A 461,373-nucleotide genomic window follows, 5' to 3' on the forward strand; every position below is an offset into this window, starting at 1 on the left:
TAGCTCCCAGATCCGTAAAGGAAATGACACCCGCTACTGCCGTCAATGTCGTATTCCCCGTCAACGTCCAGCTTCCAGTGTCCTTCTTCGACACAGTAACAACCGTACTGTTGTCGACAATGTTTACATTCCCAAACTGATCCAGCAAAGTAATTACTGGCTGCTGCGCGAAGCTGCCGCCATTGGCCTGCGGAGCACTTACGCCTGTGGTCAGCTTCATTGTCGCTGTGCTACCTGCGACAGGTGCAATGTTCAGCGCTGTTGCTGCTGGCGTGGCTACGCCTGCTTGGCTGAACACAACCGATTGCGCGCCAGCTTTGTTCAGCTTCAGATCCACCTGAGCTACACCCGCAACGAAATCAACGTTGATCTTGCTTGGTGAAGCCGCCAAAGCGGTGATTCCTAAGCTTCCGTACGTACCGTCCGGCGCAACACCATAACCCGTTACCGTCACTTCTTTCGTTCCCGTGAACGTTGTATCTGTATTACCCAGCGAATTTTTCACAGTCAGCGTAATGCCATTATCTACACCTACGACAGGCGTCAAGGTCGCTGCTGAGGCGGTGATGCTTTGTGCTCCCTGTGGCTGTGGAAGATTCAACGCTACACTAGTGACCTGTGGAAGTCCTGTCGCATCAAATGCCAGTTGCGCTCCGGTGATTCCAGCTGCATTCGTAGCTCCCAGATCCGTAAAGGAAATGAAGCCCGCTAATGCCGTCAACGTCGTATTCCCCGTCAACGTCCAGCTTCCTGTGTCCTTCTTCGACACAGTAACAACCGTACTGTTGTCGCCAATATTCACATTCCCAAACTGATCCAGCAAAGTAATTACTGGCTGCTGCGCGAAGCTACCGCCATTGGCTTGCGGCGCACTTACGCCTGTGGTCAGCTTCATTGTCGCCGTGCTACCTGCGACAGGTGTAACGTTCAGCGCTGTTGCTGCTGGCGTGGCTACGCCTGCTTGGCTGAACACAACCGCTTGCGCGCCAGCTTTGTTCAGCTTCAGGTTCACCTGTGCTACACCCTCAACGAAATCAACGTTGATCTTGCTCGGTGAAGCTGCCAAAGCGGTGATTCCTAAGCTTCCGTACGTTCCGTTCGGCGCAACATCATAACCCGTTACCGTCACTTCTTTTGTTCCGGTAAACAGAGTGTCCGTGTCGCCCAGCGAGTTCTTCACGGTCAGCGTAATGCCATTATCTACACCTACGACAGGCGTTAACGTCGCCGCTGAGGCAGTGATGCTTTGCGCTCCCTGTGGCTCTGGAAGATTCAACGCTACACTAGTGATCTGTGGAAGTCCTGTCGCATCAAATGCCAGTTGGGCTCCGGTGATTCCAGTGGCATTCGTAGCTCCCAGATCCGTAAAGGAAATGACACCTGCTACTGCCGTCAACGTCGTATTCCCCGTCAACGTCCAGCTTCCTGTGTCCTTCTTCGACACAGTAACAACCGTACTGTTGTCGCCAAGGTTTACATTCCCAAACTGATCCAGCAGCGTTATCACTGGCTGCTGCGCGAAGCTACCACCATTGGTCTGCGGGGCACTTACGCCCGTGGTCAGCTTCATTGTCGCCGTGCTACCTGCGACAGGTGTAATGTTCAGCGCTGTTGCCGCTGGCGAAGTTACGCCTGCTTGGCTAAACACAACAGCCTGTGCTCCCGCTTTATTCAGCTTAAGGTTCACCTGTGCTACACCCGCAACGAAATTAACGTTGATCTTGTTCGGTGAAGCTGCCAAAGCAGTGCTTCCTAAGCTTCCGTACGTTCCGTCCGGCGCAACACCATAACCCGTTACCGTCACTTCTTTTGTTCCGGTGAACGTTGTATCCGTATTGCCCAGCGAATTTTTCACGGTCAGCGTAATCCCATTATCTACACCTACGACAGGTGTCAACGTCGCCGCTGAGGCGGTGATGCTATATGCAAGAGTAGGTCCTAGGTTCAGGGTCATTTTAGTGAAATAATCCCCCACGACCTTAAAATTAGTACCATCGTAAATAATGCCATTAAGATTAGAGGTAAGCTCTGATGTTTCCTGAGTCCACGTGGATCCGTCTGCCGAAGAGAATAACTCCCCCTTCAATCCAACAGCCAGAAAACTTCCATTACCAAAGCTGATATTATTTAGTGCGCTAGCTGATATTGTAACCTTCGTAAAAGTTACCAAATCTTCTGTGGTTAGAATTACTGCCTGCTGGCTAAGTGTATCTTCTCCAACCAGAATATAAGCTCTACCATCATAGGCAATTCCCTTTAAAGAAGTATTGGGGAACCCAATCTCTAAGGGCACATTCCACTGTATTCCATCTGATGATTTTGCGATAACAACGCTCTCTTGCTCATAAGTAGTACTATTGTATTTCATCCCAAGAGCTACAAATTGATTATTCAAGTAAACTACTGTATTAAATGCAAAATCCCCATTTTTAAACTTCTCTGTCCATGAGGTTCCGTTAACTGAAGAATAAATTCCGCCATAATCGGAAACAGCAACGTACTGATTTGTGCCAAAAGCAACGCCAGTCAGATTGTCCTGCACTCCGGTATCTGTCATAGTCCAAGTATCACCGTTGGTCGAGGTCACCACTTTGGCGTTAAGATTGTAGTTTTCTTTATCTGTAACCGCAATAAACTTCCCTGCTCCATAAGTGACCGCATTCATTCCTGGCAGCTTGGAGGGTGTGACATCGTTCCATACTGCGGAGCTATTAGATTTGTAAATAGAGCCATATTCCCCGGATGAGACGGCAACATAATTGCCATTACCATCCTTAGCAATACTTTTCAGATTACCGCTGACATTACTCCACGCCGATAGGTCAGAAGAAACCAGTAAGCCGCTGCCCCCTGAGGCAACATATTTGCCATTTCCGTAAACCATATTGTTCACCATCATTGTTGTATGGGAATCCGAAGATGTCCACTGGGTGCTGTCCAGCGGAGCCGCAGAAGATTTATAAATTACACCCTGCCCAAACAACAAATAGCTCCCATTTAAAGAACCTCCCCCATAAAATTGCTTGTTATCCCATGAGGCATCAACGGTCCAATTAGCACCGTCTGTAGAGGTGAATACTTTTTTAGCATACGGAGTCACGATATAACTAAAGAAACGATTATTTAAATAGATTACATTCGTAACATAAGGCCAACTAGAGTTATAGTGGTTGATCACAAGATCGGTTAAGGTGACCGTTGTCCAATTGATCAGATTCGTTGAGGTATAATAGACAGCATTGTTAGCAGAGACCACATATTTGTTGTTGCCATAAGCAATATCCGTTAAGCTTTGCATTCCGAATATTGCATTGGTAGAAGTGATTCCTGTGTCTGTCCAGTTAATGCCATCCGAGGATTGTAGTAGAGTTACATCATAAGAAGGTGGATTGGTGCCAGGTTTATATACTGACTGCCATACAAAGAACTTTTCATTGACCGCTTTCAACCTTTCCGGTGTGATAGCTAACGTTTTTTTTGTCCAATTTTCACCATCGAGTGAATTGTAAACTGCCTTTTCGCTACCATCAATAGCTAAGAACAGCCCATTAGCGAACACAATAGAAGTTAGTTTGGGGTTCCCCGCCTTTTTTGAGATAGACCAATCTACGCCATTTGATGATGTAGATATCCCTCCTTGGCCCACCGCTACAAAAACATTGTTACCAAAAGCAACACTGCTCAAATTTCCAGCTGATGTGGAGCTTTGATCTATGATATTGCTATTGCTGGGTGCTGCATAAATTACTGCAGGCATAAACAGAGAACTGACGATAGAGAATACTAAACTTATTGCTAATAAAAGATTGCCACTCCGCTTAATCACAATTTTCCCCCTTTGGCATTACACCAAAATATAATTACTTCCACCATATGGAGATTAGATGTCTTGTCTAAGATTTGTAGCCATTTGGTTTGATTTTTATATCGGTATAATCCGAGAGAATTATTACGAATTTAACATTAAATTTTGATTAAAAACAACAATAATTTACACGCTTCACCTATCCATTTCCACAACCTTACAAATGAGAAAAAAACCTATCAAATATCAGGACTTAATCCTGAATTTAATAGGCTTTCAAGCTTTTTCTCGTAGAACTTTTTAAGCTGCTTAATCTTTTTTATTAAATAGAAATCGCTGCTTCTAAAGCTACTTCCATCATGCCGTTGAAAGAATTTTGTCTTTCTTCTGCCGTGGTTACAGCATGAGTAACTAACGAATCGGAAATGGTAAGAATACATGCAGCTTGTTTACCTAACACTTTCGCATTATGGAACAACGCATAACTCTCCATTTCTACACAAACACAGCCATGTTCATTGTAAAATTCATTAACTCCAGGCACATTGTCTTCATGATAGAATACATCGCTGGAATGAATTCTCGCCGTCAGAACTGGCTTGTTAATACGTGTAGCCGCTGCTTCAATGACTTCGTTCAATTCTTTACTTGGCAGCTGGATATCTCCTTCTACACCGCTTTGCACATAGGCATATGTAGATTCACTCCACGCGCTATCCGCCAACACCACGTCAAATAAATTCAATTTATCAGTATATGCTCCAGCACTACCGATACGAATGATGTTTTCCACACCATAGTTTTTGTATAGTTCATAAGAATAAATACCGATACTTGGCATTCCCATTCCCGAACCCATTACCGAAACCTCTTTGCCTTTATAAGTTCCTGTATATCCAAACATATTACGTACCGTATTAAATTGGGTTGGGTTCTCCAAATAGGTTTCTGCAATATACTTCGCTCTCAAAGGATCTCCTGGCATTAATACTGTTTTGGCGATTTCACCATTTTGTGCTGCATTGTGCGGCGTTGACATAATTTATTCCTCCTATGTTGATTACTCATTACTATCTTACTATACCATTCATGATTTTAAATATACGTTTAAAATTTTCTTTTATTGCGACAAAAATACTGCTACTGAATCTCTTTTTATAATTTATTAGCAAACTCATTAAGTTTTTGGGACATTATCTTTATTTCCTCAATAAATGTAGAAGTATGCTGAACAGATGCCGCCTGTTCTTGCCCGATAGCTGCTATCTTCTCTATCGAATTAGCCATTTGATTCGTAATTCCCTTAATCTGTAACATGGTTTTATTTATGTTTTGCGTCGAGGCGACGGTTTCCCTTGAAAATTTCCGGATTTCCTTGGCTACGACTTCAAAACTTCTACCTTTCTCACCTGCATGCGCTGCTTCTATTGCAGCATTCAGCCCAAGTAAATTCGTTTGATCAGCAACCCTGTTTATAATGGATAGGACTTCTGTTGTATTCTCCACATCTTTTCCAGCCTGCTGAGATTGAATGAGTAGTTCCTGAGAGTGATCCGAAAGTGAACTTACGCCATAGGAAATATTATTAATTTGCTCATTGGCTTGGGATAATGATTCCGAGATTTGTTCTACAATGGCTTTTAATTCACTTTGTCTTCGAATCTGAACTGCAATCCCGCCAATGACTTGTCCCGTTTGATCGTGAAGAGGTGTTGCTGTACCTGTAAACTCAAATCCATAAAAGTGGGCTGGAACATCGGACTTCAAGGTACGATTCTCTTGTATCGCTAAGTAAAGTGGTTCTTCTTTGTGTAAAGGTTGTCCTTCGTTAATGTTTAAATTTATAGTGTCGCCAGGAAAATAAGCAACGAACCGTTCCAAATCACATATCGCTATTGATAAATCAGAGGGGATAGATAATTTTATAATTGGTATAAGTGAGATAAATTTGTCTAAAGATTCAATGTTGTTAATCACAGAAATATAGTCTCCATTCCAGCAAAACGTTATTTATAGCGCACCAAGTCTAACCAGATTATGCCTTGCAGACATGCATTTAATCTAAATCCTTAATTTTGCTTAATTCATATTTTAGATATGTATTCGCGAAAATCTTCATAAAATCCTCCAAAAAAGTTTACAAACACCCATTTCTCTCTCACAAAAGACGAATAACATAAAAAAAGCCCCCACTTTGTGAAAAGTGAGGGCTTTCGTTCTCTTGCTGTTACTAATAATATCGATTAGTTACGGATCAGATAATCAAATGCTCCTAGCGCTGCAGTTGCACCGGATCCCATCGAGATAATGATTTGTTTATAAGCACTATTAGTGCAGTCACCAGCAGCGAATACTCCTGGTAAGCTAGTAGCACCATGGCTATCTACAACAATCTCACCTACGCGAGTACGTTCAACTGTGTCACCTAGCCATTCTGTATTTGGAACCAGACCAATCTGTACAAATACACCCTGCAATTCAACATGGTGAGTCTCTTCTGTCGCACGATCAACATAAGAAATACCATTTACCTTATCAGTTCCGGTAATCTCTTTAGTTTGCACGTTTTTAAGAACAGTAACGTTAGGAAGGCTATAGAGACGATCTTGCAGTACAGCATCAGCTTTGAGCTCTGGAGCAAATTCCAGAACCGTTACATGCTTCACTATACCTGCAAGGTCAATAGCTGCCTCAATACCTGAGTTACCGCCGCCAACAACTGCAACATCTTTGCCTGCAAACAAAGGACCATCACAGTGTGGGCAGTAGGCTACACCTTTGTTCTTGAATTCAGCTTCACCAGGCACGCCCATATTCCGCCAACGAGCACCTGTAGACAGAATGACCGTCTTACTCTTTAGAACAGCACCGTTCTCGAGTTCAACTTCAATTAAGTCATTTTTGTCTAGACGTCTGACACGCTGCAATTTCATCACATCAATGCCATACTCTTTTACTTGCTCTTCAAGTTTAGCTACGAGTTGAGGACCTTCAGTGTACTTCACACTAATAAAGTTCTCGATACCAAGCGTGTCGTTAACCTGTCCGCCAAAGCGTTCAGCAACAATACCTGTACGAATACCTTTACGTGCCGCATAAATGGCTGCACTTGCACCAGCTGGGCCGCTGCCGACAACAAGCACATCATATGGAGCTTTATTGTCAAACTCAGATGCGTCCACACTGCTGCCCATTTTAGCTAAAATTTCTTCAACCGTCATACGACCACTTTCGAAAAATTCACCATTAAGGTAGACGCTTGGAACAGACATAATTTCTTTGCTTTCTACCTCTTCTTTGAATACTCCACCGTCAATCATCGTATGGGTAATGCCCGGATTAAAGATACTCATAAGATTCAGTGCTTGTACAACATCAGGGCAATTATGACAGCTCAGGCTAACATAAGTTTCAAACTTATATTCACCACTAATGCCTTTGATCTGATCAATTACACTTTGCTCAACCTTAGGAGCTCTTCCGCTAACCTGCAACAGAGCCAATACTAATGAAGTAAATTCGTGTCCAAGCGGAGTTCCGGCAAAGGTTACGCCCGTATCTTCACCCACACGATTTACACTAAAGCTTGGGGTTCTAGACAGTTCGGTTCTTTCCACCGTAATCCTAGGTGACATTTTGGCAATTTCATCAACTAGTTCGGTCATCTCTTGTGATGCCTCGTCAGCGCCTGCACTGAGTTTCAGTACTACATCGCCTTCCAAGAGTTCAAGGTATTGCGCTAGTTGAGCTTTTATTTCTTGATCTAGTTTCATTTAGCTTTCGCTCCTTAAATCTTACCTACAAGATCGAGACTTGGTTTAAGAGTTTCTGCACCTTCCGACCATTTCGCTGGGCAAACTTCACCTGGATGATTGCGTACATATTGCGCTGCTTTAATTTTGTTAACAAGAGCGCTAGCATCGCGACCGATACCACCAGCATTAATCTCAACAGTTTGAATAACACCGTCTGGATCAATGATGAATGTACCACGATCTGCAAGACCGTCAGCTTCGATCAATACATCAAAGTTGCGGGAAACCACATGGGAAGGATCGCCGATCATAATGTACTTCACCTTGCCAATTGCTGCGGAGCTTTCATGCCATGCTTTATGTGTAAAGTGTGTGTCAGTAGAAACGGAATATACTTCAACACCTAGTTGTTTGAGGGTTTCATATTGGTTCTGCAAATCTTCTAGTTCAGTTGGGCATACGAATGTGAAGTCAGCTGGGTAAAAGCAAACTACACTCCATTTACCTTTGAAGTTTTCTTCTGTAACATCGATAAATTTCCCATCTTGAAATGCGCTTGCTTTGAATGGTAGTACTTCTGTTCCGATTAATGACATATTGTTTAATCTCCTTTGGGTTTAATTTATGAATAGAGTGGATACTATTTATAATTATTATAATTAACCAAATTAAGGCCTGTCAAGTTATTTATAATAATTCTAATATGATAATCGTTGTCAGTCGCTAAATGTTCATACAAATTCCTTTCTTTCGGATTTAAATACAACACTTTATCATCTGACTGATGCTCATTCGTGCTTATTGACTATTATGGTTTAGTTTACATGTTTTATGTAGTTCAATTTCTACAATTCGATGTCTTCTACTATTAGATTGATAATATTCAAGGATTCTTCCGCTACTGTTGGATTAGAATATCGATTTCCATTATAGGTGATCAGTGCTTTCCATAAAGCCCACCCTCTTGCTCTATTCCACGTTTGTGCATCCATGTTTAATACCTTTTTAAAGATTCTTCTACTAGCCTCATCAAAAAAAGTCCACGCCATTGCAGCATCACAAGCAGGATCACCCACCCCTAATATGCCAAAATCAATGACTGCACAAAGCTGTCCGTCTTTGACTAATATATTTCCAGGTGCGACATCACCATGAACCCAAACTGGTTCTGACTCCCATTCAGAGTCTAATGCCAGTTCCCAGATCTTTTTCAATAGACCTTCATTAAAAATATCTTTATTATGCTCAATCGCATTTCTAGATTCCTCATCATATACAGCTAAGGACCCACCTCTATAAAAATTATGCTCTCCGGCTAAAGGTCCCCCACTAGCATCAATAGACTGTAATTCAATTAAAAAGCTTCCCAAGTCTCTCGCAAATTGATTGAGATCATTAATGTTCTCATGGGATAAAGTCTCTCCCTCTAGCCAATTATTAATAGACCAAGGCCAGGGATATTCTTTGGTAGGTGTCCCTTTCGCTAATGGTGTTGAAATAGGTAACGTAAGTCCTTTCTTTAAAAAAGGTAACCATTTTTGTTCTTTCTCCACTTGAGGAACATAAGCGGCTGCACTTGGTAATCGCACACTCATCTGTTCACCTAAATGAAAAGTCCGATTATCATGCCCACTGAATTTTACAGGCCTGATCTCTAAATCGGACCATTCAGGAAATTGTTCATTTATTAATCTTGCTACTAAATCGACGTCTATAGTATGCATAAATATCTCCAATCATGATTTACAAGCATTATTTGGTTGTCTTAAATATTTTCTTGTGACATATGGTATGTGTAAGCTTTATATATTAGTTATAAAGTACAAAGAGAATATACTTTTTTATAGCTCGATATATATCAGAAGGAGATCTTTGTATATGGAATATGATAGCCTTATCAATGAAATTAAACACTCCTATCAAATAAATATAGAGAATATCAACCTTCATCGTGAGATGATCGGTAGGGTGTATTTTTTGCAGAACCAAGAGAAAAAGTATATGTTCAAAATATTTCGTAGCTTTAAAACGGATGATGCTCTGCAGACGGTTCGCATCCTCGATTATTTAAAAGCTAACTCATATCCAGCAGTTTCTGTGATTAGAACTGTACAGAATGATAGCCACATTATACTCAGTAGTCAGGCTGGCAGCTGCGTTGGAATACTATACGATTATGTCGAGGGAGCAACACCCGATGGTAAAATCGAGGCGAAGAGCATCGGGACACAGATCGGGAAACTCCATAACTTAATGGAGCAATACCCCGAGAAGCTTATCCGTAGAACAAAATTCGATTACATCGATGGTTATATCTCCAATATGCAAGATCTCCAATTTGACCCAGGAAAAATCCTTGAACTAAATCATTACGGCAATGAATTATGGGAACGTATCACAAAGCTTCCCAAAAGCTTTTGTCACGGTGACCTTCACACAGGAAATATGCTCAGAAATGAGTGCGGTGAATATATTCTTTTGGACTTCGATGATGCTTCGGGTGATTATCCGAGTATGGATGTTGCATACATGTGTGATGCTACCGATTTTAATCACTCAAATGAATCGATGTATGATCAAACCATGCGTTTGTACGAACGTTTCTATTCGGGTTATAGTACAACACGTACAATAAGTAGTAATGAGTTTAAGGCTCTTTTCGATTTTATTGCGATCAGACATTTTCAAATCATCTCAAGAATAGTGCAGTGTCAAGGATTGCAAAGTATATCCAAAGAATTCTGCGATGAACAATATAGTTGGCTTATGAAATGGCAAGAACTTTGCATTAAACACGGGTAAAAGTACTGACGTTTCAATCTGTACTATATAAAAACAACCTCAGTACGGGTTCATCCCGAACTGAGGCTATTTTTGATAACTAATATACAAGGTTCTACTTCAGATAGGTTCCTGACTCTCCGATTCCACCACTACCGTTCAATACATACACCCGTGCATTTCCTTTACCGGAGCAGTTGATTGTGATCACACCGTTGGTAACGGTTTTGGTATCACCAGTGACCGCATCCACATATGTTCCGTTAGGAATTCCGGTGAATGTTGCATTTCCTGAGATCGTAACCAAAGCAAAGCTATCGATTCCTTTGCTACTATCTGTGTATCTTCTTTTAAATGCCAAATCACCTGATACATTTTCTGTAGAATATTGGCCTTTTTGCAAAGCAGGAACAGCTCTTCTAATTAAATTAAGTTGTCTGATATGTTTCGCCAGAGGATAATTTAATGAGTCTGCAAGTGTGCCAGTAGCATTGATATATTTACCGTAATCTTGAACAGTAACACTACCCTCAATATGATCGCCAAAGTAAGCACGGCCTGTTGTACTTAACGGCGCATTTGGACCTACATCGATGACTGATCCTTTTTTGAACTCAATTTCAGAACCATAATAGATCGCAGGTATTCCTCGGAAGGTGAACATCAGCGCGAGATTCTCAGCCCAAGTGTCCTGTGTGCCTGCAAATCTTTGATTTTCTGGTGCCTGGTCAGGTGCATAGTCATGAGAGTCAATATAAGTTACATTCCAGGTAGCATCATTATAGAATTGATCACCGCTTCTCATACTAAATGCTTCCTGAGCAGTCTTGAAGGCCCAGTGCATTGGAAAATCAATAACATCCATACCCGATTTCATCGAATAGTCAGGCGCATGATAAGTATTTCCTGTTAAAAATGCATTGTTCGAGGTAGGTTGTCCTGCTGTAGTAGAGTTATCTGCCCACTCTTGTTCCACCGATAGCTTGTTGGAAGCGTAGTCATTTTGACCGTCACCTGGATAGGGTTTTGAGCTTTTCCAAGTATAAAATGGTGTTGATATCGCCGGAATTCCACTGTTCCACACATCTCTGTACCGAGTAGCCACTTCCCCAAAGACAAAGAAGTCTGAGCCCCCTCTTGTTTTCCATGCCGGCACAAAATATTTGTTAAAAATATACCGGCTTACATGCTTTACAGTATCGACCCGGAAAGCATCCACACCCATATCAATATATTGATTATAGCTGTCGATTAGATACTGATTCACTAGAGGATTCTCTGTGTTTAAGTCCACACAGTCTCCCGCAATCTGTCCTGTCTGGACGGTGTAAGACTCCCAAGAAAGACTTTTTTCCGTATGGTAAATGTTATTGTTAGTCTCCGCAGTCTTCATTAAGGCAAGTCTTGCCTGATATTGCTGATCCGGGGTCATGGAATCATAGTTAGCTGGCAGCTTATCCGTAATTTTGAGCATGTTACTCACGGTGTCCGCCGCCGTTGGATCTTTTTTGAACATCGGGAACAGATTTTCTTCTCCAAAATTACCGGTATGATTGACGACAATATCTTGAATAACCTTTATCCCTCTAGCGTGTGCTGCATTGATCAAATCCTGATAGGATGCCCCTGCGGATTCATATCTTGGATCTACTTTTGCAAAATTTATTGCATGGTACCCATGATAATCATATCCGCTGGCATTCTGCACCACAGGTGTAATCCAGATGGCACTGAATCCTAAGGCTTTAATGTAATCGAGCTTTTGAATCAGTCCTTTGAAATCCCCTCGCCAAGCTGGATCAGAGTCCGGATTTCCTGCCTTGGCATCCTCCCATGCATGTTCGTTGTTACTCGGATCACCGTCATAAAACCGGGAAGTGATTACAAAATAAATCGTATCTTCACGAAAATCGCCCTTATTACCAATGTTATAAACAAAACTCTGTTTAGTTTCATTTCCGGCACCATCGATCACAAGGAATTTTAAGGTTGTCGTCTTGTTAATCAAGATAGACGGTCCGGTAAGAGATGTCAGTGCATTGCCTGAAATATAGACTTTTGAACTCGTTGTTGGTTCCGTACCATTATCTGTGTAATATGCTGTGGTCGTTGCCGCCTTGTTGTCTTTTATATTAAAAGATACGGAAACCGCTGAGCTCGAATTCCCAACAGGCAGATTCGCAGTGATAATCGGAGCTTGCAAATCGGCATTCAGATCAATCACATAAGCAAAAGAGCCGACATTACCCGCTTGCCCTATAGAGTTAACGCCGAATGCTTTGATAGTCAAAGAAGAAGGTACTTGGATTGGAGTCGTATACAACGTTGAGGTTGTCGTAGGTGTTGATCCGTCGGTCGTATAATAAATTTTATCGCCGCTATTTGTACTGGATAGGGTCACCGTTTGGGCAGAATCATAGGTTTTGGGCACAGGAGAGACGGATATCACCGGAACCTTAGGAACGTCTGGATTGGCGTCATACCATACGTTATCTGAGTTATACCAGCCCTCTTTTACGCTGCGAGATAAGTCAGCCGTCTGTTTGCCATTGCCGTCATTAAAGATCAGGCTTGCCCCTGTAGCATTTGGAACAGTATAGCTATACCAATCGTTCCCGTCCGATTTCATCAGTATTCCCGGCCATGCTCCACTAGTCGGAACGGTTGCCGGATTCAGATTCCAGTAATGGATGCGGATCGCTGCATTCCAGCTTGCTGGTTTCTTAAAGTGAACGGTTAGCCCCGCTGAAGTAGGTGTAGGTGTTGGCGTCACTGTTGGCGTTGGTGTGGGTGTTATGGTAGGTGTTGGCGTCACTGTTGGTGTAGGAGTTACCGTAGGTGTTGGCGTCACTGTTGGGGTAGGAGTTACCGTAGGTGTTGGTGTCACTGTTGGGGTAGGAGTTATCGTTGGTGTTGGTGTAGCTCCGGCCGAAAGGGTCACATAGTCGATATTAATATTCCCGCTATCATCCGAGTCATATTTATAAGCAAGCGTGTTATTTCCTGCCTGTAAAGAGAGTGTTTCTGTTTGGTCTGCCCATGTATCCCAGTTGGTCAGGTTGGCTAATGTTGTCTGTGTAACCTTTATTCCATTGACATAAATGGACACTTTTTTAGCACTGCCGGATGCATTAGCATAGTGAAGCGTGGCATTATAGGACCCTGCTGCGGAAGCCTGGACGTTAAAAGTGGTGGCTGCTCCTGTAGTTGTATATCCATCAACAAAACCAGTGCCCGAATATCCGGTGTGATTCGTATTTACTTTTGCATCACCAGATAGGGATGCACTCTCTGCTTCGTATTTTCCGGCGACCGGAATAACAACCGTCCAGTTCTTCCCGCCGTTATTGTCCCAACTATCCGTTGGAGCCGTGATGTGATAACAATAAATTAGGGTGGCACCTTCCTGAACGTTGAGGTTGGCGATGAACGTGGTTCCATTTTTGGTCATCACCGTGTCCGTAGTATTAGCCCAGTTATTCGTAGTCCAATGTAAGGTCACAGCTGCCGCTGTAGGATTGGTATAGGTGACTGTATGATCCGTATTGCTGGCCGATGCTCCACCCGATAAACCAAATAAACTAAAAATGAGTGAAAAAATAATTAACCACGAAATATAACGCCTGGATTGTTTGGATACCAAGTAAATAACCTCCTCATAATTTTAAGTGCAGCTTACGATTTTAAGCCCATCGTGATGTGCAAACGTTTGCAAAAATGAGAAAAAAAGAAATACTTAATAGTTTTAATCTCCTCCTTCAATGATTAATAAGGAAAAAACTCATTGTATGCGTTTACAAATGGTTCAATATCTGATGAATTTTCCTTGTTAAGATTATAGGCGCCAAACTTTTGCTGGTCAATGCATCTTTTAGGCTATAATTCAATCGTTTTCACTATAAGTTCCCTAAGATAGCAGGTAAATTGTTCAGGTTCTTAGCCAGCCAATTCATTTCTTTTGCAAAACGTTTTGGAGGTACACTATGTTTGTCCATCGCGGCATTAATCCACCACGGGCTTTCCATATACCACAACAACTGCAATGATTTTGTTAAATACCCCTGCTCCACCGTTCGTTCCTCACGATATCCGTCAATAAATGCTGAAGCTAGTGCTCCATCTAAATCTTCATCTAAAGCACATGACATCACTGCTCGCGCTACATCAAGCTGCGGATAATCATATTTGAACCGATCAAAATCTAGAATTGCAGACAATTGGCTATCTTGAAATAAAAGATTATCAACCCATAAATCACGATGTGCCCATCCAGCTACAAGTCCTTCGAATATTTCCGGATCTATTTCTTCAGTCGCTCTCAGTTGTATCTCTAGGTCAGTGATGAGTGAAGTTTTGCCCATTTCCTTTGATTGTTGTAGGAGTACATTCCAATGTTCTAAACGTTCCTCAGGGCTTTGGGGAATAAATTGTGGGGTTCTTTTCAAACTAAGGGTCCCATCATTTAATAAACGATGCATTTTACCTGTGGCACGACCCAAATCAAACATTTGAAGGATGTTAATTTTGCCCGGCTCTATGACACGCCCTTCACAATATTCCATAACCATAAACGTCTCTCCCATATCTGATTCCAATAAAACTTTATGGTTATAAGCCAACAATCCGGGACATGGGAGCCCCTGTAGATACAATCTTTTCTGTTGAGAAAAAGCAAAGTTCAGCTCTTCTGGGTTATACAATTTATATCTTTTTTTGTTGTATTGTTTAAGTAGAAATGGTCCTGAATCCGTTATGATTTTCCATTTAAGATTTAACCAGCCACGTTTTATTGGGGTAGCATGAAGGACTTTCAATCCAAAAAAATGATAGAAACTATTACTTAAATCCTCTAAAATGGCTTCCTCTGAACGAATCGCTTCCATTTCATCAACTCCTATCTATTCAAAGTATAAAAGAAGAAGCCGCCAATGACGACTTCTTTTAGATATTTCTTTTTAGCAGAAAAAGTTATCTATAAATGAGGCTCCCGCCTTGGAGAAACTCTTGCGCCTTCTCTTGCATTCCTGATTCAATTCTCGTCGTATTCCGGATATTATGAGAGATCTTCATACTGCAAAATTTCGGCCCGCACATGGAACAGAAATGAGCTGTTTTAGCGCCTTCCGCAGGCAATGTCTCATCATGATATTCGAGCGCTCGCTCAGGATCTAACGATAAATGAAATTGATCACGCCAACGAAATTCAAAACGGGCTTTCGAAAGAGCATTATCCCGGTCTTGTGCTCCTTTATGCCCTTTCGCCAAATCTGCGGCATGAGCCGCTATTTTATAAGTAATGACCCCTATACGTACATCTTCCTTATTAGGCAGGCCAAGATGTTCCTTCGGAGTTACGTAACATAACATAGCTGTACCGAACCAACCAATCATCGCTGCACCTATAGCAGAGGTAATATGATCATAACCAGGCGCAATATCTGTAGTCAGTGGACCTAATGTATAAAAAGGGGCTTCGTTACAAGTTTCAAGTTGCTTATCCATATTCTCTTTAATCAAGTGCATCGGCACATGTCCTGGACCCTCTACCATCACCTGTACATCATGACTCCAAGCTATAGCTGTTAATTCACCTAACGTCTCTAACTCGGCAAATTGTGCTTCATCATTCGCATCAGCAATCGAACCCGGACGTAATCCATCGCCTAGGGAAAAAGAAACATCGTACAGCTTCATGATTTCACATATCTCTTCAAAATGTGTATATAAAAAGTTCTCTTGATGATGCGCAAGACACCATGCCGCCATGATGGAGCCACCTCTTGAAACAATGCCTGTCATACGTTGTACCGTCAACGGGATATAACGAAGCAGAACCCCCGCATGAATGGTAAAATAATCAACCCCTTGCTCCGCTTGCTCAATGAGCGTATCACGGTACACTTCCCATGTTAAATCTTCCGCTTTCCCATTCACTTTTTCCAACGCTTGATAGATAGGCACCGTTCCAATAGGAACAGGAGAATTACGGATGATCCACTCGCGTGTCGTATGGATGTTTTTACCTGTGGAGAGATCCATTATATTATCTGCACCCCAGCGGGTGGCCCATCTCATCTTCTCTACCTCTTCTTCTATGGATGAGGATACTGCGGAATTTCCTATATTGGCATTGATCTTCACTAAAAAATTGCGTCCAATAATCATTGGTTCACTCTCTGGATGATTGATATTCGCTGGAATGATGGCGCGGCCGCGGGCTACTTCATCTCTTACAAATTCCGGTGTCACATTCTCACGAATCGCAACGTATTCCATTTCCGAAGTAATAATCCCTTTGCGTGCATAATGCATTTGAGAGACATTACGCCCCTTTTTCGCTCGCAAAGGTTTTCTATGGAGCGCTGGAAACACTTCCGCCACAGCTTTTCCCGTTGCATTCCCGTTATCTTCAGGCTTCACGGTTCTTCCTTCGTACGCTTCCGCATCCCCTCGTTCCTCAATCCAGCTTAGACGATTGGGCTCTAACCCCTGACGAATATCAGTATGAATATTAGCATCCGTATAAGCCCCGCTTGTGTCATAGACATGAATTGGAGCATTCTCCTCTTCGCCGTCTATGCCCGCAGTTGGACTAAGTGAGATCTCCCGCATAGGCACCTGAATATCAGGCCGTGAACCCTTTACATACACTTTTTGACTTGCTGGAAAAGCTGATAGATTGATTGGATCGTTGTTCAATTCGCTTGTCATCTCAATTCCTCCTATAAGGTGATTTGATCAAGCGGAGACGGTCTACTCCCCACACATAGAAAAGGCCACATCTGTATAAGATGCGGCCTTAGAGTAGACAAATAGAAATAGAGCTCCATTTCCTCCGCTGGCATTATCCAGATCAGGTTTGACGGTCGATAGTTATAACTATCCTCTCAGCCTGGTTCCACCAAGCTCCCGTGACTATATAATTGCTACTTCAAAGTATAACCGAAAAGAGAGAATTATCCAAATCTACTCAAATGTGAGATCAATGTATACGTTAGTTTAACACCAATACCCCAAATCCTTCCAGAAGCACCTCGCCCGACAATGTTGTGCCGCTCAGTAAATCTGTTTTGGTCTCATGAAGATGGATCGTGACAGGAGTCTCACTATAATTAAGCAAAAAAGCATAACTGGAAGAAGCTCCGGTACGGACTTGCAGCTCTACCTCTTCTGGGAGCTCCAGCCAATCTGCTGGCGATTGTAGATCAATTAAATTTATGATCTCAGCCGCTGCCTGTTCATTAAATACGGCTCCGTAATACCAAACCTCACCCTTGCCGCGACGATTTCTAGTTACCGCCGGTTTTCCCGCATAATAATCAGAGGCGTAAACCGCCATCACTTCAACCGAAGCTTCCTCTATTTTGAGAATATCATTAAAGTCATCTGCTCCTGTAACGACTTCGGTCACGCCCGACCAGCTAATTGTTGTTGGCTGACGACTGCCCTTAACCATTGTGAATTCTTCAACTGTGATCCCGCATAGATCCTTAGCAGCACCTGGGAAAGGACGCATATAACATTGTCCGCGCTCATCCTTATAGCCGGTTCTACAGCCGAAGATCAGTTTGCCGCCTTGCTGAACATATTCATCCAGCAGTGCTGCTGTCTCATCTGTCATAATCGCTGGGTGAGGATAGATAAGCACGTCGTACCTTGCAAGCTCCTCCAGCGTTGTTTTTTTGCGTAAATAGAGTACGTCATTCGGGATATGCTTCCGCTGAAGCGCCTTGTACCACTCCTTATTGCTCTTCCACATAAACGGGCCATGCCAAACATCGTATTCTCCATCCCACTCATTGTCATAATCACGAACAATAGCAATGTTAGCCTGATTACGAGTACCGACAAACGCATGACCTGCTGCTGCCAGCTCCTGACCGATCTGCCCCGCTTCCCGCACTCTCCGGTTAGGCTGATTATGATAGTCATTGATTCCATGCCAATAAATTTCATTGCCCATCGTAGCTGTCCGCCAGCGGAAATATAACACCATATCTGCTCCATGAGCGATCGACTGATAAGTCCATAACCGCATCTGCCCGGGCTTTGGAGAAGGCATATCCATCCGGTTCACCCAGCCACCCGGGCCCGACTGCTGCTCCATAATGCAGAAATTCGGGGATATCGAACGAACAACAGATAACGACAGTCCCCAGCCTCTATCATTCAGCGGATTCCGCTCATTCGGGTCATAAAAAATAGTAGAGAACTGAGGATAGGAATCATAGCTGAAGAAATCCAACAGTTCATCCGTCATTTCATGGCTATCGAGATGCCCGAACAGACCGTTCGTGGTTACCCACTGCTTAGGGGCAAGTTTACGGATGATATCCGCTTGGTTTTTGGCAAAAGAAATTGTATTGTCCGAAATAAACCGTTTTTCATCCAATGCCTGATGAGGATTGGGTTGCTTCGGTACTGGAGTCGGACGTGGAAGATAGACCTGAGACCAGTCACTATAGCTTTGATTCCAAAAAACAGTTCCCCAAGCCTCGTTCAAATGCTCAAGTGTAACATATTTCTGCTGTAGCCATTCCCGGAAAGCCTTATGGTCACTCTCCGAATAAAATTCACTGATCTCACAGTTGAGCTCATTATCAATTTGCCAGCCAACTACACCCGGATGATTGCCGTAATGTTCAGCCATTTGTTCTGCAATACGTGCACACAGTTCCCGGTATTTAGGACTGCTGTAATTATAATGACGGCGCATGCCATGCTGAAGTGTAACACCTTCGTAGGTAACATTTAAAACTTCGGGATACTTATCAGTCAACCAAGCTGGAGGCGTCGCCGTCGGAGTACCAAGTACAACCTGAAGACCATATTTATGTGCTAGATCAATCGCCCGATCAAAGAGCCCGAACTGAAACTGCCCTTCTGCCGGTTCAAAAATAGACCAAGCAAACTCCCCCATCCGAATGATCGTAAAGCCGAGTTCACGCATCCGGCGATAATCGTCCTCCCACATGTTTTCTGGCCAGTGCTCCGGATAATAACAGACGCCAAGCTCGAATTTTTCAGTTGCGACAGGTTTCTTCATCATTACCTCCAAAGTATTAAAAATATGCTTTCAATATTTTATAATTCTATTGTAGTATCAATGATAAGAGGTCTTATATAACAAAATATTGCTATCATATAACAATCTTGCGTTCATTGCCTTAATCCAACTTGCGCTCTGTTGCGCTACAGAAACGGGTGCTGCCAAACATGAAGAAACAATGGTATTTGCCGACACCGGCTTTTTCGAAATATGTCTGTTATCCTGAATTTTTGGGACATTACACTCACTTTCCACAACATACAGAGAGAAGAAGCGAAGGTTTTCTGGGGAGTTATAACCTGCATTTGATCTTTGATGGGGAGGGTTATGTATTCCATGAGGGCGAACGTATTCCGATGAGTAGAGGACGAGGTTTTCTGTACCCTAAAGGGGCTTATCAGCAATACGGATCTGACCCAGGCGAGCCTTGGGATGTCCGCTGGGTTCATTTTAACACTGAAATTGTCCTTCCCTTATTAGAAGAAGTGGACCAGTCTCGTGCATACCTGTTCACTTTTGATTTGGATGCTAAGCTGGACGAGCTATTCGAGGAAATGTACCTACTAAGCGCTTCCTACGTGACCCGTAGCGAGCCAAGATTATCTGCTTTGCTGTATGAGCTTCTAGTAAAATTGCTGCAGAACTCCGAGCCGCTTCACGGCTCAGTACCGCACGAGGTTAGGCAGTCCATCCGCAGTGCTGCAGATATCATCCATGTCGAATGTGCCAGCCCTTGGTCTCTGGAATCGATGGCAAGATTGACCGGGTACAGCAGCTATCATTTTCTAAGGCTGTTCCGGGTGGTTATGGGTAAAACACCTAACCGTTATTTAACCGATTGTCGGCTGGCTAAAGCCAAGCTTTTACTGGTGTCCACAGGACTCTCCATTGCTCAGGTTGCGACTCAGTCCGGTTTTGCCCAGTCCAGCTATTTCATTAAAGTGTTCAGAAGGTTTGAAGGCATGTCTCCTGTGAAGTACCGGCAGGCTTTTGGGGCGTAGACGATCTTCCTTCAGTCCGTTGAGATTCAATCTTAGTCTCTTGGATTTATCACCCTTAAAGATCATCCTTAAGAGAAATTCCACTCGCAATATCTAAACTTATTGTTTCGGAATGAAGCTCCCCTTCATTATCATTCCATGTAATAGATAAAGTGGTATTTTCATAATTTTGTCTATTTTTATTTAATTCGTCATACGAATACGGACCTGTTATAGACGCGATATCAGTGTTACTTAATATTGAAACGGGTCCATCCGTTGACCTAGCTTCATTTACAAGAACTGTTTCATCCTTATTATTATTGTTTTTTTCATTGACTTCATACTTATAATAGCTACTGTTCACTAAAGCGCTTGGGTCTCCCTTGAACACTAACTTCCCATGTCCCCGTAAAATTTTGCTAGATGAAATTATTATTTTGTAATCTAAAACATCCCATGTATCCCCTGTACCCTTAAGCGTATATACTTGAACACCAGTGTTTAAATTTGTTTCGACCTCTTTATTGAAATATAAATAACTCCATATCGCATTCGAAATAATAACCACAGCTACAAGCACTAGGATTAGTTTTTTCATATCTGCTCCTTTATAAATACTCCCCAACCGTTATTTATATCTTAAATTCCACTCCTTTGACCATTTCGGGAAAGCTTCTCCGGTCAATTCTTCGAGTGTTTTTCCATCAATGGTGTAAACCCAACCCATATGTAATTCATCGAAATCAGGAAAACTATAGCCTCCTATCACTTCATCGTCTGCTTCTAGCAGAAAAATCAGGGTTTGTTTTTTTGTATTATCCTTCTCATTATCTAAGGGGTGATTTTTAACGATGAACTTACTTGTAGTTATTTCCTTGCCTATATAATCGACTGGATCAACACTTTGAACACTCCAGTATTGCATGTATGGCATTTCCGTCAGCAGTTTTTTATCTAATAAATATTCAGAAACAATTCCTTCATTACTAATGATCAGATAGCCCATATCGGTAATAAATTGTTCAGCTTTGCTATATTCTTTTTTTGAATTATCGCTAATTTGCTCCTTACTACATCCAAATAAAAAGATTAAGAATAACGGAACTATGATTGCCCTTAATTTGTTCATAGGTTCCTCTCCTTGGAGTGTTTATTATCTCCTTAATAGTCTCATAGATTAATCTTATTGTATGAATTTAGTATCATCAAACTCTTTAGCGTCTTATAGGCTCTCCATTCCAACCTCGCTGTTTCACCGGGAGGCTCCCATGTTATCTGCCATCCTCCATCATCCTCCTGTTGGTGTTCTAATACTTTTAAGTGATCAAGAATGGTTTCATCAGAAAATATGCTGCTACAGTAAGAAGTGGGTGATGGCGAAAATTCTAGAGGAGAGAGTCCATAACTGTGGGATGCGGCATCCATACAAAAGAAGTTGGCAGTAATAAGCTCCTTAGATAATTTTTGAAATAATCCTTTGATATAATCCGATTGAGGTAGGCTTTCCAATAAATAAAATGCAGTCAAAATTGTATGCGCATCGTCATATGCTTGTGCGTGAATATCTTCCAAACAAATTTCTGTCGCTTTATCAAGCCAGGAATGTTCTATCCCTTGCCACTTAAGAAGCCCGACAAGACCAGTAAGTCTGCTAAATGATGGCTCTGTAGAAAGTGGGTTATTCCAATGTTTTGCTCTTGGATAGTTTGCTGATGAAGAAAATATTGTTGGAATCCCTTTTTTTAAATCAGCATGCTTTGAAATATAATCACATGCTTTTTGAGAAAGTTCTTCGTCTTTTATGTTACAGTCATATAAAAAACGTAGTGCAAATTCCATGAAAAGTGGCTGACTACCGGGTGCCCGTAAATCCGGCTCTATTGCATTTCCAAACCCACCATCTTCGTTTTGGTAGGCTGTTAGTGAAGTCATAACATTGCTCATTGATCCACCGTGGAAAATATATTCAAAAACCCTTCTTTCTAATAATCTGCCATGTGTCCAAATGAAATGGGCTGCTTTCTCAAAATCCATCTGTTCCCCTCCTCAAAATTTAGGCTAAGTATTTAAGTATTCAATGACACTTTTAATATAGGATTCAATCGGTTCCTTTGTATTAACAATATGTATTCTGACATTAGATGGCTTTTTAGCATTTTCAATAGTTTTTAGCAATGTCTCTTCAGAAGGCACTCTTTCAATCTGGCTAATCATTCTTTTTCTATTTCGCAGTCTATTATTGAGCTCATCATAGTCATTTAATAGACATTCTACATATTTATATTCCACATTATATTTCCGGGTCAGATTCAATCCTCTCTCTATCATTTCAGAGTATAAACAAGGGCTATCGAGTATAACATTATGACCTTGAGATAAGTGGAAATCTATCAAAGCCCATTCAATGTCATACGAAATTTTTCCAACTTCCTTGAACCCAATGTTTACTCCAAGTGATTCCATAAGAGAAGACTTTACAATGTCGTGATCAAGAATAACAGCAGAAGTATGCTGCGCTATTACTCTGGCTAATGAAGACTTCCCTGATCCGGGGTATCCAGACATCTGAAGAAAAAACAACGAGGGCCACTTCCTTCAGCATTAATGAATCTGCTAAGTATTTGATATATGTTGTCGGGATTCATTTTCTAAAATATTAGCTATTTGCTCTCTTAACATACGAACGTATGTTTGTTATAATGAACAAACTGGTTATGATTACATATAATAAACTAGAAAGGGGTTTAGTATCTTATGCTAATTTATGAGAACTTACGTCAACAGTTCCCGTTTACTTTCCTTGAACCACTAATTCCTGCGCATGTTCACGAGCATATCATAAGAATTATGAATGCAAGCTCAACATCTGAATTTTCTTGTAAGATTGAAGATACGACTCCAAATATCTACATTTATTTAATTGAGAGTAGTCTAAGAGAATCCTATAAAATAGGACACTTTTTTTTCTGTGATAGAATCGGAATTGATTACACCTATCAAAGTATGCCTTTAGAACAGATAGTGACTTTTGGCCAGTTTATTTCCCAACTATCGAATTTGTAGACGATGAGTTTTTTTCTTTCTTAATACGTTCATACTCTTCTTCTATTGATCTTGATAGTAGTTCTGTTGCTGTCATTCCCATCTGTTTAGCCGCTTCTGCCAACTGTTGTTTAATGTAAGCTGGTACATCATAATGAAATTTCACCTTATTACCATAGGCCATTTTTGTATCTCTCCTATCCAATAATTTCTTGATATTTTTTTTCAATAATACGGATCAATAGTTGAGTAGCAGACATTTCTTGCAAGGAAGCAGCCTCGATTAGTTTTTCCTTGATTTCGGGTTGAAACTCATAAGGTAGCTTTAATTTAGGCTCGGCCATACGGCCCTCTAGCGTTTTTTCCGCATCTAAGGCAAGCTCCAGCAGTGTTTGTAATGAAGAAGCGCTAGAAACCTCTCTCCCATACTTAGGCAACACTCGAATTAGATATTGCTTCAAAGCCCGCTGATCATCTTCAAGAATGTTAATATGCAATCCTTCATTTCCCACGGTTAATTGACAATCAACGTTATAACCAAATAGATTTATGGTATATTTCATGGTTAACCTCCTTATTTATTTTGATCATTATATAGCGATTTGTTACGTCCTACCATATTCTTCACTTTTTCATTCGTTATATCCTTTAAAATTTAATTAATACTCATCAAATCATTACAATGATTTTTGGAATTTTGATAATAAGTGAGATAAGCCTTCCTAATCAGGAATATTTATAGAGATAGGATTTAATAATATTTATAGTAACACAAAAAAATATTATAAAAAGATATAACGTATCGTGACAATACACTTTATTTTTATGTTCTTAAACCTTAGTAAAGAGAAGTTTCCTCATGAATGAAAAGTCTGTTTTTTCATAATTGGATATTTTTATTAATTATATATTGCGTTACGTTACGCTATATGATATATTAATCCTTGAAAAGAATGTTTGTTCCTAGAAGAAGGGGATTCTTCTTGTGAACTTACATCCCCCATTCTTTCAATAAACTTTTTGGAGGAGTTAAAATGAACGAAAACAATCAATTTATCAAAGAATCATCGCTGGAAGAATTACTAAATATAGAACGGGCAGAAGCAAGAAATCAGCAAGTAATGGCAGGTGTTGGAAGTCCGGAAGTTCGTGCTACGGAAACCAATTATATTTCTAAGACCCAGCTTGTAGATATGATTAACTCTCACGTTGGGAGTAGTTATACCGGTCTCGGTCTCGCTGTTACTTCAGTAGGAATCGGGCTAGCTACTAACGCTATAAAAGCTAAGCTTCCACCCTTTATTGCAGGTGCTCTTGTTGCCGCAGCAACACTAATTACAGTTGGTCAACTTATTCAACAGGTTGATAGCTATACACCCGCTAATCAGTTGAAAGAAATTCTTAATACCCTCTTAAATGACTATAAAAATTTCACTAGAATTAAAGTTACAGTTACTACTTGGCAAAAACTTATTGTAAATCCAACCATGTCCTACTGGACGTATTACACAACTACAGAATATACAGCAGTAGCGTAAGTACATTGATATATAAAAATGAGAGGCGACCCAAATTGGGGATCGCCTCTCATTTTTATTTGCAGATTACTATTATTTAGTCAGTCTATTTTTTGATGTTCTTGCTTCAATTAACATTTTAATTTCCGCATAAGCAAACGCTCCTTGAGCAATTAATAGAAATATCTTATACCAAATAGGTACTTCAATAAAAAAGGCGATGATAAAACTTACAATACCAATTAACACTACTAGTCCACCTATAACGATTACACGTCTCTGATTCTTTTTAATTTGAATATTAGAAGAAGAAATGAGAATTACTTGGATAAGTAAAAGTAAAACGAATAACGATATATAAGTAATAAATCCAAAAATATATGACACACTAATCCACACTAGAATTAGGCCAATAATACTTAGCCACTTTGAAGAATCTCTAAAGAATTTCATATTACACCTCCTATTAATCAAGAGTCCGCGATTGTCGAAAGATTCCTAGACCTCTAAATTATAGTTTAGTACCCATAATAATTCAAACAAACACATTTAGAATACTTCCTAATCTTAAATTCCTTATAAATACATGAATCACTTTATCAACGATAGAAAACACCAGCAATAATTTAATATGAGATTACGATTGAGCGTGATGAAGTTATCAGCTGAATCAACCTGGGAATACACGCCAGTTAACGAGTGGCGACAAAAGTAGAAATGTAGAGTTCATTTAAGCCACTGTTCATGACATTCTAACAACAGCTGCAGGATGTACAAACGAGAATTTTAGCGAATTTTTTGAAGTACGTACTTTTTGTTGTATATAATACTTCTTATCTCAATACCTAATACAGTTATATCCCAATTATTCCACTTCAGCTTATACAATGTAACTAAATAATGGCTTGTTGACTTACAACTTGTTAGTGGTCTTTCAATCAAACCTAACTAAATCCTTATAAGCATTTATCGATTTCCATATATGCTCCTCATCCTTAATTCCTTCATGAACAAATAACTTTATTGGAAAAAAGATTCCTTCCATAATCGATAATCTAACATCCTCCACAAATTGTGTGTACGTGTATGCGCTCTTGATTTTATTGTTAATTGAATGAAAATACAGATCAAAAATACGTGTAGTCTCCTCACTGCCATGAAACAAATCGTGGATAAATAACATAACGAGATCCTCCGTACAAAGCCCAACCTTCACTGCTTCAGGATCAATGATGCACGGCCTTGAACTGCTGAACATCGGATATAATAAATTGCCAACATTTAGATCACCATGGATGCATGTTGTATTTTGATATCTGAATATAATTTATCAGATTCAATAGGTACTTCCCAGTCAGCTAAATTGTTATGTGTCGGGGTCAGATCTTCCATCAACAATATCCCTTCTTGTCCAACTGTATCATATTTATTAAAAAAGACTCTCGGAATGGAAGCAGCCATTTGTCTCACTTCCATTTTTCAGCATTCAGCAGGTTGAACTAACGTGTATAAATTCGCTTCCAACATTCCATCCACCTTCCAAAATATTGAATATTTCGTGCTGAGAATTCAAATAAAAAAGACAAATCACATATTAAAAGTGACTTGTCCTCCGGTGCTTCCACATATAAATTTGCTTAAAAAGAATTTAACGCTAAATAATACGTTTTATTTCCGCCAAAAAGTTGAACAGTCTGCCTTATCCAAAATATTAAACTCGATCATTTTTTCAAGTAATGAGAAATCAACGGGACTTTCCCACCGGATGCGTAACAACTGCTTGGTGTGATCATAACCTGCCTGCAATATTTCATCAGAAAAACGATTAATTCCTGCAATTTCAGGGGCAACCGCCAAATGATGTTTGGATACACTAAAACCAATAATAAAAGTCTCGTGATCGGTAAACATAGGCTGATTCCACGCAACTTTTGGCTTTAAATCAGTAAATTTTCCAGCTACCCAAGCTAAAACCTCTTCCATTCTTTCCCGATGTTGCGGGTTATCAATCTGCGCTAAATATTCTGCAAATACTTCCATGTCATTCTCTCCTAACAAAATATTTTCGAATATTCTAATTGATGTTACGTCATTCCAATTACATTCTCTTAGCATAATAATTAAACAGGAAGATTCCTAAGGAGATTTGAAAAACAAAAACACCACATAACACAGTGACTACAATTTGATCTACTCCCATTAAACTAAATACAACAGTTAGAGCCATTAGGATGTAAAAGTTAACAATATTAGTTTTCCAACCCGCTTTTTCTCTTATTCTTATTTTCCGTTCATCATTAGCCTCAATTTTACTCATTCTAACTTTCTCATCATTCTTTATTTTGTTCTGGGGCTTATTAAGCCATAACGAATACACCATATTTCCTACTCCAAGCACTGCAAGGACTGAACCCACACCAATGAGCAAACCGGAAATTCCTTTTAGCTTCTCGTCAGTTAAAATAAATCCACCCATATAAACCATAATAGCACCTGCAATTGTTAAGAGCACCCATTTACTTGCCGTTTTCATTACCCAGCTCCTCCTCGTAAATGAAAATATCTTCAATACTCATTTCAAAAAACCGCGCAATCTTAAATGCAAGAATGATGGATGGGTTATACCGGCCATTTTCAAGTGAACCAATCGTTTGCCTGGATACTTCCAATTTATCCGCTAGTTCTTCTTGTTTAATGCCCTTTTCTTTTCTAATCTCTTCAAGCCTGTTTTTCAATATCTTACCTCCTGAAGCAATTATGGAAAGTTAACTTTCCGTAAGAATAATATATTGGATTATACATGTAAAGCTAACTTTCCATCAGCTGAAGTTGATTGCAATTTAACCCGTGATCTTTATAGGTGTAATGATTTAGGGCACGCCTTGTTGATACTACATCTGTAGAATCGGGCATGAAAAAACGCCACCCGTTAACTCCCTAATAGGAGTACGGGTGACGTTGAGTGTTTCACGGGCGACAACTTATAAAAAAACACTTCAGTTAGCTTAGTCTGCCTCAAGAATATACCCTCCTAAAGTTTGCCTTTTGGATAAAAAAGTGTCATTGTCAGCAGAAAATAAAATATTAAGACTGTCTCTGTTTCATTGAACAAAAGTCTCCTGTTAGCTTAAACGACATTACGCACCGAGTTTAGCCTTGCAGGGGTGTCTGTTGGCGTAGATATGATTTAATAAGCTGTCGGCAGCTTCTTCGACTATAGATTCAAATTTTTCTCTTACTGACTATGGTTTATTAAATGAGCAATTTCTTTAACTCTCTCCATTGTAATTCCTTCTCTTTGTTCAACTGCAAGTGGATGATTCGTTTGTTCTAATTCTATTAACGGAACAGCACCAACCTCTTGTGTATGCACCATTGTCTTTAACGATAATGTAGTTATTGGATATATTGAAAGTTCAGTCGATAACCAACCAAAATAAGGTTCTTCCGTCTCCCTTCCTTCTACGTGCAATAATTCATTAGACTTCAGAAAGTTTTCTTCACTAAGAGAAACCCACACACTCCATATAAATTTCTCTTTGCTATCGATTATTGGTATTTCAATATGGCCTCTAATAAAGAAATGCTGTTCATCAATTACACAAAAATCTCTAATTAATTCTGTTCTTTTCTCTTCTGGTACAGTGTAAAAATAATATGGTGCTTCACTTCCGTAACATAAAGGAAGTTCACTTAATTCGTTGTTACAGTGAGGGCATTTCATGTTTTCTGCTCCTTATAGTTTCTCGCCGATTTCTTATAACGTCTTATTCGGGAACTTTGTGATAATTCCATCTTTTGAGTATTCGCGAAATTACTGAGTTATCCTGCCCCTTTACTTCAATAAAAACGGCAGCTGATCCTCGGATCGGCTGCCTTCTTGTTGCGATTAAACTATCGTGATCCGTTATTTTAATCATATCAACTCTGAGATAAACATTGGTGTAGCTCCATCCTCTGTGTTAAAGCCAAACTTATTATAAAAATCCACTGCATGCGGATAAGAAATTAATACCTTTGTTTTACACCCTTTATATCTATCAAGCATTATATTCATCATTTCCTTACCTATACCTATACTCTGATAACTCGGATTAATAAGCATATAATGAAAATATACCGTTAAAACACCATCTGACAAAGCATTTATTAAACCGACAAGCTTTCCTCCTTCCCAAGCGGTAACAATTGAATGAGACCCTCCGATTGCTTGTAAAAGCTCGTTTGGATACTTGCCAGACTCCCATTCTACCGAAAGAAATAACTCTTGGAGTGCATCCTTAGTGATATCCTCTTTGCTTGAAGCGTAATAAATACTCACCGCTATACCTTCCTTTCATAAAACTAACTACGGCACACATCTGTTTTAAACTCCCATATTTCGATGGTTTTGCAATCCTTACGAAGCCGTAAAATAATACCGACAAAGCAATTTCGAATTTATCAAAGTGAATAATCACTTTATTTACCTCAATGTACTATTAAAAATATGTATAGAAAATGGATTAACTGCAGTGGAATTTGTATTTATTCACATTACAGAATTCATGAAAATACTTTTTTCACTTAAGCATACTATTCCTAAGACTTATAGCGTTAATCTGCCAGTTAGCTAAATAGATAACATTGAACTATAGTTAAATATTTAGCTAATCGGCGAAGTATAACGTTCTTGTCCTCAGCCTGGGGCAAGAAACGTGCTTCCTTAATCAAAAAAAGCCGCTAAATTAGCGACTTTTAATCAAACAATTTTCTTTTCCTAAACCCTTTCCTTTGTATTTAATCTAACATGTGCGTTTCTTAATGAACAGTTGTATCTGATAATCCCACTGCAATATTCCAGTCACAATAATGTTATGAAGAACAAAATCTGGACACACATCGTATTCCGTCTTTGCCCTTTCAAGTAAATTTTGTAATACAGCATTCCTATTCTCTTCGGTACAGTTTGCACACAGATAGTCCCCTTCTGGTAGCACAGTCAAACCCTCTGAAGATGGATATTTCAAGCAAACAGCAAATAACCGTGTTATTCCTTCAGTCGTGAACATTCCCGCCATATCTTCAAATAGAAATTGTGAATGCAGAGAAGTCTCAATTTGTTGATAGAAATGTCTGTGATAGTCCCATAAATTCTTTAGTGTGGGGCTTTCCATTTTATTCGAAAGCATAATTACCCTTTCCTCTATGTTTCTGACAATGTAATTTTCACTTTGACTATAACCGTTGTGGAACTTATTTTCATAATGTAGATAGGCACGTTTAATTTTCGATTTTGCATACTGCAGACGAGCAATTTTATCGTCTGCTCTTTTTTCTGCCTGTTTTAGAAATTCAATTACTTTAGAGAGATCATTCTGCTGCAATATATCTTTAATATCCATTAAAGTAAGATCCATTGCTTTGAGCAGTTCAATGGTTTGCAGCTTTACGAGCTCCTGCTCGGAATAGTATCGATATCCCGACAATTCATCTTTATGGCATGGCTTGACTAATCCAATACGATCATAGTGCCGCAAGGTCTCACTGGTCGTCTCTACGATTTCTGCTGCTTGCTTAATTGTAAAATAGTTGTTCATATCTACCCTCTTGACCTTTTTGTAACACAAAAGTTTATGATGATTAAAACATATGCGACTGATAAACGCAACGAAATACAAAAATGGATTTATTACTTTTTCAAGATGATTATGTTCAACTCTAATACTTTGTTGCATATCGCAATTTTTTTGCAGAGCAGCTTAGGATTGGTATTCGTAGGACTGGCTATATTAAAAAAAAATGATTTAACAAAGGAGCATTTTATAATGAAAAGTACTGCAAAAAAATTACTAACTACTATAGGCATATTGGTGACACTATTGATAGCATTGGCAGGATGCTCCTCCCACTCCACTTCCTTGGAGGAAAAAAATTACATCATCCCTGCCCAAAAGATTGATACCTTAACAATTGATGTAAAGGACAAAAAAATAACTATTCTCCAATCTAAAGATGAACAAATTCATATTGTTTACTATGAAAGTGAGAAAGATTTTTACAAGATTGATCTATCTGACGATAAAGAACTGTCAATGGTAAGTGACAGTAATAAGGAATGGAACGACTATATCGGAGGAAAAGGTTCGCAAGTAACCAGAACTATTCAGGTATGGATACCTGATGCAACTTTAAAAAATTTGACATTAAAAACATCAAATGAAAGTATTGTATTACCAACAATCGCGTTTTTAGGGACAGTGGAAGTAAACATAAATAACGGAAATATCCAACTGGACAAATTGAATGCAGGGACGGCTATAACCCTTGAAACAAAAAACGGAAATATTAGCGGTTCTATTCTAGGGTCATATGATGATTTCGCGATCTTAAGCAAGGTAAAGAAAGGAGATAGCAATTTGCCTGCCAATAAAGAGAATGGCTCAAAAAAATTATCTGCTTATACAAATAACGGCGATATTACCTTACAATTTTCTGAGTAGCCAGTAGTTAAATATTAGCTCGTATGAAGTCAGATACAATATTGAAAGGGATAACCCCTGTTTCACTTTTGAAACTTCTGGTCCTACCTCTTCGACTATTCCACCGGCCTATAACCGATAAAATATCCGTCTTGTAATGGAAAATCACCTTGATAAAGTTGTTGATCCGACCCGTAAATCGATTATCTTATGATGTACCCGAAGGCCAAAATATATAAGCTTGATAGTGAATTCCATCAAAATAAGGTATAATCCGCATTACAGCGGCTTATACCTTCATGATTTTGTTTGACTGTTTTGAACCATCCTTTGGAACTCAATGTATCCGATGCATATAAAAAGTACTACTATCGATATAATTAATCTAATACCGTATATTGGATATTCAAACTATCCTGCCAGTTAGCTTAATGAAGCCTCGTCAGTCTAATCGGGTTTTCATCTGTTTCATTTAAGGTTTCATTTAAGATCAACGAATTGGGATACGATTTAAGAAATGTTGATTCATCTACTTTTAAAAAAAACTCGCCTTCAAAAATTAGTTGATTCGTATTAGGCCCGATTTGATCTAAATTTCTTGCTATCTCCGATTCCTTAAAGATACTTTGTTTATCTGCTCGCAAGAACATGCCATGAGGTGTATATAGTTGACTATAATACCCTTTTGCGATTTTTGATTCTACGGATTCTACGTTTTTTACTGATTCTACGGATTCTACGGATTTTACGTTATTTGTTGAAAAATTAGTGTTAACAGGATTTTCAACTGTCTTATTTACGGTTTCCATTTCTGGATAGGTGTCTGCTTTTGAATTTGATATTAATGCCACTCCTGAAATAATAGTCACTGCAAAGGCTATTAAATATATTTTTTTAAACATATTATCCCGCCCTTTCTATACCAATAATTATTTCCTACTTTAAAACATTATATTCACTTAAATGTTGAACGAATGGATAAGGTCCGTAAAGGAAAAGATCAAACTATAAAATGTATTATTTTCCTTATTTTATCATACTACCTTTTAAAGTGCATGTGAACATCAGTTTACTATAATATTAATTTCCTTACGCAATAATCTCCAATTCTCCTCTATGTAATATTATGTTCTAATAAGTCTTTTAATGTGTAGTCTACATGGACACAGATCAATCCACTTACAAAGAGTAGCCGAAGTATGGTGAAATTATTGAAGAACAGGTGCTTCGGTATCCTGTCCTTTGTTAAACTATTCTCCCTCTATGAGGAATCACTTTTCTCTTGAATGCTCGTAATATCTTAGGTTTCTGATTTTATTCGTTCAGTGCAGACGACTTCATGGTGGAATCAAGTTGAAATCGAAGAAAATGTTGGGATGAGGAAAAGCGCAAAAGAACATTTCCTTAACCACACCTTGAAGAAAGTGGTTATCTAGGAAAAGTATGGTTGCACTTATGGATCTCCACATTCCTCATGGAGGTCAACCCTCCCAAGTCTCACAGCCTAGCTCCCACATTCCTTCATTCAACCTGTCCATGAGGTGGAGGTCAGATATGCTGCCTGACAGGATCTTCGTCCGTATGATAGTTTCGTTCCGACTCATCCGTGCTTCAGTTGTCTGTATCTCACTGTTTTGGTTCGAACGCTAATGAACTACTGTTTCGTTATGCTGCCGTACTTAAAACATTGAATTGAGGGATATCCTCCCGTTAGTTTAATAAAAAGAACGCTCCCGCGCCTTCGCTTGGGCTGCGTCCTCCTCATTATATTCCATTTCCAATTACCTATTAAAGAACGTACGCGGGTAGCACACCATCAACATATTCACAAAATTAAATATCCTCGTCGAATAACCAGTTTAAATCAACATTAATTTCTTTCCTTAATTCTTTTAGAGTTTCGGCAGAGGGTTTAGTCTTTCCCTGCTCAATTTCACTAAGTCGGCCTTGTGAGATCATCTTCCCCCATATAAAAAAAAAGATAAAGCCGCCCTGTATTTTCAGGACGGCTCTAGATGTCAGTGTTGCTGTTCCACGCTCATTTTTGTCTTAAGCTTTTCAAAACACAACTTTATTGCAATTTTGTTACTCAAAACAATACTTTAATGTTCAGAACAACACATTAATGTAATTAGTCAACAACTTGTTCAGTGACATTATAGTTAGTGTCTGAAAAACCCAATAAAATCAAGGGGGTCCGGGTTTTTAACCCTTGTCTAAATTAACAATATAGTTGGTGTCTAGGAAAAGAGCATCAAACACATGGTGACATTAAAGTTTGTGTCTAAATTTTACATTAAAGTTGGTTTCTAAAACTTATTTGCAGCTTACGAGGCCTATTTATTCGAGCTTACGAAAAGTACTACAAAACGATTTTTCCGTAAGTACAAAATTGGACAATTAATTCATTAACTAGTCATTTGCATATAAAGTAATCCTATGTGAGTACCAAAATGCATTCTTTTCAAAATTCTCCGAATAACATTCCTCCCAGAACCTAAACAGACTATTGTGTGCATTCTTCAAAGATCAACTGCTGCCGCTGATTAATTTTCAATTGCCTCTTTATATTTTCACTTTCTATAAATTCCATCATCAACTCCTCTTCTTTTAATGCAAAATAATCACAATAACCCATTCTTAGTCTTGAATGAGTTATCTTTCCGATATTGTATAGATGAGTCTCTCTTCTAATTGCAACAGAACGTATTACGTGTATTGGTTTCCATTCCTGTCCTTTAGATGCATTGTAGAGTTCACATACTTCATTAACAATTTCATTCTCTTCATATTGCACATAATCCCACAAATTATTGTACCTATTATTTTGTTTAAGTACTTTAATAAAGTTTGCTTCAGGTGAATTATCATTTAATGAAGAATTTATCGGTTCAATTTGTATGCTTTTATCAGCTTTGTTAAAAACAAACCTTGTGTTGTTGTGTATGCTATTAAAGTATGGATGTAAAATTGGAATAGCCCAATTATTGTTTTTAATTTGATGTCCATTACATATGGAACAAGCACAGACAATATTCCCCCAAAAAACGCTTAAAAAGGGGAATTCAGACAATGGAAGAAAGTGATCCATGTTGCTTGAAGTTGACTCATTCATATCAACTAAATCACAATAAGGACATACTTTGTAATTTTTACTTAATAATTTCCTGAGCTCACTTCTTTTTACAAACTTTGCATTAGGATTATAGACATTCCATAATGATTTACCGTCTAAAAGATTTTCATACACATATTCAAAAAAAGGTTTTATCTCACTAATTGTTTTTTCGGACAAGTCAATGGATATAGAAACTTCTCCTGATAGAATTTTACTATAATTATGCGAAAATAAGGAGTAATACTCATGAACCACTTTAATTTCGTTGCAATTGCTTATTGAGAGCACATGAGTTTGTAATTTACCCTTAAATCTATTATTATTTATCATTTTTTTAAATTATTAGTCATTGTAGACTTGTTAATATCTGTATATGTACTAACACCTTGATTGTCTTTAGCCCACGTAAGAACGTCAATTATAAAAGAATGAGTAAATTCATATGTTAGAAACTCCTTCGAAAGCTTTACTTGACTCATCCTAATCTCCCAGAATATTTCTATATTTTTTATAAATCTCAAACTTCTTAGCTGTTGTACTTAAATCATCAAACATAATTCGCGCATCTTCTATTCGGTCAGTATGATTACTCGCAAGCAATTTTTCGAGTTCTGATATTTGTTTTGAGGAGAAAACTCCTGAAGTTGTTTTCAAACTAAAGACATCCCGCAGGATATTATTAGATGAGCCACCTAATGTTCGATCCTTAGGTTCATATTGAAGAATTTGATTTTCATTCTTTTTCAATCCAACAATACATTCCATAGGAACATCCGAAACAATTAATGGAGAGTGTGTTGCTAATATAAAATGAGTTTTATATTCACTAAAGAGTTCCGCTAAGTATTCAACAAACTTTTGAATCCAGACTGGATGTAAATGCGTTTCAGGCTCATCAATAAATACAACTGAGTTTTCATCAATATTCGTAATCAATGGTAAAAATCTATATAACATCGTTAATTCTCCTGAACTTAGATCTGTTAACCGTACATATTTTCCATCATTGCTTTCTAACCAAATATTTTTAATTCCTATATGCATCACTTGATATATAATTTTTCGAAGGAGTTCTTCAAGATGTAATTTTAACATCTCAGGCGTGACTATATAATTTAAACCAGCTTTTAATGAGTCTAGTTTCATGTCTTTGTTTAAAGTTCTAGCATCAATTTTCATTGTCTTTAAGCTATCTATTAATAGATCGAGTTCTGGTACTGAATCATCTTTAGCCAAACCATACATCCTGTTGTATTCTGATCTAACAACTTTATTCTCTTGCGCAATTTCAATGAATGCAACTTTTTTAAATCCGATTCTATCTAATAATCTCTTGTAGGAACCTTTATTTTTAACCAGCGCTTCAGGCAAATAGATCGCTTGTAAAAATGCATAAATAAGCGGCTCAAGTGTTGAAGTTCTTGCAATTGCCGGTCCTGAATATATATAACTAGTTTCTGGAGGGGCATCAAAATCTATGTTACCAGGCCTTGCTGAAGGATATCGACTTGCAAATTGATCAAAAACAGCATAAGAAGAAACAATTAATTTTTCTGGATGCTCTAAGGGATAATTCATATTACTATTATACTCGACCATCTCTCCCATTAATTCGTACTCTATGGAAAATTTAGAATTTTCTACGGTCTGCTTGTATTGATATCTATCCCTTGGACAAAATATCTGAGTCATAAATTGAAGTATCGAACTTTTTCCGGTACCATTTTCACCTACAATAATAGATAGGTTCATATCATCAAAATATTTAATTTCCGGTTTATTAAAGGTCAATTTTAAGTTATTAATATTCTTATATGATTTTATTGATAATTCTTTTATAAACATAAGTACCTCATTTTATATATTTAATTTTATGGTAAATCTAATATAGACGATTTCCCCGCTCCTCCTCACCTCTAATGCAATTAAGATTAGGTATTCAGTGACATTAAAGAGTTTGTGTCTGATATTCACATTAAAGTTGGTATCTAAACGTATCTACCTCTTATTAGACCTATTCACTTACACTATAAAAGGCTTACAACATGATTTCTCCATAAGTACGAAAACGTGCATTTAATTCATTCATTAAGTAGTCGTGTGCCTCTTGAGTAATCCTAATGTGAGAGCGCCTAAAATGCATACTTTGCAAAGTCCGTTGACTGACATTTCTACGTTTTCTCAATGAGGGGAATGTTGCCTTGCCCAGATTATTATAAACATCAATTAATCGAATACCATACTTGATTGGTGCATTAATTACCTTACCACTTGTAAACTCATCTACATAGTACGGAAACCGATATCTCCAGGGGAAATCTTTAAGGTCACTATCGTCTACTACGTTCTCTTTCTTAAATCCATTTGTCTTAGCATATCCAACAATCATAGGGGTCGGCTTATTCTGTTCATCATAACTCACAATAGTTAAGAAAAGCGTATCCTCACTTTGAATGCTGCCTGGTTTCCGCGGAAAATACGTGAGATCCAGAGTACGTCTACGTTCACCTTTCATTTGCTTATAATTATAATCATTAGGAATACGATCTTCACCAGTACCTTCAAACTTTAACCAGTAACCAGTCACCTCATCAAAATCATTTGAATTCTCAAAGATCGATTCAAACAATTCAGGATGTACCATTTTATTTAAAACTGCACCTTTTTTAGAAATATTAGAGTAGGTGACCTTTCTATTCCGTTGATTAGCGGCTAGATGAGGGACATGCTTCTTTTCTTCATCAATCCATTCTTGGGTGACAACCCCATTACCATCCAATTGAATCTGATCTAACAAATCGTAGAAGTATTCATTTGCTTTTTCTGATATTTCAGACTCGTCATCCATTATGACACAGACCTCGTGGTTAGATATAAAGCCGCCTTGTGTAAAATTGGCTGAACCTATAATAACGGAGTGCGCATCAAAAGAGTAAAGCTTGGAATGTAAATCGATTAAAGCATAAATCTTCGCCTTTGCATGGAGCAAACGTTCTAATCCGTAAATGCTGCTAACACGCTCTACAAATTCTTCCCTATAAAATCTGGTAATAATGTTGCAATTAATGGTTGGATTCAATACTAGCCAATCTGCCAATAGAGTAGCGGTTTGCGTTCCAATGAATGGAGAAATAATATTTAATTCATTCTCAGTTTCATCTAATAGTCCTTTGAAACGATCCAATAAATCATTAGAAACTAAACTTACCGCCATTAGTACCTCCTCTTAAAATGAAACCTTGTTATAATGATGCATCATTAAGTTCTAATAACTTGTCTCTTGAAATTGGGTCTGCAGCAGGTATAATCAATACATTCTCTATTTCTGCGTTTTCACTAACTTGCTGCTTTATAAGCGGACCTTTTTCGCTATACCCTTCATACTCAATTACCGCAATATCTTGATTTCTAAATTTTTTCAACATCATTTGATAAAAACTATAATCATGAGTTGAGATAATGAACTGCTTATCATATTTCTCCATAAATAAACGAATTAAATCAATCAGTGATAAAACATTAACCTCATCCATGCTTTGGATTGGATCATCCATACCCATAAGTTGTAGACTGGACCACTGTTGGTGTAAGCCCATAGCCATAAAAAAAGATAGTGCTATCGAGTTAATTTGTGCTGAACTAAATATGTAGGTTGCATTTGCCTGTGTTTGATTTTCAAGTCCAGTTAAGACTAAAATCAGTAATCTGTAAGATTTATGCCTGTATTCTTTATTAAAATCAATATGGTTATAAACTGGATGAGAATTAATCCGGGAGAAGATTCTCTGAATGGTATCTAATAATTCGGAAATCATTTTTTCATTTAATTGATCAACGGCTGGTTTAACATTGTTAATTAGATCTTTGATAGCTTCTTGGTCTTCATTGGCTGTTTTTTTAAGTTGGTCTAAATGCTCTAAGTGACTCTGTTGCACCCGCATTTCTTCTTGACGTGTCTTTAATAGCAATTCTTCTTTAGCATTTTCTATTGCAGTTATCGACTTAATAATTACCGATTCTAGATGAACCACCATCTCTTTTTCACTTTGTACATTTTTCAAAGCATCTTGAATAAAAACCTTTATTTCCTCAACGCTCCACTGCTTAGCTTCTGAAGGCGCACCAGCAAGTAACAGTTTACTTATAAAGGATTCAACAAAAGTTTGATTTTCCAGAATAATATCTTCTGCTATCTTAATTTTTCGAGGGAGATCTGCTTTTTCCTCTGCTGTTAATACCATTAAATTTGCTGCGAACTGCTGCTCTAGTTGCAGTAATTCCCCCATTTTATTTTCTATAGTTTCATTTAATCCAAGTCTCAGTAAACCCTCATTGTATTCATGAATAAATTTATTTCTCAACTCTATTTGAGCACTCAAATTCTGTATTTCTTTTTCCATTTTTAACATATGGTCTTTCTTATTCTGACATTCTTCTTCGGCGCTTTTTAGGATTGTCTTGATATCTAAATAGGATTTTTCAATCTCCAAACTCAATTCATTTAATTTAGTTTTCTCTTTCTCAAATTTATCCTTCATTTCTTTAATTTGCTGTTCCAATAAAGGCAGTTCATTATGAATTTGGGCTTGTTCAAATTGAATTCGTAGTTGTAATTGTGGCTTATTAACTCCTTCTGTTCCACAAGCAGGGCAACTATTTATCTCCTCTTCTACGGATAGATAATCTGATAAGCTGCTAAGAAAATTTTTATATTTCTTATCTATACCATGTAACGCTAAAACGGATTCTTCTAAAAGTTTCATTGAGCTACTCGTACTAGCATGGATACCAGATACATCTACAATAGAAGATTGATTTACACTAATAATATTCAAAAGCTCCGATATTTTAGATTCCCAAATAAAATTCTCATGTGTAATTTGGACGTCTTTGATTAAATCATATTTATTGTTCCTTAAATTCTCTAGGCTCTCTGTAACTACTTTAATGAAGTTGTCAGAGATGTGCACCGAACCTTTAATTGCCTCAATTGCCTGTTTAGTACTGTCAATTTCAATATTTTTATCTTTAATGAAAACAAGAGACTCCTCATATTGGTTGTTGCGATTGGTCAGGCTAGAAACCAAATTAAGCATATTGTAATCATTACGGTGATTTTTTAATTTCCCCAATCTGCCTACTTCCATGTTTAATTCATCCAAAACGGTTAGCCACTTTGATTTAATATCTTCTAAATCCTGAATACGCCGTTCTTTATTTTCTAAATCATACCTTCTCTGTTTAAGCGTTTCGGTTTCTTTCTCAATTAATGGTATTAGAGCGTTCCAATCCTCTCTTTCAAAAAGGTTTTCAGGAACTGAGAAATTGTCCTTATACTCGCTAAGGGCAACGCTTAAAAGCTTCTGGTTTGGATCAAAAACTTTTTTACTCAGCTCATCAATGAACACTTTTAATTCTGCCTTCTTCCGAGCACCTTCAGTAATTTGACCCTCTATTTGATGAACTCGATTGTTTATTTCTTTGATTAGTTCATTATATAATTCTTTATATTTCAAAAAGTGCTCGGTTCCAAACAACAACGAAAGAGAATCGTACCTATCACCGTCTTTCATTCCTCGAAGAAATTCATTTAACTTCTCTTGCCCCAAAATATGAGTAAGATGTAGTCCACGGGAAACTTCGACTTTCTCAGTCCAAGCTTGTTTTACCAATAGTGTTTTTAACAGAGACTCCGCATCGGCATCCATAAACTTTAATCTATCGTTAATAGGAACTGGCAAGTGAAGCTCTAATTCATGTTTTCCATAATCCGTCATATCCTGAGGTCTTGCGGTACATGTTCTCTTCACTTTGAAAATCAACCCATTAGAGGCAATAAGATCAATTTCTACGTACGTCTCTTTTAACGGATTCGCATGCATGTTCCTAATGAATCGGGTTCTTTTTCTTTCGTCAGTAGCTTGATCAAATCTGTGAATTTCTCCTGATAGTCCCCATTCAATAGCATCAAAAACTGAGGTTTTTCCATGCCCATTGGGTCCATACAGTAATATTACCTTCGCATCATTAAAATGGAATATAGTTTCATCAGAAAATCCTCGGAATCCACATATTTTTAATGATCTTATCTTCACTTTAAATCATCCTTTTTATCCTTTTTGATTGAACTAAAAAAATCAGTTAATTGATCCGTTGTTAACTTAGGATTAAAAAAGTCGCCCGGCAACTTACTCAATGTTGATTGTTTCAGACACTTACGGAATTCTTCAAAAAACTCATTATCATTAAAAATAAGTAGTTCCTTATCACTGGTTAAATCGAGAACAAAGGGAATTCTGTTTATGTATGGAGCATCACTTTTTGTAATAACAATTTTCCTGAAATAGTGCCGGTCATTCTCTATCAATTTACGATATGATGTGTCAATTTGATTTTGCGTGATGATAACTATCAGATAAACATCCCATTTAAGCATATGGAGTTCTTTACTTAAACGACTCTGTAATTTAACTGCTAATTCATCAGCAGCTTTTTCCCAATTTCCTCTCAACTCAGCTTCGGTTTCATACTGAACAAGACCGTAAATCTGCTCAGGCGAAACACGCACTTCATTAAGATAATTAAACTTAAGCTGATCTAGTTTTATATATTCATTTTCTTCAAAAATTCTCATAATTTCTTCAATCAAAATTGTTCATCTCCCTAACATGAAACTCTAATTCTTCTAAGTTAGTTACGTGATTATACAAAGTTCTAATACAGTCACCGCACAGCACCTTTGTTCCGTCTAAACTTTTGTAGTTGTTTTCTTCTAATCCCTGAAAATATCCTTGCTCGTTAACTTTAGTAAAATCAATCAAGATATCCTCAAAAGAAAACTCATTTTGGCATCTCCTGCATAAATTAGTTTTCTTGTTTTTACTACAATTGTCCAATATTAAAGGAAACGGGAATAGGGCTTCGCCACGACGAAGTTCTTTTTTTCCTGTTGCTGTTGCTGCCTTTTCTCGAAAAAGGTCTAATACAAGTTCAGGCATTTTCGCATGCCTTTTTGTTGAGAAGATAAGATATGCAAATAACTCTTCATTTTCGTCTAGACTCAAATTTGCATTTATATCATTATGGATAAAACCTAACTCTTTATATCCACATCTCAAGATGGTTATTAACTCCAGTAATTGCTCTATACCTGAAACAGTACTCAATTCATTAAAGGGATGTCTATAGCGTTGAAAGAATGTCCGAAGTTTCTCTGCATCTGTATTCATAATACTTTCTATAGATTGAACTAAACTCTCCATTAAAATAGGATGTGTTTCTGGTGGAAAGTCCTCAATTAATCCCATAACGATTTCTTTTTCCGAATCATATTGACTCTCAATGATGGTTACGCCCTCTATACTAAGGGCACTTGAACTCTCCATTTTGCTGTAAATTATATCTTGAATGGTAAAGGATATATTCATTGACCTTAGTATTGGCAGGCAGCGTTTAATCGAAGTAGCACCGATAATTCCTCCGCCAGGTGGTTTATCCTTCATAATTCCAACTATGGCACGGTTTACTACTATAGGTGATCCAGATGCTCCACGAGTATTAAATTTTGGATCCGTTATAGTAGGAAACTCACAAGCTAAATCCAAATCACCCTCACTATCCTTTGTGCAACTCACATCAAAAAATTGCTGTATGGTTCCTTTAAAACGTTGTCCCCTGTCTTTCTGAGTATCCGGGAATCCAAAGGCGTGCCACTGATCATTCAGCTCAATATCTTGTATACTTAATGGTAGTGTAGGAGAATATTCTACCTCTTCAGGTAATAATAAAACTGAAAAATCCACCCCTACATAAGGTTCATTTGGAAAAATAACGCTTACCTGAATTTCAATATTATTATCAAACATAATAAACACAGGTTCTAACTCGTCTGGGTCTAAGTTTTCATCAATAACATGTCTAGCTGTAATCAACGTAGTTTTATTTACTAGAAATCCCGTTCCATTCCTACTCCCACAGCGTACTTTAGCAATTGATTTAAAATCATTTTGATTCACTGATGCTCCCCCTAGTTATAGGTGTACTATTACACTCTCTTCAGTACTTGGGTAAAATACTTCATAATTAAATTCCTTCTTCAAATCTTCCTTATTCATTGAGATTGCCGAAGGAGTTGGATAAGAAAAAAATAAATTTCTTGTAAAAGTAGATTTTCTATCAACTATTCTAGATAAGGTCTCCATATCGGGATGCCCGTGACCTGAACCGTTAGTAGATATTAAGTAATTTTTTGAATCAATCATATTGAGGAGATCCATATTCGTATTAAATTGACTCCCATGATGAGAAACTTTAATTAAATCAAAATAAAGTGGTACCTCTGTAGTAGAAAAAAGAGCCTCAAGTTGTCGAATCGTTATTGAGGGTGGACAATCTCCTAAAAATAGCATTTTTTTATCTCTATGTTCTAAGATAAAAGTAATTGAACTAGCATTAATCTCATCCCTGTCTTCAGCAAAGGGCGACATTGACAATTTCTTTATAGAACCTGTCGCGGAGACATTCGTTCTACCTACACCCACGCCTTTAGGTTCCAGATATTCAGAAACATATTCTACGGCATCATCAAAACATGGGTCTGATGTCAGTGACATCCTTGGAAAAGTTCGACGTAGTTCTTTTCTCCACACTTTTTCCAAGTTATTTAGTTCAATATTAGTAGGGGAAAGTACAGTAAGTTTAACGGATCCGTTACCGATAAAAACCGGGATTTCATTGTATGAAACGGCATTATCATTATAAGACCCATTCCAGTTATACCCGTTCAAATATAGATATCCGGCAAGTCTAGATCCTTGTTTTCCATTTATCGGAGTCCTACAATCATCATAGTCTCTTTCAACGTAACCAACTTTTTTTTCAATCATTTCTTTCTCCGTCTTATTCAGTTGATGCTCATGCTGGCTAATAGATAAGTGCCGATAACTATTGTGCCAAATTTCCTTTACTTCAATTATATTGGGAGATTCACAAGACCCATTATCTTTTAAAAAGGATATTGCACCGGCAATATGATCCTGATCGATATGTGTAACAACCATTAAATCAAGGGATTCCCCCGTTGTATTCTTATCTAAAAGAACAGGTTTTACATAATTCTTATACGTATGTAGATAAGCCAAATCTATAAGAATGTTTACATTTGACTCCCCAAAGCAACTAACCAGAAATGTATCACCATTTTTAGCCGGAAACATTTCAATTCTCGAAGTATATATTGGACTCACCCTTAATTTGTTTAATAGGATTCTATCAGCACTCTTCCTAACAAAATCAGTAATCCTATGCTATTCCAATTTATATATAAAACAAAATTAAAATATTTTGCATTCCCAGTTTGCTTTAAACATATTCGCTATGTATTCCAGTATCCTTCCTCCCTAATTTTCTGGAAAAATATCAAAAATCCTCATATTTTGTATATTAACCAACGTTATTATAATTCTACATAGGAACTAGAATGCCTGCCAAAAGACCTAAAATTTAGCATATATCTGCAGAAATAAAGTCCTAGACTGTCGCTATTTTATTGAGCTGTTTTATTGCGCTGTCTTTATTCAGCTTGGTCTTATGGTAAATTTATATTAAATTACCCTTTAAACCAAATTACATTAGACATAGGGATTGGGATTGGTTAGTGAAGTTTGATCTTCTTCACCTCTTAAGATTCACCGATACCTTGATCGGTCTGATTATTTTCTAACTTCTTGCTAAAACACGGTAATACATCCAAATAAAAAACACCCTAAAAATTAGAGCGTTTATGAATTTGATCTTTTCGCCACTGTTTTACTAATTGATCAAATTCGTTCTTCATTTCAATTTCTTTATATTCGAGCTTGGATTTTATTCTTTTTTCCCCAAATGAATAGTCCACACGATTAAATGTAATTGTTTCAATGTTTGCCTTTGGAATAAGCATCTTGCTTCGATCACTTCTTTTAAATGAGTCGGCAATTAATATGCTATTGTCCAAATTATGATTAATAATATACTTTCCCTCTAACATCAGGCCACTTTTCAAGGTGATATTAATTGAAACTTTTTCAAAGTAAATTGCTCGGTAAAAAGTCCTCATGAGTAGTAACAATAAAGAATATCCTACACTGATAACAAATAAAATTACATGATATATTGGTTTATTGACTTTATATAGATGAAATATGACCTCTCTGGATTCATGCAACCCGAAAGAAAAATTCTTGTTTATTTCTGCCATTACTATCTGAATAAGAAGCATCGCATACCCTGAAATTAAGACAGCATAAAGCATGCTTATGGTAAACAAGATATATGCGAGTCTTTGTCTACCGCCTTCTCTATCTCTATGAATTAGAGACCTAATAAAAAACTTTGCGCGTTGCCAACAGACTGTTACTGTTAATCCAATAATTAATACCAAAGCAATCCAAGGTGAAACTTTGTTTATAAACAGGAAGATTATTACTTTTGTTATTCTTGAGGATGTCCCCTCTATAGTGACACTGAAACCCAATAGAAAATAAGAAAGCGCCGCTGTAGTAAACAAAAACCATAATACTACATTTCTAAATCCCCGATTAAAGCTGGGTAAGTACTGCTTTTCTTCTTCAGAAAATACTTTTAGCGAAGAAGCAACGGCACTAAGAATGGCGAGTCCAATAATCCCAACAATAGCTTTTATTAAACCATCTGCTATTGACTGATAAATATTAATTTCAATTCCTCCAATATGATAGTCTATATAGTTATCGTCGAAACAATAAATCGCTCAATTTTCATCTCCTTTGTTAGTATAAAATCTCACTATTTACTATTTCAGAGAATAGATTATGGTGCAATATAAATTTTCACAAAGGAGTAAAGTGTAAATGGCCAATAATATTAAAGAGCAACTCTTTTCAGAAACAAAATTTCAGACCACTGTTTGGCTCATTCATGATAACTTATTAAATACATCTGCAATTTAATCTATGCATCCACACTACTACTTTTGTATTTTCGGTTCTTTATGTCACTTTTTAGTTTAGTAACAAATCCCTAGAACCCATTCACTTCTGGTGATTTAATACAGTTTGCGGATCACACCCTAATATCTCCGCCTTTTTCCTCAAAGATAGCTGCTTACCAGAGAGCTCAACAAGTCTGTTTTTCCACACAACACCAAATTCTTTAACCCTCCCAATCTGGTATCGGTCACTCTCCCTATCATCCGGTCCAGTCCGTGAGTAAACAAAACCGCAACTACAGGTAAATGTACCAACCGGTTTGCCTGTTTTTGAACCCCTGGTGATCTTTACTGACCCAATCATTGGTTGTTTGTAGTGGTTTGCTGCTTTATTAAGACATGGCCAGGGGCCATGTCCGAAAGGTTCAAATGTTGTCATTGTCCCTCTAGATAAGCTATCCATCATCCTCTCAATGGTATCTCCCATGAAACCAAGTAATAAAATATGACGAAGTGGGTGGCACGATACTCTTGGCTTCCGTAGCAACTTATGTAGCCAACTATCACTTTCACTTATCCCTCCATTAATATTTGCCAACAATTTATTACCATAGTAAGAACTAAAACCAGGGATTAATTTATCCCATCTAATTCTGTTACTTGTTTTACACACATAGCCTTCACTACGTAATCGAGATATATAGTATTGGTTTATACTTTGAAGACCCATTGAGGGAAATTCTTTTTCTAATAATAATAGGGATTGAATAGCAATATTTTGAGAGAATTCACCGGGCAATATTTCAGTAGAAATTAACTCGCCGATATCAACGAGTGCCTTCTCCAACGTAATATATTGAAACCGATTCTTCTGCATTTGATGAGAAATATATGATTTCCAAAGCGGTTCTCCATGCATGGGACAAAGATAGACCCCTTCTAGTTGGTGGCCACGATGCCAGTATGCCTCGCCGTATTTGGACCTATCTTCCCTGACACATCCAGTACAATACATCAACTTTTGTTTAGGCTTAACTGAGAACGCAGCACGACCAAGTATCATATTTGCAGGCGAACAAGTGCTGAATTTCATAGTCTCCTCTAATCTTTCAGCTCTCTTAGGAGGGATAAAAGGGGTAAAGTAAGGGATCAGCGTATGTTTTTGAATTAATTCATCTGAGGAATATATTTGACCTGGAATCTGACGGGTAAGACGATCTAATTGAGAAGGGAACCATACGGAGGAACACGTTGAGGTGTTATCAAAAAGCTCTTTCATGGTTTGTCTGATGCTTTCATTTCCGGAATTTCGATGGTATCGAGCAAACGCACTATAGAGTAACTCATCTGGATAAATAGTAGGGAAAAATATCAAAGGAATCACCTCCTTTAATATTCTTCCCTACTATAAATGATCATAGTCTGTTCATGTATCGATTAAAGCACCTTTCTTTTGCAAGAACATACGTATATGATTGTCCACTTCTTTATCCCCGTGCAAATGGTAAGAGACCGATGCCTTACGTTTGAATTCATTTACTGTCATTGTAGCAGTTCCACCATTCGTAATTTTTGAATAATGCCTTGGAATACTCCGAATCAAAAAACCCTTCGTATTCTCTACTTCCTTATCTATCTCCTTCATAGATAATGGCAGTTGATGAAGATAATGACGAACTTGATTACCATCAGACGGATCTAAAAGATTTATTATTGTTCCTCTTCTAATGGGAAACTTGTATTCAGGGTCTATCCTAGATACCGCTGTTTGAATCTTGAGCAGTAACTGCTTATCCAAAGCTTCGAAATCAAGTTTCACCTTATCTCTCGGTATCCTATCAGGCAAGACTTGTTCTAACCATTCTTTATCATTACTCATTAACCAACAATATAGCGATTGGTCTATGTTTCTTATTTCTGAGCGACTATGGAAAAGATTGTCGGCTAGTATTTCTTCCATTTTCATGCGCCGATTTAAACTAGAAGTTGTTACATCAACACCAACTGCGATCTGTTCATAAGCTATGACAACTTCACTAGGTATTGTTGAGCCATCCACCTCAGTGCTGCTCTTGGTCCAAGTAGATATGATACCAGAGTGAGATCCCCGAATTATATTCTGCCGTCCACAACTCGGGCAGTAATATCGAATTAAAAACACACCGGTTCGTCCGTTAATAACACTTCGTGTACATTTACTTATTTTGGGGATATCTTTGTACGAACACATAGGATAATAACATGACCAAGGACCATTACTGAAAGGAATAGGCAATGCATACGGTTTTCGTTCAGATAATAGTTTTTTTAGTGAACCACTCAAAAATGCGGCAAGCAAAAAGTAAAACCTGATGAATTGAGTCATAGAGTCTGTTTTCAATAAAGAATTTTTAAAATACATACTTTCTAATGATTTTGAATTGAAAATAATAATGTTCTTCTGTTCAGCTAACCATTTCTCAAAATCATATAATAACTGTTTCTTTTGAATACTACCTCGTAAAGTTACATAGTCTTTGGCAAACAACTGTTCATAAAACTTTATTTTGATTTCTTGAGCCGAAAGGTCCTTATAATGATCACGAACATAAAGCAAATCATCCATCAACGCGGTCTGAAGTTTGTTTCCTGATTCATTATCATCGACCATCTCCACTAACAAGGCATGTCCATTTTTACAAGATGGTTCTCGTAACAGTTGGCCTGACTCATTTGATCCGTACTGACAATTACATACATGACATATAGAAACTAAACGAATACTGTGGGAAGGACAGCACTCTAAGAATGATACTTGATGCTTTCGGTGTAGATAAACCTCACCAAATTGTTCATAGTCATTGTATACACATTGAGGACAATATCTGACTTCTGTTGAGATAACCGATTCATAGGTTGTATTAGGTTGGCCTTCAACATTTCTTTGATTGGCGGAGCCACTCTTAATTACATTAAGCATTGAGATATGACGTTCTTTTGTGAAGAATGCCTGGTATAAACCATACCAAGAATGATCGTATATGAATTGAACTAGTGTAAAAGTGTGACCGAGAGGCAATCTATCGAGTAGTATTTGTAACCGTCTGGGGAAGAAGGTGTGTTTGTAGGAACGGACACCGAACAAATCATATTTACTTTGCATTATTTCACTATTACCAGAACGAATATGGTAACGAAATATAAGGCTTCTGAAGTCTTCGTCTGGTAAAGGTATGGGGAAGTAAATTAAACGCTTCACATATTCCACCTCATTTATGAGATAAAGTTAAGTAGTTCATCTACTTCCCGAATATAACCTTTCTGCTCAAGCGCCTCTTCCGAAGTTAGTCCCTTTTTATGCCCCTCAGCAACAATGTAACGGATGTCGTCTGTAGATTTTATAGGAGTATTAAGGTGTGTTTTTGATTTTTTGGGAAGTCGATTAGTCACATTTTCATTTTTTGTTTGGGGTTCATTTTTTTCTAACAGCAACTTAGCAATTTGCGCATACAATAGCGAAGTATCTCCCATACCTTCACTAGCATCGTAAACCTGGTTCACAATGACTTCTACCATTGATGATGATCGACCGAATTGCATTGCAAAATCAATTAATTGCTTTAAAATTTCGTCCTTCTTCTTTTTCTGCAGAACCCGTGCATGATCTTCAGCAACACTACCGTGAATACTTATTCGATGAGACACATCCTTAATATAGCCATTTAGTGGCGCCCAATCAGGCTTTACCTCGTCTAATTCTTTATAAGCCGAGTAATCTCCTGAGCGGATTTTTAAAAAAATAGGCTGTACTAGACCTAAACTAGTTTCTGCTACTTCACGAATTTGGCTCACCGTAATTTTTTCTGGACCACCATGTACTATCGTCTTTGATTGGACATGCATAAACAATTTTACTGCAAAATCGGGAATACCCATGGAATAATGGTACATCGCCTCTTTTAAGTTAGACGAAAGTTCTGTATAAGATCGAGTATACTGTTGATCCCATAGGTTTTCTATAAAGTGCCCCCATTCCCAGCTATCTTCTAACATATGACCTGATATATTCTCGGCGAACCCATTCGGAATGCCTCTGCGAGTATTTGCCAACGAATCCTTGAATAGATACAAAGCTTTATAGGAACCTATTAGTATTGTTGGAATACCAAGCGTGTTGACAAGTTGGGTAATAAAATCAATCATATTCTCCTCCCCACCTGAATACGCCTTCTGGATTTTTTGGATTTCGTCGATAATCAATACTCCTAGATTGACCTGTGCTGCTACTTGAATCATCCGCATGACTTGTTTGTCAATGGTGCCTGGCTTTTCACCCCACTTATCATAAAAAGCTGTACCCAGGGCCCTATCAACCTCTGCATAAAAGCTTTTTACAAATGTACCCACGGACTTATTATACGGACATTCGACTTTTAACCAAACCAGTTGAGTTGTTGGAAGAGCCCTTCCATGATATTGACTATGATGAATAACCTTTGGAAAGAGCTGATTTAGCATCCGCTCATACATTTGTGATTTACCAAACCCATTAATAGCGATCTCCACTAAACTCTGTGATGTATGAATATTACCAGCTAAGTTCCTTCCGTCATCACCCACCCCTGCCTTAAAAATATTATCTATTCCGATCGCAAACTGCCGATTATACATCGCTTGAAGCGGATCACGTGATTGGTATCCCAACTTTATCATCGAGTATAAGTTCCTATACTTATCATAATGGGAGGGAAATGGGACCCAGAAATCGGGCCTAATCTGCTGTACAAGTTCAAGCCTATCCTCTATAGGCAACTGATTAAACTCTGGACTTCTAGGAGGTTCCGAAGTAAGTGCATCAATAAAAGACTCCGTTTGCACTCTTTCAGGTAGCGCTTCAATAAAGGGATTCCCACGATTTCTAGGATTCATTTGCTCTTTATATAATGCTGTTACATGTAAACCATTAAAGCCTGAAAACCCACCTTCATTTAGTTGGCTCATCTTTTCTCCTCCTTTCTTTACTTTTTCTCGAAAACAGCATTTGGATGTCAATATTGCCTTCAGCAAGTGTGACTCTTTCCTCTTCTGCTTCCTTGTCAGGAAACGGTATAACCTCCGCGATTGTTGATGAAAGTCCATCAACAATTCTTGAACCTTCTACGTGGGTTATTGCCGATATTGATCCCCAAGCTTTACTATCAGCTGCACGTGTTTCACGCATATTTTTCTTTCTGGAATAAAAGCTAGTATCTTGAGTTGCTCCTTTTGTAGCCTTTGTTGCCAATTTATCAAGCTCACATGTATATGCATGAAGTTCTGCCTTGTGTTGCTTTTCAATCTTCTCTTGCTCTTTAATCTGGTTGTCACGATATTCAAATAATTTGTCAACCTCATCAAAGTGGAGGGCTTCAAATTCCCTTGATCTACCGGTAAGTAAACATGTTACGAGTTTTTTGCCACGCTTGATTAAAATACTACTGCAGTTTCTCGGATCATAGCTGATTTCCACTTCACGTATCCCATCTATCCCTAGACCGTTTCCTTCAAACCATCCTTCATCAAGTCCCAACTGAGAGGTGTAGAATAAATTTTTATATTCAATACCAAATCGGGTTACCTTACCAATTCCACGGGGCAAGAGATTATGACGAAGTTCATCTCTTGTTTTTTCATGAAGCAATCTTCTTCCCTTATCCCAATTCCAAACTTTTAAAGGGGTCAACTCTACCTGCTCGGCATACATATCTTTGGTAGGAACATAATCTCTGCTTAATGCACTTTTATTGTAGGTTAAGAAATATACGATCAAGAATCGGTTAAATTCTTCTATTGTCCATACAGATTCTCGCGCGGGATCATAATCTCCTCTGACCATTTGTTTTGCTTCCGTAGATCCAGTTAACAATTGTCTGATCGTTTCATTCGTAATGTGGAAATGAGATTCTACGTAAGGTTTCAAATCTCCCCGGTAAGAAGGTGCATTTAAAACATCTACATTCAGGTTCACAAACCTTTCTGACATTTGTGCCTTAAGCTCACCTCTGTCCCCAACTAGACTCTGAGGCAGGGCCTGACAAGGCCACTCTTCTTCTTTAATCCGAATACCATAGCGAGCACAAAATTCAACCTTATTATTTGCTGCATGTTCTACAGCTACCATAGCTTCGAACCATGATTCAGATGCCAAACTGACATGATACCCCACGATAAGCCTACTAAAAACATCTATTACCACATATAGGGTTGGCTTTCCTAATATAGTCTTACGGTCGAAGGAAACCAGTATGATATCAGACCGTGTTGCATCAACTTCATAAACTGCCCCTACACAGTACGCTCTTTCTGATGCATTGCCAACTAACGGACGAACATTCATTGTTGCTCTTCGCTTTCCTCGTTTATTCTCTTCACGACCAAATGCAGATGTTTTGTTTGTGTACCAGTAACGAAACTGACGTAAGCTAGGCGACCGGTCGGGGTCAATAATTGGTACTCGCACACCATATTTTCTGTAATACCCACGTTTATAGAAAGTCTCGCACATTCTTTCATGTGTAGTTGAAATATTCATTCCTTGTCGTATATGAAATAAACGTATTGAAGATTTGAAAATCTCAATATCAGCCTCTGTCACAATATATCTATTCTTCGAATAAGGACCTGGCTTATGCTTGTATACTCGCCCCTTTCCAGGCCCTCCACAGAACAGATAATTATCCAATAAGCCATTTATAGACTTTCCATGGAACCAATATTTTAATAAGTAATCCTTTATTACTTTAACCGGTTTGCCTGTCACCAGGTATGTTTCCCTTAGAAGCTGCCCTCTACTTTTGGATAAATAAATATCAGGTTCTCTTTGCGCGATTTCTTTTATAAGTTCCCAACGACGATTTCGATTTTCTCGATACTTTTCCAAGTAATCTTCATCAGGCGATAAAAGTTCTAGATCCTCATCGAACTCGATAACCCGGCTTTTACCCTCTGCCATCTCTTCCAATAGAACAGCATATTTGATAATAATAGGAATTCTTTTCTTTTTAAAATTCTCAATGCTCATCACAACTAGATTTTCTAATTTTTCATCAATCCACAAAACTCGCAAGAGGTCTTCAGTTTCATAGTCTTCGGTTAATCTTTCAATTACAGAGTTAACAACAATGCCCACGAAACCCTCACTCCCTTCAATTATGCAAAGCGACTCGAATGTTGCGTCCCAGTCAGATCTGATATGATCAGTGGCCTTCCCTCTTTAATAAGATTTTTCTCAATTTCGGTCCCCCATCTCTTATTGGCAAGATTGTGTTGAAGAATAAACATCGAGGTGCCTGTTTGCAAACCGAATAGTTTATCAGCACGAAGACATAAATTGGCTATCGAGGTTTCTCCAGCGTCGTTGCTAAACAATTGAAAGAGCGGCTCCGAAACCAAAAATAACAATTCTTCATTGATGCCCTGTCTAGTCTGTAAGTATTTTGCGCCTGCCATCCATTCAACGTTTTTGACAAGAATATCAGGGATTTTTTCCTCAGTCACTATACACCAGTCAATCCCCTCTTCTGCGAAATACACACGCTCGATTTCAAATAATTCAAGTGTTCTTTTATCTAATTTATTTGTAGGCTTGACTGTTCGAATGACTTCCAGTTCACATTTTGGAGAAGATAATGTAAGTCTAAAATCGGTGGTCATAATTCCTGGAGTACCATCAAGATTCGCGTGTTCAATGCCTAACTTTTTTGCGATCTCAATCGTTTTTTCGATTGGCAATAATGGCCACTGCTCTCTAATATCCGCGACCCCGTCAAGCCACTCACAGTAATACAAATATTTGCGTTCATGTTCCGAGAGTGTATGATGTGTCCTTCCAGTCTTCCAGCCCTTATGACGGGTAATCCAACCTTCTGAAGCGATCTTATTATCATGGGCTTGTATAAATGGTTGGTAGTCTGCTCCACTTCCGAACCCTCTGCCCTTTTTAATATAATTCTTCTGAAGTTGTTCCATTCGAGAGCCCCGCTTTGACATTCTCACACCTCCAAGAACAAAGTAATATATTAATTAATATATTAGATACCTATATACAACTGATGGCTTCGCCATATAAGGCGAAGCCATCAGAATAATTTTAAATTGTTACGTAAATAATACAATTTCCATCCAATTTATACAAGATTGTATTTAGATAAACTCCATATTAATCTATCTTATATTTTCTTTATTGTCTTGTTTCCGAGTTCTTATACAAAGTAAGGGCTGCAAATGATAAAAACTTGAAGGGCAACGAGATAATCGTGCCGTCATGAACGATATTACACTCGGCTACTGTCTTAGCTATCCCTTTAGCACAAAAGCCCTAAGGCGTGAATACGGTGTTATGCAGAGCCCTTTTCTCCACTGGAAAATTTACTAGATTCCTTAATTTCTTCCTTCGTAACGATTGCTTCAGCTTTATAATCCATGGCTCTTCTCATGTGTTTTTTATATGTTGTAAATGATGAATAAATAAAATAAAAGTAGAATACTGGGATACCAATCCCTAAATACATCAATAAGTCACCTAATAAAAATTCTGTAGAAAAAAGATTGATCTTATTATTAATGCTTGGACTATTATTTGTATAAACTCCTAAAATAAATATTATTATTGGAATTGGAGAAAACGTCTTCAACATATCCAATTTTGTTTTATTTATTTCAGCATAAGTTCCTGACCAAATCGCATACTTCTCTAATTTAGCATAAGACATTTTTCCCCTTTTAGTTTCATAAATCATGTCTAAGTGCTTAGAGAAGTCCTTAAGCTCTTTATAATCCTTATAACATATACCAAAAACAATAACGACATAAACTAACCAAAAATAAATTGAAATCATAAATTTAGATACATCAGGAAAAAAAGTCTTTCCTAAATATGAAACGATAACCATTAATATTATTTTAGAGAGAAAGGAAGTAATAGCTCGTTTTACATAGTAATTCAACATTTCATCTCCTTTACAAGGATTTCACATTTCCAACTTAAATTCGCTCTCAAATTAATCTCCTATGTGTTATCAATGTTTTTATTAATTGCATAATCTGATAGCTCAAGCAATTGTACTAAAATGTCTTGAAGATACAGAATTGCTGATTCAAGCAATTCTTTGAATTCATGTATCTCGGTCCCTACTTCATCACACAAATCAGAAAACATATCCTTTGCGTCATCTAGTGCTTTTTCAACGTAATAATCAAGTTCTTCATCGAAAGCAACTGCACTGTAATCTTCTAAGCAATCTCTGGTTCTACTTTCAATATCAAAATTAATATATTGGTAGAAACTAGTATCTACGTCGATTATATCAATCATTCTTTTAATATTAATATTTGAAAATAACTCTTGAAATTCATCACGTTCTTCATTCGAAATTTTATCATCTATTTCAATTTCTTCTAATAGAGCCGAGATCTCTTCTAGCTCATATATATCATGCAACAATTCAAGTTGATCTGAATACGAAAATGGCGTTTCGTCATAAATAAATACAAATACATTATCCCGCTGATGAAACAAAGCAGAAATAAAATATTCATAATGATTATTTAATCTAGACAATATACTAGTAACAAATAGACGTAAACGAAAATAATTGTCTTCGAAATATGGAATCGAATTAGCTTTAAGATCTTCCAATACTTCCACAAACAATTTTTGGATAAATATTTTATCTTTAATAATTACACCTGTTTCATAATTCTTACTACTTTCGTTCGAAAAATTTGCTGATCCAATATAAACAATGTTCTCAGTTCCGATTATTTTTGAATGATTATTAAAATTGAAGTATGGAATAATATTATCAAAGTCATTTGGATTCAACTTGTTAATATACGCGTTAATATTTGTTTTTGCAGTTTTTCTTAAATAATCTCCAGCTTTCGATGTATAGTACCACTCAAATCTTGATGGGATATTCGTAATTAATTCAATTTGTGTATCTTCCTTTAAATTTTTTAATTTTTCAAAAAGCTTATCATCTGTTTTACTCTTGGAGATATTGTAAGTTACGATTTTAATACTTTGTGCATTTTGAAAATCATCTAAAACCTCTTGGTAACCCAAATCATCTATAGAATAAATAAATTGTCCTCCTTTAAATTCTAACACTGTTTTCATTTTCTCATCCTTTCTATCAGCACTATAGCTTAATATCTTATTCACGAATTTTGCAATAAAATGCATATGTATTTTATTCGCGAGGGTTATTGAATTAACCTGCCCGTTCGTTAGGAGCAGCTTACAAAAACAGATGGTGGATCGCTTTCGATATTTTTACATTCATTCCCTTAACGTAGTTAATCCTGTATAAGTGAGTTCAAAACCAGTATAAAATTAAAAAAGTCCCGATGAGTTAAGGCATCATCGGGACTTTTTTGTCAATATTCAACGGTTCTATTCAAATCTTAGGACCAACTATTTTGTAAAGGCACTAACTTTATTGTCTGAGCACTCACATTAATGTCTAGATACCAACTTTAATGTCATCAGACAAACTGTACTTTTACATCACCAATTCTACTCCACAGTAACACTCTTCGCCAAGTTACGTGGTTTATCCACATCATGACCCAGCGCAAGAGAAGCATAATAGGACAATAATTGCAGAGGCACTACGGACAAAGCTGCTGTCAGCATTGGAAGTGTTTTAGGAATCACGAACACTTGATCAACTGATCTAAGCAGGTCAGTTAAATGCTCTTGGTGCGTGATTGCCAGCACATCTGCGCCGCGAGCTTTCACTTCTTTGATGTTGCTGACGGTCTTCTCAAGTACAGCTTCCTGAGTTGCCAGGGCAATAACTGGAACGCCTTCTTCGATCAGAGCCAATGTACCGTGTTTCAATTCACCTGCAGCATAAGCTTCGGAGTGAATATAAGAAATTTCTTTCAGCTTCAAGGATCCTTCTTGAGCAACAGCGTAGTCAACGCCACGGCCGATGAAGAACAAGTTTTTGTGCTCAGAAATTTGTTCAGCATAACCTTTGATCGCTTCTTTTTGAGCTAGGATCTCTTCGACTTGCTCTGGTAGAGATTGCATAGCTGCAAGAATCTTAGTAACTTGTGCTTCGGCTTGTGTACCACGAACTTCAGCCAAGTAAAGAGCAAACAATCCAAATGCGATCAATTGTGAAGTGTAAGCTTTGGTCGAAGCTACTGCAATTTCCGGACCCGCCAAGGTTACCAACACATCGTTTGCTTCCCGAGCAATAGAGCTGCCCACTACGTTAGTGATCGCCAATACGTGTGCCCCGTTAGCTTGCGCTTCACGCAGAGCTGCCAAAGTATCTGCAGTCTCACCGGATTGGCTGACTACGATAACCAAAGTTTCTGGAGTCACGATTGGTGAACGGTAACGATATTCCGAAGCGATATCATTTTCAACTGGAATACGAACCAAAGATTCGATCATAGTACGTCCTACCACACCTGCGTTGTATGCCGTTCCGCAAGCAACGACTTGAATGTTACGAATGTTCTTGATTTGTTCTTCAGTCATGTTCAGTTCAGGCAATACAACCTTGTTACCTTCGGCATTGATACGACCACGCATGGTGTCGCGGTAAGCCTTAGGTTGCTCGTGTATTTCTTTCAGCATGAAATGCTCGTAGCCGCCTTTTTCTGCGGTAACTGCATCCCAATCGACAGTAATCATTTCCCGAGAAATAAAGTTGCCTTCAATCGTCATCAATTCGACAGCATCTCTTGTCAGCACAGCCATTTCGCCGTCGTTCAAAATATATACGTTACGGGTATATTCAAGCAGTGCAGGAATATCTGACCCGATAAAATTTTCTCCTTCGCCAAGACCGATAATGAGCGGGCTAGCTTGACGCACAGCCACCAGTTTATCTGGCTCATATTCAGTCAGGACACCTAATGCAAACGCACCGCGCATGAACGTAATCGCTTTTTGTACAGCCTTCACGATATCTCCGTCATATTCGCGAGCAATCAGATGTGAAATAACTTCTGTATCGGTTTCAGAGACAAAGTGGCATCCGCCAGCGATCAGCTCTTCTTTCAGATCCAGATAGTTTTCGACAATACCGTTATGAACTACCGAGAACTTCATGCTGTTATCCGTATGTGGATGTGAATTCTCATCGGATGGTTTACCGTGAGTCGCCCAGCGTGTGTGTCCGATACCCGCGCTACCTGCCAGCGGGCTGTCTTCGAGCTTCGACTGCAGATTCGCCAAACGGCCTTGAGCTTTCACTACTTGCAGTCCTTCTTGGGTAAATACAGCAATACCAGCGGAATCATATCCACGATATTCCAATTTCTTCAAACCCTCAACCAAGATCCCCTGCGAATTCTGATTACCAATATATCCTACAATACCACACATTATAATTTCCCCCGTCCGAGTTATCGTAATGTGGCGGCATAAGGAAAGAAACGTGCCGTGCGGCATGTTTTTGAGAAAAAGCAAATATTCTGTTGTATTTTAGGATCAACAAAATAAACTGTCACTTACATTCTAATGTTCATGAAATGCACAGCCTTCTCCTCTGCCGTGGCAGAAATAACGTGTTTCCTTCTGATGCGCGCACACATGAATAATATAATTTGTTGCACCCATGAAAACGTTGTGTGAAAGGTCGCCCTTTCATTTTCCGTATCCATTTACGGCTCTGGTGCATCACCGGGAGGTCCCCGCCGAACATTTCGAACACCTCCACCTCGTCAGCTTACGTCTGCCGTGATCCGTTCAAGCCATAGCCTACATAACAAGTAAGCAGCTTTCCCTTCTCCCCCGCGCTAGACCAAGCTCTGGCGCTTGCTATTGCTAACCTCACAATCCCCGCTTTCCTTCTAGAATGACACTTAATCTATTATATGCACCTTGTAGTACTTTGGCAATGGCGCATCAACCTAAATTTTACAAAAGCAGTTCAAACGATCCAATCCTAAAATAAAATAACACTGGTGCAACGAGTTCGAATCGCTCCCGCACACTGCACCAGCCTTATAGTTAGGGTAATGGATTATACCAATTCGCGTTGAACTACTTCCACAATTTGATTCACATAAAGATCTAGATCTGACTTATCTGGTCCCTCTGCCATAACGCGGATTAGAGATTCCGTACCTGACGGACGTACAAGCACACGGCCATTGTCACCTAGCTTACCTTCCACTTCAGCGATAGCCGCTTCTATAGCCGGGTTATTAGGGTAGTTAGTCTTATCCTGTACACGAACATTAACCAGCACTTGCGGGTATTTAGTCATCATACTCTTAACTTCGCTAAGCTGTTTGCCTGTAGCCTTAAGCGTATCTACCAGCTGAATAGCTGTAAGAATACCATCACCAGTTGTATTGTAATCCAGGAAAATAACATGTCCAGACTGTTCTCCGCCTAGATTAAAGCCCCCACGACGCATTTCTTCCATAACATAACGATCCCCTACAGCTGTCTTAGCAGTATTCAGGGATAATTTCTCGGTAGCTTTATAGAATCCGATGTTACTCATAACGGTTGATACAATCGTGCTATCCTTCAGCTTACCTGCACGGTTCATGGCATCACCACAAATACAAAGGATAAAGTCGCCATCAACTTCATCACCGTTATTATCAATAGCGATCAGGCGGTCAGCATCTCCGTCAAAAGCAAGTCCCAAATCGGCTCCATGACGCAAGACTTCTTCACGCAAAGTCTCTGGATGTGTCGAACCAAATCCATCATTAATATTCAATCCATCTGGCTCAGCCCCGATAGAAATAACCTCAGCGCCAAGCTCTCTGAACAGTCTTGGAGCAAGCTCATACGCTGCGCCATGCGCACAGTCCAGTACAACCTTGATTCCCTTAAAGTCCTGAGAAATGGTAGTTTTCAAATACTCCAGATAAAGATACTTAGCATCATTATCTACGGTAACCATACCTAAACCCGAACCGATAGGACGTGGCAATTCATCTACCTCAGCATCCATAAGCTCTTCAATGCGCAGTTCAGTTTCATCTGTAAGCTTGAAGCCATCCCCACCAAAGAACTTAATGCCGTTATCCTCTACAGGATTGTGAGAAGCTGAAATCATGACGCCTGCGTCTGCTTTTAACAATCTCGTAATATAAGCAACAGCAGGGGTACTCACTACGCCTATACGGATTACATCGGCTCCAATAGACAATAAGCCCGCTATCAGCGCGGATTCCAATAAAGGACCGGAAATACGTGTATCCATTCCGATAACAACCTTCGGTTTATCCAAGTTACCCGCTAGTACATATCCTCCACAACGGCCAATACTATAAGCCATTTCTGCAGTCAATTCACGGTTTGCTACTCCCCGCACACCGTCAGTTCCAAAATACTTCCCCATTATTTTTCTCCTTTGAATACGCTACGTTAGCTTAATGTACTATCATATGAATTGCATACTATTTTGGTGTACCTCTGGGCTCAAAAGATTACGTCCCGCCTGTACTTACAGGATTCTCGGAATTCGTACTTGTGTTAGCTGTGCCGTTATTCTCCGGATTGTTATCCGTCGGGACAGGCGTTGGTGTTGCTCCACCAGCCTCTCCACTATGCGTGGGCTTCTCCGTAGGTTCCACATCGCCTATAACAGGTTCAGAACTCGGCTCAGGAGTAGTCACACCCCCCGTATCTGGATGAGGCGTAGGGACTGGTGCTGCAGGCGATAGCAGCTGCACGGTCACAGTAAGTGGCACACCTGCATTGGCTAATGCGATGAACTTGGGTAATGATACCCGCAAAGAAACCTCGTGAGTTCCAGCTGAAAGTCCGCTAACATCAGCCACAACCCCTATATTTTTCTTATCAAGTTGATCAAGTAAAGCAGGTGCACCCTTTAAGGTAAGCGCAATTTCCTTGCTTGAAGGATTAACAATACTTCCTTCCAAATCATCCCCCACGCCTTGGAGCTTGATGGGTACCGCCTCAATCGTCCGCTCAGCAATTTCTGAGATGGTTAATGAAACATTCACAGCTTCTGGCATAACTTTCTCCGTTCCAGCCGGTGCCTTCAGATCAACCTTCACTTGTTTCGTTCCAGCAGAATCTATTGCACTAAGGTCGACTGTAGCTTCATAAGCAGATAAAGCTTTTAAAGCCTCTGCCTGTCCATACACTACGACCGTTTCCTGCTCAGGGGTCACTTTGGATAATACGAGTGAATCTGGAAGTTGCCCAGTAAAGCCAATCTCCAGCGGCACACTCTTAAAAGGTAAGGTAATCGGCAATTCCACAGATACAGTAGAAGGCTCAATTACAGCATTTTTAATTTCATTTCCATTATTATCATAAGCGTGTAGCTTCAGCTTTTTTTCTACAAAGGTTTCGTTCTCACCGTTAAGCTCAATAGTCCCTTGTATCTTGGCTACCTGGCTTAGTTCATTATCCGCAAGTGTCACTTTTACAGTATCTGTAGGCTGCAGGACAGGCGTGCCTATTTGATAGCCCGCTGCAGGTTTTCCATTTGTAACCAATGTTATGGGAAATGACTTCGTGTTTCGCGGTTCTACATGTACAGTAACCTCTTTAGGATTCATTCTTACCAGAGATACACCTTTGGGTAGTTTATAGTAAAGTGGCAATGTGGTGTCTCCAGGTTCAACCTTACTCAGATCAAGCATCACTTTATAGTCATCCGAGAACTGAAAGGAGATATCGGAATTTTTACCCGCTACCTCCAGACTGACACTATCGACAGCCAAGGGTTCAAGGACATATTTGTCCTCGTCAAGACCGGTCACTTCAATCTTCACATTCTCAATAGTTTTTGTTTTAATATCCACTGTTGTCTGTCCAGAAGGCGCAGTATCGACATGAACCATCGTAAACAAAATGATCCCAAACACAAGGGCCAGAATCTTATTGAAATTGTTATTGTTCATCCACTTATCCATGATTCTTGTCCCCCTTCCGTTTCCAGAAAGTTGAACCCTTCTCCTTCAGCGATGAACTTACACTAAGCTCTTGATGGAGCTTCGATATCATAGATTCTTCCTTAATGTCTCTCACGATCTGGCCATTGATCGCAAGGGAAATCTGCCCTGTCTCCTCCGAGACAATGACAGACACCGAGTCCGCAACCTCACTTATTCCTATAGCAGCCCGATGCCGGGTTCCCAGTTCTTTGCTGATAAAAGGATTCTCGGACAAAGGCAAGTAACAAGCAGCCGCAGCAATCTGATTTCCCTGCATAATAAGGGCTCCGTCATGCAGAGGTGTATTGGGAATGAAAATGTTAATGAGCAATTCTGAGCTGACCAGGGAACGCATGGGTATACCTGACTCTGTATATTCGTTTAGTCCCGTCTCCCGCTCAAAAACGATTAACGCCCCTATTTTTCTGCGAGATAAATAATTCACGGCTTTAATCACTTCGCCGATTAACTTACTGATCTCCTCATCACTTTCTCCAGCCCGTCCGAAAAATCTGCCCCGTCCAAGCTGCTCCAGTCCCCTTCGTAGTTCCGGCTGAAAAATGATAAAGACAGCTAGGACCCCGAATGTAAACATTTGATTCATTAGCCATTTAAGTGTATACAAGTCCAAGATTGTGCTTACCGCCCAAATCAAGACCAAGACCAGTATCCCTTTTAAAAGCTGAATTGCCCGCGTCCCGCGTACCATATTAAGCACTTTATAAATAATGTAACTGACGATTAGGATATCAATTATATCTTTAATGGAATCTTTCCATGTTAGCTCAGTAAAATAACTCATTGCCTAAAACCCCCGTCATTTCAAATTAGCTGGGTTTATGTAAAATGTCTGTTAGCTCTGTAACATATCTAGGTTATAACGTTCGGGCTTCAGTTGCAAGTTTAGTCCCTCAATCCTTTCCGAAACCACCCAATTTAAGGAAACAAAAAAGCGCCATCTTTCCGGAAAAAGAGGCGCTAATTAATATTCCTGCTCAAGATAACCACTGCCCGCATTAACGGTAGGCAACTTCAGAGAACATGTTCGTCACTTTATACCAGAACCAGCTTACTGCCTGGTCTATGCTTTTGACTTGCCCAGAAATATGAGCTGTTGAAGCCTGATATAGAGATCCGTCAATGACTGTCACGTTGCCGTTCACTTCTCCATATACCTGTGCTTTACCGTTCTCTATGGTAAGGTCTCCGGTAATTATTTTGCCGGAAGGTACAATTACAGTATCCCCTTTGATGACTACTTGATCCAAATCAACACCTCTAACTACAAGTTGTCTGTCTGGACTCCAAAAAGTTACGGTGCTCATCAGCATAACGACAAGGAATAGAGATGCCGCTGTAAGTGCAGGGTGCCTCTTGATCCAGGTAATAAAGGCTTTTTCTTTCTTAGTCTTTGGCAATGAACTCATTATCCGGCTCACAAGATCATCTGAAGCTACAGGATTCTGATGCATTAGGGAGAACATCAACATATCTGTCTGTTCCAATTCTTTAAACTTTGCACGGCAATCTGGACAGGATAGAAGATGCTCCTTCAATTCCCTCTGCTGCTGTTCGGGCAAGTCGTCATCCAAGTAGTCATGCATCATAGAGACGGCCAGTTTGCATTCCATAGGAGCCAATCCTTTCATGAGTGCTATTTAATTATCCTAAGACAAAGGGTCAGGACACATAAGACTTGCTTAACTTACATACGTCGCTCTCGAAAAGATGTTTCATAAATAAAATCTATTTTTACATTTTTGGGCCTAATTTTTTACGCAAAAATTCACGGCCTCGGTGTACACGCGTCTTAATCGTGGTCACGGGCATATCCAGGACATCACTAATCTCCTGAAGGGACAGATCCTGCAGGTATCTCAGAATCATCACCGACCTGTATTTCACAGGCAGACTGTCAATCGCTTCATAGATTAGCCCCTGCGTCTCAGAGAGCAATAGTTCGGTCTCAGGTGTCACATTGTCGCTCGGAATCAACGAATAGCCATCAAGGCCCTCCTGATCGTTCATTTCAGCATCCAGCGAATAGGTTGGTTTTCGTTTACGCAATCTATCAATACAGAGGTTCGTTCCAATCCGGTAAATCCATGTGGAGAACTTCTGTTTATCATCATAACGATCCAAATTCCTATACACACGCAAAAAGGTCTCCTGAACAATATCCTCCGCCTCATGGCGATTGTTCAACATCCTGTAAGCTAAATGATATATTTTGTCTTTATATAGTTCCACAAGCTCGGCAAATGCCCTTTGGTCGCCCTTCAAGGCGAGCTTTGTCAATCTGCCTTCCAAATTCTCCACCTGTTAACTCCCCCAGACTTGCCGCCCTTGGTATTTCTTCGCAAATATCCACGGTACAAGCAATTAAATCGTAATTCAAGTTTGTGTAAAAATCAAGGATTGTATTGTAACCTTCTATGTAAACTGAGTTAAAAACTGGACAACTTGGTATAGGCGATTAAGTGCAGCTCCGAGAAATATTTGAACTTCCGGTCGCTGTTATCCTCACATTTCCTGATTATAAACCGCATATAGCGGTCGAAATCTGAGGATAAAGGCGAACGCTGGCGCTCCTACAGTTCCAAATATTCTCTACGCTGCTCCATCACCGAAGTAATAAGTGCCACGTTAATTACCTCCGATTACATCTCGGTTACTTGGGTAGGGTAAAAAAAGAAATATCGGGTTTGACTCTCCAATATTTAGGAACAAGTAAAGTTCACAGCAGCAATATACAGTTTATGATCACAACAACTTGTATTAGGCAAAAAAAGCCCGCCCCAAATAGGGCGGACTTTTTGTTGTTAAGACTATATCAGCCGGTATTCCGAAGACCGGCGGCAATGCCGTTGATGGTAAGCAATACTTCGCGAAGCAGCTCGCTATCATCTCCATCAATTTCACGGAGCGCTCTAAGCTCAGATAGCAATTGAACCTGCAGGTAGCTAAGCGGATCAACGTATGGATTGCGGAGTCTGATCGACTCTTGAATCACAGGAACGTTATCCAGAATATCCTGCTGGCCTGTAATCTTCAGGATTAGCTCAGAGGTCAGATTAAATTCATCTTCAATCTGGCCAAAGATCCGTTGACGTGCTTCCTCGTTCTTGCCCATGCTGGCGTATTCCTTAGCAATGATCAAGTCCGCTTTTGAAATAGCCATTTGCAGCGTATCTATCAGTGTAGTAAAGAATGAGAAGTTCTCATACATATGTTGCATTATCTTCAGATTCTCTTCCTTACCCTCATAGAAACTCTGCAGTCCGGTTCCAGCAGCGTACCAGGCTGGGAGCAAATAACGGCTTTGTGTCCATGCAAATACCCAAGGAATTGCACGCAAATCTTCAAAACGGTCGCTGTTCTTCCGTTTGGAAGGACGGGAACCGATATTAAGCTCTCCTACCTCAGGCAGAGGTGTTGATTCTTTGAAATAAGTCAGGAAATCCGGATCACGGAAGATCAAATCCTGATATTTGTTCAGCGAGACCTCAGAAATACGGGCAACAATCTCTTCCCATTTCTCTTCATAAAGATCCGCTTGTGGCACTCTCGCACTAATTGCTGCTGTTACAAGCGCAGATGTCGCTTGCTCCAGACTGCGGTAAGCAATCCCTTGCATGGAGTAACGGGAGGAGATTACTTCTCCCTGCTCGGTAATCTTAATCCCGCCGCCAATTGTCGAAGCAGGCTGAGCAAGAATACTGCGGTTAAGTGGCATACCCCCGCGGCCGAGCGCTCCACCACGACCATGGAAGAACTTCAGCTTGATTCCGAACTTATCCGCTGTCGCTGTAATTTCTTTTAGGGCAACACGCAGTTCCCAGTTAGCAGTAACCACGCCGCCATCTTTATTACTATCTGAATATCCAAGCATGATTTCCTGCAAATCATTCATTGCTCTTACCGCATCACGGTAGATCGGCATATTGAGCAGTGTGTTCATAATTTGCGGTGCTTCATGCAAGTCATCAATCGTTTCAAAAAGTGGTACAGCTTGCAGGGTACATACAACTGTACCGTCGTTATCCTTGCGGAATAGTCCTACCTCTTTGGCGAAGACCATAACCTCCAGAATGTCACTCGCAGCTTCAGCCATACTGATCAGATAACTGGTGATACATTGTTTGCCGTACTCTTCCTGCGATGCGAAGATCGTCCGGTAAACAGCCAGACACTCCTCTGTACTTTCAGTATACGTCTGGTAAGAAGAGGTCAACGGACGTGGATCATTCAGCAATTTCTCCAGCAGATCAATCTTCTCAATCTCCGTCAATTTAGAGTAATCCGGCGAAATGTTCATCTTCGCCAAAATTTCTGTCATGGCATTCTCATGTTCTTGACTGTGTTGACGCACGTCAAGAGTTGCCGTATGGAATCCGAACAGCTCCACTTGGCGGATTAGCTTTTTAATATAAGTATCGGCCACATAGTCGGCGTAGTGATGCCGTAGACTGCGGTCAATGACATTCAAATCATCTATGAACTCCTCAGGTGTAGCATAACGCTCAGGAGTATCTTTTTTTTCATCATCCAAAACATTTTGTGTCTTAGAGATCATGTAGCTAAGTTTAATACGGTAAGGTTCATTGTCATTGCGCCATTCTTCCATCTTGCCTAGGTTAATGATCTGACGATCAGCTTCGATGGATTCTACGAGCTCAGGCGTCACTTTAACAATACTTGTGCTAAAGCTTAGATATTTCATGAGTTCACGCATAATACGCTGATATTCACGAATGGCCAGCTTACGCTGCATGCGTAAAGTCTGCGCAGTGACTGTTGAGGTTACCGATGGGTTACCATCACGGTCTCCGCCAATCCATGATCCAAAACGCAAGTAGGTTGGCACATGCCAATTCTGTCCTGGATAATATTTGCTCAGACAGCGTTCAAGCTCTTGATACACGTCGGGCAATACATGGAAAATCGTCTCATGGAAATAATACATTCCATTACGCACTTCATCGAGTACTGTAGGCTTGCGGTCACGCAGTTCATCCGTTTGCCAAAGCGTAATCACTTCATTCAATAACTTCTCGCGAAGCTGTTCACGTTCACGGAAAGTTAAGGTAGGGTTATCAAGACCCATAACATCATCGGATATCCGTTTATGAATATCGAGAATCGCACGGCGCATAGCTTCCGTTGGATGTGCCGTCATTACAAGTTCCAGAGACAATCCTTCAATAATCTCGTTGACTTCCTCATGAGAGAAATCACGTTCACGAAGCTCTTGAATAGCGCTTTCTATAGAACCGGGTTGTACTGTCTCCCCAGCTGAACGTTCATAGTCACGTTTACGGCGAATCCGGTGGTTCTGTTCGGCAATATTCACCAATTGAAAATAAATGGCGAACGCTCTTATTACCTGATGACGGTTCTCCGGATCCAAAGAATTGATTAACTCCTTAAATTCACTATGCAGTTCAGGTAAAAATAGTGAGCGTAGCGATTTACTGGTCTCGCGGATCTTCTCCACGATCTCTAGCAGTTCGTTACCGCCTTGGTGAACCAAGACCTCTCCTAAAATGTTCCCCAAGAACCGTACGTCCCGTCGCAGCAGATTGTTAGAGTTGCTTTTGCTGACGGTAGTCGTAAGTTCGGTCATGCTGCTCCCCCCATTCTCTTCCGGATCAATGTGTTAAGTTTGTCTGTCTAAATATCGTCTATTAAAGCTTCCTCATATCATACAATAAAACCGTTTGAAAATCTGCAACTTTTTTGTGCTGTAAAGCGACACAGTACCTAAGATTATACACCAATTTCTGAATTTATACAGTCCTTATATTTTATGTTTTCTTTCATATATATAATGGCTCTATCGTATATTCTCTATGTATGCTTATATTCGGATTGTGCGGAGCTGATCAATGAACAGCCCAATTAAAGGAGAATAATGACGATCACGGTTATACGAATAATAAATATGTCTTTCAAAATTATAATCCGGAATGGCTCGCATTAGCAATCTTCCTCTGGCTACCTCGTCCTCCACAGCAAGTCGTGAAATAAATGAAACATGTTGTCCACTCATGAGCGATTGCTTAATTGCCTCCAGTGAATCGAGTAAAATATGCGGTTTTGATTCTTTTCCCTCTCGTTCAAACCATTTATCCGTCAACTGGCGTGTGCTTGATTCCTTGTCATGTAAAATAAAGCTCGCTGAAGCAATCATCGCCGAGTTTAAATTAGAAAATCCGGCAAAATCATGTGTAGGTGCAAAAACAAGGACAAGCTCATCCTCACATAAGGCTTGAGTATGCAGATCAGGCAGATAAAAAGATTCCGTAGACAAAATACCAAGATCAATCTCATGGCTGGCAAGCATTTCTTTGATCACCGGTGAAGGCTTAACCGATAAAGAAATGGTAATCCCCGGATGCTGTTCGCCAAACTGCCCCAATATTTGTGGAAGAATATAAGTAGCTGGAACATAACTGGCGCCAATTTTCAGTGTCCCCCGACCTGCCTGACTGAACTCTTTTACCACCCGCTCCGCTTCCGCAGCAAGCGCATTGATTTTGATCGCATAATGAAGAAACGCTTTGCCACTCTCCGTAAGAATCATTTTATCCATTCTGGATTCAAATAACTTCTCCCCCAATTGCTGCTCTAAATTCTTCAAATGATACGTAACGGTGGGCTGCTTTAGTCCGAGTTTATCTGCTACCGTGGTAATTTTCTTATGTTTATTCAGCAGTTCTACAATTTCCAGCTTCATTAGATTAAGGTTCATTCTCTTCCACTCCCTCGCCTTTTCCTAAACGGTAACATAGAAGAATTCTATGAATGTTAAAATAAATCGGCAAAAAAGTTAATATCACAGTTACATTCAGCAAATATAGCGGGAATTCTTTACCTTTACACTAAGAACAAGCTTAAGAACAGGCAGGTAGATAGAATGAAGGAAATTACAATCCACAGATTGGAAAAGAAATTCGGAGATGTGCATGCCTTGAAAGCTGCAGATCTGAAGATTCCCGCTGGAAGCTTTACGACATTACTCGGTCCTTCAGGTTGTGGAAAGACGACACTACTCCGTCTGATTGCTGGGCTGGAAACACCGGATGCAGGAGAAATTCTGATCGATGATGAGTTTATTTTTTCAGGCAGCAAAAGAATTAGCCACCCCATTCATCGCCGTAACTTTGGCATGGTTTTTCAAGATTTCGCCCTCTGGCCGCATCTGACTGTGTTCGAGAATGTAGCCTTCGGCCTTCGAGCTTCCAAACAAAAAAAGAATTTACGGGTTCGGGTGCAGGAGGCGCTTCGATCGGTCAAGCTGGAGGGGCTGGAGCTGCGTTTTCCACATCAGTTGTCTGGTGGACAACAGCAGCGGGTTGCTTTTGCCAGAGCCGTAGTCATGCGCCCTCAGCTTGTATTATTCGATGAGCCCTTAAGTGCGCTGGATGCGGTCTTGCGAGATGAAATGAGGCTGGAGTTAATCTCCTTGGTAAAAAACATGGGCATTACAGCCCTGTATGTGACGCATGATCAAACCGAAGCGATGTCTATGTCAGATGAAGTAGTTGTAATGCAAGGTGGTACTATTTTACAAAGTGGATCTCCTGAGGACATTTATCGTAAACCGAGTCATCCTTTTGTAGCCCACTTTATTGGTAAATCCAACTGGATCGTTCCGGATAAACAGATGCTGCGTCCAGAACATTTACGCTGGTCTCAGGAGAATGCTTCCTCTCTTCCTTTTGCAGGGACTATTCAGCATGTGAGTTATATGGGGGATCGCTATGAGATCATTCTGGACATGGAGCACAATGGGACTTGGACCGCTTATCATGAGCGGCGCCTACCTGTAGGGGAAAAGATTCAGCTGTACGCTTCAGAGCACCAAATCCATCATCTGAATTAAGCGTCCACTGCATGGAATGGCTCTATATGATGCTGTTCCATGCAGCAAGATGCACACAACAATATTAGGGAGGCAATAACATTGAATCAAATGAAAAAGACAAAAGGGTTAAGTTCACTTCTTCTAACAACTGCACTTGGTATTACTTTAGTGGGCTGCGGCTCCTCGAACACCCCTGCGGCTAACGCAAGCAACAACCAAACCGATACTGCGGCGGCGACGCAAACTGAAGCCCCACAACCAACAGAAAAGACACTAAGCGGCAATCTTGTCGTTTACAGTGCAGGCCCTGAAGGTTTAGCCAATAAAATCAAAGACGGGTTTGAAGCCAAAACCGGCGTTAAGGTTGAAATGTTCCAAGGCACTACAGGAAAAATACTTGCCCGCATGGAAGCAGAAAAATCCAACCCGGTCGTTGATGTTGTTGTCCTCGCCTCTCTTCCGTCCATGCAAGGAATGAAAAACGACGGATTATTACTTCCATATAAAGAAACGATTAATGCAGACAAGCTGGTTAGCGATTGGTCAGATATAGATGAAGGAAACTATTTCAGTTACAGTGCATCCGCACTCGGTATTGTCTACAATACAAAAAAAGTAAGCTCACCGCCGACCTCCTGGGATGACCTCAGCAAAGCGGAATGGAAGGGTGCAGTCAATATCCCTGATCCTTCACTTTCCGGCTCGGCTCTTGATTTCATGACTGGGTATTTAAGTGCTAAGGGGGACAGTGGCTGGGATCTTTTCAAACAATATAAAAGCAATGAAGTAGCTATGGCAGGCGCCAATCAAGAGGCACTTGATCCGGTGATTACCGGTGCTAAATCCGTCGTTGCTGCTGGCGTAGATTACATGGCTTATAAAGCAAAAGCTGACGGAGAACCTGTGGATATCGTCTATCCTGCTGAAGGAACTGTAATCAGCCCTCGTCCGGCTGCGATCATTAAGACAAGCCCAAATGTAGATAACGCTAAGGCTTTTATCGACTACCTGCTCTCCGATGAAGCGCAAGCCCTTGTTGCCAAAGCCTATTTGCTGCCAGGCAGAACTGACGTGAAGGCAGAAAATCGTGCCAATCTTGAAGAAATCAAAACATTTGATGTGAATTGGGAATGGATGAATGAGCACGGCGATGAAGTTTCCTCGACCTTCACACAAATTTTTAAATAAGCGTAATGAATACTAACTCTTTGCGCTCATTTAAATGGGTGAGCGGTGGACTGGCTTTATTTATACTAACCGTGCTCGTGCTGCTGCCACTCCTGCTCATTTTCTGGACCAGTATTTATCCAGAGGGGCATCTCGACATAGCCGCACCACTACGAACCATTATGGGGAGCAATGACCTAGTAGAGGTGCTGCTGAATTCTATCGGGCTTGGGGTAAGCGTTATTCTGCTAACTACTTTGTTTGCGCTACCTTTAGCCTGGATTATGGCAAAAACCGACTTAGGGCGCCACAACTGGCTGGATGTCGTGCTGTTAATTCCATTTATGACGCCGCCTTACATTGGTTCTATGGGCTGGATGTTGTTTATGCAGACGGGTGGATATATGGAGCAGTTTCTGCCCTCCTCCTCCGTGTTAACACCATATTTCTTTAGCTATGGGGGTATGGTGCTGATCATGAGCCTTCACCTGTTTCCCTTCCTGTACCTGCTGCTGCGCAATGCGCTTTTGCAGATCGGGGGCAATCTGGAGGAAGCAGCCTCTGTTCACGGCGCCCCCTTCTTTTACAGATTTAAAAGAGTGATTATTCCTTTACTGCTCTCTAGCTATGGGCTTGGAGCACTGCTCATCTTCGTCAAAACCATTGCTGAATTCGGTACCCCTGCGACCTTTGGCCGCAGGATCGGCTTTTACGTGCTGACCTCTGAGATCCATAAATATATCTCCAGTTGGCCGATTGATTTTGGTAAGGCTACTTCACTAGCCTCCTTGCTGCTCGGAGTTTGTCTTGTCATGTGGTACATCCAAACTATAATTAGCAGCCGCTACTCTTACCGTCTGATCGGTGGAAAAGGAACTCGTACTAAACGTTATAAGAGTACAGGCATCGTAGGGTTTCTTAGCTGGGGTTATGTTCTTCTATTGCTTCTGGCATCCATCGGCATTCCTTATTTCTCTATCATAACAGCCTCATTATTGAAACTTCGGGGAGAAGGTGTATCCTGGAGCAATCTAACCTTAAAACATTATGCAGAGCTGTTATCCCCAGGTTCGCAAGGACTAGAGGCCTTATTAAATAGCTTTACATTAGCTATCGTTGCTTCCAGTATCGCTGTTATTCTCGGGACTTGGTTTGCCTTGACGGTAGGAAAAGGGGCTACATTCAAGCAGAAAATTACAGATTTATTCAGCTTGCTTCCAAATACAGTCCCTGGAATTGTAATTGTAGTAGGGCTAATTCTGCTGTGGAATGCCCGCTGGATGCCTATCCCGCTCTATAATACCTACTGGATGGTTGTACTGACTTATGTCGTACTTTTCCTTCCTTATACTGTTCAGTATGTAAAAGCAAGCTATGGGCAGATCGATTCCTCTCTGATGCAAGCGGGACAAGTATTCGGAGGAAGTAAGCTGTATGTGTTCCGCCGTATCCTGCTTCCTCTCATCCTTCCGGGGATGGTGGCTGGCTGGATGATGACCTTCACCATTTCCAATCGGGAACTGGTAGCCTCATTACTCATTCTTCCGCCTTCAATGCAGACCTCGGCAACCTATATTTTCGCCCAGTTTGAACAAGGTGCGGTAGCGATGGGGATGGCCATGGCTGTAATTTCAGTAGGTATCACCACCATACTACTATTAGTCTTAGAATATTTAAGCCCAGATAGAAAGCGGAGACAACAATGAGCACACTAACGATTTGGGGAGGGGCCGGAGAGCATGGCCGTTCCTCCTATCTTTTGCAGGGCAAGGATTCACGAAATGGCATCCTGCTCGATTGTGGCGTAAAAAAAGAAGGCCCCGGTGAATACCCCCTACTTGATAAGGATATTATTCCACATTTGCAGGCAGTATTTCTGTCTCATGCTCATGAGGATCATTCCATAGCGCTGCCCTTACTTTATAAACACGGATACAGAGGTAAGGTTTGGACAACTAGATCTACCTCATTACAGCTTCCTGATTATTTCGAGGCCTGGGATAAATATGTGGCGGCTCAGTCCGCCCCGCTCCCCTATGAGGAAACGGATAAAGAAGCTATTCAATTCATGTATTTAGAGGAGCATGTCTCCCCTCAAACTTGGCTGACGCTTGCGCCTAACCTTCGAGTTCAATGGGGACGTAGCGGGCATTTAGCAGGTTCGGTTTGGCTGGGCTTAGAATGGGAGGACAAAACTGTATTTTTCTCGGGGGATTATTCGGAGGAATCGCAGCTGCTCACGGCAGACACCCCAGCAATTATGGAAGCCGAAGCTAAAAATGTAGCTGATCTGTCCATTATCGATGCCGCATATGGGGCAGATCCTGATGAGCAGCTTGTAAAATTACAGCAATTAGAGATAGAGATCCACAACACCTTGCAAAAAGGGGGTTCCGTCCTCCTTCCTGTGCCTATCCATGGCAGAAGCCAGGAATTGGTCGTATGGGCAAATGAATGTTTTCCAGATCATCAATTGATCGTTGAAGAAGCACTCGTCGCTCCTTTACGAGCATTAAGCGACAAGGTGGAATGGCTGAAAGAGGACGCTATTCAGCGCGTAAATGCGCTTTTTAACAGAAAAAACTTGTGTGTTGTATCTAATTCGGACGAACGCGCGAAGGCAATGCTGAATCTTAAGGGAGCTATCGTATTCACCAATGACGGGATGATGCAGTCGGCAAAAGCACAAGAATACTTTCAGCAACTCTCTGTTTCTCCAGACAACCATGTGATTTTTACGGGACATTTAGCGGCCGGAAGCTTTGGACATCGTCTTGTTAAGCAAGCTATGATCGGAGAATCTAGCAGCGTACGCTGTACAGTCTCACTTATCCGCTATAAAGTCCATCAAGGTTTGCCGGACATTCGCAAAATGCTCCAAACGATTCCCAGCCACCGGACAGTGCTCGTCCATGCTCCCAAACCACATATCGACCAAGTAGCTTCTATATTAAAAGGAGAAGGTTTCACAGGACTATATTCTTTACAACCCGGCAGCACGCTTTCGTTCTGAAACTTATTTATGTAATATCATGAGAAAAACAATGGGGCTCTTCCTTAGGTCTTTTTCAGACTTTTTGGAACAGCCCTTTTTATAATTCGTACCTATTATCCACTTACCCTTTCGTCGTGCCCGGGCGATCCTTAAAAGCTAGCTCAAACAACCCCGTCGCAGATAAACCTGCAAGGCCCCCAGCCCAAAGGCGAAGCACTAAATCTAGTTCGGTAAAAGGATACGCTACTACGCCGATGAACAAACCTATCAATAGTCCGATAATCGGTACTGCATTACGCGGGATGTTGATACTATTTTTGACCAACTGAACCAGTGCCAGTACGAATACTGCTAATATAGAGGCGAATGCCACAACATTATCTAAAATTGTTCCAGTTTCCATCCTTTTCCCTCCTTAGCGGGTACTTATAATCTCAACCGTTCGAGTCGCAGAATCATAACCTACCTGAGCACCCAGCGCTTCTGCAATAACACGTACAGGGACGTAGGTGATGCCTTTTTCAAGCACTCCATCTGCAACCTTAACCCCGTTAACCTTTACGACAGCAATAACATCACTCTTCAATTCTTCCTCCTCCTTCCGATTGATGACCTTATACGCTGACTCCACCGCAGATGTTGAGGGCTTTGTCCCTGCTCGTAACTGTGTGAGTGTTAACCCAAACGCCATTTGAAAATGGGGGTAATCCTTGAAGCTTGTCCAGTCGCCACCCCACTCGAAGCCCAGCCCTTTTGCCTCCTTCACAACCTCCTGCCAATCTGCGATCTGGTTGTTATTGCCGTCCCGGCACATATCCCATGACACACTCGATCCATTCGGCAGCAAAAGAGCAAAATCTACGGCCAATCCAAAATTGTGATAGCTATACCCGCCTCGCGCATTGGTTACAATCGCTCCGGGCTTGGTGCGGCCTTGTGCATAAAGAGCATCCTGCTCGGCAATTGTGCGAAGTCCCTGCGTAATGAGAATGGGGATGTTGAGTTTGTAACAACGTTCGATTAGAGCAGTAGCAGCGGAACGAACTACGGGGTGTAGGTTGGTTAGGCGTTTACTTGATTTTTCTTTGATTTGGGACAAAGTGAGCATCTATACCCCTCCTTTAAATAAAAAGGCAATAATAGCAAAGATAGTTCCCGCCAGAACGTATTTAAGTAAATCGATAAACACTTTTCGTTCGCTCTTGCTGTCCGTCTGGGATTGTTGCAATAGCTGGAACACACGTGAGTCCAATGTATCCCAACGTCTCATAATCTCGTTAAATTGTATTTTCATTTCTATCGTTGATTGTTTAATTTGCTTCACATCTTCCTCATGGCGTGATTGTTTTTCTTTTAATAATAGAAGCTCATTACTAAAACTTAGATGTTCTGTTCCAAATCTAAAGATCTCGTCTTGGATGACTACTAGTCTACTTTCAACATCTTCTAAACGGTGCTCAATGGGCGCTGCTTCAGCATCGCCTCCTCCTGAGTTCACTCCCACAATGGTCATATAACAGCCCCCTTCTAAAGTGATAAATAAAACAGCCCTCGTAGCAGATACGAGGGCAAAATAAAAACGCCTACTATATGGCGCTATCTGTAATCTCTTCAGCTTGTTCAACCGTTATCTTTTTAGAGGTAACAAAAACCTGTACCTGCTCCGCAGTATACAATCCTGCTTCAAAGTATCGCTTAACCAGTGCGTACCAGTTCATTTACAGTACACCTCCTTCCACAAGGCTTAGAAGTAGATTCGCTTGTTCTTGCTCAGCTTGATCCAATCGAGATTGAGTCGTTGCTAGTTCGAATCCTATGCCAGCACTCTCTAATTCAAGATTTTTTAACCTTTCGGTTAAAGGCTCTTGATACACAGGCTCTTGTGGGTGCTCAGGCTCGGTGTTAGGGTCAGGATAACTGAACTCTAATTTCTTAGTATTAACGTTTACGCGGTATCCGTTGCATTCTGCAAAATCTTGCTTATATTCTTCATACTCTAGTTGAAGAATTCCAACCGTTTCAGGTACGCGTTCACTCAGCGCACGATATGCAGCAAAATCCTGATCTATAGTTGTCTCAATAACATCACCCGATCTCTCTCCGGTATCTTGAACAACATAACCTGTTGTTAGTTCATAAAATATTTTTCGTCCAATTTGCATTGTATTACCTTCCTCCCTCTTAATTCCACGCCGCCCATACATATTCCTGATAAGGCATTGTGTTTGGATTATACTGTTTATCTACCGAAAATGAACCTTCATAAAACGATATAATCAACGGAACGTCTTGCCCCATAATATACATCGCTTGTATTCCCATTCCAATAACAGGGTCTAAATAATAGATAAACATCGAACTCCAACCAAGACCACTATCAGGGTTATGTTTCATTGCGATCCCTGTTGGTCTGAACCCTAAACCACTCACATTAACAACACCCCCCGTAACTAGTGAGCCAGAAGCAAATTGTTTCGGTTGCAACGTGCCTTGCACCCCATACACCCATGTTCCGTTTCGAATATTAGATGCAATTATATTACTATCTGCCCTAGCCTGTGCAGCATTCACTACTATTTCGGGTACTCCTGTGCCCCCATTATTTAAATACGCGCCTCTTGGAATGCGAACCCATAAATTAATTCCGTCCCATGTCGTACTTACTGATGAAGCGCTGGCCGGTTGCTGCACAATCGCACCGTCAACGCCAAATATCGTCTTGCCTTGTAGAATGTTAGAAGGTACAAAATTAGGGTCACTTGCAATAATAGCACCAAAACCACCTGAATTTAATCCGCTTTTATAGTATCCGGTTTCAGGCTCTAGTACTAGACTACCAGACCAATCACCTTTCGCACTTTTTGCGGCTTTATAGCCACTCGCAGGGGCTGAAGAAAAGTCGGGAATAGCTCCATCTACGCCAAATATCGACTTGCCTCGTAACCAGTTAGCTGTGTTATAGTTAGCGTCTTTAATATTTATCACAGTAGTTCCGTCGTTATATGCCTTAACCGGAGTAACGTCCAGATTTCCGTTGTAGCCCACTACTTTAGCAGGTGCCGCCCCTGCTGCCGCTGTGGGTATCGTCCCCGTCACTAGTCCGTTATCTTGTCCTACTGTGTAAGGCGCTAGCACCTGGGCTGCTGTTGCTGTTCCATATTCACCCCCTTCACCCTGTAAGATAAAAGCCGTGCCATCATATACAACCGTGTAAACTCCGTTCAGGGCAAGTGTTGCCGCATTTCCATTGGGTTTCTTGATTGCTTTGGCCCCTAATGTATTAGGATTGAGTGTAGGATTAGCTCCGCTATCAATGTGTGTTTTGAAACTAAATTTCAGTCCTGCTATCAGCGCCGTAGGTGCTGGGCTAAGTGTAAGAGTATATGCGGTAGCTGCACCAGCCGTAGTACCAAATCCAGTGTTGTTATTCAGTAGTGTCTTGTCCACAGCAGACATCAAGCCATTTGTAGAAGTTGTAGCTACGGCTGTACCAGCTTTTGCATTCCACGCCGTCTTTTCAGCATCCGTAACAAACCGATTACTCGCGTCTTGAGCAATAATAGCTGGTGGGTGGGTAACTGGGTGAGTATAATTATTCGCTCCCGTCGCAATCCCCGCCAGCTTTGTTTTCTCAGCTGCGGTGTAGTCATTCGTAGATAGCTGTTTGCCTGTTACTTTATCGACCTTGCCATTCACTGCATTGTCCAAAATGTCCATATTCCCGTTCAAATCGGCAATATCAACGATATCTGTTCCCTCTGGCTTCTTTAAGCCCAAATTTCCTGTGGTTTGCATATGTCACTCTCCTATCTATAAGTTCTTAATTCGTTCCATGTTTTACTGTGAGCACTCTCCCAAGTCAAGGCTTTAACAGAGTCCCACCAGGTATAGCTGAACACAAATTCATAAGCTAAATGCGCAGGTTTAATCTCTTCGATGATTTGAATCAACCCTGCCATATTTGGAGGAATCCCCAGTGTACTCACAAAATGAATCTCAAAACGGTACTCCTCAGGCACTTCCTTTACTTCAACCACTCCACCTGAAAAAGCTGACGCCGTCCGCTGAATCATCTCCGGTGTGGTCGTCCCATTTCCACGCAGCTTTGCCTTAATCATCTCTCGGCGTGTGGCATATGACTTGGATGAATCGATATTAAGTCCAAGCTCAGCTTCCCATCGTCCAAGGCTCACCGTTGCCGTTTCAACAAAAGCCTGATCCAGTACGTCTATAGTGCCCAGCTTCAGTCCACCAATTTCTAGCCCGATGGTCTCCTGAAGCTTCTCCATTTCGCGGACATCCTTATAATAGTCCGGCAAATACTGCATTAGATCAGGCGCCTCGACTTCACCCGGATGGCTCGAATCTTTATCTGCGGAATATTGCAATTCGCTGTATAAAGAGCTGCCGTAACTCATCCTCTACACCCCCTTCAGTTGATTCCAGGTTAGGGGGCCTTTGGGCAAATAATCATGTGTATGCGCCGCCGGAGGAAATACCACTGGTTTACCTGCTACCCCCGCCCAAGCTACACTATCCGCTTGTTGTGCAAAATCCACCTTGCCATTGTTATTCGTATCGTAAATGCTTTTCAGCATATCCCCGGTACTCTGCGCGGCTACCAGCAAGACATTACCAGCGGCAGAACCAATGTACAGCTTGCCACTGTCTGTACAATACCCAAGCTCACCAATAGCCAGCGCTCCAATGGCGCTTTCCAAGCCGCGGCGTATTTGAATCAATGTTTTTAGAGCCATTGTCCCGCCCCCTAAAATGTTCCGCCATCAATACTGGCCACGGTAAGTTTATTGCCATTTGCAGCATCATAAACGATACTGCTTCCATCCACACTTACAGCTATACCAGCTGCATCCACGGTGATTCCTTTTCCAGCGGTAACCGCAATCGCGTCTGCAGTGACCGTGATCCCATTACCCGCACCAATGTTCAACGTCACAGTATCGGCCTGACCCCCACCAATCAGCCCGCTCCCGGCTGTAATGGTCTGTAGTGCACCACCGGTACGTACCCATGCGCTGCCGTTCCAGCTGTAAATCTTCTGCTCATCATCGACGTAAGCGGTCCAACCGACGGCAGGAACATAAAATACCCAAGCCGCAGATTGGTATTCAACAATTTGATTCGTTTTGCCCGCCCATACCCCGGTTGCCCCTGCTGGAATAATATAACGATCACCCTCAACCGGACTGGCAGGTGGAGCCAGCAGGTTCTGGTCTTTTACCGATGCTTGCGGTTCGATGTTATGCTTAGCCAGCTCAATTTCATTTTTAATCTTTTGCGCAGACCACAAGTCTGTAATCGTAGTCCCTGCATCATTGATTGTCCGGTGCTTGGCCACATCATCAATGTGAGTCTTGATCTCAGCGGCAGTCTTTACGTTTGTGCCATCCGATACTTTATTGATATGTCCCGCACTAATATCCGCTTTAAGCACCTTCGCATAGGTTGCTCCATCAGCGATATCATCAATTGTACCTGTCAGATCGGTAAGCTTCTGCGCATTCACCCGCCGCCAAGCTGCCCCATCATCAAAATATAAATATCCGCTATTCGAACCCGTAGTCACGTAATACAAACGACCAACGGCTCCTGCAACCGGACGCGAAGCTTCTGGCCCTGACAGCGCCCTGCCGACCATGGAATTGGACGTGCCGTCACCAATATAAACTTCCTTAGTATCACTGCAAAAACCAAGCTCGCCTGCCTTCAACACGCCATAACTCATTAGCTCAGCCTTTGTACCCCGCTTTATTTGTATGGTCTGTGCCATTTTACACCTCTCTTCTAAATGATCCTCCGTCAATCTGGCCCTTGTTCTTATAACGCTCTATTTCAGTCTGGACAGCAGTAAGACTCACCTGCAAACCGTTAATATCCTCTGCTTCAACCGTATCGCCGGGAGTTTCGTAAGTCACATATACCTCAGGCACATCGGCAAAAATCTTAATCAACCGCCGCCAGGGCGCCTCATCCGGAAAAGACACAGTGAAATTGCGTAGCTCGATCCCGGAATACTGTGACCCTGTGTACACCGCAATGGTCTGATTATTAATATTGTCATGCGCTAGAAGACCACTGTAAACGCCATTTACAAGCGGTAATCTCTCTTCGATAACATAGCTGCTACCGTTTACTTTTTTATTAAGTTTTTCTTGAAAAATATCAATTTGCTCTGGATAACCCATGCTACACCTCCAGTAGAACGTTGCCGAACAACGGTACTTCTTCTTCGTTCAACATCACATTGCCCGCTCCACTGTTCAACTTCAGCTCTGTGTAATCCGCAACTCCTTCAGTAGCAAGCAATAATGCCCCGATGACAGACTGACTGATATAGGTTGCTGAAAAAGCCTTCTCCTTGCGATATTTCTCAAGCATCACCTGAAAGCCTTGGTTTACAGCTTGCAGTGCATAGCCAGAAGCAAGGGTTACCTTGGCGCTTATACTGATGTTTTTGCCCGCAGCCGGTGCCACGGTCACAACAGCCCCTACCGGTGCTTGTCCCTCACCCGCTCCTGAGACCGGATCAATGTATTGCTGCACCTGAGCCGCCAACAGCTCGGATGCTGGTTTTTTTTCGGCGTCCACAATAATCACCTTCACAGTTTTAGGACCTTTCCATAATGGAAAAACACGTGCGCCTCCCACACCCGGAACTTGTAGTGCCCACTCCATATAGTGATATTTATTTCCGCTAGTAGCTGGGCGTCTGGCTGAATCCAAATAACGCTGGCGTAGTGCATCATCCGTTTCAATGTCCTCCCCAGGGATCAGAAGAGAAGCTATTTCTCCGCGCGCTAGGTCTGAGATATAATCCACTGGCAGTAAAGAGCCAAAATATCGATTTCCTTCTTCTCCAGCGGTTTCACTTTCCAAGCGATACACTCCAGGAGATAACTTCTCCACAGCCGTATAATTCAGCATTTCGAGTGAGAAGCGGCTGCCGAGTGGAACATCTAACAATCCTCCATCCGCCTTATAAAAAATCCCTTTCAGCTGCGCCTTGCTAGCTTCACGTCTTACAATGCCTAACCAGGAGATACTTCGCTCTAAGTACTCTCCGGTAGCCGTATCTGCAAAATACAGATTATTATTCACATCCAGCTCAATATACATCTGTGCCAACTCAGCGGCTGCTGGAGCCAACGCGTCATAAATGATGCTGCCCTCGCGTTTATCCAATCCTGATGGAATCCGGTCCAGCATCCGCTCCAAAAGAGCCTCATACGTCTGATCCTCATACATCCTCATTCCACTCCTTTCTCAGCTGAAAATTTCCGTAACGTGTGACGACCTTGCAGTCAAAAGTTAGATTATCTCCGGTAAACGAAACAACAATATTCTCTAAGCTAAGTATTCGTTCATCCTGAAGTAGTGCCTCACTTACGATACGTCTGATTTCAGCTCTAACCAGCAGCCGATCCTTGCCAAGCACCAACCGCCACTCTGTTCCGTAATCAGAACTGTAAATCAGATGTTCAAACCGATCGGTTCGCAATATTTTAGCCGCCGCCTGTTGAACAGCTTCTAGTCCATCCGTTTGGCCTGTAATCCTTTTTCTCTCCCAATCCATCCGGTACGTAAGACTAGGACTTTCCCCACGCTCAAGGTTGACCTCCCCCTCAAGCAGGGCCGTTATCGGTCCAGCTTTTCCAATCGCAGGGATCATATCGGGCTCACCAGCCGATCCAGAACAATGTAGCTTTGTCCGCCCTGCATTCGAACCATTAATACGCGGTCCCCACTCGCTAGTCCTCGCCGAAGTATTACTTCTTTGCCCTCGATGTCGATCTTGCTTTCCATTACCGATTCAGGCAGCACTAACGCATTCCCCGATAAAATAAACCGCTGATCCACCTGGATCTGCAAAGGAGCTGCCTCCGTTACCGTTCCATAAGAAAAAGCCACGGGATTTGTACTTCCCACGGCTCCTAGACTTGCTTTTTTAATAATATCTAACATTATTTCTACACCACCTTAATATCGAGGGACATGGTATGCTCCCCTCCAGAAATCTTATGGCTGCATTGGTCCACCAGAAACAATTGAGTCTCGAATTCATCCAATAGGACATAAATGAAATTGCCTGCTCTTACGCGCATATCACCAATCGCCTGTACGGAGAGACTGAGCTTTTCACGGTTGTGCATTTTCAGTAAATTGTTTGCCTTCTCCTGAATTTGGGCAGCATTCGCTTTGTCATCAGCCTTCTGATACAAGTGCAGGATACCCCAGCGTTTCACATTGTCCTTGTCACTAACCGGATAGAAATCGCGTTTGCCCGATGCCTCGTTATCCTTGTACAGAAAAATCGTGTTGTACGTATCGTCATCAATACTTTTTTTGAGCGAATAATCGTACAGATAATGACCCGCTCCGAGCACCAGGTTAAGCAGCATAGAATCCGGTTTACGCAGCGTCAGCTTCCCAAAATCATCGTAAAAAGCCATCAACCGCCCCTTATACTGAAGCTCACTGCCGATGGCTCCCATAATGATGTCTAACAGCTTTTTGTCATCTTCAATTAAAGAAGGAATCCGGTACTCTGTCTCCTCCAGCACACCTGTCTTTAATCCGTAGTCCGTTGTTATTTTCTTGATAACATCACTAGCCGTAACATCCTGCAAAACATAACTACCATTGCCCAGCAAATAACGAATCTGATCATAGGCTGTCAGCTTAATCTCCTGATCCGAGCCCGTATCAATGCTGAACACAAATCCGTAAAATACATCCACATTATCTTTACTGAACTGAATAATATCACCATTGCTGATCCCGAACTTGGGGAGCTGATAGATTCCGCTGTCCACAAGCGTTAACTCTAGCGTTGACGGTTTACCTGACCGTGCGGTTTTCCAAGAAATATCTGAGACGATGCCAGAAATATCCCATAGATTCCCTTCTTTATTCTTCACTAGCAGTTCCATAACACCCTCCTACGGCAGCTTGATGACTTTACCGATGGGCAGCTTTTTCAGCTCACTATCCGGAATGCCATTAAGCTTCTGAATGACTTTGTACTTCGAGCCATCTCCTAGGTTTTTTTGAGCGATGCTCCATAGACTGTCTCCAGCTTTTAAGGTATAGGTAGTAGGCTTTGCTTTTTCATTGGCCCGCTTCTGCTCCGCCTTCACTTCACCTTTGACAACCTTCACAGCTACCGCCTGATAGAATACGTATTTTTTGAGAGATAACGAATATTCAATATCCCCTGACGTACCCGCACTAAGCTTCCAAGTGAAACCTTCAATGCTCATAGCCATATTCACAGCAAAATCAATTTCTAAAGATCTATCCTCACTAATTGAAGATTCCTCTAGCCATTTCTGCGGTTTGTTTAACTTCTTCTCATCCTTTTTCGTATCATCGGGATACCTCACACCGGAGAACACAAACCGAATAGGCCGACGACTCTTCATCCATTTCTTAATAAGTTCCACATATTCAAAAGGCCTTTTCAATCCATCCTCTTGCACCAATACGAACGGATACCTTTGTGCCGGGAAAATACTTTCAATTGTGATCTCCGTAAGCTTCGGATAAGCAATCGTATTGATCTCACCCAGATCGATAATGGTATAGCTTTTTCCATCTCCACTCTCCTTGATTTCCAAGGTCTCTGGATTGACTGGCAGCCGGATTGCATCCTCCTGATTATTAAAGCCCAAAAAAATCCCGTACTCTTCCACGTTACGTATACACCCCCTGCGCCGTAGAGACAAACTCCTCGTTCAGCTTTTGCCCGATCTTGTTGATAATCGTATCAATGTCTCCGGCATTGTTAATATTCCCGGTCGTCACCTGCACCGTCGGCGTAAGCTCCACAAAATTCTGGATCGCCTGAATCTCGGCCAGCTCGCGCAGCATTTTCAGATCATCACTGGAGATGTCTACGGTGTCGTTGATGGAGCCGAGCTCGTTCACACGGTTGACGGTGTTCAGATTACCCGGTACTCCTGCATTTTGAAAAGAACCTACAGCGGAAGGCGTATTTAACGCAGGATTCGTCGTCACAGGAACTACTGGAACCTCAGGAATGGTAGGCGATTTCGGAGGTTTCGTTGAATCATCTTGATGAGTAGTATTCCATTGATTGATTGTAGTCTCGTTATTCGTGTTTCCCCCAACGTTTAGGCTTTCTTTAAATTTATTAACATCAAAATCTTGCGTGAAATTCGCAGCTGTATCAAAAGTATTTTCAATGCTCATCTCCACGTTCTGTTTAAATTGACTGCTGTCAACCTGTTCAAGATGAAGATTAATCTCTGATTCTATACCAATAAATTTACCAACAGCGCCAATTACTTTATTAATACCACCTAATAAAAAATTGGCAGCATCAATGATGCCATTAATAAACCCGGTCCAAAGATCAATCACATAACCTACAAAATCTGCAACGATCTGTCCCAGAGCCCTAAACATATTGGCAAGAAAATCTCTTACTGGCTGAAGAGCTGCGACAATTCCTAGGAAAGCCACAATAAGTGCAATAACAAGTCCAATTACAAGCGCAATAGGATTAGCATTTAACACAGCGTTGTAAATCCCTTGCGCAGCAGTAGCGATCCCAGTCGCAATTGCTGACATATTAGTTGCGATTGCAGCTGCACCCATGGCAATTTTATAAGCTATAATCCCAGCAACAATTCCCAAAAGAATTGGTACTACATAAGGCAACGTGCTGCTAAGAACACTCCAAAGGAACAAAGCTCCCTGTACTACTTGTGAAAAACCTTGTGCTATAATAGCCAATCCAATGGCCATCCCATCGATAATAGGCTGAAAGGTACCCTCTGAGAACGCATCGTTAAGAATGCTTAACAACGGGGAAAATGCTGCAAGAGCCCCTTGCCCCATACCAGCTAAGGAATTGTTATAGTTTCCAAGAAGCGTCTGCCACTGATTTACGGGTGAATCCATCATGGTTTGCAGCGAAGTACTCGTCATACCTGCCGTTGTCATGATATCTCCCAAAGTACTTAAAAAAGCGCCCATGTTCCCCGTACTGGCTACTAGGTCGAGTCCACCAAGCTCCTCTTCATCTACCTGAAGCATCGATGCTAAGTCACTAGAGTCTCCATCAAATGCAGAATTAATCGCTGATGAAGTATCGCCAATATCCTTACCTTCTGGAGACATCATACTAAGCCTTGTGGAATAATCCATTAGCTTATCTAGCTGGTCCGTATTTTGTGTTTTAGGATAAAACGACAAGACACTTTCCATAGACTTGCTAACGTCCTGTCCGGTTTCTAGCGCTCTCTTCTTGAATTTATCAAACATAGCTACACCAACATCAGCATTTCCGGTTTTTGCTTTAAAAAGATCTTCCCACTTTTGCTGCTCAGCAGCTGGCACAAGCACCTTCTCCATGACACCTTTAACTTTTTCCACCATACCCTTAGCCTTTTCAAAGGCTCCAGTAAGCTTCTCCCAGGTTCCTGCTTGCTTTTCAGCTCCTCCAGCCCCTCTATCAGCCGCATCATTCAGTCTCTCCTGAGCCTGAACCGCACCTCCAATAGATGCTTGAATTCTGGTATAAGCTGCACTGTAATTATTAGTGATGTTGTACACGGGTTTATTGACTATTTTCATACTGATACGGTTTAAGGTTGCTGAGAAGGAATTTGAAATATTTGCCGAAACCTGTGTTGTAATCTGATTGGTTATATCATTGATCCATTGATTAGAGACTTGCTGTATTCCAGCTATATTATTTTGTACACCTGCCATTCTCTCACCCCCTAACTATCTCTTCCTCGCCTTACTCCGTGCCTGATCCCGCTTCTCCTTCTCTACTCGAACAGCAATCATCGCATATATTGCGGCGCGTTCGCGCGAAGACAGCTTCATCAGCTCATGGGGTAAAATGTGCAGCTCATGGAGGGCGTAATAAGCAAAATTGGCTTCACTATCGCCCTCGTTGGTTAGTTTTTTACTTCATCCACCAGCTCGTTCATGTCCGTGCCAAAACCATTTAAGGCCTGCACCCGCTCACCCAACGCCGCGAATTCACCCGGTAGCAGCATTTTACGCAGCAGTGTCTCAGCGCCAAGTACGCCATAAGAACGCTGCAATTCAGCATTTTTCAGATCCGGATGCACTACACTTGAGGTCATCAGCTTCGCCATATAATCGTTAGGCTCAATTTCGGAGGTATACACTCCGTTTTTACCTTTGACTTTGCGGGTTGCGGCCTTGCGGCATTCCTGATTCTCATCCTCAGTCATACTGCGCAGCTTCCAGGCTACCGCATTTCCTTCCTTATCCTTAAAACGCTGGGATACTACAAACTCCTCGGTCGTGTCACATGCTACATTTTGGGCAAAAAATAAACTTAATTCGCTCATTGTCTTCCTCCTAGAATTATTTATTTAGATACTTCTCCTGCTACTAGCTGCCAATAGACAGAGAAGAGACCCGCCGCTCATTCTACGTTCGGGTCTTGCTTGCTCCAATCTATCTAGTTGTTGTCTTAATTAAAGCCCGGAGCCTACCGGAGCACCAAAAGCTTGCACAATCTGCACATCTTCAAAGGTAAAGCTAACTTCTTCTTCCAGAGCATCTGACTCTGTATCGAGTGAGGCCATGATGACGCTATCAAGGTTCACCCCTTTTAGAATAATCCGCTGTGCCCCCACGCTGGACGATGGATCTTCGTTCGTAACCTCAATATCGAAGTACTGATCAACACCCGTATTCATATAATCGAGCATCATCTGGCGGAAACGACTAGTCATATAAAAAATCGTCATCGAACCGCTGCCCGACCATCCAGTCGCTTTATGCTGAACACCCCGGCGGCCCAGTGTTTTCACCTCTGCCTTTGTTTTTTCTACTGTAGCTTCAAGAGTTTTCACATAGAACATCTCTTCGGTTTGCGTACCAATCACAGCATAAGCACGGCCCTCCTGGCCGGAAATTGTATCACTAGCTTTTAAAAATGCCATCTTAAACCACCTTCACTTTCATATATACTTTTTCTACCGAATCTACCGGTTTCACAGCCACATCCAGCACGATACTATCACTATCTGCACCAGCCACAACTACAACATCTGTCTGCGCGTTAAAGCCCTCAATCGCACCCATATCCTGCAAATCATTCATATAAGTCGCACACTGTGACCAGAAAAGAGCACGGCCATCTTCATTATTTGCGACCTTACCGATATAGTAGTTCTCAAAAATACGCTTCATATCATTTGCAATTCCATCCAGCACGCGCAGTACACGATTTTTGGAGAATGCTTTGCCTTTGTCCGGTGAAAACGCGGTAAATGTATTGATATCCTGTTCCACCACAGCCCGTCCGCCACTGTAAGTAAAGATAAGCTCTCCTTTTAGCAACGCAGCTGTAGTCTCAGAATGGCTAAGTCTTACATCAGCATCCACCGAATCATCATAACCCTGATAAGTCAGCGATTCATTAACAGCAGCTGCTGCTGTAGCACCAGCTACCCAAGCAACGGCATTGACGTTATCAATCGTAGTTCCGTCGCTCAGTACTACCCCATTATTCACGCTAATCACACCTTCATGACCTGCAGCCGCATAATCGGATAGTACAGCCTGTACCTTTTTCCCTTCTGTATCCCGAAGCCGTCTCACAAAAGAACTGTAGAGTGCCTTCAGAGCACTATCCTGCGATACTAGACCCACTGTTTGGAATTCCTGCACCTCAAGAGCAGACAGGAAGTCACTATGTGCTCCATTCGTCACGGTTCCGTTAGCCCCCCCTGTAAGCGGCATGCCTGCAATTAGCTTCAAGCCTTCTGCACCATTTTTTTGGAATTGAACATAATCGTTCGCGACCAACTCTTCAGCCGTTCCGACCGTTTGCTTGTTCAGTTCGGTTCCATTAAGCAACGTCTTTACATCAAAAAGAGCAGCATTCTCTATATTTTTCTCAATTACAATCGAAAGATCATTTCCGCGTACACCGCCATATTTAGCTGTTACCTGAAGGCCGTTATTCGTGACTGCCGCTTTAACACCTTCATTCAATCGATAGAGCAGCAAGGTTCCCGCCCGTTTCAGCGCTTCACGCACTGGCAGTAGAGTTGGATGTTCCAAATCCACTCCTAGCAGCTTATTCACATCATCCAGCGGGGTAATCCTCATGATTACTCCCGGCTCTCCCCAAGATAGGGCAAGCGCCAATGCCGTAATCCCGCGTTCTCCCATTTTGCCGATGGCACCTTGATTTGATGCTACATTTACGTACACCCCGGGGCGCACCTTATTTTGCGTTGTCCATGTTCCGCCTGCCATTAGTTCATTACCTCCTTATTTTTGAACAATCCCATAGATTGCTTTGCTTCTTCTAGCGTATAGTTCTTGCCATCCTGCAAAATAACGTTCAATATATCCTTTTCCCTCGGCGTAAAAAGTGGGGAATTCACAATCTGTTCCTTACTGAACCCATTCCCGTTACTTCCTTTAGTACTCATTTCAATCGTTCTCCTCCAATCATTTGTCCCATCTTAATGCTGTCAGGCTTGTCGTTTTGCAAATACAACATATAGTCAACTGTAAACAGCGGCCCATGCCCTTCAGTTCCAGCTTCCCAAGCTTGCCTAACTACACGAAAAGCTCCACCATCCTGCTCCATTCCTGCCATCGCCTCACTCAGCTTATCTGCCATTCTCTCAGCTTCCAGCAAATTGCCTTGCTCATAACGGATGCCAAAACGGTAGACCGCTAAATACCTGCCCTCCCGCTGCCGATCCAGTGTTGCTGAGATCAATCCGGGATGAAAATAAGCGGTTTGAGGTTTTTCTCCTTCTACATATACAGGCACATCAGGAAAATACCGTTCAAGTGTACTTGTAATGTGTTCTCGCAATTGTTGTACCGACATCACTCCATTCCTTTCTGATCTGCGACCGTCCGTCGATCCTTGATGGTGTTAACCTTCAACTGCATGAACATTAAGCAGACACCCCCTCAACTAGATTTAAGAAAAAAGGATACTATCCGAGGTTGGATAATATCCCTTCTTCATTAGGCAAATGCGAGAAGAATCTTTCACCGCTAGGTTGTTCTCATCACCCTTAGGGCGGAACTATTAGCAGAGCATTCATGCTCTTGCGGTGTTCTTTTGCTTCATTTGCCATGTTATAATCATACCCCCATATTATCCTTGCGGAGAGGGTAAACGGACGAGGTTTTGGCTAGCTTTGGGATGGTATTGAGCGGTTTTTTGGAGGTAGACAATTGAAGACAAGCTAAAGAGCCTTGGTCCCTCCTTTTATGGACGGCAAGTTTTTGTGCGAGGATTATAAGGATAAAGTACATTCTGAAACTTATAGTTTCTTATAATTCAAAAAAAGACTGCATCATCCGCTCGGACGATACAGTCTTCTTTACTAATCACACTATTCTATTTCTATTAAGTAATACTCATTTTCTCTTTCTTTACCTTAGACGCTGTTGTTACTAAAGTTTGCAGAGACAGTAAGCCGAGATCCGTTAACGCTAATGCCATCTTGTAAAAAGCCTTCGAGCGTATCTTCACGTAAGTGTCCTTACTTACCGGTGGATCAAACACATGATTGTAAATCGTATAATCGTACATCTCGTCTCTTCTCATATACCTTTCCCGTACCAGCTGCTGTTCTCTCGTATCGAGTCTCTCTACCACGGAGTCTATTGCGGAACAATAAGCTCTCCTTGCGGCGGGGATGTCCACATTATAAGAAGCTATCGCAGCATTCTGATCAGTTACAGTGTTAGTAGGACCATGAAATCTTTCTGTGTATGAATAAGTTGTGCTTGCTTCCTTAGCTTCAAATGTAACGGTCTTAAAAATACGGTATTTCTCCAACATGCTCTCTATAGCGACCTGGGTTCGGCGACGGTCCAACTCTGGTAAAGTTGATATGTTCATCATTTATGCACTCCTTTTGGGTTTAACTGAATGAGATTTAATTTGCGGAATTTTCCAGCCCAATGTGATAAAATAAATCTTGTTCGTATTCTGTTCGTATTTTTCTATAATATACCACTTCTTTACCAATCTCGTAAAACCCCGTTTTAGGCTGTTTTTATCGAAAAAGAGCGTATATCCCTCCATTATCTTGCCTTTTGGCAATAATATACGCTTTGTTGTTTACCTATTGGCAAAAATGGCTTATATTATTATCATAAGGTTAAAGCCAATAAGGAGTGAGTTGAGATGAAACAGGAATTCGGGGATTATATGAAGCATCTTCGGGAAACAAAAGGACTCACCATTAATCAATTAGCAGCAGCAGCCGGAATTAGCGGTTCGCAAATTTCCCGGATTGAGAATGGATTAAGAGGGGTTCCTAAACCAACCACGTTACGCAAAATTGCTGAGGCCACTGGCGTCCCCTACGGGGAGCTAATGGATCAGGCAGGGTATTTGCAGGACCAGACTCTTTCAAGCGATGAGGCTGTCCCAGATTGGGCTACAAGCAAAGATAAAAGAGACTTTCGAAAAATGCTAGAGGATGATGGAGAGCTGATGTTTGACGGAATTCCATTAGACAAAGAAGATAAACAGAGGATTAAAGATGTACTAACCGGATTGTTCTGGGAAGCCAAACAGATGAATAAGAGAAAAAAATCCAAAGACACTAAATAACTATACTAACATGCTGCAGGTGAAGAACATGGATGAACTGATCAATAGTCTGATTAAAAAATATAAAACCAACTGCCCGTTCGAGCTTGCCGCAGCACTAGGCATTCAAATCCGCTTCATGAACCTGGGGACTGGCACAAAGGGATTATATTATCGAAAACTAAGAAGAAGGTTTATCGTCATTCATAATGAGTTGCCTGTAGAATGGCAGCGCTTCGTTTGTGCGCATGAATTAGGACATGATCGGCTTCACAAGGGGATCAATCGCTTTTTTCTGGAGGAAAGCTCCTATTTCTCTCCTGGGAAGCTTGAACGTCAAGCTAATGTCTTTGCTGTAAAATTACTTTCTTCGGGCCGAAGCCCCGAACAAGAGGAATCATGGAGAAACTATTATCTACGGATTGGAATTCCACCGGAAGTCCGATTTTTTTTGGAGGAATAATAGAACATATGTTCTTTAGCTGTATTTATATGTATATTCAATACATAACAAAAAGCCCTTACCGAAGTAAGAGCTTTTGAGCAGCGATTAAGCTGAGTATCGGGATGACACGATTTGAACATGCGACCCCCTGGTCCCAAACCAGGTGCTCTACCAAGCTGAGCTACATCCCGTTACTATAAAATTATGGAGCGGGTGATGGGAATCGAACCCACGCTATCAGCTTGGAAGGCTGAAGTTCTACCATTGAACTACACCCGCAAAGGTGAAAATCGGGATGACACGATTTGAACATGCGACCCCCTGGTCCCAAACCAGGTGCTCTACCAAGCTGAGCTACATCCCGTTATAAATACTATAATTGCTTAATAATAAAATGGCGCGCCCTGAGAGATTCGAACTCCCGGCCTTTTGATTCGTAGTCAAACGCTCTATCCAGCTGAGCTAAGGGCGCAAAATTATGGAGCGGACGACGGGAATCGAACCCGCGACCCTCGCCTTGGCAAGGCGATGCTCTACCGCTGAGCCACGTCCGCAATAAGTGGTGCGCGTGAAGGGACTTGAACCCCCACGTCGTGAAACGCCAGATCCTAAGTCTGGTGCGTCTGCCATTCCGCCACACGCGCATGATAATAATAAAAGTGAGCCATGAAGGACTCGAACCTTCGACACCCTGATTAAAAGTCAGGTGCTCTACCAACTGAGCTAATGGCTCGCACTTGGCTGGGGATATAGGATTCGAACCTATGAGTGACGGAGTCAAAGTCCGTTGCCTTACCGCTTGGCTAATCCCCATTGATGGTACCTCTATGTTGCCCATAATCTCTTAGGAAGATTATGGTGGAGGCTGAGGGGATCGAACCCCCGACCCTCTGCTTGTAAGGCAGATGCTCTCCCAGCTGAGCTAAGCCTCCATATCTATGGGACCCTCTAAGGGTAAGTACAAGTAAAAGTTGGTGACCCGTATGGGATTCGAACCCATGTTACCTCCGTGAAAGGGAGGTGTCTTAACCCCTTGACCAACGGGCCTTGCAAATCTGTGGAGCTCTCAACCGGATTCGAACCGGTGACCTCTTCCTTACCATGGAAGCACTCTACCTGCTGAGCTATGAGAGCATGGCTCCCCGAACAGGACTCGAACCTGTGACAACTCGATTAACAGTCGAGTGCTCTACCAACTGAGCTATCAGGGAATATCCGCTTGGCAACGTCCTACTCTCCCAGGACCCTTCGGTCCAAGTACCATCGGCGCTGGAGGGCTTAACGGTCGTGTTCGGGATGGGTACGTGTGGAACCCCTCCGCTATCGCCACCAAACGGGCATTTACAGCGTAAATGCTCAGGCTTGATGCCTGAAAACTGAATCCGAAACGAATCTGCATTCTACATATAGGATAAGCCCTCGACCGATTAGTATTGGTCAGCTCCATGCATTGCTGCACTTCCACCTCCAACCTATCTACCTCGTCGTCTTCAAGGGGTCTTACTAATTGGGAAATCTCATCTTGAGGGGGGCTTCACGCTTAGATGCTTTCAGCGCTTATCCCGTCCGTACGTAGCTACCCAGCCATGCTCCTGGCGGAACAACTGGTGCACCAGCGGTACGTCCATCCCGGTCCTCTCGTACTAAGGACAGCTCCTCTCAAATTTCCTGCGCCCACGACAGATAGGGACCGAACTGTCTCACGACGTTCTGAACCCAGCTCGCGTACCGCTTTAATGGGCGAACAGCCCAACCCTTGGGACCTACTTCAGCCCCAGGATGCGATGAGCCGACATCGAGGTGCCAAACCTCCCCGTCGATGTGGACTCTTGGGGGAGATAAGCCTGTTATCCCCAGGGTAGCTTTTATCCGTTGAGCGATGGCCCTTCCATGCGGTACCACCGGATCACTAAGTCCGACTTTCGTCCCTGCTCGACTTGTAGGTCTCGCAGTCAAGCTCCCTTATGCCTTTGCACTCTGCGAATGATTTCCAACCATTCTGAGGGAACCTTGGAACGCCTCCGTTACTCTTTAGGAGGCGACCGCCCCAGTCAAACTGCCCGCCTGACACGGTCCCCGTACCCGATTAGGGCACTAGGTTAGAACCTAGATACGATCAGGGTGGTATCCCAACGGCGCCTCCACCGAAGCTTGCGCTCCGATTTCTACGGCTCCCACCTATCCTGTACAGATCGTACCCAAATTCAATATCAAGCTGCAGTAAAGCTCCATGGGGTCTTTCCGTCTTGTCGCGGGTAACCTGCATCTTCACAGGTATTAAAATTTCACCGGATCTCTCGTTGAGACAGCGCCCAAGTCGTTACGCCATTCGTGCGGGTCAGAATTTACCTGACAAGGAATTTCGCTACCTTAGGACCGTTATAGTTACGGCCGCCGTTTACTGGGGCTTCGGTTCATAGCTTCGGGTTACCCCTAACCACTCCCCTTAACCTTCCAGCACCGGGCAGGCGTCAGCCCGTATACTTCGCCTTGCGGCTTCGCACAGACCTGTGTTTTTGCTAAACAGTCGCTTGGGCCTTTTCACTGCGGCCCCCTCGTGCTATTCACACTACCGGGGCACCCCTTCTCCCGAAGTTACGGGGTCATTTTGCCGAGTTCCTTAACGAGAGTTCTTCCGCGCGCCTTAGAATTCTCTTCTCGCCTACCTGTGTCGGTTTGCGGTACGGGCACCTTCTCCTGGCTAGAGGCTTTTCTTGGCAGTGTGAGATCATGACCTTCGCTACTACAATTTTCGCTCCCCATCACAGCCCAGCCTTATCGATGTGCGGATTTGCCTACACATCAGCCTCACTGCTTAGACGGACATCCATCAGTCCGCGTCACTACCCTCCTGCGTCACCCCATCGCTCATAGCGGATTACGGTGGTACAGTAATTTCAAACTGTTGTCCTTCGACTACGCCTTTCGGCCTCGCCTTAGGTCCCGACTTACCCTGAGCGGACGAGCCTTCCTCAGGAAACCTTGGGCTTTCGGCGGATCAGATTCTCACTGATCTTTTCGTTACTCATACCGGCATTCTCACTTGTGTAGTGTCCAGCGCTCTTTTCAGTACACCTTCAACCCCTACACAACGCTCCCCTACCCCAGATGCAAAGCATCTAGCCATAGCTTCGGTGGTGTGTTTAGCCCCGTTACATTTTCGGCGCAGAGTCACTCGACCAGTGAGCTATTACGCACTCTTTCAATGGTGGCTGCTTCTAAGCCAACATCCTGGTTGTCTGTGCAACTCCACATCCTTTCCCACTTAACACACACTTGGGGACCTTAGCTGATGGTCTGGGCTGTTTCCCTTTTGACAATGGATCTTAGCACTCACTGTCTGACTCCCGGCAATAAGTATATGGCATTCGGAGTTTGACTGAGCTTGGTAATCCTTGCGGACCCCGCACCCAATCAGTGCTCTACCTCCACTACTCTTATACCGAGGCTAGCCCTAAAGCTATTTCGGGGAGAACCAGCTATCTCCGAGTTCGATTGGAATTTCTCCGCTACCCCCACCTCATCCCCGCACTTTTCAACGTACGTGGGTTCGGGCCTCCAGTGCGTGTTACCGCACCTTCACCCTGGACAGGGGTAGATCACACGGTTTCGGGTCTACGTCCACATACTAATTCGCCCTATTCAGACTCGCTTTCGCTGCGGCTCCACCTTCTCGGCTTAACCTTGCATGTTAAACGTAACTCGCCGGTTCATTCTACAAAAGGCACGCCATCACCCATTAATAGGGCTCTGACTTTTTGTAAGCACACGGTTTCAGGTTCTATTTCACTCCCCTTCCGGGGTGCTTTTCACCTTTCCCTCACGGTACTGTTTCACTATCGGTCGCCAGGTAGTATTTAGCCTTAGCAGATGGTCCTGCTGGATTCATACGGGGTTTCACGTGCCCCGCACTACTCGGGATCCGTCTCGGAGAGAATACAGTTTAGGTTACAGGGCTTTTACCTCTATCGCGGGCCTTTCCAGACCTCTTCACCTACCATATTCCTTTGTAACTCCATGTGAGACGTCCCACAACCCCTAAGAGCAAGCTCTTAGGTTTAGGCTGTTCCGCGTTCGCTCGCCGCTACTGACGGAATCACTATTGTTTTCTCTTCCTCAGGGTACTTAGATGTTTCAGTTCCCCTGGTCTGCCTCTACACACCCTATGTATTCAGGTATGAGTAACTGCGAATTACCACAGCTGGGTTTCCCCATTCGGACACCCCCGGATCAAAGCTTGCTTACAGCTCCCCGAGGCAGTTTCGTTGTTCGCCACGTCCTTCGTCGGCTCCTGGCGCCTAGGCATCCTCCGTGTGCTCTTATTAGCTTAACCTTGATTTTTCCGCAGGAAAATATCATACGATGACATTCTCTTTGGAATCATCTCACTAATAACATTTACTTGTTTGCACAAGTTGCTAAAAGATGTTCTAAAACGCAAATTCGTTTCGGTATCCAGTTTTCAAGGATCAAGTTGAAAAAGTTATTCATTTAAAAATTTATGGTGGAGCCAAGCGGGATCGAACCGCTGACCTCCTGCTTGCAAGGCAGGCGCTCTCCCAGCTGAGCTATGGCCCCATAAAATTACTCTATAATGTTATATGGTGGGCCTTGGTGGACTCGAACCACCGACCTCACCCTTATCAGAGGTGCGCTCTAACCAACTGAGCTAAAAGCCCATATAACATATATAACATTGTGAATCAACCAATGAATTGGTTGTCCGCTTGGCAACGTCCTACTCTCCCAGGACCCTTCGGTCCAAGTACCATCGGCGCTGGAGGGCTTAACGGTCGTGTTCGGGATGGGTACGTGTGGAACCCCTCCGCTATCGCCACCAAACGCATACGAAAGAGACTTGCTCTTTCAAAACTGAACACGAGTGAGTGTTCGAACCCGAGGGTTCTATTGTGGAAGCTGAGCTTCCGATTTGAATGTTCTCATTGCAGAGAACGATTCTCCATAGAAAGGAGGTGATCCAGCCGCACCTTCCGATACGGCTACCTTGTTACGACTTCACCCCAATCATCTACCCCACCTTCGGCGGCTGGCTCCCTTGCGGGTTACCCCACCGACTTCGGGTGTTGTAAACTCTCGTGGTGTGACGGGCGGTGTGTACAAGACCCGGGAACGTATTCACCGCGGCATGCTGATCCGCGATTACTAGCAATTCCGACTTCATGCAGGCGAGTTGCAGCCTGCAATCCGAACTGAGACCGGCTTTGATGGGATTGGCTCCACCTCGCGGCTTCGCTTCCCGTTGTACCGGCCATTGTAGTACGTGTGTAGCCCAGGTCATAAGGGGCATGATGATTTGACGTCATCCCCACCTTCCTCCGGTTTGTCACCGGCAGTCACTCTAGAGTGCCCAGCATTACCTGCTGGCAACTAAAGTTAAGGGTTGCGCTCGTTGCGGGACTTAACCCAACATCTCACGACACGAGCTGACGACAACCATGCACCACCTGTCTCCTCTGTCCCGAAGGCCGCTGCTATCTCTAGCAGATTCAGAGGGATGTCAAGACCTGGTAAGGTTCTTCGCGTTGCTTCGAATTAAACCACATACTCCACTGCTTGTGCGGGTCCCCGTCAATTCCTTTGAGTTTCAGTCTTGCGACCGTACTCCCCAGGCGGAGTGCTTACTGTGTTAACTTCGGCACCAAGGGTATCGAAACCCCTAACACCTAGCACTCATCGTTTACGGCGTGGACTACCAGGGTATCTAATCCTGTTTGCTCCCCACGCTTTCGCGCCTCAGCGTCAGTTACAGCCCAGAAAGTCGCCTTCGCCACTGGTGTTCCTCCACATATCTACGCATTTCACCGCTACACGTGGAATTCCACTTTCCTCTTCTGTACTCAAGCCACCCAGTTTCCAGTGCGACCTCAGGTTGAGCCCAAGGTTTAAACACCAGACTTAAATAGCCGCCTGCGCGCGCTTTACGCCCAATAATTCCGGACAACGCTTGCCCCCTACGTATTACCGCGGCTGCTGGCACGTAGTTAGCCGGGGCTTTCTTCTCAGGTACCGTCACTCCGGTAGCAGTTACTCTACCGGACGTTCTTCCCTGGCAACAGAGCTTTACGATCCGAAAACCTTCATCACTCACGCGGCGTTGCTCCGTCAGGCTTTCGCCCATTGCGGAAGATTCCCTACTGCTGCCTCCCGTAGGAGTCTGGGCCGTGTCTCAGTCCCAGTGTGGCCGTTCACCCTCTCAGGTCGGCTACGCATCGTCGCCTTGGTGGGCCGTTACCCCACCAACTAGCTAATGCGCCGCAGGCCCATCCCTCAGTGACAGATTGCTCCGTCTTTCATTCTTCTCTCAGGAGAAAAAAGAAATTATCCGGTATTAGCTACCGTTTCCGGTAGTTATCCCAGTCTGAAGGGCAGGTTGCCTACGTGTTACTCACCCGTCCGCCGCTAAGTTACTTTGAAAGCAAGCTTTCAAAGTAACTCCGCTCGACTTGCATGTATTAGGCACGCCGCCAGCGTTCGTCCTGAGCCAGGATCAAACTCTCCAATTAGTATTGAAAAGAGCGATATGCTCATTTTGAAACATCTGACGAGAAAATTAATTCTCTAATTTGGATTTCACTTACGTGATTTCCCACTCACTCGTTGTTCAGTTTTCAAAGATCAATGTCTCTCATTTCGTCGTCGTTGTTTATCAGCGGCGACCTTTATAATATATCACAGTGTTGAGCTGTTTGGCAAGTCTTTTTTTTGAAAAATCTTTTTTTCAATTTTTCTTGCCTTCCGCTTCCCTTTTACACAAGCAAAAGGAGCGCGAGATATAATTTATCATGAGCACTCCTTTTTAGTCAAGCTATTTTATTAAATAATCTGAAAACTTTATAAAACTGTAGCAATTCTCGTATATCTTCAGTGTTTATACTGAGAAGAACGCCCACCCCATGCATACTTGGAAAGCTCTTTCTGAGGAGCGAAGCGAGCATACATCCGGAATACAGTCTTATATCTATTAGCGATGGCGTGCCTGATATTTTGGTCCAAGCGCTGATCACTCAAATCTAACAGCATCTCATCTAGTTCTTTTCTCAAAACATAATCCAGTTCCTTGCATTCCTTTTCGTTAAACAACATTCCCAACATATGCTTGGCCTCCTTCATGAAGTTGCAATTAACACCTTCTCTAAACCCCCAAAACCTTTTTTGCATAATCAGTAAGTACATCTCATGGAGAAAGCTGCCTTAAGATCCTCTTACACTAGATTAACCGGAGTCCTCTTTTTATAACCATAATTATTAAAAATTCCCTTTATGGTTTCGTCTAGATTATATACTCCTTACCTTTAGGCAATCCTTGGATGAACGCCCTTAATGTTATGCTCTATTCCCGGAAGTTTTATGATAAAAGTGAAAAAGTAATTGTACTTTCAATAATGGCTGCAACAAATAACAGGATTACAGTCCATATGGAAGCCGTAAGTGTTTGACGCATGAAAGCAGACCAGTCTGCGCTTCTCTCCTCTTTTCTATCTGTAGATCGAAATAGACTTGAAATCACTTTTCCGCCAAAGTGCAGCCCAAAGGCACACGCGATAATGATTGCCGGAATCTCTATAATCCCGTGTGGCAGCAATCCTTTTACGATTAAATCGAACAAATCCTGTCCTTGCAGTGCGGATAAATGTATCAAGTAGCCAATTACCGCTCCGTTTATAAATAAGAATATAGCTGGCAATATGCCGAACAACGCTCCCAGGAAAATAATAACCACGCCCTTGATGGCGTTATTCAGAAATATAAATACAAAGAAGTTCCATTGCGGATTAGCGGTGTCTCTTAAGTTCCCACTGATCTCACTAAGCCCTTCCAATTGCTGAACCAATAGCTTTTCCAGACTACTTGTCGCTACCCAGCCAACAACCGCTCCTATTACGAAGAGCAGACAGGATAGCAGCACAGCCTTGCGGATCGATTTAATATCTTTAACAAACGTGAAGAACGACAACATAAATACCTCCTGAAATTGTGATCTCTGTTTCTTAGGTCATAACCTTGCGGTACGAGCATACATTTAGAACAAACAAGCATTTCGCATGGGAGAGGAGCGCTGTCATTAATGAATTCTTTTTATGTATTCAGCGGCAAAAAGATCAAAAGGTTCATCTATATCTTCGCCGCTGTGCTTCTTGCTGCTGGAGTTGTCTATGTCGAGAGGGGTAATATCACCGTTTTTTCTGAGGCTGGACCTTCTGCCATTTACAGTGTGCCAACAGAGAAGAAGCTGATTGCCCTAACCTTCGATATTAGCTGGGGGGAAAAGAGACCCGAACCAATTTTGAAGGTACTTGAAGACAAGAAAGTGGACAAAGCCACCTTCTTCCTATCGTCACCATGGAGTAAGACTCACCCGGATATTGTAACAAGCATTAAAAACGCAGGATTCGAAATTGGCAGCCATGGCCATAAACACGTCAATTACAGCACTCTAAGTAACGAAGAGATTCGCACTCAGATCACAACGGCTCACACTGTGCTTACAGAATTAACCGGTAAAGAACCAAATTTAATTCGTATGCCTAATGGTGATTTTGACAAAAGAGTTCTGCAAGTGGCCAATGATCTTGGTTACAAAGTCATCCAGTGGGACACAGACTCTCTAGACTGGAAGAACATAGGTGTAGACAATATCGTGAAGCGTGTAACGACTAAAGCACATCCTGGTGATATCGTTCTACTACATGCCAGTGATTCCTGCAAACAAACTCACGAAGCTCTTCCGCAAATTATCGATGAGCTCCGCAGACAAGGTTATGAATTCGTTACCGTCTCTGAGCTGATCAGCCAAAGCAACGCAGAGGGTAAAGAGGTTCGTGACTCGGCCTCACTAAATAGTGCCTTAGAGGATGCTGCCGGGCTGTAACGCTCCTCCCAATCTTAGGTACCGCAATAGATGTTGGTTTTATCCAAATATTAATGACGCGGGGAAATGAGCTCCGATATGTCGGGTGTGGGGGTATTCAGCTTCGGATAGCTCAGATCCAGACTCTCCAGTGTCTTTACAACGATGGATAAGGCCAAATAGTTGCGGTACCATTGATGATTGGCTGGTATCCAGTACCAGGGTGCTTTATCAATACTAGACTCCTTAAAAACATCTACATATGCCTCTTGGTAATCATCCCAAAACTCCCGCTCCTGTAGATCACTTGCGTCAAATTTCCAGTGTTTTTTGGGATCTTCAAGCCGTTCTTTGATTTTCTTAAGCTGCTTCTCTTTTGAAATATGCAGAAAAAGCTTGATAATTGTCGTTCCCTCTTCCACCAGCATCTCCTCAAACTGCCGTATGTAACGAAAACGGCGCTTCAAATCATCCTTTTTCAATCCCCCATGTACCCGCGGTACCAATACATCTTCATAGTGTGAGCGGTTAAATGCAGAGATGTAGCCTTTAGGGGGTGTCTTTTGATGCACTCTCCATAAGAAATCGTGAGCTTCTTCCTCCAGAGAAGGTTTCTTGAAGCTGGTCACTATAAAGCCTTGTGGATTAATCCCTGAAAAAATATGTTTAACCGTTCCATCCTTACCGCTGGAATCCATCCCTTGCAGAATTACGAGCAGTGAATGCTTTTTCTGTGCAAAAAGAATATCTTGAAGCTCTGCCAACCGTTCCTTTAACTGCTCTGTTTTGGCTTCTGCTTCTTTTTTTGATTTAAAGTTACCTGTATCGTCCGGGTCCAGCTTGTTAAGCTGGATTTCATTTGTGTCTTTTATCATATAACGCTTGATGTCCATATATTCCCCTCCTAAAAGTTTTGTGAGCGTTGCTACGCTTGTATTACTTCGTACAAAACTGCTTCGGAAGCATACGCTTAGTTTTGTAAAGCATGTGCATCATTGAAAAACTTGGTACAAAACTCACTTTGGAAGCATCTGCTTAGTTTTGTGAGCGTTGCTACACACAAAGAATCCGCTCTATTGTTCTTTAAGATTAACCTCCTCCAGCGGATTTTAATCGTTAGGATACATTCTAGAGCAAAAAACCCCGTCTTCTGAAGGCCAGAGCACGGGGTTCATGATTTGCTGAATTCGCCCCAGCCTTTATCCGGCTGCCGGCTTGAGAATACGGTGAAGCATCAAAATTTGGAATGCATTACAGGCGATGAGCGGAACAACAATAAACACTGTCGCACTATCAACACCTATACGGAGCACGCCGATAATTTCCACAATTGAAATAGCTGTCATAAAAAAGAGGGTTGGAATCCAAGCTGAGATGTTTGTACTTTTCACTTTGAAATAAGACACAATAATGGCAGCTAACAAAATAAAGATTCCTAATATTAGATCAGACAAGACACTTCTTTCCCCGCCAACGACGGTACGCAAAAAAATCAGTTCAAGCAATGCGAGCACAGAAAGCACCAGTTGTATGTATTTCCAAATTTTTGGCGGGAAAACACCATTGCCCATGTAATTCAAAATTAGATAAGCAAAAAAACCAAGTTGCGCATAAACACTGACAAGCATACCATAGCCGAATAGTATCAGCGGGTATAAAAAGAAATCAGCGACACTTTTGAAATCAATTCGACCGTTCACGAATTGCAGTGCCAGACCTGCGATTACTGCTCCGCCCGCTCCTATTAGAAGGGTTGTCCAAAATAAATAAAACCATTTTTTTATACTCAGCCACTTCACCTCCCCTATGTCAGATTTATTTTACCAAGGATACCGACAAAACACCATTACATCAGCAACATAAATGTGTGTTAATGCGGCATAATACAACTGGAGAATCCTAATAAAGGAGGGCAGCGCCAATGAAATGGAGATTTATCGGATCTGTGGGTTTGGCTTTAAGCTTTGTTATGGCCTTAACGGCTTGCGGAAGTGAGCAGAGCAGTTCTTCTTCTGGTCAGGGCAGTTATAAAGAAATGAAGACCATGGTTATTGATATATTAAAAAGTGAAGATGGAAAAAAAGCAGTTGAGGAATCATTATCAAATTCCAGTTCTGGAGGCACCAGCGGAATGAGTATGAAAATGATGCCACTTCAAACAACAGAGGATATAAAAACCGCTGTTAAAGATACCCTCACTGCACCGGAATATCAAAAGGAAATCGAGAAAATTATGACTGATCCCAAGTTCGCAGGCGATTTTGCTAAAGCCATTCAATCACAAAGCAAAGAATTGCACCTGCAACTAATTAAAGATCCCACCTATCAAAAATCCGTCGAGGAAATCATGAAGTCTCCAGAAATGATGACCATGTTTCTTAATCTCACCAAAACACCTGACTACCGAAAGCAATCCATGAAGACCATCCAGGAATCTATGCAGACTCCATTATTCCGGATGGAGGTATTGAATTTACTTAAAAAGGTCGTTCAGGACGAGCTCGAACCGAAGGAACAGAAAAAGGGCGGCGAAAGCGGCGATAAACAGGAAGGCAGCGGCAGCGGTGGTGAAAGTGGCAGCGGTAGCGGCGATGATTCAAGCACATAACCAAAAAGAGGCCTTATCCCACCTAACAAAGTGGGACGGCCTCTTTTTATGCACAATAATTAGTGCTCATATTTCGCAATCAGCTTATCGGCGATATCAGCAAACAACAACGCAGTAGCTGTGTCTTCCTTGTATACGGAAGGTGAGAAATCCGGTTCAGAAATATGGTTGTCCGGTGCGCCCAATGGAACTTGTGCAAGCAGCTCGGTATGGAGTGTCTCCGCAAGCCGAGCGCCTCCGCCTCTGCCAAAAATATAATCTTTTTTACCACAGTCTTTACACTCATAATAAGCCATGTTCTCAATGACCCCAATAATCTCATGTTCTGTCTGCAGAGCCATAGAGCCCGCTCTAGCCGCCACAAACGCTGCGGTAGCATGAGGGGTAGTAACAATAATCTCTTTGCTGTGAGGGAGCATCTGATGTACGTCAAGCGCCACATCACCTGTACCTGGAGGAAGATCAAGCAGCATATAATCAAGTTCTCCCCAGCCCACATCACTGAAGAATTGGCGCAGCATTTTGCCAAGCATAGGTCCCCGCCAAATTACCGGACTATTCTCACGGATAAAGAAGCCCATAGACATGACCTTCACTCCGAAACGTTCCACAGGAATAATGATTCCCTCTTCTACAACGGGTCCCTCTTCGATTCCCATCATATCAGGGATGCTAAACCCATAAATGTCCGCATCAATCAATCCAACCTTTTTACCTTTTCTAGCCAAAGCTACTGCCAAATTCACAGTAACTGTAGACTTTCCAACACCGCCTTTACCACTGGCAATGGCGATAAAGTTAACACCAGAGTTCTCATTGATTAATTCATGATCGTCAAGACCTGCTGCATGTCCCTTAAGTTTCCCCGGTTCATCAGCCCATGGCTCTTCCCCAGCACTCTCTCCGCGTAGTAGAGCACGTTCATAATCGGTTGCATCACGCAGCCGGATATGCACATTAGTGACTCCACCCGCTTCAAGTAACTCACGAACCCGTTGTTCTAGGTCCATGCGACTTTGCTCTTCAGGATCCAGACACACGATTGATAAAGATATACGATCTTCTTTAATCATAATGTCACGGATCAGCTGTAGTTCCACAAGGCTTTTTCCGGTTTCCGGGTCTGTTATTGACTGCAGTATTTCCTGGATATGTTCCCTAGTCAGCATGGAAAGCACCTCTGTTTCCTTTCCGGAGGAGAATTCTTCCGGAGTTTTTGTCTATTATAGCATTACCCATCTCCTGATGAGTAGTCCCGGCTACTCGGAAGCATAACGAAGAATGCCACGATATATGCTAGTCGCTACCTTGCGTTGATAAACATCATCTCCGAGTAGAACTGATTCCTGAGGGTGCGACAAAAAACCGACCTCTACAAGGATCGCAGGTATTTTTAATGCTTTTAGTAGATAAACAGTATTTACAGTCTTAGCTACACGATCAGTATTCTCCAGTGTAGTCTTCAGCTCACTCTGTACAAACTCTGCGATTGCTTTATTATCCTTGTGATTGGGATAGTAAAAGGTCTGCGCCCCGCTCCATCGGTTCGAAGGCACACTGTTCATGTGAACGCTTATAAAAAGATCTGCGCCCTTCTCTTCAATACTTCTCACTCTTTGCTTAAGATCTTCAGTCTTGCGCTTAGAATAGCCCTTAGTGTCCTCCTGAGCCAAATCATAATCCCCTTCACGGGTCATTACAACAATAGCCCCTGCCTGTTGCAGGTAATCACGTAAATAAAGAGAGACTGCAAGATTAATGTCTTTCTCAATTAGCCCTTCCCGGCTAACTGCCCCTCCATCTGCTCCCCCATGTCCAGCGTCGATAGCGATCACTTTACCAGACAAAGGCAGACTCCAATAATTTAACGTTTTGGCAGTAGGCATGTCATACGCTATAATGCCGATCATTATAGCCAGCAGTGTCGCGCCCAGCATACATTTTTTGATACTGCTCCATGAGATCCAGACCGAGACTTTACTGTGTTTTCGGCCAGACATAACAAAGACCCCCTCGTCCCGATAGATAATACTCATCTATATGGGACAAGAAGGCCAAATAGTACTAGCTAACGATGATTAAGCTGTTACTTCTTGAGTCATGCCTTCAATTAGAATCTGCGCAACCTCAGGTCGCGTAAATTCAGGAGGCGGACATTGACCCTCCCGAAGCAAAGCCCGTACTTTTGTACCCGACAAAGTCATATGATCATCGCCAGGATGTGGGCAGGTTTTACTGGAAGCCATATTTCCGCATTTTTTACAGAAGAAGCTGTGTTCAAAAAATAATGGAGTAATATCAAGTTCCTCAGCGGTGAAATTCGCGAAAATTTCTTGCGCTTCATAAGTTCCGTAGTAATCACCTACGCCCGCATGGTCACGTCCGACAATAAAATGGGTGCAGCCGTAATTTTTGCGAACCATAGCATGAAAAATCGCTTCTCTCGGACCAGCATAACGCATGGCCGCCGGGAAAACACCTAGAAAGGTACGATCCTCAGGATAATAATTCTCCAAAAGCGCCAGGTAGCTCTTCATTCGTACATTTGCCGGAACATCATCAGACTTCGTCTCACCCACTAGCGGGTTTAAGAACAGAGCGTCTACAACCTCCATAGCGCACTTCTGAATATATTCATGTGCACGATGAACAGGGTTACGCGTCTGGAAGCCTACAACTGTTCTCCAGCCTTTGTCTGCAAATATCTTACGTGTAGCTGAAGGGTCAAAATAAAATTCTCCGAACTTTTCTGGCTGTGGTCTATTCAGCACTGTAATTGGTCCTCCTACATAGGTAGCCGGGCGGGCCAACAGCTTACTTACTCCTGGATGTTCAGGGTCTGTTGTTTTGAATACATTTTGCGCTTCAAGGTTTTGATCAACCGTATAAATACTCTCAATATCCAAAAAACCGTAGATCTCGCCATCCTCTTCACCGATTAGAGATACCTTGTCTCCAATAGCTAAACCAGAGGCCACATCCTCTTCTACAGCAAGTGTTATTGGAATGCTCCACACTGTGCCATCTGCTAAACGCATGTTTTTGACTACGGAGTGATAATCTTGTTCATTCAAAAATCCAGTTAGTGGAGAAAATGCACCTACCGCTATTAGATCCAAATCAGATAAAGTCCAAGTGTTCACGGCAAGCGTCTTATATTCACGTGCAAGCTGCAGCAATTCTTCTCTTTCTGTACCCTCTACTACACGGTTAACTAATGTTCCGCCATGCGGACGTATTGAAGTCATTATCGTCTCTCCTTCTGTGTTCTCACGGGGATAGGTCTTACTTGTGTAATCCGCACTCAGTCTTCTCTGATCCAGCCCAACGTCCAGCACGCGGATCTTCACCAGGCATAACCTGACGTGTACATTGCTCACAGCCGATACTTGGATAGTTACGGTCATGTAGAGGGTTATAAATTACATCATTTTCACGAATATAGTTCCATACATCCTCGGTTGTCCAATCTGCAATTGGATTAAACTTAACCAAACCAAATTTATAATCATACTCAACCTTTTTGGCATTAGCACGGGTAGGGGCTTGGTCACGACGAATGCCTGTAATCCAAGCTTCATATTGAGATAGGATACGAGTCAGCGGCTCTACTTTACGAATCCCACAGCATTGGTTAGGATCTACTGTCCATAACGCATCACCGTGTTGAAGTGCTTGCTCCTGCGGAGTGATTTGTGGAGACACTCGTACGAACTCCAGCCCGTATTTATCTGCCATCAAATCTCGGGTCTCATAGGTTTCCTTAAAATGATAATCTGTATCGAGATAAAAGACGTCTGTAGACGGACTAACTTTGTGAAGCATATCAACTAGCACTACATCTTCGGCACCAAAGCTGCAGGCAAAAGTAATGTTAGGAAATGTTTCTACAGCCCAGCGGATAATTTCCTCGGGTGAAGCAGTTTCTAATTCTTCGGCCTTAACTTTGATTAAATCCTCTTTCTCGAGCAGGTTCATTAAGGTATTCCTCCATCCAAAATATTAATCGTATGAATAAATGAGGTAAAAGAAGTAATAAAACCAACTAATTCTATATGAAATAGTATATAACTTTTACTGAGGAAGTCAATGCGTTTCATCCGTTAGAATTAGTAAATAGATGCAAAAAAAGCCCATTTCTTGTGGAAAGGGGCTAAACAAGAAAAACCCTTAACCATAAAGGTTAAAGGTTTCTTATGTGCTTTTTTATCTCCCGTATTTTTCTAAGGCTTCTTTAAATATAGTATTTAACGCTTCAGGATACTCACCATAGATTTCTAAATCTTGAGAAGACTCTTCCTCAGACTGTTCCAATATCTTATTCACTTTGGGTTCACTCAAAGGAATTTTACCGTAGTAAACTCCTTTAACAAAATAAACATTAGGATCGGTTAAACTTTTATCTAAGAATAATAAATACTCTTCATTTTCATTCATTAACTGATAACCTTCAATTCCATAGATCAATGTTCCATCTTCTGTTGTTTCGATAGCTCCATTTTCTTGCACTGTAACTTCAGAGCCCTCTACAATATCTTGATTATCAGATTTGAAAATCTGATTAATCTTTATTGCAGATTGCGTATGATAATCAATCGTTTCACCAAATTCATTTTTATCGATAAATGTATTTATGACTTTAGCTTTTGTGCCTTTCAGTATCAATTCAGCCGTGTTGTCTAGCTCATTAAAATCACGATAACCAATAACTTTTGCTTCAGAACTGATAAATGCAGGAGAATTATCTCCCTTTACAGCTTTGTTATTGTTAATGAATCCTGCAGCACCGACAACCAATACGAAAGCCAACACACCTATTGAAAGAAACTTATTTTGTTTTTTCATATATTGACCCCCTTAATCAAATTGGTAAATATGCGCTATACCATCTTTATCATCTTGTACTGGGTAAGTTCCATATAACCAAGCTGGTCCAGAAAGCATAATGGACGGAACTGTATCTTCATGAGTTAAGCCTAGTACATGTCCCATTTCATGAGCAGTGGTTTCTTTTTGTCTATTTCCATCTACTGTCTTGAATCTTACCGTGTTAATTCTAACGATTGATGTAGAGGTTAGTGTACCTGAAGTAGAGGTTTGCGCATAAAATTGTCCAAGATCATTTGTTTCTGACGAAGCGTACCACTTTACGTCAGCAGCAGAGGCTGAAGTTGTTGAAGTAACGTTAATAGACAGTCTACCAGCAGTAAGACCATTCCACGCTGTACTTCCATGTATGGCAGCGGCATTGTAGCCAATTGAAGATATAGAAGCATCAAGCCAATATTTAACTTGGTTAGGTCTATCCACTCTATTTCCGCGAAGTACATAAGCATCTACCTGAGAGATAAAAATTGAAGCAACAACCATTAGAACGATTGAAGACAAAATAAATTTCCTCTTACTCAAAGAACTCTCAATTTCCATAAATTCAACTCCTCCTTTATAACCTTAAACGCCTATAATTGGAAAAAGTTTCTATGATTAAATAAAAAAATATTAATAAAAAAACCTATTCCCGAAAGAAATAGGTTAGTTTGAAACACAGCTCTAAATATGATTCTGTTCTGATATAAAAAATAAAACCCTCGGCCATAAGGCCAAGGGTTGAATTCTGTAAATATTAACGTTTCGAGAACTGAGGCGCACGACGTGCAGCCTTCAAGCCGTATTTCTTACGTTCCTTCATACGTGGGTCACGAGTCAGGAAACCGGCTTTCTTCAATGCACCGCGATATTCAGGGTCAACTTTAAGCAATGCACGGGAGATACCGTGACGAATTGCTCCAGCTTGACCGGAAATGCCGCCACCATGTGCAAGAACGATTACATCGTAGTTGCCAAGTGTTTCAGTCAGGTTCAAAGGTTGTTTTACGATCATTTTCAGTGTTTCCACACCGAAATATTCGTCCATCTCACGTTTGTTAATGACAATGCGTCCTTCACCCGGTACAAGGCGAACACGTGCTACCGAATGTTTACGACGACCTGTCCCATAGTATTGTACTTGTGCCATGAAACTGTCCTCCTCTATTCTTATCCGCGAAGTTCGTAAACTTCAGGTTTTTGTGCTGCATGTGGATGCTCGGCGCCTGCATATACTTTCAATCTCAGCTTCATGTGGTCCCCTTGACGAGTCTTAGGAATCATACCATGAACCGCGAATTCAATTACGCGTTCTGGTTTAGTATTCAGCAGAGTTTCAGCATTAGTAACTTTCAAACCACCTGGGTGCATCGAGTGACGGTAGTATTTTTTGTTTTGCAATTTCTTACCGGTCAAGTGAATTTTCTCAGCGTTGATAACGATAACGAAATCTCCTGTATCAACGTGTGGAGTGAATTGCGGTTTGTGTTTGCCACGGATCAAAGCAGCGGCTTCGCTGGCCAAACGACCGAGTGTTTTGCCTTCGGCATCAATAATGTGCCAATTGCGTTCAACTTCGTTCGGCTTCGCCATATAGGTGGTACGCATGAATGTTTCCTCCTTGTTCTCGTACGAAAATCTTCTGTTTCGTATATCTTGTTTCTCATTGAATTACGATTATGTGAGTTAAGCAAAGCATTTTTTTGGCATTTTCTCGATCGGGGCTGTGGGATAGCCATCAAGAAAACACAACTTTTATATTACAGTATAAACATAACAAGTGCAAGTGATTTTTAAACATTTAACCTATTAATCAGTAAGAAATTTATAGAAAAAACTATTCACTTTCAATCTCGTCATATTCAACACTCCACAAAGCTAACCCCATGGCCACAGCTGTTGGACCGGCATGAGATCGATCACATGCTGCCAATATTTCAGCAACCTTATCAGCAGGTATTTTACCTTCCCCCACATGGATCAAAGTCCCCATAATAATGCGAACCATGTGCTGAAGAAATCCACTACCCGTTATATAAGTATGGATAACTCCTTGATCTGATGAAGAGGGTCGGCACATACTGCGGTCTACTTCCATATGAGCTTCAAAGATCGTTCGTACATGAGAAGTCTTCGTAGACCGTCGTGATGCAAACGAAGTGAAGTCATGTGTCCCTATAATTTGCGTTAAGCCTTGCTGCATCGCAGGAATATCCAACTTCACTGGATGGTGAAGCTGCCAGCGCCGCTGAAACGGATCTGGAAACCTGTTGCCATTGATCGCGTATCGGTAAGTTTTACGCTTAGCCCCTCTACGAGAGTGAAACGTTAGCGGAACTTCCCTAGCCTCTGTAACCACGATGTCTTGTGGCAGCCGGGCATTAAGCGCTAGACACCAACGTTCAGTTGGGATTCGAGAGGAGGTTGTAAAGTTAAAAGGCTGGCCATAGGCATGTACTCCGGCATCTGTGCGGCCTGAAGCAGTAATCTTAAGCTTCTCACCTGTCAGATGGAGTATGGCTTGCTCCAGCCGATCCTGAATCGTATTGCCCTGAGGCTGGGTCTGAAAGCCATCATAATTCGTTCCGTCATAATTGACCTTCATCAATAGATTACGCATTCCGTTCTCCTTTTTAAACCGGTCAGCAGAACGTCGATCGAAGCACTGTCTGATCTTCTATTTGAAGAAATGGCTTCGCCGTCCCTAGTAGGACGGCATCCATTTTTCATATATAGAACTACAAGTCCTATAGGATCCTTAATTTCAAAAAAAAGAGCCCCTGCGGGAGCTCCTTCAATTGAACCAAGGTGATTCCCACGGTTATTAGTACAGCAGAGTCTTGCGCCTCTGCAGCACAATAACGCTGATATTTCCCCCATCTTTACTCCAAAGAGGGCTGGATGAAAGGGAAGCATCGGAAATCAATACTTGTGATACTACGCGCGGTCTACCAATTCAAGATAAACCATAGGCGCAGCGTCGCCACGACGAGGTCCTAGTTTAAGGATACGAGTGTATCCACCTGGACGCTCAGTGTAACGAGGAGCAATGTCAGAGAACAATTTTTGAATTGCATCTTGTTCACCATCAACAGTCTCGCGGCGAACAAATGCAGCTACTTGACGACGAGCATGAAGATCACCTTTTTTAGCTTTAGTGATCAGCTTTTCAGCGATAGAACGAACTTCTTTCGCTTTAGCTTCCGTTGTTTGGATGCGCTCGTATAAAAACAGATCCGTTACCATGTCGCGAAATAACGCTTTACGCGCACTGGAATCACGGCCCAATTTTTGGTATGCCATTGTGTTTTCCCTCCTTTACTAAAGCAATCTGCAGCTATTCTTCTGTGCGGAGACCCAAACCAAGTTCCTCAAGCTTTTCCTGAACTTCTTCCAAAGATTTGCGACCAAGGTTACGCACCTTCATCATATCTTCTTCAGTCTTCGTGGTAAGCTCTTGTACGGTATTAATACCAGCACGTTTGAGGCAGTTGTAGGAACGAACAGAAAGATCAAGCTCTTCGATTGTCATCTCAAGTACTTTTTCTTTTTTGTCTTCTTCTTTTTCAACCATAATTTCGGCGTCTTTCGCTTCGTCCGTAAGACCTACGAACAGAACGAGGTGCTCGTTCAAAATTTTGGCTCCGAGGCTTACAGCCTCTTCCGGTCTGATACTTCCATCCGTCCAAATTTCAAGCGTCAATTTGTCATAGTTAGTCACTTGACCAACACGTGTATTGTCTATGCCGTAGTTAACGCGTGAAATTGGAGTGTAGATGGAGTCAACTGGAATAACACCAATTGGCTGATCGTCACGTTTGTTCCGGTCCGCTTGGACATAGCCGCGACCACGGCCTGCAAAAATACGCATATGAAGTCTCGCACCAGGTCCCAGCGTTGCAATGTGAAGATCCGGATTGAGGATCTCAACATCGCTGTCCGCACGGATATCACCTGCGGTAACGATGCCTTCCCCTTCAGCATCAATCTCGAACACTTTTTCCTCGTCTGAATGAATCTTCAGAGACAAGGCTTTAAGGTTCAGAATGATTTCCGTCACATCTTCCATTACGCCTGGAACGGTCGAGAACTCATGCAGAACGCCGTCAATTTGGACCGAAGTCACTGCGGCTCCTGGAAGCGAAGAAAGCAATATCCGGCGAAGCGAGTTCCCCAGAGTCGTGCCATACCCACGTTCCAGCGGTTCAACTACGAATTTCCCATAGGTACCTTCATCATTAGCTTCTACGGTCTCAATCTTCGGCTTTTCGATTTCTATCACGAGTTTACCCCTCCTTCAACGTCGCTCCTATATGAAACTGTCACCCCATCAGGTGCATCATGTAGTATGCCTAAACACCTATTATTAGCAGATGCGTCAGAATTATACCACATTCACAATACTGATTTCACTATACGCGACGACGCTTAGGCGGACGGCATCCATTGTGAGGAACCGGAGTTACGTCTTTAATAAGGTTAACTTCAAGCCCTGCAGCTTGAAGGGAACGGATGGCTGCTTCGCGGCCCGCGCCCGGTCCTTTAACCATAACCTCAACCGACTTCATGCCGTGCTCCATAGCTGCTTTAGCTGCTGATTCAGCTGCCATTTGCGCTGCGAATGGAGTGGACTTACGGGAACCTTTAAATCCTTGGCCGCCGGAGCTTGCCCAGGAAATTGCATTTCCGTGAGGATCCGTGATGGTAACGATGGTGTTGTTGAACGTGGAACGAATATGTGCCACGCCGGATTCGATATTTTTACGGTCGCGACGTTTGGTACGTACGACTTTTTTCGGTTTAGCCATTGTCTCTTATCCCCCCTTATTATTTCTTTTTGTTTGCTACCGTACGACGCGGGCCTTTCCGGGTACGGGCATTCGTTTTAGTACGTTGACCGCGAACAGGCAATCCACGACGGTGGCGAACACCGCGGTAACAGCCGATCTCAGTAAGACGTTTAATATTTAAGGAAATTTCACGACGCAGGTCACCTTCAACCTTAACCGTTTTGTCGATCGTTTCACGCAGTTTGCTGACTTCATCTTCCGTCAAATCACGGACACGTGTATTAGCGCTAATGCCTGTTTCATTAAGAATTTTCTGAGAAGTCGTTTTACCGATTCCGAAAATATAAGTCAAGGCGATCTCAACGCGTTTGTCACGTGGCAAATCCACTCCAGCTATACGAGCCATTTTACGCTACACCCCCTTCTTAACCTTGTTTTTGTTTGTGTTTCGGATTTTCGCAAATCACCATAACAGTCCCTTTGCGGCGGATTACTTTACATTTCTCGCAAATGGGCTTTACAGAAGGTCTTACCTTCATGTTAATTACCTCCTCAAAGTTTTGCGAAGCAAAACTTTTTTCGTAGTTCCCATCTATTTACGGTAAGTTATACGACCTTTTGATAAATCATAAGGCGATAACTGCACGACCACTTTGTCTCCGGTCAAAATACGGATAAAGTGCATCCGCAATTTACCGGATACATGGGCAAGTATTTGATGACCGTTCTCAAGCTCAACCTTAAACGTTGCGTTTGGCAACGGTTCAAGGACAGTACCTTCTACTTCAATGACATCTTCCTTAGCCACAGTTAGTCTCCTTTCTCATCAGCACTTATTCCGGTGGGTCCAGCATACTTCATAACTGCGAATCGCAGCTTTCCGTTTGTTACCCGCCCAGTTTCCTTCAAACTGTCCACAACCTCACTGCTGATGAAGGGTATGAGCTCAAGATGAAGAATATTCTTCTTCTTTGGCCCATCAAACTTACGTTTGTCTCCATCTGCAATGTATACAAATCTGCTATCAACAACTGCGATAACAACGGCTGCCTCTCCGGCATCTTTGCCTTTGAGAATTCTCACTAATTGACCAACCTGCGGGCTGCTCACAGTATTCAAGTGGAGATCACCTACGCATTCAGTTTTGTGAAAATTTCCATGCCGTCCGGAGTAACTGCTACTGTATGCTCGAAGTGAGCACATAGTGAGCCATCAACCGTAACGACAGTCCAGTTATCTTCCAGTGTTCTGACATGTCTCTTTCCTGCGTTTACCATCGGCTCAATCGCGAGCACCATACCCGGTTTCAGACGTGGTCCGCGGTCCGCTATGCCATAATTCGGAATTTGCGGTTCTTCATGCAGTTTTGCCCCAATACCATGACCAACATACTCACGTACGACTGAGAAACCAGCCTCTTCGATGTATTGCTGAATAGCATGGGAGATTGTAAACAAGCGCACATCCGGCTTAACTAACGCCAGTCCCGCGTACAAGGAGCCTTCCGTAACGTCCAGCAAACGCTGAGCCTCTTCGGAAATGCTGCCCACACCGTAGGTCCAGGCGGAATCACCGTGATAACCGCGGTACTCTGCACCGATATCCAGCGTAACAATATCGCCTTCGTTCAGTTTACGTTTACCTGGAAATCCATGCACCAATTGTTCGTTGACTGAAGCGCAAATGCTGGCAGGAAAACCGTTGTAGCCTTTGAAAGACGGCACAGCATCTTGACTGCGAATGTATTGATCGGCGATTCTGTCGAGCTCGCCCGTAGTAATGCCAGGCTCGATGGCCTGAGCAATAAGACGGTGACTCTCGGCAACAATTCGACCAGCTTCCCTCATAAAGGCAAGTTCCTGTTCGGATTTACAAATGATCATTACATTAACCCCGCATTAAAGACACGATTTCAGAAGTAACGACATTAATTTCGTTTTCCCCGTTTACCTGACGCAAAAGACCTTTATTATCATAAAACGCAAGCAGCGGCGCTGTTTTATTATCATACTCATCCAGGCGCTTGCCTACACTTTCTTCGTTGTCATCCGGACGTTGATATAATTCACCGCCATCAATGTCGCAAATGCCATCTTGCTTCGGCGGGTTGAAGATTAAATGGTAGGATGCTCCGCAAACGCTGCAGATACGACGTCCAGTAAGACGCGCCATTAGCAATCCACGGTCAACATTCAAGTTGATGACATGATCCAAAGAAGTGTTCAAACGGCTAAGAATATCATCCAGCGCTTCCGCTTGCGAAAGAGTTCTTGGAAAACCATCCAATAGAAATCCTTTTTCGCAATCGGACTGCTGCAACCGTTCTTCGACTATCCCAATGGTCACATCATCTGGTACAAGCAAACCTTGATCTATAAATGATTTGGCCTTCAATCCTACCGGAGTTTCCTGTTTGATTGCCAAACGGAAAGCATCTCCTGTCGAAATATGAGGAATACCAAATTCTTTAACGATTTCTGCCGCTTGTGTTCCCTTGCCTGCCCCAGGAGGGCCCATGAATAAAATGTTCACGATTTCTCTCTCCCCCCAAAAGTTCGCCACCAAGCAAGAAACAGCATAATAGGTGCCGGGAAGAATAAAAACTTAAGCTTCACCGGAACCTATCACCTATTTATTGATGAAGCCTTTGTAATGGCGTTTGATCAATTGGCTCTCGATCTGCTTCATAGTATCCAATGCCACACCGATTACGATTAGCAGTGCAGTACCGCCAATTCGAACTTCTTTAGGCAATCCAGATATAGCACCGAAGAACATCGGCAAAACAGAGATCAGAGCTAGGAATAGCGCGCCAGACATAGTCAGACGAGACATTACTCTAGTCAGATATTTCTCTGTAGCTTTACCAGGACGGATACCTGGAATGTACCCACCATTCTTCTTCATGTTATCAGCCATCTGCTGAGGATTCATCTGCACGAACGTATAGAAGAACGTGAACCCAATGATCATCACTACATACAGAAGCATACCAAGTGGAGCATCGGTTGCTAAATACTTAGCAATCCATTGAGCCCAGGCATGTGTTGACCAGAAACTGGAGAGAACAACTGGGAACTGAAGCAATGATACGGCGAAGATTACCGGAATTACACCTGCCGCATTAATTTTCAATGGGATATGTGTATTCTGTCCACCGTACATTTTATTGCCGACTACGCGTTTAGCGTATTGAACAGGAATCTTCCGAATACCTTGCTGTACGAAGATAACTGCTGTAATAATCGCTACAATCACAATCAGCACGATAACGACTTTAAGAATATTCAGGAACACCTGATCCGGCTGAATAAAACTTGAGTTAGCCGTACTTGTGATATATCCCGGAATGGCGGCGACGATTCCCGCAAAAATCAGGATCGAAATCCCGTTCCCGATTCCCTTTTCGGTAATCTGTTCACCAAGCCACATCAAGAAAGAAGTACCCGCCGTCAAGATAATGGCAACCAGCAAGTAATCAGCAAATGTCGCATTCGGCATCATTTGAGTATTGTATATCCGGTTAAACCCTATCGACGTAGCAAAACCTTGGATCAGGGCTAATATCACTGTACCGTAACGAGTGATTTGCGCCAATTGTTTTTTCCCGTGCTCCCCTTGTTTAGCCCATTCAGCAAACTTGGGAACAACATCCATCGACAGCAATTGCACGATGATGGATGCTGTAATGTACGGGTAAATACTGATCGCAAATATCGAGAAGTTTTTGAGCGCTCCGCCCGAAAAGGTGTTCAAGAGTCCCATCAAAGCGTCACCGCTCTGATTTGCTGTTTGCAGTACATCTTTGTTCACACCAGGAACCGGAACAAACGAACCGATACGGTAGATAATCAGAATGAACAAGGTAAACAGGATCTTTTTGCGCAAATCTTCAACATGCCAGATATTCTTAAGCGTCTTGAACATTAGATCACCTCGGTTTTACCGCCGGCAGCCTCGATTTTCTCTACCGCAGATTGAGAGAACTTATTTGCTTGTACAGTCAATTTTACGGTCAACTCACCGTTGCCGAGAATCTTGATGCCGCTTTTGGAATTCTTGACAACACCAGTTTCAAGCAACAACTGCGGAGTCACTTCAGTTCCTTCTGCAAAGCTATTCAGATCTTCCAGGTTCACAATCGCATACTCTTTACGGGTAGGATTGACGAAACCACGTTTAGGCAGACGACGATAGAGCGGATTTTGTCCACCCTCGAAGCCCGGACGAACACCACCGCCAGAACGTGAGTTTTGACCTTTGTGACCGCGACCGGAAGTTTTACCATTTCCGCTACTAGGACCACGACCAACGCGATTGCGTTCTTTGCGGGAACCAGGAGCTGGAGCAAGTTCATGTAACTTCATCGTTTGCACCTCCTTATGTTTGTTAATTTATGCGAGGCGATTAGCCTTCAATTTCAGTTACAGATAGCAAGTGACTCACTTTATTGATCATTCCGCGAATTGCAGGACTGTCATTGTGAACCACTGTCGTGTTGAGTTTACGCAGGCCGAGCGTCTTAACAGTAACACGTTGTGTTTCTGGACGTCCGATTACACTACGTACGAGGGTAATTTGCAATTTTGCCATTGACGTTCCCCTCCTTAACCGCGCAATTCTTCGACAGATTTGCCGCGAAGTTTCGCGACCTCTTCAATGCGTTTCAGACGGGAAAGTCCCTCCAAAGTTGCATTGACCATGTTCATGGAATTCGAAGAACCCAGTGATTTTGTCAAAATGTCGCCAACGCCTGCCAATTCCAATACGGCACGAACTGGACCGCCAGCGATAACGCCAGTACCCTCTGATGCTGGTTTCAGCAACACGCGTCCTGCGCCGAAGTGTCCAGTAACGAGATGGGGAATCGAAGTTCCTACGATTGGGATGTGAATCAGGTTTTTCTTGGCGTCTTCAATGCCTTTACGGATGGCATCCGGAACTTCGCCGGCTTTACCGATACCAGCACCGACGTAGCCGTTGCCGTCGCCCACAACAACAAGTGCACTAAAGCTGAAACGGCGTCCGCCTTTTACAACTTTTGCAACACGGTTAATGTGTACAACTCTTTCTGTCAGTTCTAAACTGTTCGGATCTACACGCAAGTCGTTAACCTCCTTTTAAGAATTATTCTAGAATTCAAGACCAGCTTCACGAGCTGCATCAGCCAATGCTTGAATCCGTCCATGGTACAAGTAACCTCCGCGGTCGAATACGACCACTGCATATCCTTTTTCTTTGGCACGCTCAGCGACCAATTGGCCAACTTTCGCTGCAGCTTCAACGCTGCCGCCATTACCGATGTTAGCGCTCAGATCTTTATCAAGTGTAGAAGCGGATACGATAGTAACCCCTTTAACATCATCGATCAGTTGAGCGTAGATGTGTTTCGAAGAACGGAATACGTTCAAACGTGGACGCTCAGTAGTTCCCTGGATCTTCTTACGAACACGCAGGTGTCTTTTGAGACGAGCCTTGTTTTTATCTTCTTTTGTAATCATGACTTCCCTTTCACTCCCTTCAGTTTGCCGTAAACAGCTTCACTTTAAGATGCACGGGGTATCTTACAATTAAGTTTAAACTGGTTATTTCTTCTTACCAGCTTTACCTTCTTTGCGGATGATACGCTCGCCTTCATATTTGATACCTTTACCTTTATACGGTTCTGGTTCACGAACGGAACGGATTTTAGCAGCGTATGCGCCAACGCGTTCTTTATCGATACCTTTAACGATGATCTTCGTGTTCGCAGGAACTTCGAACTCGATACCAGCTTCCGGTGTAATTTCAACCGGGTGGGAATAACCAACGTTCAGAACGATTTTATCTCCGGATTTGCTTGCACGATATCCGACCCCAACCAGTTCCAGAGATTTCGAGAAACCTTCAGTCACACCTGCTACCATGTTGTTGACAACGGAGCGGGTTGTGCCGTGAAGTGAACGATGCAATTTGTTATCCGACGGGCGAACAACGGTAATTTCGTTATTTTCAACTGTAACCTTCATGTCTTTATGAAGCTCACGAGTCAAAGAACCTTTTGGACCTTTTACTGTAATAACGGCGTTGTCCAAAGTGACATCTACACCGCTAGGTACTGCGATTGGTTTGCGACCAATACGAGACATGTGTTGCACCTCCTTATCTTGTGACGTTTATTACCAAATGTAGCAGACAACTTCTCCGCCAGATTTTGATTGACGAGCTTCTTTGTCGGTCATAACTCCCTTAGATGTGGAGATAATCGCGATTCCTAGACCACCGAGTACACGAGGCACTTCATTGCTCTTCGTGTATACGCGAAGGCCTGGTTTACTGATTCTTTTCAAACCAGAAATAACACGCTCTTGGTTAGGGCCGTATTTCAAGAAGATACGGATAATCCCTTGTTTGCTATCTTCAACGAATTCCGCATCGCGGATGAAACCTTCACGCTTCAAAATGTCAGCGATTTGTTTCTTCATAGTAGAAGCAGGCATTTCTACCGTCTCGTGACGCACAATGTTAGCGTTACGAATACGAGTAAGCATATCTGCAATAGGATCAGACATAGTCATGTGTGTAAACCTCCTTCCCGTTTATAAACTTCTTACCAACTTGCTTTTTTCACGCCAGGGATCTGGCCTTTATAAGCTAATTCACGGAAACAAATTCTGCAAATTTTGAACTTTTGCAGTACCGAATGTGGACGACCACAACGTTCGCAACGTGTATATGCACGTACTTTAAACTTAGGCGTACGTTGTTGTTTAACTTTCATCGAAGTTTTTGCCACTTAGCCTGACACCTCCTAAACATTTTCGGAGAAAATGGATTAACCGACTTTATTTTGCGAAAGGCATTCCCAGCTGACCCAGCAGCTCGCGGGATTCCTCGTCCGTCTTAGCAGTCGTTACAATAACGATGTCCATACCGCGGACTTTATCCACTTTGTCATATTCGATCTCGGGGAAGATCAATTGTTCTTTAAGACCAAGTGTGTAGTTACCACGGCCGTCAAAGGCTTTAGTGGAAACACCACGGAAGTCACGTACACGTGGAAGTGTTACGTTGAACAATTTGTCCAAGAAGTAATACATACGCTCTCCGCGCAGTGTTACTTTAACCCCAATCGGCATATTTTCGCGTAGTTTGAAACCAGCGATGGATTTTTTAGCTTTAGTGATTACTGGTTTTTGACCAGCGATCAACTGCATGTCATTAACTGCAGCATCAAGTACTTTGGAGTTTTGAACAGCGTCACCCACACCCATGTTGATGACAACCTTCTCGATCTTAGGCACTTGCATAACAGTTGTATAGTTAAACTTCTGCATCAAAGCAGGTGTAATTTCGTTAAGAAAACGTTCTTTCATTCTTGCTGCCATGAAGATTTAACCTCCTTTCTTAAGGGCTAGATTAGTCGATAATCTCTCCGGATCTTTTAGCAATCCGAACTTTTTTACCATTGTCCAAAACTTTGTAACCGATACGGGTTACTTTGCCGGTCTTCGGATCGATGTGCATTACGTTGGACACATGAATCGAAGCTTCCTGCTCAATAATTCCACCCTGTGGATTCAGCTGGTTCGGCTTTTGGTGTTTTTTCACCATATTGACGCCTTCTACCAGAACGCGGTTTTCACGAGGATAAGCAGCGATGACACGGCCTTTTTTGCCTTTGTCTTTACCACTGATCACAAGCACCACGTCATCTTTCTTCACGTGCAGTTTATTGTTATGGGATTCCAGAACTTTTTTCACTCTAGGCATTTATTACACCTCCTATAACTAACCTTCAACTTATTGGTGCCGTGTTTATTAGATAACTTCCGGTGCCAAGGAAACGATCTTCATGTAGTCTTTATCGCGAAGTTCGCGAGCAACTGGTCCAAAGATACGTGTTCCACGAGGGCTTCTGTCGTCTTTAACAACAACAGCTGCATTTTCGTCGAATGCGATGTAAGATCCATCTTTACGACGAACGGAACGTTTCGTACGAACAACTACCGCTCTAACAACATCACCTTTTTTGACAACGCCGCCTGGTGTTGCTTGTTTAACGGAACAAACGATCAAATCACCGATTGCTGCTGTACGGCGTCCAGTACCACCCAGTACGCGGATACACATCAGTTCCTTCGCACCAGAGTTGTCAGCCACATGCAAACGTGTAAATGGTTGAATCATTATTAATTTCCTCCTTCCGGAAAAACTCTCTTGATTATCTTAGATGATAACCGCTGCTTCTACCACTTCAACTAGTCTCCAACGTTTGTCCTTAGACAACGGACGAGTTTCCATGAGTTTTACGGTATCGCCAATCTTTGCAACATTTCCCTCATCATGTGCTTTGAATTTCTTCGTAGACTTGATGCGTTTGTGGTACAAATTGTGTTTCTTATAGGTTTCAACAGCAACTACGATGGTTTTATCCATTTTATCACTGACCACTTTACCGATTAGCACTTTACGTGCATTACGTTCTTCACTCATTAGTTAGCCTCCTTCCTGAATACGGATCTGCGATCCGTCTCACTTAACTAATCCCAAGCACTCTTTGATGGATTACGGTTTTAGCACGAGCTATTTCCTTACGCACGTCACGAATCCGAGTTGGGTTGTCCAATTGGCCAGTTGCCAATTGAAAACGGAGATTAAAAAGTTCCTCTTTGAATCCAGCGATCTTTTGTTCAATCTCAGCAGTGGTTAAGTTGCGAAGTTCATTAGCTTTCATTTGCTTCACCACCCAATTCTTCACGTTTCACAAACTTAGTCTTTACAGGCAGCTTGTGAGCGGCAAGACGCATCGCTTCACGAGCGATTTCTTCCGACACGCCTCCGAGTTCGAACATAATCTTGCCCGGTTTAACTACGGCTACCCATTTCTCAACGTTACCTTTACCACTACCCATACGAACCTCGAGAGGCTTTTGAGTAATAGGTTTATCTGGGAAAATCTTGATCCAAACTTGACCGCCACGTTTGATATAACGTGTCATCGCGATACGAGCAGCTTCGATCTGACGGTTAGTGATCCAAGACGGTTCAAGTGCAACCAGGCCGAATTCGCCGAAGTTCAATTCAGTACCGCCTTTTGCCATACCCTTCATGTGTCCGCGTTGTTGCTTGCGGTGTTTTACGCGTTTTGGTACCAACATGATTAGTTGCCTCCTTCCTGAGCAGCTTGTTTCTTAGCTGGGGGAAGAACTTCTCCACGGTAGATCCATACTTTTACGCCGATAAGACCGTAAGTTGTATGTGCTTCAGCCGTTCCGTAATCGATATCGGCACGAAGCGTATGAAGTGGAACTGTTCCTTCGCTATAACCTTCTGAACGAGCAATCTCAGCTCCGCCAAGACGTCCGCCCACTTGAGTTTTAATCCCTTTTGCGCCAGAACGCATAGTTCTTTGAATCGCTTGTTTGAGGGCACGACGGAACGATACACGACGTTCCAATTGTTGAGCAATGCTCTCAGCTACAAGAATTGCATCCAATTCAGGGTGCTTGATTTCATTGATGTTGATGTGTACTTTTTTGCCACCAGCGATTGCTGTAACTGCGCTGCGAAGTACTTCTACTTCTGCTCCGCCTTTACCAATAACCATACCTGGTTTAGCTGTATGAATTGTAACGTTCACGCGGCTAGCCGCTCTTTCGATCTCGATATGGGAAACAGCGGAATCCTTCAATTTGCCTTTAAGGTATTCCCGGATTTTGACGTCTTCCATCAGAAGAGTACCGAAATCTTTTCCTGCATACCATTTAGATTCCCAATCGCGAATAATACCGATTCGGAGTCCGATTGGATTTACCTTTTGACCCACGTGTTATCCCTCCTTATTTCTCAGATACCACCAGTGTAATGTGGCTCGTGCGTTTATTGATCCGACTTGCGCGGCCCATGGCGCGCGGACGGAAACGTTTCATAGTAGGTCCTTGGTTAACGAAAACCTCGCTAACGAACAAACTGTTCACGTCCAAAGAATAGTTATGCTCAGCATTCGCAATTGCCGAATTAAGCAACTTTTCAACGACCGGAGAAGCGGATTTCGGAGTGTGGCGAAGAATAGCAATTGCTTCCCCCACTTGCTTACCGCGAATCAAGTCAACAACCAGTTTCGCTTTACGAGCGGAAATTCGCACCGATCTTGCATGTGCTTTTGCTTCCATTGTTTAACCTCCTTTCAAACAGAGACCTTATTATTATCTTCTTGTTTTCTTATCGTCACCCGCGTGGCCTTTGTAAGTACGTGTTGGCGCGAACTCGCCCAACTTGTGACCTACCATATCTTCTGTTACGTATACAGGCACGTGTTTACGGCCGTCATATACACCAAACGTATGTCCGATAAACTGAGGGAAAATGGTTGAGCGACGGGACCAAGTTTTAACAACAACCTTTTTCTCAGCCTCGTTCAGTTCCTCAACTTTTTTAAGCAGGTAGCCATCGATAAACGGCCCCTTCTTTAAACTGCGACCCATGTGTGAATCCTCCCTTCATCCGGTTCTTCAAACCGCGAATCGACGCTTCGCGCTTTATTAACTTGCCAGAAGCGTCTTATTTAGTGCGGCGGCGAACGATATATTTATCAGATGCCTTGTTTTTCTTACGCGTTTTGTAACCAAGGGTTGGTTTGCCCCATGGAGACATTGGCGATTTACGTCCGATTGGAGCGCGACCTTCACCACCACCGTGTGGGTGATCGTTAGGGTTCATTACTACCCCGCGAACTTCAGGACGACGGCCGAGCCAGCGACTACGTCCAGCTTTACCGATTTTGATCAATTCGTGATCTTCGTTACCTACGGAACCGATAGTTGCACGGCATACGCTAAGGATCTTACGAACCTCACCGGATGACAAACGAACGGAACAGTATTTTTCTTCTTTACCAAGCAATTGAGCTTCTGTACCAGCTGCACGAACCAATTGTCCGCCTTTACCTGGTTTCAACTCAATGTTGTGGATAACTGTACCTACTGGAATATTCTCCAGTGGAAGACTGTTACCAATTTTGATGTCGGCCGCAGGACCAGACTCTACTTTATCCCCAACTCTTAGACCTTTAGGAGCGATGATATAACGTTTCTCTCCATCAGCATAGTGGATCAAAGCAATATTAGATGTGCGGTTCGGGTCATACTCGATTGTAGCAACGCTACCTGGTATGCCGTCTTTAGTCCGCTTGAAGTCGATAATACGGTATTTACGTTTATGTCCGCCGCCATGGTGACGAACCGTAATTTTACCTTGGTTGTTGCGTCCCGCATGTTTGAACAGCGGAGAAAGCAACGATTTCTCTGGCTGGTTTGTTGTAATTTCTTCAAACGTAGACACGGACATAGCGCGTCTTGCCGGAGAGGTCGGTTTGTACTTTTTGATTGGCACTGTAGTTCCCTCCTTACTTCAACAGAGTATTATTCTACCGCTTCAAAAAATTCAAGCGGTTTGCTGTCCGGGCTAAGCTTAACGATGGCTTTTTTCCACTCTGGAGTGTAACCAGAATATTTACCATAACGTTTCAGTTTGCCAGGTACGCGCATTGTGTTCACATTAGTTACTTTTACTTTGAAAATAGCCTCGACAGCTTTTTTGATTTCGGTTTTGTTAGCACGGATATCCACTTCAAAAGCGTATTTCATTTCGCTCATGTAGTCGGAAGTACGTTCCGTAATCACCGGACGTTTGATAATATCACGAGGATCTTTCATTACGCGAACACCTCCTCTACCTTCAGAACTGCTTCTTTAGTGATGATCAGTTTGTCGTACGTCAGTACGTCAAGAACATTAATGCCGTCAGCCGCTACGAATTTCACCCCAGGGATGTTACGAGCGGAAAGTGCTACGTTATCATCATAGCTAGTAGCTACGATCAACGCTTTACGATCTACTTTCAGGTTGTTCAAGATTGCTGCGAATTCTTTCGTCTTCGGAGCATTCATTGTCAAGCTATCTAATACGATAATGTCATTCTCGAGTACTTTCGAGGACAAAGCGGATTTGATCGCCAAACGACGAACCTTCTTAGGCAGTTTCCAGGAATAGCTACGTGGTGTTGGTCCGAAGACAACGCCGCCGCCTTTCCATTGTGGAGAACGAATGGAGCCTTGACGAGCGCGACCTGTACCTTTTTGTTTCCAAGGTTTACGTCCACCGCCACGAACTTCAGAACGTCCTTTTACTTTGTGTGTACCACGACGTAGGGAAGCTCTTTGCATAAGCGCAGCTTCATGTAGAACGTGCTCATTCGGTTCAATACCGAATACTGTATCGCTCAGTTCCACTTCACCAACTTCGTTGCCACTAATATTAAAAAGTGTTACTTTTGGCATTTCATGTTCCTCCTTTCTTCAATAATTATTTCTTAACGGTTTGTTTAACTTTCACGAAGCTGTTTTTAGGACCTGGGATAGCGCCTTTAACCAGCAATACGTTACGTTCAACATCAACCTTGATAATTTCAAGCTTTTGAACCGTAATAGTCGTGTGACCCATATGTCCTGGAAGGCGTTTGCCCTTAGGAACACGGTTAGCTTGGATAGAACCCATGGAACCCGGTCTTCTGTGGTAACGCGATCCGTGTGCCATTGGTCCGCGGCTTTGTCCCCAACGTTTGATGTTACCTTGGAAACCTTTACCTTTAGATGTACCAGTTACGTCAACAAATTCGCCCTCAGCAAAGATATCAGCCTTCAGCTCTTGTCCAACCTCGAGAGACCCGAGATCAACACCGCGAATTTCACGAACGTAGCGCTTAGGTGTTGCATTTGCCTTTTTGGCGTGACCCTGTTCAGGCTTATTGGAGCGTTTTTCTTTTTTATCAGAAAAGCCCAATTGCACTGCTTCATATCCGTCGATATTCAGGTCTTTCTTTTGCAGTACTACACAAGGTCCTGCTTCGATAACAGTAACAGGAATTACGTTACCTTCTGGAGTAAACACTTGAGTCATACCGAGTTTTTTTCCTAAGATACCTTTCAATGTTGACACCTCTTTTCTTTTCCTAAGTTACTTAAAATAGAATTACAATTTGATTTCGATATCTACACCGGACGGTAGATCCAAGCGCATCAAGGCATCCACAGTTTGTGGTGTTGGGTTCACAATATCGATCAAACGTTTGTGAGTCCGTTGTTCAAACTGTTCACGGGAATCCTTGTACTTGTGTACCGCACGGAGAATAGTAATGATTTGCTTCTCAGTTGGTAACGGAATCGGCCCGGACACACCTGCACCCGAACGTTTTGCTGTTTCAACAATCTTCTCAGCGGATTGATCAAGAATTCTGTGGTCGTATGCTTTCAAGCGAATACGAATTTTTTGCTTTGCCATTTTAGTCCCTCCTTCTATCGCCCAATTTGGTATCGGACATACTCCGTGAAAATTTTCTGACCTCGTCCCCATGGCAAAGGGGCCGGGTGTGTCAGTAACCTCTCACATCATCGCAACGTCTCAGAACAACATTTATTATTATATATAATAGGCAGCAGTATTGCAAGCGAAAATAGAAAAACAACGCATATTTTTTTCATGCGCTGTTCTTCTACTATATATATGTTAAAGATTCTCTGTGGCAGACTTAAAAAACTCTGCGGAGGAAGCAGTCTGAGCCGTTGCTGTTCCGATCCCCTCAATGGTTTGGATTAAGGTTCTTATTTCTTCTTCCACTATTACAATCTCCTGTGTACTGCTACGCATAGCATCTACAATATCAGAGAACAAAAGACTAGTCTCGACCGATTGGTGCTTCCCATTCTTAGTTAACTCCTGCACCTTACGAATCTCTTCTACAACCTGCTGAGTGAGTAGACCTGATTTATTTGTTAGCTCTACGATCTGAATTACAGTACTCTTAGTATCCTCTGCAAGCCGGCTAACTTCTTGAGCAACTACACTAAAACCTCTACCATGCTCACCGGCTCTAGCGGCTTCAATCGTTGCATTAAGTGAGAGGATTTTAGTCTGATCGGCAATTTCCCTTACTGAGTTCACAATTTTTTGAATTTGCTTAGAGGAATCGCTTAACTCAATGATCGAGTCTTCCATCTCACTGGTAGTCTGATATATAAGATTAATTTGCTCAGTCAAATCACCCAAGTGTTCATGCCCATCTGTAGCTAATCCCTGTGACTCCAGGGCGGATGCAGCCGTACGTTGGAATGTTCTACTTACTTCATTGCTGCTTGCCACTAGCTGCTTCACAGCAGCATTAGTATCGATGCTATAATCTATCAATTCAACGCTAAACTCCGAAATTTTTTGTTTTAATTCATTTTTCACCAATAGATATTGCTCTTCCTTCTCTTTTATGTTCTCCTTCTCATATTCTTCTAGAACCAGCTGCTGCTCAAGGTTAAGGAGTTTGGTCACGGTCTGAACCACTCGAAGGCGTGTATTATCATCGTTTGTTTCATTATATATAACGCGTATAAATACGTTCTGAAGATTCTGAAAAGCAGATAAGTACCATTTGGGCTCAAGCCCTACTTTTTTATGAATATTAGCGATCATTAGACGCTTTGCTATGTACTCATCATCAACCTTTCCATTAAAAATCTCTAGAATATGCCCACGAAGAGTAGTTTTTAACCTGTCTATACTGCTATGCTCTAAAATAATAGCTTCAAGTTTATTTACGCCTAATACCGAATTGTAAAATTGATCAATGATATAGTCTATATTCTGCTCAACAACAGGTTTCACCCTGCGTAGTAAGTTCAAATCTGCTTCAGTTAGATCAATCATTCTCATCTGCTCGTTAAGCTCACCATGTCCCTCCAGCTTATGAAAAGACCCTGCCACAGAATGATTCTGATCCTTGAAGTCTAAGGAATGAGAGGCAGGAGAATCCACATTATTATTACGTGCAGTTAACGCATGCATGAAGGAAAAAGGACATTTCCCCATATTACCACTCTCCCACAATTCCTATTATTTTACATTATTATTCCTCCTTCATTTTACTCTATCATTAGTATAATTGTAAACAATTGATTGTTGTAATTTGACGAATTATGTAGAAAAATATCATATTGTTATGCTTTATTATCAATTGGTGTCGAATAATACATTATTCTCAGAAAAAACAAAAAAGCCCCTGATTCTCCGCAAGAAGAATCAGGGGTGTTTGTAATTCGGAATCTACCCGCAGATAGAAGTCGAATTATTATTTTTGGATAGAAGCTACGCTACCAGCACCAACTGTACGGCCACCTTCGCGAATGGAGAATTTAGTACCTTCTTCAATAGCGATTGGGGAGATCAGTTGTACGGTTACGGAGATGTTATCACCAGGCATAACCATTTCAGTACCTTCTGGCAAGTTGATGATACCAGTTACGTCAGTTGTACGGAAGTAGAACTGTGGACGGTATCCAGTGAAGAAAGGCTTGTGACGGCCACCTTCTTCTTTTGTCAGAACGTAAATTTGAGCAGTGAACTCAGTGTGTGGTTTAACGGAGTTCGGCTTAGCCAATACTTGACCACGCTCGATCATGTTACGGTCAACACCACGAAGCAATGCTCCGATGTTGTCCCCAGCTTGAGCGGAATCCAGCAATTTACGGAACATTTCTACGCCCGTAACTACGGATTTCTTAGTATCTTCGTGAATACCAACGATTTCGATTTCTTCTCCGACTTTAACTGTTCCGCGTTCTACGCGACCAGTTGCCACAGTACCGCGGCCAGTGATGGAGAATACGTCTTCGACAGGCATCAAGAAAGGCTTGTCAGTTTGACGCTCAGGAAGTGGAATGTACTCATCGATTGTTTCAAACATTTCGATGATTTTTTTAGCGTAATCGCCATCTGGGTTTTGCAGAGCTTCACGAGCAGAACCACGGATGATTGGAGTATCGTCGCCTGGGAAGTCATACTCGCTAAGCAAGTCGCGAACTTCCATTTCAACCAATTCCAACAACTCTTCGTCTTCAACCATGTCGCATTTGTTCAAGAAGACAACGATGTAAGGAACGCCTACTTGACGGGACAACAGGATGTGCTCGCGAGTTTGTGGCATTGGGCCATCAGCTGCGGATACAACCAGGATAGCTCCGTCCATTTGCGCTGCGCCAGTGATCATGTTTTTAACATAGTCGGCGTGACCAGGGCAGTCTACGTGAGCGTAGTGACGGTTAGGAGTTTCATATTCAACGTGGGAAGTGGAGATTGTGATACCACGTTCGCGCTCTTCAGGAGCTTTGTCGATTTGATCGAATGCGATAGCTGCGCCACCGTAAGTTTTGGACAATACAGTAGTGATTGCAGCAGTCAGAGTCGTTTTACCATGGTCGACGTGACCAATAGTACCGATGTTAACGTGCGGTTTGTTACGTTCAAACTTTGCCTTTGCCATTTGAACAGTTCCTCCTTAATGTGGGGTTCCTTATATTTGAGCCGCCCGCATACCTGTAATCTTAGATGACTGAGTGTTTATACCCGGGACGGCAAGTTAAAACTGGTAATTATTCAGCGCCTTTGTTCTTTGCAGCGATCTCTTCCGCAATGGATTTAGGAACTTCTTCATAGTGAGAAAGCTCCATTGAGAATACGCCACGTCCTTGTGTACCAGAACGAAGTGTTGTAGAGTATCCGAACATTTCGGAAAGAGGCACCTTAGCACGGATAATTTGCGCTCCACCACGGGAATCCATACCTTCGATACGGCCACGGCGGGAGTTCAGCATACCCATTACATCACCCATATATTCCTCAGGAACAGTTACTTCTACTTTCATGATTGGCTCAAGCAGGACAGGCTTACACTTGTCTTTAGCTGCTTTGAGTGCCATCGAACCGGCAATTTTAAATGCCATTTCGTTGGAATCGACATCATGATAAGAACCATCTACGATGGTAGCTTTAACGTCTACTAGCGGGAAGCCAGCAAGTACGCCGTTTTTCATTTGTTCTTCAATACCCGCAAGTGCAGGAGCGATGTACTCTCTAGGAACCGAGCCACCAACAACTTTACTTTCGAATTTGCTACCAGTACCTGGTTCGAGGGGTTCAAATTCAACCCATACGTGACCGTATTGACCACGACCACCAGATTGGCGTACAAATTTACCTTCGACGCGAGCAGGTGCCTTGAACGTTTCGCGGTAAGCTACCTGTGGTTTACCCACATTGGTTTCTACTTTGAACTCACGACGCATACGGTCGATGATGATGTCCAAGTGAAGTTCACCCATACCAGCCAGGATTGTTTGGCCTGTTTCTTCATCAGTGTGAGCACGAAGAGTTGGATCCTCTTCAGTCAACTTTCCGAGAGCAACGCCCATTTTATCTTGGTCAGCTTTAGTTTTTGGTTCAACAGCGATCTCGATAACTGGATCAGGGAAGTTCATTGATTCCAGAATTACTGGATTCTTCTCATCACACAGTGTATCACCTGTACTGGTATCTTTCAAACCAACAGCAGCTGCGATGTCGCCAGAATACACGATGGAAATTTCTTGACGGCTGTTCGCATGCATTTGAAGGATACGACCAATACGTTCACGCTTGTTCTTAGTAGCATTAACTACGTATGATCCGGACTCAAGTACGCCTGAGTAAACACGGAAGAACGTAAGTTTACCAACATAAGGGTCTGTCATGATTTTAAATGCCAAAGCTGCAAACGGCTCTTCATCCGAAGAGTGACGAACAGCTTCTGTACCGTCATCAAGATGTCCAGTAATAGCTGGAACGTCAAGAGGAGATGGCAAGTAATCAACAACAGCATCCAGCATAAGTTGAATCCCTTTGTTTCGGTAGGAAGATCCAGCAATTACAGGGAACAATTTAACTTCAACTACGCCTTTGCGAATTGCAGCTTTAATTTCCGGAATTGTAATTTCTTCGCCTTCCAAATACTTCATAGTCAGATCCTCATCAAGTTCAGCAACTTTCTCGATCAACTCGAGACGCAGCTCCTCAACTTTGGCCAAATATTCTTCCGGAATATCCGTTACTTCGATGTTTTGGCCCAGATCATCTCTGAACATGTGTGCTTTTTGCTCAACTAGGTCGATAATACCAGTGAAATCACTTTCTGCACCAATTGGCAATTGAATAGCAACTGCATTGGCTTGAAGGCGATCACGCATAGTTTCGATTACGTTAAGGAAATCCGCACCGATAATGTCCATTTTGTTTACATATGCAATCCGGGGAACGTTATAACGGTCAGCCTGTCTCCATACGGTTTCAGACTGAGGCTCAACGCCCTCTTTTGCACTAAATACACCAACTGCCCCATCCAATACACGCAGGGAACGTTCAACTTCAACAGTGAAGTCAACGTGTCCTGGGGTATCAATGATATTGATGCGGTGACCTTTCCACGCAGCAGTCGTAGCAGCGGACGTAATCGTGATTCCGCGCTCTTGTTCTTGCTCCATCCAGTCCATTGTAGCAGCACCCTCGTGAACTTCACCGATTTTGTGCGTACGGCCTGTATAGAAAAGAATCCGCTCTGTGGTAGTTGTTTTACCAGCATCAATATGCGCCATGATCCCGATGTTACGTGTATTTTTTAAGGAGAACTCTCTAGCCATGAAATGGATCTCCCTTCAAAATATAAGTTATTTGAATGACCTTTATCCTACCAACGGTAGTGAGCGAACGCTTTGTTTGCTTCAGCCATTTTGTGTGTATCTTCACGTTTCTTAACAGAAGCGCCTGTGTTGTTGGAAGCGTCGATGATCTCAGCCGCCAAACGCTCTTCCATAGTCTTCTCACCGCGGTTGCGAGAGTAGTTTACGAGCCAACGTAATCCCAGAGCAGTACGTCTCTCTGGTTTAACCTCGATAGGTACTTGATAGTTAGCACCACCGACACGACGAGCTTTGACTTCCAAAACCGGCATGATATTCTTGATGGCAGCTTCGAAAACTTCCATCGGATCTTTACCCGTACGTTCTTCAATCAATTTGAATGAATTGTACAGAATGCTTTGAGCGACACCTCTTTTACCACCCAGCATAATGCGGTTAATCAAACGAGTAACCAACTTGCTATTATACAACGGATCTGGCAATACGTCTCTCTTTGTAACTGGACCTTTGCGTGGCATGGATATCCCCCTTTCTTAAATGTTTATTATTCAGATATTGTTATCTTACTTCTTAGCTTTAGGACGTTTTGCACCGTATTTAGAACGAGCTTGCATCCGGTTAGCTACACCTGCTGTATCCAAAGCACCACGAACGATATGGTAACGAACCCCTGCAAGGTCCTTTACTTTACCTCCGCGAAGTAATACAACACTGTGCTCTTGTAAGTTATGTCCGATACCCGGGATATAAGCTGTTACCTCGAGACGGTTCGTCAAACGAACACGGGCATATTTACGAAGCGCTGAGTTTGGTTTACGTGGAGTCATTGTGCCTACACGAGTGCACACACCGCGTTTTTGCGGAGCGCTCAAATTTGTAGCCTCACGCTTGAGGGCGTTATACCCTTTTTGAAGAGCGGGAGATTTAGATTTTTCGATTTTGGCTTGACGGCCTTTACGAACCAATTGGTTAATTGTTGGCATGTTGTTGCCACCCCCTTCCTGAAATGATAGTCGATTTAAGAACTCTAAGCCCACAGACCCAGGCGGTTCATAAAAAGACAAATGAAAAGTTCTTGCCGCTGGTGTTCACCCCAGTACAAAAACATTTCTGTAGCTATTGTTTTAAGACGGCTGCCATCGCAGCGCCAACTTCTATTCCGCAGGCCTTGCCCAAATTCAGCATCGTATCCACATATGTGATCTTAACACCTTGTTTGTTACAAAGCAAAACTATCCTGGAAGTAAGCCTTTGATCTCCGTCCTCTGCCACATAGACTTCTGCGGCTAGGCCCAACTCTACCGCCTTGACGGTTTGTTTGGTACCGATCTTGACCTGAGCATCCTGTAGTCCTCTATCATCAGTCATTCTCTTTACCTCCAATGAACAAGGATAACATGGCTACTCACGCACCTTAGACATTTTAGCATTATCAATAGATGGTGTCAAGAAATTCAGCAACAATTTTTATAGAAATTATACACAGCAGAACACTCATGCCACACCTATGAGTAGGTATGACATGAGCACACTACCATGATTGCTAATTTATTCAGCAGGAACCGTCTCTAAAGATTCAAGTTCGCTTTCTGCATTTGGATCACTTAGCTTAACGTTACGGTAACGGTTCATCCCAGTACCTGCAGGAATCAACTTACCGATAATAACATTTTCTTTAAGTCCAAGCAACTTATCTACTTTACCTTTGATAGCAGCGTCTGTTAGGACACGAGTAGTTTCTTGGAATGATGCAGCTGACAAGAAGGAATCAGTTTCAAGAGACGCCTTGGTAATACCGAGCAAGACTGGTTTAGCAACAGCAGGCTCTTTACCAGACAAGATAGCTTCCTTGTTAGCACCTTCGTACTCATGAATATCCGCAAATGCACCTGGCAACAGACTTGTGTCACCTGCGTCAATGATACGGATCTTCCGAAGCATTTGCTTGATCATAACTTCAATGTGCTTATCATTGATCTCAACGCCTTGGTTACGGTATACACGCTGTACTTCTTGCAGAATGTAGTTTTGTACCCCACGGATCCCTTTGATACGCAGCATTTCTTTAGGGTCAATCGAACCGTCTGTCAGCTCATCGCCGGCTTCGATTTCTTGGCCTTCGCTAACACGTAGACGTGAACCATAAGTAATGGAATAAGTCTTGGATTCTGCTTCACCTTGAACCTCGATTTCACGACGGTCTTTGGTTTCACGGATTTCCTTGATTACGCCATCGATCTCACTGATTGTAGCTTGACCTTTAGGGTTACGAGCTTCAAACAACTCCTGAATACGCGGCAAACCTTGAGTGATGTCATCACCGGCAACACCGCCGGTATGGAACGTACGCATTGTAAGCTGGGTTCCTGGTTCACCGATAGATTGTGCGGCAATAATACCAACTGCTTCACCAATCTCAACGTGTTTACCAGTTGCCAAGTTACGTCCGTAACATTTCTTACAAACACCATGACGGGCACGGCAGCTCAGTACAGAACGAATTTGCAGCTTAGTTACACCTGCGTTTACAATTGCCTCCGCTTTATCGGAGTCAATCAAATCATTGCGGTGAACAATGATTTCGCCTGTTTCTGGGTGACGGACAGTTTCGAAGCAGTAACGACCTTCAATACGGTCATACAGATCTTCGATAACTTCTTTACCATCCTGAATACGACTAACTGTGAAGCCTTTATCGGTTCCACAATCTTCTTCACGGACAATAACGTCCTGGGCAACGTCAACAAGACGACGAGTCAGATACCCTGAGTCAGCGGTACGAAGTGCGGTATCGGCAAGACCTTTACGCGCTCCGTGAGTGGAGATAAAGTACTCCAAGACGGTAAGACCTTCACGGAAGTTCGCCTTGATTGGCAATTCGAAAATCCGACCTGAAGGTGTTGCCATCAGACCACGCATACCACCCAGCTGAGTGATCTGCGATTTGTTACCACGCGCTTTAGAGTCAACCATGAGCATGATAGAGTTGAAACGGTCCATCGACTTAAGCAGGATGTTCGTAAGATCATCCTTAGTCTTCGACCAGATCTCAATAACACGGTCATACCGTTCGTCATTGGTGATCAAACCACGGCGATATTGGTTAGCAACCACATCAACCTTAGCTTCAGATTCTTTCAGGATGGTTACTTTTTCCTCAGGAACAATAACGTCCGACACGGCAACTGTAACACCAGAACGTGTGGAGTAAGTGAATCCGAGTTGTTTGATTTTATCCAAAATCATAGAAGTTTTAGTTGTGTGATAAGTTTCAAAACAACGGGCAATAATCAGACCCAGATATTCTTTACCTACAGCACTGGCTTCTGGAGCGGATTCAATCAGCTCGCGAATGTTCGCGCCTTTTTCGTAGATAAAGTATTTCTCAGGTGTGCCGTGCAGCAAGTTAGTTTTGGTTGCTTCGTTGATATAAGGGAAACTACTTGGGTAGATTTCATTAAAAATGATCTTACCGACCGTAGTAATCAACATTGCATTTTGTTGTTCTTCCGTAAAGCATGTTTTGCCAAGTGCTTTAGCCGGAATAGCAACACGAGCATGAAGTCCTGCAGTTCCGCGTTGGTAAGCTGATACAGCTTCGTTAACGGTACGCAGAATCATACCACTCCCCTTTTCTTCCTTGTTATCCATGGTCAAGTAGAAAGTACCAAGAACCATATCCTGGGAAGGTGTTACAACTGGCTTACCGTCTTTAGGGTTCAAGATATTACCGGATGCAAGCATGAGAATGCGTGCTTCCGCTTGAGCTTCTGCAGACAGAGGAACGTGCACAGCCATTTGGTCACCGTCAAAGTCGGCATTGTACGCCGTACATACGAGTGGGTGAAGACGAATAGCGTGACCTTCCACCAAAATCGGTTCAAATGCTTGAATACCGAGACGGTGAAGTGTTGGTGCGCGGTTTAGAAGTACTGGGTGTTCTCTAATTACTTCTTCGAGTACATCCCAAACTTCAGGACTTACACGTTCAACTTTACGTTTCGCGCTCTTTATGTTGTGGGCAAGACCCTTATTGACCAATTCTTTCATAACAAAAGGCTTGAACAATTCTAACGCCATTTTCTTAGGAAGTCCGCACTGATACATCTTGAGGTACGGTCCTACAACGATAACGGAACGTCCAGAGTAGTCAACCCGTTTACCGAGCAAGTTCTGGCGGAAACGTCCTTGTTTACCTTTCAGCATATGGCTGAGCGATTTAAGCGGACGGTTACCAGGACCGGTTACCGGACGTCCCCGACGGCCGTTATCGATGAGAGCATCGACAGCTTCCTGGAGCATCCGTTTTTCGTTCTGCACGATAATGTCAGGAGCACCGAGATCAAGCAGTCTTTTCAGACGGTTGTTCCGGTTAATAACACGGCGATAGAGATCATTCAAGTCGGACGTAGCAAAACGGCCACCATCCAATTGAACCATCGGACGAAGCTCCGGAGGAATAACCGGAAGAACATCCATGATCATCCAATCAGGCTTGTTGCCGGAGTTACGGAATGCTTCAATGACTTCCAGACGTTTGATCGCCCGGTTACGGCGTTGGCCTTGGGCCGTACGAAGTTCTTCTTTGAGGAATTCCAGCTCTTTATCAATGTCGATATCTTGAAGAAGCTTTTTAACAGCTTCAGCACCCATGCCGGCTTGGAAACCGTAACCGTATTTTTCACGGTAGCTACGATATTCTTTCTCGGACAGAAGTTGTTTCTTTTCCAGTGGAGTTTCACCTGGATCCGTTACAACATAAGATGCGAAATAGATAATTTCTTCAAGTGATCTTGGAGACATATCTAGTGCAAGCCCCATGCGGCTTGGGATACCTTTGAAATACCAGATATGAGATACCGGAGCAGCCAATTCAATGTGACCCATACGTTCACGACGAACTTTAGCACGGGTAACCTCAACGCCACAACGGTCGCAGACTACGCCCTTATAACGGACACGTTTGTATTTACCGCAATGACATTCCCAGTCTTTTTGTGGTCCAAAGATACGCTCACAGAAAAGACCCTCTTTTTCCGGTTTCAATGTACGATAGTTAATGGTTTCCGGTTTCTTAACTTCTCCGCGGGACCATGAACGAATCTTCTCCGGAGAAGCGAGTCCGATTTTCATAAATTCAAAATTGTTAACGTCCAACAAGGAGCAACCCTCCTTAACCTAATCCTGATTTAGTACCGCTTTGCCCTCTTCTGACTGTTACATCAAAAGAGGGCGTGCGGTCCTTTATAAAATGGAACTTTTAAGCTCCAGCTTGATTATTCTACTCCGACTTCTGAACCTTCTAAATTGAGGCTTAGTTTGTCGCCTGACGTCTCGTCCTCATCGTCCAATTCTCTCATTTCAATTTCCTGCTCGTCACCGCTAAGAATCTTAACATCCATACCCAGGGACTGCAGTTCTTTGATCAATACCTTGAACGACTCAGGAACACCTGGTTCCGGTACATTTTCACCTTTGACAATAGATTCGTACGTCTTCACGCGACCAACCACGTCATCGGATTTCACGGTCAAAATTTCTTGCAATGTATATGCAGCACCGTAAGCTTCAAGCGCCCACACTTCCATCTCCCCGAAACGCTGTCCACCAAATTGAGCTTTACCACCCAATGGTTGCTGCGTAACTAGTGAGTAAGGTCCTGTTGAACGGGCGTGAATCTTATCATCAACCATGTGCGCCAGTTTGATCATGTGCATGACACCAACAGTAACTTCACGTTCGAAGCGTTCACCTGTACGGCCATCATACAGTACAGTTTTACCATTACGCTGCATACCTGCTTCTTCCATCGTATCAAACACGTCGTACTCACGCGCTCCGTCAAATACCGGCGTTGCAATGTGAATTCCCAGACGCAATGCAGCCATACCAATATGGACCTCGAGCACCTGTCCGATGTTCATACGAGAAGGAACGCCGAGAGGGTTAAGAACAACCTGTACTGGCGTACCGTCCGGAAGGAACGGCATATCTTCTTCTGGCAGGATACGGGCAACGACACCCTTGTTACCGTGACGTCCGGCCATCTTGTCTCCCTCAGAGATCTTACGTTTCTGAGCGATGTAGACACGAACCAATTGATTTACACCAGGAGGCAGCTCATCGCCGTTCTCACGTGTAAAGACTTTAACGTCCACGATAATACCATCACTACCATGAGGAACGCGTAAAGAGGTATCCCGTACTTCACGAGCTTTCTCACCAAAGATAGCGTGCAGGAGACGTTCTTCTGCTGTCAGTTCAGTTACACCCTTAGGAGTAACCTTACCCACCAGAATGTCACCAGCGCTGATTTCCGCACCGATGCGGATGATTCCGCGCTCATCAAGATTGCGCAGAGCTTCTTCGCCGACGTTCGGAATATCGCGCGTAATTTCTTCAGGTCCCAGTTTAGTGTCGCGAGCTTCAGATTCGTATTCTTCGATATGAATCGAAGTATATACATCTTCCTTAACCAGCTTTTCACTTAACAGGATCGCATCCTCGTAGTTGTAACCTTCCCAAGTCATGAACGCAACGACTACGTTACGGCCAAGAGCAAGTTCGCCCATTTCTGTAGAAGGACCGTCTGCCAGGATATCACCCTTCTTAACAATGTCCCCTCTTTTAGCTAGAGGACGTTGGTTAATACAGGTACCTTGGTTAGAACGCATAAATTTGTGTAATTTATATTTAACGATATCGCCTTTAACTTCCTTGCCTTCGACAGTCTCAACGCGACGCAGCCAAATTTCGTTAGCTGAAGAACGTTCGATAATACCGTCATACTTGGAAACGATACATACGCCAGAATCCTTAGCGGATTTATGTTCCATTCCTGTTCCGACCAGCGGAGCTTTTGGAATTAGAAGCGGAACAGCTTGACGTTGCATGTTAGATCCCATCAGTGCGCGGTTGGAGTCATCGTTCTCAAGGAACGGAATGAGCGCCGTAGCGACAGATACAACCTGTTTAGGCGAAACGTCCATGTAATCGACACGATTACTTGGCATCGTTGTAATGTTGTCTGAGTCTTTGTTGTAACGAACGATTACCATGTCTTCTTTAAAGGTGCCATCTTCTTCGATCAACACGTTAGCCTGAGCAACTACATAATTATCTTCCTCATCAGCAGTCAGATAGTCAATTTGCTCAGTCACCTTACCAGTCTTCGGATCCACCCAACGATACGGAGCTTCAATAAAGCCGTATTCATTGATGCGGGCAAAGGTAGACAAGGAGTTGATCAACCCGATGTTTGGACCTTCCGGCGTTTCAATTGGACACATCCGACCGTAGTGACTGTGATGGACGTCACGAACTTCAAAGCCCGCGCGTTCACGTGTCAAACCACCAGGTCCGAGGGCGGACAGACGACGTTTATGCGTAAGTTCCGCAAGCGGGTTCGTCTGATCCATAAATTGAGACAGCTGGGAGCTACCGAAGAACTCTTTAATAGACGCGATGACCGGACGAATATTGATCAGAGCCTGAGGCGTAATCGCATTAGCATCCTGAATCGACATTCTTTCACGTACAACACGTTCCATCCGGGACAAACCGATACGGAACTGATTCTGCAAGAGTTCACCTACAGAACGCAGACGACGGTTACCCAAGTGGTCAATATCATCGGTATTGCCAATTCCGTGAAGCAAATTAATAAAGTAGCTGATTGAGGATATAATATCAGCTTGAGTAATATGCTTAACAGATTTGTCGATATTGCCGTTAGCGATCAGCTTAATAACCCGGCCTTCTTCAATTGGCGAGAATACGTCAATTGTTTGAAGAGGAATATCTTCGCTGTCCATAACTCCACCAGTAACACGGTAGTTTTTAAAGGCAACATTCTTTTCGAAATATGGAATCAATTCATCAAGCAGTCTACGATCGACCATTTGGCCGGATTCTGCCAGGATTTCTCCAGTAGAGTCGTCAACCAAAGGCTGAGCAAGACGTTGATTGAAAAGACGGTTCTTAATGTGTAGCTTTTTATTGATTTTGTAACGGCCTACATTAGCTAGGTCGTAGCGTTTTGGATCAAAGAAACGCGCAACCAGCAAACTTTTGGCATTGTCTAGTGTCGGCGGTTCGCCCGGACGCAAACGCTCATAAATTTCAATAAGCGCCTTCTCCGTGGAGTCCGTGTTGTCTTTATCCAGCGTATTGCGAATATATTCATCATTGCCAAGCAATTCCAGAATTTCGGCATCACTACCGAAACCGAGAGCACGCAAAAGTACGGTAACAGGAATTTTACGAGTCCGATCGATACGAACATACATAATGTCCTTAGCATCGGTTTCAAGTTCCAACCAGGCTCCGCGGTTCGGGATTACTGTGGCGGTGTAGGTTTTTTTGCCGTTCTTATCCACTTTTGTGCTGAAATAGACGCTTGGAGAGCGAACCAACTGGCTGACAATAACCCGTTCCGCACCATTAATAATAAAAGTGCCGGTCTCCGTCATCAGCGGGAAATCTCCCATGAACACTTCCTGCTCTTTAACCTCACCGGTCTCTTTATTAATGAGCCGCACCTTTACACGCAGAGGAGCCGCATACGTTACGTCCCGCTCTTTAGCGTCGTCAACCGTATATTTCGGTTCACCCAGGCTGTAATCAATGAACTCTAGTACCAAATTACCTGTGAAATCCTGGATCGGCGAGATGTCCTGAAACATTTCCCGCAATCCTTCCTCCAAAAACCAATCATAAGATTTTTGTTGGATCTCGATCAGGTTCGGGACCTCGAGTACCTCGTTAATTCTCGCATAGCTCCGCCGAGTGCGTCGACCATACTGAACAAGATGTCCTGCCAACTTTACTCACCCCTCATGTCTACTCACTTAAAAATTGATTGCGAACCCTTGTTTGGAACCGTATAATGGAACCATACTACAAGGATTCAGTCATAAATAAAAGAAAAGCCCTTATCGAAATCTTCGAAAAAAGAGCGCATTTATCCATGACCAAAATACTCCTTATCAAGTAGATTTGCCCAAAACGTACATATTATACGTCACCAAGCAATAGTTTATGCGCTATTATCTATTACCACGCAGCATTTGCTACGTTAGAGCATAGACAACCAACTCGCAAAAACTTGCCGTGCGGCATGCGCTAGCCGGGCGACAATATATTGCTTGACATTTCAGCAAACTAAAGACATGGAGCCTATCTTAATACTGACATTTTATAATAATACCATTATCACTATCACATGTCAATAACCTATTGTATTTTATTTTTGCGCTTTAATAATACGATAGCCTTTGTCTTTCCCCACTTCTTCCACCATTGAGAACAAGCTTTCTAGTTTTGCCACTGCGGATGGAGCGCCCTGCTTCTTCTGAATCACAATCCACAGATAGCCACCCTCATTTAAATGTTCATACGCATCTTCAAAAATCTTATGCACTACAGCTTTTCCTGCACGAATCGGAGGATTAGTTAGAATCACATCGAACTTCTGCTGCTCATTCAATGCGCCGAGCACATCGCTTTCCATTATCGTAACATTCCGGATTCCATTGTGCTGAGCATTCTCACGCGCCAGTTCTACCGCACGACTGTTAATATCAATCATGGTTACATGTCCTTTGGGAGCTAGGTATGCTGCACTTAATCCAATCGGCCCATAACCACAACCTACATCAAGCACCGCTGAACCGTCCGGAATTATCATAGCTTCAATAAGAACTCGGCTACCGTAATCGATGTCCCCTTTAGAGAATACACCGGCATCGCTCGTAAAACGAAAGCTTTTGCCTCTTAGTACGGTATCAATGCTACGTCTGTCATGACGTACTTCCGGCTGCTGCGAATAATAATGTTGCGACATCTCTTTCCTCCCTTTCCTATTATGTTAGCAGTTGGTATATACGCCCTACTAACTCTATTTATAAAACAAACCCCTTGAACAAGTTCAAGGGGTTTTCAGTAATAGAAGGAATTACTTCACTTCTACAGCTGCGCCTGCTTCTTCCAATTTTGCTTTAGTAGCTTCGGCTTCGTCTTTGCTTACTTTTTCTTTGATTGCTTTTGGTGCGTTGTCTACAAGATCTTTAGCTTCTTTCAAGCCAAGACCAGTGATTTCGCGAACGATTTTGATAACGTTGATTTTGGAAGCGCCAGCGCCTGTCAAAATTACGTCAAATTCGGATTGCTCTTCAGCTACTGCTGCTACTGCACCGCCAGCTGCTACTGGAGCTGCTGCAGTTACGCCGAATTCTTCTTCAATTGCTTTAACCAGGTCGTTCAGTTCCAATACGCTCATGCCTTTAATTGCTTCCAAGATTGCTTCTTTACTCATGATTGAACCTCCATTTTATATTTAAATTTATTTGTGGTATTGATTATGCTGCAAGAGTCAAAGGCTTACGCGCTTTGTTCTTCTTTTTCAGCAACAGCTTTAACTGCAAGCGCGAAGTTGCGCATTGGAGCTTGAAGTACGCTAAGCAGCATGGACAGCAAACCATCGCGGGATGGAAGCTCAGCCAGTGCTTTCAGTTGTTCCGCGTCAATGACACGACCTTCAACTACGCCGCCTTTCAATTTCAAAGCGTCGTTTTTCTTGGCGAAATCGTTCAAAATTTTAGCTGGTGCTACTGCATCAGTTGTGCTGAATGCGATAGCTGTTGGACCAGTCAAAACTTCATCCAATTCACTCAACTCAGCCGCAGCAGTTGCGCGACGCAGCAATGTGTTCTTCAGGACTTGAAACTCAACGCCAGCTTCACGAAGTTGCTTACGCAGTTCAGTCACTTGGGAAACGTTCAATCCACGGTAGTCAGCTACAACAGTCGAAAGACTGTTTTGCAGTTTTGCAGTAACGACGTCAACCGCGTCTTGTTTTGCTTGAATTACTTTTGCATTTGCCAATGTATACACCTCCTGAAAATTTATGTGTCGGCGTTCTTTCCAAGGAAAGCTTCACCGCTCCTACGCAGGCAGTAGAAAAGCCTCCGCAGAATCACGAAGGCTTGATAAAACGAAAGTTATACGAGCGAGCTCGTTACTTCTTGTTTCTATCACAACACCTCGGTAGGAAATTAAGCACTAAGGCACCTACTGTCTACGGTAAGCATATTCAAGGTTAAGATTGATACCTTAAGTTTCACAACTGTTATAGATTATCAAAATTGACTCAAAGAGTCAACCCTTAATTATCTGAAGACGGTTGTGTTCACACGAGCGCTAGGTCCCATTGTGGAAGAAATCGAGATGCCTTTAAGGTATACACCTTTAGCAGCAGCTGGTTTCGCACGGTTCAAAGCGTCGATAAGAGCTTTAAGGTTATCGTTCAATTGTGCAGCATCAAAGGACACTTTGCCGATTGGCGCGTGAATTTGACCTGCTTTGTCGAGACGGTATTCGATTTTACCGGCTTTGATTTCTTGCACAGCCTTGGAAACATCGAATGTAACTGTGCCAGCTTTAGGGTTAGGCATAAGACCTTTACCACCAAGCAGACGACCCAGTTTACCGACTTCACTCATCATATCAGGTGTAGCTACGCAGACATCAAATTCAAACCAGCCTTGTTGAATTTTGTTGATCATGTCTTGATCACCAACAAAATCAGCGCCAGCAGCTTCAGCCTCTTTCGCTTTTTCACCTTTTGCAAATACAAGCACGCGTTGTGTTTTACCAGTGCCGTGAGGCAGGACAACAACACCACGAACTGCTTGGTCTTGTTTACGTGGGTCTACACCCAGACGAACTGCTGCTTCAACGGTTTCGTCGAACTTAGCAGTCGCTGCCTTTTTCACAAGCTCTACAGCTTCTGAAGGCTCGTAAGTTGCTTCGCTGTTGATCAGCTTAGCAGCTTCTTGGTATTTCTTACCATGTTTAGCCATGAAAATGTTCCTCCTTTGTGGTGTTAGCGGAAATTCCTCCCACATACTTGCGGGTCACGAATGACCGATTCTTCGAAAACTACTAGTCTTCGATTGTGATACCCATACTGCGGGCAGTACCTTCAACCATACGCATTGCAGCTTCAACAGTTGCAGCGTTAAGGTCAGGCATTTTTGTTTCAGCAATTTCACGTACCGCAGCGCGGCCGATTTTTGCTACTTTTTTCTTGTTTGGTTCGCCGGATCCTTTTTCTACTTTAGCAGCGATGCGAAGCAGAACAGCAGCCGGAGGAGTTTTAGTGATGAAAGTAAAGGAACGGTCTTCAAATACTGTAATTTCAACCGGAATGATCAAGCCAGCCTGGTCGGCAGTACGAGCATTAAATTCCTTACAGAATGCCATGATGTTGACACCTGCTTGACCTAACGCCGGACCTACTGGAGGCGCTGGATTCGCTTTCCCTGCAGGAATCTGCAGTTTCACCATTTTAATAACTTTTTTAGCCATGAGTGACACCTCCTTGCAAAAATAGTGGTCTTCGAACGCCAATAGCGCTCTCCCACAAGAAACCCTAGCTTATGTTATATTTTCTCCACTTGAGTGAAATCCAACTCTAGCGGGGTTTCCCGTCCAAACATGTTAACATGCACTTTGATCTTGCTCTTGTCAGCCAAAATTTCTTCCACGGAGCCCACAAAATTCGCAAACGGACCAACCATAATACGTACGGATTCCTTGATTTCGAAATCAATCTTCGCTTTAGGTTCAACCATGCCCATATGCTTCAGAATTTGTTCTACCTCTTCCGGAAGCAAAGCTGTTGGTTTAGACCCTGAGCCTGTCGAACCAACAAATCCAGTAACGCCCGGAGTATTGCGGACAACATACCAGGAATCATCAGTCTGAACCATTTCCACCAAAACATATCCGGGGTAAACTTTACGCATAACGGTTTTTTTCTTACCGTCTTTGTTTACGATTTCTTCTTCCATAGGAACAAGAACGCGGAATATTTTGTCTTCCATGCCCATGGACTCAACGCGCTTTTCCAAATTGGCTTTGACCTTATTCTCATACCCAGAATAGGTATGAACGACATACCATCTTTTTTCCATATCAAGCCACCTGGGACCTCTCTAAATAATCGCTTCAATCACAGCGGAAATACCGATGTCCAGAACCCAGAAGTAAATAGCGACAACTACAATCGTACCGAGAACGATCAATGTATAGTTGGTCAATTCTTTACGACTTGGCCAGCGAACCTTTTTGAGTTCACTCCAGCTCTCAGTGAAAAAGGAAAACATAGACTTGAAACTACGTTTCATGCCGACTACACCTCCACAGACTATCTGGTTTCGCGATGAGGAGTTTGCGAGTTACAATACTTGCAAAATTTCTTCATCTCCATGCGGTCGGGGTGATTTCGCTTGTTTTTGGTAGTCGCATAGTTTCTTTGTTTGCAACTTGTACAAGCCAAAGTGATAATTACCCGCATGATGTGCACCTCCCGAGACGTCCTTCTAATTCACATTAGAAGACGCAAATATTGATCCTAAAAAAAAGCCGCGAATTTAGGCCTACCTAAAACACTTTAGCATAATGTCAAGGTCTGTGTCAACGAAAGAATTCCGTTCTGCACTGGGTAATTCCGGGTTTAGTAGTCATATGGCCGTACCCTGTCTTTGGGTCTATCTCTTCCTCACACTTCGCTGTCTTCCTTACCATTATGGGGTATTCCGTCTGTGTATAAACCTACCTTCAACGGCAACGACTAAAATCGGCTCAAATAGTAATTTATGGTGCAAGCACCTAATTCTATCCGAGTGATTTCAAAAAGACTAAAAAAAAGAACTCGATGTCCGAGCCCTCTCTTGTTCATTATATCATCAATTGTCACGTACTTCTAGATATCTTTCTAATTTCCTTTTTACTCGTTGTAGAGCGTTATCAATAGACTTTACATGCCGTTTAAGATCTTCAGCAATCTCTTGATAGGATCTTCCGTCTAAATACAACATCAGAACCTTGCGCTCCAAGTCACTTAGAATCTCCGCCATCTTATCTTCAAGACCAATGAATTCTTCTTGATTAATAATTAGCTCTTCTGGATCTAGAACCTGTGTTCCACAAATGACATCCATAAGTGTTCTATCAGAATCTTCGTCATAAATGGGCTTGTCCAAGGAAACATAAGAGTTCAGCGGAATATGTTTCTGACGAGTGGCCGTCTTAATAGCCGTTATAATCTGTCGTGTAATGCAGAGCTCAGCAAAAGCCTTGAATGAAGAGAGCTTGTCACCTTTAAAGTCACGAATAGCCTTGTATAGACCAATCATTCCTTCTTGTACAATATCTTCACGGTCTGCCCCGATCAAGAAATAAGAGCGGGCTTTAGCACGTACAAAGTTACGGTATTTATTAATCAAGTGTTCTAATGCGCCACTGTCGCCACCACGGAAAGCCTCGACAATATCTTCATCACTTATGAAATCATACTCAGACAGCATTATTTCCTTGAGGTCGACACTCACCAAGAATCCCCCCGGCTGCAACGCAAGACACATCGTTACTTCGCGAAATATAGGATCAGTATATATTATGTTACCTTCCACCGTCAACCGGAGTTTGTCCAAAATCAATCTAGAATAGCATAAATTGGAATAAAATATTTCCTGATTCTTCCTCGATCTCACTGTCTGCGCCATTTTTCCAACTTACTGCGCACATCGGGAGGCAGTTTGTCTTCCAAAGAATGACGAGTAGAACTGACACCGCCAGGTTCAATAGCTTTTTTTACTTGTTTCTGATTCTCTTCAATTTCCAGATGCAATTCCCTTGCCGAAATTCGCAATGCACCTTGTGCAAAAATAATATGCTGCTCTATAAAATCACTCGTAGCCACATAGATCTGCCGGCGCCGATTGCTATATTCCCCAACCAGTCGCTCAATGCATTCATCTGCGGTTTCTTTTTCCTTGGTGAAGTACACCTGGACCTTACCCTGGACAAAAGACCTTCCCAACCCCGGAACACGGTATGCATCAAAAACAGCAATAACTCTTCGTCCAGAGAAAGCCTGGTAATCTGCCAGCAAATCCATCAAGCGGTCGCGTGCTTCCTGCATACCAATCTGGGACAGTGCCACAAGTTCCGGCCAGCCACCGATCATGTTATATCCATCCACAAGCAGCACATCGCGCCAGTCGGCCATAGCTATCCCTGCTGTTGCCGGCGGCGTATCACTTCATACATAATGACTCCTGCGGCGACAGAGGCATTTAATGAATTGATCTTTCCGGCCATCGGCAGCTTAAGAAGTACATCACATTTTTCACGAATCAGGCGTCCCATTCCTTTATTCTCATTGCCAATTACAACAGCTACCGGACCCGTGAAAATATCGGATTGGTATAGATTCTGATCGGTATCCACGTCTGTTCCTACTACCCAGACTCCCTGTTCTTTTAGACGGTCAATGGTCTGACCCAGGTTTGTAACCCGGGCAACCGGAACATACTCCACAGCACCCGCGGATGTTTTGGACACGGTCGCAGTTATCTGAGCCGAACGGCGTTTAGGTACGATTACCCCATGTACTCCAGTACAATCCGCCGTCCGCAGAATCGAGCCCAGGTTATGAGGATCTTCAATTTCATCAAGCAAAATAAGGAATGCCGGTTCTCCTTTGGCTTCTGCTATAGCTAACAGATCATCCACTTCAACATAGGCAAATGGTGCTGCTTGTGCAACCACCCCTTGATGCTGCACGCCTGGTGCCAATTGATCCAGCTTACGCTTGTCCACATGCTGAATGACAATTCCCGCTTTCCGGGCTTCGGCAACGATGGGTGCTGTCAGATGCTTCTGGGCTGTCTCTGCAATCCAAATTTTATTTAATGTACGACCAGCACGAAGCGCTTCAAGCACAGAATGCTTCCCTGCCAATATTTCCTCTTCAGTCTTCAATTCTTCTTCCATGTTCACTTCTCCTATTTTCTATTTCACCAAAGCCTATCACGGCTGTTTCAACATAAACTGTATACCCTTGTGCACAATTTCTTCTATTCTCTCCTGTTGTCCTGTGTAGTACAAGTGACCAATCAAGCACTCAAAAGCTGTAGCATGACGGTATTCAAGCACATCCGCATTCTTAGGAACACTTCCCGATTTCGCATTTCTTCCCTGACGGGCGACATCCTTCTCCTCTTCCGTGAGACTAGGCTCCAAAAAGTTCAGAATTGCACACTGTGCTTTAGCGGATACCAGCCCTGTAGCAGAACGATGCAAATGGTTCGGACGCAAATTCGGAAGAGATACTAAATACTGGCGAACAGCCACCTCATAAATAGCATCTCCTACATAAGCTAGAACAATAGGCGAAAGTAGTCGCGCAGGTTTGGAAGGCTCATAAGGAAACCATCCGTTATCAAACTTGCGTTCCTCACTCATTTACGACGCCACCGCATTCCTTGTGGAGTATCCTCAAGCAATATGCCCAAGCGGCCTAATTCATCACGGATCTCGTCAGACCGGCTCCAATTCTTATTCTTACGAGCTTCAACCCGCTCGGCGATCAACCGTTCAACTTCTTCACTTGCAATTTCCTCTTCCAGTTCAGGCGTCAATCGCAGCACAGCATTCATTTCGCCAAAAGCTTGCAGTAATGCAGCAAAATCAGCAGGAGCAGCCTCGTTATTCGCAAGCGTATGGTTTGCCAGGCTCACCCAATCGAACATAGCCGTGATCGCATCAGGCGTATTAAAGTCATCCTGCATTCTAGCATGGAAATTGGCCACTATAGCTGACAGCTTATCATTAATCTCTGAGTTGACCTCACCTTGAGCACCATCAGCAGCGAGTTCAAGCCGATGTTTAACGTTACTCTCTGCAAGCGTGATCCGTTCAACGCTCTTTTCGGCGGAAGTCATAGATTCCTCTGAGAAATTCAGCGGGTTACGGTAATGGGTCGATAGCATGAAATAGCGGATAGCTCCTGCTTTAAAACGCTCACGGATGTCTTTTACAAGCCAGCCATTACCGAGCGATTTCGACATTTTCTCGTCACCGATGTTGATGAATCCATTATGCATCCAGTAATTAGAGAGTGGTTTACCAGTCAGAGCTTCGGTCTGAGCGCATTCACATTCATGATGCGGGAACTGCAAATCTTGTCCACCACCATGGATATCAATCGTATCTCCCAAGAACTCTCGCGCCATAGCCGAGCATTCAATATGCCAGCCGGGACGTCCGTCTCCCCAAGGGCTACTCCAGTGCACTTCACCAGGTTTGGCTGCTTTCCAAAGCACAAAATCCTCCGGTTTTTCCTTACGTGAGTCCACCTCAACACGGATACCAAACTGCAGCTCATCCAGATTCTGACGAGATAATTTACCGTAGTCTTCAAATTTTGAAGTGCGGTAATATACATCGCCGCCGCTTTCGTATGCGTATCCTTTTTCCTCAAGCTCTTTAATAAATCCAATGATCAGCTCCATGCTTTCCGTTACACGGGGATTCAAGGTTGCCGGTTTAACACCAAGCCCTTCCAGGTCGTCACGGTAAGCAGCAATGAAAGTTTCCGCTACCTCTGCTACAGTAGTGTTCATTTCTTCGGCTTTGCGAATCAGTTTATCATCGACATCCGTGAAATTCGTAACATACCGCACCTCATTACCTAACTGCTCCAAGTAATTCCGGACCATATCAAAAACAATTATAGGTCTAGCATTTCCGATATGCATATATCCATAAACGGTTGGACCACACACATACATCTTAACTTTGCCCGGCTCCTGGGGCACAAACTGCTCCTTGCTGCGTGTCATTGTGTTATATATTTGTAAAGCCATCCTTATTCCAGCCCTTTCTGTTCTTCCGGATTCCTTAATACCGGGATGCTTAAATTTCGTAGTCACCAATATACTGCTGAGCTTCTGCTATCCGCTGTGCGGTTTTTTGTTTATCTTCTGCGCCAAGCTTTTCCCTAATTTCTTCGATTTCTTTCTGCAAAAACCGCAGTGAATCGACAAGCGGGTCAGGCATCTTCGTATGATCGAGCCGATCGGATACCCGTTCTCCATTACGTTTTACCACACGACCTGGATTCCCTACTACTGTACTGTTGTTAGGCACTTCACGCAACACAACTGCATTCGAACCTATATTTGAATTGTCACCAATACGAAAAGATCCTAAAACCTTCGCACCGGAACCAATAACTACATTGTTGCCGACCGTGGGATGTCGCTTACCTTTTTCTTTTCCTGTTCCTCCAAGCGTAACCCCTTGATAGATTATAACATCATCACCGATTTCGCAGGTTTCTCCAATAACAATCCCCATACCATGGTCGATAAACAGCCTATTTCCGATGACAGCTCCAGGATGGATCTCAACACCAGTCATAAATCTGCTAAACTGCGAAACCATACGAGCCATTGTATACCAGCGGCGTTTGAAAAAAGAGTGGGCGATCCGGTGACCCCAAATGGCGTGCAAGCCGGCATATGTGAAGACAACCTCGAACCAGCTGCGGGCAGCAGGATCGTTATCAAATACCGCCCGAATGTCCGACTTAATATGCTTAAACATCACGGTTCCTCTCTTCTTAACTTCCTTATCTCCTGTTTACAGGTACACAAGAAAGGTATTGTCTCCAGGCCCATCATCCTTATCATACATATGCGGTGAGTGTTCGCTTGGTTTGTTATCTCGTAGAAATATAAGACAAAGAGTATTGTATGAAAATTATTTTTGCTTATATTTAGACAAAAAACGCCCCTGCAGCATAATGCTGCAGAGACGTTTAACCGCGGTTCCACTCTGCTTGAACGAATCAAATGAGCCGCTATTGTAACAAACGGCAGAATTTCTTCGTTCCACTTGGCATCATTAACGGCGACGTTCCCGGCGCGATCTAATGAGCCTTAAAAAGGTCATTCAACCGTGCAGCTCACAGGCGCATGTTCTGCCCCGGACAAATGAATAACTCCCAGCCCGAAAGGGTGTCCCTTTCTCGGTTATTCTCTCTGGCAATTGTCTTCAATGGACGTACTTCTCCTGATCACAGCTATTATCATATAATTCTATCTTAGCGCAAAAGACAAGATACTGACAAGGGGGTTTAGTCGTATGAAATACGACCTTAAGCGCCCTTAATTTGTGATTTCAAACGTTCTATGACCCGGTTTTTGCCGAGCAAAGCAATGGTTATATTAAGATCACGTCCGTGCGTTTGTCCGGTCAGAGCCACACGAATTGGCATAAAGAGTGCTTTGCCCTTATGACCTGTTTCTTTCTGTACTTCCTTAATCAGAACAGCCATGTTGCTTGCACTGAAATCCTGACAGGCTTCAACCTTAGCCAGAAAAGCAGACAATACCTCAGGAACTTGGCTTTCAGCCAGAACCTGCGCTGCTTCCGTCTCTAACTCTAGGTGACTGCGGAAGAACAGTTCCGATAGCGCCACGATGTCAGAAGCTGCAGTCATCTGCTCTTGATACAACGCGACAAGGCTTTCCGCCCATGCTTGTTGCTCTTCATTCAGCTCAGCAGGTATTTTACCCGCTTTTTGCAAATGTGGAATAGCTAGTGCAGAGATCCGTTTAGGATCAGCATGTTTAATATAATGATTATTCAGATGCGCCAGCTTGTTTTTATCGAACACAGCCGGGCTTTTGGACAAACGGTCCGCATCAAAAATAGAAATAAGTTCTTCTTTACTGAAGATCTCTTCTTCTCCCTCTGGAGACCAGCCAAGCAGAGAAATGAAGTTAACCAGAGCCTCAGGCAAGTAACCCAATTCATCATATTGCTCGATAAACTGAATAACGGATTCATCCCGTTTGCTGAGCTTCTTGTGGTTGTCGCCAACAATAAGCGTCATGTGACCAAATAAAGGTGGCTCCCAGCCAAGCGCTTCATAGATCATAAGCTGGCGGGGTGTGTTGGAAATATGGTCTTCTCCACGCAATACGTGGGTAATAGCCATCAGATGATCGTCAACAGCTACCGCGAAGTTATAGGTCGGAATTCCGTCCTTCTTCACAATAACAAAGTCACCCATTTCTTTTGTGTCAAAAGAAATACTGCCTTTTACGAGATCATCAAACGCATACGTACGATCTTCTGGCACACGGAAGCGAATGCTAGCCACTCGTCCCTCAGCTTCAAAAGCTAAACGTTGCTCTTCAGTCAGATCACGGTGTTTGCCAGAATAACGAGGCGTTTCTCCGCGGGCAGTCTGTTCTTCACGTTCCGCTTCCAGCTCTTCCTCTGTGCAATAGCAGCGGTAAGCCAAACCTCTGTCCAGCAAATCCTGCCAATGTACACGATATAAGTCAAGACGTTCTGTCTGACGATAAGGTCCGTACTCTCCGCCCACATCAACGCTCTCATCCCAATCCATACCCAGCCATTTCAAATACTTAAGCTGGCTCTCTTCACCACCAGCAACATTGCGCTTTACGTCTGTATCTTCAATTCTGATAATGAATTTACCGCCTTTATTACGGGCGAACAGATAGTTAAACAGCGCCGTTCTGGCGTTACCTATATGTAAATGTCCCGTAGGGCTCGGTGCGTAACGCACCCGGACTTCATCCGTCATTGTATTCCCTCCGCTTCATATGGTTGAACTTAATTTACTACTTAGACCATCTCAAGATGATATCACATCTTGGAGTAGACAGACAATAGATTGTGCGGCAATTCCTTCGCCGCGTCCGGCAAAACCAAGCTGCTCAGTTGTAGTAGCTTTAACATTCACCTTGGACGGGTCGGCATTAAGCGCACGTGCGATAATCTCGGTCATTTGTGGAATGTACGGAGCCATCTTAGGCTTTTGGGCGATAATCGTTGAATCGATATTTCCCAGCTTATATCCTCGCTCACGAGCAAGTGCCCATACCTCTTCTAATAACTTCAAGCTATCTGCGTCCTTAAAAGCTGGATCCGTATCTGGAAAATGTCTGCCAATATCACCTAGTCCAAGTGCGCCTAGAATCGCGTCACTAACTGCATGCAGCAGCACATCTGCATCGGAATGCCCAAGCAATCCTTTTTCGTAAGGAATCGTAACTCCCCCAATAATACAAGGCCTGCCCTCTACCAGCTGATGCACATCAAATCCTTGTCCTACAGCGATCATGATTGTCCCTCTCCCCTGTTTCTTTCTGTGAATTCTGCATAATCCAAATCATCAGGTGTCGTAATCTTAATATTTCTGTAGCTTCCCTCTACCACAGAAACCGGAATCCCCGCACGCTCCGCCAAGCTGGAGTCATCGGTGCCCAGAAAGCCATCCCGCTCTGCCGCTGCATAAGCCTCCAGCAAATCAGAAAGACGAAAAGTCTGCGGGGTTTGAATCGCCCACAGACTTCGCCGATCCGGCGTAGACAGTACTTGTCCTTCATTATCCACCTGTTTGATCGTATCCTTGACGGGTACAGCAAGAACCGAAGCACCCATCTGCTTCGCTCGTTCGTAGCAAGCCTCAATTTCATTTGGCTGTACAAACGGACGAACACCATCATGTACCATTACCCACTGTGTCGTAAGTTTCAACAACCCTTTATGTACGGAATGCTGACGCTCAGATCCACCAGTTACTATAGCCTTAACCTTGTCCAGCTTATAGAGCTGTATCCATTCCCGGCAGCGTTTAATATCCTCTTCACCGGTTACGAGCACGATTTCAGAGATCAATTCGTGCTGCTGGAATACCTCCAGCGTATGAACGATAATCGGCTTCCCCTGCAGTAACAAATATTGCTTGCTCTCCGCAGTTCCCATTCGCGTTCCTCTGCCTGCCGCCACAATGACGACGCCCACACTGTTTGACATTAATCTGGCTCCTGTCTTTCACGTATAATCCCATCATAACGTGTTTGGCGGGCATTTCCAACCCATAGGACAGTCCCCATACACTTTATCTTCACTTATTGCGCTTTTTCCAAAAGTTTTGGCTTAGCAAATATCATTCGGCCAGCCGAAGTTTGCAGCACGCTAGTGACCAGAACCTCCATCGTAGTCCCGATATATTCACGTCCGCCTTCTACAACAATCATCGTTCCATCGTCTAAGTAGGCTACCCCTTGCCCATGTTCTTTGCCATCCTTAATGACCTGAACTACGATTTCCTCACCAGGCAGCACTACAGGCTTCACAGCATTCGCCAGATCGTTAATATTCAGAACGGAAACACCCTGCAATTCGCAAACCTTATTTAAGTTGAAATCATTAGTGACTACTTTACCTTGCAGTACCTTCGCTAACTTCACTAACTTACTGTCAACCTCAGAGATTTCTTCAAAATCCCCCTCATAGATCAATACCTTCACATCAAGCTCTTTTTGAATTTTATTGAGTATATCAAGCCCACGCCGTCCCCGGTTCCGCTTCAACAAATCCGAAGAATCAGCAATATGCTGGAGCTCTTCAAGCACGAATTCAGGTATGACAATGGTTCCCTCAATAAATCCCGTCTTACAAATGTCAGCGATTCTTCCATCGATAATAACACTTGTGTCGAGGATTTTATGTTCCTCAAGCCCGCGGCCTTCCGGCTCAGCCGCTTGGCCCCAGCGTCCAGATGTCCACAGCGCAGCAAGCTCCTCTTTTTTCTCCAAACCGATCCGCAGCCCCAGATATCCAAAAGCTAACGTAGCTGGCACTTGCAGCAGCTGCCCAGCTTTCCCAAGCCAGATCATTGCAGGGTATAACAGGAGAGATAACAGAAGCCCCCCTGTAAGCCCAGCTGCACTTGCAGCTAATTCATTCATTGGAATACGCGAACAGTAGTGAACCGCCTCCCGCAGTTTTGAACCTCCCCATTCCGCGCATAAAGACCCCGCAAACAAAAAAATAATGGCACCCAGCACCGTAAATAAAATGCTTCCTTCTACAGGTAAGCTTTCACCCAGCTTTTCCATCCCCTTGGGGAATCCTCTTTCGAGCGCATGGTATAGCGAAAAACCTGACCAAGCACCACATATTAAGGCAAAAGACAAAATCACTTTTTTCCACATAACCTAACGCACCTCCTTTTTATTCATCCTAAATGGATCTATTCCTCACCAGTATGTTCCAATTTTCAAGACGATAAACTTGGATTAGTGCTGGAAATGCAAAAAGGCCTTGCCATCCCCTAGGGAAGACAAAACCTTTGGTCATAATTTATTCAGCTACCTTACCTTATGGACCGATTAACCGTTCTTGGAATGATACACTTTATCCTCTGAACGGCTACGACGACGATGACGGCGTCTGGCTGTCAACCGATCAATATTTTGCTTAAAACCGTATAATGCATAAATTCCAAGTAAGACAAAGATCAGCTTAGCGATTTGCTCTGGGAACACAACAGCTACAGCCACTGCAACAACAATAACCACTGGCGCTCCAACCACCGCTTTTTTCGGCAATCCAATCTTTTTGAAATTAGGATATTTAACAGTGCTGACCATCAAATAGGATAAGAGCAGTGTAGCAACGATCATAAACGGAGCCGAAACATCTTTATTAAAAAGAGCTAATGTGGCCAGTACACCACCTGCAGCAGGAATTGGCAAACCGATAAAATAACCCGGAACCCCCGGACGAACATTAAAACGGGCTAAGCGCAAAGCACCAAACACCGGAAAAATCGCAGTTACTGTCCAGCCTAATGCAGAGTTCAAATCCTGCAGGCTTGAGACGTACAAAATAACGGCCGGTGCGACTCCGAAAGAAACGACATCAGATAAGGAGTCCAACTCCTTGCCAAATTCGCTTTCGCATTTTAGAGCGCGAGCTACTCGACCATCTAAGCCGTCTAACAGCATAGCAATAATAACCATGATAGCGGCCATGCTAATCTTACCGTCAAACGCCATCATGATACCAAACATTCCGAGCATCAAATTACCTATCGTAAAAAGACTCGGAATTGATTTTTGTATCATTTCTTCACCTCAATTTTCTAACTTTGGCCTTTAACGTCCCCAATATTACGTGATTGTATGTTATTTACATTTGCCTGTCAATAAGAACTTGCTTCTGTAAACGTTTGAGCCCATCCTGAATATTACGGGCCCGCACCTCCCCAATTCCGTCCACTTCATCCAATTCAGCTATGCTTGCGGACATCAAATTAGGCAGCATTTCAAACCGCTCCACCAGATTGTGAATGATCACATTCGGAAGCCGCGGAATTTTGTTAAGCAGGCGATAACCACGTGGAGTCACCACTTCTTCAGAGGTAATTGCCGTAGAGGAATAACCCAGTATACGGGCAATATGGTTATCATCCATCAGATCATCATCGCTTATCCGTTTGAGACCGGCGATAATTTCACGGATTTTATCTTCCTGCTCTTCCTTAGCATAGTCTCTGTATAGAAGCCATGCTTCTTCCTCTGTATTTCCAACCAGTTCTTCCATCTGCATGCTGATCAGGCGTCCTTCGTTGCCCAATTCGTTGATATAGCGTTTGATCTCCATTTTTATGCGCAAAACCATCTCTACACGCTGGATAACGCCCACTACTTCAGCAACGGTAACAATGCCCTCATATTCTGAAGCTGACAAATTCGTCAGTCCTTGCGTGAGCACTGCTTTATACTTCTCGAGTGTCTGAATCGCTTGGTTAGCCTTTGCCAAAATAGCCCCGATCTCTTTGAGTGCATAACGTATCGAGCCTTGATAAAGCGTGATGATATTGCGGCGTTGTGAAATGGAAACCACCAGCTTACCCGTTTGCTTCGCTACCCGCTCCGCGGTGCGGTGACGGATCCCCGTCTCGATGGATGAGATAGAGGAATCCGGTATAAGTTGTGTATTAGCATACAATATACGCTTTAAATCCTCACTTAGAATAATAGCTCCGTCCATTTTAGCTAGCTCATATAAATAATTGGGCGAAAAATCGCAGTTAATGGAGAATCCGCCATCCACTACGTCCATCACCTCAGGACTGTACCCTACGACAATAAGTGCCCCTGTCTTAGCGCGCAGCACATTCTCCAAACCTTCCCGAAAAGGTGTACCCGGTGCCGCCAGTCTGAGCAGATCATTCATATTCTCTAATTGGTTATATTCTTTCATATCCCTGTGCCCCCTAATCTAACGCGACCGATAGTGCATCTGCTACGGTACTGACGCCAATAATCTGGATATCTTGCGGGTGCTTCCATCCCTTCATGCTCTTTTCAGGCATAATCACCCGCCGGAAGCCAAGCTTTGCGGCCTCCTTAACGCGCATTTCCGCGCGCGAAACGCCTCTTACCTCACCGGTAAGTCCTACTTCTCCGAAGAAAACGTCGTAAGGTTTTGTTGAAATATCACGAAAACTGGAGGCGATACTAATAGCTACAGCTAGATCAATCGCCGGTTCATCCAGCTTTACTCCCCCGGCAACATTCAGGTATGCATCCTGATTTTGCAGGAACATGCCCATCCGTTTCTCGAGTACAGCGATAATAAGTGCCATCCGCTGGTGATCCATGCCTGTGCACATTCGCCGTGGGGAAGGGAAGTGGGTGGCAGCAACAAGTGCCTGAAGTTCTACAAGCACAGGTCTAGTTCCCTCCATACTTGCCACCACAGTAGAACCAGCCACGCCAAGCGGACGTTCCGATAAAAAGAGCTCCGATGGATTCTCTACTTCGGTAAGCCCCGCTTCACCCATTTCGAAAATGCCGATTTCATTCGTAGAGCCAAAGCGGTTTTTTACAGCCCGCAAAAGTCTATACGTATGATGCCGCTCACCCTCAAAATACAGCACGCAGTCCACCATATGTTCAAGCATCCGTGGTCCAGCAATAGCCCCTTCCTTGGTAACATGACCAACGAGAACTGTTGCAATTCCACGAATCTTAGCGATACGCATAAATCTTGTCGTACACTCCCGAACCTGGGTCACGCTGCCTGGCGCACTCGTTACTTCTGGCATAAATACGGTCTGAATAGAATCGATGACAAGAAATTGTGGCTGGATTTGTTCGATCGCTTCTTCTATGCTTTCCATATTTGTCTCACATAGTACATAAAGCTCCGTTGACAACGCATCGAGGCGATCCGCGCGCAGCTTAGTTTGCCTTACCGATTCTTCGCCCGAGATATACAATACTCGCAATCCCTGTGTTGTAAGGGCGTGCGAGGTCTGTAATAAGAGCGTAGATTTACCGATTCCTGGGTCTCCCCCTACTAGTACCAGCGATCCTGGTACGATCCCCCCACCGAGAACACGGTTAAGCTCACCTATACCTGTCAGTATGCGCGGTTCCTTGTCACTTTCTATACTTATGATCGACTGTGCCTTTTCTTTACTATGAAAAATAGGGGCATTCATTCCCTGTGTTTTGACTACGCTTTCCGTTTCCTCCACCATGGAGTTCCAAGCCTGGCACCCTGGGCATTTCCCGAACCATTTTGGCGATTCGTATCCACAGTCGGTGCAAAAAAATTTTGTTTTTGCTTTAGCCATTTGTTCTCCTTACGGTCCGAACTGTTTACAATTCGGATCATTTTCTTCTAATGAAAGTTTACCATTTCTACCCCTTTAACGAAAGGTCATTCGGTATTTGCATTAAATGTATATTTTAAATTGATCTATTTCCAATAAAAAAAGCTTCCGCTCCTCTATAAATAAGGAGCGAAAGCCTTGTTTATTTTATTCGGATTCTACTTCTTTTTCAAGCGCTGGCGCTACTGGAGCGTCCACTTTAGTCACCACAAGTTCTCCGCCGACCTCATCAATATTGAGGGAATCACCCTTTTGGATATTTCCTCTCAACAATTCCTCAGAAAGACGGTCTTCAATATGCTTCTGAATTGCCCGACGCAATGGACGTGCACCGAAGGCTGGGTCATAACCTTCTTTAGCCAAGAAGGCCTTCGCTGCATCCGTGAGTACGAAATCAACATCATATTCACGCAGGCGCTTACGCAGCTCATCAGACATCAACGTAACGATCTCAGCGATATGTTTCTCATCGAGTGAGTGGAAGACGATGATTTCGTCGATCCGGTTCAAGAACTCTGGACGGAAGCTCTTTTTGAGCTCTTCCATAACCTTGCCCTTCATATTGCCGTATTCTGCTCCTGCATCCTGCACAGCCGTGAATCCAAGCGTTGAATTCTTCTTGATTGCCTGTGCGCCTACGTTAGAGGTCAGAATGATAAGTGTATTGCGGAAGTCAACTACCCGGCCTTTGGAGTCGGTAAGGCGACCATCTTCAAGCACTTGCAGCAAAATGTTGAATACTTCCGGATGTGCTTTTTCAATTTCATCAAGCAGTACTACCGAGTATGGTTTACGACGTACCTTCTCTGTTAATTGGCCGCCTTCTTCATAGCCGACATATCCAGGAGGGGCACCAACTAAACGGGACGTGGAGTGCTTCTCCATGTATTCCGACATATCAATACGGATGACCGCATTCTCATCGCCGAACATGGCTTCAGCAAGCGCACGTGCCAACTCAGTTTTACCTACACCCGTAGGACCGAGGAAGATAAAGGAGCCCATTGGACGTTTTGGATCTTTAAGACCCGCACGCGCCCGGCGCAATGCCCGGCTGACAGCCTTAACAGCTTCGTCCTGACCAATCACTCGTTCATGCAGCAGAGCTTCCATGTTAAGCAGACGGTCGGTCTCTTCTTCCTTCAGCTTGCTTACAGGGATTCCCGTCCAGCTTGCAACAACCTGTGCGATATCTTCAGGTGTAACTTCAGAATCGGTACGTCCTTGTTTTTCTTTCCACTGGTTCTTAGTCGTATCAAGCTCTTCACGGATTTTTTGCTCCGTATCACGCAGGGCAGCCGCTTTCTCAAACTCTTGGCTCTGAACAGCAGAATCCTTCTCCTTGCGGATATCATCCAAGCGCATTTCTAGTTCCTTCAGATTTGGCGGGATAGTGTAAGAGTGAAGCCTTACTTTAGACCCTGCTTCATCGATAAGGTCAATGGCTTTATCCGGCAGGAAACGATCCGGAATGTAACGATCAGACAGCTTTACAGCTTCCACGATAGCTTCATCCGTAATTTTCACACGGTGATGTGCTTCATAACGATCGCGAAGTCCAAATAAAATTTGTACCGCTTCTTCTGGAGATGGCTGATCCACCGTAATGGGTTGGAAACGGCGCTCCAAAGCTGCATCTTTTTCAATATATTTACGATATTCATCCAGCGTAGTCGCACCGATGCACTGAAGTTCTCCGCGGGCTAAAGCCGGCTTAAGAATGTTGGAAGCATCAATAGCACCTTCTGCGCCACCAGCACCGATCAGCGTATGAAGCTCATCGATAAAGAGTACGATATTCCCCGCTTGGCGAATCTCATCCATGATTTTCTTGAGGCGGTCTTCAAACTCACCGCGATATTTAGTACCAGCCACTACCGAGCCCATATCGAGCGTCATTACGCGTTTGTCGCGCAGTGTTTCTGGAATTTCATTATTAATGATCTTTTGGGCCAAGCCTTCAGCAATAGCTGTTTTACCAACCCCAGGTTCACCTATCAACACCGGGTTGTTCTTCGTCCGGCGGCTCAGCACCTGAATAACACGTTCAATTTCCTTGCTGCGACCGATAACTGGATCCAGGTTGCCATCCTTGGCATAAGCCGTCAAATCGCGTGCTAGACCGTCTAGAGTCGGTGTGCTGACATTAGCAGGTGTTCCGCTATGACTGGATGCAGCCTCGCTGCTTCCCAGAAGCTGAAGCACTTGCTGACGAGCTTTGTTCAAGCTGATGCCTAGGTTATTAAGCACACGAGCCGCGACACCTTCTCCTTCACGAATAAGTCCTAGCAGAATATGCTCAGTGCCGACATACGTATGTCCCAGCTTGCGGGCTTCGTCCATCGACAACTCGATTACTTTTTTGGCGCGAGGAGTATAAGCAATGTTCGTAGGTTGTTCTTGGCCTCTGCCAATCAGTGTCTCCACTTCGTCCTGGATTTTCTCAAGACCCAGACCCAAAGCGATTAATGCTTTAGCAGCAATGCCGTCTCCTTCACGAATAAGTCCTAGCAAAATATGTTCTGTGCCAATATTGTTGTGTCCTAAACGAACAGCTTCTTCCTGCGCTAGCGCTAGCACTTTTTGTGCGCGTTCCGTAAATCTTCCAAACATCATATCTCCTGCACCTCCATGAATAATAAATATCTATATTAATGTTGTGTTCCCAGTGTTTCTCGGAGCAGTTTCGCCCGATACATATCCCGTTCAGTGGCGTTCATCTCGTCACCGAACATTTTTTGCAGAAATCCTGGCTGTGTCTTAACGTTAAGCTCATTAAGCACGGAAATCGAAGGGCCTTCCAGTATACCAAGGTCAACCCCAAGTCTCACATCAGACAGCCGTTGTGCGGATTCTTTAAGCTCCATTAGAGCAGCGTAACACAAAATCCCATAAGATCTTTTCACTCGGTCTGTAATTCTTAAAGCGGAATCTACAAGCAGCCTTTCACGGGCATTTCGTTCATGCTCTATAATCTGGGTGACTACACTGTGAAGGTTCTCGATGATTTCACTTTCTGTTTGACCGAGAGTAATCTGATTGGAAATTTGAAAGATGTTCCCTACTGCTTCGCTGCCCTCACCATAAATTCCTCTTACAGTCAATCCCACTTGGTTCACTGCTGACAATATGCGATTGATCTGTTGGGTCATTACTAGTGCTGGCAAATGCAGCATTACTGAGGCACGCAGCCCTGTACCCACATTGGTGGGACAACTGGTCAAGTATCCTCTTTTATCATCAAAAGCGTAATTCACAGCCGATTCGAAGATATCATCGATGGCTGTCGCACGTTCCCATGCTTCTCTTACCTGAAGACCCGGGAACAGACATTGGATCCGCAGATGGTCTTCTTCGTTAATCATGATGCTGACCGACTCATCTTCATTTAATATCACAGCTGCGCCACGTGAATCATTAGCCAGATTAGGACTGATGAGATGTTTCTCGACCAATACCTTTTTATCCAGTTCATTCACTTCAGCAAGCTTTATCAGTTGAAAAGATCCGAATACGGCAGCAGTTTCCCCATGAAACACAGGGGCCAGCAGCTCTAATACTTCTTCCGATTGCTCTAAGGAAGCAAGCATAGGGAATGGAAGATGCTCTAAATTACGTGCAATACGCATACGGCTGCTAATTACAATCTCGGAGTGACTGCCTCCCGAGCGCATCCAATCACTAAGCGCTTGTTCAGTAAATCGGAGACTTGACATGTCATATCCCCCCTATATATCAAAGACTTTACTCTTGTGCCATTTCTTTTTCAAGTTGGCGAATTTGATCCCGCAGCTCTGCCGCAGTTTCGAATTCCTCCTGTGCGATACTTTGCTGTAATTCCAGCTTCAATTCATCAATTTGCCGCTTGAACACAATTTGTGCTCCAGCACGTTTAGGAATCTTGCCTACATGCGAAGTGCTGCCATGCACCCGTTTAAAGAGCGGGTCCAGTGCACTGTTAAAATATTTATAACAGGAGCTGCAGCCAAAACGACCCAATTTGCTAAACTGCGAGTACGTCATTCCACAATTCTCACATTGCAGACTCTGCGTAGTCTTCGTAGCAGCCGTCTTTTCCTTACCGGCCCCTTCAAGATCAAGCAGACCGGACAGCAAGCTGTGAATGGAGAATCCTCCAGCAGTTCCCGGGATCAGTTCACCCTTCTCCCGCGCACAGCTCTCGCAGATATGAAATTCTGTCTTCTCTCCATTCACGATCTTGGTGAAATGGAGTGTTGCTGGCTTGACGCCACATTCCTGACATTGCATAAGCGAAAGCCCCTCCCTTATGATTGACAATTATTTGCCTAACAAAGAGATTAACATCGCCTTCATAATCTTGGCCCGAATCTCATCCCGATATGGAATCTTAACCGTTAGGCAATCCCGAGAAACAGCAGCGCGCATAAGACACGCCTCACGCTTGCTTAGAAAACCAGCTTCCTCCAGTTGATAAATCAACCCTTCGGCAGCGTTTTGATCTATCCCGCCACCTATAGTATGGTTTAAATGGGCATGCAGTGCCACGTTGGGCGGCAATTCAAAACGTTGAATACGAATATATCCCCCGCCACCACGCTTACTTTCCACCACATAGCCTTTTTCCAGTGTAAAGCGTGTACTAATAACATAATTGATCTGTGACGGTACGCATGAGAACTGGTCCGCCAGGTCATTTCGCTGGATTTCCACCGTACCTTCGGGACTTTCATGCAAAATATTCTTCAGATATTGTTCAATAATATCAGAGATATTGCGCATCACTCATCCTCCAGTGCTCTTTAAAGCTTCATAATATCGCTTGCGCCCGCATCCTTAATGACATTCATTAGTGAACTTCATTCATATAAGTCTGAAGAAAACTTCACAAATTCAGAGGATCGCACTGTATGTCATCAGGTGCGTTGACTTTGACTTTCTTTGACTTTTTAATATTATAACATATTCTGTGCTAATTCCAAGTGGATTCTCTTATTTTTCACTTTTTTCAGCGAATGTATTCGGAAATAAAGAACTCTCCCAGCATCTTTCGAAGGGGAGAGCCTAATTATTTTCTAAAAATGATCAAAAAGTGCAGTTTCAGCTTGCGGTATGATTTCTTCGAGCCATTCCAGAGCCCTCGGATTACCAGTCACACGTCTATAACGAGCCAGCTCTGCCGGGCGTTTATATCCAAACATTAGAATCGTCAGCGTACCAATATCACAGCTTAAGTCAGCTGCATCCCGTTCACCCTCTATACGCAAGAAAGCTGCTGCTCCCTTTTCGGAGACAGTCCATTCCCACAACCCGTCATTCCATGGGGCATATTTATCTTCAATATAGATAACCTGTTTCTTCTGACTGTTGTGACGCTTAAAAGAATAACTCTCCACGAATGCTTTAGCATTAACAATACGCGCCATAAAATAAGGATAATTCTCCTGCTCTATACGCGGATCAGGCAGCAAAAAGGGTAACATATCATCGGATGGCACCAGTTTTAGCGATGCACCGGTCACCATCGAATCGTGATTCGCAAGAAATGTCCACAGCCCCTGCCGGGCCTGTTCGTTCAAAAACACAAATTCATCAATGACCAGCTCTCTATTTTCTATCTTATATAGTACGTATCCTTCAGGTTCCCCAAGCTGTGAATAAAATACCGCAGTCTGACCTTCATCATCCAGAACAGAGCTCTCCCACCAGTCCAAATCACGCTTAAGTGTTCCGTTATATCTAACTGCAAAACGATTGTATAAGTTGTCCAATACTTCGATATCTATAACACCACGTCTTACCTTGCCCTCAACTTCAACCTTCTTGGGGAACCTGGCAACAGGAATGGAGTATTTCTTATATTCACAATAAACTTCCCAACCAAATTTGCGATAAAAGGGGATCAGGAACGGATGCAGAAAAGATAATGTCTGCCCCGCCTCATTCATCGTTTGCAGCGTATGCGCCAGGAGCTTTGCCACATGCCCCTGTCTGCGATTCTCTGGCCATGTCGCTACCCCTGCGAGCCCTCCCATAGGTACTAATCTACCTTGTATGTACACTTCGAACGGAAGAAGAGTAAGTTTAGCTTCCAAAGTACCTTCTTCAAAAGCACCCCATACGCGTTCTGCTTTAAATCTTTCCTTAGCATTCGCCCTTTTCTCACTGGGCAGCTTGTATTGAAAAGCATATTCAGATAAATCCATGCTTAGATCAAACTCTTCTGAGTGCAACTGTCTGATATCCACAAAACTCACCTCATCATTTATGAATTTACTTTTATGGTTAGTATAACAAGAGAGTTTATTGTGTGCGAATTATAAGGATATTTTTCGAACTTTTTTTAGTTATCCACAGCCTTAGGCAGTTTTAAAAATAGTCTTGTAATCTTGTTCTATTCAAGTTAAAATAATTATCCACTTATTAATCCCTCTATCCACATAAATATGACTATATCCACAGCAACCCGTGTATTACTTAGGTTTTCTGTTGACAGATCTACATAAATATGTACTTAATCCACACCATTTGGTGATTTTTTGCCTTTTAATCATCTATCCACATGTGCGTAAGTTTTCTGCAAATTCCAATGAATTATCCACAAGTTTTCCACAATCTATAATAGACGCAAAAAAGCCACTGTCGAGTTATCAACAGTGGTCTATTTGTGCTTGGCAACGTCCTACTCTCCCAGGACCCTTCGGTCCAAGTACCATCGGCGCTGGAGGGCTTAACGGTCGTGTTCGGGATGGGTACGCGTGGAACCCCTCCGCTATCGCCACCAAACATGCATCTGTGAAACAGACGCTGCCGCGTGAAATTCGGTTCTTCACCAGAAGTGAGAATGAATTTCTAAGCGTGTTACAGGCTTGATGCCTGAAAACTGAATCCGAAACGAATCTGCATTCTACATATAGGATAAGCCCTCGACCGATTAGTATTGGTCAGCTCCATGCATTGCTGCACTTCCACCTCCAACCTATCTACCTCGTCGTCTTCAAGGGGTCTTACTAATTGGGAAATCTCATCTTGAGGGGGGCTTCACGCTTAGATGCTTTCAGCGCTTATCCCGTCCGTACGTAGCTACCCAGCCATGCTCCTGGCGGAACAACTGGTGCACCAGCGGTACGTCCATCCCGGTCCTCTCGTACTAAGGACAGCTCCTCTCAAATTTCCTGCGCCCACGACAGATAGGGACCGAACTGTCTCACGACGTTCTGAACCCAGCTCGCGTACCGCTTTAATGGGCGAACAGCCCAACCCTTGGGACCTACTTCAGCCCCAGGATGCGATGAGCCGACATCGAGGTGCCAAACCTCCCCGTCGATGTGGACTCTTGGGGGAGATAAGCCTGTTATCCCCAGGGTAGCTTTTATCCGTTGAGCGATGGCCCTTCCATGCGGTACCACCGGATCACTAAGTCCGACTTTCGTCCCTGCTCGACTTGTAGGTCTCGCAGTCAAGCTCCCTTATGCCTTTGCACTCTGCGAATGATTTCCAACCATTCTGAGGGAACCTTGGAACGCCTCCGTTACTCTTTAGGAGGCGACCGCCCCAGTCAAACTGCCCGCCTGACACGGTCCCCGTACCCGGTAAGGGCACTAGGTTAGAACCTAGATACGATCAGGGTGGTATCCCAACGGCGCCTCCACCGAAGCTTGCGCTCCGATTTCTACGGCTCCCACCTATCCTGTACAGATCGTACCCAAATTCAATATCAAGCTGCAGTAAAGCTCCATGGGGTCTTTCCGTCTTGTCGCGGGTAACCTGCATCTTCACAGGTATTAAAATTTCACCGGATCTCTCGTTGAGACAGCGCCCAAGTCGTTACGCCATTCGTGCGGGTCAGAATTTACCTGACAAGGAATTTCGCTACCTTAGGACCGTTATAGTTACGGCCGCCGTTTACTGGGGCTTCGGTTCATAGCTTCGGGTTACCCCTAACCACTCCCCTTAACCTTCCAGCACCGGGCAGGCGTCAGCCCGTATACTTCGCCTTGCGGCTTCGCACAGACCTGTGTTTTTGCTAAACAGTCGCTTGGGCCTTTTCACTGCGGCCCCCTCGTGCTATTCACACTACCGGGGCACCCCTTCTCCCGAAGTTACGGGGTCATTTTGCCGAGTTCCTTAACGAGAGTTCTTCCGCGCGCCTTAGAATTCTCTTCTCGCCTACCTGTGTCGGTTTGCGGTACGGGCACCTTCTCCTGGCTAGAGGCTTTTCTTGGCAGTGTGAGATCATGACCTTCGCTACTACAATTTTCGCTCCCCATCACAGCCCAGCCTTAACGATGTGCGGATTTGCCTACACATCAGCCTCACTGCTTAGACGGACATCCATCAGTCCGCGTCACTACCCTCCTGCGTCACCCCATCGCTCATAGCGGATTACGGTGGTACAGTAATTTCAAACTGTTGTCCTTCGACTACGCCTTTCGGCCTCGCCTTAGGTCCCGACTTACCCTGAGCGGACGAGCCTTCCTCAGGAAACCTTGGGCTTTCGGCGGATCAGATTCTCACTGATCTTTTCGTTACTCATACCGGCATTCTCACTTGTGTAGTGTCCAGCGCTCTTTTCAGTACACCTTCAACCCCTACACAACGCTCCCCTACCCCAGATGCAAAGCATCTAGCCATAGCTTCGGTGGTGTGTTTAGCCCCGTTACATTTTCGGCGCAGAGTCACTCGACCAGTGAGCTATTACGCACTCTTTCAATGGTGGCTGCTTCTAAGCCAACATCCTGGTTGTCTGTGCAACTCCACATCCTTTCCCACTTAACACACACTTGGGGACCTTAGCTGATGGTCTGGGCTGTTTCCCTTTTGACAATGGATCTTAGCACTCACTGTCTGACTCCCGGCAATAAGTATATGGCATTCGGAGTTTGACTGAGCTTGGTAATCCTTGCGGACCCCGCACCCAATCAGTGCTCTACCTCCACTACTCTTATACCGAGGCTAGCCCTAAAGCTATTTCGGGGAGAACCAGCTATCTCCGAGTTCGATTGGAATTTCTCCGCTACCCCCACCTCATCCCCGCACTTTTCAACGTACGTGGGTTCGGGCCTCCAGTGCGTGTTACCGCACCTTCACCCTGGACAGGGGTAGATCACACGGTTTCGGGTCTACGTCCACATACTCAATCGCCCTATTCAGACTCGCTTTCGCTGCGGCTCCACCTTCTCGGCTTAACCTTGCATGTTAAACGTAACTCGCCGGTTCATTCTACAAAAGGCACGCCATCACCCATTAATAGGGCTCTGACTTTTTGTAAGCACACGGTTTCAGGTTCTATTTCACTCCCCTTCCGGGGTGCTTTTCACCTTTCCCTCACGGTACTGTTTCACTATCGGTCGCCAGGTAGTATTTAGCCTTAGCAGATGGTCCTGCTGGATTCATACGGGGTTTCACGTGCCCCGCACTACTCGGGATCCGTCTCGGAGAGAATACAGTTTAGGTTACAGGGCTTTTACCTCTATCGCGGGCCTTTCCAGACCTCTTCACCTACCATATTCCTTTGTAACTCCATGTGAGACGTCCCACAACCCCTAAGAGCAAGCTCTTAGGTTTAGGCTGTTCCGCGTTCGCTCGCCGCTACTGACGGAATCACTATTGTTTTCTCTTCCTCAGGGTACTTAGATGTTTCAGTTCCCCTGGTCTGCCTCTACACACCCTATGTATTCAGGTATGAGTAACTGCGAATTACCACAGCTGGGTTTCCCCATTCGGACACCCCCGGATCAAAGCTTGCTTACAGCTCCCCGAGGCAGTTTCGTTGTTCGCCACGTCCTTCGTCGGCTCCTGGCGCCTAGGCATCCTCCGTGTGCTCTTATTAGCTTAACCTTGATTCTTCCGCAGGAAAATATCATACGATGACATTCTCTTTGGAATCATCTCACTAATAACATTTACTTGTTTGCACAAGTTGCTAAAAGATGTTCTAAAACGCAAATTCGTTTCGGTATCCAGTTTTCAAGGATCAAGTGTATAGACATAACAAATAGATGAAGTTTGTTGGTGGAGCCAAGCGGGATCGAACCGCTGACCTCCTGCTTGCAAGGCAGGCGCTCTCCCAGCTGAGCTATGGCCCCGCAAATTCCATCAAAACCGAACAAATGGATACACGTTAATTGGTTGTGGAAGTTAAACTTCCGATTTGAATGTCCTCATTGTAGAGAACGATTCTCCATAGAAAGGAGGTGATCCAGCCGCACCTTCCGATACGGCTACCTTGTTACGACTTCACCCCAATCATCTACCCCACCTTCGGCGGCTGGCTCCCTTGCGGGTTACCCCACCGACTTCGGGTGTTGTAAACTCTCGTGGTGTGACGGGCGGTGTGTACAAGACCCGGGAACGTATTCACCGCGGCATGCTGATCCGCGATTACTAGCAATTCCGACTTCATGCAGGCGAGTTGCAGCCTGCAATCCGAACTGAGACCGGCTTTGATGGGATTGGCTCCACCTCGCGGCTTCGCTTCCCGTTGTACCGGCCATTGTAGTACGTGTGTAGCCCAGGTCATAAGGGGCATGATGATTTGACGTCATCCCCACCTTCCTCCGGTTTGTCACCGGCAGTCACTCTAGAGTGCCCAGCTTAACCTGCTGGCAACTAAAGTTAAGGGTTGCGCTCGTTGCGGGACTTAACCCAACATCTCACGACACGAGCTGACGACAACCATGCACCACCTGTCTCCTCTGTCCCGAAGGCCGCTGCTATCTCTAGCAGATTCAGAGGGATGTCAAGACCTGGTAAGGTTCTTCGCGTTGCTTCGAATTAAACCACATACTCCACTGCTTGTGCGGGTCCCCGTCAATTCCTTTGAGTTTCAGTCTTGCGACCGTACTCCCCAGGCGGAGTGCTTACTGTGTTAACTTCGGCACCAAGGGTATCGAAACCCCTAACACCTAGCACTCATCGTTTACGGCGTGGACTACCAGGGTATCTAATCCTGTTTGCTCCCCACGCTTTCGCGCCTCAGCGTCAGTTACAGCCCAGAAAGTCGCCTTCGCCACTGGTGTTCCTCCACATATCTACGCATTTCACCGCTACACGTGGAATTCCACTTTCCTCTTCTGTACTCAAGCCACCCAGTTTCCAGTGCGACCTCAGGTTGAGCCCAAGGTTTAAACACCAGACTTAAATAGCCGCCTGCGCGCGCTTTACGCCCAATAATTCCGGACAACGCTTGCCCCCTACGTATTACCGCGGCTGCTGGCACGTAGTTAGCCGGGGCTTTCTTCTCAGGTACCGTCACTCCGGTAGCAGTTACTCTACCGGACGTTCTTCCCTGGCAACAGAGCTTTACGATCCGAAAACCTTCATCACTCACGCGGCGTTGCTCCGTCAGGCTTTCGCCCATTGCGGAAGATTCCCTACTGCTGCCTCCCGTAGGAGTCTGGGCCGTGTCTCAGTCCCAGTGTGGCCGTTCACCCTCTCAGGTCGGCTACGCATCGTCGCCTTGGTGGGCCGTTACCCCACCAACTAGCTAATGCGCCGCAGGCCCATCCCTCAGTGACAGATTGCTCCGTCTTTCATTCTTCTCTCAGGAGAAAAAAGAAATTATCCGGTATTAGCTACCGTTTCCGGTAGTTATCCCAGTCTGAAGGGCAGGTTGCCTACGTGTTACTCACCCGTCCGCCGCTAAGTCATTTTGAAAGCAAGCTTTCAAAATGACTCCGCTCGACTTGCATGTATTAGGCACGCCGCCAGCGTTCGTCCTGAGCCAGGATCAAACTCTCCAATTAGTATTGAAAAGAGCGATATGCTCATTTTGAAACTGACGATTCATTAATTGAATCCTTTTAAAAATTAACGTGTTCCATTTGTTCAGTTTTCAAAGAACTTGCTCCTAGCATTTCGACATTCAATGTCTCTTGCACAGGAATTATAGTATATCATGTTTGTTTCTATCTTGTCAACTTATTTCTTCATCGCTTGTGTTTCGTATGTGCGATGCGTCGTAAGCACAAGAGATAATATACCATGCTGTCATTGAGTTTGCAAGCTTTTTTTGAAATAAAAAAATCATTCGTATAAATAACTTCAATACAACACAAATTGATACCATTCATCCATTATTTGTGGCTAAATAGAATTTATCGTATTCGCCAATCTTACCTTCTAACTATCAGTACAGAGAGGAGTCAAAATGAAAACCAAACCTACAGACGCTGCGTCCACGGTAGACAGCAAGGACAAGGAGCAGCGTAATCTGCAGCAGGCAACGATTTATAAAATTTTGTTAGCTGTCAGTTTTGTTCATTTATTTAATGATTCTATACAGGCAGTCATTCCAGCAATCTTCCCTATTCTCAAAGATAATCTACTGCTCTCTTTCGCCCAGATTGGATGGATCTCATTCGCTTTAAATATGACGTCATCCGTAATCCAACCCGTCATTGGATATGCTGCAGACCGTAAACCCCGTCCTATATTATTACCACTGGGTATGTGCAGCACATTTTTAGGTGTACTTCTATTGGCTTATGCCAATAGCTATTTTCTGGTCTTATTCTCGGTTATCCTGATCGGATTCGGTTCAGCCACCTTCCACCCAGAGGGTATGCGTGTTGCTCATATGGCCGCAGGTCAGCGAAAGGGATTGTCGCAATCTATTTTTCAAGTGGGCGGCAATGCTGGTCAGTCCCTGGGTCCAATGCTTACGAAATGGGTATTCATCCCCTTTGGCCAGATTGGTGCACTAGGCTTCACGATCGTCGCGGCTGCCGGAATCGCTGTTCAGACCTATGTAGCTCGCTGGTATAGAGAAATGCTAGATGCCGGTTATACCTTTCATAAAAAATCAACAGCACGGGCAATCGACCCCGCCCGCCGAAAAAGCATACGAACAGCAACGATTATTCTTGTATTCCTAGTCTTTGTTAGGTCTTGGTATGGCGCTTCTATCGGCAGTTACTACGCCTTCTATCTAATGGACAAATATCAAATGACGCTGGATAAAGCCCAAATCTATATTTTTATGTATTTGGCTGCTGGCGCAGTGGGTACATTTTTTGGAGGTCCGCTGGCTGACCGTTTTGGACGGCGTAATCTCATCTTACTATCAATGGTAGGAACCGTTCCCTTTGCACTTGCTCTACCCTTTGTAGGTCCATTGTGGGCGGCTGTATTGCTGCTGATTGGCGGTTTCATCCTTCTGTCCAGCTTCTCTGTTACCGTCATTTATGCTCAAATGCTATACCCGGGCAACATTGGCACAGTTTCAGGTCTGATCACGGGACTTGCTTTTGGACTCGGCGGGATCGGCTCATTAGTCCTCGGCAACCTCATTGATAGTATCGGGATTGCTAAAGTTTTCATCGCTTGCGGCTTCCTCCCGCTGCTTGGGTTTCTTGCCTTGCTGCTTCCTAGAGATGAGAAATTAGAAGAATGGGCGGCGCAATAACTTCTCAATGATCACTTAAGGCTTTACTCATTACTGTAGAAAATAGAGCGGCAGCCTTCCCGCTGCCTTCAGTCATGTAATTATCCTGATTCGTACGATCAAAACCCATCCATACCGCAGCTGTCCACTCCGAAGTATAGCCTACAAACCAAAGATCCCGATTAGCTTTCTTGCTCACGCCAGCCAAGTCCAATTGGGTCGTACCGGTCTTTCCCGCTACTGGTCTGTTCATCTGCGCTTTTTTCCCTGTTCCTTCATTAACAACATTGCGTAACATAGCCGTCATCGCTTCTGCGGTACGCGGCGAGATTACCTGACGTGATTCAGAGGGATGAGTATACAAGACCTTCCCTTTTGAATCCGTTATGGAGCGCACCATATGAGCCGCATTAAATTCTCCTCCACTAGCAAAGACACTGTAGGCCTGGGCCATTTTTAGTGGAGAAACCCCATTATGAAGCCCCCCCAAAGCTATTGATAAATGATTGTCCTCCTCCGTCAGTACAATTCCTAATTTGGCGGCAAATTGCCGCGCAGAAGAGATTCCAACCTGCTTCAATACCCATACGGCTGGTGCATTGATGGATTTTTGCAAAGCTGTGTTCATTGTGACCTGACCTTGGTATATACCGTTCAAGTTCTCAGGCTTGTAGCTGCCATAAGCAACTTTACGGTCGGACAGCATACTATTCGGGTTGAATTTCCCGCTCTCGAGTGCAGGTCCATAATCAATGATCGGCTTAAAGCTGGAACCCGGCTGACGTGCATCAATAATAGCTCTGTTCAAATTGCCCTCGTTTTGATCTCGCCCACCAATCAATGCCACTACTTCTCCTGTACGATGATCCATTATGGTCATAGCTGCTTCTACCTGCTGATCTTTTCCGTCAGGTGGAAATGAAGCCTCTTTGAGAACGGCCTGCTCAAGTGCCTGCTGTGCTTTGATGTTCAAACCTGTAACTATAGTGTAGCCGCCTGTACGAAGCTCCTCTACGGATTTCCCTGTGATCTGAGCCGCTTCCTTAAGGGCGGCATCCACATAGTACACTCCGGCAACCCCATTTTCGACCGCAGCTGGAGGCTGATATTGTTTACTCATAGCTTCCTGCATTTGCTCATACGTGATTAGTCGCTGATTGAACATCATCTTTAGCACTAGATTTCTTCTCGTTTTGGATAATGCACTATTGTCTACCGGGTTATAAATAGAGGGGCCTTTAGGGATTCCCGCCAGAGTGGCTATTTGCCAGATCTCCAATTTTTTCAGATCAGACACGCCGAAGTAACGCTTCGCTGCCGCTTTTACTCCATATTGTCCCCGCCCCATATAAATCTGATTGAGGTACAGCTGCAAAATCTCACGTTTCGTCAGTTGCTGCTCCAAGGCAAAAGCAATAGAGGTTTCATTTAACTTACGCAGCATATTCTTATCTCTGTTCAAATAAAGATTGCGAGCAAGCTGTTGAGTAATACTACTGCCACCTTCTGATAAACTCATGTCCAAGATATTTTTTAAGAAAGCGCGTGATATCCCTTTATAATCGACTCCTTGATGGCTATAAAAACGGCGGTCTTCTACTGTTAAAAAGGTATCTATTAATAAAGCCGGCATCTCCTCAAGCTCTGCTGTAAGCCTATAACCCGAGCTCGGTAGCGGAGTCATTCGTATAACTGTTCCATCTGAAGCTGTGATGAGGCTTGATTCTGGCAATTGCAGCCTATCCTCATGCCGGTTAAGTACAATCCCCCCATACTGGTATACATAGAACAAAATCAAAAGCGCCAATACCGTACTAATAACACTCACATCAAATAATAGGTACCCTACTCGCAATATCCGGGTGCGTGCATTCCATCTGCTCATGATTCGATAATCAGGTTCTCCAGGAACCGCTCCATACTCCGCACTTCATCATTCGCTGCCGCAAGAAGTGTATGTACTTCCGCCCCATCCTCTTCAACCTCACGGAGAGTGCGAAGTATCGCCCTCGTCCTTATTAATAAAGCTACTGCTGGTGTGTCTTCTATCCGCTTTGAGCTTGCACCTCTATCTGGAACTTCTATTCTTTGCATTCGATTGAGGTTAGCAGCAATTTCACCTATTTCTCCTCCAGAAAGAACCTTGATGTTCTGAGCGACTCCTTTGTCTGCCAGCTCCGAGGTTCCCACCACTAGCGAGCGCAAATCATCAGCTATTTTCTGTGAACGAAGAACATACAGCCCACCGAAGACTAGAATAAATAGAAGGATGGCACTAGGGGTTTGACCCATATGATTAATAACCCAATGGATAAGCCGGACAAAAAAGGCTCCTGATTGACCCGAATAATGAGAATACAGCAAAGCGACAGCCCGCTGGACAACAAAAAGAAAGGCAGCACTCAAAAGAGCGCAACCCATAAAAATATATAAATAGCTGATACGAACCGTCCGAAGTTTTGGCATGGTAGTTCCCTCCTTGTGCCACAAGGATAACTTCCAAATCTTAAGAACCCGCCAGAGTTTTCTTAAGATTCTATGAAGAATGGGAAACAGGTAATAAAATCCGTGCGAAGAGATGTATTTTCTACATAAATAACGCCATTGTGGCGTTCGATGATACTTTTGGCAATCGCAAGTCCAAGCCCTGAGCCGCCTGTATGCTGTGAACGCGACTTTTCTGCCCGATAGAATCGTTCAAAAATAAAAGGGATATCACTTTCCGCAATCCTCTCTCCGAAGTTGCTAATACGGACCACAGCATCATTTTCCTTTTTACTGAAACCTATCTCCAATTTCCCGCCGCTTCTGCCGTAACGGATCGCGTTAGTAATCAAATTTTCATAAGCACGTACTAATTCTTTAGGCGAAGCCTCTATCCATAACTCATCAGCAACGTCCTCGATTTCATAGATCATATCCGCCTTTGTTAGTTCAGGAACTGACTCCTCCGCCAGCTGCCGTATGAAAGCCTTCAAATCCAATCTCTGCATAACCAAAGGGTACTCTCCACTATTTACACGTGTGTAATCAAAAAGATCATCGATCAGTTTACGCAGCACCAGGGATTTGTTGTAGGCTATATCCACGTAATACCGGATTTCCGCTTCTTCCTGACATCGATCTTGTTCGATGTATTCCAGAAAGCCCAAGACAGAGGTGAGCGGGGTGCGTAAATCATGGGAAACACCTGTGATCAAGTCATTTTTTGCATTCACAGCTTTACGTTCCTCCTCTACGGAGTGCTGCAAACGCTCAGCCATTTCATTAATATTCTCAGCCAGCACACCCAGCTCATCCGTGGTTCTGACTTCAATTCTATGGGACATCCCGGAGCTTGTAATTTCTCGAATCCCTTTTGTGATCTCTTCCAGATACAGCACAACTTTACGTGTGTAGATAAAAAAGAATAATAAAAAGCTGATAATACCCGCTGCTGTCATTAGTGGCATAGAGCCAATATGATTAATAATCCAGCGCAGTATGCGTGAATAGGGAGCCGACTCTGAAGCCGGATTTAGATAGATCATAAAGTTGACGAGTTGGTACCCTGCCATGAGCAGCAAAGCGCCCGAAAGCACACTCAGCAAAAAAGCAAACATAAACTTCCAGCGAATCGTCGTTATATATTTAGAATTCAAGAAGCCTCACCTAATCCCTTCAGGAAGGTCCGTCTAATTTATAGCCAACTCCCCAGACGGTTTGTATATAACGTGGGCGTTTCGAATCGATTTCGATTTTGTCTCGGAGATTACGAATATGTACCATCACTGTGTTACCGCCATCTAAAAAGGGTTCATTCCATACCTTATTGTAAATTTGCTCCAAGCTAAGCACTTGACCTTGGTGTCTCGCTAAAAGCTCTAGAATAGAGAATTCCCGCGGAGTCAGTTTAATCTTCTGCTGGTCTACATACACCTCATGCTTAGACGTATCTATAGTCAGATCCTCAAAGCTTAGTTTGCTGTCGTTTCCTAACGTATTACTATCCTTATTAAATCCGTGATAACGGCGCAACTGTGATTTTACTCGTGCCACAATCTCCAAAGGATTAAACGGCTTGCCCACGTAGTCATCTGCCCCGAGGCTCAGGCCGGAGATCTTGTCCATATCTGTATTTTTGGCTGATAGTATGATAATTGGCATTTTCCGCTCTTCACGGATCTTCATACATGCAGCTAGCCCGTCCATTTTAGGCATCATGACATCAAGAATAATTAGATCAACTTCCTCTTTCTGCAGACATTCCAGCGCTTCCATTCCATCATAAGCCTTTAGCAGTCTATAGCCTTCATTACAGAGATAAATCGTTAACAGTTCTACAATTTCCTTCTCATCATCTACTAACAATATCGTTTCTCTCTTCACAGGAAGGTTTTCCTTTCAAATATAGTAATAAATATCTATAGCTATATATTAGCAGATCATCCGAATTTTTTTCTAAAAATGAAACGTTTAGTTGTAATCCACGCAAAAAAGGCCCCTGCTCCTCTCGTACTTAAACGAAATGGAACCGGGAACCTTTTGGAATCGAGTATAGTTTGTTACTTACATATCCAGCAAGCGAATTAGCTCATCTTCATCCTCAATGACTTGAATGCCTAACTGCTGCGCTTTGGCCAGCTTACTGCCAGCTTTTTCACCAGCGATAACTAAATCCGTCTTCTTGGACACACTTCCCGACACCTTTGCTCCGAGTGCTTCCAGACGTTCAGCTGCTTCATCGCGGGTAAGCTTTTGCAAGGAACCCGTCAATACGACCGTTTTGCCACTAAAGAAGGAATCGGTACTAATAGGACGTGGTGCCTCAGGAGCCTTTGCTTCCACACCCAACGCCCGCAAGCGGGAAACATTAGCTACTACAACTGGATCTGCGAAGAAGCTGACAATGCTCTCTGCGACAATCCCACCAATGTCTGGTAACTCAGCTAGCTCCTCGGCTTTGGCCTGCATCACAGCATCCAGATCGCGGAAATGATCAGCCAACATCTTTGTCGTTGCTTTACCTGTGTTAGGAATCCCTAACGCAAAGAGAAATGAAGCAAGATCTCTACCTTTGCTATCTTCTAAAGCTTGCAGCAAATTCTGTGCTTTTTTCTCACCAAAACGGTTCAGCTGTACAAGCTGCTCAAAGTTCAGTTCATACAGATCCGCAGAGTCATGTACATTAAGCTCATCATAGAGCTGACCCGCCGTCTTCTCACTGAATGTCTCGATATCCATCGCATCACGCGAAGCAAAGTGGGTGATCCGACTGATAATCTGCGGCCTGCAATTCAGTTTATTGTTACAGAAAAGATGTGCTCCGCGCATTTCTAACGGATATCCGCAAGCTGGACAATCCTCAGGGAAAATAATCTCTCCACCGTCATTCTCCTCTGTTACCTTACCGAGAATTTCTGGGATAACATCATTGGAACGGCGAATAAAGACCCGCGAACCTAAGGCAAATTTCAAGTTTTTGCGCTCAATATCACCCACATTATTCAGGGTGCAGTTCTGAACGGTAACTCCAGCAAGCTCTACAGCCTCAACCCGAGCCAGCGGAGTCACTTTACCTGTACGACCTACATTCCAGCTAACGGACTCCAGCACGGTCGTCGTTTCTTCGGCTTCAAATTTATAAGCTACTGCCCAACGCGGGAACTTGTCAGTGTATCCAAGCACCTCACGGATTCTGAAATCCGTGACCTTAATTACAGCCCCATCAATGAGGTAATCAAGACTCGAACGACTCTCCTCGATTCCAGCGAGCTGCTCAGTTACATCATCAAAATCATTGCAGTAGGTCAGGTATGGGTTCACTTTAAATTTGTTATTCCGCAGAAAATCCATCATTTCCTGATGGTCAGCGAACTCCGCGCCTTCTGCAAAGCCTACATTATAGAAAAAAGCGTTCAAACGGCGGTCCGCAGTAGTCTTCGGATTAAGATTACGCAGTGCACCTGCTGCTGCATTACGCGCATTCTTCAGCGGCTCTGCAGCCCGTGTATTATAATCAGCCAGCACAGACAGATTCATAATCCCTTCACCCTGAACCTCAATGACCCCATCCTTGAAAGGAATCGTCAATGGAACGGATTTGATGGTCTTCACCTGTGCAAGTATTCCTTCGCCAACTACGCCATTGCCACGCGTTGATGCCTGTTCGAGAACACCATTACGATAGGTTAAATTCAGCGTCAAGCCATCGAACTTCAGTTCTACTGCATAACAAGGATCAGGAAGAGGGGTGTCTGGATTCTTGAGATTGTATTCATTCACTAACCGGAGCACCCGGGTATTCCAGCTGCGCAGCTGTTCAATATTCTGTGCTTTATCCAGACTCCAAAGCGGTGCCAGATGCCGATGCGGCGTGAAGCCCTTAAGCAGCTCTCCACCTACACGTTGTGTAGGCGAATCCGGTAGTACGAAGCCACTCTCAGCCTCCAGTGCTACAAGCTTGTCGTATAAAATATCGTATTCCTTATCGCTGACTAGCGGTGCATCCAGCGTGTAGTAGTGGTAATTATAGTTATTTAATTCCGCAACAAGCTCTTCCATCACATGCATAGCATCCATGCAGGTACATCCCTCCGTCAATAAGTTTCCTAAAGTTAGCGTGGTCTAAATATCCGTTCGTTAATCGTTGTCTGCTATTATTCCACTTTGGTAATCGGCGCAAACCCCGCAAGCAGGCGTTTCACACCCACCGGTGCCGGAAAAGCAATCTGCAGCTCCGTGTCATTCCCGCTGCCTTTAACAGATACAACGGTGCCCGTGCCCCATTTGCCGTGGGAGACCTTGTCACCCGCCTTGTAATCGCCAGCTGCAGCAGCCCCTGCTCCGGTAGCACGCTGTGCGCCTCCGGAGGTCACGGTCACGCTGCTCTTGCTTGCCGCCGCTGACGCCGTGCTTCCGCCGCCTGCCGGCGTAGCTCCGGCGGCGCCACCCCGGCCGCCAAAGTTCCCACGGCCACCGCTGCCGAAGCCGCGTCCGCCGTAAGCACCGCCTGCCTCCGCGCCTCCGCGCTGGAAGCGGTCTTGAGTCTTAACGGTATCTTCCTTCAGTTCCTCCGGAATCTCCTCTAAGAAGCGGGACGGCTGGTTCGCCGTCGTCCGGCCAAAGAGCGTACGCATCCGCGCACAAGAGAGAAACAGTTGTTTCTCCGCGCGGGTGATCCCCACATACGCAAGCCGGCGTTCCTCCTCCAGCTCGTCGTTGTCCTGGAAGGCACGGCTGTGTGGGAACACGCCTTCTTCCATTCCGACGATAAATACCGTCGGGAACTCCAGACCTTTGGCGCTGTGCATCGTCATTAACACAACCGCATCACTACGATCCTCTTCGTCATCGTTCACACTATCGATATCTGCGATAAGTGCAAGATCCGTGAGGAAGGAGACCAGCGACTTGTCTTCGTTGTTCTTTTCAAACTCCATCGTCACCGATAAGAACTCATCGATATTCTCTAGCCTCGAGCGTGATTCGAGTGTGTTTTCATTTTGCAGCTCCAAACGGTACTGCGACATTTCCAGTATTTTTTCCGTCAATTCGGTTACAGACAAGAACTCCACCATACGGTGCAGAGCTTCAATCATATCGTAGAACTCTACTAGCATATTCCGCGTCCGTCCAGCAAAGCCCAAATCATCGACCGTTTGCAGTACTCGGAAAATAGAAACACCACGTTCACCAGCAGCAGCTGCCAGCTTGCCAACCGTTGTATCCCCTAATCCACGCTTAGGAACATTAATAATACGCGTCAGGCTGATATCATCATCAGGGTTAGACAGTAAACGTAGATACGCCAGCAGATCCTTGATTTCTTTACGATCATAGAACTTGATCCCGCCAACGATTTGATATGGAATATCTGATTTGATCAAAATTTCCTCTATTACCCGTGACTGAGCATTCGTCCGATACAGAATCGCGTGATTCTGGTAAGCTTGACCTTGCTTCACATTTTTGCTGATTTCTCCGGTTACAAAATACCCTTCGTCATGCTCGGAATCCGCCCGGTACACCTTAATCTTGGCGCCTTCCTCGGAATCGGTCCACAGCTTTTTCGGTTTACGGCCACTATTAAGCGCGATTACCCCATTGGCTGCATTCAGGATATTAGCGGTTGAACGGTAATTCTGTTCTAGCAGAATCGTCTTCGCTTCCGGATAATCCTCTTCAAAATTAAGAATATTCGTAATATCCGCACCACGCCAGCGATAGATCGACTGGTCACTATCCCCTACCACGCAAATGCGGTGGTGGCTGTCTGCCAGCATGCGGCACAACATGTATTGTGCTCTGTTCGTATCCTGATACTCATCCACATGGATGTATTTGAACTTCTTTTGGTAAAAATCCAGAACCTCGGGAACTTCCTTAAATAATTCGATAGTCTTCATAATCAAATCATCAAAATCAAGCGAGTTATTGCTTCTCAAACGCCGTTGGTACATTTTATAAACCTTGGCAACTAAACCTTCGAAATAATCACCGACTTTTTGCTCATACTGCGCCGGAGTAATCAGTTCATTCTTAGATGCGCTAATTATGGCTTGTACAGCTTTCGGTTCGAATTTTTTCGTATCAATATTCAGTTCCTTCATGCAATTACGAATGACTGATAACTGGTCTGTAGAGTCCAGAATCGAGAAGTTGGAAGTAAACCCAATGCGCTCAATATCCTTCCGCAAGATCCGAACACACATGGAGTGAAAGGTGGATACCCAAATATCTCTTCCCTCAGGTCCAACGAGCTTAGATACACGTTCCTGCATTTCCCTCGCAGCTTTATTCGTAAATGTAATCGCCAAAATCGCCCAAGGCGGCGCCTTTCGATTAGCAATCAGCCAGGCAATTCTGTGAGTCAGCACTCTCGTCTTCCCACTGCCCGCACCAGCCATAATCAAAAGGGGTCCTTCAGTAGTTTCGACAGCCTGCCTTTGTGGAGGATTCAATCGGCTGACCGCGTCTTGTATGTTAATAAGTTGCATGTGTAACATGCTCCTTTCTAAAAATAAAATTACAAATCATAAGTAGTCCATAAGCTAATCGCTACTCGAACTGCTCTTGTACCGTCTTTTTGACAGCTAATACCGTACGAATTGCCTGCTCTACATCCCGATAAATAATATTGCCGACAACTACTGTATCACATAGAGCTGCTGCCTGCTCGGCCTCTGCCTCACAAGTAATGCCGCCACCATAAAATAGTTGGGCTTGCTCCACCATCTCACGCACTATACGTACTGTCTCCATATCCCCAAATCTACCACTATATTCAAGATAGACTATTGGCAGTGACATCAGCTTGTCCGCAACCTGGGCATATGCAGCCGCCTCTTCAGCATTAATGGTTGTCTCGGCCCCTGTAATCCGCGCAACTGAAGAATCACTGTTCAAAACGACGTAACCTTCCGTTAGCAGCTGATCCCATGGGATCATAAATCCATAACGCTCTATAGCTCGACGATGATGGCCTACAATCCAAGCTGGATCAGGTGTATTTAGCACCATAGGAATCATATAAAGATCAAATCCGGGTACAGCAGCTTCAAGTTCGGATACCTCAAGTGCACAGGGCAGCTCAAAACGTCTTACTCTTGATAAGAGATCTACTGTATTCTCATAAGTAACTCCTGTAGAGCCTCCTATCAATATGGCATCCGTGCCGGACAAGCAAACGGCTTCCAAATCCTCATCTGAAATCATACGATCTGGGTCCAACTTAAACACATGCCGCCAAGGTTTGATCATTTGCTGTACTGATTTCATGGGAATCATCCTTAATTGTCATTTGGGCAAGACAAAACACTCCTGCCGCCGCAAAAGATATAGATCTAGTCTATGCCAGCACAGGAGGTGTGTCAATTTAAAGCGAACAAAAATACGAACATTTTTTCGCATGTAAATTTGAGGTCCCCGCAAAGTACCTGAATACGCATCTGAGGAAAGCACCACTTTACGGGGATATATTAGTTGTAATGAGTGGAGATAGATTTCAACGTATACTTCTGAGGTTATTCAAATCATTTTCAGGCACAAAATCACTATAAAATCCGTCTACACCCATACGAGATAGCTCTCTAATCTCATCCTCTTCATCCACTGTATGAACGTATACACGAGCTCCGATATTTTTTAACTGTTTGACAAAACTCTTGGTGGCCCGGCTAACTGGCATCGTAATATCCACACCTGTTTTTTTAACAAACTCAATAACTTGTTCATCCGTATCCTTAGATTGGTACAGGGTGTAAAGCACTTCTGGAAAAGAATACACCTTATTGATCTCATCAAGCATCGGCTGATTGTAGATCTGTGGAACTATCCGCTCCAACAACGCTGGATCCCGACGCTGCGCCGCTTCGGTCAGCAATGTAAATTGCTTCTCTATAAGTTCCGGTTGGATTTCTTTGGTATCCGTAACGATATAAGCATCTGGATAATTCTGCATTAGATCAAGCACCTTCTCAATATCAAGCGGAGAGTATATATTCAGGATGGGGCTGTCCATAAATTCCTCGTAATCTAGTGCCACACCCTGTTTATTAGCAGGGAGAACCTCCAACTGACCTAAAAGCTTGCTCATATTACCTGTCCATTCATGCCGAGCAACCAACTTATCATCCTTCGATAACAAAAAATCAACTTCAAATACGCGAGTTCCCCGTTCATAGTTAGCGACAAAGGCCTCCCAAGCATTGGTATACGTGTAGCCGTTAATTCCCCCCATGGCATGTGCAACGATTCTGTGCGTTTCAAAACCGCTCGCGGGTTGTTGCTCTTCCTCTTTGTTCAACGTTATTACAAGAATTATTATTAGTGCGACAATCATTACTACGGTTGCAATAATCTTTTTCTTATTCATAGTTGTGAGTTTCCTTTGCAAAGTTTAGATTAGAAAATTAATACCCCGCTCTGCCAGTGGCAAAACGGGGTATTATTAAAATTTCACAAATCTAAATAAGTGCAGGTCTCAATATGCGTTTTTGTTAACGAAGCCGTTGCGAATCGTTTTGAAAATAATTCGAATATCGAACAGTAAGGACCAGTTCTCGATATAGAAAATATCGTGCTTAATCCGTTCCTCAATTGAAGTGTCCCCGCGCAGCCCATTGCTCTGTGCCCAGCCCGTAATTCCTGGACGCACATGGTGCTTCACCATATACTTCGGAATTTCATCACGGAATTGTTCTACATAAAATGGTCGTTCTGGCCGTGGGCCAACTACACTCATATGACCGAGTAATACATTAAAAAATTGCGGAAGCTCATCCAGACTTGTCTTACGGATAAAGGTTCCAAATCGAGTTCTACGAGGATCTTCCCGCGTACTCCAACCTGTATCCTCTTCCCCGTCCTGCTGCAGCTTCATTGAACGAAACTTATACATCATAAAATTACGCCGATTAAGTCCCACCCGTTCCTGCCGGAATATGATCGGTCCCGGTGAGGTAAGACGTACGCCGAGAGCTACGATCAGCATCACGGGAGATATCATAATAATAGCGAATAGAGAGAACACGATATCAAACAAACGTTTTGCCATCTTATTCCCCGTCATATCCAGTGGAATATCACGAACATTAATCATTGGCATACCTGCAAAGTTATCAAAGTAAGGACGCGCCGGTAAATAATCAAAGAAATCCGGAATAATCAATGTGCGTACCCCTGCTTTTTCACAGGCCGCAATAATCGAAGGATATTTCGAATGCGCATCGAGCGGCAAAGCAAGAATAACCTCGTCCACAGGCAGCATCTCCAGCATTCCGGATAACTGATCGACCGTTCCCAGGATCGGTTTATACCGTTGCTCCTCAATCCCATCCCAAGTATGGTAATCGTCTAAAAAGCCAATGGCTTCATATCCAAGCTCAGGATATTGTTCCAAATTGTTGTAGAATCTTTTGCCGAGTGTACCAGCGCCGATGATAAGCACGAATTGGCGGTTGAAGCCCTTTTCTCGAAAAGATTTAAGCATCTTCTTCAACACATAACGGTAAAGCATAATGGAAAGAACATTAAATCCCATATAAATAGCCAGATATGTACGGGAGATATCAATTTCTTTCACGAAAAACATTAGACCGAGCAGGATGAAGATGCTCATGATATGCACTTGAAAAATCTTAATAAACTCATCGACAAAACGTTTCTTACGCTTAGGCAAATAAAGCGATAAAAGGATACCGATTAAGACAGCTACTACGCCATAAATCATACTCCAATAAGCGTAAGACTCTACAGGCAGCGTGTTATAAGATTCCATCCATCCGCTCTTGAACTTGATCCACCAAGCCGCTAAAAAGGACAGTTGGATGACAAGAAAGTCAGCAACCATATAGAGCTGTGTCAAAAATTTCTGATTCCGCCGAATCATAATCTCACCTCAGTATTCTTATCGTTACGAGCGCCTGTTTCCGTAGCAGAGCTAAGACTCTGTGCAGGTGATGGAACTGCTTTAGGAAAGATTAGGGCATTCCGCAAGAGGGACAGGGCAAACTTCACACCAACACCAGCATATACTGTTCCATTTATAATACTGTTGTACTTCCTGCTATAATGCTTACGGTGAAATAATATCATTGCCCGGTGAAATTCATAGACGATCTTAAACGGTCTACGTCTGGCACTGCCGCCTTTGAGATGTACGATGGAGGTCTTCGGATAATAATAAATCTCCCAACCAGCTTCTTTAATACGATAGCACCAGTCTAAATCCTCACCGTACATAAAAAACTCTTCATCTAAGCCGCCTACCTGATCAATCATCTCCCGCCGCAGCAGCATAAACGCACCCACCAGACAATCTATCGGGTAATCAAGATCAGGGTCCAGATAACCTAACTGGTAACCGTTAAACTTCGGTCGATCCGGAAACAACTTACTGAAACCAAAAGCATAATAGAAGGAAGCTGACGGTGTAGGAAATCCTCGCTTACACGCTTTATCCAGCGACCCATCTGGCAATATAATCTTACATCCTGACGCCCCAACATCGGGACGACCATCCATAAAGGAGATCATCGTCTCCAGCGTATCCCTGCGTACCACCGTATCTGAATTGAGCAATAGTACATACCGTCCGGATGAAGCTTCCATCCCCTGATTATTTGCACGGGCAAAACCAACATTGTCGTTATTTGCGATCAACATGACACTTGGAAACTCTCTACCAATCATCTCTACCGAATCATCATGGGAATTGTTGTCTATCAAAATAATCTCATAGGAATAGTTCGTTTCTGAGTCATATACCGACCTGATACAGTCCATCGTCAGGCGACACGTGTTGTAATTGACAATAAGTATGCTTACATCTACATTCACTGCGTAACGCTCCTGACAAATATAGTAATCTACCGACAATTATTATAACATAAAACCTCCCTGAGATGAGATGACCTTTCAGGGAGGTTTTTCCAGATACTGTTTGATTTACGTGTTCTTTCGCTCTTTTACGATGGTCTGTATATATTTTCGTTTCTTTTTTAACGCTGGGAGCTGAGTGAAAAAGGATTTCCACACTACGATTAACTTTGGCTCTCTCAGAAGCATATAACCATGCGCGGCAATTTCATAGGGAAGGGAAATCAAAATTGTCTTCAGCATAGTTCGAGCCGATTCATTCTTGTAGATCATTTTGTAGCGATTAATGTAAGATATTCGCCGGATGAACATTGGTTTGGTACTACGGCCAGACGTTTTCCACCCACGTTCATGATACCCAATTGCCTCAGCATCATAATACCCCTGCCAGCCAAATAGCTGTGCTCTCCAAGCCACATCCACATCTTCCTTATATGCAAAAAAATCTGCATCAAAAAACTCCCCATCAACACTAACGTCTTCAATCATCCGTCGAGAATACATCGCCGCCGCCCCAGATACACCAAATACTGTACCCGACTGTTTCCATAGTTCTGCTGGCTCCCCCGCACCACGGTCAAACGCACGACGTGCCTTGTTCATCTGAAGACCAGTGCTATCCACTGATCCGTGATCAGCCTTTAGCAAAAGCATACCTGTGGCGCTGCCGATCTGTGGATTATTCTCCATCTGTGTGATTAGTCTGGAGATATAGTCTGGAGCGAGCGTCAAATCCGGATTAAGGACTAGTATGTAATCTGTTTCTGTAGCAGCTACAGCTTGGTTATGAGCTGGGGCGAAGCCTGTGTTTTTTTGATTTTGGATAAGTAGAAGGCTCGTGGGCGCTTCCTTGTTAGCTTGTGAATTGATAGTATCGACCATGTTAAAGAAAGTGTTCACTTTCTCTGCACAATCGTCCGAAGACGCATTGTCCACAACAACAATTTTCTCAATAGGATAATCCTGTGCCAATACTGCCTCTAAGCAATCTATAATATCATCCGCACTGTTGTAGGTGACGATATGTACACTAACTGTTTTGTTATTCATGAGTATCCTCGACTTTGTAATTTCTTATTAACTACCTACTTCCTTCTTATTATAACGAAAGAACACAAAAAACTCCCGCATCGTTATAAACGATATGGGAGTTTCAATTGGTATTGTTCTATTCTTTTAACTCTAAGAGGAAATCTCTCAAGCCTTCACGCCAAGGTCGAATGTCCTCAAAACCATTCGTACGTATGGACAGATGCTCCATCACCGAATTCCGAGGACGTGGTGCAGGTCTTGGAAACTGTTCCGTGGCACACGGTTCAAGCGCAGCAGTGAATTTAAAACCCAAAATATCCTCAGCCTCTGCAAAGATCGCCTGTGTAAATTCAAACCAGGTACAAGAGTCGCTATTTGACGCATGGTATACACCATACTTCTCAGTTTGAACAAGCTCAAGCAAGAATCGAGCTAAATCGACTGTATAAGTAGGCGAACCTTTTTGGTCATCAACAACTTGAAGCATTGGCTTTTCTTGACCAAGCTTTAGCATTGTTTTGACAAAGTTATTCCCGTATTTGCCGTACACCCATGATGTTCGTACGATGAAATACTTAGAGGTGAGGGATTGAACGAGTACCTCACCCGCACGTTTCGATTTGCCGTATATACTCTTAGGGTCTGTATTATCATATTCATGGTAAGGCTGTGCTCCCATACCATCAAACACATAATCCGTGCTAATATACACCAGCTTAGCCCCAGTTTTTTCAGAAGCTAGCGCTACATTTCGGCTGCCAGTAGCATTAATTAAATAAGCTGCATCAATATCACTTTCTGCCGCATCTACTGCCGTATGAGCAGCACAGTGAATAACCGCATCCGGTCCAAACCCGCCAATAACTTGGATACACTGATCCAGATCAGTAATATCCATCTCCTGACGATCGCAAGCCAACACTTCGTGACCTTGATGCTGGAGCAGTAAAACTACGTCCTGACCTAGTTGTCCGGCCGCACCTGTAACAAGTACCTTCATAGCTAGTTTACCTCCGTATCAAAATTACAATGAGTCGCCTAAACGATCACCATATTGCTGTTCAGCATATTTTTGGTATTCCCCAGATTGAATACGGGTCCACCACTCGCGGTTATTAAGATACCATTGTATAGTTTCTTTAATACCTGTTTCAAACGTATGTTTCGGCTTCCATCCCAGTTCATTCATAATCTTAGTTGGATCGATACCATAACGGCGATCATGACCTGGACGGTCTTGGACATAAGTAATCAAAGAATCGGGCTTGCCTAGTTCCTGCAACACCGTGTTTACAATATGCACATTCGTACGTTCATTATTACCACCAATGTTGTAGACTTCGCCGTTCACACCCTTGTGAATAACCAGATCAATCGCGCTGCAATGATCCTCAACATACAACCAATCGCGGATATTCATTCCATCGCCATAAACAGGCAACGCTTGATCAGCAAGTGCACGGGAAATCATCAGCGGAATAAGCTTTTCCGGGAATTGGTACGGGCCATAATTGTTTGAGCAGCGGGTAATATTCACTGGCAGTCCAAACGTTTCGTGATATGCACGTACTAGTAAGTCTCCGCCTGCTTTACTTGCTGAGTATGGACTATTAGGAGCTAAAGGAGTTTCTTCGGTGAATAATCCAGTCGCTCCCAGTGATCCATATACCTCATCCGTAGATACTTGAACAAATTTAGTGATACTGTATTTTTTCGCCGCATCCAAAAGCACTTGTGTTCCAAGTACGTTCGTCTTCACAAACACTTCCGGCTCTAAAATACTCCGATCCACATGCGATTCAGCCGCGAAATTAACAACGACATCGACACCCTGGCTAATCAGTTCATCCATCGCAGTAACATCAGTAATATCAGCCTTTACAAAAGTGTAATTAGGATGGTTCTCAATTGCTTTCAGATTCTCTAGATTGCCTGCATACGTCAACGCATCTACATTAACGATTTCGTAATCAGGGTGTTGTTGCAGCATATACAGCACAAAGTTGCTGCCGATAAACCCAGCTCCGCCGGTAACTAGCAGTTTCATTTATAGCCCACCTTTTGTTCTTTGAGATTATATTTAAGTTTTTGCTTTCCACTTTTAATCAAAGTTTATTTCCGCATCTTTCAGTAATGGATGACGTTGATCCTTATCCGACAATACCGGACTAGAAATCGGCCAATCAATACCTAAGGCTGGATCATTCCATAATATGCCGCGATCATTTTCAGGGGAATAATATTCGTCCACCTTATATAATACTTGGGTGTTAGGTACCAACGTACAGAAACCATGTGCGAAGCCTATAGGCACCAGTAGTTGACGTTTATTATATTCGCTAAGAATTACTCCGACCCATTGACCAAATGTAGGGGAATTACGACGGATATCTACGATAACATCGTAAATCACACCGGATAAGACGCGGATTAACTTTGTTTGCGCTTTAGGGGTCAACTGGTAGTGCAGCCCACGTAACACCCCAACCTCTGCGGAGAGGGATTGATTGTCTTGAACGAAATTGTAAGTTATACCGAGTTTATGCATTATCTCTTCGTTGTAGCTTTCCATAAAAAAACCCCGGTTGTCGCCATGAACTACAGGTTCTAGTATACTAGCGCCTTGTAGTTGTAGAGGTGTAACTTTCATATTGCAAAGCTCCTTCACATCTAAAGTTTCAGTTTTCCGAATTCTTCACCAAAGAGAAGGTCTTGAGCCAAGTTATGTGCTTTAGCTAATGAGGCATGTGTACCTGCATCCGTCCACCAGCCCTGTAGAATATCAAATGTCAATTCTCCACGTTTGATATATGCATTGTTAACGTCTGTAATCTCTAATTCTCCACGTGCAGAAGGAGTAATCGTTTTGATAATATTAAACACTTCACTATCGAACATATAAATACCTGTTACTGCATAGTTTGATTTAGGCATAACTGGTTTCTCTACAATAGAAATGATTTGATTTCCATCTAGTTCAGGTACACCAAAACGCTTAGGATCAGAAACTTCTTGTATTAAAATCTTCGCACCTGTCCTTTGTTCACGGAAATTACGCACATACGGAGCAATATCGTCAGCAAATACATTATCACCAAGGATAACGATCATTTGATCATCTCCGACAAATTGCTCTGCCAAGTCCAATGCCTGCGCAATTCCACCTGCTTCATCTTGTACTTTGTAAGTAAAGCAAACACCCATTTCATGGCCACTGCCTAATAAATTCACTACATCACCCATATGTTCTTTACCAGTAACGATTAGTATGTCTGTTACATCAGCTTGCTTTAATTTATAAACCGAATGAAAAATCATTGGGTATTTGCCCACGGGAAGAAGATGCTTGTTTGTTACTTTGGTTAAAGGGTAAAGGCGTGAGCCTGTACCTCCTGCTAAAATGATGCCTTTCATTAGGTGACCTCCAACTTTTAGGACTTAAACAAATCCGAAAATGAAATTCCATACTGTTTAATCCACTCTTTAATTTGTTTATTATCGACTTTTTTTATTTTATTTATATCCGATCTCTTTTTCATCATTATAAAGAGTTTTCCCCATACATCCCTGTGTGCTTTTAATAAAGTTAGAAACAACTCCTTTTTTGAGGAGTTATTCATTAACTCATTAGTCGCCCCCTTCTCCTTATACATATTATACAACTGAAATAGATACAGTCTTATTGTATAAATGGGATTTAGTAATACCAAATATAGAGGGTAATTCTTCATAACAAACCAATAATGATTACGTTCAACCAAATAGGTTTTAAAAAGAGAGTACTTTCCAGATGACGCAGAGTATCTATGATATACAATTGCATCCCCTACATATAAACATTTCCAGCCAGCAATTTGGAGACGAAATCCTAAATCTGTATCTTCACAGTAACAGAAAAAATCCTCATCAAATAACCCTACTTCATCAAGAGCCTTTCTTCTATACATAGCAGCACATCCACTAGGTATAAGAATGGGTTCAGAAACATTATATTTTAGTACATTCTCATTTCTCCCCCTACCTCGTGACATACCGCTTGCATTTACAAGTAGGCCAGCAGAATCCATGACATCTGGATCATAGTGAGAAATAATTTTACAACCACAGCTTCCAAGTTCAGTATTTCGTTCAAGTTCATTTACTAACTTTTCTAACCATTCTGAGTCAGCTCTAGCATCATTATTCAGTAGAGCAATATATTCGCCCTTAGAATGATTAATTGCTTCATTATTCCCCTTTGCAAATCCCAGATTTTCAGTTGATTCTATCAGTTTTACAAAGGGATATTTTTTTATCAATTCTACTGAATTGTCAGCAGAGTTATTATCTAATACAATAACTTCGAAATTCTCATACGTCTGATTAATCAAAGACTCTAGACAATCTACAATATATTCCGCTCCGTTGAAATTGACTATAATAATAGATACCAACTTATTCATTACTCATCTTCTTTCTAGAACGTTTTTTCCTTTCTTTTAGTACTGACACACTATACGGTAATAAGGGTAGCCCGTACAATGCCAATATAAAATAAGTTAAAAACTTACTTGCTAAGATTGGAGAGATCACAGTGAGTGTTGTGTAACCCCAAAAATGTAATACCGCCAGCATCGTAACTTCCGTACTACCTTGGCCCCCCGGTATCATACTTAATACACCGACAATCATCCCTAAAGAGTGTACAAGAATAACTTTTGCTATTGTAATTTCAATATTGAATGCATGGAAAATAAAATATAAATAAAAATACTCAGATATAATAGTTAATAAAGATGTTGCAATAATAATAATACCTAACTTAGGGTTCTTTATCGGGATTAACAAACTCTGTTTTATATTTGATAGTACATTCTTTAATTTGGGTCCAAGAATCTTATACATTATTAATAACAACAAGAATACAAATACTATTACAATAGATATCAGTAGATAATTATCTTGAATTCCTTTTATACTATCATTCAAAAAGGAAAGTAGGCCTTCACTAATTACAAAAACTGCAAATAATGAGTATAACAAGACACAGAGTAATTCTATAATTTTATCGAGAAATAAAATGGGTAGAACCTTCGATATATCCACTGTGTACTTAAGTTTCAGATAAGCTGATACAAGGATTTCTCCGGCTCGCCCTGGGATAAAAGCCCCCATTAGTTGACTAGACGCGGTTAATGATACAGTTTCCTTAAAACTAATATTCGTATATACTCTCATAATTTTATTTAATTTAAAAGACCTCAGTAAGAGCACTAAAGAGTACACAAGAATTCCGATAATAAAATAATAGTAATTCACATTACTAAAATTATTTTCAACATATACTAAGAGTATCAGAGAGACTACTGTTCCCAAAACAACATATAAAAGTCTTTTCCTATTCACCTCTCACCATTCTTCTCTCCGTTGTAATTTCTTCATTTAAGTTATTAATTTTGACTTCCAAGTTGTTTATTTGTTGTTTTAATAAACCAATTTCTTGGGACATTTGACGTACTTTTATAGATGAATTTGAAATAGACACGGTTAGCCCGAATATAATCACCAATCCAGAAAGTATACCCACTAAAAACACAAAATTTGAAGGTGCTTGGAAACCAAATATATTCGTAAAATAAAATGCGATTTGAGGCACTAGAGAAATCACTAACATAACAATAACGACCAAAATCCATAAAAGTGCGTATCTTAATTGTAATTCATACTTTTTAATCATATTAATTAAAAAAAACAGTAAAATCAAACATAAGAAAATAAGAGAAATTTGTAATTTTAAAGGGAACAATATAACCCCATCCTTAAGTAACTTGATGTTTTCTTGTAAAGTCAATAATAATAGCAAGAGTAACTTTAATCATATAATAAATTGATTTTAACGACTTAATTGATGAAGTTCCACCACTACGTTCCCTCATTTGAACAGGTATTTCTGCTATTCTGTATCCATTTCTGCTAAGAGCCATAATAGATTCTGGTTCAGGATAATCTGTTGGATAATTGTTTGCGAAAAAATCAATTACTTTTTTGTTACATGCTCTAAATCCTGAAGTTGGGTCACTTACATTGCGTTTGGCCAACAACTTCAATAAACCCGAGAAATAAACTATACCAATTCTCCTAGTAATCGATGATTGAAACCCTTCTTTTTCAATAAATCTTGAACCGATTACAAAATCAAATCCATCTTTTACTATGGGTTCTATTAAGTTTTTGATATAGGCCGGATTATGTTGCCCATCACCATCAATCTGTATAGCAATATCATAATTATTCTTTTTGGCATAGATATACCCTGTCTGAACAGCACCTCCAATACCTAGATTGCACGGTAAATTTATTACATTAGCATTATTTTTTTCACATATAACAGAAGTCAAATCAGTTGAATAATCATTGATAATAACAAAATCTAAAATATCTGAATAACCAGATAACTCATTAATTAACGCTTCAATATTTTCCTCTTCATTGAAACATGGGATGATCCCAAGTACTTTCATTAATTCACTATCCTTTCAATGAGATTTAGAAAAGCTCAAATAATCAATACAAATATGTCATAGCTTAACAACAAAGCAATTGCAAAAACATTAGTCTGATTCTTAACTTTTTAAAAAGGGATTGCTCCATTGATTTTAAGGATATAATTCAGCAATACTATAAACAATAATAAACACAAAGATAAAATCACATATATATCAATCTTTTTATCTTTAATTACAATATTATTCGATGAGATTATAAGAAATAGTAGAGGAGAAACAGGAATGAAATACCTGCCTTGAATACCAAGAATAAGATTGTTGCCTACAGTAGTGTAGCCCGTATATAGAGCTGTATAAGTTAAGATAATAACACCTACTATGATTACAACAAAAATGAGTTTTCCCTTAACATTTATAGTTAAAGAGTCTCTTTCATAATCACTACTCTTAAGTATAGCGGTGAAAAGTAGTAAAAAAATAAAACCAAAAACTAAAGAAGAAGAAAGTGAATATCCATAATTTGTAACTGCCTTTCCAAGCATGCCCATAAACTGCGAATCACCTAGACTTATTAAGGTATCAAACATAGTCTTAATATAGCGGAAAGGGTGAGTTAATACATAATGCACTTGGTTACTTGGGGAAATTCCTGTATCTCCACGAACGTCAGGGACCGCTAAATTTTTTAAATTAAGCAAATTCCAAATCAACATTGGCAGCAGAGAGCTTACCAATATAATAAGAATTTTTTTTGTATATTTAATTTTATCCCCAAATTTTTGATAAGGTATAGCAAATATCAAAAGCAACAAGGGAAGGTAAACTGGTTTTGAAATCGACATATACATACCCACTGTAGTTAATATCCAAAAATCCTTAGTGTTTATTTCAAGTATTTTTTTATTGTACCCTAAGTTAAGAACAACTGAGATAAACAAAAATGAGGATCCAATCATAAGAGCATCTGCCGAAAGTGATGTTGCTTGAATAAGAGTCATGGGCAATAGAGCTATTACAAGAAGCAGATTTTTCTTAAATGGTAATATTTTTAACGAGAAAAAAACAGTTATAACATAAGCAAGAAAGTTAAATAATCTACCTAAATAAAGCATCATTATTGGAGGTGAATTAAAGATTCTCCCTAAGAGAACGCCCAATGCCTGAGGTATATAAAGAACTGGTGAATATATAGATGCATAATTCCTATGAAAAACTCGCTCTTGAGGATTCAATTCCATAGAAAATGTATCTTTCACAACATTATATTGATACCCAGTATAATGGACATACCTCACTTTATTAACAGTTGAGATTAAGCTCGTAGGTATATAATTTCCAAGTTCTCCGTTAACCGTTTGATTAATGAATTTCCCTTCTGAAACTTCATACGCTCTATAGAAATGATCCAACTCGTCCAAATGTTCAAAGGGTGGAAAAATAACAACAAAAAATAATCCTATTGATAATGAAAGAATTACAAATATCTTTTGAACATTCCCTCTAAATTTAAATATAAGTAAAGTAACAACAACAAATAGCAATAAAAAAGAAATTAATAATAAGTAAAATGTTCCGTTAGTTAACGCAGCCGTTGTATTACTAGCAAATAACTTAAAATAAATACTTCCATCTTGAATCTGATCATTAATAAAGAATTCCCCTAATTGATTATTGCTTCTCCATAATGTTACAGAATTCCCCCCAGATAAGCCTTTACTTTTAATCTCAAATTCTAACAATCTCTTTTTGGAATCATTATCACTATTCGGTATTTCTATGGAAATATCCTGACTATCCGGAAGTTGGGAAACGTCAAAAATCTTATGCTCTATTACCTGGCCATTTTCCTTTAAATCAAAGTATAGTTCTCCGGTATTGGCTCTTTTAAAAGTCCCAAATGGTATCTTGAGTTCTAAATTGGCCTGACCATTCACCTCGAATTTCTGCGTGATCGTCATTTCATCTTGTATTTCCCCAATGATATCATCCGTTTTTTCTTGACTAATAATCATGGCCTTATCTTGATTAATCTTCGTAAAAAAATCCTTATTTTCAAATATAACGTTTGAAAAATATATTGCAGAAATCAGAATAAAAAACGCAAAAAGTACCTTCTGAGTATTAAGTACTTTATTATGAAAAAATAATTTCATCGAAAAAAATCCCCACTTCATCTTATTTTCGAATATTTTTAAAGGATTTGGCATTCACTCAAATTCATTTCAACTTTTCTGATAATTCCTGTATAAATAAGAATTGCTCTCCTTCACTCAGATAATCCGCCATACTTTCTTTATCCCCAGCCTTTTTATTCCCCTCAAACTCAGTACACAGCTTAGTAAGTTGTGCAGCGATTGAATCTGGACTTATATTATCAAGGGAATATATATTATGATGTAATTCTGAAAGATTCTTATTCTCATAGTTGTTTGTTAAGACTAGTATTCCAAAGTGTGCCATTTCTAATGGAGGATAACTAGGATGAGGGGAAATCATTAAAGACACACCTAATGCACTCTCCTTTAATTCATTGGCGTAGTCTTCAAGAGACATTTTACCTTTAGATTTTATTACAACTCCATTTCCGATTTCCACATCACTATGATGCTCACCTGCTGAAATCACTTCCCACTGATCCGCATTAGGCTGGGTCCAAACCCAGATTCTTAACGATTCCACAATTAAAGCGAAAGCATTTCTGGCCACTGAAGGCCTGCCATATATCAGTATTTTCTTTTTCTTTTCCATCTTATCAAATGATATCAAATGTTTTTTTAACGATGAATTAAGTTTAGGTTCAAAATAGTATTCCTCTGTAAATTTGTAACCATGATTGTTGAAAAAATTTTTCAGCAAACTAGAGTTAAATACCGCAATTTGCTCTCCCTTATATAAATAAGTACTTAGAGCAAGAGAGTATTGACTTGACCAAGAATAGAATCCAGGCTCAAAATCCTGAATGAAGTAAATTATTCGCTTCGGTTTTTGATTGTAAAACTCCGCTTGCCATTTCACTATTCTTTGAGCAAAATATGCTGTCCACCAAGAAGTGGCGATAAATATATCTTCTTTCCCAACGGGTATTGTTTTATTATATCTATCATTGAAAGAAACTATCTGAGAGTTGCCATCCACATCATTTTCACTAGAAACGTGAGTATACCCTGAAAATTTCAGTAAGTCCTCACTATTTGGCGCTGCATCAGTAGTAATAATCCGTCTAAAAGAGTCTTGTTCATATTTATACAACTGGTCAAAAAAATTGATGGCAGTTGATATGCCACCAAATAAATGTTCTTGATTAATCGAAGGTACGAGTAAATTTATCCGTCTTTTTTCAAATGAAGTACTTCGCGGGTTAAAGGGCGTAATTTCACCAATGTGGGAATTCAAATAAGAGTTCACAGTGGATTGATATGCTTTTTTGATCACCTTATTATTTTTCGCCTTTCTAAGAATATGTTCAATTAACCTAGACATTGTCATCATTCTCCTTGAGATAATTTTGGTACAAGACTATTCAAGCTTAAGTTCTTATTAAAGTAAGGATCCCCACTCTTCAAATACGGTCCATAGAATAATGCTGATAATTCAAAATCAATTGGTGGTATATAAGAAGATCTTGATTTCGATTCTAAGTGATATAGCCTTACGTGTGGATCATAAATATTGACTAAATTATGTTGGAGTGCACGTAATGAGATTTCAACATCGCTACCGCATATGATGAAGTCTTCATTAAATAATCCGATTTTATCTAAAGTCTTCTTTGATATCGCGAGACATGCCCCAGTAGAAGCAATTACATTTCTAGTGACCATGGGCGATATAAACGGAGAACCAAAATGATTTGGCGCCATACTTTTAAAGATATGATCGGCCCATCCTCCTAAACCAATTACAACTCCAGCATGTTGAATTGTTTTATCTTCATATAGGAGTAAGCCTCCAACAGTTCCAACATCATCACGTTGAGCCTTCTCAACTAATCGCTGTAACCAGTCTTCTTTAATAACTACCGTATCATTATTTAAAAATATAAATACTTCGCCACTCGCTTCCTTTATTCCATGATTATTTAGTTTCGACCAATTAAAATCATAATTAGCATCAATAATCTTTACATTTTTATCATTTTGTTGTTTAAACCAATCTAATGTTTCTTGTTCGACTGAATTGTTATTAACAATAATAATTTCGTAATCTGGATACTTTGTTTTTTGAATAATGCTTGAAACACAAGGTTCCAATAGTTCAATTTTATCTTTTGTAGGAATAATGATACTAGCCTTTATTGTTTTGATTTTATATCTACTATCATAAACAAATAAATGCTCATCTTCAGTAGCATAAGCGTTACCTTCACCAAAAACCCTCACTAAGTGTTCGTTTAAAGCAGCAAGTCCCGCAGTATGCGCATAAGGTTTAGAATATGGGTTCAAAGCTGTAGAAGTCTCTAATTCCCTCCATGAATAAAGAACTTTGGGAATATGATGAATTTTCGATGATCTCTCACTCATCCTTAGAACGAGATCATAGTCCTGGCTACCGTTGAACTCAGTTCTAAACCCACCCACTTCGTGGAACAGTTCCCTTTTGAAGACCAAAAAATGACCAATATACATTTGTGACCGTAATAAATCAGGAGACCAGTCTGGTTTATGAAGAGGACACTTTTTCTTACCATACTCATCGACTTTATCTTCATCAGAATATAAAATATCTGATTTTTCTTGATTAAGGGATTTGACGACTTGATATAACGCGTCCCTTGTGATTTCGTCATCATTATCCAATAACGCAATATACTCGCCTTCTGCTAATGAGACAGCTTCATTAGAAGCACTTGATATCCCCGAGTTTATTTTCAAAGTCTTAATTTTAATTCTCGGATCATCAATACCTTCTAAATATTTGATTGTATTAATATTATCAGAGCTATCATCTACGATGCAGATCTCCCAGAATGAATACAATTGCTCTTTTACTGAGTTAATTGCAATTTCCAACCACTTTGGTTCAACATTATAAACTGGAATAATTATTGATATTAAAGGACGGTAAGTAAACTTTTCTATTTCTATCTTAAGCTCTTCAATTTCCTCAAGATTAATATCTTGGTATGCATAATCTGATGTTAACTCACTAACCGTGACAGCAGAATGCATTTTACTATTCAGGGAATTAAATCCATTCCTCCGTAGTTCATTAATTCCTTTCTTTGCTAAAGACGGGTTGTCTTTTAATTTCTTAAATACAGTTTGTCCAAACTTAATTTTACTTCTCAACTTCTTCGGCACTATCTTTTTGATTCTATTTTTTATTCTAAGCTGCTGAGATATAAGTTCTAACTGTTGAACGTAATTATCTTTATGAGAATTTTCTTCCTTCAACAGATTCACTTCAGTATGCAAAATCTCTACTTGTTCTAAGAGAGAGAGATTTTCTGTAGATACTAACTGTTTTTCTGATTCCAAACGTTTGTAATCTTGTTCTTTCATTGTTATAAGATCATTTAATTCTTCATTTATTGCATTTTTTCTTCGTAATAGTTCCTCTTTATTTTGCATTTCATTTGTAAATTTTTCAATCAATTCATCTTTTTGTTTCACATCATATAAGACTTTTTCAATCAATTCGTCCTTTTGTTTTAATTCAAAATTTTTAGATATTAATTCTTTATGTGTTAGGTCATAAACACTTAAATTAATCAAATCTTTTTCAAGATTATCCAGATTTTCAAGTACATTTACACTAACTGGATTCTCATTTTTAGTATCAATCATTTTCATTGTTTTTTTAATCATATTGAGATTTTCAGATACAAAGAAAAAATTTCTGTAGCAGGGCCCGTTAAAGTCGTTTTGATATATATTAGTATTATAATAATCATCAATGGATTCTCTATAAGAGTATAATGACGATCTACCAGTTGCCAAAAAATGAATTTTAATCATTTTCTCCCATATATCAACTCTTCCATGGGTAAAATGAAGATATGGCCATTGTTTTTCATTAAGAAAATCTATAAGTTGCCCTGCTTCGGGTAGACCATTTTGGCGATGCTCTTCAAGCCATTGATAATTAAATCCATACATAGTCTCAAAATATTTATTTGCTCGAATTTCTGCATTTTCCACACCAGTAGTATTGAAAGGTGCTGCCAAAATAAACCCATGTTTAGAAACTCTCATTAACTCAGAAATAAAATTCTGCCTGAGTAAGGGACTTATGTGTTCAAATACATCAAGGGCAATTACTAAATCAAACGTATCAGTCTCAATTGGCATATTTGTTGCGTCCCCTTCAATATAAGAAGGATCACTTTTAAGTTCTTCTGGTACTATGATATCTAAATAAGTTATTTTGTCAGTTACAAGGAACTTTTCTAAGTTTTTATGCTCATTAGCCCCAACTTCTAAGATCGAGAAAGCCTTATTGTCTTCACGTATTAAATTAATAAGATCAGCTGCATTTTTATATCTTTGATATTGATCAAATGGAACAACCATGCTTAAACACTCCAATCTAGATATGAAAAATCAATTTAATATTTCCCATTTATGATTGATATAAACAAGTCCTTCAGAGAAATATTTATTCGTAATATTAAAACTAACTACATCTTGCTTATAATCTAAACAAACTATTCCTTCATTATTGAAAAGACCTACATCTAGTTGATACGTCCCACCAAGTAATGGCAAACTTGATATTACATATTTCACTTTATGCCTACCCCTAATATCAGGAATCTTAACTTTTTCTAGATGGGTATTCGGGCCAAATATATATTCTCTATCAGGAGTATAGAGCGCAACCCCTACTAATAAGCCTGGAATTGTCTTTTCATAAACTTCATATTCAACCTCAACTTCAACTTCATCAAACGTTTTGAACTTATTTTTATTAATATTCACCTTAGTAATCAATGATAGAATGTCTGGGTTACTTGGAATAACAAAATCATCGTGTGATACTTCCGCTGACTCCTTCAGCTCAATAACGTCATCACTATTTTCCAAATTACTATATCTCATGTAATCTTCATATAAATCAACAACTTCGCTAGAATCGCCTTCTGCCTCAATTCTTCCGTTCTTAATCCACACCGCTTTATTACAAAACCGTTTCACTTGTTCGGAAGCATGTGAGACAAATAATATAGTCGTCCCTTTGCTTTTTAATTCTTTCATTTTATCAATACACTTTGTCTGAAACCTTGCATCTCCTACAGCCAAGGCTTCATCTACTATTAAAATATCTGGTTCTACATTTATCGAAACAGCAAAGGCTAGTCTTGCAAACATTCCGCTGGAATAGACTTTAACCGCTTGATCTATAAAAACCCCAATATCTGCAAAATCAATTATAGCGCCGATTTTTTCATCCATTTTTTCTCTGGTGTATCCCATCATTAATCCATTTAAATAAATATTTTCCCTACCTGTATATTCCGGATTAAATCCTGCTCCCAACTCTAATATAGCAGAGATCTTCCCATTTATTTCAATCTCACCGCTGGTAGGAGTCAACACTCCAGTAATTAATTTTAAGAGCGTAGATTTGCCAGAACCATTTTTGCCTAGTATACCAATTGCATCGCCTTTTTCTACTGATAAAGTAATCCCATTTAGGGCTACAAACTCTTTATGGTAATTCTTTTTAAAAGGATGAATAGCTTCTTTAAAACGATCCATCGGTTTATCATATAGTTTGTACGATTTCACTATATTCTTTATATCAATTATCCCGTCCATCTCATCACTCCTAAAGTACATCAGAAAAATGCGGTTTAAGTTTCTTAAATACCTTAAGACCAAAGGTTAACATCAAAAAACATAAAAACCAGAAATAAGCTGTTTGGTACGGTCTATCAAAAAATAATACATTGTCTATTAAAGAATCCCTGAATCCCTGAACAATATAAAACATAGGGTTTAACTTAAACACTCGTCCCCAAAAATCAGATAACATTGTTACCGACCATCCAATAGGAGTAAACCAAAATCCCATTTGTAATATTACGGCTATAATTTGATTCAAATCCTTGAAGAAAAGAACAACCGCCGAAGTGAAAAACGAAAGTGATATCACTAATATTAACAGGCAAAAAACATAATATATTAATTGAGCATTATAAAGGGTTGGGTAATATCCATATATTGCGTAAACGATAAGTATAAAGGCAATGAAAAATAGATGTACAAAAAATGCAGAAAATACCTTTACTAAAGGTAATAATTCAATTTTAAACACAACTTTTTTTACTAGATAATTATATTCAGTAAAGGCATTAGTTGCACTTGAAAATGCATCTGAAAAGAAAAACCAAGGTATAATTCCAGCAATAAACCAAATTATAAATGGTATGTTTCCTACATCTCCACTTCTTAGACCAACCTGGAAAACAAACCAATAAGTAACTATTGTCAAAAGAGGATTAATAAATCCCCATAAAACGCCTAAATAAGAGGAAGCATATTTAGTTTTGAAGTCATTCTTAGCTAAATTTATTATTAGATTCTTATTTCCCAAAAAATCGTGGGCGAAATTAAAAGTTTCTTTCGAAAATCTTCCTATGAAGTAACAAAATCCAGCGACTATGAAACTGATAATCAATGAAATTATGCTTGGTCCCGAATCATTCCCTTGCTGAGATTGTTCAATATGTGAGCTCATATTGAACAATATAGATGGATCATTTCCCGTAGACTGAAGATCAATCTGCCCACTATTCTCATCTATATTTTTCAATTCCAATTGATTTAGTTTATAATCTAGCGTATTGAAGTTTACTTGGGCGTCGGATATTCCAGAAAAGTGAACATTTTTAATGGAAACCAAGCTTTCTTTATTCCCTGGATCTATTCTAATGAAGGCAAACCCTTTAGGAACCTTAAACTCCAAACTCTGCCAAATACCGGGCTGTGGGTATGGTTTGCCTATTGAGTCGGTCTCATTCCATCCATTATTAGAAGTAGCGAAAAAAATCTGATAATCATCTGATATCTCTGATTTAACATCCATATGTAAGTAGAGATTAACATTATCCTTAATATAAAAATCAATACAGTAATAAGAGCCTATGAAAATCACAAGTGTAAAACCTAAAAGAATAAGATGCTTTAATAACTTCATTCATATTTCCCCTAACTATTTCATTGAGTAACTTTACAAATCATATATAAGTTTAATTCAAATCAGTCATATGCTAAAATATTGTCGTACCTACAGGAAAAGGAGATTATAACGTGTCGAAACCAGTATACGGTAAAAACGCCGCTCAGTCGAGAAATGCAGAAAAGATAGCAATCCCGATCTGGGCATTGGTTGTTGCTTTCATTTTATTTTTGTGTTGGGCCCCATTTCAAGTGGGATTATTTAACGGTCAGCAATTAGACTTCGAAAAGCCAATCTATGTATCTGCATTACTAAGCGGCCTTTTGCTGCTAGTCTGCCTTGGCTTATACTACAAAAAATTCAAAATTGATGAGCAGAGGGATTTAGTAGCTTCAGCTTCTATATTGCTGCCTGTGACCTACGCTTTATCATTGTTTGTCGCAGTTTCGCATTATATGGCGATGAATATGCTGTTTATTCAGAGCATGTATGTTGCAGTCTTCATTATAGCCTTTTATCTCTTGAAGCAAAAGCAAGTAAATGTTGTCATTCAAAATGCTATATTGGCGATTGCTTATTTCATAGTGGGTTTTGGACTCTTAAATTGGCTAGGCAGCAGTAAATTAGCTGGCTCTCTTGTGGGCTGGTTCTCAAACACTGTACGGAACAGTATTTATTTAGAAGCAGTTATGACCGATTCTAATGGACTTCGATTGACTTCGATCTTTCAGTATGCGAACACATACGCTGCATTCTTGATGGCTTTTCTATTTGTAGCAATATTCGCGCTTATTCGCTCTAAAAATTGGTATGGAACCTTGACTCATGGCTTTATGTTAGTGCCAATCATTTTGTCGATCTTGTTAACCTTATCTCGTGGTGGCCTTGTCTTGCTACCTGTGGTATTTATACTTCTGCTTCTATTTCTAAAACCCGCACAGCAAATCCTTTGGATTCTACATTTAGGAGTTGCTGGTATTGTAGCTTTGCTCATTACAACACCCGTAACTAATCTAGGAATAGAGTTAAATGCGAGTTTCACTTCTTCTGCCGCTTTAAAAGGTTGGGGTTACCTGTTAGCAGCTTCACTAGTTGTAGCTGGCCTATCTTGGGTCATTCAGCGTTTTGTCGCTCCATGGTTGTATGCAAAACTAGAGAATTGGTCGTCACGTAAACGAACAGGTCTTTGGATTCCGCTCGGATCTGTCGCTCTAGTAGCTATTGTAGCTTTCTTACTTATCGGTACGAGTGCAAAAAGCATCTTACCTGACAATATGGAGACTCGTCTTGAGAACATCAATTTCCAACAACATAGCGTACTTGAACGGATTACCTTTTATAAAGATGCCATGAAGGTAGTTAAGGATTATCCAATCCTTGGTGCTGGTGGTGGAGGCTGGTCCTCATTATATGAACATTATCAGAATAACCCTTATACTAGCCGCCAGGTGCACAATTTCTTTCTTCAATTTTTGATCGAAGTTGGGATTCTTGGTTTTATCGTATTTATGGGTTTCATTCTGTATATTTTCTATAAGTATATTCGCGGGTATGTAAAACGGGATAAAAATGATTTTGAAAATGGTTTCTTCTATCTAATCATTGCTTTATCGATTCTTGTGCACAGTTTACTTGATTTCAATATGAGTTATGCCTTCATGGGGATACTCGTCTTCCTTGGACTGGCTGGGATGGCAGTTGTGATGGACAGCAAAAAGTTACGAAAAAATTGGAATAAAGCCGGTATTCGGCTTGGATATTTCGCAGCTCTCACAATAGGTACTGTGTTCTTGTTATTCCTTTCGATCAGCTATATAGGCTCCAATAATGCTGCTCTAAAGGGTAAGAATCTAATTAGAGTGAGCACTTCATATGAAGAAATTAAAGCACCGTTGGTTAAAGCCTTAAAAAGCCGCCCTAATCATCCTGAATCCGCCCTCTCCTTATCTGCTTTAGATATGACGGTATTCAACCAAACGCAAGATGAGCAATTTCTTGTTGAAGCAAATAATGTATTAACTCGTGCGCTCAAAGATGAGCCCTACAACAAAAATCTTTTAGCTCAAATGGCGAGCTACTATGATTTAAAGGGTCAAAGTGACCTTGCATACAATGTATACCTCGACAATGCTGATAAGTTCAATTGGGATATTAGTTGGTATGATGAATTAATCAGACGATCCTTTGTATTAGGCCAGCAAGCCCTTAATCAAAAGGATGAAGTTAAGAAAGAAAAGTACTTCGCAGAAGAGCTTGAAGCATATAACCACGTTCTCGCTGGGATTGAACATCTGAAGACTCTTCCACCAGAACAACTGCAAGGGCGTCCTTTCTCAGTAACGCCAACTATCGCTTTAAACGTTGGCAAAATGCAACTTATATCCGGACAAGAGGATGCAGCGAAGACCACTCTGAAGCTTAATTCGGATCCTAATTACACGGATATAATGAACAACGAAACTCCGTGGGATATAAATTGGTACAGTTCACTAATCAGCCGTTCATTTGATTTGGGGCAGGCAGCTTATGCACAACAAGATGATGAAGATAGAGTAGAACACATGAAAGCTGGCTTTGTCATTGGGCTTTTGGCCTACAATCATATATTGGCTGATAACGATCCTTCCAAGACTCCTGCTCCGGATGTGACACTGAAGGTTGGAACAATGCAATACATGTCAAGACAATTCAAACCCTCGGTGGCTACTTTAAAATCGGTACTAAGCCAAGATTTCTCAGATGCTAATAATCGTGAAATCGCTCGCTGGTACCTCGCCGCATTACAAAAAACGAACAACCAAGATCAAGCAGTGTATGATAAGCTGATCGCAGCCGATCCTGCGGAAGCAGCACAGATCGAAGAAATTGCGAATATGCAACTCCAAGATAGAAACTAATGAATAAAAAATAGCCTCTCACTGGATTACAGTAGGAGGCTATTTTCCTTTGTAATTATTTAAAATCATTTCCCTGTTTTGGCCGCTTCGCTTTCGACAAGCTCTTTCATATATCGAAGCAAATCATCTTTGAGTTCCTCGTGTTGAAGTGCATAATGAATGGTGGTCTGGATAAAGCCCATTTTCTCACCAACATCATGACGTTTACCTTCAAAGTCATAGGCAATAATTCGTTCAACCTCACTTAGACGTGCTATCGCATCGGTAAGTTGGATCTCTCCACCCACACCTACTTGCTGCTCACCAAGCATATCGAAGATTCGTGGGGTTAAAATATATCGTCCCAGAATAGCTAAGTTCGATGGAGCCTCTTCTCTCTTCGGCTTCTCTACTAGACGATTTGCCTTGTAGACACGTTCCGCCAAAGGCGAACCATCTACAACACCATACCGGGATACTTCCTCCCACGGAACAGGCTGAACACCCACGATAGAAGATTTATACTCATCATATATGTCAATCATCTGTTTGAGGCATGGTATGTTCGCTTCAACAATGTCATCGCCTAGTAGGACAGCAAACGGTTCGTTTCCTATGAATTTACGTGCACACCAAATCGCATGTCCGAGACCTCTTGGTTCTTTTTGACGAATGTAATGGATATCTGCCATTTCGGAAGATTTACGAACAGATTCAAGAAGCTCCCACTTTTGCTTCTCCGCTAGGTTAAATTCCAGTTCAAAAGAGTTATCAAAGTGGTCTTCAATCGCACGTTTGCCTTTCCCCGTTACAATAATAATATCCTCGATCCCGGAAGCGACCGCTTCTTCAACAATATATTGGATCGTCGGTTTATCTACAATCGGAAGCATTTCTTTAGGCATTGCTTTGGTCGCAGGTAAAAAACGAGTGCCGAGACCTGCGGCGGGAATAATCGCTTTACGGATCTTCATCACATTAACTCCTTCTATCGTATACTCTTTTCAATTTACATATCTGTATGTACCCTAAAATGGCATATTTCTTTCAATTATAGCAGTTACAGCACATTTATGTCAGAGTGTTTGTTATATTTGTATATCTATTCCATTGAAGTGAGAGGGAAGGAATACCCTCACGATATACTTTTTAGTATATGCAAATTTAGGTGAGGGCGAGATCAAATCTAATAAAAGGGCTAAGCAATACCAGCATCTACCTGGTAGTTACTTAGCCCTTTCTTTAACTCTTATTACTTCGCATTTACCAATTGCCCACGCGTTACGCCAAGTTGATTAGTAGCCTTTAGGCTCTTCCATACTTGTGTACCAGAGATTTCACCACGCAGAGCGCGACTGTAGAGGCTGATTACCTCAGCCACTTGCTCTGGCGTCTCTTCCAAGAACTCCACTCGGTATGAAGATACTCCTAGGTCACGGAAATTGTTCAAATACTCCGCACCAGACTGCTCAACAGCGTTATAGACGGTATTACGGCAGCCTTCATCCACACGAACTGGATGTGACATTCCAATACGGTCTTGCAAAGAAGCACGGTGCTCTTCACAAGGACGACCACAGTTCGTATAGTCTGTGCCTTCACTCATAAAGGTACAATACACACAGTGTTCAGTATGGAACATCGGCAAATGCTGATGGATAACGACCTCCATCCGGGACGTATCACTGTGTTCAAGCAGATCAACCATCTGTTGAATGTTCAAGTCATAGGATGGCGTTACTATGTCACAGCCAGCCTCAAGGAACAAATCCACTGCTTTATGATTGGCGATATTCAGTGAGAAATCACCGATCAGCCGTGGATGCACAGCATCCGGCTGCTCCTGGCGGCGGCGCAGATAATAATATAACGCGCCTGTATTACGCACGAGCACAGCATCCGGTTGCAAGCGAAGAATATTCGCGTGGTAGCCGTTCTCGCCCGGCATATGAATGCGCGGCGTGGCCAGCGCTATGCTGGCCCCTGCAGCCCGTACCGCATCTACCGCTGCCGGGAACTGCTTGATAAACTCGAAGTCGGCGTAGATGTTTCTCACGCCGGCCTCGAGCGCAGCCTGCACCTGCGGCAGGCTGCGGCACAGCGCGGTGAGCTCCGCTTCACCAGCGCGCTGCGGAGCGACGCCCTTGTGGGTGGCGTCGCCGTAAACCTCGATCGCCCGTTTCACATAGACGGGCGGTTTCGGGCGCTCGCCCGCAAGCAGCTCCACCGCTTGGCGGCGGATGCTGTTCAGCTCGCGCATAGGGACGATGACGTCGCCTTGCAGATGCGACTCCAACGCGTCAAGCTGGAACACGGTCCCGCCCAGGCGGCCGAATTGTTCTTCCAGCAGCGCGGTATCCATCGGACGCTTTTGCGCGGCTTCCAGCGCGAGCTCCGAGTCCACACGGACGGTAACGTTCTTCTGAACGTCCGTCCACCAAGTCGTCAGCTTCTCGCCGACGCAGCCTTGCACTCTAACATGTACCGGAAATACCCGGTACGGCTTTTCAGTTTCATAAGTCTGGCGCAGCGCCTTATCTAATGCAGGGTCATTTGTCTTCCAAATGCGGTCACCGACATTTAGACGACGAAGATCCACATCATTACGACCGGCTACGATGTCGATGATCCAGCCTTCTCCGGCTTCGCCTTCCAGCTTCACACCTTTACGACGAAGGTCGTAGACACGACCGCCTTCTTCTTTTTTCGTCGGATCGCCAGCGTCAAAAACAATTCCGTCCCCACGCTTAAGCGGTGCATGAATACGGCAGACCACTCCGTCACGCAGAATTTGCTCAATCGTCCCCAAATATACACCACGGCTTTTTGGGAAAGTCCCGTCTACCAGTTTCTTATTGTTCGTTCCATCCAGGAAACCATGTGTAAACCCGCGGGAGAAGCTTTGTTGCAGCTCGCGCACCTCCTCCTTCGAAGGTTTGGACAGATCGCCTTCAAAATACCGATCAATCGCTTTACGATACTTACTAACTACATTCGCTACATATTCCGGGCTTTTGAGGCGACCTTCGATTTTAAAAGAAGTCACACCCGCCTCGATCAGTTCAGGCATTAGATCAATTGCTGCCAGGTCCTTAGGAGAAAGCAAATAAGTTACGTCTCCCATAGGTTTTACCTCACCATCCACCATCAGATCATACGGCAGGCGGCAAGCCTGAGCACATTCACCGCGGTTGGCAGAACGTCCGCCCCACATTTCAGAGGTCAGACATTGACCTGAGTAGGAAACACACAAAGCACCGTGTACGAATACTTCCATCGGTAAGCGGGCTTGCTCCCCGATCGTACGAATTTGTTTCAAATTGTTCTCACGACCTAATACCACACGTTCCAAACTGAAAGGTTTAGTAAACTCGACCGCTTCCGGCGAAGTAATGGTCATCTGTGTCGATCCGTGAATCGGGAAATCCGGTGAGATTTCGCGGATCATTTTGACCAAACCTAAATCTTGTACAATTACTGCGTCCACGCCAGCATCCACGCACGCATCAATCAGTTCTTTTGCATCAGACAATTCATTTTCAAAAACCAGTATATTAAAGGTCAAAAAGCCCTTCACACCATAGCTATGCAAAAACGCCATAATTTCCGACAGCTCGTCCATGCGAAAGTTGTTCGCTCTGGCCCGTGCATTAAACTTCTCTACGCCAAAAAAGATAGCATCCGCTCCGTTTGCTACCGCTGCACGCATGCAGTTCCAATCACCTGCGGGTGCCAATAGCTCCACGTCTTCTCTGCGTATTTGTTGCTCTTTCATTTATATCCTCCCAAACCGCCATTTGACGGGTCATTTCTAGTTGATTAACTTGATAATTGTATCAAATATCACACTTGAGCGCTATGCGTTTACCAACATTTATATAGAATAAAAGTCATAATGCTGTCAGGAAGCTGACTTCTTGCTTATTGCTCTTTACTCCATGAATGTTGTAGAACATGCAACTTTATTGCCCAATTCAGCGCTTCGACAACTAAATGTTGTACATAAAGCATCATTCTCACACTCTAGTATCGACAACCGGTACAAAAAGTTGCAACATTTACAACAATTCACTAGAAAATCCGTGACATACGGGACATACGATAGAATGTTGTATCAAATACATCAATCCACCCTTTAGCTATTCACATTATGCCCAACTTGGATAACATTGGCTCCGAACCTCTAAAACAACCCTTCCGACAACCCTTCTATCGGTTTATAGTAACAAATATATGTATTTTTAATAATAGGCCGCAGGTATCCCTTATCCACTAAACTCTGCAACCATTTACGAGCAGTACGAAAGTTAACGCCATAATCGTTCATAACATCCTTAGGTCGAATCCCTTTTCCCCTTTATCCAAATAAAGAACGCCCCAAGCCAAATCGGCAACTGGGACGTTCTTCGTCTGATTAAATTATACGCCTCTATTCGTGTGTCAGCTACGATTTTCGTACTTTTTTTAACTACTTACTGTTTGTAAACCGAAACGATTGTAGTGTCTTGTCTAACAGAGCCTGCTGTTCTGCAGTGGCATTGGCATCATTCAGCGTAACGGTAATCGTGTAGACCACATCATTTTTACCAAACACAACCTGCTTACTGCGAAGAGGGATGCCATTTTTGATTTGATGTACAGTTATGATCGTAGCAGGGACATCCGCAATGGTAGATTCCACTACACTTTCTATACGAGAGCCTTTAGGATCATTATTTTTATTTTGATAAGCATCTTTGAGCACATTAACTGTATAATCCACTGAACCCTCGGGTTTTGAATTGATCTGTAGACGTCCTCCGCTGAAGCGATACTCAATCGACTGCGTCTCGAAAATATCCTGATAAGGTGTCCATAAACTTGGAATATCAATGGCATAACCGTAGGTTTTGGATACTTTGGTTAGTGTCTTATTTTTGAGCGTCTTATAATCATCACTAGCGAGCCGCCCGAAGTTCTCCTTCAGCAGAGCAAAATCAATATCAATAGAGGATATGATGGCTTTGAATTTTGCCTTATCGTCATCTTGCCCAGCAGCTGTTACATATTCAAAATAGTAACGATACCCATTTTTGAGTATGAGAGCTTGATATTCTGTAGTAACACCGTTGCCGTAATTTAGCTGTAGCTCATTAATTTGTGCGGATACGCCCGAGATCTCCGACTTGTTGCTGTCTTTCAGAATATAAGCATCCGCTACAAAGTTTTCTTTAGTTTTCATTTTCAGATCTTCAGCCCAGCTCTCTAGTGTAGAACCAGCAGGTGCCGAGGTAACTGCCACACTCAGATGACTTCCCTGCTTACTCTCGTAATAGAGATGCTGGTCGTCCTTACTCCAATCTGCGGGAACCTGTAGTGAAATCCCATAGTCCTCATTGTACGCGTCACGCAATCCACTTTTCACCGTAGAAAGATCACGGATTTTTTTGCTTTTAGTATCAAAAGAAGGCTGGAAAGAGTTAAGTAATCCTGTATATTTAGCAAAATCCTTATAATTAACTGCTTTGTTATCCGTCAAATAAATCTCGTAGAGTCGACCTTCAGCATATAACAGTCTGCTCTCCCAGAGCGCTCCACTGGAATCTTTACTGATCAATCTAGCATAAGGTACCGCGGCCTTGGGGAACGACTCCCGATCCAATATCAACTCCCCACCTGCCTCGACCTCCCGAACCAGCTGTTCCAGCAGCCCATCCGCATCCACCGCAACCGCCTGGTCACTTACATGAATCTCCACATAATATAGATTGTCCGCACTTGAAAAGGTAGCCACACTTTCATCTCCACCGCTATTTCCAGCAATCAGCCCAGAGGGATAATTCAGTGTCCATTGAAAATAGCTGTTCCCAATTTGAGTCTTACCAACATCGCTGTCAATCCCAGTCTCCTCTGGCGTTTCTTCTTCGTTGTCTATAGGCACTAGGGTAACCATTAGCTCACCCCCACTCCCTTGAGAGAGAGTCGCACCTAACACATCAGCTACAAAACGTAGCGGTACCATCAGCACGTCTGAAACCATCCGGGGCGCTGAGCCCAGTTTAACTTTGATCCCATCCTTCCAAGCGATATCACTCCCAATCGTCATCACCCCTGAATGAGCACCATAGGTTACTTTTACAACATTGTTCTGCTCTAAGGAAACAGTGCTGCCAAACGTCTTTTTAAAAACCCCAAGCGGGACCATAACCGTTCCATTCTCCGTATAAGGCCGCTCGATAGCCACCTTCTTACCATTCACCGTAGCTGAAGTACTGCCAACTTTTAGACTCAGCTGTAGCTTATCTCCTTGTGAAGCTAATACTGTTTGTATGGGTAATATAGAAAATAGCAGTAATAAGGTCAGCATCGCACAAAATCCTTGTTTTAAAATTTTCAAGCCCATTTACCGTCCCCCTCTCCAGTTTGCTAATCACTCTTCCGCGTGCTCGTCCCCATCCGTTTCATAATCATCTCCGCTTAACAATGGATCACCTTGAGTGAGCACGAGTTTACGGACGACGATATCCCCATCGCTTTGCATAACCAGCCGCACAGTTGCTCCCGGCAGGTAGCTTTTGAACAATTCATTAATATCAACTAGTGAGACCACACGATGCCCATCAATGCTATACAAGACGTCCCCTTCAGCAACCCCTGACTTGAGCGCTTCTGAAGACACCACCTTAGTGACGGACAGCGGGTCCAGCGTTGGCAATCCCACAATCGTAGACCAGCTCGCCTCCAGCTCTAGCCCTAGACTCGGATGCTGTACCTCACCATATTTTAAAAGTTGGTTCATAATATACTGCACAGTATTCGCTGGAATCGAAAACCCCATATTTTCCACACCCACCGCTGAGTATTTCAGGCTGTTGATTCCCAGCACCTCACCTTTCATATTTACAAGCGGCCCTCCGCTGTTTCCGGGATTAATCGCAGTGTCACTCTGGATAAGACGATAAGCCGCATCTACCTCACGGTTAAGACCACTTATAACGCCTACAGTCGCTGAGTTTCGTAGAGAAAAGCTAATCGGTGTTCCGATAGCAATAACCTTCTCCCCAACCACTGTTTTGCTATTCGCTGGAATAAACTTGGCGGGCTTTAAATGGGTGGCATTGATTTTGATCAGCGCCAGATCACTAACTTCATCCAGATAGGTTTCTTTAACGCTGTAGGTTTTGGAGTCCGAAGTGACCACTATGGCATTTTGCAGATCCTTGATTACATGAGCATTGGTTACAATCCATCCGTTCGATTTCACAATGATGCCGGAGCCATGCGTCAGATTGTACCGATCATCCGGGCCACTATTCCCGCCACTCTCGTCTTTGCCGATAATGCCCACAACAGAAGGAGTGATACTTTTAATAATTCCAGGTATCGGATCTTCTGCCGCTGCTTTACTAACCACCTTACTAGTACTATCAAAAGCAAACACCGACTGACTCCATACTCCCGACAGCACTACGCCGCACAGTAATAGACCTAATCCTTTCTTCACCAGCTTCTCCCCAATACTCCTCATTCCTCACCAGACCCTCTCTTTGCTCATGGATAAATTTTACATTATATTATTTGAAAAAAGACGCCTTCAATGCGCCCATGGCGTTAAAGGAGTCTTTTGGTGCAAAGCTGTTCAATTTAGTTCTTTCATTAACTTAACCAATGCATCACCATGGCATAGTCAGAGATCACAAAAACCAGCAAGCTAACGGCTCCAAAACCAATGGCAAATTTGTTCTTCTGGGGAGCTTTCAATAGTCGAACAACCCCGACCAAAATCAAGATGGTAAATAAAATCATAAACACATCAAAGGTATGAAATTTAGACGGTCCTTGCGCGGCAACTTCTGCAAGCAGCATAACCTTACCTCCTCAAAAATGTTGTCAAGCAAGATCCAGTAATCCCCATATCACCTTCTATGTTATCGCTACCATTTGGGCGATGCAATAGGTTTTGTAGAAAAATTATGTATTTGTCGTAAAAAATATATTTTATCCCTGCAAAATCCGTAATAACGATGAGATTGATCACTGACAATTGGGGTGGCTTAGTGAAAGTACTGTGAGTCCAATCAACTCTATCGTCATGAAGGTTACAATAGAAAGTCCGTTAACTGCTTTAGAGATGAGATAAATTGAGCAGTGAATTGGAATTGGAATTGGAATTGGAATTCAGAACTTAGAACTCTGGGCTCGAAATTTAGGGTGTTAATGAATTAGGGAAATATTCCCTAAAATTAATCGATTATCAGCTCATTTTGTGATTATCAGGGAATTCCTCCCTAAAAATCATTAGAAAACCGGCTATATGAATGAATCTACCCGATAATTAGGGAGGTTTTCCCGGATTTCACCTTTTATGATCTAAAAACTCGGATTTTCAGGGAGGTTTTCCCTAATCTAATAAACAGTTATTTGATAGAGTGATATGAATGATTAATTATTCGGTTTTCAAGGAACTTTTGACCCTAACGTTAGTCAATTACCCGTTAACCCTATCAACAGAATACTCCTCATTGAATCTTACTACGAACATGTCCTACATATGCCTACCTTGCCTATTATTAAATCCATTTTTTCTATAGAATCCGTATAACTTTTGCTAGAAAGATCACATCATATATCTATGAGCCGTCTTTCGTATAATTACCGGATAATCCTACAACGTCTTAAATGGCCTTGACTCCATTCTAGAGGACGAGGTTAGCCGTTCGTTGTTATTTGTTAGATATTTCCCTAGTAAAAACTATTGCTTACAACCTACAATAAAAGCCCCGGTAAGATACCGAGGCCTTATTATACATAGGTTATATTACTTACTATTTATTAAAGGGTTTCCGCCGTCTCAAGTATAAGCGCTTCGGTCCGCTCTGTATCACGAATCAGAACCGGCTTCAGATACTTACCTGTGTAAGACTCTGTGACTGTAATGATCTTCTCCGGTGTTCCTGTTGCCAGGACAGTACCCCCGCCGCTACCACCTTCCGGTCCCATATCGATGATATAATCCGCTGTCTTGATTACATCCAGATTATGTTCAATAACAAGAACAGATTCTCCGGAATCCACCAAACGATGCAACACCTCAAGGAGACGACCAATGTCATCTACATGCAGGCCTGTCGTAGGCTCATCCAAAATATAAAGTGTTTTACCCGTGCTGCGACGGTAGAGCTCAGAAGCCAATTTTACCCGCTGTGCTTCACCACCGGATAAAGTGGTTCCTGGTTGGCCAATCTTAATGTAACCAAGGCCTACATCCATTAGTGTTTGCATTTTACGATGGATACGCGGAATATTTACAAAGAACTCCGTTGCGTCCTCTACCGTCATCTCTAACACATCTGAAATGTTTTTGCCTTTATATTTCACTTCTAGTGTTTCCCGGTTATACCGTTTGCCCTTACATACTTCGCAAGGGACATACACATCCGGCAAGAAGTGCATCTCAATCTTAATGATCCCGTCTCCACGGCAAGCTTCACAACGTCCGCCTTTTACGTTAAAGCTGAAGCGTCCCTTTTGGAAACCACGTACCTTAGCCTCATTTGTCTTGGAGAACAGGTCACGGATGTCATCGAATACACCTGTATAGGTTGCTGGATTGGAACGCGGTGTCCGCCCGATTGGCGACTGATCGATTTCAATAACCTTATCGAGATTTTCTAGTCCACGAATTTCTTTATGCTGACCAGGACGCACCTTCACAGCCTTATTCAACTGCCGTGCCAGACTCTTGTAAAGAATCTCGTTGATAAGCGAGGATTTACCGGAACCCGATACACCTGTCACCGCTGTAAATACACCTAATGGAATCTTCACATTCACATTTTTCAGGTTATTCTCTTTAGCACCACGTATTTCTACCCAGCGATCATCGGTAGGACGGCGTTTAGCAGTAACCGGAATAAATTTACGTCCGCTTAAATATTCACCCGTTAATGAATTCGGATCTTTCATAATCTCTTCTGGCGTCCCTTGAGCCATAACTTGTCCACCATGAATACCTGCGCCCGGACCAATATCAATAATATAATCCGCTGCCATCATCGTATCTTCATCATGCTCTACAACAATCAGCGTGTTGCCTAAATCACGCATATGCGCAAGCGTAGAGATCAGGCGATCATTATCCCGTTGATGCAAACCAATACTTGGCTCATCCAGAATGTACAATACACCCATGAGACTTGAACCGATCTGAGTAGCCAACCGAATACGCTGCGCCTCTCCACCGGAAAGCGAACCCGCTGCACGGCTAAGCGTCAAATAATCCAAACCTACATTCACAAGGAATCCAAGCCGATTACAGATCTCTTTTAAAATGAGATTGGCGATGGCTGTTTCTTTTTCGCTCAATTTTATCTCTTCAAACCAATGCTGGCAGTCTCCTATTGAAAGGTCCGTAACATCAGAAATATTATGATCGTTGATGGTCACAGCTAATATTTCTTTTTTCAGACGTTTACCTTTACATACATGACAAGGCTTAGCACTCATAAACCCTTCGATAAATTCACGAATACCATCCGAAGCAGTTTCACGGTAACGCCGCTCTAGGTTAGGTATAATCCCTTCAAAAGCAACCATCGCATCTTTCTTTTGACCGAAATCATTTTCATAACGGAAGCGGACTTTCTCACTGCCTGTACCATTCAGTAACTTATTCATATGATCAGGCGTCAGACTGCTTACCGGAACGTTTTGTGGAATTTTAAAGTGTTCACAAACCGACTTCAGAAATTGCGGATAGTAATTAGAAGTACTTCCAGTCCAAGCTAAAAAGGCACCTTCTTCAATGGATTTCTCAGCATCAGGAATAAGCAGGTCTGGATCGACAACCATTTTCATGCCAAGTCCATCGCACTCTGTACAAGCTCCAAACGGACTGTTGAAAGAGAACATCCGTGGTGCCAACTCTTCAATACTAAAACCACAAATTGGACAAGCAAAGTTTGAGCTGAAAAGCAGCTCTTCCTGGCCGATGATATCAACAAGGATTTTACCGCCCGAAAGCTTAAGCGCCGTCTCCAGTGAATCCGTCAGCCGGGTCTCCACATCGTCTTTAACAACGATCCGGTCTACCACAACTTCTATTGTATGTTTTTTATTCTTTTCTAGTTCAATATCCTCAGACAGATCTCTTAGCTCGCCGTCCACACGCACACGTACGAAGCCTTGCTTAGAGATATCTGTGAAAAGTCCTTTATGCTCACCTTTACGTCCTGAAATGATTGGCGCCAGGATCTGTAACCGAGTTTTCTCTGGATACTGCATAATCCGGTCTACCATCTGTTCAACGGTCTGGGAGGTAATCTCAATGCCATGCTCTGGGCAATGGGGATGACCAATACGTGCAAAGAGCAGCCGCAAATAGTCATAAATCTCCGTAACTGTACCTACCGTGGAGCGTGGGTTCCGGCTTGTTGTCTTCTGATCTATAGATATCGCCGGGGACAAACCATCAATCGAATCCACATCTGGTTTCTCCATTTGTCCCAAAAACTGACGTGCATAAGCCGACAAAGATTCAACATAACGCCGTTGTCCTTCAGCATAAATCGTATCAAATGCAAGCGATGATTTACCTGAGCCGCTAAGTCCCGTCAGCACGACGAAACGGTCACGTGGAATCGTCACATCGATGTTTTTGAGATTGTGCGCCCTCGCGCCTTTAATTACAATATTTTCGTTCGCCAACGGAACCTCTCCTTTTAAAAAAACTATTTCAACTTTATTTCAAGATATTCTCAAAGCCTTTTCAAAGCCCTTTCAAAGCCTTTCGATCCCTCCCAAACCCTCCCTTCCAAGGGAGGGCCCCAAGGGTTGCACCCTCTGGACACCCGCATTTTCTGGAGAAGGAGTATGGTGGGAGGTAACTTAGTGACTACGACGCTCGGAGCGCTTATCCCTGCGGGACCGCTTGGACGTTAGCGCACTAACTAAAGACAGGTACATGCAACTGTCATAAACGTTGCATGGTGCTGTCCCTGCGGGATACGCATAAGTGCCAAGTGCATTGCATGTTGCTGTCCCTGTGGGATACGCATAAATGCCAAGTTCATTGCATGGTGCTGTCCCTGCGGATACGCATAAGTGCCATAAACATCGCGGGATACGCGACCCTCTATTGATTCAAAAAGAACGGTCTAGGACAGCACCGTTCAATACCTATTTTAAATATCGGTGATGCATTAATGGTTTGTTACTCAGCCCGAAGCTCCAGCAATGCGTCGCGTAGCTCTGCCGCGCGTTCGAATTGCAGGTTCTTGGCAGCGTCCTTCATTTCAGCTTCCAGACGCTGGATCAGACTTTGTTTTTCTTTCTTATTCATCTTGCCACCAACACCTGTGAGATAATCAGCTTTAGACTCAGCAACCTTCGTTGCCTCGATGATGTCACGCACTTTTTTATTAATAGTGGTGGGGGTGATGCCATGTTTCTCATTATGAGCAATTTGAATGGCGCGACGGCGTGATGTTTCACTCATCGCCTTCTCCATCGAATCAGTGATCCGATCACCATACATGATTACACGACCCTCAGAGTTACGAGCCGCACGGCCAATCGTCTGAATTAGTGAACGTTCGGAACGAAGGAACCCTTCTTTATCGGCATCGAGAATTGCAACTAAAGATACCTCCGGTAAGTCGAGACCTTCTCTCAGGAGGTTAATCCCTACCAGTACATGGAACGTACCGAGACGAAGATCCCGCAAGATCGCCATCCGTTCCAGCGTCTTGATGTCAGAGTGCATATAACGAACCTTAATCCCGATTTCCTTAAAGTAGTCTGTCAGATCCTCCGACATCTTCTTCGTCAAAGTGGTAACGAGTACACGTTCATCGCGTTCGACCCGGTCACGGATTTCGCTAATCAGATCATCAATCTGACCTTCTGTAGGACGGACCTCGATGATTGGATCCAATAAACCAGTCGGACGGATAATCTGCTGCACCATAGTTTCGCAGTGTTCCATTTCATAAGGTCCAGGTGTCGCGGAAACGTAAATGATCTGGTTTACTTTATCTTCGAACTCTTCGAACTGAAGCGGACGGTTATCCAGTGCAGAAGGCAGACGGAAACCATGCTCTACCAACACTGTTTTACGCGCCCGGTCACCGTTATACATCGCCCGAATTTGCGGAAGGGTAACATGGGATTCATCTACGACGATTAACATATCATCAGGAAAATAATCCATTAACGTATATGGAGTTGCTCCCGGTTCCCTGAAGGTTAGTGGCCCGGAATAGTTCTCGATCCCCGAACAGAAACCCACTTCCTTCATCATTTCAATGTCGTAACGTGTCCGTTGTTCCAAACGTTGCGCTTCCAGAAGCTTGCCTGCGTCACGAAGCACGGTCAACCGCTCTTCTAGCTCCCGTTCAATATTGACTATTGCTACACGCATCGTTTCTTCCTTGGTAACAAAGTGAGAAGCCGGAAAAATGGCGACATGATCGCGTTCACCGATCAATTCGCCCGTTAAAACATCTATTTCAGTGATCCGCTCAATCTCATCCCCAAACAATTCAACACGAATCGCATGTTCACCCTGAGAGGCCGGGAAGATCTCAACCACATCACCACGTACACGGAATGTTCCGCGTACAAAATTGATATCATTGCGCTGGTATTGAATATCCACCAGTCTGCTCAGAATCTCATTGCGCGGTTTCTCCATCCCAACCCGCAAGGACAACAGCAAGCTTCCGTATTCCATTGGTGAACCGAGACCGTAAATACAAGACACACTCGCTACAATAATAACGTCACGCCGTTCGAACAAGGAGCTTGTCGCGGAGTGGCGAAGTTTATCAATCTCTTCGTTAATACTGGAATCTTTCTCAATATAAGTATCGGAGGAGGGAATATACGCCTCTGGTTGGTAATAGTCGTAGTAGCTGACGAAATAGTCTACCGAATTATTCGGGAAAAACTCCTTAAACTCACTTGCCAGCTGGGCAGCGAGTGTCTTGTTATGCGCAATAACCAGCGTGGGGCGATTTAATTTGGAAATAACTTGCGCGACAGTAAAGGTCTTCCCTGTACCTGTCGCTCCCAGCAGCGTCTGGTGCTTCTTACCCTGCCGGATGCCTTGTAGTAATTCATCTATGGCATGAGGCTGATCGCCCTGGGGTGTATACTCGGACTCCAATTCAAAAGTCTTCGTACTGACGACAATATCACTCATTTGCCCGTCTCCCCTCTATCGTCTAAACTAGATTAATATATTATAATTGTTGTCTGAATCTTCTCTCTCCATACGACAGTAAAAAATATGGAAGATAAGAATATGTGTTCCCGTTCATTATACAGTGTTGCTTAGATCGATGCAAACCATAATACACAGAAATGTTAGGAGCTTGAAGCATGGATATTACCGCAATAATCGGCCTAGTGGCCGGACTGGCTGCGCTAATCGGCGGCTACCTCTGGGAAGGCGGAAGCCTTTCCGGACTGCTGCAGCTTAATGCAGCTTTGATTGTATTTGGAGGTACGATTGCTGCCGTAATGATCAGCTTCCCGGCAGCTAAGCTACGCTCCATTCCCGCCGCTCTGCGCATGGCTTTTGGCCGCAATCCTGAACGTGATGAAGAGAAAGCAGAAGAGCTTATCGCAATGGCCACAGTGGCCCGCCGCGGCGGCGTTTTAATGCTCGAAAAACAAGCGGAACTACATCCTGATCCTTTTACACGCGAAGGACTGTTGCTTATCGTCGATGGCACTGACCCTGAGCAGGTAAGACAGATTTTGGAATTGGAAATGGATGCGAAAGAATTGAAGCATGAAAGCTACGCCAAGATTTTTGAAGCCGCTGGCGGATATGCTCCAACGATGGGGATCATCGGTACAGTTATGGGACTCATTAGGGTACTGGGCAACCTTACGGACCCATCAAATCTAGGTACCTCTATCGCAGTAGCGTTCACTGCAACACTGTACGGAGTAGCCATCGCTAATCTAATATTTTTACCCATTGCTTCCAAAATCAAATCCCGCAGCCAAAGTGAGCTGCATAGCATGGAGATGCTGCTAGTAGGCATTCTTTCTCTACAGAACGGGGATCATCCGCTGCTGGTGCGTAAAAAACTGAACTCCTTCATTTCAGACACCACCACAGATGACCGTGCAGAAGCAAGAGGTTTTATATGAGACAAAGAGACCGGCGCAAACGGCGGGTAGAGAATCGAGAAAGCCGTGATCGTTGGATGATTACTTACGCTGATCTAATTACACTTTTACTTATATTTTTCGTTATATTGTATGCGATGAGCAGCCTGGACACTGACAAATATAATATCGTAACCGGCTCTTTATCCGAGACTTTCAAGTCGAGCAGCACTGTTCTTGAAGGCGGGGACGGTATTTTAGATGCTGGAAAGACCCCTGACAACAAACCAGAGAGTACAGATGGGAATGGAAATGCGAACGCAACTGCAAAACCAAATGACGGTTCTGATGAACAAACGGAGAATGAAACACCTTCAGCACGGGAGTTGGCTTTTCGAGAACAAGAGGCGAAGCTTGCTGAGTTAATGGGTGTGATCACCCACTATGTGGAGGAGAATAATCTCGGTGAACAAATATTTGTAGCCGACAAACCGCAGGGCATAGAAATCACGCTCAGCGACCGTTTTCTTTTTGATGTGGGTAAAGCAGATGTGAAGTCACCAGCCCTTCCAGCTCTTCAGCAGTTGTCTGGCTTATTCAAAGATATCGGGGCAACGATCAGCATTGAAGGACATACGGATAATACACCAGTGTCATCAGCTTCACGTTATAACGACAATTGGGAGCTATCGGGTGCTCGTGCGCTTTCTGTGCTGCGCTTTTTCTTAGATAATGAAGGACTGAACCCGGACACTTTTCAATATGCAGGTTATGCCGATACCCGACCAACAGCAGATAATACTACGGTAGCAGGCAAACAGAAAAATCGACGCGTAGAGATCATTGTACTTCGACAGCTTCAAGAGGTGGAATAAAAGTTTGCGCTCAGAGCTAAGTTCGGCAGCAGGGGCAATGGCAATTACCACATTGAGCTAACAAGGGGCTTCATCCAATTTAATTAGGGAAAACCTCCCTGATTATTCACCTATTATCGTATCCAATCGCGGAATGAGGGAATTTCTCCCTGATTATTACTCTTTTTAGTCTGAAATAGTGGTTTTACCGAGATGATTAGGGAGGAATTTCCTAAAACCCTAACTCTCACGCTATAATCGTCTAAAAAGAGGGAGGTTTTCCCTAATTCCATACTCCACTAGACCCTCAAACCACTCGATTGGGTTTACGAATACTCGCACAATCTACATAAGAAACACAAACAGCAAGTCCCCGAATCACAGAAACTTGCTGCTAAAAATATCACACTTGATCAGACTATTTTCCGTCCCCGATTTCCAATTATTCAGCAACTAACGCGCTATAACCAGCTGCATCTAACAGACCTTTTACAGCATCAGCATACTCTCCATCAACTTCAATCTCAAAAATCCAACCCCCGCCATACGGCTGATCATTGATAAGCTCCGGACTAGCTTCTAATCCATCATTCACCTTGGTAACCGTCCCAGAGACGGGCGAATACAACTCCGATACCGTCTTAACGGATTCGATACTGCCTACGCTGTCACCGGCCGAAATGGTCGATCCTACCTCAGGAAACTCAACAAATACGATGTCGCCTAATAAATGCTGAGCATGGTCCGTAATCCCAACACGTACTACTCGCCCTTCTACTTGCTGTGCCCATTCATGCTCTTCGCTGTAAAGAAGGTTGTCTAATACTTCACTCATTTCAAGCCGCCTCATTTCCAATTTGGAGTTCTAAATTTAGTTATAGCCTAAGTTATCCCGGCTCACAATGTCAATATTACTAACAGGAAATTTAAATTTGTCATTTTTTCGACGTTTTCTTGTTGACAGCGCCCGACTATACCCGTTTAATGGAGACATACAAGAAGAAATGACGTTGTCGTCTTTTTATAGACAATAACCGTTTCTCGAAGAAATATAATTGCGGATGATGGCATAGGGAGAGACTGTCTCACTTGAAGACGGCGCCGAAGGAGTAAGCCCTAACAGGGGTGAATCTCTCAGGCAAAAGGACCTTTGTCGGACGTATCTCTGGAGAGCATCAGACGCAAGGCTAGATGCGTCAGATCACCAACGGGGAAACCTGCAAGCTAGTTACGGCAGGGTAACTCTCAGGTACAAAGGACAGAGCAGAAAGCGATTTGTGCATTTATGCATGATTGCTTCTGCCTGTCCTTTTTTCGTATGTAATCAGATCAAGGGGAGTGACGACATGGATGCTTTGAGAAGAACACCTTTTTATGATCTCTATTCCGCTTATACGGAGTCCAGGTGCATTGACTTCGGTGGCTGGGAGCTGCCAGTACAGTTTACAGGTATCGTGAAAGAGCACGAAGCCGTTCGCCAGCAGGCTGGGCTGTTCGATGTCTCGCATATGGGTGAATTCATGGTGATTGGGAGCGGTGCAGAAGACTTTTTGCAAAAAATGACAACCAATGATGTCAGCCGCCTTACAGATGGTGCGGCGCAATATACGCTGCTCTGTTATCCAAATGGCGGAGTTGTCGACGACCTACTCGTGTATCGCCTAAGCGAAGGGCATTATATGCTCGTCGTTAATGCCTCCAACATCGACAAAGACTTCCAGTGGCTGCAAGAGCATTTGACCTCTGAATTCGGCGAAGTCACGCTCACTAATGTCTCTGACGAGACGCTTTTGCTCGCCTTGCAGGGTCCTCTGGCAGAGACCATTCTCGCGGAAGTTACGGATGCTCCTATTTCAGCACTCAAGCCTTTCCATTTCATCGAACGCGCCACCGTTTGCGGTGTAGAGGTACTTATCTCCCGTACGGGTTATACCGGTGAAGATGGCTTCGAGATTTACGCTCCGCTGGAAGGTGCAGAAACGTTATGGAACGGACTGCTTGCAGCAGGCGCGCCCCACGGATTAACACCTGCTGGACTGGGTGCACGGGATACCCTGCGTTTTGAGGCGAAATTACCACTGTACGGTCAGGAGCTATCTGCTGACATCACCCCGCTTGAAGCAGGAGTACAGTTCTTCGTGAAGCTGGACAAAATAGACTTTATCGGACGCGATGCACTAATACAGCAAAAAGAAGCTGGCATTCCCCGTCGCCTTGTCGGCCTAGAAATGATTGATCGAGGCATTCCACGCTCCCATTATCCTGTTTGGGCAGATGGGGTTAAGATTGGTGAGGTCACAACCGGAACGCAGTCCCCTACGCTGAAACGTAACCTGGGGTTGGCATTGCTTGATGCTGCTTACAGTGAAATAGGCACAGAGGTTTACGTGGAGATACGCGGTAAGCAGCTTAAGGCTGTAGTGATTAAGGCCCCTTTTTACAAGTATAAACGCCTTTAGCGTCCATATAAGGACGGTGAACTTTTAAGCGAGAAATAGAAGGATAAAGTATAGCGTGAAAATTGTACTTTCTTATATTTTAAAAAAGCCAAGGAGTGAAACCTTAATGAAGCACCGTTATCTGCCCATGACAGAACAGGACCGCGTAGAGATGATGGAGACCGTCGGGATTCAGTCTATAGATGAGCTGTTCTCCGATATTCCTGAAGCGGTACGTTACCAAGGCACTATGCCGATGTCTGAACCACTCGATGAATACGCCCTGCTGCGCCACATGAAAGGTTTGGCTGACCAAAATGCCGACTTTGATTCTCACGCCAGCTTCCTCGGCGCCGGATTATACGATCATCACATCCCTGTGGTCATCAACCATGTCATTTCCCGTTCTGAATTCTACACTGCCTACACTCCTTATCAACCGGAGATCAGCCAAGGTGAGCTGCAAGCGATCTTCGAATTCCAATCCTACATTTGCGAACTAACCGGTATGAAAGTTGCCAATGCCAGTATGTATGATGGCGCTACAGCTTTATCCGAAGCAGCGGTTCTCGCGGCTGGTGCTACCAAACGCAAAAAATTAATCGTCTCCCGTACCGTTCATCCTGAGGCTCGCCAAGTGCTACGTACTTCGGCTAATGCTTGGGGTCTGGAGGTGGTGGAGATTGACTATAAAGACGGTGTTACCGATCAAGCTAAACTTGCTGAAGCTATCGATGGTGATACTGCCGCAGTACTGGTGCAATCGCCTAACTTCTTCGGCAGCATTGAGGATCTTCGCTCGGTTGAGCCGCTGATTCACGCGGTTAAAGGTCTTCTTGTAGTCAGCGCCAAGCCAATAGCTCTTGGTGTACTTGAAACTCCGGGCAAACTTGGAGCCGACATCGTAGTCGGTGATGCTCAGCCACTCGGTATTCCAGCTTCTCTCGGGGGTCCAACTTGCGGATTCTTTGCCGTAGCTGATCACCTGATGCGCCGCATGCCAGGCCGGATCGTTGGCCAAACGGTAGACCGTAATGGTAAACGTGGCTTCGTTCTTACACTTCAAGCGCGTGAACAGCATATTCGTCGTGAAAAAGCGACATCGAATATCTGCTCCAATCAGGCGCTGCTGGCTCTCTGCGCATCCGTCTATTTGTCCGTTATGGGCAAAGAAGGCATGCGGGAAGTAGGCGAACTGAACATTCGCAAAAGTCATTACGCCGCTAATAAACTTAGCGGACTAACAGGTGCTGAACTTGCCTTCTCCTCCCCATTCTTTAACGAATTTGTCGTGAAGCTTCCTGAAGGCTGCAGCGTGAGCGCTATTAATTCGAAGCTACTGAAGGACGGTTATCTCGGCGGTTATGATCTGGGTCGTGATTATCCTGAACTTGCTGGACATATGCTGGTTGCCGTAACGGAAAAAAGAAGCAAAACCGAAATCGACCAATTCGCTAGCGCACTGGAGGGCTGTTTATGAAACCGGAGCAAAGTCTAATTTTTGAATTAAGCCGTCCCGGCCGTTCGGCCTATTCTTTGCCACTATGCGATGTGCCGCAGGAAGAAACCTTGGAGTCCCTGATTCCATCAGATTTACTCCGTAGCGAACCCGTCGTACTTCCAGAAGTATCGGAAGTGGATGTCATTCGCCACTACACTTCTCTTTCACGTCGCAACTTTGGTGTAGACAATGGCTTCTATCCACTCGGTTCATGCACGATGAAATACAATCCGAAGATTAACGAAGATGTTGCCCGCTTCTCCGGCTTCGCCAAAATTCATCCCTACCAACCGGAAGAAAGTATTCAAGGCGCACTGGAATTAATGTATACCCTGCAAAATGATCTGTCCGCGCTGACGGGCATGGATGCAGTATCTTTACAGCCTGCCGCAGGTGCGCATGGTGAATGGACCGGCCTCATGATGATCCGCGCCTACCATGAAAGTCGCGGCGAGACGCGTACTAAGGTTATCGTGCCGGATTCCTCGCACGGAACCAATCCTGCTAGTGCCTCAGCAGCAGGACTTGAAACGATCACGATCCCTTCCACAGATAAAGGAATGGTCGATCTTGAAGCATTGAAAGCAGCCGTCGGTAGCGACACAGCCGCGCTGATGCTAACTAACCCAAGCACACTCGGCTTGTTCGAAACCCAAATCGTCGAGATTGCTGAGATCGTGCATGAAGCAGGCGGCCTACTCTATTACGATGGAGCCAACTCCAATGCCATTATGGGCATTACCCGCCCTGGCGACATGGGCTTTGACGTTGTGCATCTGAACTTGCACAAGACAATGAGCACCCCACATGGTGGTGGCGGCCCTGGAGCCGGACCAGTCGGCGTAAAATCTATCCTCATTCCATTATTGCCACAACCTACTGTGGTGAAGAATGAAGATAGTAGCTTCTCACTTCACTTCGGTGGTCCTGAATCCATTGGACGTGTGAAAGCTTTTTACGGAAACTTTGGTATTCTGGTTCGTGCCTATGCCTATATCCGCACCTATGGTCCAGACGGACTGCGTGAGGTATCCGAAAATGCCGTGCTGAATGCAAACTATATGATGCACCGTCTGGCGCCGTATTTCGAAATCCCATATCCGGGTGTATGTAAGCATGAATTCGTGATGTCCGGCAAAAACCTCAAGCAATATGGCGTGCGCACCTTAGACGTCGCTAAACGATTGCTCGACTTTGGCTACCACCCGCCAACCGTGTACTTCCCTTTGACTGTTGAGGAATGCATGATGATCGAGCCGACGGAAACCGAAAGTAAAGAAACACTGGACGGCTTCATCGATACGATGATTCAGATTGTGAAAGAAGCGCAGGAGACACCGGAAATCGTAATCAACGCACCGCATACTACAGAGATTAGCCGTTTGGATGAGACACAGGCTGCGCGTAAGCCGGTTTTGAATTGTTCTTGCGGGTAAGGATAATGTCCTCCTCTAAGAAAAATTCTCTCGGAGTCTCTCGAAGATGTAACCGAATCCTTCATTAGGTGGCTACTATTCTTGCAATAATAGAAGCCAAATCAGATAAGTTAGAGTTCCAAGCAAACCAAAAATGCGGCTGTCTTTCAAAGTCATGAAGACTTCGAGACAGCCGCTGCCTATATCTAGTATGTAAGTAAGACCAGAAAAAGTTAAGCTTGATGTCTAGTCCGCCAGTTTTTTTACAAACTGCTTCCTTTCATTCACACGTAGCTTCGTATAAATATTCTTTACAATATTTCTTACCGTTCCTTCACTGATGCCCAGTTCACCCGAAATATGCAGAGCTCCGTTTTCTGACAACCACAAGTGAGCAACCTCTCTCTCTCTCTCTCTCTCTCTCTCTTGCAGTAAGTCTGTATTCTTGAAATCTGGCTTCTAGGTCCTGCTTCCTCAAATCAGAACTCTCCAACCATCTTCTGCTAATATTGTCCGTTATTTGTTGTATAAAAGGGATCGCAAATCGTGATGAATTCTGCGATTCTGCTCACCTCACTATGTACCAGTTGTACCATTGCATTATGATAGTGCGGTTCTAACTCTCCATCACTATATTTCAAGACCACTAAGTATGTTACAAGCTTTCATTTTTACACAAAGCACAATAATCGATAAAAGTAAATATCTAACAGGGGATATATAACTTTTTTTATCACAGCACTATTGTTGTATTTGTAAGTGCTTGATAAGTTGAACAGTTAGGAGATCATGAATATGAACATGCTTGATAACCTGATAATTGAAAAGAATAAAAAACTTCACTTCGAAAACATGGCTGTCTACCAGGCGAAAATGAATTCTGAAAATGTTGGATCAAATAAGCATCAATTAGTGCGTCGGTAATCTGCCGTCTTGACAACTTATAATGAGGAGTGGGAATGAATGAACAATATCAAATTCTTATTCAGTAACTTGAGCAGTTACGTTGATAAGAATCCTATCGTTGGATTACTTATACTTATTATATTTGTTGGTAGTTGTTCTTTACTTATCTTTAATACAGGTAAGAACGTCGGGGAATTATTATATTCATTGAAAAAATAAAATTTTTAATCATTTAATAAATGCTTTACAGGCGATTTTATGGCATTCACAAAATATCATTGCGTCAAACAATACGACATCAAAGATTGCGGAGCATCCTGTCTTGCGACCATCTCCAACCGATGCTGAACTCATCACTTATTATTCAGTCCTATGGTCTAGCCAGATTGCACACAAAAATATAGTACAACAACTCGAAGAAAAACTGGCTAGTTATAAGCCGGAAGCCAATGAAATTGATTTTGAATACTCAGAACTAAAAGAGCAGCGATTGGAACTCGTACGCGTCTCCCAGGATAATGATACTCTCCTAAAAAACAGGTTAATCTTAGCGGCTCAGGCAGATCAGAACAAGCTGGATTTACTAAACTTAAATCAGCAATTCGATAAGCAAAAAGTAAAGTACGGTTTATTCCAAGCAAAAGTTACTTTGGCTCTTAGTGGAGTTATCCTCTAATAACCATTAATTTATCATTCATAACCCAAAGGAGATATCACAAGATGAAAACCATATCTAGCCTAATCGCAGCAACTCTTCTTTCTACCGCTATCGCCTGGCCTGTCCATGCCGCAGAGAAGCCAATCTCCATTCAGATCAATCAGCAACAGCTCGCACTGAAGGGACAGTCTCCCTTCAATGATAATGGTACAATTGTCGTTCCTTTTCGTCCGGTTTTTGAAAAACTAGGACTTTCAATCGATTGGAATCAAACCACAGGTACCATAACGGGTACTAAGGAAGGGCTTACGATTACACTGCAACTAGGTAGTAAGCAGGCCAGCATCAATGGTGTTATAACCCAACTTTCTGTTGCCCCTAAGCTCATCAATAATTCCACTTACATTCCGCTGCGCTTCGTTGGGGAGGCTACAGGTAATGAAGTCTCCTGGAATGCACACTCGAAGACAGTAACCATTACAGGCAAGACTAACCAGGTAAATCCGCAGGAAATCAATGCTTTTTTTGAAAAATACGTAACCTATACCAACAATGAGAATTATGAAGGGTTCATGAGCCTAATCGATAGCAAGTCTCCTCTTGTGGTCATCGGGCCACAAATTAAGAGCCAAATGGAACAATACGATCTGACCACTTCACTTGATCAATTAGAGGTTATCAGCCTTCAACCCACAGAGGCTACGATTCACACCGTTGAAACGACTACACACCTCAGCGGTCCATTCACCTTAGACAATACCTCTGAATATATTTATAGCTTAACGCGTACCGCCAGCACTGAAGACTGGAAAATCAACAACCTGCAGATTAAAGGCGTACAATATATCCTCCCAGATAAACTGCTGAACGCTAAGCCAGCTGTGACGAAGGCGGATGAAACGGATATATTAGCTGTGCTTAAGAGCAACTTGGACTATACCAATGCAGAGAATATTCAAGGTGTGCTATCTACTATTGATCCTGAGTCCCCTGCTCTCGAACAAACCAAACAGCTCTTCAGCCAAATTTTCACAGCCTATGATCTAAAGTTCACTCTGGAATCTGCCAAAATCATTCATTATACCCAGGATACCGCAGCCGTATATATGGTTCAGACGAGCATCAAGCTTAAGGGTCCTGACTTTCAGGATAACCGCTCCACCTCTGTCACAACGCTGAAGAAATCCAAATCAGGCAAATGGATGCTGGATCAGACCTATCCGATTAGTGTAGACAAGCTGACTCCATAATTATAAGGATCTGTAACAAAACAAAAAACGGCAAGCCCCATAACCCCGGAGGCTTGCCGTTTGCTTATTTAAAGCGCCGGATCTTCAGTCTTACCCGCTCCCCCCCACAATCGCCAATCTTTACGTGACATATAACTTTAAAAATCCTATGTACAAATAAATGTTTAGAACTTCATTTATCCAAATTTATAACATAAGTATCTCAATCAATTCCCATCTCTCGCTGATATTCAGCTTACTATAAATACTCTTAACGATATTCCGCACAGTCCCCTCTTTCACATTAAGGTCATTGGAAATTTGCAACGCACCCTTTCTTAGCGACCAATGATAGGCTACCTCCCTTTCTCTAGGCGATAATCGATACGAATCACACTTTTCCTGAAATCTGTGTTCAATTAGCTTTGGGCTTTTTTCCTTCAACTTCAAAACAATCTTTTCGGATAATTGCTTAATAAAGAGGATCGAAAAACCCAGTTGTCTCTCGGCTTCAAATGAGATGTCGATGTATCCACATATAAAACCATTTATCATTATAGGAGCGCATACACAATTCCACTCTTTAAACATTGGATTACTATGCTCTTTTCCACGCACTACTGCAATTGACTTGACCTCCATCGCTAAAGAAACTGCATTCACTCCAGAGAATTGCTTCGAGAGGTTAGTTCCATTCCTAATTCCAAAATGATCTATTTTCTCCTGAAACATTTCGAATGGACTAACAATATTAATAATATTACCGGCTCGATCTGTTAAGAAAAAGACAAAGGGCAATAAGAGAAATTCTGTTACTTCCGCCAATTCTGAATGCAATACTTCAACCAATATCTCGTAGGGAACCAGCTCTTCAATAGAAAAGGATTTTTCTGTTTTGATGTTACTCCAGGGTTGGCAAAATTCACACACAGAATTATTGGATTTTTTATCTACATCATCTACCGTAAACCAGGCACGTTCGCATTCAAGAATATCCAAACAGTAAAATCTCCTAACTAATGGTATTTTTAAAACAGAGCATAGCACTCCATACAAAGGAAAACAATGACATAAGTCGTTAGGATTGTGAGAGATTAGCAAGATTTAAAATGATTATTAACAAGAACATTTCACTGTCCTGTATCCTTGAAGTTTCGCAAAAAAGAACAGAGCATAATAATTAACACTTGTCTATATCCTACCTAGGACATAGACAAAATCCAATTTTTCTATAAAAATTAGGATGTACGTCGATCAGAGGGAAAATAAAACAATGGAGATACTTATATCTGCTACCCTGAAAGGAATGAATTCCATCAAGAGTTTAGTAGGGATTTTCAGTAGAAAGTATACAAAGTCTATTCCATTTTTACTTTTGTTTTCATTATTTATATTGGCATTTTCTGCGGTAAATAGAATATTTCCAATAATATCTTTCTTAATAATTATGTTAAATGCTCTGTACATTGTTGTGAAAATAGCAATATTTAAAATTAAAAAATAAATATTTATTTCAGGGGGGTGATATTGCAATCTGGCAAAGCGCCTTTCAGCCTTTCCTAAACAAAGTTTTGGCTATTAGTGTAGACAAGTTAACTCCATAATTATAAGAATTTGTAACAAAACAAAAAAAACGGCAAGCCCCATTAACCCGGAGGCTTGCCGTTTACTTATTTAAAGCGCCGGAGCATTAGTCTTTTCTGCTCCTTTACGCTCTTTTGCCGATTTACGGAAGTAGAACAACTCGTAAATCGCCGGCACTACAATCAGCGTAAGCAGTGTTGCTGCGGTTAAACCGCCAATGACTACAATCGCCAAGCTTTGCGAGACGATGCTGCCCATCTCGGCATGGCCGAACAGCAGCGGTGTCATGGCGCAGATGGTGGCAATCGCCGTCATGAGAATCGGACGCATCCGTGTTCCGGCAGCTTCTAGAATAGCCTCGTGGATACTCATATTGGCTTCATTTTGCTTAATCCGGTCAATCAGCACAATGGCATTCGTAACAACAATACCTATTAACATCAACGCCCCGAACAGAGCTGTGAAGTCAGGCGTTACACCGGACACGATAAGTCCAACAATCGCACCAATCGCTGCGAGCGGCAAGGAGAACATAATCGCCAGTGGAGCCCGAAGGGTTTTAAAGGTGAGTACCATAATCAGATAGACCAACCCGATGGAGATCAATGCCGTCATACCCAGGTCGTTGAAATCCTCTGACTGATCAACTGACGCTCCGCCTGCAAATAAGGTCACGCCTTTCGGAAGTGTAAGACTATCGGTTTCTTTATTAATATTCGCACCGATCTCAGATACCTTCTTCGGATCAACCTCTGCTGTAATTCGTACATACGGCTTCCCATCTTTATGGAACAACATTGCCGGTTCATTCCGAACCTCGTAAGTTGCGAGCTGAGACAGCGGCTTCGGCCCCTCAGCCGTCATGAGCGTCAGCGCTTTTAAATCCTGCTCCGTTTGCGGCTGAACCATAGGATCTAACACTACACCTGCTGCGTCACCATCAAGCTCAATTTGCCCCATTGGAATCGGATTAAGCATCGCTGACAGCTGCATTGAAATCTCTTGCGCATTACTTTGCGCCGGATCTACCTTAAAGGAAAATACAGGTTTCGTGTCCTCCATATTGCTGCTGACTTTTTGAATTCCCTCTACGGACTTCAGCTTAGCGGTGACTTCTGTTGCTACAGTAGTAATATCCGCAAGATTATCTCCGACAATATCAATATATTCACTGGTAGAGCTGGATCCCATCATACTCATTTGGTTAGCAACAAGTGTTGCTCCAGTGTATGAATCTTTTACCTCACGAACATGATCAATAAAAGCCTGAGCATCTGCACCTTTTTTCATAACAACGGTATAGTCCACTAAGGTTTCAGAGGTAACACTCCCCCACTTAGCGGCGTCCGCACTATTCCCTGATTGCATGATTACCGTTTCTGCTTGTGGCTGCTTCATCAAATCTTGTTCTAACTGCTTTCCCTTTTCCAAAATATCTTTGACAGGAACATCTTTGGGATAATTCATCTGAACAGAAACATAGCTGGCATCCGAAGCATCGAGCGCCCCTTTGGGCATAGTCACATAAGCAGCAATGGAGCCAATCAGAAGCAGGAGACCCAACGATAAGCTAACCCATTTACGGCGAAGATTCCAGTCCAGAAAGCGGATAAACCATTTAGAAGGTTCGTGTTCTTTCATTGATGTTCTTCTCAGCAGCCATGAGCTTAAAAGAGGAACAACCGTCAAAGCTACTACGAGTGAAGTAAGCAATGAATAGGTCACTGTTAAAGCAAACGGCAGTAAGAAAGCTTGCAAACTACCACGCAAGAGACCCATCGGCAGAAATACTGCTACGGTAGCAATGGTTGATGAGGTAATCGCTCTAGCCACTTCCCCAGTTGCACTAATAATCATTTCACGGGAAAAGGGTTCTTTTTGCAGCCTACGGTAAATGTTCTCAATCACCACGATACTATCATCGACCAAACGGCCTACCGCAACCGCGACTCCCCCGAGTGTAATGATATTCAAGCTTATGCCGGAAATATTCAGCAGATATAAGGTGACTGCTAACGAAAGTGGGATGGATACTGCCGTAATCAGAGTAGCCCGCAGGTTACGCAGGAACAACAGAATCACAATCGTCGCAAATAATGCACCTAGCAATACCTCACGCATCATACTGTTCACCGAGCTAACTACCATATCCGATGTACTGAATACCACTGCTGCTTCTGCATTAGGAATGGTTGTATTAATATGATTTACGGCAGCCTGAATGTTATCTCCGACACTGACTGCATTCGCATTAGCCTCTTTGGTCACTATGGCGAATAGAACGTCTTTCCCGTTCGAACGGCTGACACTTTCCTGATCCTGCTTCAATTCGACAGCAGCGATATCCTGTAGCTTAACGCCCGCAGATACAGGAAGCTTTTTCAAAGTATCCATACTATCTATCGTAGAAACTACGTTAACATTGCCGGTCTGACCACCAATCGTTTGCTCCCCAAGGGATGCCGATACATTACGTCCTTGAAGTAAACCTAATACTTGTGGAGTCGTGACTCCCTTCTCAGCCATTAATTTCGGGTCCAGCTTAACGCTGACCTGCGGAGTTACCTTACCATATAAAGCAACGTTCGCTACCCCTTCAGCTTTTTGCATCTCTGGAATGATAGTTTCTTCCGCAAGCTTAAGATTCTCTTTAGTCAGGCCTTCGTCAAAAGCAAGAGTAACCTGTGATACAGGAATCATGGAGGTATTCAACTGAAGTACAAAAGGAGCCATTACCCCTTCCGGGAACTTCAATGAATCGACGACCTTCTGGACCTCCTGCGCAGCATCCTTCATATTCGTTTTCGAATCATAAAAAATATTTACCTGCGCATATCCGTCTCCGGAAGTGGACAGTATTTCCTTCTTCCCTTTCACAAAAGCTGCTCCAGCTTCTATCGGCTTCGTTACATTAGTCTCCATAGCATGTGTATCCTGGCCAGGACCCAGTACAGTTACAGTCACTTGAGGATTATCCGCCTCTGGCATAAATTCCATCGGTAGCGAAGTGTAGCTCATCCCTCCCACCACAAGAGCCATGACTACTAAAAGCCCCACCGCAGCCTTGTTACCGAACGACCATTTTGTTAACCATTTCATTTTCTTTTTCCCCTTCCGCTCCACATGATTTCTGGCACTCCCCTTATGTCTGTTTGATTATGTATTAATTTCCATCCCGAGATTTAGTTTAGTCATTTTTGGCTGAACTCAAAACAGCCCTACGGCTGGTTTCGTACTCAGTCTTAAGACGGGGAACTTTCCCCTTCTGTAGACAGATCCCCGTCCTTTTTCTTGATGATGGCAACTGGAACGTGAGCATAAAAAAAGAGCCCCGTTAGCCATATAAATGGCCAACAGGACTCCCTTTTGTTATGGTTTATTTCCCTTCCGCACGTACTGGATCACGGAACATAAATTTCAATAGTGGCGGCGTTACAAGTGTAGTTACAATGACAACAATAATGACCGAAGTAAAATACTGTTGCTGTAACAAGCCGCTTTGCAGCCCTGTGGCGGCAATGATCAACGCAACTTCCCCCCGTGAAATCATCCCAGACCCTATAATGGCTGACGAGTGGTTATCAAAGCCTGTAAGACGCGCACCCAGACCGCCACCAAACAGCTTGGTCAGAATGGCAACAACCGTAAGCAAGATCACGAAGCCGATTTGACTGCCTACCCCTTCAAAGGAAACACTAAGTCCGATACTTACAAAAAAGACCGGCACAAAAATCGAATAAGCAATCGGCTCGAGCTTGGATTCTACCGTGTGCTTAAAGGAAGTTTGCGAGATAGCAATCCCAGCCGCAAAGGCACCAATGATTCCTGCCATCCCCATGATTTCAGCAAAATAGGCGAATGCGAAACAAATCATTAACGCTGCTGAAATAATCGCCTCTGTCACCTTCAACGGAGCCATCCATTTCATGACCCGAGGAACAATGAACCAGCCGGCAATAATCGCTACGGCAAAGAACAACACCTTTTTCCCAATTAAAAGACCAATAGAAACGTCTGTACCTGTACCAAAAAAGCTCATCAGAACAGCGAGCAAAATAACAACTAGAATATCATCTACTACGGCAGCCCCCAGAATTGTAGAGCCTTCACGTGTGTTCAGCTTATTCATATCTTTTAACACCTGCACCGATATGCTGACCGATGTTGCACTAAGAATAACGCCCATAAACAAAGCATTATGATAAGCAAAACCAAACATTTCTCCTAAGGCGAACCCACCCAAAAAGGGTAATATAATTCCACCGACGGCTACTGCAAAAGCTGATTTCCAGTTCTTGCGCAATTGATCCAGATCCGTCTCAAGCCCCGCTATGAACATTAACAGTAGAACACCGATCTCAGAGATATAATGAATAAACTCTCCATCCTGAACCCAGCCCAGTACCGCAGGCCCCAGTATGATTCCCACAATAAGCTTACCTAGCACAGCTGGTTGCCCAAGCCGCACAGATAGATCACCAGCTACTTTGGTGAACAATATGATCAGCATAAGATATAAAACAAACTCCATCTTTCAATCCACTCCCTTGTTGTATATAAGAACTGCCAACCAGGAGCTTCTCCAAGCCAAAAAAAGACAAAGAGGAGCCCTTGTTGACAGGCTCCTCCAAAAAACAAATAATTATTCAATTTAACTTTATAAATTATATTATACCTATATTTAAAATAACTGTAAACCAGATGCGCCGATAATATAAATTATGCACATTTGATTTGTTCTAGAATTGAATTGCTTATTTCAGATAGAACACTTCACGTAAGGGCTGCATAGGCACCTCATCATTGAAATCAAATGAACCTTCAACCATCTTAGAGGTAATCGCATTCCAGCGGTTGCAAGCATCACTTTTGGCAATGTAATCAAAAGCCGCCTTACTATCCTCACACTCATAACAGTAAAAAAATTGATTGCCATTCTGAAAGATGGAATAGTTAGAAATACCAGCCTTACTGTGCTCCTCCAAAATTTCTGGCCAAGGATTTAAATGCATAGCTACATACTCCTCTAAACATTCTTCCTTCACCCGCCATGTCCAAGCCAATTTATTGCTGCTCATCTGCTCATCCTCCTAGAAATCCCCTCTTTTACACATATTAAGAACTAGGGACATTTGATACCTATTATTGTACCTGAATAGAGTAGTCCAAGCTATGCATATCTATATGATCTGTAAATTTTTTAAGCGTTAATTCCGGCTTCACTCGGACGTAGAATAGCAGAACCAATCGCCAGCAGCACCGCGGCCATAAGACCCAAGATGGCAAAAGGCAGCCATAATTCATTCCAGCCTCCACCTGTAGCAGCGATATCGATCGCTTGGATCGCCCATTTTTGCGGTACAAAATTAGCTGCCTTCTGCATATAATCCGGCATAATGGATAACGGCCAGAAACAGCCTCCAAGCATACAGGTCGGGGTCAGGATCAGCGAATTAAGCATGCCAGTATTATTGGGATTGCGAATCAGACCTGCTACCGTACTGGCTAAGCCCATGGAAACGAGCATAAATGCTGCAAGAACCAAAAAATACAAGTAGAGCGGTAATCCAAAGTCAAACTGCAGTACATAACGGCCCAAAGCAAGTACTACAACAATTTGAATTAACCCAACAATGAAGCTTCCCAGAAAATTACCGAGGGCAATCTCATACGAACGAACCGGGGCACTGAACATACGTTTCATCGTTCGTTCTCTTCGATCATCCATAATAAGCGACACTGAACTTGTAACCAGCCCCATTAAGAACATCAAAGTAAATCCTGTGACGATGCTTAAGCCCTCTTTTGGATATAAATCATAATCTGTTCTTATACTGCCTACACTATGTTGCTCAGCTCTTTGCATTACGGCAGCAAACTGTGAGTCCGAGTCCGTAGCCTCAGTCCGAGCTGCTCCAATTAGTCCAGCAGTGTTTCGCATTTCATCAGCAATTACACTGATTTTCATTTTTACCATAATGGATGTTTCAGTAGCCTTAAGCTCATACACACTAATTTGTGGCTCTTCTCCAGCAAGCAGTGCGGAGGTGAAGTTTTGCGGTATCAAAATACCGGCTTCTCCGTTCTGATTGATAATACTCTCCCTCAAATCAGCCTCATCTGTCTTCTCTACCAGCTTATAATCACCAGTATTCTCCAGCTCGGTAAGCAAATGTTTGCCCGCTGCACCATCGTCCATATTCGAATATAAAATAGTAGCCGGTCTCTCACCCATACTTCCACTAATTGCTACTACCCCGGCCACGACAAGACATGGCAGAAGAATATACGAAAGCAGCCCATTCCGAGAACCAATCGTTCTTTTCACCATATTCCAAGCAATCGTTAAGATCTTATCCATGGTAACCTACCTTCCGGTACGAGATAACCGCTGCACTGAATAGAACCAGACAGATGATCGACAAGACCAGCAGATTCGGCAAAATCTCTGAGACCTCTGCATGCAGCATCATTTTTAGAACAGCTTGTAGTACCCAGTGATTCAGGGTAAATGCCCCGACCGAGTTCACCCATGATTCCGGAAGTGGAGCCATCCCTCCACTAATGAAGGTCATGACCACAGTGATAACATTAACAATACTTCCTGCACTTGCTTTAGTTTTGCTAAACATTGAAATAACAATCGATAATGTCATGGAAGCTATGATCATTAAAAGACAGAAGAGCAGCAGCAAGCCCGGACGATTGCCCCAATTTACGCCAAACAACAAATGAGTCAGGATAATAATCGCTGCGCACTGCACTACACTTACAACCCCTACGCCTAGCATTTTACCAATAAACAGCTCAGAACCTTTTACCGGCATTGAAGTTATTCGGAAGAGGGTATGATTTTCTTTTTCATTAAAAAGAGAGCTGCTGACGGTCAAACCGCTATATAGCAGAAACATCAGCATCATGGATACCGCATAGAATTGGGAGGCTGTATAGGATCGGCCACCTTCACTGAGCGCCCCAACCTTAACAGAAGGCTGCTCTCCCAAACTTGGTGCAGTAGCGGTCAAAGCTTCTGGACCCAACGTCATAGCTACGGATTGCTTATAGTTAATATTGTTCAAAAAGTTATCGAATACCGTCCCCGCAACCATATTATCTGTCCGATCTTTGCCCAGAACAAACTCTAGCTTTGCAGTTTCGCCGCTTTGTACTTTCTTATCGAAGCCTAGGGGAATAATAACCGCATAACCATATTTCCCGGCGCGCAGGCCACTTTCCGCTGTCTCTCGGCTCCCTACTTTGACCGGAATAATGATATCCTTAAGCTCCGGCGTCTTCAAAAAGCTGTCTATCATCGCCGAGCTTTCATACCCTTCTCCAGAAAGATTAACTACACCAACACGTACAGGGTCAATCTTAGACGCTGCCTTATCACCGATTACACTGGAGAGGGAAGCACCCAGCAGAAAGATCAAAAGCAGCGGTAGCAGAAACATATTAATGATGATTGAGCGTGAAATAAACAGCCTGCGAAGCTCATAAATCATAATTGTCCAAATATTTCTCAAAGCGTTCTCTCCCTCCTTTAATCGCGCAATGTCCGTCCTGTCAAACTAAGGAATAAAGTCTCCAGATCCGGCTCCTCAATATTTAAAGAACCAATAACGCCTTCATGTTTAGCAAAAATAAACAAGATATCCTGCAGCTCATCCTGTGAGGAGGGGAGATACATTTCTACCGTTCCCTCTTTACTTTCCACTCTCGTGATCCGCGGGTGTAGACTAAGCTCATTGATTAGCTCCGGGGTGATGTTCGTTGCTTTGACCACTATTTTTTCTTCTTGAGAAACCCGTTCCCGCAGCTCCTTTTCCGTGCCACAAGCAATGATATGTCCCTTATCCATAATCGCTACCCGATCACAAATGGCTGCAACCTCTTCCATATAATGACTAGTGTAGATGACGGTTGAGCCAAGCCGATTCAGCTCTTTGACCGACTCAAGGATATGATTACGAGACTGCGGATCAATCCCTACGGTCGGCTCATCCATAATAATCAGCTTTGGATGATGCATGATAGCACAAGCGATATTCAAACGTCTCTTCATCCCTCCGGAGAAGGTGGCTGGTTTTTCTTTGGCCCGGTCACTAAGTCCTGTGAAAGCAAGAGCTTCCGCCACCCGCTCTTTCAGCAATTTCCCCCGCAAGCCATACAATCTTCCGAAAAAAGTTACATTTTCAGCTGCTGTCATTGTATTGTACAAAGCCAAATCCTGCGGAACCAAACCGATCTTTTTCTTAACCTCCAGTGCGTACGAAGAGACTGATAACCCATCAATAACAATGTCTCCACTATCAATCTTTAGCAGGCCGCAAATCATACTTATAGTTGTACTTTTACCTGCCCCGTTCGGGCCTAGCAGGCCAAAGATCTCTCCTGCTTGAATCGTAACATTCACATGATCTACCGTTAATTTGTTCTCATACCGTTTCACCACATCGGTCAACACCGCGATTGCCATCTCTTATCTCCCCTGTCGTGTGTGCTTCTATATTTTCAATTTTATTCTAGGTTGAATTTTTGCGGATGTACGAAAGGTCATTTTTTGAAGGTGACTAAAGTCATCTCCTGAAGTAGTGGGATAATATGCTAAGATTATTAAAAAACATAAAGGATGACTAAGGCGTGCCCAGAGAGCTAAACTTATTGCGTTACGGACTCATCTTAATCCCTGCGTTTATTACCATTTATGTCTATCAATATAACGATTATGGAATCTTCACGCTGCATATCCTGATGCTTCTATTCCTTGTGGTCATGGTGCCAAAGCTCCCTCGATCCTTTCATGCTTTGATTAGTATCATTGAAATCTTGTTCACGGCCTGGTTATGTTATCAATATGGCAGCATGATGATTTTCCCCGCTATATCAGCACTGCTTTATTATTCCAGACTCCAGCCTAAAGCGGTGCCTTACGTGTTCACAGGTGTACATCTGATAGCTTTGAACGTCGCACTCCAGAATTCTCCATCACTCGTAGTGACTTACATTAACCTTTCATTTCTGCTCACTGCCTACCTAAATAAGCTATTATTGAAAGCTGGCCAGCGGCGCGAAGACACTCTTCTTCTATATGATGAGTTGCGCAAAAAGCATTTCGAACTCGATGAAGCTCGCAACCGCCTGCTGGAGTTCAGCGCGCAAGTAGAAGAGTCTGCCCAGTCCAAAGAGCGCGTCCGAATCTCACGCCAGCTCCATGACGATATCGGCCACCGGTTAATCCGGATTAAAATGATGATGGAGGCCGCCCTCCAGACCTTGCCCACCTCTCCCGAGAGCGGAATGCAAATGATGGAATTGATTCGTGACCAGCTGTCGGCTAGCATGGACGATATGCGGTCCGCAGTTAAACGTATCAACTACACCCCGAAGCTTGAGGGAGCTTATGCGTTAGACCGGCTGCTCGAAGAGATTGGGCGTGAGACGGGGATCGAGACCTCATACCAAGTACAAGGCATACCTTATCCACTCTATCCTAGTATTCAAGTAATCCTGTACAAAAACGCCCGTGAGGCTATAACTAACGCCTTGCGGCATGGAAAAGCAACGTCCATCCGGATCAAAATTGACTATGTGCAAGCAGGAATCACTATGGAGGTTAGCAACAATGGCTCTCTACCCGAAGGAGAGAAACTCAGCAAATTATTGGGCCGTGGTGGGGACGGAATGAAAGGAATGTACGAGCGAACGCATTTAATCGGTGGAACACTCGAACTAAGGCAGAAACCATATTTTACAGTCATTACGCGGCTGCCCATTTATAAGCAAGATGAGATTGTATAACGAAAGGAGCCATGCTAATGATTAAAGTGTTAATTGTTGATGACGACCCCTTTATTCGCCAAAGTCTGCAAGTATTGCTAGGGATGGACCCAGATATTGAAGTTGTTGGAGCAGCTTGTGAAGGTAACGAAGCCTTGGAATTACTTCAAGAAGGATTAATGGCCGATGTGGCTCTGATGGATATCCGCATGCCCGGCTGCGGTGGCGTTGAAGGAACGGAGAAGATTAAGCAGGCTTTTCCGCAAATTGCAATATTGATGCTGACCACCTTCGACGATGATGAATATATCATTGAGGCACTGCGTAACGGAGCTAGTGGATATTTGCTCAAAAACATACCGCCAGACCGGATCATCCAGGGCATTAAAACGGTTTTTGAAGGGAACATGCTTATCCACCCTGATATCGCCCGCAAGCTGGCAACCTTTCTGCAGCCTACGGCACGGCAAGAATTGCCACAGGTACAGCCACTGGAATCCTTCGGATTGACCAAAACAGAGCTGGCTGTAGTGGCTTCTATCGCTGAGGGGCATAGCAACAAAGAAATCGCCGGACAACTTTTTTTAAGCGAGGGTACCGTCAAAAATTACATAACGGATATATTAAGCAAATTAGAGCTCCGCGATCGTACGCAAATTGCAATTTTTTATTTGAAGAATAGGCAAGGTTGAACTAGTAACATATTGCATATGAATAGTCCACTGCCAAAGTTAGTTTTTCTTACGGACTCCAGTGACGCGCTGCTCCTTGGGCACGGGCTCGGACTCCAGCGACGCTGCTCCTTGGGCGCGAGTTCGGACTTCAGTACCGTTACTCCTTGGGCACGGGCACGGGCTCGGGTTCGGACTCCAGTGACGTTACTCCTTGGGCGCCGGTTCGGACTCCAGTGACATTACTCCTTGGACGCGGGTTCGGACTCCAGCGACATTACTCCTTGGACGCGGGTTCGGACTCCAGCGACGCTATTTACAATTTTATCGGCGTTTGAGCAGAGTTTCGGACCCCAGCGACGTTATTCCTCAGAAAGAGGCTCATTTGGGGTGTTTTTGATGCCAATAGCGCCTTTTGGGTCCGTTACCATTCTAAAAAAGCGAAAATGCTGCGATTAGGGGCAACTGGGTCCGATAGCAACTTCTCGCACGCGAAATTACCATCTAATCAAAAACAAAGATACCCCATTCGCCATTTCATGGCTTATGGGGCATCTTCTAGTTATCCTTCCGCTGATTCCTACTTGGCTTCAGTGGTTTTTTTTCGTTTAAGTTGGCCGTCCGGAATCTTCCGGCTGCGTATGCCTGTCTTCATCCCGATGATGCTGTAGATGCTGGAAGGCTTCGCCTCAGCGGTAATCATCCCATCTGTCTCCGGCACCAAAATAATACCGAGCTGATGGTGATCCCCATCATAGATCGGGCTTTGAAGGTATTTGCTCTCCCCTTCACGGTTCAGCACCTCCAGCTTGCAGAACGCTGGATTCATGCGCAGCGCCTCATGTAGCTGCGCCGCATCGGTCAACAGGACCCCGTTGACCTTCAGTAAGATCTCGCCGGGCAGGATGCCCAGCTCCTGGCCGGGACTGCCCGGCAGCACGGCCAGCACTTTGCGGCCGCGCGGTGGATGCACGAAGATGGGGCTGATGCTGCGCTCTTCCAGAGCGCTGTACCAGCTTAACCCTTCGTGCAGCACAATAGCTGCGAGCGCCGCGACCAGAGTCAGCGGGCTCCACCAAGCGGCAAGCAGGCTTAAGCCGAGCAGGACGATGCTGTAGATCAGCAGCCGTCCTGCAGTGCGGGCCGCCTTGCGCCCGGGCAGCATGCCCTGCGTCATCTCGCTGAAGCCGATGATGACGGGCAAAGAGACGATGCCAAGGCTGCCGCCGAGCAGCGAGTGCCATGGCAAATCCGTTCCTGCTCCCGATGGGAGCAGCAGGAACAGCGGTAGCGGCCAGAAGGCCTGCAGCTGATAGCCGCCGACGACCATGCCGCGCTTTCCCTTCAGGAAGAGCGGCGTTGCAAGCTTGGCCCCTTGTCTGCGGGCCAGCAGTGCCTCCGCCATGTGCAGCAGCGCAGCTAACACTAGCAAAGCAGGAATATCCATCTCCCGTATGGCGGTGGTAATATTCCCTACCGTTCCACTATCTAAAGCATCTGGAAAGAAAGAAATTACAAACTGAATGATACCTAACAAGCCTATAGAATACGCAAAGCACAAATACCGTACACGCAATAGCGACAACACGAGACTAACTACCCAAATGCAGGCTACAGCCGTACCTGATAATGATATTCCTAGCAGAACGGCTGCTATAGAGACGACCAAACCCATGACTAGACCACTCCATACCGTCCGCCACGTTTCCTGACCCCAGCTATGTAATTTCACATGTATCAGCTTTCGTTCTAATGCCACCTGCCTACGGTAATATAACGCAATAAATATAATAGCAATGTAGTAATACGGCTGGATCAATAAGTGTAAGAACGCAGTGCCCAAGCTTCCTAACAGTTCCTGAATCACATTCAAACTGTTCGTCACACTCCTTTTCGTCCGATGACTGATTTGTATATATTCTAATTCCTCTACGCCGGTTGGCATTTTCTTATCTAAAAGAAAAAAAGAAGGCTGAATTCAGCCTTCTTACTTTTTCGACGCTGCCGCCTTAATTTCCTTCTGAATCTCAGCAATCCCTTTATTCCGTTGGTTGTCGTGAACAGGGTCTTGAATGACCTTGATCAGCGCCGCTTCCAGCGCCTCGGCTGTCTTGGCGTCAATTATGCCTGTGACTTGGAGCTTTGCTGTACTTTGGAACTTCTTCACTGCGTCCTTAGTGCCAGCATCGAAATAGCCATCTTTACGTCCAGGCTTGTAACCCAAACCGTCCAGCATCGTCTGTGCACTCTTCACATCAGCGTTGTTCATATTATATTGCAGCGCCACGCTCTTGTTAATTGGAGCCACCGAGAAGTAATCCGGCTGCGCTACCGCGATATCCGGTTTAATGCCCTTACCGTGAATCCATGTGCCGTCTGGCGTAAGCCATTTGGCAATGGTAACTTTCAGCAAGCTGCCGTCTCCAAGCTGTTTGTCAAAGCTCGTCTGCACGGTACCTTTACCGAAAGAATTGTCACCGATCAGCTTAGCTCCTGCCGACTGCTGCAAAGCACCCGCCAATATTTCCGAAGCACTTGCGCTACCTTTATTCATCAGCACGACCACTGGATAAGCTTTACTCGATCCTTTTGAGGTACTAACTTCGCGTTTTTTGTCTTTATATTCTATTTGCACTATAGATTTTCCAGCTGGAACGAATTGCTCTGCCATTTCAATAACAATCGGAAGAACACCACCTGGATCATTACGGACGTCAATAACAAGTCCCTTCATGCCTTGCTTCTCCAGCTTCTCCAGCTCTTCCTTGAATCGTTCTGCGGTATTCAGGGAGAACTGTGTAACCTCGATTACACCCACATTGTCTTTTTCCATGGTAGCGTAGACTGTTTCGAGCTTCACATCATCCCGGGTAAGAACAAATTCGAGTGGCTCTACAGAGCCGGAACGTTGTATTTTCAAAGTGGCCTCACTGCCCTTAGGACCGCGAATCTTGGCAACAGCTGCATTCAGCTCCATGCCTTCCAGCGATTCACCGTTAACGGACAGAATAACATCTTTGGCCTGAATCCCAGCTTTCTCAGCAGGTGAGCCCTTGATCGGAGAGACCACGACTACCTTGCCATTATCCGAAGAGACCTCCGCACCGATACCTGAAAAGGAACCCTCAATGCTTTCTTCGAATTTCTCAGCTGTTTCTTTGCCCATATAGTTGGAATAAGGATCGCCCAGCGCTTCCATCATACCGTTGACAGCACCGTCTATCAGCTTCTCCCGATCTACTGTCTCGTAGTAATTGCTCTCAATCAGACTGAGAGCCGTTCCAAGCTTCTGGGATTCCTTCTGCTGAAGGCCAGTAACCTGCAATGCTGAGGCCAGTCCTTCTCCTGCAGCTTGTCCGATAACATGACTATAACCCGTCACGCCCAAGGTCACCAGACTACCGCATAGCAGGGCGGCGATAATCATAAACGCCGCTGTGCTTTTTTTTAACATGATGTTCCCACCGTCCCTTCTTGTCCATCTCGCAAACAACTCCATAAGTCCGTCCTGAAAGGTACGGTATCTCTTCCAGTATATGCCGTACGCTCAAATAATATGAGTTATAAGTTCTTAAAAATTAGAGATAAGGCATCGGATTTACTGTCTTGCCGTCGATCCGAACTTCAAAATGGAGATGGGGGCCCGTCGAATTACCTGTAGAACCGGATTCAGCAATCACATCCCCACGATTGACTCTATCCCCAGGACTAACCTTGATACCACCTTTACGGATATGTCCGTAGAGGGTCCAAACTCCGCCGCCATGATCAATAATTACACAATATCCATAGCCGCTATACCATTCAGCTACGATTACCGTTCCCGAATCAGCCGCATGAATATTGGTTCCTTGTGGAACTGCAAAGTCTACCCCGGTGTGTACTTTCCCCTTCTCACCCGTAATTGGGTGTGTCCGTGGTCCGTAGGAGGAAGAAATTCTTGCCGAGCCTACAGGGAGCAGGAAGGGTCCATCTCCACCAGCATACGCGGTTGAGGAGCTGGAGCTTGAACTGCTGCTTGCCTTGCTAGCTGCGGCCTTCTTTGCAGCTGCTGCTGCCCGGCGTGCCGCTTCTGCTTTGGCGGCTGCTGCTTTGCGCGCTGCTTCCTCAGCTTTAATCTTATCCTTTTGGGTTTCCAAAGCAGAACGTTCGCTTGCCAGCTTAACCAGCTTCTCATTCTGCTCTTCACTTAGATCATCGCTTTCTTGAATCTGCTTATCATAAAATGCGATAAGCTCCTGCTTCTCCGCTTCCTTCTCTTTCAGCAGGCTTCTCTGATTTTCCAAGGAGGTGTATAACTGCTTGGCTTGAGCATATTGCCCCTCAAGCTCCTGCTTTTTCTCTACAACTGTCTGCTTGTCCAGCTTGTGTTGGACTAACAGCTCCTGATCCTGATCCACAATCATCTTAAGCGAATCGGTGCGGCCCAGAAAATCAGAGAAGCTTGTCGATGAGAGCAAAACATCTAGGTAAGATACCGCTCCATCCGTGTACATCAACCGGACACGGGATCCTAAGAGTTCTTCTCTTGAGGCCACTCGTGCCTCTGCTTCATCCAATTCCGTTGCTGTAACATTAAGAGATTCTTCTGTGTCGGAAATTTTGTTAGAGATTTCGGTCATTTTGCCTTTAACTTGATCCACTTGCTGCAATACATATTGTAAATTGATATTTGTCTTATTCTTATAGTGCTGCGCTTCCTGCGTTTGGGACTCCGCTTTCTCTTGCTGCGCCTTAGCTTCCTGCACCTCTTGTTGCAGCTGCTTTAATTGCTTATCGATTTCGGCAACACTTGTTTTTTTGGCATATCCATCAGAGGGTTGGAATATAGTGACAGCTAGTAACATTACGGCTAGTCCGGCGGCAATCTTCTTCAACTCGCACTCCCCATCCTTCACTCTTAAATTAAACTTTCAAAAACTTACGAATAGAAACCGTACTTCCCCAGACGCCGATCAACACACCTAGTCCAACTAACAGACCTACGAGCAGCAGCCAAATATCACTGAAAGGGATCAGCTGCAATCCGAGCATTGGATCTCCCTGTATCGAAGATTCCAAACCCTTGTAACCGGCATATAAAACACCCGAAGTAATCAATGATCCAATGAGTCCAATTAATGCCCCTTCTATAAAGAAAGGCCAACGAATAAAATAATTTGTCGCGCCTACCAGCTTCATAATCCCAATCTCTTTACGCCGGGCAAGAATCGTTACCCGAATAGTATTGGAGATGAGGAACATAGACATAAGTGCCAGCCCCGCTACAAAAATAAAGCCAATGTTGCGTACGGCACGCGTGATTTTAAACAATGTTTCTATCGAGCCTTTGCCATATTTCACTTTGTAGATAGGCTGCTCGGTATGTGTCTTGTTAAGGGCTTGAATCTTCTCAGCCACAAAAGCAACGGTAGTAGGTTCAATAACCTCTACCTGAAGGGTATCTGGAAGCGGGTTATTGTCTTCATCGAACCCTTCCAGAAGCTCTGCTGCCTCCTCGCCCATATCTGCGCGAAGATCTTTAAGTCCCTGTTCCTTGGAGATGAACGTAATCTTGCTGACCTCCGGCATATTGCCAATTTCAGTCTGCAGGGTCTCGCGCATCTTCTGATCTGTATTCAAAGCTAGATGCACTTTGATCTGTACCTGACTGTCTGCCTCATCAGCTACAGAATTTACGTTAAGAACAAGAAGAATAAATACACCTAGAACAAAAAGAGAAACAACAATCGAAGTGATTGAGGCGATCGACATCCAGCCATTACGGAATACGCTTTTGAAGCCTTCCCGCACATGTCGCAAGAAGGTTTTAAAACTCATAACCATATTCCCCTCTCGCTTGGTCTCTGACAATGTTTCCATTCTCAATCGCAAGCACCCGTTTGCGCATTTTGTTCACAATATCTCTGTTATGGGTAGCCATTACAATCGTTGTTCCACGAAAATTAATCTCGTCAAGCAGCTGCATAATGCCCCATGAAGTCTCGGGGTCTAAGTTACCTGTAGGCTCGTCCGCAATAATAACAGAAGGATTATTGACGATAGCCCGTGCAATAGCGATCCGTTGCTGCTCACCACCAGAAAGCTGTGAGGGCTCACGATTCGCTTTACTTCTCAGCCCAACCAAATCAAGAACCTCATTTACACGTTTCTTGATGACTTTTTTCGGCGCTTCAATAACTTCCATAGCAAAAGCTACATTCTCGTATGCCGTCATTCTGGGCAAAAGCCGAAAATCTTGAAATACAACGCCGATATTACGGCGGACATAAGGGATTTTGCGTGGTTTTAGCTTTCCTATATTGAAACCTCCCACCGAAATCTGTCCTTTGGTAGGCACTTCTTCTCTATAAATCAATTTCATAAAAGTAGATTTACCCGCGCCGGAAGGGCCGACAACGTACACGAATTCATTGCGGTCGATTTTCACTGAAACTCCTTGCAGTGCGTGAGTTCCGTTAGGGTACGTTTTCCATACATCTTGCATTTCAATCATTTTCTCACTTCCCAATTATGACATTTTCCACTTGTGCGAATCGACATTGTCCACCTCAAGTTTCCATAAACTTCAATATTTCCGCAATGTATCTATTGTAACAAATCTGTAACTGATTGAGTACCCCGTAACTGCACGACTATTCGAAAGTTTTGTAGTGACTGGACATATACATATAAAAAAGCACCTAGCGGTGCCTGTTATCAGATGTCCTAACTCCCTTTATTAGAGACTACTTATTTCTTACTAATTTATTATCGGTATCCCACGAAGTGTTCTTTAAGTTCTGTTACAGGGCCGCGCCTGCTTAGCGCAATCCAAATCCCCAAAAGGAGATTAATCATGAAAAAAATCCATGCTGCCCTCATAGTGGTCATCGCACTCGTCCTTATCGGCTCCTGTATTTACGGAGGGCTTCATCTATATGGCAGCAAAACCACGCTTCCAAAGGGTACAACCCTTGCCGGCTGGCAGGTCGGAGGCATGACTCTCACCGAGGTCCGCTCCCAGCTGGATAAACGGCTGCATGCCCTCGAAACCGTCCCTCTAGTGCTAAAAGTGGAAGGCAATGCAGATCTCTCCCTAACCCTTAATAAGACTGGGTTGAGCTATGAAGCCTTTGCTTTTCAGCAGGGCTTAAAAGAGCTTGCCGAAGGAACGCTTTGGGAGCGGGTAAAGGCACGCTATAACTTCCCTAAGTTGTGGAAGCTTGAAACCCATCTGGAAATCGCACAATTTCAAAAGATTCTAAGTCCCACTTGGGAGAAGGAGTCCTTTGGTGAACCAGTGGACGCTACGCGACGAATTACAGGCGATGACCGAATCGTATATACTTCTGAGAAAACTTCCCTGGAGGTTGATTGGACAGCTCTGGAGACTTCCTTAGGAGCAGCTGCCCCCACCAGCTTTAATCATCTGAATGCCCTGCTGGAGAAGGGAATCACGATGGAGGTCCCTTTGTTAATCCTGCAGCCTGACATAACTTTAAAGAAATTAAAGGAACAAGGTATCGAGCGAAAAGTAATGCAGTTCAGCACCTCTCTAGGTGCAAGTGGACCTGGACGAAGCTACAACGTGGAAGCTGCTGCCAAAGCTGTGGATGGAACCATCCTCCCGCCTGGAGCCGTCTTTGATTATGGAAAAGCTATAGAAAAAGCAAAGGTAAATTACGGCTTCCGTGAAGCGCCGGTGATTGTGAACGGCAAGCTGCAAGCAGGTGTTGGTGGAGGGATCTGCCAAGTGTCGAGCACTCTTTACAATGCCGCACTGCGTATAGGGCTAGAAATTGTGGAACGCCGTAATCATTCCTTGCCCGTCAACTACTTGCCCAAAGGTCAGGACGCAACATTCGCTGAAGGTTATATCAACTTTCGTTTTCGCAATACGACTGGCAAATATCTCATAATTAAAGCAGCTGTGCAGGGTAAATCACTGACCATAAAGCTCTTCGGCACGTTTCCGCAAAATGTCACTTACAAAGTTCATTCAAAAACAGTAGAGGTGCTCCCACCAGTCGATAAATACGTAAATGATGCCTCACTGCCTCGTGGCGGCTCACGCGTTATTCAAAATGGGAAAACCGGATATATTGTAGAAACCTACATTACAAAGTATGTTGACGGTAAATCCACTGAGGTGAATAAACTGTCCCGCGACGTATATTACGCACAAAAACGATTAATCGCCATTAATCGTGGAGGTGTGAGCAAATCCATAATCCCGGATGTCCCCCGAAAGCAACTGGTGGAGGACGGCGTCCGCAGTGAATAGCTAACAACAAATAACCGGTCAGAGCCCCTAAGGTCTGATCGGTTATTTGTTCCAGCAATCTATTTTACCTGTAGCTTACGTTATCCGGCTTTGAAATTTACGATTCAGGGGTACATTAGAAATAGACCCATAATCAGAAAGGATGAACATCCTATGACAACAGCTCTTGTAAATGATCTTACTGGTATTGTCCGCTGTGCTCCTGCTATTTTTGCCTCACGCACTTGCAGAGAAGCTCTTCGCGTCATGTTTCAGCATCCAGAATCCAAATGTATCGTCGTCTGCAATGCTATGAATGAACCTCTCGGACTGTTGATGAGCGAACGTTTCTTTTTGAAAGCTACAGGAAGATCCGGAGTAGATCTGTTCTACAGAGAACCTGCCATGAAGCTTATGAACAAAACCCCGCTCATTGTTGACATCTCCACTCCACTCGATACGGTATTGAGCCTCGCTATGAACCGCCCAGATCCTATGAAAAATGATTGTGTCATTATCACTCGCAAAGGTAAGTTCGCTGGTGTTGCTTATACCTCTGACCTTATCCGCTCCCAAGCGTAGAACCTCTTTACCTTTCCTCTTCTACCCTAACCTTACCTCAAAAAAGAATATCCGGTGAAGTATCTATTCTCCAGTATCCATTCACCTTTTTCAGCTTCACATACACCGACTCACTGCCTTCCTGCCCGCTCGCATAAGGAACGGTTAAATCAAATTCAGCGGTTGTTGCAGTTTTGGAGAGCATTCGGGCGGTGGCTTTCTCATACATTAATGAGTTTCCAAGATCCGCATTCACTTGTGACATTCTACCTTCATGTTCCAAAAATTGAGTCTGCACATAATAAGCTGCTGCATTGTGCGTGTAGGCTTTTTTTATGTAATTCATCAGCTTCACCTTTGTCCCAATATCACTGGAAAGGTAACGGTACTCTTGCGTTTTGTACATGAAGGTTTCAATCGGAAAAAAGTTCCCTCCACGGTTAGTATAGAAATAGATTGCTCTAGCATGTACAACAAGCGGAACAACACTTTTTACCGTCAAATTGTTAATAGTAGCTGGACCTTCTTTTCCCGTGCCAATCACAGCCACATTTTTTATTGCCGAACTTCCCACTGATGATGAAGCTGCCATAACTCCACTACCTGCTGATAAAAGGCCTATGGAAAGGGCCAACGAACCAAGCATCCATTTTTTGTTCATCTAATGTTCCTCCTCTTTCATCTGAAAAATACAGGCAATAGCCACTGTTTCAGCTTATGCACCCCGCAAGCTAAAATACCCAATAAAGAGAGGAATGAAAACGTATTACAACTCTTTTGAAGTATAAAAAAACTCCACCCTCCTGATTTACAGGAAAAGCGGAGTAATATAATTAAACAAACTTGCACGAGAACCCTAATTGGATGCTGGTGCGGTGGTCTCATAATACGCTGTAAAAGCTACGTTAGCAGTCAAAATACTCTCCGTATTGTCCTTAGTACGCTCCTCGGAGGATTGCTGAAAATTGAAAGAGTCTACATTCACAATACGAGGTAAGGTTTGTAGTTCATCCATCCATTGTCGTATACCCGAATAAGTCCCCTCCACCACTGCAGTCATTTTGATCTGTTTAACCGCCGGGAATAACACCTCCGCTGAACCTGTCATTTGCTGAATCGGATTAGCCTCATCCAAAACAAAACTAAGATCCTTTAGCCGCGCTTGTGAGGACGTGCTAACTTCCTGCAAATCAAGAATCAGACCTTCGCTGTCATCGCCTTTTGGGAGTTCACCCAGTAATTCCTTCTGTTCTAGATCTCCCTCAGTGCCGCTGCCCTTCAGCTCATTGATTTTGGTTTGGAGCATTTCTGCTTCCTTTTCCAACTGACTGATCTCGCTGCTCTGTGCGGAAATTTCCTTATTGGTCGGCTGAACACCCAGCATATAGAACGCAAACAATATCAGGAATAGAATTAACACCCCTAGTACGATGGGAGAGCGATATTTATTGATCTGTTCCATCGCTGCTCACCTCCCCATGGCTGGCATCCGTTTCACTGTTTTGCTGCTTAGCCGCTGCTAAGTTCACTTTATAAATAGCCGTATACGTATTGTATGAAATGGCATCTGCGGCTCCTTCAGTAAGCTTTTGAATAGAGGCATCAGCCGTAAAAGACATTTGGCGAAGTTGTCTTAAATAGTTGGACGCATCCTCCATAGTGGATACATTTACAGTCAGATCTATAGATGTCCGGTAGGTATAGTTAATATCACGGATTAGTGCCTCCTTAGGCAATCCTTCCACTAATTCGTCCAAGATAGGGACTGCAATCACCTTATTGTCCTGAAGCACTGTGATGGCGGCTTTCCGATCTAGCTGTCCAGGTCCGCTGTTCTTAAGCTTCGCGAGCTCTACTTGGAGCATTAAACTGCGATCCTGCAGGCCTTGCAGCTCTTCTTTACCATTAGAAATCTGACCCTTATTGGCTGAAAAATAAATCCCCGTTCCGATCATCCCCAGCAGCCAGATCGCTACAAGCCCCATCGTGACATAAGGAAATAGCAACGTCTCCCGATCTTCTCTCGGCAATAGATCAATCGTATCCGTGTTGATACTATTTTTTAGCGCGGTCCCGGCAGCTACACGGTAATCATTCAGCTCAGGGTCAGAAACAGCAGCACTTGCCATCTGTTCCAGATTTATTGGTGTTATTTCAAGTTCAGCTAGGGACTGCAGGAGTTCTAGGTCCAGTTGTTTACGAATCGAGGGAGTGCCCGTAATCACTAAATTGTTGATACGAGTGGAACCGTCATGCAAGCTGTATTGATAAAAGCTGAGCATACGTGAGATTTCCGCAGTGATTTCAACCATTTGTTCGGGTGATAAATATTCTTCTACAGCGACAGCTGTTTCTGCCAAGGCTTCACTGTCTGTCAAAAGATCCGTTCCCGCTAAATTTCTTCCTTTATGTAGATCAAGTAAGTTTATCGTACGAATGAAGACCGGATTCCCGTTTCTGAACATATAAATGTCCATTACCGATGGCTCCATATTAATCAGCATCGTCTCCGCAAAGCTCTCCCCGTGCCCAGTGGTTATAGCACGCGCCAAGGCGGTTGCCGAAATTTCGGCACTGCTTATCCGAAGACCCGCCCGCTCCAGTATATCTACGTAATCCTGAATCGATTTTCGCGGAGCAGCAAATACGAGCAGATGGCTTTGCTCCTCATCCACTTCGAGCGTTACATAGTCGTAGACAGGATTTTCAAAAGGTAAATGCAGTCCCGTCTCCACTTCCAGCTTCACCAGCTGTTCGACCTGTTTGTCATTGGTACTCGGTATACTCATTTTGCGGATAATGATCTGCGAAGGTGGAATGGACAAAGAAACCTTACTTCCCCTTAACCCTTCCTTCTTCACCCACTGCCTTACCCGATCATAAAGTGCCTCGCTATCCGCCACCTGATTCTCAATGATCATGCCTGGAAGAAGCGGGAGAAACCGTTTTTTACGGACTTCCCATGACTGTTTATTCTTAAAACTAATATAACGGATTCCGGCAGCTTCAATTGAAAGTCCAGCCACTTTGGGGCCTAATCCAAGCATATGCTCGATGTCCTCCTATCCGATAAGCGAGAGATACGCGCCGATGATGTGTGAACCATATCCAAAACTAATTAAAGCTCCTATAGCTAACCATGGGCCGAAAGGTACCGGCTGTTTACGTTTGATTACACCAAGCAGCATCAGCAGTCCGCCCACCACGCTCCCAAGCAGACAAGCCACAAAAAAAGCCAAAATCACATTCGGAAAGCCTATCACCAAGCCCAGCAGCGCAAATAACTTCACATCTCCAGCCCCCATTCCACCTAACAGAACAAAAGGGATAAGAACCCCTCCCCCAAGCACAGCTCCTAGCAGATGATGCCATAGCGGTCCTTCCGGAAATAGCAATACAAGAATCAGCAGCAGCGGTAAAAAAAACAACAATACCTTGTTGGGAATCAGCATGTACTTCAAATCCGCAACCGTCACGGTAACCGCTAAACTCACAAGAATGAACCCGATGATTCCCTTACCCGTCAGGCCAAATAGCAAATACACCCATAGAAAAAGCAAACCCGTTGCCGCTTCTCCAAGCGGATATAATGGCGATACTCTTGTGCCGCAGTATCGGCATTTTCCTCCTGACAGCAGGTAGCTTACCACCGGAAACAAATCCCGCGCTTTCAGCCGCGTGTTGCAGTTCGGACAATGTGACGGCGGATTAAGCAAGGATTCCTTGGCCGGCACCCGCAGCGCCACTACGTTATAGAAGGAGCCTAGAATCAGACCCAGTAATGTGATGTAACTTGCGATAAATATCGTCATGGCTGTCCTCTATTAACTTCTGGATTTTAAAAAAGGAATCGGGAAGTCCGATTCCTTAGGATATTAAAAACAGCATAATTATTTTTTAGAACTTAGAACATTAGCAGCACTGAATTCATGAGTATCTGCTGTCTCACTTCCTGTTATCAAAGTAACGGCATCAGTTTTAGCCGTAGTAGTGTTATCTAATTGTCCTTCTGCATTAAAAAATACAAATCCTGAAGTTATTTCTTTTTTATCACTAGGAAGATAAATTTTATCAAGGTATCCTTTTCCTTGAATCGTTGAAATATCTAGTTTTCCATATCCTTTAAAAGCTCCCTCTTTCTCACCGATAATATATAATCTCGCAGCATCATAAACTTGACGTGCCGTTGCTGCGTCTGCACTATTTTTCGAATTACCGATTACATTACCAATCAAAGGTATTGCAATAACCGCAATAATCCCTAAAATAACGATAACCGCCAGCAACTCAATCAGCGTAAACCCCTTTTGATTTTCCTCTTTACTTAATCTTCTCTTAATGGCTTGTGCTAACATTTGATTTCCCCCTCTAAGTGGTGTGTGAGTGATAAAACCTATATCCTTCATTTCAGTGAATCCAGCATCAGCTTTCTTGTGCTTACGGAAACAGCTCGTCCATCGTCGTCTAATCGCCAGCGTAAGTTCGTGGATCTTGCCCCGCCTCCCCGGCGTCACCCCTCTCAATATATACAAGGAACCAAGAGGTTCACATATTACCGTACAGACTGAACATCGGCAGCATAATGGCGGCCACAATGACACCTACAACTGCGGCTAGAAAAGCGATCAATAGTGGTTCAAGCAGCGATTTCAGACGGTCAACGGTATTCTCCACGTCCATTTCATAAAAATCAGCTACCTTGGACAACATCGTGTCGAGCGCCCCTGTCTCTTCGCCAATCGCTATCATCTGCGTAACTAGTGGCGGGAAGACCCAGGCTTTTTTTAGCGGCTCAGATAGTGGATTTCCTTGTCTCAGCGAATCCCCTGCACTACGGATGAATTTCCCGATGACCTTATTTCCTGCTACCTCCTCAACAATCACCAAGGACTGTAGGATCGGTACAGAGCTGGCATAAAGAGAAGAAAAAGTGCGCGTAAACTGAGCAATCGAGCCTTTTTGATTCAGCTTGCCGAACACAGGAATTTTTAACTTGGCATAATCAAGGGCGTAAGCACCCTTTTCCGTACGTTTTGTAATCTGAAAAGCTATCACTAGGAGAAGTACTCCGAGTATCCAGAAATACCATTGACCTTGAATGCTTTTGCTAAGTGCCAAGACCATCTGTGTAATTGCCGGAAGCTCGGCATCCATCGATTCAAACATCGTTACAAACTGCGGCACAATCGCCCAAAGTAGATAGATAACCGCGGCAATCGCCATAACCCCTACGGTAATCGGGTACGTAAGCGCTGATTTTATCTTCTCTGTCGTGGTGTGCTGTTTCTCAAAAAACATTGCCAACCTGTCCAACGTCCCCTCAATATCACCAGATTCCTCACCGGCACGGATCATGCTGACAAATAGCTGCGGGAAGATCTTTTTATGATCCTGAACAGCTTGTGAGAACGATATCCCCCGCATCAGGCTAGAGTTAACATCTACTAACGCTTTGCGCAGTGGCTTACTCTCGGTCTGCTCTGCCAAAATACGCGTTGCATCCACAATCGATACCCCCGCCCGCATAAGCGTGGCAAACTGCCTGCAATAAATGATGAAATGAAGCGGCTTAACGGGATTACCAATATAAATGTCCATCGATAAAATTGTGGTTTTGCGTTCAATCAGTGAAAATACCGTAAGTCCCCGCTTGCGTAGCTCCTCCATCGCCGTAGGTTTATCGGTTGCCGTTAGTTTTCCTTTGATAGATTTGCCTGCGGATGTCTTCACCTGATATTCAAAAAGAGGCATCAGCTGCTCACCTCCGCCATAAACGCCTTAGCTGCTGTTGGATCAATAAGCCCCTGCGATAAATAGTCACGGATGCTCATGTCCAAGGTGTGCATGCCTTGTGAGCGTCCGGTTTGCATCACATTTTTGATCTGATGTGTTTTTTCGGTACGAATAAGATTGGCTACGGCTGGTGTATTGACCAAAATTTCCGTTGCGCATAATCGCCCCCGACCTCCAGCCCTTGGGAACAACCGCTGACTGACTACTGCCAGCAGCACTGATGCTAGTTGTGAACGAATCTGTCCCTGCTGATGGCCCGGAAAAGCGTCGATAATTCGGTCAATCGTCTGTGGTGCGTCTGTTGTGTGTAAAGTTGCCATCACAAGATGGCCTGTCTCTGCGGCCGTAACCGCTGCTGAAATGGTCTCCAAATCCCGCATCTCACCAACGAGAATAACATCCGGGTCCTGACGTAAGGCAGCACGTAATCCATTAGCAAAACTAGCCGTATCACTTCCCACTTCACGTTGATCTACTAGACAGGTTCCATGGTGATGTAGAAATTCTATCGGATCTTCCAACGTCACTATATGCTTGCTCTCCGTCTGGTTAATATAATTCAGCATAGCTGCAAGCGTAGAAGATTTGCCGCTGCCTGTGGGTCCTGTAACCAAAATTAGACCTTGTGGCTTAAGCGACAAAGTAGTTAAAATCGAAGGCATCGACAACTGTTCCAGACTCGGAATCTCTGCAGGAATGGCCCGGGCGGCGATACTAACCTCGCCCCGCTGACGATAAACGTTCACCCGGAATCTTACCCCACCATCAAGCGGATATGAAAAATCCAACTCGCCCGCATTCCGAAATGCTTCAATTCGTTCACTACCAAGTAGCATTTTGGCCATATCTGCCGCTTCTTCAGCAACCACGGACTCACCCTCAAGCGAGTGCAGCTTTCCATCCATCCGAATAACCGGCGGTGATCCTACGGAAATATGTAAGTCAGAAGCTTTGGAGGAGTAAGCCGTTTGTAATAGTTGTCTAATATCCCGCGTATACGTTGGCATTAGCCGCTCCCCCTAAGTTAGAATGCTAAATCGCTGTTAACCTCTAATGTGAGACCGTCTCGCGCATGACTTCTTGAAGCGTTGTAATTCCTTGACTGACCTTGAGTAGTCCGTCATCCATCAGTTGAACAAGCCCTCGCGCTTTACCTGCTGCACGCAGTTCCTCTACTGAGCCAGTGTTTGTAATGAGCTGCCGTAAGTGATCATCAATACTGAGTACTTCATGAATCGCTATTCGTCCACGATAGCCAGAATTGTTACAGCTACCACAGCCGCGTCCACGCTGTAACTCTTCCGCAGGTAGTCCTAGGCTACGTAGCATAATTGCTTCCTGTTCAGATGGTTTGTAGGTTTCTTTGCAGTCAGTGCAAATTTTGCGCACCAGCCGCTGTGCTACCACACCAATCAGCGAAGAAGCGATCAAATAAGGTTCTACCCCCATATCCCGCAATCGGGAGACGGAGCTAATCGCATCGTTTGTATGTAAAGTAGACAACACTAGATGACCCGTTAATGAGGCGCGAACAGCAATTTCAGCAGTTTCAGCATCCCGTATCTCACCGACCATTACGATATTCGGATCTTGTCGAAGAATCGAACGTAGCCCAGCTGCAAAGGTTAGTCCAATAGCCGAGTTTACGTGCACCTGATTTACTCCTTCAAGCTGGTATTCCACTGGATCTTCGACTGTGATAATATTTGCGCTTTCTACATTAAGTTGATTTAACGCTGAATATAAAGTTGTTGTTTTTCCGCTACCTGTAGGGCCCGTGATTAGCAAAATCCCATAAGGACGAGCTATCATCTCCTTAAAAGCTTCTGCATTCCCCTCACTGAATCCCAAAGCATCTACGGATTTGACCCCTGTGCTTAAATCTAGCAGCCGCAGCACAATCTTCTCTCCGTGCATCGTTGGTAATGAAGACACACGAATATCTACCATTTTGTAATCGAACTGCATTTTGATCCGCCCGTCCTGCGGCAAACGCCGTTCTGCGATATTCAGGCGGGCCATTATTTTCAGACGGGCGGTGATAAAGCCCTGCATCTGCTTAGGAATAATCCGCTCTGTCCGTAAGGTTCCGTCAATGCGGTAGCGGATGGTTAAATTATTTTCACCTGGATCCATATGTATATCAGACGCCCGCAGGGCAACTGCCTGCTGAATCATCTGGTTGACCAAACGTACGATTGGAGAGTCCTCATCTGTAATCTCGGTCTCCTCTATTTCTTCCTGTGTCGGAAGTTCTACCAGCATCTGATTCATAGAATCGCGCATGCCATAGTGACGCGCAATCGCCCGCTGCAGCTCATCTCTCGTAGAAATAGCGGGTTCGATCCGAAAACCAGTACTCATTCGTAAATCTTCTATCGCAAAATAATCCAGCGGATCCGCCATCGCAACCATCAGCTTACCACCCTCTTTTAAGAATGGAAGCACCTGATATCGCTTAGCCATACTTTCAGGGATAATCTGCGTGATTGCGGGATCTATCTGGTATTTAAATAAACTGACATGCGGGATGCCGAGTTGAAATTCAAGCACTTCAATCAGCTGCTGCTCCGTGATATAACCTTGAGAGATTAGCAGATCGCCGAGCTTACGTTTACTCTTACGCTGTTCCGCGAGAGCCTCAAGCAACTGGTCCTGCGAAATAATATTATTTTCTACCAGCAAGTCGCCCAGTCTCTTTTTCGCGATAGCCAAGTCTATTCATCTCCGTATGCCGTTATTATGCCGGCTGAAATAATGGATATTTTTTATAGAAATAGAAATCAAACTGCCAGCAAAATTCGCTCAAAAACGAAAGATATAATTACCATAAATAGACCTTCCATAATTTTGTCAATTTTGAGTATTTTTCAATCTAACTAGGACTTTAGTTATAATTTAATAGGTATATTTCAATAGATTTATGTTGTCTATCAATGCTGAATGTCCTAGAATGTATATAACATAGATTGGATAATTTTACAACGACACGGAATGAAAAAGGCTGTCGGAATCTAGCATATACGAGACGGAATACGACCATATCTGCCAATAGTTAACAATCAGGGAGAGATGACAATGAAACTTGCCAGCAACAAAAAAGTTTTTATTTTTACAGTAACTACCCTGCTTCTCCTTCTGCTTGTTCTGCCAATCAAAAATCACTTTATGAATGTCGATGCCAGTTCTAATGAATACCAAATTCGTATGCTGGAGGTTACAGAGAGTGGGGTTAGTGAGCTTGCGTCTCTAAAAACGGGAATATCTAACCTTACCATCGACACGATGAGTATGAAGCGCTTTGTGGCGCTGCGGGATGATCTGGACGGGAGATATGATGCGGTATATATCGGGAAGGGGACTTACAATCCTGCACAGGTAAGTAATCAACAACCCGCCTCGGAGGAAAATAGAGCTAAGGCCCTTAATACCAAAAGTATGAAGAATGACATTACTCATCTGAAGGCTGATCAAATTACGAAGGAATTTATCAACAAGGGATTATATGTTTTTTTTCATAGCCAGCCCTTTAAAGACAAAGATGCAAAACCTCAAACTGAGCAAGGTATACTGTACAGCTCTTTTAACAGTTATCGTCTTTCCACCTCCAACCCAAATGTTAAGTTTGTAGATGACAGTGAACTGGCGGATATTTTTGCCGATTTAAAAAAACAAGACTCCAAATACATAAGCGACTTGAAGAAACGCCCTCGTCTACAAATTACGAATAGAATTCCCAACTATGACCCTAATGCAACTAACAGCAAAATCTATGTTCCTGGGGAGAAGCTTTCTTTTAATTTCAATGTCACCACACCCTCTACACAAAATAGTGCTCCACTCTCAGTCAAACTGTACGTTGGTCTTGATAAATCCATCAAAATGGGAGAAGAACAGGTCGTTGCTGAAACTGAGATTAGTACGTCCAGCGGAACTATTGAATACACTCTGCCAAAAACATACTCTGGGTTGCTCTACTGGAAGCTAGAAGTTAATGATTATCACAGTAGACAATTAAAAGACTTCGACAGCGGTGTAATTCGTTACCGTGGCGAGAAAACCATAGTAAATATTCTTCAGATTATGCCTGACACTCTAACGGAAAGCAGCCTCCTAGACACTAGTAATATGAATCCAAATTTTCTCGATACATCTGACTATAAGCTCGATATAAAAATCAAAACGATGACTGAATTTAAAAAATATGTTGATGACAGCTATGCTGCAACACATAGTTACGGATTAAATGGCACCTATGACATGCTCATCTTTGGATTTGTAGACGAATACTACAAAAAATCTAATTTAAACACTAATGCGATTAACGCTATTACACAATTTACTGGTACTTTCAAGCAAAGCGCCTTGTTCACTCACGATACCATCATTAATTTAGATGCAAATAAAAAGAACTGGATCAATAATTTCATGGGGATTACTGGTCAGGTGAATCCTGAGACCAACTTAGGCCATAATGCCATCAATCTTTCCACCAAGGTTAAGCCGGTGAATGACGGGCTTTTGATGCAATATCCTTTTTATCTAAGCAAGAGGGACGACAGCAACCAGCAAATCGATATTTCCACACCACAAATTGCACCAACACATAACCAGTACTTCACACTTAATCTGGAAGATCCTGAAGTAGTATCTTGGTATAACATTCAAAGTGAAGCATCAGGTACGAGGATAAAACCAAATGGAGAATATAATCAATACCAACGTGATACCGAGGATAGCTGGAATCAATATTACACATATTCCAAGGGAAATATTACCTATTCAGGTACAGGTCACTTTTTTGGAGTAAGTGATATTCCAGCCAATCTAAAGAAATTCCCTGTCTGGGAACAACAATTGTTCGTTAATACTATGTATCGTGCTTTTATTGGTGCCAATCATGCTCCAGAGATTACCGTGCATACGCCGGCTAATGATTCATCGATTCCGTCTTATCAAAAAACACTCCTTGTCGACTATACAGTAACTGATCTGGACTTTAACGATCGTGATCTAACAACTGAAGTCCGTTTCAAATCAGGGAACACATACTTTCCTATGAATGAAATAAGCAAGATGGACATCAAGTCCGGTCAAAATATATATAGAACAGTTGACAATCCGCTTCCTAACGGAGGTCTACTCGACATCGAAATTAAAGCTTGGGATCAAAATGGGGCGCTCTCAATTAAAACGCTCAGAGTAAATGTCCTGCCGTCGAACACCAATTTGAGTGTAACACGATCTCTCTCTCAGAATGTTGTGAATGGCAAAATAGAAAAGGGAGAACCGGTCACTCTTAGTTATTCCATCACCCCAAAATCTGTACCGTTTGATAAAGTCGGCACGGTCAACCAGACCTCTAACACACAATTAATATCGGATATTGTATTTACCGAGAATCTCCCACCTAACCTGGAGATTTCAGGAGAATTACCAGCCGGTACGATAGTCACTGGAAATGCAACCAGTGGGTTTAGATTGACACGCAATCTAAATAACATAACCTATTCACTGAAAACGGTGAACGGCGCCCAAATCTATAAACCAGACTCTGAACAGCCTATAACGTTCCAAATCACAGTTAAACCGACCGAGACCCAAACCTATATTTTAAATGATTCCAAACTTAGTTATGTCGATATTCATGCCACATTGCCACCTCTAGGAATCTTAGGTAAATACAACGCATTTATCCTTCATACCACTTCACTTCGTGGAGGCACTATCAAGGGACCACTGGCTTCCGGGGGAACAGTCAACTTCAACAACGCGGGTATTACAGTAAATGAACAATTTAAAGACCAAGTGCCATATGGTATTGTCACGGGCGGAGATGTTTCCCTTCCTGAAGGAACAGTTTACGGAAACCTAATGGTTAAAGGCACCGTTAAAGACCAACGTCCTGGTTCTATCCAAAATGGTACCATCAATTACGGAGAACTTCTCGATTTCAACAAGCAAGAGAGTTATCTCCTTGGACTCTCTGATGCTATTGCCAAGTTGCCTTCCAATGCCACGGCGACTCATGAATACGGAAAACTTACGGTCACAGGTAACTCAGATATCAATATTGTTAATATTTCTAGTTCAGCGTTAAATACGCTTAACAGTTCCGAGCTTAAGGTTCCGCAAGGATCAACGGTAATTGTTAATGTACAACAAGACAGTAACAGTGAACCATTCTTACATTTCCCACTGGGGAGCGACGGTAGCCGTGTGCTATACAACTTCCCTAACGCCAAGCCTTTGCTAATTTCCCAAGCCAACGTATACGGAACCATTCTGGCACCACGATCTACTATAAACTTTGATGGAGGACAGGTGTATGGAACAATCATTGGAGCTTCAATGAATATGAGTAGTGCCACTTTATACCATTTCCCTTTTACCGGTAGCTTACCAGCGGAAATCTATCCGCTACCTGTTCCAATCCCAACAGATCCTTCATCGACTAATTTAGCACGGACTACGGTTTCGTTTGAGACTTTAACTTTTACAGCCGAATATAAAATTAAAACCCTGCAATTGGATGACAAAGCTATTTATGTAGGAGATAAGATTCGACTAATTCCAATAGTTACGCCTTCTGATTTAAGTAATTCTACATTCCTCTGGACAACTAGTAATGCTTCAGTTGTACAAATAGACTCCAGCAGTGGCGATATTATCGGGTTGGCCAAAGGAACAGCACAAGTCACTGTTAAGGCTCTTGATGGTAGCGAAGTTACTGGTACTGCATTCATAACTGTAGAAGAACGTAATTCTCGTTCTCTATCAATTAAAGGATATGAAACAGCGAGAATCTATGAATCCATTACGTTAAGTGCCTCGTACGTCCAAGACAGTAAAGAACCTGAGACCAACATAACCTATATCTGGTCCGTTAAAAACATTACCTCTGGGGCAAGCACTGCTGTAATTAATACCAATCCAGAGTATCCCGGTGATGATACCGAAAAGATTTTCAGTGCGACGCAGTCAGGAACTTACCTAGTAAGTCTTACTGTAAATTCAAGTAACCCGGTTCCAATTACCCAAGAGAAAACCATAACAGTTACTAACCCACTAACCTCATTGTCGATTACAGGTCCAACAACGGTATTGATAGGAGGACAAATCGACCTAAGCGCAAGTAGAAATCCTACGGATGCTGATCCAGCAACGCTAAGATGGAGATTCGTGAAATCAACGGATAAAAATATTACGGATGACACTATTACGAATGATCATATTGCTACTCTTACGCCTTCTAGTGATGGCTCAACCGCTAAATTGACGGCTGGTGATACCGCTAAAGAAGGACTGCTAATTGAGGTTTCATTCAAAGATATGACTTCAACACACGAGGTTAACATCGTTGATGCTTTGAAAGGGTTAAGATTTAAAGAACAGTCCATTACTATTGAAGTGGGCCATACTTTCCCGTTAACCAATATTTTATGGGCATTCCCTACCTCCATCTCGATCGAGCAAATCAAAGGTAACTTGAGTTGGGTAAGCGACAATTCTGGAATCGCCAGTGTCGATAATGGAACCAATATTGATAGCAGAGGAATTGTTACAGGTGTCAAAAAGGGATCAACCACCATTACAGTTACTTATACCGGAAGCACAGGCACAACAGCAGAAGCAGATATTACAGTTAAGGTTGTAGCACCCCAGAATGACGATCGTTACTAATCTTTACATTTAAAAATAAGAAACTTCCAACGAAAAAAAGGGTATCCCTAAGCACTCGCTTAAGGATACCCTTTTTCAATTGGTCTCAATGACTCACAAGCTCCAGAGGGCCTACAGTTACATTCACCTGCTGCACACGCGGGAGGCTAGACTGCTGATGAGTAAAAACATCCTGATTATATTGAATCTGAAAACGGTGACCCAAATTATATCGATCCGCATCCTGATTTTCAAAATTAAAGCCGAGAGCCGGATCTAAGGGCTCAGTTACTCCTCCTAGTACTGCGTTTACTGTAAGATTCCCTTTGGCAAAGAAGCCACCATTTAACCAAAAGATTGACCCCACTCCGTACAAATCAGCGTCACTATCCGTGTAAAAAAAAGCTTTCATATAAAATGAATCCTGCTCAACTTTTTTCTTAGGTGGATTAGTAAAAGTATCAATTCGGTTAATGAGCACATCTCCTTGAGATATGAGGACTAACTCCTTACTACTTAAACCTTGGATCACGGCGTCCTCGACTTTCGTTTCTCCTAAAACAAACATAGTAGAGTTGAATTTCACCTGTCCTTTAATAGTAACATTACCTGTAACTAGAATATTAGCTTGAATCTCCAAAAATTTAGTTATATCTGGACTATAGTTATTTACCTCCAGATCACCATTAACAATAAACCATTTGGGCTTATTAGAAGGATTACCTGTTTTGGCTTCATCACTAAACTTTAACTGTTTGTAATCAATTCCATCGATAAGCAGATTACTGTTATAAACAGTAGAATTATTCAAATCCTTATCCAACAAGGAATTCTGATATATGCTCAATTGTTCTAAGTATTGGCTGTACTCTAGTTCGTACTTATCCTTTTCTTCTTTTGTGGGATTATCTTCAAGTACTGGCTCAGTGTAGGGTGGATTCTCATCGGGTAATCTATCCAATGCTGTTGCACTTAAGTAATTACCCAATCTTCCTTCCACAATAGCTTGCTCAAGTTCAGACCTTTTCCCGGTCAACCCTGTCGCTTCCTCCACTTTATCAAGAAACGATTCCAGCACATTAATCTGCACGAACTTTTTTTGCGGTTTGATAAACACCTGCTCTTTATTAACTCCCAGTATGTTAGGAAGAATAATTGAGGCATTGTTTTTATTTACTGCTGCGTTAATAATTCCATTTCCGGAATATTTAATACTTTCAAGTGATTGCACATGCACCTCAGGAAGAGGTTCCGTAGATGCTGGACTGGCAGAGTCTTTTAGTAATTCTACTTTAGGATATTGAGTCTTTTCTTTAAGATCTTTCACTTTCTTATACGTATAAACAGCCGTATCGCTGATGTTTAGTTCTTCACCCGCATATATATTGCCATGTAGACCAGGTGCTCCGTTTAATGTTAATACTTTTTCCGATCCAAAAGCATATTTAAGAAAATCAGGATAGGTATCAATGACAATCTTTTGTCTCAGCTGTCTGATGACGCCATTAACTGTGGCTTGTGCTTCAATATCTACATAATATTTTTGCTTATCCTGCTTCTCATAAGTGATACTTTTGATCGTACCGCCAGCTCCAGATAATCCCGTACTTACGCCATTGTTAACGCCGACAACTTTGGTGGTCACCTCACTAACAATACTTTTAATCTCATCTTCCATATGATCAGGGTCAATATCCGTACGCCCGTCCAACTTCGTCTGTATGTATGCCGCTGCTTCATCGAGCCCCTTTTGAGCCAGATGCAGGCTCTGCACGTCGTTTTCCCTTGTCTCCGTTCGTTGTGCGCCACCCATCGTTGCCCCGAGTACAGCTACTCCGAGTATAGTAAGTAGAAGAGCAACAAACATAACTAATACTAGAGCTGAGCCTCTTTCATTATTCTTCATCCCTCCTGCTCCTCCTAGAATCCGAATTTACTTTTCAACTCCAATGGGTAATCCCTTCCGTCGTAGCTCTGAACTAGCGATAAATCTATAGATATCAAGCCGCTATCACAAGGGATGCTATTCTGACACTCTAAAGTTATAGCAGAACCCTGTTCTAATTTAGATATCGTCTCAGTTCTTGCATCTACTGGTGGATCGACTACATCAGGATTTGCTATTGTAAGAGCACCATTAACAATACGAATCTGAGACTTAGTTCCATCCTGACGTTCTAACGTAATGTAGCTATCAATAATAGTCCCTGCATCATTTTTGAGAATAGTTGGAGTGACCTTCTCAGGAGCAAATGTATACAACTCCGTTATAATCGCCGACATTAACAAATCACCTTCGTCTCGTAATGAGTTTTCAATCGATATTTTATGATAGCTTCGTAAGCCCAGCATTGTTATCCCCGAAATAATTCCCGCTGCAACTGTAAACAACGATAGTGCCACAATTAGCTCCACTAAGGTAAAGCCGCCTTCTCTGCGAAGAAGATTAACGAATTTTCTCATCGGTAATATATCCCTCCACAACAGGTTCACTTTCAGGTCCGCCAGAAGAATCCACTCTGCTGACTTTAACCAACACAGGTAACAAATATACTGCCATATTTTGTTTCTCCAGATCACTAGATTCCAAGCTTTGGTTATGTAGATTACGCTGATATTTAATATCTATCTGATAGTTCACACCATTTATTGCAGGATTCAAAACCTGGTTTAAGATTTCTGTATCCTGAACAAGCCCCTTGTAATCCTCACATTTCAGAGAATCATCCGTATCCTTTTGGCATTTCGCCGCCTCTATCGCATCATGATTCTGCTTTATAAAAAATTCCTTCATCGCCTCAAAATCCTGCTTCTCCACATAAAACAGCGCGTTTCGCGCCAGATTGACCATAATCGTTTTGTTCTGGTTCGATTTAGAGTAACTCATGGCGTTAGTAAAGTAAGACGTAAGCACCAGTGAAACTATCGATAAAATAACTATAGCTGCCAGCACTTCGATTAATGTAAATCCTTTTTCCTGCTTTAGGCCCGGTTTCATCCTACTTTCCGCCTCTCGCCTATGAAAATACTTTTCGTATTTGCACGTTTTTCCTAAATTTTCTACTTCCATTATATTCTCTCATATCCAGCTACAGCAATCCTCAAAACCCTTATAATTCAGATATTTCTACAATATCTCTCACTTTAGGTCTATGCTATGATTTGGAAAGAGAGGAGATGAATGAAATGGCTTTAATAGAGTGCAAATTTTATTCTGAAGTACTAGGTTTGAATACCTCAATGACTGTAATTTTGCCGCAAAAAACAACTACACAAATCGGGATGAGTAATGTAACAAGAGGTGATCTTCACCCTACTTTGTATTTACTGCATGGCTTGTCTGACGATGATTCGATCTGGCTGCGCCGGACTTCCATAGAACGGTATGTAGCGGAGATGGGGATAGCTGTGGTAATGCCGAATGTGCACCGCAGTTTCTACACAGATATGGCGATGGGAGGCCGTTATTGGACCTTCATTAGTGAGGAGTTGCCGATGCTGGCGCGCTCATTTTTCCCGCTTTCCGATAAACGCGAGGAGAACTTTGTAGCCGGGTTGTCGATGGGTGGTTATGGAGCAATTAAGCTGGGACTGCGTAAACCCGAGTCTTTTGCAGCGGCAGCGAGTTTGTCTGGAGCACTTGATATGGCGCATAATTTCTTGAACGGGGAAGGTGCTACCACTAAAAGTAAAGAATACGAAATGATCTTCGGAAAAGAAGATACCGCCGGAACGCCGGAAGACCTTCTTTGGCTGCTTGAGGAAGTGAACCGCTCCACGGGACCAAAACCAGCGTTGTATCAATGCTGTGGCACAGAGGATTTCCTATATACCGATAACTTGAGATTCCGCGATGCCTGCCAGGCAACCTCACTTTCTTTAACCTATGAAGAAGGTCCGGGGACACATGAATGGGGATACTGGGATGCCAAAATCCGCGATGTGCTGGCATGGCTACCTTTAAAAAGTAACTAGCTGTACCTAATAGACAACAAAAAGATGCAGCCATAAGCTGCATCTTAATATCTGTTCTACTCAGATTGCCCTCTTCGGAGGGTTCTTTTTAATTATAAGGACGCCGAAGGCAATTATGCTTGTTTGGTGATATTTTTAAATAATCCAGTCTGTTCTGTGATTCCTTTTTCAGCAGCAAATCTTTCAATACTCGATGCACCAAAGAATCCGTCTATGCCTTCTGTCCGTTCAATTACGTACGCCGCATCTTCCGGCTCTGCAATCGGTCCACCGTGACAAATCACCATAATATCTGGATTTACTGCTTTCCCTGCTTTAATAATCGCTTCGATTCTTTCTACACAATCATCCAATGTCAGAGCGGTCTTAGCTCCAATTGTACCTTTGGTAGTCAAGCCCATATGTGCCACCAAAATATCTGCGCCGGCTTCTGCCATGGCTTTTGCTTGCTCAGGATCAAATACATAAGGAGTGGTGAGCATATCCAATTCATGCGCAGCTCTAATCATATCTACTTCTAAACCATATCCCATGCCGGTCTCTTCTAGATTCTGTCTGAACACGCCATCGATCAAACCTACGGTTGGGAAGTTTTGCACGCCGCTAAAACCTTGTTCCTTAAGTTGTTTTAAATAAACTTCCATTACTCTAAAAGGGTCCGTTCCGCATACGCCTGCCAATACAGGGGTGTTTTTAACAACAGGCAATACTTCCGAGCCCATTTCGACTACAATTTGGTTGGCATCCCCATAAGATAATAACCCTGCCAGTGATCCACGGCCTGCCATTCTGTATCTTCCTGAATTATAAACAATCAGCATATCTGCTCCGCCAGCTTCGCTGCTTTTTGCAGTAATTCCAGTGCCGGCTCCCACGCCTAAAAGAATCTTTCCATTTGCCACTTCTTCTCTAAACTTCGCCATGATTTCAGTTCTTGTATTTTTGTTCATGTGTAACGCCTCCATTTAAATATTTATTTATCTTATAAAAGCCTTATTTGCTCATGAGATCTATTAGCTTCTGCGCTGCTGCTTCTGCAAACTCCATATCATTAATGGCACAATCCATTTCGATAACCTCGACAACATTTCTGTTTACACCATTTCTTAAGGTATCAAATAACATTTGATCTTCCTCTACCCCATAAAAAGCTTCCCCTGCAACATCAATCCCAGATATCCCTTTAAGCGGCAGCATTAACACCGTTTTCTCTTTGGCCATATTTAATTTCTCGACAAGCTTTTTGCCGATGGCTTCATTTTCTTCTACCGTTGTTCTCATCAGAGTAACTGTTGGATTGTGTTTATAAAACTTATGCCCAGCAAATTTCGCTGGTACCGTATCATAAGGACCAAAGTTGCACATATCAAGCGCGCCTACCGAGACAACCTGTGGAATATGATGTTTACCAGCAGCTTCTAACCGATGAGGTCCAGCATTCAGCACGCCGCCAATAATTTCGTCCGCCCATTCTGTTGTGGTCAGATCCAATACACCTTCAATAAAACCAGCCTCGATTAGCGCTTCCATGGACTGGCCACCTACCCCTGTTGCATGGAATACAAGCACTTCATATCCTCTAGCCTCAAGATAGTTACGGGCCGCCGTTACACAGGGGGTTGTTACCCCAAACATTGTTGTAGCTACTAATGGTTTTTTCTCTATCACTTGTTTATTCTCAAATTTAAGCATACCGGCGATGGCGAAAGCTGCATTGGTAAAAATCTTTGTTGAAATAGAGTTTAGTCCGGCAACATCCACTACGGATGGCATCATGACAATATCACTAGTGCCTACATATGGAGCAGTATTTCCTGAAGCTACGGTCGAAACCATCACTTTAGGTACACCAATAGGTAATGCCCGCATACCCGGGGTTACAAGTGAAGTGCCTCCAGTGCCCCCAAAGGAGATAATTCCATCAAATTTGCCTTGCTTATATAATTCAGGTACTAATTTTTCCATACCTTTGGCTAATAATTCTGTTGCTAGTGCTCTATCTTTTTTGGCAACGAGCTCATCTATACTTACACCCGCGGCTGCTGCTACTTCTCTATTAGAGATATCCGGTGTAAAAGTGGGCTCAAACACACCTGTATGAATTGTAAATGTACCCAGCTCCAAGCTTTCCAGTAAATTTTTAATGTAGAGATATTCTTCACCCTTGGTGTCAAAAGTTCCGGCAATAGCAATCGTCTTCATTTCTTCAACCTCCTCTTCAAATATCTACAACAAAAAAAGCATGATCAACTTATGAGTTAATCATACTTCTTTGATTTATGGATGAAAACGCTTTTATGTCTTATGTTTTTGTGTTTATGTTAGATTTATATTGTTTTGGAGAGAACCCTTTATACTTCTTGAACATTTTGCTAAACTGCGCATAATCCTGGTATCCAACTAATGGCGCTAGCTCAGATAACTGGATAGGGTCTCTATGTAATATTTCCGCCGCCTTATCCATCCGAAATTGCACGAGATACGTTTGGAAGCTGCAGCCTACTTTTTTGGTGAACAAACTACTCAAGTAACTTCGGGATACATGTGCCACCTTAGCTAAATCTGCAAACAAGATCTCATTCCTATAATTTTGAGCTACGTATTCTTTTACAAATTCAACATAATCATAGTGCTTTGTGATGCCGTCTAACATTTTGACCATAAAATCATCTTCATCCAGCGTCCCCGACACTTTAAAAGCTTTGGTTATATTCGTAATGGACTTCTCCGAGGGAATTCTTTCAAAAGCAGAGCCTCCGATATATCCCATCAAGTTTTGATTATTGCTGTACATATATTGCACATCAATTGGCGTTTTCACCGGACCACCGTAAACCAGCTTAATTAAATCTGGCTTTAGCTCATTGCATGTATTAAATATCTTGTCCGCTTTAACCTTGGCAGCTTCCAGAGAGAATACTTTTTTAGCGCCTAATAACCCGCCTTCTGTTAGACCTAGATGTGCACAAATAATATCCGCTCCAGCCTCAATCATCTGTGCTGCCTGGATTTCGTCAAATACAAAAGCAATGGTAAACAAATCCTTCTCATGGGCTATTCTTATGGCTTCTACTTCAAGTAGATAACCATTCCCCTCTTCTTCGAGCGCTTCTCCAAATTGACCATCTATTAAACCCACCGTGGGGTAATTATTAATGCCGGCAAAGCCTCTATTCTTTATTTCACTTATATAGGATTCCATATCTTTGGTCGGATCAGTTGCATTGAGGCCAAAAATAATAGGGATATCTCTGACCAACGGTATGATCTCTCTAGATGCAAAGTCCATCACCATATCATTGCTATTACAAAATGGTAAAATACCAGCGAGAGAGCTCCTCCCCATCTGGCGAAATTTACCCGAGTTTAACATCAGAATGAAATCAGCTCCACCCTGCTTCGCATACTTTGCCGTTATACCAGCACCGGTGGCTACTCCAATAATATGATTGCCTACTTTTAATTCCGATCTAAGCTCGTCTAGGATTTGCTTTCTGTTCATACCTACGAACCCTCCTATCCCTAACCTAAGGATAACCGTAAAGAACACTGCTAATCCAGTCATAGTTCATTTAGATAATAAAAAAAATCCCGCCTGACACCTATAAAGGTCTGAGGCGAGATTTGATATTGATACGGTTTACAATATAGCGTCTCCGTGTTGTACAACCCATTCATTAGCTTCGTGCAATGCCAGCTCTGCCCGTTCAATTGCAGCCTTCACCTGAACGGTGGCTGTGCCGCCATAAACGTTACGAGCGTTAACTACAGCTTCCGGTTGAAGAACAGCATAGATATTCTCGTCGAACAGCGGTGAGAATTGCTTGAACTCTTCCAGCGTCAAATCCAACAAGAATTTGCCTTCGTTGATGCAGTAGAGTACCGTTTTGCCAATTACCTCATGCGCTTGGCGGAAAGGAAGCCCCTTACCTACCAAGAAGTCGGCGATATCCGTTGCATTCGAGAAATCCGTGTTCACAGCTTCACGCATACGACCTTTGTTCACCTTCATAGTGGAGATCATCGGCGCGAACAATTGCAGTGCACCAGTCAGCGTAGTAACCGTATCGAACATGCCTTCTTTGTCTTCCTGCATATCCTTGTTGTAAGCCAGTGGCAATGATTTCAGCACCGTCAGCAAGCCAATCAGGTTGCCGTAAACGCGGCCTGTTTTGCCCCGTACCAGTTCTGGTACGTCAGGGTTCTTCTTCTGCGGCATAATGCTGCTGCCTGTGCAGAAAGCATCATCCAGTTCTACAAAGCTGAACTCTGTGCTGCTCCACAGGACCAGTTCCTCACTGAGTCTGGATAGATGTGTCATGATAAGGGAAGCATTCGCCAAAAACTCCACGATGAAATCGCGGTCGCTGACAGCATCCAGACTGTTCTCATACACACTGTCAAAACCCAGTTGTTCCGCTACAAAATGACGGTCAATCGGGAAGGTCGTTCCCGCAAGGGCTCCTGCTCCGAGTGGCAGCACGTTGATCCGTTTGTAGCTGTCCGTCAGACGTTCTGCATCGCGGCGGAACATCGATACGTAAGCCAGCAAGTGATGAGCAAACAGGATCGGCTGTGCCCGTTGCAAATGCGTATAACCAGGGATGATGGTCTCCACATTGTCTTTTGCTTGTTCGATCAAAGCTTCCTGCAGCTCATGCAGCAAACTAACCAGCTCAACTACACGGCCACGTAAGTAAAGGTGCATGTCCGTCGCCACTTGATCGTTACGACTACGTCCTGTGTGCAGCTTACCACCAACTGGACCGATTTCCTCGATCAGATGTTTTTCAATATTCATATGGATGTCTTCATCCGATACTGAGAAAACAACCTCTCCAGCATTGACCTTGTCCAATACTTTGTTCAGACCTTGCTTAATCGTCTCTACATCTTCTTGTGGAAGGATTCCGCATTTGCCCAGCATTGTGACATGCGCCAGACTGCCTTGTACATCCTCTTTGGCCAAAGCCTTATCAAAGCCAATGGAAGCCGTATATTCCTCTACCAGCTTGTTTGTTCCTTTAGTAAACCGTCCGCCCCAAAGCTTGCTCACCTGTAGTTTCCTCCTCTTGGACGCCAGAGGGCCGCTCCTATCCTGACGGGAGGAACGGCCTTCGGGGTTGCCCGTTTAAGTTTATGTTATCGTACTATTTAGAAGCTCCATTTACACCTGTAGAAACTTTAAGGCGCAATGCGTTCAAGTGGATAAAACCAGTGGCATCCCCTTGATCATAAGCTTGTGTAGGATCAGCTTCCATCGTTGCAATCTCAGGATTGTACAGGCTGACTGGGCTCTTCACTCCAGCGCCGATGATGTTGCCTTTGTACAGTTTAAGACGAACAGTACCCGTTACATTTTGTTGGCTCTGTGTTACAAGAGCTTGCAGTGCGATACGCTCTGGAGCGAACCAGAAACCATTATACACCAAAGTGCTGTAACGAGTGATCAGGCTGTCACGCAGGTTCATCACTTCACGGTCCATCGTGATGGATTCCATTTTGCGATGAGCGACAAAGAGGATCGTTCCACCTGGAGTCTCATACACGCCGCGGCTCTTCATGCCGACAAAGCGGTTCTCAACCATATCCACACGCCCGATACCGTGTTTACCACCTAGCTCATTCAGTGTCTCCATAACTTGAAGTGGGGATAAGGATTCACCATTCAGGGCTACACAGTCTCCCTTAACGAATTCGAGCTCCAAATATTCCGCTTCATCCGGAGCATCCTCAGGAGCGTTGCTCAGCAGGAACATTCCTTTGTTCTCTGGTGCACTTGGATCGAACCAAGGATCTTCCAATACGCCGCTCTCATAGCTGATGTGCAGCAGGTTACGGTCCATCGAATACGGCTTCGCCGCAGAGGCTTGTACCGGAATATCATTAGCTTCCGCATAAGCGATCATTTCCGCACGACCTGGGAATTGATTGCGGAACTCTTCTAGACGCCAAGGTGCAATCACCTTAATGTTCGGAGCCAATGCAGCTACGCCAAGCTCGAAACGGACTTGGTCGTTCCCTTTTCCTGTCGCGCCGTGCGCGATAGCCGTTGCGCCTTCAGCGATGGCGATATCTACCATGCGCTTGGCGATCAATGGACGAGCAATACTAGTTCCGAGCAAGTATTGGCCTTCATAAAGGGCGCCAGATTGGAACATTGGATAGATGAAATCGCTAGCGAACTCATCGCGCAGGTCGTCGATGTATACTTTCGATGCGCCGGTAGCGAGTGCTTTTTCCTCCAAACCGTCGAGCTCTTCCTTTTGGCCGATATCGGCTGTGAAGGCGATGATCTCCGCGTCATAAGTCTCTTTAAGCCATTTTAAAATAACAGATGTATCCAATCCGCCGGAATAGGCGAGTACAATTTTTTCTTTAGCCATGGTGTGGCAACTTCCTTTCGTGTGGGCTATATAAATTAAAATAAACGTGCCTTTGCCAGCACTCTGACGATAAATCGCAATTACACTGAATATTTGGACTTCCGGTCGCTGTTATCATCAGATTTCTTTTATTTCAAACCGCATTGTGCGGATAAAATCTGATGATAAAGGCGAACGCTACGCTCCTACAGTTCCAAAAATTCCGCTCCATTACTCCATCGTCCAAAGTCTAACTTCGCCCAACATTAATTCAATTTATATAGTGATTTATATTTTATATTTTTTAAATTCCTTAACTCATCAACGCAGCCATTAAAGCTTTTTGCGCATGCAGGCGGTTCTCAGCCTGATCAAAGATCACCGAGTTAGGGCCGTCAATCACGCCTGTGCTGACTTCTTCCTCACGGTGGGCTGGCAGGCAGTGCAGGAAGAGATAATCGCTCTTAGCGCCTTTTACAAGCTCCTCATTAACCTGATAGTCCTTGAATACCGCTTCACGTGCCTTTTGCTCCTCCTCGAAGCCCATACTCGCCCATACGTCTGTATAGATGACGTCAGCGTCTTGTACAGCTTCTTGCGGGCTGCGAGTGACCACAATCTTCGCTCCGGTTTCTTTAGCGATCTCACGAGCTTCTGCGACAACCGCTGCATCTGGCTCATAACCTTCCGGTCCGGCGATAGATACGTCCACGCCTAGCTTAGCTCCGCCAATCATTAAGGAATGCGCCATATTGTTGCCATCGCCGATGTAAGCCAGCTTCAGGCCCTTGAGCTTTCCTTTGTGCTCATAAATCGTTTGATAATCGGCCAGCACTTGGCAAGGATGTGCCAGGTCACTAAGACCGTTGATTACGGGAATAGAAGCATAACGAGCGAGATCTTCAACCTTGTCATGACCGAAGGTACGGATCATAATTCCATCGAGATAACGCGACATTACTTGCGCTGTATCTCCAACAGTTTCTCCGCGTCCAAGCTGGATATCATTTTTGCTCAAGAAAAGGGCATGCCCTCCCAGCTGATACATTCCAACTTCAAACGACACACGTGTACGTGTAGAGGATTTTTCAAAAATAAGTCCAATCGTCTTTCCCTTCAGCGGCTGAAATTCTTCGCCATTTTTCTGCTTCTTCTTCAGCTCAATCGCCGAATCAATCAGATACGTAATTTCCTCCGGGCTGTAGTCGTTCAGCTCCAGTAAATCACGGCCTTTCAGTTGCTGCGCAATGTTGTGCTTGTTACTCTGTACGCCCTGACTCATGAGCTTACCTCCCCGTTTGCTTGTTTAGCATAAGTATGAATGAGTTCGCATAGGATGTCCACCGCTTGGTCGATCTCCTCTTTGCTTACATATAGATTAGGGAGCAGACGAAGGACATTAGGACCGGCTGTCACGAACAACAGGCCTTTCTTTTGTCCAGCCAGTACAATATCGCCCACTGGGGATTGACATTCAATCCCGATCAACAGCCCTTTACCACGGATATCCTTCACAAAAGAACAGTCCGCCAGCTTCTCTTTCAAAAGACCTGTCAGGTACTTACCCATATCTTCGGCGCGCTGTGGAAGCTCATCTTCCAGCATCGTCTCAATCGTCGCTGCCATAACAGCTGTTGCTAGCGGTGTTCCCCCGAAGGTGGACGCATGGCTGCCCGCTGAGAAGGCTTCACGCAAATACCCTTTGCCAAGCATTAAACCTGCCGGGAACCCGCTAGCTATCCCCTTAGCCAAGGTGAAAATATCCGGTTCAATTCCATAATGCTGATGAGCGAACAGCTTGCCTGTACGTCCCATACCTGTCTGTACCTCATCTACAATCAGAAGCAATCCGTGTTTCTTACACAAGGCCACTACAGCGTTCAAGAACTCAGGTTCTACCTCAAGCACGCCACCCTCTGCAAGCACCATCTCCAGCATGATAGCAGCTGTATGATCTCCGATAGCAGCTTCTAACGCTGGGAGATCATGCAAGGGTACGGTCTTGAAACCTGCTGGAAGCGGCAGGAAGCCTTCTTTTACCTTTTGCTGGCCTGTAGCTGTTAGTGTTGCCAGTGTACGTCCATGGAAGGATTGTTCGAATGTGATAACCTCATAACGGTCGACACCTTTAATCTTCTGATGGTAACGGCGGGCCAGCTTAATAGCAGCCTCATTCGCTTCTGCCCCGCTATTGCAGAAAAACACTTGATCAGCGCAGCTATTCTCTGTCAGAAGGTTGGCAACTTTATCTTGTCCCGGAATATGGAACAGATTCGAGACATGCCAGAGCGTATCAATCTGATCCTTCAGCTTAGCGCCGACTTTTTCAGGAGCATGACCTAGACTGGTCACAGCCAATCCACTGGTGAAATCCAGATACTTATTGCCTTTATCATCCCATACCCAGGTGCCCTTGCCTTTAACTAAGCTGATATCATATCTGGCGTAAGAAGGGAACACTGCACTCAGCTTGCCTGCTGCAACATCCGATGTACCTGATCCTACTGTATCGGTCTGCTGTGCCCCTGCTTGCGAATCCAACTCCGCTTGTGTAAGCTTGCTCATTCTAAGTCACTCTCCCATCGGCTGCTCCTGTGAACAGGCTGCGCCTCTAATTTGTATTCATCTATGATTCTACGAACGAATAATACGTGTACCTATCGCTTCACCTTGCAGTACTCGACTAAGCACCCGCGGTTCTTTTCCATCCACAATGATAACCTCTGATACGCTGCCCTGAATGCAATCGATAGCTGCCCGCACTTTGGGGATCATGCCACCGTAGATTTCCCCACTTTCGATCAAGGCTTCGATTTCCTGTACAGTAACGGAGGGAAGCACAATCTTTTCACCTTCCACTGTACTCATGATGCCTGGCACATCTGTGACGACGATCATTTTGGGAGACTCCACATAGGAAGCAACTGCCCCTGCTGCCGTATCTGCGTTAATATTGTAGCGCTGACCTGCTGTATCTACTCCGATAGGTGCAATGACAGGAATATAACCCATCCCAACAATACCAGTTACGATCTCAGCCTTAACTTCTGTTACTTCTCCTACCAAACCTACTTCGGCGCTGTTCGCCACTGGTTTAGCAATAATCATATTGCCATCGATGCCCGAAAGCCCCAGAGCTAGACCACCGCTCCCTTGAATTCGCCGGACAATCGCCTTGTTTATACTTCCTGCCAGCGTCATCTCTACAACATCTAGTACTTCCTCGGTGGTTACTCGCAGGCCATTCACAAAGCTGCTTTCAATGCCCAGTTTCGCTAGATTCTCGGAAATGGCTGGCCCTCCACCATGAACAATTACTGGCTGAATGCCCTCCTCCTGCAAATCTCGCAAATCCTCAAAAAAAGAATCAGGTAGAGCCGCAAGCGTACTGCCGCCGCATTTCATTACAAACAATCCACTACCATCTAAAGCATCTATAAGTTCAAGCTCGCTATTTAGCGTCATATAATCGGTATCCTTCCCTTATGGGCTTAACACGCCATAAATTAAGTGCGATATGCGGCGTTAATACGCACATAATCGTAAGTTAGGTCACAGCCCCAAGCCGTTGCTTTCCCGCTTCCATCATGCAGATCTACAGTGATCAGCACAGTTTCACTTTTTTGCAAATAGGCCAAAGCCTTTTCCTCGTCAAAAGCAACTGGCTTCGAGTGCAAAAGCACCTCAATATCCCCTAACGAAATGTTCACACGCTCCGGAGATACCGGAACACCCGCGCGTCCAACCGCAGCAATAATCCGTCCCCAGTTCGCATCCGCTCCAAAAATAGCAGATTTCACTAGACTAGAACCAACCACTGTTTTGGCAATCGCTGCCGCCGCCTCATCATGAACAGCACCATTCACTTGAACCTCAATCAGGTGAGTTGCACCTTCGCCATCACGAGCAATCGCTTTGGCAAGCGTCTGGCAGACATACGTGAATCCAGCAGCAAAAGCGTCCCAATCCGGATGCAGCCGTGTCAGCTTCTCATTACCGGCAAGCCCACTCGCCATCGACACTAACATATCATTGGTACTAGTATCTCCATCGACTGTAATCATATTAAAAGTAACATTCGTAGCTGAACGCAGAAGACTAAGTAAATCCTCCGCTGCAATATCAGCATCCGTGGTCATAAAGCCAAGCATGGTAGCCATGTTAGGATGGATCATCCCTGAGCCCTTTGCAGCTCCGGCAATTGTAACTTCTACACCGCCAACGAGCACCTTCACGGCGATCTCTTTTTTAACTAAATCAGTGGTAAGTATAGCTTGGCAGAATTCCTCCGCGCCAATAGCTCCTCCATCCAGCTTCTCTGGTATTGCAGTAATTCCGCTACGTACGCAGTCCATCTTCAACAGTTCACCGATAACTCCAGTCGAAGCAACAGCCACATCATTAACGGCCACACCTAAATGCTGAGCCGCAGCAGCGCGCATCTCATAAGCATCTGCTTCACCTTGTTCGCCTGTGCAGGCATTGGCATTCCCGCTGTTCACGATAACCGCCTGCAATACTCCGTTCGAAAGGCTTTCCCGAGTCACTTTCAGCGGGGCCGCCTGAAAAACATTCGTCGTATACACGGCCGCAGCCGTTGCCGGAACTTCACACAGAATCACTCCGAGATCGTTGCGATCTGTTTTTTTTAATCCACAGTGCAATCCTCCGGACTTAAAACCCTTAGGTGAAGTGATGCTTCCACCCTCCAAGGTGGTAAATAACTCAATCTCACTCATATTATTTGTACCGCTGATCCTTATGGATACACAGGTGTGTAGCCGAGGCCAAGGGTTTCCTCCCATCCCATCATTAAATTAAGGTTCTGTATTGCCTGCCCTGCCGCACCTTTTACAACGTTATCAATAACGGAAACTATGGTCACCCGCCCTGTACGAGCATCTGTTGCAAATCCGATATCACAATAGTTAGAGCCGCTAACTTCTTTTGTCGCCGGAATCACACCTACATCACGCACCCGCACATATGGCCGGCCCGCATAATATTCACGGTATAAATTCACAAAATCCTGCTCCGTATAATTGTCCGTCATCCCTGCATACATCGTACTCATAATTCCCCGGCTCATCGGCACGAGATGTGTGGTGAACGTTACCGTTACCTTTTCTCCAGCAACCTCTGTGAGTGTCTGCTCAATTTCTGGTATATGTTGATGCTTATTGATTTTATAAGCTTTAAAGTTCTCATTAATCTCTGCATAATGTACCATCAGGCTTGTTCCGCGTCCTGCTCCAGTAACTCCTGATTTCGCATCAATAATAATACTGTCGTGCTTAATCCAACCTGCCTGAATTGCAGGAATTAGTCCAAGAAGTGTAGCTGTAGGGTAACAGCCTGGATTAGATATAAAATCAACCCCAGCCGCACGCTCTCCAAACACCTCACAAAGTCCGTATACAGCCTGCTCTAGATATTCATCAGCCGGAGCGGGATGTTTATACCAGTGCTCATACTCTGCACCATCCTTCAATCGGAAATCACCGGACAGATCCACGACCTTAAGTCCAGCTTCCAGCAGCTGCGGCACCAGCTTTGCGCTCACACCCGACGGCGTTGCCGTAAATACCACATCCGCCCGCTCAGCCATCTGAGCCGGGTCAACGCCATCCAGCCTTCGATCAATGATGCCCGTCAAATGCGGAAAACCTTCCTCTATAGCATCCCCTGCACTTGATGAGGAAATTACCGAAGTAATCTCTACCTTAGGATGACTTTGTAGCAGCCGAATCAGCTCTACGCCCCCATAACCCGTTGATCCAACAATCGCCGCTCTCAGCTTGCTTTCCACTGTCATCCCCACTTCCTGCTTATCATGAATTATAATAAATAATATAATGCATACCGTCTTAGAAATATGTATTATTATACGACTCAATTAATATAAATACAACACATAGTGTTAACTTTCTTTATTCTTAAATATAATTCTATTTACAAAAAAAGAGAAGCGTAGCTTCTCCTTTCGGAGAAATTACACTTCTCTTTTAAAGCCTTCACCCAGCACCTCATGCGCCTCAGTTATAATCACAAAAGCACTAGTATCTACCGATTGAACAATCGCTTTTAATCTGGAAACCTCATTCTGACCTACTACAACCATTAGCACCGTACGCTCATCACCAGTATAACCGCCATGTGCATCCAGCTTCGTCAGACCCCGATCCAGATCATTCAAAATCGCCTCAGATATTTCTTCCGTCTTGTCCGAGATTATGTAAGCCACCTTTGTATAACGGAAGCCTACCTCTATCGCATTAATGGCCTTACCTGTAACAAACAGACCGATCAGTGCATACAGTGCTTGTTCCATACCGAGTATAAAAGCAGCCAGCACAATGACCGTCCCGTCCAGCAGTACTACAGAAATCGAGAAGCTGAGACCGGATATCTTTTGAATAATCTGCGCCAAAATAGTAAGTCCACCTGTCGAGCCCCGTCCGCGGAACACAAGACCTAACCCCACCCCCACACAGATACCGCCATAAATGGAGGCTAAGAGTGGATTGGTGGTAGGTGCAGGCAAATCTTTTGTTAACAAGATAAAGAGCGGCAACACAAAGCTCCCAAGGAGCGAGCGAACTCCGTATTGTTTACCCAAGAAGATTACCCCGAGTATAAACAACGGAATATTAAGCGCCCATTGCGTAAATGCCGGTTCAGCTCCAAACCAAGCTTCAGCCAATACCGACAGACCGGATACACCACCAGAAGCAATATGACTAGGCAGAAAAAAAAGATTAAACCCCAGCGCTGTAACTAGCGATCCGAGCAAAATTAACATCGTATCCACCACATGTCGGAGTGGCCCATTCAGAGGAATCAGTGGGGGTTTATTACGTGAATTGACTTTTTGCATTTCAAAGGCTCTCCTTAAAGTGTCATCTTGCTCTACGAAAGAAGAAACGGCCATCCCATCCTAATCCATGAATGGTATCCGTTTCCCCCGAAACTCTCTCTTTTATTCTGCCTCAATCTTGATCTGGCTACGCAAGTAACCATCAATGAATACATCAATATCTCCGTCCATCACAGAACCCACATTCCCCGTTTCCACGGAAGTACGGTGATCCTTAACCATATTATACGGATGGAATACATAGGAACGGATCTGACTGCCCCAAGCAATATCGGATTGCTCGCCGCGAATCTCATCCAAATGCTGTTGCTGTTCTTGCAGTTTACGCTCATACAACTTGGAACGCAGCATCTTCATTGCTTGCTCGCGGTTTTTGATCTGTGAACGTTCGTTCTGACAGGTTACCACCACACCCGTAGGTAAGTGGGTAATCCGCACCGCAGAGTCTGTGGTATTAATATGCTGTCCACCCGCGCCGCTCGCCCGATACGTATCGATCTTCAAATCCTCAGTACGAATTTCAACTTCTACATCATCGGCAATTTCCGGAACGACATCACAGGATACAAAAGAGGTATGCCGTCTGCCCGAAGAGTCAAACGGAGAAATCCGTACTAGCCGATGTACACCTTTTTCAGCTTTCAGATATCCGTAGGCGTTGAAGCCTTTAATAAGTAATGTGACACTCTTGATTCCCGCTTCATCACCCGGTAAGTAGTCCAGCACCTCAACCTTGAATCCACGTTTTTCAGCCCAACGGGTATACATCCGCAGCAGCATCTGGCCCCAGTCTTGGGATTCCGTACCGCCCGCACCCGGATGGAGTTCAAGAATAGCATTCAGCTTGTCATACGGCTGGTTAAGTAGCAATTGCAGCTCGAATTCATCCACTTTGCTGCCTAAACTGCTGATCGTCTCCCCAATCTCTGCCGCAAGACCTTCATCGCCCTCTTCATCCGCAAGCTCCGCCATCATCGCAGCATCGTCGTATTCTTGTTGCAGCTTCTCGTATTGATCCACGGACGATTTCACGGCATTCATCTCGCCGATCACACTCTGTGCCTGCTCTGGATTATCCCAGAAACCTGGAGCAGCCATTTTTTCTTCAAAGTTCGAGATCATCTCTTGCTTAAGATCTAAGTCAAAGAGACCCCCTAAGGTCAGTTAGTTTCTTGCCTATTTCACGCAGATCCTGCTTTACATTAGCTTCAATCATATGGTCACTTCACCTTTCAAAATAGGTTGTTACGGTCGTCGCTATTGGAAAGTTAGTAATGAGTGAATGTTCAGCCATTCCGAGAAGGATTGGTCTTCCGATCGCTGTTGTTTCCAGATTCCTTGAATTGATAACCGCATAACGGTTGGAATCCCGAAACAAAAGCGAACACTCCGTTTCTCCAGTTCCAAACCTTCTCTCCATTCCACATTCACTCAAGTACTAAATATCCAAAAAAGCGACTGGGCCGTAAACGGGGGATACCCCCGGGCCCAGCCGCTCTTTATGGTTAGTATACCCATAGAGATCAGGGCTAAAGACTTACATCTTCAACACCTGAATATGAGCGCTACTAAACGTTTGTCTTATGCGTTTTGACCGTGGCAGTTCTTGTACTTCTTGCCGCTTCCGCAAGGGCAAAGATCATTACGACCAGCTGCCGCCTCAACATGTACCGGACGTTTCTCAGCAGGTTCGCTGTTAGTGGAAATTTTATTTTCCTCTACCACGGATTGACGCTCCTGATTTGTCTCGATGTGAGCCTTCATAATATAAGTAGCTACTTCTTCTTGAATCGTAGCCGTCATAGTATTAAACATTTCGAAACCTTCGAATTGATACTCGCGAAGTGGATCTGTACCACCGTAAGCACGCAGGTGAATCCCTTGACGCAATTGATCCATCGCATCGATATGATCCATCCACTTGCTGTCCACGGAGCGCAGCACAATTACCTTCTCGAATTCACGTACCAATTCTGAACCCAGGCGTTCTTCACGAGCAGCATATTTCTCAAGTACACGTTCGAAGATGTACTCAATGATCTCTTCTGCTTCTTTGCCCCACAGAATATCGCGAGTCAAAGCACCTTCTTCAAGCAGCTTGCTGTTTACGTAATCAGCAACTTCTTGCAGCTCCCAGTTTTCAGGAATATCGTCACTGCAGTGTGCGTGAACAATACGTTCAATAACCGGCTTGATCATCTCAAGTACGATATCTTTAATATTTTCAGACTCCAGAATCTCACGGCGTTGTTTATAAATAATTTCACGCTGTTGATTCATCACGTCATCATATTGCAATACGACTTTACGAATATCAAAGTTATTACCTTCAACACGTTTCTGAGCAGATTCCACAGCACGCGTAATCATGCGGCTCTCAATCGGCTGATCTTCCTCAAACCCAAGGCGATCCATCATACTCAAAACGTTGTCAGCGCCGAAACGCTTCATCAATTCATCCCCAAGGGATAAGTAGAATTGTGTAGAACCTGGGTCCCCTTGACGACCCGCACGACCACGCAGCTGGTTATCAATCCGGCGCGATTCATGACGCTCTGTACCAATGATATGCAGACCACCAAGATCTGTCACACCTTCGCCCAGAACGATGTCCGTACCACGACCTGCCATGTTGGTAGCAATCGTAACTGTACCTGGCTGACCTGCATGTGTAATGATTTCAGCTTCCGCAGCATGATGTTTCGCGTTAAGCACTTGGTGTCTAACGCCTTTGCGCTTCAGCATTTCAGATACGAGCTCTGAATTCTCAATCGACACTGTACCCACAAGTACAGGTTGGTTCTTTTTGTGACGCTCTACAATTTCTGCCACAACAGCGTTGAACTTACCGTTCTCACTCTTGTAGACAACATCCGGCATATCTATGCGCTGATTCGGTTTATTCGTAGGGACTTGAAGAACTTCAAGACCATAAATCTTCTTGAACTCTTCTTCCTCAGTTTTAGCTGTACCTGTCATACCACCCAATTTGCGATACATACGGAAATAGTTCTGGAAAGTAATCGTAGCAAGCGTCATGCTCTCATTCTGTACTTCGATTTCTTCCTTCGCTTCAATCGCTTGGTGCAAACCGTCACTATAACGACGGCCTGACATTAAACGTCCCGTAAATTCATCAACAATAACGACCTCACCCTCGTTAACAACGTAATCTACGTCACGACGCATAATTACGTTTGCTTTCAGGGCTTGGACGATATGGTGATTCAAGGTTACATGACTGTGATCATACAAGTTCTCAATCCCAAAAGCACGTTCAGCAGTAGCTACACCTTTTTCAGTCAAGGCTACGGACTTCACTTTGATATCAACTGTGTAGTCTTCTTCAGCTTTAAGCTTTTTCACAAAACGGTCTGCTGCAAAGTACAATTCAGTAGACTTCTCAGCTTGTCCGGAAATGATAAGAGGCGTACGTGCTTCATCAATAAGAATGGAGTCCACTTCATCAATAATACAGAAATAAAGAGGGCGCTGAACCATTTGTTCTTTATAAAGCACCATGTTATCACGCAAATAATCGAAACCAAATTCGTTGTTCGTGCCATACGTAATATCGCAGGCGTAAGCATCTTGTTTATCAGCATGGTCCATACCGCTTAGGTTAACCCCAACCGTCATGCCCAGGAAGTTATAGATTTGTGCCATTTGTGCGCTGTCGCGCTGAGCCAAATAGTCATTGACCGTTACTACGTGTACACCTTTACCAAGCAAAGCATTTAAGTACACCGGCAATGTTCCTACTAGAGTCTTACCTTCACCAGTCTTCATCTCGGATATTCGGCCTTCATGCAGGGCCATACCACCAATTAACTGTACATCAAAATGCCGCATGCCAAGCGTCCGTTTGGAAGCTTCACGTACGGTTGCAAACGCCTCAGGAAGAATTTCTTCCAAGGTTTCGCCTTTCTCAATACGGGCGCGGAACTCTTCCGTCTTAGCTTTTAAAGCTTCATCGGATAGTGCTACAAATTCCGGCTCCAATCCATTAATTACATCGACTGTCTTCATGAGACGTTTAACGTCACGATCGTTTGTGTCTCCGAATATTTTCTTTACAAGTCCTAGCATGGTTAACCCCTTTCATGCAACACAGATGGTGGAACCGAGCCCATCCTCACAAAATTGAAAGGGCCATTTATAAATTCGATTCCGCTGCTTCATAAATTGTAACAGTTTGTAAGAGATGCCGCAATACAAGGTGTAACAGCCACATTTTTCATATATACGCACAAGAGCCCTATTCGCTATAAGCGAATAGGGGCTCGGTTTAAAATTCTTAAGTCCTGACTAACTCTCGAGGCCCTTTATACTTAGAGCATAACTGGCATCATCGTATCTTAGCCCTGTTCAATCAGTCCATATTTACCATCATCACGTTTGTAAACTACGCTAACTTCCGAGGTGTCGATATTGGAAAACACAAAGAAATTATGTCCTACCATGTTCATTTGCAGAATCGCTTCTTCTACATCCATCGGCTTCATCGTAAAGCGTTTGTTCCTCACTACTTCTAAATCATCATAATCTTGTTCTTCTACAGCAACAGCGGCACTAGCTCCATCCACAAACAGCGTCTTGAGTCCCTCTTGACGGAACTTCCGATTCAGCTTCGTTTTGTGTTTGCGAATTTGGCGTTCCAGCTTGTCCACAACGGCGTCTATGGAAGCATACATATCATCGCTGCGATCTTCCGCACGAAGCGTCACGCCAGCAAGCGGAATGGTTACTTCCACCGTATGAAGGCCGCGAACTACGCCAAGCGTCACAGACCCTTCAGAGGTAGGGGGTGCTTCGAAATACTTCTCAAGTTTGCTGAGCTTCTTATCAACATACTCTCTCAAAGCGTCGGTCACGTCAATTTGTTGACCTCGAATGGTGAATTGCATGGCCACTCCTCCTTTAGTTACACCTTCATTATACCAAATTGTAAGCGCTAAGTAAAAAGCAATTCCTTACAGCCCTTACATTTAGATAACAAATGTTGTCATAGCGTTCACAAATAAAACAAGTCCGGTAAGAGCAACCCATCGCCCTACCGGACCAAAAGTAAACCTGTCGTTATTATAGTACGAATCCCACTCTTATATTCTCCGAATGAAATCACATAAGGTCAGGCTATTTGGTATGAATTTGAATGATTTCTACAGGGGACCATTGTGAATCAGATCCTGCAATAACATATACCTTATAGGCAGTATTTGCTGCTAACCCAGTTAAAGTCTGTGTATGCTTTACACCTGGAGTAAACGTAAGCGTGTTAGTCCATGGAGCAGCCAATGCAGTACCGCTACCATTTTGACCTAAAGCAATCTGCGTTGCAGTAGGTGCCTTTTCATTTGCTGGCAATACTACATATCTAACTGGAGTTGTATCGCCACCTGTCACACCATATTTAACATATACATCTGCTGTAACTGTACCCACTTGTCCCGGTTCAAAAAGCGAAATCGAACTCGTTGTAGCTTGAGCAGTAGTTAAGCGAACTGTCGTTACAGTAGACAAGTTACCAGTTGCATCCGCAAGCGCGATATATGTTGCATATTCTGTGCCAGGATTCAATCCATAAACAGAGAATGTAACCTTTGTGTTGGCTACAGTCGCAACACTACCATGAATACCACTTGCAGTCCCGTTACTAATTTGTCCTTTTTCCACCTGCAATGCAGTTGGAGCAGTTACATCAGCATTATAAGGAGCTACAACATAGTACACGGCACCAGTTACGGAAGGGGTCAGATATACATCCGCTGTAACCGAACCAACGTTACCATAGGTTGCCCCACTTACTGTTGGCGTTATGACAGTTCCGCCACCACCGTTACCACCACCAGAACCTCCGCCAGTACTCCCACCTGGAGCAGCAGTTGGGGTTGGTGTAGCTGTTGGTGTCGGAGTAGCCGTTGGAGTTGGTGTAGGTGTTACACCACCACCTGTGCCGCTACCAGGATAATAAACAGCTGAAGTATTGATAATGCCTACAGCCTCAGCACGTGTTAACGATCTCTTAGGACCAAAGGTTCCATCTGGATAACCGTTAACAATCTTCTTTTCCACTGCAGCTGCTACAGCACCTTTTGCCCATGCTGCAATTTGTGCATTGTCTTTAAATTTGTTCGAAGTCGTATTGGTGCTCAATTTAAGTAATTTTGCAGTAATCACAGCTGCCTCTTGTCTTGTGAGCGGATTATTAGGACGGAACGTATTATCCTCGTATCCTCCGATATATCCAGCTTCCACGGCTTTAGCCACTTCACTGTAATTCCAGTTTGTGCTTTTCATATCTTTAAAAGTTACTGTTGCTTTAGATGTAAACCCTAACAGGCGATTTACCATAGTCACATACTCACCACGCGTAATTGCCTTATTTGGTTTCACCGTTCCATCTGGGTAGCCTCCAAGGTATCCTCTATCTAGCCATTCCTGCAGCTGACCTTGCGCCCAGTGGCCTTGAATATCCTTAGGTACAGTTGCAGCAGATACGCTGCCGAGAGACCCTAATAACATACTAGTACCTAATATTCCGGTCATAAGACCGCGCCACATCTTCTTCATCCTGCTAATCACCCTCCTAATTGTTTTGATAGCTTAGGCTATATTGAATTTTTTGGTGAATGTAATAACCTAGGCTAACATAGTGTGTGTCGAGGTAAGATAAACAGCTCAACGTATATCTATTACCCACCTTTCGCAGAGTTCTAACATTTTCCATAAAATGAATTTACAAAGTATGCTATTTTCTTTACTAGGATTGGCTATACTAGACACATATGAACGCACAAAAAAAGGATCCTGGAAGATTCCAAGATCCCTGCTAGCGCTGTCTAAATTGCTAACCATCTACTTATATGTAGTTCGGCTTCGCCGGATGATTATAATTTGATTACGTTAGCTGCTTGTGGTCCACGTGCACCTTCAACGATATCGAATTCTACGGATTGACCTTCATCCAATGTCTTGAAACCATCAGTTTGAATCGCGGAAAAGTGTACGAATACGTCGCCACCGTCTGCAGTCTCGATAAAACCATAACCTTTTTCTGCGTTAAACCATTTTACTTTACCTTCCATTGATTAAACATTCCCTTCGTCATCAGATGAACGTGAGTCTTGCTCACAATTCGACTATACCACCGTAACTTATTTATTGTCAATTGGAAAAGAAAATGTTTACATTCAATAATTTACCACGTAAAATAAACTATTAAATTTTCCATAAACAAGAAATAGATTCGGTACAATGATCAAAAAAAGGAGCAGACGGTATTTAATACCCGTCTACTCCTATAGTGAAACACCGATAAAATTATTTTTTGCGATCCATAAGAAAACTGTCTGGAGTGTAGGCGGCCTCGTAGGCGTTGCGTTGGGCTTTGGCCTGATTCCGCTTCTGTAGCCAGTCCAGAGCCTCATGGCAAAGAGCGTTCATGCGAGCAGTGATTTCTGAATCGTGATACAAAATCCGTTCAATTTCGACCTTTTGCGCCTCCGTTGCAGGAACTGACAAGAGCTGTCGGATGATGTCATCAATCAATTTCTGACGCTCGTCCACGAAGGACTCTAACTCCTCAAATTCTACTTCGTATAACCGCTCCATTATATTCTGCGTCAATTGCTTCAACTCTACAATAAGCTTATCTTTATCCATTCGCACTTTCCGTAGATAACGGCTCTAGCCCCTGAGTTGTCGCGAGTTTCGAAGCTTGTAGCCAAGTTTCCCGCAACTCTGTTAGATAGCCCAAAGCTTCTTCTGCCTTAACTATATCTTTACGAATATTAGCCTCAACCAGCAGAAAATTCGTATATTCATACATTGAGTATAAGTTTTTGGATATTTCATAGGTATAATCAAGGGTACTCATTAACTCGCTGATAATAGTCTGAGCTTTGCCAAGGTTAAGATTAGTCTTCTCCAAATCATGCTTTTTCAGCCCGTCCATTGCTGTTCTCACGAAACGAATTGCACCGTCATACAACATTACAACTAACTGTGCAGGCGTGGAAGTTTGGATAGATGATTGTCGGTATTTCTCATAAGGAGATGTAAGCAAGATTGTCTCACCCTTTATTTTAAGATAGTCCCAAGCTGGACATCAGGCTGGAGGACTGTGTTGTCAGCTTGTTCATTGCACTTTCCATCGCTGAGAATTGCTTGTAATAACGGTCTTCTACCATTTGCAGATTTTTCTGCATAGTAGTTATTCGACTATTATAACTTCTAAGTTGTTTCCCAATAACACTTTCCTCTTTAAAGGTACTATTTAAATCCATAGAGAATTTGTTAGTACCAGCGCGATCAGAGATCATATCTAAGGTGCTAGTAATGTTAGTTGCTAATTTATTAAAGATACCTGATTGTGGAGCGTTTGCGGTACCTTGAAATAGATCAATAGCGAGCTGTGGATTTGCACTTAAAGCATTTTTAAGCTTCGTCTCATCCGATATAACCAACTTGCCGTTCTCCATATAGTTCCCTGTGGTTATACCAATTGCATTAAGGCTTCCAAGCTTCTCCGTTATTGCTTCTCTCATTTTTGATAGAAGATTAGTGACAATATCGTTGTTTTTGAACAAACCACTCTTAGCTTTTTCTGTCCAGCTGTCAATTTCTCCTTCTTTCATTTCCTTTTTCTGCTCATCTGACAGTGGTTTAAAGTCACGATACCTAGTTTCATTAACTTTGCTATTAAGTGCTTTTATTAAAGCGTTATAGTCCTCCATAAAACCCTTGATGGTTTCCAGCGCTTTATCTGGATCACTTTGAGTTTTAACATTGGTAGGAATGTCTGTACCGCTGCTATTGGTCACATCCAATAATGTTAGTTGGACCCCATTAATAGTAAACACGTTGCTAGTAACGTTTTTGATAGCCTCACCATTAATCGTGACTTCTGCATTCTCGCCCTTAATAACCTCTTTGATTGCATCCGTGCCTTCGGCAAAAGGTACTGCACCTTTGAATAGGCCTAAAAATTCATAGGAGGCTCCACTCATTTTCACTTCTCCAGCGGAATTACCAGTAATCGTTAGTTTACCATCTACGAAATTTGCTGTCACATTAACATCTGGTTTGGTATTTATCGCTGATACTACATCTGCTATTGTAGTGGAAGCATTAAATGAAAAGCTCTTCCCGTTAATATTAAAACTATAATATTTTGCCGGAGCAGCTGGATCAGGGTCTTTCCCATCCAGCATTTTTTGCAAATCAGCGAGTGTTTTATCACTTGTGACACCTGTGCCTGCCCCGTTAGTTTCCACCACTGTTTTCTTTGAAAAAAGTGCCAGTAATGAATTGCTACCAGCTGGGGTCTCAACTTTAACCGTTCCTTCTGAACCACCACTTTTAGAGGCGATTGATAACTTCCCTGTAATCTCATCATAACTTGCAACAGCATTAGCCTTTGTATTAGAATTGATCGCTGCTACCAGAGAAGATATAGAAGTGAGACCATTAAACAGAGAATTACCTGCACTATCCTTAAAACTCACACCATTAATGGTGATGTCAAAGCCTTTGCTCAGATATGCAGCCTCTTCTTCATCAGTAAGCTCTGATAAATCTACCCCGTCTAGCTGTGCTAAAGAAGTTGAACTAGGTATACCTTGACCTAAACCGGAGGTCTGAAGAGTGTTTTTGGTAGCTAGCTTAGTTACACTTATCTTCATATCGACCCCATTAGCTGTTGCAGTAGCTTCGGCTTTCACAGCGTTTGTATTACCTGTGGTCACTGCTTTATTCACATTCAAGGAGTCCGATTTTTTATATTTATCGTTCAATTTATTGGTGCGGAAATCATACAAAACACTATTCAGCTCACGGTAACCTTCTCTAGTCCACTGTAATACCTGTTTATCCTGATTGAGTTTATCAAGGGGTACACGCTTAGTTGCCATCATGCTTTTGACCATACTGTCAATATCCATACCCGAAAATCCATTGATTCTTGTAACCAAATCAGCACCTCCAAATGTTAGATTTTCTCGTCCACAAGTATACCGGCTATTTCCATCATTTTAGCAACAAGATCCAGCGTTTTCTCTGGTGGAACTTCACGAATGAGTTCACCGGTATCTTTATTAAGTACCTTGACCATAATATCATGCGTCTTCTCGTGGATACTGATATCCAGAGTGGTCTGAGGGCCCTGTAGAGATTTTACTGCTCGCTCGATGGTTCGGATAAGCTGTTCTTCGGCAACAGACACGTTCACGCCTTGCTTCTCCCTCAAACTCATCTCCCTAGTATCTTGAATCGGAGAGAGTGGTTTCACCTGTGATGTCGATTCTGTGCTGTGCTCTGTACCGCTAGGTCTGCTTATCGTAGAACTGGCAGTAAGTGAAAACTGTACATTCATTATCCTGACCTCCAGCGACGCTAATTTATATTGTATATATCGGTTTCATTTAGGGATAATTTAGGATTTGATGCCTGTCAAGAAAAAAAAAGAAAAAAAGCCCCGGGTTTCCCCGGAGCTTTGGTCAAACAAGAAGAAATTAACGAAGCAATTGTAGAACGCCTTGTGGTTGTTGGTTAGCTTGTGCCAACATAGCTTGTGAAGCTTGAGCAAGAATGTTGTTTTTCGTTTGTTGCATCATTTCTTTAGCCATGTCAACGTCACGAATACGGGACTCAGCTGCACTCAAGTTCTCGGAAGCAGCACCCAAGTTGTTGATGGTGTGTTCCAAACGGTTTTGCATAGCACCCAGGTTACTACGTTGGGAAGAAACTTTTTGCATAGCGTTTTGAACCGTTTCGATTGCAGTAGCTGCACCGAATTTAGAGGAAATATCAATTGTTTTAACGCCAAGAGCGTCAGCACGCATATCTCCTACGGAGATAAATGCCGTTTGACCAGCATTCGCACCGATTTGAGTCATGATAGAGTTGTCGAGATCACTACCTGCTGCAACATCTTTACCGAATACAAAAGTCATACTTTCTCCGACTTTCATATTTGCAGCCACATCACCAACAGTTAAGGTTGTTCCACCAGTAATAATCGCAGCTGTGAAAGCAATGGTGTCTTTATCGGTCAATGAGATTGCAGTGGAAGGTTGACCATCTGGTCCAACAACTTTGTAATCTCCAGCAGCGAATGATCCATCGGCATTAGCTGCTCCAGTTCTTACGATCATGTAAGCACCGTCAACATTTGACTTGGTAGCAGCTGTACCCGCCGCTTTATTCAAAGTTTCTAGAGCTGTAGCATCAATTTTAACACCGGAGTTATTGTTAACTTTTGCAGTACCTGCTACTGCTTCAGTTACACCCTTAGCAGAGCCATCCAACAATTTTTTTGTATTGAACTCAGTAGTGTTACCGATACGGTCCAATTCAGTAACCAATTGTTTAACTTCTGATTGAAGTTCTTTACGGTCAGCATCTGTATTTGTATCATTGGAAGATTGAACAGCCAATTCGCGCATACGTTGCAGGATGCTGTGAGATTCGTTCAAAGCGCCTTCAGCAGTTTGAATCAAAGAAATTGCATCTTGTGAGTTTTTGGAAGCCATATCCAAACCGCGGATTTGACCGCGCATTTTTTCGGAGATTGCCAAACCGGCAGCATCGTCACCGGCACGGTTGATACGAAGACCGGAAGACAATTTCTCGATATTTTTGTTAGTGTTAGCTGTGTTAGCAGTCAGTTGACGATGGGTGTTCATCGCCGCGATATTGTGGTTGATAATCATTTGATATTTCCTCCCTGAAATTAAGTTAGTTCCACATCCATGTGGTAAACGCCGATCCATTAAGGTCGGCCGCCCTGCCGGCTCAGCGTCTAATACATATATCGACGGTATGCACCCAACTGTTTAGAGCAAATCGAAGTTTTTTTGAAATTTCTTGGTTAAATTCTCCAAAATAAAATAAAAAACCTGAATCTGCGATTAAGCAGTCCCAGGTTCTGGATTATGTGTGTGCTACATGTAAATTATTCATTCTTATTTACACCACGAAGTCGATGGATCAATGCATTCAGATCAGACTGCTGAGGAGCGACAGACTCACGGTTAGCCTCTTGGATCGAGAGATATACCTCTTTACGAAAAATATCGACATGTTTTGGTGCAGAAATGCCAACCTTTACTGTGTCACCTTCCACGCTTAAGATTGTCAGCTCGATCTGATCTTGAATAACAATGGACTCCCCTTTTTTACGGGAAAGTACGAGCATATCATCCACCGTCCTTTCCATCGATAACTGGTTGCCCTTGCAGTAGGCTATGCTTCGTATGATAAGGCGCTTTATGCAGCACGATTTGTTTACCAGTATGCCCTACAGGATTCAATACAATAGGAGCAAGAAGATTAATCGTGGACTGCTCGGCTTCTTCCTTAAGTGTAATAACGCACCTAACGATGACCTCATTGTCTATACCTAGTTCTTCTGCTTCATCATCCGGCAACTCAAACTCATAGGACGGATAAAAAACAAATGGATCACCCAGAAGAAAGGATAGTCCCTTGCTTTTTATTGACTGCAAATACCAAAAAGGCGTCTCCGCCATCGCGATCAAAGCAAAATCTGTTTCTTCATCAAAACCAGGTAGTCCTTTAGAAAAATGATATAATTGTTCCTCATCTACTTCCAGTTTACCCCAAGATAATGTTTCTATAATCAAGTTATTCACTCCTCAAAAGTTTTGCTGCGCAAAACTAACTTCTTACGAAAGCCTACTACATTATATATAGCACAAAAGCTATAGAGGCGCTTGGCACATCTATAGCTCATGAAGCTACAATTGAACATTCAATTCTGGTGGAATAAACTGAATCGAAGCGTATTGCTGCATATAAATATTTAACTTCCCGCGGGTATATTCAATTTCCGGATTATGTATCTCTACCTGAATATCCACTTTTGCGGCTCGATAATCAATTTGCGGGGCTCTTGTTTCAATGTGAATATCCACATTGTCATAGGATGCCGGGCCGCGAAACTCCGGAAAAGAATTGGGTTCGGTATCTGTACCGTAAACTTCTGCAATCGTATTACCAGGTCTAAAAAACTCAGCCATCCGATTCCCTTGCTCGACCTTTTTGGCAATGCCCTGAAGGTATAACTGCTGAATCCCAGAATAAATCCGTTTGTTCATATCCAGCATCTTTCCACCGTTATAAGCCTCCCAAGCACGGGACTGATCTATTGTCAGCTCAGGCCTAGTGGATTGAACCGTTAGTTCACCCGGTGTAGTTGTTACACTAAATTCCGCCTTAGGCTGAGTGATTGAATATGTGCCCGGATCAGCGTCAATACCTAATAGAGCAGGAGTCTGACGAATTTGTAAGATTGGTTGCAGCAACGTGAACCACCTCAGTTATCTGATAAAGTCTACAAGCGAAGTAGAAATAATCTTTGCACCCACGGATAAGGAGGCATTATAGATATTCTCTTGAATCTTTGAATTCATAATCAAACCTTCGTAGTCAGCATCTTCAGTCTTGGCTTGAAGATCCGTTAAGTTCACATTCAAATCACTAAGCCGATCCTGCATCAATTCAACACGATTGGTTTTGGCTCCTATTTCAGAGCGAGCCGACAGAATTTTTTCCGTCCTTGTATCAATTGAAGTGAGTTGGGCCGATATTCCTTTGGAATCACCGGACTTCAAGGCACTTGATAATTGATTAATGATTGCAAACAAATTATCTGCATCTCCCGTATTACCGAATACGTCATTCCCTGTCTTACTGATAGGCATACGCACACCTTCACCTACAATAAATTGAATCTGCCCAGTATCCGTTGTAATCGGCTTAGATACATCGTAAGTACCGTCCGTGCCCAAAACAAAATCATAAGGTTTGGTGGAGTATTGCTCACCATTAAATATATATTTACCGTTCAGTGTACTGTTAGCGATATCCACAAGCTGCTCTTTTAGCTGCATCACTTCTTCATTAATACTATCAAGCGCGGACTGCGGATTAGTCCCTGTCGCTGCTTGTACGGACAGTTCGCGAATCTTTTGAACAACATCACCGGCCTGTCCTAGAACTGTATCATTGTAATCAAGCCACGACAGAGCGCTATCTACATTCTTAGTATATTGTTCATTAGAGGAAAGCTCCGCACGATAGCGCAGGGAATACGTGATTCCTACCGGATCATCGGATGCTTTGTTGATTTTACGTCCTGTGGCAAGCTGTAACTGTGTATCGTTCATTGTACGTGCATTACGGTTTAAGTTAAGTAGAAGCTGTGAATTCATCATGTTAGAGGTTACTCTTAGCATACGCTATATCTCCTTTTATCTGCCGACTGTGCCGGTGGAATTGATCAATTTGTCGAGCAGTTCATCAAAAGTAGTCATAAAACGCGCTGCGGCACTATAAGCATGCTGGAATACTAGCATATTCGACATTTCTTCATCCAGTGATACACCGCTGACTGATTGACGACGGGAGTTAACTTGCTCTACGAGATAATCTGAGTTATCCGTCTGACGTGCAGCCTCTTGGGATTGAATACCCAGCTGACCAACCATAGAGCTAAAAAGCCCACCAACAGTGTTGCTCACACTACCGTCTGGCTTAGTAAATTTACTATCCTTCAGGTTCGTCAATAAAAGAGCCAAGGTGTTGTTTCCTTTAACGACTTGCGTATTTCCGTTCGCATCAACAGTTGTACGTAACGAAGTTGCAAATAGGTTTACGTCAGCTGCAATTTCCGGATTCAGCTTGATCGTTCCAGCCTCACCTGATGTTACAAAGAAATCACGTCCGACGCTTCCATCCATCGCATAACCTAACTTGTGAAGTCCGTTTAACCCTTTGACAATGGTCTTGGCGTCTTCATACATTGTTGCGCCCTTAGGCATAGCCTGACCAGCAGCCAAGGTAACAACGGTACCGTCAGCTTGTGTAATCTTGACATCACTAGTCAACACTGATCCCTCAGGAAGATTGGAGCCAGCTGGCACTGTAATTTCAACGTCACCTGTAGCAATAGTGCTCGCCAAATCATTGAGCTGTTTCTTATAATCGGCAACATAGGTATTATTGGAAAAAATCATTCCGTAAGCCTCGCCGCCCTTCAAGGTTCCGGAGGCATAAGCATTATTAAGAAACGCGCCATCTACGGTTGCAGTAACTTCTCCACCCTCTACGAGAGGTTGTCCACCCAAAGAAATGTTATAACCCGCTTCCGTCTCTACAACAGTAATATTAGCAATTTTGGAGAGTTTGTCCGCCATCAGGTCGCGTTGATCACGTAGATCGTTCGCATGATCCCCCATACCCTCAATCTTATAGATGGATTTATTTAAATCTGCGATCGCGGTTAGGTAACCCTGAGCTTCTTTTGCCTTAACATCTATATTAGTGGTTAGATCCCGCTCCAGATTATTCAGTTGCGTGCTCATATAGTTCATGGCATCTGTCAAAGATTGTGCAGTTTGCACTACAATCTTACGGGCCGTTGGATCTTCAGGGTTCTTACTCAGATCCGACCATGATTTCCAGAAGTTATCCAGAACTGTACGAATGCCTGTATCCGATGGTTCATTAACGATAGCTTCCAGCTTAGAGAGCGTATCTGCTTGAAGACTCCAGTTGCCGAAAGCAGAGTTCTCGCCACGGTACTGATCATCCAGAAACATTTCTCGAATCCGATCGATAGATGAGAATTCCACCCCTGTACCCATTTGACCTGGAACGGTAGATTTAAACAACCCGTACGCTTCAATAGGTAAAGAGGCTTGCATATTAACACGTTGACGAGTATAACCTTCGGTATTCGCATTAGCGATATTGTGTCCAGTTGTATTAAGAGCTGCGGTCTGAGTAAAAAGGCTGCGTCTCGCCGTCTCTATCGAGTGAAATGTGGATGTCATGCTTCTTACTCCTCCTTATGTTCTGCTCTGGCAGAACACTTCATCAGTACAATTCTAACCTCGTGCATCAAAAATCCCCGACCGATTTACGTTGTTGCCTTTGTCGGACGGACGATGATAAGTAATATCCTGATTTGGTCTTCCGACCAACAGATCCAAAGAATAATCTATAAATGTAAGCGACTGCTCTATCAGCTTCTGATTTAGGTCATTGGCTTCTTTCAGGCGATGCAAAGTGCCCGAAAGCTTCTGCTGAATATGCAGCAGTCGTGCCTTGTCTTCAGGGTCAAATATAAGCCTGGAAAGCTCCGTTAGGTTCAGGTTCAGGTTGGAACGAATACCCACACCTTGTAAAACGGTATATGCGGCTAATATTCGCTCTTCCTCGAGCTGCCCAATTACCTTCATTAGTTTGGACTCACGGTTAAGGATGTCTATTAACGCATCCACCTTGTTATCCATAATCGTCTGTTTCTTCTCAGCGGCCAGATCCAGCATTTGAACATGCACTCCATCTAGCCGCTCCAATAGTTCTATTAATGTCGTCAATGCCATGGATGTTTTCACCTAATTCTCGGAGGATTGCTTAAAGTAAGGGGCGAGTTTCTCTGCTAGCTTAGATGCATCAACTTGATAGGTACCTGCGGAGACCTGCTGCTTTAGATTGTCGATCTTAAGTGCGCGTTCTGGATCATTCTTGCCAGTGTTTTGTGCTTGCAAGAGTTGAATCGCTTCATCAGAGATCGAAACCTCATCCTTGCGTGTGCTTTTCTTCATTTGTTCCTGCCTTTGCGCTTCCGCGCTGCGTTGATACGGATTAATCGCGTTAATTCGTCCGGTCTCGTTAATTTTCATAACTTCCACCTTCCTTCTAATATAAAAAAGCCGATAATCTTTACTAAGTTTATCGGCGTAGACTGAAACATTCTTTATAGCTGCAAACGTTTTTTTGCAGATTTTATAGGTCACGCAGCTTATCTATGGCACGATATGCACCATCAGATGTCTTTTTAGTAGTATCCTCAGCAGAATTTTCCTTGACAGCATTCGTGAGATCTTTCCTGAGCCGACTACGACAGCTGTCACACATATGGCCATCCCGAATCAGTGTACCACACACTTCGCAAGGGTACATCATATTGGGTGCATTAGCTATAGAAATCCGGCCTTCTCGAATAAAGCGGGTAATCTCTTTAATAGAAATCCCCGTAGCATCGGAGAGCTCCTGAATGTTGGTTCCTTTGTTTTCCCGTAAATAATTCACGCAGATCTCATATTCATGCTCCAGCTCTTTGATACAGGCCGAGCACAACCCCATAAGATTCTTGACAAACAACCGGCCGCACCTTGGACAATTGTCTAGATTCATAACAAGCAGCCGCTCCTCTCCGTACATTCTGTGCAATGCATAATATTCTTATGCTCCTAGATTACATGATTGCAAGGAATTCGTCTATGGGACAGAAGAAACGCTACCAACCGCAACTAATCCTTAATGGAATGGATATAGCTGTTCACAATCATGCATTTTTCGCGTTTTAGGAACGCGCCCAGGTTAGGCTATAGATTTCTGCAGCATAATCATAGTTAGAAACCATTTGTTTTAGAATTTCGGCACAAGCACGAATCGTGCTTCCGGTTGTATAGATATCATCAACAATAATAATTCGAATAGGACGGCTTATAGGTGAGTTATCTTTCAGCCAATCCTTAAATAGTGTGGAGACTGCCGGATTTGCTCCAAAAGCATTCTTCATATCTGCCAGTCTCTCCGCACGTCCTTTAAAGCTCTGCTTACCTGTATGATGTGTACGAATTAGTAGCGGTAGCTGTGGAATCTTTCTATGCCGAGATAGGACATCGGCCAATCTTTCCGCTTGATTAAAGCCCCGTTCTAGAAGCCTGGTATCACTGACAGGTACCGGAACTAATAAATCAGCTGACCAAAGGCTGTTTTTTATGTACCTTTTATGTTGAATAAGATGAAAAAAAGATGCTTTCTGAGATAAAAGAGCCCCCTGCTGCTTTTCCTCCTTTAGGGTTAAATATGCCCTATCCAGCATGAGTCCAAGCAGAGGGGCATATCGTTCATTCCCGCGATATTTATATTGACCGAGCCATTCTCTCATCTCATTAGTGTAGGCTACCGCACTCCGGTTACATACAATGGGTGAGGGCTCAGCGCTGCGAGTGCAGTCTGGACAGCCTACATGCCGCCCACATATCAAGCAACGTGGAGCGCGTATCCAAGGAATGGATTCCGCACAATTCTTACAGATACCCGGCAGCTGTGAGGACTGTGGGCTGTGCTTCCCGCAGGTTAGACATTGAGGCACGGAGGGGGTAAGGAGGAAAGACAGGGATTTTCGGAACCTTGTAAGCTTGGTATTCATATAGCCCCACCTTTACGAATATATCCTTGGCGGCGAGCAATGATATTCATAGTACGAATCTGAGCAATCGCTCCACGCTGGGATCGGCTCCACTGAGGGGAGGCAAATACAACATGGCCATCAGGATCATCTTTAGAACGACCAGCACGGCCTGCCATCTGTACCAAAGAGGCTTCGTCAAAAAGACCACTGTCTGCATCCAAAATAAATACGTCACTGCGTGGCACGGTAACTCCCCGTTCCAGGATCGTAGTAGTCACTAACAAAGAGATGATACGGTTGCGAAAAGCAGTTACCTTTTCTGCCCGAAATGAATCCTTGGACGAGGTGCCTTCAATAACCACGCCGGGAAAGCTACGACGAAGTAGTATCAGCAATCCTTCGATATGAGCTATTCGAGACACAAATAGAAAAATTTGTGCTTTTCGCTCCAGTGACTTTTGAAGATTTTGTATAAGCAATCTTGGCAAACTTCCACGCTTTAGACAGGTCAGAACCGAGGGTATACTCAAATGCTGCGGGATAGGCAAGGGATGACCATGGAAGCGGACAGGCACTCTGGCATGTGGAAGCTTGCCTAACCGGACCAAACGCTGCATTTCTTGTGGTGGAGTAGCTGATAAATAGATGAAAGAGCCGTCCACTTTACAGGCTTGTTCAGCGGCATAGGCCAACATAGGATCATTGTGGTAAGGATACGCATCCAGCTCGTCGATGATTACGAGATCATAACCTTGATGGAAGCGCAGGAGCTGATGGGTGGTTGCGAGCGTTAAGCGACCACTCACCCAGCGATCTGCGCTGCCGCCATAAAGTACGGCGATGACCTCCGCCGGAAAAGCCCGGGCGAGCCGCGGCGCGAGCTCAAGTACGACGTCGCGGCGCGGCGTCGCTACCAGCGCCCGCCCTCCGGCGGCGAGCACGGCCTCTAGGAGCGGGAAGATCATCTCCGTTTTCCCCGCTCCCGTTACCGCCCAGAGCAGAAACCGCTCTGGGCATGTACTGGCGGAGCGCTTGCGCGCCTCCGCCAGAAAACCCAGCGCAGCGCCAGCGGCTCCCGCCTGCGCTGGGCTCAGCCCCCACCGGCCTGCGGCCGCGGCGGGGTCAAGGGCGGCCGTGCACCGCACGGCCGGAAGTGCTGCGCTGCGCAGCAGCAGCGCACAAGCCCGGCTGCGCCCAAGCGCGAGGCAGGCCTCGCAATAGGCGCAGCCCATAAGCCCGCACGCGGCGCATGCCGTGCGGCCGGTGGGCACGCTGCCGCAACGCAGGCAGCGCGAAACCGCGCGGCGAGCGACAGCGCCGCGCCGCAACATGTGCGGCAGCTTAGCCGCCGCACGCATCATAACGCCAGCACCCGCAGGGAGCTGGCGGGCCCGCGCCCCGTGCGTAGCCGGGGTCGCAATGCCTACGGCGGCTGTAAGCAACAGCCGCCCCTGCAGATACGCCAGTTGTGCCGCCTGGCGCCAGCAACCCCCTAGCTCTGGCAATTCTTCTGCCAGCAGCGCTTCTACTTCCGGCTCCAATAAAGAGCGCCCGGCCACAGCCCGCAATAATTGTTCTGAATCCGATTCTAGTAATCCAGATTCAAAATCCTCTTTTTCACACCAATCGTATCTTTCGTTCTTCTTATTGTCCTGTTCTATTCCGAAACTTGATTCATTAGGCTTCCATATGAATATTCCATCATTTAACCACTGTGCCTCCCACAGTCCCCCTGCCTCTTTCTCCTCTCTCAACTCAGCCTCAAGCATACTATTAATATATTGCCCCCACTCCTTAATCCCCCAGGTGCCCATTGCGCTTCTTTGTTTAAAGTTGTCCCGGAGCTTCACAGCCCAACCTAGCGGCAACGCAGAAGAAAGCAGAACCAAACTATTCGCCGCTAAAGAACTCCCAGCTTTCTTCTCCGGTCTAGCTACAGACCACCACCATCTATCCACGCTAAGATCTAATGAAATTTCAAACCTCCAGCTCCCCTTGCATTCCACAGCATATACAGCGACTTGCATAATAATCCCTCCTACCTCTCGCTTGTACTTAGCAACTCCATATTTGATCCCAAATTCACGAATCCGTCTCCCCAAACGCAAAAAGCACACTCCCCCAGTTCTTGGAGAGTGTGCTTCACCCGTTACTTACATATTTACTTAAGATCTGTTGCGCTTTGATTCGCATCCCCTACTTCCTGCCATCCCCATAAAAGGCAGCGATACAGACTGCCCTGACAGCCGCAAGTCTACTACAATTCCTTCATGCTGCAATTCTTCACTCATCTGAAGAGAGTACATAGATGTTGCAAGATCGATAGAGCAGCCGCTAGCGGCCATTTTGGAAACAATCCCAAGTGTTCCATCGCTCGAACCATCATCCATGAACGTTACTCGCAATCGTTTTCCGGTTAGAAGAGCTTGAAATGTCAGTGCCCGAATGTACCATTCCACAACAGATTCATGATTGCGGGTAATAAAAATATAATGAATCCATTTTCCGGACTGCGGTGTTTTACGCACCTTCTGCCGGTTATGCAACATATGAATCATCACTGCAGCGGATACATAAACAACCGCAATCCATATCAACTGGGCTACCATGGAGATGCACCTCCTCTGTATACCAACACTATATGCCGGCATTAAAAGGTCGGTGACTGCCTAGAACACCCATCAGGGAAGCAAGCTGTGTCTACTTAATTTCTTTCCTATATGTAACGTATTACTGTGAAGCTTCTACAAGGTTACCCAGCCATATTTAATCGAATTAATAACGGCTTGAGTCCGATCATCCACTTCCATTTTTTGCAATATACTGCTAACATGGTTTTTAACTGTTTTTTCACTAATGAATAAATATTCACCAATCATTTTGTTGCTCTTACCTTCAGCCATTAGACGCAGCACTTCTGCTTCACGACGGGTTAGAGGATTGTTGTCGCCAGCAATAAATTTAACACCAGCTTCCTTCACCACTGTATCTGTAGTTACACCAGTCTCGTTAAGGTAAGTCATACGCCGCAATTGATTGATAAGCTTTCCAGTAACCTTTGGATGGATAAAGGCATGTCCTTCACAGACCGAACGAATGGCATTAATAAGGGATTCGGCCTCCATATCCTTCAATAAATAACCATTGGCGCCCTTACGAAGGGTCTCAAATACATAACTCTCATCATCATGAATGGATAAAATAATTACCTTAACCTCCGGGAACATTTCCCGAAGTTTTTGAGTGGCTTCTACGCCGTTCTCAACAGGCATATTGATGTCCATCAATACGATGTCCGGTTTAGTCCCGTTACAAAACTCTAATACCTGAATACCGTCGCCGCACTCCCCTATGACCTCGATATCCTCCTCCATATTCAAAATGCGTTTCAGCCCTTCACGAAAAAGCTGATGATCATCCGCCAAAAGAACCTTAATGGGCGTTTTACTAGAGTTTAAGTTCTCCATCACACTACTCCTTCCCCTTCTCCACATTCGTCGGAATATGGATCACGATTGTTGTCCCCTGATTCTCGGCTGATACAATTTCCATTCTTCCTTCAAGCAGTTCTACACGTTCCCGCATACCTACTAGCCCGAAGCTTTCCCGATTACCTTGCTGATTTTTTAACTTTTGTACATTAAAGCCTAATCCGTTATCTTTAATCACAATCTTAATTAACTGCGCTTGGTATGTAATCTCCACCAATACGAAGCTTGGGTAGGCATGTTTTGCTGCATTAGACAATGCTTCCTGAACCAGACGATATACCGCCGCCTCCATCGCTGAGGATAGTCGGTGTTCCTGTCCCCGGGTTTCCAGAGTCGTCCGCAGTTTCGTCTTCTCTTCAAAATCATGCACATATTTCCGCAAAGTCGGAATCAAGCCCAAATCATCGAGAGCCATCGGTCGTAAATTAAAAATAACCTTACGCATTTCTTCCAGGCTGTTACGAACCTGCCCTTTTAAATCTACTACTTCGTCCTGCACCAGCCCAAATTCCTGCTTTACCAGCATTCTTTCTACAATTTCCGTCCTAAGGACTAGATTTGCCAGCATTTGAGCGGGACCATCATGAATTTCCCGGGCAATTCTCTTCCGTTCTTCTTCTTGAGCCAGGATAATTTTGAGTCCGATCATCTGTCTGTTCTTCGCAGATTCGACAATTCTCGTCACTTGGCCTAGTTCTCCCGACAAATATTCGAGCACTACGCTCATTTGCGAACCAATTGACTCTGCACGCTCTACAGAATTTTCGACACTGCGCACTCGCATTTGTAATTCATCACGTCTGCTTCGAAGATAGACCTCTCGCTCACGCGTCATCATGAGTTCGAGCTGAAGCTCCGTAGCCTTCTCATAAGCAATACGGATATCCTTCTCTGAGTAGCGGACAAAGTCCCGGCTGACCTCTGTCAGCCGGATTCTGGAGCGGTGATACTGTAGCTCCAGCTTGTCTACCTTTTTCAACGTTTCATCCGTTTCGTCCATGACCCGCTGCAGTTCCTTGTTGAGTGCAGCAAGTTCATCACGTGCAACCTGCAATATTTCAAAAATCTGATACTTGCTGCTCTCCATCACGTCGATGGTATTTTTAATAACGCGATCAATCGCATCGGCTTGAAATTCCACGGATGCTTGCCCCTTTTCTATCGGATCGTATTAAGGTTTTCCTTATATATTAACATATCACGATTCGATAGTTACGGTCTTCGTTTTCTGTTCCCATTTTACAGTTAATCCTAACTGTTCAGAAACCAGTCTCAGAGGTACTAAAGTCCTACCCTGTAAAATAATAGGTGCTACTTCAGCACTTTGTCGCTTACCATTTAACAGGTATTCCTTTTTATTTACCGTCAGATCCAGTGCCTTGGCTCCGCGCAACACCATGATCTTCTTATTCACCTGATCCCAGGTAGCATTCCCTCCAAAAGCATCCAGCACATAACGGATCGGCACATAAGTACTGCCGTCTTTCACAATTGGAGCTACATCAATAGCCTTCTTATTTCCATTTACAGTCATTGCTTTGGAGCCGATGCTCATCGAAGCTGTACCCTTTGGTAACCCTGCATCACTGGAAAGTGAAGGCATTGTGAAGGTGATATTATCAAAAGCAACGGTACCTGTCTTCGCCCGTTCATCTTGGCCTTCCTCTACGTTGACTACATAAAGTCTCTTCAGCGTAGCCGGGAATTTAATCCCTGATCCTGACAAGTCGATGTTTATGTTCTTCCAACCGTTCCAATCGATAATCTTCGCAAGATCTACATAGGCTGTAGCTCCACTATTGTCTACAAACTCAGCACGCAGCCAATTTAAGCTCATATCGCCCATCACATCAACTGACATCGAAGTTGCAAGCGCTGGAACGGCTTTTCCACTTGTGCCGTTAAGTTGAGCATAAGCGTACATTTTACCGCTGCCAGCCGTCATATCATAACTGAGTGACAGCACCTTGGAGCCTACTCTTTCAGCCGATCCGTCTACGATTGTTGCAGTCCCCTGTACCGCTGGCACATTGGTAGTAAAGTTGACTGGATAACTTACCTTCTCGAAATCTTCCCATGTTGTAGCTGCTGCTGTCGATAATACAACCGCTGTGCTAAATCCATCATAACGAGCAATAGCGTAACCTGTAGTAACCCCTGCATCCACAGAGTTTACAGTAAGCTTGCCATTTTGCACGACTCCCTTAAAGCCTACAAACTCCCACTTCAGCGCTGAATCTGGAACGCTTATGGTTGCTCCACTCTTCGTAGAGGCCTTTACAGGGACAGATACAGTTGTCCCAGCTGTCAGTGGCGCTGTAGCAGTGCCTACACTCATGCTGGATAGATCATCTCCACCCAAGACTGTAAGGGTTGTAGAAGCACTTGCTACGCCGCTTTTAGCCGTTAAGGTAACGGTGCCTGGCTTCACTGCCGTTACTTCTCCTGCACTTACAGTTGCGCTTCCTCCGCTTGATGTCCAAGTAGGATTGCCTGCTGCTACATCTATAGGGTTATAGTAAGTGTCATAACCTTTTAATGAATAAGTAGCCTTTTGTCCAACTAATAGCGAAGTGCTTCCGCTAATTTTAATTCCTTTTACTTCACCTTGTGGTGCGTTAGTATAAACACCAAGCGCGTTAACAATGCTGCGCTGCTCTGTGCCATACTCTGTATTAAAGGTTAGTGTGGCTGAGCTTTCACCAAGAGGCCGGTCTACCATCGTTGTAGAGCCGCCTCCGTCTAAGTTAAGCCCTTTCCAGACTCCAATATTGGTCATAAAAGATTGCAGCTCGGTCAATGACATTCCTGAGCTGTTGCCATTTTTTTCAGTAGCTATGATATATACATAACGTCCATCCTGAGAATATCCTAAAGCCGTACGTGCACGATAACCGCCAATACTGCTAGTCGAGCGAGAGAACGTTGCTGCTTTTCCGTTATTTACAAGAATCGTATGTCCACCAATCATTGTTTGCAGATTAGCAGGATCTAGCGATTGCTGTGTAGTCTTGGATTTCAGGGAGTACACACTTGTTACCGGTTGTCCTACAGTCAGATGGGCAGTAACATACCGTGCGGCTAAGCCATGGGCCCGCAAAATATAAGCTCCCTTTGGAACCGCTGTAGGAAGCGCAGCATTTTCAGATATTTGAGTAACTACGCCGTTTTCAACGAGCACCTCTGTCGGTGTGGTTGAGCTGTTTTTGGGACGATCGAGTGCGGTCCATACATCCGTATAGATATACATTGCATTAGCATGGCTATAAGTAGAGCTTCCACCTTCAGGACTATAAGCACCTTTATTGATACCGGATATCTCAAACTGTGCGCCGTCAGGTGCGGTTACCATTCCTTCAAAACTGAACTCATCAATAAGAGGCTTGCGATCCTTAGTCACTGCAAAGGCATACATGCCATCCAATTGCGAAGGGGTGGAAACCAAGACTCCACTGGATACTTGTCCACCAATCGGAGCGCCTTCCCCGCCTGTATTAAAATAATCTCCGTTTACTGCAGCCACGGCTCCAGTTTCCTTAGCCATCCCGCCAGTACTTTGACGTGTTGTCAGGTTTCCACCTTTACCTGTCATAACATCTAAAGATACATATGGATTGTTGAGGTCAACGCGAATAACATCCGCCAAGCCAGAAGCGCTCGCTCCTGAACGCGTAGCCGTATATTTGTATTTCATCATAATGGCGCCCGAAGTAATTACTTCTTCTCCCAGCTTGCTTACTTTAAAATTAGATGTGGCTGCGGCAGCAATTGGTGTGGAACTATGACCAAACATAGCTAAGCCTTCACTGCCAATTACCGGCATAATCCACAACACACCTGCTAATGAAGCGGCAACCCATTTTTTAGTAGATGATAATTTCATTCCCCGAACAATTTCTCTACTCTTCTTCTCCATGAAAACTTCATTCATTTCGACGTAACTCTCCCATCTCTTTTTTACTCTTCAAGTCCGTTATCAAAAGTTTGGAAACTGGTTCCTATTTTTCTAGTACTCTTTTAATAGACTGAAAATAAGCGAAAAAGTTGCGAAATTGAGAGATTTCAAGCTTTATAGAGTCACGTTACACAAACTATTAACATAAAAAAAAGCCCAGCAGAATGCCAGGCTTTACCAATCTATTAATTCTACAAATAATCTGTTTGCTTCAGCATCCGATGCAGCATCACAGCAGCTTGTGCACGAGTGGCATTACCCTGAGGTTGGAACTCACTTGTGGTCATTCCCAAAATAATCCCCGATTGCACAGCTTTAGCTACGAATTCTGCACTTTGATTCTGAATTTTGGACTTATCCTTAAAGCGAGCCAGTGTTGAGGCAGAAGTGCCGCTTAAAGTAATAGGATGTTTGGTGTATTCCATTGCCCGAATCATCATGATTGCCATTTGCTCACGAGTGATATTATCATTAGGCCGGAAGGAGCCATCCGTGTTCCCTGTAATAATACCAGCCTTAGCTGCTGCACCAATATAGTCTCCCGTTTGTGTGGAAGGTTGCACATCCCGGAAGCGCTGTGCGGTCTCACGATCGCCCAGCAAACCAAGTCCCCGGCTAAGCATTACTGCAAACTCTGCACGGGTAATCTTTTTTTCTGGACTAAATGTAGTCCCGTAGCTGCTATCAATGATAGTTTTTGCACTAAGCTCAGCTACAATCGAATTACTCCAATGCCTACTCATATCTGAGAAGGCCCGGGTTGATAAAAAGGTTCCTAACACCTGATTACCCTCTGTACGAGCACGAATAATTGTATAGCTACCAACCGTACTTACTTTTGTTGGCAGATAGGCTGCATCGTAATAGGAAAGATCCAGTCTAGCGGCAGATGTCTGCGCACTATTTAATGAAGAAGTTGTACGCACCGTGTATTCTCCAGGTACAGATAATGCCTTAGCATTAGAATAATTACTGCTAACTATCGCAGTCACCCGGACATCCATAAGACTTGTAACGCTCTGCATCCCCATAGTTTTTAGCTTTTGTTCAAATGGGGAGAACGTACCTGCCGGAACCTTTTCTAATCGGAACACCAACGAGATATTTTTACTGTCTGCAATCAAGCTACTCGCTAATCCGTTCATATCGATATCGTCTAATCCAACGCTATATAAGTGATCGCCATAACGAATCATAAATTTAGTGGCTTTACTACGGTTAACAGCATCAAGCATAGGCTTTAAAGGAACAGTCACATAGGCCGATTGTTCTGTAGCAGGCACCTCAAAAGCTAATGTATCACTACTCGCCTTATACAGATATTCATAACTGGCCGCCAGGCGATCTGCGTTTAAGGTATATCTTTTTACAGATTGATTGTATAACGAACGGTCATCCACGATTTGTGAAGAGTCACTCTTCAGCAACGCGTATTCTTTTCCAAACTCACTTGTTGCAAGCGTCCCTAGATAGGATGGACGATTTCCCGTTCCGGTGCTCACGCCGGTTAGGTTCTTAACAGAGAGAGAAGAGAATGAGGACAGTATATTACCGTTCAAATCCTTGATCGTACCTGAACCTGACATATAGGACAAATCGATAGTTTGCCCAGTCTTTACTAGTGAAGAGGTTGTTATTTTTAAAATATCCCCTGACAAAGAGTAATTTTGTACGCCCATACTGCTTCCATCTGCTCTAACTCCGAACTGATTAGCATAGAGGGAACCGGATGCCTGCATGTTTTTACTGAATGTAACCGTAAGCTCGTCGCCATTGATGGTAGCAGAACTAATTTCAGGAATGCTAGTACCGCTATTTTCCGAGATGGACACAGGCTGCAGGTTAATATAAGCTGCACGGTTTCCATTTAAATCGCTTATTCCGGTAGTTCCCGGAACATAGGAGACAGTAACATTCTGATTCACCGTCAAAGCACTCTGGAGCGTCAGCGTAACCTGTGAGCCACTGACCGATACATTCGTAACATAGTTAGGAGTGCTGCCAACAAGTACAGAGAACTGACTGTTCATCGGGAGGTTAGTTGTTGACAAGCCTTCATTGTAATTCAGAAGGATTTTATTTCCACCTCCGGTTGCACTTTGGAACACGGGTGGAATTGTATCGTTGCTGTTGCGAATATAGAAATCTGTGAAATCCGCAATATTTTGTCCAAAAGAATTCTGCAAAGGATAAGAGCCTGCATAATAGGAGACACGAACGGCCTGGCCGTTATATGCGTCGCTGTTTAACCCTAAATATACTGTGTTCCCGCTGGAGCTTATGGAGTTAACCCCTAGGGATCCCCCATCTGAAGTCACTAGAAACTGACTATGTGCGTAAGTGGAAACAGCCTTTAAGGTGTCATTGAAATTCAATGCTACGGTTCTACCTGTGATCCGCCCATCCTTTGGTGTAGGCATGGAGGACTCGATAGTGTTAGTGACCTGCTTTGAGCTAAAAGTGCTGGCTGCATTTCCACTTGGATCTTGAATAGTCCGCAGACCACCTGTATAGCTAACCTTCACGATTTGTCCAACCGCTACCCCTGTACTGAGCACCACATAGGCGCTGTCTCCCTGGATATAAACACTTTCAATTGTACGACTCTCATCATTCACCGTAGCACTAAAACTGGAGCTCAACAATGCAATGGAAGAGTTAAGCGTCTCATTGTATTTTAAACGAATGGTCCGATTGTTCTCGAGCGATGCAGATGTGAGCTGTGGAGCTGTCTTGTCCTGAGACAAGGTCCGGAAGCTCCATGAATTTTTGCCATTTAGTCCATCATAGATAACATTAGCATCAATAGCGTCTACAAAAGCCCCTTTAGCGATATCAATATAATAGGTTGAGTCGCTATCTAAAGCTGTTTTAGGCGTAATTACATATTCGTTTACTGCAGTTGTACTCCGGTTAACAGTAACTGGAACCTGTGCTCCACCATTTTTATAAAGCGCTACACCATTTGCCACAGCACTGTTATAATTCACATCACGATTGAATGTGATAGATAATGATCGGTTGTTAGCTATGGATTCGCTCCGGTCAGCTGGATTTAGCGCGCTTACGTTAAGTCCTGTCAAAGAAGCCGTTGTAAATGTCCAGGTATACACACCCGAAGCTGGAAATACATTCCCATCTTGATCGTAAAAAGCTCCCTGCGGAATCGTCACCGTATATTGCGTACTGTTTAGCAGGGGTGACGCTGTTGATGCCGGAATCAAGGTAATAGTCCTGCTGCTTCCTCCTGTAACGGCTGGGGAGTTTACATTAAGCCATCTCGTTCTAGCATCGTTAGCGGCCCCTGGAGATACTGTAATTACTCCGCCTGCAGGCATCATAGGACGATCAAAAGTAAGTTGCAGTCCTCCAGTGGTAGATACCCCACCTGCTCCATTTGCTGGTGCGGGAGTCACTGGAATCTCAGCCACACCCTTAGTAGAAAAGCTCCATACATTACCGCTAGAAATGCCAGAATAAGTTCGATTATCAACATCCTTAAAAGCGTAGGAATCAATAAGAATATAATAATTAGCTCCGGTAGCCAATGCTTTATCCAATGTTAATTTAACTGTAGTAGAGTTAGCATCAGTCTGAACGTTTACTCTAGATTCGTCATCCTTTATTTTGAACTCCTGCACGGTTGCGTTATCTGCAGACGACAAAATTCGGATGGAACCTCCACCTTTTTTCAGGTTTTTATTTAAGGTTAGACTTAGCTCTTTAAGGGCTCCAGCATCCACTCTTGTATTATTAGCAGGTGTAAAGTTGCCTGCCGTAATCGCTGCATTACTCTCAGGTGCGGTGGTAAATGCCCATGAAGTATCTCCTGACTCATTACCATCATTATCCTTGAACAACCCCTTAGGGATTGTCACTGTATAGGTCTTGTTTGAAGTAAACTGTTGATTTAGCTTAAGCTCGTAATCTTTTGAACTACCAATTAGACCGTAACTACCAATAGGAATCGTTAAAAAAGGTGAACTATCACCCTGACCCGTGATGGTAATTTCACCAGACTGTGGGTTTACTTGACGATCAAAGCTCAGTCTAAGAGATGATCCGATATTTACATAACTTGCTCCAGGCGCTGGTGAGACTGTTATACCAAACTCTGATGCAGCATACACTGCTGAATTCCCTACTCCAATAGCAGGATATCCCGAACCAAGTACTAACTCTCCCGCTAGAATAAGTGCCGTCCATATTGAAATTTTTCTTTTCATTCCGTGATAGACTCCTCTCAAGCCATACTAACGTCTTTATGTATATTCTTATATTTCGGCTAAAAGGCTGGCAAAGTTTAGTAGTCTACTTCCCTATGGCTAGATTCGCTAGCCTTGCTCGTGTTCGCACGCAAAAATAGCCCGCAGAGCTGACAGTAGGTGCCAACTTGCGGGCTAACATATTATAAGACCGTATGATGAATTACAATCCAGCTTGATCTCTTAGCAATTCTGCCTTATCTACGCGTTCCCATGGAAGATCAACATCAGTACGTCCGAAATGACCGTAAGCTGCAGTTTGTCTATAAATCGGTTTACGCAAATCAAGCATAGAAATGATGCCCGCAGGGCGAAGATCAAAGTTGTCGCTGATCAGTTGAACCATTTTCTCTTCACTGATTTTACCTGTTCCGTATGTATCCACATTAATCGAGACAGGAGTAGCTACACCAATTGCATAGGCGAGTTGGATCTCACATTTGTCGGCTAAACCAGCAGCTACAAGATTCTTAGCTACATAACGAGCCGCGTAAGCTGCTGAACGGTCCACTTTAGTTGGATCCTTACCCGAGAATGCTCCGCCACCATGACGGGCATATCCGCCGTATGTATCGACGATAATCTTCCGACCAGTCAGACCTGCATCCCCCTGAGGACCTCCAATAACAAAACGTCCGGTTGGGTTAATAAAGTATTTGGTTTCTGCATCAAGCAGTTCCGCAGGAACAACAGGCAGAATAACATGTTCTTTAATATCCGCCTGAATTTGTTCAAGAGAAATTTCCTCAGCATGTTGTGTAGATACTACGATAGCGTCTACGCGTACAGGTTTTTCATCTTGATACTCAATTGTAACTTGTGTTTTGCCGTCTGGACGAAGATAGTCCAAGGTTCCGTTCTTACGAACTTCAGATAAACGACGTGCAATACGATGTGATAAAGCAATCGGTAGCGGCATCAGTTCAGGTGTCTCGTTCGTAGCAAAACCAAACATGAGCCCTTGATCGCCCGCACCAATATTAGCTGTTTCTTCAGCCACTTGAGCAGGATCACGGTGCTCAAGAGCAGAGTTAACGCCTTGAGCAATATCAGCGGATTGCTCGTTAAGAGAACTCAACACAGCACAAGTATTATAGTCGAATCCATATTTTGCACGTGTGTAACCAATCTCTTTAATGGTATTGCGTACGATGGCAGGAATATCAACATACTCTGATTTGGTACTGATTTCCCCGATCACCAATACAAGACCTGTTGCTACTGCTACTTCGCAGGCTACACGTGCATTTGGATCATTAACTAAAAATGCATCCAATACCGCATCGGAAATCTGGTCACAGATTTTATCCGGATGCCCTTCCGTAACGGACTCAGAAGTAAACAAATGACGCCCTTTAATAGACAAGTATAACAACCTCCCATATGGTTAGTCTGACACTGTATAAGGGATTCCTTAATGATCACAGGCCAAATAATAAAACTACATAATATAAATAAATTCAGGTTTGCCTGATTTCTTTTTATGAAGGATTTTCGCAAAATTTGATGTCTATATTCACTAAACTCTTCAAAAAATGAACCTTTTCCATATGGAAAAGGTTTAAGGCTTTCCTCAAAAGTCATATTATCTTATTTAGGGGGTGGTGTCAATTAAACACAAGCCCCCCCGTGACAGTATGAATATTGATTTTACGCTATAAAAAGCAATATCAGTTAAGGAAATAAGGGCATTCTACCCCCTGATATTATTGAAAAAGAGACTGTTCAGCTTGCTTAATGAGTCTCTTCGTAATTTCTCCTCCAACAGACCCATTATCCCTTGAACTCAGATGTCCAAGGTACTGACTACGGCCAGAACCACTGCCTCCGACTGCGCCTAACTCAGAAGCAAATTCCGTGTCTGCCCCGCCTCCATAATGAGCCCCATATAAACCAAATTCAGCTGCAATTTCATATTGCATTTGTTTCAGCATTGTCCGACTTTCAGGTACGACTGTACGATTATTACGTGCCATGTTACAGCACCTCCTGTGAATTTGTAAGATTACAGGAATATTGTGCGTCCATCACTTAATCTTCAATCGCGCCAATGATTTGTAACTTTGGAAAACAGTTTAAAGGTATGATTAAGTCCGTTTACGGGCATTATGAATATATATCATTACAGATTATTTCAAGGTATATCCACCACGAACCATCACAACAAGACCTAGCTTTTGACCCTCTTGAACAGCTATTCCACGACCATCACGAGGGAAGGACAATAAGTGGTTAGATGGTGCAGCTAGTCCATTTGTAAGATCTTTACCATCTGTTAAATCGGCCACTCCATTCGCATCCTGTGATACGATGACTGCTTTACCCGCGCGAACTATAAATTCAGCACCTGCCGAAGCAATTAAAGTTTGGCCAGGCTTCACATCGACAATTACAGATTCATCACTGCTATTTTGGCCAGGTGTAGCTACGGGTGCTGTGGTTGCACTAGGCGCAGGTGTAGCAGTCGCGATCGGAGTCGTTACTGTGCCACCCGAAAGTGCTTTCTGAATTTGCTGATCTACGTAGCTTTTCGTAACTACAGGATCATCCGATGTACCGGGTTGAGAACCAACACCTGCACCTTCAGCGGTAATGTTTAACAAAGAACCAGCCCATACACCACCAGCTAGTAATACAGCAGCGGTTGTTACTTTCCATACCGATTTCAAAGAAGTTCCTCCTCATTATTGGGGATAAAAACCTATAAAAAAAAGAATAGCCTCCGAAGAGGCTATTCTGTGCTTCAGTAATCGGAGATTACTTAGCGTACTGTACTGTACCAGTTGTGATGTCGTTGGAAGCTTCATCAGTAATCTTACTGGAATCAAGTACTTTAACTTCAATAGTATTGATGTTATTAGCATTCAAGTTAGGGTATTGAGTAAATGAAGCATAGTATTTACCAGCGTCACTTCCTGCACCTTTAGTAATTGTAATGCCAGATGTTACAGGGCTAGAGTTGATAATGAAACTGAAGTCAGATCCATCAACTTTAACGTTCTTAACATTTTCAGAGAAGCTCAATACCAAGATTGAGTTATCGCCTGAAGATACAGCAGCACCAGTAAATGTAGGAGCTACTCTGTCAGTCAGAACAAGATCCTTATCTTTAGCATAGCTACCGTTACCAGCAGCATCAGTAATACCAACTGCTACAAAGTTATAGGTATCATTTTTGCTAATTGCAGATTTAGGAATTGTAATTTCAACTGTTGCAGTAAGCGGCTTAGTAAGATCAGAACCAGTGGAATTAGTAATTACTGTGGTTGAACCAGCTGGAAGTGCTTTACCAGCCAAAGTATAGCTGTTCAAGTCACGCAATGATGATACATTCAAGCCTTTATCGTCAGATGCATTCACAACCACTTTAATATCAGCACCGTTTTTAACGCTGTCTGTATAGGTGATTTCACCAACTGTTGGTCTAGTAGTATCAGTTGAGGAAGCTGCTGCTGCAGTCACTGTAACAGAACTTGCTGCAAGAGTGTTTCCAGCAAGAGAAATATCTTTAACCAATTTTGCTGGCAGACGCAAAGTGTACGGACCACTTAGAGCAACATTTGGATAAGTTACAGTAGCACCGTCAATTTTAGCACCGCTAAAGTTAGCACCATCTTCAAATTTAACCAACTTACCAGTAGTATCGTTGACCAAAGTTGGAGTTTCAGTAGTACCGAAAGTACTATCGATATTTTCGGAGAATGTTACTACCAATCCTTTACCACTTGTGAACACAGCACTTACAACTGTAGGAGCTGTAGCGTCCTTAGTAAGAGTTACTGGTTGAGTAACAACAGCACCCAAAGTGTTACCTAGAGTATCTTTAATTGTTGCGCCAAACGAAAGTGTACCAGTGAAAGTACCGGATTCTGGAAGTTTAAATCCAGCTGGAACTTGCAGTCTGATAGTATCACTATTTTGTTTAGTTTCTACGCTCAATGTACCTTTGCTTTCGCCATAAGCATCAAGCAATTTCACATTAGCAATAAAGGACTCATAATTCACTTTTTTATTGAATTTAACATCAAGGTACTTATCACTTACTGGTGTGATGCTTGCAATTGTTGGAGCTGCAGTATCAGAAGTTACAGTTACAGTAGTTTTAATCGGGTTAGGATTAGCTACATTACCTGCAAAGTCAGTTAGATTCAACAAGGAAACATCATAAGTTTTTCCACTGTCAAGAGTTCCAGTAGTCAAAGTAATAGTGTCATAAGTATCGTTAGATACTGTTGCAGTGGAAGCTACACCGTTAACATAAGCAATGATTCCAGCTCTCTTAACAGGTTCGCTTACTTGAATAGTAACCGTATTAGTTGTTGTTTTAGCTACAGCTGTTGCACTCACTACAGTAGGAGCAACAGTATCAGCAACAGTTATAAGGTTAGTATAAGTAGCGAAAGATGTTCCGCTTGCTGTTTTAACAGCGTCTGTAACAACCACAGTATATTGGCCCTTCAAATAATCTGTGTTAGGGAAAGTAATTGTTGCTTCGTTAGTAGTTGTGTTCAAGGAAACGTAAGATCCGTCAACAGCAACTGCTGGTGCACCGTTCACTGGAACTACTTGCACAACGCCTGATTTGATTTTGTCACTGGAAATCAGTGAAGAAGCATCAATGGCACGGTTGAATTTCAGTACCAATTGTTTAGCATTTGGAGCTGTTGCAGCAAGTACTTTTGGAGCTGCCAAAGTTACTTTAGTTGTGTAATCACGATCATTGTGTTTGAAGGTAATTGGAGTTTCAACACCTTCTACTAGTGCAGTAGTCAAAGTTACAGTAGTAGTAGTTTTGTCAGAGAAAGTCACAACTACGCTAGTTGGGCTTACTGCTTCAGCAGAAGCTACAGTCAATTGTGGTACTGTAAGCTTTTGGTCAACAGCATAAGCTGTTTCAACTACCAAAGAACGGCTAGCGTTAGCTTTGAAGTTAGTGTCTTTAGCAACCAAACCTGCGTCGATTACTGCTTGAGCGTAACCTTTAGCCCATGCGGATGCAGAGTTGTCAGTTGTAGTTGGTTGTTCCAGTTTCAAAGCACGGAACAATACAGCCGATACTTCTTCAACAGTCACTTTACCGTTGTAATCAAAGATACCTTTAACAGTATCTTTACCTTGCATCAAGTTAGCTGCAGTAACAGCTTCGATGTAAGGAACTGCCCAGTTAGAAGCATTGTAACCTTTGTCTTTGTAAGACAATTTGTTAGTTACTTCTGTAAGATCAAACAATTTAGTAACGATCTTCGCGAATTCAGCGCGAGTAAGATCTTTTTCAAGGTGAGCTTGACCATCTGGGTATCCGTTAAGAATACCTTTCGCTGCCAAAGCATCAAATTTTTGTTGCGGAGTTGTTGCTGCGTCACCAAACGCTACAGAGGCAAACATCGAGAATGCCATTGCTGTAGATAATGCTACGGATAAAATTTTCTTCATAACCTTTTTTTCTCCTCCTTGGACGTTCATAAACTGAGATTTTTCTTTAGTTGAGTAGCTCATATCACTCATTAGCCGATGCACCCCCTTTCCAGAGTTGAGCAAATTAAGTATAAATAATGTCTGTGACGGGTATCACAGAAACTGGTAAACGATTTTAGGACATGACAATACTAGATTCCTAATTATACCTAAGTATTATACAATGTGCCTCAAGTCACGTAAAGCTAATTTTTCCATTTGTTCAAATTGGCTTTACCAGCGGTTAATTTCAGCCCCTGTGTAAATGACTCTACACCTTAAACGCAGAAGATTTGAAAAAGTTGCGGTTTCTCAAAAAAAAATCTTCTTTTTATATTTTCCGGTGAGATCCCATTAGAAGATACATATGTATGTTCTACTAACTATTGCTAATCATGGGCGCCTACGGAAAATAGTATATCATAGTCGCTTTCTAAACGTCATTATGCAATATTTACTAAGAATCATTAACACTAGTGCTAATAATTTAAACATTCCTACAAATAAAACAAAAAAGCGCCGGTATCGGCGCTTGCTTCTATTACGTTGTTTCTAACGAATCTTCATAGATAACTGGATCAATTCCTGACGTTTCTCAGGACTCGAGTTCACATTGTCATACATTGCATCAATAGCTGCGCGGTTCTCGCGATAGCTCTTTTCATGCTTGATTGTAGTATGAGACCATTCGATCAGAGCGTTCTCAGTAACAACAAGCTCGTTGTACGAATCATGGAATCCTGTTGCTTGCACAAGCTCTTCCATGACCTCCTGAGTAATTTCCTGTAATGCGCGCTTAGCTGCAATTTCCTTTTCCAACACTTTTGCTCTATTCTCAAACATATTCTTGGCTTTCATGTAATCCAGCTGTGCTTTTGATAAAATCGGTTTCATCGATGGCTTTCACCTTTCAGAAAATAATATTTTCTACATTATTGTATCGTAAATCGGTGCAGATTACAAAATTTATGTCGCTGGTAAGTTTACGCTTTTTCCTCCACCGCCTTATACACAAATGGAAATGCGGGTTGTAGCTGCTCCACTAAAGTAGTAAGAAGAACGACCAATCCGCAAAAGTTCTCGCGAGATTGGCCGTTTTTTAATTCTAATCAATTAGTTAAATGTTTTTGGGAAAATACTTGTGCTCTTTTTAAGTAGCTCTACAGCAATCTTACCAGCCTCTGCACGAGTAAGCTTGCCCTTTGGATTGAAATTATATATAGGCTTCTTCTGCCCTGTAATCGTCACTGCACTGCCTTCCATGATCTTTGCCTTGGAAACTGCCTCAATGGCTGGTCGAGAGTAGAAATCCATATTACCGGTGTCTACAAAAGATTTGGATAGACTAGTTAACAGCTTGTTGTCATTTGTAGCCATCTTTAGCTTAAGTGCCCGAGCGATCATCACAGCCGCCTGTTCGCGTGTAACAGGTTGGTCAGGACCAAAGAACCCATCGCTTAATCCAGTAATAATACCTGCTCTTGCTGCAGTCTCAATATGCTTGAAGTCCCAAGTGGTAGAAACTGCCTCCGGAACAATATCGAAGAAAGTCTGCTGATTGTTATTATAGTTTAACGGAAGACTCAAGCCCTTCACTAACAATGTAGCAAACTCGCCCCGAGTAGTTGTATTATCCGCGCCAAATTGGTCAAAACGCAAATTTTTCATAATGCCTTTAGAATAAAGGCCATTCAGAACATTTCTTGCCCATGGATGATTAGTAATATCCGTATATCCACGACGAAGCTTCATTACAGTATAATACCCAAATTGATCAAATGGGACTGTAATCGTGTGCTTCTTTGTATCTACTTCTCCGCCAATATTCTCCCATTGACCGGAATCTGTATAACGGAAAACTGTAATCGTTGTGCCAACCTCATCAACAATATTTGGATTAAAGGTTAGTGTAAGTTCACCCCGCTGAGAAGGTACAATTTTGCGTTCAGCTTCAATTTGCGTGAAATTACCTTCTATAGAATATGGAGCGATCCCATTAGTTGCTGGTTTATAAAGAGCCGTACCTTTCGCACCCTTCTCTCCAAGTCCACCGCTGAGCCAATAAATATCAGACACACGTGAGAAGTTATTAGTTTCTACTGTTGAGTTAAACCGCAATACTAGATCTGAGGGAATCAACAGTGTACTCAAGCCCCCTGGTGTCCGGGCATCAGAATCAACGTTGATAGTATTCCCATAATCATTTTTACGTTCAACAACACCATCTACAGGATCAGCTATTCCGAACAATAGCTTTGTATCTGGATAATACTTAGCTGCCCCTGAGGTAGTGTAACCTTTCATAAGTGTTCCTTTAGGGAAGCTTAGCTCAAGTCCTTTATTAAACGCACTATACTTCGTTGCAACTTTCTCGGCCATATATTGCGTATCTACTTGAACCGCACTTGCATAATACACACTTACCGTATCACTGAGAGTAGAATCTGCTCGTACAATTTGAATTTTAATTGTTGTTGCTTTATCTGCTTTTAACCCCACATAGTCCAATGTGAAGCGATTTGGCAAATCTGTACGCTTTTCAGCCTCATATTTATCAATGATGACTTTAGTCGCACCTTCTGCTTCAATATCAAAGCGAACAAAGTTTTTGTTAACTACAATCTGTTCACCTACTGTTGCCACTGGAGACAGTATGCGATATGGAGATACTTCCCGAACAACTTCTAGACGTTGATTCGTACGTGCACCTGTATCATTAATTAATTCGAGATTATAAACAATGCTTCCAGCGGTTTCAGCTGGGATATCACGAATACGAAGCATAAATTCTGTGCTGTTACCCGAGAAATCATAATAATATTTTTGTTTATTATAAGTGAATTCATTCAACTTTCTATGTCCGGCAGCATCTGCTGTTAAAACTTCACTACCAAAAGAGAGAAAGAGATCTGATCCTTGGTACAAGTTAAGCTTAGTTGCAGCTCCACCCCTTAGTACCAAATCATATTTGGTTTGACTTGTAACGAACTTTTCATCTTTATAAATAAACTCTGAAGTTAACCCTAAAATGTCATTAAGCTCTTTTTCATTGTAGTCCTTCACTAAATCATGGGTAAAATCAACTCGCCCCTTTGATATAGCCGGATGGAATTGCGACAAATTCGAGACATTCGTATCGATAATATAAATTCGTAGTTCTTTTCGAATTTCTCTTTTATTATTTGCCTTATCCATCGAGGTTCCAACAAATACAATCTTGTTCTCGCCATAAACTAGTGGACCGGAAGAGGATATAGGTAAATCAAATGAAAACTTTGGATTAGCGAGCGTTACATCAAATTTGTATCCATCTTTATGTGCATCTGTAATTATTTTTTCATTCGAAATCCCATTAATGAAGAATTGAGGATTACCGATACTTTCAAATCCAATATATTCACCAGCAATAGTCATACTATTAGAGCCAGTAGCTGAATTAAAGGTATAAGTCTGCCCGTCATTCAAATTAGCTACATAAATATAGTTCTTCGAAACATAGGCAATATCGGCATTATAAAAAGACTGAGACCCCGAAAATTGAAATTTAACCTTTTGCTGTCCATTCGAGAAGCCTTCAACTTTATAAACCTTTTCATTATCCTTTAAGTTTGTAACATTAGTTTGTTCTGTTAACACTAATGAAGCACCTAAAGGCAGGTAAGAGGCCTGCAATTTCGCTGCAGCTTTTGCAGCAACATTTGTTTTCACCAGAATGTAGAAATCCGGTTTTTCGACCTGAGAACCATTTAACGCTAGTTTAGAAACGGAAGAAATGTCTACACTTCCCGATGTAGGTTCTGTATATCCAGAAAGATAGAACATATCTGTAATCACGGTCTCATCTTTCAGATATTTATAACTTTCCTTGGTTGAGGTTTCGTAAGATCCATATTTAATAGATAACACTACATTGCCAGAACCTGTAGCAAGGGTAAACGGTGATGTAGTCTCAAAAGAAACCAGTCGGTATTGAGGCGTCACACCGTCTGGGCCCGGAATAACTATTTCCTTCTGCTCTCCAGCATTCCCCGCCACTGATACATAAACACCATCTGCCGAAATCGTATATGACTTTAACACTTTAACCGGAACAACCTGATCATTAATTTTGACTGTATGATCATCTTCAAAAGATTTATCACTTGCACTATAAGGTAGGAGAACTTGTCCTATGATATTTGCAGTAGTATCTGAAGCAGTTAGTGTAGGAACATTATCAAGAATACTGTGGGCTCTATAATTCGTTCCATCCCCATGATAAATCTGCAAATCAGTAAAAGGTCTATTTGTATCAAAGTAATAAATTGAGCGTTTAATAGTAATCGAGTCCGCTGCATTCTGCACAACGATCTCCAAGGTATTTTCTCCTGATTTCAACGTTAATGCTGGTGTGAAAAACGTACCATCCTCAAGCAATGAGGTTTGCAGCGATGATCCTCCATTCAGAGAAACGCCAACTCGAGTGGCATTGGTCACATTACCTTGAAGCGTGATCTGTTGATTAGGAACAACAACCTTAGTTCCCTCATTCAGATTAATCGCAGAAGGTCCACCTCCGAGCACTTGCAGAGACGATATATAAGGAACCTTGTCATAGAGGACATAAAACGACTCTGAGCGTTCTAAAGTACCCTGCATCCCTGAGAAAGTAATTTTATTATAACCAGTAAACAATGTGAGACCGCTAGCAATAAAACGGTTAGTAGGATTCGTAGTATCAGTTGTAACCGCACCTGTTGTTGAGTGAGTAGCATCAGTAACCCACTTGCTACCATCCTGAGTCAATTGCTGCACAGTGACCTTCATTGTAGAAGTTGTTACTTGAGCATACGTACCAGTAATTGAGAAATTTGGGTTGCTTGTCTTGTAGACAGTTTGTCTAGAAATATTATATTTGGCATTCGAATCATTATCCGGCACAATCTCCTGTTTCAGCTCAATTGTATTCCGCAGCGTGAGATCATCCGGACTGAAGTATGTTGTGGTAGCCGCTGCCGCTATGGGCGTGTATTTACCTGGGAACATAGAAACGATCAAAGCCGCCAGCATCAGCCAAACGAACGGTCTCTTAAAGCGTTGCATGTGTTATATCTCTCCTTTGAGTATAAATTCTCGTAAACCTTCACTTTGTTCTTTATCGGTCATAGGAAGCGATATTTTTAGGGAAAACAACAAAAAACTCATCCGAAAAGGGATGAGTTTTGTTAGTTATAGAAAATATTAGAATAATACCATTAATAAATTAAGATTTGGAACCTCTTTCCGGATTAGCCTTCATACGAATTCTTAAAAAGAAATCAATCAGCGGACGTTTAGTCTTACCGATCAAACCTGTAACTTCCGCACCGATCTGCAAGAAGAAGAGCATGATGCAGATGACTACGAAGGTAACCCAGTTCGCCTCGTAAAGAGCGGCAGAGGATTGAATAACAGCTAAAACTCCAAAAAATGCAGCAATACCATAAATAATGAGCACAGTCTGACGATGACTAAAGCCTAGCTCGCGAAGGCAATGATGCAAGTGACCTTTGTCTGGTGCAAAGATTGGTTTCTTCTGCAGCTTACGGCGCACGATCGCAAAGAACGTGTCCGACAACGGTACACCAATAATAAGCAAAGGTGTAATAAACGAAACCACGGCAATCTGTTTAAACCCTAGCAAAGCAAGTAAAGCTAAGCAGAAGCCTAAGAACAGCGATCCCGTATCCCCCATAAAAATCTTGGCGGGATGGAAGTTGAAGAACAAGAATCCGATTATGCTACCCAGAAGCAACAGGCATAACATGGCAACCATCGTGTTACCCATCAAGAAAGCCATTACCGCAATCGTAGCAATCGCAATCCCTGATACACCAGCAGCAAGCCCGTCCAACCCGTCAATCAGGTTAACAGCATTGGTGACACCAACAATCCAGAAAATCGTAAGCGGGATAGCAATCCAGCTTTCCAATGAAGAATACGTATTGTTAAATGGAATATTCACAAAATCTACAGTAATACCAAAACCGAAAACTACAATACATGCTGCAACAATTTGGCCCAGCAGCTTCAACTTTGCTGATAATTCAAATCGGTCATCCAACCCTCCGATAAGTACAATCAGTCCGCCGCCACACAGCAGCGCTTTGATGAAGTTGGCCTCCCGCGGAGTGAACTCATATGGAATAATCGGCAATACGGCAAGCAGGCCTAACACAAACGCCAGAAAAATAGCTAATCCGCCAAGGCGGGGCATAATTTTCGTGTGCACTTTACGAGCATTCGGCACATCTGTCGCACCAATCTTAATGGCGAATTTCTTCACCAAAGGTGTGAGGCCAAGTGCGAGTCCCATGCATACGATAAATCCAGCGATGTATATGATTAACATTTGATCAGTCGACCCCCATTTCTCTACCGCATTGAATTATACGCTGTTACAAAAACAAATTCCAATCCCTTTTTTAGGCTATTCATCTGATTTTCTAGGTGAATATCGGCATTTGACTAGACTTTTGTTACTTTATCTTTCTCACGCGCCACTTTTAATGCGAATTTCGGCAACGCAAGCATTCTTTTGTACCGCGTAGGCTCTTTTAATAAACGGTACAACCATTCAATTCTCATTTTTTGGAAAACTTTTGGTGCTCTCTTGCTCTTGCCAGAAATTACATCAAAGCTGCCGCCGACCCCCATCATGATCGGAACACCTAACTTGGATTTGTGTTTTGCAATCCATGGTTCCTGACTATCCGCGCCTCTGGCCACAAATAATAAGTCAGGATTGGTTTTAACAATTCCAGCAATAATTTCATCGTCCGATTCCGGACCAAAATAACCGTCATGATATCCTGCAATAATAACACGCGGATATTGCAATTGTAACCTTTCAGCGGTTTCCTGAATCACCTCAGGTGTAGAACCAAGGAGATATACCTTCCAACCATATCTTTCACCCTGTTGCATCAATTCATGTAACAGGTCAAAACCAGCTACCCGTTCGGTTACAGGCTCCTTACAATAATTAGCAGCCCATACCACACCGGTTCCATCTGGGACAACCAATTCAGCTGACTTCATTATCTCCATATAAGCTGGATCTTCCAAAGCAGCCATAACCATGATCGGATTAGCTGTAATCACTTGATGCGGGATACGGGTATGAACCGCCTCTGTCAAATAAGCAACAGTTGCTGCCATATCAACCTTGGAGACTCTAATCCCAAAAATAGGAACTGTAGGTACCGCGCTTTCTGCTTTCACTTTAGATCATCCTTTATGGTGGAAATATTCTACGATTTGCCGTGCTGGAGCCCCTGCTTCTTGAATCAACGAGGAAAGGATCGTCTCCCGCTCATTTTTCCATCCCTCTGCTGTTTCCAAAAGATGGCCTATCTCAGCAGCAACTTGTCCAGCATCTAATGATTGGGTCGTGCCCACAGGCTGACACCGAACTCTGTCTAGAAAATGATCAATTTTCGGATCATAAGAGATACCAATCAGCGGAACTCGCCGCCCTGCGGCATAAATCAGGCTATGAAGACGCATTCCGATCAGCACTTCACATTGCCCTACTTCCCGCAGCATGTGTTGCGGATGACTGGCATCTTCACAAATACTGACCTGCCCCCCATGCTGGCTTATATTTTCTTCCAGCTTCTCCATCACATAACGTGAGGCTTCAATATCAGATGGAAGATGAAACGGAAGGAATCTTAAATGCAATGGTTTTTCAAGATTCGCCTTAATCAAGCCTTGAGCAAGAGCGTTCAGCTCCTTGTGATCTTGTTCCCAATAACGTACCGAAATACCTACTACCGGAAGTGAATCTGAAGACTCTGGTAATTCAGCAGCATCAGTATCTTCAGGTAAAGATAAGCCCATCACCGGGTCAGGAACAACCTCTATGTTCTTCCGTTCTAATCCCATAGAAAGTAAAAGCTCGCGGGATTGTTCATCCCGCACAGAGATATAGGTACATTTGCGAAACACTGATTTGATTAATGGGTGGAAAAGCTTACGATTCACAGGACCGATTCCTTGAGCATAAATAAAGGTCGGTTTACCCATCCACTGCGCAAGCTTGATAATACCTAAATAGTAAGGAATACTCTTGCTTCCTGTTACATCTTGCAGCAAGCTGCCTCCACCGCTGATCAGACCAGAACTCTCATAAATAGCTTGACGGACTTCAACCAGCTTCATCCGGTGCACAGATTTCACTCCATATGTGGCGCTAGTCCACTCAGGATCGATGGACAAGACAATGGGTTCTATCTCTATTCCTGCAGCTTGAGCATGTTGTTGCAGTGCAATCAATATAGATTGCAGTACCGCCTCATCCCCGCTGTTATGGAAACCGTAATAACCGGAAATAACTATCTTTTTAGGAGTGGCGACCATCGTTTCCAACACCCTTCTGCAATTTGCCATACGATTACGGCAATCACACCAATGATCAGTCCTAATCCAAGACCGAGCAAGCCACGAATGAGCGAGATCAGAACTGGCGAGTGAATATGAGCAAAGGTATCTACCATCGAGAGCTGACCGATTACAGCAATAATCATGATAAACGCTGCATTCCGATATCTAAAGGCCAAGAATGCGCCAAGAATTAATAACGGATGCGCTAGCAAAAACTCTTTATTACGCGGTCGAACGCCAACCGTATTTTCCAAGAATGTACGTAAAACCATTTCCAACGGACTCACACTGCCACCGTTACCTGTACGGGTCATGTAATAATAGCCAACAACCGCCAAAACAAAGGCAATAATAATCATCGCAAATGTGATTGGTGTCCGCAGCAGCTTACCTGTCTTGTTAAAAACAAAATCCCCGCGATACAAAAGCACGTAAAGTGCCACAAGACCGATAGGCGCCATATGAAGCAGACTGACACCACGGAACTGGTTGAGAACCAGGCTATAAGTAACATTATTAAGCAGTGCTATCATAAACGGCACAGCGCTCAAAGAGATCAGTGAAGTCTTAAAATAAAGCACTAAGCTATGTGTAAACCGGCGTTGCGGGCTCATAGCCTTATAGGTAAGGGGATTGCTCCGTAGAGGTGGCCCCATTTCATTAACCTTACGAATGGCAAGCACAACGGCAAGCGTTGGTGCACTTATCGCAGCGGCAAGCGCGAGCGCTTGTTCAAACATTTCAGGCTTCACTAGCATCAGGCCTGCACTTCCAATCAGACCTAACACCCAGGCAGCAAGCGTGAGCTGTGGAATGAAGTAAGAGACCAGCAGAGCCACTAAAGACACTGCCCCAACCACCGCAACTAGCTTAAAGTAACGTTGATAAGAGGAATCTACAACCTCAAATGCCGTAGCTTGTCCCAGTTTAAATCCATTGTCTTTAATCTGCTCAACTGCTCCGCCTGGTTCGCTTAGGCTGGTAATAAGGTTATCTAATGTATCTGTAACCTGTGCCTTAGCAGTATTTCTTGCAGGAATCGTGTTTAAGTAGATCATGCGGATATTCCGATCCTTTGTTGCCAGAGCGAAACGGTCCGAAATTACTTTTGGATCTAAGGCAGAATCTCCCTCACTAAGGGAATATAAACGTGTCACATTATAATCCAGCAAATAAGCGAGCCTGTTAAAGCCCTTTTGCTGTTTTTTAATATTCTCAATTGCTGCAATCCCCATTCCACGTTCCTTAAGGAGATTAGCAAAGTCAGTGATACTGCCAGTATCGGCATCATCATTAAACCCTTTAACAGACTCACCTTCAAATAGAATCCGTTTAACACCCAATTCCTCATAACGATCCAACAGCTTCTTTACCGTGGCTTCATTATAAGTCAGAGAATCCACAAGACGAGGTACAATACTGAATCCCTTGTTATGCAGCATGTCCAGTGTAAATGGATCGGGCTGCAGCGGCTTCAATGTAGCGTCTTCTAGCGGGGTCTCGATGATAAGACCCTGCTGTCCGCGGAAACTCCAGTCTCTTGAATTAATCCCAAGATTACTAAATGCTTCTTTAATTACAGGCGCTAAAGTATCGCTGTAATCAGCACTGGTAAAAAGAATATAGGTATAGTTTTCATTTTCAGGAATGATCGTGTCCGTAAGATTAGCTATATCAGCCGCACCCCATATCATTAGACGACGCGCCTTACGGTAATCTTCCAATGTGCTTTCGTAAATCGCCATGCTCTGTACACCAGCGTCTTTAAGGCGATCTAACTGTTCGGAAATATAATCTTGTGGATTTGCACGATAGCTGGCTACATCAACCAGATCACGATAATCAAATACAAATTCTACTGTCTTGGAAGACTTCTCCGTCTGCAGTCGATCATAGACCACAGGCAAGGCTGCTATAACGCCAACCACAACTATGATCCACAGCCACTTTCGGGAAGTAATATTCCAACGTTGCCATTTTTGCCGCACCAAAAGTACCTCCTCTTTCGCTTTAAAAACTCTTTTAACAAAAGTAGAAACGGATCGTCATCCTTTTAGAGACGGTACCCGTTTCTACGTAAAATATAATTCACAATATAGAAAGCACTCTATATTTATTATTGTCCCCCGTCAACGCGAGCCATAACCTGTTTCGACAGTGCAGCAACCTTATCCTTAGCATTCTGCAGGGAGTCACCCACTACTGCAAAATAAACCTTAATCTTAGGTTCTGTGCCGGAAGGGCGCAGGCAGAACCAAGATCCGTCAGCCAGCAAATACTTCAGTACATTTTCCTTCGGCAGTCCATTTAAGCCCAGGGAATAATCCTGAATTTCTGTTACGGCAGATCCAGCAATTTCTTGTGGTGCATTAGAACGCCAATCATTCATGATTCCTTGAATTTGCGCAACGCCATCTTTGCCTTTCAGCGTACGGGACTCCAAGCTTTCCAAGAAGTATCCGAACTGCTTGTACAATTCCTGAAGAACATCATATAATGTTTTGCCTTGAGCTTTATAATAAGCACCTGCTTCAGCGATAAGCATAGCAGCAAGAACAGCATCCTTATCGCGAGCATAATTGCCTGCAAGATAACCATAGCTTTCTTCATATCCGAAAAGATATGTGTATTCTCCGGATTGTTCGAACTGGGTCATCTTTTCTCCAATATATTTGAAGCCAGTCAGCGTATTAAATACAGTTGCACCATAATGAGAAGCTACAGCAGCCCCCATTTCACTAGTAACGATAGTCTTTACAACCGCACCATTGCTAGGCAGCTTTCCTTGTTCCTGCAAACGACTCAAATAGTAATGAATCATCAGTGCTCCGGATTGATTACCGGACAGAACAACAAATTTACCTTCATTGTCGCGAACTACCGCACCCATACGGTCTGCATCAGGATCTGTACCAATCAAAAGGTCAGCATTCAACTCTTCGCCCAGCTTCATAGCCAGCGTAAAAGCTTCACGCTCCTCCGGGTTCGGCGATTTCACTGTAGAGAATTCAGAATCCGGCTGTTCTTGCTCAGGTACAACATGTACCTGGGTGAACCCGATTTTCTCAAGTACACGGCGGACTGGCAAATTACCTGTACCATGCAGCGGAGTGTATACGATTTTGAAGTCTTTTCCAAGCGTAGAGGCAATCTCTTCACTTGCAAGACTGACCGCAGCAACAGTATCGGTAAACGCTTCGTCATCCTTCTCTCCTAGCCAGTGCAACAGCCCTTGAGCTTCAGCTTCTTCTTGCGAAATCCGCTTTACACCATCAAAAGTGTCAACCTCTAGTATGTAAGAAATGACCTTTTCGGCTTCGTGTGGTACAAGCTGTCCGCCTTCCGAATTATAGACCTTATAACCATTGTATTCAGGAGGGTTATGGCTCGCGGTGATTACAATACCACCCGTTGCTTTCAAATAACGCACGCTGAATGACAGCTGTGGTGTTGATCGAAGGGAGGTAAACAAATGCGCCTCGATGCCATTAGCAGCCAGTACAAGAGCAGCCTCAAGTGTGAATTCAGGCGAGAAGCGACGAGAGTCATGCGCGATAACAACCGAAGGTCTGCCTTCTCCAGTATGCTTTTCTAGAATATAATTAGCGAAGCCTTGTGTAGCTCTGCCAACAGTATAACGATTGATACGATTGCTGCCCGCACCAATAACCCCACGCAAGCCGCCTGTACCAAACTCTAAGTCTCTGTAAAAACGCTCTTCAAGCTCCTGTGGCTCATTCTCCAGAGCGCGAAGCTCTGCCTTTGTAGCCTCGTCAACAGAAGGGTCCTGCAACCAGCGGGATAATGTGTCTGCCGCTTTCGCACTTAATTGAGTCATATGAATCTCTCCTTTAGATATATTTATAGAAAAATAAAATATTTAGCTCAGAGCAAACATAATTTCTCCAGAGGCTACAACCTTACCTTCAACGGAAGCAGTAGCTTGTCCTTTTCCGATGCTGCCCTTAAGGCGGGTGATCTCTACTTCAAGAGTAAGTGTATCGCCCGGTACTACTTGACCGCGGAAACGGAATCCGTCCAGCCCAGCTAAAAAACCGATTCGGCCGCGATTAGCCTCTACTCCCAGGATAGCAACCGCACCCACTTGTGCAAGGGCTTCTGTAATCAGTACACCCGGCATTACCGGATAGCCCGGAAAGTGACCTACAAAGAACGGTTCATTGATCGTTACATTTTTGATTCCTACAGCTTTTTTGCCCATTTCAATCTCGATAATTTTGTCCACCAGCAGAAATGGAGGCCGATGGGGGATGATTTCTTGAATTTGGTTGATATCCAGCATTATGACAAAACTCCTTTCGGATGTTGCACATTTTCTTTTATTCTTTGCCGAAATGCATAAAATTAGGCAGGTTCGGTAAAAACTATATTTATCCTTCACCAACTGCAGAAGTGGAGGTTGAGATAAGGGGCTTTCTCCACCGGATGCGGCAGCATGGCGGAGAGGGCCCTTTTTGCTGCCCGAGGCCCCCCACCATTATACATTTTTCAGCATAAAAAAGAAAACTCCCTTGTATAACAAGGGAGTGGTTAAATCATCTTCATTTATGGAGCAAAAACCAAATCATATACATGTCTCCACGTGCTCCACTGCAGAGCATCGCTTAACTCTTTCTTACCCAGGACAACGTAACCGACGGCCAGGCCGCCTCCAAGTGCAGCTACGAGAAGCAAGGGAATAAGAACCCATTGTATCATGGTCCATTTGGAGATCCCTCGTGGAGAGGGTTCTTTCTTCTCTTCCGATTTAACTTTTTCCTGTCGATCCATTCCTTCACCTCTACGCGCGCATGTTATTGGCTAGACCAAACATCTGATCACTGGACGAAAGTGCCCGAGCTACGAGTTGATACGTGCGTTGAATCTGCATCATTTCTGTCATTTCTGAGGTCATATCGACATTCGACTGCTCTAGCCATCCTGAGCGCACTCCAATTCCAGATGCCTCGCCTGCCGCTCTTTGTACAAAAGCCTGCTGTGCTGTAACTCCATCTGCAAGCATATAGAAATTCCCGTCGACAGCCTTTAAGGCATTCTGTGTCTTAGGTTCTACTATCATTATAGTACCCGCTACCTGAACAGGTCCATTCTCTGTCTTTTTCGTTAACACACGACCGGATTCATCGATAGCAGCATTCACACCTACAGGAACCGTTAGAGGTTTGCCCTCTGTATTTAAAACAGAGTTTCCAGTGTTATCAACCAATACCATCTTTTTAGCATCAGTCGTATCAGGAATAAAGTGAAAATCACCCTGACGTGTGTACGCCGTAGTACCATTGACCTGAACACCAAAAAGCCCGTTGCCCTGAATGGCTAAGTCGGTCGGACTCCCTGTTTCTTTAAGGGGTCCCTCTTCCCAATTCGTTGAGATCGAAGGCACATAAGTCCCAAAACCCATATTAAAGCCTAGAGGTGTAGAACGGCCCGGTTGGTCATAATCATCTGATTGCTGTTGTACACGAGTCAGCACGTCCTCAAAAGAGCCCTGCTTGCTCTTATAACCATTGGTATCCATGTTGGCTAGATTATCCGCTATAATATCAAGCCGCTGCTGAAGGCTCGACATGGAGACTGCTGCACTAATCGTTGAGTTGTTCATAGATCAAACCTCCTATAAGCTCTACCTGTAAAGCTCATTCCTAAGCACTGCCTATACCCTGCCAACTTCACTTACAGCCTTCTGCAAGCTGCCATCATAATATTGAACAATCTTCTGGTTCGCTTCATAAGCCCGATAGGCGGCATTCAAATCCACAGTAACCTGAGTAGGATCTACATTGGAGCTTTCCAGGTAACCTTGGCGTACTTGCATGTTATCTGTTCCGTTAGAGAAACGGATATCTGCCGCCTCTACATCATCAGCGTGAAATACACCATTACCGTCACGTACAAGCTCCTGTGGCTTTGTTACTACACTCACACCAAGCTTGGTCCCTGTCGGAAGTCCTGTTACTGGATTAAGCAAATTACCCTGCCCGTCCACTTTAAGGGTGTCCTGATTTCCTGTCAAGACAAGGGGCTTGCCTGTGGAATCAAGAACCTTGAAGCCACCACTGCTCAGTACCTCTCCTGTAGCCGCGTTTATTGAGAAGCTCCCATTTCGCGTATACAGATTATTCCCTTCAGCATCCTGTACAGTAAAGAAGGCCTGTGGACGATAAACAACCTCACCCTCAGGGCTTACATATTTGCCTGAACCATCAAAGGAGATATTTTGACCTGTCACAGGATCAGCTACTTGCAAATCCGTAGATAAAGCAAAATCCATGGTCTTGCCGCTCTCCCTTAAATCACCCTGTAAATATTGGGATATCGATTGTTCTGCAAAAACCCCAGTGTTAAGGCGCCCCACTGGCTTTGTATTGCCATTACTCATAGCAGAGATCAATACATCCGGAAAAGCATGATTGACACTGTCAACCTGCTTGTACCCCGTTGTATTCAAGTTAGCGATGTTCTGTGTTGCCGTATCATGTCTACGCTGCTGTGTAACCATACCTGCAGCGGCTGTATATAATCCTCTTATCATGAAGGTAGTCCCCTTCCGAATCTTTTGCTACCTTTTATATCGGCTGCTTAGAACTTTTTCTTAACGACCTTGTCCAAATTATCTAGCATTATTCCGGTTCCCTTAACTACACAATGCATCGGGTCTTCCGCTATCCACACCGGAACATGTAATTCTTCTGAGAGGAGCTCGTCCAATCCATTAAGTAAAGCGCCACCACCAGTTAGAACAACACCCCGGTCAATAATATCTGCTGATAGCTCAGGCGGTGTACGTTCCAGAACGGACTTAGCAGCTGCCACAATAGAAGAAACCGGATCCCATAGTGCTTCTTTTACCTCGCCTGAAGTAATAGTGAGCGTCTGAGGGAGTCCACTTACCATATCACGACCACGAATATCCATTTCAGCCTGCATCAGGCCTGGACGCACGGTGCCAATTGTAACCTTAATATCCTCTGCCGTACGTTCACCGATTAACAGCTTATACTTTTGTTTAATATATCTTAAAATGGCCTCATCGAACTTGTCTCCTGCGACTTTAATCGAAGAAGCGGTAACGACGTCGCCCATAGAAAGTACGGCTACATCCGTCGTTCCGCCACCGATATCGACGACCATGTTCCCACTAGGCTGATAAATATCCATTCCCGCTCCGATTGCAGCGGCTTTTGGCTCTTCCTCCATAAAAACTTCCTTAGCCCCGCTCCGCTCTGCCGCTTCCCGTATGGACTTCTGTTCCACAGATGTAATATTTGTAGGGGCGCAAATCAGAATACGGGGCCGTGCGTACCAGGACCGGCCGCCAACGCGGTCGATAAAATACTTGAGCATCATTTCTGTGATTTCAAAATCTGCAATGACACCATCCCGTAGAGGACGGATTGTTATAATATTTCCAGGTGTACGTCCAACCATGCGACGTGCCTGTTCTCCCACCGCAAGGACTCTCTTCGTATCACTTTCAAGTGTGACCACGGAAGGTTCATCCAGAACGACTCCCCTTCCTTTAACATGTATGAGCACATTGGCCGTGCCGAGGTCGATTCCGATATCCTTGCTAAACATAATGAAAGAGCCCCCAAAGTGTTATTTTAATTGAAAAAACAGCAGTTAGTACTAAATTTAAAAATACCATACTTTAGGGGAAGTACACAATGTATTAAAGCTGAATATTTCCTTAAATTTCCGAAAATCTCATGGCTTTGATGCTACAGCAACCTCACGTTTTTTCCCCGTCGATTTTTTATATTTGATTTTTGTGGCTTCTCCCCCCCGAAGATGTCGGATGGACTTGTGATATTCGAGAATGTGCTTCACCTGATCGGCCAGATCAGGGTTGATCTCTGGCAGACGCTCAGTTAAATCTTTATGCACCGTGCTCTTTGAAACGCCAAATTCCTTGGCTATGGTCCGGACCGTATGCCTGGTTTCCACGATGCAGCGTCCGATTTTGATCGTACGTTCCTTGATGTAATCGTGCACGCTCCCGCCTCCCAACTGTGGATAGTTTGGTACATTATATGAGGGGCGGGCTTATATATTCGCGCTTTCAAGACATGACAAGCTATGGAGGGCTCATTTTATTTAATGGACAACCTAATAACCCGTGTTATTAGCATGATGAAAAGCCGTCGTTCTCCCTTTAGGTCAACAACCGTTTCCCGCGTAAACAAAAGGCTCATCACAAACACAACCTTAAAAATCCTTATATACACAAAAAAATAGGGGGCTTTCGCCCCCTGCTATAGAAATTTTTATCGCTGTGGCAGTAAATCCGATGGATTGACTACTTTGCCATCTTCGTACACTTCAAAGTGTACATGATTTCCAAGGTCCTTTTCGATCTCACTGCGACCAGCTGTGGCAAGAGTATCTCCTTGCTTCACTACATCGCCTTGTTTAACTTTTGTTTCACCAAGACTTTGGTATACAGTCTTCAAATTACCTTGATGGGTAATTTCAATCACTTTACCTAATACCGCAACATCTTCCACTCTGGTCACTTCACCGCTGAGCGCTGCTTTAACATCGAACGTATTGTTGTCTTCACGGGCAATATCGATTCCGACATTAGGAATAAATTTGTCGTTATATTGCACCATAGCGGCAACGTGATTGTCCTCTGTACCATTCTCATCATAATACGGCTTAACTACTTCTACTTCACCTGGATTAGCTACTGGCCAAGTCATACTTTCCGTTGAAGCAACAACTTCAAGTGCATCTGGACCACCGGTTGTTGTACCAGCTTCGTTAGCGGAAGTTCCTACTTGATGCGAAGTGGCGGCAGTGTCCTGGTTGAGCGGCTTCTGGCCGGCATCCTGATAGACCCACACCAAGGTTAGTATAATTGCCGCTGCCGCCGTGTAGACTGCTGGGAATACCCAACGTTTAGATACCAGTCTGTTCCATGAAGAAGGTTTTGCGCCAGGTAAATCTCCCTGAGTTTTTTTGAGAGATTCATCTTGGTTTGTTTTGTTTTTGTCTTGTTCATTCATATGGTTATCACCTCAGTAACCAGTGTTACCGGGGTTTTCTCTTTTATACGTATCTTTCAAGTTATTTTTTCAGAAGAGTTGAGATTTGTGTAAATGAGATACCACTATAATAGTGTTTGAGAATTTGGGTAGCAGTTCCACCCTCTTTAGCCATACCATTTGCCCCCCACTGGCTCATCCCTACTCCATGCCCATTTCCGAAGGTCGTGATTAAGATCTTATTCCCCTTACGACTCCAACTGAATTGGCTGGATCGTAGGCCCAGCTTCTCTCTCACTTCACGTCCAGTAAATATAGAGCCTCCAATTGAGACCTCTTTAATCCGATGTCCAGTGGTAAGAGACAACACTTCCATAGGTAATCTCGAAGATGATGAAATCTTCGTTGTAGTTCCTGAATTGGTAGTTTCTTTGGAGGCTGGAATGACTTTATCGTTCAGACCCAATCTAGTAAGTATTTCAGCAACAGTAAAGGTGTTAGTCACTGCATAGTTTGGGGTAATCTCTTTCTCCCAAGGACTCGTCACGCTGCGCAGATAGGGAATCGCTGCATTCCAATACTCTTCTGAGTTCTCAGTATATCCTCCACTGGAGGCGAAAAAGGAGGCCGTTATCGGCTGCCCTTTATAAGTCATGATCACTCCGCGCGTCTCAAGGACCGCGCGCTGCAGCTTTGCAAGGTCGGCGCTTCTTCCGCCGAGCTTCCATTGCCGTTCCAGCGTGTCCTTAGATATGTAAGCCTGATGGCTTACCGTATCGGTTACATCCGCCTCCGGAACGGGTACGCCGCTTCTGTCGCCAGCCACCAGGCGGCGCATGATAAAGGTGCGGGCCGCTACGGCCTGCGCTTTGAGCGCTTCAAGCTCAAAGTCGGCCGGCATCTCGGCCGCAAGCACGCCGCGGACGTAGTCCTCCAGCGGCAATGTCTCTATTTGTCCGCTGTGCGACAAATAGACAGAGACGTTCGGCTGCGGCGCTTCCTGCGCAGCCGTCTCCGGCGCCGCCGGAGGGGCCGTGACCGCCGGCACGGCCACAGGCGCCGGTTGTCCCCGGTGTAGTGGGACAACCGCCAGCGGAATCAGCAGCGCCGCCAGGAAAGGCGCTGCGAGCCAGGCGACGGGGATGAGTCGCCTGCGCCGGGGAGCAAGGGGACGCGAGTGCCAGCGCGTTGTCTTGTTTCTTCGCAAGTAGCGGAAATCTTTCATCTCTATGGCTCCTTCCGTGAATCACTGGTGATTCTTATAGATATGAATTTGCAGCAACTGCTAGAACACAATTTGAGAGAAAGAGAGTTCCTGTCCTCAATCTATTACTAGACCACAGGCTATTAAATTGCATACAAAAAAATCCCCATCAAATGAGGATTCCATAAAAAAAGACCAAGCTGCAAACTGCAGCCTGGTCTCTCCTAATGATTGATATTATACCCAAGTTGGTTGAACCTGAAAGCGTGGTTTAACCTCTTCGTTTTTAGTCGATTCACTCTTGGATACTTCCGGTTTAAGAACTTCATCCTTCACGGTTTGCGCTGAAGTGTCTTCCATGGAGATGCGCCAAATTTCCGCACCCAGTCCGGACAGTTTCTCAGCCAAATGAACATACCCGCGGTCAATATGATGAGTTCCGCTTACTTCAGTAGTGCCTTCAGCAACCAGACCTGCCAAAATAAGCGCAGCTCCCGCACGCAGATCCGTAGCACAAACCTTAGCTCCGACCAATTGTGCATTACCTGTAACGATCGCCGAGCGACCTTCGATTTTAATCTCAGCGTTCATGTTGTGGAATTCATCCACATGCATAAACCGGTTCTCAAATACAGTTTCTGTAACGACACTGGTACCTTCAGAACGCAGCAATAATGCCATCATTTGCGACTGCATATCCGTAGGAAAACCTGGATACGGCAAAGTCTTCAAATCAACAGCTTTGAGAGGCTTGTCACTGATTACACGAATACCGTTCTCGTCAGGAATAATGGTTACACCCATTTCTTCCATCTTAGCAATAACAGGACCTAAGTGATCAGCAATTGCGCCTTCCACATATACATCGCCACCGGTAATTGCTGCAGCCGCCATGTACGTACCTGCTTCGATACGGTCAGGGATTACATGATGTTTGACCCCATGCAGACGTTCTACCCCTTCAATACGGATAACGCCTGTTCCCGCACCGCGTACGATTGCGCCCATACCATTCAAGTAATTGGCCAGGTCGACAATCTCAGGCTCCTTAGCCGCATTCTCGATAACGGTCACGCCTTCGGCTAGTGTAGCTGCCATCATTATATTTTCGGTCGCACCTACGCTTGCTACATCCAAATACACTTTGGCACCGCGCAGGCGTCCGTTGCTTTTCGCTTCAATGTAGCCCTGGCCGAGACTAATCTCCGCACCCAGTGCTTCAAACCCTTTCAAATGCTGATCAATCGGTCGTGTACCAATGGCACAGCCGCCTGGCAGGGAAATTCTTGTCTGACCAAGTCTAGATAACAGTGGGCCCATGACTAAAAAAGACGCCCGCATTTTTCGAACCCATTCATAAGGTGCTTCACAGGATGTGATATTTGTAGCATCCACTTGGATAATATCGTTCTGATATGTAACCCCTGCACCCAGAGATTCCAGCATTTTTGATATCGTCATCACATCATCAAGCGGAGGTGCGTCTACAATGACGCTTACTCCTTCTTCTGCCAATAGAGAGGCGGCTATGATCGGTAATACGGAATTTTTTGCGCCGCTAACTTTCACGCTCCCGGTCAATCTGTTGCCACCGCGGACGATAAATTTGCTCATTTTCGGTTTCCCTCCGCGTCCATTATTTCTTAAATTATTTTTTTAGATTAAAGTAATTGCAAAAAAGTTCTCTACTCCATCAATACGCCCATTTACTCGGGCATGTTCCTTAAAGTTCAGTGTTGACATAATAAAACCTTATTATTCGACACCTTTTGACCACTGCGACCTAAGACACTTATAACCAAACTACATCCCCTTAAAACATATATCGGATCATCCCACTCCAGCTCAGGTAATCCAGGAAGAACCCCGCTACAAAACGACCAAGTACAATGGCCAACAGCAAGTGCAGCAGCCTTCCCTGAGGACTCTTGGGATATCTTATGACCAAATCGAGCTTAAGGTTCTGCAATGCCCACCAAGATAATACAACACTGAGCAAAGATACAATCATTGAGACCATACTGCTGGTTCCAACTGCGCTAGACAACCCACCCGACAATATATCCTCCATGCTAACCCTCCGTGTTCGTATTACTCGGAAATCGACTCTTATATCATACTTGTGAAGGGCAAAAGAATCCAGTACTTTTACAAATTTTTAAACAATTCAACGCCATTATCCAAAATAATGAAGAAATTTTAACCTTTTTTCAATAGATTACTATAATAAAAAGCAGTCAAACCCTAAGGCTTGACTGCTTTTATCCTACTGTTGTCCTTTTCCAGTGGACACTTTAATCCGTGTAACAGCGCGTTGCAGCGCCAATTCCGCACGGCGGTGATCGATATCATCTTGTTTGCTCCGAGTCTGGAGACGGCGTTGAGCCCGTTCTCTAGCCGCTTCGGCGCGCTCAACATCGATATCTGTCGGCAGCTCGGCACTTTCAGCCAGCACGGTTACTTTGTCCTTATGCACTTCAACGAACCCGCCATGAACAGCGATGGAGATCGTAACACCGTCCGATTTGACGGATAACGGAGCAACCTGAAGTGGAGTCACAAGCGGAATGTGTCCCGGCAAAATACCCAACTCGCCTTCGACCCCTCTTACAATCAAGCTATTCACTTGCTTGGAGTAAACGAGATGCTCCGGCGTGACAATTTCCAACAAAAAGGTATTCACTTCCATTCCTCCTTAAAGCTTTACATTGTAAAGCTCGCTTCGAAAGCATGCACTAAGCTTTACGAAGTAAAGCTTGCATCGAAAGCATTAGCTAAGCTCAGGTTACATCGATTTCGCTTTTTCTACTGCTTCTTCAATCGTACCTACAAATAGGAAAGCTGCTTCTGGAAGATCATCATGCTTACCATCCAGGATTTCCTTAAAGCTGCGTACAGTTTCTTTGATTGGTACATATTTACCCTTAAAGCCAGTGAACTGTTCAGCCACGTGGAATGGCTGCGACAGGAAGCGTTCAACTTTACGAGCACGAGCTACGATAACCTTATCATCCTCACTCAATTCATCCATACCCAAGATGGCAATGATGTCTTGAAGCTCGGTATAACGTTGCAGCAATTGTTTAACACCTTGTGCCACGTTGTAATGTTCTTCACCAACAATTTCTGGAGCGAGCAAACGCGAGCTGGAAGCCAGTGGGTCAACCGCTGGGAAAATCCCCTTCTCGGAAATTTTACGCTCAAGGTTAGTTGTTGCATCCAAGTGAGCAAACGCTGTAGCCGGAGCAGGGTCAGTGTAGTCATCCGCCGGTACGTAGATTGCTTGAATCGATGTAACTGAACCTTTTTTAGTCGATGTGATACGCTCTTGCAGCTGGCCCATTTCAGTAGCCAGAGTCGGCTGATAACCAACCGCAGATGGCATACGGCCGAGAAGAGCGGATACTTCGGAACCCGCTTGGGTAAAGCGGAATATATTATCGATAAAGAGCAGCGTATCGCGGCCTTCCACATCACGGAAATATTCCGCCATGGTCAAACCGGTCAAAGCTACACGAAGACGTGCACCTGGAGGCTCGTTCATTTGTCCGAAGACCATTGCTGTCTTCTTAATAACGCCGGAATCCGTCATTTCGTGATAAAGGTCATTACCTTCACGAGTACGTTCACCGACACCTGCGAATACGGAAATACCACCGTGCTCTTGGGCAATGTTATTAATCAATTCCTGGATTGTTACTGTTTTACCTACGCCGGCACCGCCGAAGAGGCCGACTTTACCACCCTTAGCATAAGGTGCGAGCAAGTCGATAACTTTAATACCTGTTTCCAAGATTTCCGCTTGTGTTGACAATTCATCAAATGTTGGTGCGAGACGGTGAATCGGGTTCTTTTTCTCAGCAAGAACTTCACCAGCGTTATCAATTGGATTGCCAAGTACGTTAAATACACGGCCTAATGTCGCTTCCCCTACAGGAACCGAGATTGGACCTCCTTGATCGATTGCATCCAGTCCACGAACCAGACCATCAGTAGAAGACATCGCGATACAACGTACCAGATTGTCTCCCAAGTGATTGGAAACCTCAAGTGTTAGGTTAAGCTGACGACCATTGTCCAAGACGGTTTCAATTTTGATAGCGTTGAAAATCTCGGGCAACTGGCCGCGTTCAAATTCAATATCGACAACCGGACCCATAATGCTTACAACGCGTCCTTTGTTCATCTTCTTTTCCCTCCTCGAAAGCTGTTACATCAAGAAGAAACGACGTTGTCGTCATATAAAGATGACAACCGTTTCTCGTAGAAATATAAGCATTTTGTATAGTGTAAAACCATACTTTCTTATATTTTAAGAAGAACTTACAGTGCCGTTCTTAAGGAGCTATGCACCCTAAGCAAGCGACACTGTTTCTCGTAAAACACAAGACAAGTTAAGCACTTAGTTTAACTTTCCTTGTATTTTAAGACTGCGCGTTCGCTCCGGCCACGATCTCGGTAATTTCCTGCGTAATTGCCGCCTGACGGGCACGGTTGTACGTAAGGGTAAGTTCTCCGATCATTTTCGACGCGTTCTTCGTTGCACTGCCCATAGCTGTCATTTTCGCACCCAGCTCACTGGCCTTGCCATCCAGAATAGCGCTATAAATCAAAGTTTCAGCGTACTTTGGAAGCAATACTTCTAGCACGCCTTCCGGTGAAGGTTCATATTCGTAGTTTGCAGAAGCTTCATGATGCTCTTGATTCCCTACTCCATCCATAGGCAACAGTCGCTCAACGGTCGGGATCTGGGTGATAGCATTGACGAATTGATTGTAACAAACATACAACTCATCATACGTACCATCTACAAACTGCTGTACTGCCGAATTCGCGATAGACTTGATGTCAGCAAACTTCGGCGCATCCGATAGCTCAGTAACTTCCTGTACAATCGGATATTCACGGCGACGTAGAAAGTCACGGCCCTTACGACCAATAACAAACAATGCGTACTCATCTTTGGACTTATGCTTCTCCGCGATGAGCATCGTCACCTTACGCAAAATATTAGCGTTGTAACCACCTGCAAGCCCTCTATCAGAGGTAACGATTAGATAACCAGTCTTCTTCACAGGGCGGCTAACCAGCATAGGGTGTTGAACACCTTCTGTGCCAGCCGCAATGCTCGATACAACCTCTTTTAGCTTCTCAGCATAAGGACGGGCGGCAATTGCCTTCTCCTGAGCTTTTCTCAGCTTGGATGCGGCTACCATTTCCATCGCTTTTGTGATCTGTCTTGTGTTTTGAACACTCTTAATTTGACGTTTAATATCACGCATGCTTCTTGCCATGATTTCACCACCTTAGAGCTTTGACGGAGTCAAAGCTAACTTCGTAAGCATTCTCTTAACTTTGACGAAGTCAAAGCTACTTCATAAGCACAGCCTGAGCTTCGGCAGAGCCAAAGCTCACTTAGTAAAATCCGTTAAAGTCTATCTATATTAGCTAGTAGCGAAACCTCTTTTAAAGGTATCAATCGCTGCTTTAAGAGCGGCTTCGTTATCAGCTGTCAAATCTTTTGTATCCCTGATGGATTGAGCTACATCAGCTGCACTGCTATCCATGTAAGCAAGGAATTCCTTTTCAAAACGTTTTACGTCTTTAACTGGAATATCATCCAAATATCCTTTTACAGCTGTGTACAAGCTAAGCACTTGATGCTCAACAGACAACGGCTGATTCACACCTTGTTTCAGAACTTCCATCATACGTGCCCCGCGATTCAGACGGGCAAGTGTAGATTTATCAAGATCTGAGCCGAACTGTGAGAAGGCTTGAAGTTCGCGATATTGGGCAAGATCCAGACGGAGCGAGCCGGCTACCTTCTTCATTGCTTTGATTTGAGCGGAGCCCCCTACACGGGAAACGGAGATACCGACGTTGATCGCCGGACGTTGACCAGAGTAGAACAGATCGGATTCAAGGAAGATTTGACCATCTGTAATCGAGATTACGTTCGTAGGAATGTAAGCTGATACGTCAGATGCCTGTGTTTCGATAAATGGAAGTGCGGTTAATGAACCACCACCGAGCTCATCACTAAGCTTAGCTGCACGCTCCAAAAGACGGGAGTGCAAGTAGAATACGTCACCCGGGAATGCTTCACGACCCGGTGGACGACGAAGCAGCAAGGACAATTCGCGATAAGCTGAAGCTTGTTTCGAAAGGTCATCGTAAATGATCAGTACGTGCTCGCCCTTGTACATGAAGTATTCGCCCATTGCGCAACCTGCGTATGGAGCAATATACAACAATGGGGACGGCTCGGAAGCCGATGCAGTTACAACGATTGTATATTCCAAAGCGCCATGACGGCGAAGTGTTTCTACAACCTGTGCTACTGTGGATTGCTTTTGACCAATGGCAACATAAATACATTTCATGCCGTTGCCTTTTTGGTTGATAATCGCGTCAATTGCGATTGCAGTCTTACCTGTTTGACGGTCACCAATGATAAGTTCGCGTTGTCCACGACCGATTGGTACCATCGCATCAATGGCTTTAAGACCTGTTTGCATCGGTTCATGTACCGATTTACGATCGATAACACCTGGTGCATTATTTTCTACAGGACGGAATTCAGTTGTAGCAATTGGGCCTTTGCCGTCAAGCGGCATACCAAGTGCGTTAACTACACGACCGAGCAGAGCTTCACCAACAGGAACTTGCATAATTTGTCCTGTACGTTTTACTTGATCGCCTTCACGAATTTCCTTGTACTCACCCAGAATAACAACACCGACGTTGCTTTCTTCCAGATTGAGCGCCATGCCCACTACTCCGTTGGAGAACTCTAGCAATTCGCCAGCCATTGCGTTTTCCAGACCGTAGACACGGGCGATACCGTCGCCGACTTGAATGACGGTGCCGACTTCGGCAACTTCGATATCGGCTTTATATTCCTCAATTTGACTTTTGATCAAAGTGCTGATCTCTTCAGGTCTGATGCCCAATATCCTCACCCCTATCTTCTATGCTTATCATTAAAGGATTTCTCGAGACGCTCCAATTTGTTAGACAGACTGCCGTCATACAGCGTATCGCCGATATAAACTTTCAGTCCTCCCAACAGGCTTGGGTCCACCACATTCGTAATCCGGATTTTACGGTTTACGAGTTGGCCGAATTCTGCAGCTACAGCTGCTTTTTCTTCTTCACTTAAAGAATAAACAGAGTATACCTTAGCATCACCAATGCCAAGAGCGTCTCCTTCAATCTTGATATACGTATCCAGCAGATCGGCAAAAATATCGGTTCTGCCTCGCTCTACTAACAATTCTACAATGTTCATCACGATGGGAGAGAGCTTATCTTGAAGCGCTGTGCGCAGCACTTTCAGCTTGTCGGACTCCGAGATGCGCGGTGCAAGAATAAACCGCTTTATCTCTTGGTCGGAATGTAATAATCCAACCACTGCCTTGAGCTCTTCTTCTACTTCAAGGGTAATCCCTTTCTCTACCGCTGCACTGTACAATGCTCTAGCGTAGCGCTTGGCAACTACCGTATCGCGGCTCATGATTGGCCTCCTACCTCTTTGAGGTATTGGTTCACAAGTTGCTCCTGCTCGCCGTTAGCACTAACTTCTTTCTTAAGAAGTTTAGAAGCAATACGAACAGATGCCGTTCCAATTTCGCTGCGCAACTCTTCCACTGCTTTGTTCTTTTCGTTCTCGATATCACGCACGGCCTCTTCTTTGACACGTGCTGCATCTGCTTTGGCTTGTGCCAAAGTTTGTTCTACCTGTAGATTGCTTGTGATTTGCGATTGTTGAATAATCTGTTGAGCTTCCTGGCGTGCACTGTTCAGCGCTTGCTTCTGCTCTTCCACATACGCGACCGCTTGTTCTCTAGTCTTCGCAGCTTCGTCCATTTGCTGCATTACCAGCTCACGGCGTTTCTCCATAACTGCAAAAAGTTTGCTGAACGCATACTTGCTAAGCAAGAAATATAAAATCCCAAAGGCGACAATTGAAAATACTATGTTTGTCCAAACAATATCCACTGAGGTCACTCCCTTCCGTTACCGCGTCATGCGGACGTATACAAAAGTAAGGCGCGGATGGCATCGGCCGTCCCCGCCAAACCGTAACTACGGTTTATTAAGTAAACATAATCAGGAATGCGATAACTGTTGCTGCCAACGGAATAACTTCGACGATACCTACACCAATAAACATTGTTGTTTGCAAAGCATTTTTCGCTTCTGGTTGACGAGCGATGGACTCAACTGTTCTACTAACGATCATACCGTTACCAAGACCTGCGCCAAGTGCACCCAATCCAACCGCTATTGCTGCTGCTAAAAATTCCATTTGTAAATATCCTCCTTTAATTTCGGTTCATATTTGTGTTTAATGATATAAGATATCTCCCACGAAGGAAAATCAGACGATAGCCGTTCTCTTCGCAGCAGTTCATTAATGTGCTTCTTCTTCGTGAATCGTCATCTGTGCGATATAAACCATCGTCAGAATCGTAAAGATAAATGCTTGTAGCGCCCCGACGAAAATACTGAAGCCCTGCCATACAGCCAGGAACGGAATACTGAGAATCCCCAGCTTCAAAATGACTGTAATTAGTACTTCTCCGGCGAAAATGTTAGCGAATAGACGAATAGCCAACGCTACAGGTTTTGCCAGGTTTTCGATAATGTTCAGTGGCAAAAAGATTGGAAACGGCTCGATGTAGTGTTTGAAATAATGTTTGCCGTTGAGCTTAATGCCCAGAAAGTTCATCAGTACAAATACTATGATTGCCAATCCTGCAGTGACATTAATGTCAGCAGTTGGCGACTTGTACCATAAAATTTCTGCATGCTCACCATTCGCCAAGTTCTTAGTTGCTTCAATCACGTGGCCAAACACTGTTACAGGCCCATGCGCCTCAGTTACAACGGAGAAAGGCAATCCAAGTAGATTGGAAACAAAGATAAACAGAATCAATGTCAACCCTAAAGATATGTAAGGTTTTCCTTTCTTCAGATCCATGGCACTGCTTATGACACCCTCTACAAATTCCACAACCCATTCCATGAAGTTCTGAAGCTTGGATGGATTTTCAACGGAAAGCTTACGAACCGAAAGCATAACCAGAACAAATACCACTGTACAACTGATCAGAAGCATCAACACGGCGGATAAATCTATCGGTATTCCCCCGACAAATATTTTCGGCATGTCATGCATAGTATCATCCCCCTTTCTCTTTAATCTGGTTAAAGCTTATTCTTCACACTCAGATATATCCCCGCAGGAATGGCGAGAAGCTGAGGAATGAATACGCCCGAAACAGTTGCTACCAGGGAGAAATGCTCAATCTTGACCGAGAACATGGTGACCAAAATTGCGAAGCTAATCCGTGTAACAAAACCGAGGCTGAAGGCATTCCCTTCGTTGCTCGCAATCGACTGCGTAACCCGTCGAACCTTGACGGCCAGATAACGAAAGTTTACCAATCCCGCCACCAGACCCAGAGTCATGCCCAGTGTAATTGCCCGGGTCTCATGATGAAGCACCCAGCCCATTAAGAGTCCTGCCATAAGGACGAGCGTAACTCTAGTGACGGTATTGATCATGGGAGTCATATTATCCATTCTGCTCCCCCAAAAATTTTTTAATTAACAAGGCGACATTCACAATTCCCAGAATCATTCCAGTTATAGTGCCAATGGCGAGCCAATATTTCGGCCCCTCCATCAGGTCTTTCAGCCATCTTGCCGCAAAAAAACCAATAAGAATGTAAGCGGCAAGCAAAGTGCCTGCACTTCCAATGACAAGCGCGGTCTGTAACAAGCTGTCCTTGCTATTTTGTTCTTTCATGGGCTACAATCCCAACTAATTTTACTGAATTTCCTGAGTCTTTGTCAATTCATTGAACATTGCCTAAAAACCCTTGAAAACATGAAAATAATCACAGCAAAACGTTCCAAAACCATATAAACCGTACAGTTTCACTGTATGTTGATTTTAATCAGATCAGATATTAGTTTAATTGAAATTATTTATTTTTTGTGAACATTCTGTGAAACTCTTCAGGACGTTCCTTATTAACACCAAAATGGTGCAAAATCGCATTGACAATCCGTTGGGAAGCCTTGCCATCTCCATACGGGTTGGCGGCCCGACTCATCGACTGATAGAGCTCATTATCAGTCAAAAGAGCATGTGTCCGTTGATACACCTTCTCCTCGTCCGTGCCCACAAGTTCCAGCGTTCCAGCCTCTATCCCTTCGGGACGCTCCGTTGTATCACGAAGCACAAGAACAGGCACTCCATAAGAAGGAGCTTCCTCTTGCAGACCGCCGGAATCGGTCAATATCAAGTGGGTATGCGGATAAAAATTATGCAGGTCCACGACATCCAGCGGATCAATCAGCTTAATTCTCGGATGTCCTCCCAGTATCTCATGCGCAGGTTCCTTAACGGCAGGACTCGGATGCACAGGATAAACAATGGCGACATCTTCGAATTCATCAGCGATTCTTTTAATAGCTCGGAAGATATTACGATGCGGTTCACCTTGAGATTCTCTGCGGTGAGCGGTCATCAAAATAAGTCTTTTTCCTGAAGCAAAATCCAAAACAGGATGCCGGTAATCCGGCTGTACGGTATATTGAAACACATCAGTTACGGTGTTGCCTGTGATATAAATACTTGATTCTTTTTTGTTCTCGTGTCTCAGATTGTTAGCTGACAAATCGGTTGGAGCGAAATGCAGATCAGCTAACACACCTGTGAGTTGACGGTTCATTTCTTCAGGATACGGAGACAATTTGTTCCATGTCCTAAGTCCTGCTTCTACGTGCCCAACCTGAATTTGCTGCAGGAAGGAAGCGTAACTAGCTAAAAACGTTGTTAAGGTGTCCCCATGCACCAGCACGAGGTCAGGTTTAACTTCTTTCAGTACAGGTTCCAAACCTTCAAGCACACGAATAGTAATCTCATTCAAGGTCTGACGGTCCTTCATCACGTCCAAATCGTAATCAGGGGTGATATTAAACACTTCCAACACTTGATCGAGCAGTTCTCTATGCTGTGCTGTTACACATACTATTGATTCGATATGCTCAGGATGCTTCTTCAGTTCAAGAACCAGAGGAGCCATCTTGATCGCCTCGGGGCGCACTCCGAAAATAGTCATTACTTTGATTTTGGACATAACCCCTACCCTCTCATCAAATATTCTCGCATTACTATACTTAATACTTAATTACTTATTACTTGGTTCCATAAAGACGGTCACCAGCATCACCAAGACCTGGCACGATGTAACCATGTTCATTCAAATGATCATCAAGCGCTGCTACATAAATATCAACATCCGGATGAGCTTCCTGAACTGCAGCAACACCTTCTGGCGCTGCAATCAAGTTCATCATTTTGATCTGTGTACAGCCACGGTTCTTCAGTGAGGTAATCGCAGCAATTGCGGATCCGCCTGTAGCAAGCATCGGATCAATTACTATCAATTCACGTTCCTGTACGTCCGTTGGAAGCTTGATATAATACTCCACTGGTTGAAGAGTGTCTGGATCACGGAAAAGCCCTACATGTCCTACTTTAGCCGCAGGTAGAAGCTTCAGTACACCTTCAAGCATACCTAAACCCGCACGAAGAATAGGAATAAGCCCCAGCATTCTTCCCGAAATCACTTTGCTTTCCGTCTCAGTGACCGGTGTTTGTACCGTAATGGTCTCTAGTGGAATATCACGTGTAATCTCATAAGCCATCAATGTGGCAACTTCGTCAACATGTTCTCTGAAATCCTTCGTGTTTGTTCTAACGTCGCGAATAAATGTTAGTTTGTGTTGAATTAAAGGATGATCGCAAATCACCAATTTTCCCATTTACTGTCCCTCCGGTAATTGTAAGTCTTGTCTATAGCCATAGAAAGCGCTTTGCTTCTCAGTGGCTAAATCCTGTCTATTATAGCACTCCCGCCGCTGCATTTCACCTCAGAATGGTACTTGAACTCACATTGAACATATTCCTTTGTATTTCCTTGTTTTTAAAGGTAATGATTGGCTTAATTAGGAAACCAATCACTTATAAAACCTAGATTATGTTGTGCAACTTTGGCTTTTTCATACTATTCACATTATTTTCACTAATTTTATTGAAAGTTCCATGAACTTTCATGATTAGTTTCATTCAATTTCATCTATTACCTACAGTGATATTTGTGAACAATATGCAACAAAAAAGCCTCCATCAAACCCGGAAGAGGGTATGGATGGAGGCAGAATCATTTCTTATTAGAAGCAAAGAATTAGTATTTCAACTCTGGATAAAGAGGGTATTGGTCAGTCAACTCAGCCACTTGACGCGCAGATTCTGCCAAGTTTGCCTCATCCTTCGGATTCTTTAGAACATTAGCAATGATACGTCCAATAGTGACCATCGCCTGCTCGTCCATACCACGGGATGTGACTGCAGGTGTACCAATACGAATACCGCTTGTTACGAAAGGACTTGTAGGATCAAATGGAATTGCGTTTTTATTCACAGTAATCCCGATGGAATCTAGTACTTTTTCCGCATCTTTTCCGGTAATGTTCAGATTACGGGTATCCAGCAGCATCAAGTGGTTATCTGTACCTCCGGATACAATGTTAACCCCTTCGCTGATCAACGTTTCTGCAAGAACATTAGCGTTCTTCACTACATTTTGAGCATAAGTCTTAAAGGATGGCTGCAATGCTTCACCAAATGCGACTGCTTTTGAAGCAATTACATGCATCAGAGGTCCACCTTGGGAACCAGGGAATACCGCTTTATCAATAGCAGCTGCCCATGGCTGTCTGCACATAATCATACCTCCGCGGGGACCGCGCAAAGTCTTATGCGTAGTAGTTGTAACGAAATGAGCATGAGGAACCGGGCTCGGATGAAGACCAGCAGCAACCAATCCTGCGATATGGGCCATATCTACCATAAATAGCGCACCCACATCATTGGCGATAGCGCCAAGTTTTTCGAAATCAATAATACGCGGATAGGCACTAGCACCAGCTACAATCATTTTTGGACGGTGTTTGAAGGCTGCTTTACGTACTTCATCATAATCAATTAGGAAAGTATCTTCTTGTACTCCATAAGCAACGAAGTTATAAAGCAATCCAGAAGCATTAACTGGGCTACCATGTGTCAAATGACCACCGTGCGCCAAATTCATTCCAAGAACGGTGTCGCCAGGCTTAAGTGCAGCCAGATAAACTGCCATATTTGCTTGAGCGCCGGAATGTGGTTGTACGTTGACATGATCCGCGCCAAACAATTCTTTTGCCCGATCACGAGCAAGGTTCTCAACGATATCTACATCTTCACAGCCGCCATAATAACGTTTGCCTGGATAACCTTCTGCATATTTGTTCGTAAGCACGGAGCCCATAGCTTCCATTACGGCTTCGCTAACGATATTCTCTGAGGCAATAAGCTCAATGTTGGCACGCTGACGTTTCAGTTCCAGTTCCATCGCTTCCAGTACTGCCGGGTCACTCTTACGCAATTGTTCCATGTTCTTATTTCCTCCCTAGTGTGTGTAGAAATGTTGTATTTAAGTAGAAACGATTTGCCCGCCATAAAGAGACTTAGGTCTACGTTTCTGCAAAAAATATAAAAACTAAAGTTCGTTAATCACAAAACTGTGAACCACTTTGTTCTGGAGCACGATATACCGCACGTTCCCCGCCAATTAGTGGGGGTCTGGTCCATGCCGCATTCACTCTGGCTGCTCCAATGTATCGTAGAGTCGGACGGAAAGGAACGGCTACCCGCCGTAAATGCATTCCTATCAGTGTCTCGCCAATATCTAAACCAGCATGAGCTTCTATCGTTTCCGCCAAAACAGGATCTTTCATAGCGTGATAAGCAGCCGTAGCCATCGAACCTCCAGCACCTCGTATAGGTACAGCTGATACTTCCTTCAGACCAAGTGACTCTAGCAGAGAGCGTTCCATGACAAGTGCACGATTTAAATGCTCGCAGCACTGATACACCGGATGAAATCCTTTTTCCGCTGCTACTAAACGAACACCTTCAAGCAGTTGTTCTGCAACTTCAAGTGCACCACCAGTTCCAATCCGGACACCAGCAACCTCACTTGTGCTCACTCCGACGACAACAATTTTGCCTGACCCAAGGTTACCAGCCTCCGCCAACTCCCTTAACACAGTGACGGTGGCTTCAGTTAATGATAGCTCCACAACTTCGTCCATCACTCTACCTCCTCAAACTTCAAACAAGCTTATTTTAAACAAAAAAGAGCAGTCCGCAGGTAGCTGCGGATTTGCTCTTTTGCCCAGGCGACCGGCCGTTTATTCCGATGCTCCATCGTGGTTTGATCCACATTTGTCGCCAGTTACATCGGAACCGATTATTTGTAACTTCATCTTAAAGCAAAGTGAACTGAAAATCAACCATTTACAAATGGCGGAAGGTTTCCAGCTTATCCAGCAAACTGAATAGCGCAGTGCGAATCTCAGCAGCAGTTAGCTCATAGTCCTCACGCGTGCCACCAAATGGATCAGAAATATCGAAGCTCGGAATACGCTGGCGAATCTCAATCATCCGCTGCAGATCCGTTGCATTCGGTTCACCACCAAGGGCTAAGCTCAACTCCGCATCTGCGTAAAGGCTGTCCAATTCCTTGATATCTTCCGTCACCGCATCTTCATTATGCACGTATTCCTTCAATGTATAGGTTTTCGTTACAGCATCCGGAAAATACTGCAGCAAATGCTGCTTATGCCCACCCGTCAAGGTCAGCACAAGGTCGGCCCAAGCGACAGCTTGACCTGTCAATTGTGACGACTCCATTAAATCATGAATTCCTTCTTCCTGCAGTATAGCTGCAGCATGTCCTGATATAGAAGTACCGGAAATGGCGGATACACCTGCAGACCGCACTTCCAGGTCGATTCCACGTTCCTTCGCGAGCTTTCGTAAAAGCCCCTCAGCCATAGGACTTCGGCATGTATTCCCGGTGCAGACGAATAAAATATGCAGCATGTTTTGCACCCCCATGAAATTAAATATTCTAATGCCGTTATTGTATCAAAAGATGAATAGCAAGCCAAACCCAAGAAGTATTGCACCGCCTAGCGCTTCTCCATAATCCCCGAGACCACGACTGACATGCCGTCCAATTAGCAACCCTAGAATCGACATTAGTCCCCCGCAAGCACCGAAGGCTAAGATGGTCAAAAGTACTCCATTCACAAACATCCCCAGTGATACACCCACGGAGAAAGAGTCAATACTGACACTGAGCGAAAGAAGTATCATCCCCCACAAGGTTCGATGATCCATAGCTCGTGAGCTTCCTGTATCCGGACGAAAGGAGTTGTACACCATATGCCCGCCCAAAAGAACTAGAAGACCTCCAGCAGCATAAGTCGTTACTTGACCTAACAGGTGTCCGACATAACTTCCTGTCAATAAACCCAGGAGAGGCATCAGCATATGAAAAACAGCAATGAGCAGACTCATTTGCAGAACATGCAGCAGACGAATACCTTTCATCCCGATCCCTACACCGAGCGAAAAGGCATCCATCCCTAATGCAACCGCCATTATAGTAATGGTAACAATCTGCCCCCATTCGGTATATACATCTCCTAAGCCCATGCTTAACCCCCCAAGTCCGAAATATCTTGTACAACAACGATATGCGGACAAGGGGGTATTCATGACTTCATATGGGAGTCATATACGAAAAAGCAATGCCGTGGTTATCCGGCGTCGATGACAGATCCGCCGGCGGCTTTCATAAGCCGGTTCATAATGGCAGCGCCGAGGCCGGTATACGGGCAAGCCTCGGCTAAGATGTAAGTCGCTCCCGCTTCATCGAAGCGCCGCAAGGCGGCATATAGGGAGCGAGCCCCTTCCTCCAGCGAGGATAACGAGCCGAGGGAAAGAACACAGGCGGCAGGGTCGGCGGGATAAAGGGCCTTATGCTCCTCGAAGAGGAGCAAGCCCGTGACCTCGCCGTTTAGCTGCGCCGCCTGAAGTTGACTAGCGGCTTCATCCGCCACGCGCTGCGGGGAAGAGCCGCGCACTACACCAAGCCAGCCGCGCGGTGCGTAGTGCGTGTACTTCATGCCCGGCGCGCGCGGCGCCGAAATATCGCCAGCAGCATCCGCACCATACTTCTCAATAGATGCGGAAGCCCTTTCGAAAGGCTCACGATTGTTAACATTCAGGCAATCCGCTGAAGATTGCGCGGTAGTTGCTTTAGCTGTGATTGGCTCAGCAGTACTGAAATCAATAACAGAGTTTGTCGTCCCCGAATCAGCCAAGACAGTAGCGGTTGCGGTTGCGGCAGCAGTTGTCTCAGCATTACCGGGCTCTGAGCTTACAGCTTCTGCTCCCACCACTGCAGCCAATTGTTCCGAAGTAATCCCGCCGGGGCGCAGCACAGCAACTTTTCCGTCAGGCTGTACCTGCACGACTGTTGACTCTAGTCCAACTCCAGCAGCACCACCATCAAGGACGCCATCAATGTATCCAGCCAAATCTTCCATCACATGCGAAGCTAATGTCGGGCTCGGGCGACCCGAACGATTAGCACTGGGCGCCGCAACTGGACAACCTGCGGCACTTATCAGTGCTAGAGCTACCGGATGATCCGGCATCCGCACACCAACCGTATCCAAACCCGCCGTCACACAGGGCGACAGTACACCTTCACGAACAGGAAGCACAACTGTCAGCGGACCAGGCCAATAAGCTGCCATCAACGCGGCCGCCTTAGGATGCACCTCTGCAACAAGCTCGTCCAAAGCTGCCGTATCCGCAATATGCACAATTAACGGATTGTCAGAGGGCCGTCCTTTTGCCGCAAAAACAGCCTCAACTGCCGCCGTATTTCGGGCATCCGCCCCTAGCCCGTAGACGGTTTCGGTTGTAAAAGCCACGGTTCCGCCTTCACGAAGCATTGTTGCTGCCTCCGCTATCGCCAGCTTGTCAGCTTCATTCGGCTGAAATACCTCAGAGTTCGTTCCCTCAGCGGAATTCAACTTCCAGTATACAGTCTCATCTCTATTTCCACTCCGCCGCTGAACGGCGAATAAAGGATTATTGTGTTCACTCATTCTCATCACAGGCTTTCTAGAAGATATAATTTAGCTTAGCAAAAAAACGGCCCCAGTAGGGAGCCGTGATAGATCTGCTTATAAAATAGTAACATATCTGGGGTCTTACGACCATAATCCACTGATCCAGTTCCAAAGGTTCTGCAGCAGCTCCCAGACGAAGAACCGTACCTCTGGCTCAGCAGCAGTTTCTCCTGATGAAGCACTTCCTGCCGAGGAATCAGCCTGCACTGTTTTTGCAGCTGCTGATTTCACCTTAGCACTGTTATCCGCACCAGCAGCGGACACTGTTTTTGTACCTTTGTCAGCAGCAGGTGCTGCCGCATCTCCAGAGCCTGCATCGATAAAGCAAAGCGGAGGAAACAGTACACACCACCAATTTTGCCCCTTGCCCGCACCAAGTGTGACCCGAACAGCTTCATACTCCCCAGCAGGATAGACGGTGCCACCGTATAATTTGGTTGGAAAAGGGACTACGCCCAGCTCCACTTTATAGGAATATTCAATGCCCCGTTTCTCCAGCTCTGATCCAACCAACGCGTTAAGCTCCGGCAGATGATTTCTAATCAGAGCACGTGCCTGCTCCAAGCTCTGTGGATCCTCAAGAGCAGATACCCACTGGTTCATTTGCTCCACAATTTTATCGCGAATTTGCCGCTTCACCAGCTGATCTTGCGCTCCGTCAGAATTAGCCAGAATACGTAACCGGATAGATTCTTGGGGAATAGATACTTCAGCTACTGCAGCATCGGTTTTTTGACCTTCCCAAGCCATCATGAGGACCATAAAAAAACAAATTAAAATGGCAGTATACTTAAAAGTTACACGTAAGGAATCTCTTTTATCCATATGATTATCGTTCATTTGTTGCAGCCCCTCTCCTCTTAACTCTCATGCTAGTAGTATGCCCGGAGATAAGAGACTGCAAACCTATGAATCTATTAAATTTATAACTTCAATGCCAGCTCCTTATGCAGCTGCAAATCTTCCTCTACATCCTGCCCATAAAGATGCACGCTCATCACGACCCCCATGCTGGCCATATTAATCAGAAGAGACGTGCCTCCATAACTGATAAACGGAAGTGTTATTCCTGTCAACGGCATCAGGCCGATAAAAGCTCCAACATTCTCAAGAATTTGATACAACAGCATAGCCGTAATTCCAATGATTAGAAATGGTCCGCTACGCTCCTTACTCTCGAGAGCAATCAATATCATCCGATGCAGCAAAATAAAAAAGAGCAAGAGCAGCAGCGCAGACCCCACAAATCCAAACTCCTCGGCAATCTGCACGAATATCGCATCCGAATAGGTATATGGGACACGATTATTCTGCACAGAGCTGCCCTGCATATATCCCTCCCCACTCATTCCCCCGGAGGCTATAGCTATTTTGGCATTTTTCGTGTGATAGCTCGCCTTCTCTGTCGCTAAATCAGGTACCAGCCAAGGGTCAAACCGCTCCACTAAATGATCCTTACCAATGCCTTCAAAAAAATTGACTGCTTCATCATGATAGTTTATATAGCTCAAAATCCCAGCAAGACCAATCCCACCCACTATAAGCAAGCCGATGAGCGCATGCGACAATTTGATATTCCCAATCCATAAAAGTCCAATTAATATTACGATGTAGCTAAGGGCATTCCCCAAATCATTTTGCATAATCACTATACCAAATGGAATGAACGTAAGAATGGTGAGAGGAACAATCCCTTTCCAGAAGGTTAAGGTAGACCCTTGTTTTCGAATTAAGATCGATGATAAAAAAAGAATCAATACCAATTTAAACAGCTCGGCAGGCTGAAACCTAAGTCCACCGATCTCAAGTCCCAATTGAGCACCGTTCTCTACTTTACCAATAAAACTAACCGACACTAACAAGACTAAGCCCAAGAGATAAATATAAAGTGCATGTTTAACAAATATCTTAAAGTCCACAAAAGCGAGCACAATAAAAACTACAAAACCTAAAATATAGTATTTAAGCATTTGTAAATGAAATCCATCCAATTTCATCGGAGGCGTTATTCTTCCATTGGTTACACTGTATATTGAAAAAATACTAATCACCATCAACATAATCAGAACAGTAACGATTACCTTATCAATCTTTTTGAACTTTTGAAGCATCTGCAAGCCCCTTACTCTGTTAAGGTTTCAACTCTCCTCTCTCAGGGAAAGTCGTTCCTTTCTATTGTAGAACATTCGTGAATATAATTCCAAATTTATGTAGCCAATCTATAAAATATCTTTCTATTAAAATTACACTCTGACGTGATTTTACTCTATGATCCAAACCTAACGGACTCCGCAGACTTTATTTATGGATTTATTGCTTTACGGGAACTTTTGCGGACTCCAGAGTCGTTATTACTTGCCATTTTGCAGTAAATCCAGTCTTTTTGATCAAATAACGTCTTTGCGGTCCGATACTATCCAATACGTAGTTAATATTCGAGTATAAGGGCATCTGAGTCCGAGTCAGGATACAAATACGAATACGAATTACTTCCAGCCTGCTTACCTGAAACGGCCCGTATTACGTATTACACCAATCCGACGAAGCCGTCCTCCATCAAAAAGAACCGCCAGCACCCCTATTAAACAATAAGGACCTGACGGTTCTACTTTATTTCGTGGTTACACCTGTTTGGCAGCTGCATAAGGAGTAGGTTTAGGAAAATCCTCTTCCACTTCTTGCCCGTGCAGGCGCACACTCATTACCAGCCCGATGCTGGCCATATTAATGAGCAGTGATGTACCCCCGAAGCTGATGAAAGGTAACGTAATACCAGTCAAGGGCATCAAGCCGATAAATGCGCCGATATTCTCAAAAATCTGATACAACATCATCGCGACAACACCGACAATCAGGAAAGGGCCAGCTCTATCCCTAGACTCCAGCGCAATCAGAATCATCCGGTGAATCAAAATAAAGTACAGCAGCAACACAAACGCCGAACCTACAAACCCAAATTCTTCGGCAATCTGCACAAAGATAGAATCTGAATACGTATATGGCACCCGATCCGTCTGAACGGAGCTGCCGTTCATGTAGCCTTCGCCGCTCATTCCACCTGATGCAATCGCCAGCTTGGCGTTTTTAGTATGATAAAGGGCTTTGGATGTCGCTTTGTCTGGAACAAGCCAAGGATCAAAACGTTCAATCCAGTGAGATCGTCCAATATCCGTTAGGAAGGTTTTAATTTCATCGTGATAATGGATATAACTCATAATTCCTGCAATCGCAGAACTAGCCACGATGACCAGCCCGATTAATGCATGCGTGTATTTAATATTGCCAATCCACAACAGACCCGCAAGAATCACAACGTAAGACAAGGCATTCCCAAGGTCATTTTGGGTAAGGACAATAAGGAACGGAAACAAGGTCAGAAGGCCGAGCGGTACAACATCCCGCCAGAACAGAAGCTTACTCTTATTCTTGCGGACAAGCATGGCTGCCAGAAAAAGAATTAATATCAGCTTGAACAGCTCTGCAGGCTGCAGACTCAGGCCCCCCGGCAGGGTCAACCAACCTTGCGCATTATTTTTGGTCTCGCCCAAAAAGCTGACGAGCACCAGCATCCCTATCCCAAACAAATAAATATATATCGCATATTTCACTAATATTCTGTAATCCAAAAAGGTCATTCCAATAAAAGCTACAAAACCAATAGCATAATACATCATCATACGAATATGATGTCCGTCCAGCTTCTCTCTTCCATGAGTAACGCTATATATGGCGAAGATGCTGACCACCATGAGTAATAACAGAACGACTACAATAGCACCATCAATCTTTTTAATCTTCTGAAGCACGCTCTGCCTCCCTACTCTATATCTGGGCTTTCTTTATGATCCCCTAAGAAATCCTGCTAAATTCTATTGTAAAGGAAGTCGGATTGAAAATACAATTTCTCTACTCCGGACAAAATGAACCCTCTGCATAGCAGGCAATATTATCTCGTTATGCCTAGCACATGACGCGGGATTCCAGCCAGATCATTAATGGTGATAATCTCGGTCCAATGGCCCGCTGCCGCAAGGAGTGCAGCGACTTGCTCAGTTTGACCGAAGCCAAGCTCAAAGCCGATCAGGCGCGGCGGTGCCGGGAGCAGCATCAGCTGCTCCATCATGCGGCGGTACGGGTCCAGCCCGTCCGCTCCGCCATCCAGCGCAGTGCGCGGCTCATGGTCGCGCACCTCACGCTGCAGCCCGGCGATATCCTCGCCGGGGATGTATGGCGGGTTGGAGACGAGAATATCCGTCTCCATCCCCGCGAACGGCTCGAGCAGATCGCCGAGCCGAAAGTCCACAGCTGTGCCATTGCGCAAAGCGTTGCGCTCGGCCACAGCCAGAGCCGCCGGCGAAATATCGCCGGCGCAGACCCGCCACGCCGGCGCTTCCGCCGCCAACGTGACGGAGATCGCACCGCTGCCGGCGCCGATATCGACGGCGGTCAGCGGTCTTGCGGTGCGCGCGTCCCCCGCGCCGCCTCCGTTGCGGGCCGCAGCGCCGCCCGCGCTATCCAACGCCGCTTCGCCCGGCGTTACGACGCCTTCCGGCCAAAGCTCCGCACCGTAACGTAAAATCGCCTCGACAAGCAGCTCCGTCTCCGGCCGCGGAATAAGCACGTCAGGCGTCACCTCAAAAGGCCGCCCGTAAAATTCCTGCTCACCGATGATATACTGCACCGGCTCACCAGCACCCCGGCGGGTAACTCCCGCCTCAAACGCTTCCTTAACCGCAGCTGGAAAAGGATCTGCCAGCGCCATGTAATAAGCTGCGCCAGACACTCCAAGCACATGCTCCAGCAGCAATTGTGCACTGCGCTGCGGTTCATTGCAGCCGCTCCGGCTCAAAAAAGAAGAAGCCTCCGCAAAGGCTTCCCGGATGCTTTTGACTTCCGACATGACATATACGCCATCGTTCAAAGCATTATTCTCCATTATCCATATTATCCATCAAGTCAGCTTGTTCAGCGATTGAAAGGGCTGAGATAATTTCAGTGATTTCTCCGTTCATAACCTGCTCCAAACGGTGCAGTGTCAGGCCAATACGATGGTCTGTAACCCGGCTCTGTGGGAAGTTATACGTCCGAATGCGCTCACTACGGTCACCCGTACCTACTTTGCTCTTCCGTTCACCGGCATACTTCGCTTCTTCTTCCTGCCGTTTCATATCAGAGATACGGGCACGAAGCACTTGCAGCGCTTTTTCTTTATTGGAGTTCTGTGACTTACCGTCCTGACAGGTAGCAACGATGCCTGTAGGTACATGGGTTACACGTACTGCAGACTTGGTCGTATTTACAGACTGTCCGCCTGCACCACTAGAACAGAAGGTATCCACGCGAATATCTTTATCATGGATCTCGATCTCAAAAGCCTCAGCTTCCGGCATCACAGACACCGTAGAAGTAGAGGTGTGAATACGACCTCCGGATTCGGTCGCTGGGATACGTTGTACGCGATGCGCACCACTTTCGTATTTCAGCTTACTGTATGCACCACGGCCGTTAATAAGGAAGATTACCTCTTTGAATCCACCAAGATCACTCGCGTTAACATCCATTAACTCAACGCGCCATCCTTGTGCATCAGCATAACGAGTGTACATCCGGTAAAGGTCTGAAGCGAACAATGCTGCTTCATCTCCACCCGCTGCACCACGAATTTCAACGATTACGTTCTTATCATCATTCGGGTCTTTAGGCAGCAGCAATACGCGGATTCTCTCTTCCAGCTCCACTTGACGTTTGGAAAGGTCATCAATTTCCATCTTGACCATTTCTTTCATCTCATCATCAAGCTTTTCGCCTTGCATCTGCTTAGCAGCTTCAAGCTCTTCCATTACACTCTTATATTCAGTATACGCCTCAAATGCGGGCTGTAGGTCTGATTGTTCTTTGGAATAGTCCCTCAGTTTCTTACTGTCGTTTGCAACATCCGGATCACAAAGCAGTTCACTGAGCTTCTCATAGCGGTCCGCCAGGGATTGCAATCGGTCCAACAAGGGAATTCACCTCTCCTGATTCAATTTCAAATTCGCAAATATAACATCAAATTTGTACTGTCATAAAAATAGATATACGACTTTATATTATACCAAAGATATTGTGAAATGGCTACAGTTCCGTACGCACAATACCTTAATAAAAAGCTTATATTTTTAAAAAGGATCATCCCAGCAATAGAAACTCCCACTGCTCGAGATGACCCCTTTATCATTCGTACACTTAAAACTTCTTAAACGTTAAAACGGAAATGCATTACGTCGCCGTCTTGCACCAAATATTCTTTACCTTCAAGACGTAGTTGACCACGTTCCTTCGCACCGTTCATGGAACCAGCTGCCACAAGATCCGCGTAAGCCACTACTTCAGCACGGATAAATCCGCGTTCGAAATCTGTATGAATCACACCGGCAGCTCCAGGTGCTTTGGTGCCGCGGCGAATCGTCCACGCCCGAACTTCCTGAACGCCTGCTGTGAAATACGTATACAAGCCAAGCAGTTTATAAGCCGCTTTAATCAACCGGTTAAGGCCGGATTCTTCCAGTCCCAGCTCTTCCAGGAACATAGCTTTATCTTCGCCTTCAAGCTCAGCAATTTCTGCTTCCACCTTAGCACTGATCGGAACCACTTCTGCACCTTCAGTAGCTGCGAAATCACGAACTTGCTGTACATAAGGATTGTCCTCAGCACTTGCCACTTCATCTTCACTTACATTCGCCGCATACAGCACTGGCTTCAATGTTAACAAATGAAGATCACGAATAATAAGCTTCTCGTCATCAGACAATTCTATACTGCGTGCAGGTTTATCTTCGTAGAGCACTTCTTTGACGCGTTCTAGCAGTTCAACTTCTTGAGCGTATTTCTTGTCGCCGCCTTTGATATTCTTACGGGAACGCTCAATCCGCTTCTCAATGCTCTCAATATCAGCAAGAATCAGCTCCAGATTAATGGTCTGGATGTCGCTGATCGGATTTACTTTTCCATCAACGTGGGTAACGTTCTCATCTTCAAAACAACGAACCACATGCACGATAGCATCTACTTCACGGATATGGGCCAGGAACTTGTTGCCTAGTCCTTCTCCTTTACTCGCACCACGCACGAGACCAGCAATATCCACAAATTCAAAAGCAGTAGGTACGGTCTTGTTCGGCTGTACCAGCTCAGTCAGTTTATCAAGACGTTCGTCTGGAACTTCAACAACACCAACGTTAGGGTCAATGGTACAAAAAGGGTAGTTAGCGGATTCTGCTCCCGCTTGCGTTATCGCATTAAACAATGTGGATTTTCCTACGTTAGGAAGACCGACGATTCCAGCTTTCAAAGCCATTTATATGACAACTCCTATTTTCAGCTAAATTGATCATCCGAATAAGCTATACGATCTAAACCATTATATATTAGAACATATTCGCCAGCAACACCGGATGTCAAGCAGATGTGTCCGAACGCGCAAGCTCTAATACCTTTTTTATCGCCGGCTGGTCCAGTAATGGCTTAGATTTATCTGGATCAACCTCCACATCAGGCACAGTCTTTACCTCTTCATTACAACTTCCATCAGAATTCAGACCCATTTCAAAGGAAAACCTGAATACATAACCGCTATTTGGCAATGCAACAACAAGCGGATCTATCCCTAGTCCATCCCCACCTGTCCTGCCGCCTACAACCGTTGCAAACCCGGTGCCTTTTGCAAAGGCTGCAAGACCTTCCGCTGATGAATACACAGAGCTATCTACCAGCAAATAGATTTTCCCTTCAAATCCAACAGATTTATTAGGAGTTACTACATCATTTATTTTTCTATATGTCTTGAACATCTTTAAAGCCTCAGATGGCAGATTAGGCAGTTGCTCATCTTTGATGCCGGAAATAGGTTGTTGCCCGGCTGTGATCTGACGTGCCTGCATAAAAGTCTCCGCATATTTGCCTCTTGTATAAAGGAAGTATGTATTATATTCGATAGGTTTATTAATCAACAGAGGAACAATATGAATTCTCCAATAATTACTGTTTCCTCCCCCATTTCCACGGATATCTAATATTAAGGTCTTATAGTCCTTTACCTCTATTAAAAAATCATGGATCTCGGAGCTGTCCATCTCCATGAGACTCCCGTCAAAGCTTTGCATGCCGAGATAAGCGATTCGATCGGGCTCTATAATGACTTTTTTTACATTCCCAGAAGTCTTTTTTGTTACATCTCCTACTCCATCTCCACCATTATGTATATCGTTATTGAGTTCATTAGAGTTTTGCTGCTCCGTTAAAGGTTTCTGGTTGTAACGGGCCAATACGTTAGGCTGTTGAACCACGTCGATCCAAGGTTCATAACCAAAACCTGCCTGAACATAGGTATGTAGGTACCAAGGATATTCCTCCTTGGATATAAAATTCGTATGCCCATTGTTTAATCTGCTAAGGACAAATCTCATTCGTCTCAAAAACTCATCATCCGATTTCACGGCTGCTATTTTATTGCGGTATTCCTCTTTTTTAGCAAGCCAATCCTCTCCATTGAGACGTTTATTCACCTCTAGGAAAGGATAGTTCTCCTCAATAATCTTCCACATGTAATCAAAATCTTCTAGCCTTTTTTCCACTGTCAATGAAGGCAACGCTACTTTCGATTGTTCTTCAACTAAAGCTGAAGAGGCTAGCGGTGCAACCGGACTTGCCTGAACTTGCTCAGACTCAGATTTCTTCTTTCCTGGTAAATTGCCACTGTTGCAGCTAACCAGTAATAGTAATACTACTGCGGAAACAACCACCCACGATACAGTCCTTGGCCTCACCTTAATCCCCCCTTTTCTCTCTTTATGACTTAATCCATTTTCAGGAATTTATTTTTTAATCATATTTTCCTAATCATCCTAAATCAAATATATTTATCACAATTATTTACATAATAATTCAGTAGAACAACAAAAAAAGACCTCTTTCGAGGTCCTCACCTTATGGACTATAGATCTTTAGACATCGTGATGTCAGTTACGATATACCCCATTTTTTTGTATAGCTCAAATGCACGATTGTTCTGGCCGAAGACGTGCAACCCGATTTTGGTAACATTCATCTCCCGGGCTTCTTCATCGAGTGCGATCATAGCCTGCTTGCCATAACCCTTACTCTGGAACGGTTCAAAAACATAAAAATCATAAATGAAAGCCTCGCGGCCACCACGGCCTTCACTTACGTTAAACCAGATATAACCCACCTGTTCATCACTGCTTATTTCTACTATGGAATATAGATAAGCACCATCTGTGTGCAGCCCTTTTGGCAAAGAGCGTGTTATAGCTTCCTCAGACAGCTTCATCGCGATCTCTGGATCCCAAGCACCGGCGCTGATCTTATCTTCCGCATAATCCCGGGTAGCTTGACCTAAGAAAAATTGAAAGGCCGACTCATCCATATGGATCAGTTTAATCATAATCTTACTCACTTCCTCGCTTCAATATTTACCATCCTATTTACGTATTAAACGGGAAGTTCCACGTAAAGTTGCTAAATCTGGAGCGCCAATACCAAACATTGCTATTTTTAGCTCCAGTTCTACCTGTGCTAATGCAGCATCCAGCGCCTCTTCAGAATCGACAGCCGGCCCTAACAGATTGCGGCCAAAGCCTGCCAGATCAGCTCCAAGTGCCAATGCTTTCGCTGCATCCACGCCATGTTTCAGTCCGCCGCTGCCAATCAAAGCGCCCTGCGGAGAAACTGCACGCACCTCTGTGATACAATCAGCTGTTGGAGTGCCCCAATCCGCGAAAACCTCCGCCGCTGCCCGCCGTATAGGATCTACACTGCGGAACTTCTCCACCTGACTCCAGGATGTCCCGCCTGCACCCGCAACATCAATAAAAGCCGCTCCTGCATTATAAAGACGTGCAGCTGCATCTCCATCAATGCCCCAGCCTACTTCTTTCACACCTACAGGGACTTCAAGTGCCCGGCATACCTTCTCTATCTGCGATAGCAAAGAGGCAAAACCAGTGTTCCCTTCCGGTTGAAAGACCTCTTGCAGGCCATTCAGATGTAGTACAAGAAAATCAGCACCTGCGATATCCACAGCCCGGCGACATTCCTCAATCCCAAAACCATAGGACAGCTGTACAGCACCAATATTGGCGATAACCGGAATATCAGGCGCTTGATCCCGCACATAAAAGGTTGCCGTAAGCTCAGAACGCTCCACTGCCGCCCGAACCGAACCTACACCCAGCGCCCAACCCCGACGCTGCGCAGCTGCGGCTAACCGGGCATTAATCGCTCCTGTAGCTGCACTGCCACCTGTCATCGAGCTGATGAGCAGCGGCGTACGCAGCTTACGATCCAAAAACGTAGTCTGCAATGATATATCGTCGAAATTCAGCTCTGGCAGAGCATTATGCTGAAATCTGTAATGTTCAAACCCTGTAGTCACACCGACGCCACCTACTTCCTCATTTAGGCAAAGGCGTACATGTTCAATTTTGCGTTCGCCTGTCTTCGATGTAGGCAATAAAGATCTTTTGTCAGAAGCCTCTGCAGCCGGTAGGTCCTTGCCATGATCTGCGCCAGACTGCCTAGTCGCATCATATGGCACGGCCTCTTCTGGCGTATGATTCATGCTGCGTTCCTCCTATTTCCAAACTCGATTTATTATAACATATCCCTACAGATGAATTTACAATATGAGGTTAGCGATTACAATTCTCCGGTTTCGTAATCATTAATTTCATAAACATCCTACTAATCGCTCAAACTCATTATAGCTAGCCGAATGTTATTTCATTACTGTTAAGGATATTTGGGCTGCTTCATTTCGCTCCACTAGGTGTTAATAGGTTGGTAATACACCGGAGCATAACAATCACAAGGAAGTGCTCTGCAATAATTTCAGGAGGAACTTCCATGAATTCAGATCGTCAGCAACCCGTTCACCCCTATAAACCTAAAGAAATAAACTACACTCCCGGTTTAACTACGAAGAAACGTTCCGGTACACGCCGCCGTACACGGGTGTTATGGGCTTTCGTCATTCTAATCCTCTGGTTAACCGGCGTAATGATTTATCAGACACACAAATCTCTACCCAGCGGCATTTCCTATGAAAGCCCTATATACAAAACGAATCATGTATCCTTCTGGCACGACCTGACCTATTCGGACGGTACAGCCACGGGCACTCAAGAGAGTCAGATTCTTTCGAGGATTCTACAAATTATCGAGGAGTCCAAAGAATTTTTGGTGATTGACCTCTTTCTTTTCAATGATTATACCCATAAAGATCAGTCCTTTCCTCCGGTCAGCCGAATGTTGACGGACAAGCTTATTTTACAAAAAACAACTTATCCTGAGATGGAGATCGTCTTCATTACAGATGAGGTTAATACCAATTACAACTCTGCACCCAATCATCTTCTGGAAGAATTGAAGGCTGCGGGGATTAAAGTGATTTTGACCGATGTAAATGCTCTACGCGATTCTACGCCTGCTTATTCCGCTGTCTGGCGTACCTTTATTCAATGGTTCGGACAGTCGGGCGAAGGCCGGATTCCCAATCTTATGGCCAGCGGAGGACCGGATATTACCGCACGTTCTTATTTGAAGCTACTTAATGTGAAGGCTAACCACCGTAAGGTGGTTGTTAGTGAGAATACCGCTCTAGTCTCCTCAGGAAATATCCATGATGCCAGCGCCTATCATTCCAATATCGCTCTGGAAGTACAAGGCCCAATTATTGCTGATATTCTCCAGACGGAACAAGCCGCGGCCAATCTTTCGGATGCAGGGCCACTACTCACTTATGAGCCAGACTTCACCAAGGAGAAGGATCAGCACTCTGAAGAATCTATGGAGGTCCGCTATTTAACGGAAGGAAAAATATATAAATATGCACGGCAAGCCCTCCAATCTGCGCAGAAGGGTGACACCATTTGGATGGGTATGTTCTACCTTGCCGATGATGCCATTCTCGATGAATTGGTAGAGGCTACCGGACGAGGCGCTACGGTAAAATTGATACTGGACCCCAATCAGAACGCCTTCGGCCGTGATAAAATCGGCATTCCTAACCGTCCAGTTGCCATGAACTTGAACAAGCGTACAAACGGAGAGATCTCTATTCGCTGGTACAATACGACCAAAGAGCAATATCATCCAAAGTTGCTCTTCATTGCCAAACAGACTGGAAGTTCCATCATACTTGGCGGTTCCACCAATTTTACGACACGCAATCTGGATGACTACAACCTGGAGAATAATCTGTGGGTATCTGTAAAACAAGATCAGCCTCTTTATACCGAGATGGAAACCTACTTCAATCGACTGTGGAATAACGAGGACCATGAGTATACTCTGCCTCTTGAAGCTTATCAGGGCGAAGTAACTTGGTTCAAGTACATTCTGTTCCGGTTGCAGACCACCTTGGGTTTAACCACTTTTTAAAGCAAAAACCACCGCAGATGAGGGATCACACCCTCTGCGGTGGTTTTTGGGTTATAGTAACGGTGACATAAGCCGAGCAGCAGATTCCAGTATACGGATCACCATACGCTTATTCATAAATTCCTCATGCTCAATTAAGCTGGTAGATAATAAATCCCGTTCAAAATCAGCAACAATACGAGCAACGCTCTCCGTCTGAATCAGTAGTGCATTCACTTCAAAGTTAAGGTGGAAGCTGCGCATATCCATATTGGCCGTGCCAATGGTCGCTATTTCACCATCAACGATAAGCAGCTTCGAGTGGATAAATCCCTTTTCATATTCATAAATCTTCACGCCAGCTTCCAGCAACGCCGGAAAATAAGAGTGTGAAGCCAGAAACGGAATCCATTTATCCGGCTTAGCCGGGAATAACAATCGCACATCTAAACCAGAAACAGCAGCTACACGCAGTGCAGTTAAGATGTCCTCATCAGGAATAAAATATGGACTGGCAATCCACACCGATTTCTCGGCAGAAGTGATCATGGAGAAGAAAATGTTTTTGAGCGCACGACGTTCGTTATCCGGCCCACTAGCAATAATCTGTACGGCACCATCACCTGTCATAAAGCGAAGCTGCGGAGTGAGATAGTCTTGCTCCAGTATTTTTTCGCCCGTAGTGTGCATCCAATCTTGCAGGAAAATAATTTGCATCGTCCGTACCGCTTCGCCTCTAACCAACATATGTGTGTCACGCCAAAACCCATAAGTCTTACTGCGGCTTAAATATTCATCGCCTACATTGAGCCCCCCCATGAATCCGACATCGCCGTCGATCACAACAATCTTACGGTGATTCCGGTAATTCACACGGCTGGAAAAAAAGGATGTTGAATTTCCGTACGAAGCCACCTGAACCCCGGCATCACTCATTTCCTTCAAAAAAGCTTTGGAAAGCTGAAAACTGCCAACGGCATCATACATAAATCTGACTGCAACACCGGCGCGAGCTTTATCGATCAGAATTTGTTTAATGCGTGTTCCAATGTGGTCCGCCCGGAAGATGTAATACTCCATATGAATGTGATGTTTAGCTTGACGGAGCTCCAACAATAACGTACCAAACGTCTCTTCACCATTAGTGAGGATACGAGTTTCTGATGCAAAGGAAATAGGAGTACGTGCTAAAGTTTTGGATAACAGCAGCAGTTTTTGGCGCGAGGGATCAAAGACTGACCAATCTTGGTGCGTACGTAAAGCGTCATTCTCAATTCTTTCGTAGGCCATAAGGTCTCTTTGTGCCTTTTTATCATATTTACGGCGTTTGAACACATTTTGCCCAAATAGAAAATAGAAGACCAGTCCCAGCACCGGGATCAACGCAAGCAATAAGATCCATGACATTGTTGTAGAAGGATTACGGTTCTCCATAAAAATAGCCAAGCTAATCGAAATGACTGTCAGAGTGGAGAAGATACTAATAATCGTTCCCGCAGTACTCCCAAAAATGCCGAAACCAAAATAATAAAATGCTATGAATGCCCCAATGATAATTATAGATTGAAGTCCTCTTCTCATACTCTACCTACCTTCTTATTCATACAAGCAACACGAAATTGACACATTTTATATATTACATGAAGAACACATTTCTTCCTAGCAAATTACTGTTTAAAGTCTATTTACGACAAAACTGTAACCCTTCTGTTCCGATATTTGTAATGCCTGGTTGTATAGAATATAATTATTCTGACCAACTAGTCAATTATAGAACCGGGTAGTCAGAAAGGAGGTTAATCCTTTAATGAATGATAAAACTGTTGATAAGCAGGAGCAGATTATTAAGATTGCTATGCAGTTATTCGCTGTAAAAGGCTCCTCGTCCACATCCATGCAAGAGATAGCTGAATTATGCGGGATTTCGAAGGGCAGTTTATATCTGGTATTTAAATCAAAAGAAGAACTGGAGCGCAGTATCTTCCTTTATTGTTATCGGATGATTCGGGACCCCTTGTTACGTGAAGAACAGGAAACCCGACGAACACCACGTGAGAAGCTTAGGAATCAGATAGAAATTCTGCTAAGTCATGTGTACGAATTACGCGAGTTCTTGCAGCGTCAAATTCAGGAGGTTGCGGGCAAAGGATTTGATACTGAAGTCCCGGACTGGCTGCGTAGAAACAACGCTTCCTTCTTAAGATGGTTCCAGGTGAAAATGGAGTTGCTCTACGGAAAAGACGTCGTTCCCTATACCGGAGATTTATGTATGATCGGACATGGTCTCATCAAATCTTATATTGCGGTTATTTTTCGTAAGGATACGCAGGTACCTATTGCCGATATGGCAGATCATCTAATGAATTTAATGGATATGATCGTGTCTGGCTTGCTTACTAGTAAACAGGCTCCGCTAATCAACTCTGCTACTTTAGCAAACTGGATGGCGGAGAATGAGGAGAACAAACGAAAAAATCCATTACAGCTCATTAAAGAAATGAAGACTGCGATCAGTAAACTAGATAGTATAGCATCCGAAGAAGCAGCCGATCTGCTGGAATCGCTCAACATTCTGGAAGGTGAAGTCCTTATCCCTCACCCGCGAAAAGCAATCATTCAGGGGATGCTGTCCAACCTCCAATCCTGCTCTGAGCTCACAGCAGAATTGGAAGAGCTGAGGAAGCTAATTGCCTCAATTCCGCACAATTCATGTGTATTTCGTTAATTGACTCTAAGAAGAGTTCGGTAGAGAGAAAGTCATGGATAGTGAGTATTATGATTTTTTATAATGGCGCCTTATTTCGTAAAGAAAAGGGCCGAGAGGAGCAGAAACGAAACTTATGAAAAGCTTAATTAATTTCTCGCTCAGGAACAAATTTGCCATTTGGCTTCTGACGATAATTATTGTGTTTGCCGGTTTATATAGCGGACTGACGATGAAGCAAGAAACCTTGCCTAATATTAGTATACCCTATCTTAGCGTAACAACCATTTATCCGGGGGCCGCACCAGAAGGCGTCGTTAATGATGTCAGCAAACCGTTGGAGCAAAAGCTCCGCAATGTGGATGGTGTAAAGACGATCACCTCCACTTCTCTGGAGAATGCCTCCAGTATCCAAATTGAATTCGATTATGGAACAAATCTGGATAATGCTACAGCAGCAGTGCGCGAATCATTAAATGAAGTCTCATTACCTGACAATGTGCAGAAGCCTTCCATTTCCCGCTTTAGTCTTAGCTCAATGCCTGTTGTCTCCCTCAGTCTTTCTAACGGGGATACCCAGGATCTTGAGGAACTGACCCGCATTGCTGAGAACGATATTCGCCCGGCCCTAGAGGATGTTGAGGGTGTCGCTTCTATTCAAATCTCTGGTCAATACGTCAAAGAAGTATCACTTAAATTCAATCAAGATAAGCTCAGCCAATATGGACTGACCGAAGATACCGTTAAAGGTATCATTCAAGGCTCTTCCCTCCGTGTTCCACTCGGATTGTTCGAAATGGACAAAGCTCAAAAGGCAGTTGTCGTGGACGGCAACATCACTACCGTTGAGGATCTTAAAAATGTAACCATTCCGGTAATGCCAACTGGCGCTAACGCTGCTGGTGCTACTGGAGCTACTGGAGCTGCCGGCATTGATGCTGGTGCTGCTAACGGAGCTGCTGGCGCAGGCGCTGGAAATGTAGCTCCTGGCGGAGCTGCAAGTATGGGACTTCCAACCGTGAAGCTGGGAGAGCTGGCCACGATTGAAGTTGTGGGCAATTCTGAATCCATCTCCCGTACAAATGGTAAAGAATCGATCGGTATTCAGATTGTCAAAGCCAATGATGCCAACACTGTTGATGTTGTAAATGGCGTTAAAGACAAAACTGAAGAATTAAAAGCACAATATAAAGGCATTGACCTTACTGTTCTACTTGACCAAGGTAAGCCCATTGAGGACTCCGTAAATACGATGTTGTCCAAAGCGGTATTTGGTGCCTTATTCGCAGTAATTATCATTTTGGTGTTCCTGCGGAATATTCGTTCGACGATTATTTCCATCATCTCTATTCCATTATCCCTGCTGATCGCAGTGCTGTGTCTGCGGCAGATGGACATTACGCTTAATATGATGACACTGGGAGCGATGACGGTCGCGATCGGGCGGGTAGTCGATGACTCGATTGTAGTCATAGAGAACATATATCGACGACTCTCCTTATCTGGTGAGAAGCTGAAGGGCAGAGAATTAATCAGTGCGGCCACACGTGAAATGTTCGTGCCTATCATGTCCTCTACAATTGTAACCATCGCGGTGTTCTTACCACTTGCTTTGGTTAGTGGTATGGTTGGTGAGCTGTTCTTGCCTTTCGCTCTAACCATGGTCTTCGCCCTGCTCGCTTCATTAGTAGTTGCGATTACCCTAGTTCCTGCAATGGCTCACTCGTTGTTCCGTAATGGATTGAAAGGTAAAAAAACTCACAGCGAGAAACCAGACAAACTATCTGCTGGCTATCAAAAGATTCTGAACTGGTGTCTTTCTCATAAGCTCGTTACTTTTGGAGTTGCCGTTCTTCTCCTTGCAGGCAGCTTGTTCTTAATCAAACCTATTGGTGTAAGCTTTATGCCATCCCAAGAGGATAAAACCGTAATGCTTACTTATTCACCAAAGGCTGGACAACGGATTGAGGAAGTTCAAGAGCAAGGTCTGAAAGCTGAAAAATACATTTTAGCGCAGAAGCATATAGACAAAATGCAATATTCCATTGGCGGCGGAAGCCCGATGGGTATGGGTGGATCCAGCAATTCAGGACTATTTTTCATCGTTTATGATAGTGACACTCCTGATTTTGAAGCTGTTAAAGAGAAGCTTATTGAAGGTTTGACCGCAGAAGTGCCAGATGGTGTATGGGGTGACATGTCCGCTCTGATGAGTGGAGGCATGGGTGGAAGCACTCTGACCGTGAATGTATTCGGAGATGAACTGGATCAGCTGAAGCCAGTCGCGGATGAGATTGCCTCAATCGTACAGGCTGACACCACTAATTTCAAAGACGCAGAAACAAGTCTCAAGGAAGCTTACGATCAATATACGATTGTAGCGGATCAACAGAAGCTTAGCTCCCTTGGACTTACAGCCGGACAAATTGCGATGAAGCTGAGTCCAGCAGGCACACGTCCAGTGCTCACAGAAGTAGAATTGGACGGCAAGAACTACAAAGTCTATATCGAAACAGATAAAGAAACGTATAAGAGCATTAAAGAAATGGAAGAGGCTACTTTGACTTCCCCACTAGGCATCTCCGTGCCAATCGGGCAAGTCGCTAAAATTGAAAATGGCTCCTCCCCTGACTCGATTACTCGTATGGACGGTAAAATGAAGGTAGATGTTACTGCCGAAATTATTTCGAGTGACGTGAATAGCGCTTCGAACAGCGTGAAAGAAAAAATAGACGCTATGGAATTGCCTGATGGTGTAACTGTTTCCTTCGGCGGTGTAACCGAGCAGATCAATGATACGTTTGGTCAATTAGGAATTGCTATGGCGGCTGCTATTGCCATCGTATACTTCGTGCTTGTGGTTACATTTGGCGGTGGATTAGCACCATTCGCTATCCTGTTCTCACTTCCTTTCACAGTGATCGGGGTACTCGTTGCCCTTCTGATCGCTGGGGAAACCTTAAACGTGTCCTCGCTCATGGGTGCGCTGATGTTGATTGGTATCGTAGTAACGAATGCGATTGTCCTTATCGACCGCGTTATTCATAAGGAAAAAGAAGGCCTCACTACGCGTCAAGCCTTGCTTGAAGCAGGTGGCACACGTTTACGTCCAATCCTGATGACTGCACTTGCAACGATTGGTGCATTGCTGCCATTGGTTACTGGACTTGAAAACAGTGCTGGAATTATCTCTAAGGGGCTCGGTGTGACCGTAATCGGTGGTTTGGTCAGTTCCACGCTGCTGACACTTGTAGTAGTACCAGTCGTGTATGAATTCCTGATGAAATTCCGCAGCAAAAAGGTAATTGATTAGAACTATGATGTGAACAAGTAAATAGGCTCAAACGAGAGGCTGTCTCCAAAGTAGTGAATTCTACTTATGAGGCAGCTTCTTTTTTTTTAGTAAAAGGCTGCACAGCGGATTCTTGCCTTAGCCAATAGACTGTGTGCTGTGCCAATTGTTCAACGCCATTAGGTTGGGTGGTGAGTAGGGAGAGTTGAGCGGTGAAAAATACGTGATGAGTGATAGCTGATGTGCAGTGGGCGCTGGATGATATACAATGTGCGGTGAACCATGTGCGATTTATGGTGGGCGTTTGCGATATGCGGTATACGGCGGGTGATCTGCGTTGGTCGTTTGGACGGCGTACATTTGTGTTTACTACGTTCTGTGTTTGGGCGATGTGCGGAGTGGATCTTAAACTAATTAGGGAAAAACTCCCTGATAATAAGGGGGATTTCTTTAATTACCGCCGAATCAGCTATACTTTAGGGAGGTTTTCCCTCATTTTTAGTCTGATGACCAGAAACTCTTGAATTTCAGGGAGAAATTCCCCAATTAGTCTGTCGGTGCTTCAGTTGGGCAACAAGACTGCGCTTCGATTGGTACTTCAATTAATGCTTCGGTTGGTGCTTCAGCCTCTACTTCTATCGGAGTTTAATTAGATCATCACTAGGATGCTTCACACGGTACTTCTATTTGCTACAGAGCTTCTATTAAAGCTTCATATCTACTTGAATAGCACGCAAAAGCCCGACCTATCAATTAGGCCGGGCTTTCTAATATTAAATGCTTGTAGCTGCACTGCTCTCCAGTGAAGCTCTCCAGGAACGAAGCATTTGCAGATCAAGTGGCAGAAATTCCTCAAGCATATGTGAGAGGCCTAGATATAGCGGACTATCCGTTGCTGCATTCAGTTTCTGACAGAACTGCGGTGTCCATTGCAGTAGATGCTTTTCCAAAAAGGACTCCTGAATATCAAGCAGCTCCATAGCACTTCTTATTGAAAAGCTATTGTAAAGCATACGCTCATGCATGACTGCCATAAATTCGAGCTCAATAGCAATATGATCATCGGCTTCACCATTACACTTATTGAATACAATTCCAGCGGAGGTGTACACATCCGCAAGCACGTTACAGAAATCCTCCGAGCGTCCTAAAATCGCTGCTTCGCGCAATTTAAAAGAACTAACGGACTGTTCTTGCATAAGCCGTTTATATTCTTTGCTCTCTTTCTCGCATATCATTGGCAGCTTGTTCGGTTCCTGACTCAAATAGCGCTTCAGCTCCCGACCGCCTTCCGTCATCTCAGCCGCTACACTCATCTGGCGATTGCGGCTCCATTGAGCCACTAGAGAGAGTGATGGTTTTCTACCCAAAAAATCCACTAAAAGCTGATATATTAATCCCCGACTTTCCAACCAACGGCTAAAAGCCTCCGGAACGGTGAGCGATGGAACAGTATGTGTACTCATTTTGCAAATCCTCCTCAATGGTTTCCCGGTCACTCTCCGTCACATTACCGACGTGCGGTTTCCGGTATCCTATCTGTTTTCGCAAAAGTGAACGTTAAAACTAATCCGCACCTAGATTATATCGGATATTAAAAGCGCTTTCCGTGAGCATTCTATGTCTAAAAACTTTATTTGTCGTACTTTTGTCACACTTTCCGTTGTTCAATATGCGTTATCTTCTTATCTAGTTTGTCCAGTTTTATGTAATGAAACCCTGTCGTCCAGAACTTTGCTCATTGACGTGAATCCAAGCGATCTTTAAAATTCTAAACAAGTATAAACATCTTCGCGTTCTGTCCTATTAGGGACGTTATGCGTGTATACGAGAAAGTATAAGAGCAATTTATCAGCCAGATTTAAAGGAAGGGAGCAACGCCATGGAGCCGCTGACGGACCCTTTTGGACGTTTACATGATTACATCCGCATTTCGGTTACCGACCGCTGCAACCTGCGTTGCATCTATTGTATGCCAGCGGAAGGGATGCAATTCCAACCGCAGGACGAGATTCTGAGTTACGAGGAAATTACCTCAGTCGTTAAGTCGCTAGCCCCTCTTGGATTACGTAAAGTACGACTAACTGGTGGAGAACCTCTTGTCCGCAAAGATCTGGAAAAGCTTGTTGCTATGATATCTGCGATCCCAGGTATAGAAGATATTTCGCTGACTACAAATGGTTTAATGCTTCCAGCCAAAGCAGCACAGCTAAAAGAAGCCGGTCTGTCACGGGTAAACATCAGCCTAGACTCCTTACGGCAGGATCGATTTTCTATGATTACTCGTGGCGGCGAAGTCGCCAAGGTATTAAAGGGGATCGAGGCCGCACAAGCCGCCGGACTTCAACCGATAAAGCTTAACGTTGTATTGATGAAAGGAATTAATGACGACGAAATCAAAGACTTCATCTCCCTTACGCTGGAGAGTCCTCTAAATGTACGCTTTATAGAATACATGCCGATTGGCAGTGCTACTGATGCTTGGCGCCAAACTTATCTGCCTCTGGAAAGGGTTGTAGAAGCTTGTACTGAGGCTGGTTGGGAAACGGAAGCGGCAGAAATGCCCTCCGGGAATGGCCCTTCCCAGAATCGGCGGGTTGTCGGAGCCCCTGGTACATTCGGCCTGATTCATCCGGTGAGCGAGCACTTCTGCGATAATTGCAACCGCCTGAGACTTACCGCAGATGGGCACATCAAAGCTTGCCTGTATTGGGCAGATGAATACAATGTCCGCCCTTTGATAAGCGATCCTGTTGCTGTGCAGGCCTTATTCCGGAAAGCGCTGGGCAACAAACCCCATAATCATGAAATGGCCTTAGCTCTGGAGAAAAAAGCACAGAGCCACACGCCGACAGCTCGGCGCATGTCTCAAATTGGTGGATAAACGTCCATCCCGGTATTATAGTTCCTCTTTTAATTGCATAAATACAAAAAACGCCGCTTTCCCACTGAACGATCTGGGAAAGCGGCGTTGTGCTTAAAGCTTAGCGATGAGCTATTCAATCACTATTAGAGAGATAGAGCTTCGAGCAGCTTAGAAATAGTCGCCGCCGCCTCGGCTCTTGTAGCCTTATTCTCAGGACGGAAGGTATTGTCTTCGAATCCACCCAGAATACCGGCTTCAGCTGTTTTTCACATACAGCAAGTTTATTTCATTCGTACTGGCAAGCTCACCTTGAACGCTGTCCCATCCCCCGGGCGACTATTTGCAGTTACCTTACCTTCATGCAGCTCAACGATTTTTTTAACCAATGACAGACCTAGTCCACTACCGCCACCACTTGCGGTTCTAGCTTTATCTGCCTTATAGAAACGCTCGAAGATCCGAGGCAGATCTTCCTCCGAGATGCCAATCCCACTATCTTGAATCTCCACCTCTACCTGCTCATCCACCATGCGAAGGCTAATATGGATGCAACCGTTCTGCGGAGTAAACTTGATACTGTTATGCAGCAGATTAGTCCAAACCTGACTCATTAAATCTTTTACAGCAGATACATTCACTTCTTCCAGTTCAGCCTCTACCTCTATTTTTTTCTCCAACCACTGTGGTTCAGAAGCCAGAATCGTATCTCTAAGCTGCTTATCCAGGCGGTAAATCTGATTTTCAAACGGAAAATTGCCCGATTCAAGCGCGGACAGCTTCAATAAATTATCACTAAGCCCAGATACACGGGTACTCTCAGCCACTATAATATTAAGGTAGTGCCTCCTGCTCTTCACACTCAGAGTTTCATCCTGCAGTGCAAGAGCAAACCCCCGAATAGAGGTTAGCGGAGATTGAATTTCATGCGATACATTAGAGATAAAATCCTGACGCATGGTCTCCATCTGGCTCAGTTCGCTGGCCATTACGTTGATACTCTCTACAATCTCACCGAAATCACCGTAGTCCTTTGTATTATCAAGTACCACATTGAAATCACCCTTAGCAATCCGCCCTAAACCTTCGATAATTGATTTATAAAAAACACGTTCCCAGCCCCGGAATAACTTGGAGGTTACCAATGCCATCAAAAACAAAATCACAATTCCGACCATCACGCCGATTAACTGGGTCAAATACTCCGAAGAGGGGCGTCCAACCCTGCCATATATCCAGTTCATCAAGAAATAAGCTGCACTCCAGCTAATCCCAACACCACCGAAGTAAATAAAAGTCATCCCAATCCGCTTAAGAAGCTCCTTAAACCGGTTCATGCCTCTGCCTCCAGCCGATAGCCTAATCCGCGGATGGTACGAATAACAAACCCGTATTTATCAGGAGCGAACCGTTCGCGCAAACGGTTGATATGCACATCGAGCGTCCGCTCATTCCCTTCAAAATCATAACCCCATATCTCTTCGATTAGCCTGTCTCTAGTCAATGTCTGCCCCGGATAGCTGCCCAGCTTAAATAACAGCTCAAATTCCTTAAGCGGCAAAGTGACTTCTCCATACGCTGAGGATACCTCGTAGGTTTTACGATTCATTCGCAGCCGGCCAATCCCCACACTTTGTGCAGCAGAGATTTGGTAACGTTTGAGCAGCGCCTTTACTCGCGCAATAAGCACCACTGGCTCAAAGGGTTTGACGAGATAGTCATCACTTCCCAGCTCAAAGCCCTTCACAATTTGTGAGGTCTCTCCCTTAGCCGTCAGCATCAATATCGGAAAATCATAGGTTTGGCGCATCTTCCGGCACAGCTCCCAGCCATCCAAATTGGGCATCATCACATCAATAATGGCTAAGTCTATGTTATGGCTCTCCAGAATCTGAAGAGCCTCCAGTCCATCAGAAGCTCCATAGATGTCATCCATCCCCTCAGCTCTCAGAAATACTTCTACCAATTCGCGGATGTGCGGATCGTCGTCCGCTACTAGTATTTTTGTCATGTATCACTGGAGCCTCCTCTTTATTGTCTTGAATCTCAAGGTTATTCATCTGCAGCTGCTGGGTGGCAAATTCACGATATAGCTCATGGTTTTCCAGCAGTTCTTCATGTCTTCCCATCCCGGTAATCTGGCCCTTTTCCATAAAAATAATCTGCTCAGCATTTACAACAGTAGCCAAACGGTGCGCAATTACAATCGTAGTCCGGCCCTTCATCAAATTGGACAGTGCCTTCTGCACTACGGCCTCTGATTGGCTATCCAGACTGGAGGTCGCCTCATCAAGCATAAGAATCTTTGGATTCCGCAGCAGCGCTCTAGCAATAGCAATCCGTTGCCGCTGTCCACCCGAGAGCTTCACACCTCTCTCACCAACATCCGTATTATATCCTTCAGGAAGCTCATCGATAAAGCCATCTGCATAAGCCATTGCTGCTGCTGCGCGCATCTCCTCCATGCTAACGTCTCGATCCAATCCATAGGTTAAATTCTCAGCAATCGTACCTGCCAACAATGGGCTTTCCTGTGAGACGTACCCGATCAGTTTCCGCCATGAGCGTAATGAGAAGGTTGACACTGGTTTATCGCCTAACTTAACCATACCTTTCTGAGGCTCATAGAATCGTTCGAGCAGTGAAAATAATGTAGTCTTGCCTCCCCCGCTCGGTCCAACAATAGCCGTCACCTGACCCGGAAGCATCCGGAAGCTTACATCGGTTAGCACATTCTCACCATTTTTATATCCAAAGCTTAGATCTTCTACCGAGATAGGACCCTCTGCACCGTTCGCCTCTTCCTGGCCCTCATATACCTCCTCTTCTGCTGCCAGAGTTTCAATAATGCGCTCTGATGCCCCTTTAGCTTTCTGAATCTGTGTAAAGAACGTGGTCAATTGAGTAAGCGGCATAATAATCTGAATAAGATACAGGATAAAGGCTACCAGCTCTCCAGCTGTCAAAGCACCGGAAGATACCTGCATTCCGCCATAACCGATAATGACCACAAGTAACATCATAAAGACAAAAGAGACAAGTGGACTGATCATAGCGCTGATTTTGCCTTCACGAATGCCAAAGGAGAGCAGGTTCATAATTCCGGTTTTGCCTGCTTCGTACTCTTTTTTCTCTGCACCCGAGGATTTCACCAGACGGATCTCTGACAATACACCACTAAGTGTGGCGGTAAAAGAAGCTGTTTCGTCCTGCATGCCTTTGGAGATTTTGTACATCTGCCGTCCAAGCGGCACCAAAATCAACGCAGATAGTGGAAGAACGGTGAACAGAACAAGCGTCATCTTCCAGTTTAAAAATAACAGCACAGCAATGGAGCCCACAATGGAAATCACTCCGGTAAATAAGCTGGCCAGATGTTCAGAGATCAGCGTTTTGATGATCCCTGTATCATTCGTCATCCGGCTGACGCTTTCTCCTGTCCGATTATCATTGTAATAAGCTACTGGCAACACTAAAAATTTACGCCATAACCGGTCACGAAGACCTGCAACCATCTTCTGGCCTACATAATTCAGCAGATAGATAGAGATTCCCCCGGCGATCGTCTGCGCGATAAAAGCACCCGCTATGCCTGCAATTTGCAGCTTGCTGACAGAAGCCAAAGAAAAGCCATCCACCAGATTTTTGGTGAACATAGGGATCACCAGACTAACCAATGTCGAGATCATGCTTAGTGCAATGGCTATTGCCAATAAGCCGTATGAAGGCTTGGTTTCTTTTAATAATGTGAGGAATGGCTTCAGCGCCGTTTTCCCCTTAGCTTCGGATTTTTTCATGCAAAAACTCCCCTTTTCTTGGTGAATCTGCGAGAAGAATGTATCATCTCTGTTTCGCTTAACCCTATCCTAGCCCTGAATTGTAAACTGAAGTTAAACCCATTGATTCTCTTTTATACAAACGTAGATAGGGTAATCCTCAGGTATATTCCTAGTAAGGAAGAGCAAACGCCTAACATTTCTGCCACCTGCAAACTTGTTATATGCGTTTTTTGTCACTTAGCGGATCAAATTTAAATAAACGTTAAAAAAATGTAAAAAAGTAAAAAAGGAAGTTTGTATCCCTTTTCAACACGTGTTACAGTGATAGAAGGGCCTAATATTGGTCAGTATATCCATGCAAGACATCTAGTGGGAAAGGAGTGACGCATTTGCGGAAAGGCGTTAACTATCCATCTTCTTTCACGTCTTTAAAATGGTTCAATTTTTTTGTATACGGAACCATGGTCCTCTTCTCCAGCTTCTTTCAACTATACCTGCTGGATGTAGGGATGAACAAATTAGAGATCGGTGCCGTATTTTCTATGGGTGCGCTAGTATCCATCTTTGCAAATCCATTCTGGGCAATCTGGACTGACCGATACCAGAATATCCGGAGAATCGTTTTGCTTATGTTAATCGGAACGTTAGTGTTATCCCAGCTTATGTTTCGGGCAAATACATATGAGATGATCTACATCTCCATTCTTTTGTTCTATTTCTTCCAAGGACCGTTATTTGCTCAGAGCAATACGATGATTCTCAGCTATATTGACGGAACTAACTATCGCTTCCGTTCTTTTCGGCTTTGGGGTTCATTGGGGTGGGCACTAATTGCAATTGCCGCCGGATTGGTCCTTGATTGGGCTGGTGTATCTATCTTGTCCTATCTGTTTGCAGGCTTACTATGTGCATCAATGTTATCCATTCTTGCATTACCGAAACTTAACCATACCATTGGCATGGCTCCTATGCCGTATAGAGGCTTCAGCAAACTAATTTATAATCCCTTTTTCTTGTGTTTCATATTGTTTGGTATCCTAGTTTCCATACCGAACACCATGAACACTACATTCATGTCTTTGTATATTACGGACCTAGGCGGCTCCAAGGGAATGATTGGTCTCGCAGTATTCCTCTCCTCTATTTTGGAAGTGGGTGTATTTGTTCTCTGCGACCGATTCCTTAAACGTAAAATATCTGTTCTGCTCGGCTGGCTTGCGCTGGTTAGCGCTTTATTCGTACTACGATGGTGGTTCATGGCGGACGCGACTACAGCCCTCCAAGTAGTGCTCATTCAAATTTTACACTGCATAACATTTGGTGGTTTCTTCTATGTAGGCACTCAACTGACCATGCTTCTTATTCCAAGACCTTACCGTGCTTCAGGACAAGCGCTCTACACACTGACTTGGAGCGGTATAGCCGGTATTGTTGGAGGAGTTCTCGGCGGATGGATGTATCAAAATCTAGGGGCACAGAGCATGTATCAAGCGGGTGTCTTCTTGACACTGTTTGGAACGCTAGGCTTTACTTTCATGTGGCTCTTTGTAAACCGTGGAGGCTACCGGCCCCCTACAGAGGATGAGGAAGAACTCTCTCACATCGAAATATTATAAGCGAAAACATAAAAAACAGGCACAAACGTACCTAAACGGGACGTTTGTGCCTGTTTTATTATAAAGAACCTGAACGAATCAAGTGTTAGCCTTGTTTTGGAGGCTGAAATGAACTCTTCAGTGAAACGATAAGATTGAATACGAGATGCCCAGGCGCCGAGTATTTGCTATCTACATTAAAATAGCCATGACGGAAGAACTGGAATTTATCCTGAGCCACACTGTCCTTAAGCGCGGGTTCCACAAAACCTTGTAAGATTTCAATGGATTTAGGATTAAGCTGATCCAAGAAGCTAGGCTCCGCTTTCTCTACCGTGGAATCCAGACCTTCAACTTCTGCAGCTTCATCTACTTCTTCAGCAGAAATCAGTGGCTCGTATAAACGGAATTCTGCAGGCACAGCTTGACTAGCTTCTACCCAGTGCAGAGTACCTTTTACCTTACGGCCTGTAAATCCACTGCCACTCTTTGTTTCCGGATCATACGTACAATGCAGTTCAACAACCTCGCCATTCTCATCTTTAATGACTTCATTACATTTGATGAAATAAGCATGCTTCAGGCGTACTTCATTGCCGGGGAACAAGCGGAAATATTTATTGGGCGGATTCTCCATAAAGTCGTCGCGCTCAACATAAATCTCACGAGAGAACGGAATTTGGCGTACACCCATTTCTTCATTCTCTGTATTATTCTCCGCTTCAAGCCATTCTGTTTGGCCTTCCGGATAATTGGTGATAACAACCTTAAGCGGACGAAGTATAGCCATGGTGCGAGGCACAGTTAACTTAAGGTCTTCCCGGATAAAGTGCTCCAGCATTTGCAGGTCCACTAGACCCTGACTCTTGGAGATCCCTGCTTCGTACACGAATTTACGAATCGCTTCCGGCGTATATCCTCTGCGGCGCAGGCCGGAGATCGTTGGCATCCGCGGATCGTCCCAGCCATCCACATGTTTTTCGTCTACCAGCAGCTTCAGCTTACGTTTACTAGTCATGGTTTGAGCGAGATTCAGACGGCCGAATTCATATTGATGCGGAACAGAAGGCATCTCACATTCCGCTACGACCCAATCATAAAATGGGCGTTGATCTTCAAACTCAAGCGAACAAAGGGAGTGAGTTACTCCTTCAATGGCGTCCTCAAGTGGATGAGCGAACGTGTACATCGGGTAGATGCACCATTTATCCCCTGTATTATGGTGATGCGCATGAGTAATCCGATAGATGACAGGATCACGCAGATTAATATTTGGTGATGCCATATCGATCTTGGCACGAAGAACCTTCTCACCATCTTTGAATTCCCCTGCCCGCATACGGCGGAACAGATCCAAATTCTCTTCGATGCTGCGCTCACGATGTGGACTGTTCTGTCCTGGCTCTGTCAGCGTTCCCCGCAATTGGCGAATTTCATCCGCGCTGAGGTCATCTACATAAGCTTTGCCTTTAGTAATTAATAATTCGGCACGTTTGTACATTTCCTCAAAATAATCCGATGCAAAACGCAGCTCTTCCCATTCATAGCCCAGCCACTTTACATCTTCCTGAATGGAGTTCACATATTCCGTATCTTCTTTGGCAGGATTCGTGTCGTCAAATCTTAGGTTAGTCTTGCCACCGAACTCGTCCGCCAGTGTAAAGTTAATCCAAATCGCCTTGGCATGTCCGATATGTAAGTAACCGTTCGGCTCCGGCGGAAAGCGTGTGACAACTTCTTTTACTTTACCCGTACGGAGGTCTTCGGTAATAACATTTTTAATAAAATTGGAGGGGGTAGTACGGTTCTCCACAGCTATCAACCTTTCGTTCTGTAGTGTTACACTACTTCTTGTATAAACATGTTTCCTACTAATATACCCGTTAACTGTAGATTGTTCAATAAAAGGGGGCACATGGCCTGGATCAATTTTTAGCATCTTTAGACCTTTTGACTTCTCTGCGAGCGATAGAGTAGCATGATAATCATAAGAAAAAATCCATAATCATACATAAGGCCTTGTGCCGAAAGGAGGCAACCACTTGTTTAATTATGTCATCGACGAAGAGCTTATCTTAAAGCCACTCATGCCTGAGCATGCTAGGCACATATTCGCGTTAGTGGAGCGCTCGCGGGAACGACTTAGGCAATGGCTTCCTTGGGTTGATGCCGTTACGGAACAGGATCACACCCTTAATTTCATTAAAAATGCTATAAAACAAGGCACCGACAATGGCGCCTTCACTGCTGGACTTTGGGTCCGCGGCGAGCTCGCTGGCGTCATTGGGTATCACCAGATTGACTGGCATAACCGTTCCGTAGGGATTGGTTATTGGCTTGGTGATGGATATGAAGGCAAAGGTTATATGACCAGTGCCTGCCGAGTTCTAGTAGACTACGCCCTGCTTGAAATGGAGCTGCAGCGGGTAGAAATTCGCTGCGCAACCGCCAACGTAACTAGCCGGGCAATTCCTGAACGGCTTGGTTTTGTGCTCGAAGGTGTGATCAGACAGGCAGAAAAGCTGCCCGATGGCTACGTGAATCACGCCGTATATGGTTTATTGCGTAGTGAGTGGCAGCTGCTCGGCTAAGTTACAAGCAAAGCAAAGTTAAACAAACACGCAAGCAAAAAAAAACCTGGCTGGCATACGCCTCCAGGTTTTTTATTGAGCAGACCAAGATTAGATCTCTGGCATACCCAGTTGTTTTCGAAACTTGTTCCGTACTACGGCTGAGAGAGCTTCCAGCTCCACAAGCTCTGCCAGAGCAGCCTTCTCTTGCAGCCCAACCTGCATTAAATACAGTACATGCGCCACGGACGCATTGCTGTCTCCGTTTTCTTTTTTGACAATTGCATCACCGGTTGAAATCTTTCCTTCACGAAGTACACGCAAGTAAAATCCGCTATACCTTGTATCCAGAACTTGAGCCGGTAGATCTGCGGGTCCATGCTTTTGTGAGATTTTGAAGCAAGGGTATCGTGGTTGGCTAACCTGAAGCAAAGTGGTTCCTATTTCATATACATCGCCAATACATACCTCTGTCTCCAGCAGACCTGTGATGGTGATATTTTCTCCAAAAGCCGAGTACTCCAGTTTCTTTCCCAGCTGCTGTTCCCAATAAGGATAGTGCTCAATGGGATAGGCGCATACCGCCTTGTCAGGACCTCCATGATGTTTAAGATCTGCCTGGCCATCTCCAACAAATCCATTGGTATGTAGCTGAACTGGTCCTTCTACAGGTGTTTTATAAATTCCGGTCTCCAAAGGTTTTCCCCGATAATCCACCGTCACCGGCCGACCGACATTAAGCGAGATGATCTCCATATTCATTTCCTCCTGTCAGCATGCAGCTCATAAATATCTCATCTACATAACGGCCGCCAAGATAAAACTCCTCCCGCAGACGCCCCTCTTCCACAAAACCGCATTCCCGGTAAAAAGAAATCGCTGATTCATTGCAGGATAATACACGCAGGCGAAGCTTACGAATAGCATGCGCCGCAGCATGTCCCTTAATGGCTTCCATGAGCTGCCGGCCGATGCCTAAACGTTGATAGTTCGGATGAACAGCAATATTAACCTCGCACACATGCCGGTTGCTCTCCATTCTACTAGGGCAGCCAAACCCGACATATCCACATAGCTTGTCATCTTGCAGCGCGACGAGCTGTGAGCCCGGGGGAGCATTCAGTAAGAAATCTTCTTGTGAGCGCCACAACATAGGTCCCGGGCTAGTGTCCTCTGTCCAAATCAGATGGTCCAGATCAATCAGTTCTCGCACGTCTTTAATCTCTGAGGGTCTAATAGTTAACCTTGCCTTGTTGATTTGTTTCATAAGATGTACACCCCTTGCCTTGCACCTCTATAGAATTCACAGCAGATGTTGGAATCCACTGTGTATAGTTATCCTACGGACCGCTCTAACGAATGGCCTTTACGATTGACTAAAGCATGGATGACGAAAAACCCTACCGACAGCAGCGCCATCGCACAGGCCAGCCAGGCTGTTGGTGCCAAACCACCGCTATCATACAGTCTGCCCATGAAGTAAGGGCCAATGACTCTCCCGACTGCACCAATCCCTCCGCTTAGTCCCAAATAAAACGGTGCGCTGCGCCCCGCATGATCCGAGATAAAGGATGGCATCGCTGGAGAAATCAGCATTTCTCCCAGTGTAGCAAGCACCATCCCAAGCACTAAGCCAGGATAATTAGGCATCCACAAAAGAAACGCATAGCCACCCAAATAAAACAGGGCACTTGCAGTCATTTGCGCCGTTGAGGTAGACGCGAACCAGCGCTTAATCATTGTTACCAATGGCTGAGCTGCAAAAATCAAAATACCGTTCAGTGTCCAGAGAAAACCATAAGTTTTCTTAGGCCAGCCCTCTGAAATAATGAACGGAGATACCCCTGTATTCCAGATAGAGTTACCGAGAAGCAGGAACAAAGAACCGATCCCCATATAAAGATAAATACGAGTATGCCCCATTAGCTTCCACGTGGATTGTTTCTCTGGTTCATTCTTCTGATGCCCCATTACCTCATGCGCAGGTTCTCCACCGATTTTCTTCAGATATATAAAAAAGAAACCCGCAAATACCGCCGAGGTTACACCATTCATTACAAAGCTTAGCATATAGGAAATATCGGCCAAAAAACCACTTAATGCCGTCCCCAGTGCTACACCAATATTATTGGCGACATAAATAACATTAAACAGCTCACCACGCTGCTTCGTGAAACGAAAGCCGATAAATGCCTGAATGGCAGGTAATGATAAGGAATTAAATAATCCCACTAGTCCCATTGCAACCATAAATAACGTCCAGTTGTTACTAGCTGCCGGCAAGGTGAACAGTGCCAAAGCATTCATGGCGAGCGCTCCGACAATCAGCCGGTTCACGCCTACCTTATGATAGAGTGAGCCCCCGAGTAGTTGACCCACGATCCCACCAACCGATTGAATAAGAATCACCAGTCCAGCATCTGACATGCTGCGTCCAAGCTCATCAAATACATACATCGTAACGAGCGGCCACATCAGCGCACTACCTGTTGCGTTAATTAGGCTGGCAATGAGAAATATTTTCACTTCTTTTGGATATGCCTGTAAAAACTTCATAAGTAGTGTACATCCCCTGTTATATATGTGTCATTAATTCATCCAGTATCATCCCAAAACAGGGCTATGAGCAAGCATACACATTGACGTTTTATCGTGATAAAGTGCGCATGAAATCTAGAGGATAAAACGCACATATCGCATGAAATATTCCGTCTCCCTTGGGGTTCACGTCCGCAGTCCTCCCTAGTTCTAATATCTATTCTTATTTTAAAGCCGTGGCTGTCGTCCGTAAAGCAAACTAAACAAGAAGAAACTGATTCGCTTTTAGAAAGACGGGGTAATAGAGCCTAGAAACACTCCCCCTTCAAAATTCGCCGTGATCCGATTTCGTTCCCCCGAGCGCGGATATATCACGGCGGATTTTTTTTGTGTCTACATAACAAAAAGCACCCCTAAAACATTAACGCCACCAATAAGGCAGACCTTGAATGTTCTATGGAGTGCTCTATAAGACGAGCTTAAGCGTGTTTCTTGACACTGCTGCCGGACATGCTATCTACGGATTGAATAGCCGTAGGTGCTTTACGCAAGTATGCCATCCAATAGGCAGCTGCGACAAATATTGCCCCACCCGTTAGATTGCCGAGCCAGACGGGAACAAAGTTAGTGAAGTATTGCCCCCATGAATAATAACCTTCAAAAATAGCTGCTGGAATTAGGAACATGTTAGCTACAACGTGCTGGAATCCGATCGCAACAAAGGCCATCGTTGGAAACCAAATACCAAGGATTTTGCCGCTGAAGTTATCTGCTCCATAGGAGAGCCATACGGCCAGCGCAACGAGCCAGTTACAGCCGATACCCGAAACAAATGCCGGAAAGAATTCTGCATCGATTTTATGACCAGCCATATCCACCAATTTTTCTAAATACACACCCTCTGAAGTTAAACCCACCACATGACCGAAGAAATAAGCTACAAATAATGCCCCTGCCAGATTACTAATCGTAATGAGCAAAAGATTCTTCACAACTTCCCAGAAAGAAATCTTCTTAGCCATAAAAGCGAGCGGCACGGCCATCATATTCCCTGTCAGCAGTTCTCCACCTGCAAGGAGTACCATGATCAGCCCAACGGGGAAGACTGCGGCTCCGATAAAGTTAGCAATGGAACCCCATTCCTGTGGTGCGCCAGCAATGACGCGAATATCTAATAAAAACCCGAGCGCAATAAACGCTCCTCCCAAAAAGCCCAGAATAAGTACGGTACTTAGCGGATTATGAGCTTTTTTTATGCCGTTCTCTACAGTTACTTCGGCAATTTGCTGCGGTTTGCTATAAGCCATGGTTCCTATCCCCTTCATCTATTTACTTCAAATTTGTTCCTTTATGACCATTGTAGCGTGTCGTAAAACACATTAACGTGATAATTATCACTTTGAGAAAACTAAGTGAAAGTTTTCACTGACATGTCAAATTTACTGCGACCTGTGCACAAATAGAAGTTTGTGTATGACCGGCTAAGCCAGCATATCTTGTTTCGTTGGATTACATTTGAGCGTACGCAGCAGCTATCGGACTCAATTGACTCTAATCGTAACTTTCGAGCACATTTGGCCCACAACCGGACATCGGACTCAGATGACCCTATTCGTAGCTTTCGAGCACATTTGGCCCACAACCGGACATCGGACTCAGATGACCCTATTCGTAGCTTTCGAGCACATTTGGCTTGCTATCGGACCCCATTGTCGCTATTGGCACGAAAAACACTCTATTTGTACCTCATTCTATGTAATAGCTGCATTGGAGTCCGAAACCAGACTCAAAAAGTGATTAATTGCTAAATAGCGGCTTCTGAGTCCGAAAGCTTCTGCGGAGGGTGAAAACTCAGCACAATCGGACTCAGTTGACCCTATTCGTAGCTTTCGAGCACATTTGGCTTGCTATCGGACCCCATTGTCGCTATTGGCACGAAAAACACACTAGTTGCACCTCATTCTATGTAATAGCTGCACTGGAGCCCGAAACCACGCTCAAACGGCGATTATTTGCTTATTAGCGGCTTCTGAGTCCGAAAGCTTCTGCGGGGGGCGATGACTCAGCATGATCGGACTCAGTTGACCCTATTCGTAGCTTTCGAGCACATTTGGCTTGCTATCGGACCCCATTGTCGCTATTGGCACGAAAAACACACTAGTTGCACCTCATTCTATGTAATAGCTGCACTGGAGCCCGAAACCACGCTCAAACGGCGATTATTTGCTTATTAGCGGCTTCTGAGTCCGAAAGCTTCTGCGGGGGGCGATGACTCAGCATGATCGGACTCAGTTGACCTTATACAGAGCTCCTGAGTCCGAAAGCTTCTGCAGAAGGTGATGACTCAGCACGATCGGACACAGTTGACCCTAGTCGTAACTTTCGAGCACATTTGGCTCGCTACCATCACCGAAGCCATTGGATTGCACCTACCCATGCAGCTAATCATTCTGCACCTAACAAAAAAAAGCAGTGACCCTCCTGTTACAGGAGGATCGCTGCTTCTCAAGCTTTATAAGGTTGTCTTTTTCGTCGATAAATCACTCAGAAACAATCTTTTCTTTTTAAACCGTTACAGCCTCTTTGCTTGGTACTGTTGTCGGCAGCGCTTGAAGACCTACTGTATTCAGAAAGTTCCAAGGTTTGTTGTAATGCGGTTGGAAGAAGAAGTCGATAAAGGCTAGTTGGTCAATTGTCATTTGATTTTGAATACATACAGACACTGTGTTGATCGATTGCGTCAGATCCATCTTGGACATAATTTGAGCCCCGAGAATACGGCGTGTGGCGCGATCAAACACTACTTTTAACTGAACCTGCTCAAAGGTGGGCATAAATTCTGGACGGTAGTTATCAATAATCATGGCGGTTTCTACGTCCATTCCTTCAGCCTTAGCTCCTTCTTCAGTAAGCCCTGTTGCAGCGATATTGTCTTCATAAATCTTAATGCCCGAAGTCCCTTGTGTACCCATATAAGGAATGGTCTCTGTTACCAAGTTGCGCGCAACTAAGGTTCCCATCCGAACGGCATTGGTTGCCAGTGGGATATAGGCGTGTTTGCCTGTAGGGTTGTAGTGAATTGCACAGCTGTCGCCAGCGGCATATACATCCGGGCAGCTAGTCTGCATATAGTTATTGACTACAATGGCACCATTAGGCAGCATATCGACTTGACCTTTTAAGAGTTCAGTATTAGGACGGAAACCAATGCAGAGAATGACCAGATCTGTCTCATGCTCCCCTTTGCTTGTAATAACCTTTGTTACCTTACCGTCTTTGCCTGCAAAAGAGCTAACCTTCTCATTCAGTGCCAATTTAATCCCATGATCCTGAAAAGATTGTTCGATCGGTGCAGTAAATTCTTGATCCAGGTATTTACTCAGAATGCGATCTTCACCATCAATTAGTGTAACTTGCTTGCCATTCATTTGAAAAGCTTCCACCAGTTCTACGCCGATATATCCAGCGCCGACGACGGTGATTTTATTTGCTTGTTTAGCTTTTTCTATAATAGTGTTGGAATGATCATAGTTCTTGGAAAGTAAAATCCCCTCGAGTTCAAATCCTTCAAGCTTCGGTACAATCGGCCATGAACCTGTAGTCATAATCAGCTTATCGTAGGTATCAGCGAACTCGTGGCCTGTCTCCAGATTGCGTACACGCAATGTTTTGGACTTCGTATCCACTGCAGTTACTTCATGACGCATATTGGTCTTTACGCCAAGCTCTGCAAGCTTTTCTGGTGAAGAATAGAATAGCCCCTCTGGGTCTTTTACCACTCCACCTACATACAAGGCAATCCCACAGGATAAGAAGGAAATATTATCATTACGCTCATATACAGTAATCTCGGCATCCGGGTAAAGTTGAGCAGTATTCACAATTGCGGCGGTTCCGGCATGGGTACATCCAATGACAGCTACTTTCATTATTTCTTCCTCCTTCAAATGGACAAACGGGTTATATATTTGACTTGCATGACCGATCAATGATGGAATCTGATCAACAATGGGTTAGTTGTGATTTATTTCACTTTATAAACTGATTATATTGTGATATTTATCACATTACAAGTCTTTTTTACCTATATCCTCATATTGTTCACAATTTTAAGTTTTTTTCCGCCACTGCTGCCGAATGCGACTCCGTTAGCTTTGCCACGTGGGAGGTACATTATGATCCGCATTTGCAGGAATCCAAAGGAAGCATAAAAAAAGGCCTCCCCTCTAATACCAACAAGGAGAAGCCTTTGATTAAAACACTTTTACACCAAACCGTGAATCTCTCCGTCCTCATCCATCCATAGCCCCTCAGCGGCTGGCTTAGCTGGCAGACCTGGCATCGTAACGATATTGCCTGTAATAACTACCGCAAAACCTGCACCAAGCGAAAGGGTAATATCTCGGACACCAATCGTAAAGCCTTCCGGTGCTCCGAGGAGTCTAGGCTGGTCGGAGAAGGAATAAGGCGTCTTCGCCAAACATACTTGAAGATCATTTAGCCCAAGCCGCTCGATAACCGCCAGACTCCGCTTAGCCGCCGGGGAAAAGTTCACTTCTGCCCCGCGGTAGATCTCACGGACAATTTTGTTGATTTTGGATGAAATGTCGAGATCCTTCTCATACAGAGGAGCAAACTGGCTCGGGCCACTATTGTCCAAGAGCTTGTTCAGTTCAGAAGCCAGCTCCTGTCCACCTGCACTACCTTCCGCCCATACTTTTGAGATCGCGGCTGGCACGTTTAAATTGCGGCAGGCCTCCAATACATCATTAATCTCGCCCTCACTGTCCCCTTCAAAATGATTTATGGCAACTAAAACAGGGACTCCAAATTTACCGAGATTCTCTACATGACGTTCTAAGTTCACCAATCCCGCGCGAAGCGCCGTCCGATTCTCGGTTAGAAGCTCACCTTTAGGCACACCACCGTTATATTTTAAGGACTTAACAGTTACGACAAGAACAGCAGCAGAAGGGTTTAACCCGGCCTGTTGGCATTTGATATCCATGAATTTCTCTGCACCAAGATCCGCTCCGAAGCCTGCTTCGGTGACCACAACATCTCCCAGCTTAAGGGCATAACGAGTGCCAATAACACTGCTGCAGCCATGAGCGATATTCGCAAACGGCCCCCCGTGTACAATAACAGGCGTACCTTCCAGAGTCTGTACCAAGTTTGGCTTAACTGCTTCCTTAAGCAGCGCTGTCATCGCTTCAACGGCCCCGATTTGCTCGGCTGTTACCGGTTGTCCCTCTTGGTCATATCCAATCAGAATACGGTTTAAACGCTTCTTGAGATCAATAAGGTTATCGCATAAGCATAACACAGCCATAATCTCAGAAGCCGTTGTAATCTGAAAGCCACTTTCCCGTACCGCTCCATTTCCGTCCCCGAGCCCAGTCACAATACTGCGCAGGCTGCGGTCGTTCATATCCATGACACGTTTCCAAACGATACGCTGCGGATCCAGTCTTAGCTCATTGCCTTGGAAGATATGATTGTCAATCATTGCGGACAATAAATTATGCGCAGAAGTTACCGCATGAATGTCACCGGTAAAGTGCAAATTAATTTCATCAGCCGGAACAATCTGCGACTTCCCGCCGCCTGTTGCGCCGCCCTTCATCCCTAAGCAAGGTCCAAGCGAGGGCTCACGTAAAGCAGCCACGGTCTTCACTCCTGCTGCATTCATTGCCTGCGCCAACCCGATGGTTGTTAAGGTCTTACCCTCTCCAGCAGGGGTCGGATTCACCGCAGTGACCAGAACCAGCTTGCCATCTGGCTTGTTTTTCATATCCTCCCATAAGGAAGGTGAGAGTTTGCTTTTATATTTGCCGTATAGTTCCAGATGCTGCTCGTCGATTCCTGCTTGTGCTGCTACCTCTGTAATTAACTTCATGCTTGTATAAAACCCTCCTGCCGTTATTATCCTGCTGTACTCCGCTTTTTTATGCATGTTCGCACAGTTGCTATATTCTCTTCAAAGGATACATCGTCTTTTTAAAGCGTCAAGTATAATTTATCACAATAAAAATTCAAGACAATCTCCATTAATCCTTTAAAAAAAGAAAATCCCCGCGAGCATCGGTCGAAACCGAGTCGAGGGGATACTTGGAGGATCACTCTGCAACTGACCCCATTATGGATCTACAGTAGTGACTCAATATGTTGTTTCATCGTTTCCGGCGATTCTTTGGGCTCCACACGAGCCACTACATTGCCGCTGCGATCAATTAGAAATTTCGTAAAATTCCAGCTAATGTCGCTGCTGTCCCCAGCACCAGGCTGCTGCTCCTTCAAATAATTGAAAAGCGGGCTGGCATCCGGTCCATTAACATCAACTTTGGCGAATACCGGAAAGGTAACTCCATAATTAATCTGACAGAATTCCTCAGCCTCTTCACTCGTACCTGGCTCCTGGCCCGCAAACTGGTTGCAGGGGAATCCTAATACTACAAGTCCTTGATCGCTATACTGTTCGTATAGTTTCTGAAGATCTCCATACTGTGGCGTAAGTCCGCACTTACTAGCCGTATTAGCAATCAGCAGCACCTTACCTTCATACTCCGCAAACGACACTTCTTTACCCGAAGGTGTAACGCCGGCAAAATTGTAGATCGACATCTTTATTCCCCTTCTTTCCTTTTACTTAGACTACACTACGTATCTTACCCGAACTGTAAGGGAATGCAACTTCTGAACTCTTTTTATAGCCATAGAAAAAGCAGCCCTACAAATTTCATAGGACTGCTCTCTGCGTCTGTGTTATTTCGATACCGGAATTGCGTCATAATATTCTTCCAACGTAATATCCTTCTCATTGATATAGGCAGCAATGTCCTTACCTACATAACGGATATGCCAAGGCTCGTACTTATATCCGGTAATGTCTTGCTTACCTTCAGGATATCTGATGATAAAACCATATTCCCCTACATGCTTGGCCAACCACTCGGCTTCCTTCGTCCCACCAAAACAGCTCTCAGCGGCACACTTGCCGTCACTTCCCGAGACATCAATAGCCAGCCCGGTCTGATGCTCGCTATAGCCAGGGACTGCACTGTAGGTACGGGCTTTTTCTTCCCCATCTCTCTCCACATAACGGTTATACAAAGTCGTCTGGGTTGCCTGTGAGCGGTAGGCAGAAACGCCTGCTAAATAAATTCCGTCTTCCTCTGCACCTGCGAACATCTTCTCCAAGGCTTTAGCGGCTTCGCTGCGCATCATACGCTTTTCGATTTTCTCTTTGAAGGTAAACCGGACATCAGGATAGACAAGATCCGTTGGTTTATAATTATCAGGCAAACCATACTGCTTATTTACCATCACTGTAATACTATCAGGCTCTGCAGATATAGGATCTGGAACACTACCTGCATTATCACCGCCTGATTCAGGCGGACTAGAGGGTTCTGATGGATCTGGTGTATCCGATGGATCAGCTACTGCCGGGTCTGTAATCCCCCCTCCATCACTTTCCCCCGTATCCCCAGGCTCACCTTGAAGATTATCCCCCACATTTATATTTGAACCGTTACTCTCCGAAGCAGAAGGAGACGTGTACTTTCCTATTCCCCAACCGACAGCAATAACGACAATTAACAAGATTATAATTTTAAATTTTTTTGACATCTGTAAGTTCTTCCTCCTCGAAGCCGAACATTCTATTTATCTATTAGACAGGCTTTCCTTCATAAATGTTTCACTAAGAACCTATTTTTAATATAAAAATCAATATGTTCCACGCTATAAAATAAAGGTTACCATAGGTCATTAGCTTCAGCGCTAACTACCCTATGGTAACAAGTTTTATCTATAAAACTCTACTAACTTTATCTGGAAGTGCCGCGACCGCCGCTTTTAAAGCCACCGGATCCATTGCTACGGCCACCGCGTGAAGATCCGCCGCCGCTGTTGCGGCCGCCTTTGCCAGCAGCGCCACCCTTGGCACCAGCGTATCCGCCTTTGCTGCCTTTACCACCTTTGCCGCCTCTAGACGGGCCTGCACCGTAGCCGCTGCCTAAGCCGCCACGTGGAGTGCCTCCAGTGTAGGCACCGCCGTCCGCACCTCTAGCTACGTTCTCACTGTAGCCAGTGCTTGGTCCGCCCTTCCGGTTCGCACCGCGCGAACCAGCGCTAGGCGTTGCCGCGTTACCGCTGGCAGACGCTTCGCCTCGGGAGGCGAAGGCGCCATAGCCGCCGCCTACTCGCACTACGCCGGCAGCCTTGCCGCCGCCCTTAGGAGCAGCAGCGTCATAGCCGCTGCCGCCACGCTTGCCCGCCGCCGCATCGGAACGACCGCGGCGACCTTCTGCAGGCGCGCCCCAGCCGCCTGCTTCTTTACCGCGGCCACGGCCACCTTGCCGCGCTCCGCCTTCGCCGCGCGGAGCTCCGCCGCGGCCAGAGCCGCCGGTCTTCGGCCCGCGGCCCGTGCGCGCTGCCTCAGCGCCGCCGCTTTGGCGACCGCCGTGGCGTCCGCCGCCTTGCACAGGGATGAATTCGCCAACGCCGAATTCATCCTTCTCGTAACGACGGCGATCCAGCCGCTGCGAGATGCCATGCTCGATCAAATCCAGACCCTCTTGATCACGTGGAGATACGAAAGTTATTGCAAGCCCTTTGCCTCCAGCACGGCCAGTTCGGCCGATCCGGTGAATATAGCTATCCACATCAAGCGGCATATCATAGTTAAAGATGTGAGTAATACCTTCAACATCCAGACCCCGAGCTGCTACGTCTGTCGCTACAAGCAGCTGCAGCTTCGCATCACGGAATCTTTTCATCACGCCTTCACGTTTACCTTGGGACAAATCACCGTGCAGCTCGTCACATTCATAACCGGCTGCTTGCAGCGCTTCGTTCAAATTGGATACCCGTCGTTTCGTCCGGCAGAAAATAATAGCCAAGTAAGGACGATCCCGTTCAATGAGGGATTTGAGCGCTTCTTCTTTATTACGGTCCGAGCATTCCACTACTTGCTGTTTGATATTATCCAGCGGAATCGGAGAACCACTCTTAATGATGATATCCAGTGGCTCTTTCATGTAATTAGCAGCGAGACGTTTAATCGGATCAGGCATTGTCGCGGAGAACAACATAGTCTGACGACGATAAGGGACAGCCGTAATGATGGTCTCAACATCCTCCAAGAAGCCCATATGCAGCATTTGATCGGCTTCGTCCAGAACGAGCATTTTTACGCCGCTAAGATCCAGCGTCTCCCGGCGCATATGATCCAAAAGTCTGCCCGGTGTACCGATGATAAGATGTCTGCCGCCTTCCAGCTTGCGCAGTTGCTTCTCTACATCCTGGCCTCCGTAAACTGCCAATATTTTGATATCCGTGTGACGCGCCAGCTTGCGTGCCTCTTCTGTAATTTGCAAAGCCAGCTCACGTGTTGGAGCCATAATTAGCGCCTGAGGGTAAGCCCGCTCTGTATGGATCTTGTCCATAATTGGCAGCAAAAAGGCCAAGGTCTTCCCTGTACCTGTCTTCGCTCTAGCTATTACGTCCAAGCCCTGCACCAATGGCGGAATGGCTTCCTGTTGCACTGGCGTAGGCTTAACAATGCCTTGACTTTGAAGCAATGTACACAGTAATTCTGAAACTCCTAAATCTTTAAATCCCGGCAAATTCTCCACCTCACTATTTTCTCGGTTTAATTTGATTACATCTCTTTCTTAACTTCCGTCTTCAAAAGCCCTGTATGAGGCAGCCTGCATAGGCTGTCCTGTTCTGGGGCATATGCTTCAGATTCAGCTATATTCAAACAAAAGCGGAAGAACACCGTCACCGGCATCCTTCCGTCCCATGTATCCCTTGACCCGTTAAAAGAGTGCGGTCAAAGTTCGGTTTCTGGGCAGCAGCGATCCACCGGACGTTAAGACGGCACTCCATTTGCGTTCCATTCCACTTTATACAATAGAAGTAAAGTTAAGCTTAGAAAGTTATCTTTTATATTGTACTTGATAGAAAGGCATTTGTGTGAAACTGCTGAAGAATAATTATTCAAATCCCTTAAGCTAGAACCTTCCCGATTTAAAAATCGCATAGATCAGCCACAAGAACATCAGAAGTGCCACTACGCTGCCAACCTCCACTGTAGGGAAATTCCATAACACTGAAGGCTGTCCACGCATCGCAGTACCAATAATGAGTCCTGTCATGATGATGCTAAACGCGAGCATCACAATACTGAATGCTAAACGGTTACCTACCCGGTCCAGCTTACGCTCCAGATTCTGCATCTCAGGTGCCACAATCTCCACCTTTATCTTTCCCTTACTGATCAGCGCGGATAACTGCTTAGCCTGCCCAGGAAGCTCCAGCAGACTCTCTGTTAAGTCGGCTACGCCTCCCAGGAACTTACGCTGCAATCGACTGCCGCTAAAGCGCTGCTTCACAAGTTCCCGCCCAAAGGGTTCCGCCATCTCCAAAATACTGATGGTTGGATCTAAGTTGCTGATGACTCCCTCCAGCGTGAGCATTGTCTTCCCTAACATCGTCAAATCCGGCGGCAGCACTAGACGGTGTTTTCGCGCTATGCCGAACAGATCATTCAGGGCTTTGCCTATACTCATTTTGCTAAATGGAACATCATAATATTCATCCCGCAGCCGATCCATATCATCATGCAGCGCACTTCGATCAGCATCCTCAGGAATGACTCCAAGACGCAAAATTGCCCGGACCATCGCATCCGTATTTTTGCGCATCAGAGCGATAATAAGTGCAGACAGCTGCTCCTTCATCTCCTCATTCAGCCGACCCATCATGCCAAAATCAATCAAAGCCAGCTTTCCATCACCCATCCGTATAACATTGCCCGGATGAGGATCAGCATGGAAAAAACCATGAATGAAGATTTGTCTAAGCATCATCTCCACAAGTTGCTGAGCAATGGCTTTAAGCTTAACGCCTTTACTCAGCAACTCATCGCGACGACTCAGCGTTGTCCCTACCACATATTCCATCGTCAGCACTCGTGTTGACGTATAGTCCCAATAGATATCCGGGATGTACACTCCCTCATAATCCATCTGCTGATCGATTTTCTCTGCATTACGCCCCTCTTGGCTGTAATCTAGCTCGCCAAGCAGCGATTTCGAGAACTCCTCTACCATACGGCACAGCTGATATTGCCTCGCCCAAGCGAGCCGCTTTTCAGCAAGCGTGCTTAAATCTTTGAGGATTTCCAAATCCCTGCTCATCGTTCGCAGAATACCAGGACGTTGAACTTTAACAGCTACGACTTGTCCACTGTGGAGCACAGCCCTATGCACCTGACCGATGGATGCCGCAGCAAGTGGCGTATCCTCAAAAGAATTAAAGATTTCATCCATATGCTGGTCCAGTTCCTGCTCAATGATCGCGCGCACGCGGTCGACAGGAAAAGGAGGCACATTATCCTGTAGTTTTACCAATTCCTGAATAATAGAATCAGGCAGCAGATCTGAACGGGTACTGGCGAGTTGTCCCAGCTTAATAAAGGTTGGACCCAAATCCTCCAGCACCAGCCGAATCCGCTCCCCGAGCGTAAGGCTTGCGTGTGCTTCCTGCGTTACAAGACGACGTGGAAGGGATAGTAAGTGATAGAGCCCCAGCTCTTCCACCATATAGCCAAAACCATGGCGCATAAGCGCCATGGCAATTGCCCGGTAACGTCCGGCATGTCTAATGCGTACAGCCATTTAGTCCGAACGCGTTTCCGCCGATGTTCCCTCTAGATGGGAAATTCCCTCTAGCTCGGCCAACCGGCGCTCCAATACTGCAATTCGCCCTTCCAGCTCGGCAATATCGTTTTGTACAGGCACATTCATTTCCTTCAGCACGCGTTGTACTTGCTCTTGTACAGCAGATTTGAACATGCCTCGTTCTTCCTCACCACGTTCAATTAGCCGATCGACGAGAGCCCTAGATTCCGAAGGAGCAAGCTCCCCGCGTTTCACTAGTTCTTCAACAACCTTCTCTACTTTTTCCTTACTGACAATGGTGAGGCCCACTCCTAAAGAGATCGCTTTTTTAAACAAATCACTCATGGCACTTTCCTCCCAAAGATTCCGTTTCATTACATAACGGAGTTTATGATTAAAGTATACCCCACTGTGTACGTATTTCAAAAAAAACACAACATTGCTTAGTTAGTGACCGGAATACGGGCAGCCCAAGTAGCCGCCTGTAGAATTAGTTTACGTAGTGCCGGATGACGGAAGGAGGGTTCATGATGACCAGGCATAAGGAATACTACTCGTCCTAAACCATAGCTATGGCACCATGCAGCTGGAATCCATTGCCCCTCAGATTCATATTGAAGTAGAATAGTCCGTTCTGTGAACGGGTCAAATTCAAAATGATAGGGCTCCTCATCCAATTGGAAATCTTCCACACCTTCGGTGATGTCATGCTCTAGCACTTTGAAGTTCAGGGGTTCGTAAGCTGTGTGTCCGTTAAATCGACCCCCGATTAGCTGTGCAAGCTCGTTACGTTTCGTCAGCGAAGCTCCCGTATGAAGAACAATGAGTCCGCCTCCTCCACTTACATAGCTAAGCAAACCAGCCGTTTGTTGAGGGGAGACTGTTTCGTTCCACAATTCATTGTAAGCAATACATAGGTCATAACTTGCTAAATGCTCAATGCGCATTAATTTTTTATTTTCTGAACATTGCACGGTTAATAAATCATTTAAGATCTCACTAATTTGTTGGTCCACTCCTTGAAGTGGATGAAACCGGGGATGGGTGTAATCACCAAGTAATAGACATTTTCTCTTGTCCATGGGATCCTCCTCCTTATTCGTTGTTATTATTCGTCACATGTTGCCTATATTCTAAGGAAAACTGCCGCGAATGTCCATGCAGATGGCAGGTATATTGCTCTTTGGGCTTATTTTTCCGGGTAAAAAAGCATCCCCGGCCATGATAACAGGCGGGAATGCTTCTGTGCGAAAACGTCATTCGTGTAAAGCTGACGCAACTTGTGACTTAGCGATTCGCCGCCACATATTTGCCTAGCTCTACAATCATGCTTCCCATCCGTTCATGCTCAGGCATAATGATACGCTGTACGCCCTCTTCTTTAAGCGCCTCAGAGGTAATCCGTCCTACAGAAACAGCAAGCACTTTATCCTCGAAAGACTTCAGCATTTCTTCCAGCTTTCCCTGTTCCCGGGCAAATTGACAGAGGAAACGAAACTGTGGTGCACTTGTAAAAGCCACGGCATCAATTTTGCCTGATATGATTTCTAGAAGCAATCTTTCCAGTTCGCCCGGCTCAGGTGGGGTATGGCGATACGGCAGCACTTGGCGGGTAGTAGCCCCAACCTCCTGCAGCCATGCAAGCATATGAGGAGCTGGATCGCCGTGCAGCTGAAGAACGACTTCTTTCCCCTGCAAATTCAGGGATTGAAGCCCACGAATCAATCCGATTGTACTTCCGTCGTCGTCACGAACCTCCGGCGTAAGTCCTCTTTTTTTCAAAGCATTCACTGTCTTATAACCCCGTGCGGCAATAATAGAACCAGAAAGTACTTCTAAGAAACGTTCTTCGATCCCCATTCGCTCAGCCATATCGAAGAGAGCATCAAGTCCCATCCCTGTAGTCAGGATCGCCAAGTAGGGAGGCTGATTGATCCATGCATTCAAACCTTCCTGCAAGGCCTCGTCATCAAGAAATACAGTCCCTTGAGCAGGCCGGCCTACTGCCGTCCCCCCCATATTCTGAACCAGCTTGGCCATTTCTTCCGATTTGCGCGGACCCGCCAAGGCGACAGTGATCCCTTTTAATTGCTCTGCCATTTCCTATTATCTCTCCTCTCTCCATTGCCTAACCTAACATTATTGTTTATCAGTATACTTGCAAAGGAGTTCAAAAGGGAAGATAAAAAGCACGGTTCTCCTATCAGAAATCATTCTTATTACCAGAAGCGTTTATCTTAAAGCGGCTCGCCAGCTTCTGCAGTTCTTCTGCAAGACGGCTAAGGTCGGTAGACGAGGATGCCATCTCCTCTACAGAAGCAAGCTGCTCTTGTGCGGCAGTTGCGATAGTTTCCGTATTCACAGCCGCCTCTTCCGATATGCCGCGAATTTCCCCAATAGCCTTCTCCATATCATTAGATTCCACCAATAAAGTCTGCACAACCCCACCCATGGCTTCAATCTTCTCCGCGGCACTCTTTACTGCTCTTCGGATACGGGAGAAAGAACGTCCGGAAGTATCCACAGCCTCAATACCTTCGGATACGCGCTGTCTGGTGTCTTCCATCGTATGAGTTACCAGCAGCATTTCACTATTAATAGCGGTAATCTGTTCGGCAATCAAATGTGCGGATCTCTCTGATTCCTCTGCCAGCTTACGCACCTCGGCAGCAACCACCGCAAATCCACGCCCTTGTTCCCCGGCTCTGGCTGCCTCAATGGAAGCATTGAGGGCCAGCAGGTTGGTCTGGCGGGCAATCCCGGTGATGACACCAACAATGCCCTCAATTTGACTGGTTCTTTCATTCAGCTTGTCAATTACACTGCCCAGCTCTCCGACCGTTTCATGGATACCATTGATTTTGTCCACCACGCTGATAACCGAATCATTGCCTTCTGATGCTGAGAGTGAAGTCTTGTCCATCATTGTGGATACTTGCTCCATATATGTGGAAATCTGCTCGACCTCGCTAGCTGTAGCGGCAGTGCTCTCCATTCCTTTTCGTACACTAACCACCTGTCGCTCCGTCCCTGCCGCTACGTCCTGAATCGCTATGGTCACCTGCTCAATCGTTTGGGCAGTCTGATCCGCACTAGCCGTCAGTTCTTCCGCTGAGGAGGAGACATTGCTTGTCATCTCCTGCACGCCAATGATCATCTCGCGCAAGCTGATAACCATTAATTGAAAATTCTCTGCCAGCAGCCCTATTTCATCTTTACGGAAAACACCCATGTCTTCCGACAGATCACCTTTGGCTATCACCGCAGTTGCTTTCCGCAGCCGGAAAAGCGGTCTCAAAATCGATTGAATATTAAAATAGATCACAACCAGCGCAACCAGAACGGAAACTACAATAACAAGCAGAGCTGTATCGCGGATTCCACTAGTTGCTGAGTTAACCTCGTCAATGCTGATCGTACCTCCGATTCTCCAACCCGTCAGTTCATTGACCATAAAGGTCATCTTTTTGGACGTATCCTTGAAGACATAATCGAAGACCCCTTGTTCTTTATCGAACATTTTCTTAACAAAATCATCAGACGATTCCTGCCCGATAGCTTCTGTAGGATGAACTAGAAACTTCTTGCTGTTATCAACGATGAGGATATAACCTTCCTTGCCTACCTTAATTGAGGTCAGCTCTGCTAATGTAGACAGGTTAAGATTCATTGTGATCACCCCATCACCGCCCTTAAGAACCGTCGATATCGCAATCGCGGTTTCCTTATTTACGGTTTGAAAAGCCGGAGAAATCACTGCCCCTTTTCCTTGCTTCAGAGAATTAATATAGGCGCTTTCCTGCCTTGGATCATAACCCTCTGGCAGCTTAGCATCTAAAGCATGAATAGCCTTGCCACTGCTTGTACCCACATAAATGTCCAGTACATCGGGATGCAGCGCTACATATTCCTTCAATCTGGCTTTTACAGCAGAGGAAGTTCCCCCAGATCCCTCACTGTTGATCCCCTCAGATGAAAACTCCGCGGCAAAATAAGAAATCGCATCTATTTTGGATTGAATATTAGAGTTAATGATTTCATTTACGGCCAACACACTTTCGGTAGCATTGTTCACCAGTTGATCTTCCACTTCCTGGCTGGCAGCTTGATAGGTTCGCCAGCCTATTATAATACTGGGCAGCAGCAGTATTATTAGGTATGTAAGAATTAACTTGGTACGGATAGTCATACCCGCATTTTTTTTCATAGACGTCATCATCTCTCTCTCATCTGAGTCTTAGGCAAGGATACATTTACCAGACTTAATATATAATTTAAAATCTGTTTTAGGAACCGATTTTCCTCCTATCTTTCTTTGTTTTTCTCATTTTTTTTGAGAATTGTCATATAAATGCAACAAAAAAGGCCGCCTCAATGAAAGCGGTCTCTCCGGATATACATATTATTACCGCAGCACAGGCTCCGGCACCTCTATCCTAATTATTCTTTTTGTTCTTACAGTTTGGGCAGACGCCCCCGAATACTACATGAGCATGACCAATGGTATAACCGGTATCCTTGGCCACTGTATTCATCCATTCACGCGGAACTTGATTCATAACCTCATCCACTGCTCCACAAACTTCACAAATGATATGCTGGTGATCATCCATACGTGCGTCATATCTGCTGGCAGCTTCACCAAGCTTAAGCTCACGAATCATTTGTTTATCTGAAAGATAACGCAGAGAGTTATATACCGTACCGTATGCTAAGCTATGTCCCTGCTCTACTAGCCGATTCATTACTTCCGCAGCAGTAGGATGGTCATGTGAATTAAGGACGATATCGTAAACGGCTTGACGTTGGGAGGTCAAATTTAGACTTTTCATTCCTATCATCCTCTAACTTATTTTTAGATCAAGTATAAATCTTGTGAATGGGAACGTCAATCCCATTTTTATCCACATGTTACTTTACAAGCTACCTAATCATTCCTGAATATTTAATGTTTACATCAGCCTTCACTTGGAAATCAAGTTTAGAATAGAGCTCCTTCCACACTTTCATTTCCGTATCGTTATTAAAATGCCTTGCTCCATAATGCAGCCCCCAACCCAAGGGATCTAAGCCACTGGCTTGTATTTTGGTCAGCAATGCTAAGATATCCGCTTCCAATTCCTTTTCCCCGGCTTCCTGGATCTTCTTCAACATGTGATGTGTCACCAGATCTGGGCTACTACTCTCTTCGAGAATACCTTTTATCTTAATATGATAACGAATAGTAGCTTTCCCATGCTCTGGTGTTACAATTTTATAGTGCGAGGATGACCTCTCTGTGTAATATTGAAACATAATTCCCTCGGAATGGGCGGGTAAGTTAGTCCGCAGATTCGGGCGTGACAGCAGATTATATAGCCGGGTCTCATTTGGCGTAAGAACCATTTTGATTTTCTCATTATTCAGCAGAGCAATTTTATCAATTAAAAACTCCTTATCCCCTTTGGCCTCAATAATCGGCAGGATTGGATCAATCCCCTCCTCAAAGATATTTCTCATCAGCTGAAAGGAATACACACTAGAAATAAATGGAGACTCTGTGCCTTGTCCACTCATAGCCAGAATAAGAGAATTCGATGGGATCCGCTCCGATTCGGGTCTTACCTTCAGCACTTGAAGTGCTTCCGGACGCCCTATTGCAAAATTGACAATAAGCTGGATATCTCTACGTCGCACAGCCCAATCCATAACATGGAGAATATCTTCACGGGCAACCCCTTCCCCCAAAACAATTGATTTACAATGGGAGTAATCAAGTTCCTTTTCCACTCTGGATTTCATTCTACGAAGGGCTTCCGAAATGCTTGGAGACTCCTCAGTCAAGATTTGCATCTTCTCATCAATCTTAGTAACATCCCCCTGAGGGATGGCAAGTTTCAAGCTAATCTTAAAATTCCCTGCTTCTGTACCTTGGTCAACGCCGATCGCTAACACGAAAATCCGCAAATCAATCTCCTTGAAGTCACAACCGGGAAGAAGAAGGAGCAAGGTAATTCCAATTCCAGCAAGTACTCTTCTCATAGCTTCCCCCTCCTAGCTTTGCGATAACAATAAAACAACAGAGCGATGATGAACATCTCACCAAACCAGCGAATTTGCAGAAACCAGGCACCAAACATATTAAGTTGATACTGATCCTGCCCCATTAAGGACAGAACCATCGCACTAAACAAGCCTAGGATCCCCCACTCTTTCCAGCGCTCTGCTTTTGGGGACTGTTTTTTTGCAGATGAAAGAGCACCTTTAAAAAGCTCTAAACCTCCATGCCAATGAACGATTACACTCACCAGAGATAAACTTAAATAGGCAAAATAAAAAATAAACAGCATCCGTTCAATAATAAAGGATTCCATCCGAATACTGTCGGCCGTCGAGAACCATGTATACACATGCCTATCAATAGCAACGGTTCCGAAATAGCCGATGGGAACTAAAAAAGTCAAGAGTAATACGAAAAGACCCTCCACCCCTAAAATCCAGACATGCTTCAGCTTCAGCCCATGAAATACCCGATTAAATATGGCCAGGTTTAAGTAACCGCTAAACGAAAAGGTAGCCGCCGCAAGGCTCATTAGGTCCGGCTTATGCCAGAAGTATGTAGTGACCTGCAGAACAGAATCCCAATTAAAGTCCGGATTGGTCAATGCTTTTACGAGGCCATAAATAATTAAAGGTAAGGATACGCTGAGAATGATTTCAAGCCCATACAAGAGTGATAGAGAATCGAAGCGACAGCAGATGCAGACCAAGACTAAAAAACTGATCACAACCGTATAAGGACTCGAATCCGGACTGATAAACCGCAGCGTAATATCTACAAAAGAAAGCAATGTAACTCCCCCGGCCACACACCATAAGCCAGCAAAAAGGACCAGTAAGATTCTGGATAACTTCTTAGGAAGCAAAGAGTCAAATATTTCCGGGAACCCCTTGCCGGGGAATTTAGCAATCAGTACAGTAAATATATAGACAAACAAAGTGCCCAAAATCGTTCCGATTAGTATGGACATCAAAGCGCCACCAAAACGTCTGTCTATTAGTTCCCTTGGAACAAAATTAATGATGTTGATCAGGCTGTTCATCAGAAAAAGACAGTAGAAATAACGGCTTTTGGCCATCAATGCTCTCCACCCTTCTTCTTGCCGAGATTATCGAGAAAAAACAATCTGAAATAAGGTTGTCCGAAGGTACGCTGTTTGCATAAATACATTGCGAATCCCACGACACAGACTACTACCCCAACCAATCCTAAAAAAGCTGCAGCAATTAGAAAAATATACTTCAGCACTCGTATGGACAAGCTCATCATATTCAGCGGAATTAGAAAATTAGATATCGCAACAGCAGAAACCAATATGATCATGATATTTCCTACAAGTCCTGCTGCCGTCGCTGCCTGCCCCAAGATAAGCCCCCCTACCGTCGTGGCCGTTGGACCAATTGCCTTGGGGAGCCGTAAGCTCGCCTCAGTCAGAAACTCCATCATCATGAGCATTAAAAGCACTTCCACAAAAGAAGGATAAGGCACAGTCGCACGACTGCCCGCAATAAGCAAGGCAATCTGCACACGAATAATCTCTGGGTTATACGAGGTGAGTGTTACATAGAGCGCAGGCAGCCACAACGTCATGCACACACCGATAATCCGAAGCAGCTTTAGGAATCGCCCCACGATAGGAAATTGTATTTTATCATCCATGGATGTAAAGAAATCATTAAAAATAGAAGGCAGCACTATCGCATAACCGGTTGTATCCAGCACTATCGCTACTTTTCCTTCAGACAAATTAAACACCACTCTATCCGGTCTTTCGGTGATGATGGACTTAGGGAGTATTCTTAATTTGTCACTGCTTATAAACTTCTCAAGCTCTCCTGTAGCCTGCAAAATATCAACCTTTAGCGTTCCCATCTTCTCCCTTAATTCTTTTAAAACGTTATGGTCAACACGACTGTCATCGTATAAAATAGCTATCTTTGTTTTAGAGACATCGCCGATGACCATGGTCTCCATTTTGAGATTAGTCGATTGATAACGCCGCCGAATCATGTTCAAATTAATCGCTATATCCTCTGTCAGTGCATCTGACGGCCCCTGTGAAATACTCTCGGCAGACGTTTCACTAACACCGCTGCTCTCCGTACTCATAGCATCGAAGAAATATATCATATCTTTTATACCCAGAAGCACATAACCACTGAGCAAAAGGTCGATCGCCTTCTCTCTCGTAGTCGCCTCTTCAGTGCCCGGATAAGTCATAATGTAATCCTGATAAGCGCTAATACTCTCCATTTCATAAAACGGCGCAATCACGTGGCGGCTGAGTGTCTGCGCATCTGTAACACTTTTGATATATAGCAGGTTGATTTGCCCAAAAGGGGCAACGCTTGTTTTATCGATTAAATCCGCGAACCCGTTCAGCTGATCTTTGATCCATTCCAGAGAAATATTGTCCTTATCCTGTTGAACTGACATGGAACATCATCCCTCCTATTTATCCTTTACGTCCCAGTTTCCACCTTATTTTGGCACTGTTTCTCTGAATTCATGCACAGCACGATGGAATGGGTAGTTTCTTTTCACAGGACTGTGGTAATAAATGAGATGAAGATTGTAAAGATGGAGGGATAATAGATGGACCCAAACCGTAAAATAACGCAAAGTCTTCCACAATTTCCGGAATCATTATGGAGAGATACCACGGATTTACCGGCTTTTCCAAAGCTGGCTGAAGATATTTCTACAGATGTGGCAGTGGTAGGCGGTGGAATTACAGGCATTACAACAGCCTATCTCCTCAGCAACGCAGGCTACAAAGTCACGCTCTTAGAAGCCGGAGAAATTCTGAGTGGCACTACGGGTTTTACCAGTGCAAAAATCTCAGCACAGCACGGGTTAATCTATCATCATTTGATAAAGCATTTTGGGCAGGAGCAAGCCCGGCTCTATTATCGCTCGAACAGCGAGGCTATGAATTGGATCCAGAATACGGCTGAGGAACTTGAAGTATCCTGCGGCATGAAACATGAGGCGGCTTTTCTGTACGCGGATGCTGAAGATCATAAAACGCTTAAACAACTGGAGGAAGAGTATAAAGCCTATGAACAATTGGGTCTGCCCGGAGAATGGCTAGATAACGTCTCTATCCCTCTGATGGCGAGTGGTGCCATTAAATTACCAGAACAAGCCCGCTTTCACCCGCTGCAATATCTGAAGGGGCTACTGAAGGTCATTCAGGATAAAGGTGGCGTAATCTATGAGCATACGATGATGGCGGATAAGGTGGAGAAGAACGATAAGCTTACGCTTTTTACTGAAAAGGACGAGCATCGGATCACCTGCCGCTACGCCGTTTCAGCTTCTCATTTCCCATTCTACGATGGAGGAGCACTATATTTCTCGCGGCTGCATGCTGAACGTTCCTACTGTCTGGCGATCCAGCCTGAAACGGATTTTGAGGGTGGAATGTATCTAAGTGCAAGCGAACCCACCCGTTCTCTTCGTGCAGTAGAGTGGGAAGGCAGGAATCTGGTCATTGTCGGGGGAGACAACCATAAGACAGGCCAGGGCATCTGTACGATAGGACATTATGAGAATTTGGAGCTTTTCGCAGGAAATCTGCTCGGCATCAAAACAATCCCTTACCGCTGGGCAGCACAGGATTTAATCACCCTAGACAGAGTGCCCTACATCGGTAAAATTTCTGACAACGAAGAGATTTATATCGCCACAGGTTTTGGAAAATGGGGCATGACAAGCGGTACGCTGGCCGCACAGATCATCTCGGATCAGATTCAGCGCAAAGATAATCCATATACCGAACTGTATGATCCGTCCCGCTTCAAAGCTGGCACCAGCCTAAAAAACTTCATCGTGCAAAATGCCAATGTGGCAAAAGAGCTCGTGGCGGGCAAAGTGGAAATCGTCCATAAAAAGACAACTGATTTGGAAGCTGACGAAGGAGCCGTTGTGTTCCATGATGGCAAACGTGTGGGAGCTTATAAGGATACAGAAGGTAAACTTCATCTGGTGGATAGAACCTGTACCCATATGGGCTGTGAATGCGAATGGAACAACGGGGATCGTTCTTGGGATTGCCCTTGCCATGGTTCCCGCTTCTCTTACGATGGCGAGGTTTTAGAGGGCCCAGCTTCGGTACCGCTGACGAAACTCCATGAATAATACCTTTTCATGAAAAGGCAGTTCGGCTTCATGAAAATTTGCAGACCATTTTCTAAGGGGCGATTGTAATTGCCCTACAGCATTCAGGTATAATAAGACTTGAATGAAGCAGCTGCTTCAAAAAAGTTTGAAGGAGAGTGACGATAGAGATGGATTTGAGAGGAAAGAGTGTTGTAATTACTGGTGCAGGCAAAGGGATCGGAAAAGCCTTGGCTATGGCACTGGCTAAGGAAGGTGCTAATTTAGGCCTGATCTCCAGAACTTCAGGTGATCTCGAAGCGTTAAAATCAGCCTTAACGGAAGTATATGACGTTAAAGTCAGCATTGCCGTGGCCGATATCGCCGTACGCGAAGAAGCTGAACGTGCTGTTGCTTCCCTGCAAAATGAGCTTGGAGCATTTGATGCATTAATCAACAATGCCGGGATCGCAAAATTCGGCACTTTAGTAGAAATGGACCCTGCTGACTGGGAGCGCCACATCCAAGTTAATCTTTACGGTACTTATTACGTAACTCGTGCTGCACTGCCTGCGATGATTGAGAAAAATGGCGGAAATATCATCAATATTTCATCCACAGCCGGAGAACGCGGCTTCGCGACAGGCTCTGCTTATTGCGCGTCCAAGTTCGCTCTCATGGGCATGACCGAAGCCCTCGCACAAGAAGTGCGCAAACACAATATTCGCGTCGTAGCCTTGACTCCAAGCACCGTCAACACTGGCCTAGCTTCCAATGCTGGACTTAAAATCGGTGACGAAGACCGCATGATGCAACCTGAAGATGTTGCTGAATTGGCACTGACAGCTTTGAAGCTGCCGGATCGCGTCTTCCTAAAAACAGCAGGACTATGGACCACCAATCCGCAATAAAATCGCGCTGGACGCGGGGGAGTCGGGTGATCTGGGGTGATTGCACTTTGTGCAATAGAATCGCTCTAGACGAGGGTGAGGCCTTGGGTGATTGCACTTTGTGCGGGATAACGCTTCAGGATTGCTCTGCTCCGTTTTCTAATTGCACTTTGTGCAATTGAATCCCTCTAGTTGAGGGCGAAACCTTGGGTGATTGCACTTTGTGCAATCAGTTTAGTGGCTCCCCTCCTTTTTAGGCGATTTGGGCTTGATTCTATTGTACAGAATGCAACAGACTGCCTTATTCAGATAACATTCAGTCCATTCTGTTGCACATTCTGCAATGCAACTTCATTTGGGGGCTTTATTAGGGAACTGGGACTGGAATTAGGTGCTAGCTGTAATGGTGGTTTTGAGTAAAAACTTTGGAGTTGGGTTGGCACTTTGGCTAAGAGTAACATTACGGTTGAGGTGGCACTTTACTTGCGGTAGTTACTTTAACGTGCAGTAGTTACTTTAACTTGCTATAGCCACTTTACTTGCAGTAGACACTTTGATTTTCCGCAGGTACCTGAGTTTGCACAATACTTAACGTTTAAATAGATAATAGTTGCACTTTGTACATCTATTCAGCGCAATTAGAGGAGAAATCATACTTTAATTGCACTCTATACAGTTAAAAGAAGGCTAATCTCGGCGATTCACCAGATTCGCATAAATTAGTTGCAGAGAATACACTTATTCGATCGTTTCTGGTGTTACGGATAATTTAAGTGTACAAAGTGCAATTAAACGCCCGCACTCTTGTGTCTTGTGGGATGGTCTTTTATTTTGTAAGTTGAAAATCACGATGTTACCTTGAGATATTGGCTAATTTTCGAGGTTCCCATGTTATATTATTTCGATTCACAATGTCCTGAAAAATATACTAACTTTCTGATCGGAGGTTTATCTATCATGCTGGTAGTAACTAATACTATTAAAGTAAAAGAAGGCCATGGCGAAGCTATTGCTCAACGTTTCGGAGGAAATAATGGTGTGCAGGATATGCCAGGGTTTGTACGTATGGAGGTTTGGCGTGGAAATGCCAAGGAAGGTGTCGAGGAATTAAAAATCTGCACCGTATGGGAGAATGAGGATGCATTCAAAGGCTGGACCTCCAGCGAGTCCTTCCGTCAGTCGCACCGTGGTGCTGGTGGTAATGACGCAATCCTGGGTGCTTCCATCGATAAATATGAATTAATGATCAGCCGCACGCCCAGTAACTAAGGATTTGGACCACCCAAACAGAGCAGTAGCTAGATTGAACCAGCAGTGTGTACGGAATGGTAGCCCGATAAGTACAGTTAACTAATTGATTATTACTGCTAGGTAACCGGTGCTACGAGCTAATTGACTATTATTGATGCAGCCACCTAATTGTCTTTTACCACTGGGCTTTCCAATGCAGCACGCTAATTGTCTTCTACCACTGGGCTTTCCAATGCAGCACGCTAATTGTCTTCTACCACTGGGCTTTCCAATGCAGCACGCTAATTGTCTTTTACCACTGGGCTAAGAGAATCAGCGGGCTAATCAACACAGTTATCGCTTCTAGATACTAATTAGCACAGTGAATACTTAGAGTAACTATCGTCTAGCAGACTGATTAGCCTAATAGATACAATTAAGTTAGTTGGTACAAGCAGCGCTATTATCCAGCGATGTCCTGTGCCCAAGCCTAAAACAAACAGGGATGTCCGGAGCCAATATGGCTCTGAGACATCCCTATTTGTTTATAAACTCATTATTTACTTACATCTGGCAGAGGGGTCTCCGCCTCTTGATGTTTACCCGGCCAGAACGACCAACGGCCAAAGAGCGTTGTAATAGCTGGTACAAGGAACGGCCGAACCACGAAGGTATCCAGCAGAACACCAAGAGCGGTGATAATACCGAACTGCACAAGCACCTGAATCGGCAAGCTTGCCAATACAGCAAATGTACCTGCCAGAATGAGGCCGGCAGAGGTAATTACCGAGCTGGTCTCATTCACTCCTTCCGCGATAGCCTGCTTAAGCGGCATGGTTTTACGCTTTTTCCAGATATTCGAGATCATGAAGATGTTGTAGTCTTCTCCAAGTGCCACCAAGAAAACAAAGGAATACAGTGGGATCGCTCCCTGAATAGCATCTGCTCCCATCACATAGTGAATGATAATCCAGCCTAAGCCAAGCGCTGAGAAGAAGGAGAGAATAACAGTGCCGACCAGATAGATGGTGGCCACTATTGAACGCAGATATATCAACAACAGTACGGTGATCATTCCGATGACTACGGGGATAATCAGATCGGTGTCCCGATCCCCAATCTCTTTAGTGTCGTGCTGTGTCGCCGTCTGTCCGCTTACCCACACGTGATCCGCAGGGTTCGCAACGTCTACATCGATTAATGCCTGCTCTGCGGTATCAAGAAGGGTGGGAATATGCCCCATCGCTTCTAGTGAGTAAGGATTGCTTTTAAATTCAATATCAAAACCAACAATATCTTTGTTTACTGCCCCCTGCTGCGGATCGGAAACCGTGTCCACATAGGTGAGTCCGCCAAGAATGACCTTTAGATCCTCTCCGCTCGCTTTTCCTTGGGTATCAATAATCAGCTTCGCTGGAGCTAATTCTCCGGGAGAGAACTGTTTGCCAATAAGGTCGAAACCTTCGCGGGATTCCATATTTTTAGGAAAAGAGGATAGGATATCATAGGTAAATTTGATGCCACTGGAGAATGAAGCCAGAATCCCCAGTCCGATAACGGTCACACCCACGATAGCCCATGGCCGGGTTACTACCAAGCCGCCAATACCCTTTTTACGGGAAACCTTGGGTTCAGGAACAGGTTTGCCTTTAGCCTTAGCCCGTTCTACCTCCATTTGCGGTGTGCGCGGAATGAATGGGAAGAACGAGGTCCGTCCGAAGATTGCCAGCAGTGCTGGTACGAGAGTTAGACTGGCAATTCCCATGATGAAGATAGACACGCTAAATGGAACGGCAAATCGATGATAAGCTCCATACTTAGCCAGCAATAACGCGAACAGCGCGAGCACGACGGTGAAGCCACTCATAGCAATGGCACCTGAAGATTCGGTAATGGAGCGAAGAAGCGCACGACTCTTACTCTCTTCTACCTTCAATAACTGCCGGAACCGTGAGATCAGGAACAGGCAATAGTCCGTACCAGCTCCGAATAGCAAAACAGTCATAATCGAGACAGCCTGTGAATCCACTGTGATCCAGCCTTCTTGTGCCATTTTTCCAAGAATCGGACTAGTTACACCATAAGCGAATCCAACCGCAATAAGTGGAATAAAAGCCAAGATCGGTGAACGATAAATCACCAATAAGAACACCAGCACAAGCATAACCGTAGCAATTAACAAGGAAACGTCTGCGTTCTGAAACAGGCCTGAAGCATCTATAGAGATGCCCACTGGACCCGTAACACGTAAACTCAGGTCTTTTCCATCTACCTTAGCCGCGGAGGGGTCTCCACCCGTCTCTGTGTTTATGATCTTCTTCATTTCTGTCACAGCTTCACCGAGCTGATCACTATCTGCCGTTTTATCAAAAAGCACCGGGGTTACCAGCGTGCTAAGATCCTCAGATAACGAGGCTTGTAATGCCTGTGGCGGCAGTTGTCCTAATGGGGGAACAAAATTCTGATGGGGCAATGGTTGCTGCTCCAACTTCTTGTACACAGCAGTGATATGTACTAAATCATCTTGTGAAAGCCCACCTTCTCTATGCCATACGAGCAGCGCCGGCACTCCACTTCCACTAGGGAATTCTTGCTCTGCAATAGCTGCTGCCTGTACCGATTGTGAATCATCTGGGAGGTTAGGCGCATTATTAGCAACCTGAGAATTCACTGCAGGCCATAACAGGGTAAGTGCACCTACAAGCACTATCCATACGAGAAGAGTAATCCACTTCGTCTTTTTTCCTGCCACCCATTTTCCGTAGCCTGACATTCCCTTCATCCTCTCCTTTACCTTGCAGCCTTAAAAATGAGCCGCGGGTCATTTTTTATTCTATCATATATATGCTTTAATTTTTAATCAAACTTTTTTTATTTTTCAGAAAAATTAAAACACATCATCACATATAAAATACCCCTCTCTTCACATAAAAAATCAGCAACATGTGAAAAGAGGGGTTTATGGGTTATCTATACTTTTTTCTTCACTTCAATTTAGCCTACGTCCAAATCTCCTTCAGAGAACTGACTGTTATAGAGATCCGCATAGAATCCGCCTTGGGCCAGCAGTTCTTCGTGGTTGCCTTTCTCGATTACACTACCTTGATTCATGACAAGGATGAGATCCGCATCACGAATCGTCGAGAGACGATGGGCAATAACGAAGCTGGTTCTGTTTTGCATCAGCGCATTCATCGCTTTTTGAATCAGCAATTCAGTCCGTGTATCGACACTGCTCGTGGCTTCATCAAGAATAAGGATCGATGGATCGGCCAGAATAGCGCGAGCAATAGTAATCAACTGCTTCTGTCCTTGTGAAATATTAGAAGCTTCTTCATTTAACACCGTATTGTAGCCAAGCGGAAGTGTGCGGATAAAGTGATCGGCATGTGCAGCTTTGGCAGCCCGCACCACATCAGCTTCAGATGCACCTTCACGACCGTAAGCAATGTTGTCACGAATCGTACCGTTAAAGAGCCAGGTATCCTGAAGCACCATACCAAACTTGCTACGTAGGTCACTCCGTTTCATGTCGGTAATGTTGACGCCATCAATGATAATTTCCCCGTCGTTAAGCTCGTAGAAGCGCATCAGCAGGTTAATCAAAGTGGTTTTACCAGCACCAGTAGGACCGACAATCGCTATAGTCTGACCTGGACTAACCTCAATATTCATGTCCTCAATCAGAATAGCATCCTCTTTATAGCCGAATTTCACATGACGGAACTCAACGGAACCTTCCGGAGCACCTTCATCAAGCTTCACAAGTGTAGTATTAACTTCCTTAACTTCCTCTTCTTCATCCAGAAGTTCAAATACACGTTCTGCGGAAGCAATGGTGGATTGAATAATGTTAGCAATATTAGCCGTTTGTGCAATCGGCTGGGTGAACTGACGTGAATATTGAATGAAGGCTTGAATATCCCCGACATCAATCATTTTTTTAGTAACAAAAATACCACCCACAACACAGATAAGCACATAACCCAAGTTACCGATAAACATCATAAGCGGCATAATCATACCTGACATAAATTGAGACCGCCAGCCAGAATCATAAAGCTTATCATTTATTTCATCAAAATCTTTAAGCGACTGCGGTTCGCGGCCGAAAGCTTTAATAATCCGGTGCCCCGTATACATTTCCTCTACATGACCATTCAACTGGCCAAGCGATTTCTGCTGTCTCACAAAATAAGTCTGCGAACGTTTAGAGATCGCCATAATCACAATAAAGCTGAGTGGCAACGTAGTAATCGTGATTAACGTCAGCCATGGGCTGATGGTAAGCATCATCACAATAACACCAATAATAGTGACGATTGAAGTAATTAGCTGCGTTAAACTTTGCTGCAACGTGGTACTGATGTTATCCACGTCATTCGTAGCACGGCTAAGAATTTCCCCGTGTGTACGGGAGTCAAAATATTTTAAAGGTAAACGCTCCAGCTTGCTGTTGATCTGCTCACGCATGTCATAAACTACCTTCTGCGCTACACCAGCCATTACATACTGCTGAATGTAACTAAACAGAGCACTAAGCAGATACAATCCCGCGAGCAGGATCAGAATATCATTAATATATCCAAAATCAATGGAGGCACCCTCTACACCCATCAGTTTACCGTAAGCACCTTCGAACAGTTTGGTTGTAGCTTTACCCATAACTTTTGGACTGAAGATACTGAACACCGTACTGGCAATCGCCATAATTAGTACAATAATCAATTGAACCATACGCGGGCGCAAGTATTTGATTAGGCGACGAAGTGTACCTTTAAAATCTTTAGCTTTTTCTGCCGGCATCCTCATTCCAGGACCACCCGGTCCACCCGGACCTTTATGGCCGCGGGGAGCTGCAGGTTTATGTTCTCTGTTTTGTTCACTCATGCTATTTCCTCCTCTGACAGCTGCGAGGATACGATCTCGCGGTACACATCACTGCTCTCGAGCAGTTCACGGTGAGTGCCCATTCCAGCAATTTCACCCTCATCAATTACAATAATCCGGTCCGCATCCATAACGGTGCTAACCCGTTGAGCTACGATCAATACGGTGGATTCCGTAGTTTCAGATTTGAGAGCCGCGCGAAGTTTGGCATCTGTCTTGAAATCAAGAGCTGAGAAGCTATCGTCAAACAGATAAACCTCAGGTTTTCTCACAAGCGCCCGAGCAATGGACAACCGCTGTTTCTGACCACCTGAGACGTTATTCCCGCCCTGAGCAATTTCCGAGTCAAACCCATCCTTCATCGCGGATACGAAATCGTAGGCTTGAGCCACCTTAGATGCATGAATGATTTCTTCATCCGTAGCATCCTCTTTACCGTAGCGGATGTTCTCATTAATCGTACCCGAGAACAATACTGCTTTTTGTGGGATGTAACCGATTTTGCTCCGCAGCTCTTCCTGTGTCATCTCACGTACATCCACTCCGTCTACGCGTACAGCACCTTCATTAACATCATAGAATCTTGGAATCAGGCTAAGCAGTGTAGATTTACCCGATCCGGTACCCCCGATAATCGCGGTAACTTCACCCGGACGAGCACTAAAGCTAATTTTCGAAAGTGCAGGCTGTTCTGCCCCTGGATAGGAAAAAGATACATTCTCAAACTCAACAAAACCACGCAAAGAATCGCGTCCGTCTTTTTTAGTAGCTTGAGCTGTTGTATGCAGTTCACTCTCAGTAGGATCAGTAAATTCAGGCTGCATATCCAGTACCTCATTGATACGCACGGCTGAAGCTGAAGCACGCGGAATTAACACGAACATCATCGATACCATAATCAGAGAGAACATAATTTGCATTGCATATTGGATAAATGCCATCAGGGACCCAACTTGCAAGTCGCCATCACCAATTCGTATTCCACCAAAATAAAGAATAGCAATCATAGAAAAGTTCATTACAATCATCATCAGCGGCATCAGGCCGGCCATAATTTTATTGACCTTGATAGCTGTATCCGTAAGATCACGGTTAGCTTCGGTGAAACGTCTATTCTCATGATCAATCCGGTTAAAAGAACGAATAACACGAATACCTGTCAGATGCTCACGCAGCACCAGGTTTAATTTATCAAGCTTAATCTGAATGGCTTTAAACAGTGGCAGACCCTTCATCCCAATAAAGAAGATCGCCCCTACAAGTACAGGAATAACGACTACAAAAATCAATGATAATTTAGCATCTTCAGATACTGCCATGATGATACCACCAATCATCATCATCGGTGCTCCGATCATCATGCGCAACATCATAGTAAGTACCGTTTGAACTTGTGTAATATCATTTGTTGTACGTGTAATCAAGGAAGCTGTACCCAGCTTATCGAATTCATGCAGCGTAAAATTTTCTACATGGTTAAATACTCGTGCACGGGTGAGCTTACCAAACCCGGCTGCTACTTTTGCCGATAAGTAACTGGCAATTACCGAACATAAAGCACCGCCACCTGCAACCAGGAGCATGAAACTACCTATTTTCCAAATATAAGCGCGATCTCCTTGAACAATCCCTTTGTCGACGATGTCGGACATCAGAGTAGGAAGGTATAAATCGCCCATGGACTGCAAAAATACAAGGATTAATACAGCACCAATAGCTACCCTAAAAGGCTTCAGTTGTTTAAATAATTTAATCAAGCTTCTCATCTCCGTTCATTTGTAGCCTATCCCAATCAGGTGGTGGATTATCCTCAACGTATTCATGTACCTTAAGCAATAGCTCTGTGAGCTGTTTAGTGTCTTTTTCGCCTAAGTGTTGCACAAGCTTATCAAGCATCACATCACGATAATGTTCTGCTTTTCGTGTGAGTTCTTTTCCACTTTCCGTTAATTTCACGCGTACAACTCTTCGATCCGAAGGATCCGCGCGTCTTTCCACCATCTGTTTCGCTTCAAGACTGTTAATCAGCTGCGTGATGGTAGGAGGAGTGAATCCAAGTAGTCGGCTGATTTCAGACACCTTGAGACCCTCTTCATCAGAATGATTCCATTTTTCAATGCATATCATTAAAGTCATCTCACTTGGCTTGTGGCCTTCAACGCCCTTTTGCCATTGAGCTTTGTGCAGGCGTTTCATCGCCGCAAAAAGCCCGTGTGCGACTGAATTTTCAGTATTTTCTGTATTTCCTCCGTTTATCCCAATTTCCTTCACCTCTATTTTAGTTAGGTCAACTAATTATTAAACACTATATTATTTAGGCTACCTAATTATATTTTCGCCAGATTGCTTTGTCAAATTATGAATGCGCTATCAATTATTACGAAAAAGAAAACTCCCTAGCACGAGTGCAAGGGAGTAGTTATGCGTATATGTATCTGTATATAGAATATTGCCAAGGATAACCTTTAGAATCCTGCTCCGTGCTCATAAGTTGTGATTGGTCCGTTACTTCCGGAACCAACTGGGCCGATAATGATGAAGCTAAACAATGCTAAAATGCCTGCCATCATCAATAGTGATTTTTTCATCTTTTCTCACCTCCCTTATCAGCTTTCTGTATTTCTCCTGTTGATTCAGAGTTGCATAGTCCCTATTGGTCTCAAACAAGGTCACGCACTTAATGAAGTCTATTCCATTATTAGTCTTAATAGATAACTCTAAAGACTGTATGATATAGTCCACACCCGTAATATATTGTCCATTGTTTATTAGATACATGGCAATTTGATAGTACAACCGATATAATCGGTCAATATTAATGGGATCTTCAAACTGTTCAAATCGTAACATTTCCCGTGCAAAACGTTTAAGCACATCGTCTACAGAAAATCTGTAATGATTAGCCGATTCCATAATAATAATGAGTCCTGGCAATATTTCTCCGGGGTGCTCAGCCAAAAAAGCTACATAGTCCGGTACAACCTTTACGTTTCCCTCCAACATTTCCAGTGTGAAACTGTTCCCAACTGCAAATAATCGGAATTGTTCTACAGCTTGCTGGCCTACTTCATCCAACATCTCAAACCAGCCTAAGTCTGCATAACCAGCGGTATATTTCTTCGCCGCTTCATATTGACCTTGCTTCGTCAACGAAATTGCTTTAAGCAAATATCCGTGTCCATAATAAACAACGAGCGGACGTTCCGTACAGAGTTCTTCTCTTCGTTTGTCTCCGCTCCTCCGCAGTTCTTGGCGGTAAACTGCATTGGCTAAAGCTCTCAACTCATCAGCATAGATCTCCATTTCTTCCCATCTGCGAAGGGCGAAACATAGCTGTGTCAGCATCAATAAACCATCTAATTGCAAATTTTCCGGAAGGCGCCCCCTAAAAGGACTAAAGCTAATGACTGCGCGTAGCTTCTCCTCCATATCAAGTGTTTGCAAAAATTTAAAATTACGATAATGACTGATCGCGAGACGTTCACTATAACTATCCGACTCGTTCTCTACTACAATCTTGTAAAAAAACATGGATTCCTGAACTTTGCCTTTATTGAATAATTTATCAGCAACAGAATAAATGATATCCAGCGGCTTGGTAGACTCTAATAATCTGCTTATAGTTTCATCAATGCAATTCTGTTTGCCCAATTCAGCACAACGAATCAGAAAAGGCTCCACTCTACGGCGTGAGACCTTCTCATCATTGAAGCATTCATCAACATATAGAGGATATAACCAACCTTCTGGAAAACCAAAGGCTTTTATAATTGCATCTACTTGTCCCAAGGACATAGGCTTCGGCGGATTTCCATGCAGAATTGCACTGAGGCTGCCTCGATTCAGGCCACAAATTTTTGAAAATGAGGCAAGATTATGGCCGGAGCGGGACAAATTTTTCTCAATTTCTGAGCGTATAGTTGTTAACTTTCCCTCCACTCGGCACCCCCAAAGTTTGACTTGAAAAGATTCTATTAATTGACATTATAGGTGAAAGTTATGGATTGTACAACAAATAGATTGTACGACAAATAGAGGAGCCTAATACGCTCCTCTAGATCAGTAACATCTTCATAGTATTATAATTCTATGTTGTTGGTAGTTTAGCTAACAGTGATGGCGGTTTTGGAACTTCTACTATAGGATGTAATGCCGGCTTTCCGGTTGCGCAAATTTTCCATCATCTTATTTTGTGCCAGCAAAATATAGCTGTCTAATCGCTCACTGAGCTCTAGAACAGCACGGTCACTAAGACTGCGTTGCTCTGCAACCTCCAGCAATTCACATCTAAGACTCTCTATAGTTACAAGTAGCTCATCTTCTTTATAATCTTTTCTATGATTATTCTTGGAGGAATTTGGATTTTGTGTCACATCTCTCTCCTTCTCTCTATCAACATCTTCTCCTATCATAAGTCATGATACCAAAAAACATATTTTCAAAAAAAAGAAAAATTGTAGAGCTTCTAACAAAAACGGAATTACTACTTATTCAGAGTCCTCCGCAAGTTCGTCAGGGAGCTCATTTGGATACTGTTCTCGCAAAAGTCCCTTTGCAAAAGCAATCCATTCGCGTGCCGCAAAAGATAAATAACGGTCTCTACGCCACGCCATAGCAAGCTGCCACGGAATTACCGGATCCGTCAAAGGCACAACGACCAATCGTGAACGATCCATATCCCGGCAAATGGTTTCTGGCAGCAATGCGATTCCCATTCCGGCAGCCACCATACGGCTAATTAAGTCCCATTGGGAGCTCTCATAGATAACCTTAGGCTGAAATCCCGCCTTCACACATTCCGTAATAATCCGATCATGCAGCGTAAAATCCTCCCGGAACAGCACAAACTCCTCTTCGGCTAGTTCACTTAACGGAACAAGGTCTGCCTCGGCCAATCTATGTCCAACAGGTAAAATAAGATTCAGCTTCTCTTCAACAAAGGTGAAGCAATGAAGTTTGGCTGTATTTACAGGCAGCACAACCATTCCGATATCCAACAAGCCCGTTTCTACATCTTCCTCCACTTTTTTCGCGCCATCCTCATGCAGACGAATAGTAACCTGCGGATAACGTTTATGAAATTGACCAATCACCGAAGGAAAAAAGCTCGCTCCTACCATTGGAGGCAGACCGATGCGGATGTGGCCCTGCTCCAAATTTCGTAAGCTATCCAGCTCAGAAGACAAGCTGGCGAACGACTCCACGATATTTTGCGCTTTGGTGAACAGAATTTCCCCCGCATCTGTAAGCCGGACACTTTTCCCTTCACGGTAAAACAAATCAGCCTCCAGCTCGATCTCCATATTCCGGATCATTTTACTGATCGTAGGTTGTGAAATATATAAGGATTCGGCAGCCCGAGTAAAGCTTTTCATTCGTGCTGCTTGGACGAAATATTCTAATTGTCGGATATCCATTTTCCAACCTCCGATCCATAGACAAAAGGAATGTCATTTATTCAATCTATTCATTTTACCTATGAAAACAATTGATGTAAACTTTCATTATCATGAAAGGAGCGAAGCCTTATGAAAAAGATTGTTATAGGCTTGCTGCAGGTAGCGGGACTCACCCTATTCTCATTACTAATCAATGCTGTAACCCCATTTTTGCATATCCCTATTCCCGGAAGCATACTCGGAATGATTATATTGTTTCTTCTGCTTGAGTTTGGTGTCATTCATCTGAATTGGGTTGAAGTTGGTGCTTCTTGGCTACTGGCTGAGCTCTTGCTGTTCTTTATTCCATCTGCTATCGGCGTAATGAAATACGCCAATATTCTGGAAACTGATGGTTTACGAATCCTCGCGGTGGTCATTTTGGGTACGATTGTTGTAATGGCCAGTTCCGGATTACTTACCAGTAGAATTTACAAAGCAAAGGAGCGGAAAGGATCATGTTAAACGCTCTATTATTCTTCGGTCTTACGGTTGCTGTATATCTACTGGCGAAACGCATTTATGCTTCTAGTGGCAAAGTGTACACCTCTCCATTGATCATTACACCCGTGCTTATGATTATCTTCTTACTCATCACAGGCATTACTTATGATTCTTACAATGCGGGAGGCAAATGGCTGACGGATTTGCTGCAACCGGCAACTATGGCCTTTGCAATCCCTCTGCATAAAAACTTCAAGGTGCTCAAAAAGCACGCCGCCGAAATTGCGGCAGGCGTGCTGTCAGGGACGATAACAGCGGTGATCTCTTCCATTCTGCTCGCCAAATGGCTGCATGTCAGCGGCGATCTGGCAGCCAGTCTGGTTCCACGTTCGGTGACTACACCGATCGCTATGAGCATCTCGCAAAGTATCGGCGGTGTACCGAGTATTACTGCAGTCTTCGTCATCATTACCGGGATACTCGGTACAATGATGGGCCCTACAGTACTCCGCATCTTCCGCATTGACAATGAAATCGCGCGTGGTGTATCGCTGGGAACCGCTGCGCATGGTACAGGAACATCCAAGGCCTTCGAGCTTAGTTCACTGACCGGAACCATCTCCAGTATTGCGATGATTCTGTCCGCGCTGTTATCCATAGGTGTGGCGCCAGCTTTACTCGCAATATTCCTCCACTAGGCTAACCCAGCTTGAGCCAAGGACATGTCTCTTTAGCACATCTAAGGCGGCATGTCCTTTTTTTAAGAATCCGAACTTAGAATTTAACCGGAAGTCCACTTTGTGCGGACTCGTAAGCCGCACAAGTTACTTTAAGCGTCTTGAATCCATCCTCATAGTCACTGAGAATACGCGAACGATCTCCTGTCCGTACAGCATACAGAAAAGCTTCACTTTCCACTAAATATGGATTTCCTGTGTTTTCAAATTCGGTGCTATTGCCACTTCGCACTTCCAAGAGACGATCCGGGTTCCAGTCCAGCAATCCCCGATCATTATAGAAACTAAGACCTACACTTCCTACCGGATCAGGCAGCACACATGTATTTGAAATATTAGCTATGATTCCATTCTCAAGCTTCAGAGATACGGTACCTACATCGGCTACACTCACACCTTCATGCTGCTCATGCATAATTCGATTTCCGAACATGCCGTATACTTCTTTTACCTCTCCTGCCAGATAACGCACCAAATCGACGATATGAGTGGTCTGCTCGGTGAACTGTCCTCCGGATTGCTCCTGATCACGCCACCAAGCTACGCCCGGCATGCCGCCCATCCACTGGCCCATGACCATACCGATCTTGTCACCACGTAGTGTTTCCTTGAGCCTATTAACATTCTCTTGATAGCGGAAATGGTAGCCTACCGAGGTCAATAAATTATGTTCTTTAATATCTTGCAGCAAGCTGGCAGGAATTTCAGTAGTCATACTAAGCGGCTTCTCTATAAAAAAAGGAATATCCCTCTTGATTAATGAACGTTCAATCGCACCATGAGATTGTGGAGGCACACAGATATAAACAGCATCAAGCTTCTCCGCATCCAACATCTCTGTAATATCACCATATCCAGCAGCTCCATATGGACGTGCCATATCTTCGCCTTTGGCTTTACTGCTTCCACAGACTGCCTGCAACTGGACATCAGCCATCCCCGCCAGCAAATCAGCATGTACCTTAGAGAACCAACCTGTACCCACAATACCCACTTTTATTGTCATATTATTTCCTCCTGCCGATTGATTATGAATACCCTTTCGTAGATTATAACCTCTTATGAGCGTATAAGATAATCTCTCCATTCTTCGGGAAGCAAATGCATATATGGACTCTGCAAAAAACGGTCATCCGCCAACACGATAATGCCCGTATCCGTCTCGCTGCGAATCAACCTGCCTCCGGCTTGGAGTACCTTACACATTCCCGGATAGACATAGGCATAATCAAAGCCATTTTTTCCTCTGGCATTAAAATATTGACGCAGCAGATTGCGTTCAAGACCAAGCTGTGGCAGGCCAACGCCAACAACCATAACCCCATTGAGGCGATCCCCTGGCAGATCCACACCTTCTGAAAAAATCCCTCCAAGTACAGCAAATCCCAATAACGTCTCGTCATTATCTGGACTAAATGCGGCTAAAAAACTTTCTCTAGCTTGCTCGCTCATGCCAGTATCCTGCATCAATGTCCGGATTTCAGGGTAATACTCCGTAAAGGCCTGATATACGTTTTGCAAATAGAGGTACGAAGGAAAAAACACCAGATAGTTGCCCTTTTTAGAGACCATTTGGCTCAGTGCTTTAGTCAACGGAACTAGGGAGGCTTCCCGGTCATGATAACGTGTGGAGACAGGTAAGACGGTTACTTCCCACTGCTCTTTCTGAAAAGGGGAAGACACGGTTAAACTGTAATCTTCCTCCGCTGCACCAATCATATCCCGGTAGTAAGATAATGGAGAAAGTGTAGCTGAGAACAGGATCTGGCTGCGAAAGCTCTTGGACATCTGCCGTAGCAGATGCGAGGGATCCAAATTGAATAGCTTGAGATAGACATCCCCTCTACGAACCTCCGCATAGGTAATGTAGCGTTCATCATAGGTCTTAAAGGTGCGGAGCATGCCCTGAACTGCAAAATAGGTATCCAAGAGGACATTTCCCCCTTCTCCTTCCCCATTCAGTGAGACAATACTGGAGCTCGGGTGAATAAGCTCCTGTTCCGCCTCCAAAGAAAATATCTCAAGCAAAGCCGGGAGCTCCTCCGGGAACGAGTCCCACTGCCCTTGCCCCTCTTCATTACAAATTTTGCGAAGGGAGATGAAAAAAGCATTCACCGATTTAGCGGCTGTACTCAAATTCCGGTTCATTTCTTTATATTGGCGCTGGATTTCCAGGAAAGGGGCTTTCAGCAAAGAGGCGGAGAACATCTCCCGTCCCCGGTCTACCAGATTATGTGCTTCATCTACTAGAAGTACCGTTTCTCTCTTTCTTTCCTCTGTTAGCCGTTTCAGACTGATGCGAGGATCATATATATAATTGTAATCGCAGATCACAGCATCACAGGCATAGGCTGCATCCAACGAGAACTCAAATGGGCACACTTTGTGTTTGTGAGCATACAGTGCAAGGGTGTCTCTGCTCATCAGCGTCTCATGCTCTAACAGATCCATTAATGCCTCGTTGATCCGGTCATAATAACCATCCGTATAAGGACAGGAATCCTTACCACATATCCCCTCTTCGCGAAAACAGGCCTTCTCTTTAGCGGTAAGTGTGATGACATGCAGCTGAAGACCCTGCGTTAGCAACAGCGAGATGGCTTCCTGCGCGGCAAAACGGGTAACCGTCTTTGCCGTTAAATAGAACAATCCTTTAGCTTGTCCTTCGCCCATCGCTTTAAGGACAGGGAACAACGTCGACATTGTTTTCCCGATACCTGTGGGGGCTTGAGCGAACAGACTGACCTTTTCCACGACGGACTTGTATACAGCTCCTGCAAAATGACGTTGTCCCTTTCGATAAGAGGAGAACGGAAAGCTCAACTCCCGAAGACTCTGCTCCTTCTTAGCATCATGACGAACCATCATCTCAGCGTATGGAGCATATCTAGCCACTGTGTCATTCACAAATGAAATCAGTTCTTCAAAAGACAACGTTCGGTACAAGCTTTTTTGCTCATCAGTAGCCCGGTGGACATAGGTAAGCTTAACCTGAATAGAAGAAAGCTCTTGCTCCAGAGCCACCATATATGCGTACATCAGCGCCTGTGCCCAATGAACCTCATGTCCTTCATCCAGTAAATCCAGCAGTCCGGAGGTTGATTTGATTTCTTCGACCGTAAAGCTCCCATCCTCCGAGACAAGCAATCCATCACAACGCCCATCTACAACATAAAGCAGGTTTCCATAAGGAATCTCCGTTTTCAAATAAACCTCCTTGCGGTCACCTTCCTTATATTGCTTTTGGATCTTCTGATGAATTCTTGTGCCTTCGACCATAGCGCCCGTTCCATGAAAGCCAGGTTCAATGCTTCCGCTGCGAAAAACATATTCAACGAGAGTTCTAACTGATAAAGCTACTGTAGAGCTCATCCAGCATCACCTCCTTTTATTATCCATATATCCTTTTTGTTCCCAATTGCCATTTTAGTCCTGAATTCGTTGTATAACCCTGCATGAGAGCAGGAGCGTCAGCTTCAACCCTTTGTGTTCAACTTTACGCGCTCCACTAAGCTTATACTTAGGTTCTCGATTTTTGACATTCTATAGCTAGCCCTGCATAATAAATTTTATTACTATGGAATTATTTTGTCTGGGCGCTGTTTCTTCCTAGCCGGGAAATGGCGTTTTATCATGTAGAAAGAAGGCGAAGCTGTGTCATCCTTTAACTTTAAACAGTGGATCGTTAAACCTTTTGTGTTTTTCACAATAATTTTTATTCTAAAAGCTTTCTTGGCATGGGGCGTAATCTTTGACGATATATTGCCCTGGAAATCATTATTAACTGAAATCCCCTTTGCTTGGGCGCTCTTCTGTATCATTGAACGTTTTGGTTCCAAGCGCAAGCTCGGATATTACATGACCGTAAATTTATTAGTGACAGCCATTTTCTTCGCAGCCATTATGTATTTTAAATATTACGGTGTTATTGTGACTTACCATGCAGCGGAGCAGGTGAATCAAGTCACCGCCGTCAGCAACAGCGTATTCTCACTAATGGATCCATACTACCTGCTGATTTTTACAGACATCATTATTCTTGGCGTCTACTTCTTCTTTAATAAAAAAGGCCGGGTCTATAAGAAAGAGAATATCAACCACCGCCGTGGCGGAAAACTTAAGTATAGTGTTCTGTTTGCAGTCTCACTTGCTTTATGTTTGTTCAACATCTTGCCTAATAAGGCCAGTATGAACGAAATTAAGAAAGCTCAAGAAATGGGAATTCTTAATTATGAAGCTTATACGATCTTCGCTAAAGAAGAGCCTGAGCTAGTCGATTCAAGTGACATTACACAGGATGCCATCAACAAATTGAAGGGGATTAATACTGCGGCTAGTTCTCCACTTCAAGGCATCGCTAAAGGCAAGAACCTTATTATTCTTCAAATGGAATCTTTCCAGAATTTCTTGCTGGGACTTAAATTAGACGGTCAAGAAATTACACCGAACCTGAACAAGGTAATGAAGGACAGTCTTTACTTCCCTAATTTCTATCAAATGGTTGGCCAAGGGAATACGTCGGATGCAGAGTTCGTAGTTAACACTTCCTTCTACATCCCTCCACGTGGAGCGGCAACGATGTCTTATGTGGATAAGGTACTTCCAAGTCTGCCACGCGTGCTTAAAGAAAATGGATATCAGACAGCAACCTTCCACACCAATGTCGTAGAATTCTGGAACCGCGGCGAGCTGTATGACTCCCTCGGCTTCGATCATTATTATGACCGCAAATTTTTTGGTGAAGATGATGTCTTCTTCTTTGGAGCTTCTGATGATACGCTCTACAGTAAGACAGCCGATAAACTACAAGAAATGGACCAACAGGAGCAGCCTTTTTACGCTCAAGTCATTTCAATGTCAGCGCATCACCCTTTTACTATTCCGGAAGAAAAATACCGCATGAAGCTGCCAGAGCGTTATGAAGGTACTTTTGTTGGTGACTATATCCGTTCCCAGAACTATGCGGATGATGCTTTTGGACATTTTGTAGAAGAGCTAAAAGCAAATGGTGTCTGGGACAATAGTGTAATCATGATTTATGGAGATCATATGGGATTGCCGATTTATTCCCTCGATCATGATGATAAAGAATTGATGACTGAAATCTATGGTCATGAATACAGTTATGCGGATATGATGAACATCCCTCTGCTTATTCATGCAGGTGCTGGCGTAGCATCGCAGACCATTGACGAAGTAGGCGGGGAAGTAGATATCATGCCAACCGCAGCCAGTCTGCTTGGGATTTCATTAGAGAATAACGTATATTTTGGTCAAGATCTACTCAGTCAGACTTATAATTTGCTGCCAGAACGATATTATTTACCTTCTGGTTCATTCATTGCCAGCTCAGGATTGCTTATTCCTGGTAACAGCTTTGAAGACAACACTCAGTACTCTATTTATAACAATGGAACAACGCCGAGTGCCACTGAAGACGAATATAACCGTGCCTTGAGGCTTTTACAGCTTTCCCACAGCTATATCACTCAGTTGCCTGACAAACAACCTAAACAATAAATTACAGGGCGTAGGCAGCCAACGAACAAAAACAGCAGAGCAGCGATTCTCCAATAAGGAGAACCGCTGCTCTGCTGTTTTTATAAAGATATCCATTCCGAAGCTTAGCTGACTAACGCTCCTGGTCCTCGATCATACGGTAATACTCTGCAAAGTTGCGTAGTTCTTCGGGCTTCAGTATGGATAAATGCTCCGCCAGCAGTTCTTTGGACCGGAAATGTCCTTCTTCGAGCACCTGCTGACCTTTTTCGGTGATCGTCACTACAACCGCTCTCCGATCCTTCCCATCCGGCTCACGTTTGATATAACCCAGCACCTCCAAACGGTCCAGCATCACCGTCACCGCACTGGATTTGACCTCCATACATTCTGCCAGCTGTACCACCCGCGACTTCTTTTCTTTCGCTATCATATTTAACAGACCCATCTGTGGCACCGTAAGTCCGAGTTCTTTGTGCAAAGACATTTGAGACATAATCTTACGCTGTACTCTCCACATGGATAGTCCTAGACGATCTATTAACGGATCTATTTGATGTGGCATATTTGTTCAACCCCAATCCGTTTTTAATAACTCAAGCGTACCATTAGAACTGGTTATGATTCAATGGTTTTGTCTACTAAACCATTGAAAGCATGATGGAAAGCGCAAACTTCCACCATTCTCCAATTTCCGACACAGAAATACTATATTCCATGTAAGGTTATAAGCATATCAATACGATATAATCGTAGAGGTGAGAGCTATTATCACTGAGAACATAATTTGTCAAGGTTGGTGCGAAGAATGAAATTAGCAACTAAATTAACTTGGATGATGTTCGTCGTCTTACTTCTTGTAGGATCATCCATCGGGTTTTTCGGATACCGTACAGCTTATAAGCAAGTAGACGAAGCCGCAGGTATCGAATTGGTAGGATGCGCTAATATTACAACCGGCCTGATTGACCCCGCAGACATTTCCGCATTGTTGGCAGGCGATCAAAGTAAACTGGAGGCTGTAGAGGATCGAATCGGTTGGATTGTAGCACATAAGGCTATTTTTAAAGAGGCATTCATCTTATCCTTAGACGGAAAAGTACTTGCCGCAGATTCAAGCTTCCAGGCTAGAGGTTATAAAGCAGGCGATACTTTTTATTTTTCAGATGAAGATAAGCAAATGATTACTGAGCATAAGCATTCCTCCTACTCCAAGGTTTATACATACAAAGGTACCTCACTTAAGACAGGTTACGGCCCCATCTATCAGGATCACGATCCATCTAAACCTATAGTTGCGCTGATGGCTATTAATTTCGATGGCTCCATAATTCAAGAACGAACTCAAGATATCATTGTTCAGCCTTTTATTATCGGTGCTTCCATTCTGGTTATAGCTATTGTGGCAGCTTATCTGTTAATCCGCCGAATGATTAGTCCGTTAACGAAGCTGTCCAAAGGGGTCAACCTTGTTGCACAGGGCGACCTTACTCATAATCCTATTTTATTCAACAGCAAGGATGAGATTGGTACATTAGCCCGTGATTTCAATGACATGACCCAAAGCCTGCGCTTACTTATTACCGAGGTCAATGAGACCTCCATGCAGGTAGCCTCCTCTTCCGAAGAGCTCTCCGCCAGTGCGCAGGAAACCAACCGGGCCGGTGAATATAGCGTCAATGTTACGATTGAACTTGCCGATACCGCGAATTCACAGCTGCAGAATATGGAGGGTGAATATAAGTCTGTACAAGACCTGTCTCGTTTCATCACAGAGATTGCAGGCAATGCAGATAACGCAATGAATAATGCGGTCAGCAACGCTAATAAAGCACGTACAGGCCGTGAGGCAATGGATTCCACCACACAGCAGATGAGAGTCGTAAGTGACAGTATTACCGACCTAGCACTCATTATTGAAACCTTGGGTGGTTATTCCAAAGAAATTGAAAATATCGTGGGTACTATTGCCAGCATCGCAGAAGAAACCAATCTCCTGTCCCTGAATGCAGCGATTGAAGCCGCAAGAGCTGGAGAAGAGGGAAGAGGGTTCGCGGTCGTTGCTCATTCCGTACGTAAGCTGGCTGAGCGCTCAGCCCATTCCGCTGCGCAAATTGGCCAACTGGTCAACATCATCGTAAACCAGATGGATCAGGCTGGAGAAACTATGAAACGCTCTACAGAAGAGATGGAGCACGGCAGAGAAATGATTGCCACGGCAGGCCAGTCCTTCTCGGAAATTGAAATGTCTGTCTCGGGAATGGCCTCACAAAGCCAGCAGATCTCAGGAACGGTTCGCCAGCTTTCACTGATCTCCGACCGTCTCGTTACAACCCTTCAGAATATCGTAAATGTTGCTAATCAGACGGCCAGCAGTGCAGAGACATTATCCGCTTCCTCAGAAGAACAGCTTGCCGCAATGGAGGAAGTTGAGTCTGCAGCAGCTTTCCTGTCCTCACTAGCTGAGAAGCTGCAAATTCTGATTGAACGATTTAAGGTTTCTTAATAGCAAAGGGGCTAGCATTCAAGCAGAGATATTCTGCTTAGACGCTAGCCCCTTATTCTATGTATTGAGATCATCTGCTACGATACTGCTGTATTCGCTATAAACCACTGGCCCAGCTCATGCACCGGCATTGGCCGCCCATAATAATAACCCTGCATCACTCTGCAGCCTAAGGATTGCAGCAGCTCAATCTGCTCTGGTGTCTCCACACCTTCCGCCACGACCTCCATATTAAGATTGGTGGCAATCGCAATGATATTACTGATAATGGCTTTCTTGGAATGCATCTTGCTCTTACGAATAAACACTTGATCAATCTTGAGTGTGTTCACTGGAATCTCGTCTAAATTACCAAGGGATGAAAAGCCTGTCCCAAAGTCATCCAGTGATACCCTTACCCCAAGTGCCCGAAGTCTGGAGAGCTGCGCAACCGTCTCTTCCATGTTATTCATCGCAATGGACTCTGTAATCTCCAGTTCAAGGAAATGCGGCTCTAGACCTGAACGTGTGAGTGCTTCTTCTACAACATCGTATAAGCCCCCGCCCTCAAACATCCGTGCTGACATATTAATAGAGACTGCGACATTTGCTATCTCTTCCTTATGCCAAAGCATGTTCTGGCTGCATACATCATGCAGCATCCAATAGGTAATCGGGACAATCAGTCCCGTTTCCTCTGCAATGGGAATGAATTCAGCCGGGGAGATTATCCCATGTTCAGGGTGCCGCCAACGCAGCAGTGCTTCAAGACCCACGGTAACGTTCATATACGAATCCCATTTTGGCTGGTACACAACCATAAACTCGGAGCGTGCCAGCGCTTTACGAAGATCCTTCTCCAGCGACATCCGTCGCAGCTGATGGCGGTTCATCTCCTGATCGAACACACTAAATTTATTCTTACCCGAATCCTTAGAGGTATAAAGAGCTGTATCGGCTGCCTTCATTAACGCTGAGCGGTCAGTTCCATGCATAGGGGTCATACTGATCCCCACGCTTGCAGTAACATATAGCTCATTACCTTGAATACTGTAATATTTCTTAAGCTCATATAAAATGTGCTCTGCTTCCTCTTGCGCGTCCTCCACAGTACAATCTGGAAGAGCGATCAGGAATTCATCTCCGCCCAAACGAAAGACCTTGCCCTTACTTCCTACAGAGCGTCTTAATCTTATAGCGACCTCTCGCAGTAACAAGTCGCCTATATCATGTCCAAGCGTATCATTAATCGACTTAAACCGATCCAGATCCACAAAAAATACGGCGCCAGATCTACTCCCGAAAAATTCATCTTTAAAATAACGTACCAGGCCATGCCTGTTCGGAAGATCAGTTAGTGGATCATAATAAGCCATCCGTTCCAGCACATGCCGGTCCAGAAATACAGCACCACCAGAAATCGCAAGCATAAATAGCGTTACCAAGGACACTCCCATTAAAAGAATAACATCAGTCTCCATAAAAAAAGTTGTATTGCCTAGTAGACCGTTATATTCAAAATGAGTCGCCCTTACACTCGTATAATGCAATCCAGTCACCGAAAATCCGATAAAGAGAGCAGAGTATAACTTCCAGCGGTTAAAACCCACATAGTCTTTAAACTTGTGAAATAGAAATAATCCGATAAAAGACGAGAGCATAACGAGGATTACAGCACATGTCTGAGTCCATATCTCATAATGAATCTCCGCTGCGATCTTCATGGAGGACATTCCGATATAATGCATAGCCGAAATTCCGCTGCCTAGAAGAACACCACTAACTATTAAACAACTTTTTCTTAAACGTGGCACAAACGTAATCCGGAATGCCGAATAGCAGCACAACACACCAACCAATAACGATAATACAGCCCTGCCTGGATAATAATTCACGCTAAAAGGAAAACGGCTCGCCATAATCCCTACATAATGTATCGACCATATGCCACTGCCGAGTACACATGCCCCCGATATTAACCATAAGCGACGAACTTTCCCAAACGAACGAGGGACTTGCGAGATCAGATTCAGCGCGGAATAAGCTGCAGTCGCCGCTAGCGCAAATGATAGTAAAACAATCCAAACGTTATAGTGGATTCCCATTTTATCCATTAGTTAACCTCTTCACCGGTTTTGAATACCGTAATCGCTGCAGCGTATTTCTCAAGTAAAAAATCAGTACACGAATATCAGATAAATGGAAGAGTGCGTAAAGATTATAGGTTATCCCTGAAAAGCAACTTTAGATGTATTCTACCTTGTATTCAGCCGATTGTCTAAGAAAATACTGGAATTTATACCCTTTTTTTATGTCGGCAAAAAATGTCCATATTTGACGCATTCACTCACCCCGAAAAGTTGGATATGTGACCTGTGGTTGATGGGGTTTTGGGGAAGGTCTTTCGCCATAACCATTGATTCAAAACTACCAGAACTAACAGATAGATGTAAATTCCTCCGGTAAATAAAGTGAAGACATAATGAATACCCGCCATCCCCATCAGCAAAAACATAAGCATGAAGGCGACTCCAGTATAATCCTTTTGTTTGGCTGCCTCATAACGCTCTGAAAAAGGTAAGCTCCGGGGATAAACACGAAAGCAGATGACTGAGAAAATCAGCATGGCGAATAATACCACTACTAAATCAGGTACAATGTGCACACCGAACAACAGAATGAACAATACCGCATCTACAGCAAATAAAGGCAAGACTAGCCGTAGCAATGCCGCCTTAAGCATCCCACGGTAAATAGGCGTGCTATCGGGTAAAGGAATCAGCCTATAAATCCAAGCTCCTTTATAACTTGTAGAGTATCGTAGCATCTGTATTACAGTCTGCATTAACATCGTGCAGAAATAGATTAACAAGTACACTTTTGAACCTTTAAGGGAACCATCATAACTATTCTGCAATATACCAAATATAAAAATAAACGGGAATGCGATAGAAAAGCCAAGTGCAGGATAGACCTTCAGCTTAAAATCGCGCTCATTCTTCATCATGGACCAAGTAAACCGAAAGAAAATCCCCTCTGCCGGTTCCTTACATACTCTGCGGGAGAGCCACTCTGCGATCTGGCCCTTGTCTTTTCCACCGGAGCCTTGCTCCGCCAGCTTTTGCAAATTCCGCTCAAACTGTGGCATCAGCTTAATATAGGCTGCGATCAGTACAAGTGGGGTTATCAAAGCCAGCATTGAAAGAATGAAGTAATAGGGTTCTCTCGCTCCACCAAGCAACAGTTCAAATGGAGCCGCGAACCAAACCGGAAAAATAAAGTACTGCCACCAAGCAGGATGATAAGCAGCGCCAAGCTCAGTGAGGTTGAACAACCGGGAGATGAATTGATAGCCCACCATTATTCCGATCGTCAGAAGGATTTGCGTATAATTTATAATATCCTTGAGCTTCTCCCCATCAAAAAACCGCATGATCATCAGGTAGAGCAGTGCAGTTATTACGAGGATAAAACAGTCTAACAAGACAATTGTCACCGCATACATCAGAAAAAAAGCGATCCCCTGCTTAAATAGGCTAAATACCAAAGATGGACCAGTGATCGACAATGTAACTGTCCCTAAGTAGAGGAGAACGTGGATGGTTTTGGCCATATTTAAGGTGGTACGGTTGACGGGTTTGGAAAAAAGAATATTTTTATCACGTAAATCAAGCATTACTGAAGAAAAGTCAGAGATCAGGGTTGTGGAGACAAAAAACATAATGATCCCAAAGGTTAAGCTCATTTGCAGCATATAGTGATCGTTGGATAGCGTTAGCGGAATTAATATTAAACCAAATAGTAAATAAATCCACTGTAATCGCAAGGGTGAACCTTCTTTAGCGTTCTCCTTTTTCTGCATACCTGCAAGCGCTGTAGGCGTTCTTCTTCCGTCCATGGTCAGTTTGATCTGTAAAATACTCCGCATGGTGTCGTAATCGACTCCAAATCTTATAAAGGCACCCCGCAGCTTATCCAACAGCCTCAGCACGAAGAAATCAGTCATAAGAGGATACCTCTTGCTCCTGCATGACCGCAACAAATTCACCAGCGATATCACGGTATTTATCAAATCCGGTTAATTGATTGAAAATATCTTCAAGCGTCCCTTCGCGGCCTTTCTCCTTCAGCTCTGCAAAACTTCCGTCCGCCACAATATCCCCGCCATCAATCAAAATGATCCGGCTGCTGATTTTCTCAACCACATCCATGATATGTGAGGAGTAAAAAATGGTCTTCCCCCTTGCTGCCAGCGATGCAAAAATCTCCTTCACTATCATCACGCTATTAGCATCCAAACCACTCAGCGGTTCATCCAGGAATAAAATATCAGGGTCATGCAGCATGCTGGAGATAAGCAGCACCTTTTGCTTCATCCCTTTTGAGAACGAAGAAATCCGCATATCGTAAGACTTCTCCAAACCTAACAGTGTAGTTAATTTTTTGGCCTTGTAGTCCGCCTCCGCACGACCTAACCCATACAGCTCGCCAACAAAGGTTAGATACTCTCTTGCAGTGAGGCTATCATATAATTCGGCTACCTCCGGCACATAACCTATACGTTTCTTGTAAGAAACATCTCCATCGGCAATATCCTTACCGAAAATCTCCACTTTACCGTTATATCCTTCTACCAGACCGAGCATAATCTTCACCGTTGTACTCTTGCCTGCCCCGTTAGGGCCGATATAACCAATAATTTGTCCTCTATATACCTTAAGATCAATTCCCTTTAGCACCATTCGGTCTGTATAGTTCATCCATAAACCTGAAATCGCTATGACCGGATCGTCAGCTAAACCCATATCTCAGTCCCCTTTCTAGTAACTAATCAATAATGTGAAATATTACTACTTTATGTAATTACAATAATTGTATCATTTAGTAGAATCCTCTTCCATGATTTAGTCTGCTAATCTTATGTCTAGTTAAAAAAAGAGTGGCCATTAGGCCACCCACTAGAGATTTATAGCGAAAGGCCGCACCACCGATGCCACGAAATGGCTGTTGGCACCCCCTTTATTTGAGCAAACCAGACTAAGATCAGCGTACGTTTGGTCGAGTAGCATTTATAAGTAAGAGAGCGAGCACGCTATCGGACACAGCTGACCTTATACGCGGCTTTTTACCACATTTGGAGTGCTAAAGGACCCCATAGTCGCTATCAGCATGAAAACCACCCTAAACGCATCTTTTTCTAAGTGATAGCGTCGCTGGAGTCCGAAACTATGCCCCAAAGGCTGGAAAGCGGAAAATAACGTCATCCGGGTCCGAAAGCCGCGCCGATAATGAATGAGCTGCTGAATCAAGCGGGCAAGAGGGCAAGCGGACAGGGCAAGTGCAACCAGCCAGCTAACAAACAAAAAAGCAGAGCAGCGATACTCCAATAAAGGAGGAATCGCTGCTCTGCTGCCTTAGTCAAACCAATTCGCCGCATTCATAGTTGACGCTACTTATGTGACGTCCGCTATGTCTTAGTGGCTGATTATTTGGATAGCAAATTGTAAATAACCTGTGCTGCTTCTGCTCTTGTAGTGACTTCCTTCGGATTGAGTTTACCGTTCGCTCCGGTCACTATGCCTCTCTCTACCAGCGCTTGAAGGGCTTCTTGTGCATAACCAGCGATCTGTCCAGCATCGCTAAAGCCAGAAAGCGTGGCCGCCGTCTTCTCAGATGGCAGTTCACCTAGCGCTACAAGCGAGCGGTACAAGAGTGTAAATAGCTCCTGCCTAGTGATCTGAATATCTGGCTGGAATTGATTATCTCCAGAACCCGTTGCTACCCCAAGACGCTTAGCTGTAGCAAGATAATTCGTATAGTACGTATTGCCTGCATCTGCAAAATTATCAGCAGCAATGGCATCCGGTGTGATGTCATAAGCCTTGAGCAACAAGACGATGAACTGCCCTCTAGTGATTGCAGCATTCGGACTGTAATGTTCGGCATCCGTACCAGATGTGATACTGCGTGCTGCCAAGAAACCTACTGCATGGCTATACCATGATGCCTCTGGAACATCTGCAAAGCTCACCTGATTATATCCAATAATATATTGGGAGAAATGTGTGGTTACGAAATCTACAGTTCCCTTGGCGGCATTGTAATTTCCACGTACATTGTCCAAGCTTCCAGTGCTGTTAATGTGATACACAATAACCGCATCTGACCGTTCTCCTGCTTGCAGCACATACGGTACGCTGATACGAACACTCCCCCCACCGAAGGTGGAAATCGTACTTTCACCCGCTATAACCGACAAGTCATAAACCGGTCTGTCTCCGAGAACCGCCTTGCCTTCTGCCGTTAATGACACCTTCGCGATTCTAACAATGATGTCTCCGGCATCTGAAGCTGCACTAATGCTCGCCAATGATTTGGCATCGAACGTAATCGTACCCACATTCTCATAATCAATGGTAATCTCCACCTTCGTTCCGGCGGCTAACTCATTAATTATGCTTCTTGGAAGAGTAAGATCAGCTGTTTGAGAATCCGAAGTAGCTGCAACTTTAATTTCAAGAACAGCCTTCTTCCCATCAGCTTCTGCCTTCTTAGCGAGACTCACAAATTCAGCAGCCGTTTCTTTTGTGATCGTTGCAGTAGTAACTCCTGTGGTTTTATCCGTTTTAGTTACTGCTGTTGCTGATAGGTTCACGGTATTCCCTGCTGTTGCCACAGCAACCAGTTGCGGGCTTGCTGATGGTGTTGGTGTAGTCGTGCTCGGTGTAGAATTGCCACCCGATCCACCTGTTCCAGGATCTGAAATAGGCACATAGGCCGGAACCACAATGTCAGTCGCTGGACTTGCCTTATAACCTTCTTTGGCTGCGTATCTCACTTGATACGTGCCCGGTATTAATCCTGTAATTTCTTTATCTGGTGCATACACATAATTAGTTACACTAGACAGCTTATATTCTAAGGCTGTCGTGGTTCCCGTAATTCTTCCATCGTTGTTCGCTGCCGAGGTAGGAGCAACTCCCTGTAACCCAGTTGGAGCTGCTTGTTCCGCAGTGAATGCTGGAACGATTACATCTGCTGCTCTACCCGCGTTAAATCCCTCTTTAGCTGCGTATCTTACCTGATAGATACCCGGCACCAGTCCAACAATCTCTACATCTGATGCGTAGACATAATCGGTAACCGTAGACAGCTTATATTCCAGCGCTTTCGTAGTTCCTATAATTTTACCGTCATCATTAGCTGCACTGGTTGGTGCTACACCTACTAATCCTGTAGGTGCCGCTTGCTCACCATATGCCGGGACCTCAACTGTAGCGTCTTTACCAACGCTGTATCCCTCTTTTGCCGCATATCGCACATTATAGAAGCCCGGAGTAAGACCAGTGATGGCTACACCTGTTACAGGCTTATAATCAACTTCTCCAACGCCTTTATACTCCTGTCCTTCAGCAGAACCCGTAATTTGCCCATCATCATTAGCTTCAGAAGTAGGCGCTACACCTACCAGTCCTGTCGGGGCTGCTTGTTGATGCGTGTAAGCAGGAACTTCCACACTTACGTCTTCGCCAGCATTATAAGGAATGATTGTGGGTCCAGCTGCGGAGGTTGGCCCTTGATAGCCCGATGTTGCGGCATATCTTACCTTATATACACCAGGTGCAAGCCCTGTGATAGCTGATCCCGAAACTGGGGTGTAAGCCTCGTCTCCAGCAAGCTTAAATTCCAATGCTGCACTGGTGCCTACAATTTGCCCATCCTTATTGTCGGCCGTTGTTGGTGCTACACCCGTAAGTCCTGCCGGCACAGCTTCGAGCCTGGAGAATATTTTATCCAGTGCTGTTGTAGTGTTATTGTATCTCGCTCCGATTGGGTAATTAGCCTGCACGTAATCCGGTTGGATATTCGTCCAGCTGTACATAAGTTCAACATGCCCTAGAATCGGTGTGTTTTTGCCTCCTGCATCCCTGTTGTCCTTGTTATAAGTGAACAGATATGGAACCTGAAGTCTGTCTCCGCTCACAGTGTTTCCAAGTCCGTCTACATAACTAATTACAGTTGGTTTAGCAGCTGTATTGTTTTCGGTCTTGATATTGGTCAGATAAGTACGAACCAGATCAACATAAAGCTGCGCATACGGATGATTGGTGGTTCTAATCTGAAGCTCATTATTATTATGCGGATTCGCACTGCCCTTAGTGCCGCTGTTGTTATTAGGCTCAGCAACGGTCACACCAGCATCCAGCTTAGTGTCGAAGAAGTAGATCTTATGGATATTATGTTTTTTGGCATATTCGTTGATATATTTAATCACCGCTTGCGTGTTAGGGCACCACGAGCCGCCTAACAAAATCGCATAGTTTCCCTCACTCGCTAAAATTTGCTTCAGCTGATGATAGGTCACATGTTCATAAACAAGCGTGCCATCCGCTTCGTTGAAGATCGTAGGTTTGCCCTCATTTTCCCCTTCATAGTTCTTATTAAATGCCGCCTTGATATAAGCCGACTCGTCGATAGTGTCATATTGGGTAGCGGCACCCAGCACCTCACTTACTGATGTTTTATACGCATTAACCTTCGCCGCATCAAGTGTTCCGTTCGTCAGGAACTCATTCCACGAATAGCTCTTATCCAGGTAGGATACGACAGGAGCACTATTTCCCTGTGCATCCTTGTGATCCTTGTTGTATACCAATAAGAATGGAGACTCGAGCTTGTTAGCAGTCACAACTTCCCCGTTTGTATTGGTATAGCTGACATTGCGTTCTGGATCATCTTTGGAAGACAGATTTAAATTCTTCAAATACTTGTTGACCAGATCAACATATTTATAGGCAAATTTATTATTGCTGTCTGCAATCTGAAGGGTGTCCCCGTCCAGCTTAGTATCAAAGTTATAAATCGTAGAGATGCCATATTCCTTAGCTGCCTCGTTGATAAAGCCGATATCAGCCTGTGTATTCTCGCTCCAAGCACCGCCAACCAGAACAGCGTATGTGCCTTCACTCTCAAAAAGATGAACGATATCTTCATACGTCGCTGTTTTAAATACATGGTTAGCATCATTTAGACGGTCATAGACATGACTGAAATAGTCAAACTGGTTAACGCCGCCTTGTGAAGAGGTTATCGCCTCTGCGGTATCCGGATTAGCATAAGCTCTTCCTGCCTGAGTAGGCAGGATTAGCAGGGAGGCTGCCAGCAGCAGCGTTACAATTTTTTTGAAGGTTAATGGTCGTATCATTATGTGCACCTCGCCTTAAATAGGTTTATGGGAAGAATGGGCTGAAAGGAATCCTGAATGAGCCTGCTGCTCATCAAGGACAAACCTCTTCCTCAGCGGCTGGTGCCGGTGCGGGTGCCTGAACCGTTTCCGCTGGAGCAGGAGCTGGTGCGCTGACCGTGGATGCAGGTGCAGAAGACGATGTTTTCGGTTGAGAAGACTCAACTACCGGAGCCGGGGTCGCTTTAACTACCTCTGTGGTAGAGAAGGTTATAGCTTTTTTGGAAGGTGTCTCCGTTGCTTTTGATACGGGAGCGGCGGTTTCCTTAGGCTGTTCAGATAAAACAGGAGCGGCGGTCGGCTGAACGGCTTTAGCGGTTACGTTTGCTTTTGGAGCAGTCGTAGGTGCAGCAGTTGGCACAGGCGTTGCCGCGCTGGTTTGCGGTTTAACAGATGCAGATACCGTTGTTGCAGCTGTTGCCGTCTTAGCGGTGTCCGCAGCCGGGGATGCAGCTGCTTTAGGCTGAACTGCACCCGCTTCTGGAGCTGCTGAAGCCACAACCTTCGCCGCAGAATCAAAAGCTGCGGCTGGGGCCGCAGTAGCTTCTGCCGTGACTGTCTCAGCTGCTGGAGCCGAAGCTTCCGGCTGGACAGCTTCGGCTCCAGCAGCCGCAGTAGCTTCTGCCTGAACAACAACTGCTGCCGCAGAAGTAGCTGCTGGTAAAGCTGCTGCGGTTACTGCTGTATTACTACTCTCTTGAATGGGTGCTGCCTCTGCTGTTTTTTTGTTAGCGGATACCGCGGCATACGTCAATGCGGAGAAGACGATAGCGGCGGCAACCAAAGAGATCGAAAGCTTTTTCATATGTGTACCATCCTTTTCAAATAAAATAAGAAACCCCTTCACTACATTCTTGTACCTTAAATCCGTAACTCTCCCTTCTCTAAAGTAAAAAAAAAGAGACTCAACGGGACGCAATTTACGCGTCTTTCGTTGAATCTCCGGCTGTCCAGTCGATTCCAATTGGCTTGTGATTAAGTTCCATATTATTCATGCCATAGTGCCTTGTCAATCAATTTTTATTTTTCACATGGTTTTTATCGGAATTAATTATTTTTAACATATAATTACATTGACTTTACTATAAATTCTATATAGATTGATCTCAATAGGATTAATCACATTAAAAAACTAGGTTTAAGGGGGTATTGGTAGTGAACATAGATAACAACTTATTATCCGCCATCGAAACGAACTGGTATGGATTTGTCGCCTCCATATTTGTGTTTGCAATTTTGTTTCTACTGGCACGTAAACGAATTGGATTTGGTACCCGGGTACTCATCGGACTTGGCATCGGACTTATTGCCGGTATATTCTTTCAGTACTTCGATTTAGAGACCAAAGCTATTAGCACATTCGGCAGCATTTATGTCAGCTTGATCCGCATGCTCGTCATTCCTTTAGTATTCGTACTCGTATTAAACAGCATTTCTTCCTTAACCAATCTGGAGTATCTACGCAAAATCGGGATCAAAACCTTCGCCTGGTTCCTCGGAACAACGGGCATCGCTTCTATTATCGGCCTATCCGTTGCGCTGCTGTTCAATCCCGGCCAAGGTATACAACAAGATGTACCCGCAGATTTTGCAGCCCGTGAAATCCCGACCTTCTCCCAGGTTATCCTCGATCTTGTTCCATCTAACCCTGTTAATGAAGCAGCTACGGGTAAGGTTGTGCCTCTACTCATTTTCGCGATCTTCCTAGCAGTGGCTATAATCAAGATTGGCTCCAAGAAACCGGAAGCCGTCAAGCCTGTACGTGATCTTATTGAATCCCTGACACTGATACTGCATCAGGTTGTGAAATTCATTATTCGCCTGACGCCTTATGGCGTATTCGCACTGATTGCCGGAATCACCGCACGTTATGGCTGGGAGACGTTGCAGGAGCTAGGCAGTGTAATTATAACCTCGTACGTAGCAATGATTATACATTTTGTACTTATCTTTGGCGGATTGGTTCTATTAGTAGCGAAGGTGAATCCAATTCGTTTCTTCCGCAAAGTGTATCCAACCATTACCGTTGCCTTCACAACCAGAAGCAGCTACGCAACCCTACCGGTCAATCTAGAAGTGATTACGAAGCGGCTTCATGTCTCCCCGCGGATCGCGAGCTTTATCGCACCGTTAGGGGCATCTGTGAACTTTAATGCGTGCGGTGGGATTTGGCCAGCTATTGTGGCTGTATTTACCGCCCAAGTATTCGGTATTGATCTGAACTGGACCGACTATATTACACTGGTATTAGTAAGTATTATTTCTTCCATTGGTGTAGCTGGCGTACCTGGACCAGCCGTAATCTCCACCACAGTAGTCTTAACTGCTCTCGGCCTGCCGCTTGAAGGAATCGCTATCGTTGCAGGTGTTGAAGCGCTCATCGATATGGGCCGTACCGCTGTAAACGCAACTGGAACAGCTGTAACAGCTCTGTTAGTAGCTAATTCCGAAGGTGAATTTGACCGCGAAGCGTTTAATAGCAATGATGACGATGATATTCTCTTGAGCACCGTGTAAAAGCTGAAACTGTAAAAACCTCCGGAATCTGCGTAAAGCAGAGCGCCCGGAGGTTTTTTTTGCATAGATTCCTATTGGATTCATCTTCTTATAGCATACTAATTCTTTCCCGCTTTTTAGCAGAAGCTAGACAAGTCTCGATCAATTGCATGCCCAGCACTGCATCCTCAGGTGCAAAGAATTTTTTTCCTGTAAATACTGCGGCGGCAAAATCATCGACCTCCCGTGTATAGGGATTCGCCCCGGTGGCATCAACCCGTCTTACCCCTTCTCCCGTATGCACAAAAAATTCAGCATCCTCATCTCTAGCATTAAAAGGCATAGGCACTTCAACCATTCCATCGGTCCCCAGAATCTCTAACAGCTGGCGGTTATATGCCCACATCCCGCAATCAAAAATCAGGCTTAGCCCCTTCGGAAACTCTACCAGTCCTGAAGCCATCATATCTACGTTGTCATGCTCCGGAGAGAACATAGCATGTACTGTCACGGCTTCCGGCTCAGCTCCGAACAGCAGTCGTGCTGCACTTAGCGGATAACAGCCGATATCATAAAGCGAGCCGCCGCCCCAAGCGGATTTAAAGCGAATATTAGAGGTATCTGTAGCGTCATTATAAGTAAAAGTGCCTCGAATGGAGCGTAATTCGCCAATTTCACCGCTAGCTATAATCTCTTGCAATTCCGCAATCCGAGGATGATGCCGATACATATAAGCTTCTGCCAAATGGACTCCAGCATCATTACAAGCTTTTACCATCTCAGCCGCTTCTTCACTGTTCATCGCGATCGGTTTCTCACATAAGATATGTTTTCCAGCTTCCGCCGCACGGATTACCCATTCCCGATGGAGGTGATTTGGCAGTGGAATATACACCGCATCAATATCCTTATCCGCCAGTAATTCCTCATAGCTGCCGTAAGCTTTATCTATTCCGAACTCTGCGGCTACAGCGCTGCTTTTTTCTAAACCGCGACTGGCTACCGCTGTAATCATTCCCGTCTCCGAATCCATTATAGCCGGCATCACTGAACCTGTCGCAATCTGCGCACAGCCCATGATTCCCCAGCGAAGTTTTTGCACCATCGTTGCTAACCTTCTTCCTTATAGATTACTTACTATACTTAAAGCCACCTTATCATAGAATGAAACGTTTCTCTAACAGAAAGAAGCCTGCAAATTGCAAAAAACAGTGCCAAAAGGAGCTCCAACCCCGATAGACACTGCTTTTATATAAAATATGAATGTTTATATTAGTGCATTTAACAGCACAGCCGCACCCAGCACAACTATACGCGCAAGGTTCATCAATACGAAGTTTTTGACGGCAAGAATAAAGGTACTCGCCTTCTCCTGTTTCTCTGTGAACAAGGCAATATTTCGGCGAAGCGGGATCAGCGTAAGTAGAATCAACAGAACCAGAATAGGGTTAATCCTTAAGATCAGCAGCACTACAAGATCCAGATAAGAGACATAGTAGAGATATTTAAAAAGCACAAGCGCATTGCGGCGGCCAATGTACACCGGAAGCGTGTACCTGCGATTCTCCACATCCTCATCAATATCACAAATATTATTAGCGAGCATAATCCCTGCGATCCCCAGAATAGCGGGCACGGAAAACCAGAAAAGGTACAGCACTTCCACGATGTTGATATTCAAGCTGACCCAGCCGTTCTGAAGCAGCAGTGAAACCACATGCTCATCCGTATGGATATAGGCAGAGATAAAAATAATAACAAAGCCCATAAACAAACCCGAGAACAGCTCACCTAACGGCATACGCGAGATGGGAATCGGCCCGAACGAATAAAGTATACCGATCAAGAACGACAGTCCACCCAGCAAAAAGACCAGCAAACCCGTCTGAGTGACAAGCGCAATCCCGCCCCCTGCTGCCAGCGCCAGCAAAATAACAATCGTCGCCACGACGGTGCGCTCTTTTAGCTTAAAATGAACAATCGGATTATGCGTTTCGTAGCCGTAGCCGTGGGTTTTGGAGGCTTTTTTGAAATCGTAATAGTTGTTAATCGCCGTCGTCGCCATATCGAAGCTAAGCAAAGACACGAACATCAATCCAAAACGCAGTACGTAAAAATCCTCAAACCGGTACAGGGCATACAACGTTCCCATTAGAAACGGAATAATACTGGCTACCTTCGTCGGCAGCTCCACAAATCTTAGAAAGCTTTTAATATTCACACCATACACCCTTATCTGTCAAATGAGCCTGCAAGGCATTACTGTTCAGTTGTTGTAACCGTCACTGGGGACCATTCTGCAATAACTGTTTGTCCATGTACAGACACACTGCCTTCAGGACTCAGATCCTTCTCTGTCATAATTCCGAGCGCTACAGTGAAGTTATTGAATTTAAGCGGTATATTTTTCTCGCGGCGTACTTCCTTGCCGTTCAAATAGAATACAGCCTCATCATTGCCACGGTGATAGGTAATACGGTACGTATTGAATTCCCGTGGTTTGAAATCCGTATTTTCTTTAAAGATGCAGAAATATTTCGTTCCAGTGCTTTCTGGCACTTGTACACCCGGGAACGGCAAAATACCATATACACTAGCATATTTGTCATTTCCCGCGAAGAAATCGAGCGCAGCGCCTGTCGTGAAATCCAGCAGGTTCAGCGATACATATCCATCATACAGATCTCCAGGTGCAGTTCCTTGTGTACGGCAACGAATTTGCAGCTCAATGCTAATCTCTCCAGCTTCCGGAATCTCCACTGGCTTGGCTGAATAATACATGTGCTTGGCATTGTCCAGAATTTGCACTTGATGGTTCTCACGAGATAACTTCGCACGTACATACAAGGTATCATTACGAACGATAACTACAGCCTCCGGCTCACGGTAAGCCCAAAATGATCCGTCAGGCAGTGTAAATCCACCCGTCTTCCAGACCTTTCCTTCTTCTAAAATGGAGTGGAAATCCCCAAGAACCATGCGATTGCCTTTAACTTGTTGTTCTTCTGCCATCAATTCCTTGTCCTTCTTTTCCATGAAAGCTCACTCCTTCTGTAGTCCATCTATTAGTATCAGATCAAGCCTTGAATTAATAAAGTTATTGCCATTACTACTCCGCAGCGTACGGAGGCTTTTTGTGAAGCGCCCATCAGCGGGATATAAGCCGGCGAAGCATTATGTTGCTCGAGACTACTGTAAATGCGCAGCGGCCAGAAAGCTGTAACCAGCGCCAGCAGTGCGTAAACAGGAAGTACACCCAACAGCACACAGACTATCACCGAAGCGTAGCCAGTGAAAAGAAGTACCCGTGAGAATACAAGTGCCTTTTGTTCTCCCCATACTACAACAAGCGTAAGCTTACCCGCCTGCTCATCCGCCTTCCAATGTAGGAAATGGTGATTAAACAACAATAATGTAGTTAAAAATCCGACAGGCAGCGAGAGAATTACAGGCTTCATGCTAAACTGACCGGTTTGTACGAAATAGGAGCCTAATACAGGCATAATCCCAAAAGCAATAAAAATGGCCATCTCACTATAACCTTTGCCGCGATAGCCATAACGCAGTGGCGGAGCCACATAGAAATAAGCGATTAAAGCACCAACAAGTACAAACCAGAGGATATTCCAACCGCTATATATACTAAGAATCCCACCACAGATAAGGGCAATCGCCAGCATACTCCAAGTCATCCTTGCATAAAAAGACTCCGAGAGAATCCCACCTGTCAGTAGCCCGGAGTTTGTGCTGATTTCACCAGCGGAATTCTTTGCTTCTGTATCGGTTCCGTTGCGGAAGTCCCACAGATCATTCACCATATTGGAGAACAAATGCGCCGAAATCGCCCCTATTAAGGTAAGAATAAATAAAACCGGATGGAATGTCCCTTCCCATACATATGCCCCAACGGTCCCCAAAACAATCGGGATGAGCATAACAGAAAAACTCCAAAACCGGGTCGCCTTGGTAAATAATGTCCATTTGTTCACTTCAAGCTTACCGCCTTTTTCATATGATTTGATAATAATTATCACTGACTATTATACATCAATTTTCGATAGATTGTGAAGATTATCACTGCATATAATGTCTATTCTTGACATAATACTTCCGTTTGTTTGGTTAAGTATCTTGATAATGGAAGATAAAAATGTAAACCATTCCTTTTTTTCACGCAGGACCCCTATTTTACGACAAAAAATGAGTGTTGTTTTATAGGCAAGCACATACCGATATGATATGATAGGCAAGCCTATGAACAGTGCCCCTTACGGGCTGTTTTTAAGAGCGTAAAACTATATATAATAATGGAGGCTTTTACTGTCATGTCAGCGCAATCCCCTAACACCCAATCTGTCAAAATCGTCACTGCCGACCCTAGCGCCATCGGGCTATTCGGACTGGCTATTGTCACATTGGTCGCTTCTTCACAGAAGCTTGAATTTACAACAGGACTTAGCTACGTTATTCCTTGGGCTATCTTCCTGGGAGCATTCGCGCAGCTATTCGCCGCCATTCAGGATGCTAAGCACAACAATACCTTTGGTATGACCGCCTTTGGCGCCTACGCTTTCTTTTGGTTCGGCATGGCTAGCAGCTGGCTAATCAAGCTTGGCGTATTTGGTCCAACGCTTGCGGAGGCTGTAGATCCTAAGCAGCTCGGATTTGTATTTCTGGGTTACTTGATCTTCACACTCTTTATGACGATTGGTGCCGTTGAGGCAAATAGAGTTCTGCTTATCATTTTTGTATTGATAGATTTTCTCTTTATCGGACTAACCTTTGATTCCTTTGGGATCGCTCCAGAATTCTTCCATAAGCTAGCTGCTTGTGCTGAGCTTGGTATTGGTATCGTGTCCCTTTACGGATGTGGAGCATCCGTGCTAAACGCTCATTTCGGCCGCAACTTCTTACCGATTGGAGCTCCGCTGGGCATCTTCAAAAAATAGAAATTGTTCTGATCTGAAACTAATACTTTTGCAAGCCGAAAGGATGCTGAGACTATGCATGTCCTGTCCTCTTCTGAATTAGCGGTAACTGCTATTTTCGCCCTTATTCTCGCAGTTATTGCCTACCTGATCATTCGGAATATCCCGAAGATGGTTGGCGATATTGCGGCTTTTCGCAAAAGAACACTGGTTTGGACCCAAGTTTCACTAGTACTAACGGTGCTTCAGTTGAATTTTAAAGCAGGCGATTGGCGCTTTTCTATCGTCCTTGGACTCATTGTGTTATTCACCGGAGCTATTTGGCTGTCCGCCCGTTATTACGACATCAGTCGCAATGCAGGTCCAGAATCTAAAGATCCTGAAGTACATTAGTAAATCTCAAGCTCCCGAAAGGGGGCTTTTTTTTATAATTTCAGAAAGCTTCTTCGCATAGTTCTCCCCCTCACAACCATACTAATGACATTCTAATAAAAGTAACGGGAGGATTATCAGGGTGAGCAAAAAAATCAATCTGCTAATGTTCAGTGGGGAATACGACAAAGCGATGGCTGGACTGATCCTAGCGAATGCCGCAAGAGATATCGATGTCGAGGTTACTATGTTTTTTTCATTCTGGGGTCTATTTTTAGTGCGTGATCCGGAGAAAATGACTCTTGAGGACAAGAGTATCTACGAGAAGCTGATGGATGTTATTACACCGAAGGGCCCTGGGCAGCTGCCGCTCTCTCATCTGAACTTTAGCGGGCTGGGACGAATGATGCTGGAGGAAATGATGGAGGAACAAGGCGCACCGAAGCTGATTCATTTTCTAAAAGGGGCTCGTAAAAAAAACATCAAATTCTATGCCTGCAAGCTCTCTGTGGAGATCATGGGCTTTAAGCCCGAGGAACTGCTGCCAGAGGTCGAAATCATCGATGCTGCGGCATATTTAAAAGATGCTTTAGAAAGTGATGTACAGTTATTTATTTAAAGTCTGACTAGGCTTTAACCCAATCCCCCATGCAGGCATATACTGTTGCCATAGAAACTACTGGCACGCCGAAAATACACCCCATTAACTTAACACTGACGGCGTACGGGCTGGAGGGAATATCCGTGCTAAACATCATCCACGCCTCTTCTGCAGAGACGCCCGCTTCATTACAAGACCATTTTGATACTTTTCGTGGTCACACCATCGGCATTCGGCATCAAATCAACACCCCTTATGGCAGACAGCCGCTTCTGTATGCCGATTGGACCGCAAGCGGGCGCTTATATGAACCGATCGAACGCAAGTTGCAGGAAGCCTTCGGTCCCTACGTCAGCAATCCACATACAGATTCCAACACCACCGGACTAATCATGACGCAGGCTTATAATGAAGCTCGCCAAATCATCAAGAACCATGTAAATGCTGGCCCTCAGGATGTACTGCTCTTCTGCGGCAATGGAACAACAGGAGCCGTGAACAAGCTGCAGCGTATCATGGGATTAAGGCTCCCGGAATGGCTACTGGAACATAATAACCGTGCACTGGAAGACCGCCCCGTTATCTTCACCAGCCATATGGAGCATCATTCCAATATTCTTCCTTGGCAGGAGGGACTTGGTGACGTCGTTACCATTCCCGCCGGAAAGGACGGAAATATTGACCCTCAACAGCTTGAAGACCAACTGCGACTGTACCCCAATCGCCGTTTCAAGATTGGTTCATTTACAGCTTGTTCTAATGTGACTGGAATTCAGACGCCTTACGCAAAGCTAGCGGCTACTATGCATCGTCATGGGGGCGTATGCTTTGTGGATTTTGCCGCCAGTGCTCCCTACGAGCCTATCAATATGCACCCCCCTTCTCCACTGGAGAAGCTTGATGCGATCTTTTTTTCTCCGCATAAATTTCTGGGTGGGCCGGGCACAAATGGCGTTCTAATCTTTGATGAAGCACTGAGCAATGGACGTATTCCTGACGAACCGGGTGGAGGTACAGTAGCCTGGGTCAACCCTTGGGGAGGACGCCGCTACACCAATGCGATTGAGATGCGGGAAGACGGGGGAACACCGGGGTTTTTACAGGCTTTTCGCACGGCACTTTGCGTGAAGCTGAAGGAGCAGATGAATGGAAAAGGTCAATATATGGTGATTAGAGAACACGAGCTGTGTCAGGAATTAATGGCAGGACTCCGCAGCATCCCGGAATGCGCGCTGCTGGCCGGAGATCATACAGAACGTCATGGAATCGTCTCTTTTACACTTCGTGATATCCATTACAACCTCGCTGTTCAGCTGTTGAATGACCGTTTCGGCATACAAGCTCGAGGCGGCTGCTCTTGTGCAGGTCCATACGGACATTACCTGCTTGGATTAGGGTGGACGCAATCCGCTCAGATTGCCGGAGCGATCATGAGCGGCGACCAATCCTTCAGACCAGGGTGGATTCGCATCTCCCTACATCCCATTATGACTAATCAGGAAGTAGAGAGAATTGTATCCGCTGTAAGGAGTATTGCGACCCATGTCCAGCAATGGAAGCAGGACTACCTTTACGATACTTCCACGAACAGCTGGAATCATATCTACGCGCAGCATTCACCCGAGATGAAGCTCCAAGAACTCTTCACCATGTAACAATCTAACTTATCACACGTTGCCCTTCACCATGTCCAAATCGGCAGCACTGGCATTGGAGATGACCTGTTCTACATTTTTGCAGCCCGGAATTACACTGGTTACTGCGGAATGCTGGAGACACCAAGCCAAAGCCCACTGCGCCATATCCAGACCTGACGGCACTTCATTAGCAGCAATTTCTGCTACTGCGCGCAGCTGCTTTTGTCTTACATCCTCTTTATGGTTAGCTCGCACATCACCCTGAGCAAAAACCGCATCTGGCTTATACTTGCCGCTCAAATAACCACTGGCTAACGGAACGCGAGCTAACACACCTAATTGATGCTCGATGCACAGCGGAAGAATCTCTTCTTCAGGTTGACGATCCAGCCGATTATATACTACTTGTATGGCCTCTGCTTGCACATCCGCTGCCGCAGAGGTCTGGTGCACCCCCGAGCCGGATGCACTGATCGACACGCCCAAATGACGGATTTTTCCGGCTTGCTTCTGTCTGTCGAGCATACTCCACAGCTTATCATTATCGAATTGCTCATCCGTTCCGGAATGGAATTGATAGAGGTCAACATACTCTGTTTGGAGTGCGCGGAGGGAGTCGTCCAGCTGCTTAAGCACATCCTCAGCACGCCATAGCTGTTCCCGCTGCAAATGCCCCTGAAAATGATGGCCAAATTTCGTAGCTACAACCCAGTCCTCGCGTTTGCGGCGCGCCAGATAATCCCCGATGAACTTCTCCGACAAGTGATCTCCGTAACATTCTGCCGTATCAATCAGATTAATACCCAGCTCTCCAGCCTTATCCAGCATGGCATCGACTTCAACCTGAGTGAAATCCTTGCCCCACTCTCCGCCAAACTGCCAAGTCCCTAGGCCAATCACCGAGACATTCATTCCTGTACTGCCAAGCTTACGATATTTCATCATCATTTCCTCCTTTATTCTATTTAAATTTAGGGATTCCAGTTAATTCGGACTCTATGCTAAGCTATCTTGTTCCCATCCTGTGCTGTTCTAGCAAAACGCGCTTCGATGGCTTTGACTCCCCATAACGACAGCCCGATAAACAACAGAACATAGATAATCTCCCACGGCTGGCGAATGAAACGTTCCAGATCGTTGCCAATGTATGAAACTGCGAATACCATAATCGCTTTGCCTACCGTGAGCGCAAGAAGATACGAACGGAACCTCATCCCGGCAAGCCCCGCTGCCATATTAATCACAACAAAAGGCCCTACCGGAAATATACTAAGCAGAAAAACATAGCTAAATCCGCTTTGCCGCACCCACGTCATGCTTTTGGCTACTTTGGGCCGCGCTGCCCATTTTCGTAAATAACGATGGGAGGCTACTTTGCGGATAATCCAAAAGGTAGTCACACAGCCTGCAACCAGACCGATCCAAGAATACAAAAAACCTAACCATAAACCATATACGGCCCCATTTAACCCTACGATCGCAATAGTTGGCAGTGGTGGTATAAATGATTTCATAAACGTTAACGCAATGCCCGGAAAGGGCCCAAACGAACGATATTGTTCAAGCAGATGCCGCAGATTATCCTCTGTCAGCCAAGACATAATATCAAGAAAATACATAACCAGCTGATCTCCTCATCCGATTGGAATTCTTAACACTTGGTCTCAATTATACACGAAGTTACGTTCATTCCTACAGTGCCGCCAATATAGAGTGAGCAACCGGGACTAATTAAATGACAGGGAGAAAATTCTTCGTTACTATAGACAAAAATACATATTAGACGGGGGCATAAGGTTATGATCATTCATTCAGAAACGTTGGATCTGCAAACTACCACTGAGCAGGATTTAGCGTTCGTTCTAGCCATTGAACAAAGTGAGCTTAATCGTGCCTATATCGGACAGTGGAGTAAAGAGGAGCACATTACGGCTATCCATGATCCAGATATCCTGCATCTTACAATTTGGGAGAGGTCCGGGAAAAGAGTCGGCTATATCATCGTATCAGGACTTCAAGATATTCATCTTACCGTTTGTATTAAACGAATCGTCATCCATTCCAAGGGCTTTGGGTATGGCAAACTGTCGCTTCGTCTCGTGAGCGACTGGATCTTCCAGCACACCGAGACGCATCGGCTATGGTTGGATGTTAGAGATCACAACCACAGGGCTCGCCATGTCTATGAAAGCTGTGGCTTTACACTGGAAGGGACTCTACGTGATTGTATGAAGGTTGAGGGACATTTTGAATCTCTGCATATCATGTCCATATTACGGTATGAGTATATAGAGCGTGAGCAGCAGCGACAGAAATAGATTAGGGGAAACCTCCCCTAATATTCAGCGAATTTGAGCAAAATCGGCGTATTTCAGTAATTTTTAGGGAGGTTTTCCCCAAAAAGTGTATGCCGCGATGATAATCGGCTATTTTCAGGGAATTTATTTCCTCGCCCCCTTTCAGGAGCACAATAAAAAGCCGAGCAGTAGGCCCCCCCTATCCTGCGCAGGCTCACTACTCAGCTTTCAATTCCATTTCCCTCAAACCTCTCCACTGTAACAACCCGCCTGCTCACCTTCCGCCTTCAGCCCCGCAACCACAAGGGTTGTCACGTACTTACGGGCATCCGCTGTGAGTAGTAACAGCTCTACCGAGCCTTTAGCCGGCTCCCCTCTGACAAACTTTATTCGGGCACCGTCCAAACCCTCTTGGATGCCGGCAATCGTATATCCTTTAAAAAGCAGCCCATCAATCTCCTGCTGTTCTTTGGCATATTCCGCAAAAGCAGACACTAGACAACACCTCCGCTGATTTCTGCCTTAGAAGGAAGAGGAGCCTCCGCTGCAAAACGTTTGCGTTTCAAATATTTTCCCGAACCTGCTTTGCCGACAAATTGTTTGTCACGAATAACAAATTCGCCTCGACTGAGAACAGAAACAGGCTCTCCCTTCACTTCAAAGCCCTCAAACGCATTATAATCTACGTTCATATGGTGCGTGTCCGCAGAAAGGGTTCTTTCTACAGAAGGATCAAAAATGACCAGGTCAGCGTCACTACCTACTGCGACCGTGCCTTTTTGCGGATACAAGCCAAACAGCTTGGCGCTAGAGGTAGCAATAATGTCTACGAATTTGTTCAATGAGATCCGGCCTTTCTGCACACCTTCCGAATATAGAATTGTAAACCGGTCCTCAATGGTCGGCCCACCGTTCGGGATTTTGGAGAAATCGCCTAGCCCCAGATCCTTTTGTCCTTTGAAATCAAACGAGCACTGGTCAGAGCCAATCGTCTGCAAGCTGCCGCTCCATAACGCATCCCACAAAACATCCTGATTCCACTGCTCACGCAGGGGCGGAGACCACACGTATTTAGCACCTTCGAAATTAGGCTTTTCCAGTGCCGTCTGATCCAGCACTAAATACTGTGGACAAGTCTCGCCGTAGACGCGCAGTCCCTTTTTACGCGCTTCAGCAATCTTCCAAGCAGCTTCCGCACAGGTCACGTGTACAACATACAGCTGAGAATCTGTCAGTTCGGTTAGATAAGCTGCGCGTCCCGTAGCTTCACCCTCCAGCTCCGGCGGGCGGGTCAGCGCATGAAAGATCGGATCAGTGTTGCCTGCGGCCAAGGCCTGCTCAACAAGATATTCAATGACATCTCCATTCTCCGCATGCACCATAACGAGTGCACCTTCTTTTTTCGCAGCTTGAAGGGTCTTAAAAAGTGTGCCGTCATCCGCCTGAAAAGTATTCTTATAAGCCATAAATACTTTGAGCGAGGTAATGCCTTCATTCTCAATTATCTCCGGAAGCTCACCCAGTACTTTATCGTTTAATTCTGAGACCATAAGGTGGAAGCTGTAATCAATCACCGCTTTATCCTGCGACTTATGATGCCATGTATCTACGGCTTGCTGTAGCGGTTGTCCTTTGGTGGTTAAGCAAAAATCAATGACTGTGGTCGTTCCGCCATATGCAGCCGCAATAGTTCCCGTCTCAAAATCATCAGCTGTAACCGTGCCGCCAAAAGGCATATCCAGATGGGTATGAGGATCAATGCCTCCAGGAAAAACATAACACCCCGAGGCATCTATAATTTCCGCACCAGGGGCATCCAAATGAAGGCCAATCTCCGTAATAACCCCGTTTTCAATCGCCACATCGCCTGTATAAGTATCTGCTGCGGTAACGATGATGCCATTTTTAATAATCTTTTTCATCCTTACACCACCTCCACTTCCGAATAGGTGCCATTCAAACTGCCGATCACTTTCTGCCGCTGATTCCAGGTCAGTGGAGCTGCCCCGGTATCCACTGGAACCATATCGATCGCGCCGTCTGCTGGACAGACAATAGAACAAAGATTACAACCTACACAATCTTCCTCGCGGACCTGTAGAATAGCTTTCCCATCTGCATTAGTTAACATATCAATACACTGATGTGAAGCATCTTCGCAGGCAATATGGCATTTATTACAGTTGATGCAGTTGTTCTCATTAATACGGGCAACTACCTTATAGTTGAGATCCAGATCACCCCAGTTGGAGTAACGGGATACCGATTTACCGATTAACTCTGTTACGGAAGCCAAACCTTTGTCATCCAAATAGTTGTTCAGGCCATCGATCATTTCCTCTACAATCCGGAAGCCATGATGCATGACCGCTGTACATACTTGAATGCCCGTAGCACCCATCAGCATGAATTCAACAACATCCTGCCAGGTCGAAATCCCTCCAATACCGGAGATAGGAATGCCTACTCCCCGGTCACGGGCACACTCGGCCACCATACTAAGCGCAATTGGTTTCACAGCCGGCCCGCAGTAACCGCCATGTGCACCCTGACCCCCAACATTCGGAATTGTGTTCCAGCTATGAATATCTACACCAGCAAGACTGTTGATCGTGTTGATCATACTAATCGCGTCTGCTCCACCCTTAACCGCATGGCGGGCAACGACGGTGATATCCGTAATATTAGGCGTCAGCTTCACAATCACCGGGGTCGTTGCAACTTCTTTTACCCAGGTGGTCTGTGCCTGCACCAGATCAGGCTGCTGCCCCGAAGCAGCGCCCATTCCACGCTCAGCCATCCCGTGCGGACAGCCAAAGTTAAGCTCCAGACCGTCTACACCCACATCCTCTACCCGCTTAACAATCTCATGCCATTTATGCTGCGATGGTTCTACCATCAGGGAGGCTATAATCGCATGATTCGGGAATCTTTTTTTCGTTTCATAGATTTCCTTCAGATTAACTTCAAGCGGACGGTCGGTGATCAGTTCAATATTGTTAAAGCCCGCAACCCGTTGCCCATTGAAATTTACTGCCGCAAAACGCGATGAGGTATTAATGATCGGATCGCCGAGCGTCTTCCACACCGCACCGCCCCAACCTGCTTCAAAGGCCCGCTGCACTTGATAACCTGTATTCGTAGGCGGCGCGGAGGCCAGCCAGAACGGATTCGGTGATTTGATTCCTGCGAGATTAATACTTAAATCTGCCATGATGTTCCCTCCCTGTCATGTAAAATCCAATTTGATTTCTACGCTCAGCCCGCTGATCTAACAACGACCTCCTGCTGGCCTGAGAATTGTTTAACAATCGCATGGGCTGCATCTTTTCCCTGCTGTGCCGCTGACACAACCATGGCCTCACCCTTACCTGAACCAAAAATAATGTCCCCAGCGGCATAAATCTGCGGATCGGAGGTTTGGCAGGTGACCTCATCCACCTTAACAACCCCACGGTCATGCATAAGACCTAAGGAATCTATTAGATCCAGACGACGCTTTTGACCAATAGCTATTACAACCGCATCTACAGGAATCAAGAACTCAGAACCCTCGATCGGCATAGGTATTGGACGCCCATCTTTGCCCAGCTCCTCCGTCAGCTTCATCTGCACACATTCCAGTGCGGTTACATTCCCAAGCTCATCACCCACGATACGTTTCGGTAAGGTAAGCCAGCTGAACTCCACACCTTCCTGCTTCGCGAATTCATATTCAAAGTCATATGCCGTCATCTCTTCGCGGGTCCGGCGGTAGACCATTTTCACATTGGTGGCTCCCAGCCGCACTGAGCAAGTCGCTGCATCAATAGCCGTATTCCCTGCCCCAATGACAGCGACCCGCTGACCCATCAGCTCTAGCAGAGGAATGCCCGTCTTAGTAGATTCTACAAGCGCAATAGCGTCATAAACTCCAGCCATTTTTTCACCTTCAATCCCTATTGGAGGCACATATCCCATACCCGCTGCCAAAACGATAGCATCATAATTCGACTTCAGCTCATCTACAGAAACATCCACTCCGACTTTTACACCTGTACGTATTTCCACACCCAGCTTCTCTACCTGCTCTACTTCCCAAAGAGATACAGACTGCGGGAGCCGAAACGATACAATCCCATGTGTATCCAGCCCACCCGCTAACGCCTTTGCTTCGTAGATCACAACAGCAAAACCTTCACGGGCGAGCTCCCTAGCCGCAGACAATCCCGCAGGACCACCACCAATTACGGCTACCTTTTTCCCATTAGGGGTGCCAGCCTTAAATAATTGAACTCCGCTGTTCATCGCCCAATCTGTCGCATAACGCTGCAGCAGTCCGATTTGGATCGGCGCCGAGGCATCATTTAACACACAGGCTCCTTCACACAGCTCATCTGTAGGACAAACACGAGCACAGCTGGCACCCACAGGATTGGAATCCATAATCGTCTGTGCCGAGCCTTTCAAATTGTCAGTAGCGATCCGTTTGATAAAGGAGGGAATATTAATGCTGGTCGGACATGCTTTTATACATGGGGCATCGTAGCAATATAGACAGCGATTAGACTCATCCAAGGCACCTTTATGGGTCAGAGGCGGCTCAGCCTCGGCGAAATTGCGCATGAACATATCAGGTGTAAATGCTGTTAACGGAGATGAATGCTCCATCACTAGTCCCTCCTTATGGGTAATTTTTCATATTAGTGTTATATAATATAACATTATTTCAAGTTTTGTCTGAATATTTTGCTTACATCTTTAATTTATTGTAGTAATATAAGCATTAACAGAAATTATCTCTCAACGTTCTTCCTGACTAGGTTATATATACTGACATCCGTTAATCAAACTATAGTCATTTCGAATTTTCGTTGCATTAGACACTTTGTCTAATTTCAAAACTGTATTTTTTACGTGTGAGAATAGGCTGAGAATAACAAGGCGTTAGCCGAAGGCCAGAGCGCAGAAGATCGAGGGGGAGTAACTATGGACTGGGAGCTTGTATTAACCATTCGTGACGCTTTAAAAAGACCACTATTCGCAGAAGCCGAGGTGATCGGCGGGAAAAGCGGCCTAAGCCGTGCCATTCGCTGGGTGCATGTGCTGGAAAGTGCCAACTTCGAGACTCTGATTCATGGCGAAGAAATGATTTTGACTACGGGGATTGGTGCAAGTGTCGATCTCCCTTCCTCCTTGGAGTTTATGCAGAACCTGATCGACAAAAATGCAGCTTGCCTATGTATTGAGTTAGGTACGTATTTCAGCACCATCCCGCAAGAGATGATCGACTTAGCCGACAGGCATGACTTTCCGCTAATCATCTTCACCCGCACGGTTCGTTTCGTAGATATCACGTTGGATCTTCACTCGATTATCATTAACCGGCATCACCGGATGCTCCAAGAACTTGAAAAAATCTCACGTGAATTCCACCGCCTGACCTTAACTTCACAAGGAACGCTGAAAGTGCTGCAATTATTGTGCAAAAGTACCCGCACACAAATTGTCTATATGCAGCTGCAAGGCAAACCCTTATTTTTTCCGGCACTTCCGCCGGAAGAGCAGGCTCCATTACTGAATTTTTTCACCGCCTTCGGCGACGAGCTGGAAGGAATTCAACCTGACGTTGCCCCCTATATCCGGGAATATGGACAGAAGACCATCGCGCTCAAGCCTGTAGGTGCGCTGGATCAGACCTGGGCTTACATTCTGATGGTATGCAATCACAAACCACAGGAGTTCGACTGTCTGCTGCTGGATTCCGCCTCTTTGTCCATTGCACAAGAGCTGCTGCGGACGCGGTATATGGAGGAGCGTAAGCTTTTTTCAGAAAATCTATGGGTCGACGAGCTGATCAATGGCCGCATCGAAGATGATAACCGCTTAAAGGGCCTGATCGGCTCCAATTTCAACGTGGTCAACGAGCTCCCTTACCGTGTATGCCTTATAGAGATCAAGAATCCCAGAGATGTAAAATGGAACAGCTCGGAGAACGAATGGGAGTCCATTACCTTCCACCTTTCGCTCATCCTGCGTTCCATCTTTGAGAAGTATTCTTTACGTCCGCTGATCACCCTTAAGAACAATCGCCTCACCGTCATCGCCCTCGATATCCAATCGAAAATGCCTGGAAAAATGCGACTTCAACAAGCACTTGAAGCCCTGCAGAACATCCGCTCCGATGAGAAGCTCAAGGATTTGCAGCTCGTCATTGGAGTCAGCAAATCGCATAAGCGCCTAAAACGAGCCTATTCCGGTTATCAGGAAGCCCTACAGGCATTGTCGTTATACTCCTGTTACCAGAAGTCACTACTCTTCTATGAAGAGTTGGGTGTATTCCAGTTGCTGTTGAGCTTAAATGACGGAAAAACGTTGCAGAACTTCATTCGCAGTTATCTCGGCCCGCTAATCGACCACGACCAAACCAAAGGCAGCGAGCTGCTGCTTACCCTTCGTGTTTATCTGGATCATGATGGTTCCAAACAAATTGCCGCTCGAAACCTATTCATTGTCAGACAGTCCCTTTATTATCGCCTGGACAAAATAACAGAGCTACTGGGTGAAGACTTCATGCAGCCAGAGAATCGGATCTCCATTCAAGTCGCCCTGCGCGCTTACCAATTTCTATATCCAGACAAAATCACTTTACCTAGCCCCCGTTCAGCACAGATTTAAAGGTATCGATAATAAATTCTATATCTTCATCCGTGGAGGATAACGGCGGGGCGAAGGTAAGCACGTTGTTGAACCCAGCTACGGTATCGCCATTTTTGCCGATGATAAGCCCCTTGGACTTACATTCGGCAATAATTCCTTTCACAATACTCAGATCTACCGGTTTCTTACCGACCTTGTCTTCAACCAGCTCAACCCCTGTCACCAAACCAAAGCTGCGGACATCACCTACAAGCTTGTGATCAAGCAGCTCAGTAAATTCTGTATTTATTCTTTTACCTAAAAGATCCGCACGTTCCACCAGCTTCTCCTGCTCGATAATTTCCAGATTACGCAGCGCCAGCGCACAGGAAGCAGGGTTACCACCAAAAGTATTCACATGGCGAAAATGCCCATAGTCATCGCTATTGTCCTTAAATACCTCATAGATATCCTTACGAACAGCAGTGGCAGATAGAGGAAGATAAGCGCTAGTCAGTCCTTTAGCCATCGTTACGATGTCAGGCTTCACATTAAAGTTGTGATGACCAAACTTACGTCCAGAACGTCCGAATCCACAAATCACCTCATCCATAATGAGCAACACACCGTGCTTACGGCAGATTTCCTGCACCCGATCCAAATAAACCTGATGCGGTACAATGACGCCACCACCCGTAATTACAGGCTCCATAATCACCGCAGCTACCGTCTCCACGCCTTCCCAGATGATCATATCCTCTATGGACTGTGCACACTGGAGGTTGAATTCTTCCACAGTCATCCCGGCCGGGCGGCGATAGCTGTCCGGGGGAGCTACATGCAGAAAACCACCCGCCAACGGTTCATATTTATATTTGCGCTGGGCCTGGCCCGTTGCAGATAATGCCCCAAGTGAACTGCCATGGTACCCACGATAACGGGCAATGAATTTATGGCGATAATGCTGGCCGATTTGCTGCTGGTACTGGCGGGCCATTTTGAAAGCAGCCTCATTGGCTTCCGATCCACTATTGGAAAAAAAGATCACATAATCGTCTCCGAGCCACTCATTCAGCTTCTCCGCCAGCGCAATCGCCGGGAGATGACTTTGTGTCAGAGGAAAATATGGCAGGGCCAGCAATTGATTGTAAGCAGCTTCCGCCAGCTCCTTGCGCCCGTATCCCACATTTACACACCACAGGCCAGACATCCCGTCCAAAAATTGATTGCCCTGTATATCCGTAATCCACGACCCACTTGCCGAGGCGGCAATCATAGGCGGATTCTTTTCACTATAAGGTGTAATGTTGTGCCATAAATATTTCTGATCCTTCTTCACCGCAAGCTCACTATCATTCCCCAGACTCTGCATAACATTTTCTCCTCTCAGCAGCTCATTTTCTCTAATAACGGGCAGTGATCATCTTTTTACGCGTATAGAACTCCACCCCATCACGCCCATTGGCATGCAGGTCTCCATAGAACGATTTCTTATAACCCGAGAAGGGGAAAAATGCCATGGGGGCAGGCACACCCAGATTCACACCCAACATCCCTGCATCAATTTCTTCCCGAAATTCACGGATCGCCTTTGCGCTATCTGTATAAATACACGCCCCATTCGCGAATGGGGATTGATTCGTTACCGCAATCGCTTCACTCAGACTTTTTACACGAATCACAGACAATACCGGCGCAAAAATTTCATCCTTCCAGAGGGTCATTCCCGGCTGCACATGATCAAATATCGTCGGCCCGATAAAATAACCCGCACCACCCGTAGCCGCATCCTTCCGCCCATCTCTCACAAGCTTGGCTGCCTCAGCTTCACCAGTCTCAATGTAATAAAGCGTCCGCTCCTTATTCGACTGGCGAATTACCGGACCCAAAAACACCCCGTCATCCGCGCCATTACCAATCTTAAGCTCATCCGCAGCCGCAGCCAGACGACCCACTAGCTCGTCAGCGATATCCTCATGAACCACCACAACCGAGCACGCCATACAACGCTCACCTGCCGAACCAAAGGAAGCCGCAATGATATTTTTGACCGCATTGTCCAGCTCCGCATCAGGCAGCACAATCGAGTGATTCTTGGCTCCAGCTAGCGCCTGCACCCGTTTTCCCTGCGCTGTCCCTGTCTTATATACATATTCCGCAACTGGCTGCGAACCCACGAACGAAATCGCCTTCACTTCATCATGCTCCAGCAGCCCATTCACAACCTCGTGCGCCCCATGTATCACATTCAGTACACCTGGAGGAAAGCCCGCTTCGGCAAATAACTCTGCCAGTCGATTAACCAGCAGCGGCGTACGCTCAGAAGGCTTCAGCACAAAGGTATTTCCACAAGCGATGGCAAGCGGAAACATCCAACAAGGAACCATCATTGGAAAATTAAACGGGGCAATTCCCCCGATCACCCCCAATGGATAACGGTACATCCCGGATTCAATACCGGTAGCAATGTCCGGAAGCTGACTGCCCATCATCAACGTGGGGATGCCTGCGGCAAATTCCACACACTCAATTCCACGCTGCACCTCACCTCGCGCCTCTTCCAGACTTTTGCCATTCTCCAGCGTAATCAGCTCGGCCAGCTCATGCCAATGCTTTACCAGCAGCTGTTGATATTGAAAAAAGTAGCGGGCACGACGCGGCACAGCGACCCTTTTCCACGCTTGAAATGCCGCCGCAGCCGCTTCTACCGCCGCACCCAGCTCTTCCTTACTGGAAATGGGCACATAAGCAATCACTTCACCTGTCGCCGGATTATAAACCTCTTCATCTCGCCCGGACGACGATTCTACCCAAGCTCCATTCACATAATTCTTAACTCTTTCAGCCTGCGTTACTAGGAGAGACATAGCTCGCACCTCTTTCTCTGTTTCAGATGCACTGATGGACTGCTGATTATAATAGATGACCGCCAGATCAGGCGGCCATCCACTATAACATTAAGCTCAATTGGTTATTTTGCCGCCATTTCTACGATTTCGTTCGTATAAGCCTCATCTACCTTAACCGGTTCTTTAATGACACCAAATTTAAGCGAAATATCAGCGGTTTGCTGGAACGCCGCCGCATCGGTATATCCCATCTTGGCACTGTCAAAGCCTTCAGGCAGAATCAGCTTGGCAACCTCAGTCATCATTGTCAGCTGATGTTCCTTCGTCGTACTGCCGTCTTCCGCTTGTTTCATCACACTGTCCACGGCAGCTGCAGGATCAGCAATTGCATCTTTCCAGCCCTTCAGGGAGGCACGCACAAACTTTGCCGCAGTCTCTTTGTTCTCCGCAAGCCATTCCTTATTCGCGAACAAGTTATCCTCAAGCATTGCAACGCCTTCTGTATTCATGTCAATGACATTCAGATCCTCAGCCTTAATGCCTGACTCCAACACCACTTGGTACTCGTTATAAGTCATCGCTGAGGCCGCATCGATCTGATCGCCCAAGAACTGATCCATCGTGAACCCTTGCTTCGTAAAGCTTAGATCCTTATTCGGATCGAACTTATATTTATCGAATAACGCTAATAGTTCAAATTCGTTGCCACCCATCCAGTTGCCGACTTTTTTACCCTTAAGATCAGCGGCTGAATTAATGCCAGCAGTTTTTTTGGAGACCAGGACCAATCCGCTCTTTTGATAGATTTGCGCGATCTGCACCAGCGGCATTCCCTCTTCAAGACTCGGCAGCAAGCTGGCTACCCAACCCACACCGATATCTGCGGAGCCACCTGCCACTTGCTGTTCCGGAACGATATCAGGCCCACCCGGCAGAATTTCTACATCCAAGCCTTCTTCCTTGTAATATCCTTTATCCTGCGCCACAAAATACCCAGCGAATTGTGCCTGCGGCACCCATTTCAGCTGTAGCTTCACTGTAACTGGATCAGCAGCCGGTTCAGTAGCAGCACTTGCTTCAGGAGCTGCTGATGCTTCAGGGGCAGTCGTAGCTTCAGCTGCCGAGTTATTATTGTTGCCACCGCAACCCGCCATTAAAGAAACACTCAACATCATCACGATTGCCAACAAACCACCACGAAATTTGCGTTTTTTCCCGTTCATCAATCGAACTCCCCCTATCGTAATTTAAGTTTGTAACAAGCACAGTATGGACAATCATCGTGGTGCGTTTATGCATACAGCCGTGGGCGGTTTCTCTTTTCCATTCCCGCTATGGCCGGATGTAATGAGGGGAAAATTAAGTACGCTGCGAAGGATGCCACTTAATGAATACTTTCTCCAGCCGCTCAACCACTAAATAGAAGAGCACGCCTGCAATCGCAGCCAACACAATACAGGACCAACCCAGTGGCATTTTGGCAACTTTAATGGAATTGGAGAGCAGATATCCAAGCCCTTTTGAGGAGAAAAAGAATTCCCCAACAATGGCGCCAATCATACTGGCAGTAGCATTAATCTTGAGTGCTGTAAATACATAGGGCAGACTGCTCTGAATCCGCAGATAACGGAACACTGCCGGTTTACCTGCCGCATAGGAATGCATCAGATCCAGCGCCAATGGATCAATCGCCGCCATACCTTTATAGGCGTTGATCGCCATCGCTGCCATTGTAGTTGCTGTTACTATGGCAATTCGTGAGCCTATCCCATCTCCAAACCACAAATTCATGATGGGCGCGAGGGCGACGATAGGCACAGCATTTAGGGCGGCAACCAGCGTCAAGCTTCCACTCCCCCAGCGCGGCCAAGCTGTCGCGACTAAAGCGATCAGGAAGCCGATAGCAGAACCAGCCAACATTCCCAGCACAGCTTCAGCAAGAGTGTATCCGGTATAGGACAGCAACAAGCTGAAATTATCCCGCATGGTTTCGGCGATGGCTGTAGGCAGCGGGAGTTGATATTTTTTCAGATCAAAGATCTTATGAAAAAATTGAAATTCCCATAGTGCAAGAAATAACAGACCTGCCAGTACAGGCAGCAGCACCCCTGCGCTAAATATCCTCTTCAGCATCCGTGAGCCGCCGCGACTCGCCGTAGCTTCCGCAGCTTTCGGAACGGCTACAGCATTCTTTGGTGTAGCCGTTAGCGCCGGCTGAGCCATTTCTTTACCAGTAGAGCCTATAAACGTGGTCTCCCGAACGGAGTTAGTTTCCATTAGCGGCTGCCTCCTTTCGGACGATATTCAGGCTGCCAAGGCGTTACCAGGCGTTCTATCAGACTGATTAACCAGTAGCTTACGATTCCCAGCAAGGCACCCACAATCACCGTAGACCAGAACATATAGGTGTGAGAGCTTCCATAATAGAGATTGCGCAGCATAATTACACCAATGCCATGCTGGGCACCCATAAGCTCCACCAGAATAGCTCCAGTCACAGCAAGTGGGGCAGCTATCTTAAGCCCACCGAACAAACCCGGCAAAGCCGCCGGGAATCTGAGTTTCCAATAGACCGCCCAAGGTTTCGCCGCGTAAGAATGCATCAATTCGAGCGCTGATGGATCTACACTCCGCAAGCCGCGCAGCATGTTCAGAGCCACGGGGAAAAAGGTGATATATCCCGAAATAATAATCCGCGAGGTCTGCTCATCGCGCACAATCCCGTAGATGATGGGCGCCAACCCCAGAATCGGAATCATCTGCGAGGCAATAGCATAAGGAAAAGTTAATTGCTCTATTGTCTTCGACAAGCTCATCAACACCGCCAATGAGGCACCAGCTACCGCTCCAATCAGGAAGCCAACACCAGCATTACCGAAGGTCGCAGCCCCTTCCTTCAAGAGCGTGCCTCCATACTGCCATAAGGTAGCTAACACCTCATGAACATATGGCAGCTTGGACTGTGCTAACGGCGTCTCCACCACATGGAGCAGCATCCAGGAAGTCCCTTCCCAGACTAGCAGCAGGCCAAAAATCCAGACGAACAACGGCAGCAGACGGCCTCGCACAAAGATACTGCCCCCTTTCATCACTACACCCCTTCGAAGCTGTCGCGAATACGTGCGATCAGTTCGAAAAACTCTGGGCTATTTCTCATTTCCGCCGTTCGCGGACGTGGCAGAGGAATTTCGACCACAGCGGACAAGCGACCTGGATGCGGGGAAAGAACAAACACCCGGTCAGAGAGGAATATAGATTCAGGAATACTATGAGTTACAAAAACAATTGTGTTCTGCACTTTACTCCAGACAGACAATAACTCTTCATTCAATCGCTCACGCGTAAATTCATCCAGTGCAGAGAACGGCTCATCCATGAGCAGAATTTCCGGCTCCATCGATAGCGCTCTGGCAATCGCTACACGCTGCTGCATCCCGCCGCTGAGCTGCCACGGATATTTATCCGCAAAGCTCTGCAGCCCCACCAGATCAAGAAGCTCCATCGCCTTTTCCTCACGTAATGACTTCTTTACCCCCATCAGCTCCAGTGGCAATGTGATGTTATGCTTCACTTTCCGCCAGTCGTATAACACTGGACTTTGAAAAACAATGCCATATTTTTGCGCCAGCCTGGCTTCTCTGGCACTTTTCCCAGCTACCACAATGTTCCCGCCTGTTGGTGCTATGAGATCGGCCATCAGTCTAAGCAGCGTCGTTTTGCCACATCCGGAAGGTCCGAGCAGGGAGACGAACTCCCCTTTTGCAATATCAAGACTCACCTGATGCAGGGCAAGCACTTCCGCAGCTTCTGTCCGATAACGCATTTCAACATTCTCCAGCTGAATCTCAGGAATATTTGTCGCTAGTGATGACATCCTCAGTCCCCCCTTTTCAAAATAAGCCATGTTTATAATGTTATATAAACTGACGCTATTTAGATAAAATAAAGAAAACTTCTATTGCATGTAGTATTAACTAACATGTTACACGCTGCTCACTGGACTCTCACTAGACAATTAGTAAAATAGCTCCTGTTAAATTGCGTCATTTTGTCTAGGAGACATTTTTTTCACCACAAACCCGAAGTATTTTTTTTATATCCGCAGATATGTGGTAATATTTATCCATATCTTTCCTCGGTAGGTGACAATAGACCCATGGGATCTATAATCTCGAATTATATTGTAATTGTTGCTATATCAGGTGTGCTGAGTGTCTTACTAGCCCTTTTCGCCTATTATAAAAAAACTGATTTCTTAGGAATCAGGGCTTTTGTTATAAGCTCCTTTACCTCTGCTATTTACACCTTCGGTTTCGCATTAGAATTATCGGGGAAAACTCTGGAGGAAATCAGCTTCTGGATTAAGTTAGAATATCTGGGGATGCCCTTTATTGCGCCGGCTAGTCTAATCATGGTGATCCATTTCGTTGGGCTGGAGACGCTGTTTAAAAAAGGCATACGGGCGGCGTTATTTATCATTCCATTCATTACAACGCTGCTGGTCTGGACCAATGATTACCATCATCTCTTCTATAAATCCATTTATTTACGGGAAAATACGCCCACCCCACTCGTTGATGTTGTGATGGGACCTTGGTATATCGTTCACGGCAGCTTTACTTTCGGCTGTCTGCTGGCAGCCATTTGCCTCATGATATGGCAGTGGAACCGGATGAAAAGGGTATACCGCAGGCAGATCATCACAATAATAATCGGGTTAAGCCTTCCAACCCTCGGCGCTTTTTTGTATCTGATAGGCTTGACTCCTTACGGAATGGATCCCGTCCCGATCATTATGAGCCTAACCTCCTCCCTATATATTTGGGCTATTTTATCCCGGGGCATGTTAACGGCTGCACCTATTGCTCGTGAGAATCTGTTCGAGAGCATGCGGGAGGGAGTACTTGTCACCGACCGCTCGGACATGCTCGTCGATTACAATCGTGCAGCCGCGGATATGATAGAGGGGCTCAACTCCTCATCGATTGGCAAACCGCTAGCACAATTGTTTCTTAACGCAGGCAAAGATGCCTTGTCCTATGTGATGGATGCCGAGCCACTGTTGCGCGAAGAACGGGAAGTGGCTTGGAACAAAGCAGAGGAGATCTGCTATTATCAAATCCGCTCCTCTCCGGTACAGAAACAAGAAGGGCACATAGCAGGACAGATGATCATGCTGATTGACGTGACTGAACGAATACTGCTTCAGGAGAAGCTGCGTCAATTGGCTACGATGGACAGCCTAACGGGTATCTATAACCGCTCCTATTTTTTGGAGCTGAGTCAAGCATTGCTTGCCCGGGCTGCCAGCCTGCGAAGCTCATTATCTATGATTTTGCTGGATGTGGACTTCTTCAAGAGCATTAATGACCGCTATGGGCATCAATATGGAGATCAAGCTCTACAGCATATTGTCCAGGTGTGCAGCAGACATCTGCGGGAGGGAGATCTCTTTGGCCGTTATGGTGGTGAGGAATTTGTGATCTGTCTGCCAGAGACGTCACTGAAGCAAGCAGCATTGCTCTGCGAAAATATCCGCGCGGATATTGAACAAAGCACCTTATATACCGTCATCGGGCCCATTAATGTGACCGCAAGCTTTGGAGTTGTGGAGGCCCTAAA

At 44.0% G+C, this 461,373-nt stretch carries 391 protein-coding genes, 15 tRNA genes, 7 rRNA genes, 1 pseudogene, 3 riboswitches and 1 other annotated feature (2 of these 418 running past the window's edge); of the genes and pseudogenes, 48 read left to right on the forward strand and 366 right to left on the reverse strand.

Going from position 1 to position 461,373, the window contains the following annotated elements; all coding sequences use genetic code 11:
* From NST40_RS27585 to NST40_RS27610, 6 genes are all read right to left on the reverse strand, one after another.
* Positions 1 to 3,826 carry the 5' portion of an S-layer homology domain-containing protein gene (locus tag NST40_RS27585; RefSeq protein WP_342410187.1) on the reverse strand. It extends 2,993 nt beyond the left edge of the window, so 3,826 of the gene's 6,819 nt are visible here — the first part of the coding sequence; its start codon is at positions 3,824 to 3,826; its stop codon lies off the left edge, out of view.
* Between the two features lie 301 nt (positions 3,827 to 4,127).
* Positions 4,128 to 4,844: a purine-nucleoside phosphorylase gene (gene deoD, locus NST40_RS27590; protein ID WP_036681380.1), complete on the reverse strand. Its 717-nt coding sequence runs from the start codon at positions 4,842 to 4,844 to the stop codon at positions 4,128 to 4,130.
* 116 nt (positions 4,845 to 4,960) lie between these two features.
* Positions 4,961 to 5,782 (reverse strand): methyl-accepting chemotaxis protein, encoded by an 822-nt coding sequence (locus tag NST40_RS27595; protein WP_341003950.1) that lies wholly within the window; start codon positions 5,780 to 5,782, stop codon positions 4,961 to 4,963.
* A 266-nt stretch (positions 5,783 to 6,048) separates the two neighbouring features.
* Positions 6,049 to 7,578, reverse strand: coding sequence for an alkyl hydroperoxide reductase subunit F (ahpF, locus tag NST40_RS27600; protein ID WP_076277814.1), 1,530 nt, complete (start codon positions 7,576 to 7,578; stop codon positions 6,049 to 6,051).
* Between the two features lie 14 nt (positions 7,579 to 7,592).
* The gene (ahpC, locus tag NST40_RS27605; RefSeq protein ID WP_036681373.1) at positions 7,593 to 8,156 is read right to left on the reverse strand and encodes an alkyl hydroperoxide reductase subunit C; all 564 of its coding nucleotides are present in this window, start codon (positions 8,154 to 8,156) and stop codon (positions 7,593 to 7,595) included.
* A 249-nt stretch (positions 8,157 to 8,405) separates the two neighbouring features.
* Positions 8,406 to 9,284 carry an aminoglycoside phosphotransferase family protein gene (locus NST40_RS27610; RefSeq protein WP_076219985.1) on the reverse strand — a complete coding sequence of 293 codons (879 nt, stop codon included), beginning with the start codon at positions 9,282 to 9,284 and terminating at the stop codon, positions 8,406 to 8,408.
* 154 nt (positions 9,285 to 9,438) lie between these two features.
* On the opposite strand from NST40_RS27610, the gene NST40_RS27615 reads away from it, so the two are divergent.
* Positions 9,439 to 10,362 (forward strand): phosphotransferase, encoded by a 924-nt coding sequence (locus tag NST40_RS27615; protein ID WP_076219984.1) that lies wholly within the window; start codon positions 9,439 to 9,441, stop codon positions 10,360 to 10,362.
* A gap of 94 nt (positions 10,363 to 10,456) precedes the next feature.
* On the opposite strand, the gene NST40_RS27620 is transcribed toward NST40_RS27615, so the two are convergent.
* From NST40_RS27620 to NST40_RS27635, 4 genes are all read right to left on the reverse strand, one after another.
* Positions 10,457 to 13,984 (reverse strand): alpha-amylase family glycosyl hydrolase, encoded by a 3,528-nt coding sequence (locus tag NST40_RS27620; protein WP_342410188.1) that lies wholly within the window; start codon positions 13,982 to 13,984, stop codon positions 10,457 to 10,459.
* Positions 13,985 to 14,237: 253 nt separating this feature from the next.
* A complete protein-coding gene (locus NST40_RS27625) occupies positions 14,238 to 15,224 on the reverse strand; it encodes a phosphotransferase (protein ID WP_076219825.1) in 987 nt (328 codons plus the stop codon).
* A gap of 85 nt (positions 15,225 to 15,309) precedes the next feature.
* Complete coding sequence (thiC, locus tag NST40_RS27630; protein ID WP_076219826.1) at positions 15,310 to 17,052, reverse strand: phosphomethylpyrimidine synthase ThiC; 1,743 nt, start codon at positions 17,050 to 17,052, stop codon at positions 15,310 to 15,312.
* Between the two features lie 103 nt (positions 17,053 to 17,155).
* Positions 17,156 to 17,264, reverse strand: a riboswitch (TPP riboswitch).
* Between the two features lie 71 nt (positions 17,265 to 17,335).
* Entirely contained in the window at positions 17,336 to 19,387 is a 2,052-nt protein-coding gene (locus tag NST40_RS27635; RefSeq protein WP_076277815.1) for a beta-galactosidase, read from the reverse strand.
* 170 nt (positions 19,388 to 19,557) lie between these two features.
* Between NST40_RS27635 and NST40_RS27640 the strand changes: the two genes are divergently transcribed.
* Complete coding sequence (locus NST40_RS27640; RefSeq protein ID WP_342410189.1) at positions 19,558 to 20,391, forward strand: AraC family transcriptional regulator; 834 nt, start codon at positions 19,558 to 19,560, stop codon at positions 20,389 to 20,391.
* Positions 20,392 to 20,446: 55 nt separating this feature from the next.
* Here NST40_RS27640 and NST40_RS27645 read toward each other — a convergent pair whose 3' ends face one another.
* The 6 genes from NST40_RS27645 to NST40_RS27670 form a co-directional block, all read right to left on the reverse strand.
* The gene (locus tag NST40_RS27645) at positions 20,447 to 20,971 is read right to left on the reverse strand and encodes a hypothetical protein (RefSeq protein WP_342410190.1); all 525 of its coding nucleotides are present in this window, start codon (positions 20,969 to 20,971) and stop codon (positions 20,447 to 20,449) included.
* A gap of 30 nt (positions 20,972 to 21,001) precedes the next feature.
* Positions 21,002 to 21,502, reverse strand: a complete 501-nt coding sequence (locus NST40_RS27650; RefSeq protein WP_076219829.1) for a hypothetical protein — start codon at positions 21,500 to 21,502, stop codon at positions 21,002 to 21,004.
* 41 nt (positions 21,503 to 21,543) lie between these two features.
* On the reverse strand, positions 21,544 to 22,407 hold the full coding sequence (locus NST40_RS27655) for a hypothetical protein (RefSeq protein ID WP_342410191.1): 864 nt from the start codon (positions 22,405 to 22,407) through the stop codon (positions 21,544 to 21,546).
* A gap of 24 nt (positions 22,408 to 22,431) precedes the next feature.
* On the reverse strand, positions 22,432 to 22,953 hold the full coding sequence (locus NST40_RS27660) for an AAA family ATPase (protein ID WP_342410192.1): 522 nt from the start codon (positions 22,951 to 22,953) through the stop codon (positions 22,432 to 22,434).
* A 457-nt stretch (positions 22,954 to 23,410) separates the two neighbouring features.
* Positions 23,411 to 23,599: a hypothetical protein gene (locus NST40_RS27665; protein WP_076219833.1), complete on the reverse strand. Its 189-nt coding sequence runs from the start codon at positions 23,597 to 23,599 to the stop codon at positions 23,411 to 23,413.
* A gap of 13 nt (positions 23,600 to 23,612) precedes the next feature.
* A complete protein-coding gene (locus NST40_RS27670) occupies positions 23,613 to 23,978 on the reverse strand; it encodes a hypothetical protein (RefSeq protein WP_076277820.1) in 366 nt (121 codons plus the stop codon).
* Positions 23,979 to 24,449: 471 nt separating this feature from the next.
* Here NST40_RS27670 and NST40_RS27675 point away from each other — a divergent pair, with 471 nt between their 5' ends.
* Positions 24,450 to 24,953: a hypothetical protein gene (locus NST40_RS27675; protein WP_076220913.1), complete on the forward strand. Its 504-nt coding sequence runs from the start codon at positions 24,450 to 24,452 to the stop codon at positions 24,951 to 24,953.
* Between the two features lie 72 nt (positions 24,954 to 25,025).
* On the opposite strand, the gene NST40_RS27680 is transcribed toward NST40_RS27675, so the two are convergent.
* From NST40_RS27680 to NST40_RS27720, 9 genes are all read right to left on the reverse strand, one after another.
* The gene (locus NST40_RS27680; RefSeq protein ID WP_076220911.1) at positions 25,026 to 25,385 is read right to left on the reverse strand and encodes a hypothetical protein; all 360 of its coding nucleotides are present in this window, start codon (positions 25,383 to 25,385) and stop codon (positions 25,026 to 25,028) included.
* A 481-nt stretch (positions 25,386 to 25,866) separates the two neighbouring features.
* Positions 25,867 to 26,115, reverse strand: coding sequence for a hypothetical protein (locus NST40_RS27685; protein WP_081387643.1), 249 nt, complete (start codon positions 26,113 to 26,115; stop codon positions 25,867 to 25,869).
* A 98-nt stretch (positions 26,116 to 26,213) separates the two neighbouring features.
* Entirely contained in the window at positions 26,214 to 26,393 is a 180-nt protein-coding gene (locus tag NST40_RS27690) for a hypothetical protein (protein ID WP_076221028.1), read from the reverse strand.
* 207 nt (positions 26,394 to 26,600) lie between these two features.
* Complete coding sequence (locus NST40_RS27695) at positions 26,601 to 26,972, reverse strand: iron chaperone (RefSeq protein ID WP_076277822.1); 372 nt, start codon at positions 26,970 to 26,972, stop codon at positions 26,601 to 26,603.
* A gap of 58 nt (positions 26,973 to 27,030) precedes the next feature.
* Positions 27,031 to 27,465, reverse strand: coding sequence for a hypothetical protein (locus tag NST40_RS27700; RefSeq protein WP_342410193.1), 435 nt, complete (start codon positions 27,463 to 27,465; stop codon positions 27,031 to 27,033).
* The gene (locus NST40_RS27705) at positions 27,449 to 27,667 is read right to left on the reverse strand and encodes a helix-turn-helix transcriptional regulator (protein ID WP_036681352.1); all 219 of its coding nucleotides are present in this window, start codon (positions 27,665 to 27,667) and stop codon (positions 27,449 to 27,451) included. Before NST40_RS27705 ends, NST40_RS27700 begins: the two co-directional genes overlap by 17 nt.
* 500 nt (positions 27,668 to 28,167) lie before the next feature.
* Entirely contained in the window at positions 28,168 to 28,656 is a 489-nt protein-coding gene (locus NST40_RS27710; RefSeq protein ID WP_076208636.1) for a DUF2199 domain-containing protein, read from the reverse strand.
* 192 nt (positions 28,657 to 28,848) lie between these two features.
* Positions 28,849 to 29,253, reverse strand: a complete 405-nt coding sequence (locus tag NST40_RS27715) for a GNAT family N-acetyltransferase (protein ID WP_038573410.1) — start codon at positions 29,251 to 29,253, stop codon at positions 28,849 to 28,851.
* 463 nt (positions 29,254 to 29,716) lie between these two features.
* A complete protein-coding gene (locus NST40_RS27720; protein ID WP_342410194.1) occupies positions 29,717 to 30,511 on the reverse strand; it encodes a MerR family transcriptional regulator in 795 nt (264 codons plus the stop codon).
* Positions 30,512 to 30,739: 228 nt separating this feature from the next.
* On the opposite strand from NST40_RS27720, the gene NST40_RS27725 reads away from it, so the two are divergent.
* Positions 30,740 to 31,414 (forward strand): DUF4097 family beta strand repeat-containing protein, encoded by a 675-nt coding sequence (locus tag NST40_RS27725; RefSeq protein WP_342410195.1) that lies wholly within the window; start codon positions 30,740 to 30,742, stop codon positions 31,412 to 31,414.
* A gap of 54 nt (positions 31,415 to 31,468) precedes the next feature.
* Here NST40_RS27725 and NST40_RS27730 read toward each other — a convergent pair.
* From NST40_RS27730 to NST40_RS27850, 25 genes and pseudogenes are all read right to left on the reverse strand, one after another.
* Positions 31,469 to 31,596: pseudogene (locus tag NST40_RS27730) on the reverse strand (glutathione-dependent formaldehyde dehydrogenase); the annotation flags it as partial.
* Positions 31,597 to 31,821: 225 nt separating this feature from the next.
* Positions 31,822 to 32,295 carry a hypothetical protein gene (locus tag NST40_RS27735; protein ID WP_076219059.1) on the reverse strand — a complete coding sequence of 158 codons (474 nt, stop codon included), beginning with the start codon at positions 32,293 to 32,295 and terminating at the stop codon, positions 31,822 to 31,824.
* 1,604 nt (positions 32,296 to 33,899) lie between these two features.
* Positions 33,900 to 34,841, reverse strand: a complete 942-nt coding sequence (locus NST40_RS27740) for a hypothetical protein (protein ID WP_342410196.1) — start codon at positions 34,839 to 34,841, stop codon at positions 33,900 to 33,902.
* Between the two features lie 150 nt (positions 34,842 to 34,991).
* Positions 34,992 to 36,356: an AAA family ATPase gene (locus NST40_RS27745; RefSeq protein WP_342410197.1), complete on the reverse strand. Its 1,365-nt coding sequence runs from the start codon at positions 36,354 to 36,356 to the stop codon at positions 34,992 to 34,994.
* Between the two features lie 193 nt (positions 36,357 to 36,549).
* The gene (locus tag NST40_RS27750; protein ID WP_342410198.1) at positions 36,550 to 37,725 is read right to left on the reverse strand and encodes a phospholipase D family protein; all 1,176 of its coding nucleotides are present in this window, start codon (positions 37,723 to 37,725) and stop codon (positions 36,550 to 36,552) included.
* A gap of 28 nt (positions 37,726 to 37,753) precedes the next feature.
* Positions 37,754 to 40,606 carry an SMC family ATPase gene (locus NST40_RS27755; protein ID WP_342410199.1) on the reverse strand — a complete coding sequence of 951 codons (2,853 nt, stop codon included), beginning with the start codon at positions 40,604 to 40,606 and terminating at the stop codon, positions 37,754 to 37,756.
* Positions 40,603 to 41,160 (reverse strand): ABC-three component system middle component 1, encoded by a 558-nt coding sequence (locus NST40_RS27760; protein ID WP_280787970.1) that lies wholly within the window; start codon positions 41,158 to 41,160, stop codon positions 40,603 to 40,605. The genes NST40_RS27755 and NST40_RS27760 overlap by 4 nt, the downstream gene beginning before the upstream one ends.
* Positions 41,153 to 42,526, reverse strand: a complete 1,374-nt coding sequence (locus NST40_RS27765) for an ABC-three component system protein (RefSeq protein ID WP_342410200.1) — start codon at positions 42,524 to 42,526, stop codon at positions 41,153 to 41,155. Before NST40_RS27765 ends, NST40_RS27760 begins: the two co-directional genes overlap by 8 nt.
* Positions 42,527 to 42,541: 15 nt before the next feature.
* Entirely contained in the window at positions 42,542 to 43,726 is a 1,185-nt protein-coding gene (locus NST40_RS27770; RefSeq protein ID WP_342410201.1) for an MBL fold metallo-hydrolase, read from the reverse strand.
* Positions 43,727 to 44,274: 548 nt separating this feature from the next.
* Positions 44,275 to 45,057: a hypothetical protein gene (locus tag NST40_RS27775; protein ID WP_342410203.1), complete on the reverse strand. Its 783-nt coding sequence runs from the start codon at positions 45,055 to 45,057 to the stop codon at positions 44,275 to 44,277.
* 502 nt (positions 45,058 to 45,559) lie between these two features.
* Positions 45,560 to 46,831, reverse strand: coding sequence for a TnsD family Tn7-like transposition protein (locus tag NST40_RS27780; protein WP_280787974.1), 1,272 nt, complete (start codon positions 46,829 to 46,831; stop codon positions 45,560 to 45,562).
* A gap of 51 nt (positions 46,832 to 46,882) precedes the next feature.
* The gene (locus NST40_RS27785) at positions 46,883 to 48,694 is read right to left on the reverse strand and encodes a TnsD family Tn7-like transposition protein (RefSeq protein WP_342410204.1); all 1,812 of its coding nucleotides are present in this window, start codon (positions 48,692 to 48,694) and stop codon (positions 46,883 to 46,885) included.
* Between the two features lie 14 nt (positions 48,695 to 48,708).
* The gene (locus NST40_RS27790; RefSeq protein ID WP_342410205.1) at positions 48,709 to 50,436 is read right to left on the reverse strand and encodes an AAA family ATPase; all 1,728 of its coding nucleotides are present in this window, start codon (positions 50,434 to 50,436) and stop codon (positions 48,709 to 48,711) included.
* A complete protein-coding gene (locus tag NST40_RS27795) occupies positions 50,420 to 52,603 on the reverse strand; it encodes a Mu transposase C-terminal domain-containing protein (RefSeq protein WP_342410206.1) in 2,184 nt (727 codons plus the stop codon). Before NST40_RS27795 ends, NST40_RS27790 begins: the two co-directional genes overlap by 17 nt.
* Before the next feature lie 20 nt (positions 52,604 to 52,623).
* Entirely contained in the window at positions 52,624 to 53,442 is an 819-nt protein-coding gene (locus tag NST40_RS27800) for a TnsA endonuclease N-terminal domain-containing protein (RefSeq protein ID WP_342410207.1), read from the reverse strand.
* A gap of 368 nt (positions 53,443 to 53,810) precedes the next feature.
* Entirely contained in the window at positions 53,811 to 54,422 is a 612-nt protein-coding gene (locus NST40_RS27805) for a hypothetical protein (protein WP_342410208.1), read from the reverse strand.
* A gap of 59 nt (positions 54,423 to 54,481) precedes the next feature.
* Positions 54,482 to 55,594: a phospholipase D-like domain-containing protein gene (locus tag NST40_RS27810; RefSeq protein WP_342410209.1), complete on the reverse strand. Its 1,113-nt coding sequence runs from the start codon at positions 55,592 to 55,594 to the stop codon at positions 54,482 to 54,484.
* Positions 55,595 to 55,993: 399 nt separating this feature from the next.
* Positions 55,994 to 57,826 (reverse strand): glutamine--fructose-6-phosphate transaminase (isomerizing), encoded by a 1,833-nt coding sequence (gene glmS, locus NST40_RS27815; RefSeq protein WP_342410210.1) that lies wholly within the window; start codon positions 57,824 to 57,826, stop codon positions 55,994 to 55,996.
* A gap of 640 nt (positions 57,827 to 58,466) precedes the next feature.
* Entirely contained in the window at positions 58,467 to 59,807 is a 1,341-nt protein-coding gene (gene glmM / locus NST40_RS27820; protein ID WP_076129780.1) for a phosphoglucosamine mutase, read from the reverse strand.
* An 88-nt stretch (positions 59,808 to 59,895) separates the two neighbouring features.
* Complete coding sequence (locus tag NST40_RS27825; RefSeq protein ID WP_341004005.1) at positions 59,896 to 61,356, reverse strand: CdaR family protein; 1,461 nt, start codon at positions 61,354 to 61,356, stop codon at positions 59,896 to 59,898.
* Complete coding sequence (gene cdaA, locus NST40_RS27830; RefSeq protein ID WP_036681290.1) at positions 61,349 to 62,179, reverse strand: diadenylate cyclase CdaA; 831 nt, start codon at positions 62,177 to 62,179, stop codon at positions 61,349 to 61,351. Before cdaA ends, NST40_RS27825 begins: the two co-directional genes overlap by 8 nt.
* 214 nt (positions 62,180 to 62,393) lie before the next feature.
* A complete protein-coding gene (locus NST40_RS27835; RefSeq protein ID WP_036681404.1) occupies positions 62,394 to 63,008 on the reverse strand; it encodes a zf-HC2 domain-containing protein in 615 nt (204 codons plus the stop codon).
* A gap of 121 nt (positions 63,009 to 63,129) precedes the next feature.
* Positions 63,130 to 63,696, reverse strand: coding sequence for an RNA polymerase sigma factor SigW (gene sigW, locus NST40_RS27840; protein WP_036681288.1), 567 nt, complete (start codon positions 63,694 to 63,696; stop codon positions 63,130 to 63,132).
* 514 nt (positions 63,697 to 64,210) lie between these two features.
* Complete coding sequence (gene ppc / locus NST40_RS27845; protein WP_038573414.1) at positions 64,211 to 67,003, reverse strand: phosphoenolpyruvate carboxylase; 2,793 nt, start codon at positions 67,001 to 67,003, stop codon at positions 64,211 to 64,213.
* A gap of 234 nt (positions 67,004 to 67,237) precedes the next feature.
* A complete protein-coding gene (locus tag NST40_RS27850) occupies positions 67,238 to 68,131 on the reverse strand; it encodes a LysR family transcriptional regulator (RefSeq protein ID WP_076129777.1) in 894 nt (297 codons plus the stop codon).
* A 165-nt stretch (positions 68,132 to 68,296) separates the two neighbouring features.
* Between NST40_RS27850 and NST40_RS27855 the strand changes: the two genes are divergently transcribed.
* From NST40_RS27855 to NST40_RS27870, 4 genes are all read left to right on the forward strand, one after another.
* Complete coding sequence (locus NST40_RS27855; protein WP_342410211.1) at positions 68,297 to 69,265, forward strand: ABC transporter ATP-binding protein; 969 nt, start codon at positions 68,297 to 68,299, stop codon at positions 69,263 to 69,265.
* A gap of 90 nt (positions 69,266 to 69,355) precedes the next feature.
* Entirely contained in the window at positions 69,356 to 70,435 is a 1,080-nt protein-coding gene (locus NST40_RS27860) for an ABC transporter substrate-binding protein (RefSeq protein WP_342410927.1), read from the forward strand.
* Positions 70,436 to 70,440: 5 nt separating this feature from the next.
* Positions 70,441 to 72,120 carry an iron ABC transporter permease gene (locus tag NST40_RS27865; protein WP_342410212.1) on the forward strand — a complete coding sequence of 560 codons (1,680 nt, stop codon included), beginning with the start codon at positions 70,441 to 70,443 and terminating at the stop codon, positions 72,118 to 72,120.
* Positions 72,117 to 73,427 (forward strand): MBL fold metallo-hydrolase, encoded by a 1,311-nt coding sequence (locus tag NST40_RS27870; RefSeq protein ID WP_342410213.1) that lies wholly within the window; start codon positions 72,117 to 72,119, stop codon positions 73,425 to 73,427. The genes NST40_RS27865 and NST40_RS27870 overlap by 4 nt, the downstream gene beginning before the upstream one ends.
* Positions 73,428 to 73,530: 103 nt before the next feature.
* Here NST40_RS27870 and NST40_RS27875 read toward each other — a convergent pair whose 3' ends face one another.
* From NST40_RS27875 to NST40_RS27980, 22 genes are all read right to left on the reverse strand, one after another.
* A complete protein-coding gene (locus NST40_RS27875; protein WP_076280160.1) occupies positions 73,531 to 73,812 on the reverse strand; it encodes a holin in 282 nt (93 codons plus the stop codon).
* A 12-nt stretch (positions 73,813 to 73,824) separates the two neighbouring features.
* Entirely contained in the window at positions 73,825 to 74,517 is a 693-nt protein-coding gene (locus tag NST40_RS27880; protein WP_076282708.1) for a M15 family metallopeptidase, read from the reverse strand.
* Positions 74,518 to 74,922, reverse strand: coding sequence for a hypothetical protein (locus NST40_RS27885; protein WP_076277834.1), 405 nt, complete (start codon positions 74,920 to 74,922; stop codon positions 74,518 to 74,520). It lies immediately after the preceding gene.
* A gap of 73 nt (positions 74,923 to 74,995) precedes the next feature.
* Positions 74,996 to 75,127 carry an XkdX family protein gene (locus tag NST40_RS27890; protein ID WP_342410214.1) on the reverse strand — a complete coding sequence of 44 codons (132 nt, stop codon included), beginning with the start codon at positions 75,125 to 75,127 and terminating at the stop codon, positions 74,996 to 74,998.
* Positions 75,128 to 75,571: a hypothetical protein gene (locus NST40_RS27895; protein WP_342410215.1), complete on the reverse strand. Its 444-nt coding sequence runs from the start codon at positions 75,569 to 75,571 to the stop codon at positions 75,128 to 75,130.
* A 19-nt stretch (positions 75,572 to 75,590) separates the two neighbouring features.
* Complete coding sequence (locus NST40_RS27900; RefSeq protein WP_076099875.1) at positions 75,591 to 77,204, reverse strand: hypothetical protein; 1,614 nt, start codon at positions 77,202 to 77,204, stop codon at positions 75,591 to 75,593.
* An 11-nt stretch (positions 77,205 to 77,215) separates the two neighbouring features.
* Positions 77,216 to 77,827, reverse strand: coding sequence for a putative phage tail protein (locus NST40_RS27905; RefSeq protein ID WP_076186581.1), 612 nt, complete (start codon positions 77,825 to 77,827; stop codon positions 77,216 to 77,218).
* A gap of 3 nt (positions 77,828 to 77,830) precedes the next feature.
* Positions 77,831 to 78,166, reverse strand: coding sequence for a hypothetical protein (locus tag NST40_RS27910; protein WP_076099872.1), 336 nt, complete (start codon positions 78,164 to 78,166; stop codon positions 77,831 to 77,833).
* Positions 78,167 to 78,177: 11 nt separating this feature from the next.
* On the reverse strand, positions 78,178 to 79,200 hold the full coding sequence (locus NST40_RS27915) for a DUF2793 domain-containing protein (protein ID WP_248549695.1): 1,023 nt from the start codon (positions 79,198 to 79,200) through the stop codon (positions 78,178 to 78,180).
* Between the two features lies 1 nt (position 79,201).
* A complete protein-coding gene (locus NST40_RS27920; RefSeq protein WP_076304948.1) occupies positions 79,202 to 79,615 on the reverse strand; it encodes a phosphoglucomutase in 414 nt (137 codons plus the stop codon).
* Position 79,616: 1 nt separating this feature from the next.
* Complete coding sequence (locus tag NST40_RS27925) at positions 79,617 to 80,675, reverse strand: baseplate J/gp47 family protein (protein WP_248549696.1); 1,059 nt, start codon at positions 80,673 to 80,675, stop codon at positions 79,617 to 79,619.
* The gene (locus NST40_RS27930) at positions 80,668 to 81,099 is read right to left on the reverse strand and encodes a DUF2634 domain-containing protein (RefSeq protein WP_076099869.1); all 432 of its coding nucleotides are present in this window, start codon (positions 81,097 to 81,099) and stop codon (positions 80,668 to 80,670) included. The genes NST40_RS27925 and NST40_RS27930 overlap by 8 nt, the downstream gene beginning before the upstream one ends.
* Positions 81,096 to 81,392 carry a DUF2577 domain-containing protein gene (locus NST40_RS27935; RefSeq protein ID WP_076099903.1) on the reverse strand — a complete coding sequence of 99 codons (297 nt, stop codon included), beginning with the start codon at positions 81,390 to 81,392 and terminating at the stop codon, positions 81,096 to 81,098. Before NST40_RS27935 ends, NST40_RS27930 begins: the two co-directional genes overlap by 4 nt.
* A 5-nt stretch (positions 81,393 to 81,397) precedes the next feature.
* Positions 81,398 to 82,360, reverse strand: coding sequence for a hypothetical protein (locus NST40_RS27940; protein ID WP_076099867.1), 963 nt, complete (start codon positions 82,358 to 82,360; stop codon positions 81,398 to 81,400).
* Positions 82,361 to 82,369: 9 nt separating this feature from the next.
* Positions 82,370 to 83,122 (reverse strand): LysM peptidoglycan-binding domain-containing protein, encoded by a 753-nt coding sequence (locus tag NST40_RS27945; protein ID WP_076186589.1) that lies wholly within the window; start codon positions 83,120 to 83,122, stop codon positions 82,370 to 82,372.
* Between the two features lies 1 nt (position 83,123).
* Positions 83,124 to 85,169: a hypothetical protein gene (locus NST40_RS27950; protein ID WP_076220431.1), complete on the reverse strand. Its 2,046-nt coding sequence runs from the start codon at positions 85,167 to 85,169 to the stop codon at positions 83,124 to 83,126.
* A 194-nt stretch (positions 85,170 to 85,363) separates the two neighbouring features.
* Positions 85,364 to 85,786, reverse strand: coding sequence for a phage portal protein (locus tag NST40_RS27955; protein WP_076129761.1), 423 nt, complete (start codon positions 85,784 to 85,786; stop codon positions 85,364 to 85,366).
* Positions 85,787 to 85,915: 129 nt separating this feature from the next.
* Positions 85,916 to 86,386: a phage tail tube protein gene (locus NST40_RS27960; protein ID WP_342410219.1), complete on the reverse strand. Its 471-nt coding sequence runs from the start codon at positions 86,384 to 86,386 to the stop codon at positions 85,916 to 85,918.
* A 1-nt stretch (position 86,387) separates the two neighbouring features.
* Positions 86,388 to 87,710 carry a phage tail sheath family protein gene (locus NST40_RS27965; protein WP_342410220.1) on the reverse strand — a complete coding sequence of 441 codons (1,323 nt, stop codon included), beginning with the start codon at positions 87,708 to 87,710 and terminating at the stop codon, positions 86,388 to 86,390.
* Complete coding sequence (locus NST40_RS27970; protein WP_076220512.1) at positions 87,710 to 87,889, reverse strand: hypothetical protein; 180 nt, start codon at positions 87,887 to 87,889, stop codon at positions 87,710 to 87,712. The genes NST40_RS27965 and NST40_RS27970 overlap by 1 nt, the downstream gene beginning before the upstream one ends.
* Positions 87,886 to 88,299 (reverse strand): DUF6838 family protein, encoded by a 414-nt coding sequence (locus NST40_RS27975; protein WP_038573440.1) that lies wholly within the window; start codon positions 88,297 to 88,299, stop codon positions 87,886 to 87,888. The genes NST40_RS27970 and NST40_RS27975 overlap by 4 nt, the downstream gene beginning before the upstream one ends.
* Positions 88,300 to 88,830: 531 nt before the next feature.
* On the reverse strand, positions 88,831 to 89,331 hold the full coding sequence (locus NST40_RS27980; RefSeq protein WP_342410221.1) for an ArpU family phage packaging/lysis transcriptional regulator: 501 nt from the start codon (positions 89,329 to 89,331) through the stop codon (positions 88,831 to 88,833).
* Between the two features lie 285 nt (positions 89,332 to 89,616).
* Between NST40_RS27980 and NST40_RS27985 the strand changes: the two genes are divergently transcribed.
* Positions 89,617 to 90,048 carry a helix-turn-helix transcriptional regulator gene (locus tag NST40_RS27985; protein ID WP_076277838.1) on the forward strand — a complete coding sequence of 144 codons (432 nt, stop codon included), beginning with the start codon at positions 89,617 to 89,619 and terminating at the stop codon, positions 90,046 to 90,048.
* A 28-nt stretch (positions 90,049 to 90,076) separates the two neighbouring features.
* Positions 90,077 to 90,490: an ImmA/IrrE family metallo-endopeptidase gene (locus NST40_RS27990; RefSeq protein WP_036681396.1), complete on the forward strand. Its 414-nt coding sequence runs from the start codon at positions 90,077 to 90,079 to the stop codon at positions 90,488 to 90,490.
* A 99-nt stretch (positions 90,491 to 90,589) separates the two neighbouring features.
* Here the strand turns inward: NST40_RS27990 and NST40_RS27995 are convergent.
* The 20 genes from NST40_RS27995 to NST40_RS28090 all read right to left on the reverse strand — a co-directional run bounded on the left by NST40_RS27995 (position 90,590) and on the right by NST40_RS28090 (position 98,450).
* Positions 90,590 to 90,663: transfer RNA gene (locus tag NST40_RS27995), tRNA-Pro, on the reverse strand.
* 14 nt (positions 90,664 to 90,677) lie between these two features.
* Positions 90,678 to 90,751 (reverse strand) — tRNA-Gly (locus tag NST40_RS28000).
* Between the two features lie 11 nt (positions 90,752 to 90,762).
* Positions 90,763 to 90,836 (reverse strand) — tRNA-Pro (locus NST40_RS28005).
* A gap of 31 nt (positions 90,837 to 90,867) precedes the next feature.
* Positions 90,868 to 90,944: transfer RNA gene (locus NST40_RS28010), tRNA-Arg, on the reverse strand.
* Between the two features lie 7 nt (positions 90,945 to 90,951).
* A tRNA-Gly gene (locus NST40_RS28015) sits at positions 90,952 to 91,026 on the reverse strand.
* 6 nt (positions 91,027 to 91,032) lie between these two features.
* Positions 91,033 to 91,116: transfer RNA gene (locus tag NST40_RS28020), tRNA-Leu, on the reverse strand.
* A gap of 16 nt (positions 91,117 to 91,132) precedes the next feature.
* Positions 91,133 to 91,205, reverse strand: a tRNA-Lys gene (locus NST40_RS28025).
* Positions 91,206 to 91,210: 5 nt separating this feature from the next.
* A tRNA-Gln gene (locus tag NST40_RS28030) sits at positions 91,211 to 91,285 on the reverse strand.
* Between the two features lie 43 nt (positions 91,286 to 91,328).
* Positions 91,329 to 91,404 (reverse strand) — tRNA-Val (locus NST40_RS28035).
* Between the two features lie 40 nt (positions 91,405 to 91,444).
* Positions 91,445 to 91,519, reverse strand: a tRNA-Glu gene (locus tag NST40_RS28040).
* 11 nt (positions 91,520 to 91,530) lie between these two features.
* Positions 91,531 to 91,606, reverse strand: a tRNA-Thr gene (locus NST40_RS28045).
* Between the two features lies 1 nt (position 91,607).
* Positions 91,608 to 91,683 (reverse strand) — tRNA-Asn (locus NST40_RS28050).
* 6 nt (positions 91,684 to 91,689) lie between these two features.
* A 5S ribosomal RNA gene (gene rrf, locus NST40_RS28055) occupies positions 91,690 to 91,806 on the reverse strand.
* Positions 91,807 to 91,879: 73 nt separating this feature from the next.
* A 23S ribosomal RNA gene (locus tag NST40_RS28060) occupies positions 91,880 to 94,805 on the reverse strand.
* 169 nt (positions 94,806 to 94,974) lie between these two features.
* Positions 94,975 to 95,050 (reverse strand) — tRNA-Ala (locus NST40_RS28065).
* Between the two features lie 24 nt (positions 95,051 to 95,074).
* Positions 95,075 to 95,151, reverse strand: a tRNA-Ile gene (locus NST40_RS28070).
* 46 nt (positions 95,152 to 95,197) lie between these two features.
* Positions 95,198 to 95,314: ribosomal RNA gene (gene rrf, locus NST40_RS28075) — 5S ribosomal RNA — on the reverse strand.
* A 124-nt stretch (positions 95,315 to 95,438) separates the two neighbouring features.
* Positions 95,439 to 96,996, reverse strand: a 16S ribosomal RNA gene (locus NST40_RS28080).
* Together the 16S, 23S and 5S rRNA genes with 14 tRNA genes alongside form the textbook arrangement of a ribosomal RNA operon.
* Before the next feature lie 358 nt (positions 96,997 to 97,354).
* Complete coding sequence (locus tag NST40_RS28085) at positions 97,355 to 97,585, reverse strand: hypothetical protein (protein ID WP_036680631.1); 231 nt, start codon at positions 97,583 to 97,585, stop codon at positions 97,355 to 97,357.
* A 253-nt stretch (positions 97,586 to 97,838) separates the two neighbouring features.
* Positions 97,839 to 98,450 (reverse strand): stage II sporulation protein M, encoded by a 612-nt coding sequence (locus NST40_RS28090; RefSeq protein ID WP_076277845.1) that lies wholly within the window; start codon positions 98,448 to 98,450, stop codon positions 97,839 to 97,841.
* A 108-nt stretch (positions 98,451 to 98,558) separates the two neighbouring features.
* Between NST40_RS28090 and pdaB the strand changes: the two genes are divergently transcribed.
* A complete protein-coding gene (pdaB, locus tag NST40_RS28095; RefSeq protein WP_036680629.1) occupies positions 98,559 to 99,362 on the forward strand; it encodes a polysaccharide deacetylase family sporulation protein PdaB in 804 nt (267 codons plus the stop codon).
* A 50-nt stretch (positions 99,363 to 99,412) separates the two neighbouring features.
* On the opposite strand, the gene NST40_RS28100 is transcribed toward pdaB, so the two are convergent.
* Complete coding sequence (locus NST40_RS28100) at positions 99,413 to 100,234, reverse strand: PPK2 family polyphosphate kinase (RefSeq protein WP_052097348.1); 822 nt, start codon at positions 100,232 to 100,234, stop codon at positions 99,413 to 99,415.
* A 306-nt stretch (positions 100,235 to 100,540) separates the two neighbouring features.
* Positions 100,541 to 101,131: a KinB-signaling pathway activation protein gene (locus tag NST40_RS28105; RefSeq protein ID WP_038574906.1), complete on the reverse strand. Its 591-nt coding sequence runs from the start codon at positions 101,129 to 101,131 to the stop codon at positions 100,541 to 100,543.
* 131 nt (positions 101,132 to 101,262) lie between these two features.
* On the opposite strand from NST40_RS28105, the gene gerD reads away from it, so the two are divergent.
* On the forward strand, positions 101,263 to 101,949 hold the full coding sequence (gene gerD, locus NST40_RS28110; RefSeq protein WP_036680627.1) for a spore germination lipoprotein GerD: 687 nt from the start codon (positions 101,263 to 101,265) through the stop codon (positions 101,947 to 101,949).
* Positions 101,950 to 102,008: 59 nt separating this feature from the next.
* Here gerD and NST40_RS28115 read toward each other — a convergent pair whose 3' ends face one another.
* From NST40_RS28115 to NST40_RS28500, 78 genes are all read right to left on the reverse strand, one after another.
* The gene (locus NST40_RS28115; protein ID WP_076277844.1) at positions 102,009 to 103,118 is read right to left on the reverse strand and encodes an Mrp/NBP35 family ATP-binding protein; all 1,110 of its coding nucleotides are present in this window, start codon (positions 103,116 to 103,118) and stop codon (positions 102,009 to 102,011) included.
* Between the two features lie 90 nt (positions 103,119 to 103,208).
* On the reverse strand, positions 103,209 to 103,949 hold the full coding sequence (gene cwlD / locus NST40_RS28120) for an N-acetylmuramoyl-L-alanine amidase CwlD (RefSeq protein WP_076219354.1): 741 nt from the start codon (positions 103,947 to 103,949) through the stop codon (positions 103,209 to 103,211).
* Positions 103,950 to 104,027: 78 nt separating this feature from the next.
* Complete coding sequence (gene sat / locus NST40_RS28125; RefSeq protein ID WP_076219353.1) at positions 104,028 to 105,197, reverse strand: sulfate adenylyltransferase; 1,170 nt, start codon at positions 105,195 to 105,197, stop codon at positions 104,028 to 104,030.
* A gap of 37 nt (positions 105,198 to 105,234) precedes the next feature.
* Positions 105,235 to 105,927 carry a phosphoadenylyl-sulfate reductase gene (locus NST40_RS28130; protein ID WP_036680616.1) on the reverse strand — a complete coding sequence of 231 codons (693 nt, stop codon included), beginning with the start codon at positions 105,925 to 105,927 and terminating at the stop codon, positions 105,235 to 105,237.
* A gap of 228 nt (positions 105,928 to 106,155) precedes the next feature.
* Entirely contained in the window at positions 106,156 to 106,794 is a 639-nt protein-coding gene (locus tag NST40_RS28135) for a hypothetical protein (RefSeq protein ID WP_076219352.1), read from the reverse strand.
* A gap of 12 nt (positions 106,795 to 106,806) precedes the next feature.
* The gene (locus tag NST40_RS28140; protein ID WP_179087049.1) at positions 106,807 to 107,337 is read right to left on the reverse strand and encodes a matrixin family metalloprotease; all 531 of its coding nucleotides are present in this window, start codon (positions 107,335 to 107,337) and stop codon (positions 106,807 to 106,809) included.
* Between the two features lie 235 nt (positions 107,338 to 107,572).
* Positions 107,573 to 107,965: a 30S ribosomal protein S9 gene (gene rpsI, locus NST40_RS28145; protein WP_025706574.1), complete on the reverse strand. Its 393-nt coding sequence runs from the start codon at positions 107,963 to 107,965 to the stop codon at positions 107,573 to 107,575.
* A gap of 20 nt (positions 107,966 to 107,985) precedes the next feature.
* Positions 107,986 to 108,423, reverse strand: a complete 438-nt coding sequence (gene rplM / locus NST40_RS28150; protein ID WP_036680589.1) for a 50S ribosomal protein L13 — start codon at positions 108,421 to 108,423, stop codon at positions 107,986 to 107,988.
* Between the two features lie 229 nt (positions 108,424 to 108,652).
* Complete coding sequence (gene truA / locus NST40_RS28155; RefSeq protein ID WP_342410222.1) at positions 108,653 to 109,435, reverse strand: tRNA pseudouridine(38-40) synthase TruA; 783 nt, start codon at positions 109,433 to 109,435, stop codon at positions 108,653 to 108,655.
* 317 nt (positions 109,436 to 109,752) lie between these two features.
* Positions 109,753 to 110,118, reverse strand: coding sequence for a 50S ribosomal protein L17 (gene rplQ, locus NST40_RS28160; protein ID WP_019908254.1), 366 nt, complete (start codon positions 110,116 to 110,118; stop codon positions 109,753 to 109,755).
* A 34-nt stretch (positions 110,119 to 110,152) separates the two neighbouring features.
* Positions 110,153 to 111,097: a DNA-directed RNA polymerase subunit alpha gene (locus tag NST40_RS28165; RefSeq protein WP_036680585.1), complete on the reverse strand. Its 945-nt coding sequence runs from the start codon at positions 111,095 to 111,097 to the stop codon at positions 110,153 to 110,155.
* A 130-nt stretch (positions 111,098 to 111,227) separates the two neighbouring features.
* Entirely contained in the window at positions 111,228 to 111,623 is a 396-nt protein-coding gene (gene rpsK / locus NST40_RS28170; protein WP_019908251.1) for a 30S ribosomal protein S11, read from the reverse strand.
* Between the two features lie 19 nt (positions 111,624 to 111,642).
* A complete protein-coding gene (rpsM, locus tag NST40_RS28175) occupies positions 111,643 to 112,011 on the reverse strand; it encodes a 30S ribosomal protein S13 (protein WP_036680583.1) in 369 nt (122 codons plus the stop codon).
* Positions 112,012 to 112,030: 19 nt separating this feature from the next.
* A complete protein-coding gene (gene rpmJ / locus NST40_RS28180; protein WP_003322638.1) occupies positions 112,031 to 112,144 on the reverse strand; it encodes a 50S ribosomal protein L36 in 114 nt (37 codons plus the stop codon).
* A 53-nt stretch (positions 112,145 to 112,197) separates the two neighbouring features.
* Entirely contained in the window at positions 112,198 to 112,413 is a 216-nt protein-coding gene (gene infA, locus NST40_RS28185; protein ID WP_036652996.1) for a translation initiation factor IF-1, read from the reverse strand.
* 2 nt (positions 112,414 to 112,415) lie between these two features.
* A complete protein-coding gene (locus NST40_RS28190; protein ID WP_036680581.1) occupies positions 112,416 to 112,724 on the reverse strand; it encodes a KOW domain-containing RNA-binding protein in 309 nt (102 codons plus the stop codon).
* 11 nt (positions 112,725 to 112,735) lie between these two features.
* Entirely contained in the window at positions 112,736 to 113,488 is a 753-nt protein-coding gene (gene map, locus NST40_RS28195) for a type I methionyl aminopeptidase (RefSeq protein WP_342410228.1), read from the reverse strand.
* 4 nt (positions 113,489 to 113,492) lie between these two features.
* Positions 113,493 to 114,137, reverse strand: a complete 645-nt coding sequence (locus NST40_RS28200; RefSeq protein WP_038573451.1) for an adenylate kinase — start codon at positions 114,135 to 114,137, stop codon at positions 113,493 to 113,495.
* 96 nt (positions 114,138 to 114,233) lie between these two features.
* Positions 114,234 to 115,532 (reverse strand): preprotein translocase subunit SecY, encoded by a 1,299-nt coding sequence (gene secY, locus NST40_RS28205; protein WP_342410229.1) that lies wholly within the window; start codon positions 115,530 to 115,532, stop codon positions 114,234 to 114,236.
* Positions 115,532 to 115,972 carry a 50S ribosomal protein L15 gene (gene rplO, locus NST40_RS28210; protein WP_036680569.1) on the reverse strand — a complete coding sequence of 147 codons (441 nt, stop codon included), beginning with the start codon at positions 115,970 to 115,972 and terminating at the stop codon, positions 115,532 to 115,534. Before rplO ends, secY begins: the two co-directional genes overlap by 1 nt.
* A gap of 40 nt (positions 115,973 to 116,012) precedes the next feature.
* Positions 116,013 to 116,198 carry a 50S ribosomal protein L30 gene (rpmD, locus tag NST40_RS28215; RefSeq protein ID WP_036680567.1) on the reverse strand — a complete coding sequence of 62 codons (186 nt, stop codon included), beginning with the start codon at positions 116,196 to 116,198 and terminating at the stop codon, positions 116,013 to 116,015.
* 14 nt (positions 116,199 to 116,212) lie between these two features.
* Entirely contained in the window at positions 116,213 to 116,710 is a 498-nt protein-coding gene (rpsE, locus tag NST40_RS28220; protein WP_036652980.1) for a 30S ribosomal protein S5, read from the reverse strand.
* Positions 116,711 to 116,737: 27 nt separating this feature from the next.
* Positions 116,738 to 117,106: a 50S ribosomal protein L18 gene (gene rplR / locus NST40_RS28225; RefSeq protein ID WP_036680564.1), complete on the reverse strand. Its 369-nt coding sequence runs from the start codon at positions 117,104 to 117,106 to the stop codon at positions 116,738 to 116,740.
* Positions 117,107 to 117,190: 84 nt separating this feature from the next.
* A complete protein-coding gene (rplF, locus tag NST40_RS28230; RefSeq protein WP_036680562.1) occupies positions 117,191 to 117,733 on the reverse strand; it encodes a 50S ribosomal protein L6 in 543 nt (180 codons plus the stop codon).
* 30 nt (positions 117,734 to 117,763) lie between these two features.
* Entirely contained in the window at positions 117,764 to 118,162 is a 399-nt protein-coding gene (rpsH, locus tag NST40_RS28235) for a 30S ribosomal protein S8 (RefSeq protein ID WP_036680560.1), read from the reverse strand.
* A gap of 32 nt (positions 118,163 to 118,194) precedes the next feature.
* Positions 118,195 to 118,380, reverse strand: a complete 186-nt coding sequence (locus NST40_RS28240) for a type Z 30S ribosomal protein S14 (protein ID WP_013312154.1) — start codon at positions 118,378 to 118,380, stop codon at positions 118,195 to 118,197.
* 49 nt (positions 118,381 to 118,429) lie between these two features.
* Positions 118,430 to 118,972 carry a 50S ribosomal protein L5 gene (gene rplE, locus NST40_RS28245; protein ID WP_036680558.1) on the reverse strand — a complete coding sequence of 181 codons (543 nt, stop codon included), beginning with the start codon at positions 118,970 to 118,972 and terminating at the stop codon, positions 118,430 to 118,432.
* 31 nt (positions 118,973 to 119,003) lie between these two features.
* On the reverse strand, positions 119,004 to 119,357 hold the full coding sequence (gene rplX, locus NST40_RS28250) for a 50S ribosomal protein L24 (protein ID WP_076099615.1): 354 nt from the start codon (positions 119,355 to 119,357) through the stop codon (positions 119,004 to 119,006).
* Between the two features lie 48 nt (positions 119,358 to 119,405).
* Positions 119,406 to 119,774: a 50S ribosomal protein L14 gene (rplN, locus tag NST40_RS28255; protein ID WP_036680556.1), complete on the reverse strand. Its 369-nt coding sequence runs from the start codon at positions 119,772 to 119,774 to the stop codon at positions 119,406 to 119,408.
* Between the two features lie 39 nt (positions 119,775 to 119,813).
* Positions 119,814 to 120,080 (reverse strand): 30S ribosomal protein S17, encoded by a 267-nt coding sequence (gene rpsQ, locus NST40_RS28260; RefSeq protein ID WP_036680554.1) that lies wholly within the window; start codon positions 120,078 to 120,080, stop codon positions 119,814 to 119,816.
* A gap of 43 nt (positions 120,081 to 120,123) precedes the next feature.
* Complete coding sequence (gene rpmC, locus NST40_RS28265; RefSeq protein WP_019908232.1) at positions 120,124 to 120,321, reverse strand: 50S ribosomal protein L29; 198 nt, start codon at positions 120,319 to 120,321, stop codon at positions 120,124 to 120,126.
* A complete protein-coding gene (rplP, locus tag NST40_RS28270) occupies positions 120,311 to 120,745 on the reverse strand; it encodes a 50S ribosomal protein L16 (RefSeq protein WP_036680552.1) in 435 nt (144 codons plus the stop codon). Before rplP ends, rpmC begins: the two co-directional genes overlap by 11 nt.
* Before the next feature lie 2 nt (positions 120,746 to 120,747).
* A complete protein-coding gene (gene rpsC, locus NST40_RS28275; protein WP_038573452.1) occupies positions 120,748 to 121,413 on the reverse strand; it encodes a 30S ribosomal protein S3 in 666 nt (221 codons plus the stop codon).
* 13 nt (positions 121,414 to 121,426) lie between these two features.
* Positions 121,427 to 121,759, reverse strand: coding sequence for a 50S ribosomal protein L22 (gene rplV, locus NST40_RS28280; RefSeq protein ID WP_036680546.1), 333 nt, complete (start codon positions 121,757 to 121,759; stop codon positions 121,427 to 121,429).
* 33 nt (positions 121,760 to 121,792) lie between these two features.
* Positions 121,793 to 122,071, reverse strand: a complete 279-nt coding sequence (gene rpsS / locus NST40_RS28285; RefSeq protein WP_036652940.1) for a 30S ribosomal protein S19 — start codon at positions 122,069 to 122,071, stop codon at positions 121,793 to 121,795.
* 76 nt (positions 122,072 to 122,147) lie between these two features.
* Positions 122,148 to 122,978: a 50S ribosomal protein L2 gene (gene rplB, locus NST40_RS28290; RefSeq protein WP_036680541.1), complete on the reverse strand. Its 831-nt coding sequence runs from the start codon at positions 122,976 to 122,978 to the stop codon at positions 122,148 to 122,150.
* Positions 122,979 to 123,007: 29 nt separating this feature from the next.
* A complete protein-coding gene (rplW, locus tag NST40_RS28295) occupies positions 123,008 to 123,301 on the reverse strand; it encodes a 50S ribosomal protein L23 (RefSeq protein WP_036680537.1) in 294 nt (97 codons plus the stop codon).
* The gene (gene rplD, locus NST40_RS28300; protein ID WP_036680536.1) at positions 123,301 to 123,924 is read right to left on the reverse strand and encodes a 50S ribosomal protein L4; all 624 of its coding nucleotides are present in this window, start codon (positions 123,922 to 123,924) and stop codon (positions 123,301 to 123,303) included. Before rplD ends, rplW begins: the two co-directional genes overlap by 1 nt.
* A 25-nt stretch (positions 123,925 to 123,949) precedes the next feature.
* Positions 123,950 to 124,573 (reverse strand): 50S ribosomal protein L3, encoded by a 624-nt coding sequence (gene rplC / locus NST40_RS28305; protein WP_036680532.1) that lies wholly within the window; start codon positions 124,571 to 124,573, stop codon positions 123,950 to 123,952.
* 42 nt (positions 124,574 to 124,615) lie between these two features.
* Positions 124,616 to 124,924, reverse strand: coding sequence for a 30S ribosomal protein S10 (gene rpsJ / locus NST40_RS28310; protein ID WP_017692074.1), 309 nt, complete (start codon positions 124,922 to 124,924; stop codon positions 124,616 to 124,618).
* A 225-nt stretch (positions 124,925 to 125,149) separates the two neighbouring features.
* The gene (locus NST40_RS28315) at positions 125,150 to 126,499 is read right to left on the reverse strand and encodes a globin-coupled sensor protein (RefSeq protein WP_076309048.1); all 1,350 of its coding nucleotides are present in this window, start codon (positions 126,497 to 126,499) and stop codon (positions 125,150 to 125,152) included.
* Between the two features lie 259 nt (positions 126,500 to 126,758).
* Positions 126,759 to 127,949: an elongation factor Tu gene (gene tuf, locus NST40_RS28320; RefSeq protein ID WP_036680523.1), complete on the reverse strand. Its 1,191-nt coding sequence runs from the start codon at positions 127,947 to 127,949 to the stop codon at positions 126,759 to 126,761.
* Between the two features lie 109 nt (positions 127,950 to 128,058).
* Complete coding sequence (fusA, locus tag NST40_RS28325; RefSeq protein WP_036680521.1) at positions 128,059 to 130,137, reverse strand: elongation factor G; 2,079 nt, start codon at positions 130,135 to 130,137, stop codon at positions 128,059 to 128,061.
* A 47-nt stretch (positions 130,138 to 130,184) separates the two neighbouring features.
* Positions 130,185 to 130,655, reverse strand: coding sequence for a 30S ribosomal protein S7 (gene rpsG, locus NST40_RS28330; RefSeq protein ID WP_036680520.1), 471 nt, complete (start codon positions 130,653 to 130,655; stop codon positions 130,185 to 130,187).
* Between the two features lie 45 nt (positions 130,656 to 130,700).
* The gene (rpsL, locus tag NST40_RS28335) at positions 130,701 to 131,120 is read right to left on the reverse strand and encodes a 30S ribosomal protein S12 (RefSeq protein WP_036680518.1); all 420 of its coding nucleotides are present in this window, start codon (positions 131,118 to 131,120) and stop codon (positions 130,701 to 130,703) included.
* Between the two features lie 133 nt (positions 131,121 to 131,253).
* Positions 131,254 to 131,505 (reverse strand): ribosomal L7Ae/L30e/S12e/Gadd45 family protein, encoded by a 252-nt coding sequence (locus NST40_RS28340; protein WP_038573459.1) that lies wholly within the window; start codon positions 131,503 to 131,505, stop codon positions 131,254 to 131,256.
* A 180-nt stretch (positions 131,506 to 131,685) separates the two neighbouring features.
* Entirely contained in the window at positions 131,686 to 135,297 is a 3,612-nt protein-coding gene (rpoC, locus tag NST40_RS28345) for a DNA-directed RNA polymerase subunit beta' (RefSeq protein ID WP_076130019.1), read from the reverse strand.
* Positions 135,298 to 135,413: 116 nt separating this feature from the next.
* Positions 135,414 to 138,959, reverse strand: a complete 3,546-nt coding sequence (rpoB, locus tag NST40_RS28350; protein ID WP_038573461.1) for a DNA-directed RNA polymerase subunit beta — start codon at positions 138,957 to 138,959, stop codon at positions 135,414 to 135,416.
* Between the two features lie 422 nt (positions 138,960 to 139,381).
* The gene (locus NST40_RS28355; RefSeq protein WP_076186625.1) at positions 139,382 to 139,981 is read right to left on the reverse strand and encodes a class I SAM-dependent methyltransferase; all 600 of its coding nucleotides are present in this window, start codon (positions 139,979 to 139,981) and stop codon (positions 139,382 to 139,384) included.
* Positions 139,982 to 140,092: 111 nt separating this feature from the next.
* Positions 140,093 to 140,452 carry a 50S ribosomal protein L7/L12 gene (gene rplL, locus NST40_RS28360; RefSeq protein ID WP_036680508.1) on the reverse strand — a complete coding sequence of 120 codons (360 nt, stop codon included), beginning with the start codon at positions 140,450 to 140,452 and terminating at the stop codon, positions 140,093 to 140,095.
* A gap of 65 nt (positions 140,453 to 140,517) precedes the next feature.
* On the reverse strand, positions 140,518 to 141,021 hold the full coding sequence (rplJ, locus tag NST40_RS28365) for a 50S ribosomal protein L10 (RefSeq protein ID WP_076099619.1): 504 nt from the start codon (positions 141,019 to 141,021) through the stop codon (positions 140,518 to 140,520).
* 64 nt (positions 141,022 to 141,085) lie between these two features.
* Positions 141,086 to 141,238: a sequence feature (ribosomal protein L10 leader region), on the reverse strand.
* A gap of 67 nt (positions 141,239 to 141,305) precedes the next feature.
* The gene (gene rplA / locus NST40_RS28370) at positions 141,306 to 141,998 is read right to left on the reverse strand and encodes a 50S ribosomal protein L1 (protein WP_036680504.1); all 693 of its coding nucleotides are present in this window, start codon (positions 141,996 to 141,998) and stop codon (positions 141,306 to 141,308) included.
* Positions 141,999 to 142,080: 82 nt separating this feature from the next.
* Positions 142,081 to 142,506 (reverse strand): 50S ribosomal protein L11, encoded by a 426-nt coding sequence (gene rplK, locus NST40_RS28375; protein WP_036680502.1) that lies wholly within the window; start codon positions 142,504 to 142,506, stop codon positions 142,081 to 142,083.
* A 74-nt stretch (positions 142,507 to 142,580) separates the two neighbouring features.
* Positions 142,581 to 143,114, reverse strand: coding sequence for a transcription termination/antitermination protein NusG (nusG, locus tag NST40_RS28380; protein WP_036680499.1), 534 nt, complete (start codon positions 143,112 to 143,114; stop codon positions 142,581 to 142,583).
* A gap of 21 nt (positions 143,115 to 143,135) precedes the next feature.
* The gene (gene secE, locus NST40_RS28385) at positions 143,136 to 143,327 is read right to left on the reverse strand and encodes a preprotein translocase subunit SecE (protein ID WP_036680497.1); all 192 of its coding nucleotides are present in this window, start codon (positions 143,325 to 143,327) and stop codon (positions 143,136 to 143,138) included.
* 20 nt (positions 143,328 to 143,347) lie between these two features.
* Positions 143,348 to 143,497 (reverse strand): 50S ribosomal protein L33, encoded by a 150-nt coding sequence (gene rpmG / locus NST40_RS28390; RefSeq protein WP_076099620.1) that lies wholly within the window; start codon positions 143,495 to 143,497, stop codon positions 143,348 to 143,350.
* 391 nt (positions 143,498 to 143,888) lie between these two features.
* Entirely contained in the window at positions 143,889 to 144,533 is a 645-nt protein-coding gene (gene sigH, locus NST40_RS28395; RefSeq protein WP_036680496.1) for an RNA polymerase sporulation sigma factor SigH, read from the reverse strand.
* Between the two features lie 158 nt (positions 144,534 to 144,691).
* A complete protein-coding gene (locus tag NST40_RS28400; protein WP_036680494.1) occupies positions 144,692 to 145,213 on the reverse strand; it encodes an NYN domain-containing protein in 522 nt (173 codons plus the stop codon).
* A gap of 2 nt (positions 145,214 to 145,215) precedes the next feature.
* A complete protein-coding gene (rlmB, locus tag NST40_RS28405; protein WP_076105935.1) occupies positions 145,216 to 145,980 on the reverse strand; it encodes a 23S rRNA (guanosine(2251)-2'-O)-methyltransferase RlmB in 765 nt (254 codons plus the stop codon).
* Between the two features lie 36 nt (positions 145,981 to 146,016).
* Positions 146,017 to 146,451, reverse strand: a complete 435-nt coding sequence (locus tag NST40_RS28410; RefSeq protein ID WP_076099622.1) for a ribonuclease III domain-containing protein — start codon at positions 146,449 to 146,451, stop codon at positions 146,017 to 146,019.
* Positions 146,448 to 147,854, reverse strand: coding sequence for a cysteine--tRNA ligase (gene cysS / locus NST40_RS28415; protein WP_076130023.1), 1,407 nt, complete (start codon positions 147,852 to 147,854; stop codon positions 146,448 to 146,450). Before cysS ends, NST40_RS28410 begins: the two co-directional genes overlap by 4 nt.
* A 49-nt stretch (positions 147,855 to 147,903) precedes the next feature.
* Entirely contained in the window at positions 147,904 to 148,596 is a 693-nt protein-coding gene (gene cysE, locus NST40_RS28420; RefSeq protein ID WP_036680489.1) for a serine O-acetyltransferase, read from the reverse strand.
* Between the two features lie 553 nt (positions 148,597 to 149,149).
* Positions 149,150 to 150,613, reverse strand: a complete 1,464-nt coding sequence (gene gltX / locus NST40_RS28425) for a glutamate--tRNA ligase (protein WP_036680487.1) — start codon at positions 150,611 to 150,613, stop codon at positions 149,150 to 149,152.
* Positions 150,614 to 150,664: 51 nt separating this feature from the next.
* Positions 150,665 to 151,153, reverse strand: a complete 489-nt coding sequence (ispF, locus tag NST40_RS28430) for a 2-C-methyl-D-erythritol 2,4-cyclodiphosphate synthase (RefSeq protein ID WP_036680486.1) — start codon at positions 151,151 to 151,153, stop codon at positions 150,665 to 150,667.
* Positions 151,150 to 151,848, reverse strand: a complete 699-nt coding sequence (ispD, locus tag NST40_RS28435; RefSeq protein WP_076218759.1) for a 2-C-methyl-D-erythritol 4-phosphate cytidylyltransferase — start codon at positions 151,846 to 151,848, stop codon at positions 151,150 to 151,152. The genes ispF and ispD overlap by 4 nt, the downstream gene beginning before the upstream one ends.
* 95 nt (positions 151,849 to 151,943) lie before the next feature.
* Positions 151,944 to 153,032, reverse strand: coding sequence for a PIN/TRAM domain-containing protein (locus NST40_RS28440; RefSeq protein WP_036680481.1), 1,089 nt, complete (start codon positions 153,030 to 153,032; stop codon positions 151,944 to 151,946).
* Positions 153,033 to 153,209: 177 nt separating this feature from the next.
* Entirely contained in the window at positions 153,210 to 153,947 is a 738-nt protein-coding gene (pssA, locus tag NST40_RS28445) for a CDP-diacylglycerol--serine O-phosphatidyltransferase (RefSeq protein WP_036680477.1), read from the reverse strand.
* Positions 153,948 to 154,011: 64 nt separating this feature from the next.
* Entirely contained in the window at positions 154,012 to 155,088 is a 1,077-nt protein-coding gene (disA, locus tag NST40_RS28450; RefSeq protein WP_036680475.1) for a DNA integrity scanning diadenylate cyclase DisA, read from the reverse strand.
* A gap of 13 nt (positions 155,089 to 155,101) precedes the next feature.
* A complete protein-coding gene (radA, locus tag NST40_RS28455; protein WP_036680472.1) occupies positions 155,102 to 156,469 on the reverse strand; it encodes a DNA repair protein RadA in 1,368 nt (455 codons plus the stop codon).
* A gap of 186 nt (positions 156,470 to 156,655) precedes the next feature.
* The gene (gene clpC / locus NST40_RS28460) at positions 156,656 to 159,124 is read right to left on the reverse strand and encodes an ATP-dependent protease ATP-binding subunit ClpC (RefSeq protein ID WP_036680471.1); all 2,469 of its coding nucleotides are present in this window, start codon (positions 159,122 to 159,124) and stop codon (positions 156,656 to 156,658) included.
* Positions 159,125 to 159,159: 35 nt separating this feature from the next.
* Positions 159,160 to 160,224, reverse strand: coding sequence for a protein arginine kinase (locus NST40_RS28465; RefSeq protein ID WP_076218760.1), 1,065 nt, complete (start codon positions 160,222 to 160,224; stop codon positions 159,160 to 159,162).
* A gap of 28 nt (positions 160,225 to 160,252) precedes the next feature.
* Complete coding sequence (locus NST40_RS28470) at positions 160,253 to 160,777, reverse strand: UvrB/UvrC motif-containing protein (RefSeq protein WP_036680467.1); 525 nt, start codon at positions 160,775 to 160,777, stop codon at positions 160,253 to 160,255.
* A gap of 30 nt (positions 160,778 to 160,807) precedes the next feature.
* Positions 160,808 to 161,269 carry a CtsR family transcriptional regulator gene (locus NST40_RS28475; RefSeq protein ID WP_036680465.1) on the reverse strand — a complete coding sequence of 154 codons (462 nt, stop codon included), beginning with the start codon at positions 161,267 to 161,269 and terminating at the stop codon, positions 160,808 to 160,810.
* Positions 161,270 to 161,562: 293 nt separating this feature from the next.
* On the reverse strand, positions 161,563 to 162,735 hold the full coding sequence (locus tag NST40_RS28480) for a GNAT family N-acetyltransferase (RefSeq protein ID WP_342410231.1): 1,173 nt from the start codon (positions 162,733 to 162,735) through the stop codon (positions 161,563 to 161,565).
* A 421-nt stretch (positions 162,736 to 163,156) separates the two neighbouring features.
* A 5S ribosomal RNA gene (gene rrf / locus NST40_RS28485) occupies positions 163,157 to 163,273 on the reverse strand.
* Positions 163,274 to 163,401: 128 nt separating this feature from the next.
* A 23S ribosomal RNA gene (locus NST40_RS28490) occupies positions 163,402 to 166,327 on the reverse strand.
* Positions 166,328 to 166,499: 172 nt separating this feature from the next.
* A tRNA-Ala gene (locus NST40_RS28495) sits at positions 166,500 to 166,575 on the reverse strand.
* Positions 166,576 to 166,676: 101 nt separating this feature from the next.
* A 16S ribosomal RNA gene (locus NST40_RS28500) occupies positions 166,677 to 168,234 on the reverse strand.
* Positions 168,235 to 168,638: 404 nt separating this feature from the next.
* Here NST40_RS28500 and NST40_RS28505 point away from each other — a divergent pair.
* Positions 168,639 to 169,895: an MFS transporter gene (locus NST40_RS28505; RefSeq protein WP_036678676.1), complete on the forward strand. Its 1,257-nt coding sequence runs from the start codon at positions 168,639 to 168,641 to the stop codon at positions 169,893 to 169,895.
* A 4-nt stretch (positions 169,896 to 169,899) separates the two neighbouring features.
* On the opposite strand, the gene NST40_RS28510 is transcribed toward NST40_RS28505, so the two are convergent.
* The 24 genes from NST40_RS28510 to NST40_RS28625 all read right to left on the reverse strand — a co-directional run bounded on the left by NST40_RS28510 (position 169,900) and on the right by NST40_RS28625 (position 199,891).
* On the reverse strand, positions 169,900 to 171,702 hold the full coding sequence (locus tag NST40_RS28510) for a PBP1A family penicillin-binding protein (RefSeq protein WP_342410232.1): 1,803 nt from the start codon (positions 171,700 to 171,702) through the stop codon (positions 169,900 to 169,902).
* A gap of 53 nt (positions 171,703 to 171,755) precedes the next feature.
* Complete coding sequence (locus tag NST40_RS28515) at positions 171,756 to 172,340, reverse strand: HAMP domain-containing protein (RefSeq protein WP_076276863.1); 585 nt, start codon at positions 172,338 to 172,340, stop codon at positions 171,756 to 171,758.
* A gap of 62 nt (positions 172,341 to 172,402) precedes the next feature.
* Positions 172,403 to 173,515: a HAMP domain-containing sensor histidine kinase gene (locus NST40_RS28520; protein WP_256719001.1), complete on the reverse strand. Its 1,113-nt coding sequence runs from the start codon at positions 173,513 to 173,515 to the stop codon at positions 172,403 to 172,405.
* 19 nt (positions 173,516 to 173,534) lie between these two features.
* The gene (locus NST40_RS28525) at positions 173,535 to 174,242 is read right to left on the reverse strand and encodes a response regulator transcription factor (protein ID WP_036678667.1); all 708 of its coding nucleotides are present in this window, start codon (positions 174,240 to 174,242) and stop codon (positions 173,535 to 173,537) included.
* Positions 174,243 to 174,422: 180 nt separating this feature from the next.
* Positions 174,423 to 176,435 (reverse strand): NAD-dependent DNA ligase LigA, encoded by a 2,013-nt coding sequence (gene ligA / locus NST40_RS28530; protein ID WP_076276864.1) that lies wholly within the window; start codon positions 176,433 to 176,435, stop codon positions 174,423 to 174,425.
* 77 nt (positions 176,436 to 176,512) lie between these two features.
* Entirely contained in the window at positions 176,513 to 178,852 is a 2,340-nt protein-coding gene (gene pcrA / locus NST40_RS28535; RefSeq protein WP_076276865.1) for a DNA helicase PcrA, read from the reverse strand.
* A gap of 61 nt (positions 178,853 to 178,913) precedes the next feature.
* Positions 178,914 to 179,633, reverse strand: a complete 720-nt coding sequence (locus NST40_RS28540) for a heptaprenylglyceryl phosphate synthase (protein WP_139332125.1) — start codon at positions 179,631 to 179,633, stop codon at positions 178,914 to 178,916.
* Between the two features lie 226 nt (positions 179,634 to 179,859).
* Positions 179,860 to 180,729, reverse strand: a complete 870-nt coding sequence (locus NST40_RS28545) for a phosphatidylinositol-specific phospholipase C/glycerophosphodiester phosphodiesterase family protein (protein ID WP_076276866.1) — start codon at positions 180,727 to 180,729, stop codon at positions 179,860 to 179,862.
* A gap of 108 nt (positions 180,730 to 180,837) precedes the next feature.
* Positions 180,838 to 182,244, reverse strand: a complete 1,407-nt coding sequence (locus NST40_RS28550; RefSeq protein WP_076276867.1) for an undecaprenyl-phosphate glucose phosphotransferase — start codon at positions 182,242 to 182,244, stop codon at positions 180,838 to 180,840.
* Complete coding sequence (locus tag NST40_RS28555) at positions 182,241 to 183,194, reverse strand: glycosyltransferase family 2 protein (RefSeq protein ID WP_076220752.1); 954 nt, start codon at positions 183,192 to 183,194, stop codon at positions 182,241 to 182,243. Before NST40_RS28555 ends, NST40_RS28550 begins: the two co-directional genes overlap by 4 nt.
* 108 nt (positions 183,195 to 183,302) lie before the next feature.
* Positions 183,303 to 184,283: a glycosyltransferase family 2 protein gene (locus NST40_RS28560; protein ID WP_342410233.1), complete on the reverse strand. Its 981-nt coding sequence runs from the start codon at positions 184,281 to 184,283 to the stop codon at positions 183,303 to 183,305.
* 118 nt (positions 184,284 to 184,401) lie between these two features.
* On the reverse strand, positions 184,402 to 185,265 hold the full coding sequence (rfbD, locus tag NST40_RS28565; RefSeq protein ID WP_076276870.1) for a dTDP-4-dehydrorhamnose reductase: 864 nt from the start codon (positions 185,263 to 185,265) through the stop codon (positions 184,402 to 184,404).
* 24 nt (positions 185,266 to 185,289) lie between these two features.
* The gene (rfbB, locus tag NST40_RS28570; RefSeq protein WP_076276871.1) at positions 185,290 to 186,312 is read right to left on the reverse strand and encodes a dTDP-glucose 4,6-dehydratase; all 1,023 of its coding nucleotides are present in this window, start codon (positions 186,310 to 186,312) and stop codon (positions 185,290 to 185,292) included.
* A 54-nt stretch (positions 186,313 to 186,366) separates the two neighbouring features.
* Positions 186,367 to 186,915 carry a dTDP-4-dehydrorhamnose 3,5-epimerase gene (gene rfbC, locus NST40_RS28575; protein WP_076220601.1) on the reverse strand — a complete coding sequence of 183 codons (549 nt, stop codon included), beginning with the start codon at positions 186,913 to 186,915 and terminating at the stop codon, positions 186,367 to 186,369.
* Between the two features lie 20 nt (positions 186,916 to 186,935).
* The gene (locus NST40_RS28580) at positions 186,936 to 187,679 is read right to left on the reverse strand and encodes a sugar phosphate nucleotidyltransferase (RefSeq protein ID WP_076220600.1); all 744 of its coding nucleotides are present in this window, start codon (positions 187,677 to 187,679) and stop codon (positions 186,936 to 186,938) included.
* Positions 187,680 to 187,696: 17 nt separating this feature from the next.
* Positions 187,697 to 188,707 carry a glycosyltransferase family 2 protein gene (locus NST40_RS28585; protein WP_076220599.1) on the reverse strand — a complete coding sequence of 337 codons (1,011 nt, stop codon included), beginning with the start codon at positions 188,705 to 188,707 and terminating at the stop codon, positions 187,697 to 187,699.
* Positions 188,700 to 189,650: a lysylphosphatidylglycerol synthase transmembrane domain-containing protein gene (locus NST40_RS28590; protein WP_076276872.1), complete on the reverse strand. Its 951-nt coding sequence runs from the start codon at positions 189,648 to 189,650 to the stop codon at positions 188,700 to 188,702. The genes NST40_RS28585 and NST40_RS28590 overlap by 8 nt, the downstream gene beginning before the upstream one ends.
* Positions 189,643 to 190,050 (reverse strand): DUF2304 domain-containing protein, encoded by a 408-nt coding sequence (locus tag NST40_RS28595; protein WP_076276873.1) that lies wholly within the window; start codon positions 190,048 to 190,050, stop codon positions 189,643 to 189,645. Before NST40_RS28595 ends, NST40_RS28590 begins: the two co-directional genes overlap by 8 nt.
* Positions 190,051 to 190,063: 13 nt before the next feature.
* Entirely contained in the window at positions 190,064 to 190,765 is a 702-nt protein-coding gene (locus tag NST40_RS28600) for a glycosyltransferase family 2 protein (protein WP_076276874.1), read from the reverse strand.
* A 110-nt stretch (positions 190,766 to 190,875) separates the two neighbouring features.
* Positions 190,876 to 192,903, reverse strand: coding sequence for a DUF2142 domain-containing protein (locus NST40_RS28605; RefSeq protein WP_342410234.1), 2,028 nt, complete (start codon positions 192,901 to 192,903; stop codon positions 190,876 to 190,878).
* Positions 192,904 to 192,967: 64 nt separating this feature from the next.
* Positions 192,968 to 194,230, reverse strand: a complete 1,263-nt coding sequence (locus tag NST40_RS28610; RefSeq protein WP_076220727.1) for a hypothetical protein — start codon at positions 194,228 to 194,230, stop codon at positions 192,968 to 192,970.
* Positions 194,231 to 194,235: 5 nt separating this feature from the next.
* Positions 194,236 to 197,262, reverse strand: a complete 3,027-nt coding sequence (locus NST40_RS28615; RefSeq protein ID WP_339245203.1) for a glycosyltransferase — start codon at positions 197,260 to 197,262, stop codon at positions 194,236 to 194,238.
* Positions 197,263 to 197,292: 30 nt separating this feature from the next.
* On the reverse strand, positions 197,293 to 198,510 hold the full coding sequence (locus tag NST40_RS28620; RefSeq protein WP_342410235.1) for an ABC transporter ATP-binding protein: 1,218 nt from the start codon (positions 198,508 to 198,510) through the stop codon (positions 197,293 to 197,295).
* 10 nt (positions 198,511 to 198,520) lie between these two features.
* On the reverse strand, positions 198,521 to 199,891 hold the full coding sequence (locus tag NST40_RS28625; RefSeq protein WP_076220619.1) for an ABC transporter permease: 1,371 nt from the start codon (positions 199,889 to 199,891) through the stop codon (positions 198,521 to 198,523).
* A 113-nt stretch (positions 199,892 to 200,004) separates the two neighbouring features.
* Between NST40_RS28625 and NST40_RS28630 the strand changes: the two genes are divergently transcribed.
* Complete coding sequence (locus tag NST40_RS28630; RefSeq protein ID WP_342410236.1) at positions 200,005 to 202,770, forward strand: O-antigen ligase family protein; 2,766 nt, start codon at positions 200,005 to 200,007, stop codon at positions 202,768 to 202,770.
* A 65-nt stretch (positions 202,771 to 202,835) separates the two neighbouring features.
* Here the strand turns inward: NST40_RS28630 and galU are convergent, their stop codons facing one another.
* The 7 genes from galU to uvrB all read right to left on the reverse strand — a co-directional run bounded on the left by galU (position 202,836) and on the right by uvrB (position 216,931).
* Positions 202,836 to 203,723, reverse strand: a complete 888-nt coding sequence (gene galU, locus NST40_RS28635; RefSeq protein WP_076220717.1) for a UTP--glucose-1-phosphate uridylyltransferase GalU — start codon at positions 203,721 to 203,723, stop codon at positions 202,836 to 202,838.
* A 278-nt stretch (positions 203,724 to 204,001) separates the two neighbouring features.
* Positions 204,002 to 206,524: a DUF3656 domain-containing protein gene (locus tag NST40_RS28640; RefSeq protein ID WP_342410237.1), complete on the reverse strand. Its 2,523-nt coding sequence runs from the start codon at positions 206,522 to 206,524 to the stop codon at positions 204,002 to 204,004.
* A 693-nt stretch (positions 206,525 to 207,217) separates the two neighbouring features.
* Complete coding sequence (locus tag NST40_RS28645; RefSeq protein ID WP_076276880.1) at positions 207,218 to 209,131, reverse strand: stalk domain-containing protein; 1,914 nt, start codon at positions 209,129 to 209,131, stop codon at positions 207,218 to 207,220.
* 27 nt (positions 209,132 to 209,158) lie between these two features.
* The gene (locus tag NST40_RS28650) at positions 209,159 to 210,208 is read right to left on the reverse strand and encodes a trypsin-like peptidase domain-containing protein (protein WP_249267658.1); all 1,050 of its coding nucleotides are present in this window, start codon (positions 210,206 to 210,208) and stop codon (positions 209,159 to 209,161) included.
* A 176-nt stretch (positions 210,209 to 210,384) separates the two neighbouring features.
* Positions 210,385 to 210,594 (reverse strand): DUF2759 family protein, encoded by a 210-nt coding sequence (locus tag NST40_RS28655; protein ID WP_036678627.1) that lies wholly within the window; start codon positions 210,592 to 210,594, stop codon positions 210,385 to 210,387.
* A gap of 966 nt (positions 210,595 to 211,560) precedes the next feature.
* Entirely contained in the window at positions 211,561 to 214,434 is a 2,874-nt protein-coding gene (gene uvrA / locus NST40_RS28660; RefSeq protein ID WP_076276882.1) for an excinuclease ABC subunit UvrA, read from the reverse strand.
* Positions 214,435 to 214,939: 505 nt separating this feature from the next.
* Entirely contained in the window at positions 214,940 to 216,931 is a 1,992-nt protein-coding gene (gene uvrB / locus NST40_RS28665) for an excinuclease ABC subunit UvrB (protein WP_036678623.1), read from the reverse strand.
* Between the two features lie 179 nt (positions 216,932 to 217,110).
* On the opposite strand from uvrB, the gene NST40_RS28670 reads away from it, so the two are divergent.
* Both NST40_RS28670 and NST40_RS28675 read left to right on the forward strand, forming a co-directional pair.
* On the forward strand, positions 217,111 to 217,893 hold the full coding sequence (locus NST40_RS28670) for a flagellar motor protein (protein WP_076123782.1): 783 nt from the start codon (positions 217,111 to 217,113) through the stop codon (positions 217,891 to 217,893).
* Positions 217,890 to 218,726, forward strand: coding sequence for a flagellar motor protein MotB (locus NST40_RS28675; protein WP_339245211.1), 837 nt, complete (start codon positions 217,890 to 217,892; stop codon positions 218,724 to 218,726). Before NST40_RS28670 ends, NST40_RS28675 begins: the two co-directional genes overlap by 4 nt.
* 421 nt (positions 218,727 to 219,147) lie before the next feature.
* Here the strand turns inward: NST40_RS28675 and gcvH are convergent, their stop codons facing one another.
* Positions 219,148 to 219,540, reverse strand: a complete 393-nt coding sequence (gene gcvH, locus NST40_RS28680; protein WP_036678614.1) for a glycine cleavage system protein GcvH — start codon at positions 219,538 to 219,540, stop codon at positions 219,148 to 219,150.
* A 226-nt stretch (positions 219,541 to 219,766) separates the two neighbouring features.
* Positions 219,767 to 219,865: riboswitch (glycine riboswitch) on the forward strand.
* A 186-nt stretch (positions 219,866 to 220,051) separates the two neighbouring features.
* Between gcvH and gcvT the strand changes: the two genes are divergently transcribed.
* The 3 genes from gcvT (at position 220,052) to gcvPB (ending at position 224,080) form a co-directional block, all read left to right on the forward strand.
* Positions 220,052 to 221,164 (forward strand): glycine cleavage system aminomethyltransferase GcvT, encoded by a 1,113-nt coding sequence (gene gcvT, locus NST40_RS28685; protein WP_076276884.1) that lies wholly within the window; start codon positions 220,052 to 220,054, stop codon positions 221,162 to 221,164.
* A gap of 106 nt (positions 221,165 to 221,270) precedes the next feature.
* Positions 221,271 to 222,623 carry an aminomethyl-transferring glycine dehydrogenase subunit GcvPA gene (gcvPA, locus tag NST40_RS28690; protein WP_342410238.1) on the forward strand — a complete coding sequence of 451 codons (1,353 nt, stop codon included), beginning with the start codon at positions 221,271 to 221,273 and terminating at the stop codon, positions 222,621 to 222,623.
* A complete protein-coding gene (gcvPB, locus tag NST40_RS28695; RefSeq protein ID WP_076276886.1) occupies positions 222,620 to 224,080 on the forward strand; it encodes an aminomethyl-transferring glycine dehydrogenase subunit GcvPB in 1,461 nt (486 codons plus the stop codon). The genes gcvPA and gcvPB overlap by 4 nt, the downstream gene beginning before the upstream one ends.
* A 225-nt stretch (positions 224,081 to 224,305) precedes the next feature.
* Here the strand turns inward: gcvPB and NST40_RS28700 are convergent, their stop codons facing one another.
* On the reverse strand, positions 224,306 to 224,491 hold the full coding sequence (locus NST40_RS28700) for a LuxR C-terminal-related transcriptional regulator (protein ID WP_342410928.1): 186 nt from the start codon (positions 224,489 to 224,491) through the stop codon (positions 224,306 to 224,308).
* 796 nt (positions 224,492 to 225,287) lie between these two features.
* On the opposite strand from NST40_RS28700, the gene NST40_RS28705 reads away from it, so the two are divergent.
* A complete protein-coding gene (locus NST40_RS28705) occupies positions 225,288 to 225,641 on the forward strand; it encodes a hypothetical protein (protein WP_342410239.1) in 354 nt (117 codons plus the stop codon).
* A 44-nt stretch (positions 225,642 to 225,685) separates the two neighbouring features.
* Positions 225,686 to 226,873, forward strand: coding sequence for a copper amine oxidase N-terminal domain-containing protein (locus NST40_RS28710; RefSeq protein ID WP_076276889.1), 1,188 nt, complete (start codon positions 225,686 to 225,688; stop codon positions 226,871 to 226,873).
* Between the two features lie 186 nt (positions 226,874 to 227,059).
* On the opposite strand, the gene NST40_RS28715 is transcribed toward NST40_RS28710, so the two are convergent.
* The 7 genes from NST40_RS28715 to NST40_RS28745 all read right to left on the reverse strand — a co-directional run bounded on the left by NST40_RS28715 (position 227,060) and on the right by NST40_RS28745 (position 236,915).
* Positions 227,060 to 227,851 (reverse strand): helix-turn-helix transcriptional regulator, encoded by a 792-nt coding sequence (locus NST40_RS28715; RefSeq protein ID WP_076220158.1) that lies wholly within the window; start codon positions 227,849 to 227,851, stop codon positions 227,060 to 227,062.
* Between the two features lie 675 nt (positions 227,852 to 228,526).
* Positions 228,527 to 231,535, reverse strand: coding sequence for an efflux RND transporter permease subunit (locus NST40_RS28720; RefSeq protein WP_342410240.1), 3,009 nt, complete (start codon positions 231,533 to 231,535; stop codon positions 228,527 to 228,529).
* Positions 231,536 to 231,812: 277 nt separating this feature from the next.
* A complete protein-coding gene (locus NST40_RS28725) occupies positions 231,813 to 232,967 on the reverse strand; it encodes a cation:proton antiporter (RefSeq protein WP_076123814.1) in 1,155 nt (384 codons plus the stop codon).
* 223 nt (positions 232,968 to 233,190) lie between these two features.
* On the reverse strand, positions 233,191 to 233,514 hold the full coding sequence (locus NST40_RS28730) for an L-rhamnose mutarotase (protein ID WP_038573529.1): 324 nt from the start codon (positions 233,512 to 233,514) through the stop codon (positions 233,191 to 233,193).
* Positions 233,515 to 233,636: 122 nt separating this feature from the next.
* Positions 233,637 to 234,797 carry an ABC transporter permease gene (locus tag NST40_RS28735; RefSeq protein ID WP_342410241.1) on the reverse strand — a complete coding sequence of 387 codons (1,161 nt, stop codon included), beginning with the start codon at positions 234,795 to 234,797 and terminating at the stop codon, positions 233,637 to 233,639.
* Positions 234,790 to 235,962 carry an ABC transporter permease gene (locus NST40_RS28740; protein ID WP_081392587.1) on the reverse strand — a complete coding sequence of 391 codons (1,173 nt, stop codon included), beginning with the start codon at positions 235,960 to 235,962 and terminating at the stop codon, positions 234,790 to 234,792. Before NST40_RS28740 ends, NST40_RS28735 begins: the two co-directional genes overlap by 8 nt.
* A 17-nt stretch (positions 235,963 to 235,979) precedes the next feature.
* Entirely contained in the window at positions 235,980 to 236,915 is a 936-nt protein-coding gene (locus NST40_RS28745) for an ABC transporter ATP-binding protein (protein WP_036678569.1), read from the reverse strand.
* A gap of 164 nt (positions 236,916 to 237,079) precedes the next feature.
* Between NST40_RS28745 and NST40_RS28750 the strand changes: the two genes are divergently transcribed.
* Positions 237,080 to 238,237 carry a sensor histidine kinase gene (locus NST40_RS28750; protein ID WP_076219747.1) on the forward strand — a complete coding sequence of 386 codons (1,158 nt, stop codon included), beginning with the start codon at positions 237,080 to 237,082 and terminating at the stop codon, positions 238,235 to 238,237.
* Between the two features lie 17 nt (positions 238,238 to 238,254).
* Complete coding sequence (locus NST40_RS28755) at positions 238,255 to 238,908, forward strand: response regulator transcription factor (RefSeq protein WP_076123821.1); 654 nt, start codon at positions 238,255 to 238,257, stop codon at positions 238,906 to 238,908.
* A gap of 559 nt (positions 238,909 to 239,467) precedes the next feature.
* Here the strand turns inward: NST40_RS28755 and NST40_RS28760 are convergent.
* The 5 genes from NST40_RS28760 to ftsE form a co-directional block, all read right to left on the reverse strand.
* A complete protein-coding gene (locus NST40_RS28760) occupies positions 239,468 to 240,760 on the reverse strand; it encodes a PDZ domain-containing protein (protein ID WP_342410242.1) in 1,293 nt (430 codons plus the stop codon).
* Positions 240,761 to 240,874: 114 nt separating this feature from the next.
* Positions 240,875 to 242,341: a S41 family peptidase gene (locus tag NST40_RS28765; RefSeq protein WP_076123824.1), complete on the reverse strand. Its 1,467-nt coding sequence runs from the start codon at positions 242,339 to 242,341 to the stop codon at positions 240,875 to 240,877.
* Between the two features lie 124 nt (positions 242,342 to 242,465).
* On the reverse strand, positions 242,466 to 243,764 hold the full coding sequence (locus NST40_RS28770) for a peptidoglycan DD-metalloendopeptidase family protein (RefSeq protein ID WP_076123826.1): 1,299 nt from the start codon (positions 243,762 to 243,764) through the stop codon (positions 242,466 to 242,468).
* A gap of 28 nt (positions 243,765 to 243,792) precedes the next feature.
* Positions 243,793 to 244,707, reverse strand: coding sequence for a permease-like cell division protein FtsX (ftsX, locus tag NST40_RS28775; protein ID WP_076182150.1), 915 nt, complete (start codon positions 244,705 to 244,707; stop codon positions 243,793 to 243,795).
* Positions 244,697 to 245,383, reverse strand: coding sequence for a cell division ATP-binding protein FtsE (gene ftsE / locus NST40_RS28780; protein ID WP_036678556.1), 687 nt, complete (start codon positions 245,381 to 245,383; stop codon positions 244,697 to 244,699). The genes ftsX and ftsE overlap by 11 nt, the downstream gene beginning before the upstream one ends.
* Before the next feature lie 342 nt (positions 245,384 to 245,725).
* Between ftsE and NST40_RS28785 the strand changes: the two genes are divergently transcribed.
* On the forward strand, positions 245,726 to 247,153 hold the full coding sequence (locus tag NST40_RS28785) for a VanW family protein (protein ID WP_076276895.1): 1,428 nt from the start codon (positions 245,726 to 245,728) through the stop codon (positions 247,151 to 247,153).
* A gap of 153 nt (positions 247,154 to 247,306) precedes the next feature.
* Positions 247,307 to 247,714, forward strand: coding sequence for a CBS domain-containing protein (locus NST40_RS28790; protein ID WP_076221077.1), 408 nt, complete (start codon positions 247,307 to 247,309; stop codon positions 247,712 to 247,714).
* Between the two features lie 37 nt (positions 247,715 to 247,751).
* Here NST40_RS28790 and NST40_RS28795 read toward each other — a convergent pair whose 3' ends face one another.
* The 8 genes from NST40_RS28795 to NST40_RS28830 all read right to left on the reverse strand — a co-directional run bounded on the left by NST40_RS28795 (position 247,752) and on the right by NST40_RS28830 (position 256,201).
* Positions 247,752 to 248,354 carry a DL-endopeptidase inhibitor IseA family protein gene (locus tag NST40_RS28795; RefSeq protein WP_076221075.1) on the reverse strand — a complete coding sequence of 201 codons (603 nt, stop codon included), beginning with the start codon at positions 248,352 to 248,354 and terminating at the stop codon, positions 247,752 to 247,754.
* A 195-nt stretch (positions 248,355 to 248,549) separates the two neighbouring features.
* A complete protein-coding gene (gene pilO, locus NST40_RS28800) occupies positions 248,550 to 249,155 on the reverse strand; it encodes a type 4a pilus biogenesis protein PilO (protein ID WP_342410243.1) in 606 nt (201 codons plus the stop codon).
* Positions 249,139 to 250,740, reverse strand: coding sequence for a pilus assembly protein PilM (gene pilM / locus NST40_RS28805; RefSeq protein ID WP_076276897.1), 1,602 nt, complete (start codon positions 250,738 to 250,740; stop codon positions 249,139 to 249,141). The genes pilO and pilM overlap by 17 nt, the downstream gene beginning before the upstream one ends.
* Positions 250,741 to 250,755: 15 nt before the next feature.
* On the reverse strand, positions 250,756 to 251,505 hold the full coding sequence (locus tag NST40_RS28810) for an A24 family peptidase (protein WP_076221059.1): 750 nt from the start codon (positions 251,503 to 251,505) through the stop codon (positions 250,756 to 250,758).
* Between the two features lie 78 nt (positions 251,506 to 251,583).
* Entirely contained in the window at positions 251,584 to 252,048 is a 465-nt protein-coding gene (locus tag NST40_RS28815; protein WP_076221061.1) for a type II secretion system protein, read from the reverse strand.
* Positions 252,049 to 252,238: 190 nt separating this feature from the next.
* On the reverse strand, positions 252,239 to 253,444 hold the full coding sequence (locus tag NST40_RS28820) for a type II secretion system F family protein (RefSeq protein ID WP_036678542.1): 1,206 nt from the start codon (positions 253,442 to 253,444) through the stop codon (positions 252,239 to 252,241).
* Complete coding sequence (locus tag NST40_RS28825) at positions 253,444 to 254,493, reverse strand: type IV pilus twitching motility protein PilT (RefSeq protein WP_342410244.1); 1,050 nt, start codon at positions 254,491 to 254,493, stop codon at positions 253,444 to 253,446. The genes NST40_RS28820 and NST40_RS28825 overlap by 1 nt, the downstream gene beginning before the upstream one ends.
* A 43-nt stretch (positions 254,494 to 254,536) precedes the next feature.
* Entirely contained in the window at positions 254,537 to 256,201 is a 1,665-nt protein-coding gene (locus NST40_RS28830) for an ATPase, T2SS/T4P/T4SS family (RefSeq protein WP_342410245.1), read from the reverse strand.
* 363 nt (positions 256,202 to 256,564) lie between these two features.
* On the opposite strand from NST40_RS28830, the gene NST40_RS28835 reads away from it, so the two are divergent.
* Positions 256,565 to 261,169, forward strand: a complete 4,605-nt coding sequence (locus NST40_RS28835; RefSeq protein WP_342410246.1) for a DUF5057 domain-containing protein — start codon at positions 256,565 to 256,567, stop codon at positions 261,167 to 261,169.
* 85 nt (positions 261,170 to 261,254) lie between these two features.
* On the opposite strand, the gene NST40_RS28840 is transcribed toward NST40_RS28835, so the two are convergent.
* From NST40_RS28840 to NST40_RS28850, 3 genes are read right to left on the reverse strand one after another with little or no spacing between them, the layout of a single operon-like run.
* A complete protein-coding gene (locus tag NST40_RS28840) occupies positions 261,255 to 263,054 on the reverse strand; it encodes a hypothetical protein (protein ID WP_076140747.1) in 1,800 nt (599 codons plus the stop codon).
* A 14-nt stretch (positions 263,055 to 263,068) separates the two neighbouring features.
* On the reverse strand, positions 263,069 to 263,611 hold the full coding sequence (locus NST40_RS28845; RefSeq protein WP_038573563.1) for a prepilin-type N-terminal cleavage/methylation domain-containing protein: 543 nt from the start codon (positions 263,609 to 263,611) through the stop codon (positions 263,069 to 263,071).
* The gene (locus NST40_RS28850; RefSeq protein WP_342410247.1) at positions 263,595 to 264,146 is read right to left on the reverse strand and encodes a type II secretion system protein; all 552 of its coding nucleotides are present in this window, start codon (positions 264,144 to 264,146) and stop codon (positions 263,595 to 263,597) included. The genes NST40_RS28845 and NST40_RS28850 overlap by 17 nt, the downstream gene beginning before the upstream one ends.
* Positions 264,147 to 264,334: 188 nt before the next feature.
* Between NST40_RS28850 and NST40_RS28855 the strand changes: the two genes are divergently transcribed.
* Positions 264,335 to 265,123: an alpha/beta hydrolase family protein gene (locus NST40_RS28855; protein WP_076123851.1), complete on the forward strand. Its 789-nt coding sequence runs from the start codon at positions 264,335 to 264,337 to the stop codon at positions 265,121 to 265,123.
* A 113-nt stretch (positions 265,124 to 265,236) separates the two neighbouring features.
* Here the strand turns inward: NST40_RS28855 and NST40_RS28860 are convergent, their stop codons facing one another.
* From NST40_RS28860 to fni, 83 genes are all read right to left on the reverse strand, one after another.
* Complete coding sequence (locus NST40_RS28860; protein ID WP_038573568.1) at positions 265,237 to 266,073, reverse strand: phosphoenolpyruvate hydrolase family protein; 837 nt, start codon at positions 266,071 to 266,073, stop codon at positions 265,237 to 265,239.
* 43 nt (positions 266,074 to 266,116) lie between these two features.
* A complete protein-coding gene (locus tag NST40_RS28865; RefSeq protein WP_339188727.1) occupies positions 266,117 to 267,325 on the reverse strand; it encodes a Tm-1-like ATP-binding domain-containing protein in 1,209 nt (402 codons plus the stop codon).
* A 100-nt stretch (positions 267,326 to 267,425) separates the two neighbouring features.
* Positions 267,426 to 268,625 (reverse strand): phosphoenolpyruvate hydrolase family protein, encoded by a 1,200-nt coding sequence (locus NST40_RS28870; protein ID WP_340011492.1) that lies wholly within the window; start codon positions 268,623 to 268,625, stop codon positions 267,426 to 267,428.
* Positions 268,626 to 268,763: 138 nt separating this feature from the next.
* Positions 268,764 to 270,179, reverse strand: coding sequence for an argininosuccinate lyase (gene argH, locus NST40_RS28875; protein ID WP_036678523.1), 1,416 nt, complete (start codon positions 270,177 to 270,179; stop codon positions 268,764 to 268,766).
* 94 nt (positions 270,180 to 270,273) lie between these two features.
* A complete protein-coding gene (locus NST40_RS28880; protein ID WP_076123861.1) occupies positions 270,274 to 271,509 on the reverse strand; it encodes an argininosuccinate synthase in 1,236 nt (411 codons plus the stop codon).
* Between the two features lie 292 nt (positions 271,510 to 271,801).
* Positions 271,802 to 272,770: an ornithine carbamoyltransferase gene (gene argF, locus NST40_RS28885; protein ID WP_342410248.1), complete on the reverse strand. Its 969-nt coding sequence runs from the start codon at positions 272,768 to 272,770 to the stop codon at positions 271,802 to 271,804.
* The gene (locus tag NST40_RS28890) at positions 272,767 to 274,053 is read right to left on the reverse strand and encodes an acetylornithine transaminase (protein WP_076192420.1); all 1,287 of its coding nucleotides are present in this window, start codon (positions 274,051 to 274,053) and stop codon (positions 272,767 to 272,769) included. Before NST40_RS28890 ends, argF begins: the two co-directional genes overlap by 4 nt.
* A 69-nt stretch (positions 274,054 to 274,122) precedes the next feature.
* Positions 274,123 to 274,953, reverse strand: coding sequence for an acetylglutamate kinase (argB, locus tag NST40_RS28895; protein ID WP_342410249.1), 831 nt, complete (start codon positions 274,951 to 274,953; stop codon positions 274,123 to 274,125).
* Positions 274,954 to 274,994: 41 nt separating this feature from the next.
* Positions 274,995 to 276,227 (reverse strand): bifunctional ornithine acetyltransferase/N-acetylglutamate synthase, encoded by a 1,233-nt coding sequence (argJ, locus tag NST40_RS28900; protein WP_339170158.1) that lies wholly within the window; start codon positions 276,225 to 276,227, stop codon positions 274,995 to 274,997.
* A gap of 20 nt (positions 276,228 to 276,247) precedes the next feature.
* Positions 276,248 to 277,297, reverse strand: a complete 1,050-nt coding sequence (argC, locus tag NST40_RS28905; RefSeq protein WP_342410929.1) for an N-acetyl-gamma-glutamyl-phosphate reductase — start codon at positions 277,295 to 277,297, stop codon at positions 276,248 to 276,250.
* Between the two features lie 183 nt (positions 277,298 to 277,480).
* Entirely contained in the window at positions 277,481 to 278,365 is an 885-nt protein-coding gene (locus tag NST40_RS28910) for a YitT family protein (RefSeq protein ID WP_341004055.1), read from the reverse strand.
* Between the two features lie 102 nt (positions 278,366 to 278,467).
* Positions 278,468 to 279,581 (reverse strand): peptide chain release factor 2 gene (gene prfB, locus NST40_RS28915; protein ID WP_139330096.1). Its coding sequence is split into 2 segments (ribosomal slippage): positions 278,468 to 279,508 and positions 279,510 to 279,581, totalling 1,113 coding nucleotides; the frame shifts between segments, so codons are not numbered across the junction.
* Between the two features lie 365 nt (positions 279,582 to 279,946).
* Positions 279,947 to 282,454, reverse strand: coding sequence for a preprotein translocase subunit SecA (gene secA / locus NST40_RS28920; protein ID WP_036678509.1), 2,508 nt, complete (start codon positions 282,452 to 282,454; stop codon positions 279,947 to 279,949).
* 269 nt (positions 282,455 to 282,723) lie between these two features.
* Positions 282,724 to 283,272: a ribosome-associated translation inhibitor RaiA gene (gene raiA, locus NST40_RS28925; RefSeq protein WP_036678506.1), complete on the reverse strand. Its 549-nt coding sequence runs from the start codon at positions 283,270 to 283,272 to the stop codon at positions 282,724 to 282,726.
* 229 nt (positions 283,273 to 283,501) lie between these two features.
* Positions 283,502 to 284,938 (reverse strand): S-layer homology domain-containing protein, encoded by a 1,437-nt coding sequence (locus NST40_RS28930; protein ID WP_076276901.1) that lies wholly within the window; start codon positions 284,936 to 284,938, stop codon positions 283,502 to 283,504.
* A 317-nt stretch (positions 284,939 to 285,255) separates the two neighbouring features.
* Positions 285,256 to 285,453: a cold shock domain-containing protein gene (locus NST40_RS28935; protein WP_019915069.1), complete on the reverse strand. Its 198-nt coding sequence runs from the start codon at positions 285,451 to 285,453 to the stop codon at positions 285,256 to 285,258.
* Positions 285,454 to 285,688: 235 nt separating this feature from the next.
* On the reverse strand, positions 285,689 to 286,030 hold the full coding sequence (locus tag NST40_RS28940; protein WP_339245266.1) for a flagellar protein FliT: 342 nt from the start codon (positions 286,028 to 286,030) through the stop codon (positions 285,689 to 285,691).
* Entirely contained in the window at positions 286,023 to 286,433 is a 411-nt protein-coding gene (gene fliS / locus NST40_RS28945) for a flagellar export chaperone FliS (protein ID WP_076282424.1), read from the reverse strand. The genes NST40_RS28940 and fliS overlap by 8 nt, the downstream gene beginning before the upstream one ends.
* A gap of 19 nt (positions 286,434 to 286,452) precedes the next feature.
* Positions 286,453 to 288,339, reverse strand: coding sequence for a flagellar filament capping protein FliD (gene fliD, locus NST40_RS28950; RefSeq protein ID WP_339245269.1), 1,887 nt, complete (start codon positions 288,337 to 288,339; stop codon positions 286,453 to 286,455).
* A 17-nt stretch (positions 288,340 to 288,356) separates the two neighbouring features.
* The gene (locus NST40_RS28955; RefSeq protein ID WP_076282422.1) at positions 288,357 to 288,740 is read right to left on the reverse strand and encodes a flagellar protein FlaG; all 384 of its coding nucleotides are present in this window, start codon (positions 288,738 to 288,740) and stop codon (positions 288,357 to 288,359) included.
* Positions 288,741 to 288,879: 139 nt separating this feature from the next.
* On the reverse strand, positions 288,880 to 290,079 hold the full coding sequence (locus tag NST40_RS28960) for a flagellin (protein ID WP_339245273.1): 1,200 nt from the start codon (positions 290,077 to 290,079) through the stop codon (positions 288,880 to 288,882).
* A gap of 242 nt (positions 290,080 to 290,321) precedes the next feature.
* Positions 290,322 to 290,564 (reverse strand): carbon storage regulator CsrA, encoded by a 243-nt coding sequence (gene csrA / locus NST40_RS28965; protein ID WP_076282420.1) that lies wholly within the window; start codon positions 290,562 to 290,564, stop codon positions 290,322 to 290,324.
* A 1-nt stretch (position 290,565) separates the two neighbouring features.
* Positions 290,566 to 291,012, reverse strand: a complete 447-nt coding sequence (locus NST40_RS28970; protein ID WP_339245276.1) for a flagellar assembly protein FliW — start codon at positions 291,010 to 291,012, stop codon at positions 290,566 to 290,568.
* A 114-nt stretch (positions 291,013 to 291,126) separates the two neighbouring features.
* Complete coding sequence (locus NST40_RS28975) at positions 291,127 to 291,693, reverse strand: DUF6470 family protein (RefSeq protein WP_339245279.1); 567 nt, start codon at positions 291,691 to 291,693, stop codon at positions 291,127 to 291,129.
* Between the two features lie 15 nt (positions 291,694 to 291,708).
* On the reverse strand, positions 291,709 to 292,626 hold the full coding sequence (gene flgL, locus NST40_RS28980) for a flagellar hook-associated protein FlgL (protein WP_339245281.1): 918 nt from the start codon (positions 292,624 to 292,626) through the stop codon (positions 291,709 to 291,711).
* 15 nt (positions 292,627 to 292,641) lie between these two features.
* A complete protein-coding gene (gene flgK / locus NST40_RS28985) occupies positions 292,642 to 294,225 on the reverse strand; it encodes a flagellar hook-associated protein FlgK (RefSeq protein WP_339245284.1) in 1,584 nt (527 codons plus the stop codon).
* A 54-nt stretch (positions 294,226 to 294,279) separates the two neighbouring features.
* The gene (locus NST40_RS28990) at positions 294,280 to 294,780 is read right to left on the reverse strand and encodes a flagellar protein FlgN (RefSeq protein ID WP_036678457.1); all 501 of its coding nucleotides are present in this window, start codon (positions 294,778 to 294,780) and stop codon (positions 294,280 to 294,282) included.
* A gap of 12 nt (positions 294,781 to 294,792) precedes the next feature.
* The gene (gene flgM, locus NST40_RS28995; RefSeq protein WP_036678454.1) at positions 294,793 to 295,080 is read right to left on the reverse strand and encodes a flagellar biosynthesis anti-sigma factor FlgM; all 288 of its coding nucleotides are present in this window, start codon (positions 295,078 to 295,080) and stop codon (positions 294,793 to 294,795) included.
* Between the two features lie 103 nt (positions 295,081 to 295,183).
* On the reverse strand, positions 295,184 to 295,594 hold the full coding sequence (locus NST40_RS29000) for a TIGR03826 family flagellar region protein (RefSeq protein WP_076124340.1): 411 nt from the start codon (positions 295,592 to 295,594) through the stop codon (positions 295,184 to 295,186).
* A 169-nt stretch (positions 295,595 to 295,763) separates the two neighbouring features.
* Positions 295,764 to 296,618, reverse strand: a complete 855-nt coding sequence (locus tag NST40_RS29005) for a ComF family protein (protein WP_256716465.1) — start codon at positions 296,616 to 296,618, stop codon at positions 295,764 to 295,766.
* A complete protein-coding gene (locus NST40_RS29010; protein ID WP_342410250.1) occupies positions 296,615 to 298,627 on the reverse strand; it encodes a helicase-related protein in 2,013 nt (670 codons plus the stop codon). Before NST40_RS29010 ends, NST40_RS29005 begins: the two co-directional genes overlap by 4 nt.
* Before the next feature lie 138 nt (positions 298,628 to 298,765).
* Complete coding sequence (locus tag NST40_RS29015; protein WP_076123908.1) at positions 298,766 to 299,209, reverse strand: glycosyltransferase family A protein; 444 nt, start codon at positions 299,207 to 299,209, stop codon at positions 298,766 to 298,768.
* A 135-nt stretch (positions 299,210 to 299,344) separates the two neighbouring features.
* A complete protein-coding gene (locus NST40_RS29020) occupies positions 299,345 to 300,067 on the reverse strand; it encodes a response regulator transcription factor (protein WP_036681509.1) in 723 nt (240 codons plus the stop codon).
* 4 nt (positions 300,068 to 300,071) lie between these two features.
* A complete protein-coding gene (locus NST40_RS29025) occupies positions 300,072 to 301,232 on the reverse strand; it encodes a sensor histidine kinase (protein ID WP_036681511.1) in 1,161 nt (386 codons plus the stop codon).
* Positions 301,233 to 301,289: 57 nt separating this feature from the next.
* Positions 301,290 to 304,022 (reverse strand): stalk domain-containing protein, encoded by a 2,733-nt coding sequence (locus NST40_RS29030; RefSeq protein ID WP_081387502.1) that lies wholly within the window; start codon positions 304,020 to 304,022, stop codon positions 301,290 to 301,292.
* Between the two features lie 215 nt (positions 304,023 to 304,237).
* Positions 304,238 to 308,272 carry an Ig-like domain-containing protein gene (locus NST40_RS29035; protein ID WP_076276913.1) on the reverse strand — a complete coding sequence of 1,345 codons (4,035 nt, stop codon included), beginning with the start codon at positions 308,270 to 308,272 and terminating at the stop codon, positions 304,238 to 304,240.
* Between the two features lie 202 nt (positions 308,273 to 308,474).
* Positions 308,475 to 309,677: a methionine adenosyltransferase gene (gene metK, locus NST40_RS29040; RefSeq protein ID WP_076276914.1), complete on the reverse strand. Its 1,203-nt coding sequence runs from the start codon at positions 309,675 to 309,677 to the stop codon at positions 308,475 to 308,477.
* Between the two features lie 340 nt (positions 309,678 to 310,017).
* A complete protein-coding gene (locus NST40_RS29045) occupies positions 310,018 to 310,287 on the reverse strand; it encodes an alpha/beta-type small acid-soluble spore protein (protein ID WP_036681516.1) in 270 nt (89 codons plus the stop codon).
* 153 nt (positions 310,288 to 310,440) lie between these two features.
* Positions 310,441 to 310,980: a hypothetical protein gene (locus NST40_RS29050; protein ID WP_076220031.1), complete on the reverse strand. Its 540-nt coding sequence runs from the start codon at positions 310,978 to 310,980 to the stop codon at positions 310,441 to 310,443.
* Positions 310,981 to 311,068: 88 nt separating this feature from the next.
* Positions 311,069 to 313,816, reverse strand: coding sequence for an S-layer homology domain-containing protein (locus NST40_RS29055; RefSeq protein ID WP_076220030.1), 2,748 nt, complete (start codon positions 313,814 to 313,816; stop codon positions 311,069 to 311,071).
* A gap of 501 nt (positions 313,817 to 314,317) precedes the next feature.
* A complete protein-coding gene (locus tag NST40_RS29060; RefSeq protein WP_036681520.1) occupies positions 314,318 to 314,659 on the reverse strand; it encodes a hypothetical protein in 342 nt (113 codons plus the stop codon).
* Positions 314,660 to 314,878: 219 nt separating this feature from the next.
* A complete protein-coding gene (locus NST40_RS29065; protein ID WP_076276915.1) occupies positions 314,879 to 318,847 on the reverse strand; it encodes an S-layer homology domain-containing protein in 3,969 nt (1,322 codons plus the stop codon).
* Positions 318,848 to 319,007: 160 nt separating this feature from the next.
* Positions 319,008 to 320,135 carry an MraY family glycosyltransferase gene (locus NST40_RS29070; RefSeq protein WP_036681523.1) on the reverse strand — a complete coding sequence of 376 codons (1,128 nt, stop codon included), beginning with the start codon at positions 320,133 to 320,135 and terminating at the stop codon, positions 319,008 to 319,010.
* Positions 320,136 to 320,251: 116 nt separating this feature from the next.
* Positions 320,252 to 321,007, reverse strand: coding sequence for a WecB/TagA/CpsF family glycosyltransferase (locus NST40_RS29075; protein ID WP_076276916.1), 756 nt, complete (start codon positions 321,005 to 321,007; stop codon positions 320,252 to 320,254).
* 6 nt (positions 321,008 to 321,013) lie between these two features.
* Positions 321,014 to 322,147: a polysaccharide pyruvyl transferase CsaB gene (gene csaB / locus NST40_RS29080; protein ID WP_076276917.1), complete on the reverse strand. Its 1,134-nt coding sequence runs from the start codon at positions 322,145 to 322,147 to the stop codon at positions 321,014 to 321,016.
* Positions 322,123 to 324,159 (reverse strand): DUF5693 family protein, encoded by a 2,037-nt coding sequence (locus NST40_RS29085; RefSeq protein ID WP_076219972.1) that lies wholly within the window; start codon positions 324,157 to 324,159, stop codon positions 322,123 to 322,125. The genes csaB and NST40_RS29085 overlap by 25 nt, the downstream gene beginning before the upstream one ends.
* 128 nt (positions 324,160 to 324,287) lie before the next feature.
* The gene (locus NST40_RS29090; protein WP_076219973.1) at positions 324,288 to 326,009 is read right to left on the reverse strand and encodes a phospho-sugar mutase; all 1,722 of its coding nucleotides are present in this window, start codon (positions 326,007 to 326,009) and stop codon (positions 324,288 to 324,290) included.
* 42 nt (positions 326,010 to 326,051) lie between these two features.
* Positions 326,052 to 326,474, reverse strand: a complete 423-nt coding sequence (gene fabZ / locus NST40_RS29095; protein WP_036681536.1) for a 3-hydroxyacyl-ACP dehydratase FabZ — start codon at positions 326,472 to 326,474, stop codon at positions 326,052 to 326,054.
* A gap of 263 nt (positions 326,475 to 326,737) precedes the next feature.
* Positions 326,738 to 326,962: a DNA-directed RNA polymerase subunit beta gene (locus NST40_RS29100; protein WP_036681538.1), complete on the reverse strand. Its 225-nt coding sequence runs from the start codon at positions 326,960 to 326,962 to the stop codon at positions 326,738 to 326,740.
* A gap of 10 nt (positions 326,963 to 326,972) precedes the next feature.
* On the reverse strand, positions 326,973 to 327,794 hold the full coding sequence (locus NST40_RS29105; RefSeq protein WP_076099680.1) for a flagellar hook-basal body protein: 822 nt from the start codon (positions 327,792 to 327,794) through the stop codon (positions 326,973 to 326,975).
* A 51-nt stretch (positions 327,795 to 327,845) separates the two neighbouring features.
* Positions 327,846 to 328,724 carry a flagellar hook-basal body protein gene (locus NST40_RS29110; RefSeq protein ID WP_038573634.1) on the reverse strand — a complete coding sequence of 293 codons (879 nt, stop codon included), beginning with the start codon at positions 328,722 to 328,724 and terminating at the stop codon, positions 327,846 to 327,848.
* A 47-nt stretch (positions 328,725 to 328,771) separates the two neighbouring features.
* On the reverse strand, positions 328,772 to 329,770 hold the full coding sequence (locus tag NST40_RS29115; RefSeq protein ID WP_036681546.1) for a rod shape-determining protein: 999 nt from the start codon (positions 329,768 to 329,770) through the stop codon (positions 328,772 to 328,774).
* A gap of 129 nt (positions 329,771 to 329,899) precedes the next feature.
* Positions 329,900 to 330,187: a sporulation transcriptional regulator SpoIIID gene (spoIIID, locus tag NST40_RS29120; protein ID WP_036681548.1), complete on the reverse strand. Its 288-nt coding sequence runs from the start codon at positions 330,185 to 330,187 to the stop codon at positions 329,900 to 329,902.
* A gap of 272 nt (positions 330,188 to 330,459) precedes the next feature.
* A complete protein-coding gene (locus tag NST40_RS29125; RefSeq protein ID WP_341004064.1) occupies positions 330,460 to 331,203 on the reverse strand; it encodes a M23 family metallopeptidase in 744 nt (247 codons plus the stop codon).
* A 61-nt stretch (positions 331,204 to 331,264) separates the two neighbouring features.
* A complete protein-coding gene (gene spoIID, locus NST40_RS29130) occupies positions 331,265 to 332,407 on the reverse strand; it encodes a stage II sporulation protein D (RefSeq protein WP_076276919.1) in 1,143 nt (380 codons plus the stop codon).
* A 216-nt stretch (positions 332,408 to 332,623) separates the two neighbouring features.
* Entirely contained in the window at positions 332,624 to 334,000 is a 1,377-nt protein-coding gene (gene murA, locus NST40_RS29135; RefSeq protein WP_076123926.1) for a UDP-N-acetylglucosamine 1-carboxyvinyltransferase, read from the reverse strand.
* A gap of 199 nt (positions 334,001 to 334,199) precedes the next feature.
* Positions 334,200 to 334,457 (reverse strand): DUF1146 family protein, encoded by a 258-nt coding sequence (locus NST40_RS29140; protein WP_036681556.1) that lies wholly within the window; start codon positions 334,455 to 334,457, stop codon positions 334,200 to 334,202.
* A 195-nt stretch (positions 334,458 to 334,652) separates the two neighbouring features.
* Positions 334,653 to 335,069: a F0F1 ATP synthase subunit epsilon gene (locus tag NST40_RS29145; protein ID WP_036681559.1), complete on the reverse strand. Its 417-nt coding sequence runs from the start codon at positions 335,067 to 335,069 to the stop codon at positions 334,653 to 334,655.
* Positions 335,070 to 335,171: 102 nt separating this feature from the next.
* Positions 335,172 to 336,572 (reverse strand): F0F1 ATP synthase subunit beta, encoded by a 1,401-nt coding sequence (gene atpD / locus NST40_RS29150; RefSeq protein WP_036681562.1) that lies wholly within the window; start codon positions 336,570 to 336,572, stop codon positions 335,172 to 335,174.
* A 238-nt stretch (positions 336,573 to 336,810) separates the two neighbouring features.
* Positions 336,811 to 337,680, reverse strand: coding sequence for an ATP synthase F1 subunit gamma (gene atpG, locus NST40_RS29155; RefSeq protein ID WP_036681564.1), 870 nt, complete (start codon positions 337,678 to 337,680; stop codon positions 336,811 to 336,813).
* Between the two features lie 150 nt (positions 337,681 to 337,830).
* A complete protein-coding gene (atpA, locus tag NST40_RS29160; RefSeq protein WP_036681566.1) occupies positions 337,831 to 339,342 on the reverse strand; it encodes a F0F1 ATP synthase subunit alpha in 1,512 nt (503 codons plus the stop codon).
* A gap of 11 nt (positions 339,343 to 339,353) precedes the next feature.
* Complete coding sequence (locus NST40_RS29165) at positions 339,354 to 339,905, reverse strand: F0F1 ATP synthase subunit delta (protein WP_076123928.1); 552 nt, start codon at positions 339,903 to 339,905, stop codon at positions 339,354 to 339,356.
* Positions 339,902 to 340,390: a F0F1 ATP synthase subunit B gene (atpF, locus tag NST40_RS29170; protein WP_076123930.1), complete on the reverse strand. Its 489-nt coding sequence runs from the start codon at positions 340,388 to 340,390 to the stop codon at positions 339,902 to 339,904. Before atpF ends, NST40_RS29165 begins: the two co-directional genes overlap by 4 nt.
* A gap of 97 nt (positions 340,391 to 340,487) precedes the next feature.
* Positions 340,488 to 340,700 (reverse strand): F0F1 ATP synthase subunit C, encoded by a 213-nt coding sequence (atpE, locus tag NST40_RS29175; protein ID WP_036681574.1) that lies wholly within the window; start codon positions 340,698 to 340,700, stop codon positions 340,488 to 340,490.
* A 105-nt stretch (positions 340,701 to 340,805) separates the two neighbouring features.
* Positions 340,806 to 341,573: a F0F1 ATP synthase subunit A gene (gene atpB / locus NST40_RS29180; RefSeq protein ID WP_036681575.1), complete on the reverse strand. Its 768-nt coding sequence runs from the start codon at positions 341,571 to 341,573 to the stop codon at positions 340,806 to 340,808.
* A 29-nt stretch (positions 341,574 to 341,602) separates the two neighbouring features.
* Positions 341,603 to 341,980 (reverse strand): ATP synthase subunit I, encoded by a 378-nt coding sequence (locus NST40_RS29185; protein WP_036681578.1) that lies wholly within the window; start codon positions 341,978 to 341,980, stop codon positions 341,603 to 341,605.
* Positions 341,973 to 342,206 (reverse strand): AtpZ/AtpI family protein, encoded by a 234-nt coding sequence (locus tag NST40_RS29190; protein ID WP_036681579.1) that lies wholly within the window; start codon positions 342,204 to 342,206, stop codon positions 341,973 to 341,975. The genes NST40_RS29185 and NST40_RS29190 overlap by 8 nt, the downstream gene beginning before the upstream one ends.
* A 178-nt stretch (positions 342,207 to 342,384) precedes the next feature.
* Entirely contained in the window at positions 342,385 to 343,545 is a 1,161-nt protein-coding gene (wecB, locus tag NST40_RS29195; RefSeq protein ID WP_076123932.1) for a UDP-N-acetylglucosamine 2-epimerase (non-hydrolyzing), read from the reverse strand.
* Positions 343,546 to 343,603: 58 nt separating this feature from the next.
* Complete coding sequence (gene upp / locus NST40_RS29200; RefSeq protein ID WP_036681583.1) at positions 343,604 to 344,233, reverse strand: uracil phosphoribosyltransferase; 630 nt, start codon at positions 344,231 to 344,233, stop codon at positions 343,604 to 343,606.
* Between the two features lie 422 nt (positions 344,234 to 344,655).
* Complete coding sequence (gene glyA, locus NST40_RS29205) at positions 344,656 to 345,903, reverse strand: serine hydroxymethyltransferase (RefSeq protein ID WP_038573642.1); 1,248 nt, start codon at positions 345,901 to 345,903, stop codon at positions 344,656 to 344,658.
* A gap of 115 nt (positions 345,904 to 346,018) precedes the next feature.
* A complete protein-coding gene (locus NST40_RS29210; RefSeq protein WP_076099682.1) occupies positions 346,019 to 346,603 on the reverse strand; it encodes a TIGR01440 family protein in 585 nt (194 codons plus the stop codon).
* Between the two features lie 74 nt (positions 346,604 to 346,677).
* Positions 346,678 to 346,760: riboswitch (ZMP/ZTP riboswitch) on the reverse strand.
* A 48-nt stretch (positions 346,761 to 346,808) separates the two neighbouring features.
* Positions 346,809 to 347,396, reverse strand: coding sequence for a low molecular weight protein arginine phosphatase (locus NST40_RS29215; protein ID WP_342410252.1), 588 nt, complete (start codon positions 347,394 to 347,396; stop codon positions 346,809 to 346,811).
* Between the two features lie 45 nt (positions 347,397 to 347,441).
* On the reverse strand, positions 347,442 to 348,014 hold the full coding sequence (locus NST40_RS29220; RefSeq protein ID WP_038573646.1) for a manganese efflux pump MntP family protein: 573 nt from the start codon (positions 348,012 to 348,014) through the stop codon (positions 347,442 to 347,444).
* 104 nt (positions 348,015 to 348,118) lie between these two features.
* Positions 348,119 to 349,480 carry an L-threonylcarbamoyladenylate synthase gene (locus NST40_RS29225; RefSeq protein WP_342410253.1) on the reverse strand — a complete coding sequence of 454 codons (1,362 nt, stop codon included), beginning with the start codon at positions 349,478 to 349,480 and terminating at the stop codon, positions 348,119 to 348,121.
* A gap of 105 nt (positions 349,481 to 349,585) precedes the next feature.
* On the reverse strand, positions 349,586 to 350,344 hold the full coding sequence (gene spoIIR, locus NST40_RS29230; protein WP_081382511.1) for a stage II sporulation protein R: 759 nt from the start codon (positions 350,342 to 350,344) through the stop codon (positions 349,586 to 349,588).
* An 83-nt stretch (positions 350,345 to 350,427) separates the two neighbouring features.
* Positions 350,428 to 351,615, reverse strand: coding sequence for an FtsW/RodA/SpoVE family cell cycle protein (locus tag NST40_RS29235; RefSeq protein ID WP_076276920.1), 1,188 nt, complete (start codon positions 351,613 to 351,615; stop codon positions 350,428 to 350,430).
* 510 nt (positions 351,616 to 352,125) lie between these two features.
* Positions 352,126 to 353,310, reverse strand: a complete 1,185-nt coding sequence (locus tag NST40_RS29240) for an FtsW/RodA/SpoVE family cell cycle protein (protein WP_076276921.1) — start codon at positions 353,308 to 353,310, stop codon at positions 352,126 to 352,128.
* Positions 353,311 to 353,450: 140 nt separating this feature from the next.
* Positions 353,451 to 354,404 (reverse strand): peptide chain release factor N(5)-glutamine methyltransferase, encoded by a 954-nt coding sequence (gene prmC / locus NST40_RS29245; protein WP_342410930.1) that lies wholly within the window; start codon positions 354,402 to 354,404, stop codon positions 353,451 to 353,453.
* A gap of 25 nt (positions 354,405 to 354,429) precedes the next feature.
* On the reverse strand, positions 354,430 to 355,506 hold the full coding sequence (gene prfA / locus NST40_RS29250) for a peptide chain release factor 1 (protein WP_036681601.1): 1,077 nt from the start codon (positions 355,504 to 355,506) through the stop codon (positions 354,430 to 354,432).
* A 233-nt stretch (positions 355,507 to 355,739) separates the two neighbouring features.
* Positions 355,740 to 356,840: a redox-regulated ATPase YchF gene (ychF, locus tag NST40_RS29255; protein WP_036681604.1), complete on the reverse strand. Its 1,101-nt coding sequence runs from the start codon at positions 356,838 to 356,840 to the stop codon at positions 355,740 to 355,742.
* 100 nt (positions 356,841 to 356,940) lie between these two features.
* Positions 356,941 to 358,308, reverse strand: a complete 1,368-nt coding sequence (locus NST40_RS29260) for a S41 family peptidase (protein ID WP_342410254.1) — start codon at positions 358,306 to 358,308, stop codon at positions 356,941 to 356,943.
* A gap of 167 nt (positions 358,309 to 358,475) precedes the next feature.
* The gene (locus NST40_RS29265; protein WP_232061473.1) at positions 358,476 to 358,946 is read right to left on the reverse strand and encodes a GNAT family N-acetyltransferase; all 471 of its coding nucleotides are present in this window, start codon (positions 358,944 to 358,946) and stop codon (positions 358,476 to 358,478) included.
* 36 nt (positions 358,947 to 358,982) lie between these two features.
* Complete coding sequence (fni, locus tag NST40_RS29270; RefSeq protein ID WP_342410255.1) at positions 358,983 to 360,122, reverse strand: type 2 isopentenyl-diphosphate Delta-isomerase; 1,140 nt, start codon at positions 360,120 to 360,122, stop codon at positions 358,983 to 358,985.
* Positions 360,123 to 360,406: 284 nt separating this feature from the next.
* On the opposite strand from fni, the gene NST40_RS29275 reads away from it, so the two are divergent.
* A complete protein-coding gene (locus NST40_RS29275; protein WP_342410256.1) occupies positions 360,407 to 361,942 on the forward strand; it encodes a phospholipase D family protein in 1,536 nt (511 codons plus the stop codon).
* A 51-nt stretch (positions 361,943 to 361,993) separates the two neighbouring features.
* Here the strand turns inward: NST40_RS29275 and cls are convergent, their stop codons facing one another.
* On the reverse strand, positions 361,994 to 363,502 hold the full coding sequence (gene cls, locus NST40_RS29280) for a cardiolipin synthase (protein ID WP_076123942.1): 1,509 nt from the start codon (positions 363,500 to 363,502) through the stop codon (positions 361,994 to 361,996).
* Positions 363,503 to 363,728: 226 nt separating this feature from the next.
* Between cls and NST40_RS29285 the strand changes: the two genes are divergently transcribed.
* Both NST40_RS29285 and NST40_RS29290 read left to right on the forward strand, forming a co-directional pair.
* Positions 363,729 to 364,646, forward strand: coding sequence for a TetR/AcrR family transcriptional regulator (locus tag NST40_RS29285; protein ID WP_076276923.1), 918 nt, complete (start codon positions 363,729 to 363,731; stop codon positions 364,644 to 364,646).
* Positions 364,647 to 364,761: 115 nt separating this feature from the next.
* Entirely contained in the window at positions 364,762 to 367,938 is a 3,177-nt protein-coding gene (locus tag NST40_RS29290) for an efflux RND transporter permease subunit (protein ID WP_076276924.1), read from the forward strand.
* 752 nt (positions 367,939 to 368,690) lie between these two features.
* On the opposite strand, the gene NST40_RS29295 is transcribed toward NST40_RS29290, so the two are convergent.
* The gene (locus NST40_RS29295) at positions 368,691 to 369,383 is read right to left on the reverse strand and encodes a molecular chaperone TorD family protein (RefSeq protein WP_076123947.1); all 693 of its coding nucleotides are present in this window, start codon (positions 369,381 to 369,383) and stop codon (positions 368,691 to 368,693) included.
* Between the two features lie 416 nt (positions 369,384 to 369,799).
* Here NST40_RS29295 and moaA point away from each other — a divergent pair, with 416 nt between their 5' ends.
* Entirely contained in the window at positions 369,800 to 370,801 is a 1,002-nt protein-coding gene (gene moaA / locus NST40_RS29300) for a GTP 3',8-cyclase MoaA (protein ID WP_076276925.1), read from the forward strand.
* Positions 370,802 to 371,064: 263 nt separating this feature from the next.
* Here the strand turns inward: moaA and NST40_RS29305 are convergent, their stop codons facing one another.
* Genes NST40_RS29305 through NST40_RS29315 form a run of 3 tightly spaced genes read right to left on the reverse strand, consistent with a single transcriptional unit; the run spans position 371,065 to position 374,577 of the window.
* Positions 371,065 to 372,117, reverse strand: coding sequence for a HAMP domain-containing sensor histidine kinase (locus tag NST40_RS29305; protein ID WP_076192343.1), 1,053 nt, complete (start codon positions 372,115 to 372,117; stop codon positions 371,065 to 371,067).
* The gene (locus NST40_RS29310; protein ID WP_076123953.1) at positions 372,114 to 372,791 is read right to left on the reverse strand and encodes a response regulator transcription factor; all 678 of its coding nucleotides are present in this window, start codon (positions 372,789 to 372,791) and stop codon (positions 372,114 to 372,116) included. Before NST40_RS29310 ends, NST40_RS29305 begins: the two co-directional genes overlap by 4 nt.
* Positions 372,721 to 374,577, reverse strand: a complete 1,857-nt coding sequence (locus NST40_RS29315) for an ABC transporter ATP-binding protein (protein WP_076192341.1) — start codon at positions 374,575 to 374,577, stop codon at positions 372,721 to 372,723. The genes NST40_RS29310 and NST40_RS29315 overlap by 71 nt, the downstream gene beginning before the upstream one ends.
* 362 nt (positions 374,578 to 374,939) lie before the next feature.
* Between NST40_RS29315 and NST40_RS29320 the strand changes: the two genes are divergently transcribed.
* Complete coding sequence (locus NST40_RS29320; RefSeq protein ID WP_305953522.1) at positions 374,940 to 376,175, forward strand: MFS transporter; 1,236 nt, start codon at positions 374,940 to 374,942, stop codon at positions 376,173 to 376,175.
* A gap of 85 nt (positions 376,176 to 376,260) precedes the next feature.
* On the opposite strand, the gene NST40_RS29325 is transcribed toward NST40_RS29320, so the two are convergent.
* On the reverse strand, positions 376,261 to 377,967 hold the full coding sequence (locus tag NST40_RS29325; RefSeq protein ID WP_038574952.1) for a glutamine--tRNA ligase/YqeY domain fusion protein: 1,707 nt from the start codon (positions 377,965 to 377,967) through the stop codon (positions 376,261 to 376,263).
* 229 nt (positions 377,968 to 378,196) lie between these two features.
* On the opposite strand from NST40_RS29325, the gene NST40_RS29330 reads away from it, so the two are divergent.
* A complete protein-coding gene (locus NST40_RS29330; protein ID WP_036681941.1) occupies positions 378,197 to 378,745 on the forward strand; it encodes a GNAT family protein in 549 nt (182 codons plus the stop codon).
* A gap of 90 nt (positions 378,746 to 378,835) precedes the next feature.
* Here the strand turns inward: NST40_RS29330 and NST40_RS29335 are convergent, their stop codons facing one another.
* The 18 genes from NST40_RS29335 to NST40_RS29420 form a co-directional block, all read right to left on the reverse strand.
* A complete protein-coding gene (locus NST40_RS29335) occupies positions 378,836 to 379,480 on the reverse strand; it encodes an MOSC domain-containing protein (RefSeq protein ID WP_081387505.1) in 645 nt (214 codons plus the stop codon).
* The gene (locus NST40_RS29340) at positions 379,461 to 379,991 is read right to left on the reverse strand and encodes a GNAT family N-acetyltransferase (protein ID WP_076276928.1); all 531 of its coding nucleotides are present in this window, start codon (positions 379,989 to 379,991) and stop codon (positions 379,461 to 379,463) included. The genes NST40_RS29335 and NST40_RS29340 overlap by 20 nt, the downstream gene beginning before the upstream one ends.
* A gap of 68 nt (positions 379,992 to 380,059) precedes the next feature.
* Positions 380,060 to 381,280: an MFS transporter gene (locus NST40_RS29345; protein ID WP_076123961.1), complete on the reverse strand. Its 1,221-nt coding sequence runs from the start codon at positions 381,278 to 381,280 to the stop codon at positions 380,060 to 380,062.
* Positions 381,281 to 381,741: 461 nt separating this feature from the next.
* Entirely contained in the window at positions 381,742 to 382,569 is an 828-nt protein-coding gene (locus NST40_RS29350; protein ID WP_036681949.1) for a formate/nitrite transporter family protein, read from the reverse strand.
* A gap of 1,257 nt (positions 382,570 to 383,826) precedes the next feature.
* On the reverse strand, positions 383,827 to 385,191 hold the full coding sequence (locus NST40_RS29355) for an FAD-dependent oxidoreductase (RefSeq protein ID WP_076123965.1): 1,365 nt from the start codon (positions 385,189 to 385,191) through the stop codon (positions 383,827 to 383,829).
* A gap of 335 nt (positions 385,192 to 385,526) precedes the next feature.
* Complete coding sequence (locus tag NST40_RS29360; RefSeq protein WP_339188800.1) at positions 385,527 to 387,161, reverse strand: formate--tetrahydrofolate ligase; 1,635 nt, start codon at positions 387,159 to 387,161, stop codon at positions 385,527 to 385,529.
* 248 nt (positions 387,162 to 387,409) lie between these two features.
* Positions 387,410 to 387,886, reverse strand: a complete 477-nt coding sequence (locus NST40_RS29365; RefSeq protein ID WP_342410257.1) for a glutathione peroxidase — start codon at positions 387,884 to 387,886, stop codon at positions 387,410 to 387,412.
* 141 nt (positions 387,887 to 388,027) lie between these two features.
* Entirely contained in the window at positions 388,028 to 388,894 is an 867-nt protein-coding gene (locus NST40_RS29370) for a M15 family metallopeptidase (protein WP_076123968.1), read from the reverse strand.
* Positions 388,895 to 389,094: 200 nt separating this feature from the next.
* Positions 389,095 to 390,894, reverse strand: a complete 1,800-nt coding sequence (locus NST40_RS29375; RefSeq protein WP_081383618.1) for a DEAD/DEAH box helicase — start codon at positions 390,892 to 390,894, stop codon at positions 389,095 to 389,097.
* Between the two features lie 390 nt (positions 390,895 to 391,284).
* Complete coding sequence (locus NST40_RS29380) at positions 391,285 to 392,952, reverse strand: AarF/UbiB family protein (RefSeq protein WP_076219506.1); 1,668 nt, start codon at positions 392,950 to 392,952, stop codon at positions 391,285 to 391,287.
* Positions 392,953 to 393,300, reverse strand: a complete 348-nt coding sequence (locus NST40_RS29385; protein ID WP_036681962.1) for a phasin family protein — start codon at positions 393,298 to 393,300, stop codon at positions 392,953 to 392,955.
* A 98-nt stretch (positions 393,301 to 393,398) separates the two neighbouring features.
* Positions 393,399 to 394,037, reverse strand: coding sequence for a ThuA domain-containing protein (locus NST40_RS29390; RefSeq protein ID WP_076123974.1), 639 nt, complete (start codon positions 394,035 to 394,037; stop codon positions 393,399 to 393,401).
* Between the two features lie 205 nt (positions 394,038 to 394,242).
* Positions 394,243 to 395,055 (reverse strand): uroporphyrinogen-III synthase, encoded by an 813-nt coding sequence (locus NST40_RS29395; RefSeq protein ID WP_076219507.1) that lies wholly within the window; start codon positions 395,053 to 395,055, stop codon positions 394,243 to 394,245.
* A 103-nt stretch (positions 395,056 to 395,158) separates the two neighbouring features.
* Positions 395,159 to 397,162 carry a methyl-accepting chemotaxis protein gene (locus NST40_RS29400; RefSeq protein WP_342410258.1) on the reverse strand — a complete coding sequence of 668 codons (2,004 nt, stop codon included), beginning with the start codon at positions 397,160 to 397,162 and terminating at the stop codon, positions 395,159 to 395,161.
* Between the two features lie 229 nt (positions 397,163 to 397,391).
* Positions 397,392 to 397,787: a transcriptional repressor gene (locus tag NST40_RS29405; RefSeq protein WP_076123979.1), complete on the reverse strand. Its 396-nt coding sequence runs from the start codon at positions 397,785 to 397,787 to the stop codon at positions 397,392 to 397,394.
* A 91-nt stretch (positions 397,788 to 397,878) separates the two neighbouring features.
* Complete coding sequence (locus tag NST40_RS29410; RefSeq protein ID WP_076191747.1) at positions 397,879 to 398,976, reverse strand: Ger(x)C family spore germination protein; 1,098 nt, start codon at positions 398,974 to 398,976, stop codon at positions 397,879 to 397,881.
* A complete protein-coding gene (locus NST40_RS29415) occupies positions 398,973 to 400,073 on the reverse strand; it encodes a GerAB/ArcD/ProY family transporter (RefSeq protein ID WP_076123983.1) in 1,101 nt (366 codons plus the stop codon). The genes NST40_RS29410 and NST40_RS29415 overlap by 4 nt, the downstream gene beginning before the upstream one ends.
* Complete coding sequence (locus NST40_RS29420; protein ID WP_342410259.1) at positions 400,073 to 401,431, reverse strand: spore germination protein; 1,359 nt, start codon at positions 401,429 to 401,431, stop codon at positions 400,073 to 400,075. The genes NST40_RS29415 and NST40_RS29420 overlap by 1 nt, the downstream gene beginning before the upstream one ends.
* Positions 401,432 to 401,590: 159 nt before the next feature.
* Here NST40_RS29420 and NST40_RS29425 point away from each other — a divergent pair, with 159 nt between their 5' ends.
* From NST40_RS29425 to NST40_RS29435, 3 genes are all read left to right on the forward strand, one after another.
* The gene (locus NST40_RS29425; protein ID WP_342410260.1) at positions 401,591 to 403,138 is read left to right on the forward strand and encodes an FAD-dependent oxidoreductase; all 1,548 of its coding nucleotides are present in this window, start codon (positions 401,591 to 401,593) and stop codon (positions 403,136 to 403,138) included.
* Between the two features lie 149 nt (positions 403,139 to 403,287).
* A complete protein-coding gene (locus NST40_RS29430) occupies positions 403,288 to 404,007 on the forward strand; it encodes a 3-ketoacyl-ACP reductase (RefSeq protein WP_036681981.1) in 720 nt (239 codons plus the stop codon).
* A 936-nt stretch (positions 404,008 to 404,943) separates the two neighbouring features.
* On the forward strand, positions 404,944 to 405,255 hold the full coding sequence (locus NST40_RS29435; protein ID WP_076179209.1) for an antibiotic biosynthesis monooxygenase: 312 nt from the start codon (positions 404,944 to 404,946) through the stop codon (positions 405,253 to 405,255).
* Between the two features lie 517 nt (positions 405,256 to 405,772).
* Here the strand turns inward: NST40_RS29435 and NST40_RS29440 are convergent.
* The 7 genes from NST40_RS29440 to NST40_RS29470 form a co-directional block, all read right to left on the reverse strand.
* On the reverse strand, positions 405,773 to 407,998 hold the full coding sequence (locus NST40_RS29440) for an MMPL family transporter (RefSeq protein WP_342410261.1): 2,226 nt from the start codon (positions 407,996 to 407,998) through the stop codon (positions 405,773 to 405,775).
* Between the two features lie 212 nt (positions 407,999 to 408,210).
* Positions 408,211 to 410,106 (reverse strand): ABC transporter ATP-binding protein, encoded by a 1,896-nt coding sequence (locus NST40_RS29445; protein WP_076123991.1) that lies wholly within the window; start codon positions 410,104 to 410,106, stop codon positions 408,211 to 408,213.
* Positions 410,103 to 411,863 carry an ABC transporter ATP-binding protein gene (locus NST40_RS29450; protein WP_076123992.1) on the reverse strand — a complete coding sequence of 587 codons (1,761 nt, stop codon included), beginning with the start codon at positions 411,861 to 411,863 and terminating at the stop codon, positions 410,103 to 410,105. The genes NST40_RS29445 and NST40_RS29450 overlap by 4 nt, the downstream gene beginning before the upstream one ends.
* The gene (locus tag NST40_RS29455; RefSeq protein WP_076124352.1) at positions 411,856 to 412,302 is read right to left on the reverse strand and encodes a MarR family transcriptional regulator; all 447 of its coding nucleotides are present in this window, start codon (positions 412,300 to 412,302) and stop codon (positions 411,856 to 411,858) included. Before NST40_RS29455 ends, NST40_RS29450 begins: the two co-directional genes overlap by 8 nt.
* A gap of 345 nt (positions 412,303 to 412,647) precedes the next feature.
* Positions 412,648 to 414,045, reverse strand: a complete 1,398-nt coding sequence (locus tag NST40_RS29460) for a DNA-binding protein (RefSeq protein ID WP_076105042.1) — start codon at positions 414,043 to 414,045, stop codon at positions 412,648 to 412,650.
* A 164-nt stretch (positions 414,046 to 414,209) separates the two neighbouring features.
* Entirely contained in the window at positions 414,210 to 414,479 is a 270-nt protein-coding gene (locus NST40_RS29465) for an aspartyl-phosphate phosphatase Spo0E family protein (RefSeq protein ID WP_076099698.1), read from the reverse strand.
* 114 nt (positions 414,480 to 414,593) lie between these two features.
* On the reverse strand, positions 414,594 to 415,523 hold the full coding sequence (locus NST40_RS29470) for a LysR family transcriptional regulator (protein ID WP_076278300.1): 930 nt from the start codon (positions 415,521 to 415,523) through the stop codon (positions 414,594 to 414,596).
* Between the two features lie 111 nt (positions 415,524 to 415,634).
* Here NST40_RS29470 and NST40_RS29475 point away from each other — a divergent pair, with 111 nt between their 5' ends.
* Entirely contained in the window at positions 415,635 to 416,009 is a 375-nt protein-coding gene (locus tag NST40_RS29475) for a CidA/LrgA family holin-like protein (RefSeq protein WP_076123997.1), read from the forward strand.
* Positions 416,003 to 416,686: a CidB/LrgB family autolysis modulator gene (locus tag NST40_RS29480; protein ID WP_076123999.1), complete on the forward strand. Its 684-nt coding sequence runs from the start codon at positions 416,003 to 416,005 to the stop codon at positions 416,684 to 416,686. Before NST40_RS29475 ends, NST40_RS29480 begins: the two co-directional genes overlap by 7 nt.
* A gap of 76 nt (positions 416,687 to 416,762) precedes the next feature.
* Here the strand turns inward: NST40_RS29480 and NST40_RS29485 are convergent, their stop codons facing one another.
* Positions 416,763 to 417,731 carry a Gfo/Idh/MocA family oxidoreductase gene (locus NST40_RS29485; protein WP_076219739.1) on the reverse strand — a complete coding sequence of 323 codons (969 nt, stop codon included), beginning with the start codon at positions 417,729 to 417,731 and terminating at the stop codon, positions 416,763 to 416,765.
* 53 nt (positions 417,732 to 417,784) lie between these two features.
* A complete protein-coding gene (locus NST40_RS29490) occupies positions 417,785 to 420,097 on the reverse strand; it encodes a helicase C-terminal domain-containing protein (protein WP_342410262.1) in 2,313 nt (770 codons plus the stop codon).
* 282 nt (positions 420,098 to 420,379) lie between these two features.
* Here NST40_RS29490 and NST40_RS29495 point away from each other — a divergent pair, with 282 nt between their 5' ends.
* Positions 420,380 to 422,245, forward strand: coding sequence for an LTA synthase family protein (locus tag NST40_RS29495; protein ID WP_342410263.1), 1,866 nt, complete (start codon positions 420,380 to 420,382; stop codon positions 422,243 to 422,245).
* Between the two features lie 112 nt (positions 422,246 to 422,357).
* Here NST40_RS29495 and NST40_RS29500 read toward each other — a convergent pair whose 3' ends face one another.
* Positions 422,358 to 422,789 carry a MarR family transcriptional regulator gene (locus tag NST40_RS29500; RefSeq protein ID WP_081383619.1) on the reverse strand — a complete coding sequence of 144 codons (432 nt, stop codon included), beginning with the start codon at positions 422,787 to 422,789 and terminating at the stop codon, positions 422,358 to 422,360.
* 243 nt (positions 422,790 to 423,032) lie between these two features.
* Between NST40_RS29500 and NST40_RS29505 the strand changes: the two genes are divergently transcribed.
* Positions 423,033 to 424,730, forward strand: a complete 1,698-nt coding sequence (locus tag NST40_RS29505; protein ID WP_076276246.1) for a methyl-accepting chemotaxis protein — start codon at positions 423,033 to 423,035, stop codon at positions 424,728 to 424,730.
* A 77-nt stretch (positions 424,731 to 424,807) separates the two neighbouring features.
* On the opposite strand, the gene NST40_RS29510 is transcribed toward NST40_RS29505, so the two are convergent.
* From NST40_RS29510 to NST40_RS29530, 5 genes are all read right to left on the reverse strand, one after another.
* Positions 424,808 to 426,823, reverse strand: coding sequence for an EAL domain-containing protein (locus tag NST40_RS29510; RefSeq protein WP_038573706.1), 2,016 nt, complete (start codon positions 426,821 to 426,823; stop codon positions 424,808 to 424,810).
* Positions 426,824 to 427,056: 233 nt separating this feature from the next.
* Positions 427,057 to 428,715, reverse strand: a complete 1,659-nt coding sequence (locus NST40_RS29515) for a hypothetical protein (protein ID WP_076124007.1) — start codon at positions 428,713 to 428,715, stop codon at positions 427,057 to 427,059.
* Positions 428,708 to 429,514 carry an ABC transporter ATP-binding protein gene (locus tag NST40_RS29520; protein WP_036682032.1) on the reverse strand — a complete coding sequence of 269 codons (807 nt, stop codon included), beginning with the start codon at positions 429,512 to 429,514 and terminating at the stop codon, positions 428,708 to 428,710. The genes NST40_RS29515 and NST40_RS29520 overlap by 8 nt, the downstream gene beginning before the upstream one ends.
* 680 nt (positions 429,515 to 430,194) lie before the next feature.
* Positions 430,195 to 433,914: an S-layer homology domain-containing protein gene (locus tag NST40_RS29525; protein WP_076276247.1), complete on the reverse strand. Its 3,720-nt coding sequence runs from the start codon at positions 433,912 to 433,914 to the stop codon at positions 430,195 to 430,197.
* Between the two features lie 73 nt (positions 433,915 to 433,987).
* Positions 433,988 to 434,758, reverse strand: coding sequence for a hypothetical protein (locus NST40_RS29530; protein ID WP_076276248.1), 771 nt, complete (start codon positions 434,756 to 434,758; stop codon positions 433,988 to 433,990).
* Between the two features lie 356 nt (positions 434,759 to 435,114).
* On the opposite strand from NST40_RS29530, the gene NST40_RS29535 reads away from it, so the two are divergent.
* Positions 435,115 to 436,470, forward strand: a complete 1,356-nt coding sequence (locus tag NST40_RS29535) for a dicarboxylate/amino acid:cation symporter (protein ID WP_036682429.1) — start codon at positions 435,115 to 435,117, stop codon at positions 436,468 to 436,470.
* 88 nt (positions 436,471 to 436,558) lie between these two features.
* Here the strand turns inward: NST40_RS29535 and NST40_RS29540 are convergent, their stop codons facing one another.
* The 4 genes from NST40_RS29540 to NST40_RS29555 all read right to left on the reverse strand — a co-directional run bounded on the left by NST40_RS29540 (position 436,559) and on the right by NST40_RS29555 (position 440,438).
* Positions 436,559 to 437,554 (reverse strand): Gfo/Idh/MocA family oxidoreductase, encoded by a 996-nt coding sequence (locus NST40_RS29540; RefSeq protein WP_076219135.1) that lies wholly within the window; start codon positions 437,552 to 437,554, stop codon positions 436,559 to 436,561.
* Positions 437,555 to 437,716: 162 nt separating this feature from the next.
* Positions 437,717 to 438,670 (reverse strand): 1,4-dihydroxy-2-naphthoate polyprenyltransferase, encoded by a 954-nt coding sequence (menA, locus tag NST40_RS29545; protein WP_341004086.1) that lies wholly within the window; start codon positions 438,668 to 438,670, stop codon positions 437,717 to 437,719.
* Between the two features lie 38 nt (positions 438,671 to 438,708).
* Positions 438,709 to 439,485 carry a DUF6081 family protein gene (locus NST40_RS29550; protein ID WP_256718948.1) on the reverse strand — a complete coding sequence of 259 codons (777 nt, stop codon included), beginning with the start codon at positions 439,483 to 439,485 and terminating at the stop codon, positions 438,709 to 438,711.
* A 35-nt stretch (positions 439,486 to 439,520) separates the two neighbouring features.
* A complete protein-coding gene (locus NST40_RS29555; protein WP_341004089.1) occupies positions 439,521 to 440,438 on the reverse strand; it encodes a prenyltransferase in 918 nt (305 codons plus the stop codon).
* Between the two features lie 336 nt (positions 440,439 to 440,774).
* Between NST40_RS29555 and NST40_RS29560 the strand changes: the two genes are divergently transcribed.
* The 4 genes from NST40_RS29560 to NST40_RS29575 all read left to right on the forward strand — a co-directional run bounded on the left by NST40_RS29560 (position 440,775) and on the right by NST40_RS29575 (position 444,005).
* Positions 440,775 to 441,398: an acetate uptake transporter gene (locus tag NST40_RS29560; RefSeq protein ID WP_342410264.1), complete on the forward strand. Its 624-nt coding sequence runs from the start codon at positions 440,775 to 440,777 to the stop codon at positions 441,396 to 441,398.
* A gap of 54 nt (positions 441,399 to 441,452) precedes the next feature.
* A complete protein-coding gene (locus NST40_RS29565) occupies positions 441,453 to 441,770 on the forward strand; it encodes a hypothetical protein (RefSeq protein ID WP_076124017.1) in 318 nt (105 codons plus the stop codon).
* A 121-nt stretch (positions 441,771 to 441,891) separates the two neighbouring features.
* The gene (locus NST40_RS29570) at positions 441,892 to 442,368 is read left to right on the forward strand and encodes a DsrE/DsrF/DrsH-like family protein (protein WP_036682046.1); all 477 of its coding nucleotides are present in this window, start codon (positions 441,892 to 441,894) and stop codon (positions 442,366 to 442,368) included.
* Between the two features lie 125 nt (positions 442,369 to 442,493).
* Positions 442,494 to 444,005 carry an aminotransferase class V-fold PLP-dependent enzyme gene (locus NST40_RS29575; protein WP_076219133.1) on the forward strand — a complete coding sequence of 504 codons (1,512 nt, stop codon included), beginning with the start codon at positions 442,494 to 442,496 and terminating at the stop codon, positions 444,003 to 444,005.
* Between the two features lie 12 nt (positions 444,006 to 444,017).
* Here NST40_RS29575 and NST40_RS29580 read toward each other — a convergent pair whose 3' ends face one another.
* Together NST40_RS29580 and NST40_RS29585 are read right to left on the reverse strand one after the other, a co-directional pair.
* Positions 444,018 to 444,929, reverse strand: a complete 912-nt coding sequence (locus tag NST40_RS29580; RefSeq protein WP_076276250.1) for an aldo/keto reductase — start codon at positions 444,927 to 444,929, stop codon at positions 444,018 to 444,020.
* 59 nt (positions 444,930 to 444,988) lie between these two features.
* The gene (locus NST40_RS29585; RefSeq protein WP_036682051.1) at positions 444,989 to 445,606 is read right to left on the reverse strand and encodes a TVP38/TMEM64 family protein; all 618 of its coding nucleotides are present in this window, start codon (positions 445,604 to 445,606) and stop codon (positions 444,989 to 444,991) included.
* A 180-nt stretch (positions 445,607 to 445,786) separates the two neighbouring features.
* On the opposite strand from NST40_RS29585, the gene NST40_RS29590 reads away from it, so the two are divergent.
* Positions 445,787 to 446,305, forward strand: a complete 519-nt coding sequence (locus NST40_RS29590) for a GNAT family protein (RefSeq protein ID WP_076276251.1) — start codon at positions 445,787 to 445,789, stop codon at positions 446,303 to 446,305.
* Between the two features lie 222 nt (positions 446,306 to 446,527).
* Here NST40_RS29590 and NST40_RS29595 read toward each other — a convergent pair whose 3' ends face one another.
* Genes NST40_RS29595 through NST40_RS29610 form a run of 4 tightly spaced genes read right to left on the reverse strand, consistent with a single transcriptional unit; the run spans position 446,528 to position 450,934 of the window.
* The gene (locus NST40_RS29595) at positions 446,528 to 446,779 is read right to left on the reverse strand and encodes a hypothetical protein (RefSeq protein ID WP_342410265.1); all 252 of its coding nucleotides are present in this window, start codon (positions 446,777 to 446,779) and stop codon (positions 446,528 to 446,530) included.
* The gene (hydA, locus tag NST40_RS29600) at positions 446,779 to 448,206 is read right to left on the reverse strand and encodes a dihydropyrimidinase (protein WP_076276252.1); all 1,428 of its coding nucleotides are present in this window, start codon (positions 448,204 to 448,206) and stop codon (positions 446,779 to 446,781) included. The genes NST40_RS29595 and hydA overlap by 1 nt, the downstream gene beginning before the upstream one ends.
* 2 nt (positions 448,207 to 448,208) lie before the next feature.
* Positions 448,209 to 449,498 (reverse strand): NAD-dependent dihydropyrimidine dehydrogenase subunit PreA, encoded by a 1,290-nt coding sequence (gene preA, locus NST40_RS29605; protein WP_076276253.1) that lies wholly within the window; start codon positions 449,496 to 449,498, stop codon positions 448,209 to 448,211.
* A gap of 44 nt (positions 449,499 to 449,542) precedes the next feature.
* Positions 449,543 to 450,934, reverse strand: coding sequence for an NAD(P)-dependent oxidoreductase (locus NST40_RS29610; protein ID WP_076179221.1), 1,392 nt, complete (start codon positions 450,932 to 450,934; stop codon positions 449,543 to 449,545).
* A gap of 318 nt (positions 450,935 to 451,252) precedes the next feature.
* Between NST40_RS29610 and NST40_RS29615 the strand changes: the two genes are divergently transcribed.
* Entirely contained in the window at positions 451,253 to 452,941 is a 1,689-nt protein-coding gene (locus tag NST40_RS29615; protein WP_076181983.1) for a PucR family transcriptional regulator, read from the forward strand.
* Here NST40_RS29615 and NST40_RS29620 read toward each other — a convergent pair.
* The 6 genes from NST40_RS29620 to NST40_RS29645 all read right to left on the reverse strand — a co-directional run bounded on the left by NST40_RS29620 (position 452,916) and on the right by NST40_RS29645 (position 459,625).
* Positions 452,916 to 454,274: an aspartate aminotransferase family protein gene (locus NST40_RS29620; protein WP_342410266.1), complete on the reverse strand. Its 1,359-nt coding sequence runs from the start codon at positions 454,272 to 454,274 to the stop codon at positions 452,916 to 452,918. The two genes, NST40_RS29615 and NST40_RS29620, sit on opposite strands and share 26 nt — an antisense overlap.
* A 31-nt stretch (positions 454,275 to 454,305) precedes the next feature.
* Entirely contained in the window at positions 454,306 to 455,769 is a 1,464-nt protein-coding gene (locus tag NST40_RS29625) for a CoA-acylating methylmalonate-semialdehyde dehydrogenase (protein ID WP_342410267.1), read from the reverse strand.
* Between the two features lie 104 nt (positions 455,770 to 455,873).
* On the reverse strand, positions 455,874 to 456,974 hold the full coding sequence (locus NST40_RS29630) for an ABC transporter substrate-binding protein (protein WP_076181976.1): 1,101 nt from the start codon (positions 456,972 to 456,974) through the stop codon (positions 455,874 to 455,876).
* Positions 456,975 to 457,110: 136 nt separating this feature from the next.
* A complete protein-coding gene (locus tag NST40_RS29635; protein ID WP_081398214.1) occupies positions 457,111 to 458,028 on the reverse strand; it encodes an ABC transporter permease in 918 nt (305 codons plus the stop codon).
* Entirely contained in the window at positions 458,028 to 458,840 is an 813-nt protein-coding gene (locus tag NST40_RS29640) for an ABC transporter permease (RefSeq protein ID WP_051491222.1), read from the reverse strand. Before NST40_RS29640 ends, NST40_RS29635 begins: the two co-directional genes overlap by 1 nt.
* Before the next feature lie 2 nt (positions 458,841 to 458,842).
* A complete protein-coding gene (locus NST40_RS29645) occupies positions 458,843 to 459,625 on the reverse strand; it encodes an ABC transporter ATP-binding protein (protein ID WP_076218929.1) in 783 nt (260 codons plus the stop codon).
* Positions 459,626 to 459,907: 282 nt separating this feature from the next.
* Here NST40_RS29645 and NST40_RS29650 point away from each other — a divergent pair, with 282 nt between their 5' ends.
* Positions 459,908 to 461,373, forward strand: the 5' portion of a protein-coding gene (locus NST40_RS29650; RefSeq protein ID WP_076276257.1) for a histidine kinase N-terminal 7TM domain-containing protein. It continues 127 nt past the right edge of the window; the window shows 1,466 of its 1,593 coding nt (coding positions 1–1,466); it begins with the start codon at positions 459,908 to 459,910; its stop codon lies off the right edge, out of view.

It is taken from the genome of Paenibacillus sp. FSL R10-2778, assembly GCF_038593035.1.
GTDB lineage: Bacteria > Bacillota > Bacilli > Paenibacillales > Paenibacillaceae > Paenibacillus_AQ > Paenibacillus_AQ odorifer.

Bases quoted from the DNA above. Each gene is read 5' to 3' on its own strand.
- NST40_RS29645 (WP_076218929.1), bottom strand. From the start codon at position 459,625: ATGTCATCACTAGCGACAAATATTCCTGAGATTCAGCTGGAGAATGTT.
- rpsL (WP_036680518.1), bottom strand. From the start codon at position 131,120: ATGCCAACAATTAACCAATTGGTTCGTAAAGGCCGTCAAGCCAAAATC.
- pcrA (WP_076276865.1), bottom strand. From the start codon at position 178,852: ATGCAACTTATTAACATACAAGACGCGGTCAGCCGATTGAATCCTCCA.
- NST40_RS27650 (WP_076219829.1), bottom strand. From the start codon at position 21,502: ATGAACAAATTAAGGGCAATCATAGTTCCGTTATTCTTAATCTTTTTA.
- raiA (WP_036678506.1), bottom strand. From the start codon at position 283,272: ATGCAATTCACCATTCGAGGTCAACAAATTGACGTGACCGACGCTTTG.
- sat (WP_076219353.1), bottom strand. From the start codon at position 105,197: ATGACTTCAATACGTCCGCATGGCGGAACATTAGTTAACCGTGTAGTA.
- NST40_RS27645 (WP_342410190.1), bottom strand. From the start codon at position 20,971: ATGAAAAAACTAATCCTAGTGCTTGTAGCTGTGGTTATTATTTCGAAT.
- flgK (WP_339245284.1), bottom strand. From the start codon at position 294,225: ATGACATCCACATTTCACTCGATAGAGACGGCGAGACGCAGCCTTTTT.
- rpsM (WP_036680583.1), bottom strand. From the start codon at position 112,011: ATGGCTCGTATAGCTGGAGTGGATTTGCCACGTGACAAACGCGTTGAG.
- NST40_RS29580 (WP_076276250.1), bottom strand. From the start codon at position 444,929: ATGAAATATCGTAAGCTTGGCAGTACAGGAATGAATGTCTCGGTGATT.
- secA (WP_036678509.1), bottom strand. From the start codon at position 282,454: ATGCTAGGACTTGTAAAGAAAATATTCGGAGACACAAACGATCGTGAC.
- NST40_RS28640 (WP_342410237.1), bottom strand. From the start codon at position 206,524: ATGAAAGAGCAACAAATACGCAGAGAAGACGTGGAGCTATTGGCACCC.
- moaA (WP_076276925.1), top strand. From the start codon at position 369,800: ATGGAGCCGCTGACGGACCCTTTTGGACGTTTACATGATTACATCCGC.
- NST40_RS29415 (WP_076123983.1), bottom strand. From the start codon at position 400,073: ATGGCCAAAAGCCGTTATTTCTACTGTCTTTTTCTGATGAACAGCCTG.
- NST40_RS29505 (WP_076276246.1), top strand. From the start codon at position 423,033: ATGAAATTAGCAACTAAATTAACTTGGATGATGTTCGTCGTCTTACTT.
- ahpF (WP_076277814.1), bottom strand. From the start codon at position 7,578: ATGAAACTAGATCAAGAAATAAAAGCTCAACTAGCGCAATACCTTGAA.
- NST40_RS29520 (WP_036682032.1), bottom strand. From the start codon at position 429,514: ATGGGTTTAGCTGACGATCCGGTCATAGCGATTTCAGGTTTATGGATG.
- NST40_RS29350 (WP_036681949.1), bottom strand. From the start codon at position 382,569: ATGGCTTATAGCAAACCGCAGCAAATTGCCGAAGTAACTGTAGAGAAC.
- NST40_RS27935 (WP_076099903.1), bottom strand. From the start codon at position 81,392: ATGTTAGATATTATTAAAAAAGCAAGTCTAGGAGCCGTGGGAAGTACA.
- NST40_RS28955 (WP_076282422.1), bottom strand. From the start codon at position 288,740: ATGAATGTACAGTTTTCACTTACTGCCAGTTCTACGATAAGCAGACCT.
- NST40_RS27855 (WP_342410211.1), top strand. From the start codon at position 68,297: ATGAAGGAAATTACAATCCACAGATTGGAAAAGAAATTCGGAGATGTG.
- upp (WP_036681583.1), bottom strand. From the start codon at position 344,233: ATGGGAAAATTGGTGATTTGCGATCATCCTTTAATTCAACACAAACTA.
- NST40_RS29005 (WP_256716465.1), bottom strand. From the start codon at position 296,618: ATGAATACCAAGCTTACAAGGTTCCGAAAATCCCTGTCTTTCCTCCTT.
- NST40_RS29285 (WP_076276923.1), top strand. From the start codon at position 363,729: ATGAATGATAAAACTGTTGATAAGCAGGAGCAGATTATTAAGATTGCT.
- NST40_RS29060 (WP_036681520.1), bottom strand. From the start codon at position 314,659: ATGAAACCGATTTTATCAAAAGCACAGCTGGATTACATGAAAGCCAAG.
- NST40_RS28560 (WP_342410233.1), bottom strand. From the start codon at position 184,283: ATGAATAACAAAACAGTTAGTGTACATATCGTCACCTACAACAGTGCG.
- NST40_RS28400 (WP_036680494.1), bottom strand. From the start codon at position 145,213: ATGGCCGACTGGCGCGATGTGCTGCTTGTGGATGGATATAACATGATC.
- NST40_RS27860 (WP_342410927.1), top strand. From the start codon at position 69,356: ATGAAAAAGACAAAAGGGTTAAGTTCACTTCTTCTAACAACTGCACTT.
- NST40_RS29335 (WP_081387505.1), bottom strand. From the start codon at position 379,480: ATGGAGATCATCTCGCTTAATGTCGGTCGGCCGGTGACGGTGGATTAT.
- NST40_RS29585 (WP_036682051.1), bottom strand. From the start codon at position 445,606: ATGTATTTTCTTGATATTATGTCTTGGCTGACAGAGGATAATCTGCGG.
- NST40_RS29635 (WP_081398214.1), bottom strand. From the start codon at position 458,028: ATGGAAACTAACTCCGTTCGGGAGACCACGTTTATAGGCTCTACTGGT.
- NST40_RS28465 (WP_076218760.1), bottom strand. From the start codon at position 160,224: ATGTCAAGTCTCCGATTTACTGAACAAGCGCTTAGTGATTGGATGCGC.
- NST40_RS28135 (WP_076219352.1), bottom strand. From the start codon at position 106,794: ATGAAAAAACAAAATAAGTTTCTTTCAATAGGTGTGTTGGCTTTCGTA.
- NST40_RS28545 (WP_076276866.1), bottom strand. From the start codon at position 180,729: ATGAATAAGAAAAAGATTATTGCAACCGTAGTAATGATTGTCGCACTA.
- NST40_RS29055 (WP_076220030.1), bottom strand. From the start codon at position 313,816: ATGAGTGATATGAGCTACTCAACTAAAGAAAAATCTCAGTTTATGAAC.
- NST40_RS28860 (WP_038573568.1), bottom strand. From the start codon at position 266,073: ATGAACAAAAATACAAGAACTGAAATCATGGCGAAGTTTAGAGAAGAA.
- NST40_RS29390 (WP_076123974.1), bottom strand. From the start codon at position 394,037: ATGGACAAGAGAAAATGTCTATTACTTGGTGATTACACCCATCCCCGG.
- fabZ (WP_036681536.1), bottom strand. From the start codon at position 326,474: ATGCTGGATATCAACCAAATTCAAGAAATCATCCCCCATCGGCCTCCA.
- NST40_RS27865 (WP_342410212.1), top strand. From the start codon at position 70,441: ATGAATACTAACTCTTTGCGCTCATTTAAATGGGTGAGCGGTGGACTG.
- NST40_RS28990 (WP_036678457.1), bottom strand. From the start codon at position 294,780: ATGGCATTGACGACATTAATAGAACTATTGGAGCGGCTAGATGGAGTG.
- NST40_RS28930 (WP_076276901.1), bottom strand. From the start codon at position 284,938: ATGAAGAAGATGTGGCGCGGTCTTATGACCGGAATATTAGGTACTAGT.
- NST40_RS29630 (WP_076181976.1), bottom strand. From the start codon at position 456,974: ATGAACGGGAAAAAACGCAAATTTCGTGGTGGTTTGTTGGCAATCGTG.
- pssA (WP_036680477.1), bottom strand. From the start codon at position 153,947: ATGATACAAAAATCAATTCCGAGTCTTTTTACGATAGGTAATTTGATG.
- NST40_RS29560 (WP_342410264.1), top strand. From the start codon at position 440,775: ATGTCAGCGCAATCCCCTAACACCCAATCTGTCAAAATCGTCACTGCC.
- NST40_RS27750 (WP_342410198.1), bottom strand. From the start codon at position 37,725: ATGGCGGTAAGTTTAGTTTCTAATGATTTATTGGATCGTTTCAAAGGA.
- NST40_RS28115 (WP_076277844.1), bottom strand. From the start codon at position 103,118: ATGCTGACTAGGGAACATATCCAGGAAATACTGCAGTCAATAACAGAC.
- NST40_RS28820 (WP_036678542.1), bottom strand. From the start codon at position 253,444: ATGCCTCTTTTTGAATATCAGGTGAAGACATCCGCAGGCAAATCTATC.
- NST40_RS29310 (WP_076123953.1), bottom strand. From the start codon at position 372,791: ATGACAAAAATACTAGTAGCGGACGACGATCCGCACATCCGCGAATTG.
- NST40_RS29525 (WP_076276247.1), bottom strand. From the start codon at position 433,914: ATGATACGACCATTAACCTTCAAAAAAATTGTAACGCTGCTGCTGGCA.
- NST40_RS27790 (WP_342410205.1), bottom strand. From the start codon at position 50,436: ATGAGCCAACTAAATGAAGGTGGGTTTTCAGGCTTTAATGGTTTACAT.
- NST40_RS29000 (WP_076124340.1), bottom strand. From the start codon at position 295,594: ATGAATCTAGACAATTGTCCAAGGTGCGGCCGGTTGTTTGTCAAGAAT.
- ppc (WP_038573414.1), bottom strand. From the start codon at position 67,003: ATGACCGAACTTACGACTACCGTCAGCAAAAGCAACTCTAACAATCTG.
- disA (WP_036680475.1), bottom strand. From the start codon at position 155,088: ATGAAAGAATATAACCAATTAGAGAATATGAATGATCTGCTCAGACTG.
- NST40_RS29455 (WP_076124352.1), bottom strand. From the start codon at position 412,302: ATGAAACGCCTGCACAAAGCTCAATGGCAAAAGGGCGTTGAAGGCCAC.
- NST40_RS29620 (WP_342410266.1), bottom strand. From the start codon at position 454,274: ATGCAGAGTCTGGGGAATGATAGTGAGCTTGCGGTGAAGAAGGATCAG.
- rpsK (WP_019908251.1), bottom strand. From the start codon at position 111,623: ATGGCTAAACCGAAAAAAGTCGTACGTACCAAACGTCGCGACCGTAAA.
- NST40_RS27745 (WP_342410197.1), bottom strand. From the start codon at position 36,356: ATGTTTATAAAAGAATTATCAATAAAATCATATAAGAATATTAATAAC.
- wecB (WP_076123932.1), bottom strand. From the start codon at position 343,545: ATGTCCAAAATCAAAGTAATGACTATTTTCGGAGTGCGCCCCGAGGCG.
- rpsJ (WP_017692074.1), bottom strand. From the start codon at position 124,924: ATGGCAAAGCAAAAAATTCGTATTCGCTTGAAAGCATACGACCACAGA.
- deoD (WP_036681380.1), bottom strand. From the start codon at position 4,844: ATGTCAACGCCGCACAATGCAGCACAAAATGGTGAAATCGCCAAAACA.
- rpsS (WP_036652940.1), bottom strand. From the start codon at position 122,071: ATGGGTCGCAGTTTAAAGAAGGGGCCGTTTATCGATGGCTACCTGCTT.
- NST40_RS27685 (WP_081387643.1), bottom strand. From the start codon at position 26,115: ATGTTATTTATCCACGATTTGTTTCATGGCAGTGAGGAGACTACACGT.
- NST40_RS28100 (WP_052097348.1), bottom strand. From the start codon at position 100,234: ATGGACATCAAGCGTTATATGATAAAAGACACAAATGAAATCCAGCTT.
- NST40_RS29070 (WP_036681523.1), bottom strand. From the start codon at position 320,135: ATGTTAATCATATACATCGCTGGATTTATCGTATGCATGGGACTCGCA.
- NST40_RS28710 (WP_076276889.1), top strand. From the start codon at position 225,686: ATGAAAACCATATCTAGCCTAATCGCAGCAACTCTTCTTTCTACCGCT.
- NST40_RS27985 (WP_076277838.1), top strand. From the start codon at position 89,617: ATGAAACAGGAATTCGGGGATTATATGAAGCATCTTCGGGAAACAAAA.
- NST40_RS27735 (WP_076219059.1), bottom strand. From the start codon at position 32,295: ATGTTTAAAAAAATATATTTAATAGCCTTTGCAGTGACTATTATTTCA.
- cdaA (WP_036681290.1), bottom strand. From the start codon at position 62,179: ATGAGTTATTTTACTGAGCTAACATGGAAAGATTCCATTAAAGATATA.
- clpC (WP_036680471.1), bottom strand. From the start codon at position 159,124: ATGATGTTTGGAAGATTTACGGAACGCGCACAAAAAGTGCTAGCGCTA.
- NST40_RS29290 (WP_076276924.1), top strand. From the start codon at position 364,762: ATGAAAAGCTTAATTAATTTCTCGCTCAGGAACAAATTTGCCATTTGG.
- NST40_RS27920 (WP_076304948.1), bottom strand. From the start codon at position 79,615: ATGGGTTATCCAGAGCAAATTGATATTTTTCAAGAAAAACTTAATAAA.
- glmS (WP_342410210.1), bottom strand. From the start codon at position 57,826: ATGTGTGGTATTGTAGGATATATTGGTAATCAGAATTCGCAGGGGATC.
- NST40_RS27700 (WP_342410193.1), bottom strand. From the start codon at position 27,465: ATGAAAACGGCAAGTAAATGGGTGCTCTTAACAATTGCAGGTGCTATT.
- NST40_RS28340 (WP_038573459.1), bottom strand. From the start codon at position 131,505: ATGACTGATGATAGAGGACTACAGGATGCTCAGGTCAAGATCGGTACC.
- glyA (WP_038573642.1), bottom strand. From the start codon at position 345,903: ATGGAACAATTGCGTAAGAGTGACCCGGCAGTACTGGAAGCGATGGAA.
- hydA (WP_076276252.1), bottom strand. From the start codon at position 448,206: ATGAAAAAGATTATTAAAAATGGCATCATCGTTACCGCAGCAGATACT.
- ftsX (WP_076182150.1), bottom strand. From the start codon at position 244,707: ATGAGTTTTAAAACCTTCTTGCGACATGTGCGGGAAGGCTTCAAAAGC.
- rpsI (WP_025706574.1), bottom strand. From the start codon at position 107,965: ATGGCACAAGTACAATACTATGGGACAGGTCGTCGTAAACATTCGGTA.
- prmC (WP_342410930.1), bottom strand. From the start codon at position 354,404: ATGTCGGAAGTCAAAAGCATCCGGGAAGCCTTTGCGGAGGCTTCTTCT.
- csrA (WP_076282420.1), bottom strand. From the start codon at position 290,564: ATGCTCGTACTTTCCCGTAAAAAAGGGGAGTCCATTGTTATTCAAGAT.
- NST40_RS29565 (WP_076124017.1), top strand. From the start codon at position 441,453: ATGCATGTCCTGTCCTCTTCTGAATTAGCGGTAACTGCTATTTTCGCC.
- NST40_RS29140 (WP_036681556.1), bottom strand. From the start codon at position 334,457: ATGGAGGATATATTGTCGGGTGGGTTGTCTAGCGCAGTTGGAACCAGC.
- NST40_RS29210 (WP_076099682.1), bottom strand. From the start codon at position 346,603: ATGGACGAAGTTGTGGAGCTATCATTAACTGAAGCCACCGTCACTGTG.
- NST40_RS28960 (WP_339245273.1), bottom strand. From the start codon at position 290,079: ATGATTATCAACCACAATATCGCGGCGATGAACACCCATCGTCAACTG.
- NST40_RS28730 (WP_038573529.1), bottom strand. From the start codon at position 233,514: ATGAGCAGCAATAAATTGGCTTGGACATGGCGGGTGAAGGAAGAATGT.
- rplA (WP_036680504.1), bottom strand. From the start codon at position 141,998: ATGGCTAAACATGGTAAGAAATACCAAGAAGCTGCTAAGCTGATCAAC.
- NST40_RS28940 (WP_339245266.1), bottom strand. From the start codon at position 286,030: ATGGATAAAGATAAGCTTATTGTAGAGTTGAAGCAATTGACGCAGAAT.
- NST40_RS28090 (WP_076277845.1), bottom strand. From the start codon at position 98,450: ATGTTGTCGTTCTTCACGTTTGTTAAAGATATTAAATCGATCCGCAAG.
- tuf (WP_036680523.1), bottom strand. From the start codon at position 127,949: ATGGCAAAGGCAAAGTTTGAACGTAACAAACCGCACGTTAACATCGGT.
- NST40_RS29490 (WP_342410262.1), bottom strand. From the start codon at position 420,097: ATGAGCTCTACAGTAGCTTTATCAGTTAGAACTCTCGTTGAATATGTT.
- gcvPB (WP_076276886.1), top strand. From the start codon at position 222,620: ATGAAACCGGAGCAAAGTCTAATTTTTGAATTAAGCCGTCCCGGCCGT.
- ispD (WP_076218759.1), bottom strand. From the start codon at position 151,848: ATGTCAAACAGTGTGGGCGTCGTCATTGTGGCGGCAGGCAGAGGAACG.
- NST40_RS29425 (WP_342410260.1), top strand. From the start codon at position 401,591: ATGGACCCAAACCGTAAAATAACGCAAAGTCTTCCACAATTTCCGGAA.
- NST40_RS29045 (WP_036681516.1), bottom strand. From the start codon at position 310,287: ATGGCACGTAATAATCGTACAGTCGTACCTGAAAGTCGGACAATGCTG.
- NST40_RS29410 (WP_076191747.1), bottom strand. From the start codon at position 398,976: ATGAGAAGAGTACTTGCTGGAATTGGAATTACCTTGCTCCTTCTTCTT.
- rlmB (WP_076105935.1), bottom strand. From the start codon at position 145,980: ATGGAAGAAGAATTGAAGACTGAAGAGGAAATATTGGCAGGGAAGCAT.
- NST40_RS29445 (WP_076123991.1), bottom strand. From the start codon at position 410,106: ATGAGTGAACAAAACAGAGAACATAAACCTGCAGCTCCCCGCGGCCAT.
- truA (WP_342410222.1), bottom strand. From the start codon at position 109,435: ATGCGTAATCTATTGATGAAGGTCAATTATGACGGAACGAATTATGAT.
- NST40_RS27925 (WP_248549696.1), bottom strand. From the start codon at position 80,675: ATGTATGAGGATCAGACGTATGAGGCTCTTTTGGAGCGGATGCTGGAC.
- NST40_RS29215 (WP_342410252.1), bottom strand. From the start codon at position 347,396: ATGCTGCATATTTTATTCGTCTGCACCGGGAATACATGCCGAAGTCCT.
- NST40_RS27825 (WP_341004005.1), bottom strand. From the start codon at position 61,356: ATGGATAAGTGGATGAACAATAACAATTTCAATAAGATTCTGGCCCTT.
- NST40_RS28855 (WP_076123851.1), top strand. From the start codon at position 264,335: ATGGCTTTAATAGAGTGCAAATTTTATTCTGAAGTACTAGGTTTGAAT.
- NST40_RS27670 (WP_076277820.1), bottom strand. From the start codon at position 23,978: ATGAAATATACCATAAATCTATTTGGTTATAACGTTGATTGTCAATTA.
- secE (WP_036680497.1), bottom strand. From the start codon at position 143,327: ATGAAACGTAGTTTCAAGTCTATGTTTTCCTTTTTCACTGAGAGCTGG.
- gerD (WP_036680627.1), top strand. From the start codon at position 101,263: ATGAAATGGAGATTTATCGGATCTGTGGGTTTGGCTTTAAGCTTTGTT.
- NST40_RS29610 (WP_076179221.1), bottom strand. From the start codon at position 450,934: ATGGAGCATTCATCTCCGTTAACAGCATTTACACCTGATATGTTCATG.
- NST40_RS28540 (WP_139332125.1), bottom strand. From the start codon at position 179,633: ATGAAATCAGTACAGCAAATGATCAAACCTTGGCGGCATGTGTTTAAG.
- NST40_RS28845 (WP_038573563.1), bottom strand. From the start codon at position 263,611: ATGAGAAAATTCGTTAATCTTCTTCGCAGAGAAGGCGGCTTTACCTTA.
- csaB (WP_076276917.1), bottom strand. From the start codon at position 322,147: ATGGTCGCCACTCCTAAAAAGATAGTTATTTCCGGTTATTACGGTTTC.
- NST40_RS27720 (WP_342410194.1), bottom strand. From the start codon at position 30,511: ATGAACAACTATTTTACAATTAAGCAAGCAGCAGAAATCGTAGAGACG.
- NST40_RS27910 (WP_076099872.1), bottom strand. From the start codon at position 78,166: ATGGCTCTAAAAACATTGATTCAAATACGCCGCGGCTTGGAAAGCGCC.
- NST40_RS28745 (WP_036678569.1), bottom strand. From the start codon at position 236,915: ATGGCAATCGCGGTGTTGACCGATGTGGTGAAACGGTATGAGAACAAA.
- pilO (WP_342410243.1), bottom strand. From the start codon at position 249,155: ATGGAACAGATCAATAAATATCGCTCTCCCATCGTACTAGGGGTGTTA.
- NST40_RS29235 (WP_076276920.1), bottom strand. From the start codon at position 351,615: ATGCTTCAAAAGTTCAAAAAGATTGATAAGGTAATCGTTACTGTTCTG.
- NST40_RS29485 (WP_076219739.1), bottom strand. From the start codon at position 417,731: ATGACAATAAAAGTGGGTATTGTGGGTACAGGTTGGTTCTCTAAGGTA.
- NST40_RS28865 (WP_339188727.1), bottom strand. From the start codon at position 267,325: ATGAAGACGATTGCTATTGCCGGAACTTTTGACACCAAGGGTGAAGAA.
- NST40_RS28835 (WP_342410246.1), top strand. From the start codon at position 256,565: ATGAAACTTGCCAGCAACAAAAAAGTTTTTATTTTTACAGTAACTACC.
- NST40_RS28620 (WP_342410235.1), bottom strand. From the start codon at position 198,510: ATGGACGGGATAATTGATATAAAGAATATAGTGAAATCGTACAAACTA.
- rplV (WP_036680546.1), bottom strand. From the start codon at position 121,759: ATGGAAGCAAAAGCACATGCAAGATCGGTGCGAATTTCCGCTCGTAAA.
- NST40_RS28765 (WP_076123824.1), bottom strand. From the start codon at position 242,341: ATGTTAAAAAAAAGCACAGCGGCGTTTATGATTATCGCCGCCCTGCTA.
- NST40_RS29115 (WP_036681546.1), bottom strand. From the start codon at position 329,770: ATGTTTAGCAAGGATATCGGAATCGACCTCGGCACGGCCAATGTGCTC.
- NST40_RS28085 (WP_036680631.1), bottom strand. From the start codon at position 97,585: ATGTTGGGAATGTTGTTTAACGAAAAGGAATGCAAGGAACTGGATTAT.
- NST40_RS28315 (WP_076309048.1), bottom strand. From the start codon at position 126,499: ATGGGGAAATGTCCTTTTTCCTTCATGCATGCGTTAACTGCACGTAAT.
- preA (WP_076276253.1), bottom strand. From the start codon at position 449,498: ATGGCAGATTTAAGTATTAATCTCGCAGGAATCAAATCACCGAATCCG.
- NST40_RS27625 (WP_076219825.1), bottom strand. From the start codon at position 15,224: ATGGAAGCGATTCGTTCAGAGGAAGCCATTTTAGAGGATTTAAGTAAT.
- NST40_RS29435 (WP_076179209.1), top strand. From the start codon at position 404,944: ATGCTGGTAGTAACTAATACTATTAAAGTAAAAGAAGGCCATGGCGAA.
- argB (WP_342410249.1), bottom strand. From the start codon at position 274,953: ATGACGCTAAATAGCGAGCTTGAACTTATAGATGCTTTAGATGGTAGT.
- NST40_RS28410 (WP_076099622.1), bottom strand. From the start codon at position 146,451: ATGAGTGAGGAACGCAAGTTTGATAACGGATGGTTTCCTTATGAGCCT.
- rplK (WP_036680502.1), bottom strand. From the start codon at position 142,506: ATGGCTAAAAAAGTTATTAAAATGGTGAAACTGCAGATTCCTGCAGGG.
- NST40_RS28515 (WP_076276863.1), bottom strand. From the start codon at position 172,340: ATGCCAAAACTTCGGACGGTTCGTATCAGCTATTTATATATTTTTATG.
- NST40_RS29295 (WP_076123947.1), bottom strand. From the start codon at position 369,383: ATGAGTACACATACTGTTCCATCGCTCACCGTTCCGGAGGCTTTTAGC.
- rpmC (WP_019908232.1), bottom strand. From the start codon at position 120,321: ATGAAAGCTAATGAACTTCGCAACTTAACCACTGCTGAGATTGAACAA.
- NST40_RS29365 (WP_342410257.1), bottom strand. From the start codon at position 387,886: ATGTCGATCTACAATTTTGCCGGCGTTACACCTTCGGGTAAAGAAGTG.
- ligA (WP_076276864.1), bottom strand. From the start codon at position 176,435: ATGGATGCTATGCATGTGATGGAAGAGCTTGTTGCGGAATTAAATAAC.
- NST40_RS29125 (WP_341004064.1), bottom strand. From the start codon at position 331,203: ATGAATGAACAAGACAAAAACAAAACAAACCAAGATGAATCTCTCAAA.
- NST40_RS29470 (WP_076278300.1), bottom strand. From the start codon at position 415,523: ATGGATATCCGACAATTAGAATATTTCGTCCAAGCAGCACGAATGAAA.
- NST40_RS28600 (WP_076276874.1), bottom strand. From the start codon at position 190,765: ATGAAAGTACTTGGGATCATCCCATGTTTCAATGAAGAGGAAAATATT.
- rplF (WP_036680562.1), bottom strand. From the start codon at position 117,733: ATGTCTCGTATTGGTCGCAAACCAATCGCAGTACCTAGCGGTGTAGAT.
- NST40_RS28505 (WP_036678676.1), top strand. From the start codon at position 168,639: ATGAAAACCAAACCTACAGACGCTGCGTCCACGGTAGACAGCAAGGAC.
- atpE (WP_036681574.1), bottom strand. From the start codon at position 340,700: ATGGAATTTTTAGCAGCAGCAATAGCGGTTGGATTGGGTGCACTTGGC.
- NST40_RS27895 (WP_342410215.1), bottom strand. From the start codon at position 75,571: ATGCAAATTGGACGAAAAATATTTTATGAACTAACAACAGGTTATGTT.
- NST40_RS28735 (WP_342410241.1), bottom strand. From the start codon at position 234,797: ATGGATAAGATCTTAACGATTGCTTGGAATATGGTGAAAAGAACGATT.
- NST40_RS29015 (WP_076123908.1), bottom strand. From the start codon at position 299,209: ATGGTAGCCCAGTTGATATGGATTGCGGTTGTTTATGTATCCGCTGCA.
- NST40_RS27835 (WP_036681404.1), bottom strand. From the start codon at position 63,008: ATGGAATGCAAACTGGCCGTCTCTATGATGCATGACTACTTGGATGAC.
- NST40_RS27770 (WP_342410201.1), bottom strand. From the start codon at position 43,726: ATGTTTCCGGCTAAAAATGGTGATACATTTCTGGTTAGTTGCTTTGGG.
- rpsQ (WP_036680554.1), bottom strand. From the start codon at position 120,080: ATGAGTGAAGAACGTAATGCACGTAAAGTGCTAATCGGTAAAGTGGTC.
- argJ (WP_339170158.1), bottom strand. From the start codon at position 276,227: ATGAGTGAGATTGAGTTATTTACCACCTTGGAGGGTGGAAGCATCACT.
- spoIIR (WP_081382511.1), bottom strand. From the start codon at position 350,344: ATGAACGATAATCATATGGATAAAAGAGATTCCTTACGTGTAACTTTT.
- NST40_RS28130 (WP_036680616.1), bottom strand. From the start codon at position 105,927: ATGAACCTGCTCGAGAAAGAGGATTTAATCAAAGTTAAGGCCGAAGAA.
- NST40_RS29035 (WP_076276913.1), bottom strand. From the start codon at position 308,272: ATGAAAAGAAAAATTTCAATATGGACGGCACTTATTCTAGCGGGAGAG.
- NST40_RS28605 (WP_342410234.1), bottom strand. From the start codon at position 192,903: ATGAAATTATTTTTTCATAATAAAGTACTTAATACTCAGAAGGTACTT.
- secY (WP_342410229.1), bottom strand. From the start codon at position 115,532: ATGTTCAAGACGCTTAAGAATATCTGGCATGTTGAAGATTTGCGCAAA.
- flgL (WP_339245281.1), bottom strand. From the start codon at position 292,626: ATGCTAAGAGTAACCTCTAACATGATGAATTCACAGCTTCTACTTAAC.
- fusA (WP_036680521.1), bottom strand. From the start codon at position 130,137: ATGGCTAGAGAGTTCTCCTTAAAAAATACACGTAACATCGGGATCATG.
- NST40_RS29500 (WP_081383619.1), bottom strand. From the start codon at position 422,789: ATGCCACATCAAATAGATCCGTTAATAGATCGTCTAGGACTATCCATG.
- rplR (WP_036680564.1), bottom strand. From the start codon at position 117,106: ATGATTACAAAAGAAGATAAAAACAAGGCTCGTCTCAAAAGACACCTG.
- NST40_RS29625 (WP_342410267.1), bottom strand. From the start codon at position 455,769: ATGTCTCTCCTAGTAACGCAGGCTGAAAGAGTTAAGAATTATGTGAAT.
- rpmJ (WP_003322638.1), bottom strand. From the start codon at position 112,144: ATGAAGGTAAGACCTTCTGTAAAGCCCATTTGCGAGAAATGTAAAGTA.
- rplN (WP_036680556.1), bottom strand. From the start codon at position 119,774: ATGATTCAACCATTTACACGTTTGCATGTGGCTGACAACTCTGGTGCG.
- NST40_RS27615 (WP_076219984.1), top strand. From the start codon at position 9,439: ATGGAATATGATAGCCTTATCAATGAAATTAAACACTCCTATCAAATA.
- NST40_RS27905 (WP_076186581.1), bottom strand. From the start codon at position 77,827: ATGAGTTACGGCAGCTCTTTATACAGCGAATTGCAATATTCCGCAGAT.
- NST40_RS29185 (WP_036681578.1), bottom strand. From the start codon at position 341,980: ATGGATAATATGACTCCCATGATCAATACCGTCACTAGAGTTACGCTC.
- spoIID (WP_076276919.1), bottom strand. From the start codon at position 332,407: ATGAAAGATTTCCGCTACTTGCGAAGAAACAAGACAACGCGCTGGCAC.
- NST40_RS28475 (WP_036680465.1), bottom strand. From the start codon at position 161,269: ATGCGCAATATCTCTGATATTATTGAACAATATCTGAAGAATATTTTG.
- NST40_RS29110 (WP_038573634.1), bottom strand. From the start codon at position 328,724: ATGATAAGAGGATTATATACAGCCGCTGCAGGTATGGTTACACAGCAG.
- NST40_RS29590 (WP_076276251.1), top strand. From the start codon at position 445,787: ATGATCATTCATTCAGAAACGTTGGATCTGCAAACTACCACTGAGCAG.
- ahpC (WP_036681373.1), bottom strand. From the start codon at position 8,156: ATGTCATTAATCGGAACAGAAGTACTACCATTCAAAGCAAGCGCATTT.
- NST40_RS27915 (WP_248549695.1), bottom strand. From the start codon at position 79,200: ATGGCACAGACCATACAAATAAAGCGGGGTACAAAGGCTGAGCTAATG.
- NST40_RS29190 (WP_036681579.1), bottom strand. From the start codon at position 342,206: ATGAAAGAACAAAATAGCAAGGACAGCTTGTTACAGACCGCGCTTGTC.
- NST40_RS27900 (WP_076099875.1), bottom strand. From the start codon at position 77,204: ATGCAAACCACAGGAAATTTGGGCTTAAAGAAGCCAGAGGGAACAGAT.
- NST40_RS27800 (WP_342410207.1), bottom strand. From the start codon at position 53,442: ATGGAACAACTTCAGAAGAATTATATTAAAAAGGGCAGAGGGTTCGGA.
- map (WP_342410228.1), bottom strand. From the start codon at position 113,488: ATGATCATTTGTAAATCCGAACAGGAACTTGCCTTTATGAGGGAAGCT.
- NST40_RS27930 (WP_076099869.1), bottom strand. From the start codon at position 81,099: ATGATCCCTGCGATTGGAAAAGCTGGACCGATAACGGCCCTGCTTGAG.
- rpmD (WP_036680567.1), bottom strand. From the start codon at position 116,198: ATGGCAAAATTGCAAATTACCCTCGTACGTAGTGTAATCGGACGTCCA.
- gcvH (WP_036678614.1), bottom strand. From the start codon at position 219,540: ATGAGTGAAGTATTAGACAACCTTCTTTACAGCGAAGAGCATGAATGG.
- NST40_RS28470 (WP_036680467.1), bottom strand. From the start codon at position 160,777: ATGCAATGTCAGGAATGTGGCGTCAAGCCAGCAACACTCCATTTCACC.
- cysE (WP_036680489.1), bottom strand. From the start codon at position 148,596: ATGTTTAAGCATATTAAGTCGGACATTCGGGCGGTATTTGATAACGAT.
- NST40_RS28790 (WP_076221077.1), top strand. From the start codon at position 247,307: ATGACAACAGCTCTTGTAAATGATCTTACTGGTATTGTCCGCTGTGCT.
- NST40_RS28550 (WP_076276867.1), bottom strand. From the start codon at position 182,244: ATGATTCGGCGGAATCAGAAATTTTTGACACAGCTCTATATGGTTGCT.
- rplL (WP_036680508.1), bottom strand. From the start codon at position 140,452: ATGAGTAAAGAAGCAATCTTGGAAGCAATTAAAGGCATGAGCGTATTG.
- NST40_RS28625 (WP_076220619.1), bottom strand. From the start codon at position 199,891: ATGAAGTTATTAAAGCATCTTATTCTTTTAGGTTTTACACTTGTGATT.
- ftsE (WP_036678556.1), bottom strand. From the start codon at position 245,383: ATGATTGAAATGCAAGATGTATGGAAAACGTACCCTAACGGAACTCAC.
- NST40_RS28580 (WP_076220600.1), bottom strand. From the start codon at position 187,679: ATGAAAGGCATCATTTTAGCAGGAGGTACAGGCTCACGCCTTTACCCT.
- NST40_RS29315 (WP_076192341.1), bottom strand. From the start codon at position 374,577: ATGAAAAAATCCGAAGCTAAGGGGAAAACGGCGCTGAAGCCATTCCTC.
- NST40_RS27890 (WP_342410214.1), bottom strand. From the start codon at position 75,127: ATGAACTGGTACGCACTGGTTAAGCGATACTTTGAAGCAGGATTGTAT.
- NST40_RS27675 (WP_076220913.1), top strand. From the start codon at position 24,450: ATGAACGAAAACAATCAATTTATCAAAGAATCATCGCTGGAAGAATTA.
- NST40_RS27655 (WP_342410191.1), bottom strand. From the start codon at position 22,407: ATGGATTTTGAGAAAGCAGCCCATTTCATTTGGACACATGGCAGATTA.
- NST40_RS29395 (WP_076219507.1), bottom strand. From the start codon at position 395,055: ATGGCAGAGCAATTAAAAGGGATCACTGTCGCCTTGGCGGGTCCGCGC.
- rplE (WP_036680558.1), bottom strand. From the start codon at position 118,972: ATGGCAGCAAGAATGAAAGAACGTTTTCTTAACGAAATTACACCTGCT.
- NST40_RS29380 (WP_076219506.1), bottom strand. From the start codon at position 392,952: ATGGCTGTACGCATTAGACATGCCGGACGTTACCGGGCAATTGCCATG.
- NST40_RS28840 (WP_076140747.1), bottom strand. From the start codon at position 263,054: ATGAAGAATAATGAAAGAGGCTCAGCTCTAGTATTAGTTATGTTTGTT.
- NST40_RS29475 (WP_076123997.1), top strand. From the start codon at position 415,635: ATGAAAAAGATTGTTATAGGCTTGCTGCAGGTAGCGGGACTCACCCTA.
- uvrB (WP_036678623.1), bottom strand. From the start codon at position 216,931: ATGAGTGATATTGTCGTCAGTACGAAGACTTTTGAATTGGAGTCCGAG.
- flgM (WP_036678454.1), bottom strand. From the start codon at position 295,080: ATGAAAATTAACGAGACCGGACGAATTAACGCGATTAATCCGTATCAA.
- NST40_RS29340 (WP_076276928.1), bottom strand. From the start codon at position 379,991: ATGAAACAAATCAACAAGGCAAGGTTAACTATTAGACCCTCAGAGATT.
- NST40_RS29220 (WP_038573646.1), bottom strand. From the start codon at position 348,014: ATGGGCTTAGGAGATGTATATACCGAATGGGGGCAGATTGTTACCATT.
- rplQ (WP_019908254.1), bottom strand. From the start codon at position 110,118: ATGGCATACCAAAAATTGGGCCGTGATTCCAGTGCGCGTAAAGCGTTA.
- rplD (WP_036680536.1), bottom strand. From the start codon at position 123,924: ATGCCAAAAGTAACACTTTTTAATATTAGTGGCAACGAAGTTGGTGAA.
- NST40_RS27805 (WP_342410208.1), bottom strand. From the start codon at position 54,422: ATGTTGAATTACTATGTAAAACGAGCTATTACTTCCTTTCTCTCTAAA.
- galU (WP_076220717.1), bottom strand. From the start codon at position 203,723: ATGAAGATCCGTAAAGCGATTATTCCCGCCGCAGGTCTCGGCACTCGT.
- NST40_RS29550 (WP_256718948.1), bottom strand. From the start codon at position 439,485: ATGGAAAAGAAGGACAAGGAATTGATGGCAGAAGAACAACAAGTTAAA.
- NST40_RS28890 (WP_076192420.1), bottom strand. From the start codon at position 274,053: ATGAGCAAGCTTACACAAGCGGAGTTGGATTCGCAAGCAGGGGCACAG.
- NST40_RS28670 (WP_076123782.1), top strand. From the start codon at position 217,111: ATGGATATTACCGCAATAATCGGCCTAGTGGCCGGACTGGCTGCGCTA.
- NST40_RS27940 (WP_076099867.1), bottom strand. From the start codon at position 82,360: ATGGAACTGCTAGTGAAGAATAAAGAAGGGAATCTATGGGATATTTCT.
- NST40_RS29640 (WP_051491222.1), bottom strand. From the start codon at position 458,840: ATGAAAGGGGGCAGTATCTTTGTGCGAGGCCGTCTGCTGCCGTTGTTC.
- NST40_RS27970 (WP_076220512.1), bottom strand. From the start codon at position 87,889: ATGAGTACTAAAGGAAGTAACGGGAATGGGTTCAGTAAGGAACAGATT.
- NST40_RS27885 (WP_076277834.1), bottom strand. From the start codon at position 74,922: ATGACCATTGTGGGAGTGAACTCAGGAGGAGGCGATGCTGAAGCAGCG.
- glmM (WP_076129780.1), bottom strand. From the start codon at position 59,807: ATGGGGAAGTATTTTGGAACTGACGGTGTGCGGGGAGTAGCAAACCGT.
- rfbC (WP_076220601.1), bottom strand. From the start codon at position 186,915: ATGAAAGTTACACCTCTACAACTACAAGGCGCTAGTATACTAGAACCT.
- NST40_RS28795 (WP_076221075.1), bottom strand. From the start codon at position 248,354: ATGAACAAAAAATGGATGCTTGGTTCGTTGGCCCTTTCCATAGGCCTT.
- NST40_RS29030 (WP_081387502.1), bottom strand. From the start codon at position 304,022: ATGAATGAAGTTTTCATGGAGAAGAAGAGTAGAGAAATTGTTCGGGGA.
- NST40_RS29615 (WP_076181983.1), top strand. From the start codon at position 451,253: ATGGACTGGGAGCTTGTATTAACCATTCGTGACGCTTTAAAAAGACCA.
- NST40_RS27740 (WP_342410196.1), bottom strand. From the start codon at position 34,841: ATGATAAATAATAATAGATTTAAGGGTAAATTACAAACTCATGTGCTC.
- nusG (WP_036680499.1), bottom strand. From the start codon at position 143,114: ATGGAAAAAAGATGGTATGTCGTTCATACCTATTCTGGGTATGAGAAT.
- rplO (WP_036680569.1), bottom strand. From the start codon at position 115,972: ATGAAGTTACATGAACTTGCTCCAGCTCCTGGTTCCCGCAAAGAACGC.
- NST40_RS28655 (WP_036678627.1), bottom strand. From the start codon at position 210,594: ATGCTGCTTGCAGAAGTTGCCGCGCAAGGACCGTCTAAATTTCATACC.
- cls (WP_076123942.1), bottom strand. From the start codon at position 363,502: ATGAGAAGAGGACTTCAATCTATAATTATCATTGGGGCATTCATAGCA.
- NST40_RS27810 (WP_342410209.1), bottom strand. From the start codon at position 55,594: ATGAAAACAGTGTTAGAATTTAAAGGAGGACAATTTATTTATTCTATA.
- NST40_RS29530 (WP_076276248.1), bottom strand. From the start codon at position 434,758: ATGAAAAAGCTTTCGATCTCTTTGGTTGCCGCCGCTATCGTCTTCTCC.
- gltX (WP_036680487.1), bottom strand. From the start codon at position 150,613: ATGACGGATGAAGTCCGGGTGCGTTACGCACCGAGCCCTACGGGACAT.
- NST40_RS29420 (WP_342410259.1), bottom strand. From the start codon at position 401,431: ATGTCAGTTCAACAGGATAAGGACAATATTTCTCTGGAATGGATCAAA.
- NST40_RS28355 (WP_076186625.1), bottom strand. From the start codon at position 139,981: ATGTCGCAACATTATTATTCGCAGCAGCCGGAAGTACGTCATGACAGA.
- ispF (WP_036680486.1), bottom strand. From the start codon at position 151,153: ATGATCGCTGTAGGACAAGGATTTGATGTGCATCAGCTGGTAGAGGGC.
- NST40_RS28585 (WP_076220599.1), bottom strand. From the start codon at position 188,707: ATGAATAAGTTGGTATCTATTATTATAGTCAATTTCAACGGAGCGGAA.
- murA (WP_076123926.1), bottom strand. From the start codon at position 334,000: ATGAGCAAATTTATCGTCCGCGGTGGCAACAGATTGACCGGGAGCGTG.
- NST40_RS28720 (WP_342410240.1), bottom strand. From the start codon at position 231,535: ATGAAATGGTTAACAAAATGGTCGTTCGGTAACAAGGCTGCGGTGGGG.
- cwlD (WP_076219354.1), bottom strand. From the start codon at position 103,949: ATGTCTGGCCGAAAACACAGTAAAGTCTCGGTCTGGATCTCATGGAGC.
- NST40_RS29405 (WP_076123979.1), bottom strand. From the start codon at position 397,787: ATGAAAAGTCTAAATTTGACCTCCCAACGTCAAGCCGTTTACGATATC.
- NST40_RS29385 (WP_036681962.1), bottom strand. From the start codon at position 393,300: ATGAGTGATTTGTTTAAAAAAGCGATCTCTTTAGGAGTGGGCCTCACC.
- NST40_RS28615 (WP_339245203.1), bottom strand. From the start codon at position 197,262: ATGGTTGTTCCATTTGATCAATATCAAAGATATAAAAATGCAGCTGAT.
- NST40_RS29020 (WP_036681509.1), bottom strand. From the start codon at position 300,067: ATGGAGAACTTAAACTCTAGTAAAACGCCCATTAAGGTTCTTTTGGCG.
- argF (WP_342410248.1), bottom strand. From the start codon at position 272,770: ATGAGTCAGGGCGTACAGAGTAACAAGCACAACATTGCGCAGCAACTG.
- NST40_RS27725 (WP_342410195.1), top strand. From the start codon at position 30,740: ATGAAAAGTACTGCAAAAAAATTACTAACTACTATAGGCATATTGGTG.
- NST40_RS28850 (WP_342410247.1), bottom strand. From the start codon at position 264,146: ATGAAACCGGGCCTAAAGCAGGAAAAAGGATTTACATTAATCGAAGTG.
- NST40_RS28910 (WP_341004055.1), bottom strand. From the start codon at position 278,365: ATGCAAAAAGTCAATTCACGTAATAAACCCCCACTGATTCCTCTGAAT.
- atpB (WP_036681575.1), bottom strand. From the start codon at position 341,573: ATGCATGACATGCCGAAAATATTTGTCGGGGGAATACCGATAGATTTA.
- rpsG (WP_036680520.1), bottom strand. From the start codon at position 130,655: ATGCCACGCAAAGGTCCAGTTACAAAGAGAGACGTATTGCCAGATCCG.
- gcvT (WP_076276884.1), top strand. From the start codon at position 220,052: ATGGATGCTTTGAGAAGAACACCTTTTTATGATCTCTATTCCGCTTAT.
- gcvPA (WP_342410238.1), top strand. From the start codon at position 221,271: ATGAAGCACCGTTATCTGCCCATGACAGAACAGGACCGCGTAGAGATG.
- NST40_RS27640 (WP_342410189.1), top strand. From the start codon at position 19,558: ATGAAGAAACAATGGTATTTGCCGACACCGGCTTTTTCGAAATATGTC.
- NST40_RS29400 (WP_342410258.1), bottom strand. From the start codon at position 397,162: ATGAAAAAAAATGCGGGTATGACTATCCGTACCAAGTTAATTCTTACA.
- NST40_RS29065 (WP_076276915.1), bottom strand. From the start codon at position 318,847: ATGCAACGCTTTAAGAGACCGTTCGTTTGGCTGATGCTGGCGGCTTTG.
- NST40_RS29510 (WP_038573706.1), bottom strand. From the start codon at position 426,823: ATGGATAAAATGGGAATCCACTATAACGTTTGGATTGTTTTACTATCA.
- NST40_RS29090 (WP_076219973.1), bottom strand. From the start codon at position 326,009: ATGACTCAATTAAGTGCGAAAGCGGCAGACACATTATCCCGCTGGTTG.
- NST40_RS27680 (WP_076220911.1), bottom strand. From the start codon at position 25,385: ATGAAATTCTTTAGAGATTCTTCAAAGTGGCTAAGTATTATTGGCCTA.
- NST40_RS29355 (WP_076123965.1), bottom strand. From the start codon at position 385,191: ATGAAAGTAGCTGTCATTGGATGTACCCATGCCGGAACCGCCGCAATT.
- cysS (WP_076130023.1), bottom strand. From the start codon at position 147,854: ATGGCTTTACAAATATATAACACAATGACACGCAGCAAGGAGCAGTTT.
- NST40_RS27665 (WP_076219833.1), bottom strand. From the start codon at position 23,599: ATGGCCTATGGTAATAAGGTGAAATTTCATTATGATGTACCAGCTTAC.
- pdaB (WP_036680629.1), top strand. From the start codon at position 98,559: ATGAATTCTTTTTATGTATTCAGCGGCAAAAAGATCAAAAGGTTCATC.
- NST40_RS28725 (WP_076123814.1), bottom strand. From the start codon at position 232,967: ATGGAGTTTGTTTTATATCTTATGCTGATCATATTGTTCACCAAAGTA.
- NST40_RS29165 (WP_076123928.1), bottom strand. From the start codon at position 339,905: ATGAGCCGCGATACGGTAGTTGCCAAGCGCTACGCTAGAGCATTGTAC.
- NST40_RS29540 (WP_076219135.1), bottom strand. From the start codon at position 437,554: ATGGTGCAAAAACTTCGCTGGGGAATCATGGGCTGTGCGCAGATTGCG.
- NST40_RS28870 (WP_340011492.1), bottom strand. From the start codon at position 268,625: ATGAACAGAAAGCAAATCCTAGACGAGCTTAGATCGGAATTAAAAGTA.
- ychF (WP_036681604.1), bottom strand. From the start codon at position 356,840: ATGGCTTTGAAAGCTGGAATCGTCGGTCTTCCTAACGTAGGAAAATCC.
- NST40_RS27980 (WP_342410221.1), bottom strand. From the start codon at position 89,331: ATGATGAACATATCAACTTTACCAGAGTTGGACCGTCGCCGAACCCAG.
- NST40_RS27850 (WP_076129777.1), bottom strand. From the start codon at position 68,131: ATGAACCTTAATCTAATGAAGCTGGAAATTGTAGAACTGCTGAATAAA.
- NST40_RS27960 (WP_342410219.1), bottom strand. From the start codon at position 86,386: ATGGCATTTTTAAAAGCTAGTGATACAATTTCCGGCCAGGAGGGCCGT.
- NST40_RS27990 (WP_036681396.1), top strand. From the start codon at position 90,077: ATGGATGAACTGATCAATAGTCTGATTAAAAAATATAAAACCAACTGC.
- NST40_RS28645 (WP_076276880.1), bottom strand. From the start codon at position 209,131: ATGGGCTTGAAAATTTTAAAACAAGGATTTTGTGCGATGCTGACCTTA.
- pilM (WP_076276897.1), bottom strand. From the start codon at position 250,740: ATGCTTGGATTAGGCCCCAAAGTGGCTGGACTTTCAATTGAAGCTGCC.
- NST40_RS27635 (WP_076277815.1), bottom strand. From the start codon at position 19,387: ATGAAGAAACCTGTCGCAACTGAAAAATTCGAGCTTGGCGTCTGTTAT.
- rfbD (WP_076276870.1), bottom strand. From the start codon at position 185,265: ATGAAGGTACTTGTTACAGGTGCGGCCGGACAACTAGGTCAGGACGTA.
- NST40_RS27975 (WP_038573440.1), bottom strand. From the start codon at position 88,299: ATGTCGGTACAACAATTGCGAGAACACATTACAAGTACACTTGAACGG.
- rpmG (WP_076099620.1), bottom strand. From the start codon at position 143,497: ATGCGGGTAATTATCACTTTGGCTTGTACAAGTTGCAAACAAAGAAAC.
- NST40_RS27955 (WP_076129761.1), bottom strand. From the start codon at position 85,786: ATGAGCGAATTAAGTTTATTTTTTGCCCAAAATGTAGCATGTGACACG.
- NST40_RS28810 (WP_076221059.1), bottom strand. From the start codon at position 251,505: ATGACGATATTTATCGCAAGTTACATCACATTACTGGGTCTGATTCTA.
- rfbB (WP_076276871.1), bottom strand. From the start codon at position 186,312: ATGAAACTGCTAGTTACCGGCGGAGCTGGGTTTATCGGCAGCAACTTT.
- NST40_RS27875 (WP_076280160.1), bottom strand. From the start codon at position 73,812: ATGGAAACTGGAACAATTTTAGATAATGTTGTGGCATTCGCCTCTATA.
- NST40_RS27710 (WP_076208636.1), bottom strand. From the start codon at position 28,656: ATGAAATGCCCTCACTGTAACAACGAATTAAGTGAACTTCCTTTATGT.
- NST40_RS29515 (WP_076124007.1), bottom strand. From the start codon at position 428,715: ATGACTGATTTCTTCGTGCTGAGGCTGTTGGATAAGCTGCGGGGTGCC.
- NST40_RS28880 (WP_076123861.1), bottom strand. From the start codon at position 271,509: ATGGCTAAAGAAAAAATTGTACTCGCCTATTCCGGCGGATTGGATACA.
- NST40_RS29440 (WP_342410261.1), bottom strand. From the start codon at position 407,998: ATGAAGGGAATGTCAGGCTACGGAAAATGGGTGGCAGGAAAAAAGACG.
- NST40_RS29010 (WP_342410250.1), bottom strand. From the start codon at position 298,627: ATGCAAGTCGCTGTATATGCTGTGGAATGCAAGGGGAGCTGGAGGTTT.
- rplP (WP_036680552.1), bottom strand. From the start codon at position 120,745: ATGTTGGTACCAAAACGCGTAAAACACCGCAAGCAACAACGCGGACAC.
- NST40_RS27610 (WP_076219985.1), bottom strand. From the start codon at position 9,284: ATGCATACTATAGACGTCGATTTAGTAGCAAGATTAATAAATGAACAA.
- rpsH (WP_036680560.1), bottom strand. From the start codon at position 118,162: ATGACTATGTCTGATCCTATTGCAGATATGCTTACTCGTATTCGTAAC.
- NST40_RS28825 (WP_342410244.1), bottom strand. From the start codon at position 254,493: ATGCCAACGTATACGCGGGATATTAGACAACTATTACAAACGGCTTAC.
- NST40_RS28755 (WP_076123821.1), top strand. From the start codon at position 238,255: ATGATTAAAGTGTTAATTGTTGATGACGACCCCTTTATTCGCCAAAGT.
- thiC (WP_076219826.1), bottom strand. From the start codon at position 17,052: ATGACAAGCGAATTGAACAACGATCCAATCAATCTATCAGCTTTTCCA.
- NST40_RS27950 (WP_076220431.1), bottom strand. From the start codon at position 85,169: ATGGCAGGTGTACAAAATAATATAGCTGGAATACAGCAAGTCTCTAAT.
- atpG (WP_036681564.1), bottom strand. From the start codon at position 337,680: ATGGCAAGAAGCATGCGTGATATTAAACGTCAAATTAAGAGTGTTCAA.
- NST40_RS29275 (WP_342410256.1), top strand. From the start codon at position 360,407: ATGAATTCAGATCGTCAGCAACCCGTTCACCCCTATAAACCTAAAGAA.
- NST40_RS29480 (WP_076123999.1), top strand. From the start codon at position 416,003: ATGTTAAACGCTCTATTATTCTTCGGTCTTACGGTTGCTGTATATCTA.
- NST40_RS28610 (WP_076220727.1), bottom strand. From the start codon at position 194,230: ATGTCTAGGTTAATTGAACATATTCTTAGAAAGGCGAAAAATAATAAG.
- NST40_RS28675 (WP_339245211.1), top strand. From the start codon at position 217,890: ATGAGACAAAGAGACCGGCGCAAACGGCGGGTAGAGAATCGAGAAAGC.
- NST40_RS29265 (WP_232061473.1), bottom strand. From the start codon at position 358,946: ATGATTAAACTGATCCATATGGATGAGTCGGCCTTTCAATTTTTCTTA.
- NST40_RS28935 (WP_019915069.1), bottom strand. From the start codon at position 285,453: ATGGAAGGTAAAGTAAAATGGTTTAACGCAGAAAAAGGTTATGGTTTT.
- NST40_RS27695 (WP_076277822.1), bottom strand. From the start codon at position 26,972: ATGGAAGTATTTGCAGAATATTTAGCGCAGATTGATAACCCGCAACAT.
- fni (WP_342410255.1), bottom strand. From the start codon at position 360,122: ATGAATCATACGCCAGAAGAGGCCGTGCCATATGATGCGACTAGGCAG.
- rplX (WP_076099615.1), bottom strand. From the start codon at position 119,357: ATGCCTAGAGTGAAAAAAGTTCTGGAATCCCATAACAATAAACTGCAC.
- NST40_RS29225 (WP_342410253.1), bottom strand. From the start codon at position 349,480: ATGAGTGAACACAATAATCCTTTATTCGCCGTTCAGCGGCGGAGTGGA.
- NST40_RS29105 (WP_076099680.1), bottom strand. From the start codon at position 327,794: ATGAACAACTCAACGATTAGTGCAGCAGTCTCCATGTCGAGCCTTCAG.
- NST40_RS29430 (WP_036681981.1), top strand. From the start codon at position 403,288: ATGGATTTGAGAGGAAAGAGTGTTGTAATTACTGGTGCAGGCAAAGGG.
- atpD (WP_036681562.1), bottom strand. From the start codon at position 336,572: ATGAACAAAGGACGCGTTGTAAGCATTATGGGTCCGGTTGTCGATATT.
- NST40_RS28440 (WP_036680481.1), bottom strand. From the start codon at position 153,032: ATGTGGAAAAAAGTGATTTTGTCTTTTGCCTTAATATGTGGTGCTTGG.
- rplM (WP_036680589.1), bottom strand. From the start codon at position 108,423: ATGCGTACCACCTATATGGCGAAGCCGAACGAAGTTGAACGCAATTGG.
- NST40_RS29345 (WP_076123961.1), bottom strand. From the start codon at position 381,280: ATGAAGTTTTTACAGGCATATCCAAAAGAAGTGAAAATATTTCTCATT.
- NST40_RS27870 (WP_342410213.1), top strand. From the start codon at position 72,117: ATGAGCACACTAACGATTTGGGGAGGGGCCGGAGAGCATGGCCGTTCC.
- radA (WP_036680472.1), bottom strand. From the start codon at position 156,469: ATGGCTAAAGCAAAAACAAAATTTTTTTGCACCGACTGTGGATACGAA.
- NST40_RS29370 (WP_076123968.1), bottom strand. From the start codon at position 388,894: ATGTCAAAAAAATTTAAAATTATAATCTTGTTAATTGTCGTTATTGCT.
- rplW (WP_036680537.1), bottom strand. From the start codon at position 123,301: ATGAAAGATCCTCGTGATATTATCAAACGTCCGGTGATTACGGAACGT.
- NST40_RS29100 (WP_036681538.1), bottom strand. From the start codon at position 326,962: ATGGATCGACAGGAAAAAGTTAAATCGGAAGAGAAGAAAGAACCCTCT.
- NST40_RS27690 (WP_076221028.1), bottom strand. From the start codon at position 26,393: ATGGCTGCTTCCATTCCGAGAGTCTTTTTTAATAAATATGATACAGTT.
- NST40_RS27880 (WP_076282708.1), bottom strand. From the start codon at position 74,517: ATGCTCACTTTGTCCCAAATCAAAGAAAAATCAAGTAAACGCCTAACC.
- NST40_RS29360 (WP_339188800.1), bottom strand. From the start codon at position 387,161: ATGAAGTTAATTACAGAGGTAGCAGCACAAGCAGGAATCGACGAGCAG.
- NST40_RS28785 (WP_076276895.1), top strand. From the start codon at position 245,726: ATGAAAAAAATCCATGCTGCCCTCATAGTGGTCATCGCACTCGTCCTT.
- NST40_RS29305 (WP_076192343.1), bottom strand. From the start codon at position 372,117: ATGAACCGGTTTAAGGAGCTTCTTAAGCGGATTGGGATGACTTTTATT.
- NST40_RS28815 (WP_076221061.1), bottom strand. From the start codon at position 252,048: ATGTTAGCACAAGCCATTAAGAGAAGATTAAGTAAAGAGGAAAATCAA.
- NST40_RS27965 (WP_342410220.1), bottom strand. From the start codon at position 87,710: ATGGCAGGCGGAACATGGACAACGCAAAATAAGGTGCGCCCCGGGGTG.